The organism is Sorangium sp. So ce1153 (assembly GCF_051521595.1).
Lineage (GTDB): Bacteria > Myxococcota_A > Polyangia > Polyangiales > Polyangiaceae > Sorangium.
In genome coordinates this window covers 12,853,512-13,314,884 of the sequence record NZ_CP150361.1, presented here as the reverse complement: position 1 = coordinate 13,314,884, position 461,373 = coordinate 12,853,512, and the positions used below count along the sequence as shown (strand labels likewise).

367 protein-coding genes, 2 tRNA genes and 2 pseudogenes (2 of these 371 running past the window's edge) are annotated in these 461,373 nt (G+C 71.9%); 201 read left to right on the top strand and 170 right to left on the bottom strand.

The window, feature by feature from the left end:
* Together WME85_RS48555 and zapA are read right to left on the bottom strand one after the other, a co-directional pair.
* Positions 1 to 14, bottom strand: the start of a protein-coding gene (locus tag WME85_RS48555; RefSeq protein ID WP_437831857.1) for an aminotransferase class I/II-fold pyridoxal phosphate-dependent enzyme. Its footprint begins 1,006 nt before the window's first position; 14 of the gene's 1,020 nt are visible here — the first part of the coding sequence; the start codon lies at positions 12 to 14; its stop codon lies off the left edge, out of view.
* 216 nt (positions 15 to 230) lie between these two features.
* Positions 231 to 560 (bottom strand): cell division protein ZapA, encoded by a 330-nt coding sequence (gene zapA / locus WME85_RS48550; protein ID WP_436623338.1) that lies wholly within the window; start codon positions 558 to 560, stop codon positions 231 to 233.
* A gap of 185 nt (positions 561 to 745) precedes the next feature.
* Here zapA and WME85_RS48545 point away from each other — a divergent pair, with 185 nt between their 5' ends.
* Complete coding sequence (locus WME85_RS48545) at positions 746 to 1,360, top strand: hypothetical protein (protein ID WP_437831854.1); 615 nt, start codon at positions 746 to 748, stop codon at positions 1,358 to 1,360.
* Between the two features lie 30 nt (positions 1,361 to 1,390).
* Here the strand turns inward: WME85_RS48545 and WME85_RS48540 are convergent, their stop codons facing one another.
* Positions 1,391 to 2,146: a hypothetical protein gene (locus tag WME85_RS48540; protein ID WP_437831853.1), complete on the bottom strand. Its 756-nt coding sequence runs from the start codon at positions 2,144 to 2,146 to the stop codon at positions 1,391 to 1,393.
* Between the two features lie 254 nt (positions 2,147 to 2,400).
* Between WME85_RS48540 and WME85_RS48535 the strand changes: the two genes are divergently transcribed.
* The 9 genes from WME85_RS48535 to WME85_RS48495 all read left to right on the top strand — a co-directional run bounded on the left by WME85_RS48535 (position 2,401) and on the right by WME85_RS48495 (position 17,009).
* A complete protein-coding gene (locus tag WME85_RS48535) occupies positions 2,401 to 2,739 on the top strand; it encodes a DUF167 domain-containing protein (RefSeq protein WP_437831850.1) in 339 nt (112 codons plus the stop codon).
* On the top strand, positions 2,736 to 3,533 hold the full coding sequence (gene dapF / locus WME85_RS48530) for a diaminopimelate epimerase (protein WP_437831847.1): 798 nt from the start codon (positions 2,736 to 2,738) through the stop codon (positions 3,531 to 3,533). Before WME85_RS48535 ends, dapF begins: the two co-directional genes overlap by 4 nt.
* Positions 3,530 to 5,419, top strand: a complete 1,890-nt coding sequence (locus tag WME85_RS48525; RefSeq protein ID WP_437831844.1) for a diguanylate cyclase domain-containing protein — start codon at positions 3,530 to 3,532, stop codon at positions 5,417 to 5,419. Before dapF ends, WME85_RS48525 begins: the two co-directional genes overlap by 4 nt.
* Positions 5,420 to 5,437: 18 nt before the next feature.
* Complete coding sequence (locus WME85_RS48520; protein ID WP_437831841.1) at positions 5,438 to 7,057, top strand: DUF4388 domain-containing protein; 1,620 nt, start codon at positions 5,438 to 5,440, stop codon at positions 7,055 to 7,057.
* A gap of 166 nt (positions 7,058 to 7,223) precedes the next feature.
* Positions 7,224 to 8,336, top strand: coding sequence for an alanine dehydrogenase (gene ald / locus WME85_RS48515; RefSeq protein ID WP_437831838.1), 1,113 nt, complete (start codon positions 7,224 to 7,226; stop codon positions 8,334 to 8,336).
* A gap of 17 nt (positions 8,337 to 8,353) precedes the next feature.
* A complete protein-coding gene (locus WME85_RS48510) occupies positions 8,354 to 9,445 on the top strand; it encodes an isocitrate/isopropylmalate dehydrogenase family protein (RefSeq protein WP_437831836.1) in 1,092 nt (363 codons plus the stop codon).
* Positions 9,446 to 9,622: 177 nt separating this feature from the next.
* Positions 9,623 to 13,360, top strand: a complete 3,738-nt coding sequence (locus WME85_RS48505; protein ID WP_437831833.1) for a response regulator — start codon at positions 9,623 to 9,625, stop codon at positions 13,358 to 13,360.
* A 129-nt stretch (positions 13,361 to 13,489) separates the two neighbouring features.
* The gene (locus WME85_RS48500) at positions 13,490 to 15,781 is read left to right on the top strand and encodes a sulfatase-like hydrolase/transferase (RefSeq protein ID WP_437831831.1); all 2,292 of its coding nucleotides are present in this window, start codon (positions 13,490 to 13,492) and stop codon (positions 15,779 to 15,781) included.
* Between the two features lie 463 nt (positions 15,782 to 16,244).
* Entirely contained in the window at positions 16,245 to 17,009 is a 765-nt protein-coding gene (locus WME85_RS48495) for a hemerythrin domain-containing protein (protein WP_437831828.1), read from the top strand.
* Between the two features lie 43 nt (positions 17,010 to 17,052).
* Here WME85_RS48495 and WME85_RS48490 read toward each other — a convergent pair whose 3' ends face one another.
* The gene (locus tag WME85_RS48490) at positions 17,053 to 17,955 is read right to left on the bottom strand and encodes an SOS response-associated peptidase (RefSeq protein WP_437831825.1); all 903 of its coding nucleotides are present in this window, start codon (positions 17,953 to 17,955) and stop codon (positions 17,053 to 17,055) included.
* A 61-nt stretch (positions 17,956 to 18,016) separates the two neighbouring features.
* Between WME85_RS48490 and acnA the strand changes: the two genes are divergently transcribed.
* From acnA to WME85_RS48465, 5 genes are all read left to right on the top strand, one after another.
* Complete coding sequence (gene acnA, locus WME85_RS48485; protein ID WP_437831823.1) at positions 18,017 to 20,770, top strand: aconitate hydratase AcnA; 2,754 nt, start codon at positions 18,017 to 18,019, stop codon at positions 20,768 to 20,770.
* A gap of 132 nt (positions 20,771 to 20,902) precedes the next feature.
* Positions 20,903 to 22,204, top strand: a complete 1,302-nt coding sequence (gene serS / locus WME85_RS48480) for a serine--tRNA ligase (protein WP_437831820.1) — start codon at positions 20,903 to 20,905, stop codon at positions 22,202 to 22,204.
* 4 nt (positions 22,205 to 22,208) lie between these two features.
* The gene (locus tag WME85_RS48475; protein WP_437831817.1) at positions 22,209 to 24,506 is read left to right on the top strand and encodes an ATP-binding protein; all 2,298 of its coding nucleotides are present in this window, start codon (positions 22,209 to 22,211) and stop codon (positions 24,504 to 24,506) included.
* Positions 24,507 to 25,535: a hypothetical protein gene (locus WME85_RS48470; RefSeq protein WP_437831814.1), complete on the top strand. Its 1,029-nt coding sequence runs from the start codon at positions 24,507 to 24,509 to the stop codon at positions 25,533 to 25,535.
* 233 nt (positions 25,536 to 25,768) lie between these two features.
* Positions 25,769 to 26,218, top strand: a complete 450-nt coding sequence (locus WME85_RS48465; RefSeq protein ID WP_437831811.1) for a universal stress protein — start codon at positions 25,769 to 25,771, stop codon at positions 26,216 to 26,218.
* Between the two features lie 14 nt (positions 26,219 to 26,232).
* On the opposite strand, the gene WME85_RS48460 is transcribed toward WME85_RS48465, so the two are convergent.
* The gene (locus WME85_RS48460; RefSeq protein ID WP_437831809.1) at positions 26,233 to 26,778 is read right to left on the bottom strand and encodes a chalcone isomerase family protein; all 546 of its coding nucleotides are present in this window, start codon (positions 26,776 to 26,778) and stop codon (positions 26,233 to 26,235) included.
* Positions 26,779 to 27,175: 397 nt separating this feature from the next.
* Between WME85_RS48460 and WME85_RS48455 the strand changes: the two genes are divergently transcribed.
* From WME85_RS48455 to WME85_RS48445, 3 genes are all read left to right on the top strand, one after another.
* Positions 27,176 to 28,675 (top strand): vWA domain-containing protein, encoded by a 1,500-nt coding sequence (locus tag WME85_RS48455; protein ID WP_437831806.1) that lies wholly within the window; start codon positions 27,176 to 27,178, stop codon positions 28,673 to 28,675.
* Between the two features lie 433 nt (positions 28,676 to 29,108).
* Positions 29,109 to 30,323: an aminotransferase class V-fold PLP-dependent enzyme gene (locus tag WME85_RS48450; protein WP_437831803.1), complete on the top strand. Its 1,215-nt coding sequence runs from the start codon at positions 29,109 to 29,111 to the stop codon at positions 30,321 to 30,323.
* Positions 30,324 to 31,253: 930 nt separating this feature from the next.
* Complete coding sequence (locus WME85_RS48445) at positions 31,254 to 31,967, top strand: hypothetical protein (RefSeq protein WP_437831800.1); 714 nt, start codon at positions 31,254 to 31,256, stop codon at positions 31,965 to 31,967.
* Positions 31,968 to 32,009: 42 nt separating this feature from the next.
* Here the strand turns inward: WME85_RS48445 and WME85_RS48440 are convergent, their stop codons facing one another.
* Positions 32,010 to 32,330: a hypothetical protein gene (locus WME85_RS48440; RefSeq protein ID WP_437305838.1), complete on the bottom strand. Its 321-nt coding sequence runs from the start codon at positions 32,328 to 32,330 to the stop codon at positions 32,010 to 32,012.
* Between the two features lie 1,634 nt (positions 32,331 to 33,964).
* Between WME85_RS48440 and WME85_RS48435 the strand changes: the two genes are divergently transcribed.
* Positions 33,965 to 35,587 carry a thiamine pyrophosphate-binding protein gene (locus WME85_RS48435; protein ID WP_437831797.1) on the top strand — a complete coding sequence of 541 codons (1,623 nt, stop codon included), beginning with the start codon at positions 33,965 to 33,967 and terminating at the stop codon, positions 35,585 to 35,587.
* A 4-nt stretch (positions 35,588 to 35,591) separates the two neighbouring features.
* Positions 35,592 to 36,113 carry a M17 family peptidase N-terminal domain-containing protein gene (locus tag WME85_RS48430; protein ID WP_437305836.1) on the top strand — a complete coding sequence of 174 codons (522 nt, stop codon included), beginning with the start codon at positions 35,592 to 35,594 and terminating at the stop codon, positions 36,111 to 36,113.
* Between the two features lie 23 nt (positions 36,114 to 36,136).
* Here WME85_RS48430 and WME85_RS48425 read toward each other — a convergent pair whose 3' ends face one another.
* From WME85_RS48425 to WME85_RS48395, 7 genes are all read right to left on the bottom strand, one after another.
* Positions 36,137 to 38,203: an ATP-binding protein gene (locus WME85_RS48425; RefSeq protein ID WP_437831794.1), complete on the bottom strand. Its 2,067-nt coding sequence runs from the start codon at positions 38,201 to 38,203 to the stop codon at positions 36,137 to 36,139.
* 548 nt (positions 38,204 to 38,751) lie between these two features.
* Positions 38,752 to 39,402 carry a hypothetical protein gene (locus WME85_RS48420; protein WP_437831791.1) on the bottom strand — a complete coding sequence of 217 codons (651 nt, stop codon included), beginning with the start codon at positions 39,400 to 39,402 and terminating at the stop codon, positions 38,752 to 38,754.
* Positions 39,399 to 40,460 carry a chromosome partitioning protein ParB gene (locus WME85_RS48415; RefSeq protein WP_437831788.1) on the bottom strand — a complete coding sequence of 354 codons (1,062 nt, stop codon included), beginning with the start codon at positions 40,458 to 40,460 and terminating at the stop codon, positions 39,399 to 39,401. The genes WME85_RS48420 and WME85_RS48415 overlap by 4 nt, the downstream gene beginning before the upstream one ends.
* 85 nt (positions 40,461 to 40,545) lie before the next feature.
* Complete coding sequence (locus tag WME85_RS48410; protein WP_437831785.1) at positions 40,546 to 42,909, bottom strand: AAA family ATPase; 2,364 nt, start codon at positions 42,907 to 42,909, stop codon at positions 40,546 to 40,548.
* A 199-nt stretch (positions 42,910 to 43,108) separates the two neighbouring features.
* On the bottom strand, positions 43,109 to 44,113 hold the full coding sequence (locus WME85_RS48405; protein ID WP_437831782.1) for a universal stress protein: 1,005 nt from the start codon (positions 44,111 to 44,113) through the stop codon (positions 43,109 to 43,111).
* Positions 44,110 to 47,175: a glycoside hydrolase family 65 protein gene (locus tag WME85_RS48400; RefSeq protein ID WP_437831778.1), complete on the bottom strand. Its 3,066-nt coding sequence runs from the start codon at positions 47,173 to 47,175 to the stop codon at positions 44,110 to 44,112. The genes WME85_RS48405 and WME85_RS48400 overlap by 4 nt, the downstream gene beginning before the upstream one ends.
* An 82-nt stretch (positions 47,176 to 47,257) precedes the next feature.
* A complete protein-coding gene (locus tag WME85_RS48395; RefSeq protein WP_437831775.1) occupies positions 47,258 to 47,665 on the bottom strand; it encodes a response regulator in 408 nt (135 codons plus the stop codon).
* A 390-nt stretch (positions 47,666 to 48,055) separates the two neighbouring features.
* Between WME85_RS48395 and WME85_RS48390 the strand changes: the two genes are divergently transcribed.
* Entirely contained in the window at positions 48,056 to 48,718 is a 663-nt protein-coding gene (locus WME85_RS48390) for a response regulator (RefSeq protein ID WP_044970202.1), read from the top strand.
* Between the two features lie 34 nt (positions 48,719 to 48,752).
* Here WME85_RS48390 and WME85_RS48385 read toward each other — a convergent pair whose 3' ends face one another.
* The gene (locus WME85_RS48385; RefSeq protein ID WP_437831773.1) at positions 48,753 to 49,334 is read right to left on the bottom strand and encodes a pentapeptide repeat-containing protein; all 582 of its coding nucleotides are present in this window, start codon (positions 49,332 to 49,334) and stop codon (positions 48,753 to 48,755) included.
* Positions 49,335 to 49,387: 53 nt separating this feature from the next.
* Here WME85_RS48385 and WME85_RS48380 point away from each other — a divergent pair, with 53 nt between their 5' ends.
* Positions 49,388 to 50,284 carry an alpha/beta fold hydrolase gene (locus WME85_RS48380; protein WP_437831770.1) on the top strand — a complete coding sequence of 299 codons (897 nt, stop codon included), beginning with the start codon at positions 49,388 to 49,390 and terminating at the stop codon, positions 50,282 to 50,284.
* Positions 50,285 to 50,372: 88 nt separating this feature from the next.
* Positions 50,373 to 51,182 (top strand): exodeoxyribonuclease III, encoded by an 810-nt coding sequence (xth, locus tag WME85_RS48375; protein WP_437831767.1) that lies wholly within the window; start codon positions 50,373 to 50,375, stop codon positions 51,180 to 51,182.
* A gap of 13 nt (positions 51,183 to 51,195) precedes the next feature.
* On the opposite strand, the gene WME85_RS48370 is transcribed toward xth, so the two are convergent.
* A complete protein-coding gene (locus WME85_RS48370; RefSeq protein WP_437831764.1) occupies positions 51,196 to 52,452 on the bottom strand; it encodes a penicillin-insensitive murein endopeptidase in 1,257 nt (418 codons plus the stop codon).
* A 284-nt stretch (positions 52,453 to 52,736) separates the two neighbouring features.
* On the opposite strand from WME85_RS48370, the gene WME85_RS48365 reads away from it, so the two are divergent.
* The 4 genes from WME85_RS48365 to WME85_RS48350 all read left to right on the top strand — a co-directional run bounded on the left by WME85_RS48365 (position 52,737) and on the right by WME85_RS48350 (position 55,019).
* A tRNA-Arg gene (locus WME85_RS48365) sits at positions 52,737 to 52,810 on the top strand.
* A gap of 79 nt (positions 52,811 to 52,889) precedes the next feature.
* A tRNA-Lys gene (locus tag WME85_RS48360) sits at positions 52,890 to 52,965 on the top strand.
* A gap of 310 nt (positions 52,966 to 53,275) precedes the next feature.
* Positions 53,276 to 53,398 (top strand): type I restriction-modification system subunit M N-terminal domain-containing protein, encoded by a 123-nt coding sequence (locus tag WME85_RS48355; protein WP_437842576.1) that lies wholly within the window; start codon positions 53,276 to 53,278, stop codon positions 53,396 to 53,398.
* 1,135 nt (positions 53,399 to 54,533) lie between these two features.
* Complete coding sequence (locus WME85_RS48350; RefSeq protein ID WP_437831761.1) at positions 54,534 to 55,019, top strand: hemerythrin domain-containing protein; 486 nt, start codon at positions 54,534 to 54,536, stop codon at positions 55,017 to 55,019.
* A 46-nt stretch (positions 55,020 to 55,065) separates the two neighbouring features.
* Here WME85_RS48350 and WME85_RS48345 read toward each other — a convergent pair whose 3' ends face one another.
* The 6 genes from WME85_RS48345 to WME85_RS48320 form a co-directional block, all read right to left on the bottom strand.
* Complete coding sequence (locus tag WME85_RS48345) at positions 55,066 to 57,993, bottom strand: biotin/lipoyl-containing protein (RefSeq protein ID WP_437831758.1); 2,928 nt, start codon at positions 57,991 to 57,993, stop codon at positions 55,066 to 55,068.
* 2 nt (positions 57,994 to 57,995) lie between these two features.
* Positions 57,996 to 59,744, bottom strand: coding sequence for an acyl-CoA carboxylase subunit beta (locus WME85_RS48340; protein WP_437831755.1), 1,749 nt, complete (start codon positions 59,742 to 59,744; stop codon positions 57,996 to 57,998).
* 220 nt (positions 59,745 to 59,964) lie between these two features.
* Positions 59,965 to 60,810: a GNAT family N-acetyltransferase gene (locus WME85_RS48335; protein ID WP_437831752.1), complete on the bottom strand. Its 846-nt coding sequence runs from the start codon at positions 60,808 to 60,810 to the stop codon at positions 59,965 to 59,967.
* 50 nt (positions 60,811 to 60,860) lie between these two features.
* Positions 60,861 to 61,292 carry a CBS domain-containing protein gene (locus WME85_RS48330; RefSeq protein ID WP_437831749.1) on the bottom strand — a complete coding sequence of 144 codons (432 nt, stop codon included), beginning with the start codon at positions 61,290 to 61,292 and terminating at the stop codon, positions 60,861 to 60,863.
* Positions 61,289 to 61,621 (bottom strand): hypothetical protein, encoded by a 333-nt coding sequence (locus WME85_RS48325; RefSeq protein ID WP_437831746.1) that lies wholly within the window; start codon positions 61,619 to 61,621, stop codon positions 61,289 to 61,291. The genes WME85_RS48330 and WME85_RS48325 overlap by 4 nt, the downstream gene beginning before the upstream one ends.
* 26 nt (positions 61,622 to 61,647) lie before the next feature.
* The gene (locus WME85_RS48320) at positions 61,648 to 62,121 is read right to left on the bottom strand and encodes a CoA-binding protein (RefSeq protein WP_437831743.1); all 474 of its coding nucleotides are present in this window, start codon (positions 62,119 to 62,121) and stop codon (positions 61,648 to 61,650) included.
* Between the two features lie 142 nt (positions 62,122 to 62,263).
* On the opposite strand from WME85_RS48320, the pseudogene WME85_RS48315 reads away from it, so the two are divergent.
* Positions 62,264 to 62,421: pseudogene (locus tag WME85_RS48315) on the top strand (DUF1326 domain-containing protein); the annotation flags it as partial.
* A gap of 222 nt (positions 62,422 to 62,643) precedes the next feature.
* Here the strand turns inward: WME85_RS48315 and WME85_RS48310 are convergent.
* Positions 62,644 to 63,540 carry a phytochelatin synthase family protein gene (locus WME85_RS48310; RefSeq protein ID WP_437842575.1) on the bottom strand — a complete coding sequence of 299 codons (897 nt, stop codon included), beginning with the start codon at positions 63,538 to 63,540 and terminating at the stop codon, positions 62,644 to 62,646.
* 376 nt (positions 63,541 to 63,916) lie between these two features.
* Here WME85_RS48310 and WME85_RS48305 point away from each other — a divergent pair, with 376 nt between their 5' ends.
* From WME85_RS48305 to WME85_RS48275, 7 genes are all read left to right on the top strand, one after another.
* A complete protein-coding gene (locus WME85_RS48305; protein WP_437831741.1) occupies positions 63,917 to 64,756 on the top strand; it encodes a class I SAM-dependent methyltransferase in 840 nt (279 codons plus the stop codon).
* Between the two features lie 351 nt (positions 64,757 to 65,107).
* A complete protein-coding gene (locus tag WME85_RS48300; protein WP_437831739.1) occupies positions 65,108 to 66,652 on the top strand; it encodes a type I restriction-modification system subunit M in 1,545 nt (514 codons plus the stop codon).
* Positions 66,652 to 67,887, top strand: coding sequence for a restriction endonuclease subunit S (locus tag WME85_RS48295; RefSeq protein ID WP_437831736.1), 1,236 nt, complete (start codon positions 66,652 to 66,654; stop codon positions 67,885 to 67,887). Before WME85_RS48300 ends, WME85_RS48295 begins: the two co-directional genes overlap by 1 nt.
* A gap of 67 nt (positions 67,888 to 67,954) precedes the next feature.
* Complete coding sequence (locus WME85_RS48290) at positions 67,955 to 68,641, top strand: DUF433 domain-containing protein (RefSeq protein WP_437831734.1); 687 nt, start codon at positions 67,955 to 67,957, stop codon at positions 68,639 to 68,641.
* The gene (locus tag WME85_RS48285) at positions 68,628 to 69,062 is read left to right on the top strand and encodes a hypothetical protein (protein ID WP_437831731.1); all 435 of its coding nucleotides are present in this window, start codon (positions 68,628 to 68,630) and stop codon (positions 69,060 to 69,062) included. The genes WME85_RS48290 and WME85_RS48285 overlap by 14 nt, the downstream gene beginning before the upstream one ends.
* 28 nt (positions 69,063 to 69,090) lie before the next feature.
* Positions 69,091 to 69,855: a type I restriction endonuclease gene (locus WME85_RS48280; RefSeq protein ID WP_437831728.1), complete on the top strand. Its 765-nt coding sequence runs from the start codon at positions 69,091 to 69,093 to the stop codon at positions 69,853 to 69,855.
* Entirely contained in the window at positions 69,852 to 70,526 is a 675-nt protein-coding gene (locus WME85_RS48275) for a type I restriction enzyme subunit R domain-containing protein (protein WP_437831726.1), read from the top strand. Before WME85_RS48280 ends, WME85_RS48275 begins: the two co-directional genes overlap by 4 nt.
* On the opposite strand, the gene WME85_RS48270 is transcribed toward WME85_RS48275, so the two are convergent.
* On the bottom strand, positions 70,502 to 71,818 hold the full coding sequence (locus WME85_RS48270) for an IS4 family transposase (protein ID WP_437308027.1): 1,317 nt from the start codon (positions 71,816 to 71,818) through the stop codon (positions 70,502 to 70,504). The genes WME85_RS48275 and WME85_RS48270 overlap by 25 nt on opposite strands.
* A 200-nt stretch (positions 71,819 to 72,018) precedes the next feature.
* On the opposite strand from WME85_RS48270, the gene WME85_RS48265 reads away from it, so the two are divergent.
* The gene (locus WME85_RS48265) at positions 72,019 to 72,990 is read left to right on the top strand and encodes a type I restriction enzyme endonuclease domain-containing protein (protein ID WP_437842572.1); all 972 of its coding nucleotides are present in this window, start codon (positions 72,019 to 72,021) and stop codon (positions 72,988 to 72,990) included.
* Between the two features lie 200 nt (positions 72,991 to 73,190).
* The gene (gene zigA / locus WME85_RS48260) at positions 73,191 to 74,444 is read left to right on the top strand and encodes a zinc metallochaperone GTPase ZigA (protein WP_437831723.1); all 1,254 of its coding nucleotides are present in this window, start codon (positions 73,191 to 73,193) and stop codon (positions 74,442 to 74,444) included.
* A 165-nt stretch (positions 74,445 to 74,609) separates the two neighbouring features.
* Here the strand turns inward: zigA and rpmG are convergent, their stop codons facing one another.
* Positions 74,610 to 74,780, bottom strand: a complete 171-nt coding sequence (gene rpmG / locus WME85_RS48255) for a 50S ribosomal protein L33 (protein ID WP_437831720.1) — start codon at positions 74,778 to 74,780, stop codon at positions 74,610 to 74,612.
* Positions 74,781 to 75,007: 227 nt separating this feature from the next.
* Between rpmG and WME85_RS48250 the strand changes: the two genes are divergently transcribed.
* The 4 genes from WME85_RS48250 (at position 75,008) to WME85_RS48235 (ending at position 81,565) form a co-directional block, all read left to right on the top strand.
* Positions 75,008 to 75,694, top strand: a complete 687-nt coding sequence (locus tag WME85_RS48250) for a DUF1826 domain-containing protein (RefSeq protein ID WP_437831717.1) — start codon at positions 75,008 to 75,010, stop codon at positions 75,692 to 75,694.
* A gap of 285 nt (positions 75,695 to 75,979) precedes the next feature.
* Positions 75,980 to 78,055, top strand: a complete 2,076-nt coding sequence (locus WME85_RS48245; protein WP_437831715.1) for a catalase — start codon at positions 75,980 to 75,982, stop codon at positions 78,053 to 78,055.
* A 128-nt stretch (positions 78,056 to 78,183) separates the two neighbouring features.
* Positions 78,184 to 79,788: a protein kinase domain-containing protein gene (locus tag WME85_RS48240; protein ID WP_437831712.1), complete on the top strand. Its 1,605-nt coding sequence runs from the start codon at positions 78,184 to 78,186 to the stop codon at positions 79,786 to 79,788.
* A 487-nt stretch (positions 79,789 to 80,275) separates the two neighbouring features.
* On the top strand, positions 80,276 to 81,565 hold the full coding sequence (locus WME85_RS48235) for an Hsp70 family protein (RefSeq protein WP_437831710.1): 1,290 nt from the start codon (positions 80,276 to 80,278) through the stop codon (positions 81,563 to 81,565).
* A 1,128-nt stretch (positions 81,566 to 82,693) separates the two neighbouring features.
* Here WME85_RS48235 and WME85_RS48230 read toward each other — a convergent pair.
* Complete coding sequence (locus WME85_RS48230) at positions 82,694 to 83,995, bottom strand: metallophosphoesterase (RefSeq protein ID WP_437831707.1); 1,302 nt, start codon at positions 83,993 to 83,995, stop codon at positions 82,694 to 82,696.
* Between the two features lie 768 nt (positions 83,996 to 84,763).
* Between WME85_RS48230 and WME85_RS48225 the strand changes: the two genes are divergently transcribed.
* Complete coding sequence (locus tag WME85_RS48225; RefSeq protein WP_437831704.1) at positions 84,764 to 86,155, top strand: glycoside hydrolase family 6 protein; 1,392 nt, start codon at positions 84,764 to 84,766, stop codon at positions 86,153 to 86,155.
* Between the two features lie 277 nt (positions 86,156 to 86,432).
* Positions 86,433 to 87,362: a LysR family transcriptional regulator gene (locus WME85_RS48220; RefSeq protein ID WP_437831702.1), complete on the top strand. Its 930-nt coding sequence runs from the start codon at positions 86,433 to 86,435 to the stop codon at positions 87,360 to 87,362.
* Positions 87,363 to 87,488: 126 nt separating this feature from the next.
* Here the strand turns inward: WME85_RS48220 and WME85_RS48215 are convergent, their stop codons facing one another.
* Together WME85_RS48215 and WME85_RS48210 are read right to left on the bottom strand one after the other, a co-directional pair.
* Entirely contained in the window at positions 87,489 to 88,568 is a 1,080-nt protein-coding gene (locus WME85_RS48215; protein ID WP_437831699.1) for a hypothetical protein, read from the bottom strand.
* 52 nt (positions 88,569 to 88,620) lie between these two features.
* A complete protein-coding gene (locus WME85_RS48210) occupies positions 88,621 to 89,367 on the bottom strand; it encodes a DsbA family protein (protein ID WP_437831696.1) in 747 nt (248 codons plus the stop codon).
* A gap of 357 nt (positions 89,368 to 89,724) precedes the next feature.
* Here WME85_RS48210 and WME85_RS48205 point away from each other — a divergent pair, with 357 nt between their 5' ends.
* A complete protein-coding gene (locus WME85_RS48205) occupies positions 89,725 to 92,625 on the top strand; it encodes an Eco57I restriction-modification methylase domain-containing protein (RefSeq protein WP_437831693.1) in 2,901 nt (966 codons plus the stop codon).
* Positions 92,626 to 92,688: 63 nt separating this feature from the next.
* Here the strand turns inward: WME85_RS48205 and WME85_RS48200 are convergent, their stop codons facing one another.
* Positions 92,689 to 93,171, bottom strand: a complete 483-nt coding sequence (locus WME85_RS48200; RefSeq protein ID WP_437305797.1) for a response regulator — start codon at positions 93,169 to 93,171, stop codon at positions 92,689 to 92,691.
* 746 nt (positions 93,172 to 93,917) lie between these two features.
* On the bottom strand, positions 93,918 to 96,179 hold the full coding sequence (locus WME85_RS48195; RefSeq protein WP_437831690.1) for an SdrD B-like domain-containing protein: 2,262 nt from the start codon (positions 96,177 to 96,179) through the stop codon (positions 93,918 to 93,920).
* Positions 96,180 to 97,194: 1,015 nt separating this feature from the next.
* On the opposite strand from WME85_RS48195, the gene WME85_RS48190 reads away from it, so the two are divergent.
* Complete coding sequence (locus tag WME85_RS48190) at positions 97,195 to 98,580, top strand: hypothetical protein (protein ID WP_437831687.1); 1,386 nt, start codon at positions 97,195 to 97,197, stop codon at positions 98,578 to 98,580.
* A gap of 243 nt (positions 98,581 to 98,823) precedes the next feature.
* The gene (locus WME85_RS48185; protein ID WP_437831685.1) at positions 98,824 to 100,758 is read left to right on the top strand and encodes a zinc-ribbon domain-containing protein; all 1,935 of its coding nucleotides are present in this window, start codon (positions 98,824 to 98,826) and stop codon (positions 100,756 to 100,758) included.
* Between the two features lie 134 nt (positions 100,759 to 100,892).
* On the opposite strand, the gene WME85_RS48180 is transcribed toward WME85_RS48185, so the two are convergent.
* Complete coding sequence (locus WME85_RS48180; RefSeq protein ID WP_437831683.1) at positions 100,893 to 102,623, bottom strand: DUF3344 domain-containing protein; 1,731 nt, start codon at positions 102,621 to 102,623, stop codon at positions 100,893 to 100,895.
* Positions 102,620 to 104,440 (bottom strand): OmpA family protein, encoded by a 1,821-nt coding sequence (locus tag WME85_RS48175; RefSeq protein WP_437831681.1) that lies wholly within the window; start codon positions 104,438 to 104,440, stop codon positions 102,620 to 102,622. Before WME85_RS48175 ends, WME85_RS48180 begins: the two co-directional genes overlap by 4 nt.
* A gap of 555 nt (positions 104,441 to 104,995) precedes the next feature.
* Between WME85_RS48175 and WME85_RS48170 the strand changes: the two genes are divergently transcribed.
* Positions 104,996 to 105,544, top strand: a complete 549-nt coding sequence (locus WME85_RS48170; protein WP_437831678.1) for an HD domain-containing protein — start codon at positions 104,996 to 104,998, stop codon at positions 105,542 to 105,544.
* A gap of 96 nt (positions 105,545 to 105,640) precedes the next feature.
* Here the strand turns inward: WME85_RS48170 and WME85_RS48165 are convergent, their stop codons facing one another.
* On the bottom strand, positions 105,641 to 107,092 hold the full coding sequence (locus tag WME85_RS48165; protein WP_437831675.1) for an FAD-binding oxidoreductase: 1,452 nt from the start codon (positions 107,090 to 107,092) through the stop codon (positions 105,641 to 105,643).
* Here WME85_RS48165 and WME85_RS48160 point away from each other — a divergent pair.
* The 3 genes from WME85_RS48160 (at position 107,091) to WME85_RS48150 (ending at position 110,834) form a co-directional block, all read left to right on the top strand.
* Positions 107,091 to 108,989 (top strand): DUF262 domain-containing protein, encoded by a 1,899-nt coding sequence (locus WME85_RS48160; RefSeq protein WP_437831672.1) that lies wholly within the window; start codon positions 107,091 to 107,093, stop codon positions 108,987 to 108,989. The genes WME85_RS48165 and WME85_RS48160 overlap by 2 nt on opposite strands.
* 3 nt (positions 108,990 to 108,992) lie before the next feature.
* Positions 108,993 to 110,201: a type II toxin-antitoxin system HipA family toxin gene (locus WME85_RS48155; RefSeq protein ID WP_437831669.1), complete on the top strand. Its 1,209-nt coding sequence runs from the start codon at positions 108,993 to 108,995 to the stop codon at positions 110,199 to 110,201.
* A 237-nt stretch (positions 110,202 to 110,438) separates the two neighbouring features.
* Positions 110,439 to 110,834 carry an SPW repeat domain-containing protein gene (locus WME85_RS48150; protein WP_437831666.1) on the top strand — a complete coding sequence of 132 codons (396 nt, stop codon included), beginning with the start codon at positions 110,439 to 110,441 and terminating at the stop codon, positions 110,832 to 110,834.
* 16 nt (positions 110,835 to 110,850) lie between these two features.
* On the opposite strand, the gene WME85_RS48145 is transcribed toward WME85_RS48150, so the two are convergent.
* The 7 genes from WME85_RS48145 to WME85_RS48115 all read right to left on the bottom strand — a co-directional run bounded on the left by WME85_RS48145 (position 110,851) and on the right by WME85_RS48115 (position 117,709).
* Entirely contained in the window at positions 110,851 to 112,053 is a 1,203-nt protein-coding gene (locus tag WME85_RS48145; RefSeq protein ID WP_437831664.1) for an exo-beta-N-acetylmuramidase NamZ family protein, read from the bottom strand.
* A 79-nt stretch (positions 112,054 to 112,132) separates the two neighbouring features.
* Entirely contained in the window at positions 112,133 to 113,596 is a 1,464-nt protein-coding gene (locus WME85_RS48140) for a trypsin-like peptidase domain-containing protein (RefSeq protein ID WP_437831661.1), read from the bottom strand.
* Between the two features lie 163 nt (positions 113,597 to 113,759).
* Positions 113,760 to 114,716 carry a tRNA pseudouridine(38-40) synthase TruA gene (gene truA, locus WME85_RS48135; RefSeq protein ID WP_437831658.1) on the bottom strand — a complete coding sequence of 319 codons (957 nt, stop codon included), beginning with the start codon at positions 114,714 to 114,716 and terminating at the stop codon, positions 113,760 to 113,762.
* A gap of 21 nt (positions 114,717 to 114,737) precedes the next feature.
* The gene (locus tag WME85_RS48130; RefSeq protein ID WP_437831656.1) at positions 114,738 to 115,178 is read right to left on the bottom strand and encodes a hypothetical protein; all 441 of its coding nucleotides are present in this window, start codon (positions 115,176 to 115,178) and stop codon (positions 114,738 to 114,740) included.
* 10 nt (positions 115,179 to 115,188) lie between these two features.
* On the bottom strand, positions 115,189 to 115,794 hold the full coding sequence (locus tag WME85_RS48125) for an AgmX/PglI C-terminal domain-containing protein (RefSeq protein WP_437831653.1): 606 nt from the start codon (positions 115,792 to 115,794) through the stop codon (positions 115,189 to 115,191).
* Between the two features lie 216 nt (positions 115,795 to 116,010).
* Positions 116,011 to 116,556, bottom strand: coding sequence for a 16S rRNA (guanine(966)-N(2))-methyltransferase RsmD (gene rsmD, locus WME85_RS48120; RefSeq protein ID WP_437831651.1), 546 nt, complete (start codon positions 116,554 to 116,556; stop codon positions 116,011 to 116,013).
* 37 nt (positions 116,557 to 116,593) lie between these two features.
* Positions 116,594 to 117,709 (bottom strand): hypothetical protein, encoded by a 1,116-nt coding sequence (locus WME85_RS48115; protein ID WP_437831649.1) that lies wholly within the window; start codon positions 117,707 to 117,709, stop codon positions 116,594 to 116,596.
* Between the two features lie 211 nt (positions 117,710 to 117,920).
* Here WME85_RS48115 and WME85_RS48110 point away from each other — a divergent pair, with 211 nt between their 5' ends.
* The 4 genes from WME85_RS48110 to WME85_RS48095 all read left to right on the top strand — a co-directional run bounded on the left by WME85_RS48110 (position 117,921) and on the right by WME85_RS48095 (position 121,326).
* The gene (locus WME85_RS48110; RefSeq protein WP_437831646.1) at positions 117,921 to 119,345 is read left to right on the top strand and encodes a phosphomannomutase/phosphoglucomutase; all 1,425 of its coding nucleotides are present in this window, start codon (positions 117,921 to 117,923) and stop codon (positions 119,343 to 119,345) included.
* Positions 119,342 to 120,226, top strand: a complete 885-nt coding sequence (gene prmC, locus WME85_RS48105) for a peptide chain release factor N(5)-glutamine methyltransferase (RefSeq protein ID WP_437831644.1) — start codon at positions 119,342 to 119,344, stop codon at positions 120,224 to 120,226. The genes WME85_RS48110 and prmC overlap by 4 nt, the downstream gene beginning before the upstream one ends.
* Positions 120,227 to 120,490: 264 nt before the next feature.
* A complete protein-coding gene (locus tag WME85_RS48100; RefSeq protein WP_437831642.1) occupies positions 120,491 to 120,874 on the top strand; it encodes a phage holin family protein in 384 nt (127 codons plus the stop codon).
* Positions 120,871 to 121,326: a hypothetical protein gene (locus WME85_RS48095; RefSeq protein ID WP_437831640.1), complete on the top strand. Its 456-nt coding sequence runs from the start codon at positions 120,871 to 120,873 to the stop codon at positions 121,324 to 121,326. Before WME85_RS48100 ends, WME85_RS48095 begins: the two co-directional genes overlap by 4 nt.
* Positions 121,327 to 121,393: 67 nt before the next feature.
* Here the strand turns inward: WME85_RS48095 and WME85_RS48090 are convergent, their stop codons facing one another.
* Positions 121,394 to 122,101, bottom strand: coding sequence for a hypothetical protein (locus WME85_RS48090; RefSeq protein ID WP_437831638.1), 708 nt, complete (start codon positions 122,099 to 122,101; stop codon positions 121,394 to 121,396).
* A gap of 463 nt (positions 122,102 to 122,564) precedes the next feature.
* On the opposite strand from WME85_RS48090, the gene WME85_RS48085 reads away from it, so the two are divergent.
* The 16 genes from WME85_RS48085 (at position 122,565) to WME85_RS48010 (ending at position 145,394) form a co-directional block, all read left to right on the top strand.
* Positions 122,565 to 124,694 (top strand): prolyl oligopeptidase family serine peptidase, encoded by a 2,130-nt coding sequence (locus WME85_RS48085; RefSeq protein ID WP_437831635.1) that lies wholly within the window; start codon positions 122,565 to 122,567, stop codon positions 124,692 to 124,694.
* Positions 124,695 to 124,946: 252 nt separating this feature from the next.
* Positions 124,947 to 125,741, top strand: a complete 795-nt coding sequence (locus WME85_RS48080) for a hypothetical protein (RefSeq protein ID WP_437831632.1) — start codon at positions 124,947 to 124,949, stop codon at positions 125,739 to 125,741.
* 13 nt (positions 125,742 to 125,754) lie between these two features.
* Positions 125,755 to 129,483 (top strand): hypothetical protein, encoded by a 3,729-nt coding sequence (locus WME85_RS48075; RefSeq protein ID WP_437831630.1) that lies wholly within the window; start codon positions 125,755 to 125,757, stop codon positions 129,481 to 129,483.
* Between the two features lie 106 nt (positions 129,484 to 129,589).
* The gene (locus WME85_RS48070) at positions 129,590 to 130,225 is read left to right on the top strand and encodes an OmpA family protein (protein WP_437305768.1); all 636 of its coding nucleotides are present in this window, start codon (positions 129,590 to 129,592) and stop codon (positions 130,223 to 130,225) included.
* A gap of 398 nt (positions 130,226 to 130,623) precedes the next feature.
* Complete coding sequence (locus WME85_RS48065) at positions 130,624 to 131,448, top strand: DUF2894 domain-containing protein (protein ID WP_437831626.1); 825 nt, start codon at positions 130,624 to 130,626, stop codon at positions 131,446 to 131,448.
* 13 nt (positions 131,449 to 131,461) lie between these two features.
* Entirely contained in the window at positions 131,462 to 131,905 is a 444-nt protein-coding gene (locus WME85_RS48060; RefSeq protein WP_437831624.1) for a hypothetical protein, read from the top strand.
* 401 nt (positions 131,906 to 132,306) lie between these two features.
* Entirely contained in the window at positions 132,307 to 133,125 is an 819-nt protein-coding gene (locus WME85_RS48055; protein ID WP_437831622.1) for a Stp1/IreP family PP2C-type Ser/Thr phosphatase, read from the top strand.
* A gap of 117 nt (positions 133,126 to 133,242) precedes the next feature.
* A complete protein-coding gene (gene uvrA / locus WME85_RS48050) occupies positions 133,243 to 136,326 on the top strand; it encodes an excinuclease ABC subunit UvrA (RefSeq protein ID WP_437831621.1) in 3,084 nt (1,027 codons plus the stop codon).
* Between the two features lie 290 nt (positions 136,327 to 136,616).
* Positions 136,617 to 138,305, top strand: coding sequence for an IgGFc-binding protein (locus tag WME85_RS48045; RefSeq protein ID WP_437831618.1), 1,689 nt, complete (start codon positions 136,617 to 136,619; stop codon positions 138,303 to 138,305).
* A 176-nt stretch (positions 138,306 to 138,481) separates the two neighbouring features.
* Entirely contained in the window at positions 138,482 to 139,396 is a 915-nt protein-coding gene (locus tag WME85_RS48040) for a DMT family transporter (protein WP_437831617.1), read from the top strand.
* Between the two features lie 219 nt (positions 139,397 to 139,615).
* Positions 139,616 to 140,986: a phenylacetate--CoA ligase family protein gene (locus WME85_RS48035; RefSeq protein ID WP_437831614.1), complete on the top strand. Its 1,371-nt coding sequence runs from the start codon at positions 139,616 to 139,618 to the stop codon at positions 140,984 to 140,986.
* 210 nt (positions 140,987 to 141,196) lie between these two features.
* On the top strand, positions 141,197 to 141,940 hold the full coding sequence (locus WME85_RS48030) for a ClpXP protease specificity-enhancing factor SspB (protein WP_437831611.1): 744 nt from the start codon (positions 141,197 to 141,199) through the stop codon (positions 141,938 to 141,940).
* Between the two features lie 47 nt (positions 141,941 to 141,987).
* Positions 141,988 to 143,223 (top strand): branched-chain amino acid ABC transporter permease, encoded by a 1,236-nt coding sequence (locus WME85_RS48025; protein WP_437831608.1) that lies wholly within the window; start codon positions 141,988 to 141,990, stop codon positions 143,221 to 143,223.
* Positions 143,220 to 144,038, top strand: coding sequence for an ABC transporter ATP-binding protein (locus WME85_RS48020; protein WP_437831606.1), 819 nt, complete (start codon positions 143,220 to 143,222; stop codon positions 144,036 to 144,038). Before WME85_RS48025 ends, WME85_RS48020 begins: the two co-directional genes overlap by 4 nt.
* Positions 144,035 to 144,793: an ABC transporter ATP-binding protein gene (locus tag WME85_RS48015; protein ID WP_437831603.1), complete on the top strand. Its 759-nt coding sequence runs from the start codon at positions 144,035 to 144,037 to the stop codon at positions 144,791 to 144,793. The genes WME85_RS48020 and WME85_RS48015 overlap by 4 nt, the downstream gene beginning before the upstream one ends.
* Positions 144,794 to 145,019: 226 nt before the next feature.
* The gene (locus WME85_RS48010; protein WP_436623256.1) at positions 145,020 to 145,394 is read left to right on the top strand and encodes a response regulator; all 375 of its coding nucleotides are present in this window, start codon (positions 145,020 to 145,022) and stop codon (positions 145,392 to 145,394) included.
* 81 nt (positions 145,395 to 145,475) lie between these two features.
* On the opposite strand, the gene WME85_RS48005 is transcribed toward WME85_RS48010, so the two are convergent.
* Positions 145,476 to 146,447: a hypothetical protein gene (locus tag WME85_RS48005; protein ID WP_437831600.1), complete on the bottom strand. Its 972-nt coding sequence runs from the start codon at positions 146,445 to 146,447 to the stop codon at positions 145,476 to 145,478.
* Between the two features lie 585 nt (positions 146,448 to 147,032).
* On the opposite strand from WME85_RS48005, the gene WME85_RS48000 reads away from it, so the two are divergent.
* From WME85_RS48000 to WME85_RS47985, 4 genes are all read left to right on the top strand, one after another.
* On the top strand, positions 147,033 to 148,598 hold the full coding sequence (locus tag WME85_RS48000; RefSeq protein ID WP_437831598.1) for a glycosyltransferase family 2 protein: 1,566 nt from the start codon (positions 147,033 to 147,035) through the stop codon (positions 148,596 to 148,598).
* A gap of 217 nt (positions 148,599 to 148,815) precedes the next feature.
* Positions 148,816 to 149,121, top strand: a complete 306-nt coding sequence (locus tag WME85_RS47995; RefSeq protein WP_012241218.1) for an integration host factor subunit alpha — start codon at positions 148,816 to 148,818, stop codon at positions 149,119 to 149,121.
* Between the two features lie 11 nt (positions 149,122 to 149,132).
* Positions 149,133 to 149,498 carry a MerR family transcriptional regulator gene (locus tag WME85_RS47990; RefSeq protein ID WP_436623253.1) on the top strand — a complete coding sequence of 122 codons (366 nt, stop codon included), beginning with the start codon at positions 149,133 to 149,135 and terminating at the stop codon, positions 149,496 to 149,498.
* Positions 149,479 to 150,147, top strand: a complete 669-nt coding sequence (locus tag WME85_RS47985) for a hypothetical protein (RefSeq protein ID WP_437831596.1) — start codon at positions 149,479 to 149,481, stop codon at positions 150,145 to 150,147. The genes WME85_RS47990 and WME85_RS47985 overlap by 20 nt, the downstream gene beginning before the upstream one ends.
* A gap of 100 nt (positions 150,148 to 150,247) precedes the next feature.
* Here the strand turns inward: WME85_RS47985 and WME85_RS47980 are convergent, their stop codons facing one another.
* Positions 150,248 to 150,871, bottom strand: coding sequence for a single-stranded DNA-binding protein (locus tag WME85_RS47980; RefSeq protein WP_437831593.1), 624 nt, complete (start codon positions 150,869 to 150,871; stop codon positions 150,248 to 150,250).
* 178 nt (positions 150,872 to 151,049) lie between these two features.
* Positions 151,050 to 152,435, bottom strand: a complete 1,386-nt coding sequence (mgtE, locus tag WME85_RS47975; protein ID WP_437305752.1) for a magnesium transporter — start codon at positions 152,433 to 152,435, stop codon at positions 151,050 to 151,052.
* Between the two features lie 667 nt (positions 152,436 to 153,102).
* Here mgtE and WME85_RS47970 point away from each other — a divergent pair.
* Positions 153,103 to 155,460 (top strand): hypothetical protein, encoded by a 2,358-nt coding sequence (locus WME85_RS47970; protein WP_437831588.1) that lies wholly within the window; start codon positions 153,103 to 153,105, stop codon positions 155,458 to 155,460.
* A 147-nt stretch (positions 155,461 to 155,607) separates the two neighbouring features.
* Complete coding sequence (locus WME85_RS47965) at positions 155,608 to 156,300, top strand: response regulator transcription factor (RefSeq protein WP_437305750.1); 693 nt, start codon at positions 155,608 to 155,610, stop codon at positions 156,298 to 156,300.
* Here the strand turns inward: WME85_RS47965 and WME85_RS47960 are convergent.
* Positions 156,282 to 157,211 carry a M23 family metallopeptidase gene (locus WME85_RS47960; protein WP_437831585.1) on the bottom strand — a complete coding sequence of 310 codons (930 nt, stop codon included), beginning with the start codon at positions 157,209 to 157,211 and terminating at the stop codon, positions 156,282 to 156,284. The genes WME85_RS47965 and WME85_RS47960 overlap by 19 nt on opposite strands.
* A 265-nt stretch (positions 157,212 to 157,476) precedes the next feature.
* Between WME85_RS47960 and WME85_RS47955 the strand changes: the two genes are divergently transcribed.
* Together WME85_RS47955 and WME85_RS47950 are read left to right on the top strand one after the other, a co-directional pair.
* On the top strand, positions 157,477 to 158,160 hold the full coding sequence (locus WME85_RS47955; RefSeq protein WP_437831582.1) for a HEAT repeat domain-containing protein: 684 nt from the start codon (positions 157,477 to 157,479) through the stop codon (positions 158,158 to 158,160).
* Entirely contained in the window at positions 158,160 to 158,987 is an 828-nt protein-coding gene (locus WME85_RS47950) for a class I SAM-dependent methyltransferase (protein ID WP_437305747.1), read from the top strand. The genes WME85_RS47955 and WME85_RS47950 overlap by 1 nt, the downstream gene beginning before the upstream one ends.
* Before the next feature lie 73 nt (positions 158,988 to 159,060).
* Here WME85_RS47950 and WME85_RS47945 read toward each other — a convergent pair whose 3' ends face one another.
* Both WME85_RS47945 and queD read right to left on the bottom strand, forming a co-directional pair.
* A complete protein-coding gene (locus WME85_RS47945) occupies positions 159,061 to 159,345 on the bottom strand; it encodes a (2Fe-2S)-binding protein (protein ID WP_436623245.1) in 285 nt (94 codons plus the stop codon).
* Between the two features lie 4 nt (positions 159,346 to 159,349).
* The gene (gene queD / locus WME85_RS47940) at positions 159,350 to 159,712 is read right to left on the bottom strand and encodes a 6-pyruvoyl trahydropterin synthase family protein (RefSeq protein WP_437305745.1); all 363 of its coding nucleotides are present in this window, start codon (positions 159,710 to 159,712) and stop codon (positions 159,350 to 159,352) included.
* Between the two features lie 219 nt (positions 159,713 to 159,931).
* Here queD and WME85_RS47935 point away from each other — a divergent pair, with 219 nt between their 5' ends.
* On the top strand, positions 159,932 to 160,057 hold the full coding sequence (locus tag WME85_RS47935; RefSeq protein WP_436623243.1) for a hypothetical protein: 126 nt from the start codon (positions 159,932 to 159,934) through the stop codon (positions 160,055 to 160,057).
* A gap of 27 nt (positions 160,058 to 160,084) precedes the next feature.
* Here the strand turns inward: WME85_RS47935 and WME85_RS47930 are convergent, their stop codons facing one another.
* The 7 genes from WME85_RS47930 to hemE form a co-directional block, all read right to left on the bottom strand.
* The gene (locus WME85_RS47930) at positions 160,085 to 161,668 is read right to left on the bottom strand and encodes a GAF domain-containing protein (protein WP_437831577.1); all 1,584 of its coding nucleotides are present in this window, start codon (positions 161,666 to 161,668) and stop codon (positions 160,085 to 160,087) included.
* Between the two features lie 164 nt (positions 161,669 to 161,832).
* The gene (locus WME85_RS47925) at positions 161,833 to 162,939 is read right to left on the bottom strand and encodes an acyl-CoA reductase (RefSeq protein ID WP_437842570.1); all 1,107 of its coding nucleotides are present in this window, start codon (positions 162,937 to 162,939) and stop codon (positions 161,833 to 161,835) included.
* The gene (locus WME85_RS47920) at positions 162,939 to 164,129 is read right to left on the bottom strand and encodes an acyl-protein synthetase (protein ID WP_437831574.1); all 1,191 of its coding nucleotides are present in this window, start codon (positions 164,127 to 164,129) and stop codon (positions 162,939 to 162,941) included. Before WME85_RS47920 ends, WME85_RS47925 begins: the two co-directional genes overlap by 1 nt.
* Before the next feature lie 219 nt (positions 164,130 to 164,348).
* Complete coding sequence (locus tag WME85_RS47915) at positions 164,349 to 165,710, bottom strand: aspartate aminotransferase family protein (protein WP_437831571.1); 1,362 nt, start codon at positions 165,708 to 165,710, stop codon at positions 164,349 to 164,351.
* Positions 165,711 to 165,754: 44 nt separating this feature from the next.
* Positions 165,755 to 166,654 carry a GGDEF domain-containing protein gene (locus WME85_RS47910; RefSeq protein WP_020741151.1) on the bottom strand — a complete coding sequence of 300 codons (900 nt, stop codon included), beginning with the start codon at positions 166,652 to 166,654 and terminating at the stop codon, positions 165,755 to 165,757.
* 1,074 nt (positions 166,655 to 167,728) lie between these two features.
* Positions 167,729 to 168,541, bottom strand: a complete 813-nt coding sequence (locus WME85_RS47905; protein ID WP_437831569.1) for a class II glutamine amidotransferase — start codon at positions 168,539 to 168,541, stop codon at positions 167,729 to 167,731.
* Positions 168,542 to 168,614: 73 nt separating this feature from the next.
* Entirely contained in the window at positions 168,615 to 169,664 is a 1,050-nt protein-coding gene (gene hemE / locus WME85_RS47900; protein ID WP_437305739.1) for a uroporphyrinogen decarboxylase, read from the bottom strand.
* A gap of 204 nt (positions 169,665 to 169,868) precedes the next feature.
* Between hemE and WME85_RS47895 the strand changes: the two genes are divergently transcribed.
* Positions 169,869 to 170,450, top strand: coding sequence for a hypothetical protein (locus tag WME85_RS47895; protein ID WP_437831567.1), 582 nt, complete (start codon positions 169,869 to 169,871; stop codon positions 170,448 to 170,450).
* 6 nt (positions 170,451 to 170,456) lie between these two features.
* Here WME85_RS47895 and WME85_RS47890 read toward each other — a convergent pair whose 3' ends face one another.
* Complete coding sequence (locus tag WME85_RS47890) at positions 170,457 to 171,644, bottom strand: amidohydrolase (protein WP_437831564.1); 1,188 nt, start codon at positions 171,642 to 171,644, stop codon at positions 170,457 to 170,459.
* Between the two features lie 211 nt (positions 171,645 to 171,855).
* Here WME85_RS47890 and WME85_RS47885 point away from each other — a divergent pair, with 211 nt between their 5' ends.
* The 3 genes from WME85_RS47885 to WME85_RS47875 all read left to right on the top strand — a co-directional run bounded on the left by WME85_RS47885 (position 171,856) and on the right by WME85_RS47875 (position 176,926).
* Positions 171,856 to 172,965, top strand: coding sequence for an FAD:protein FMN transferase (locus WME85_RS47885; protein ID WP_437831561.1), 1,110 nt, complete (start codon positions 171,856 to 171,858; stop codon positions 172,963 to 172,965).
* Between the two features lie 507 nt (positions 172,966 to 173,472).
* Entirely contained in the window at positions 173,473 to 174,801 is a 1,329-nt protein-coding gene (locus WME85_RS47880; protein ID WP_437831558.1) for a P-loop NTPase fold protein, read from the top strand.
* Positions 174,785 to 176,926, top strand: a complete 2,142-nt coding sequence (locus WME85_RS47875) for a hypothetical protein (RefSeq protein WP_437831555.1) — start codon at positions 174,785 to 174,787, stop codon at positions 176,924 to 176,926. The genes WME85_RS47880 and WME85_RS47875 overlap by 17 nt, the downstream gene beginning before the upstream one ends.
* A 51-nt stretch (positions 176,927 to 176,977) precedes the next feature.
* Here WME85_RS47875 and WME85_RS47870 read toward each other — a convergent pair whose 3' ends face one another.
* The 4 genes from WME85_RS47870 to WME85_RS47855 all read right to left on the bottom strand — a co-directional run bounded on the left by WME85_RS47870 (position 176,978) and on the right by WME85_RS47855 (position 183,408).
* Positions 176,978 to 177,847 (bottom strand): DUF4351 domain-containing protein, encoded by an 870-nt coding sequence (locus WME85_RS47870; protein ID WP_437831552.1) that lies wholly within the window; start codon positions 177,845 to 177,847, stop codon positions 176,978 to 176,980.
* A gap of 97 nt (positions 177,848 to 177,944) precedes the next feature.
* Complete coding sequence (locus WME85_RS47865) at positions 177,945 to 178,733, bottom strand: enoyl-CoA hydratase-related protein (RefSeq protein ID WP_437831550.1); 789 nt, start codon at positions 178,731 to 178,733, stop codon at positions 177,945 to 177,947.
* A gap of 67 nt (positions 178,734 to 178,800) precedes the next feature.
* Positions 178,801 to 181,422 (bottom strand): M1 family aminopeptidase, encoded by a 2,622-nt coding sequence (locus tag WME85_RS47860; protein ID WP_437831547.1) that lies wholly within the window; start codon positions 181,420 to 181,422, stop codon positions 178,801 to 178,803.
* A 120-nt stretch (positions 181,423 to 181,542) separates the two neighbouring features.
* Complete coding sequence (locus WME85_RS47855) at positions 181,543 to 183,408, bottom strand: bifunctional homocysteine S-methyltransferase/methylenetetrahydrofolate reductase (protein WP_437831544.1); 1,866 nt, start codon at positions 183,406 to 183,408, stop codon at positions 181,543 to 181,545.
* Positions 183,409 to 183,499: 91 nt separating this feature from the next.
* On the opposite strand from WME85_RS47855, the gene WME85_RS47850 reads away from it, so the two are divergent.
* The 4 genes from WME85_RS47850 to WME85_RS47835 all read left to right on the top strand — a co-directional run bounded on the left by WME85_RS47850 (position 183,500) and on the right by WME85_RS47835 (position 187,111).
* Positions 183,500 to 184,381 carry a hypothetical protein gene (locus WME85_RS47850; RefSeq protein WP_437831541.1) on the top strand — a complete coding sequence of 294 codons (882 nt, stop codon included), beginning with the start codon at positions 183,500 to 183,502 and terminating at the stop codon, positions 184,379 to 184,381.
* A 97-nt stretch (positions 184,382 to 184,478) separates the two neighbouring features.
* Positions 184,479 to 185,060, top strand: a complete 582-nt coding sequence (locus WME85_RS47845; RefSeq protein ID WP_437831538.1) for a hypothetical protein — start codon at positions 184,479 to 184,481, stop codon at positions 185,058 to 185,060.
* 178 nt (positions 185,061 to 185,238) lie between these two features.
* Positions 185,239 to 186,417, top strand: coding sequence for an AAA family ATPase (locus WME85_RS47840; protein ID WP_437831536.1), 1,179 nt, complete (start codon positions 185,239 to 185,241; stop codon positions 186,415 to 186,417).
* A gap of 46 nt (positions 186,418 to 186,463) precedes the next feature.
* Complete coding sequence (locus WME85_RS47835; protein ID WP_437831533.1) at positions 186,464 to 187,111, top strand: hypothetical protein; 648 nt, start codon at positions 186,464 to 186,466, stop codon at positions 187,109 to 187,111.
* Positions 187,112 to 187,266: 155 nt separating this feature from the next.
* Here WME85_RS47835 and WME85_RS47830 read toward each other — a convergent pair whose 3' ends face one another.
* Complete coding sequence (locus WME85_RS47830) at positions 187,267 to 188,493, bottom strand: aminotransferase class V-fold PLP-dependent enzyme (protein WP_437831530.1); 1,227 nt, start codon at positions 188,491 to 188,493, stop codon at positions 187,267 to 187,269.
* Entirely contained in the window at positions 188,468 to 190,414 is a 1,947-nt protein-coding gene (locus tag WME85_RS47825) for a YgiQ family radical SAM protein (RefSeq protein WP_437831527.1), read from the bottom strand. Before WME85_RS47825 ends, WME85_RS47830 begins: the two co-directional genes overlap by 26 nt.
* Positions 190,415 to 190,941: 527 nt before the next feature.
* On the opposite strand from WME85_RS47825, the gene WME85_RS47820 reads away from it, so the two are divergent.
* Positions 190,942 to 191,700: an RNA polymerase sigma factor gene (locus tag WME85_RS47820; RefSeq protein WP_437831524.1), complete on the top strand. Its 759-nt coding sequence runs from the start codon at positions 190,942 to 190,944 to the stop codon at positions 191,698 to 191,700.
* 181 nt (positions 191,701 to 191,881) lie between these two features.
* Here the strand turns inward: WME85_RS47820 and WME85_RS47815 are convergent, their stop codons facing one another.
* Entirely contained in the window at positions 191,882 to 193,264 is a 1,383-nt protein-coding gene (locus WME85_RS47815) for a PLP-dependent aminotransferase family protein (protein ID WP_437842567.1), read from the bottom strand.
* A gap of 140 nt (positions 193,265 to 193,404) precedes the next feature.
* Here WME85_RS47815 and WME85_RS47810 point away from each other — a divergent pair, with 140 nt between their 5' ends.
* Genes WME85_RS47810 through WME85_RS47800 form a run of 3 tightly spaced genes read left to right on the top strand, consistent with a single transcriptional unit; the run spans position 193,405 to position 195,040 of the window.
* The gene (locus tag WME85_RS47810; protein WP_437831522.1) at positions 193,405 to 193,881 is read left to right on the top strand and encodes a carboxymuconolactone decarboxylase family protein; all 477 of its coding nucleotides are present in this window, start codon (positions 193,405 to 193,407) and stop codon (positions 193,879 to 193,881) included.
* Positions 193,878 to 194,687, top strand: coding sequence for an isocitrate lyase/PEP mutase family protein (locus WME85_RS47805; RefSeq protein ID WP_437831520.1), 810 nt, complete (start codon positions 193,878 to 193,880; stop codon positions 194,685 to 194,687). Before WME85_RS47810 ends, WME85_RS47805 begins: the two co-directional genes overlap by 4 nt.
* 47 nt (positions 194,688 to 194,734) lie before the next feature.
* Positions 194,735 to 195,040, top strand: coding sequence for a carboxymuconolactone decarboxylase family protein (locus tag WME85_RS47800; protein WP_437831517.1), 306 nt, complete (start codon positions 194,735 to 194,737; stop codon positions 195,038 to 195,040).
* Between the two features lie 139 nt (positions 195,041 to 195,179).
* Here the strand turns inward: WME85_RS47800 and WME85_RS47795 are convergent, their stop codons facing one another.
* The 7 genes from WME85_RS47795 to WME85_RS47765 all read right to left on the bottom strand — a co-directional run bounded on the left by WME85_RS47795 (position 195,180) and on the right by WME85_RS47765 (position 206,829).
* Positions 195,180 to 196,388: a hypothetical protein gene (locus WME85_RS47795; RefSeq protein ID WP_437831514.1), complete on the bottom strand. Its 1,209-nt coding sequence runs from the start codon at positions 196,386 to 196,388 to the stop codon at positions 195,180 to 195,182.
* A gap of 175 nt (positions 196,389 to 196,563) precedes the next feature.
* A complete protein-coding gene (locus tag WME85_RS47790; protein WP_437831511.1) occupies positions 196,564 to 199,890 on the bottom strand; it encodes a protein kinase domain-containing protein in 3,327 nt (1,108 codons plus the stop codon).
* A 23-nt stretch (positions 199,891 to 199,913) separates the two neighbouring features.
* A complete protein-coding gene (locus WME85_RS47785; RefSeq protein ID WP_437831509.1) occupies positions 199,914 to 201,476 on the bottom strand; it encodes a sigma 54-interacting transcriptional regulator in 1,563 nt (520 codons plus the stop codon).
* A 64-nt stretch (positions 201,477 to 201,540) separates the two neighbouring features.
* Positions 201,541 to 202,938 (bottom strand): hypothetical protein, encoded by a 1,398-nt coding sequence (locus WME85_RS47780; protein WP_437831506.1) that lies wholly within the window; start codon positions 202,936 to 202,938, stop codon positions 201,541 to 201,543.
* Between the two features lie 685 nt (positions 202,939 to 203,623).
* Positions 203,624 to 204,223 carry a hypothetical protein gene (locus WME85_RS47775; protein ID WP_437831503.1) on the bottom strand — a complete coding sequence of 200 codons (600 nt, stop codon included), beginning with the start codon at positions 204,221 to 204,223 and terminating at the stop codon, positions 203,624 to 203,626.
* A gap of 9 nt (positions 204,224 to 204,232) precedes the next feature.
* The gene (locus WME85_RS47770) at positions 204,233 to 206,344 is read right to left on the bottom strand and encodes a molybdopterin cofactor-binding domain-containing protein (protein ID WP_437842565.1); all 2,112 of its coding nucleotides are present in this window, start codon (positions 206,342 to 206,344) and stop codon (positions 204,233 to 204,235) included.
* Positions 206,345 to 206,364: 20 nt separating this feature from the next.
* On the bottom strand, positions 206,365 to 206,829 hold the full coding sequence (locus WME85_RS47765; RefSeq protein ID WP_437305714.1) for a (2Fe-2S)-binding protein: 465 nt from the start codon (positions 206,827 to 206,829) through the stop codon (positions 206,365 to 206,367).
* A 190-nt stretch (positions 206,830 to 207,019) separates the two neighbouring features.
* Between WME85_RS47765 and WME85_RS47760 the strand changes: the two genes are divergently transcribed.
* On the top strand, positions 207,020 to 208,690 hold the full coding sequence (locus WME85_RS47760; RefSeq protein WP_437831501.1) for an NTP transferase domain-containing protein: 1,671 nt from the start codon (positions 207,020 to 207,022) through the stop codon (positions 208,688 to 208,690).
* A 510-nt stretch (positions 208,691 to 209,200) separates the two neighbouring features.
* On the opposite strand, the gene WME85_RS47755 is transcribed toward WME85_RS47760, so the two are convergent.
* The gene (locus WME85_RS47755; protein ID WP_437831498.1) at positions 209,201 to 210,739 is read right to left on the bottom strand and encodes a Kelch repeat-containing protein; all 1,539 of its coding nucleotides are present in this window, start codon (positions 210,737 to 210,739) and stop codon (positions 209,201 to 209,203) included.
* Between the two features lie 219 nt (positions 210,740 to 210,958).
* Positions 210,959 to 212,590 carry a carboxypeptidase regulatory-like domain-containing protein gene (locus tag WME85_RS47750; protein WP_437831495.1) on the bottom strand — a complete coding sequence of 544 codons (1,632 nt, stop codon included), beginning with the start codon at positions 212,588 to 212,590 and terminating at the stop codon, positions 210,959 to 210,961.
* A 935-nt stretch (positions 212,591 to 213,525) separates the two neighbouring features.
* Between WME85_RS47750 and WME85_RS47745 the strand changes: the two genes are divergently transcribed.
* The 3 genes from WME85_RS47745 (at position 213,526) to WME85_RS47735 (ending at position 217,943) form a co-directional block, all read left to right on the top strand.
* The gene (locus tag WME85_RS47745; RefSeq protein ID WP_437831492.1) at positions 213,526 to 215,439 is read left to right on the top strand and encodes a DUF4215 domain-containing protein; all 1,914 of its coding nucleotides are present in this window, start codon (positions 213,526 to 213,528) and stop codon (positions 215,437 to 215,439) included.
* 528 nt (positions 215,440 to 215,967) lie between these two features.
* Positions 215,968 to 217,245 carry an AAA family ATPase gene (locus WME85_RS47740; RefSeq protein WP_437831489.1) on the top strand — a complete coding sequence of 426 codons (1,278 nt, stop codon included), beginning with the start codon at positions 215,968 to 215,970 and terminating at the stop codon, positions 217,243 to 217,245.
* Positions 217,242 to 217,943, top strand: a complete 702-nt coding sequence (locus tag WME85_RS47735) for a hypothetical protein (protein ID WP_437831486.1) — start codon at positions 217,242 to 217,244, stop codon at positions 217,941 to 217,943. Before WME85_RS47740 ends, WME85_RS47735 begins: the two co-directional genes overlap by 4 nt.
* Before the next feature lie 56 nt (positions 217,944 to 217,999).
* Here WME85_RS47735 and WME85_RS47730 read toward each other — a convergent pair whose 3' ends face one another.
* Entirely contained in the window at positions 218,000 to 218,599 is a 600-nt protein-coding gene (locus WME85_RS47730; RefSeq protein WP_437831483.1) for a hypothetical protein, read from the bottom strand.
* Positions 218,596 to 220,716: a hypothetical protein gene (locus tag WME85_RS47725; RefSeq protein WP_437831480.1), complete on the bottom strand. Its 2,121-nt coding sequence runs from the start codon at positions 220,714 to 220,716 to the stop codon at positions 218,596 to 218,598. The genes WME85_RS47730 and WME85_RS47725 overlap by 4 nt, the downstream gene beginning before the upstream one ends.
* Positions 220,717 to 221,127: 411 nt before the next feature.
* Between WME85_RS47725 and WME85_RS47720 the strand changes: the two genes are divergently transcribed.
* Both WME85_RS47720 and WME85_RS47715 read left to right on the top strand, forming a co-directional pair.
* Positions 221,128 to 221,973, top strand: a complete 846-nt coding sequence (locus WME85_RS47720; protein ID WP_437831477.1) for a cyclase family protein — start codon at positions 221,128 to 221,130, stop codon at positions 221,971 to 221,973.
* Between the two features lie 224 nt (positions 221,974 to 222,197).
* Positions 222,198 to 223,781: a hypothetical protein gene (locus tag WME85_RS47715; protein ID WP_437831474.1), complete on the top strand. Its 1,584-nt coding sequence runs from the start codon at positions 222,198 to 222,200 to the stop codon at positions 223,779 to 223,781.
* 58 nt (positions 223,782 to 223,839) lie between these two features.
* Here the strand turns inward: WME85_RS47715 and WME85_RS47710 are convergent, their stop codons facing one another.
* Positions 223,840 to 224,124, bottom strand: a complete 285-nt coding sequence (locus WME85_RS47710) for a hypothetical protein (RefSeq protein WP_437831471.1) — start codon at positions 224,122 to 224,124, stop codon at positions 223,840 to 223,842.
* A 13-nt stretch (positions 224,125 to 224,137) separates the two neighbouring features.
* Entirely contained in the window at positions 224,138 to 224,323 is a 186-nt protein-coding gene (locus tag WME85_RS47705) for a hypothetical protein (protein WP_437831468.1), read from the bottom strand.
* 226 nt (positions 224,324 to 224,549) lie between these two features.
* On the opposite strand from WME85_RS47705, the gene WME85_RS47700 reads away from it, so the two are divergent.
* Entirely contained in the window at positions 224,550 to 226,964 is a 2,415-nt protein-coding gene (locus tag WME85_RS47700; protein ID WP_437831465.1) for a TonB-dependent receptor domain-containing protein, read from the top strand.
* A 138-nt stretch (positions 226,965 to 227,102) separates the two neighbouring features.
* A complete protein-coding gene (locus WME85_RS47695) occupies positions 227,103 to 227,474 on the top strand; it encodes a hypothetical protein (protein ID WP_437305692.1) in 372 nt (123 codons plus the stop codon).
* Positions 227,475 to 227,490: 16 nt separating this feature from the next.
* Here the strand turns inward: WME85_RS47695 and aroE are convergent, their stop codons facing one another.
* Both aroE and WME85_RS47685 read right to left on the bottom strand, forming a co-directional pair.
* Positions 227,491 to 228,315 carry a shikimate dehydrogenase gene (gene aroE / locus WME85_RS47690; protein ID WP_437831462.1) on the bottom strand — a complete coding sequence of 275 codons (825 nt, stop codon included), beginning with the start codon at positions 228,313 to 228,315 and terminating at the stop codon, positions 227,491 to 227,493.
* 368 nt (positions 228,316 to 228,683) lie between these two features.
* Positions 228,684 to 229,658 (bottom strand): GlxA family transcriptional regulator, encoded by a 975-nt coding sequence (locus tag WME85_RS47685; protein ID WP_437842563.1) that lies wholly within the window; start codon positions 229,656 to 229,658, stop codon positions 228,684 to 228,686.
* 301 nt (positions 229,659 to 229,959) lie between these two features.
* On the opposite strand from WME85_RS47685, the gene WME85_RS47680 reads away from it, so the two are divergent.
* Positions 229,960 to 230,697, top strand: coding sequence for a DJ-1/PfpI family protein (locus tag WME85_RS47680; protein WP_437831460.1), 738 nt, complete (start codon positions 229,960 to 229,962; stop codon positions 230,695 to 230,697).
* A 52-nt stretch (positions 230,698 to 230,749) separates the two neighbouring features.
* On the opposite strand, the gene WME85_RS47675 is transcribed toward WME85_RS47680, so the two are convergent.
* Positions 230,750 to 230,869 (bottom strand): FG-GAP repeat protein, encoded by a 120-nt coding sequence (locus WME85_RS47675; RefSeq protein ID WP_437831457.1) that lies wholly within the window; start codon positions 230,867 to 230,869, stop codon positions 230,750 to 230,752.
* A gap of 226 nt (positions 230,870 to 231,095) precedes the next feature.
* On the opposite strand from WME85_RS47675, the gene WME85_RS47670 reads away from it, so the two are divergent.
* The 4 genes from WME85_RS47670 (at position 231,096) to trpS (ending at position 234,200) form a co-directional block, all read left to right on the top strand.
* Positions 231,096 to 231,428, top strand: coding sequence for a hypothetical protein (locus WME85_RS47670; RefSeq protein WP_437831455.1), 333 nt, complete (start codon positions 231,096 to 231,098; stop codon positions 231,426 to 231,428).
* Positions 231,429 to 231,635: 207 nt separating this feature from the next.
* Positions 231,636 to 232,295 (top strand): aspartate/glutamate racemase family protein, encoded by a 660-nt coding sequence (locus tag WME85_RS47665; RefSeq protein ID WP_437831452.1) that lies wholly within the window; start codon positions 231,636 to 231,638, stop codon positions 232,293 to 232,295.
* Between the two features lie 127 nt (positions 232,296 to 232,422).
* On the top strand, positions 232,423 to 232,938 hold the full coding sequence (locus WME85_RS47660; RefSeq protein ID WP_437831449.1) for a hypothetical protein: 516 nt from the start codon (positions 232,423 to 232,425) through the stop codon (positions 232,936 to 232,938).
* 161 nt (positions 232,939 to 233,099) lie between these two features.
* Positions 233,100 to 234,200 carry a tryptophan--tRNA ligase gene (gene trpS / locus WME85_RS47655; RefSeq protein ID WP_437831447.1) on the top strand — a complete coding sequence of 367 codons (1,101 nt, stop codon included), beginning with the start codon at positions 233,100 to 233,102 and terminating at the stop codon, positions 234,198 to 234,200.
* 180 nt (positions 234,201 to 234,380) lie between these two features.
* Here trpS and WME85_RS47650 read toward each other — a convergent pair whose 3' ends face one another.
* Entirely contained in the window at positions 234,381 to 234,860 is a 480-nt protein-coding gene (locus WME85_RS47650; RefSeq protein ID WP_437305681.1) for an SRPBCC domain-containing protein, read from the bottom strand.
* Between the two features lie 158 nt (positions 234,861 to 235,018).
* Here WME85_RS47650 and WME85_RS47645 point away from each other — a divergent pair, with 158 nt between their 5' ends.
* Positions 235,019 to 235,342, top strand: coding sequence for an ArsR/SmtB family transcription factor (locus WME85_RS47645; protein WP_437831444.1), 324 nt, complete (start codon positions 235,019 to 235,021; stop codon positions 235,340 to 235,342).
* A gap of 248 nt (positions 235,343 to 235,590) precedes the next feature.
* Here the strand turns inward: WME85_RS47645 and WME85_RS47640 are convergent, their stop codons facing one another.
* From WME85_RS47640 to WME85_RS47630, 3 genes are all read right to left on the bottom strand, one after another.
* Positions 235,591 to 237,708 (bottom strand): ABC transporter permease, encoded by a 2,118-nt coding sequence (locus WME85_RS47640; RefSeq protein WP_437831442.1) that lies wholly within the window; start codon positions 237,706 to 237,708, stop codon positions 235,591 to 235,593.
* Positions 237,709 to 238,482, bottom strand: coding sequence for an ABC transporter ATP-binding protein (locus tag WME85_RS47635; protein ID WP_437831439.1), 774 nt, complete (start codon positions 238,480 to 238,482; stop codon positions 237,709 to 237,711). It lies immediately after the preceding gene.
* Positions 238,483 to 238,693: 211 nt separating this feature from the next.
* Positions 238,694 to 240,346 (bottom strand): right-handed parallel beta-helix repeat-containing protein, encoded by a 1,653-nt coding sequence (locus tag WME85_RS47630; protein WP_437831436.1) that lies wholly within the window; start codon positions 240,344 to 240,346, stop codon positions 238,694 to 238,696.
* 292 nt (positions 240,347 to 240,638) lie between these two features.
* Between WME85_RS47630 and WME85_RS47625 the strand changes: the two genes are divergently transcribed.
* Positions 240,639 to 240,866 (top strand): hypothetical protein, encoded by a 228-nt coding sequence (locus tag WME85_RS47625; RefSeq protein ID WP_437831433.1) that lies wholly within the window; start codon positions 240,639 to 240,641, stop codon positions 240,864 to 240,866.
* A 67-nt stretch (positions 240,867 to 240,933) separates the two neighbouring features.
* Here WME85_RS47625 and WME85_RS47620 read toward each other — a convergent pair whose 3' ends face one another.
* Together WME85_RS47620 and WME85_RS47615 are read right to left on the bottom strand one after the other, a co-directional pair.
* A complete protein-coding gene (locus WME85_RS47620; RefSeq protein WP_437831431.1) occupies positions 240,934 to 242,763 on the bottom strand; it encodes a glycoside hydrolase family 43 protein in 1,830 nt (609 codons plus the stop codon).
* A gap of 406 nt (positions 242,764 to 243,169) precedes the next feature.
* The gene (locus tag WME85_RS47615; RefSeq protein WP_437831428.1) at positions 243,170 to 243,565 is read right to left on the bottom strand and encodes a winged helix-turn-helix transcriptional regulator; all 396 of its coding nucleotides are present in this window, start codon (positions 243,563 to 243,565) and stop codon (positions 243,170 to 243,172) included.
* Positions 243,566 to 243,643: 78 nt separating this feature from the next.
* Between WME85_RS47615 and WME85_RS47610 the strand changes: the two genes are divergently transcribed.
* Positions 243,644 to 244,447, top strand: coding sequence for an SDR family oxidoreductase (locus WME85_RS47610; RefSeq protein WP_437831426.1), 804 nt, complete (start codon positions 243,644 to 243,646; stop codon positions 244,445 to 244,447).
* Between the two features lie 444 nt (positions 244,448 to 244,891).
* Here the strand turns inward: WME85_RS47610 and WME85_RS47605 are convergent, their stop codons facing one another.
* Complete coding sequence (locus WME85_RS47605; RefSeq protein ID WP_437831424.1) at positions 244,892 to 246,034, bottom strand: hypothetical protein; 1,143 nt, start codon at positions 246,032 to 246,034, stop codon at positions 244,892 to 244,894.
* 272 nt (positions 246,035 to 246,306) lie between these two features.
* Between WME85_RS47605 and WME85_RS47600 the strand changes: the two genes are divergently transcribed.
* Both WME85_RS47600 and WME85_RS47595 read left to right on the top strand, forming a co-directional pair.
* Positions 246,307 to 246,579 carry a hypothetical protein gene (locus WME85_RS47600; RefSeq protein ID WP_437831421.1) on the top strand — a complete coding sequence of 91 codons (273 nt, stop codon included), beginning with the start codon at positions 246,307 to 246,309 and terminating at the stop codon, positions 246,577 to 246,579.
* A 649-nt stretch (positions 246,580 to 247,228) separates the two neighbouring features.
* Positions 247,229 to 247,447, top strand: a complete 219-nt coding sequence (locus WME85_RS47595) for a hypothetical protein (protein ID WP_437831419.1) — start codon at positions 247,229 to 247,231, stop codon at positions 247,445 to 247,447.
* Positions 247,448 to 248,425: 978 nt separating this feature from the next.
* Here the strand turns inward: WME85_RS47595 and WME85_RS47590 are convergent.
* Positions 248,426 to 248,635, bottom strand: coding sequence for a hypothetical protein (locus tag WME85_RS47590; RefSeq protein ID WP_437831416.1), 210 nt, complete (start codon positions 248,633 to 248,635; stop codon positions 248,426 to 248,428).
* A gap of 38 nt (positions 248,636 to 248,673) precedes the next feature.
* Positions 248,674 to 250,611, bottom strand: coding sequence for a hypothetical protein (locus WME85_RS47585; RefSeq protein ID WP_437831414.1), 1,938 nt, complete (start codon positions 250,609 to 250,611; stop codon positions 248,674 to 248,676).
* Positions 250,612 to 250,714: 103 nt separating this feature from the next.
* Here WME85_RS47585 and WME85_RS47580 point away from each other — a divergent pair, with 103 nt between their 5' ends.
* Positions 250,715 to 251,152 carry a hypothetical protein gene (locus WME85_RS47580; RefSeq protein WP_437831411.1) on the top strand — a complete coding sequence of 146 codons (438 nt, stop codon included), beginning with the start codon at positions 250,715 to 250,717 and terminating at the stop codon, positions 251,150 to 251,152.
* 156 nt (positions 251,153 to 251,308) lie between these two features.
* Here WME85_RS47580 and WME85_RS47575 read toward each other — a convergent pair.
* Positions 251,309 to 251,728 (bottom strand): annotated as a pseudogene (locus WME85_RS47575) (5'-3' exonuclease H3TH domain-containing protein); the annotation flags it as partial.
* Positions 251,729 to 252,959: 1,231 nt separating this feature from the next.
* Between WME85_RS47575 and WME85_RS47570 the strand changes: the two are divergent.
* The 3 genes from WME85_RS47570 to istB are packed head-to-tail and all read left to right on the top strand — an operon-like array spanning position 252,960 to position 255,620.
* Positions 252,960 to 253,331 (top strand): hypothetical protein, encoded by a 372-nt coding sequence (locus WME85_RS47570; RefSeq protein WP_437307435.1) that lies wholly within the window; start codon positions 252,960 to 252,962, stop codon positions 253,329 to 253,331.
* On the top strand, positions 253,328 to 254,827 hold the full coding sequence (istA, locus tag WME85_RS47565) for an IS21 family transposase (RefSeq protein ID WP_437831408.1): 1,500 nt from the start codon (positions 253,328 to 253,330) through the stop codon (positions 254,825 to 254,827). The genes WME85_RS47570 and istA overlap by 4 nt, the downstream gene beginning before the upstream one ends.
* Positions 254,796 to 255,620: an IS21-like element helper ATPase IstB gene (istB, locus tag WME85_RS47560; RefSeq protein ID WP_437831405.1), complete on the top strand. Its 825-nt coding sequence runs from the start codon at positions 254,796 to 254,798 to the stop codon at positions 255,618 to 255,620. Before istA ends, istB begins: the two co-directional genes overlap by 32 nt.
* A gap of 355 nt (positions 255,621 to 255,975) precedes the next feature.
* Here the strand turns inward: istB and WME85_RS47555 are convergent, their stop codons facing one another.
* The 5 genes from WME85_RS47555 to WME85_RS47535 form a co-directional block, all read right to left on the bottom strand.
* A complete protein-coding gene (locus tag WME85_RS47555; protein ID WP_437842631.1) occupies positions 255,976 to 256,179 on the bottom strand; it encodes a hypothetical protein in 204 nt (67 codons plus the stop codon).
* Between the two features lie 314 nt (positions 256,180 to 256,493).
* Positions 256,494 to 256,688 (bottom strand): hypothetical protein, encoded by a 195-nt coding sequence (locus WME85_RS47550; protein ID WP_437831403.1) that lies wholly within the window; start codon positions 256,686 to 256,688, stop codon positions 256,494 to 256,496.
* A gap of 122 nt (positions 256,689 to 256,810) precedes the next feature.
* The gene (gene ltrA, locus WME85_RS47545) at positions 256,811 to 258,043 is read right to left on the bottom strand and encodes a group II intron reverse transcriptase/maturase (protein WP_437842560.1); all 1,233 of its coding nucleotides are present in this window, start codon (positions 258,041 to 258,043) and stop codon (positions 256,811 to 256,813) included.
* 1,477 nt (positions 258,044 to 259,520) lie between these two features.
* Positions 259,521 to 260,423, bottom strand: coding sequence for a helix-turn-helix transcriptional regulator (locus WME85_RS47540; protein ID WP_437831401.1), 903 nt, complete (start codon positions 260,421 to 260,423; stop codon positions 259,521 to 259,523).
* A 119-nt stretch (positions 260,424 to 260,542) separates the two neighbouring features.
* Positions 260,543 to 261,652 carry a sigma-70 family RNA polymerase sigma factor gene (locus WME85_RS47535; protein WP_437831398.1) on the bottom strand — a complete coding sequence of 370 codons (1,110 nt, stop codon included), beginning with the start codon at positions 261,650 to 261,652 and terminating at the stop codon, positions 260,543 to 260,545.
* Positions 261,653 to 262,008: 356 nt separating this feature from the next.
* On the opposite strand from WME85_RS47535, the gene WME85_RS47530 reads away from it, so the two are divergent.
* The 3 genes from WME85_RS47530 to WME85_RS47520 all read left to right on the top strand — a co-directional run bounded on the left by WME85_RS47530 (position 262,009) and on the right by WME85_RS47520 (position 266,280).
* Complete coding sequence (locus tag WME85_RS47530) at positions 262,009 to 263,019, top strand: PEGA domain-containing protein (RefSeq protein ID WP_437842557.1); 1,011 nt, start codon at positions 262,009 to 262,011, stop codon at positions 263,017 to 263,019.
* A gap of 212 nt (positions 263,020 to 263,231) precedes the next feature.
* The gene (locus tag WME85_RS47525; protein WP_437842555.1) at positions 263,232 to 264,683 is read left to right on the top strand and encodes a hypothetical protein; all 1,452 of its coding nucleotides are present in this window, start codon (positions 263,232 to 263,234) and stop codon (positions 264,681 to 264,683) included.
* A gap of 37 nt (positions 264,684 to 264,720) precedes the next feature.
* Positions 264,721 to 266,280: a hypothetical protein gene (locus WME85_RS47520; RefSeq protein WP_437831396.1), complete on the top strand. Its 1,560-nt coding sequence runs from the start codon at positions 264,721 to 264,723 to the stop codon at positions 266,278 to 266,280.
* A gap of 16 nt (positions 266,281 to 266,296) precedes the next feature.
* Here WME85_RS47520 and WME85_RS47515 read toward each other — a convergent pair whose 3' ends face one another.
* On the bottom strand, positions 266,297 to 268,498 hold the full coding sequence (locus tag WME85_RS47515; protein WP_437831393.1) for a hypothetical protein: 2,202 nt from the start codon (positions 268,496 to 268,498) through the stop codon (positions 266,297 to 266,299).
* 724 nt (positions 268,499 to 269,222) lie between these two features.
* On the opposite strand from WME85_RS47515, the gene WME85_RS47510 reads away from it, so the two are divergent.
* The 5 genes from WME85_RS47510 (at position 269,223) to WME85_RS47490 (ending at position 273,206) form a co-directional block, all read left to right on the top strand.
* Positions 269,223 to 269,738 (top strand): hypothetical protein, encoded by a 516-nt coding sequence (locus WME85_RS47510; protein WP_437831390.1) that lies wholly within the window; start codon positions 269,223 to 269,225, stop codon positions 269,736 to 269,738.
* A 466-nt stretch (positions 269,739 to 270,204) separates the two neighbouring features.
* Positions 270,205 to 270,861, top strand: a complete 657-nt coding sequence (locus WME85_RS47505) for a DUF1294 domain-containing protein (RefSeq protein WP_437831389.1) — start codon at positions 270,205 to 270,207, stop codon at positions 270,859 to 270,861.
* Positions 270,858 to 270,986 carry a hypothetical protein gene (locus tag WME85_RS47500; RefSeq protein ID WP_437831387.1) on the top strand — a complete coding sequence of 43 codons (129 nt, stop codon included), beginning with the start codon at positions 270,858 to 270,860 and terminating at the stop codon, positions 270,984 to 270,986. Before WME85_RS47505 ends, WME85_RS47500 begins: the two co-directional genes overlap by 4 nt.
* Before the next feature lie 328 nt (positions 270,987 to 271,314).
* A complete protein-coding gene (locus tag WME85_RS47495) occupies positions 271,315 to 271,767 on the top strand; it encodes an Rrf2 family transcriptional regulator (protein ID WP_437831384.1) in 453 nt (150 codons plus the stop codon).
* A 104-nt stretch (positions 271,768 to 271,871) separates the two neighbouring features.
* A complete protein-coding gene (locus WME85_RS47490; RefSeq protein WP_437831382.1) occupies positions 271,872 to 273,206 on the top strand; it encodes a methyltransferase domain-containing protein in 1,335 nt (444 codons plus the stop codon).
* Positions 273,207 to 273,404: 198 nt separating this feature from the next.
* Here WME85_RS47490 and WME85_RS47485 read toward each other — a convergent pair whose 3' ends face one another.
* Together WME85_RS47485 and WME85_RS47480 are read right to left on the bottom strand one after the other, a co-directional pair.
* Positions 273,405 to 276,395: a hypothetical protein gene (locus WME85_RS47485; RefSeq protein WP_437831381.1), complete on the bottom strand. Its 2,991-nt coding sequence runs from the start codon at positions 276,393 to 276,395 to the stop codon at positions 273,405 to 273,407.
* Between the two features lie 105 nt (positions 276,396 to 276,500).
* Positions 276,501 to 276,890 (bottom strand): hypothetical protein, encoded by a 390-nt coding sequence (locus tag WME85_RS47480; RefSeq protein ID WP_437831378.1) that lies wholly within the window; start codon positions 276,888 to 276,890, stop codon positions 276,501 to 276,503.
* A gap of 269 nt (positions 276,891 to 277,159) precedes the next feature.
* Here WME85_RS47480 and WME85_RS47475 point away from each other — a divergent pair, with 269 nt between their 5' ends.
* Both WME85_RS47475 and WME85_RS47470 read left to right on the top strand, forming a co-directional pair.
* Entirely contained in the window at positions 277,160 to 277,612 is a 453-nt protein-coding gene (locus tag WME85_RS47475) for a hypothetical protein (protein WP_437831375.1), read from the top strand.
* Positions 277,613 to 277,616: 4 nt separating this feature from the next.
* The gene (locus WME85_RS47470) at positions 277,617 to 278,900 is read left to right on the top strand and encodes a radical SAM protein (protein ID WP_437831374.1); all 1,284 of its coding nucleotides are present in this window, start codon (positions 277,617 to 277,619) and stop codon (positions 278,898 to 278,900) included.
* A gap of 59 nt (positions 278,901 to 278,959) precedes the next feature.
* On the opposite strand, the gene WME85_RS47465 is transcribed toward WME85_RS47470, so the two are convergent.
* The 3 genes from WME85_RS47465 to WME85_RS47455 all read right to left on the bottom strand — a co-directional run bounded on the left by WME85_RS47465 (position 278,960) and on the right by WME85_RS47455 (position 281,138).
* Complete coding sequence (locus WME85_RS47465) at positions 278,960 to 279,535, bottom strand: hypothetical protein (RefSeq protein WP_437831371.1); 576 nt, start codon at positions 279,533 to 279,535, stop codon at positions 278,960 to 278,962.
* Complete coding sequence (locus WME85_RS47460; RefSeq protein ID WP_437831369.1) at positions 279,532 to 280,167, bottom strand: hypothetical protein; 636 nt, start codon at positions 280,165 to 280,167, stop codon at positions 279,532 to 279,534. The genes WME85_RS47465 and WME85_RS47460 overlap by 4 nt, the downstream gene beginning before the upstream one ends.
* Positions 280,168 to 280,247: 80 nt before the next feature.
* Positions 280,248 to 281,138 carry a LysR family transcriptional regulator gene (locus WME85_RS47455; protein ID WP_437831367.1) on the bottom strand — a complete coding sequence of 297 codons (891 nt, stop codon included), beginning with the start codon at positions 281,136 to 281,138 and terminating at the stop codon, positions 280,248 to 280,250.
* Between the two features lie 97 nt (positions 281,139 to 281,235).
* On the opposite strand from WME85_RS47455, the gene WME85_RS47450 reads away from it, so the two are divergent.
* Entirely contained in the window at positions 281,236 to 283,200 is a 1,965-nt protein-coding gene (locus WME85_RS47450; protein WP_437831365.1) for a multicopper oxidase family protein, read from the top strand.
* A gap of 28 nt (positions 283,201 to 283,228) precedes the next feature.
* Here WME85_RS47450 and WME85_RS47445 read toward each other — a convergent pair whose 3' ends face one another.
* The 13 genes from WME85_RS47445 to WME85_RS47385 form a co-directional block, all read right to left on the bottom strand.
* Entirely contained in the window at positions 283,229 to 285,127 is a 1,899-nt protein-coding gene (locus WME85_RS47445) for a hypothetical protein (RefSeq protein ID WP_437831363.1), read from the bottom strand.
* Between the two features lie 369 nt (positions 285,128 to 285,496).
* Positions 285,497 to 286,990: an OmpP1/FadL family transporter gene (locus WME85_RS47440; RefSeq protein WP_437831361.1), complete on the bottom strand. Its 1,494-nt coding sequence runs from the start codon at positions 286,988 to 286,990 to the stop codon at positions 285,497 to 285,499.
* Between the two features lie 29 nt (positions 286,991 to 287,019).
* The gene (locus WME85_RS47435) at positions 287,020 to 288,840 is read right to left on the bottom strand and encodes an acetyltransferase (protein ID WP_437831359.1); all 1,821 of its coding nucleotides are present in this window, start codon (positions 288,838 to 288,840) and stop codon (positions 287,020 to 287,022) included.
* A 2-nt stretch (positions 288,841 to 288,842) separates the two neighbouring features.
* Entirely contained in the window at positions 288,843 to 290,768 is a 1,926-nt protein-coding gene (locus WME85_RS47430; protein WP_437831356.1) for a hypothetical protein, read from the bottom strand.
* Positions 290,769 to 290,963: 195 nt separating this feature from the next.
* Positions 290,964 to 292,328: a ketopantoate reductase family protein gene (locus WME85_RS47425; RefSeq protein WP_437831354.1), complete on the bottom strand. Its 1,365-nt coding sequence runs from the start codon at positions 292,326 to 292,328 to the stop codon at positions 290,964 to 290,966.
* Positions 292,329 to 292,601: 273 nt separating this feature from the next.
* Entirely contained in the window at positions 292,602 to 293,552 is a 951-nt protein-coding gene (locus WME85_RS47420) for a diacylglycerol/lipid kinase family protein (protein ID WP_437831352.1), read from the bottom strand.
* 141 nt (positions 293,553 to 293,693) lie between these two features.
* Positions 293,694 to 294,047: a hypothetical protein gene (locus WME85_RS47415; RefSeq protein ID WP_437831350.1), complete on the bottom strand. Its 354-nt coding sequence runs from the start codon at positions 294,045 to 294,047 to the stop codon at positions 293,694 to 293,696.
* 55 nt (positions 294,048 to 294,102) lie between these two features.
* Complete coding sequence (locus WME85_RS47410) at positions 294,103 to 295,116, bottom strand: YihY/virulence factor BrkB family protein (RefSeq protein ID WP_437831347.1); 1,014 nt, start codon at positions 295,114 to 295,116, stop codon at positions 294,103 to 294,105.
* 333 nt (positions 295,117 to 295,449) lie between these two features.
* On the bottom strand, positions 295,450 to 296,721 hold the full coding sequence (locus WME85_RS47405; RefSeq protein WP_437831345.1) for a PAS domain-containing protein: 1,272 nt from the start codon (positions 296,719 to 296,721) through the stop codon (positions 295,450 to 295,452).
* A gap of 173 nt (positions 296,722 to 296,894) precedes the next feature.
* Positions 296,895 to 297,614: a MerR family transcriptional regulator gene (locus tag WME85_RS47400; RefSeq protein WP_437831343.1), complete on the bottom strand. Its 720-nt coding sequence runs from the start codon at positions 297,612 to 297,614 to the stop codon at positions 296,895 to 296,897.
* Between the two features lie 124 nt (positions 297,615 to 297,738).
* On the bottom strand, positions 297,739 to 298,983 hold the full coding sequence (locus tag WME85_RS47395) for an MFS transporter (protein ID WP_437831340.1): 1,245 nt from the start codon (positions 298,981 to 298,983) through the stop codon (positions 297,739 to 297,741).
* Positions 298,984 to 299,067: 84 nt separating this feature from the next.
* A complete protein-coding gene (locus tag WME85_RS47390; RefSeq protein ID WP_437831339.1) occupies positions 299,068 to 299,919 on the bottom strand; it encodes a helix-turn-helix domain-containing protein in 852 nt (283 codons plus the stop codon).
* Between the two features lie 180 nt (positions 299,920 to 300,099).
* The gene (locus tag WME85_RS47385; protein ID WP_437831337.1) at positions 300,100 to 302,361 is read right to left on the bottom strand and encodes a bifunctional salicylyl-CoA 5-hydroxylase/oxidoreductase; all 2,262 of its coding nucleotides are present in this window, start codon (positions 302,359 to 302,361) and stop codon (positions 300,100 to 300,102) included.
* A gap of 95 nt (positions 302,362 to 302,456) precedes the next feature.
* Here WME85_RS47385 and WME85_RS47380 point away from each other — a divergent pair, with 95 nt between their 5' ends.
* Positions 302,457 to 303,062, top strand: a complete 606-nt coding sequence (locus tag WME85_RS47380; protein ID WP_437831334.1) for a class I SAM-dependent methyltransferase — start codon at positions 302,457 to 302,459, stop codon at positions 303,060 to 303,062.
* 135 nt (positions 303,063 to 303,197) lie between these two features.
* Here WME85_RS47380 and WME85_RS47375 read toward each other — a convergent pair whose 3' ends face one another.
* Positions 303,198 to 303,785, bottom strand: coding sequence for a hypothetical protein (locus WME85_RS47375; RefSeq protein ID WP_437831332.1), 588 nt, complete (start codon positions 303,783 to 303,785; stop codon positions 303,198 to 303,200).
* A gap of 300 nt (positions 303,786 to 304,085) precedes the next feature.
* A complete protein-coding gene (locus tag WME85_RS47370; RefSeq protein WP_437831329.1) occupies positions 304,086 to 304,247 on the bottom strand; it encodes a hypothetical protein in 162 nt (53 codons plus the stop codon).
* Positions 304,248 to 304,498: 251 nt separating this feature from the next.
* On the opposite strand from WME85_RS47370, the gene WME85_RS47365 reads away from it, so the two are divergent.
* From WME85_RS47365 to WME85_RS47335, 7 genes are all read left to right on the top strand, one after another.
* Positions 304,499 to 305,218: a hypothetical protein gene (locus WME85_RS47365; protein WP_437831328.1), complete on the top strand. Its 720-nt coding sequence runs from the start codon at positions 304,499 to 304,501 to the stop codon at positions 305,216 to 305,218.
* A 444-nt stretch (positions 305,219 to 305,662) separates the two neighbouring features.
* Positions 305,663 to 306,208, top strand: coding sequence for a hypothetical protein (locus WME85_RS47360; protein WP_437831326.1), 546 nt, complete (start codon positions 305,663 to 305,665; stop codon positions 306,206 to 306,208).
* 1,547 nt (positions 306,209 to 307,755) lie between these two features.
* On the top strand, positions 307,756 to 309,057 hold the full coding sequence (locus tag WME85_RS47355; protein WP_437831323.1) for a sensor histidine kinase: 1,302 nt from the start codon (positions 307,756 to 307,758) through the stop codon (positions 309,055 to 309,057).
* Positions 309,054 to 309,596, top strand: a complete 543-nt coding sequence (locus WME85_RS47350; protein WP_437831321.1) for a response regulator transcription factor — start codon at positions 309,054 to 309,056, stop codon at positions 309,594 to 309,596. Before WME85_RS47355 ends, WME85_RS47350 begins: the two co-directional genes overlap by 4 nt.
* Positions 309,597 to 309,642: 46 nt before the next feature.
* Positions 309,643 to 310,758: an AAA family ATPase gene (locus tag WME85_RS47345; protein ID WP_437831319.1), complete on the top strand. Its 1,116-nt coding sequence runs from the start codon at positions 309,643 to 309,645 to the stop codon at positions 310,756 to 310,758.
* Complete coding sequence (locus WME85_RS47340; protein ID WP_437831317.1) at positions 310,755 to 311,294, top strand: hypothetical protein; 540 nt, start codon at positions 310,755 to 310,757, stop codon at positions 311,292 to 311,294. Before WME85_RS47345 ends, WME85_RS47340 begins: the two co-directional genes overlap by 4 nt.
* Before the next feature lie 43 nt (positions 311,295 to 311,337).
* On the top strand, positions 311,338 to 313,164 hold the full coding sequence (locus tag WME85_RS47335; RefSeq protein ID WP_437831315.1) for a glycoside hydrolase family 15 protein: 1,827 nt from the start codon (positions 311,338 to 311,340) through the stop codon (positions 313,162 to 313,164).
* 229 nt (positions 313,165 to 313,393) lie between these two features.
* Here the strand turns inward: WME85_RS47335 and WME85_RS47330 are convergent, their stop codons facing one another.
* Positions 313,394 to 314,161, bottom strand: coding sequence for a hypothetical protein (locus WME85_RS47330; RefSeq protein ID WP_437831312.1), 768 nt, complete (start codon positions 314,159 to 314,161; stop codon positions 313,394 to 313,396).
* 1,140 nt (positions 314,162 to 315,301) lie between these two features.
* Here WME85_RS47330 and WME85_RS47325 point away from each other — a divergent pair.
* Complete coding sequence (locus WME85_RS47325; RefSeq protein ID WP_437831310.1) at positions 315,302 to 315,907, top strand: hypothetical protein; 606 nt, start codon at positions 315,302 to 315,304, stop codon at positions 315,905 to 315,907.
* Here WME85_RS47325 and WME85_RS47320 read toward each other — a convergent pair.
* Positions 315,889 to 317,952, bottom strand: coding sequence for a carotenoid oxygenase family protein (locus WME85_RS47320; RefSeq protein WP_437831307.1), 2,064 nt, complete (start codon positions 317,950 to 317,952; stop codon positions 315,889 to 315,891). The two genes, WME85_RS47325 and WME85_RS47320, sit on opposite strands and share 19 nt — an antisense overlap.
* Positions 317,953 to 318,245: 293 nt before the next feature.
* On the opposite strand from WME85_RS47320, the gene WME85_RS47315 reads away from it, so the two are divergent.
* From WME85_RS47315 to WME85_RS47305, 3 genes are all read left to right on the top strand, one after another.
* Positions 318,246 to 319,427 (top strand): site-2 protease family protein, encoded by a 1,182-nt coding sequence (locus WME85_RS47315; RefSeq protein WP_437831305.1) that lies wholly within the window; start codon positions 318,246 to 318,248, stop codon positions 319,425 to 319,427.
* A gap of 111 nt (positions 319,428 to 319,538) precedes the next feature.
* Positions 319,539 to 319,952, top strand: a complete 414-nt coding sequence (locus WME85_RS47310) for a hypothetical protein (protein ID WP_437831303.1) — start codon at positions 319,539 to 319,541, stop codon at positions 319,950 to 319,952.
* A gap of 32 nt (positions 319,953 to 319,984) precedes the next feature.
* Positions 319,985 to 320,413: a hypothetical protein gene (locus WME85_RS47305; RefSeq protein ID WP_437831301.1), complete on the top strand. Its 429-nt coding sequence runs from the start codon at positions 319,985 to 319,987 to the stop codon at positions 320,411 to 320,413.
* 154 nt (positions 320,414 to 320,567) lie between these two features.
* Here the strand turns inward: WME85_RS47305 and WME85_RS47300 are convergent, their stop codons facing one another.
* Entirely contained in the window at positions 320,568 to 321,977 is a 1,410-nt protein-coding gene (locus WME85_RS47300; RefSeq protein WP_437831299.1) for a sensor histidine kinase, read from the bottom strand.
* Between the two features lie 137 nt (positions 321,978 to 322,114).
* Between WME85_RS47300 and WME85_RS47295 the strand changes: the two genes are divergently transcribed.
* The 5 genes from WME85_RS47295 (at position 322,115) to WME85_RS47275 (ending at position 328,245) form a co-directional block, all read left to right on the top strand.
* The gene (locus WME85_RS47295) at positions 322,115 to 324,304 is read left to right on the top strand and encodes a MopE-related protein (protein WP_437831298.1); all 2,190 of its coding nucleotides are present in this window, start codon (positions 322,115 to 322,117) and stop codon (positions 324,302 to 324,304) included.
* 48 nt (positions 324,305 to 324,352) lie between these two features.
* Positions 324,353 to 325,285 (top strand): ABC transporter permease, encoded by a 933-nt coding sequence (locus WME85_RS47290; protein ID WP_437831296.1) that lies wholly within the window; start codon positions 324,353 to 324,355, stop codon positions 325,283 to 325,285.
* Positions 325,282 to 325,935 carry a hypothetical protein gene (locus WME85_RS47285; RefSeq protein ID WP_437831294.1) on the top strand — a complete coding sequence of 218 codons (654 nt, stop codon included), beginning with the start codon at positions 325,282 to 325,284 and terminating at the stop codon, positions 325,933 to 325,935. The genes WME85_RS47290 and WME85_RS47285 overlap by 4 nt, the downstream gene beginning before the upstream one ends.
* A gap of 669 nt (positions 325,936 to 326,604) precedes the next feature.
* The gene (locus tag WME85_RS47280; protein WP_437831292.1) at positions 326,605 to 327,510 is read left to right on the top strand and encodes a zinc metalloprotease HtpX; all 906 of its coding nucleotides are present in this window, start codon (positions 326,605 to 326,607) and stop codon (positions 327,508 to 327,510) included.
* Between the two features lie 249 nt (positions 327,511 to 327,759).
* A complete protein-coding gene (locus WME85_RS47275; RefSeq protein ID WP_437831290.1) occupies positions 327,760 to 328,245 on the top strand; it encodes a hypothetical protein in 486 nt (161 codons plus the stop codon).
* 57 nt (positions 328,246 to 328,302) lie between these two features.
* On the opposite strand, the gene WME85_RS47270 is transcribed toward WME85_RS47275, so the two are convergent.
* From WME85_RS47270 to dapA, 6 genes are all read right to left on the bottom strand, one after another.
* Positions 328,303 to 329,037: a hypothetical protein gene (locus WME85_RS47270; RefSeq protein WP_437831288.1), complete on the bottom strand. Its 735-nt coding sequence runs from the start codon at positions 329,035 to 329,037 to the stop codon at positions 328,303 to 328,305.
* Between the two features lie 257 nt (positions 329,038 to 329,294).
* Positions 329,295 to 329,726: an ester cyclase gene (locus WME85_RS47265; protein ID WP_437842552.1), complete on the bottom strand. Its 432-nt coding sequence runs from the start codon at positions 329,724 to 329,726 to the stop codon at positions 329,295 to 329,297.
* A 502-nt stretch (positions 329,727 to 330,228) separates the two neighbouring features.
* Positions 330,229 to 332,328, bottom strand: coding sequence for a glycine--tRNA ligase subunit beta (gene glyS, locus WME85_RS47260; protein ID WP_437831285.1), 2,100 nt, complete (start codon positions 332,326 to 332,328; stop codon positions 330,229 to 330,231).
* A 120-nt stretch (positions 332,329 to 332,448) separates the two neighbouring features.
* A complete protein-coding gene (locus WME85_RS47255; protein WP_437831283.1) occupies positions 332,449 to 334,713 on the bottom strand; it encodes a hypothetical protein in 2,265 nt (754 codons plus the stop codon).
* 126 nt (positions 334,714 to 334,839) lie between these two features.
* Complete coding sequence (gene dapB / locus WME85_RS47250) at positions 334,840 to 335,649, bottom strand: 4-hydroxy-tetrahydrodipicolinate reductase (RefSeq protein ID WP_437312319.1); 810 nt, start codon at positions 335,647 to 335,649, stop codon at positions 334,840 to 334,842.
* 71 nt (positions 335,650 to 335,720) lie between these two features.
* Complete coding sequence (dapA, locus tag WME85_RS47245; protein WP_437831281.1) at positions 335,721 to 336,626, bottom strand: 4-hydroxy-tetrahydrodipicolinate synthase; 906 nt, start codon at positions 336,624 to 336,626, stop codon at positions 335,721 to 335,723.
* A 301-nt stretch (positions 336,627 to 336,927) separates the two neighbouring features.
* Between dapA and WME85_RS47240 the strand changes: the two genes are divergently transcribed.
* The 4 genes from WME85_RS47240 to WME85_RS47225 all read left to right on the top strand — a co-directional run bounded on the left by WME85_RS47240 (position 336,928) and on the right by WME85_RS47225 (position 339,086).
* Positions 336,928 to 337,599 carry a NuoI/complex I 23 kDa subunit family protein gene (locus tag WME85_RS47240; RefSeq protein WP_437831278.1) on the top strand — a complete coding sequence of 224 codons (672 nt, stop codon included), beginning with the start codon at positions 336,928 to 336,930 and terminating at the stop codon, positions 337,597 to 337,599.
* 58 nt (positions 337,600 to 337,657) lie between these two features.
* Positions 337,658 to 338,173: an NADH-quinone oxidoreductase subunit J family protein gene (locus WME85_RS47235; RefSeq protein ID WP_436619925.1), complete on the top strand. Its 516-nt coding sequence runs from the start codon at positions 337,658 to 337,660 to the stop codon at positions 338,171 to 338,173.
* A 3-nt stretch (positions 338,174 to 338,176) separates the two neighbouring features.
* Complete coding sequence (nuoK, locus tag WME85_RS47230) at positions 338,177 to 338,485, top strand: NADH-quinone oxidoreductase subunit NuoK (RefSeq protein WP_437831276.1); 309 nt, start codon at positions 338,177 to 338,179, stop codon at positions 338,483 to 338,485.
* A 280-nt stretch (positions 338,486 to 338,765) separates the two neighbouring features.
* Positions 338,766 to 339,086: a hypothetical protein gene (locus WME85_RS47225; RefSeq protein ID WP_437305617.1), complete on the top strand. Its 321-nt coding sequence runs from the start codon at positions 338,766 to 338,768 to the stop codon at positions 339,084 to 339,086.
* 392 nt (positions 339,087 to 339,478) lie between these two features.
* On the opposite strand, the gene WME85_RS47220 is transcribed toward WME85_RS47225, so the two are convergent.
* The 5 genes from WME85_RS47220 to WME85_RS47200 form a co-directional block, all read right to left on the bottom strand.
* The gene (locus tag WME85_RS47220; protein WP_437831273.1) at positions 339,479 to 341,152 is read right to left on the bottom strand and encodes an ArnT family glycosyltransferase; all 1,674 of its coding nucleotides are present in this window, start codon (positions 341,150 to 341,152) and stop codon (positions 339,479 to 339,481) included.
* 170 nt (positions 341,153 to 341,322) lie between these two features.
* Positions 341,323 to 342,069, bottom strand: a complete 747-nt coding sequence (locus tag WME85_RS47215) for a class I SAM-dependent methyltransferase (RefSeq protein ID WP_437831271.1) — start codon at positions 342,067 to 342,069, stop codon at positions 341,323 to 341,325.
* 7 nt (positions 342,070 to 342,076) lie between these two features.
* Entirely contained in the window at positions 342,077 to 345,025 is a 2,949-nt protein-coding gene (locus tag WME85_RS47210; RefSeq protein WP_437831268.1) for a protein kinase domain-containing protein, read from the bottom strand.
* 55 nt (positions 345,026 to 345,080) lie between these two features.
* Positions 345,081 to 345,512: a hemerythrin domain-containing protein gene (locus tag WME85_RS47205; RefSeq protein WP_437831265.1), complete on the bottom strand. Its 432-nt coding sequence runs from the start codon at positions 345,510 to 345,512 to the stop codon at positions 345,081 to 345,083.
* 79 nt (positions 345,513 to 345,591) lie between these two features.
* Positions 345,592 to 346,041, bottom strand: a complete 450-nt coding sequence (locus tag WME85_RS47200) for a hypothetical protein (RefSeq protein WP_437831263.1) — start codon at positions 346,039 to 346,041, stop codon at positions 345,592 to 345,594.
* 162 nt (positions 346,042 to 346,203) lie between these two features.
* On the opposite strand from WME85_RS47200, the gene WME85_RS47195 reads away from it, so the two are divergent.
* Complete coding sequence (locus tag WME85_RS47195; protein ID WP_437831261.1) at positions 346,204 to 350,295, top strand: transglutaminase domain-containing protein; 4,092 nt, start codon at positions 346,204 to 346,206, stop codon at positions 350,293 to 350,295.
* A gap of 271 nt (positions 350,296 to 350,566) precedes the next feature.
* On the top strand, positions 350,567 to 351,457 hold the full coding sequence (locus WME85_RS47190; protein ID WP_437831260.1) for a DUF2267 domain-containing protein: 891 nt from the start codon (positions 350,567 to 350,569) through the stop codon (positions 351,455 to 351,457).
* A 10-nt stretch (positions 351,458 to 351,467) separates the two neighbouring features.
* Here the strand turns inward: WME85_RS47190 and WME85_RS47185 are convergent, their stop codons facing one another.
* From WME85_RS47185 to WME85_RS47165, 5 genes are all read right to left on the bottom strand, one after another.
* Positions 351,468 to 351,854, bottom strand: coding sequence for a response regulator (locus WME85_RS47185; protein WP_437831258.1), 387 nt, complete (start codon positions 351,852 to 351,854; stop codon positions 351,468 to 351,470).
* Positions 351,851 to 353,398: an RAD55 family ATPase gene (locus WME85_RS47180; protein ID WP_437831255.1), complete on the bottom strand. Its 1,548-nt coding sequence runs from the start codon at positions 353,396 to 353,398 to the stop codon at positions 351,851 to 351,853. Before WME85_RS47180 ends, WME85_RS47185 begins: the two co-directional genes overlap by 4 nt.
* Positions 353,395 to 354,435 (bottom strand): sensor histidine kinase, encoded by a 1,041-nt coding sequence (locus WME85_RS47175; RefSeq protein WP_437831253.1) that lies wholly within the window; start codon positions 354,433 to 354,435, stop codon positions 353,395 to 353,397. Before WME85_RS47175 ends, WME85_RS47180 begins: the two co-directional genes overlap by 4 nt.
* A gap of 303 nt (positions 354,436 to 354,738) precedes the next feature.
* Positions 354,739 to 355,743, bottom strand: a complete 1,005-nt coding sequence (locus WME85_RS47170; protein ID WP_437831251.1) for an NAD-dependent epimerase/dehydratase family protein — start codon at positions 355,741 to 355,743, stop codon at positions 354,739 to 354,741.
* On the bottom strand, positions 355,740 to 360,230 hold the full coding sequence (locus WME85_RS47165) for an AMP-binding protein (protein ID WP_437831248.1): 4,491 nt from the start codon (positions 360,228 to 360,230) through the stop codon (positions 355,740 to 355,742). The genes WME85_RS47170 and WME85_RS47165 overlap by 4 nt, the downstream gene beginning before the upstream one ends.
* 371 nt (positions 360,231 to 360,601) lie before the next feature.
* On the opposite strand from WME85_RS47165, the gene WME85_RS47160 reads away from it, so the two are divergent.
* The gene (locus WME85_RS47160; protein ID WP_437831246.1) at positions 360,602 to 361,531 is read left to right on the top strand and encodes a deoxyribonuclease IV; all 930 of its coding nucleotides are present in this window, start codon (positions 360,602 to 360,604) and stop codon (positions 361,529 to 361,531) included.
* Positions 361,532 to 361,585: 54 nt separating this feature from the next.
* On the opposite strand, the gene hutU is transcribed toward WME85_RS47160, so the two are convergent.
* Positions 361,586 to 363,265, bottom strand: coding sequence for a urocanate hydratase (gene hutU, locus WME85_RS47155; RefSeq protein ID WP_437831244.1), 1,680 nt, complete (start codon positions 363,263 to 363,265; stop codon positions 361,586 to 361,588).
* A 190-nt stretch (positions 363,266 to 363,455) separates the two neighbouring features.
* On the opposite strand from hutU, the gene WME85_RS47150 reads away from it, so the two are divergent.
* Positions 363,456 to 363,812, top strand: coding sequence for a hypothetical protein (locus WME85_RS47150; RefSeq protein ID WP_437831243.1), 357 nt, complete (start codon positions 363,456 to 363,458; stop codon positions 363,810 to 363,812).
* Positions 363,813 to 363,892: 80 nt separating this feature from the next.
* Here WME85_RS47150 and WME85_RS47145 read toward each other — a convergent pair whose 3' ends face one another.
* The 4 genes from WME85_RS47145 to WME85_RS47130 form a co-directional block, all read right to left on the bottom strand.
* Entirely contained in the window at positions 363,893 to 365,971 is a 2,079-nt protein-coding gene (locus WME85_RS47145) for a protein kinase domain-containing protein (protein WP_437831241.1), read from the bottom strand.
* Positions 365,972 to 365,975: 4 nt separating this feature from the next.
* Positions 365,976 to 366,959, bottom strand: a complete 984-nt coding sequence (locus tag WME85_RS47140) for a hypothetical protein (protein ID WP_437831239.1) — start codon at positions 366,957 to 366,959, stop codon at positions 365,976 to 365,978.
* A 112-nt stretch (positions 366,960 to 367,071) separates the two neighbouring features.
* Positions 367,072 to 367,866 carry a hypothetical protein gene (locus WME85_RS47135; RefSeq protein ID WP_437831237.1) on the bottom strand — a complete coding sequence of 265 codons (795 nt, stop codon included), beginning with the start codon at positions 367,864 to 367,866 and terminating at the stop codon, positions 367,072 to 367,074.
* An 84-nt stretch (positions 367,867 to 367,950) separates the two neighbouring features.
* Positions 367,951 to 368,256, bottom strand: a complete 306-nt coding sequence (locus WME85_RS47130; RefSeq protein ID WP_061610113.1) for a YfhL family 4Fe-4S dicluster ferredoxin — start codon at positions 368,254 to 368,256, stop codon at positions 367,951 to 367,953.
* Between the two features lie 163 nt (positions 368,257 to 368,419).
* Between WME85_RS47130 and WME85_RS47125 the strand changes: the two genes are divergently transcribed.
* The 6 genes from WME85_RS47125 to lpdA all read left to right on the top strand — a co-directional run bounded on the left by WME85_RS47125 (position 368,420) and on the right by lpdA (position 374,282).
* On the top strand, positions 368,420 to 369,190 hold the full coding sequence (locus WME85_RS47125; protein WP_437831235.1) for a hypothetical protein: 771 nt from the start codon (positions 368,420 to 368,422) through the stop codon (positions 369,188 to 369,190).
* A 53-nt stretch (positions 369,191 to 369,243) separates the two neighbouring features.
* Complete coding sequence (locus tag WME85_RS47120) at positions 369,244 to 370,293, top strand: HEAT repeat domain-containing protein (protein ID WP_437831232.1); 1,050 nt, start codon at positions 369,244 to 369,246, stop codon at positions 370,291 to 370,293.
* Positions 370,294 to 370,423: 130 nt separating this feature from the next.
* Positions 370,424 to 371,038 (top strand): DUF4149 domain-containing protein, encoded by a 615-nt coding sequence (locus tag WME85_RS47115; protein ID WP_437831230.1) that lies wholly within the window; start codon positions 370,424 to 370,426, stop codon positions 371,036 to 371,038.
* A 37-nt stretch (positions 371,039 to 371,075) separates the two neighbouring features.
* Positions 371,076 to 371,351, top strand: coding sequence for a hypothetical protein (locus WME85_RS47110; RefSeq protein WP_437305594.1), 276 nt, complete (start codon positions 371,076 to 371,078; stop codon positions 371,349 to 371,351).
* Between the two features lie 166 nt (positions 371,352 to 371,517).
* Positions 371,518 to 372,711: a thiamine pyrophosphate-dependent dehydrogenase E1 component subunit alpha gene (locus tag WME85_RS47105; RefSeq protein WP_437831228.1), complete on the top strand. Its 1,194-nt coding sequence runs from the start codon at positions 371,518 to 371,520 to the stop codon at positions 372,709 to 372,711.
* A 164-nt stretch (positions 372,712 to 372,875) separates the two neighbouring features.
* On the top strand, positions 372,876 to 374,282 hold the full coding sequence (gene lpdA, locus WME85_RS47100) for a dihydrolipoyl dehydrogenase (RefSeq protein WP_437831226.1): 1,407 nt from the start codon (positions 372,876 to 372,878) through the stop codon (positions 374,280 to 374,282).
* 297 nt (positions 374,283 to 374,579) lie between these two features.
* Here the strand turns inward: lpdA and WME85_RS47095 are convergent, their stop codons facing one another.
* The 3 genes from WME85_RS47095 to WME85_RS47085 form a co-directional block, all read right to left on the bottom strand.
* Complete coding sequence (locus tag WME85_RS47095) at positions 374,580 to 375,743, bottom strand: bifunctional methionine sulfoxide reductase B/A protein (RefSeq protein WP_437831223.1); 1,164 nt, start codon at positions 375,741 to 375,743, stop codon at positions 374,580 to 374,582.
* Between the two features lie 122 nt (positions 375,744 to 375,865).
* Positions 375,866 to 376,870 (bottom strand): hypothetical protein, encoded by a 1,005-nt coding sequence (locus tag WME85_RS47090; protein WP_437831221.1) that lies wholly within the window; start codon positions 376,868 to 376,870, stop codon positions 375,866 to 375,868.
* Positions 376,871 to 376,901: 31 nt separating this feature from the next.
* Positions 376,902 to 377,045 carry a hypothetical protein gene (locus WME85_RS47085; protein WP_437831219.1) on the bottom strand — a complete coding sequence of 48 codons (144 nt, stop codon included), beginning with the start codon at positions 377,043 to 377,045 and terminating at the stop codon, positions 376,902 to 376,904.
* Here WME85_RS47085 and gloB point away from each other — a divergent pair.
* The 3 genes from gloB to WME85_RS47070 all read left to right on the top strand — a co-directional run bounded on the left by gloB (position 377,035) and on the right by WME85_RS47070 (position 380,552).
* On the top strand, positions 377,035 to 377,790 hold the full coding sequence (gloB, locus tag WME85_RS47080; protein ID WP_437831217.1) for a hydroxyacylglutathione hydrolase: 756 nt from the start codon (positions 377,035 to 377,037) through the stop codon (positions 377,788 to 377,790). The genes WME85_RS47085 and gloB overlap by 11 nt on opposite strands.
* Before the next feature lie 66 nt (positions 377,791 to 377,856).
* Positions 377,857 to 379,623: a 1-acyl-sn-glycerol-3-phosphate acyltransferase gene (locus WME85_RS47075; RefSeq protein WP_437831215.1), complete on the top strand. Its 1,767-nt coding sequence runs from the start codon at positions 377,857 to 377,859 to the stop codon at positions 379,621 to 379,623.
* On the top strand, positions 379,620 to 380,552 hold the full coding sequence (locus WME85_RS47070; protein WP_437305587.1) for an NAD(P)-binding domain-containing protein: 933 nt from the start codon (positions 379,620 to 379,622) through the stop codon (positions 380,550 to 380,552). Before WME85_RS47075 ends, WME85_RS47070 begins: the two co-directional genes overlap by 4 nt.
* 257 nt (positions 380,553 to 380,809) lie before the next feature.
* Here WME85_RS47070 and WME85_RS47065 read toward each other — a convergent pair whose 3' ends face one another.
* Positions 380,810 to 381,847, bottom strand: a complete 1,038-nt coding sequence (locus WME85_RS47065) for a M28 family peptidase (protein ID WP_437831212.1) — start codon at positions 381,845 to 381,847, stop codon at positions 380,810 to 380,812.
* A 195-nt stretch (positions 381,848 to 382,042) separates the two neighbouring features.
* Entirely contained in the window at positions 382,043 to 383,161 is a 1,119-nt protein-coding gene (locus tag WME85_RS47060; protein WP_437831210.1) for a formylglycine-generating enzyme family protein, read from the bottom strand.
* A gap of 541 nt (positions 383,162 to 383,702) precedes the next feature.
* Here WME85_RS47060 and WME85_RS47055 point away from each other — a divergent pair.
* Entirely contained in the window at positions 383,703 to 385,313 is a 1,611-nt protein-coding gene (locus tag WME85_RS47055) for an SBBP repeat-containing protein (RefSeq protein WP_437831208.1), read from the top strand.
* 168 nt (positions 385,314 to 385,481) lie between these two features.
* On the opposite strand, the gene WME85_RS47050 is transcribed toward WME85_RS47055, so the two are convergent.
* A complete protein-coding gene (locus WME85_RS47050; RefSeq protein WP_437831206.1) occupies positions 385,482 to 386,195 on the bottom strand; it encodes a hypothetical protein in 714 nt (237 codons plus the stop codon).
* Between the two features lie 182 nt (positions 386,196 to 386,377).
* Between WME85_RS47050 and WME85_RS47045 the strand changes: the two genes are divergently transcribed.
* A complete protein-coding gene (locus WME85_RS47045) occupies positions 386,378 to 387,061 on the top strand; it encodes an HAD family hydrolase (protein ID WP_437831204.1) in 684 nt (227 codons plus the stop codon).
* A 179-nt stretch (positions 387,062 to 387,240) separates the two neighbouring features.
* Here the strand turns inward: WME85_RS47045 and WME85_RS47040 are convergent, their stop codons facing one another.
* Complete coding sequence (locus tag WME85_RS47040) at positions 387,241 to 389,040, bottom strand: right-handed parallel beta-helix repeat-containing protein (RefSeq protein WP_437831202.1); 1,800 nt, start codon at positions 389,038 to 389,040, stop codon at positions 387,241 to 387,243.
* 266 nt (positions 389,041 to 389,306) lie between these two features.
* Here WME85_RS47040 and WME85_RS47035 point away from each other — a divergent pair, with 266 nt between their 5' ends.
* The 4 genes from WME85_RS47035 (at position 389,307) to WME85_RS47020 (ending at position 393,047) form a co-directional block, all read left to right on the top strand.
* Complete coding sequence (locus WME85_RS47035; protein ID WP_437831200.1) at positions 389,307 to 389,873, top strand: hypothetical protein; 567 nt, start codon at positions 389,307 to 389,309, stop codon at positions 389,871 to 389,873.
* 192 nt (positions 389,874 to 390,065) lie between these two features.
* A complete protein-coding gene (locus WME85_RS47030) occupies positions 390,066 to 391,172 on the top strand; it encodes a M50 family metallopeptidase (RefSeq protein ID WP_437305579.1) in 1,107 nt (368 codons plus the stop codon).
* Positions 391,173 to 391,182: 10 nt separating this feature from the next.
* Complete coding sequence (locus WME85_RS47025) at positions 391,183 to 392,172, top strand: hypothetical protein (RefSeq protein ID WP_437831198.1); 990 nt, start codon at positions 391,183 to 391,185, stop codon at positions 392,170 to 392,172.
* Between the two features lie 158 nt (positions 392,173 to 392,330).
* The gene (locus tag WME85_RS47020; RefSeq protein ID WP_437305577.1) at positions 392,331 to 393,047 is read left to right on the top strand and encodes a hypothetical protein; all 717 of its coding nucleotides are present in this window, start codon (positions 392,331 to 392,333) and stop codon (positions 393,045 to 393,047) included.
* Between the two features lie 104 nt (positions 393,048 to 393,151).
* Here the strand turns inward: WME85_RS47020 and WME85_RS47015 are convergent, their stop codons facing one another.
* Together WME85_RS47015 and WME85_RS47010 are read right to left on the bottom strand one after the other, a co-directional pair.
* The gene (locus WME85_RS47015) at positions 393,152 to 397,405 is read right to left on the bottom strand and encodes a hypothetical protein (protein WP_437831195.1); all 4,254 of its coding nucleotides are present in this window, start codon (positions 397,403 to 397,405) and stop codon (positions 393,152 to 393,154) included.
* An 806-nt stretch (positions 397,406 to 398,211) separates the two neighbouring features.
* On the bottom strand, positions 398,212 to 401,718 hold the full coding sequence (locus WME85_RS47010) for a DNA translocase FtsK 4TM domain-containing protein (protein ID WP_437831193.1): 3,507 nt from the start codon (positions 401,716 to 401,718) through the stop codon (positions 398,212 to 398,214).
* 318 nt (positions 401,719 to 402,036) lie between these two features.
* Between WME85_RS47010 and WME85_RS47005 the strand changes: the two genes are divergently transcribed.
* From WME85_RS47005 to WME85_RS46995, 3 genes are all read left to right on the top strand, one after another.
* Complete coding sequence (locus WME85_RS47005; protein WP_437831190.1) at positions 402,037 to 403,641, top strand: hypothetical protein; 1,605 nt, start codon at positions 402,037 to 402,039, stop codon at positions 403,639 to 403,641.
* Between the two features lie 352 nt (positions 403,642 to 403,993).
* Positions 403,994 to 405,070, top strand: coding sequence for an FHA domain-containing protein (locus tag WME85_RS47000; RefSeq protein WP_437831187.1), 1,077 nt, complete (start codon positions 403,994 to 403,996; stop codon positions 405,068 to 405,070).
* Between the two features lie 168 nt (positions 405,071 to 405,238).
* Positions 405,239 to 406,606, top strand: coding sequence for a L,D-transpeptidase (locus WME85_RS46995; RefSeq protein WP_437831184.1), 1,368 nt, complete (start codon positions 405,239 to 405,241; stop codon positions 406,604 to 406,606).
* 219 nt (positions 406,607 to 406,825) lie between these two features.
* Here the strand turns inward: WME85_RS46995 and WME85_RS46990 are convergent, their stop codons facing one another.
* The 9 genes from WME85_RS46990 to WME85_RS46950 all read right to left on the bottom strand — a co-directional run bounded on the left by WME85_RS46990 (position 406,826) and on the right by WME85_RS46950 (position 413,446).
* Complete coding sequence (locus WME85_RS46990) at positions 406,826 to 407,164, bottom strand: ATP synthase F0 subunit C (protein WP_012240589.1); 339 nt, start codon at positions 407,162 to 407,164, stop codon at positions 406,826 to 406,828.
* A gap of 294 nt (positions 407,165 to 407,458) precedes the next feature.
* Positions 407,459 to 408,226: a F0F1 ATP synthase subunit A gene (atpB, locus tag WME85_RS46985; protein WP_437831182.1), complete on the bottom strand. Its 768-nt coding sequence runs from the start codon at positions 408,224 to 408,226 to the stop codon at positions 407,459 to 407,461.
* A gap of 226 nt (positions 408,227 to 408,452) precedes the next feature.
* Entirely contained in the window at positions 408,453 to 408,893 is a 441-nt protein-coding gene (locus tag WME85_RS46980; protein WP_437305570.1) for an ATP synthase subunit I, read from the bottom strand.
* Positions 408,883 to 409,251 (bottom strand): AtpZ/AtpI family protein, encoded by a 369-nt coding sequence (locus tag WME85_RS46975; RefSeq protein ID WP_437831180.1) that lies wholly within the window; start codon positions 409,249 to 409,251, stop codon positions 408,883 to 408,885. Before WME85_RS46975 ends, WME85_RS46980 begins: the two co-directional genes overlap by 11 nt.
* A 105-nt stretch (positions 409,252 to 409,356) precedes the next feature.
* Positions 409,357 to 409,983 carry an RdgB/HAM1 family non-canonical purine NTP pyrophosphatase gene (rdgB, locus tag WME85_RS46970; protein ID WP_437831178.1) on the bottom strand — a complete coding sequence of 209 codons (627 nt, stop codon included), beginning with the start codon at positions 409,981 to 409,983 and terminating at the stop codon, positions 409,357 to 409,359.
* Positions 409,980 to 410,753 (bottom strand): ribonuclease PH, encoded by a 774-nt coding sequence (rph, locus tag WME85_RS46965; protein WP_437305567.1) that lies wholly within the window; start codon positions 410,751 to 410,753, stop codon positions 409,980 to 409,982. The genes rdgB and rph overlap by 4 nt, the downstream gene beginning before the upstream one ends.
* A 71-nt stretch (positions 410,754 to 410,824) precedes the next feature.
* Positions 410,825 to 411,832 (bottom strand): murein hydrolase activator EnvC family protein, encoded by a 1,008-nt coding sequence (locus WME85_RS46960; protein WP_437831174.1) that lies wholly within the window; start codon positions 411,830 to 411,832, stop codon positions 410,825 to 410,827.
* A complete protein-coding gene (locus WME85_RS46955; protein ID WP_437831172.1) occupies positions 411,829 to 412,722 on the bottom strand; it encodes a cell division protein FtsX in 894 nt (297 codons plus the stop codon). The genes WME85_RS46960 and WME85_RS46955 overlap by 4 nt, the downstream gene beginning before the upstream one ends.
* A 40-nt stretch (positions 412,723 to 412,762) precedes the next feature.
* The gene (locus tag WME85_RS46950; RefSeq protein ID WP_437831170.1) at positions 412,763 to 413,446 is read right to left on the bottom strand and encodes a cell division ATP-binding protein FtsE; all 684 of its coding nucleotides are present in this window, start codon (positions 413,444 to 413,446) and stop codon (positions 412,763 to 412,765) included.
* Positions 413,447 to 413,562: 116 nt separating this feature from the next.
* Between WME85_RS46950 and WME85_RS46945 the strand changes: the two genes are divergently transcribed.
* The 4 genes from WME85_RS46945 to WME85_RS46930 all read left to right on the top strand — a co-directional run bounded on the left by WME85_RS46945 (position 413,563) and on the right by WME85_RS46930 (position 419,374).
* Complete coding sequence (locus tag WME85_RS46945; RefSeq protein ID WP_437831168.1) at positions 413,563 to 414,552, top strand: methionyl-tRNA formyltransferase; 990 nt, start codon at positions 413,563 to 413,565, stop codon at positions 414,550 to 414,552.
* 127 nt (positions 414,553 to 414,679) lie between these two features.
* Entirely contained in the window at positions 414,680 to 415,735 is a 1,056-nt protein-coding gene (locus WME85_RS46940; RefSeq protein ID WP_437831166.1) for a PilZ domain-containing protein, read from the top strand.
* A 24-nt stretch (positions 415,736 to 415,759) separates the two neighbouring features.
* A complete protein-coding gene (locus tag WME85_RS46935) occupies positions 415,760 to 418,807 on the top strand; it encodes a BamA/TamA family outer membrane protein (RefSeq protein ID WP_437831164.1) in 3,048 nt (1,015 codons plus the stop codon).
* A gap of 60 nt (positions 418,808 to 418,867) precedes the next feature.
* Positions 418,868 to 419,374, top strand: a complete 507-nt coding sequence (locus tag WME85_RS46930; protein WP_437305560.1) for a hypothetical protein — start codon at positions 418,868 to 418,870, stop codon at positions 419,372 to 419,374.
* A gap of 162 nt (positions 419,375 to 419,536) precedes the next feature.
* On the opposite strand, the gene WME85_RS46925 is transcribed toward WME85_RS46930, so the two are convergent.
* From WME85_RS46925 to WME85_RS46910, 4 genes are all read right to left on the bottom strand, one after another.
* Entirely contained in the window at positions 419,537 to 419,716 is a 180-nt protein-coding gene (locus WME85_RS46925; RefSeq protein ID WP_436619988.1) for a hypothetical protein, read from the bottom strand.
* A gap of 301 nt (positions 419,717 to 420,017) precedes the next feature.
* Positions 420,018 to 420,314 (bottom strand): hypothetical protein, encoded by a 297-nt coding sequence (locus tag WME85_RS46920; RefSeq protein WP_148314458.1) that lies wholly within the window; start codon positions 420,312 to 420,314, stop codon positions 420,018 to 420,020.
* 446 nt (positions 420,315 to 420,760) lie between these two features.
* Positions 420,761 to 422,044, bottom strand: coding sequence for a penicillin-binding transpeptidase domain-containing protein (locus tag WME85_RS46915; protein ID WP_437831161.1), 1,284 nt, complete (start codon positions 422,042 to 422,044; stop codon positions 420,761 to 420,763).
* 156 nt (positions 422,045 to 422,200) lie between these two features.
* Positions 422,201 to 423,772: a porin gene (locus WME85_RS46910; protein ID WP_437831159.1), complete on the bottom strand. Its 1,572-nt coding sequence runs from the start codon at positions 423,770 to 423,772 to the stop codon at positions 422,201 to 422,203.
* Between the two features lie 584 nt (positions 423,773 to 424,356).
* On the opposite strand from WME85_RS46910, the gene WME85_RS46905 reads away from it, so the two are divergent.
* Positions 424,357 to 425,466 (top strand): PhoH family protein, encoded by a 1,110-nt coding sequence (locus WME85_RS46905; protein WP_437831156.1) that lies wholly within the window; start codon positions 424,357 to 424,359, stop codon positions 425,464 to 425,466.
* Between the two features lie 55 nt (positions 425,467 to 425,521).
* Here WME85_RS46905 and WME85_RS46900 read toward each other — a convergent pair whose 3' ends face one another.
* Together WME85_RS46900 and WME85_RS46895 are read right to left on the bottom strand one after the other, a co-directional pair.
* Positions 425,522 to 426,157, bottom strand: a complete 636-nt coding sequence (locus tag WME85_RS46900; protein WP_437831154.1) for a hypothetical protein — start codon at positions 426,155 to 426,157, stop codon at positions 425,522 to 425,524.
* Positions 426,158 to 426,226: 69 nt separating this feature from the next.
* Positions 426,227 to 426,892, bottom strand: a complete 666-nt coding sequence (locus tag WME85_RS46895) for a class I SAM-dependent methyltransferase (RefSeq protein WP_437831152.1) — start codon at positions 426,890 to 426,892, stop codon at positions 426,227 to 426,229.
* A 1,399-nt stretch (positions 426,893 to 428,291) separates the two neighbouring features.
* Between WME85_RS46895 and WME85_RS46890 the strand changes: the two genes are divergently transcribed.
* A complete protein-coding gene (locus tag WME85_RS46890; protein ID WP_437831149.1) occupies positions 428,292 to 428,861 on the top strand; it encodes a hypothetical protein in 570 nt (189 codons plus the stop codon).
* A gap of 91 nt (positions 428,862 to 428,952) precedes the next feature.
* Here WME85_RS46890 and WME85_RS46885 read toward each other — a convergent pair whose 3' ends face one another.
* From WME85_RS46885 to WME85_RS46875, 3 genes are all read right to left on the bottom strand, one after another.
* On the bottom strand, positions 428,953 to 430,371 hold the full coding sequence (locus WME85_RS46885; protein ID WP_437831148.1) for a hypothetical protein: 1,419 nt from the start codon (positions 430,369 to 430,371) through the stop codon (positions 428,953 to 428,955).
* Positions 430,372 to 430,597: 226 nt separating this feature from the next.
* Entirely contained in the window at positions 430,598 to 431,356 is a 759-nt protein-coding gene (locus WME85_RS46880) for an SUMF1/EgtB/PvdO family nonheme iron enzyme (protein WP_437831146.1), read from the bottom strand.
* A 464-nt stretch (positions 431,357 to 431,820) separates the two neighbouring features.
* Positions 431,821 to 432,534: a hypothetical protein gene (locus WME85_RS46875; protein WP_437831144.1), complete on the bottom strand. Its 714-nt coding sequence runs from the start codon at positions 432,532 to 432,534 to the stop codon at positions 431,821 to 431,823.
* A gap of 668 nt (positions 432,535 to 433,202) precedes the next feature.
* Between WME85_RS46875 and rplV the strand changes: the two genes are divergently transcribed.
* From rplV to rplQ, 24 genes are all read left to right on the top strand, one after another.
* Positions 433,203 to 433,541: a 50S ribosomal protein L22 gene (rplV, locus tag WME85_RS46870; RefSeq protein WP_012240567.1), complete on the top strand. Its 339-nt coding sequence runs from the start codon at positions 433,203 to 433,205 to the stop codon at positions 433,539 to 433,541.
* Between the two features lie 17 nt (positions 433,542 to 433,558).
* Positions 433,559 to 434,251, top strand: a complete 693-nt coding sequence (gene rpsC / locus WME85_RS46865) for a 30S ribosomal protein S3 (protein ID WP_020740980.1) — start codon at positions 433,559 to 433,561, stop codon at positions 434,249 to 434,251.
* 12 nt (positions 434,252 to 434,263) lie between these two features.
* Positions 434,264 to 434,677 (top strand): 50S ribosomal protein L16, encoded by a 414-nt coding sequence (gene rplP, locus WME85_RS46860; protein ID WP_437831143.1) that lies wholly within the window; start codon positions 434,264 to 434,266, stop codon positions 434,675 to 434,677.
* An 8-nt stretch (positions 434,678 to 434,685) separates the two neighbouring features.
* On the top strand, positions 434,686 to 434,889 hold the full coding sequence (gene rpmC, locus WME85_RS46855; RefSeq protein WP_061609599.1) for a 50S ribosomal protein L29: 204 nt from the start codon (positions 434,686 to 434,688) through the stop codon (positions 434,887 to 434,889).
* Positions 434,890 to 434,942: 53 nt separating this feature from the next.
* Positions 434,943 to 435,242 (top strand): 30S ribosomal protein S17, encoded by a 300-nt coding sequence (rpsQ, locus tag WME85_RS46850; RefSeq protein WP_272102908.1) that lies wholly within the window; start codon positions 434,943 to 434,945, stop codon positions 435,240 to 435,242.
* Positions 435,243 to 435,246: 4 nt separating this feature from the next.
* Positions 435,247 to 435,615 carry a 50S ribosomal protein L14 gene (gene rplN / locus WME85_RS46845; RefSeq protein WP_061614904.1) on the top strand — a complete coding sequence of 123 codons (369 nt, stop codon included), beginning with the start codon at positions 435,247 to 435,249 and terminating at the stop codon, positions 435,613 to 435,615.
* Positions 435,615 to 435,932 carry a 50S ribosomal protein L24 gene (gene rplX / locus WME85_RS46840; RefSeq protein ID WP_061609601.1) on the top strand — a complete coding sequence of 106 codons (318 nt, stop codon included), beginning with the start codon at positions 435,615 to 435,617 and terminating at the stop codon, positions 435,930 to 435,932. The genes rplN and rplX overlap by 1 nt, the downstream gene beginning before the upstream one ends.
* A gap of 2 nt (positions 435,933 to 435,934) precedes the next feature.
* Positions 435,935 to 436,660: a 50S ribosomal protein L5 gene (gene rplE / locus WME85_RS46835; RefSeq protein ID WP_437305549.1), complete on the top strand. Its 726-nt coding sequence runs from the start codon at positions 435,935 to 435,937 to the stop codon at positions 436,658 to 436,660.
* Positions 436,661 to 436,670: 10 nt separating this feature from the next.
* Positions 436,671 to 436,856 carry a type Z 30S ribosomal protein S14 gene (locus WME85_RS46830; protein ID WP_061614902.1) on the top strand — a complete coding sequence of 62 codons (186 nt, stop codon included), beginning with the start codon at positions 436,671 to 436,673 and terminating at the stop codon, positions 436,854 to 436,856.
* 4 nt (positions 436,857 to 436,860) lie between these two features.
* On the top strand, positions 436,861 to 437,256 hold the full coding sequence (gene rpsH / locus WME85_RS46825; protein WP_436620002.1) for a 30S ribosomal protein S8: 396 nt from the start codon (positions 436,861 to 436,863) through the stop codon (positions 437,254 to 437,256).
* Complete coding sequence (gene rplF / locus WME85_RS46820) at positions 437,256 to 437,885, top strand: 50S ribosomal protein L6 (RefSeq protein ID WP_437831141.1); 630 nt, start codon at positions 437,256 to 437,258, stop codon at positions 437,883 to 437,885. Before rpsH ends, rplF begins: the two co-directional genes overlap by 1 nt.
* A 47-nt stretch (positions 437,886 to 437,932) precedes the next feature.
* The gene (gene rplR / locus WME85_RS46815) at positions 437,933 to 438,292 is read left to right on the top strand and encodes a 50S ribosomal protein L18 (protein WP_437305547.1); all 360 of its coding nucleotides are present in this window, start codon (positions 437,933 to 437,935) and stop codon (positions 438,290 to 438,292) included.
* Between the two features lie 79 nt (positions 438,293 to 438,371).
* Positions 438,372 to 438,977, top strand: a complete 606-nt coding sequence (gene rpsE / locus WME85_RS46810) for a 30S ribosomal protein S5 (protein WP_437754685.1) — start codon at positions 438,372 to 438,374, stop codon at positions 438,975 to 438,977.
* A complete protein-coding gene (gene rpmD, locus WME85_RS46805; protein ID WP_437621456.1) occupies positions 438,974 to 439,177 on the top strand; it encodes a 50S ribosomal protein L30 in 204 nt (67 codons plus the stop codon). The genes rpsE and rpmD overlap by 4 nt, the downstream gene beginning before the upstream one ends.
* Positions 439,178 to 439,227: 50 nt before the next feature.
* Complete coding sequence (rplO, locus tag WME85_RS46800) at positions 439,228 to 439,719, top strand: 50S ribosomal protein L15 (RefSeq protein ID WP_437831139.1); 492 nt, start codon at positions 439,228 to 439,230, stop codon at positions 439,717 to 439,719.
* A gap of 44 nt (positions 439,720 to 439,763) precedes the next feature.
* Positions 439,764 to 441,092 (top strand): preprotein translocase subunit SecY, encoded by a 1,329-nt coding sequence (gene secY / locus WME85_RS46795; protein ID WP_437305544.1) that lies wholly within the window; start codon positions 439,764 to 439,766, stop codon positions 441,090 to 441,092.
* Positions 441,089 to 441,742, top strand: a complete 654-nt coding sequence (locus WME85_RS46790) for an adenylate kinase (RefSeq protein ID WP_437831136.1) — start codon at positions 441,089 to 441,091, stop codon at positions 441,740 to 441,742. The genes secY and WME85_RS46790 overlap by 4 nt, the downstream gene beginning before the upstream one ends.
* Positions 441,739 to 441,990, top strand: coding sequence for a translation initiation factor IF-1 (gene infA / locus WME85_RS46785; protein ID WP_104985813.1), 252 nt, complete (start codon positions 441,739 to 441,741; stop codon positions 441,988 to 441,990). The genes WME85_RS46790 and infA overlap by 4 nt, the downstream gene beginning before the upstream one ends.
* A gap of 30 nt (positions 441,991 to 442,020) precedes the next feature.
* Positions 442,021 to 442,137: a 50S ribosomal protein L36 gene (rpmJ, locus tag WME85_RS46780; RefSeq protein WP_012240549.1), complete on the top strand. Its 117-nt coding sequence runs from the start codon at positions 442,021 to 442,023 to the stop codon at positions 442,135 to 442,137.
* A gap of 43 nt (positions 442,138 to 442,180) precedes the next feature.
* A complete protein-coding gene (gene rpsM, locus WME85_RS46775; RefSeq protein ID WP_437305542.1) occupies positions 442,181 to 442,561 on the top strand; it encodes a 30S ribosomal protein S13 in 381 nt (126 codons plus the stop codon).
* A 20-nt stretch (positions 442,562 to 442,581) separates the two neighbouring features.
* Positions 442,582 to 442,992, top strand: a complete 411-nt coding sequence (gene rpsK, locus WME85_RS46770) for a 30S ribosomal protein S11 (RefSeq protein ID WP_061614895.1) — start codon at positions 442,582 to 442,584, stop codon at positions 442,990 to 442,992.
* Between the two features lie 11 nt (positions 442,993 to 443,003).
* Complete coding sequence (rpsD, locus tag WME85_RS46765; RefSeq protein WP_437305541.1) at positions 443,004 to 443,633, top strand: 30S ribosomal protein S4; 630 nt, start codon at positions 443,004 to 443,006, stop codon at positions 443,631 to 443,633.
* Between the two features lie 207 nt (positions 443,634 to 443,840).
* A complete protein-coding gene (locus WME85_RS46760; RefSeq protein ID WP_020740962.1) occupies positions 443,841 to 444,881 on the top strand; it encodes a DNA-directed RNA polymerase subunit alpha in 1,041 nt (346 codons plus the stop codon).
* A 20-nt stretch (positions 444,882 to 444,901) separates the two neighbouring features.
* Positions 444,902 to 445,420 carry a bL17 family ribosomal protein gene (gene rplQ, locus WME85_RS46755; protein WP_437305540.1) on the top strand — a complete coding sequence of 173 codons (519 nt, stop codon included), beginning with the start codon at positions 444,902 to 444,904 and terminating at the stop codon, positions 445,418 to 445,420.
* A gap of 241 nt (positions 445,421 to 445,661) precedes the next feature.
* Here the strand turns inward: rplQ and WME85_RS46750 are convergent, their stop codons facing one another.
* A complete protein-coding gene (locus tag WME85_RS46750) occupies positions 445,662 to 447,980 on the bottom strand; it encodes a hypothetical protein (RefSeq protein ID WP_437831133.1) in 2,319 nt (772 codons plus the stop codon).
* A gap of 5 nt (positions 447,981 to 447,985) precedes the next feature.
* Positions 447,986 to 448,264, bottom strand: a complete 279-nt coding sequence (gene yccX / locus WME85_RS46745; protein WP_436620013.1) for an acylphosphatase — start codon at positions 448,262 to 448,264, stop codon at positions 447,986 to 447,988.
* 424 nt (positions 448,265 to 448,688) lie between these two features.
* On the opposite strand from yccX, the gene rho reads away from it, so the two are divergent.
* From rho to WME85_RS46725, 4 genes are all read left to right on the top strand, one after another.
* Positions 448,689 to 449,936 (top strand): transcription termination factor Rho, encoded by a 1,248-nt coding sequence (gene rho / locus WME85_RS46740; protein WP_044986941.1) that lies wholly within the window; start codon positions 448,689 to 448,691, stop codon positions 449,934 to 449,936.
* A 115-nt stretch (positions 449,937 to 450,051) separates the two neighbouring features.
* Positions 450,052 to 452,136 (top strand): GAF domain-containing protein, encoded by a 2,085-nt coding sequence (locus tag WME85_RS46735; RefSeq protein WP_437831131.1) that lies wholly within the window; start codon positions 450,052 to 450,054, stop codon positions 452,134 to 452,136.
* Positions 452,137 to 452,185: 49 nt separating this feature from the next.
* Positions 452,186 to 453,280 carry a (Fe-S)-binding protein gene (locus tag WME85_RS46730; protein ID WP_437831130.1) on the top strand — a complete coding sequence of 365 codons (1,095 nt, stop codon included), beginning with the start codon at positions 452,186 to 452,188 and terminating at the stop codon, positions 453,278 to 453,280.
* On the top strand, positions 453,277 to 454,959 hold the full coding sequence (locus tag WME85_RS46725) for an ATP-binding protein (protein ID WP_437831127.1): 1,683 nt from the start codon (positions 453,277 to 453,279) through the stop codon (positions 454,957 to 454,959). The genes WME85_RS46730 and WME85_RS46725 overlap by 4 nt, the downstream gene beginning before the upstream one ends.
* A 59-nt stretch (positions 454,960 to 455,018) precedes the next feature.
* On the opposite strand, the gene WME85_RS46720 is transcribed toward WME85_RS46725, so the two are convergent.
* The 4 genes from WME85_RS46720 to WME85_RS46705 form a co-directional block, all read right to left on the bottom strand.
* A complete protein-coding gene (locus WME85_RS46720; RefSeq protein WP_437831126.1) occupies positions 455,019 to 456,560 on the bottom strand; it encodes a serine/threonine protein kinase in 1,542 nt (513 codons plus the stop codon).
* Positions 456,561 to 456,819: 259 nt separating this feature from the next.
* Positions 456,820 to 458,787, bottom strand: coding sequence for an acetate--CoA ligase (acs, locus tag WME85_RS46715; RefSeq protein ID WP_437831124.1), 1,968 nt, complete (start codon positions 458,785 to 458,787; stop codon positions 456,820 to 456,822).
* Between the two features lie 128 nt (positions 458,788 to 458,915).
* Positions 458,916 to 460,148, bottom strand: a complete 1,233-nt coding sequence (locus WME85_RS46710; RefSeq protein WP_437831121.1) for a hypothetical protein — start codon at positions 460,146 to 460,148, stop codon at positions 458,916 to 458,918.
* A gap of 7 nt (positions 460,149 to 460,155) precedes the next feature.
* On the bottom strand, positions 460,156 to 461,373 hold the 3' portion of the coding sequence (locus tag WME85_RS46705; protein WP_437831119.1) for a serine/threonine-protein kinase. Its footprint extends 474 nt past the window's final position; 1,218 of the gene's 1,692 nt are visible here — the last part of the coding sequence; the start codon falls outside the window, past its right edge; its stop codon occupies positions 460,156 to 460,158.

Here is a 461,373-nt window from a genome sequence, read left to right as displayed (position 1 = left end):
CACAGCACCAGCATCCCAGCGGGCGCAGCGGCAGCGGGAGGCGCGCGGAGAAGGCCCGCGCGTCTCAGCTCGGCGAGCTCGTCCTCGAGATGGCGAAGGGCGTTGAGTCCTTCGGCTTGTAGGAGGCGGGGGATACGAGGAGCTTCATCCACGGATGCAGGCATGCCATCTCCAGTCAGCAGGCAGGGCCGGTCAGCAAGGATCGCCCTGGCTCGTCCGGGGGCTCAGGCTCAGGGCGTGCTGTCGTTCGCTTCGCCGGAAGACGAGGGATCCGCGCCGGCACCGAGCACCGCGTCCACGCGCTGCAGGATACGTCCAAATGCGTCGCGCGCGCGCACCGCGATCGCGGCCGTCCGGGTCCGCTCCTGCTCCAGGTCGTGCGCGAGCGCGATAGCGGCCAGCAACATGGCCTGCGGCGTCACCGAGCGACCGGCGGGCACGACCGTGGCGAGCTTCTGATCGACGACAGCAGCGAGCCGCTGGAGCTCCTCATCGCTCGCGGAAGTCACCACGCGGTAGGTCTGACCCCCCACCCGTAGCTGCACGGTGCGGCGCGCCATAGCCCGCGGACGCTACCATGAACCACACCCCGCGCGGAGGGCGGGCTGCACCGCACCCGCGGAGCGACTCGCCCGTCTGGAGCCGGAACACGCGCCGTCAACACGCGCCCCGAGCACACCGCGAGAGGCGCCGACGACAGAATTCGAGCGCGCTCCGCGGCAGCGCCCTGTAGCATCGCACCATCATGGCTACGGCGGCCCGCCCCGCTGCGTTGATGGCCGCGCTCCTGGGGGTCGTCCTCGCGCACCGCACAGCCCGCGCCGAACCCCAGGCGAGCGCCGGTGTCACCCTGGGCGTCGCCGGCGCTGGCCTCGAGCGGCGCCTGTGGGACGCGACCGTCTTCCACGCCGGCGTGCGAGGAGACGTCCTCTTCGGCCGCGCCGCCAACGACGACTTTGGCGTCGGACCCTATGCCGAGGTGCTCACCCACGCGTTCGACGAGATCCAGGTAGGCGCCGGCATCTCGGCGCTCGCGCCGGTCCTCGACGTGCTTCCCCTGGTCCTCTCGACCGGCATCTACGGGCGCTGGAGCGACGACGCCGATGGCGTGGAGCCGGGGGTCGCCGCCGCCGTCTTCTGGGGAGCGCGCAGCTACAACTTCCACTCGCCGTACTCGATGAGCACGGGCCTGCTCGCCCAGATGCGGCTCGGCCTCGGCCCCTCCAGGGAGACCTCGGTCGTCCTCGCGGCCCAGCTCGATGTGACGCTGCTGGCCCTGCCGTTCGTCTACGCGATCAACGCCTTGAAGGGGCCGTCATCCGAGGCGGCGCCGGTGCGCCGAGCTGCCCCGGCGCCGTGAAGGCTCGGTGCAGCCCCCGTCCAGGAAGCCTCAGAGGCCGAAGTCAGCGATGTGCTGGGCGCATGTCTGTCCCAGGTTGCGGCAGTCCTGGGTGCCTCGCGTGCCGGGACAGGAGCCCTCGACGTCCTCCTGGTCCTTGCAGTCCTCGCTCGAGGAGTCGGAGCAGCAGATCGGCGGGATGGTGTCGACACACCGGCTGCAGCCGAAGCAGACCCTGACGGGGTAGGACCACTCGGCGGTCTCGATCTCCTGCCCGCCCAGCGTCCTGCCCCGCACGACCATCGTCGTCACCACCTCGATGTCGCGTCGGAGCTCTGCGGCCTGGACGCGCAGGGTGTCCATCGTGGCGCCGTCGAGGAGCAGCACCTCGGTGCAGTTGTAGCCGGCGTCGCTGGATGTGCCGGGGTCGACCACGCCGTTAATCGGGACCACGTACCCCTCGTTCACGGCGTTGCCCTCCATGTCGAAGACACGGACCTCGGCCTCGTAGAGCTGGACGCGCGACGTCTCGGTGCGGAGCACGTCGGAGTCGCCGCGCTCCACGATCTGGTTGCCCACGAGGATCGTCGCGCTGTGGCTGCCCACGTAGGCGGCGTCGATCGCGTCCTCGGTCCAGAACGCCTCGCCAGGGCTGCAGCTCACGGTGCAGTCCCCGCTCCGCGCCATGCGCATCCGGACGAACAGGCTGCTCTCGTTGTCGGCGCATGCGGACGCGAGCAGGCCGCCCGACGCCGTGAGCAGCGCGAGCGCACATAACCTCGTCGCGAGGCCGCGCGATGCGTTCACGGACCTTTCTCCTTCATCAGTCATGGCAAACGCCTCCACCGCGGAATTGAGCATCAGCGGCGAACATCGGAAACCGCTGGCGCGAGTCGCCGCCGCCCCATCGTGGCTGCGCGAGGCGACCGACGGCCCGGCGAAAAGAGTAGCGGGTCCGCCCGCCGGGCGGCAAATTCGCGGTGGCCGTCTGGCGAGCGCCGTCACCGCGCCTCGCGGGAACCACCCGTGAGCTCCAGATACGCTACGATGCCGACGGCGAGATGAGCAAACCCGAGGAGAGCGGCGCCGACTACGACTGGGGTCGCCTCGCCATCACCGAGCGTGACGAGGGCGTTCGCATCTCGGTCCAGGTGCGCCCGCGGTCGTCGCGCTCGGCCGTCGTCGGGGTCCGCGAAGGGGCGCTCGACGTCGCGTTGACCGCGCCGCCCGTCGACGGCGCCGCGAACGCGGAGCTCGTCAAGCTGCTCGCGCGCGCGCTCGACGTGCGCCAGAGCGATGTCCAGATCGCCCTCGGCGCGAGCGGCAGGAGCAAGGTCGTCTCCGTCCGAGGGCTCAGGGAGGCCGAGGCGCGAAAGCGGCTCGCCGGGGCGAAGCGATGAAGGAAAACGTCGTCCGGTTCGAGAAGTGGGAAGGTCTTGGCAACGACTTCATCCTCGTCGAGGCGGCGCCCATGACCGCCGAGGCGGCGCGCCGCCTCTGCGACCGGCGGTTCGGCATCGGCGCCGACGGCGTGCTGGTCATCGATCGCGAGCGGCCGCGCATGGAGGTCTGGAACGCCGACGGGAGCCGCCCGGAGATGTGCGGCAACGGCATCCGCTGCGTCGCGGCCTACCTCGTCTCCCGAGGGACCCCGCAGAGGGCGATCTCCATCGCGACCGACGCTGGCGACAAGCGGTGCGAGGTCTCGCGGGCAGGCGACCGCTTCGACGTGGTCGTCGGCATGGGCCGCGCGCGCATGGGCGAGCCGCTCGCGGTCACCGCGCTCGGCGCGGAGCACCGGTTCGCGACGGTGGACGTCGGCAATCCGCACGCGGTGACGTTCGATCCGTACACGGAGGAGGCGATCGACGACCTCGGGCCGATCGTCGCGACGACGCCGGCGGGGGGCATCAACGTCGAGTTCTGCCGCGTGCGACCGGCGGAGCGGGGCGAGGCTGCCTGCATCGACGTCACCGTCTGGGAGCGCGGGGTCGGCCGGACGCTGGCGTGCGGCACGGGCGCCTGCGCCGTGGCCGCCGCCGCGTGCGCGCAGGGCCGCGCGCCCTACGGAGCGCCGCTGCGCGTGGTGCTGCCCGGCGGCGCGCTGCGCATCACGGTCGCCGCCGGGTCGCTGGAGCTGCTCATGCAGGGCCCGGCGCGCCGGGCGTTCTCCGGCGAGGTGGTGATCGCGTGACCGCCTCGCTCGAGGGGGTCTGGAGCCCGGGCCGGGCGCCGGTCCACGATACCTCGCTCAAGGTGCTCGCCGTCATCGCCGACGAGGCGACCCATACGCTCTTCTCGCGGGTCATCACGTCGGACGAGCTGATGCTGGCCGGCGACCTCGCGGAGGGGATCGCCCTCGCCGAGGCCGCGGCGCCGGACGTCGCCTTCATCGATGTAGGGCTCGGCGACGGGGCCGGCCTCGCCATGGTCCACCACCTGAAGGCCCTCGCGCCCGAGGCGACCGTCTTCGCGCTGGCCACGAGGGCTGAGCTCGAGTCGGGCGCGCACGCCGTCGCGCTCGGCGGGGCCGGGCTCTTCCTGCTGCCGCTCGGCGGGGACGAGGTGCTGAACGCGCTCGGCTCGGTGCGGCAGCGCTTCGGCGAGCGGGCGCTCCGGATACAGCTCGAGCAGGAGTCGGCGCGCAGCGCGCGCGCGGCCGGGTGGATCGCGCGCGTCGCCGAGCTCGCCGATGCGCGCGACCGCAGCGCGGCGGCCCAGCAGCTCGCCGAGGTGTTCGTCGAGGCCACCGGCGCGGCCGCGGGCGCCGTGTACCTGACCGTCGGGGAGCGCTCCAGCGAGCTGGCCCGCGCCGCGCTGACCGGGCCGCTCGACCGCGCGCCGGCATACGGCACCGAGGCCGACATCCTCGACTTCGCGCGGCGCGAGCAGCTCGTCGTCGTCCCGCTCGCCCTCCGCAGGCTCACCGCGGGGCACCTCCTGCTCCAGAAGGAGCCCGGCCGCAGCTCGGCGTTCCCGTCGGTCAGGCGCCCTGACAGCAGCGCCTCGACGTCGCGGCGGGCGCCGCTCCTCGACGGCCTCGTCAAGCTGCTCGCCACGCAGGCGACGACCGCGCTCGCCCTGCTCGGCGAGCGCGAGCGCTCGACGGGCGGCGCCGCGATCAAGGACCCGGCGACGAGCGCCTACTCGTTCGCTTACTACGTCGATGTCGCCGGCCGCGAGATCGACAAGGCGAGGCGCTACGGCCGCCGGTTCACGATCGCGACGATCGTCATCGAGGCTGACGCGTCGGCCGCCCCGGAGCGCCCGGGTGAGGTCGCCTTCTGGAGGACCACGCCGCCGCCGCCCCCCTCCGGCGCGCTCAATCCCGGCCAGGTCGCCGAGCACCTGCTCCGCGCCGTGCGCGACACGGACATCCTGGCGCGCGTCGAGGAGAACGAGTTCCACCTGCTGATGCCCGAGACGGCCGGGCTGGAGGCCCACGCCTGCCACCGCCGGATGCTCGCGCGCGTGGCCGGGAGCGAGAAGCGGGCGGGGTACCTGCCCAAGGGGCTGCTCGTCGGGGTCGCCACCTTCCCGCACGACGGGCAGGGGCTCGCGCAGCTGCTCCGCATCGCCCGCCGGCGCGCCGACGCCACCAAGTCCTCGATCGTCCACCGCATCCCGCAGGACCGGCGGAGCATCGGCGACATCTTCAGCCTGCTCGTGCGGGAGGCCCCGGCCGCCGAGGTGCCCTTCGCCGTCTCGGCGCCCCGCTCGCTCGATCTGCCGGTGGCCGACGCGGTCATGCTCGCGACCTCGGTGGTCAGGAACGCGCTCCGCGGGGGCGCCGTGTTCATCCTCGTCGCGCACCACGACGGGCTCAGCCTGGGAGCGCAGATCCGCACGCTGCTCGGCTCGCCGCGCGAGGACGTGGTGGTGCACACGCTCGACCTCCGGTCCTCGCCAGGATGCGACGACATCGAGGCGCTCTGCGTCCTTGCAGAGCACGGCGCGTATGCCCTGGTCGGTCGCAACCAGGGGGGCTTCGTGAAGGGGATCCACGCGGCCGATCCGCTGCTCGCGGACTTCCTCGCCGAGCGGCTCGGTCGCGCCGTCGGGCTGCGGGTCTTCGGCTGATCTCGGAGGCGTGATCCAGTGTCTCGCAGGGTGCTGCTGGTCGATTCGGACGTGGACGCGCTCGGCGCGCTCGCGTCGGCGCTGCGGGCGCGCGGTCTCACGGTCAACAACGCGAACGGCGCCTTCGAGGCGGTGGAGCAGGCGTTCAAGCGCCGGCCCGACGTCGTGCTCGCCGCCCGGGCGGTCGACGAGGACAGCGCGCTCGCGGACGCGTTCGCCGCCGTCCCGGATCTCGCCGACACGCCGATCCTGTTCCTGGTCGACCGCGACGAGGGCGACGACAGCGAGCTCGGCCCCGACGACGTCCTGCGCAGCGACGTCGATCACATCGTCTCGCGCATCACGGAGGCGTCCCCGCGCGGCTCCAGGCCGACGACGCCGCAGGAGATCCGCGGCGACCTCCAGCAGGTGCCGCTCGTCGACCTGCTCCAGCTGCTCGCGATGAACCGCCGCAGCGGCGTGCTCGGGATCACCACGCCGGCGGGCGCAGGCGAGCTCCGGATCTCGGCGGGGGAGGTGATCGACGCCGTCTACCGCCGCCTCGAGGGGGAGAAGGCGCTGTACCGCCTGCTCGGCGAGCGCGACGGGCACTTCGCGTTCTCCCCCGGCGAGCCGACGAGCGCGCGCCGCATCATCGCGCCCACCTCGCGCCTCCTCATGGAAGCGCTCCGTCAGGTCGACGAGGTCCAGCGCCGGCGCGCCGAGATCGCGCCGTCCGGCGAGGCCTTCCTCGTGACCGAGCCGTCGAGCGACGATCTCGACCTGCCGCCGCTCCACGGCCACGAGACCTTCGGTGCGAGCCCGATCTCGGTCCAGGACGCCGAGGCGGACGACGCCGGGGTGCCCGACGTGACCTCCGCCCTGCTGCCCACCGGCGCGGCCAGGGGATCGATGCCGCCGCCGCCGACGCTGCGCGCGGCCGAGTCCGCCGCGCTCACGCTCGAGTCGCTGCGCTACCCGACGGCGCCGCCCCCGGCGTCGATCGGCGAGCCGACGGAGCGCGCCATCGTGGCCGAGAAGATCACGGCGCTGCTCCAGATGCCGCACAACCTGGACGAGCTGCTCGATGAGATCGGCGGGCCGGACCTCCTCATCCTCGAGGTCCTGATGGAGCTCACGGCCGCCGGGAAGGTCCGGCGCATCTCGCTCGCCGACCTCACCACGCCGTTCGCCCCCGCGGAGCACTTCCCGGTCCTCCGGTCGCTGGTGACGCGCCTGGCCCGGCCGGGCTTCGCGCCGCCGCCGCACCTCGTCATCGCCGCCAGCGCGCGCCGCATGATCACGCTCTCCCATGCGGTCCGCCGCATCGCGGACGCCGTCGTGCCCGCCGAGGCCCCGCCGAACGCGCCGCTGCCGCGGCCGCTCGGGGTGATCCGGCTCGGCGACAACGTCGAGCTCGCGCTTGTCGGCCTCCCCACGGAAGAGACGTTCGCGCCGGCCTGGCCGCTCGCCCTGCACGGCGCGGCCGCGGTGGTCCGGCTCGGGGATGCAGGGAAGGAAGCGCTGGCGGCGCACTGCGACGCGCTCGAGCTCCTGCTGCTCGACGCGGAGGCCATGATGGGTCCGCTCGATCTCGCCTCTCCCGGGCAGATCACGCTGCTGGTGCGCACCGCGCTCGAGGCCGCCGCGGGCGTGTGACCCGCCCTCACGGGCGCCCGATTGGAACGGATTTTCCCGGGTTTCTCGCCCTGTAAAGCGACGACCGCGGCCGCCGCGGCCGCCGCTTGCAGCGTTGCAGCAGCAGCTTTCTGCTATCGTCGCCACGCCTCGCCTCCAGCAGTCCGGCGGGGAGAGGAGCGCGATCGTGCTTATCGGAGTCCCCAAGGAGATCAAGACACGTGAGTACCGCGTCGGCATGACGCCCGCGGGCGTCCGGGCCCTGGTCGGGCACGGGCACAAGGTCCTCGTGGAGTCCGGCGCCGGGGAAGGCAGCGGGATCTCCGACGAGGCCTACGGGCGCGCGGGCGCGCTCATCGTGAGGTCGGCGGCCGAGGCATGGAGCGCCGACATGGTCGTCAAGGTGAAGGAGCCGCTCCCCTCCGAGTACGGCCACTTCCGCCAGGGTCTCCTCCTCTATACGTACCTGCACCTGGCCGCCGAGCCCGATCTGACGAAGGAGCTCGCCAGGCGCGGCGTGACCGGCGTCGCGTACGAGACGATCCAGCACGACGACGGCTCGCTGCCGCTGCTGCGGCCGATGAGCGAGGTGGCCGGCAGGATGGCGGTCCAGGTGGGCGCCTCGTGCCTCGAGAAGGAGCGGGGCGGCAAGGGCGTGCTCCTCGGCGGCGTGCCCGGGACGCGGCGCGGCCGCGTGGTGATCCTCGGCGGCGGCGTGGTCGGGCGCAACGCGGCGACCATCGCGGTCGGGATGGGCGCGCAGGTCACGGTGCTCGACGTCCGCGCCGAGACGATGAGCTACCTCGAGGACGTGTTCGGGGGCGCGATCGAGACGCTCTACTCCAACGCGGAGAACATCGAGACGATGTGCGAGCGCGCCGATCTCGTGATCGGCGCGGTGCTCGTGCCCGGCGCCAAGGCGCCCCAGCTCGTGAACGAGGACCTCATCCGCCGCATGGAGAAGGGGACCGTCGTCGTCGACGTCGCCGTCGACCAGGGGGGCTGCATCGCGACCTGCCGCCCGACGACCCACGACCACCCGACCTACGAGGTGCACGGGGTCGTCCACTACTGCGTCACCAACATGCCGGGCGCCGTCTCGCACACGAGCACCTGGGCGCTCACGAACACGACGATCGGCTACGCGGTGGCGATCGCCAACCAGGGCATCCTCGCCGCGGCCAAGGCCGACCGGGCGGTGGCGCTCGGGATCAACACCCACGGCGGGCACGTCACGTACGGACCGGTCGCGGCAGCGCACCGGCTGGAGTACGTGCCGGTCGAACGCGCGCTCGGCTGAGCCCGGAGCGCGACGACGTGGCCGCCGGAAAGAAGAAGAAGATCGCGATCATCGGCGGTGACGGCATCGGTCCGTCCGTCACCGCGGAGGCGAAGCTCCTGCTCGAGCTCTACCAGGCTCGAGCGGGGCTGCCGATCGACCTCTGGGAGCTCGACCTCGGCGCCGACCGGTACCTGCGCGACGGGACGACGTTCCCGAACCAGATCCAGGTCGCGATCCAGCGCGAGTGCTCGGCGGTGCTCCTCGGCGCGCTCGGGGACCCGCGCGTGCCGAACCTGGAGCACGCGCGCGACATCCTGTTCGGCATGCGCTTCGGCTACGACCTCTACGCGAACGTGCGGCCCGTCCGGGCGCTGTCGGACCGGCTCGTCCCGCTCAAGGGCCGGACGGCGAAGGACATCGACTTCGTCGTGTTCCGCGAGAACACCGAGGGCATCTACGTCGGGATGGGCGGGCAGTTCAAGCGCGGCACCCCCGACGAGGTCGCGATCAACGAGGACGTCAACACGAGGAAGGGCGTCGAGCGGATCATCCGCGCGGCGTTCGACTACGCGCGCGCGAACGGGCGGACGCGGGTCACGATGGCGGACAAGTCGAACGCGATGCGGCACGCGCACGAGCTCTGGCTGCGCGTCTTCCACGAGGTGCGCGCCCAGTACCCGGAGATCCAGTCGAACCACGTCTACGTGGACGCCCTCTGCCTGTACGTCATCCAGGATCCGTCGCAGTTCCAGGTGATCGTGACGAACAACCTGTTCGGCGACATCGTGACCGACCTCGGCGCGGCGCTGCAGGGCGGGCTCGGCATGGCCGCGAGCGCGAACGTACACGCGTCGGACCCGGGGCGGGTCGCGCTGTTCGAGCCGGTGCACGGGTCGGCGCCGCCGCTCGCCGGCAAGGACGTCGCGAACCCGTTCGCGGCGATGCTCACCGCCGGGCTGCTGCTCGCCCACCTCGGGTGGCCCGAGGAGGAGCGCCGCATCGAGCGCTGGGTCTCCGAGGCGCTCGACCAGGGGATGTGCACGGCCGACGTCGGCGGCACGCTCGGCACGCGCGCCGCAGGGGCCTGGGTCCGGGAGCAGATCGCCGCGGAGCTGGGGCCAGGGTGAGGTGACCGGGGGACCGGCAGCCGCCGCCGGCGCGGGCCCTGGTCGCCGCGGAGCTGACCGGGGTCGAGGTGACCGGACGGCGCTGTGACGCCGGCGGGGCGGGCTCGATCGCCGAGAAGTTCGGGTGTCCGATCCTCCTGTGATACGGGACCGCCAATGGGCGTAGGATCGAGGGCGGTGGAGCACGCGGGACCGCGGAGCGATGCAGCGGGCGAGGCTCGGCACGAGCGGCTGGGCGGGGCGCGGGCCGAGTTCGTGGCGAACCTGGGTCGCCGCGTGGCGGAGCTCCGCGCGATGGTCCGGCGGATCGAGGCGGACGACGACGCCCCGCGGCTCGTCGAGGAGCTGAAGCGGCGCCTGCACTCGCTCGGCGCCGGGGCGCGCCTCCTGCGCTTCGCGCGGGTGGCCGAGCGGCTCGCCGAGGGAGAGTCGCAGCTCGTCGCCGCGAGCGGCGCGCGGCTGACCGGCGAGGCAGCGGCGGCGCTGCGGCAGGTGCTCGAGGAGCTGCCCGCCCTGGCCTGGGGGCAGTCGGCCATGGGCGAGCAGCCCCCCGCGTCGCGCGAGCACGCGGCGCCCGCCGCCCAGCCGAACGCGCGCGGCGCCGGAGCCCGGCAGGATGCCGCGGAAGCGGCGGCCGGCGCGAAGGCCCAGGGCACGACCTGGATCGCGGGCGTGAGCAACGGGCGCGCGCTGGCGCCCGAGCCGCTCTCGCTCGACGACGAGGAGGACGCGGGCCCGAGCCCATCCGCCCCGCGCCGCGCCGAGCCGGCGGCGCGCCTCGCCGAGCCGGCGGCGCCGGGGGCCGCGGCGCTCGAGGCGCCGATCACGGTGCTCGTCGTGGGCGCGGCGCCGCTCGCCGACGCGCTCGAGCCAGGGGACGCCGACGTGGGACCGTCGTTCGAGGTGGAGCGCACCGACGAGGTGGAGACGGCGATCGATCTCGCGCGCGCCTTCGCTCCGGACGTGGTCCTGCTCGACGCCGAGTTGCCGGGAGCGCGGGCGCTCGCAGAGGCGCTCGCCGGCGACCCGCTGACCGAGCTGGTGCCGGTCGTCGCCGTCGGCCGCTTCGCCCGGCCAGAGGACGCGGCCCCCTACGTGGCGCTCGGCGCCGCGCGCGCGCTCGCGAGGCCCGTGTCGCCCGACGCGCTCCGGCGCGCCGCCGCGGAGGCGGCGGCGACCTGCGTGCGCCCCGAGACGGCGCGCGGGTCGGCGCGCGGTCCGCTCGGCGCGGTGAGCCTCGACGAGCTCGGGGCGCGCCTCGCGGAGGAGCTGCGCCGGGGCCTGTGCGAGGCCGCAGAGCCGAGGAGCCGGGGGGCGAACGTGGATCTCGGCGACGGCGCCGAGGTGCTCGCGGCGCTCTGGGGCGCGGTGGCGCGCATCCGCGACCTCGTGACGATCCGCTCGCAGGGCGGCGTGCGGTTCTCGCCGAACGGGCCGGAGGGCGCGCTGCCGCTCGCGCCGTGGATGACGGCGCCGAGCGCGCCCGAGGGCGAGCGCGCGAGGCCGCACAGCGAGATCCGCGCGAAGGCGCCGGCGCGCGGGGCCGGCGTCGCCGCGGCGCCGGGGCTCGCGGCGCTCGGCGCGATGGATATCGTCGTCGCGGACGACGATCCGGCGGTGACGTGGTTCCTCGCCGGCGTGCTCCGGGCCGCGGGGGCGACCGTGCACGAGGCGCACGACGGCGCGCGGGCGCTCGACCTCGCCTACCAGACGACGCCGGATCTCGTCGTGAGCGACGTGCTCATGCCGCGCCTCGATGGCTTCGCGCTCTGCCGCGCGCTCAAGCGGGACGTGGCGCTGCGCGACGTGCCCGTCATCCTGCTGTCCTGGAAGGAGGACCTGCTCCAGCGGCTCCGCGAGCTCGGCGCCCAGGCCGACGGCTACCTCCGCAAGGAGGCGAGCGCGGCGGCGTTCGTGCAGCGGGTGCACGAGGTCCTGCGGGGCAGGCGGCGCGTGGCGGAGCGCATCGCGACGGGCGGAGAGGTCCGCGGTCGCCTCGACGGCATGACGACGCGGACGCTGCTGTCGCTGTCGTGCGCGCACCGGCCCGACGCGCTCGTGTCGGTGCGCGACGCCGCGTTCCTGTACGAGGTGCTGATCAAGGACGGCCGGCCCGCGGGGGCGACGCGGACGGCGCAGGACGGGACGTTCCACCGCGGGCCCTCGGTCCTCGCGGCGCTGCTCGGCGTCGGCTCCGGCCGCTTCGCCGTGGCGCCCGCGCCGGAGAGCGAGCTCGAGGCGCCGCCGCGCCCCGGGTTCGAGGGGACGCTCGCCGAGCAGCTCGTGCCCGCGATCGCGGCGGCCCGGGCTGCCCAGCGGCTGCTCCACGGGCCGCCGTTGATGCAGGTCGAGCGCGTCATCCTCGATCTGGAGGGGATGGGCGCGACCGCGGACGCGACGCCCGAGCCGGCGCGGTCGCTCCTGAGGGCGCTCGCGCGGGGTGTCTCGCCGCGGTCGGTGATCACCTCGGGGGAGTTCGCCTCGAGCCTCGTCGAGGACGTGCTGAACGACGTGGCGGCGCGCGGCGGCGTGCGGCGCGTGATCGGTCGCGATGGGGACGATCTGCTCGCCCCCGCCGTGTCCTACGAGGAGGAGACGCTCCGCGGCGTGCGGCGCGCGGAGCGGGCGGCTCCGGCGGCGGCGTTGCTGCCGGAGCTCGGCGGCGACGCCGCCGTCGCGTCGTCGCGGGCGCCGGGCGAGCTCGAGGATGACCAGGTCACGGTGGTGCCCGGCTCCGTGGCGCCGATCTCGTTGGTGTCGGCGGCGCCCAGCTCGGCAGCGCCGATCTCGGCCATGTCGGCGCCCGGCTCGGCGGCGCCGATCTCGTTGGTGTCGGCGGCGCCCAGCTCGGCAGCGCCGATCTCGGCCATGTCGGCGCCCAGCTCGGCGGCGCCGATCTCGGTGGTGTCCGCGGCTGGCTCGGCGTTATCCATCCCTGTGGTGTCCGTCGACGGAGAGGACGAGACGACAACGCTCGCGAGCGCGCGCAGGGCCGAGGCGAGGGCGCTGGCCAGCGCCCGCGTCCCGCGGGAGTTCGGCGAGCTGCAAGGCGAGGTGCTCGGGGCGCGCGCGACGTGGACCACCCCGGGCGACGCCGCGGCCATGGCGAGCGTGACGCCGGCCGTGCCGGGCGTCGCGCCGGCGCCGCGCCGGCCGGGGGCCACGCTGCCCGCGCTGGAGTACCCGAAGCCCGAGCGCCTCGTCACGCTGGGCTCGCTCCCGCCGCCGCCGGTGATCGAGGAGCCGCCTCCGGCGCCAGCCGCGCTCAAGGCGCCGCCCGCGCCAGCCGCGCTCAAGGCGCCGCCCGCCCCGGCGCCCGCGATCGACGAGTCGCCGACGCCGCGCCGGGTGCGCCGTCCGTCCGCCTACGTGCCTACACAGCAGCCGCCGGCCCGCGACAACCGCACGACGATGTGGGTGCTCTTCGCGGTGGCAGCGTTCGTCTTCGCCGTGGGCGCGCGGCTGTCGCGCGATCACGAGCTGCAGGGCCCCCCGCCGCCCGCCCAGCCGCCGGCCCCGCCCCCGGCAGAGCTCGCGGCTGCCGCCGGCGTACCGGGCGCCGCCCAGCCGGCCGCCGCCACCGCTCCGGCCGCAGCGGCCGTGCCGGCCGGCGTGGCCGCCGGGCCTGTCGGCGAGACGACGACCAACCCCGTGCTTCCCGAGGACCTGCCGCTGACCGCCGAGCACAAGGTGCCCGAGGGCCACGGCGTGCTGGAGGTGATCGCGGGAGCGGGCGACGAGCTCTTCGTCGATGGGCGGCCGGTGGGTACCGGCAGCGTCAAGCTGCCGCTCGCGCCCAAGGGCGGCGCCTACGAGATCAGGGCGAAGCTCCGCGACGAGGAGCGGGTGCGCTTCGCGCTGGTCAAGGCCGGTCGCCTCACCCGTCTCCGCATCGCGCCGCCGTGGCGCCGCTGAGCGCCGCCGTGGCGCCGCCGAGCGCCGCCCGGGCGCCGTCCAGGCGGCCGAGGAGCTCGCGCCGCCCTGGACGCCCTGCCAGAGGCAAGGAACGCCGCTCGTGGTAGAGCACGCCCCGTGCGCGCCCGCGTGATCCGAACCCTCCGTCCCTCTGCCGCGCTCACGCTCCTCTCCGCCGCGAGCGCGCTCCTCTCCGGCTGTACCGGCTGCGAGAGGCCGCGCGACCTCCCGGCCGGCGCCGTCGCGGCGTCGGCCACCCCCGCCGCGGCGCCGCTGCCGCCGGCGCGCGAGCTCGTGCACCTCGTCGACGAGCTGCCGAGCTGCGACCTCGAGCACCGAGGGCTCCTGCTCGACACGGGCGCGGGCGCGCTCCTGGGCCGCTTCGCCTGGCAGGCCTCCGCGCCGACCGGCATCAACGCGGTCGAGCACGACGGCTCCACCTGGGCCCGCATCTCCGAGCGGCAGATCAAGCTCACGTTCATCCTGCCGTCCGGGAGCCCCATCTTCGTATCCGCCCGCGCCGTCGGGCTCGCCTCCCGCTACGCCACCGTCTCGCTGGACGACCAGCTCCTCGGGACGCTCCGCTTCCAGCGCGACCAGATCCGCATCGCCTCGACCCCGACCACCACGCTCCCGGCCGACCCCGGCCTGCACACCCTCACCGTCCGGTTCTCCGGCCGGCTCCGCGAGGGGGAGTCGTTCGCCGACATCGACTGGATCCGCGTGGGCATCCCCGACGAGGACCCGGCCACCTATGGCCCCCCGACCCTGCGCGACGTCGTCGCGCCCGCCGCCGCGCTGTCGGGCGTCCCGCACCGGTCCATCGCGCTGCGCGCCCCGGGCGCCGTCCGCTGCGCCTTCCGCCCCTCCAGGGCGACGCGCCTCCGCACCGCCGTCGGCGTGCAGGGCTCCGCCGAGGGAGACGCCGAGATCCGCGTCCTGCGCGATGGCCAGGAGCCCCTCGTGATCCATCGCGTCCACGTCGAGGGCGGCGACAAGGCGACCTGGACCGACGTCGAGCTGCCGCTCGCGCCCTTCGCGGGCTCCCTCATCACCCTCGAGCTCCGCGCCGCGGCCTCGGCCCGCGGCGGACGCGTCCTCTTCGGCGACCCCGTCCTCGCCGGATCGCCCGAGCCTCCGCCGTCCGTGCCCGCGGCGCGCGCCGTCGTGATCGTCGCCCTGAACGGGGTCGAGCGGCCCGATCTTCCCCCCTGGAGCGGTCACCCCGAGCCGAGCCTCGCGACGCTCTCCGATCTCGCCACGTCGGCGACGACGTTCGATCACCACCGGGCGCCGAGCACGGTCGTGTCCTCCGTGATCGCGTCGCTGCTCACCGGCCTGCCGCCGTCGGCTCATACAGTCACCGACACCGGGGCGCGCCTCCCCGCGCGGATGACCACCATCGGCGCCATCGCGAGCGACAGCAGCGTTCGGACCGGGCTCTTCACCGGCGTCCCCACCACCTTCCGGGCGTTCGGGTTCGGGCCAGGCTGGTCCCGTGTCCTCGAGCACCCCCCGACGAGCGGCGAGCCAGCCACCACGCCGATCGACGCCGCCGCCGCCTGGATCAGCGAGACCGTCCGCCAGGACGCAGGGAACCGCCTGCTCGCGTTCGTCCACGCGCGCGGCGGCCACCCGCCCTGGGAGGTCAGCCCGAAGGAGCTGAACGCCCTCAAGCCCGCCGACTACGCCGGCCCGATCGAGCCGCGCCGCGCCGCGCAGGTGCTGGCCAGGCTGCGGAACCGGCGCCGCGACGTGCTCAGCCCCGACGATCGCGACCGCGTCCGCGACCTCGTCACCATCGCGCTCGCCGGCCAGGACCGGGCCCTCGGCAACCTCATCGGGACCCTGAAGACCGCCGGCCTGTGGGACGAGACCCTCTTCATCGTGACCGGCGATCTGGCCAGCGGCCGCTCCGACGCCGCGCTCTACGCCGAGGGCCTCGACCTCCAGGAGCCCGTCCTGACGCTCCCGCTTTATGTCCACTTTCCCGGCGATCTCTACGCCGGCCAGCGCGTCTCTGCCCCGACCGAGATCATCGACATCGCGCGCACCGCCATTGCCTCTCTCGGCCTCTCGTTCGCCCGCAAACCGCTCGGGAAGGATCTGGCGTCCGTCGCCTCGGGCCTCGAGGGCGTCGAGCGCGACCCCCAGATCGCCGCCCTCGGCGATCGTTACTCCGCGCGTTGGGGCAACCTCGTGCTTTCGGGGCGGCTCGGCGTTCCCCCCTTTCTCTGCGACCTCGAGGTGGACCCGACCTGCGCCTTCAACCGCCGCGACGTGATGCCGCTCGCCACCATGGCGCTGTTCCGGCGCATCGTCACGTTCGACCTGTCCGTGCGCGCGCCCGTGTCGCAGCGGGAGCCGGCCACGATCGACGCGGAGACGGCGGCCGTGCTCAACGTCTGGGGCGCGCAATGAGGCCCGCGCCGCGCGCGCTCACGGCCTGACGCGCGGAACGCGGAACGCGGAACGTGGAAGAGGAGAGCGAGAGCCGGAGAGCCCGCTGACGGCGCCCGAGCGTCGCGCCGGCGCGCGGCGAGAGCAGGGCGAGCAGCGCGAGCGGGGGCGTGCGGGGGCGTCCACAACGTCGCGCCGGCCGCGCGAGAGCGCGATTCGCAACGTCACGATGCCTCGCTCCGAGGCATCATGCCCCGCTCCGCGCGCGCCGCGGCGCCCCGCGCGCAGGGCCCAGCGACGTACGCCCGCGCCCGCGCGTGCGCGTGACGCGCTCGCCCCGCGCTCGCCCCGCGCGCGCTGGCGTGCGCGTGATGCGCTCGCTCCGCGCGCGCCGGGCGCCTGGCATGTTTCGCGCAAACGCCGCCAACCGCACAGGGCAAAGCGCCTCGACGGCGCTTCATCTTTCCGTGAGAGGAGTCCTCGCATGAAGGCGACCGACCTATTGAAGGAGCAGCACCAGGAAGTCGACGAGCTCTTCGAGCGCATCTCGCAGGCCGGCGACAACGAGATCAGCGCGCTGCGCGACGAGCTGGTGGCGAACCTCGTGGGCCACTCGGCCATCGAGGAGGAGATCTTCTACCCCGCGACCCGGGAGGCGCTCGGCGCCTCCCCCCTGATCGCGACCTCGTACGAGGAGCACTCCCTCGTCCACATCATGTTGCAGAAATTGCTCAGCACCGAGCCGGGTGACGAAAGCTTTCACGCCAGGCTGGGCGTGCTCAAGGAGCTCGTGCAGCACCACGTCCAGGAGGAGGAGCAGGAGCTCTTCCCGCAGGTCGAGAGCGCCATGGGCGCCGAGCGCCTCGAGGCGCTCGGCGACCGCCTGGAGTCGCGCTTCGACCAGGTGCGCAAGGGCAATGTCGAGGCGCTCCTGACGCAGAACGTCGCGAAGAGCATGCCCGCCGCCGCCAGCGGCCGCCGTACGCGTGCGGCGAAGCCGGCGGCGCGCAAGTCCGCGGCGGCCAAGCGTCCGCCCGCGAAGCGCGCGTCGACGCAGCGCGCCGAGCCGGCGCGGGGCGCGCAGAAGGGCCGTCGCAGCACCCCGGCCGCGACCGGGCGGAAGAAGGCAGCGGAGACCGCGCCGGCGAAGACCGGGCGAGCCGCGCCCGCGCGGAAGCCGAGCCGGCCGGCAAAGACGAGCCGCACGGGCCGCAAGGGCGGTCGCTCGAGCAGCGCCTCCGCACGGTGACGTCGGCGGTACGTCCGCGCACGTCAGCGCACGTCACCACAGTTCAGCGGCGCGAGGTCCGCCCGGAGGGGACGGCGGGACCCGCGCCGCTGCCCAGATCGAACAGCGGAAGCGTGCCGCCAGCCTTCGGGGGAGCGGCCTTCGGGGGAGCGGCAGCGGCCTCCGGGGCGGCGGCCTCCGCCGCGACCTCCTGCAGCAGGGCAGGGTCGTCGTGGCCGACCGAATTGACCCGCGGGGAGACGGGGCGCGCCGCGAGGGTGCCGCGAGGCGCGGGCCGGAGCAGCGCCTGCGCGCGGTCGACGTCAGCGACGTCAGCGACGTCAGCGACGTCAGCGACGTCCGCGCCGTGCGAGACGTCGCCGACGCCGAGCCAGAGGTCCACGTCGCCCGGGTCCAGCAGCACCGGCATGCGGTCGTGGACCGGCGCCACATCGGCGCTCGCCTCGGTGGTCAGGATCGTGAAGCGGATGTCGACCTCCCCGGTGTCGGGGTCCTTCGCCGGCTGGTACAGCCCGGCCAGGCGGAGCAGGCCGCCCGCCGCCGGGTGGAACCACGTCGGTCGCCGCGCGCCCTTCGGCCCGGTCCACTCGTAGAAGCCGTCCGCCGGCACCACGCAGCGGCGCGCCGCGAACGCCCCCCGGAACGTCGGCTTCGTCCGCGCGCCGTCGGCGCGCGCGTTGGCGAGCAGCGACGGCGCCGCGCCGCCCCTGGCGAAGCGCCCCAGGAAGCCCCAGGTCGCGGGCACGAGCGCGCGCTGGCCGTCCCGCGCGCGCAGCACGGGGTGAACGGTGGAAGGAGCGATGTTGTAGCGGGGCCGGTAGCGCGCGGCCGCCTTCGGGTCGGCGGCGATCGCGCGGGCTGGGCCGCCGGCCGCGCCAAAGGACGCCTCCAGGAGCGCTACGAGGGCCGCAAAGTCGGGAAGGGCGAGGGTGAAGCGCGCGCACATAACACTAGATTAGCGCCTTCGGCGCGCCTACAAGGGCGCTCCGGACGTTGGAGGAGGCCGCATGGTGGACAGCTTTGGCACGAAGAGCACGCTGACGGTTCAAGCCGATACATACACCTACTACAAGCTCACCTCGCTGGCGCAGGGCGGCGCTTCGCTCGACAAGCTCCCCTTCTCGCTCCGCATCCTGCTGGAGAACCTCCTCCGCCACGAGGACGGGCGCGTCGTCCGCAAGGACCACGTGGAGGCCGTCCTCAACTGGGACCCGAAGGCCCGCCCCTCGCAGGAGATCGCCTTCCACCCCGCGCGCGTGCTGCTCCAGGACTTCACGGGCGTCCCGGCCGTGGTCGACCTCGCCGCCATGCGCGAGGCGCTCGCGAAGCTCGGCGGCGACTCGCTCAAGATCAACCCGCTCCAGCCCGTCGACCTCGTGATCGACCACTCGGTCCAGGTCGACCGCTTCGCGTCCTCGACGGCCTTGAAGGTGAACGCGGCGCTCGAGTTCGAGCGCAACCAGGAGCGCTACGCCTTCCTCCGCTGGGGAGCGCAGGCCTTCACGAACTTCCGCGTGGTGCCGCCCGACCAGGGCATCTGCCACCAGATCAACCTGGAGTACCTCGCGGGCGCCGTCATGCGGCAGGGCACGCTGGTCTACCCGGATACGCTCGTCGGCACCGACTCGCACACGACGATGATCAACGGGCTCGGGGTCGTCGGCTGGGGCGTCGGCGGCATCGAGGCGGAGGCGGCGATGCTCGGCCAGCCGCTGTCGATGCTCATCCCCGAGGTCGTGGGCTTCAAGCTCCACGGCAGCCTGCCCGAGGGCGCCACCGCGACCGATCTCGTCCTCACGGTCACCCAGATGCTGCGGCAGAAGAAGGTGGTCGGGAAGTTCGTGGAGTTCTACGGCCCGGGCCTGAGCGCGCTCTCGCTCCCGGACCGCGCCACGATCGCCAACATGGCGCCCGAGTACGGCGCCACCATCGGCTTCTTCCCCATCGACGACGAGACGATCGCCTACCTCCGCTTCAGCGGCCGGCCGGCGCCGCTCGTCGCGCTCGTCGAGGCCTATTACAAGGAGCAGGGGCTGTTCCGCACAGACAGCACGCCGGACCCCGTCTTCAGCGACACGCTCTCGCTCGACCTCGGCGAGGTCGAGCCGTCGATCGCCGGCCCGAAGCGGCCGCAGGATCGCGTCCGGCTGAAGGACGCGAAGCGGACCTTCCGCGCCTCGCTGCAGGGCATGCTCGAGAAGGAGTTCACCGCCGCCGAGCCGGCCGCGGTGAAGGCGTTCCTCGAGGAGGAGACCGGCCAGGCCGCCGCGCGCGCGCCCGCGCTCGAGAAGGTCATGCGCCCGGCCGAGATCACCGAGGGCGACGCGCGCTACACGCTGCGGCACGGCTCGGTCGTGATCGCCGCGATCACGTCCTGCACCAACACGTCGAACCCGGCGGTCATGCTCGGGGCGGGCCTCCTCGCCAAGAAGGCCGTCGAGCGCGGGCTCACGGTGAAACCGTGGGTGAAGACCTCGCTCGCCCCCGGGTCCAAGGTCGTCAGCGACTACCTGCGCCAGGCCGGGCTCCTGCCGTACCTCGAGGCGCTCGGCTTCCACCTGGTCGGCTACGGCTGCACGACCTGCATCGGCAACTCCGGGCCGCTGCCGGACGTGATCGGCGACACCGTCCGCCACAACGACCTCGTCGTGGCGAGCGTCCTCTCCGGCAACCGCAACTTCGAGGGCCGCATCAACCAGCACGTGCGGATGAACTTCCTCGCCTCCCCGCCGCTCGTCGTCGCCTACGCCCTGCGCGGCGACGTCGACGCCGACCTCTTCAAGGAGCCGGTCGGCGCCGATCGCAACGGCGAGCCGGTGTACCTCAAGGACATCTGGCCCAGCTCGACCGAGGTCAACGAGGCCATCCGGACGGCGGTGCGGCCCGAGCAGTTCCAGGTGCAGTACGAGAACGTGTTCGCCGGCGACGAGGAGTGGCAGAAGCTCTCGGTCCCGAGCGGCCAGACGTTCGTGTGGGACGAGGCCTCGACGTACGTGCGCAGGCCGCCGTTCTTCGAGGGGCTGTCGAAGGACCCGGCGCCGCTCAGCGACATCCGGGGCGCGCGCGTGCTGGCGCTGCTCGGCGACTCGGTGACGACCGACCACATCTCCCCGGCCGGCAACATCGCCAAGAACAGCCCCGCCGCGAAGTACCTGGTCGAGCACGGCGTCGCGCCGGCCGACTTCAACTCGTACGGCGCCCGCCGCGGCAACCACGAGGTGATGATGCGGGGCACGTTCGCGAACATCCGCCTCAAGAACTTCCTGCGCCCGGGCGAGGAGGGCGGTATCACGGTGCACCTGCCCGACGGCGAGAAGACGACGATCTACGACGCGGCCATGCGGTACAAGGACGAGAACGTGCCGCTGGTCGTCATCGCCGGCGCCGAGTACGGCACCGGGTCGTCGCGCGACTGGGCGGCCAAGGGGACGAAGCTGCTCGGCGTGCGCGCCGTCATCGCGAAGAGCTTCGAGCGCATCCACCGGTCGAACCTGGTCGGCATGGGCGTGCTCCCGCTCGAGTTCGCGCCGGGCGAGGACGCGTCCACGCTCGGGCTCACCGGGCGCGAGGTGTTCGAGATCGGCGGCATTTCGGACAACCTCACGCCGGGCAAGAAGCTGAGCGTCGTCGCGACCGGGGAGGGCGGCAAGACGACGACGTTCACCGTCACCGCGCGCATCGACACGCCGAACGAGGTCGACTACTACCAGCACGGCGGCATCCTCCAGTTCGTGCTGCGCAGCCTGGGCACGACCGCCTAGCGGCCTCCGCGCCGCTCCCCGCCGCCCGGCTCGACGCGCTCGGTGCCGGCGCGGGGAGCGGACCCCGTCCGAATGCGGAGCGGCGCGTCGCGGCTGCTGACGCGCGTACAAGCTTCGGCTAAACCCTGGCGCATGCTCGATCCCCGCCACGTCGCAGATCACCTCGATGAGGTGCGCGCGGCGCTTGCTCGTCGCTCGCCCGCCGCCGCCGCCACCCTGGGAGACGACTTCGCCTCCACGGTGAGCACGCGCCGGTCGAGGATCCAGGAGCTCGAGGGGTGGCAGGCGGAGCGCAACGCGGCGAACGACGCGATGGCGCGCCTCGACAAGAAGTCGCCCGAGTTCGCCCAGAAGCGCGACGAGCTGAAGGCCCTCTCCGGCAGGATCAAGGAGGCCGAGCAGGTCGTCTCCGAGCTCGAGAAGCGGATGACCGAGCTGCTCTCCGGCGTCCCCAACGTGCCGGACCCCTCGGTGCCCGACGGCGCGGGCGAGGAGGGCAACGTGGTCGTCAGGACGTGGGGCGAGAAGCCGAGCTTCACGTTCACGCCGAAGAACCACTGGGACATCGGCACGGCGCTCGGGCTGCTCGACTTCGAGCGCGCGGCGAAGCTCTCGGGCGCGCGCTTCACGGTCCTGATGGGCGCCGCCGCCCGCCTCGAGCGCGCGCTCATCTCGTTCATGCTCGACCTGCACACGCGCGAGCAGGGCTACCTCGAGGTGCTGCCGCCCTTCCTCGTGAAGGACTCGGCCCTGTTCGGCACGGGGCAGCTGCCCAAGTTCGCCGAGGACCTGTTCAAGACGCAGAAGAGCGACCCGGACCGAGCGTACGACCTCTACCTCATCCCGACGGCGGAGGTCCCGGTGACGAACCTCCACGCCGACGAGATCCTCGACGGTGCGTCGCTGCCGATCGCCTACACGGCGTACACGCCGTGCTTCCGCAGCGAGGCGGGCAGCCATGGGCGCGACGTGCGGGGGCTCATCCGGCAGCACCAGTTCGACAAGGTCGAGCTCGTGCGGTTCTCGACGCCGGAGGACTCGCCCCGCCAGCACGAGATGCTCACGGCGCACGCGGAGGAGGTCCTGAAGCGCCTCGGCCTGCACTACCGCGTCTCGGCGCTGTGCGCCGGCGACCTCGGCTTCGGCGCGCAGAAGACCTACGACCTCGAGGTGTGGCTGCCCGGCCAGGGGGTCTACCGCGAGATCTCGAGCTGCTCGAACTTCGGCGACTTCCAGTCGCGCCGCGCCCAGATCCGCTACCGGCCGGAGCCGAAGGCGAAGCCGCGGCTGGTCCACACGATGAACGGGTCGGCGCTCGCGGTGGGGCGGACGGTCATCGCGATCCTCGAGCAGTACCAGCAGGCGGACGGGACGGTGGTCGTCCCCGAGCCGCTCCGAGCGTTCATGGGCTGCGAGGTCCTCCGCGGCAGGTAACACCATGGCAGCCGACGAGGAAGCCAAGCGTGAGCTTCCAGATGCGAGGAGCGCGCGCGAAGGAGGGGAGGGCGAGCGCCGCTCGCAGCTCCCGGAGGCGAGGAGCGCGCGCGAGGGCGAGGGCGAGCGGCGCTCGCAGCTGCCGGAGTCGCGGGGCTCGCGCGACATCGACGGAGAGCGGCGCTCGCAGCTGCCGGAGTCGCGGGGCTCGCGCGACATCGACGGAGAGCGGCGCTCGCAGCTGCCGGAGTCGCGGGGCTCGCGCGACATCGACGGCGAGCGGCGCTCGCAGGTCCACGCGCCGCCGACCCACGCGGAGACGTCCATGGCGCTCGCGCGCCGGCGGCTCCTCGAGCTCTGCAAGCGGCACAAGGACGAGCTGATCGACGACTGGATCGAGAACGTGCTGGCGCTGCCGCCGGAGCGGGGCCGGTACACCGATCGGCCCGTGGGCGAGGTGACCGAGAACGTCCGCTCCTGGCTCGCCGCGTTCACCCGGATCCTCGAGGACGGCAGCGCGGAGCTGCTCGACCAGTTCATCACGCACCTCGTCGAGCAGCGCTACGCGACCGGCTACTCGATCAGCGGGCCGCTGATCGCCGCCTCCGAGTTCCGCACCGCGGTCGCGGGCGTGCTCGACACGACGCACGACGACGGCGACGCGGACGGCACGTCCTCCATCGACGTGCTCCGCGCCGTCGACGCGCTGCTGCTCCAGTTCGAGCACCGCTTCGCCGAGGCGTACGCCCAGCGCTCGCTCTTCGCCTCCGAGGAGCGCTACCGCGAGATCGTCGAGCTCTCGTCCGACGTCCTCGCGACGATCGACCAGGAGGGCATGCTGACGCGGCTGAACGTGCGCTTCGAGGTGCTCTTCGGCCACTCGCGGCAGGCGTGGATCGGCCGGCCGATCACCGCGCTCGCGGTCGCGGCGGACGTGCCGGCCCTGCGCGCGCTCGTCATGTCCGCGTCCCGGGCCGACGAGCCGCGGGAGGCGACCATCCGCTGCGGGACGCGCGCCGGCCTCACCAAGGTGATGACGGTCCGGATCACGCGGCTCTACGGCGAGGACGCGTCGCTCGCGCTCATGCGCGACGTCACCGAGGAGGTCGCGCGCCGCGCCCAGATCCTCCACAGCGAGAAGCTCGCCTCGATCGGCCAGGTCGCGGCGAGCGTCGCGCACGAGCTCAACAACCCCATGGCGTGGGTGATGGCGAACCTCGAGCAGATCCGGAGCGGGGCGCACAAGCTCGTGTCGGCGGCGCGCCCGGTCGCCTCGGGCTCCTACGAGGACCTGCTCCGCGCCATCGACCTCATCGATCGGTCCTGCCACGAGGCGCTCGCCGGCGTCGAGCGGATGCGGGACATCGTGACCGACCTCAACCTCTTCTCGAGCAGCAGCGAGCGCAAGCCCGAGCGGGTCGACCTCGTCGACGTGATCGAGCTGGCGCTGCGCATGACGGGGCCGCAGCTGAGCCAGCTCTGCCGGATCGAGCGCCGGTACGGCGAGATGCCCCCGCTCGTCGGCTACCCGGGCAAGCTCTCGCAGGTGTTCGTGAACCTGTTCATCAACGCGGCGCAGGCGATGCCGAACCGGCCGCGCGACGAGAACATGGTGCGCGTGACGACGCGCTTCGACGCCGGCGTCCACCACGTCGAGGTGGAGGACAACGCGCGCGGCATGACCCCGGAGGTCGTCGAGCGGATCTTCGACCCGTTCTTCACGACGAAGGAGGAGAGCGCGCGCCCGGGGATCGGGCTCTGGGTGTCGCGCAACATCGTCGAGGAGCAGCACGGCACGATGACCGTGTCGAGCCAGCCCGGCATCGGCACGGTCTTCACGATCCGCCTGACCGGCCTCGACCCCGCAGATCTGCCCGCGCTCCGGCCGCCGCCCGAGCCGCCGCGCTCCTCGTCGCGCGGGACGATCCTCTTCGTCGACGACGAGCCGATGCTCCTCAACGCGTTCGCGCGCGCGTTCGAGGAGCGCCACGAGGTGCTCGTGGCGAAGAGCGGCCACGAGGCGCTCGACCTCCTGCGGGACCGCGGCGGCCAGATCGACGCGATCTTGTGCGATCTCCTGATGCCGCAGATGAGCGGGATGGCCCTGTACGACGAGATCGGCGAGCGCTTCCCGCAGCTCCAGCCGAAGATGGCCTTCATGTCGGGCGGCGCCTTCACGGCGAGCGCGCGCGAGTTCGTGGAGCGGGTGGACAACCCGAAGATCGCGAAGCCGATCTCGCTCGACGACCTCGAGCGGGTCATCGCCGATCTCCTGAGCGGCGGGCGGAAGAGGGGGCACTAGGTGGCCGACCGGGCGGCGAGCGCGGTCCGGGAGCGGGCGAACTGCGCGCGCTACCGGCCGGGGCAGCGGGAGGGTTTCTACGAAAGCTTCTTCCAGCGCGCGAACCACCCGACGCGCCCGCTCGCCTTCTGGATCCGGTACACGCTCTTCAGCCCGGCGCGTCGGCCCGAGGCTGCGGAGGGCGAGCTCTGGGCCGTCTACTTCGACGGCGAGTCGGGGCGCCACGCGGTCGCCAAGCGCGAGGTCCCGTTCGCCGGGCGGTGCGCCTTCGCCCGCGACGCCTTCTCGGTCGCCGTCGACGACGCCCGCCTGAGCCCGGGAAGGCTCGCTGGCGCGGCCGGCGAGGGGGATGACGCCATCGTCTGGGACCTCGCCTACGAGGGCGGCGGGGAGCCGCTCCTGCTGCTCCCGGGGGCGCTCTACGACGCGCCGCTGCCGAAGGCGAAGGCGCTCGTCGCCGCGCCGATGGCCGTCTACAGCGGCGTCGTCCGGGCCCTCGGGCGCGACGTGGACGTGTCGGGGTGGGTCGGCAGCCAGAACCACAACTGGGGGACGAAGCACACGGACCTGTACGCCTGGGGGCAGGTCGCCGGGTTCGACAGCCATCCGGACAGCTTCCTGGAGGTCGCCACGGCCCGCCTGAAGGTCGGGCCGTTCTGGACGCCGAGCATGACGCCGCTGGTCCTGCGGCACCGGGGCGAGGAGATCGCGCTGAGCTCGCTGGTCCAGGCGGTCCGCGCCGAGGCCTCGTTCGACTACTTCACCTGGCGCTTCCGGACCGAGACCGCCCGGCTGAGCGTCGAGGGGGAGATCTCCGCGCGCGCGGGCGATTTCGTCGGCCTCGCCTACAGGAACCCTCCGGGCGGCGTGAAGCACTGCCTGAACACGAAGATCGGGGCCTGCACCCTCACGCTGCGGCGAAAGAGCCCGGGTCGTGAGGCAGGGGTCGAGACCCTGACGACGGCGCGGCGCGCGGCGTTCGAGATCCTCACGGACGACCGCGGCCACGGCGTGACGATCCGCGCCTGATCCGCGCCTGATCCGCGCCGGACGCCAGCGGCCGGACCCGCCTGAACCGAGCAGTACAGCGGTCTTCCTCTGTCTCTGGTACATGCGTCACAGAGCGGCGGTCACCCGCACAGGAGACGGGCCCATCTCGACGTTTTCGGCGCGCAAGCGCACTCCTGTGCGCTGAGCACCGAAAACGTCGAGATGGGCCCGTATCCGAAGCGGGTGCCCGCCGCTCAAGAAAGGCGGATGTTGTGAGCCTCAAGCACCCCCGGACCATCCTCGTTGCCCTGGACAGCTCGCCCAGGGCGTCTCTCATCCTCGCGGAGGGCGTCGACCTCGCGCAGAAGCTCGGCGGCAGGCTGGTGCTCGTGCGCGGCATCGGGCTGCACCACAGCTTGCCGGCCGAGGCGCTGAACGAGTCGCCGACCCGCGTCCCCGAGATCCTGGAGCGGAGCGACAGGGAGGAGCTGGAGCAGCTCGCCGGCGACGTGCCGCCCGAGCTCCTCGCGAAGATCGTGGTCCACGTCGGCGTCGCCTGGGAGGTCATCTGCCGGACGGCCGATGAGGAGAACGCCGACCTCATCGTGATCGGGTCGCACGGGTACTCTGGCATCGACAAGGTGCTCGGGACGACCGCGGCGAAGGTCGTGAACCACACGAGCCGGTCAGTGCTCGTGGTGCGTGAGAGGCCGTCGGACTGACGCGGGGCCCGGCCTCAGGGCAGCCTGGCGATGAGCTGATCGCCCAGCTGCGGCTGATCGATCTTGCCGAACCAGATCCGCCAGGTGGCCTTCATGAAATCGAGGCCGCCGACCGTCGCGGTCCCGCCGCCCGCGACGGTGACGGTGGTCGCCTTCGCGCGCGGGTCGTACTCGATGGTGACCTCGGCTCCTTTCTTGAGGTCTCTCTCGAACGCCGCCACGAACCGTCCGATCTTCGTCGCGTCGGTGTAGTCGTTCATCGCGTAGGCGTCCCTCAGCGCCTTGACGATGGAGCCGCGATCGACGTCGCGCAGCATCGTCCAGACGAACTTCTTCCCCGTATCCATGTCGATGACAGCCTGCCTGGACCGCGTGGGAGGGAGCTGGTCCATGTAATGGCTGATCCGGTAAACCTCGATCTTCGCCACACCCACCGTCCTCACGCGGACGCCATCGCCCGTGAGCGTGTAGTCCGGTAAAGCGAAGAGGCTCGCGACAGCCAGGAAGATCGCCGCGAAAGCGGCGAGAAAAGCTGGAGATTTGCTTCGTGCGAGTTTCATCGGAATCGACCTCCTCTGGCATCGCCGGCTTCGTGCGGCGCTGTCCAGGCGCCGCGCTCGGGGATCACCAGTCCACCGCAGCGGCCGAGCAAGACCCGGACCGCAGCCGCAGGGACGTCGGGAGTCGCCGATAGCGGGAGATCGCGAGTCGTGCCCTGGCGACAGGCAGGGATGACCCATGGACGTGTGCTCGAAGGGGGCTCTGGCGGCGGGCAGCGGCGCGGCGCCGGGGCGAGCTGGCGGCGGGCGGTGGCGCGGCGCCGGGGCGAGCTCGCCCGGAGATCTTTTTCCAGCCCGGCCCGTACAAGCCGCGCGCTGGGGGTCGAGGAGAGCGCGGCGGAGGACGCGAGGTCCCCCGGTGGCCGCGCCATGGCTTTGCGGCGGAAGGAGCTTCTCTATGCGGACGATGCTCGCGGGATTGCTGATGGGATGGACGGCTCTCGGCTGCGCGGCCGGCGCGGCGACGGCTCCGGGGACGAGCGCCGCGGCCGCGGGCGGCGCGCCGGGCGCAGGAGCGCGGGAGGAGGGCGCGGCCGCCGCGGCGCCGCCGGCGCTGGTGGCGGCCAAGCCGCGCGAGGGCGCGGCGGCCGAGGCGCCCGCGCCGGAGCCGGGGCCCGAGCCGAGCCGGGGCGTCTGGATCGGCGCCGCTGGCGCGAGCGACTTCGTGCTGCCGGGGACGCGCGAGACGCAGCTCGGCGTGTGGGTCGATGTCCCGGCGGCCCGGCGCGGGGCGCGCGCGCCGGCCGCCGTCGCGCTGCTCGTGGACGCCTCCGGCTCGATGCAAGGAGCGAAGATGGAGCACGCCCGCGCGGCGGCGCAGGCGTTCGTCGACCGGCTGCCCGACGGCGACGTCGTGTCGCTCGCGTCGTTCGCCGACGCCGCGGAGGAGCGCGTGGCGCCCACCGTGCTCGGCCCCGCCACGCGGGCCGCGGTGGCGCGCGCCATCGCCGCGCTCGGCCCGGAGGGCAGCACCAACCTCTTCGATGGCCTCCGGCTCGCGGAGAAGCACGCGGTCATGGCGCCGTCGACGCACGCCGTCCGGCGGGTGGTGCTGATCTCGGACGGCCAGGCGAACATCGGGCCTTCCTCCCCCGACCTCCTCGGCGCGCTCGCGCAGCGCGGCGCCGACCGCGGGGTGCAGATCACGTCGATCGGGGTGGGGGCCGACTACGACGAGCGCACGCTGAACGCGCTGGCCGTCGGCTCCAGCGGCAGGCTGTACCACCTCACCGAGGCGCACGAGATGTCCTCCGTCCTCGAGCGCGAGCTGGCGCTGCTCCAGACGACGGCGGCGACCGGGGCGTTCGTCGAGATCGTCCCGGCGCCCGGCGTGGAGATCGTGGGCGTACCCAACGAGCGTTCCGACCGGTCCGGCGACGCGATCCGGGTGCTCCTCGGCACGATGTTCGGCGGGCAGCACCGCGAGATGCTCGTGCGGGTGCGGGTCGCCGCGCCGGCCGCCGGATCGCACCCGCTGGCGAGCGTGCGGCTCCACTTCCGCGACCCCGAGAACGGCAACGTCCCGCGCGTGCAGGAGGTGGTGGCCCGCTACGACGTGACGAGCGACCCCGCCCTCGTCGCCGCGCGCCAGAACGAGAAGACCCAGACCATCGCGGCGGTGATCGAGACGGGCATGGCGCAGCTCGAGGCCGCCCAGGACGTGAACTCGGGCAATTTCAGCGCGGCCGAGGCGAAGCTCGCCGCGGCGGAGGATCGGCTCCGGCAGCAGGCGGCGCGCGCCCAGTCGGCGAAGGAGAAGGGGCGCGCCGCCGACGCGGCCGCGGCGGTGGCGAGCGCGCGCAAGACCGCGCGCGCGGCCGCGGCGGCCCCGCCCTCGGCGCGGCGCATGGACGCGCTCGAGATGAACAGCGGCTCCCGGCTCTGGGCCGACCGCTGAGCCGCGCCGTTCAAGCGCCCAGCTGCGTCTTCGATTCCGTCGCTGAGTTCCCGACTGCGCCCTTGTATCCAGCGCTGGAGCGCCCTCTGCGTCTTCCTCTCCAGCGCTGACTGTCCAGCGCTGAAGTTCGGACTGCGCGTCTTCGTATCCACCATTGAGGCGCCTCCCGCGCCTCGACCATCCATGATGGCCGTGCGGAGCGTCCATCATGGATGGGTTGACCGAGCTCTTCCGAATAAAGCTTGGCCGGTCATGGTTGATCAATCTATCAACGTTGATCCATGGATCCATCATGCACCAGGATGGACGCGCCTCGCGCGCCCCCCGGGTGGGTCCCCTCGCGCGGCCGCGGCCCTCGACAGGGGGGCGGGCCTTGCGCGACATTGCTCCGGTCCTCCCGACATCTCGCCACGCGCGCGACCTGCCTGCCACCATGAGCCCGAACGCCTCCCCCGCCCCCGCCCTCGCCCCGGATCTGGACGCCGGCGCTGCGCGCGAGCTCTGGCCGCTCGACCCGGCCGTCACCTTCCTGAACCACGGCTCGTTCGGCGCCTGCCCGCGCGCGGTGCTCGAGGCGCAGCAGCGCTACAGGGACCAGATGGAGCGCGAGCCCGTCCGCTTCTTCATCCGCGAGCTCGAGCCGCTGCTCGACGCCGCCCGCGGGGAGCTCGCCGCCTTCGTCGGCGCCGACCCCGAGGACGTAGCGTTCGTGCCCAACGCGACCGCCGGGGTCAACACCGTGCTGCGGTCGCTGTCGCTCGGGCCCGGCGACGAGCTCTGCGTCACCGACCACGGATACAACGCCTGCCGCAACGCGGTGGAGGCCGCCGCGGCCCGCGCCGGGGCGCGCGTCGTGGTCGCGCCGGTGCCGTTCCCCATCCAGGCGCCCGAGCAGGTGGTCGAGGCGGTGCTCGCGCGCGTCGGGCCCCGGACGCGGCTCGTCCTCGTCGACCACGTGACCAGCCCGACGGGGCTCGTGTTCCCGGTCGCCTCGCTCGCCTCCGAGCTCGCGGGGCGGGGCGTGGACCTGCTCGTCGACGGAGCGCACGCGCCCGGCATGGTGCCGCTCGACCTCCGCGCCCTCGGGGCAGCCTATTACACCGGCAACTGCCACAAGTGGCTGTGCGGGCCGAAGGGCGCGGCGTTCCTCCACGTGAGGCGCGACAGGCAGGGCGCGATCCGCCCGCTCACGATCAGCCACGGCGCCAACTCGCCGCGCACGGACAGGTCGCGCTTCCTGCTCGAGTTCGACTGGACGGGCACCGCCGATCCCAGCGCCGTCCTCTGCGTCGCGGACGCGATCCGCTTCATGGGCGCGCTCCTGCCCGGCGGCTGGCCCGCGCTCCGGGCGCACAACCGGGCGACCGCGCTCGCCGCCCGCGACCTCCTGTGCGAGGCGCTCGGCTGCCCGCCGCCGAGCCCCGACGCGATGATCGGCGCGCTCGCGACGGTGCCGCTCCCCGACGCGCCGTCCTCGCCGCTGCGCCTCGATCCGCTCCAGGACGCGCTCCTGGAGCGCTGGGGGATCGAGGTGCCTGTGTTCGCCTGGCCTGCGTCGCCCCGCCGGTGGCTCCGCATCTCGGCGCAGATCTACAACGGCAGGCCCGACTACGACCGGCTCGCGGCGGCGCTCTCGTCGCTGCTGTAGCGCGCGACGGGAGGGCCTGCCGGTGGCGTGGCCGCAGCGCCGGGGCGTGACGGCGCGGCGCTCCGCCGGGCCGTAGCGGCGCGCCCGCAGCGCCGGGGCGTGGCGGCGCGGCGCTCCGCCGGGTCGTAGCGGCGCGCCCGCAGCGCCGGGGCGTGGCGGCGCGGCGCTCGCCCGCAGCGCCGGAGCTCCGCCCCGGATCCGCGCCGCGCTTCTTGCGCCACCGCTCGCGGGAGCAGAGCGCGCGCGCCTCGCGAGCGGATAGGATGCGCGCCCCAAGGAGACACGATGCCACGCCGAGTCCTGGTCTTGTCCTCGCTTTGCTGCCTGGCCGTGGCGACCTTTGCGGTCGCGCCGTCCCTCGCGCAGCCCGTGACGCCTCCCCCGGCGACGGCCCCCGCTCCCGCCGCTTCCTCCGCGCCGGCGAGGACGCCCACCGCCCCCTCCGCACCGATGCCGACGCCCCCGGCGCCCGGCGCGCCGCAGCCGCCCGCGGCTCCCGTCCCGCCGGCGGCCGGCGCGCCCACGCCGGGAGCAGCCGCGCCTGCGCCCGGGGCAGGTGCGCCCGCGCCGGGAGCAGCCGCGCCGGGAGCAGCCGCGCCGGGAGCAGCCGCGCCGGGAGCCGCCGCGCCGGGAGCCGCCGCGCCGGGAGCGCCCGCGCCCGGGGCAGGTGCCGCCGCGCCCGGCGCGCCCGCGCCCGAGGCACAACCGACCGCGCCGGAAGGCGCAGCGCCGCCCCCGCCAGGCACCGCCGCGCCGCCTGCGGAGACGACGGGCGGTCCCGACGCGAGCCGGACGCGCAGCGCGCCCACGAACTGGACCTTGTCCCTCTCGGACGCCGAGCTGGGGCCGCCGCCCGCGCCCGAGCCCGAGCCAGGTGACGAGACGCTTAACCGGTCCAGCCTCCCGCTCGGCCGGCGCGGCGCAATCGGCGTGGAGACTTCGTCATTCACGGGCGGCGACAGCGACGTCTCCGGGCTCGCCATCGCCCTCTTCGCCCGCATGCCGTTCGCCGGGCATACCTTCCTCGATATCCGGGTCCCCTTCGGCCTCGCGATGGACGAGCGCACCGACGCCGTGCTCGGCAACGTGATGCTCGGTGCCCACCACATCGCTCGCGCGGGCCGGAGGCTCTGGCTCACGGTGGGCGGCGCCGTCGGGCTGGCGACGCTCTCTGGCCAGACCCAGCACCACAGCAGCTACGAGCCGGTCGGCGCGAGCCGGGCGTACTGGGACCTGCACGAGTACTTCCCGAGCATCCTCCCGATCCACGCGCGCCTCGGCGCCGAGGGCCACTTCGGCCCGCTGATCGCGCGCGCCCAGCTCGAGCCTGTGCTCTATATCCCGCTCGGCCGCAACAAGGAGTACGAGGTCGCGATCCAGCACGCCGCCGAGCTCCAGATCGGCCACGGCATCGGCGGCGGCCTGCGCGTGCAGGGCATGGCGCTGCCCACCTTCGACAACGTGAGCGTCCGCCACGCCGTCGCGCGCAACCTCTACGTCCTCGCCCTCGAGCCGTTCCTCACGATCGAGCGCAAGCTCACGTTCATCCGCGCGGGGCTGCTGCTCCCCTTCGACGAGGAGCTCGGCCCGCCGCTCGACCACACCTGGGGCTTCCGGTTCAGCGCGGGCGTCCACGTCGACTGAAGCCCGCGGCGGCGGGGGGCCGCGGCGGCGGGCGCGCGCCGGCTAGGCGCCCCGGGCGCGGGTCGCCTCGCCGATCGCGTGGGTGATGTGCCCCTCCAGCTCGCCCGCGGGCAGCTGCTCGGACTCCACGACGACAAGGCGTGCTCCCGCGTCCTCCGCGAGCAACTCGAACGTCCGCGGCGCGCGGTCGTGCAGGTGGCTCGGCAAGATGATCGCGAGCGGGCGGAGGCGAACGGCCACCGACCACGCCGACGCCGCCTCGCACGAGCGGACAAGGAAGCGTGCCCGCGCTGCAACCCTGCGGCAACGAGCCAGAAAATGGGGGCTGCAGTCGAGCGCCAGCACCATGGGAATCCTGATCAACTGACTGCTGCTACTAGGCGGCTCCGACATAGAAAGATGCTACTCCAGCGAAGCGCGATTGCGCGTCCTCTTATTCCGCATAACCGATACAGAGCTTTCCCGAAATAGAAAACAACAAGCTCGCCAGCTCATGTAAGCAGTCACGCGTTTGTTTGGTGTATTGGGTAACGTTCTGTGAACACAGGATGTTTGAAATGAACGCTGCGAGAACGGGAGCAGGCAGCGCACTACAGCCCACGACGGCGGCGCGCAAATTCCCCGGGAAACACGGGCGTCCTCGGCGCACCAGCGGCGCGTGAGGCCGTGTTCGTTCGCGCCTGGATGGAATGATGTACCGTGGACGGATGCGATCGTGACGGCCCGAGCGAGCGCACCGCGGCGAACGAGCCCCCGGCGCGAACGCAGGGACGAAGTCGGCGCGCAGGGAGTGGACGGTCGGGACGTAGGGTGTGCGGGCAGCAGCAACGGGACGCGTCGCACGAGAAGGCTCGATTTCGCGCATGGGCCTTGCGGGATCGGCGCAGCGGCGCGACGCCGTCTCCAGCGCGTCGAGGCTGGCGCACCGCAAGGGAGTTGGCGCGCCCACGGAAAGGAGATCCTGTGTCATCGCGACGCGCCAGGGCGCCGCGCCAGCGCCGCCGCGTGCCGGAGGCGACCTCCGGTCACAGCGACCCTCCCGCGTCGAGCGCCCGGAGCGCGCTCGCCCAGGCAGCGCCCCGGAGCGCGCGTGCGACATGCGCTCTTCCGCCAACCACCCTCTGCTCGTAGATTCCAGCGCTGGTGGCGCGCACGTCATGTTCCTCACAGTTGCTCGCGAGCGCGACCGCCCCGGTCCAAGGAGAAGTGTTTCGAACAGGTTGCGAGGCGCGCCGGCCGAGGCGCCGGCCCCCGGGGAGACCGCCCCTTCGCGCGGGGAGCGAAGCCGTCTCCCGGGCCGGCGGCTGCAGGGCAGGGGCGCCGGGAGAGGCAGAGAGAGGTGGCGGTGTCGAGCTGGCAGCCGCAATAAGGAGCCCACTCTATCATGTGTTCGCCCGGATAGAACAGGGCGAGGCACGCGGAGGCGATGGCGCCCAGCACGCCGACGCGAAGACGTCCCACAGACCGCCGGGTCGCCGATTCTGCGGTGGTGCTGGATTTTTACAGCCACGCGCGGCCGACGGCGGGCTGAGCCTCCGCGGGTGCGGCATAGATGAGCTGATCCTGCGATATCGTGGTTCAAGCCCAGGCAGGCGGCGCGCCGGTCCGGTGATGCCCTGACCCAGATAAAAAGTCCTCTCGGGAGATAGCTTGGTTAGAAAGGACACTAAACTTTGTCTCCGGCCCACCGTATGTCTGCTCGTCGGTGACACCACCCACCGGCGCGGATGTCGCTGAGCAGGTGGAGCCCTCGCCCTCGGCGGCGTTGCGAGCACGGTTGACCGGGCCGCCTTCCTCGGAAGCGGGGAGGGCGAGCGCGCCGGGCGGGTGTGAGGCGGCTCGCCCGGACGCCCGCGCGCCGCGCGGCGGCTTGGTCCAGACGCGAGCGCGCCGGGCGGGTGAGGCGGCTCGCCCGGAGGCGAGCGCGCCGCGCGGCGGCTCGCGGGCGGCCCGCTCGCCGGCAGGACGCTGGGGCGGTCGTGGTATATGCCGGCGCCATGGCGCAGGTCCACGGCGGCAGGCTCGTCTCGAAGGCCCTCGCGAGGCACGGGGTGACGCACCTCTTCACCCTCTGCGGCGGGCACATCCAGGCGATCTACGACGGGTGCCTCGATGAAGGGATCCGGGTCGTCGACGTGCGACACGAGCAGACAGCCGGCCACGCGGCCGACGGGTACGCGCGGGTGACCGGAAGGCCAGGGGTGTGCGCCGTCACCGCTGGGCCGGGCGTCACCGACGTGGTGACCGCCGTCGCCAACGCGCAGCGCGCCGGCGTCCCGATGGTGGTGATCGGCGGCGCCGGCCCGCGGGCCCTCGCCGACATGGGCTCGCTCCAGGACATGAACCACGTCGAGCTGATGCGCCCCATCTCGAAGTGGAGCGCCTCCGTCCCCTCGACCGACCGCATCCAGGAGTACGTGGAGTCGGCCTTCCGCGTCGCCCAGGCGGACGTGCCGGGCCCGGTCTTCCTCGAGATGCCGCTCGACCTCCTGATGAGCTTCGCGGGCGACGACGCGCCCGCCACCGCGCCCATGGCCCCGCCCCGGCCCGGGGGCGACCCGGCCGCCGTCGCGCGCGCCGCGGCGCTGCTGAGCGAGGCGGAGCGGCCGATGTTCATCGTCGGCAGCCAGCTCCGCTGGTCGCCGCGGCGGGACGCGCTGCGCCGCTTCGCCGACGCGGTGCAGGCGCCCTTCTACCTGAACGGCATGGCCCGCGGCGCGCTGCCGCACGCGCACCCCGGGCTGATGAGCCGCTCGCGCCGCTTCGCCCTGTCGCAGACCGACCTCTGCGTGGTGCTCGGGACGCCGTTCGACTTCCGGCTCGAGTACGGCCGCGCCATCAATCCGGCCGCGAAGGTCGTGCAGATCGATCTCGACGGCGCCGCGCTCGGCAAGAACCGCCGCGTCGACCTCGGGATCCACGCGGACAGCGGGGTCGCGCTGGAGCAGCTGCTCGCGGAGGTGCCCGGCAAGCGCGTCGAGGCGTGGCTCTCGGCCGTGCAACAGGCCGAGGAGCGGTCGCGCGCGAAGATGCTGGCGGAGATCGAGGGCGACAGCGACCCGCCGAACCCGCTGCGCGTCTGCGCGGAGATCGGCAAGCGGCTCGGCAAGGACGACATCGTGATCGGCGACGGGGGGGACTTCGTGGCCACGGCCGCGAACGTGCTGAAGCTCGAGTGGCCACAGCTCTGGATGGACCCAGGGCCGCTCGGGACCCTCGGGGTCGGCCCGGGCTACGCGATGGCGGCGAAGCTCGCGCGGCCCGAGGCGAACGTGGTGCTCGTGTACGGCGACGGCTCGTTCGGCTTCCACGCGCTCGAGTTCGAGGCGATGGCGCGCCAGGGCATCCCCGTCGTGAGCGTGATCGGCAACGACGCGGCGTGGACGCAGATCCGGCGGGGGCAGGTGGAGCTCTACGGCGAGGGCCGCGCGCCCGCGACGGCGCTCGACTTCACCCGGTACGACCGCGTGGTGGAGGCGCTCGGCGGCTTCGGGGCCTGCGTGGAGCGGCTGGAGGAGCTCGGGCCCGCGCTGGACGAGGCGTTCCGGTGCGGGAGGCCGGCGTGCGTCAACGTGAAGATCGCGAAGAGCGACTTCCGCAAGGGCGCGATCAGCGTCTGATCCCGTGGAGCTCCGGTTCATCTCCCCCGACCTGCAGAGCCTCGACGAGCTCGACTCCGAGGTGCTCGCGTGCGCCCCGTTCAGCGACGCGCTGCCCGCCCACGGCGTGGCCGGCCTCTGCGACTGGCGGCTCGGCGGCCGGATCTCGGATCTCACGCGGCAGGGCCTGATCACCGGCGAGCTCGGCGAGGTCGTCATGATCCCGTGCAAGCCGCGCATGGCGTTCGACAAGCTCGTCCTCTTCGGCGCCGGCCGGCGCGACGCGTTCGACGAGGCCGTCTTCCGCGACGTGGTGCGCCGGATGCTGGCGACCATGGGCGGGCTCTGCACGCGCGTCGCCGTGGTGGAGCTCCCGGGACGGCACGACGGGCTCATCCCCGCCGAGCAGGCGGCCGACGCGCTCCTCGACTGCGCGGGCAGGGAGCGCGGCGACAACGTGTGGACGCTGGTCGAGCGCGCCGAGGGCCGGCAGCAGATCACGCAGCACATGATCGAGCAGCGGCGCCGCGTGCGCCGGGCCCTTTGAAGCGCCGCGCGGCGTGGACGACGTCAGGCGGGCGTCTTCGGTAGATCGACGGTGAAGGTCGCGCCCTCGCCCGGGCGGCTCTCGACGTTGATCGTCGCGCCGAGCGCGTCCGCGATCTGCCGGACGATCCACAGGCCCATGCCGAAGCCGCTGTAGTTCTCGCTGGAGACGGCGCGCTCGAAGCGCTCGAAGATGCGCGCCTGCTGGTCCGGCGCGATGCCGATGCCGCGATCCCGCACCGTCAGGCGGGCGCGATCCCCGAGGTCCACGAGCTCGACGTCGATGGGCTTTCCGGCGCCGTACTTGATCGCGTTCGAGAGGAGGTTCGTGACGATCTGGTCGAGCCGGAGGCGATCCCACCGGCCGGCGAGCGAGGCGGGGGACGAGAGGTTGACCGGGCAGCCCGCGGCGGCGAGCTCCTCGCGGAAGCGGTCGAGCGCGTCGTTCACCGTGGCCGCGAGGTCGACGTCCTCGAGCTCGAGCTGCAGGCGGCCCGCGGAGATGCGCGAGATGTCGAGCAGGTTCGTGATCAGCCGCGCGAGCCGCTCGACCTGGCGCTTGATCATCTCCAGCCGCGGCGTCGCGCGCTCGGCGGTGAGGCCGCCGCGCTTGCCGGCGCGCAGGAGGCCGTCGACCTGCAGCTGCATGGGCGTGAGCGGCGTGCGGAGCTCGTGGGACGCGATCGTGAGGAAGTCGTCGCGCGCGCGCACCGCGAGCTGCGCCTCCCGGTAGAGCCGGGCGTTGTCGACGGCGAGGGCGGCGCGCCGCGCGAGATCCTGCGCGAGATCGAGGTCGACGGGGTCGTAGCGCCGGTGCGTGGAGGCGAACGAGAGCGTGCCCAGCGTGCGGCCGCGCGCGGTCAGCGGGACCACGAGGTGCGAGGCGAGCGAGAGCGAGCGCAGCGCCTCGTAGTGCGCCTGATCGAAGGAGATCGCGCGGACGAACGAGTCGGTCACCTTCGGGATGAGCTCCGGCTGCGCCGTGCGCAGGACCTTGCCGATGCCGCGCGCGGCGGAGTCGGCCGTCAGCTTGCCGAGGAGCTCGGTCGCCGCCGCCATGGAGGGATCCGCGTGCGCGGTCACCTGGCGCTCGATCGCGCCGGACTCGTCCTGCAGGAGGAGCACGCAGATCGACGCGAAGTCGGGGAGCGCGACGCGGACCACGCGCCGCAGCGTCTCCTCGAAGTCGAGCGACTCGCCGAGGATCTGCCCGGCCGAGACGAGGATGCGCTGGGCCTCGTGGACCCGGCGGCGCTCGGTCACGTCCCGGGTGACCTTCGCGAAGCCGCGGAGGCGCCCCGCCTCGTCGAAGAGGACGCTGATGACCTCGTTCGCCCAGTAACGCGTGCCGTCCTTGCGGACGCGGTAGCCCTCCTGGACCGAACGGCGGGTCTCCACGGTGTCGTCGAGCTCGGCGGCGGGCCTGCCGAGCTCGACGTCCTCCGGCGGGTAGAGGATCGAGCAGTGACGGCCGATGACCTCGTCGGCGCGGTAACCGTTGATGCGCTCAGCGCCCGGGTTCCAGCTGGCGATGCGGCCCGCGGGGTCGAGCATGAAGATGGCGTAGTCCTGGACGCCCTCCACGATCAGGCGGAATCGCTCCTCGCTCTGCTTGATGCGCCGGTCGGCGCGCGCCTCGGCCGCCTCCATCTCCCGGCGCAGGAGGAGCTCGCGCATCCTGCGGTTCTCGTCCTCGTAGTGCTTGCGGCGCAGCTGGGCGCGCAGGCGCGCCTTGAGCACCGTGAACTCGCCCGACTTCGTGACGAAGTCGTCGGCGCCGGCCGAGAGGGCGTCGAGGATCGCCTTGTGGTCGTCGCGGCCGGTGAGGATCAGCAGCGGGATGGGCCGCCACGCGGCGTTCGCCTTGATGCGGAGGCACGTGGCCGGACCGGAGAGGCCCGGCATCACCATGTCGAGCACGATGCCGTCGACGCGCGCCGACGTGAGCCGCGCGAGCGCCTCTTCCCCCGAGTGGGCGAGCACCGGGACGTAGCCCTCGTCGCGCATCGCCGCCGCGACCTGGTGCAGGTACGTGGGGCTGTCGTCCACGACCAGGATGCGGGGAGGCGGCGTGTCCGCTGGCCGGTTCATGGACGCCTCCCGCGCGGGCTCCGGTCAGCGAGGGCGGCCGCCGCGGCGAGGCGCACGGGGCTGGTCATGCCGGCGCGGCACCCGCCGAACACCCTCCGTGGCGCGCCCACCCTCATTGGCCACCCGTGCAGGTTGGCATGCGTTCTCCCCCGGCCGACGCCAAAAGCCTACCTGGCCCGTTGCACTTTGCGTACAGCATCCTCTTCCAACAGACGCCGGCCGCTCGCAACGTTGCGTCCCTCGACCGCTCACCGGGATCCCAGCAGTAGCGCAGCCGATGCGCTTCGTTAGTCCGGGCTGTCCGGAACGGTCGTACGGAAGAATCCAAGGCATAAACCAGGCAAATCTCGATTGACAGGAGGCGCATCGTTGCGCGATGTGCACCGAGTCGAGAGCCAGGTTCGACAGGCGACGACCGTCGCTCACGGGCGGCGCGCCTCCCCGCGACAGGGCGTGAGCGCGCGGCGCGGAGCTCATCGCGTGGCTGGATTCCCGGATGAGCGTCAATCGAGCGGCAGCGCGGGGGAGCGTAGAAGATGGCGAGTCCGTCACCCCTCGTCGATGAGCTCGAGCATCGTGGCGCGCGCCGGTCCGCCGGCGGGTAGCCAGCGGCAGAGCTCGTCGACGCCGACCTCGTCGACGACCCGGCGGAGCTCGGCGCGCGCGGCGGTGAGCTCGCCCCGCGCGGCGAGCGCGTGCGCCCGGGTGATGCGGTAGCGCTGGCGCACCTCGGCCGGCTCGCCCCGCTCGCCGTCGCGGCGGCCGACGAGGGAGAGCGCTCCCTCGACGTCGCCCGTGCGCACGAGCACCGCGGCGCGCGCGCCCCGCACGAGCGGACGCACCGACGCCGGCGCGCGATCCTCGTCGAGGTCGTCGAGGAGCCGCGTGGCCGCGCCGAGATCGCCAGCGCAGAGCTGCCACTGGGCGAGGTTGCTCAGGAGCAACACGCGCACCTGCGGGAGTATCCAGTTCGGTGGGATGTCGCGCAGGGAGGCGGCCGCGGCCTTGTAGTTCCCCTCCCACGCGAGCGACTGGCCGACGACCTGCGCGGCGTAGGCGTAGATGATCCGGGGATCGCCAAGGTGGCTCGGCGGCGCCGCGGCGGGAGCCACGGCCGGGCGCGCGGCCGGCGGCTGCGGCGGCTGAGCCGGGCCCGGCGCGCTCGTCGTCGCGGCGAGGCGGGCGCGGCGCTGGCTCATCCGGCGGGCTCCTCGGGCGGTCCGGCGGCGCGCGCGACCTGGTCGGGGCGGACCGAGGCGGGGTCGAAGCGCTGCGCCGCGGCCAGCATCTTGTTGAGCGTGGGCTCGAACGGCGCGTCCGGAGACCGCTGGAAGCGGAGCGGGTTGATGCGGGCCACGACGAACGCCTTCAGGTAGGGGCTCTCGAAGCCGCGCGCCCTGAGCCCGTCGACGGCCTGCGCGACAGCGTCGTCGAGCGCGAGGAGGAGGTCGGCCCGCGCCTTGCGGGTCTCGAGCGCCTCCGGGAGCGGCTCGTCGAGGAAGCGGTCGATGTGCCGGAGGACCGACTGGTAGGCGCCGCCCGAGAAGCGCGGGCGCCGCTCGTAGCAGAGGCCGAGCGTGAGCAGGCTCGGCTCCTCGAACTCGAGGCGGAACTCGTGCTCGGGCCGCGGATCGAGATCCGCGAGGGAGCGCGCCATCCGCGTCACCTCGAGCGCCTTCTCGCGGATGTTGTGCGCCTTCTCGGTGTTGAGGGCGAGGATGCGGTAGGCGACCCGCTCGTCCGGCAGCACGAGCGCGACGGCGCTCTTCGCGCCGAGGCGCGTGAGCGCGGCGCGCCGGTGGTTGCCGTTTGGCGTCCAGTACCTGCCCTCGCCGGGCGCGGCGGGCGCGGCCCGGCCCGGCCCGGACGAGAGCGGGGTGCGCACCGCGATGATGGGGTCGAGGAAGCAGTCGAGCTTGTCGATGACCTCGCCGAGGCGCGCGACGTGCGCCTCCGAGAGGTCGCGCTGGAACGGCGTGGGCTCCACCCGGTCGAGCGGCAGGCCGGCGAGGATCGCCCACGCGCCGCCGACCGGCTCGCGGTAGATCGCGAGCACGCTGCCGCCGTCGCTCCGGATCGCGTCGCCGAGGGCGGCGACCTCCGGCGGCGGGGCGCCGGCGGCGAGCTCGACGGCGCCGAGGCCGCGCGTGCCCGCGGCCGGTGCCGCCTTCTTGCGCCGCGCGCGGGCGGCAGGCGCGGCAGGCGCGGCCTTCGGCTCCCTGGGCGCCCGTGGCTTGGCTGTGCGTTTCGCGGCCATCGATCCTCCCTGGCGACCCCTGAGCATGCTCCGGGGATCGACCCTCCCTGGCGACCCCTGAGCATGCTCCGGGGATCGACCCTCCTCAGCGACCCCTGAGCATGCTCCGGGGATCCGCGCTCGTCCCCCCTCTCATGGTGTCGGCGATCGCCTGGTAGAAGCGCTCGAGCCGCTGGTCCGCGGCGTGGAACACGGTCCCCTCCGGGTACCTGCCGTCCGCGTTGGCGACGCCCGCAGGGACGCCGGTGATGATCTCGGTACCCTCCTCGACCGTGCTCACCTCGTAGACGTGGAAGCGGCCAGCCTCGATCGCGGTGATGACGTCGCCGCGCAGCATGAGCGCGTCGCGGTTCGCGCTCGGGATCAGCACCCCCTGCTCGCCCGTCAGGCCCTTGGCCGCGCACAGGTCGAAGAAGGCCTCGATCTTCTCGTTGATGCCGCCCACGGGCTGGATGCTCCCCTGCTGATCGATGCTGCCCGTGACGGCGAGCTCCTGCCGGATCGGGACGCCGGAGAGCGCCGAGAGGAGCGCGTAGAGCTCGCTCGAGGAGGCGCTGTCGCCCTCGATGGGCTCGTACGTCTGCTCGAAGACGAGCGAGGCGCCGAACGAGAGCGGGCGGCGCTGGGCGAACCGGGCGGCGAGGAAGCCCGTGAGGACGAGCACGCCCTTGCTGTGGAGCGGGCCGGACATCTCGACCTCGCGCGCGATGTTCACCGGGCCCTCGAGGCCCGGGTACACGACCGCGGTCACACGGCAGGGGCGGCCGAACGTCTGCGGGCCGTCGGAGAGCACCGAGATCGCGTTGACCTGGCCGACGTGCCGGCCGGTCACGTCAATGCGGATCGTCCCGTCGGAGAGCATCTCGTGCACGTGGTCGCGGAAATGGCTGCCGCGGCGGCGCGCCGACTCGAGCGCCTCGTGGACCTCGGGGCCGTCGACGACCTTGCGGCCGCGGCGCTGGGCGCGGTAGCCGGCCTCGGTGGCGACCTCGGCGATGAGCCCGAGCTGGGCGCTCACCTTGGTCTGGCTCTCCGCGAGCCGGCCGCCGTGGAAGAGCAGCGCGGTCACGCCGTCGGCCGTGATCGGCGGCAGGTCGCGATCGTGCGCGAAGCCGGCGAGGAACGCGGGGTACGTGAGGAGCGCCTGGTCGAGCGAGATCGTCGTCTCGAAGCGCGCCTGCACCTTGAAGAGCTGCGAGAACTCGGGATCGGCGTCGTGGAGGTCCTGGTAGAGCTGCGGGTTCGTGACGAGGACGACCTTCACGTCGATCGGGATCGGCGGGAACAGCAGCTCCTCGGCGGTGCCGCGGAAGTACGAGGGGTTGTGCTCGGGGACGATGAACTTGCCCGCGAGCAGGCAAGCCTTGAGCTGCTCGTAGAGCGCCTCGTTCTTGAGGAGCGCGCCCGCGGGCAGGATGAGGAAGCCGCCGGCCGCCTGGTGGAGCGCGCCCGCGACGGCGAAGCCGGGCTCGGGCGGGAAGCCGGAGTCGGGCGGCGCGTGCGTGCGGCCGAAGAGGGCGCTCAGCGTGGGGTAGGGGACCTCGACGACGGGCGCGCCGGAGTCGGGCGTGTGCTCGGTGAGCAGCGTCGGGACGACGACACCGCGCGGGAGCGTGGCGCCGCCCTCCTCGCCGCGCGCGTCGTCGACGAGCAGGCGGAACTCCTTCGACACGACGGTCTCGACGTCCGCGAGGAAGGCGCTGATGTCGTCGCGCCCCTCGAAGCGCGCGCGCACGGGCTGGAAGCAGCCCTTCACGCCGTCGCTGAGCAGCTGCTTCACGACGCCGCGCAGCTCGACGTCGGCCTCGTCCTGCACCGTGGCGAGCCGGATCTCGAACTCCTCGATGGAGCCGGCGACCGCGACGAGGGCCTCGCCGTTCGGCGCGCTCGTGGCGTCGTCGATCGCGGTGATCTGCACCTCGTCGTCCCCGCGGACGAGGTCGAGGCCGAGCTCGCGGGCGGCGGCCTTGAGCTGCTCCTCGAGCCGCCGCTCCTCCGCGTTGACGCGGCGCTGGATCTTGCCGCGCGCCTGCTTGAAGCGCTCGCCCTCCGTCGCGCCCCGCAGGGCGTCGACGAGCTTCTCGTGGAGCTCCTCCATCGCCTCGACGAAGGGGCGGCCCTCGCCCGGGGGGAGCGACAGGACCGTCGGCTCGCTCGGGCGGTGGGGGTTCGGCAGGAGGAGGATGTCGTCGGGCGTGGGGCGGCTCGCGGCGATGCGCTTCGCGGCGGCGCGGGCGCAGAACGTGCGGCCGGTGCCCGGCGCGCCGACGACGACGACGTGGAAGCGGGGCTGGCGGATGTCGAGGCCGAAGGCGAGCGCGGCGAGCGCGCGCTCCTGCGAGCCGATGCCCGCGGACAGAGGCGCGACCTCGTCCGTCGTGGAGAAGCGGAAGCTCTGGGGCTCGACGATCTTGCGGCACTCGCTGGCGGGCAGCTTCCGGGCGACCATGGCGGCGCACGATAGCGCCTTTCGCCGCCCGTTGGCGTGGAGCCCGCCCGGCGCGGCGCTCGCCGGCGCGGATCCGCGCCGAAGAGCGCGTGGCCGGCCGGCGAGCTGGTGCCCGCGCCGCGAGCTGGCGCCCGCGCCGCGAGCTGGCGCCCGCGCCGCGAGCTGGCGCCCGCGCCGCGAGCTGGCCGATGAGCGCGTCCTACCGCCGCAGGACCATCACCGGGCACGGGGCGCCGCAAAGCACGTCCCGGAAGACGCTGCCGTGGTGGTCGGCGAGCTGGCCGTGCCAGACCAGCACCACGAGATCGCTCGCCAGCTCGCCGGCGAACCGCAGGATCTCCGCCGCCGGCGCGCCCTTTCCGAGGAAGAACCGCGTGGAGACGTCGTGGGGGCAGTGGCCGATCGCGCTCAGGAAGCGGGCGAGGAACTCCTCGGTGAACGCGGGCCACTCGTGCTGGGGCTGGTCGACGTAGAGGGGCGCCACCATCGCGCCCGGCTCGGAGGGCACCGGCGTCGAGACGGGCGGCGCGTCCTCCTCGGTCCCCGTCCGCGGCGAGGCGCAGCCGACCATCACGATGTCGAGCTCGGCGCCGAGCTCGCGGGCGAGCTCCCCGGCCGGGGTGATCGCGGCGGCCGTGCTGGGGGTCCCGTCGAGCGGCAGCAGGATGCGCCGCAGCCGCGGTGGCGGCCGGTGCGCCGGGCCGATGACGACGACGCCGCACGCGGCCACCTCCAGCGCGCGCGCCGCGATCCGGCCGACGCCGAGGCGCTCGTCCGCGAGCTCCTCCGGCTCGGAGGCGACGACGACGAAGGCGGCCTCGTGGCCCTCCGCCGCCGACGCGAGCGCGCCGGGGAGGTCCTCGCTGGCGGCGACGCGCAGCACCACGCCGTGCAGCGCTTCCGGGGCGACCCCGAGGTGGGCGGGCACGTCGCCCGGCTCGATCGGCTCGGAGCACACGAAGAGCCCGTGCAGCGGCGCCCGGATCGCGCCGGCGATGACGCGCCCGAGCTCGACGGCGCCGATGTGGGCGCGGCGGCCGTGGAGCGCCACGAGCACGCTCCTGCTCCGCACCCCGCTCTCCGGTGAGGGCTCGTCGCTCGGCTCGCGCACCCCGCCACCTCCGACGCGCGGCCCGAGCCCCGGGGCCGGCTCGGAAGGCGCTCCGCGTCCGCCGGGCGATCCATCGCGCGCCGCGCTTCTCATGTCGTGACCTCCTCCCATGAATGGAACCTGCCGCCGATCCGCCGCGCGGCGTAGCGGCGGCCTGGCTCGGCCAGCACGGCGCAGGCGGGCGCGCTCGCGTCGAGCGCGCAGATCGGCAGGGGCGCGCTCCCCTCGATCGCGACCTCGATCGCGTCGGCCTCCACGTGGATCTCGAGCGCGCGGCCCCGCCAGAAGATCGGGATCTTGAGGTGCCGCCAGGCGGGCAAGAGGTGCGGCTCGATCCCGAGCGCCTCGTCGTCGGCCGGGAGCGGGGGCGCGTGGGGCTGCCCGTCCGGACGCCGCGGCACCCGCGTGACGCCGGCGACGCCGAAAGCGACCGCCTGCCAGAGGCTGCCCATCGCGGCGATGTGCACGCCGCCCGCGGCGTTGCCCATCGTGTTGCCGAGGTCGATGTCGGCGGTCTGGTCGAAGTAGCGCTCGGCGAGCGCGTGGAGGTCGAGCCGGGCGGCGACGAGCGCGTGGGCGCCCGGGCTGAGCGAGCTGCCGTGGGCGGTGCGGGGCTCGTAGTAGAGGAAGTTGTCGCGCCGCGCGCCCGCGGGCACCGCGCTCCAGAGCAGTGCGAGCAGCTGCACGACGTCGGCCTGCTTGACCACCTGGCAGGCCTGCGTCCGCTCGCGCCCGAGCAGCACGTCGACCGGCGCGCTGCGCACGGCGTAGTCGGCGATGGCGAACGGCGCGAGGCGGAAGTAGCCCGCGAACTGCTCGATCAGGCCGGTCTCCGGGTCGACGCCGAGGACCATCCGGTCCGCGACGTCGCGCCAGCGGTCGACCTCCTCGGGCCTGAGGTCGAGCCGCGCGAGCACGTCGTCTCGCGCGCCGCCGCGCCGGACCGTCGCCGCGGCGGCGCGCAGGTTGTACCGCGCCATCCAGTTCGTGAAGGCGTTGTCGTCCACGGCCTCGTGGTACTCGTCGGGCCCGATGACCCGCCGGATGTGGGCGCGGCCGTCCGGCCCGAGCTCGGCGCGGCTCGCCCAGAAGCGCGCCGTCTCGATCAGGATCTCGGCCCCCTCGCCGCGCGCGAAGTCGAGATCGCCGGTCGCGCGGCCGTAGGCGTGCGCCGCGTAGGCGACGTCGGCGCTGATGTGGTGCTCCTGCTCGCCGGAGAGCACCCGCATCACCTCGCCGAACGGCGTGACGACGAGCGGCGGCGTCGTCTCGTCGCCCGTGTCGGCCGACTCCCACGCGTAGAGCGCGCCGTCGTAGCCGAGCGCCTTCGCCTTGCGCCGCGCGCCCGGGAGCGTGCGGTGCCTGTAGAGGAGCAGCGCGCGGGCGGCCTCGGGGTAGCAGTGCGTGTAGAAGGGGACGAGGAAGATCTCGGTGTCCCAGAAGACGTGGCCGCGGTACGCCTCCCCGCTGAGCCCGCGGGCGCCGATCGAGCAGCGCGGGTCGTCCGGGTTGGCGGCGCCGATGAGGTGGTACAGGGCGAACCGGAGCGCCCGCTCGATCTTCGGGGCGCCGTCGATCTCGACGTCGGCGCGACGCCAGCGCTCCGCCCACGCCCGCGCGTGCTCGCCGAGCAGGTCGTCCATGCTGCGGCTCGAGAGCTCCGCCTGGAGCGCCTCGCCCGCCCGGCGCGGCGCGGGCGTGTCGCGCGACGTGTGCAGCGTCGTCGTCCGGAAGAGGCGGCGCCGCTCGGCGACGCGGACGCCGACGTCGCAGCGCTCGGCGATCGAGCGCGCGCCTTCGGTGCGCTCGCAGCGCGCGCCCTCGGGCGCGTCGGCCGGGGGCGCGCCCTCGGGCGCGTCGGCAGGCGGCGCGCGCTCCGGGAGCACGCGCAGGTGCGAGGTCATGGCCGTGACGAGCCTGCCGTGCGTGCGCCCGACGAGGAGCAGGCTCGTCGCGCTCGCGTCCGCCGAGAAGCGCTCCCAGTGCGCCGCGCCGCTCGCGCTCTTCACGTCGCCGCTCAGGATGGCGTCGACGCGGATCGTGCCGGTGAAGTTCAGCGGGGCGACGCTGACCGCCTCCAGGAGGACGTGGCGGTTCGCGAGCGACGCGGCGTGGAGCGTGTGCAGGTGCGCGATGTGGCCGCCCTCGCCGCGCCGCAGGCAGTCGCGCAGCAGGACGCCGCGCCGCAGGTCGAGGTGGCGCCGGTGGCAGAGGACGCCGCTCGTCTCCGCGGAGAACGACTCGCCCTCGATGGCGACGCTCAGCCGGCCCCAGTCGGGGGCGATCACGAGCTCCGGGACGCGGCTCACGTCGGCCGAGGGCTCGAACGCGCCCGCGATGAACGTCGCCGGCCGCGACACGCTCGAGCCCTCCGCGAGCGACGCGCGCGAGCCGAGGTAGCCGTTGGCGATCGCGAGCAGCGACTCGATCTCGTGCTCGCGCGCGACGTCGAACCCCGGCTCGTCGATGACCCACGCGGCGTCGCGCGGCGCCGCGTAGGGGCCGAGCTCCTGGTCGAGCTCCCGCTGGAGCGCGAGGATGTCGCAGAGCCGCTGCGGGCCCGCCGTCGCGTGGACCGCGCCCGCGAGCTCCGGCGCGTCGCGGAGCCCGCGCCCGTCGGCGGACGCGGGCGCCGGCGCGCCGGCGCCCGTATCCGGCGAGATCGCGAGCCGATCGCGCGGCTCGATGCGGAGCGGCGCGATCACCTGCGTGAGCAGCGCCCCGAGCGCGGAGCGGCCCCCCGGATCCGCCTCGGCGGAGAGCGCGACCGCGCGGCCGCGGCGATCGAAGCCGTGGAGCGCCGCGCCCCCGAGCGCGCCGAGGAAGAGCCGCCTGCGGTCGTCCACGCGCCCGCCGCGCCCGCCGTGCGCGCCGTCATCGAGCCGCCGCGCGAGGTCGAGCGCGGCGCCGCCTTCGGCGAGGAGCGCCACGCGCACCCCCATCGCGAGCAGCGCGTCGATCAGCGCCGCCGCGCGGTCGGCCGCTTCCGCGAGGAGGCTCCCGTCGATCGCGATGAAGCGGAAGCGGTGGTGCAGCTCCGCAGGCAGCCTGGTCGTGGCCGCCGGCGCGCTCGCCGGGGCGGGGCTGCTCGGCCCGCCTCGCGCCAGGAAAGGCGCGCTGTCTGGCCTGGGCGCGCTGTCTGGGAACGACGACATCCTCGGCTTCCCCCCGCGCGGGGTACGCGAGGACCGTGCCGCCGCGCCTGTGCAGGCCGGGATCAGCGAGGGCGGCGGCGCGCTAGCGCTGCACGGCGCTCGTGAGCCGATCGAGCACCACGAGGAGCCGGTCGACGTCGAACGGCTTCGCGAGCACGCCGGCCACGGCGCCGCGGACGCTGGGCTCGCTCACGCCGGAGAGCAGCAGGACGGGCACGTCGACGCCCGCGGCGGCGAGCGCGGTCAGGAACTCCTCGCCGGTCATGTCGGGCATCACGTAGTCGAGCAGCACCGCTCGAGGCTGCGCGCCGCGGGCGAGGCGATCGAGCGCCTCGCGCGGCCGGGTGAAGCCCTGGACTCGGTAGCCCTCGTCGGAGAGCAGATCGATCAGCGACTCGACCAGCGCCGGATCGTCATCGACGACGAAGATCTCCGCGCCCCGCGGCGGCGAGGCGACGGCCGGGCTCGGGGACAGGCCCGACGGGCTCATCCGGTTTCTCTCGATCGCTGGCCTTTTCGGCGCATGAGGCGCGGGAAGGATACCAGACGGCCGCCGTGACGGCATGACGCGCGGGGGAGCAATTCGGAGTAAGCCGGCGTGACGGGGAGCGACCCGGAGCGATCCGGAGCGACCGGGAGCAGATCGCGTGGAGCAGTGCGTAACGCCTCCCACGCCGCGCATCTCCGCCGAGCCCAGAAACTCGCTCGGGACGGAGTTTTCCTTATCAATTGGGCTTGCCGCCGCGCCGCTGCTTGCAGATCGTTGAGCACCTGATACCCCTGTAAGGTTCCTCCCAGGACGACCTGAGCAGCTTGACTTGTACTGCTCATGGGTATCGAATTGTGGTCCGAAGGACATCCCAATCCCCCTGTGGTCATCATGGCGGAAACCCCTGCTAGCAAGCTGCACATTTACCTCATCGACGATCACCCGGTCGTTCGAGAAGGCTTCGCTCGAGCGCTCTCGGACGAGCCCGACATGGTCGTCGTGGGTCAGGCGGGGACGGCGGCCGACGCTCTCCGCGAGACGGCGAGCTGCAAGCCCGACGTCGTGCTCGTCGACCTCAACATCCCTGACCGGGACGGCATCGAGCTGCTCGGTGCGCTGAGAGCGCAGCTGCCGCAGGCGAAGCTCCTCGTCCTGAGCGGGTACGACGACGAGTTCCGCGTCGCCGAGGCGCTCCGCGCGGGAGCGCAGGGGTACCTCGTGAAGACCTCGAAGCTCGAGGAGGTCATCGAGGGCATCCGCCGGATCGCGACGGGCGGCGCGCCGCTCTCCTCGAGCATCGCGGGGGCCGTCGTGCGCGCGATGCGCAAGCCGGCGAGCGAGGGCTCCGGCGGCCTCGACGCGCTGACGCCGCGCGAGCGTCAGGTCCTGCGGCTGCTCGCGGCCGGCGTGTCGACGCGCGAGACGGCCGCGCGGCTCACGATCAGCCCGAAGACGGTGGAGACCCACCGCGTGCGCATCTACGCGAAGCTCGGCTGCAAGAGCGCGGTCGAGCTGACCCGCATCGCGGTCCGCACCGGGCTGATCGAGGCGTAAGCAGGCCGCGCTCGCGCAGGAGGCGCCGCTGCTCTCATCGGACGGGAGCGGGGCGCCTCGGCTTCTTCCTTCCCGGCACCGCCGCCTTCCCGGTCGCCTCCGGCGCCGCGCTCGCGCTCGAGCGGGCCTTCGCCTCCTCGAGCAGGCGATCGATCCGCACGCCGTCGATGGTGAGCCCATCGATCGTGCAGCCGACGATCTCGACGCCGCGGAGGTCCGACTCCTCGAAGCGGGCGCGGCGCAGGCTCACGTCGGACCAGCGGGTCGCCGCGGCGTCGGCGTTGTCGACGCGGGCGCCGGCGAGCGAGATGTCGTCGAGCGAGGCGCCGGCGAGGGTCGCGTTGTGGAGGCGAGCGCCGCGCAGGTCGACATCGTCGAGCTCGGCCTTCGTGAGCGCGACGTTGTGGAGGCGAGCGCCGCGCAGGTCTACGTCGTCGAGCTCGGCCTTCGTGAGCGCGACGTTGTGGAAGCGGGCGCCGCGCAGGTCGACGTCGTCGAAGTCGGCCCCGGCGAGCGTCGCGCCGCGGAAGCGCCCGGGCGCCGCGCAGGTCGACGGGGCGACCTGATCCTCCGCGGCGTCCTCGCTCGCCGGCGCGATGGGGGGCTTCTTGGCCATGGGTCCATGCTAGCGCTAGGCGCAGCCCGCGCGCTCGCGCGGCCCGGAGAGCCATGAACGCACCCGCCGGCTTCGTGCCCCACCACGCCCTCGTCACCGCGCCCTCCACATCGCCCGACCGGTGGATGCTCGTGCTGCACGGCATCTTCGGCTCGGGCGCCAACTGGCGCACCTTCATCCGGCGCCTCGCCGAAGCGCAGACCGCCGGCGGCGCGCCAGGCGCGCCCGGCCCCGCCGCGCGGCCGTGGGGCTTCATCCTGGTCGACCTGCGGGCCCACGGCATGTCGCAGAGCCCGCCCGCGCCGCACACCCTCGCGGCGGCCGCCGACGACCTGCTCCGGCTGGGCGATCGCCTCGGCCTCGACGTCCGCGGCGTGATGGGCCACTCGTTCGGCGGCAAGGTCGCGCTCGCGTACCTGGAGCGCCGGCCCGAGGGGATCGAGCGCGGCTTCATCCTCGACGCCGATCCGAGCGCCAGGCCCGCCGGCGAGAGCGGCTCGGAGAGCCCCGGCGTGCTCGAGCTGCTCCGCGCGATCCCGCAGCCGATCGCGTCGCGCGAGGCGTTCCTCGAGGCGGTGCAGACCGCCGGGTTCAGCCGCGGCATCGCGGAGTGGCTGGCGATGAACGTCCGCCGCGAGGGCGACGGCTTCCGCATCCGGCTCGACCTCGACGTCCTGAACGATCTGCTCACCGACTACTTCGCCCGCGATCTCTGGCACGTGCTGGAGGACATGGAGGGCGCGCCGGCCGGCGCGGGCGCCGAGGGGCGGCGCGTCCACGTGGTCCTCGGCGGCAGGTCCGCGTCGATCTCGCCGGCGTCGCGCGCCCGCTTCGAGGCGCTCTCGGCGCGCGCGCCGTGGCTCTCGGTCCACGTCCTCCCGCGCGCCGGCCACTGGCTGCACGTCGACGATCCAGACGGCCTCTTCGACGTGATCCGCGCGGCCCTGTAGGCGGCCCGCCGTCGGCCGCGCGGGCGAGCGCGCGCCGGCGATCCAGGCTTTCCGCCCTGCGCTCCATCCACTATCGATGAGCGGACCTATGCGCATCGCGTCCTGGAACGTGAACTCCATCCGCACGCGGCTCGAGCAGCTCACGAGCTGGCTTGTCCGCGCCGCGCCCGATGTCGTCTGCCTGCAGGAGACCAAGGTCGAGGACGGCAGCTTCCCCGAGGCCGCGCTCGCCGAGGCGGGCTACCGCTCGATCTTCTTCGGCCAGAAGAGCTACAACGGCGTCGCGATCGCCGCGCGCTTCGGCCTCTCGGTCGACGACGTGAAGAAGGGGCTCGACGGCGATGAGGAGGACGTCGCCCGGCGGATGCTGGCGGCCACGATCGAGGGGGTCCGGGTCGTCAACGTCTACGTGCCCAACGGCCAGGCGGTGGGAACGCCGGCCTTCGCCTACAAGCTCGCGTGGCTCGGGCGGCTCCGGAGCGAGCTCGAGGCGCGCTACCGTGCCGATCAGCAGCTCCTGATCTGCGGCGACTTCAACGTCGCGCCGGAGGCGATCGACGTCGCCGAGCCGAAGAAGTGGGAGGGGCAGGTGCTCTTCCATCCGGACGAGCGGGCCGCGCTCGGGCGCCTGATGGAGTGGGGGCTCGTGGACGCGTTTCGTGCCTGCCACCCGGAGAAGGCTGCCTACAGCTGGTGGGACTACCGGATGGGCGCGTTCCGGCGCAACAAGGGCCTCCGCATCGACCTCGCGCTGGTGACGCGGCCGCTCGCCGCGCGCTGCACCGACGTCGCGATCGACACGCGGCCGCGCGAGCTCCAGCGGCCCTCGGATCACGCGCCGGTCGTGGTGGAGCTCGCGGACGGCGCGGCGCCGCCCGGGGCCGCGCCGGCGGTCTGAGCGCGGCCGGCCGTCAGCGGGGAGCGCCGGCGGCTGCGGCCGCCGCGGCTGCCGGTGCGGCTGCGGCTGCCGGTGCGGCTGCGGCTGCTGGGGCAGCTGCGGCTGCCCGTGTGGCTGCGCCCACCGCGGTCGAGGCTGCGGCTGCCGGCGTGGCTGCGCCCACTGCGGTCGAGGCCGCCGCCGTCTCCGGCGCGGCCGCGCCGGGCGCTGCGCCGTCCTCCGGGGCCGCGAGCGACGCGGCAGCGAGCGGCTTCTTCGGATCGCCTGCGGCGCACCCGGGTCGAGCCAGCGACTCCTCGACGCAGGCGCCGCGCATCGACGGAGGGCACATCACGCGGATGTGGAAGTGGTCGTTGTGCAGGTCGGCGTCCCTGGGGCTCATCATCGCGGCCGCGGCGCGGGTCCGGAGCTCCTCCGGCACCCGCTTCTTCGCGGCGTAGGCGAGCAGCCGCGCCCGCAGCGCGTCGGTCACGAACAGGTACTTGACCCCCGCCTTGCGGTCCTGGAGCAGCGCCTCGACGAGCGCCCAGTTGCGCATGTCGTCGAACCGCGCCCCAGGGAGGCCGATGGCGTTGCCCCTGTCGTCGAACGCCACGAACCGCTCCGTGCGCAGCGACTTGCCCTTCGAGTTGACGACGTAGAAGCCGACGTCGGCGTCGCGCCCCGTCTGGTGGGAGTTGTGCCCGTCGAGCGGGCCGCCCGCCCTCGCCGAGAGGTCGCCGACGAGCAGCGCGGAGTCGCCGTGCTTCTTCGCCACCTGGAAGGCGGCGCGCTTCAGGGTCTTCACGAGCACGGGCAGCCCCCACGTCCTGGCGCCCTCGCGCGTCCTGAGGTGCCTCGACGACCGGAGCTGCGCGGCGCCGGTCAGCCTTCCCCGGTTGGGAGCGCCCTTCGACAGCGGCCCGCGCTCGTCGGCGTCGTCGGCAGCGGCGGTGCCGCCGCGCCTCGTGCGGAAGGCCTCGTCCCGCTTCGCCGCGCGCGTCTTGCCTGCGGCGCGATCCGAGGCCTTCGCCTTCGCGCCGGCGCTCCGCCCCGCGCGCGCTTCGCCCTCGCCGGCCGTCGAGCTCCGGCGCGCGGCGGGACGCGTACCGTGCGGGCTCGTGCTCTTGGCGCGCGGCTGCTCCGCGGCCACCGGCTGCGCCGCAACCACCGGCTCCGCGCTCGGCGGGGCGCCCAGGGCCGGCGCCGCGACCGAGAGCACGAGCAGGAGAGCGGCGACCGGGCCCCGGGAAGCGAAGAGGCGACGAGAGAGCGGGCGAAGCAGCGGCATGACGGGGGCGGACCCTACCCCGCGGCGGCGCACGGGGAGAACTTCTTTCACCAGCCGCGCCGGCGGGAGCGGCCGCGACGCGGCGCCCCCGCCGGCGCTACGGGGCGCCCCGCCGGGAACGGCGGGAAGCTGCGTCGCGTCATGCGAGCTCCGGGGCGCATCCGTCCAAGCTCAGCAGGAAGGGCGGCCTGGGAATTGCGCACCCGTGCATCTTCAACGCCTTGACACAACCGGTCCGGTGCGGTTAGAAGCGTTCCGCGTGCCCCGCCGAGGGGCTCGCAGGAGCGCCCGTAGCTCAGCTGGATAGAGCGTCGGACTTCGAATCCGAATGTCGCCTGTTCGAATCAGGCCGGGCGTGCCGGGCTCAGCGGGCGACTCAAGCGATCCGGTGAGATTCCGGGAGCTGTTCCAGGTTCAGTTGGTTTGACAATTCATCCGGGCCATTAGCTCAATTGGTAGAGCAGTGGACTCTTAATCCATTGGCTGAAGGTTCAAGTCCTTCATGGCCCACCAAGGATACGCTGAGCAGCCCAGCTGCCAGAAACGCTGGCCGGGACGACGGCTGGTACAGGCGCTCGAAAGCCCGGGACCCCATGGGTCGCCGGGCTTTTCACGTTCCATCTAAATGCCCCTTCGGCATGTCCGGTCCGCTTCGGCTCGTGAGCGGCGTATCGGCAGTGGCGCTTTGCTCGCCGGGCTGAGCCGCGCCCGTGCCCCATCGCGTTCGGACCCATGCCGATCGAGGGACACCGGCAGGTCCACCGTCACGGCTCGAACCGAGGTGAGACATCCGGTCCCTGTCCTCAGGTGAAAGGACGGCCCGATACCCCTGCCCGCCGACTTCGAGAAGCGCCTCTGGGCCGCCGCCGACCATCTCTGGACCAACTCCGCCGTCCAGCCGTCCGAGTACGCGCCGCTGATCGTTGCGCTGATCTTCCTGAAGTAGGCCGACCATCGCTTCCCCGAGGCCGAGAAGAAGCTCCCCGACGACCTGGCGAGGTCCCGTCGAAGAGCCCCCGCCAGGAGGCCCGAAGCCGTCCCGGCACCCCCGCGCGGGGTGCGCGGCACGCCGTGAACCCATCCGGGGGAGCTGGCTTGTCCACACGGGACATGGGTGGCACCCGTCTCCCGGTGGACGTTCCTCCAAGAAAAGATGGGTGGCACCCGTCTCCGCGGTGGAGATGCCTCCAAGAAAAGATGGGTGGCACCCGTCTCCCGGTGGACGTTGCTCCAAGAAAAGATGGGTGGCACCCGTCTCCGCGGTGGAGGTGCCACCCTCCGGCCCTGGCGTGAACGCGCCTTACCCTGGTCCCGCTCTCTGCCCTGCCGCATCAGCTCGTTTCCAACGCATGCTGAGTCCGTGCAAGCACAGCCGAACGTGACGGGCGCGCTGCTCGGCTTCGTGGGAGAGCTCGCCGGCGGGGTTCACATCGTCCCGCTCGTCCTGGTGGGTCCGCCGCGGCGCGCTACGGCAGCGGCAGCGGCAGCGCGAGCCGGAAGGCCGTCTTCACCGGCCGCGCTCTCGGCCCAGGGATGACGGGGATGATCGTGCCATTCTTGTGGATGTACCGCTTGGCGAGACCCCGTCGGAGCGGGGAGGGGCAATTGACCGGACTCCGCATGCAGACAGAGACAGTGCGAGTGCTGACATCCAGAGCCCCTTCCATGGACCGAGATATTGCATCCATGACACCTCTCTGCGACATGCGGCGAGCTTTACTTCATGTGGTTTCATCGGGTCTGGACGCAATGGCAGTGGACGTGCCGGGCGCGCGCTTGCCGTCAAGGACGGCAAATGCCGGGACGCCTCCTTGCCCGACCGGCTCGTCAGCGTGCGCTCGTCTGCAGGAGCTGCGGCTCGACCGCTGGCGCACCGACCTGAGCCTCTCTAGCCACCGAGCGCCCTCACCGGACAGCACGCCGACGAGCCGGCCTCCGTCGCTGCACCGGCCGTGCGGGGCTCGCATTGCGCCGGAGCGCAGCGTTTGCGCCCCTCCCCGCGCGTCGCCGCGCGCGCGGGCGCTGCCTGCGGGGCGACGCAGCGGCACGCATCCTGCTGTGTCCCTGGGAAGGAGGACATCATGAAGGGCCTGTACGACGCGCTGCACCGGGATCATCAGCGCCTGGACGAAGTGTTCGAGACCCTGCTCAACCGGGTGCACGCCGGCGATGAGGAGGCGGCGCGCGAGACCTGGGGCACGTTCGAACGCGAGCTGCTGGCGCACATGGAGGCAGAGGAGTCGCTGCTCCTACCGCTGTTCGACCGCTTCAACCCGGAGGAGGCGGGCACCATCCGCGCCGAGCACCTCGGCATCCGCGCGCAGCTCGCCGAGATGGGGACGGCGCTCGAGCTCCACACGCTGCGAGAGGCGAAGGTGGACAACCTCATCCGGGCGCTGCGGCAGCACGCCGCCCACGAGGAGGCGGAGCTGTATCCGTGGGCTGACCGGGAGCTGCCGAAGCCGGCCGCGGACCGCCTGTATGAGCGGCTCGCTGCGGTGGTCGACGCCGTGAAGCGCTCCGCTCACCGGTCCTCGACGACGCGGCCAGGGCCACAAGCGCCTTGACGGCGCCGGCGCTGAGCGCTGCGCCTCCGGGCGGCCGCGCGCACCCTCAGGGCCCCTCCGGATCGAACACGGCGTCGACATACCGCATCGTCTGCTCGCGCCGGCGGCGCTTCCGCTCGGCCGGGTCCTCCTCGACGAGCGGCTCATCCGGCCTCACGCGGAAGAGCGGCTGTCCCTTCTGCACGATCGCTCCCTCGCCGCCGTCAATGAGCACCTCCTCGATCGTGCCGGAGAACAACGCGTGCACCTTGTTGAACATCTTCATGACCTCGAGGACGTAGAGCGGATCCCCGGCCTCGAAGTGACTGCCCTTCGTCACGAAGGGAGGCCGGTCCGGCGCCTCCTGCGCGTAGAACATCCCGCCGGTGACCGCGACGATCTCGTTCGCCCGCATGGCGGGCGGCGGCGCGAGGACCTTGCGCATGCGGGCCGAGAGCTCGCGGTCGAGCAGGCGCTCGGGGATGGCGACCGTGCCGTCGCCCCGCACGTGGAGCTCGAAGAAGCGCGTGGCCTCCCCCGCGAGGGCCAGCGCGTCGAGGAGCTCCAGCCCCGCCTGGAAGCCGAGGTGCGAGCCGCGGACCTTCCGCCAGAGCTCGCCGTCGTGGCCGGGAGGCGCGGTGTCCTGGGACAGGACCTCTCGCACCGCAGGCCAGGACGGCGCGCTGCCCGCCTGGCCCATCCGCTCCCCGAGGCGCCTGTAGAAGCCCAGCGCGCGCGAGAGGAGCGCCTGATCGTGATCCCAGATCGAATGAGCCGCGGGGGCATGCGGCTCGGGCGCCATGTTGAGCAGCCAGTACGTGTCCGCGAGGACCTCGACCGGGTTCTTGAGCCAGCGCACCCGCCCCGACCGGACCTCGAAGGACCCCATGTTCCGGCTGAGCCACGCCGACAGGAGGTGTGGCTCCGCGCAGATTTTCTCCACGGGACGGCGGACCAGCGTGTCCTTGAGCGCAAACACCTTCTTGAGCTCCGCCCCCGCCCCGGCCTGCGCCGCGAGCCGGCGCTCGTGACGGGCGCCGAGCTCGGCCCACATCGCGTCGAAGTCGAGGCCCTCGAGCTCCACCGAGAGCAGGCCGACCAGCGTGAGGTACGGGACCACGAAGCGCGTCGTCGGCTTCGCCCACACGTCCCGCGCGAGGAACCAGTGCACGAGCCCGTAATGAAACAAGAGGTTCGTGTGCAGATCGCTGCCGCGCAGCGTGGTCGTGCGCAGGATCTCGCAGAGACGCGAACAGGCCTCCTCGCGAGAGCCGCCATAGGTCACGAGCAGCGCGATGTTGCTGTCGTAGGCGCCGGCGAGCCGGTAATGCATGAACACCCCCGTGTCCGGGTTCTTCACGCAGATGCCCTGATCGTCGCGGATCTCGTGCGGGTGCGGATCGCTCCACGAGACGATCACCCCGCCCGCGTGCGGCTCCAGCGCGCCGTTCGTGGCGTTCAGGCGCGCCTCGACCGCGGACCCCTCCCTGCGGACGCGGACCGGCCGGGGGAGCCGCTCCCCGTGGCGCGCGAGCAGGACCATGCACTCGATGAGCGAGGTCACCTCGAACGCGTCGGCCGGGTCGGCCGGGTTCTCGAAGCGGAGGGCATAGCAGAGCTCCGACACCCGGTGCTCCACCTGGATCCGGGTGTTGACCTCCATGAAATAGTGATGATCGCCCTCGACGATGCACTCGAACGTCGAGGCCGAGTTCAGCCCCACGGCCTGTCCGAACCGCTCCGCCTCCGCCTCCATCCGCGCGAGCGAGGCGAGCTCGCGTTCGAGCGACGCCGCGCGCCGGTCGTCGCCGGCCGCGTGAGCCCGCCCGATGGCCTCCGTCAGCCCCTCTTGCGTGATCGCCACCTCGAGCAGCTTCTGCTCGTACATCTGCAGCGAGCAGTCGCGCCCGCCCAGCGCCACGCACCACGCGCCGTTGCCGATGAGCTGGATCTCGTTGTGCCGGGTCTCCTCGATGTTGAGCTCGAGCAGGATGTTCTTGTTGTCGCCGACGCCCGCGGCCTTCACCTCCGCGAGGACCTCTCGCGCCAGCGCCGGGACCTCGGCCGCCCGCGCGCGCGCCGCGGCCGCGGCGTCCGCCGCGTCGGGCGCGACGCCGGCGAGGAGCCGCTGCCCCTTGCCGCCGCCGCCGCCGATGGCCTTGAGCCGGATCCGCCGCCCCGGGTGGCGGGCGAGGAGCTCGGCCGCGCCCCGCTCGAGCTCCTCGCAGAGCTCGTCCGTCGTGTAGAGATCCACCCGTTGCGCGTACGCCGCCGCGAGCAGCGCGTCCGCCGCGTCGGAGAGCGGGACCTCCTCGGAGAGCCAGGCGCCCCCGCCGTCGCGGCTGCCTTCGACCGACGGCGACGGACCGCGCAGCCCGTGCTCGGCCGCGGCCGCGCGGAGCGCCGCATGATCGGGCCACTTGCGGAGCACGACCCGCCGGGTCGCGTCGTCGATGCCGGGCGTCACGCTGACCGCGCTCGCGAGCGCCGTGCGCTTCGCCTCGTCCTTGAGCCCGGCGGCGTGCTGGACCGACGAGCGAGGGCCGATGAAGACGAGCCCCGCCTCCTCGAGCGTGCGCACGAACTCCTCGTCTTCGGCCATGAAGCCGTAGCCCGCGAACACGTGCGTGTACCCGCCCGCCCGGGCGATCGCGACGATCTCGTGCATCAGCTTGACGCGCTCGTCCTTCGTCGCGCCGGTGTAGTCCTTGACCCGGTGCACGTGCGAGGGGTGGACGCACCGCAGCTCGGGCGCCAGGGCGTGCGTGTAGACGATCGAGTCCTTCTCCGAGAGGAGGATGCCGTACCGCTCGATCCCCATCTGGCCGAAGACATCCAGCGCCTCTTTCCGGATCGGACCCCGGCCGACGACGAGCGGCCGCACGTCCTCGGCGGCGAACGAGCGCACCCACGCCGAGCTCGATCGCCCGAGCCGGCGGTCGCGCGCCACCATCGGATTGCGGTCGTATCCGCGGCTACCGTCAAGTGCATCCATGGTCAATGGAACTCCCGCTGGACGCCGACGAACGGCCCTGGCTGGTAATGGCGGAGCAAGAACTCCAGGTTCTCGGCGAGCACCGACCGGAGCTCCCACGGCATGACGAGCCGCGAGATGGATCCCAGGCTGAGCCCCTCGCGCGGGTTCATGAGCTCCCGCTCGTACCGCGCATTGAACTCGGCCTCTCTGGCCTTCAGCCACGCGGCGGCCTCATCGCGGGCCTCCGCCTTCGCCTTCGCCTCGTCCACGCCGCGGCCGAGCCGCTCCTTGACGCCGGCCTTCTCCCTGGCGCTCGCCTGCGCGCGCACCTTGCGGAGCTCGTCCTTGTAGACGAACTCCTTGCCGGCGGGCCCCATCACCGCGACGCGCGTCGTGGGGAGCGCGAGCACGACGTCCGCGCCCGTCGCGTAGTTGTTGAAGGAGGCGTACGCGCCGCCGAAGGCGTTGCGCACGAGCAGCAGGATGCGCGGGGTGCGGACGTCGATGATCGCGTCGAGCATCGCCCGGCCGGCCTGCACGATGCCCATCGCCTCCTGCTCCCTGCCCGGGAGGAACCCGGTGGTGTCCTCCATGAAGATGAGCGGGATGTTGAACAGGTTGCAGAACCGGATGAAGCGCGCGTTCTTGTAAGCGGCCGCCACGTCGATCTGCCCCGACGCGACCGCGCTGTTGTTCGCCACGAAGCCGACGACGCGCCCGCCGACCCGCCCGAACGCCGTGATCGTGTTGCGCGCACGCAGCGGCTGCACCTCGAAATAGTCGCCGTGATCGCAGATGCGCTGGATGAGGATGCTGATCTCGAGCGGCGTACTGTAGCCCGTCGGCGACGAGATCGCCCTGCGGAGCAGCGTGTCGATCTCGGTCGTCTCCCGGTCGAGCGGGTCGCTCGTCCGCTGGAACGGCGGGCTCTCGCGGCTGTTGTCCGGCAGGTAGCTGAGGAGGCGTACGGTGGTGCGGAGCGCGCCGACCTCGTCCGGCACCGTGAGATCGGCCACGCCCGAGGCGCCGTGGACCCGCGGGCCGCCGAGGTCGTCGGGCGAGACCACCTCGCCGAGGACCGATTTGACGACCGCCGCCCCGGTCAGGCCGAAGAACGTGCCGCCGGGCTGGATGACGAAGCTGCCCTGTCGCGGCAGGTAGGAGCCGCCGCCGGCGTTGAACCCGAACATGCACATGATGCTCGGGACCACGCCGCTGATCTTGCGCAGCGCCGCGAACGCCTCTGCGTAGCCGTCGAGCCCGCCGACGCCTGCGGGCACGTAGGCGCCGGCGCTGTCGTTGAGGCCGATGAGCGGGAGCCCCCGCTCCCCCGCGAGCTGGAACAGCCGCGCGAGCTTGCGGCCGTTCGTCGCGTCCATCGACCCGGCGCGGACGGTGAAATCGTGGCCGTACAGCGCGACGTCGCGGCGGCCGATGCGCAGGATCGCCGTGACCAGCGAGGCGCCGTCCAGGTTCGGTCCCCAGTTCTCGAACACGACCCGCGGCGGCTCGGGCGTGAGCACCCGGATGCGCTCCCAGACCGTCATCCGGCCCTTGCTGTGCTGCCGGATGATGTTCTCCACGCCCGCCGAGACATGGGGGCGCCGGCGGAGCTCCTCGGCCTCCCTGAGCGCGGCGTCGTACGTCGATGCGGGCGTGGCCACCTCGCTGGATCCCTCGTCGAGCGGATCGTCGAGCGAGGGCACGAGGGCGGAGGGCCTCGTGGCTACATCGTTGCGATCAACGTGGCTGGTGGACAGGAGATCCATGGTACCTCTGGCACACTCCGGGGAGGCCTCTCATGATGCCGAGCGCGGCGCGAGAGCGCCTCGAGGGGGCAGGGCGCGGCGAGGAGCTCGGCGCGCTATCCGGCCTGCGCAGCGTTCTACGCCGCGCCGGGCCTCTGGCACAAGCGGCCGCAGGCCTCGCCCCGAGCCACTGCGCGCCGGGCGCCGGCGCGCGGGCGGCCCGCCGCTCGGGCGGCGCGCGTCATGCCGGGCTCGGTCCGGAGCTGCTCGGGCCGGCCGTCGGCGCGCTGGCGGCGACCGCCTCGAAGTGAGCGGTGACGTGGTAAACGCCTGCCTGGAGATCGAGGCAGAGGCGCAGGCCGCTCTTCTCGAGCACCCGCATCATCGCCTTGTTGGTGAGCAGGACGTCCGCCTCGAAGCCCGAGATCCCCCGGGCTCTCGCGATCTCCGCCATCCGAAGCATGAGCAGGGTGCCGACCCCCTTGCCCTGCCCCTCGTCGCGGACGACGAAGGCGACGTCGGCCAGGTTGTTCTTCGGATCGACGTCGTATCGCGCCATCCCGAGGATGGCCTCGCGCTCCGGGCCGGCGCAGGCCACGATGGCCATGTTCTGATCGTAATCGAGGTTCACGAGCTGCTGCATCTCCTCGTGATGATGCTCCCGCTTGTGGCTCATGAAGCGGCGGTAGGTGCTCTCGTCCGAGAGGCGATAGAAGAGGTCCTGGAGCGCGGCCTCGTCGGAGAGCCGGACCGGCCGGCAGAGCAGCTCCTCGCCCGACGGCAGGCGCGCGGCGCGCGCCTCCTGCCAGGGGTAATCCGCGCGCGAGATGACCTGATCGACGAACACGTAGCGGCGCTGCTTGGCCGCGGCGAGGAGGCCTCCGCGGTGGTCTGGGTGGGCGATCTCGATGAGCGCGAGCGCGCGCTGCCGGATGTTCCGGCCCCACAGGTCGGCGACGCCGTGCTCCGTCACCACGTAGTGCACGTCCCCGCGGCTCGTCACGATGCTTGTCGGCGAAGCGCGTTTGCCAGTCCGTGACCGTTCGCTGCATGGTGTGCCTTCTCCCGTGCTCCTGGTAGCTTTCAAATGAAGCGTTTCTGCCGACGTCGAGACGAACGATGGGCCGGCCGCGCTCTTCAGGTAGGCCGAGCCGCCGGCTCGGCGGTCTCTTGCCCCGTGAGCAAGGCGGCCAGCACGGCCAGGGCATCGGTCGTCGTGAAGACGCCGACGACCTGCTCGCCCTTCAGCACCACCGCCGAGCCGTACTTGTGCTCGGCCATCTCGCGGACCACCTCGGAGAGGGGCGCCTCCGGCGCGACGGCGTACGGGCTCGGCGACATGGCCTCGCTGACGAGGAGGTCATCGCCCGCTTGCTCCTTGAGCGTCTCTATCCAATAGATGTCCCTCTCGGAGATCATGCCGACCAGCTGGCCGCCGCACAGCACCGGCAGGTGCCGGATGCGGTGTCCACGCATGACCGTCCGGGCGAGCCCCACCTTCTGATCGGCGCCGATCGAGTGCGGGCTCCTCGTCATGCAATCCTGGATGCGAAGCGTGGAAGTGCTCATGAGACCTCCGTCGGCGGCCGGGCGTCGGTGAGGATCCACGGAATTCGCAAGAAGTGGACCACTGGCCAGAGCTCGGCGCGCACGGCACCCTCTTCAACGCGGCTGGGCGTCACGTCCTGATCCGGTGCGCGGCCTGCGCCGCGCCGGCGGCGTCGGACCCCCGCCGCCTCCGAGCGCGCGCCTGCAGCGGCTGCGCGCGAGCGCAAGCCCGTTCGCCGGGCGGACCGCGCGCAGCGGCTCAGGCCGCCGTCGAGGACGCGCACGAGGAGCTGCACGCGGTCGAGCTTCCAGGGGCGCGTGACGGTGAACGTGACAGGGTACGACGTCATCTGAGATCTCCTGGGTTCATGGCGCTTCACGCGCGCGCCGGGTAACTCCCCGCGATCTGCTTGGCCAATCGGTGGAGCCGGTGGACGATGCCCGCGTTCGGGAGGAACATCAGCGGGCACTCGCCCGCGATCACGCGGATCCCGAGCTCCTGACAGGCTTGCACGGCAGGCGCGCTCACTGCGCCCTGACCGACCCCCCGGTGCAGCCACACGCGTTGGACGCCGGCAGCGGCGCACGCCCGCACGATCTGCTCGGTGACCTGGGGCGGGGTCATCACGATCGCCGCCTCGACCGGGGGCTCGATCGCGCCGATCTCGGCGCACGCTGCGCGGCCTTCGATCAGGCCGCCCCCGGGGTTCACCGGAACGACGTCGTAGCCCCGATCGAGGAGCTCCCGCATCACCATCCGACTGAAGTCCTTGTCGTCATGCGATGCCCCCACCAGCGCCACCCGACGGTGGGAGAGGAATTCATCGACGTCTTCGAGCTTGTTCCGCATTGAGGCCTCCCGTGGTCCGCCCGTGCGCTGGTTGCTTCTGCACGGCTCGTGCCGGCCGATGCAGGCGCGGCGCAGGCAGGAGAGCCCGTCCTCTGCGGCGCAAAGCGTGCGCCCGCGCTGCAGGTCGTGCTGGGCCACGCCACGCGCCTCGGCAACCAATGCCCCCGGCGCCGAGGTCGGCCCCGGCCAGGCGGCCACCTGGGGCGTGGTCGAGGACGACCTCGCCATCGGCTTCGACTTCTCCCGCGCGCACAAGGGCGGTTCCAGAAAGCACTTCCCGTTGACTGGCGTCCGGAGTGACGGTCCGCTCCTCCGCATCGAGCGGCAATGGCGGCGGCCTGCCAGGCGGAGGGGCGGCTGCCGCATGGCGCCGACTGGCCAGAGCGCGCCACCGTGGCTCCTCTTGCTCCGGGGGGGCTCACCGCCGTGCGGCTGCGCCGGCGCTCGCGCGCCGGCCGGCCGAAGGAGCCGAGCACAGCGCACGCACGTTGACGAGCACGGCCACGGCCAGCTCGATGGCTGCTACAGCGGCGGCGTGCGCGTGTCGAGAGCCGCCACCTGGGCGCGCAACCGCGCCAGGTGCTGCTTGAGCGCCTCGGGCAGGTCGGGGCGGCGCAGCAGCTCGAGCAGCTGCGGCGGCACGCTGGAGGCTCCCTCGCGCAGGCAGCCGGTCAGCACCAGAACGTCGGTGCCGTCGAGATCGCGGAGAAGGCGCTCGACCTCGGCCCAGTTGGCCTCGTGCAGCGCCGCCACGGGCGCCACCGCGTGCTCGCGCCGGATCGTCACGAACCCGCGGGACCGCCCGGAGGTGGGGTCGACAGGGAACATGGCGCGATGGAGCGCTTCGAGCGGGACCCAGTGAGGCGGGTATTTGAAACGCGCCACGTCGAGCAGGAGCACGAGGTCCCGGTCCGGGTGCATTCCACCGACCGGCGAGAAGTGGCCGCTCCCGGTCTGGCCCAGCGTCCGGCGGTCATAGGCGACGACCACGTGGTTGTCGTCGGCGCGCGAGGTGGCTTCTCGAACCGCGGCGCGGAGCGCCTCCAGCGAGGAGGCCTCCGCGAAGCTCACGTCGGCCCGGGCGCCGTTGCACCGGGCCAGGCACGCAAACTGCGTCAGCGTGATCCCGTCGCGAGCGACGTCGTCGAGGGAGCGACAACAGTCGAGTTGCTCCTCCGAGAACCAGCGCCAGGGTCCCTTCCAGGCGCGCCCCGGATCGATCTCCAGCGCGTTGAGGACCATGACCAGCGTCCCCAGGCCGCAGAAGGCAGGCTCAGCCTGGGTGTGGAACTGCTCGATGAGAGGGAAGAAACTCTCCATCGTCCCCAGGGTGAGCGCTTGGCGAAAGACCGCGCGTCCCTCCTCGGAGGAGAACGCGATGCAGCCCGGTGGTAGGGGGCGCTTGTGATACGAGGGCATGGCGGAGGGGACGCGATCCATGGTCCAGCGCAGCGTAGCAGAGTGCCCCCTTGCCGCGCGCGGCCCGCGCGGCCCGCGCGGCGCGCGAGACCCGTTTGCGAAACGCCGGCGCCGGGAGAACCCGCGACCGACCACCTCCGCGCGAGCGGAAGCGAGCAGCACGGCTGCGCGGGCGTCAACGTCCTGGCGACCGGCGCCATCCGGGGTGAATGCATGTGACACGCGCCGCTGACCGTGAGCGCCGCGCCGAGGGCAGCTGTAATGCCGGGCCGGGGGATGCGTCTGCTCGGCTGCGAGCCGGCCTCGCGACCGTGAGCCGGCCATCGAGGAGCGCGTCCGCGCGCTCCCTCCGAGCCTCCAGACCCCAGGGGACGCCATGAACCAGCTCGATCCCGACAAGGCACGCACCGCCGTCACCTATTCCGCCGCCGCGGATCACTTCGACGATCCGCCGCTCGCGTTCTGGGCCCGCATCGGGGAGCGCACCGTCGAGCGCGCCCGCCTCGAGCCCGGCCACCGCGTCCTCGACGTCTGCTGCGGCACCGGCTCGTCCGCCATCCCCGCCGCCCGGGCCGTCGGGCCCGCGGGCTCGGTGCTCGCCGTGGATCTCGCCGATGCGTTGCTCGACCACGGGCGCGCCAAGGCCCGCGCGCTGGGGCTGTCGAACATCGACTTCCGCTGCGCCGATGTCGAGGGGCTCGACCTGCCGCCTGGAAGCTTCGACGCCATCGTCTGCGTCTTCGGCATCTTCTTCATGCCTGACATGCCCGCCGCCGTGCGCCGGCTCTGGCGATGGCTCAAACCCGGCGGCGCGCTCGCGATCACCACCTGGGGCAAAGACGTGCTCGAGCCCGGCAACACCGCCTTCTGGGACGCGATCCGTGCCCACCGCCCTGACGTCTACAAGACCTTCCGTCCGTGGGAGCGCATCGACACCCCGGACACCCTCCGCACCATGCTCGCAGAAGCCGGCGTTGCGACCTGCACCGTCGACGCCGAACGCTCCCGACAGCCGCTCACCTCGCCAGACGACTGGTGGGTCATCGCCCTCGGGTCGGGCTATCGCGGCACGATCGACAAGCTCGATCCCGGCACGCAGGAGGCCGTCAAGCGCGACACCCTTGCCCCGCTCCGCGCGCAGAGCGCCCTCACCGCCGAGACCAACGCGCTGTACGCGATCGCCAGGAAGCCTCCTGAGGGCGACGCGGAGCGCTGAGGAGGGCGCCTGGCTCTCTCGGCCTCGGGACGACGCAGCGCGCGGGGCGCAACCCCGCCCGGGCCGCTCAGAGAGCCCCGTGGAGCGCGGCGGCGTTGATGCCGTCGGTGAGGCCGGCGACGAGCTTCCATCCGGGGGACCCACGCGTCGCCGGGCTTCCGACGTTCCGGGTGACCCTTCCGTCTGCCTGTCCCCTTCGGCTCACGAGCGGCGAATCTGCAGGGGCACTGCCGGCCAAGGGGCCCCCTCGCGTTCGGACTCACGCGGATCGAGCGATCCCGGCGGGTCCACCATCGCGGATCGATCGAGGCGAGACACCCGGCCCTCGTCTTCGGGTAGAAAGGCTGTCCGATGCCTCTCCCCGCCGACTTCGAGAAGCGCCTCTGGGCCGCTGCCGACCAGCTCTGGACCAACTCCGCCCTCCAGCCGTCCGAGTACGCGACGCCGGTCCTCGCGCTGATCTTCCTGAAGTACGCCGACCACCGCTTCGCCGAGGCCGAGAAGAGGCTCGCCTCGCCCCGTCGCCGCGGCGGCGTCAGCAAGGACGACTACCACGCCGAGGGCGTCCTCTTCGTCCCGGAGAAGGCCCGCTTCGGCCGCCTGCTCCAGCTCCCCGAGGGGGCCGACATCGGCAAGGCGCTCAACGAGGCGATGAAGGCCATCGAGGCGGAGAACGAGGATCTCAAGGACGTCCTGCCGAAGACCTACGGCCGCTTCGACGCGAAGACGCTGAAGGAGCTGCTCAAGATCTTCGGCACCATCCCGGAGAACGTGGAGGGTGACGTCTTCGGGCGCATCTACGAGTACTTCCTCGGCAACTTCGCGCCGCGCACGCTGCAGAAGGGCGGCGAGTACTTCACGCCCTACTCGGTGGTGCGCCTGATCGTCGAGGTCATCGAGCCGTACCACGGGAGGATCTACGACCCTTGCTGCGGCTCCGGCGGCATGTTCGTGCAGAGCGCGAACTTCATTGCCGAGCACCAGAAGCGGCCGTCGGACGAGATCGCGGTCTACGGGGTCGAGAAGATCGCGCAGACCCTCCGGCTCGCGAAGATGAACCTCGCCGTGCACGGCCTCTCGGGCGACATCCGCGAGGCGAACACCTACTACGAGGACATCCACGAGCAGGTCGGCAAGTTCGACTATGTGATGGCGAATCCGCCGTTCAACCAGAACGCGGTCGACCGGGAGCGGCTCAAGGACGACAAGAAGCGGTTCCCGTTCGGGATGCCCTCGGTCGACAGCGCCAACTATCTCTGGATCCAGCTCTTTTACAGCGCCCTCAGCGCCACGGGGCGCGCCGGGTTCGTGATGGCGAACAGCGCGAGCGACGCGCGGGGCAGCGAGCTCGAGCTCCGGCGGAAGCTGATCCAGACGGGCGCGGTCGACGTGATGGTCACGCTGAGCTCGAACTTCTTCTACACGGTCACCCTGCCCGTGACGCTCTGGTTCCTCGACAAGGGGAAGGCGAAGGGACCGCGCAAGGACAAGGTGCTCTTCATCGATGCGCGGCACGTCTACCGGCAGGTGGACCGCGCCCACCGAGAGTTCACGGCCGAGCAGATCGAGTACCTCGCGAACGTCGTGCGGCTCTACCGGGGCGAGAAGCCGGAGAATCTGCACGGGAGCAGCAAGCTCGTGAAGGAGAGCTTCCCGAAGGGGAAGTACGTCGACGTGCCGGGGTTGTGCAAGGTGGCGACGCTTGACGAGATCGAGGCGCAGGGCTTCAGCCTGAACCCGGGCCGCTATGTCGGCGTCGCCGATCGTGCCTCCGAAGATTTTGACTTCAAGGAGCGGCTCGAAGAGCTGAACGAAGAGCTTGAACGGCTGAACGGAGAGGCACGCGAGCTTGAGACGAAGATAGCCGAGAACGTTGCGGCGGTGCTGGAGGCGTAATGATGGCCAAACGAACGTCTGCCGGCTGGGTGGCGCACAAACTCGACGAACTCGGCTCGGTCGGGCGAGGCAAGTCGAAGCACCGCCCCCGTGACGATGCGCGCCTATTCGGCGGTCCGTATCCGTTCGTCCAAACTGGTGATGTGAAAAAAGCCAACCTTTACCTGACCAACTACGAGCAGGCATATAGTGAGTTCGGCCTCGCCCAGAGCAAGCTGTGGGATGCCGGAACACTATGTATCACCATCGCAGCGAACATTGCCGATACAGCTGTCCTGGGGATGAGGGCGTGCTTCCCAGACAGTGTTGTCGGTTTTGTTGCCGACCCCAAGAAGGCTGATACCCGATTCATCAAGTACTACATCGATACGTTCAAGTTTCGGTTCCAAGCAGTATCTCACGGCACGACACAGGACAACCTAAGCCTCGATAAGTTGCTCCGATTCGAATTCGTTGTTCCATCCGTTACATTGCAACGCCGCATAGCCGACATCGTCTCCGCCTACGACGACCTCATCGAGAACAACACGAAGCGCATCCGGCTGCTCCAGCAACAGACCGAGCTCGTATTCGCATCGGTCGAAGCTGAGGCCACCCGCGAAGCCCACATACTAAAGATGGGTGAGATCGCCGATGCGGCTGGTGGGATGATCCGAACAGGTCCGTTCGGTAGCCAGCTCCACGAGTCGGACTACACGCCCGAGGGGGTGCCGGTCGTCATGCCGAAGAACTTGATCGACGGCCGGATTGATACGGCCGAGATCGCTCGCATCCCAGACGTTCTCGTGCAGAAGCTCGCTCAGCACAAGCTCTCGGAGGGCGACATCGTGTACGGACGCCGTGGAGATATTGGCCGACGAGCTTTCATCCGCAAGCGTCAAGCTGGGTGGCTTTGTGGAACCGGATGCCTGAGGATCTCGCTGCCGGGTGGTCCGCTTCGCTCGCGGTATCTGCACCAGTACCTGGGCAAGCCGGAGGTCGTCGCTCTCATCGCAGGCAGGGCTGTAGGCGCGACGATGCCCAACCTGAACACGTCGATTCTCCGGGACGTGGCGGTCCGCGTGCCGCCGCCGAAGCTCCAGAAGAAAGTCACGCGCAGCGCCGACGCTAACGACGAGTTGATCGACGTGCTCGTCGAGAAGAACCGAGTACTGGGCCAACAACGCAATCTTTTGCTCCCCCGCCTCATCTCCGGTGAGATCGACGTGAGCCGCCTCGAAGCCCCCGGCGCGTGATCACCCGCACCCCGGCGAGCGATCGAGCCGCGCGCCTGCCGCTATGCTTGTGGTAGAGTCGAGCCCCATGGCGCCAAAGCTGGACATCTACGACGGCCGCGCCCCGGAGGAGCTCCCGGCGTACCCGGTCCCGCGTGCCGCGCGGATCGTCCGCCTGTCGCCGTCCACCCTGCGCCTCTGGGCCTCGGGCGACGGCCAGCACAAGGCGCTCTTCAAGCCCGCCGAGCGCGCCCCCCTCGCGCTCTCGTTCTCCAACTTGATCGAAGCCTTCGTGCTCGCCTCGATGCGACGGGTGCACGGCGTTTCCATGCAGCGCGTCCGCAAGGCCCTGCGGTTCGTCGGGGACGAGCTCGGGTACGCCCGGCCGCTCGTCCACGCGAGCTTCCGGACGGACGGGGCCAACCTGTTCGTCCAGCACGCCGACCGGCTGCTGAACGTCTCCGCCGAGGGCCAGGCCGTACTCCGGGAGGTCCTGGACGCGAGCCTCGCGCGCATCGACTGGGAGGGGGACCTCGCCGCGCGGCTCTATCCCTGGGTCCGAAGCTCGGGGATCACCAGCCAGCCGAAGACGATCGTGGTCGACCCGAGGCGCGGCTTCGGCCAGCCGGTGATCGCCGGCACCGGGATCGAGGCACGCATCGTCACCGAGCGCTACCGGGCCGGCGAGTCCGTGCGGCTCCTCGCGAAGGACTACGGCGTCGAGATCGAGAAGATCGAGGACGCGATCCGGTGCGAGACGCGTGAAGCTGCGTGAGCCGTTCACCTACTTCGTCGACCGGTCGCTCGGCCGCGGGCTCGTCGTCGAAGCGCTGCGAGCCGCGAAGCTCGAAGTCCACGCCCACGATGATCACTTCGCGCAGAACACCCCCGACGCCGAGTGGCTCGTCGAGGTCGGCTGGCGCGGCTGGGTCGTCCTGACCAAGGACAAGAACATCCGCGTGAACGCGCTCGAACGCATCGCGTTGATCCGCGCGAACGTCGCGTGCATCATGCTCGGACGCGGCGATCTGACGGCGACGTCGATGGCGCAGGTCTTCGTCGACGTGTTGCCGCTCATCCAGCGCGTCCTGCGGCGCTTCGCGCTCCCCCTCGCGGCGAGCCTGAGCAGCGGCAGGAGCCTGCGCGTCCTGCTGGCCGACGGCGAGTGGCTGAAGCCGCCGAAGGAGCTCAAGTAGCTCAAAAAATCGTGACACAATCGTCTCGGTGAACGCAACGCTGGAGAGCGACATCGAGCAGGCGGCCCTCGACCTCTTCAAGGCGATGGGCTGGGCGACCGCGAACGTGATGGAGGAGGTGCTCGGCGATCACGGCACCCTCGGCCGCGACAACCGCGGCGACGTCGTCCTCGTCCGTCGCCTCCGCGCAGCGCTCGCGCAGCTCAACCGAGGCGCGCCCCCGGAGGCGATCGACCAGGCCATCGAGGAGCTCACGCGCGACCGGTCGGCGATGAGCCTCGGGCAGGCGAACCGCGAGATCTACCAGCTGCTGAAGGACGGCGTCGACGTCCGTGTCGCCGGGGCGGAGGACGAAGACGAGGCCACCCTGCGCGTCCGCGTCATCGACTGGGACGAGCCTCGGCACAACGACTACTTCGTCGCCCAACAACTCACGATCCAGGGGGAGACATACAAGCGCCGCGCCGATCTCGTCGGCTTCGTGAACGGCCTGCCGCTCGTCTTCATCGAGCTGAAGGGACTGCACAGCAACGTCGAGAACGCTTACCGGCAGAACTTCCGCGACTACCTCGTCGCCATCCCCCAGCTCTTCTGGTTCAACGCGCTCGTCATCCTCTCGAACGGCTTCGAGAGCCGTGTCGGAACGATCACGGGCGAGTGGGACCACTTCAAGGAGTGGAAGCGCATCGAGCGAGAGGACGAGCCGCCGCGCGTCAGCCTGGAGGCGGTGCTGCGCGGCGTCTGCGACAAGGCGCGGTTCTGCGACATCGTCGAGAACTTCACGCCAAGGTGAAGGCGGCATGGACGAAGCGTCGGGCCGAGCTCCAGGCGGAGCTCGGCACCACATCTCGCTACGACCACAAGAGCCGGCAAGAGATCATCGATACGGTCGCATTCATGGACGAGAGCGACATGGCCGTCGTCGTCTCGCAATCCCAGAATGAGGTCGAGACGTTCAAGAAGAAGGGCCTCGACATCGCGCCGCACCGCCGGCGGATGATCAAGGAGGACCTCGACACCAGGTTCAAGGACGACAAAGACGCGCTCAGGGTCGTGTTCGTCTGCGCGATGTGGATAACGGGGTTCGACGTCCCGAGCTGCGGCGCCATCTACCTCGACAAGCCGATGAAGAACCACACCCTCATGCAGACGATCGCGCGAGCGAACCGCGTCTACGAGGGAAAGGAGAACGGGCTCATCGTCGACTACGTCGGCGTCTTCCGGAACCTCCAGAAGGCGCTGGCGATCTACGGCTCCGGCTCGGGCGGCAACGTCGGGGCGGGGGACACCCCCGTGCAACTGAAGGAGGTGCAGCTCGAGGAGCTCCGCGCCACGATTGCGGCGTCGAAGAAGTTCTGCGCCGAGCGCGGCGTCGACGTCGACGGCGCGAAGGACAAGAAGGGCTTCGAGCAATGCCGGTCAGTTAAGGGCCGCGTCGTTCAGAGGGGCCTCTTTCGCGCGTAGTTGCTCATCTTGACCTTCACGGCACGGGGGTACGTGCGTTCAGCGCGCCGTGAGGGCAGGATAAAGCGCTTAAGATCCCGACGCAGGGCGCTCAGGTGGCCGGGGATGGCTCCGGGGCGGGAGTCGACCGACCAAAGCCACTCGTCACGGATGAGACGCAGCGCCATGAGGAAGCTGATGCGCGTCGGAGGAAGGCGCGCTTCTGCGGATACGCGTTCCATCTCCAGCCTGACGAGATTGTAAGCCAACAGTAGACCCCAAATCTCCTGACGCACCGTGATCGGCGTCTTGCTGCGGATGCTCTCGCGCCGATCGAGCAGGTCCGTCTTCAGCTCGTCGTAGGAGAGTTCCAGTTCCCAGCGCTCGTGGTAGAGCGCGACGAGTTCCTGGGCAGGATAAGCGACCGGATCGAGCAGGGAGGTTAGCAGCGTACTGGGCTGATGTCCGGGTCGATGGTAGCGGACGGCGCGCATGCGCCATGTTTGCGGCAGAGAGGAGTCCTTGCGGCGCGCTTGGGCGCTGACGTCCATCTCCACCAGCGCATCATCACGACCATACGAGTCGATCACGCGCCACTTGTTGTGAGAGCAGGCGCGGGTCATCCAGTGTCGCTTGCTGCCTCTTCTTGTCAGGCCAATGAGAAATAAGGCACCGAAAAACCCGCGGTCCACGATGGTCAGCGAGCGGTCAGGGATGCTGTCCAGCAAGGGTAACGCATACTTCGACTCGCTAGTTGAGTATGGACCGAAGTTGGCGGCCGCGATCTGGTGCGACCTCAACACCATCAGGCAGACCAGGCGCACCTGTGGGTAGCCGCTGTCACCGCGTGGGCTTGATGCGCCGCCGAACTCGTCGCGGTTGTCGGCCGTGTCGGCCACGCGCAGCGTGGTGCCGTCGATGCCGTACAGCGACAGGCCGCGGTAACGATGCGCCTCGGCGCTGACCTTCGACCACGTCTGGGCGCTGCGCTCGAACAGCCACTGCATCGGCTCGTCGCCCAGCCTTGCGCGCGCCTGGGGAATGGCGCTGCGCGCGATCGCGCCGTTGGCGCCCGGAAGCGCGAGATCCAACTTGGTGACGACCTCCTCGATCGGACGATCGCGCATCAGCGCCATGCCCAGCACCAGCCAGATCACCTGCTCGGCAGGCAGACGCCTGCGCCGCAGGGTAGCGGTACCTGTCGCTGCAAGCGCCTGCTCGATCCATTCGACCGGCAGGTGTTTGCAGACGTTGTCGACTTGGGCCGGGCCGATGTAGTCGGCGGCCGTGAGCAGCGCATCGCGGAGAGCCATCGATAGCTTATTCCGGCGACCGCACCGCTTTTACCGTTGCGCCTATCGTCCGCCGACGAAGTCCGTCACCTGGGCGAGGGCGTGGTCGGCCGCAACCGGCCCGGCCTTGACGGGTGCTGCCGAGCTCACAAGGAACGCAGCACGATCACGCGCGGCGGCGCGCTCGGTGATGAAACCACCGGCCGCAGAGCGCCTCCCGGATCTGCCGAGCCTGTAACCTCAAGGACTTACAGAGTTTTTCCCTAACTGACCGGCATTGGGGCTTCGAGCGCCTCCAGCGCCTCCGAGACGGCGTGGACAAGCTGCTCAACCCGGCCGAGGTGAAGAAGAGCTACCTCGACGTCGCCGGCCGCGTGGATCGCCTCTACCGCGCGCTCGGCGTCGATGAGCGGAAGAACGAGCTCTCCTCCGACTGGGGCGTGCTCACGGACCTGGCGCGCGGCATCCGCGGTCTCCAGCAGCCGGTCGACATCTCGAAGATCATGGACGCCGTCGAGCGCCTGCTCGACGAGTCGATCGACGCGCAGGGGTACGCCATTCGCGAGCCCACGGAGGCGCCGTACGGCGGCCGCGTCCACCTCGGCGGGATCGACTTCGCCGCCCTCGCCCGGTATTTCGCGATGACGAAGCACAAGGCCAGCGCCGCGGAGGCGGCGGCCGTGTCGGCACGGCAGCGGGTCGACACGCTCGTCCGCCTGAACCCGACGCGCGGGAACCTGCGCGCGCAGCTCGAGGAGCTCATCGCCGAGTACAACGACGGCGCGCGCAACGCGGAGCAGTTCTTCAAGGATCTGCTCGCGTTCATGAAGAACAAGGTCGAGCCCGAGGAGCAACGCAGCAGCGCCGAGGCGCTGAGTCAGGAGGCGCTCGCGCTGCACGACCTTCTCCTCCCGCCAGAGCTGAAGCTCGACACGAAGGCGCATGAGGTCGTGAAGAAGCTCGCGCGCGAGCTGCCGAAGAAGGTCGCGCCGAAGCTCGTGATCGACTGGCGGAAGAGTCAGCGCGCGCGGGCGGCAGTGAAAGTGACGATCAAGCGCGCGCTCGAGGTGCTACCCCAGGAGACGTATAGCGACGAGATGTACGATAAACTCGTCGAGGCCGTGTACGAGCACGTCTACGAGTCGTACTGGGGGGACGGGAAGAGCAAGTACACCGACGCCCCCGGCATCTGACGCGCTGCACCCCGGACGCGCCCGAAGTTGCAAACTTGTTGCAACTGTACTCGGGTCGCTCTAGGATGGCTTGCACGCTGGCGCTGCCGGCGCGAAGGCTCATGTCCCCGGCCCGCGCTCGGCCGCGCGCGGCGCGGCGGAAGTCGTCCGCCCGCGTTCCCCCGCGTCAGTTCGCAGCTGCTGTCGAGAGAGGCCTCATCGTGACTCGAAAGCTCCCCGTGACCGTGCTGTCCGGCTTCCTGGGCGCCGGCAAGACCACGCTGCTCAACCACGTCCTCGCGAACCGCGAGGCGCTGCGCGTCGCCGTGATCGTCAACGACATGAGCGAGGTCAACATCGACGCCGCGCTCGTCCGGGGCGGGGGCGCGGCGCTCCATCGCGTCGAGGAGAAGCTCGTCGAGCTGTCGAACGGCTGCATCTGCTGCACGCTCCGGGAAGATCTTCTCGTCGAGGTCGCCCGTCTGGCCGGGGAAGGGCGCTTCGACTACCTGCTCATCGAGTCGACGGGCATCTCGGAGCCTCTCCCCGTGGCCGAGACGTTCACCTTCGATGACCCTGCGACGGGCAAGAGCCTCTCCGAGGTCGCCCGGCTCGACACGCTCGTCACCGTCGTCGACGCGCAGCGGTTCCTCTCGGACTGGACGAGCGCCGACGACCTCCGGGCGCGCAAGGCGGCGCTGGACGGCGACGACGAGCGCACGGTCGCCGATCTGCTCGTCGAGCAGGTCGAGTTCGCGAACGTGCTCGTGCTCAACAAGGCGGACCTCGTCGGTGATGACGAGGTCGAGCGGCTCACGGCGATGCTCCTGCACCTGAACCCCGGAGCCCGGGTCATCAGGGCCTGTCGCGGCCAGGTCGATCCGCGCGAGATCCTCGGCACGGGGCGCTTCGACTTCGAGGAAGCGGCGCGCTCGCCCGGCTGGATGAGGGAGCTGCGCGGCGAGCACGTCCCCGAGACCGAGGAGTACGGGATCGAGAGCTTCGTCTACCGCGCAGCGCGCCCGATGCACCCGGAGCGGCTCTGGGACTTCATCCACGGCGCGACCGCCTGGGATGGAGTGCTCCGCTCGAAGGGGTTCTTCTGGCTCGCGACCCGCATGGACATCACCGGCGCCTGGTCCCAGGCGGGCGGCGCGGCCTCGTTCGAGGCGGCGGGACGCTGGTACGCGGCCCTGCCCGAGGAGCAGTGGCCGGAGGACGAGGAGGAGCGCGCCGCGCTCGACGCAGCGTGGGATCCGGCCTGGGGCGACAGGCGGCAAGAGATCGTCTTCATCGGCGTCGACATGGCCAGAGAGGAGCTCACACGCGGCCTCGACGCCTGCTCGCTCACCCGGGAAGAGATGGCCGTGGGGCCCTCCGGCTGGAGCCGGCTCAACGATCCTTTCCCGACGTGGGAGGAAGCAGAAGAGCTCGAGAGCGAGCCCGAGACCTCGCAGCCCCTCCTCCCGGCGTGAGGCCCGCCGCAGGACGACGGGCCCATCTTCGGCGCCGGTCGCGCGCCGGTCGCGCGCCAGTCGCGCGCCAGTCGCGCGCCAGTCGCGCGCCAGTCGCCGCGGCGAAGCGCGCGCCCGCGCTCACGCGGGCGCGCCGCGCTCCTCAGGAGAGGGCGAGCGTCGCGCTTACTTGCCGCCCCCCTTCGAGATCTTCCCTTCCGTGAAGATCACGTGCTTGCGGGCGAGCGGATCGTATTTCTGCATCTGCATTTTCTCCGTCATCGTCCGCTTGTTCTTCGTCGTGTAATAGCAGTAACCAGTCCCAGCAGACGAGACGAGCTTGATGATATCGCGCACGAGGTGCCCTCCTTGTCGGCCCTTGTCGACGTTTGCCGACGCTTGGCGGTAGGCCACGCTCCGCGGCAGCGGAGCGCCGTGCAGGCCAGACACCGCACCACTATCCCGGCGTGGCCTCTGATGCAACTTGATTGCATCAACGGGGCGGCCTGTGGCATCATGAGCCATGGAGCTTCGTCGCGGCATGGCGGCTCATGCCCGCGGCGCACACGGAGCACGGACACCAGATGATGATGACGACAGCGATCGCTGAGGCTGCCGGAGATCTCGCATCTCCGCGCGCGGAGCTGGGCAGCTCGACGCGGCTCGTGACGCAGCTCGCCGACCTGGCCGAGCTCGCCTCACCCGAGGTGAGCGTGTGCGTGCTGCGGCGACGCATCGGCCCCGACGTGGAGGGCTTCGCGCGCGAGCAGCTCCTGCCGCAGCCGCTCTCCGAGACGCTGCTCGTCGATCCCGGCGCGCCCGACCTCGCGCCGCTGGCCGCGGGAGCGCCGCGCTCGCCCGGCCGTGAAGCCTTCCTTCACGACGTGCGCGGCCTGATATCGCTCTTCGCGGATCTCACGGGGTGCCCGCGGGTCGGCGTACGGCTCGCGCGCCTCGATAAGCCGATGTGCCCTCGCCTCCACGCGGACATGGTGACCGTCCGCCTGGTGACCACGTATGTCGGCCCCGGGACGGAGTGGGCTGAGCACGCGGCCGTCCGGCGGGACCGGCTCGGACACCGCGCGAACGGCGTCCCCGACGAGGTCTCGGGGGTGCTGCGCGCCGGCGCGCGCCTCCGCCGGATGGCGCCCTTCGACGTCGGGCTGCTCAAGGGCGAGGCCTGGCCAGGCAATCGGGACCGCGGCGCAGTGCACCGGTCGCCGCCCGGGACCTCGCCGCGCGTCGTCCTGACGCTCGACGCCCTGACGTGAGCGCTACTCCATCCCCGGCACAGCGCCGCAATGGTCGCAGTCCCCGAGTTGTGGGTGGCGCATCAAAGCGGCGGCTGTCCCAGGTCTGTTCATGGTTATCCGGCCGCTTGCCCGCTGTCTCGACGCGTCATGAAGTGAGTCAGCCGCTGCATGAACGATCCAGGTCCTATCCCCGCACCCGCTCAGGCGACACCTCATAAGCTGAGATCTCCTGCCACATACCCGTGTTTCTTGTGACAATTCACCTCATTGTCGCCCCGTACGGACCCCGTATGGTTTCGCCCCATGAGTGTCCGTGATCCAGGAAGCGACGAAGACGACAAGGTAAAGGCGCTCGAGGTCGAGCGGTCCCACCCCGAGGGCACGTACCTCACCACCGATCAAGGGATCCCGATCGCCCATACCGACGACTCGTTGAAGCCGGTCCCGCGCGGTCCCACGCTCCTCGAAGACTTTCACTTTCGCGAGAAACTGACCCGCTTCGACCACGAGCGGATCCCGGAGCGCGTCGTCCACGCGCGCGGATCCGGCGCCCACGGCTATTTCCAGGTATACGAGCCCCTGACGAAGTACACGAAGGCCAGGTTCCTCCAGGACCCTTCGCTCAAGACACCGGTGTTCGTGCGCTTCTCCACCGTCGCGGGCTCGCGCGGCTCCGCGGACACGGTGCGCGACGTGCGCGGCTTCGCCGTGAAGTTCTACACGCAGGAGGGGAACTTCGACCTCGTCGGCAACAACATCCCCGTCTTCTTCATTCAGGACGGCATCAAGTTCCCGGACGTGGTCCACGCGGTCAAGCCGGAGCCGCACCACGAGATGCCGCAGGCCGCCTCGGCGCACGACTCGTTCTGGGACTTCGCGTCGCTGGTGCCGGAGACAGCCCACATGCTCATGTGGGTCATGTCCGATCGCGCCCTGCCGCGGAGCTACCGCATGATGGAGGGCTTCGGCGTGCACACCTTCCGCCTCATCAACGCGGAAGGGAAATCACGCTTCGTGAAGTTCCACTGGAAGCCGCTGCTCGGCGTCCACTCGCTCGTCTGGGACGAGGCGCAGAAGCTCGCGGGCAAGGACCCGGACTTCCACCGCCGCGACCTCTGGGAGGCCATCGAGATGGGCGACTACCCCGAGTACGAGCTCGGCGTCCAGATCATCGAGGAAGAACAGGCGGAGACGCTGAGCTTCGACCTCCTCGACGCGACGAAGCTCGTCACGGAGGAGCTCATCCCGGTGAGGCGCATCGGCAAGCTCGTCCTCCACCGCAACCCGACCAACTTCTTCGCGGAGACGGAGCAGGTCGCCTTCTGTGTCTCCAACGTGGTTCCCGGGATCGACTTCACCAACGACCCGCTCATGCAGGCGCGGCTCTTCTCGTACCTCGACACCCAGCTCACCCGCCTGGGCGGGCCGAACTTCGCGGAGATACCGATCAACCGGCCGCTCGCGCCGGTGCACAACCACCAGCAGGACGGCTTCCACCGGCATACGATCGACGCGGGGCGGGCCAACTACCACCCGAACTCGCTCAGCGGCGGCTGCCCCTTCCTGGCCAGCACGCAGCAGGGCTTCACGTCGTACCCCGAGCGCGTCGAGGGCGAGAAGCTGAGGATCCGCAGCGAGAGCTTCAAGGACCACTTCAGCCAGGCGGCGCTGTTCTTCCGGAGCCTGACCGAGCCGGAGCGGAACCACCTCGTCGAGGCGTGCAAGTTCGAGCTCGGCAAGGTCGAGAGGAAGGACATCCGCGAGCGCGTGGTGAAGCTGTTCGCCCAGATCGACGGCGAGCTCGCCCTCCGCGTCGCCGAGGCGCTCGGCCTGCCCGTGCCCCCGCCGCAAAAGGCGCACGCGGTGAAGCCCGCGCCCTCGCTCAGCCAGGAGACCGCGCCCAGGACGTCGATCAAGTCGCGCCGCGTCGCGGTCCTCGCCGCCGACGGCGTGAGCGCGGCCGACCTCGCCGCCGTGAAACAGGCGCTCCTGGCTCAGGGCGCGCAGTCGAAGGTCATCTCCAGGCGCCTCGGCACGCTGAAGTCCGCCGAGGGCAACGCGATCGAGGTCGACAAGTGCGCGCTGACGACCTCGTCGGTCGAGTACGACGCGGTCTACGTGCCGGGCGGCGCGGCGAGCGTCGCCGCGCTGCTCGCCCAGGGAGACACCCGCCACTTCATCCTGGAAGCCTACCGGCACTGCAAGCCGATCGGCGCGACGAGCGAGGGGGTCGATCTCCTGCGCTCGTGCGGCATCGACGCGACGCGGCCCGGCGTCGTCACGAGCGCGGGCGGCTCGGCCTTCGTGGAATCGTTCATCGACGCCATCCGACAGCACCGCCACTGGGGACGGGACGACCTACAGGCCATCCCCGCGTGACCCCCGCCCGCGCCGCGTGACGCCAGCGGGCGCAGCGCCCGCCGGAGCCGCCGGTGTCACCCGCGACAGAAGCGGGCGCGGCCGATCCGTCGCGCCGGGAACTCGCTTCTCGTCTAGACTCCCGGGCGATGGCCGAGCTAGCCAGGCACGCCGACCCCGACCAGGCGCGGCAGGCACCCCCGGAGCGACCCACCCGGCGCTGCCCCGCGTGCGGCGTCCGGTACCCGCTCGACTTCCTCGTCTGCCCCATCGACGCGACCGCGCTGGAGCTCCAGGGCGTGACCGCGACCGACCCCATGGTCGGCGAGCTGCTCGCGGGGAGCTTCTGCATCACCGGCGTGATCGGCTCGGGCGGCATGGGCCGCGTCTACGTCGCCGAGCACATCCGCCTGCCGAAGCGCTTCGCCGTCAAGGTGCCGCACGAGCACTTCGCCAGCCACCGGGAGGCGATGGCGCGCTTCGAGCGCGAGGCCCAGACGATCGCGCGCGTCGGCAACGAGCACGTGGTCGACGTCGTGGACATCGTGCGCCTCAAGGACGGGCGCCCGTGCATGGTGACCGAGCTGCTGAAGGGCGAGGACCTCGGCAGCCTCCTCGATCAGGTAGGCAAGCTGCCGCTCCCGACCGCCATCACCATCTCGCGCCAGGTCTGCCGTGGGCTGGCCGCGGCCCACGCGACAGGCGTCGTTCATCGGGACCTCAAGCCGTCGAACCTGTTCCTCGTCCGGCGCGAGGGGGGCAGCATGCACGTGAAGATCCTCGATTTCGGGGTCGCCAAGGTGCTCGACGGCGCCGACCTCACGCGCACCGGCTCGGTGGTCGGCACGCCGCAGTACATGGCCCCGGAGCAGGCGCGAGGCTCGGCCGAGGTCGACTCCCGCGCGGACATCTACGCTGTCGGCGCCGTGCTGTACCGCATGCTGACGGGCGAGCGGCCCTTCCCCGAGGAGGAGCCGACCCGGACGATGATCCGCCTGCTCACCGAGGATCCGCGGCGCCCCCGCGACATCGACAAGACCATCCCGGAGGGGCTCGAGGCGCTCATCCAGCGCGCGATGGCCCGGACGCGCGAGGACCGTCCGCCGTCCGCCCAGGAGCTCGATCGCCAGCTCGCGGACTTCGACATGCAGGATCCGCTCGGGCCCGCGCGCTCGCACGGCCTGAGCACGGCGGTGACCGAGGGCGCCCCGAACGACGAGATCGCCACCGTCGTCATCCCCAACGCGCAGGGCCAGAACCCCGCCGACGACGTGACGCGCAAGGCGCGGCGCGCCCGTCCGGTCGCGGTGCTGCTGTCCATCGCGGTGAGCCTCGCCGCGGGCGCGGCCGTCTTCACCAGCGCCGCGATGGTGCTCCGCATGGTTTACGGGATCACCGAGCGGCGCGCGCTCGACGAGACGGAGATCCTCATCGCCGGGGGCGTCGCGGGGGCGCTCTCGCTCTTCACGTTCATCGGCACGATCCGGGTCCTCGTCGGCCGCTGGCGGAGCGCGCCGGCGATGGAGCGCCTCGGCAAGGGCCTCCGGGCCGCGATGATGTGGCTGTTCATCTCGTGCGGCGTCCTCGCGCTCGGCGCTGCCGCCTACAACGCGTTCGCGCTGCCGATCCCCGCGCTGTGGCTCGGGCCTGCCGACTGGCTCGGGTGGATCAGCGTCGGCGTGGTCGCCCTGCCGACCTTGATCGCGCTCGTCGCGCTCGTCGTGGGGCTGCGGCGGGTGACGCGCGTCTCGTAGTAACGGCCGGCCCCCTGAGAGGGTGCTCGTCGCGCGGGGCGGGGACGGGCTGAACTCGCGTGGGACGTCCTGTGCCCGTCGTGCTGCGCACGCCGGACACAGGACGTCAATTGCGCTCAAACATCAGCCCGTCCCCGCCCCGCGCGACGAGCACCCTCCCAGGGGGCCTACCGCCTTCGTCCTTGCAGGAGACATGAGCCCGTCCCCGCCCCGCGCGACGAACACCCTCCCAGAGGGCCTACCGCCTTCGTCCTTGCAGGAGACATGAGCCCGTCCCGGCCCCGCGCGACGAACACCCTCTCAGGGGACCGACCGCCCTGGCGGTTCAGAGCTCGACTGGGCAGCGCTTTGAATCGGGAGAGGTCCGCGAAAATCAGGTCATCCCGCGAGCGCGTCAATATTGTCTCATGGATTCGACAGCTTGTAAATAGGTGGTTGAATCGGCGAGATCTCCGCGCCGCGAAGCAACCCACGAGGAGGCGAGAGCATGTCCGCACCGTTCAGGCCAGAGATGTATGCCGTCGATTTCGGGACCTCCAACTCGCTGCTCGCGGCGGCGAGCGCGGAGGCGACCTGCCCGCCCATCCCGCTCGACAGCGCGGCGGCCGATCCGACCGTCCTCCGGAGCCTGCTCTTCTTCGGGCAGCAGCGGTTCTCCTGCGGAGCGGCGGCGATAAGCGACTTCGTCGCGAACGGCATGCAAGGCCGCTTCATCCGCTCGATCAAGAAATACCTGCCCGACCGGGGCTTCTCCGGCACGCAGATCGGGGGCCGGCTCGTGACCATCGAGGACCTGATCGGCCGGTTCCTGAAGGAGATGCGCGACCAGGCGAACCGCCATTTCCAGGCGGACGTCGCGCGCGTCGTGCTCGGCAGGCCGGCGAAGTTCTCGACCGAACCGGCCGACGACCGGCTCGCCGAGGAGCGGCTCGAGCGGGCGGCGCGCATCGCCGGCTTCCGCGACGTCTTCTTCTGCCCGGAGCCGGTCGCCGCCGCGCACGACTTCCACCTGGAGCTCGATCGCGGGGCAGTCGTCCTCGTCGCCGATTTCGGCGGCGGCACGTCCGACTACACGATCGTGCGGATGCGGCGGGAAGGGTTCGCGCCCTCCGACGTGCTGTCGCTCGGCGGCGTGTCCATCGCGGGGGACGCGCTCGACGGCAGCCTCATGCGCCACAAGATCGCCCGCCACTTCGGCGCAGGGGTCACCTACCGGGTCCCGCTCGGCGCGAACCAGCTGACCATGCCCAGGCCCATCGCCGAGAAGCTCTGCTCTCCAGCCGACATGACGGTGCTCCAGCACCGCGATGTCCTCGCGTTCCTCCGCGACGTGAAGGCGTGGTCCCTCGGGCCCGAGGACCAGCAGCGCATGGATAACCTGCTCTGCCTCGTGGAAGACTCGCTGGCTTTCCAGGTCTTCGAGGAGATCGAGCGCAGCAAGCGCGCGCTGTCCGGCGAGGCGGTCACCGAGTTCCGCTTCGACTACCCGTCAATGCACATCCGCGAGCGCATCGCGCGGGAGGAGTTCGAGGCCGCGAGCGAGCGGCAGATCGACGCCATCCTCCGCGCGCTCGACCAGACGGTGCAGGACGCCGGCATGTCGTTCGACGACGTCGACGTCGTGTGCTGCACGGGCGGGACCGCCAGGGTGCCCGCCCTCCGGCGCGGGATCGAGCGCCGCTTCGGCCAGGGCAAGGTGAGGCAGCTCCGGAGCTTCCACTCGGTCGTGCAGGGGCTGGCCGAGCGCGCGCGCGGCATCGCCGCCGCGTCCGCCTGAGCGCGCGCCGCCCACGCCTGGCCGAGAGGCCGCCGCGCCTGGCCGAGAGGCCGCCGCGCCTGGCCGAGAGGCTGCCGCGCCCGGCGTCCCGTCGCCGAGCCAGCGGGGATCGCCCTCGATGATCCACGGATAGGCCTCGTGGAGCGCGCGCTCCATCAGGCCGCCGTAGCTGTGGCCGGCCCCCGCCGCGTGGAGGACGCGCGCGGTCAGGCCGCCGCGCTCGAGCATCGCCTGCGTCTTGCGCGCCTGCGCCGCGCAGTCGGCGCGGCCGCACGCGAGCAGCACCCGCGACCCCCCGCCGCCGCGAAAGCGCCGGGCGGTGCCGAGCGTCCACTCGCCGAAGCCGCCATATCCGCCCTCGATCAGCGCCGCCCGCGCGAAGCGAGCCGGGTGCCCGGGCAGGAGCAGCGCGCCCATGATCGCGCCCTGCGAGAACCCCGCATAGATCGGGTCGCGGAGATCCACCCGGTCCCCGAAGCGCTTCGACAGCGACGACACGGCGGCGGCGACCTCGCGGCTCAGCGCGTGATGGTCCGGGTAGTAGAAGATGCGCCCGCCGTCCGGAGTCCGGGTGTCGATGGGCTTGCCGCGCGGGCAGAGCAAGAAGCCTGCTCCCCTCACCATCGCGCGCCATACATCGCAGTGCCACTCGGGCCGATCGCCCGCGCCGTGGGCGACGACGATCACGGGCCGCGGCCCCTCGCCGCGCGGCGGCACGACCACCGCGGGCCCGAAGCCGGGGACCTCGAGATCCACGAACGCTGCGTCCTCCTCGGGCTCAGGCGGCGGCGGCGCTGGCGCCGGCTCGGGCCGCTCCTCCGGCGCGTCGAGGAACGCGTCGCTGCGGCCGACAGGGGCGGCGAGCTGGGCTGGAGCGCACCCCCCGGCGCCGATCGCGAGCGCGAGCGCGAGCGCCAGCCTGGGCCTGAGCCCCAAGCAGAGCGCCCCTCGCGGGCCACAGGCCGGCAGCGCTCGTCGACTCGTCACGCTCATCGCGCTCGGAACCTGAACACCACGAGCACGAGAATCAAGAAGCAGAGCAGGTGCCCTATCCAGAAATACAGGGAGAACCTTCGAGAGGAGTCGCAGGGACGAGCCTGCTCGACGAGGTACTGCAGGGTTGAGGTGCTAGGCGGACACGAGCACGATGCGGCTCACCTCGGGGGGCGCGCCGATGCGGGCGGGCGGGCCGGCGGTGCCGAAGCCGCGGTTGATGTAGAGGTGCGCGCCGCCGCGCTGGTAGAGCCCGGCCACGTAGCCATGGGGGAGCACCACGTCGGCGGGCCGGACGACGAGGTTGACCTGGCCGCCGTGGGTGTGGCCGCTGAGCTGCAGCGCGACCTCGCCGGCCGCCTCCGGGAAGAACACGGGGTTGTGGCAGAGCAGGACGCGCGGCAGGTCGCGGGGCACGTCCGCGAGCGCTCGGCCGAGGTCGGGGCCGCCGCCGGGCACCTGCCGTCGCACCCACACATCGTCGACGCCGAGCAGCGCGAAGGCGCCGCCAGCCCCTCCCACGACACGCCCCCGGTTGCGCAGCACCTGCGCGCCGCCGCGCGCGAGCGCGTCGAGCGTCGCGTCGATGCCGGCGAAGTGGTCGTGGTTGCCCGGGATCGCCGCGACCCCCTCGCGGGCGAGCGGGGCGAGCCGGCGGGTGAGCCGCCCGAGGTGCTCGGTGTACCTCGGATCGAAATCGACGAGATCGCCCGTCATCACGATGAGATCGCCGCGCGCCTTGCGCACGAGATCCTCGGCGGCGCGCATCTCGGGCTCGCCAACGAACAGCCCGAGGTGGATGTCCGACAGCTGCACGATCGAGAACCCGTCGAGGCTGCGCGGCAGGCCCGGTATCGGAATCGCGATCTCCTCGATGACGTAGTCGTGTCGCCCGAGCAACGCGCCATAAACCGCGCTGCCGCCGCCGATGAGGAAGGCGGAGCCAGCGGCCCCGTTCGCGAGAAAAGCGCGGCGGGGCAGCGCCGGCGGCGCGACCGACGGCGCCCTCGGCTCGCCCGCGGCTCGCGCCACGGCCGCGTCGGCGCCGCGGGCGGGCGCTTCGGCGCGTGCTGGCGCGCCGGCGTCGCGGGCGGGCACGGCGTTGCGGGCGGCCGCGGTGGTGCGCGCGAGCGCGGCGCCCCCGAGCCGCGCGATCAGCCGCCCGAGATCGACGACGGCGAGCAGGACCGCGGAGATCAGGATGGCCAGCGAGATCGTGCTGCCGCCGAGCCCCATCGCGCGGAGCACGCCGTCCGGCAGCGCGCCGCGCCCGAGCCGGCCCAACGTCATGGTGAGGAGCCCGGCGGCGAGCAGGAAGGAGAGCGCGCGCCGGCCGCGCAGGCCCAGGCCGAGCAGCCGCGAGGCGCGCCGGTGCACGTACACGCCCAGGGGGCCGACGACGAGGAGGACGATCAGCGAGATGATGACGAAGCGCATGGCGGGCTCGGCGGACGGCGGGGGGACCGAAGCCTAACCGATCCGCGACGCCCGGCCAGAAGGCGCTCCGGGGCGGGCCCGCGACGAGCGAGCCTGTTCACCGTGCCTCGCCGGCGCCTGGACACGGCCGGCGCTCATCCCCTGTCACATCATGAGAGCTGGCCGGCGACGCGAGGCCGCGCGGACGCGCGGCGGACGGGCGCTGCGCCCCGTCGAGCACGGCGTGACGCACGCGATGGCGCCGCGCGTCGACCGGTGCCGCCCGCATCGCTCCACACCCCGCGCGCCGCTGAATCTCCGGCGCGACGCCGCGCGCACAGCGGTGATCTCACCGTCGCATACAGGGCTGGAAATAAACCCGAAACCATTCTGTCCGTCTGCCATGTCACCGAGACCCTGGAGGCGCTGTCCAGTCGTGATGATCACGCGCTGCGTTGGAACGCAGAAACACACAGGAAGGAGCGGTCTGCTGAACCCCGGCGCGTTCTCCACATGCGGAACGACCGCGGTTCCGCCTGGTCAGGCGCGCCCGTGACGCGCTCGTGACGCGCGCGAGTCGTGGACGGACGTTCTATCGGCCGTGAAAAAATAACCGCAGAGCAGACCATGATGACGCGATGCAGGGGTGGCATAGCGTCGTTTGTTCTTGCCCCACCGAAACTGTTGGTCTAGATTCGGCACCCTAATTTGTACGTGTTGAATTCGCCTGGTTCCTTTTAAGAAGTAGATGAAAGGCTTAGTATGCTGAGAAGGAATTCGCATCTGGGGATGGGTAAGTGGCTTGCGGTCCTCCTCGCAACCGCGTCTTTCGCGGCTTGCTCGGGCGACAATGGCGGGGAGGGTGGCGAGGGCGGCGCGGCGGCCGGCACCGGCGCGGGCACCCCGACGGGCACCGGCGTGGGTGCGGGCACCCCGACGAGCACCGGCGTGGGCGCGGGCACCCCGACGAGCACCGGCGTGGGCGCGGGCACCCCGACGAGCACCGGCGTGGGCGCGGGCACCCCGACGAGCAGCACGGGCGCGAGCCCGACGGGCGGCGGGAACTGCACCGGTGGCGTCGACATCTCGACGGCGGATGGCAATCCCTTCGTCGGTGCGGAGCTGTTCGTGGACCCGGGCTACGTCGCCAAGGTCCAGTCGTCGATCGACAAGACGACGGACGCGGCCCTGGTCGAGAAGATGAAGAAGGTCCAGAGCATCTCGACCGCGTTCTGGCTCGACCGGATCGAGGCGGTCGGCCAGCTCTCGGCGCAGCTCGACGCCGCGCTCGAGCTCCAGAACCAGCTCTGCAAGCCGGTCACGGCGGTCATCGTCGTGTACGACCTCCCGAACCGCGACTGCTTCGCCGAGGCGTCGAACGGCGAGCTCAGGGTCGAGAACGGCGGCGTCGAGCGGTACAGGAACGAGTTCATCGCCCCGATCAAGGCGATCCTCGCCGCTCACCCGAACCAGCGCATCGTCGCGATCATCGAGCCCGATTCACTCCCGAACCTCGCGACGAACCTGGGCAAGAAGGACTGCACCCCGGAGACGGAGAAGGCGTACCGGGAGGAGGTCGCGCACGCGATCAGCGAGCTCAACATGCCGCACGTGTACCAGTACATCGACGCGGCGCACTCGGGCTGGCTCGGCTGGCCGGACAACCAGACCAAGGGCGCCCAGATCTTCGCCGACGTCATCAAGGCTGCCGGCAACCCGGCCGGCGTCCGCGGCTTCGCGACCAACGTCGCGAACTACACGCAGCTCAGCTACAGCACCGAGAGCTACGATCAGCAGTCCAACCCCTGCTACGGTGAGTACGACTATGTCGACGCCATGGCCACCGCGCTCGCGGGCGTCGGCCTCGGCGACAAGCACTTCATCATCGACACGAGCCGCAACGGCCGCGGCAACATCCGGGCGGACTGGGGCTACTGGTGCAACAACGTCGGCGCCGGCATGGGCGAGCGGCCCCGGGCGAACCCGGGCGGCGCGACGCGCCTCGACGCCTTCTACTGGGTCAAGCCGCCGGGTGACTCCGACGGCACCGCGGACAAGAACGCGGAGCGCTACGACCTGTTCTGCGGCTACGAGAACGCAGACCAGCGCGCGCCGGAAGCGGGCTTCTGGTTCCACGAGTACTTCGTGGAGTGCGTGAAGAACGCGAATCCGCCGCTCTGATCGGCGACGCGTCCTGCCCCAGGCTGTGACGAGCGCGCTCGGCTGAGCGCGCGGCCGGCGGCCGGGGCAGGCGAGGAGCGTAGAAAAAAGGGGTCTACCCGCCCGCGGGCCGCGCGGCCGGCTGGAGGGTAGACCCCTTGGGAAAACGCTCCTCGCCTGCCCCGGTCGCTGTGCTTTTTCTGGCACACAACACCACCGCGACCGCCCCGGGCGGGCGCCGCGTCGCCGATGCCCCGGGCGGGCGCCGCATCGCCGATCCGTGGCATGGTGACGCGCGGTGCACGACTCCATCACGCTCGACCAGCTGCGCACCTTCATCGCGGTCGCCGACGAGGGCAGCTTCTCGGCGGCGGCCAGGAAGCTCCACCGCGTCCAGTCGGCGGTGAGCCACGCGATGGCCAACCTGGAGGACCAGCTCGGGGTCGTCCTCTGGGACCGGTCGACGCGGATCCCGACGCTGACGGAGCACGGCCGCGTCCTGCTCGGCGCCGCGCGGCGCGTGTGCGCCGACGCGGACGCCCTCAGCAGCGCGGCACAGCGGCTCGCCGGCGGCCTCGATCCGCTCGTCTCGCTGTGCGTCGACGCTGTCTTTCCGCTCTCCGCGCTGGTCGAGCTCTGCGTCGAGTTCGCGCGCGTCTACCCCACCGTGGAGCTCGTCGTCCACACGGAGACCATGGCCGCCGTCGCCGAGCGGGTCCTCGACGGCACATGCCAGCTCGGGGTCGTCGGGCCGGCCGCGGCGACCCAGGGGCTCGAGCGCCGGCACCTCACGTCCGTGCGCATGGTGCCTGTCGCCGGCAAGGCGCACCCGCTCGCCGCCGCGCAGCGCGACACGGCGCAGGTCGCGACCGAGCAGCTGCGCGAGCACGTGCAGATCGTGCTGAGTGAGCGCGGCGGGGCGCGCTCACCGGAACAAGCCGTCCTGTCCCCCCGCACCTGGCGCGTCGTGGATCTCCAGACCAAACGAGAGCTCCTGTGCGCGGGCCTCGGCTGGGGCAACCTGCCAGAGCACATGATCCGCGACGACCTCGAGGCCGGGCGCCTCGTGCGCCTCCGGCCCGAAGCGTGGGGGGACGACGAGCACCTGCTGTCGCTCGCCGTGGTCCACCGGCCGGGGCTCGTGATGGGGCCCGCGGGGCAATGGGTGCTGAAGCGCCTCGTCGAGCTGTGCTGCCAGCACGTGGGGGGCCCGGAAGCGCCGCGATGACAGCGCGCTCGCGCGAGCGCGCCTCAACAGCGCCGCGGAGGAATGGCGCTCGCGCGAGCGCGCTTCAGCGCTCGCGCCTCACCGGTTCTCCAGCCAGGCGAGCGCCACGGCGGGGCAGGCGCACCGTCAGAGCGAGAGCCGCGAGAAGAGCTCGTTCACGCGGATCGCGGCCGCGACGCTCCCTGTGTCATGCGCGTAGTCCATGGCCGCGAACAGGTGTGTCTGCTCGAGGTCGAGCCGCTCCGGAGAGCGCTCGAGCAGCGCCACGTAGTGCTCGAAGAAGCGGCGTTGATCGAACTGCGTGCGCTTCAGCACGGCGTGGCGCACCGTCGCGTGCAGCGCGAAGCGGCCCGCGAACGGCTCCTGCACGAGCCGGAAGCGCCGCAGCGAGGCGAGCGCGTCGCCGGCGCTCCGCCCCGCGCGCGCGAGCTGCGCGAGCGAGACCTCGTCGATGTGGTCGCCGTTCGAGTGCGCCAGCACCGCGAGCATCCGGCGCGCCGCGGGCGAGAGCCCGCGGAAGGCCCACGCGACCAGCAGGCGGACCTCGGGGAGGTCGTCCTCGTGGTCGATGACCTGCACGCGGTCGACGCCGCCCGCCACGAGCCAGCGGCGGAGCTCGTCGACGCCGGCCGCGCCGCTCTCGACGATCGCGTCGGCGAGCTCCAGGGAGACCGGGTTCCAGCGGAGCAGGCGCGTGAGCGAGGCGACCGCGGGGAAGGGGCTCTCCCCCGAGGTCACGAGCGGCGCGATGACAGGGAAGATGGAGACGCCGGCCACGAGGCAGCGCCGCGCCGTGATCACCCAGATCACCGCCTCGTCGCGCACGTCGTCGAGCAGCTCGGCGACGGCGCGGTCGTGCTCGTGGTTGTCGAGCACGATGAGCATCTCGCCGAGCTCCCGCAGGCGGGCCCGCAGCGCCGGCAGCGAGGGCGACGGCCCCACGCCGAAGCGGAGCGACAGCATGCCGAGCAGCGTGCGCGCGTCCCAGGCGCCGACCCGGAACCAGTGGATGCCGCCGGGGAGCTCGCGCGCGAGCTTGTGCCCGAGCGCGCAGGCGAGCGTCGACTTGCCGCTGCCGCCCGTGCCGACGAGCGCGATGCGCGCCGGGCGCGACGCGCGCAGGGCGGCCGTGAGCGTCGAGAGCTCGCGGCGCCGGCCGTGCAGCGAGGGGGGCGGGGGAGGGAACACTTGCGGCGAGGCGGTCATCCCCGCGCGAGCGTACCAAAAACCGCGCGCGGCGCCGGCTCCTTCGCAGGGGTCACATGGGCGCGTGCGGCGCGCGCAGGAGCTGCTCGATCGCGCGGGAGACGGGCTCCGGCGACATCGAGGTGAGGCGGAGCCGGCGCGGCTCCTGCCCCCGCCGGCCCAGGAACAGCGCCGGCACGCCGCGGATCTGGAGGCGCTCGGCCTCGGCGCGCGCCTCCGCGAGCTGCTGCGCGACCTCGGCGCTGTCGCGCTGCGCCGCCGCCTGCGCGGCGTCGACGCCCGGCAGCTCGGAGGCGACGCGCAGCAGCAGATCGTCGGTGATCGCCGGGCGCTCGCGCGCCTGGATCCGGAAGAAGCGGTCGACGAAGTCCCAGAGCTGGCCCTGCATCCCGACCGCCGCCGCCATGCGCGCCGCCTGCACGGAGCCCGGCCCGAGGAACGTGAGATTCCTGAACACGAGCCTCACCTGCCCCGTCCGCACGTGGCGCTCGAGGATCTCGGGGAGCACCTCGAGCGCGTAATCCCGGCAATGCGAGCAGCGGAGATCCGAGAACTCGATCAGCGTGAGCGGCGCGCTCGGGTCGCCGAGGGAGATGCCGTCCTGGGGAATGCCGGAATAGAGACCAGCTCCCGCGCTGACGGCGCCGGTGGCCTCCTGCTCGGGCGCCTCGCCGACGCCCTGGCAGGCCGGGATCCCGAGCAGGAGCGCGGCGAGCAGGGCGCCCCGCCGCGCCGCGGAGCGAGGATGTGAATTGCGTGAATGGGCGAGTGCGTATCGTTCGAACAGCTCAGGCTTCATCCCGGGACACACGGCACGATTCGTACCTCGTCGGCGCCGCGCGACGGAGACCGGCTCACGCGCATGTCGGTAAACCATGCTGGACGAGGATCTCCGGGCGAGGAGGGACTCCTCTCCACGGGAGCGAGGAGCGGGATCTCCAGCAGGTCGAGGGCGCCGGGAGGTCGAGAGGTCCTGTTCTTTGCCCGCGTCCCCGGCGTCGGCAGCGTGGCCGGTCGCGCCGCGCGTCGCTCCCGGCGGGGCGCGCCCGGCCCTCCGCCGCGCCTCCGCCGTGCCTCCGACGTGGGCCGAGCGCGACCCGGCGCCGGGGCCCTTGCCTGCACCCCGCCACATCCGCAATGCTCGCGCGGATCTCGCGTGTCCTCGGAATGCCCTCAGCTCGACGCCGGACTGCGCAGCGACCGTGAACGGGTCGGCGGCTTCTCTCCGCCCGACGAGGCGACGGGGGCGGGCGCGCCCGCGGGAGCGTCCGCCGGCGAGCCCTCGCCGTCCCCGGACGGCGTGGCCAGGCGGCTCCGGGAGCAGGCGCAGGACGCGCTCGGCGAGCTCCTCCGCGGCCTCCGGGCGGCCGAGCCGCAGGGGGGCGACGTCGCCCTCGGCGGCTCCGCCGCGGGGCGGCGGCACCTCCACGCCGGCCTCGTGACCGCGCTCATGCGGCTCATCTTCCTCCTTTACGCGGAGTCGCGCGGCCTGCTCGGCGGCGCGGGCGCGCTCGACGGTGCGGGCGCGCTCGACGCGCACGGCGCGCGCGGCGCGTCGATCGCGCGGCTCTTCGAGGACCTCCAGGAGGACGAGCGACGGTGCCCCGGCGACCTCGAGCGCCGCCACGGCGCGTGGGCGCGCGTCGCGGCGCTCTTCCGCGCGCTCCTCGACCGCGGTCCCCGCGGCGCGCGCGGCGGCCTCTGCGATCCGGACGCGTTCCCCTTCCTCGAGGGCAGGCCCTGGCTCAGCGACGGCGTGCTGCGCCGGGTGCTCGCGGCGCTCCTCGCGCACGGCGGCGGCGGCGGCGGCGGCGGCGGCGCGGACAGCCGCTACGGCGATCTCGAGGTCGAGCACATCGGCACGCTCTACGAGGGCCTGATCGCCTTCGACCTGGAGATCGCCGAGGGCGAGTCGATGGCGCTCTTGCCGTCCCACGCCGTCGTCGACCTGGAGGCGCTCGTCGCCCTGCCCGGCGGCGAGCGGCTCGCGCGGCTCGAGGAGGCGGCGGACCTGAAGCTCGGCGCGCGCCACGCCGCCCTCGTCGCCGCGGCCGGCAGCGCGGCGGAGCTCGCGCAGGCGCTCGCGCGCCGCGCGTCCCCGCGGCAGCCCGGCCCGATCGCGCGGGGCACGCTCTACCTCCAGCCCGGGCAGCTCAGGCGGCGCGCGGGCTCCTACTACACGCCGCGGGACATCACGCGCCACGTCGTCGAGCGCACGCTCGCGCCGCTGCTCCACGCGGGCGGCCGGCCGCCCGCGCCCGACCGCATCCTCGCGCTCGCCGTGTGCGACCCCGCGATGGGGTCGGGCGCGTTCCTGGTGGAGGCGTGCCGCCAGCTCGCCGCGCACCTCGCGGCGGCCTGGCAGCGCGCCGGCGAGGCGCCGCGCCTCACGCGCGAGGAGCCGCCGCTCCGCCGCGCGATGGCGCTCGTGGCGGAGCGCTGTCTGTACGGCGTCGACCTCGACCCGATCGCGGTCGACCTCGCCCGGCTCTCGCTCTGGCTCGCCGTGGAGGAGGCGAGCCTCCCGCTGAGCTTCCTCGACGGCAAGCTCCGCTGCGGCGACAGCCTCATCGGCGCCTCGCGCGCGGAGATCAGCGCCTTCCCGGCCGCGGCGCTGTCGCGCGGCGGCGCCGCGGACCCCGCGGTGGAGCGGCGAGCGCGGCGGGCGCTGACGCGGCGGGCTCCCACGCGCGCGCCGCCGCCGGCCCCGTCGGTGGAGCGCGCGCGGGAGCCCGCCGGCGCGGATCGCGCGGCGCTCGACGCCTGGATGGCCCTGTGGCTCTGCCCGCCGGACAGCGAGCTCGCGGCCGCGGCGCCGACGCCGGAAGCGTTCGCGCGCTACATGACCGCGGCGCGCGAGCCGGGCGACCCCGGCGCGGCGCTCGCGCGCCGCATCGCCGAGGAGCGCCGGTTCCTGCACTGGGAGCTCGCGTTCCCCGCCGTCTTCGATCGTCCGGAGCCGGGCTTCGACGCGGTGATCGGCAACCCGCCCTGGGTCGCGTACGTCGGCCGCGCGGCGCAGCCGATCTCGCCCGAGGTCTTCAACCTCTACCTCCGGCGGAGCCCGGCCTTCCACGGCTACCGCTCGCTGCACGGCCTGTTCGTGCACCGGGCCGCGTCGCTGCTGCGGCCCGGCGGGCGGCTCGGCCTCGTCATCCCGACGTCCGTCTCGGATCTCGACGGCTACCGGCCGACGCGGCGCGCGCACGACGCGCTCTGCGCCGTCGACCCCGACCTCCCGAGCTTCGGCAGCGACGCCTTCGAGGGCGTGTTCCAGCCGTGCATGGGCCTCCTCTCGACCCGCCTCGACCCGGACCCCGCGCGGGCGGCGGCCGGCGCCGCGTGGCCGCTCGCGCGCTCGGACCTCGACGTGGTGTCCAGGCGGCTCCTCGAGCGGCTGAGCGCGCTCGCCCCGCTCCCGGCCGGCCTGTTCGGAGAGCGCGGCTTCCAGACGACGGCCGAGGACGCCGAGCGCATCCGGCGCGCGGACGTCCCCGTGCCGCCCTACACCTGCCCGATCCGGGAGGGCACCGACGTGGGCGAGCTCATCGCGCGCGCGCCGCGCCACCATGTCGATCGCGCCGGCGTGAAGGGCCGCTTCCGGAAGGACGAGGACTGGAGGGCGGTGCGGCTGCTCATCCGCCAGACCGCCCGGTACCCGATCGCCGCGCTGAGCGACGGCCTCCCGTTCCGCAACTCGATCCTGGCCGGCTTCTGCGACGGCACCTGGAGCGAGTTCGCGCTGCTCTGCTACCTCAACTCCTCTCCTGTCCGGTGGTGGCACTACACCCGACATCGGGATGCGCGTGAGGGCATGCCGCAGGTGAAGATCGCGCACCTGCGCGCGATCCCGGCGCCCTCGCCGGCGCGATCCGACCTGATCGCCGCGCTCGACGCGCTCGGGCGGGAGCTCGGTCCGGCGAACGCGGGCCTGCCGCCCGAGGCCCGCCGGCACCTGGACGGCGTGGTGGCGAGCATGCTGGAGATGACCGAGGAGGAGCGGGGCTGCGTCGCCCGCTGGGCGGCGGCGACGCCGCTCCCGCGGCCGGACGGCTGAGCGCCGCGCGGCCCTGCGGCGTGGGTCGCGCGCTGCTCTCCTCGGCGGCCGCCGTGCGTACCGTCAGAAACCGCCGTCGAAGCCGGGCGCTTCCTTCGGGTTGTCCTTCAGGCTGAACAGCACGCTGCGGAGATCATCCAGCTCGAACGGCTTCTCGAAGACCGCGGAGGCGCCCAGGCTGCGCGCGGCCGCGTGCAGGTGGGGATCGCCGAACGCCGTGATCAGGATGACCGGCGGCCGGCGCCTCAGCTCGGCGAGCCCCTCCAGGATCTCCATTCCGGAGAAGCAGGGCATCTGGATATCGCTGACGATGGCGTCGATCGGCTTCGGCGGGTCCATTCCGCCGAGCCACGGCGCGACCTTGTCGAGCAGCTCGAGGCCGTTGCGCGCCTCGGACACCTCGAACCCGTCGCGGCGAAGCGCCAGGGCGAGCGTGGACCGCATGTCATCGTCGTCTTCGGCGAGGACGATATGCTGACCTTTGCCGAACAAGCCGCAAGGCGGGACCAAGGGCTTATCGCCAATCCAGCTTTCCGTCAGGTTCATGGCCGCTTCTCCTTAACTTCAAACTCAGGCCCGCCAACACCCTGCGTCCTCGAACCGTCTGGCGCGGTCCGCGGCGCTCGAGCCCGCAGGATTTGCAGCGGCCGTGCCACGCTGTCCGACGTTGCGGTGGAACGGGCTCAACGGTGTCGTGCTGCCCGGCGGGGGCGCGCTGTCCGCGGCGTAGCCCCGTGCGACCGGCGAATCCCCTTCCGCGCGGTAGGGGCAAATTGTCGCGCTCGGGGCAAATCACGCCCACGCGTAGGGCACTTCCGTCTCCTTCGTCGCAGGGCCGGTCGTCGCGGGGTGTACGGGCTTCGCCGCCGCGCGCAGGGCCGTTCCACCCGGAGCGGGAGCCGTGGGGCGCCGCGCGTCGGGGGCGTCGATCCGCCGCGCCGCCGTCCCAGGGGGAGCGCTGGCGCGCGCCGGAGGGGTGCTGGTCGGAGAGGTCGGTGACCTTGGAACAGCCGGAACGGCCGTGAGGGCGAGGGCGGGGTCGATACCGACGAGGAGGGCGCGCCTGATTGACGAGATCGTCTGGCAGGGCGCGGCGGGGGAAGCGCGGGAGGGGGATGGACCAGCGCCGCGCTCCGGGCAGGTGGCCCGGGGCGCGGCGCTTGGCGGGGCGGGGGAGCTCTCGTCGACCGCTGCCGGGTATCGGTCAGCTGCCGGTACCGGTCACGCGACGGTCACCAGGGGGTCACTCGGCGCGCCTCGACGTCCATCACCGGTTCGGTGCCGATCGATCATCAATCGCGGTGCGGCGCGCAGAGGCGGCCGTTGTTGTAGTCGTCGAGCTTCGAGGCGAGGGGCTCGCCGATCGTCCAGGGCGAGTTCTTGCCGCTCTCCTTCACGTTGCTGCCGAGCGGGTACTGCTTGAGCCAGGCGTCGGCCTTGGCGATCGTGTCCTCGATGCAGCTCGACTGGTTGCCGATACCGACGTTGAGCTTGGCGACGATGAGGTGCTTCGCGATGATGTACGTGACGTCGCCCTTGGTCGGACGGCTGATGATGTCGAGGAGCTGGGCCTTCGTGTACGTCTTGCCGCCGATGGTCAGCTGCGAGACCTTCCAGGCGCTCTCGTGGTTCTTCCAGTAGCCCGGGGAGCCGGTGCCGGGGGACGCGCACTGGCAGGCGCCGCAGTCGGCCGCGCAGCTCGAGCAGTCCTCGAAGCCCGCCTTGCAGACCCCGTCGCCGCAGACCGGCGGGCAGGCGCCGCAGTCGGCCGCGCAGTTCGAGCAGGTCTCACCGGCCTCGCAGACGCCGCTGCCGCAGACCGGCGGGCAGATGCCGCAGTCGCTCGGGCACTCGAGGCAGTTCTCGCCGGCCTCGCAGCTGTCGTTGCCGCAGACCGCGGGGCAAGCGCCGCAGTCGCCGGCGCAGTTCGCGCAGTCCTCGCCGTTCTCGCAGACGTTGTTGCCGCACACAGCCGGGCAGGTGCCGCAGTCGTCCGAGCAGGTGCCGCAGTCCTCGCCGGCCTCGCAGGTGCCGTTGCCGCAGACCGGCGGGCAGGTGCCGCAGTCGTCCGAGCAGGTGCCGCAGTCCTCGCCGGCCTCGCAGGTGCCGTTGCCGCAGACGGCGGGGCAGATGTCGCAGTCGGCGCTGCAGCTGCCGCAGTCCTCGCCGGCCTCGCAGGTGCCGTTGCCGCAGACCGGCGGGCAGACGCCGCAGTCGACCGCGCAGGTCCCGCAGCTCTCGTCGCCGCCGCACACGCCGTTGCCGCAGGAGAGCTGGTAGCCGAAGTCCACGTCGAGGAGGTCCTGGGCCCAGGCGAGCGAGACGGTGCCCACGTTGTCGAGCGTGCCGTCGGGGTCGGCCGTCGGCTCCTGTCCGGCGAGCGGGCCGCTGGTCATGAAGTTGTCGGAGGTGATCACCACCGAGTAGGTGCCCGCCGGGAGCGTGTCGAAGAGGTAGAAGCCAGGCTGGCCGCTGTAGGGGCTGTTGCCGGTGACCGTGAAGTCGAGGAGGTGGCCGTCCTGGAACAGCTCGACGCGGACGCCGTTGACGCCGAGCTCGCCGGTGTCCGGCTCGTAGAGCCCGTCGGCGTCGCTGTCGAGCCAGACCGTGTCGCCGATCGACGAGTACGTCACGTAACCGAAGTCGGCGTTGGTCACGTTCTGCCCCGCGCTGAGGGACACCGCGAGCGGCTCGTCGTCGGTGGTGAGGAGGTGGCCGAGCGGGAGCGTCGCGTCATCGACGCTGACCACGTAACAGCCCGCCTCGAGCTCGTCGAAGCGGTAGGCTCCGCTCCCGTTGGTCGCGGTCGTCTTGAGGACGCCGCCGTCGGCGGAGCCATCGCAGTTCGCGTCGCCGAAGAGGTCGACGACGACGCCGGAGATGCCGAGCTCGGAGGCGCCCTCGAGGCCGTCGGCGTCCGCGTCGAACCACACCTTGTCACCGATCGAGCCCTTCGGGACGGTGTAACAGACCTCGAGCAGAGGGCGGTAGGAGAGGTCGGTGTGGGCGCTGCCCTTGTACGAGGTCTTCCCGGTGGAGCCCTCCTCGAGGAGGACGCCGTAGCTCGGCGAGACCCCGCTCACCCAGTCTCGTACGAGCCCGGTGAGGTCGACCGTGCTCCACCCTGTGACGTTGGGCACGAACGAGGTGAACGACGTGGGGTCGATGGCGCCGAGGTTGTTCCAGGTGACGAGATCCTCGCTCCAGGGGGCGAGCACCTGGTGGACGTACACGGTCTTGGCGGTGCTCGTGTAGGTCAGGGCGTAAAATTTGGCCGACGTGACGAGCGAGCCGGCGGGGATGGGGCTCAGATCGAACCTGAACAGGGCGCGCTTCTCGCCGACGGTGCTGGAGTAACCGGTGTTCACCTCGTGAGGCGTCGGGGGGTGGTAGCTCGGGGCGAGGCTCCAGATCTCGGCGTTGTAGATGTTGCCCAGGGTGCCCCGCTTGATCACGGTGCAGGTGGGGGACGGCGCGGTGGTGTTGGCGAAGCTGGTGGCGGCGATGAACAGGGTGGCGAGCGCGGCGGAGGAGGCGATAGCGATCTGCTTCATTGGTAGCTCCTTGAGGTCCTCACAGGTGAACCACTGGTGGAGCGTCATCCGAATAGCAGGCGCCATGACACACGGGTCAGGCGAGGTCGGTTTCGCAGGCTCCGGTCGGACTGAGCCCCCGCGGGGTTGATCAGGATCAGATCAGGTGCGCGGGGGCTTTGGCTTCGATCGGAGAGCGGATGCGCAAAGAGACAGTGTTTGAATTATCAACTCGGTACGTGAAGTGTCCAGATGTTTTTTGATCGACAGAGAAAATTATTGGCTTGGCGTCAGCCTGGCAGCGAGCTGGCCAGTGACGCTTTTGGGCCCTGCGCGGTGACGCTTTTGAGCCACGCGCGGTGACGCTTTTGGGCCACGCGCGGTGACGCTTTTGGGCACCTCGCGCCGCGCGAACACTCCATGGATGGGAGCGCAGCGACGATGGTGGACAGCGGCATCGACCCGAGCGTGCGGCAGCGCACTGGCGCGCTCCGCAGCTGCATTCGTCTCTGGCTTTCCCCATCCCCCTCCATGGGGCCCGAGGGCCGAACAGGATCGGATCAGATGCGCGGGAGCGCCGGACCAGATTTGATGCTGAGCGCGCACAGGACCATTTTTCAAGATAACGAATCTCCGTTTCGCCTGTCCAGATCCTTCTTCGGGCCCCCGGAGCTTTTTTGCGCGTTCGCGCTTCGCCTCGCCGCGCCTCGCGTGTCGCCGCGTCGTGACTCGCCGCGCCCGCCTCCTCGTTCCTCCACGTGAGGGCGGTTGCCTGCCGCTCGTCGTCGCTCGTCGCCGCTCGTCTCCGTCTGTCCCGAGAGGCGTGAGCGCCACCGACACAGCGGGCGAGCGCTGCCGCGCTCGGCGCAGGACGCCGGACCGGCCGCCCTGGACGAGGGCGAAGGCCAGGGCCCGCGGAGCGCGCGCGGCGTGTCGCGTTTCGCCGCGGCGACCAGACGTCCGCTCGCCATGGTGCCCCCGCCGGGGGGCTGCCCGCCGGGTGCCGCCCGCGAGCGGGCGCTGCTAGGGTTCGGCTGTGCGACGACCGCTGCTCGCCTCGCCGGCCCTGCTCCCCGCGCTCCTCGCCTCGTCGCTCGTCGCTGCCACCCCGCGCGCAGGCGCAGCGCAGGACCCGCCCACGCTGAGCGGGTCCTGGACCGCGAGCGCGCTCACGGAGCAGTGGGCGGTGACCGCGTGGGGAGAGGCGTGCGGGCCGAGGCCTCGCCCGCAGGGCGCGCCGGGCGGCGCCGTGCAGATCCAGCAGCAGGGCTCGGAGCTGTCGATCTCGGGCGCCGGGCGGCCGTGGAGCACCGCCGAGTGCTGGGAGCAGATGCCCGGGCTCGCGCGGAGCAAGCACTCCGCGTCCGGCAACGCGCGCTCGTGGCAGACGCGCTGCACGACGCCGGCCAACGATCCCCGCCAGGCCGTCGTCACCACGACCACGCAGGCGACCGACGCGAGCATCCAGATGGTCGAGACGGGGCAGTACCAGTTCATCATCCAGGACACGACCTGCAGCGCCTCGGTGACGCGGACGCGGACCTACACGCTCGTCCGGCGCGCGGGCGAGGCGCCGCCCGTCGCGAGCGCGCCGCCCGCCGCGAGCGCGCCGCCCGCCGCGAGCGCGCCGCCCGCCGCACCCGAGAAGAAGCCCGCCGCGTCGCGCACGTGCGACGCCCCCGGGGAACCGGCGCGCCTCGAGGTCACGCCGTCGCGCAAGCTCATGCGACCGGGCGAGCGCTTCCAGTTCCGCGCGCTGGTCATGGATGCGGAGGGGTGCGCGCTCCCGACGAGGCCCGCGTGGTCGATCGCGCCTGGACCGCTCGCCTCCGCCGCGACGGTCGACGCGAACGGCGCGCTCTCGCTCGGCGCCGACACGGGCGAGGGGAAGCTCGCCCTCGTCGCGTCCGTCGCGGACAAGGGCGTGACCGTCACGATCGAGGTGACGAGCCCCGATCGCTACGAGGCGCTCCTCGCGACGAGCGGGCTCAACGAGGCGGGCGAGAGCGATCAGGCCGCCTTCGCGATGATCGCGACCGGCACCATCGGCGGGCGCACCACCGCGGGCGAGGACCTCGGGCGCCAGCGCAAGAACCTTTTCGTCGCCATCGTGGGCGGGGTCGCCGCCTGCCTCGGGTTCGCGGGGCTGGTCCTGCTGCGCCGCGGCCGCCGGCGGGCAGGAAGCGACCTGGAGGGCCCGGCCTCGACGGGCGGCGTCTCCGGGGAGGGAAGCAGCGCCGGGGCGGAGGAGGCGCCCGCGTCGGCAGGCGCGCCGATCGCGGCCGGCGCGACGATCGCCCAGGCGCCGGTCCGGCCGGGGGCGCGCGCGCGTGGAAAGATCTGCCCCACGTGCGGCGAGCTTTATCCAGGTGAGGCGATGTTCTGCGGTAAAGACGGCACGCAGCTGGTCCCCGTCAACTGAGGCGCGCCGCCTGCCCGCGCGCGGCGCGGGGCATTGACGCGCGCCGCGTCATCCCGCCGCGCTGCGCTGGAGGCCTGCGGCGAGGGCCGCCGGTGCCGTCCGCGGTTCACAAAAGAGGTCGTTGCCTTGATCGGCCTCGCGACGTCCCGCTATCCTGCCTCAACACGACCGGGGCGCGTGACGTGCGCGTGTGTGGTCGTTGAACCCATGCCCGCATGCCGGAACGGGAAGGGCGACAGTCGCATGAAGATTACGTGTGAGTCTTGCCAGGCCAAGTACACGATTGCCGACGAGAAAGTCGTTGGCAAGACGGTCAAGATCAAATGCAAGAAGTGCAACCACGCGATGGTCGTCCATGGCGCGAATGAGGCTGCCCCGGCGCCAGGCTCGTCGCAGGACGCGACCGTGGGGCAGCAGGGCGACCTCTCGGACGACGCCGACGCGGGCGGCGCGCCCGCGGGGGCCTCGGCCGACACGTGGACCGTCAACGTCGCGGAGGGCGACGAGCGGACGATGACGACGGCCGAGCTCGTGGCCGCGTACGGCCGCGGGGATCTCAGCAACGACACGTACGTCTGGAAGGACGGGATGGGCGACTGGCTGCCGATCGCCAGCGTCCCCGAGCTCCGGCAGCAGTTCGCCCCGCAAGCCGACGCGGCGCCTGCCGCGGCTGCGGCGGCGACCGCGCTCGCTGCGGCTGCCGCTGCGCCGGCGCCCGCGGTCGTCGCGCCCGCTGCGGCTGCGGTCGCCGCGGTGCCCGCGCCTGCTGCGGTGCCCGCGGCCGCATCCGCAGCCGCGGCGGTCCCCGTGGCGCCGGCTCCGGCAGGGCTCAAGTTCGGCCCCGAGGGGACCGTGGTCATGAAGGACGGGGGGCGGCGCGGCCTGAACCAGCCCGGCGCCGCGACCTCGGCGGCCGCTGCCGCGGTGCCGTCGCCAGCTGCGGGCGCCGCTTCGCCAGCTGCGGGCGCCGCTTCGCCGGCGGCCGCAGCGCCCGTCGCCGCGGCTCCGGACGCCGCGCCGGCCGCCGCGGCCCCGGCCGCCGCCGCGCCGGCCGCCGCGCGCCGCGTTGGCCGCCCCGCCGCGGTCGACGTCTTCAGCGCCGCCGAGCGCGCCACGGAGCCGGCGGCGGCGCCCGCCCCTCAGCCCGGCGCGGATCGTCAGGTGGGTGAGCGCAACGAGAACTCGGTCCTCTTCTCGCTCTCGGCGCTGACCGCGACCGAGAACGCGGCCGCCAAGCAGGCGCCCGAGGAGAGCCCGTCGGGCCGGCGCCCCTCGAACCGCCCCGCGAAGAACAACGGGCGCAGCGGGTACGACGACCTGCTGAACCTCGGCGGCGGCGCCATCGCCTCCGCGCCGATGCTCGCGCCGCCACCCTTGCTCGCGCCGGTCGGGGACTCGCGGCCGCCTCCGTCCATGTCCTCGTCGGCCAAGGCGTCGGTGCCGCCGGCCGCCCTCTCGTCGTTCTCCCCGCTCTCGGCGCCCGAAGCCCCGGCCAAGAAGAGCCGCATGGGCCTGATCGCCGCCGCGGTCGCCGCGGTCGTGCTGATCGGCGGCGTCGCCATCTTCTTCATGCAGGCGCCGAAGGAGGAAACGGCCACGCAGGAGCAGACGAACACCGCTCCTGCCGAGTCGACTCCTCCGGTCGAGACGACGGCGCCGGCGCCGACACCTCCCCCCGCGGAGACGGCGGCGGCCGCCACGCCTCCCCCGGCGGAGACGGCGGCGCCCTCGGCGGAGCCCGCGGCCGACGCTCCGGCGCCTGGCGCCGCGACGCCGGGCCAGGCGTCGCCCGCCGCGGCCGAGAAGCCGGCGGAGCGGGACAGGCCTTCCACGCCGGCGCCCGCCGCCGGTGGCGGGGACAAGCCGGCCGCGCAGAAGCCTGCGGAGGCGGCTCCCTCGGGTGGTGGTGCGGAGTTCAACCGCGGGGCCGCGAGCTCGGCGCTCGGCGCCGCCGCTTCGTCGGCCAAGAGCTGCAAGAAGGCGGGCGGCCCGACCGGGACCGGCAAGGTCAAGGTCACCTTCGCGCCGAGCGGCAATGTCACCTCGGCCGAGGTCCAGGGCGCGCCGTTCGCCGGAACGAGCGTCGGCGGCTGCGTCGCCAGGCTGTTCCGCGGCGCCCGGGTGCCTGCCTTCGGCGGCTCGCCGATCGCGGTCAGCAAGTCGTTCACCATCAACTGACCGCGGCGGCTCGCTCGCCGCGAGCCCCGCGATCTCCCCCCGGCCCGCATCGCTCGACCTGACGCCGGAGCGCTGGCGACGATCGTCGCCAGCGTCCACCCGCGCCCGTTCGGCTCCGCCCTCCGCCTGCCGCGCTACCCTCGGCGGCGCCGGCAGAGCAGACCCGCCAGCGCGAGCCCCGCGAGCCACCCCGCGCTGCCGTCCCGCCCTCGCGGGCTGGCCGCGCACGCGCCGACCATGCCGCTCCCGGCTGCATAGAAATCCTCGGGCTCCACCGCGACCTCGGTCGGCGGCGCGCCGGCGGCGTCGCCGTTGCCGTCCGTCGGGTCGTCGCTGACCGGCGCGCCGAGCGCGCCCCCGGCGGCGATCTTCGCCTGGTTCCTGATGACGTCGGGCGCGTCGCCGGCGACCGTGACCTCGAAGCGCACCGTCACGCTCCCATCGACAGGGATGCTCCCGCCCTTCGCGCTGTCCGCCCCCTCGCCCAGCCGGAACGTGACCGTCCGCTGCTGCGGGTCGTACTCGGCGAGGTCGTCGCCCGCCTCGTCCGTCTGCGGCCCGGCGTCCGGCCCGTCGACGATCGCCAGCGACCCGGGGACGAACGTCACGCCCGCGGGCAGTGGATCGCTCAGCACCACGCCCACGGCGTCGTCATTGCCGGTGTTCGACGCCGTGATGCGGTATTCGATGGCGTCGCCGCGGTAGGTCGGCAGGCCGCCGAGGTCCTTCGCCACCTTGCTCGACTTGCTGAAGTCGGGCCCGAAGTTCGAGATCGACGTCACCCACCCCGCGAGGAAATAGAGCTCCTGGCTGCTCGTAGCGACGAGCGTGGCCCGGTTGTTCCCCGGCTTGAGCTTCGCGCTGACGTCGACGATGTCGATGTCCACGCCCGACATGCTCTGGGGCGTCCCCGCGATCCGCGGCAGATCGCCCTCCACCGACACCGGCTCTCCGAGCGTCGAGCGCGTGCTGTTGAAGAAGTTGTCCGCCGGGTTCAGCGCGTTGCTCAGCGCCTCGGCGGCGTCGGGCTTGCCGGGGTTCTTGGGGTTGAAGAACACGCTGTCGCCGGAGTTCGTGTTGTCCCCCTCGAACGCGACGATGCCGAGCTTCGCGGTGAAGCCGGCGTCGGGCACCTTGAAGCCCGAGAGCTCGACCTGCTGCGAGTTGCCCTCCGAGACCCGATCGAGCCCGTCGAAGAGCGCGAGGTTGCGGAGCGGCGACTTCGGCGCCTCGTAGAACACCACCATCCACCACGCCACGAAGACCACGTCGTCGTCGCTGTTCCGGACGTCGACGACGTCGACGCCGCCCACCCGGTAAGCCCCGGCGCCGCTCTCCCTCACGATCGCGGTGACGTCGGCGACCGACTGGTAGTTGTGCGACGCGTTGGGCTTGCCCTGGTTGATCACCGTCTCGACCGAGTCGATCGAGGTGACCTTGCCGTCGAAGCCGCCCTCGTGGTGGAGCTCGACCTCCGGATCGGCGCCGGCGGCGTTGCGCGCGGCCCAGTACAGGTACGCGTGGGTCACCGTCGCGCCCTCGGGGAGCTGCAGCACCGCGGTCGTGCGCGCCGTCTCCGGGGTGACATCGAGGTTGGCCTCGGCCCTGCCGTCCTCGGGCGAGTCGGAGCGCCAGAGGAGATCGGGCCCCGACTCGACCGTCGAGTCGCCGCAGTCGCCGACCGTGCCCTCCTTCGGCCTCGGCGTCGAGGAGCGGCACTCCTGCCCGATCGAGCTCCCGATGAGGGCGAAGTCGCCCGCCTGATCGACCTGCACCCGCAGCTTGGGCTCCGCCGTCGCGCTGGCCGTCGTGAGGCCGATGAGCGTGAGCGACGCGAGCCCGGTGATGCTGAACTGCTTTCTCATCGATCCTCTCCGGTTTCGACCTGCGGTTTGTACGCGGCCTTCTTGATGATGTTGAACTGGACACGCCGGTTCCGCTGCCGCCCGGCCTCGGTCTTGTTGTCGTCGATGGGCTGTTCCCGGCCGTAGCCCTGGGCCGTCAGCCGCGTCGAGTCGATGCCGCGGCGGACCAGGGCCGCCATGACGGAGTTGGCGCGGTTCTGCGACAGGACGCGGTTGTGCTCGTCGGTGCCGCGGTCGTCCGTGTGGCCCTGGATCTCGATGAGCACGATCTCCGGGTGCTCCTCCAGGACCTGGGCGACCTCGTCGAGCAGCGGATCGCTCACCGGCTTGATGCTGGCCTTGTCCGTGTCGAACTGCACCTGCTGGAGGATGACGACGTTCTTCTCGGTGACCCGCACCGCCTTCGGGCAGCCGTGCTTCTCGGGATCCGGGTCCGCGAAGCCCTTCTCCCGCGGGCAGGCGTCCTTGTCGTCGCGGAACGTGTCGCCGTCGGTGTCGCGCGGGCAGCCGTTCTTCGCCGGGTCCTTCGAGCGGAACCCCTTCGCGTCGGGGCACGCGTCCTCGCTGTCGGGCACGCCGTCCTCGTCCCGGTCCGGCGGGCAGCCGTTCTTGCGCGGATCGTCGCTCGCGACGCCGGGCACGAGCGGGCAGGCGTCGTCGGCGTCGACGATGCCGTCCTCGTCCCGGTCCGGCGGCGGCGGGCAGCCGTGCTTGCGCGGATCGTCGCTCGCGACGCCGGCCACGAACGGGCAGGCGTCGTCGGCGTCGGCGATGCCGTCCTTGTCCCGGTCCGGCGGCGGCGGGCAGCCGTGCTTGCGCGGGTCGTCGCTGCGCGCGCCCGGGACCTTCGGGCAGGCGTCCTCGGGGTCGCCGATACCGTCCCTGTCCAGGTCCGTCGGCGGCTCCGGCGTGAACGCGGCCATCGCGACGACGCGCAGGTCCGGCGTGCCGATCCCCGAGGTGAGCCCCGGCCCGACGCCGAGGCCCGCCTCCAGGAACGGCAGGAATCGATACCGCGCGTCGAGGAGGAGCTCCGCGTTGATCGAGCGGCTGCTGACGTCCTCGAGCACCATCGCGGCGCTGAGCTCCGGCCCCACCTGGAGCCGGCCGTCGGCGGCGAGGAAGCCGACGCCGCCTCCCAGGGTGAGCATCGTCCCCTGCGCCACGCCGCCGAACGACTGGGAGCGCCGGAGCTCGGTGCCCAGCGCGGTCGACCACACGAGCCGCTCCAGGCGGCCGCCGGCGGCGAGGTACGGCATCGCGCGGACGCTCCCGTCGCTCACGAACGAGTCGTCCGCGCCGGTGGGCAGCCAGATGTAGGCGCCGACGGCGAGCTGGAGCGGGTCGTGGTACGTGCCGAGGAGCTGCACGCGCGCGCCGAACCGCAGGTCGCCGACCTCGGCGCCGCTCGGGGACGCGAACTGCTGGCCGCCGCCGTTCGGGCTCTCCCCCGACTGGACGGCGGTGAGCGGCGCGTCGAGGCTGAGGCTCACCAGGTTCCAGAGCGGCAGCGACGCGTTGAGCCGGAACGTGAGCTGATCGCTCACCACCGCGCCGATCTCCGCGCCGTCGCGCTCGCGCCGGAGGACGAGCGGATTGCTCGCGTAGTCGGCCATCAGCATCACGTGCGGGGTCAGGTGGCCTGCGGAGAACGCGGACGGCACGCTGAACATGCGGTCCCCGGCCGGCGCCGGGACGAAGCGGCTCAGGGCCATGCCTTCGGGCTTGACGGGCGCGTCCTGCGCCCGGGCGGGCGCCGGCGTGACGGCGAGCGCGGCCAGCCCGGCGGCCAGCGAGAGGAAAGACCCAAGTCTCATGAGGAGGCACCCTGCATCGGCGGGTTTCGCATGACGATATAAGACGCTGTCGCGGACGAGTATACAGGTCGGCAAGTGCGGAGTCTTGGGCAACGAGCGACGCCGGCCACATCTTCGTAGGACCTGCGCGCACCTCCCCGGACCCTCTGAACGAACGAGAGGCGCTCGCGCGCGCGCCACGCGCCGCGCGCCAACCTGCATGACGCTGTGGAGCGCCGAACACATCGAGACGAGAATCGCCAGGCTGCGAGAGCGCGAGGCCGGCTCTCCTCCCGGCGTACCCGGCGGCGCCTCGGCTCCAGCCGCTGGCCGGTCCTTGCTGCTCCAACGACATGGCGTCCGGCGAGCACGGCGTCCGGCGAGCCCCCGCCGGTCTGCTCGGGCGCTCGGGGCTCAGCTCGCCGCGGCCGCCAGGCGAGCCTCCGGCGGGCGGCGCGCGGTCCGAGCTGGACGGGGGAGCTGCTGGACGCAGCCGATCCGCTTCGGGCGACCGGGCTTCGTCGCCGGGCGCCTGCGTTCTGGACGCCGAGCGGCTATGGTTGGCGGGACACCGCGATGGGCACCCTTCTCAAGCGCGCGCTCGACCAGGCGGCGGTCTGGCACCGGGCACAGAGGCGCAAGTATCCGAACGCCGACGTCCCCTACATCAGCCACCTCGCCGGCGTGGCGGTCTTGCTCGCCCGCCACGGCTTCGACGACGAGGTCGTCGCGGCCGGCGCGCTGCACGACGCCATGGAGGACCAGGGCGTCACGTTCGACGAGCTGCACCAGCACTTCGGCGAGCGCGTCGCCACGCTCGTCCTCCACGTGACCGAGCAGGACCGGTCGCTGCCCTGGGAGGACCGCAAGCGGCTCTATCTCGAGGCGTTCCCCGGCAAGCCCTGGGAAGCGCAGGCGATCACGCTGGCGGACAAGATAGACAACTTCCAGTCCATCATCGTCTGCTCGCGCGAGCACGGCGACCCGTGGTCGATGTTCAAGCGCGGCAGGGACGTGCAGGTCGCCAGGTTCGAGGAGCTGCGGGCGATGAGCCGCGCGCTGCCGCCGCACCCCCTGCTCGACGAGTACGGGGCGGTGCTCGACGAGCTCCTGTCCCTGGGCTGAGCGGCGCGCGCGCCGGGCCGGCCGCGCGCGCCGCGCCGACCGCCGCGTCGCGCAGGACTCCCGTCCTCCGGGGAGCGACCACGGCAGGCGAAGCGATCACGGCGGGGCGCGCTCGTCCGGCGCCCCCTCACCTCGGTCGCCACCTGCCGGCGCCTCCGCCGCGCCCGGAGGAGCGCGGGGGATCGACCGCGGGAACCGGAACACCTCGCGCGGATCGTACTTCGCCTTGACGGCTGCCAGCCGCGCGACGTTCGGGCCGTAATAGGCGGTGAGCCAGTCCTCGACGTTGGCGTCGATGTAGTTGATGTAGGCGCCTCGGGTGTAAGGCAGCATCGAGCGGCGCACGCGCTCGACCCACGCGACGCTCTCCGCCTCCTGCGCGGGGGCATTCCAGTAGGCCTGGTACTGCAGGCTCCACAGCGCGCGCCGGTGCGGGAACGCGGTGGCGTCGGGCGCGACCCTGGCGACGGCGCCGCCGTAGGCGTCCAGCTGGACAAGGCACCTCGAGCTCGGCGCCCGCGACAGCTCGGCGGCGAGGGTCGCGATGGCGCCTTCGTCGAAGCGCTCGTAGGCATAAGCCGACGTGTTCTTGAAGGGCACCTGCTCCTGGTGCTGGTGCACGGTCCACCGCTCGGGATCGCCGCCCAGCCCGCCGAACTGGCCGACCGCGCGGAGGTGAGGCAGGGTCTCGATCAACACGCTGGAGGGCGAAACGCTGGAGGGCGCGGCGGCCTGGACGGAGAGGAGCGGCTGGATCAGGCGGCGGAGCTCTTCCCCTGTCCCGAGCAGCTGGCCCACGCACGAGACACCGCCGGCCGACTCGGCCTTCAGCGTGAGCACGGACGTCAATCGCTCGTCGGCGAAGGGAGCGAACGCCTGCCACGCCTCGAGCACGCCCGGGAGCTCGGCCCACGGCCAGGAGATCCTGAAGATCGAGACCTCGGGGACATGGTGTGTCTTGAACGTGAACGAGGTGAGGACACCGAAGTTACCGCCGCCGCCGCCCTGACAGGCCCAGAGGAGATCCTGGTTCTCCTTGTCGTCGGCCCGGATCACCTCGCCGTCCGCGGTGACCATCTCGACGGCGAGGAGGCTGTCGCATGTCAGGCCGAAGGCGCGGGAGAGGAGGCCGAACCCGCCGCCGAGCGTGAGCCCCGCGATACCGACGGTGGGGCACGAGCCGGCCGGGAGGGTCACGCCCACCTGCCCGAGCGCGTCGTAGACGGTGAGCAGGTCGGCGCCGGCGCCGACCACCGCGACGCCCCGCTCGCGGTCGATCCGGACGCTGCGCAGATCGCTCACGTCGATGACGAGCCCTGCATCGATGACGGAGAATCCCTCGTAGCAGTGCCGGCCGCTCCGAGCCCGCAATTCCACGCCACGCGCGGTCGCCCACCGGACGGCGTTCGCGACATCTCCGGCGTCCTGGCAGAAGACGACGGCGCGAGGAGAGCGCGAGACGCGCGCGTTGTACGCCTCGCGGGCGTCGCCGTACCCAGGGTCATCCGGGAGGACGACACGACCGGTGAGCTGCGGCGCTGCGCTCATGATGGGAGCTCCGCCCGCGCGCAGCCGCCGGCCAGGTTGCGCGGCGCGGCGGTCACGCGTCCGCTCGTCGAGCCGAGCGCTCCCCGGGCGATCACGCGCTGAACCTGCGCCCCACGAGGGCCGCGTCAAGCCGGCCACACGAGCGCGTCGGGGCTCCCGATCGAGCGCAGGTGACCGCGGCGGACCTGTGTGCGTCCGCCCGGCGACTGACACGCGGGCCTGCGTGGAATATACTCGGTGCGACATGGCCATGCCCCGCGACGCCGAGCCACCGCCGCAGCTGGAACGCCGTCCTGAGGCCAAGGCTTTTCAGATCGACGAGCTTCTCCCCAGGGTGCGAGAGGGGAAGATCCGGATTCCTTCTTTTCAGCGCGGATTGAGATGGGAGGACTCGGATCGCCTCGACTTCTTCGACAGCATCTACCGCGGCTATCCCATCGGGACGCTGCTCTTCTGGAAGCGCCATGCGCCTGCAGCGCGGCTCGCGCTGGGCAAGCTGAACCTCGATGCTCCCGCTCGTTCCGATGCGCTCTGGGTCGTCGACGGCCAGCAGCGCATCACCACGCTCGCCGAGACCCTGCTCGGGCGCCCGGCATCCGGCGAGCGCGCCATCCATTTCGATCTCGGGGGCGTGAAGTTCATCTACACGAAGATCCCTGAAGAAGCCGAGACGAAGGCGCGTGAAGGAGCCGAGGTGGACCTCCTCCCCAAGCTTCCGCTCGACGTCGTGCTCGACTCCACACAGCTCCTCGAGTGGCTGTTCGCTCATCCGAAGCTCGGCCCGGCGCAGCGCGCTCTCGCGCTCGACGTCGGCAAACGGATCCGCGAATATCAGATGCCCTGTTACATCGTCGAGACAAGCGACGCTCAAGTGCTCAGGACCATCTTTTACCGCACGAACCTGTCAGGCCGTCCGCTCGAGGAGCCCGAGGTCTTCGACGCGCTCCTCGGATCGCTCACCGAGCATCAGCCATCAGACCTGCGCCAGGTTGCGCAGAGGGCCTCCGAAATGGGGTTCGGTCCGCTGCCAGAAGGCGACCTGCTCAAGGCGCTGCTGGCGGTGAAAGGGCTTCCGCTCGATCGTGACTTCACGGACGCGCTGCGTCGGGATGAGGTGCCCGAGGCACTCCGGTCCACAGAGGCCGCCTTGCGGGAGACGATCGTCTTTCTCCGCCGGGATGCCGGCTTCGCTCACGTCGAGCTGCTGCCCTACACCTTGCCCATCGTGGTGCTATCGAAGTTCTTTCACGAGTTCCCGGCGCCTCGTGAGCGCAGCCGGCTGCTCCTGCGTCGCTGGTTGTGGCGGGGAGCGCTCGGCGCGCGCCTGACCGGAGCCACCGTGGGGATGCGGCAGCACCTCGCCTGTATCCGGAAGGATGATGAGGAGGGCTCGGTCCAGCGGCTGCTGGAGCTTGCAGGGACCAGTCCGGCAGAGGACATCCAGCACCTCCACAGCTTTCACTTCGCCACGGCGCGCAGCAAGCTGCAGTGCTGCGCGCTGGCGTCGCTGGGGCCTCGGAACCTGGTGACCGGGGAAACGCTCGACCTGCCGGCGTTCCTGTCCGCTCAAGGTGAAGAGAAGGTGCCCACCGTGCTGCGCGGCAAGCTCGCCGAGGATGAGCGCGCCTCCGGGCTGGCGAACCGCATCCTGCACCCGCGGCTCCCGATGCGGAACCTGATCGAGGCCATCACCACGACGAGCGACGCGCGGGTGCTCGCTTCGCACGCGATCTCGAGCGAGGCGCGGGCAGCCCTGCGCGACAGCAACGCCGCGCGCTTCCTCGCGTTGCGCGAGGCGTCTCTGCATCAGACGGTCGAGCGCTACTTCCAGCGGCAGGGCGAGTGGAGCGCTGACGACAGCCCCTCCCTGGCTTCCATGATCGTGAGCGAGGATTGAGCCATGAGGTTGCGCGTCCTGCTCCGCGAGGTGCCGGTTGGCGTGCTGGAACGGCACCAGGACGGGAGGATCGTCTTCCGCTTCGATGAGGCCTACCTGGTGCTCCCCGAGCGTCCCGTGCTCGGTCGGTGGTTCGAAGATCACCTGGTTCCTCCCCTGGAATACACTGGACAGAGCGGCAGACTGCCTTCGTTCTTCCAGAACTACCTCCCGGAAGACGAGAGCGCGCTCCGTACGCTGCTGGCGCGCAAGGCGGGCGTGAAGGAGCATCAAGAGCTGCCCCTCCTGGCCGCGCTCGGCGGCGACCTCCCCGGCGCCATCGCGGTCCGAGCCGACGATCCGGCGGCGCCGGGCGCCGAGCTCGACGAGCCTGCCCCCTCTTCGCCGGCCGGAGGAGAGGAGGCGCTGCGGTTCTCCCTGGCCGGGATGCAGCTCAAGTTCTCGGTGCTCCAGCAGGGAAGCCGCTTCACCCTACCCGTCACGGGCCAGGGCGGACGCTGGATCGTCAAGCTGCCGGATACACGCTATCCGCACGTTCCGGAAAACGAGTACTCCATGCTGGCATGGGCGCGGGAGCTCGGTCTCTGTGTGCCGGAGTTCAAGCTCGTGCAGGTCGCGGATATAGAGGGGTTGCCAGACGAGCTGCGCTTCGACGAGGCCCTGGCGCTCGCGATCCGGCGCTTCGATCGGGACGAACATGGATCGCGCATCCACCAGGAAGACTTCGCCCAGGTCCTCAACATGCGGCCGCGGGACAAGTACCGGAGCCACAACTACGCGACGATCGCGAACATCGTTCGCTCCGTGTGCGGCGAGGCGGACTACGAGGAGCTGGTACGCCGCCTCGTGTTCGTCGTGCTGAGCGGAAACGCCGATGCCCACCTGAAGAACTGGTCGCTCGTATATCCGGACGGCCGCCGTGCGCGGCTCTCGCCCGCCTACGATCTCGTCTCCACGGTGGCATACGGGCCGGGTCTGGATCAGCGCCTGGCCTTGCGTCTCTCCGGCGAGAAGGACTTCTTCAGCATCTCCCGAGCTCACTTCGAGACGCTGGCCGCGCGGATCAACGCGTCGCCGGAACGCACGGGCGCTCTCGTCTCCGAGACGGCATCACGCGCAAGGGAGGCCTGGGCCAGGCTGTGCGGGTCGCTGCCCATCGCTCCCGGCGCGCGCGAGGCGCTGGAGAAGCACCTGAAGATGAGCGCGATCTGACCGGAGCCGGGGTGAAGGACGGCAATGCCCGCGTCAGCCACCTGTCCGCGTAGACCGTTGCGCGAGCGCTCCCCCGTGTGAGCACAACAAGCACCCTCGCGCCCGTCCGGGACGCGGGGCGACCGCGCTGTTTCCTTGCTGGCGCGACATTCCGAGGCGGCCTGCGCGCGGGATGAGCCTCCCTCCCCGGCACATGCGATGCACCCCCGTGGGGCGAGCTCCTCCAGGGAGGGACCGATGAAGCTCCTGTCTCCACGCCACCATGGGTACGTCGATTACGCGGCCATCATCCTGCTCTTGATCGCGCCGCTCGCGCTCCGCTTCGGGCCGGCGCCGGCGGCGGTCTGCTACGCCACCGCCCTGGCGCACCTCGTCGTGACGCTGCTGTCCGATCACCCGCTCGGCGCCGCGCGGAAGATCCCGTTCGCGGTGCACGGAGCCCTGGAGTTCTCCCTCGGCGTCGGCCTCCTCGCCTCGCCGTGGCTGCTCGGGTTCTCCGCCGAGGACCGGCCGCGCACCTTCTTCGTGGCCGCCGGGATCGCGCTCCTGCTCGTCGTCCTCGTGACGAGGTACACGGCCGGCCTGATCTCCCGGCCGGAATCGTACGGCCGCTACGACCGCTACGACCGCTGACCGGCGCGGGCGGCGCTCAGCAGGCGGCGACCGCCGCCTGCGCCTCGCGCATCACCTCGGACCAGGCCGCGTCCGGGCGCGACACCTCCAGGGCGATCGACAGCGGATCCTCGCCGGCCTCGATGGCGAGGCGCGCGGCCGCAGATCCGGTGAGCAGATCGAACGCCGGGATCGTGTCGACGTACTCGTAACGCTCGGTGCGGAAGCGGAAGTGCTCCGGCTGCTGCCGGCTGGCGAACGCGGTGAGCGCGAGGTACGTCGCCACCGGGCGGAAGGTGTGCGGATCGGTGACGTGGATCTGGACGCCGCCGCAGACCTTGCCGGCGTGCTTCTGGAAGGTGGGCCGGAAGGTGAGCGGCCGCGCGATGAAGCCGAGCAGCCCCGTGGACGCGAGGCGCGCGGCGAGCTCGTGGCCGTCGAGCCAGGGGGCGCCGACGATCTCGAACGGGCGCGTGGTGCCGCGGCCCTCCGACAGGTTCGTCCCCTCCAGCAGGCAGCCGCCCGGGTAGACGAGCGCTGTCTCGGCCGTCGGCATGTTGGGCGACGGGAAGACGAACGGCCGATCCCACTCGGCCGCGAGCCCCTCCCGGCGGTGGCCGTCGACCGCCACGACATGCAGCCCGCACTCGACGTCGCCGAGCGGGATGCCCTCGCGCCGCGCGAAGAGCGCGACCAGCTCGCCCACCGTGAGCGAGTGGCGGATCGGCACCGGCTCGAGGCCCACGAACGAGAGGAACCCCGGCGCCTGCGTCGCGCCCTCGACGCTCTCCGTCGCGCCGCCGATGGGGTTCGGCCGGTCGAGCAGCACGACGTGCACGCCCGCCGCGTGGGCCGCGCGCAGCGCGAGCAGCGCCGTCCAGACGAACGTGTAGTAGCGCGCGCCGACGTCGGCGAGATCGATGAGGAGCAGGTCGATCTCCGCGAGATCCTCCGCGGTCGGCGAGAGGTCCTCGAAGCGATCGCCGTACAGGCTGACGATGCGCGCGCCGGAGCGCGCGTCGACGTCGCTCTTCACCGAGGCCATGTCCTGCGCCTCGCCGCCGTAGCCGTGCTCCGGGCCGAAGAAGAGGCGCGGGCGCACGCCGAGGCCGTCGAGGACCGCGGCGACGTGGGTGAGCTCGCGGTCGACGCTCGCCGGGTGCGCAAGGACGCCCAGGCGAGCCGACCGGACGCGCTTGAGCAGCGGGAGATCCGGGAGACGGTCGAGTCCGATGTGCACGGTATCGTGACTATCAAGGTGCGCGCGGACAGTCCATTTGTCCGCGTCGGATTTTCTGGCGGGCGCGCCCGGGCGCGGGTCAGCGCTTGAGCGCCGCGTAGAACGCCGCGCCCCGGCGCTGCACGCGAACGAGGAGCTCGCCGTCGCGCGCGGCCTCCTCGACCTCGGCGGCGGTGGGCGCGCGCCTCCGATCGGCCTCCAGGATGACGTCGCCCGGGCGGAGGCCCGCGCGCTCGGCGGGCGAGTCGCTCGCCACGGCGGCGATCCGCGCGATCGAGCCGCCCTCGCCGCCCTCGCCGCCCGCCCCGCGCGGGGCCGGCGCGTCGCGCAGCGTGAGGCCGAGGCCCGGGTGCCGGGCGGGCGCGCGCTGCACCGGGAGCGCCGGCGGGGCGGGCTCGTTCCGCGGGGCGAGCACCACCCGGGTCTGGTACCGCTGGCCGTCGCGCACGACCTCGAGCGCCAGCCCCTCGCCGACGTTGTGGTTGAAGAGCTCGCGGATCACGTCCTGCGCGTCGCGCACGGGCCTGGCGGCGACCGACGTGATCACGTCGCCCGGCTGGAGGTTCGAGCGGGCCGCGGGGCCGCCCGGGGTGACGGCGTTGACGAGGGCGCCCGCGGGGGGCGGGCTCCGCATCGCCGCCGCGAGCTGGGGCGTGAGGTCCTGCAGCCCGACGCCCATCCACGCGCGCTCGACGCGGCCGCTCCTGAGCAGCTGCTCCGCGACGCGCCGGGCCATGTTCGCGGGCACGGCCAGGCCGATGCCCTGCCCTCGGCTCACCACCATGGTGTTGATGCCGAGGACGCGGCCGTCGAGGTCGACGAGCGGGCCGCCGGAGTTGCCGGGGTTGATGCTCGCGTCGGTCTGGAGGTAGTCCTCCACGTCGTTCACGCCGACGCCGCCCCGCCCCTTGGCGCTGAGCACGCCGGTGGTGACCGTGTGGCCCAGGCCGAAAGGCGAGCCGATCGCGACGACCCAGGCGCCGACGCGCGCGGCGTCGCTGTCGGCGAACGTGGCGACGGGCAGGCCCTTCGCGTCGACGCGGAGGACGGCGAGGTCGGTCGCCGGGTCGCGGCCCGCGACGCGGCCGGCGAACATGCGGCCGTCGCGGAGCCGGACGGTGATCGCGCGGGCCCCGTCGATGACGTGGTTGTTCGTGAGGATGCCGCCGTCCGGCGAGAAGATGACGCCCGAGCCGAGCCCGCGGCGCTGGCCGCCGTCGCGGAACCAGCGCAGCGGCGAGGAGACGTCCTCGCCGACCGTGACCTCGATCTGGACGACGGCGGGGCCGACCTTGTCGGCGACGTCGGCGAACGCCTCGCCGAGGCGGCGCAGGTCGGCCGCGCCGGCGGCCGCGGCGGCGCTGGACGCGGCGGCGCGCGACGGCGGCGCGGGCGAGGGCGCCGGCGCCGCCCTCGGCAGCGGCGCGGGAGCCGCCTTCGGCGAGGGCGACGGCGGGGCGGACGGCTGGGCGCCCGCGAGCGACGGCAGCGAGAGGGCAGGGACGAGCAGGGCGAGGGATGCAGCGAGCCGGCGTGGGTTCATGCTTCCTCCAGCGCGTGGGAGAGGTCCGGTTCGCGGTCCGCGGCGCGGCGTCCGCGGCGTGGCGTCCGCGGCGCGGCGTCCGCGGCGCGGCGCGCCCGGCAGCGAGAGGTAAGACGGGGAGCGCTCGTGAACGCAACCTCCCGGCGCGCGGAAACCGCGCCGATCAAGGCTTGGGCAGAAGGTCCGCGCCGTCCTCGGGGCCGGAGCCGGGCAGAAGGTCCGCGCCGTCCTCGGGGCCGGAGCCGGGCAGAAGGTCCGCGCCCGCCTCCGAGCCGGGCTCCGCCGGCGCCGCGTCGTCCGCCAGAAGCCCGGCCGACGGCCCGGTGGGCCAGGCATCCTGGCCGTCGTCGCGCAGGTGGATCTGCTCGAGGTAGAGCCCGTCCGGCGGCGCCGTGATCCCGGCGTCGCGCCGGTCTCGCGACGCCAGCGCGCGGGCGATCGCGCCGGGTTCGAGGTGGCCGCGCGCCACGTCCATCAGCGTGCCGACCAGGATGCGCACCATGTTGTGCAGGAACGCGTTCCCGTCGACGTCGATCCGCACGAGGCGCGGGTCCGCGGGATCGAGCGACAGCTCGACGCCGTACAGCGTGCGCACGGTGGTGGTCCGCTCGTCCGCGCTCGTCCGGAACGCGGCGAAGTCGTGGGTGCCCCGCGCCGTGGCCGCCTCGGCGCGCGCCCGCTCGATCGCTTCGTCCGTGAGCCCCTCCACGCGCCAGGCGCGCCGGCAGAGGAACGGATCGCGGACCAGATCGCGCAAGATCAGGTAGCGGTAGCGCTTGCGGAGGCTCTCGAAGCGCGGCGAGAACCCGACGCGCACGACGGCGGCGCGCCGGATCACGATCTCGTCCGGGAGGTGGCGCGCCGTCGCGAGGACCCAGCCGCGCGGCGGCAGCGTCGCCGCCGTGTCGAAGGCGACGCGCTGGTCGCGCGCGTGGACGCCCGCGTCGGTGCGGCTCGCGCCGCGGATCTCGCGGATGGCCGGGTCGATGGCGCGCAGCGCGCCGAGCAGCTCCCCCGAGACCGTGCGCTGATCGCGCTGGCGGGCGAAGCCGGCGAACGGGCGCCCATCATAGGCGACCGAGAGCAGGATCCCGCGGCTGGACGCGGCTAACCTCGGCACGGCACGATGGGCGCGAGCGGCCTAGCCGCCGCTCCCCCCGTCGCCGGCCGAGCCACCGGCGCCCGCGCCGCCGGTGCCCGTGGCGCCACCCGCGCCGCCGGTGCCCGTGGCGCCGCCCGCGCCGCCCGCGCCGCCGGTGCCCGTGGCGCCGCCCGCGCCGCCGGTGCCCGACGTCGTGCTCGCCGAGGAGGTGAGGGACGCATACCCCCGGGCGCACTCCGGGTTGACGAGGCCCTCCGCGTTCTTGCAGCACTCCTCGGGGGCCGACCGCGCGCCGTTCACCACGCAGTACGGGAGCTGGTAGCACCCGTCCGGATCGTTCGCGATTCCGTGCTCGGAATCGAGGTTGTCGTTGCAGAGCGGTGTCGTCCCCTCCTCCGCGCGGCACGCGGCGCTCTGCAGCGCGAGCGGCGAGAGCGCGAGGAGGAGCAGGCTGGCCATCCGGAGGGGGAGCGTTCGCATCGGCTGCTTCCTATTGCTTGATGGTGAAGTTGATCGGAACGTTCACCACGACGCATCCGCTCTGCGGCGGAGGCAGTGATTTGCCGCGGAAACGTCCCAGGACGCAAGACGCAATCTCGCCCGATCCCACCGTGTCGTTGAGGATCGAGGCGCCGCACACCGCGCCCGTCGAGGCGACCTGCACGCTCACCGTCAGCTTGCCGGAGACCTCCGAGGTGCGCAGCGCGCGGTTATAACAACCCTGCGCCGAGCGAGCGAGCCCGAGGACGGCGGAGTCGAGCGCCGGCGAGCTCGCGCCGTCGCCGCACTTGGCGGAGCAGGGTGACTTGCCCGTCGTGCCCGGGCCCTGGCCCGACGCCACCTTGCCGGCGTCCGCGCCCGCGTCCTCGACCTCGTCGACGGGCGGCGGCGGCGGCGGCGCGAAGAGCGGCGGCGGCTCGACCGGCTTGGTCTCGGCGGGCGCCGCGACCGTGGGCGCCGCGGGGGACGCCTCCGGCTCAGGGCGCAGCTTCCAGTAGAGCAGGCCGGCCATGAGCGCGGCGAGGACGACCATGCCTGCGATGTAGAGACCAGAATTGCCGGATTTTCCCGGGATCTGCTGAGATGACGGGGGCATCGATGCGGACACGTGAGAAGTCCTCCCGGAGAGGCGCGCGGGGCCCGGCCGCCTCGACGGGGCCTTCGTGCGCCGGAGCCGGAACGCGGGCGCGTCCGGCGGGGGGCGAGTCTACAAGGGCGGACAGGGAAGCGCGCCAGGAAACTGGATGCGCCCGGGATGAACACGGCGGGCCCGCGCGGGTGGGCTGCTCGGCGCGCGCAGGCGGGTGGCTGCTCAGCGCGTATAGAACGACACGGCGGTGTCGCCGTAGGTGCGGACCGCAGCGCAGGTGAGCCCGGCGATCTCCGGAGACGGATCGCGCCGCGCGTGCTCGAGGACGAGGCGCCCGGCCGGGGCGAGCAAGCCGAGGGGCCCGGCGAGGCGCGCGGCCGCGGCGGCGGCCTTGGCCAGGGCGGCGTAGGGTGGATCGAGCAGGGCGAGGTCGAACGGACCCTCGTCGCGGAGCAGCTCGAGCGCGCGCTCGACCGGGAGGGGGACGACGCGGGCCGCCTCGTCGAGGCCGAGCGCGGCGAGGTTCTCGCGGAGCGTGGCGAGCGCGGGCCGGCCGCTCTCGACAAAGACAGCGCGGCGCGCGCCGCGCGAGAGCGCCTCGATGCCGAGCGCGCCGGTGCCGGCGTAGAGGTCGCAGACGAGCGCGCCGGTGACGTCGCCGAGCGAGGAGAAGAGCGCCTCGCGCACCCGGTCCGCGGTCGGCCGCGTGCCCTCGCCGCGCGGCGCCGCGAGCCGCCGCCCGCCGAGCCGGCCGGCGATCACCCGCATGGTCGTCCCCGCGTCGCCGCGGGCAGCGCGGCGCGGCTCACCAGCGGTACGTCACGTCGAGGCTGCCCGCGCCGAGGCCGACGCTGGGCTGCACCGTCCAGCCGGTGCGCTCCCCGGTCCGGCTGTCGCTCGTCACGAGCAGGTAGGCGCCGAGGCCCGCCGAGATCACCGCCAGCGGGTAGAAGACGTACTGGAGCGTCATGAACGTGTCCGCCCGCTCGCAGAGCTCGATGCCGGCGTCGGCCGTCCTGCCGTCGCTGCCGACCTTGCCCATGACCGACTCGCGCTGCTCGGGCGCGCAGACGTCCTTGACCCCCGTGTCGAACAGCCCTCGATAGGCCTCGTACTTCGCGTCGCTCTGGATGCTCGCGACCTGGATCGAGCTCATGACGGCCACGGTCCCGAACGCCGCCCCCGCGCCGAGGCCGATGAACCCGCCCACCCGCTTCCAGTTGGACGACGGCGACTCGGAGGGCATCTGGCTGAGCGCGATGTCCGTCGTCGCGATGGGCAGGACCAAGACCGACGCCTCGGAGTCGAGGAAGCCGGTCGACTTGACGAGCACCTTGTGCGGCCCGGCGGTGACCGTGAAGACGCCCTCGCCCCGCTGCACGTTGCCGACCGGCTTTCCGTCGATGAGCACGCTCGCCTGCGCGGCGCCCGTGCGCACGCGGAGCGCCCCCATCGGCGGCCCCCCGGTCAGCGTCGCGAGCGCGTCCGCCGCGATCTTCCGGAGCGGCTCGTCGTTCGCCTCGGTGAGGTTCGCGCTGTACTTCAACGGCACGCTCGCTTCCGGCTTGCCGCGGGTCCAGAGGTGCAGCGCGCCCTCGACGTTGACGTCGTTCTTCTTGAGCACGCCCCAGAGGTAGCGGTCGCTCTTGATGTGGTCGGCGATGCGGGACTGACAGGCCGCGTCGGGCACGTCCTCGCACTGCAGGGAGAGCGTCAGGACCTCCAGCGAGAAATCCCCCTCGCCGACCGACCACCCCTGGCTCTTGGTGATGGCGGACCGGAGCGCCTTGGTCAGGCCGTCCGCCTGGTCGTAGGCGTCGTCGGTGCGCACGGCGATGACGGTGATCGGCAAGGCGGCGGGCGACGGCTCCGCTGCCCGCGCGGCGCCCGCGCAGGCGAAGGAGGCGGAGAGGGCCAGCATGGTTGAGAGACCGGTTCTCTGTGCGCGCGTCATCATGCAGTGCTGGGCTCCACGCGCCAAAGTTACCCGGCCGACGGCCGGGAACGCAATCCGTGAGCCTGCGCTCGGCGCGCGGCGTTTTTCGTTTCACCCACCGAGTGCGCTGTGTCAGAGCGTGCTCAGCGCCCGCCCGCGCTGCAGCGCGGGCGCCCGGCGCGCTCCGCACCGGTCCATGAAGGTCCCCCGACACATCTTCCGCGAGTACGACATCCGCGGCGTCGCCGAGCGCGACCTCACGAGCGAGCTCGCCCGCGAGCTCGGCGCCGCGTTCGCCCTGCTCCTCGCCCGCGAGCTCGGCGCCGGCCCGACGCCCGGTGGGGCCCGGCCGCGGGTCGCGGTCTGCCGCGACGGGCGCCTCTCGAGCGACAGGCTGTTCCGGGCGCTGACCGACGGCCTGCGCGCCGGCGGCGCCGACGTGATCTCGGCCGGCGTCGGCCCGACGCCGCTGCTCTACTTCGCGGCGCACCACCTCCACGCTGACGGCGCGATCATGATCACGGCGAGCCACAACCCGGGGCCGGACAACGGGTTCAAGCTCATGCGCGGCAAGGCTTCCTTCTTCGGCAAGGACATCCAGGCGCTCGCCGACCTCATCGAGGAGGGCGCCGGCAGCGGCGCGGCGGCGACGACGGCAGTGGGCGCGCTCACCGAGGTCGACCTCGCGGCCGACTACATCGCGGCGGTGCGCGCGGCGTCGCGCCTGCCGGGCACCGACGTCTGCTTCGTGATCGACGCCGGCAACGGCGCGGCCGGCCCGCTCGGCCTCCGCACGCTCCAGGCGCTCGGCTTCGCGCCGGACGCGCTCTTCTGCGACATCGACGGCCTCTTCCCGAACCACCACCCGGACCCGACCGTGCCCGAGAACCTCGAGGCGCTCCGCGCCCGGGTGCTCGCGACCGGCGCCTCGCTCGGCATCGCCTGGGACGGCGACGGCGACCGGATCGGCGTCGTCGACGAGCGCGGCGAGGTGCTCTGGGGGGACAAGCTGCTGATCCTCTTCGCGCGGTCGCTCCTCGCCGAGCGCCCCGGCTCGGCGGTGCTCGGCGAGGTGAAGTGCTCCGAGACCCTCTACGCGGACATTGCCGCGCGCGGCGGGCGCCCCATCCTCTGGAAGACGGGGCACTCGCTGATCAAGACCAGGATGAAAGAAGAGGGCGCCTTGCTCGCCGGCGAGATGAGCGGGCACATGTTCTTCGCCGACCGGTGGTTCGGGTTCGACGATGCCGTCTACGCGTCGGTCCGCCTGCTCGAGATCGTGGCCGCGGCGCGGCGGCCCATCGGCGAGCTGCTCGCGGACGTCCCCGAGACGTTCGCCACCCCCGAGATCCGGGTCGACTGCCCCGACAGCGTGAAGTTCGAGGTCGTCCGCCGCGTGACCGAGCACTTCCGCCGCGTCCGCCCGGTGGTGGACATCGACGGCGCGCGCATCGACTTCGGCGGCGGGGCGTGGGGGCTCTGCCGCGCGTCGAACACCGGCCCGCTCCTCGTGCTGCGGTTCGAGGCCCGGTCCGTCGCGGACCGCGACGCGGTCCGCGCCGAGGTCGAGGCCGTCGTCTCCGCGGCTGTCCGCGACTCCCTCGCTGCCGCTGTCCCGTGACCAAGCCCGACGTCGAGCCGCAGAACGAAGCCTGGACGATCCGCCGCGTGATCGCCTGGGCCTCGGGCGACCTGAAGAAGCGCGGCGCGTCCTCGGCGCGCCTCGACGCCGAGCTCCTGCTCGGCAAGGTGCTGGGCCTCGACCGCGTCGGGCTGCTGATCGACGGCGAGCGGCCGCTCGACCGGGTCGAGCTCGCCGCCTACCGGGCGCTGCACCAGCGCCGCCGCGCCGGCGAGCCGGTCGCCTACCTGCTCGGTGTGCGGGAGTTCTACGGCCGCCCGTTCCGCGTCGATCCGCGCGTGCTCATCCCGCGCCCCGACACCGAGATCCTCGTCGAGGTCGGCCTCGCCCGGACGAGGCACCTCGCGCTCTCCACGCGCGTGCTCGATCTGTGCACCGGGTCCGGCTGCGTCGCGGTCAGCCTCGCGTGCGAGCGGCCCACCGGGCGCGTGCTCGGCGTCGACATCTCGGACGGCGCGCTCACCGTCGCCCGCGAGAACGCGCTCCGCCTCGGCGCCGTCAACGCGGGGTTCCTGCGCGCGGATCTCTTCGCCGGCGTGCCGCCCGGCCTCCGCTTCGACCTCATCACCGCGAACCCGCCGTACATCCCGGACGACGACGTGGCCGCGCTGCAGGTCGACATCCGCGGCTACGAGCCGCACCTCGCGCTGGCGGGCGGCGCCGACGGGCTCTCGTTCACGCGCCGGATCGTCGCTGGCGCGCCGGCGTGGCTCGCCCGCGGCGGCGCGCTCGCCCTGGAGGTCGAGGCCGGCAAGGCGGGCGCTGTCGCCGAGCTGCTCGCCGCGGCGGGGTTCGTCGAGGTCGCGAGGAACCTCGACTACGGCGGGCACGAGCGGGTCGTCTCCGGCGTCCTGCCCTGAGCGCCCGCTGCGCGGTGCGCGCGTGGGCCCGCGCGTCCACCACGCAGCGGGGGCGAGGTCGATCCGCGCCGCCGCGCCGCCGCGCCGCGCGGAGGCCGGCCGGCGGCCGCGCAGCGCGCGCGCGCCTTCGCGAGGATGGGGCTGGCGCGCCGTGTGCACCGCGTGGCGCGGTCGGCGGCGGGGGGCTCCGCGGCGCTCCGGGGGCGCCGGCGGTCGCCTGCTCCGCTCTCCGAGCGCGTTCACCCCGAGGCGGAGAGGTGTCCCATGAGGCAGGTGGATCCCAGGCCCGAGAGCTCGACGACGGATCTCGTGAAGGAGGCGATCGTCGAGGCCCGGCAGCTGATAGAGGTCGAGGTCGCGCTGGCGCGCGACGAGATCAACCAGGAGATCTCGCGGGCGAAGACGTCGGGCGTCGCGCTCGGCGCGGCCGCCGCCGCGGCGCTGCTCGGGGTCGCGCTGGTGCTGGTCGCGATCGCGCTGGCGATCTCGCCGGGGCCGCTGCCGGCGCTGCTGATCGGGCTCGGGCTCGTGGTCCTGGCGGTCGTCGTGGGCCTCGTTGGCTACGGGCGCGCGCCGAAGAGGCCGCTCGAGCGGACCCGGGGTCGCCTCGGGTCGGATGTCCGTCTGGTCCGGGAGCGCGTCGTATGAGGGGGCTGAACGGCCAGCGCGAGGAGTTCGAGCGCAAGGCGGACGAGCTGCGCGATCGGCTGCTGCACACGATCGAGGCGATCGATCAGCGGCGCCACGCGCTCCTCGACGTGCGGACCCAGGTGCGTCGGCACGGCGCCGGGGTGGTCACGGGGGGGCTCATGATCGCGATCATGGGGGGCGCGGTGGTGATCGCGCTGATCCAGGAGGCGCGCGTGCGCGCCGAGCGGCTGCGCGCCGAGCGCGTCCGGGCGCTCGTCCGGTTCTGGCGGCACCCCGACTGGGTGGCGCCGCGCGGCAAGCCGAGCGTGCCCCGCGAGATCGGCCGCAAGATCCTGGTCGGCGCGGTGACCTTCGCGGCGATGCAGCTCATCCGGCGCGGCATCCGGCTCACGCTGACGACGGCGGGCCGCGGGGAGCCGTCGCGGCGGCCGCCGGAGCTCCGCGCCTGAGCGGCGCCGCCCACCGGGTGCGGAGGCGCTGGCGGCGGTGATCGGCGCGCGCGAGCGCCGGCGCGGCTCAGGGGCCGGTGTAGAGGGCGGTGCGCCAGCCCAGGTAGAAGCCTGGCTGGCGCACCGACGTGCTCCAGGTGTAATCGGCGTAGAGCCACGGCCCCATCGACACCTTCCAGAGCCGGATCCCCTCGTAGAACACGCCGCCTCCGATGCGGGCGGGGAGGGCGCCGTCGATGACGTCGGTGTCGCTGTCGGCGTCCGCGGTCGTGTAGGCAACGCCGACGCCGGCGTCGAGGATGACGCCGACCTCTTTCCAGCGCTCTGCGAGCGAGAAGAGGGGGAAGACCTCGGTGTGCAGCATGACCCCGCCGGCCAGCGCGGCGTGATCCGCGGCGACCAGGCTGTGCCCGCCGCTGGCGAGGCCGAACGTGAGCCAGTCCGCGAGCACGCCGCCGAGCCAGACGTAACCGCCGCCGCCGATCCCGACGCCGGTCTCCGTGTAGTGACGCTGGAATCCTATCTTCTGGACATCGTTCGGGAAGCCGGCGGCGCTCCCGAGCGCCAGGCCTCCGGCGATCCCCGCGGTGAACCCTCCGCGCCGCGTCAGTCGTCTGGGCGAGAACAGCGGATCGATCGCGGGCGCCTCCGCAGCAGGCTGCGGGTCCGCGGCGTCGGCCTCCGTCTGCTGCGCCGCCGCGGTCGAATGGAGCAGGCCGAGGCCGAGGAGCGCCGGCAGCGCGGCCGCGCGCCGGAGGTGGAGACACGTCGCCATGGGCTCCCTTTCCTATACGATGCCGGGGGCCGCCGGCACCGCAATCCGATGGCCTTTCCCGGGCGACACACCGCCGGGCCCCTCGCGGCGGCGGCGGCGCGCGAGCGCCCGAGCGCCCCCTCGATATAGCCGGTCCATCGAGGCCTGCGACGGACAGCATGTCGGGACAGGACAGGAAGATCGGTTGACGCGGATCCATGGGAGATCCGCGGGCCGCCACACGCTCTCACGCCCCTGGCCGGCGGCGGCAGCGCATGTTCTCACCGGAGCCTCGCCGCGCCGCCGCGTCGCCGCGTCGCCGCGTTCAAGGAGCGCGGCGGTCGAGCGGGCCGCGAACTCGCCTGCCCCTGTCGTCCGGGCACGGTATGCTCGTCGTCCCATGAAGGCCTCTCCCAGCCTGCTCCTCGCGGCGGTTCTCGCTGGCGCCTGTGGAGGTGCCGAGGCACACCGAACGGGCCCTACCATGACCGCAAGCTCCTCGTTGCTCCCTGGCGCGACAAGCGCCGCGTCCACCCCCGCTGACCCCAGCCGCCCCGCGTACCCGCCCACCCGCGCCGTTCCGGTGAAGTACGCCCTGTATGGGGTCGAGATCACCGACCCGTATCGCTGGCTCGAGGACGGCGACGCGCCGGAGGTGAAGGAGTGGATGCGGGCTCAGGACGCGTTCACGCGCGCCGAGCTCTCCCGGCTCCCCGAGCGCGAGGCGATCGCGTCAAGGCTCAAGCAGCTCTTCTACATCGATGCGGTCTCCGCGCCGCGCCACCGGCGGGGCCGGTACTTCGTGAGCCGCAGGCACGCGACGAAGGAGAAGTCGATCGTCTACTGGAAGGAGGGGAAGGGCGGCGAGGAGCGCGTCCTGCTCGACCCGAACAGCTGGTCTGACGACGGCAGCGTCTCGCTGGGCGGCTGGGAGGTGTCCTGGGACGGCAAGAACGTCGCTTACAAGGTCCAGAAGAACAACTCCGACGAGGCGACACTCCATGTGATGGATGTCGCCTCCGGCAAGCGCTCCGACGTGGACGTCATCGAAGGGGGCAAGTACGCGTACGCGTCGTGGACGCCCTCGGGCGACGGCTTTTACTACGTCTGGCTCCCCACCGACCCGTCGATCCCGGTCGCCGATCGGCCCGGTTACGCGGAGGTGCGCTTCCACCGGCTCGGCCAGGATCCGCGGCAGGATCGCGTCGTGCGCGGCAGGACGGGCGATCCCAGGACGTTCCTCAACGCGAGCGTCTCGAAGGACGGCCGCTTCCTCGTGCTCACCGTGGCCCACGGGTGGACGTCGACGGACGTCTACTTTCGCGATCTCCGCAGGCCGGGCGCGCAGGCGGCGGACAGGCCGCTCGCCGTCGGGCGCGACGCTCATTACAACGTCGAGGTCTACAAGGACCGGTTCTATGTCCACACCGACGAGGGCGCGCCGCATTACCGCCTCTTCGAGGTCGACCCGGACAGGCCCGAGCGCGCCGCGTGGAAGGAGATCGTCGCGGAGCGCCCGGACGCCACGCTCGACAGCGTCTCCGTCGTCGGCGGGCACCTCGCGCTGAGCTATCTCAAGGACGCCTCGAGCCGGGTCGAGGTGCGCGCGCTCGACGGCAAACTGGTCCGCGAGGTCCCGCTGCCCGGCATCGGCACCGTGGGCGGCCCGTCCGGGCTGCCCGACGAGGACGAGGCGTATTTCTCGTTCGAGTCGTTCACCTCGCCGCAGGAGATCTACGCGACCTCGATCAGGACCGGAGAGACCGCGCTCTACACGCGCACCGAGGTGCCCGTCGATCCGTCGGCGTTCACCGTCGAGCAGACGTTCTTCCCGTCCAAGGATGGGACGAAGATCTCGATGTTCATCGTCCGCCGCAAGGACATGAAGAAGGACGGGAGCTCCCGCGCGCTGCTCTACGGCTACGGAGGGTTCCAGATCTCGCAGACCCCCTCGTTCACGGCCTCGATGTATCCCTGGCTGGAGCGGGGCGGCGTGTACGCGGTGGCGAACCTGCGCGGCGGCGGCGAGTACGGCGAGGCGTGGCACCGGGACGGGATGCTGCTCAAGAAGCAGAACGTCTTCGACGACTTCATCGGCGCCGCGGAGCACCTGGTGCGCGAGGGGTACACGCGGCCCGAGCGGCTCGTCATCCAGGGCGGCTCGAACGGCGGCCTGCTCGTCGGCGCCGCGCTCACCCAGCGGCCGGAGCTGTTCAGGGCCGCCGTCTGCGGCGTCCCCCTGCTCGACATGGTGCGATACCACCTGTTCGGTTCTGGCAAGACGTGGATCAGCGAGTATGGGTCCGCCGACGATCCAGCGCAGTTCAAGGCGCTTCACGCGTACTCCCCCTATCACCACGTCAGGCCGGGGACGAGGTATCCGGCCGTGCTCCTCCTGTCGGCCGACAGCGACGATCGGGTGGATCCGATGCACGCGCGCAAGTTCGCCGCCGCCCTCCAGGCCGCGAGCGCGGGCGGGCCAGTCCTGCTCCGCATCGAGCGCAACGCCGGGCACGGGGGCGCGGACCTCATCAAGGCGGCCGTCGAGAAGGGCGCCGACCAGATCTCCTTCGCGATGTGGGCCACGAGCGCGCAGGCGCCCGCGATCCAATGATCCAGGGATGCGCGAGCCGCTGAGGCGCGACCCGCGCGGTGGACGAGCCGCGCGGTGGACGAGCCGCGCGGTGGACGAGCCGCGCGGTGCGCGAGGTGAAAACGTGCACGCCCGCGGTGGAGCCGGCGTGAGCCGCGAGGCGCAGGCGCGGGCGGCGCGACGGACAGGCTTGCGGCTCCGCGCCGCGACGGGTAACAACGCGCCGCTGTGCGAATGCTTCACCCCGGAGCCGGGTCCTCGCGGCCCGGGCCTTTGACCTCGCGCCCCCTCGCGACCGCCGTCTCGGCGCTCGCGGAGGGGCCGCGCACGCCGCTCGCGGAGCTGTCCGACCCGGCGGCGGTCCTGGCCGGGCTCATGGACCTGCACGGGAGCGTCTCGCTCGCGCGCGAGCTCTCGCTGCTCGACCGCCCTGCCGCGCCGGCCGCGGCCGCGGTCGACGCCGCGCGCGCCGAGGTCCGGGCGCTCGTCGCCGAGCGCCTCGGCGAGCTCGCGGAGGCGCTCGACCACGTGTTCGCCGCCCCTTTCCACCGGCGAAACAAGCTGCCCGACGCCGCGGCGGTGCTCTCCACGCTGGAGCAGGCCGGGGTGCTGCCCGCGCGCCCCGCCCGCGCGCTCGCGTCCGCGGCCGGCCAGCTCTGGGAGCCTTTCGGCGAGCTCGCGTCCCGCGTCCTCAACCGCATCCGGACGGAGACGCGCGCGCTGCGGGAGGAGCTCGCGCCGTCGCTGCGGGCGCTCGGCCCGGACGCGGCGCGGCTCGAGCGGCTCGACGCGGCGATCTCCGCGGCCACCCAGAAGCGGCGCGAGCGCGCCCTCGCCGAGCTCCTTCCCGGCCTCGCGCGCGCCTTCGCGCGCGGCCTCCGGTCGGCCGTCGGCGCGCTGCCGGAGGGGGCCGGGCTCGAGCACGTCGCGGGCTGGTTCGCGCCGGAGCAGTGGCTCGGGCGGGAGCTCCAGCGCATGGAGCTCGTGGTCCAGGCGGCGCTCGCGCACGAGGCGGGCCGGCTGCTCGCGCTGGTCGACGGGGCCGCCGCCGCGGGCGCGCCGGCGTAGCCCGGGGGCCTCGATGATGTGGCTCGCGACGGCGCGGCAGTGGACGACGCGGCTCCTGGTGCTCCTCACCGGGGGGATCGGCCTCGCGCTGGTGGGGCGGGCGGCGGTCGTCTACCGCGGGTCGGACCCGCTCGCGTACCGCCTCGTGCAGCTGATCGCGCTCGGGCTCGCGCTCGGCACGCTCGAGCTGTTCGTGCGCGCGGGGCGAGCGGCGCGGCTCGGGCGCGAGCTCGCCGCGCTGCCGCGGCCGGCGACGCGCGCGGGGATCGAGCAGAGCAGCGCGCCGCTCCGGTCGTTGCTCGAGGCGCGCATCGCCGGCGTTTCGCTGCCCCCGGCCAGCGCGACGTTCGCGTCGTACCTCGTCGGCCTGCTCGTGATGATCGGGCTGCTCGGCACCTTCCTCGGCCTGTTCGAGACGCTGCGGGGGGCGCGCGAGGCGCTGACCCTGAGCGCCGACGTCGACGCGCTGCGGGAGAGCCTGGCCGCGCCGATGCAGGGGTTGTCGCGCGCGTTCGGCACCTCGGCGGCGGGCGTGTCGGCGTCGGGGATGCTCGGGCTCGGCGTCGTGCTCGTGCGCCGCGCCGAGGCCGGGGCCGCGGCCGCGCTCCAGGCCTACGCGGCGGGTCCGCTCGCGGCGCTCACGGTCGCCGGGCGGCAGCTCGCCGCGCTGGAGTCGCTCGCGCGCCAGGGCGACGCGCTCCCGGCCGCGGCGTCGTCGCTGCGCGAGGCCACCACCCGGCTCGAGCGCCTCGAGGAGCGGCTGCTCGCCGTCCAGGTCGAGGGCGCGCGCCAGACCGCCGCCTCGTTCGCGGAGGCCGCCGCCGGCGTCCGCGGCGACATCGCGGCGGGCCTCCGGCAGACGGCTGACGTCGCGGCCGGCGTGGTGCGGCCGCTCCTCGCCGAGGCGGTGGAGCGCGCCGGCGCGGCCGCGGGCGGCGCGCTGCAGGCGGTCGAGCGGCGCCTCGACGAGGAGGCGCGCGCGCGGCGGGAGGCGGACGTCGCGTCGGCGTCGCGGCTGGAGGGCCAGGCGGAGCGGCTGTCGGCGGCGGTGAGCGAGGCGATCGAGCGGCTGGAGCGAGCGCAGGCGGCGCGGCTTGTCGAGGCGGCGGCGCGGCAGGCGGAGCTGGAGCGGGCGCGAGCGGCGCGGCAGGCGGAGCTGGATGCGGCGCAGGCGGCGCGGCTTGTCGAGGCGGCGGAGCGGCAGGCGGAGCTGGAGCGGGCGCGGTCGGCGCGGCAGGCGGAGCTGGATGCGGCGCAAGCGGCGCGGCTTGTCGAGGCGGCGGAGCGGCAGGCGGAGCTGGAGCGGGCGCAGGCGGCGCGGCTTGTCGAGGCGGCGGAGCGGCAGGCGGAGCTGGAGAAGGTACGGGCGGAGCGGCAGGCGGAGCTGGACGCGGCGCGGGCGGCGCACCTGACGGCGCTGGGGGAGGCGCTGGCGGCGCCGCTGACGGAGGCGGCGCGGGCGGCGCAGGCGGCGCCGGAGGCAGCGGCGCGGCTGATCGCGGAGGCGTCGGAGCGGCTGACGGCGCGGGCGGAGGCGGACGCTGCGCGGGACGCGCGGCTGGACGCGCTGCTGGAGAAGCTGTCGGAGGCGACGGCGGGGATGGCCGGCAGCGCGCGAGAGCAGGCCGAGCGTGTGGCTGCGCTGGCGGAGTCGACGGAGCGGAGCGCGGCGGAGCGAGAGGCGCGTGCGGAGGCGCGCGTCGTGGCGCTGGGGGAGGCGGCGCGGGGGCTGTTGTCGGAGCAGGCGGCGCGGCTGGTGGCGTTCGAGGAGCGGCTGGACGGGGCGCGGCGGGAGGCGGCGGACGGGCTGGCCGAGCGGCTCAGCGCTCACGCGCGCGGCCTGGGCGAGAGCCTCGAGCGGCTGGAGGGCGGCGTGGCGTCGCGGCTGGAGCGGCTGGAGGAGGGGGCGGCGAAGCGCTTCGAGCGGCTGGATCGGGAGGCAGCGGCGCGGCGGCGCGAGCTGGAGACCGAGTCGTCGTCGCGGCTGGAGGGCCAGGCGGAGCGGATGTCTGCGGTGGTGAGCGAGGCGATCGAGCGGCTGGAGCGGGCGCAGGCGGCGCGGCTTGTCGAGGCGGCGGCGCGGCAGGCGGAGCTGGACGCGGCGAGAGAGGCGCGGCAGGCGGAGCTGGAGCGGGCGCAGGCGGCGCGGCTGGCCGAGGCGGCGGAGCGGCAGGCGGAGCTGGAGCGGGCGCAGGCGGCGCGGCTTGTCGAGGCGGCGGAGCGGCAGGCGGAGCTGGACGCGGCGCGGGCGGCGCACCTGACGGCGCTGGGGGAGGCGCTGGCGGCGCCGCTGACGGAGGCGGCGCGGGCGGCGCAGGCGGCGCCGGAGGCGGCGGCGCGGCTGATCGCGGAGGCGTCGGAGCGGCTGACGGCGCGGGCGGAGGCGGACGCTGCGCGGGACGCGCGGCTGGACGCGCTGCTGGAGAAGCTGTCGGAGGCGACGGCGGGGATGGCCGGCAGCGCGCGGGAGCAGGCCGAGCGTGTGGCTGCGCTGGCGGAGTCGACGGAGCGGAGCGCGGCGGAGCGAGAGGCGCGTGCGGAGGCGCGCGTCGTGGCGCTGGGGGAGGCGGCGCGGGGGCTGTTGTCGGAGCAGGCGGCGCGGCTGGTGGCGTTCGAGGAGCGGCTGGACGGGGCGCGGCGGGAGGCGGCGGACGGGCTGGCCGAGCGGCTCAGCGCTCACGCGCGCGGCCTGGGCGAGAGCCTCGAGCGGCTGGAGGGCGGCGTGGCGTCGCGGCTGGAGCGGCTGGAGGAGGGGGCGGCGAAGCGCTTCGAGCGGCTGGATCGGGAGGCAGCGGCGCGGCGGCGCGAGCTGGAGACCGAGTCGTCGTCGCGGCTGGAGGGCCAGGCGGAGCGGCTGTCTGTGGTGGTGAGCGAGGCGATCGAGCGGCTGGAGCGGGCGCAGGCGGCGCGGCTTGTCGAGGCGGCGGAGCGGCAGGCGGAGCTGGAGAACGTACGGGCGGCGCGGCAGGCGGAGCTGGACGCGGCGCGGGCGGCGCACCTGACGGCGCTGGGGGAGGCGCTGGCGGCGCCGCTGACGGAGGCGGCGCGGGCGGCGCAGGCGGCGCCGGAGGCAGCGGCGCGGCTGATCGCGGAGGCGTCGGAGCGGCTGACGGCGCGGGCGGAGGCGGACGCTGCGCGGGACGCGCGGCTGGACGCGCTGCTGGAGAAGCTGTCGGAGGCGACGGCGGGGATGGCCGGCAGCGCGCGGGAGCAGGCCGAGCGTGTGGCTGCGCTGGCGGAGTCGACGGAGCGGAGCGCGGCGGAGCGAGAGGCGCGTGCGGAGGCGCGCGTCGTGGCGCTGGGGGAGGCGGCGCGGGGGCTGTTGTCGGAGCAGGCGGCGCGGCTGGTGGCGTTCGAGGAGCGGCTGGACGGGGCGCGGCGGGAGGCGGCGGACGGGCTGGCCGAGCGGCTCAGCGCTCACGCGCGCGGCCTGGGCGAGAGCCTCGCGGCGACCGCGGCGGTGGTGCGCGAGGCCTCGGATCTGGTGCGGGCCGGCGGCGCCGAGATGACGGCCGTGGCCGAGATGTTCACCGTCGCGGTCGACCGTTACCGTGACGCCAGCGATCGCTGGCTGAACAGCCTGGGCGCCATCGAGGACGCGATCGAGCGCCGCGAGCACGGCGAGGCGGCGGACCTCCTCGGCGCCTACCTCGACCAGACCCGCGAGGTCTTCGACCATTCGTTGCAGTTCCAGCGCGAGCTCTTCGCCGAGCTGCGGGCGCTGAGGAGCAGGACGAGCTGATGCGCCGCGCGTCGCCGCCGCCTCAGGCGCGTCCGGGAGTCATCAGGTCCGCGGCACCCTGCGAGCGCGCCGCGATGCCCCTGCCTTCTCGTGCGAGGGCTCGCCGATGTCCCTGATGCCGGCCGAGGACGACGCGCCCGAGCAGGCGGCGGTCTGGCCGGTCTTCGGCGACCTCATGGCCTGCCTCTTCGGCCTCTTCGTGCTCTTTTTCGTCTGGGCGATCTCGTTCCAGGTCGACCTGACCCGCGACCTCGCCGCCGAGCGCGCCACCCGCGCGGCGGAGCGCGCGCGCCTGGAGTCGCTCGAGCGTGCCCTGGCCGGGCCGCTCGCCGAGGGGAGGATCACCCTGACCGAGGGCCGCATCGGGATCCGCGGCAGCATCCTGTTCGAGCTCAACTCCGCCGAGCTGCAGCCGGACGGCGTCGCGTTGCTCCGCGCGCTGGCCGATCCGCTCAAGGCGTACCTCGAGCACCATGACGAGCTCATCATGGTGAGCGGTTTCACGGACGACCGCCCGCTCACGAGCTCTTCCCGCGGTTATGCCGACAACTGGGAGCTCTCGGCGCAGCGGGCGCTGACGGTGACGCGCGCGCTCGCCGCGGCCGGCGTTCCCGATACGGCGCTCTTCGCGGCCGGCTTCGGCGAGAGGCACCCGGTGGCGCCCAACGACACGAGCGAGAACCGGGCGAAGAACCGCCGCGTCGAGATCTCGCCCATCCCGCGGCGGGGCGCGCCGAGATGACGTCCATACTGGATTTTTCGCCGCTCGCCGCCGAGCCTGACGAGCACCCGCGGCGGTCACCTCAACCCCGGTCACCTCAACCTCGGTCGGGGCGTCCACCTCAACCTGGGCGTCCACCTCAACCTGGGCGTCCACCTCAACCTGGGTCGGCGGCCGCTGCTCAACCTGGGTCGGCGGCCGCTGCTCAACCTGGGTCGGCGTCCGCTGCTCAACCTGGGTCGGTGGACCCGCAATCCGGGTCATCCGCCCCGTCCCCTCAAACCGGGTCATCCGCGGCCGTCCCCCAACCCGGGTCGCCCGCCCCGTCCCCCCAATCCGGGTCATCCGCCCCGTCCCCCCAACCCGGGTCATCCGCGGCCGTCCCTCAACCCGGGTCGCCCGCGGCGCGCCTCGCCGCCTTGCAGGCCGCCGGCGCCCACCGCTTCGACCCAGCCAGCCACCGCTTCGTCGAGGCGCTCCTCGAGCGCGCCCGCGTCCTCGACGGCGCCGCCGCCGCCCACCTCGCCGCCCGCGCCGCCGCGCGGCTCACGGCGCTCGAGAGCGCCTTCCGCCGCGCGCGCGCCGACGCCGAGGCCCAGCTCCGCGCCCTCGCCGACGCCGGCGTCCCCGACGACGGCGAGCTCGCCCAGGCGCTCGCGCTCGGCGAGCTCCCGGCTGTCGTGCGGGGCGCCCGCCGGCGCCTGCGCGCGCTCGCCGCCGAGCGGCAGAAGACCGCCGTCCCCGCGCTCGCGCGCCTGCGCGGCGAGGCGGCGGCGCGCGACGTCCGCCTGCCCGAGCCGCTCGCGCGCGGCCTCGCGGCGCTCCCGTGCGACGGCGACGTCGTCGAGCGCCGGGTGAAGCGGCAAGCCCAGGCGCTCAGCAATGCCCTGTCCACGGCGCTGTTCCACGAGTCGCTGGTCAGCGCCCGCGCCACGCTCGCGGTCGCGCGGGCCGCCGACAACGTCCCGGAGGACGCCGGCCCCTACAACGCCCAGGTGCTCGCCTCCCGGGCGCTCTGCGCCGCCGAGCGGCTCTCGGAGCACTACCTGCGCGCGCTCGTGGCCAGCCTCCAGGACCTCGGCGCCCTGGCCGCCGCGCTCGAGCCGCAACCAGAGAAGCCCACCCGGAAGAAATCTGCCCCGCGGCGCGCGCGCGACACACCGAACGTGCGGGACAGCGGCGACGCCGGCGCCCGCCGCCGGCCCGCCCGAAAAAAAGAATCCCTTTTCCGTGGATCGCGTTAGGTAAGTAGTCCCCATGCCTCGCTCGCCAGGCCGATCCCTCGCTGCCCTCGCGCTCCTCCTGCTCGCCAGCTCTTGCTCGTCCGCGCCCGAGAAGGTGCAGAGCGGGCCTGCGACGCCGCCGCTCAAGCAGTGCGGCACCGAGGTCGTCAGGCGCGGCGACGGCTACAACGGCGCGGCGCGCGAGTGCATCTGGCAAGCGTACAGGAGCCGCGAGCCGTCCGAGTTCACGACCACCCGGTACACCATCGAGGGCGACCCCGTGACCTACCGCCTCGAGGTGACGGTCACGGGCGTCGTGGTCGTCGTGGACAGCAAGGATCGGTACGCGCTGAAGGGCGTGTTCCGCCACTCCTGCCGCAACCTCGAGCGCATCTCGCAGGAGGGCACCGAGGACCGGTTCGGCTTCGCCCTGAGCGCGTGCTCCGGCGGCGGCGCCGAGCGGTTCGCGGTCCCTTGACGAGCCCGCTGCGCCCCGGGGCGCTCCGGTCGGCCCGTCAGCCCGGCCCGCTGCCCTGCCAGCGCCGCCTGCTGCCCCGCCAGACACCTCCCGGAGCCCGCCGCGACGCCGGACGGTCGAAACGGAACGGCAACGCGCGCGCAGCCCACACCACCGCCGGGCAGCGCGTGGACGGCCGCGGGCGGGCGCGGCCCGAGGCCTGATCTGGTGGACGCGACCGATCCTTGGCGCGTAGGCTCGCTACGAGCATCGGAGCGGGCAGCACCATGAGCAGACGAAGCGTCCTGTACTGCGCGATCGGTTCGATCCGGGCGCCGGAAGGGTGTGGATGACGGAACATGCGCGCCCGTCGGTCGGCAGTTCGCCAGAGCGTGCCTGCGAGCAGGCTGGGGGGAAGCGCCGTGCAGCGTCACCTCGTCTTTGAAGCCGCGGGGATCAGCCACCCCGGCATGGTCCGCGACACGAACGAGGACAGCTTCGCGATCCTCGAGCCGCGCGGGCTGTTCCTCGTCGCCGACGGCATGGGCGGGCGCGCCGCCGGGGAGGTCGCGTCGCGGATGGCGATCGACACGGTGCGCGACTTCTTCGACGATCCGGAGTCCACCTGGCCTGTCGCGGTCAGCGTCGGTCCGGCCACGGTGCGGGGCTCGGACGCCCGCTACGTCGACCAGGGCCTGCCGCTGCTCGTCGCGGGCATCCAGCTCGCGAACGGCCGCATCTTCTCCGCGGCGCGGCGCGACCGGGAGAAGCGCGGGATGGGCACCACGTTCGTGGCCGCGCTCGCGCGCGACGGCTTCGTCGCCATCGCGCACGTGGGCGACAGCCGCGTCTACCGCCTCCGTGATCACCGCCTCGAGCAGCTCACCCGGGATCACTCGCTCGTCAACGAGTGCATCCGGCTCGGCCACCTCCTCCCCGAGCAGGCCAGCTCGTTCCCGCTGCAGCACGTGATCACGCGCGCGCTCGGCACCGACGAGGCGGTCGAGGTCGAGACGCGGATCGACCCCATCGAGGGCGGCGACGTCCTGCTGCTGTGCTCGGACGGCCTGTCCGGCGTCGTCCCGGCGCAAGATATCGCAAGTATCCTCGAGGAGCGCCTCGAGCCAGGCGAGATCGCGGCGCGGCTCGTCAAGCGCGCCAACGAGAACGGCGGCCCTGATAACGTCACGTGCGTTGTCGTGCGCTGGCGCGCCGCTCCCGACGGCGCGCCCAGGCGCTGAGCTGCGCGCCTCGATGACATGTGCTGGAGCGCGCATTGCGCGCTCCTTGCGCTCTTTTCCATAAAACATCAACTGCCGGACAGCGCGCCATCGTGTTAATGCCGGTGGGGAATCTCGATGGGCGCGCGAACGAACGGATCACCACAGCCGCACTCCACGACATCCACCTCCCGGAGCGCGGCGGCGTCCGGCGCGGGGAAGCGCGGCGCCTCGAGCGCGCGGCGCGCCGAGCCGGCCAGCGCGGCCGCGCCGGAGCTCGATCCCGTGGAGCACCGGCCGGCGCTCAAGCTCCTCGAGGCGGCGCGCGAGCCTGATTTCATCGAGGTGCTCGGGTCGCGCGAGCACAACCTCCGCATCGATCGGCTCGAGGTGCCGAAGCGCAAGCTCGTCGTGTTCACGGGGGTGAGCGGCTCGGGCAAATCGAGCCTGGCGTTCGACACGCTCTACGCCGAGGGGCAGCGGCGTTACGTCGAGACGCTGAGCTCTTACGCGCGTCAGTTCCTGGGCCAGCTCGAGCGCCCGCAGGTCGAGCACCTGCGCGGGCTGTCGCCGACGATTGCGATCGAGCAGAAGAGCGCCTCGAGCAACCCGCGCTCCACGGTCGGCACGATCACGGAGGTCTACGATTACCTGCGCGTGCTCTATGCGCGCGCCGGCGAGCAGCATTGCCATCTCTGCGGCAAGCCGGTGAAGGCGCAGAGCTCCGAGCAGATCGTCGAGGAGCTCCTCGCGATGCCCGAGGGGACGAAGTTCGTGCTGCTCGCGCCGCTCGTGACGCACCGGAAGGGGGAGTTCAAGGACCTCTTCGAGGAGCTCCGGGGCCGCGGCTTCGTGCGGGTCGAGATCGACGGGGCGCAGCACCGGCTCGACGAGGCGCCGCGCCTCGACAAGAAGCTCAAGCACACCATCGCCCTCGTGGTGGACCGGCTGGTCGTGCGGGCGGACGAGCGCCAGCGCATCACCGAGGGCGTCGAACTCGCGCTCCAGGAGGGGCGCGGCGAGATCCGGGTCGAGCTCCAGGGCGACGACGGCGCGGCCGCGCGCAAGCGCCGCCCGGCCGCCCCGCTCTTGTTCAGCGCCGCGCGCTCCTGCTGCGGCCAGAGCTTCCCCGAGCTGTCGCCGCAGAGCTTCTCGTTCAACAGCCCGCTCGGCATGTGCGGCGCCTGCAACGGCCTCGGCACCCGCCTGGAGATCGATCCCGGCCTCGTGATCCCCGACCCCGCGCTGTCGATCCGGGAGGGCGCCATCGCCCCCTGGGCGTCGGCCATGTCGCGCGGCGAGGGCTGGACGTTCCGCATCATCGACGCCGTGGCCAAGGCGTGCTCCGTCGACCTCGACGTGCCCTGGCGCAAGCTCGGGGCGAAGAAGCAGGAGATGGTGCTCTACGGCCTCTCGGGCAAGCGCATCGCGGTGACGTGGGGGAAGGAGGGGACCGAGACGCACGGCACCTGGGGCATGCGCTTCGAGGGCGTGATCCCCAGCCTGATGCGCAGGTTCCAGCAGTCGTCGTCCGAGTCGGCGCGGGACGCTTACCGCAAGTTCATGAGCGAGCGGCCGTGCGACGCCTGCGGCTCCCGGCGCATGCGCCCGGAGTCGCTCGCCGTGCGCGTCGCCGACAGGAGCATCGCCGACGTCACCGCGATGACGGTGAAGGACGCATTCGAGCATTTCGCCCGGCTGGAGCTCCCGGGCAACCGGCAGAAGATCACCGAGGGCGTGCGCCGGGAGATCACGAGCCGGCTGAGCTTCCTCCTCAACGTCGGCCTCGATTACCTCACGCTCGACCGCTCCGGGCCGACGCTGAGCGGCGGCGAGGCGCAGCGCATCCGGCTCGCGAGCCAGCTCGGGAGCGAGCTCTCCGGGGTGATGTACGTGCTCGACGAGCCGAGCATCGGCCTGCACCAGCGCGACAACCAGCGCCTCATCGAGACGCTCCGGCGGCTCCGGGACCTCGGCAACACGGTGCTCGTGGTGGAGCACGACGAGGAGACGATCCGGGCCGCCGATTACGTGGTGGACTTCGGCCCTGGGGCGGGGCACCTCGGCGGCCGGGTGATGGCCGCGGGGACGCCCGAGGAGATCGAGCGCGACCCCGAGAGCCTGACCGGCGCCTACCTGTCCGGGCGCGCGCGCATCGAGCTGCCGGCTGCGCGCCGCGAGCCGCGCGGGTGGCTCGAGATCCAGGGCGCTTCCGAGCACAACCTCAGGAACATCGACGTCCGGTTCCCGCTCGGGGTGCTGCTCGCGGTGACGGGGGTGAGCGGCGCCGGCAAGAGCTCGCTCGTGAACGGCATCCTCCTCCCGGCGCTGGGCCGGGCGCTGCACAACAGCACCGAGCCGGTCGGCGCGCACCGCGCCATCAAGGGGCTCAAGGCGCTCGACAAGGTGATCGCGATCGACCAGAAGCCGATCGGCCGCACGCCGCGGTCGAACCCGGGGACGTACACGAAGGCGTTCGACCAGATCCGCGACATCTTCGCCGAGCTGCCGGAGTCGCGCGCGCGGGGCTATGGTCCGGGGCGGTTCAGCTTCAACGTGAAGGGCGGGCGCTGCGAGGCGTGCAGCGGCGACGGCATGGTGAAGGTGGAGATGCACTTCCTCGCCGACGTCTACGTCCCTTGCGAGGTGTGCGCCGGCAAGCGGTACAGCGCGCAGACGCTCGCGGTGCGGTACAAGGGCAAGAGCATCGCCGATATCCTCGACACGAGCATCGAGGACTGCCTGCAGCTCTTCGAGCACCACGTCGCGCTTCGGCGCGTGCTCGACACGCTGGTCGAGGTCGGCCTCGGGTACATGAAGATCGGCCAGAGCGCGCCGACGATGAGCGGCGGCGAGGCGCAGCGCGTGAAGCTGAGCCGCGAGCTCGGCAAGAGCCAGACGGGGCGCACGCTCTACGTGCTCGACGAGCCGACGACGGGCCTGCATTTCGAGGACATCCGCAAGCTCCTCGGCGTGCTCCACCGGCTTGTCGAGGCGGGCAACACCGTGGTGGTCATCGAGCACAGCCTCGATGTGATCAAGTGCGCCGACTGGGTGATCGATCTCGGCCCCGAGGGCGGCGCCGGCGGCGGCCAGGTCATCGCCGAGGGGACGCCAGAGGACGTCGCCAGGGTGGCGCGCTCGTATACGGGGCAGTTCCTGCGCCCCTTGCTGAGCGCGCGCCGTCCGTCCCCCCGCCTCCAGGCGCCGGCTTCGGTGTGATCACGCCTGCAATGGCGTCCCGAGATTCGGGATGTCCCGGGTTTTCACGAATGATGCCCGTGGCAGATTTGTTCGCCATGCTTGCATCGCGATACAAAAGCGCGTAGCCGGGATCAATGGACACCATCGTGTCCTCGAGTGCGTAAGCACCCTACCAGCCACTTCAGCAAATCACCGTGATTTCCCATGCCAGCCGGGCTGTCGCGCAGGCCCCTGTGCTCGAAGTCCGTCGACGGGGAGGGCCCATGCAGATCTCGAAGCACTCTCTATTTCTAGGCCTAGGACTGTGGGTGGGCGCCGTCTCCGCGGTCGCGTGCTCCGCCAGCGGTACATCGGCGCCTCCTGGACCTGGCTCCTCGGGTCCTGGGAGCGCGAGCAGCGGCGGCGGCTCAGGCAACAGCGGGTCGACTGCCGCGGGCGGCGGGATCGATGACGATCTCGGCGTCGGCGTCGGCACCGGCTCCGGGAGCGGCGGCGGCGACGCCCCCGAGCTTCTGGGCGACCCGAAGACGTGCGCGGAGGCGGCCGCGAGCAAATCGTACATCGGCTGCGACTTCTGGCCGACGGTCACCGCGAACATCGTCTGGTCGATCTTCGATTACGCGGTCGTCGTCGCGAACGCCGGCGACGAGGTGGCCGAGGTAGAGGTGACGCGCGCCGGGGCTGCGGTGGTGCACGCCGAGGTCCAGCCCAACAGCCTCACCAAGATCTACCTCCCCTGGGTCCCCGAGCTGAAGGGGCCCGACGCCACCGCGTGCGCCTCGGGAAAATCGCTCAGCAGCTCCGTTCGCGTGGACGGCGGCGCCTACCACCTCGTCTCGACCAGGCCGGTCACTGTCTATCAATTCAACGCCCTCGAGTACAAGGGCGCTGGAGGCCCGGACGGGAAGGACTGGTCTTCCTGTCCGGGCCTCCGGTCGTGCTCTACCAACGGGGTCTCCTACGGCTGCTTCTCGTTCACCAACGACGCCTCGCTGCTCCTGCCCAGCACCGCGATGACCGGAAACTATCGCATCACCGGCCAGCAGGGCTGGAAGGACGTGCAGATGGGCGGCTACATGGTCATCACCGGCATCCAGGACGGCACCAGCGTCACGGTGAACGTTGCCCAGGGCGGCGCGGTGGTCGCGGGCGAAGACATCCCTGCGACGCCCGGCGGCGGTAGCTTCACCGTCGAGCTCGACGGGGGCGACGTCGTCGAGATCCTCGGGAGCCCGAGCAGCGATCTAAGCGGCAGCCTCGTCACCGCGACGGGCCCTGTCCAGGTGCTGACGGGCATGCCGTGCGTGGAGTCGCCGGTCGGCGCCGCAGCCTGCGATCACATCGAGGAGTCGGTGTTCCCGGCCGAGACGCTGGGCAAACGCTACTTCGTCACGGTCCCTACCTCGCCCGGCGGCGAGGTCTTCGGCCACATCGTGCGCCTGTATGGCAACGTCGACGGCACGGCGCTGACCTATCCCTCCGGCCGGCCGGACGGCGCGCCGACCACGATCAACGCCGGCCAGGTAGTCGACCTCAGCCTGGTGAGGAGGGATTTCGAGATCGTGGGAGACCACGAGTTCGCGGTCAGCACGTTCATGCTGGGCGCCACGATCGTCGACCGCGACAACACCGGTCCCGACCAGAAGGGTGACCCGTCGCAGAGCCAAGCCACCGCGGTCGAGCAATACCGCACCAAGTACGTCTTCCTCGCGCCGAGCGACTACGACGAGAGCTACGTCGACATCATCCAGCCGCTCGACGCCTCGGTCACGCTCGACGGCGCCGCCGTCGACGTGGCGCCGGCCCAGATCGGCAACGGCTCCGGCTTCGGCGTCGCGCGCGTCCGGCTCGGGCGCGGCAACAACGGCGCGCACGTGCTGACCGCCTCGGCCCCTGTCGGCATCCAGGTGATCGGCTACGGCTCTTACACGAGCTACCAGTACCCGGGCGGCCTCAACCTCGTCGCCATCGCGCCGCCCCCGCCGCCGCCGCGCTGACCCCGGGCGGCCTCAACCTCGTCGCCATCGCGCCGCCCCCGCCGCCGCCGCGCTGATCCCAGGCGGCCTCAACCTCGTCGCCATCGCGCCGCCCCCGCCGCCGCCGCGCTGACCCCGGGCGGCCCGGCGGGGCCTCGCGGGTTGTCTTCCCCGGTCGCCTGGCCTAGCACCATCGCATGGCGTCGAGGCAGCGCGTCACGGCCCGAGGCGCGGCGTTCTTCGTCGTCCTCGCCAGCCTCGCCTTCGCCGCGAGCGGCCCCCTCGCCCGGTACGCGCGCCCCGTCCACCCGCTCTTCATCGCCTTCGGCCGGGTCGCCCTCGCCGCCGCGGCGCTCTCCTTGCTCGACCTGCGCTCGCTCGCCCGGTCCGTCGTCGCCCTGTCGCTGCGCCAGCGCGCCGCCGTCCTCTGCGCGGGCCTCCTGCTCGCCGTCCACTTCGCGCTCTTCCTCTGGGGGCTCGACCGCACCTCCCTCGCCTCCGCGCTCTCGCTCATCTCGCTCGAGCCGCTCGCCGTCGTGCTCTGCGCCTGGGTGTTCTTCCGTGTCCGCCCCACGCGCACCGAGCAGGCCGGCGTGCTCCTCGCCACCGCCGGCGCGCTCATCATCGCGCGCGGCGCCGGCGCCGGCGATCACCGGCTCTCCGGCGATCTCATGGTCGTCGGCGCCACCCTCGTCTACGGCCTCTACGTCTCCTTCGCCCGGGCGCTCCGGGACGCCCTGCCCGCGCGGAGCTACGCGGCGCTCGTCTACGCGAGCGCCGCGCTCTTCCTCGCGGCGGCGCTCCCCGCCGCGCCCGGCGCGCTCGAGGGCGTCGCGCCGCCGCCGGCCCACGCCGTCGTCGCCATCGTCGCGCTCGCGCTCGTCCCCACCCTCATCGGCCACACAGCCGTGCAGGCCGCGGCGCGCCGCATGTCCCCCGCCATCGTCGCGCTCGTGTCCCCCGGCGAGACGCTGGGCGGGATCGTCATCGGCGCCCTCTGGCTCGACGCCATCCCCACCCCCGTCGAGATCGCGGGCGCGGCGGTCATCCTCGTCGGCGCCACGGTCGCCATCCTCGGATCGAGCCCGTCCGCGGCCCGGGGCGCGGGCTGACGGGAGCGCTGGCGCGGGGCCGTCCGCCCGCGCGCGACGGCGCGAGAGAAGATGGAAGCGTGCCTGTGCAGCGGCGGCGCCGGGCGCCTCCGGCCGGCGCAGGACAGAAGTCGCCGGCGCGCGCCGCTTCGGTCGAACTCCGCGCCACGATGATGGGGAATCGCGGGAGAACCACCCACCGCAGCTTGACTGTCGATGGTTCGAAGGGACGCTCTCCTCATGTACGGTGGGCTGTTTCGAAACATCCTGTTTCCACTCTACGAGACACGGCTACGGGGCAGGGACACCCTGAGAGCGCTGGACGAGCTCGAGCGCTCCCAGTGGCGCTCGGAGGGCGAGATTCGCGATCTCGCCTTCCGGCGGATGCTCGCCGCGCTCCATTTCGCCGAGCAGAACGTCCCCTTCTACCGGGCCCGGTTCGCCGAGCACGGCGTGCGCGTCGCCTCGGTGAAGTCGCCCGAGGACCTCCTGCGGCTCCCCGTCCTCACGCGGGCCGACCTCCGCGCCCACGCGCCGGAGCTCCTCGCCGAGAGCTTCGTCGGGCGGCTTTACGCGAGCGGCACGGGGGGCTCCACCGGAGAGCCGGTGCAGTTCCGCTTCGACCACCGCACCTACGAGCGCCGCGTCGCGGCCGCCATGCGCTCCGACCGGTGGGCGGGCGCCCGGCTCGGCGACAGGGAGCTCCACCTCTGGAGCACCCACTTCGGCGAGACGCTCGCGCACAAGGCGAAGCGCTCGCTGCACGAGGCCATCCTCCGCAAGAAGATGATCTCGGCCTTCGACCTGTCCGAGCAGCGGCTCGCCGCGCTGCTCGACGAGATCGCGCGGTACCGGCCGCAGCTCATCGTCGGCTACACGAGCGCGCTCTACCACGCGGCGCGCTACGCGCTGGCCGAGGGGCGCGCGCTCCCCGCGCCGCGCGGCGTCGTCACGAGCGCGGAGCGGCTCTTCGCGCACCAGCGCGAGGCCATCGAGCGCGCCTTCGGCGCGCCGGTGTTCGATCGGTACGGCTGCCGCGAGCTCATGCTCATCGCCGCCGAGTGCGAGCGGCACGCCGGCAAGCACATCAACATGGAGGGCGTGTACGTCGAGCTGCTCCGCGACGGGCGGCACGCGCCCCCGGGCGAGGCGGGTGAGGTCGTCGTGACCGACCTCATCTGCCGCTCGATGCCGCTCATCCGCTACAAGAACCAGGACGTCGCGATCGCCGCCGGGGCGCCGTGCGCGTGCGGCCGCGGCCTGCCGATGCTCGCCTCGGTGGAGGGCCGCGTCCTCGACCTGCTCGTCGGCCCCGACGGCCAGCTGCTCGCGGGGGAGCTCTTCCCGCACCTCATCAAGGACCAGCCGACGATCGCCCGCTACCAGGTCTACCAGGACCGGCGCCGCGCGATCACGGTCAGGCTCGTGCCCGGCAAGGGCTTCCAGCCCGAGACCGCGAGGCTCATCGAGCGCACCGTCCGGCAGCACCTGGGCGAGCGCGCCGAGGTCAGCGTCCAGCTCGTCGACGACATCCCCCTCACGAGCAGCGGCAAGCACCGGGTCACCCTGTCGGAGGTCCCGGTCCAGCTGAACCGGCGAGCCGCGGCGTGAGACGCCGGCGCCGCGCCGGCGTCCGTCCTGCCATCATCGTACAGATCTGCTGGAGTCGCCTGGCGGCTGGCGCGCCGCGGCCGGCTCGCGGGCGGCTCACGGGTCGACGAGCGGCCGGCTCGCGGCCTGCTACCGGCGCGCCGCCTGGCTCTCCAGTCCCCGAAGCGCTGGCGGAGCCGCGCTGTCCGGGGTATTGGGCAGGGCAGTACGATGTCCGACGTGCAGAGACCGCTTCCGCCGAAGAAGGACGTGGCGCTGGCCCTCCTCGAGCGAGAGCCGAGCGTGTTCATCCACCTCGACCCCCGCCGGCCCGGTGTCTCCGTCCCCAAGTGGTTCACGGGGCAGCCGCAGCTGATCCTGCAGGTCGGGATGAACATGGCGATCCCCATCCCCGACCTCAAGGTGGACGACGAGGGCATCAGCTGCACGCTCTCGTTCAACCGCGCGCCGTTCTGGTGCCGCCTGCCGTGGAACGCGATCTGGGCGCTCGTGAGCGAGGACCAGCGCGGGATGGTGTGGCCCGAGGACATCCCGGCCGACCTCGCCGCGCAGAAGCAGCGGTCCCCGATGGCCCCGCCGCAGAAGCCCGCCAAGCGGCCGCGCCCCCGGCTCGCCGCGGTCCCCAGCGACGAGGAGCGGGGCGCCGAGGCGACGGACGATGCGCGCGATCGCGACCGCGCGCGCCGCCCCGAGCTCGAGCCCGTGGAGCCCAGCGAGCGCCGCGGCGCCGGCGAGCCCCCGGCGCGCGACGCCGGCGCGCCGGTGCGGCCGCTCGCGCCGGTGCCCGCCCCGGCGCCGGCCCTCACGCCGGTGCCGGCCCTCGCGTCGGTGCGGTCGACCGAGGAGGGCGAAGACGACGATTCCAGCGGCTCCGGTGAGCCCGAGCCCAAGCCCCCCCAGGGGGCGGGCAAGCCGAAGCGGGAGCTGCCCCCCTATTTGCGGGTGATCAAGTAAGGCTAACGCTTGACGGTTCGGCTCGGCCAAATCAACTGTGGCCGGCCATGCCTCGACCGTTGCAGCGCGTCCTGAAGGCGCTCGTGCTCCTCGGCGTCGTCGTCGCCCTCGAGTTCGGCTTCGAGACCCTCTTGCCGGACGCCGCGTGGCGGCAGCTCGCCCTGTTCGCGATGGTCAACGTCATCGCGGCGCTGTCGCTCAACGTGATCAACGGCATGGCCGGCCAGTTCTCGATCGGCCACGCCGGCTTCGTCGGCATCGGCGCGTACACCGGCGCGATCGTCGCAGGCAACCTGCACCAGCAGCTCGGCGGCGGCGACCCGCTCTTCGGCAACTCGTTCGTCGTGATGCCCGCCGCGCTCCTCGCGTCGGGGCTCGTCGCGGCCCTCTTCGGCCTCGTCGTCGGCCTGCCCAGCCTGCGGCTGCGCGGCGACTACCTCGCGATCGTGACCCTCGGGTTCGCCGAGATCTTCCGCCTGACGATCGCCACGGCGACCACCGGCGTCGCCGACCAGGGGACCGTGGGCCGGCTGCTCGGCGCGCTCGGCGGCCCGATCGGCTACGCCGGCCCCGACGACACGGGCATCCCGCAGTACGCCGGCCCGTTCTGGATCTTCGGCGCCGTCGTCGTCGCGACCGTCGTCGCCTGGCGGCTCAAGTTCTCCGGCTGGGGCCGCGCCCTGCGCGCGCTCCGCGAGGACGAGATCGCCTCCGCCGCGGTGGGCGTCGATCCCACCCGCTACAAGGTCATCTCGTTCACCATCGCCGCCGCCGGCGGCGGCATCGCCGGCGCCCTGCTCGCCTCGATGCGCGACGGCAACCCCACGGTCCAGCCCGACCAGTTCACGTTCAACTACTCCTTCGACGCGATCACGATGGTGATCCTCGGCGGCTCGGGCAGCGTCACCGGGTCGATCGTGGGCGGCGTGCTCGTGACCTTCACGGTGAAGCTCATCGAGCAGCTGCAGGGCCTCGACAGCGTCCTCGCGCTCAAGGCGGCCTACCCCGCGCTCGATCTGAACGCCCTCCGGATGGTGCTCTACGCCAGCATCCTCATCGGGCTGATGATCCTCCGTCCCGAGGGGCTCTTCGGGGAGCGCGAGCTCTTCGACCGGCGCTGGGCGCGCAAGAAGCGCCCCCCCGTGGGGCCGGCCGAGCCCGTGCCCGCCACGACGGGGGCCGAGGCGACCGCCGAGCGCGCGGGCGGCGCGCCGCCCGATCAGCAGCCGCCAGGCACCGCCGTCGAGCGCGAGGTCAAGCCGGCCGGGAGGGACTTCGAGTGAACCTCGATCTGAAGCATGTCACGAAGCGGTTCGGCGGCCTCAGGGCCGTCGGCGACGTCTCGCTCTCCGTGCCCGAGCGCTCGATCTTCGGGCTCATCGGCCCGAACGGCGCCGGCAAGACGACGGTGTTCAACCTGATCACCGGCGTCTACAAGCACGACGAGGGCTCGATCCGCTTCGGTGGGACCGACCTCGCGCCCCTCCGGCCGAGCCAGATCGCGCGCCTCGGCATCGCGCGCACGTTCCAGAACATCCGCCTCTTCGGCCAGCTCACGGTGCTCGAGAACGTGCTCGTCGCCTGCGAGAACCTGCGCCGGTCGACGCTCACCTCCGCCCTGCTCCGCTCGCCGTTCTTCTACAAGGACGAGCAGGAGATGACCGAGCGCGCGCTCTCGCTGCTCTCGGTGTTCAAGCTCGAGGACATGGCCGACGAGATCTCGACGTCGCTCTCGTACGGCAACCAGCGCCGCCTGGAGATCGCCCGGGCGATGATGCTCAAGCCGAGGCTGCTCCTGCTCGACGAGCCGGCGGCCGGCATGAACTACGGCGAGGCCGAGGGGCTCAAGCAGCAGATCCGCTGGCTGCGCGATACGTTCGAGATCACGGTCGTGCTGGTCGAGCACAACATGCAGGTCGTGATGGGGGTGTGCGAGGAGATCCACGTCCTCGATCACGGCGAGACCATCTCGCACGGCACCCCGGAGGTCGTGCGCAAGGACCCGAAGGTCCTCGCCGCCTACCTCGGCGAGGAGGTCGAGGGCGAGGCGGCCGAGGCCCGCCCCGCGGCCGGCGCGGCGGCGCAGGAGCCCGCATGAAGACGACGCATCCGACGCGGCAGCCCCCCGCGGTGGCGCCCGGCGAGCCCCTGCTCGTCGTCGAGGATCTCGCGGTCAGCTACGGCGGCATCCGGGCGCTGAAGGGCGTCAGCCTCGAGGTGCGGCGCGGCGAGATCGTCGCGATGATCGGCGCGAACGGCGCGGGCAAGACGACCACGCTGAAGACGGTCGTCCGCCTGCTGCCGATCGCCGCCGGCCGCATCCGCTACGACGGCAAGGACCTCGCGTCCGTCTCGGCCGAAGAGCTCGTCGCGGCCGGCGTCTCGCTCGTCCCGGAGGGGCGCGCGATCTTCTCGAACCTCACCGTCCGCGAGAACCTCGATCTCGGCGCGTGGTGCCACAAGCACGGCCCCACCATGAGCGAGACGCTCGACGACGTCGTGAAGCTCTTCCCCCGCCTCGGCGAGCGCATGCACCAGCACGGCGGCACCCTCTCCGGCGGCGAGCAGCAGATGCTCGCGATCGGCCGCGCCATGATGGCGCGCCCCGCCATGCTGCTCCTCGACGAGCCCTCGCTCGGCATCGCGCCGCGGCTGGTCGCGGACATCTTCGAGTCGATCGCCAAGATCGCGGCGTCAGGAACCACCGTACTCCTCGTCGAGCAGAACACCCGACTCGCGCTCAAGTACTCGACGCGCGCTTACGTGCTCCGTACGGGGCAGATCGCCATGAGCGGCGACTCGAAGGATCTCGCGGCGAACGAGGAGATCCGGGCGGCCTACCTCGGCGGCTGATTCCCCGGCTGAGCCCGGGCCGATCGTGGCGGTTCGCGGACGGGGTCACGGAGACGACAGGCGGAAAGCGCCGGTGTTTCATGCGCGTATCAACGCGTCGCGTGATGCGATGAGGCGCGTTTGACATCGCGCTTTGCCGCCGATGGAGTATGGTTTCCGTCAGCCAGGTGATGAAGTTCTGGTCTTAACAGTCGCGGTCAGCGGTGACCGCCAACGGGGGATACCCATGGAGATCGAGAGCACGACCCGCGTTCTGGTGATCGACGACGACGCCAGCAACTCTCAGCCGCTCGTCCACTTCCTCTCGTCCCGGGACTACACGGTGGAGACGTGCTGCGGGCTCGGCCATGCGCGTGACGTGCTCGCCCGCTGGCGCCCTCATGTGATGGTGCTCGTGCCCCGGGACGACGCGGAGATCCACAGCGAGATGGAGGAGCTCCGCCGCATGTCGCCGCGCGTGCCCGTCGTGGTGCTGACGCTCGCGGCCGGGCCGGAGATGATGCTCGACATGGAGGCGTTCGCGCCCACGATGCCCGCGTGCCCGTCGCGCGGCCTCGCGTACATCGAGTCCGCGGTGGCGGACGCGTCGGCCATGGGCTGAGCGGCCGCCCGCGCGGGGCCGTCTGCGCGCCCCGCGCGAGCCGGGGAGCGCCCCCCGCCCGGGCCCCCGCCCCGGCTCGCCTCAGGCGGACAGCCCGTCCGGCAGCCCGTCGAAGAACTCCTCCACCACGGACGCGATCCAGGCGCGCACCGGCTCGGTGGCGCACAGGCTCCGCACGACGGGCCAGAGCGCGGCCGCGAGCGCGTCGAAGTCGAGCGCGGGCGCGATCCCGAAGCGCCCCAGCACCTCGCCGAGCGGCTCGCTCGCGTGCGCGGCCACGAACGCCGCGGTCGCCTCCTGGAGCCGCTGCCGCACGGGGCGGTCCCGGAGCAGCTGGGCGGCGACGTCGGCCCCGAGCTCCTCGGCGAGCGCCGAGCTCTTCGCGTCGAGCTGGCCGACGAGGGCGCTGACCTCCTGCTCCAGCACCCACGTCGCGACGTGCTTGCGCAGGCCGACGAACTCGGGCGTGTCGCCCTTGGCGACGAGGATGTCCTGCACCTGGCGCATCGCCGTGCGCGAGAAGCCCTGCAGGAACCGCCGGATCTCCGGCTCGAGCCGCCGCTCGAACTCGCCCCGCATCGAGCCCATCGTCTTGCCGACCCCGCCGAGGCCGAACGGGGCGACCCGCTTGAGCAGCGCCGGCAGGCCCCACTCGGCGAAGAACGGGTTCACCTTCTCGGAGAACTCCTTCAGCGTGTCGTAGAGGACGTCGCGCATCACCGCGTCGAGCGCAGCGCTCTCCAGCACCTCGCGCACGAGCCGCTCCGGGACGAGCTTCGGCTGCTCCAGGATGCGGTCGATCGTGTCGCGCGCCCCCGCGGGGATGAGCTCCTTCGCGCGCCGCCGCTCGGCGCGCGCCGCCTCGATGAGCGCCCCGAGCGCCGCCGCGGCCGCGGGCCGGACCGCCCGCCGGAGCGACTCCTCCGCCGCCAGCGCGTCGAGCGCGCGCGCGATCGCCGGCGCGTCCGCCAGCGCGCCGAGCGGCGTCGCGAGCAGCGCGGCGAAGCCGGCGGGCAGGCGCTCCCGGAAGTCCCGCGCGGCGGCCTCGGACACGAGACGCGCCTCGAGGAACGCGATCTGGCGGGCCTTCAGTTCATTAAGTAGCGCGCGACTCATCCGGGAACGGATAGCCCCGGCCCGCCGCTGGCGCCAGGCACAGGCACGGATGACCTCGGCGCGGGCGCTCGCCGGGCCCGCGCGGTTTCCTGAAGAGGCCTCAAAATCGCGCCGGGCTGTGGATCACTGTGAATCTGACCGTCAGGTGAAGGCTGTAGCGTCGAGCGCTGCTCGGAGACACCCTTACGAAAAGCACCTTACTGGAGGGGCACACACCAGGGAATCACCTGACTCGGAGTGTCGCTCGCGCACGCGTGCTCATGCGCCGAACCCGCGGCGAACGCCGCGTGGCCGGGCGAAGTGGGATTGTCGGTGATTGTCATTTTGCAGGGGGGAGGACTCGGACTGGAGTCAACTTTCCTGACCTCGTGACAGAGAGTTGCAACGAATTACAAGTCGATGACAACTTCGGATCCGGCGAATGGTACGCGTTCGTCACCCGCCAGCATTTGCAGGAGTGGAGACCGGCGCACTCGCCCGGCCCCACGGCTGCCCGGCACCCGCTGGCGGAAGGTGCTCCCGATGCTCTCCATGCTGCTCTGTGTCCTCTACTTCGGCGTGCTGCTCGGTCTCAGCGCCTACGGCCTGCACCGACTGCACCTCGTGGTCCTCTGCCGCCTCAACCGCGCGAAGATCGCGCGCGCGCAGGAGGTCGCGGCCCTGACCGATCGCGATCTCCCGCCGGTGACGATCCAGCTCCCGCTGTTCAACGAGTCGACGGTCGCGGCGCGGCTGCTCGATGCGGTCGCGCGGATGGATTACCCGCGCGACAAGCTCGAGATCCAGGTGCTCGACGACTCGACGGACGAGACGCAGGGCCTCGTCCGCGCGCACGTCGAGCGGCTCCGCGCGCAGGGCATCGACGCGGTGTACCTGCACCGCACGGACCGGACCGGCTACAAGGCGGGCGCCCTCGACGCGGGCCTCAAGGTCGCGAAGGGCGAGCTCGTCGCGATCTTCGACGCCGACTTCATCCCGCAGCCGGGCTTCGTCCGGTCGATCGTCGGCCACTTCGAGGATCCGACGGTCGGCATGGTCCAGACGCGGTGGGGCCACCTGAACCGCGACGTCTCCATCCTCACGCAGGTGCAGGCCCTCATGCTCGACGGCCACCACCTCGTCGAGAACCGCGCGCGCTTCGGCTCCGGCCTCCTGTTCAACTTCTCCGGCACCGGCGGCATGTGGCGCAAGGACGCGATCCGCGAGGCCGGCGGCTGGCAGCACGACACGCTGACCGAGGACCTCGACCTGTCGTACCGGGCGCAGCTTGCGGGCTACCGCTTCATCTACCGCGAGGATGTCGTCTCGCCGGCGGAGCTCCCGGAGGACATCTCGGCGCTGCGCGCGCAGCAGTACCGCTGGGCCAAGGGCACGGTGCAGACCGCGCGCAAGCTCATGGCGACGGTGCTCAGCGCGAAGCTCTCGCTCGGGCAGCGGCTCGAGGCGTTCTTCCACCTCACGCCGCACTTCGCCTACCCGCTCCTGGTCCTCCTGAGCGTCCTCCTCTTGCCGGCGCTCGTCCTGTTCCCCGCCGCCGACACGCTGACGATGGTCGCCATCGACCTGCCGCTCTGCACGGCGACGACGGGCTCGCTCGCGGCGTTCTACATGCTGGCCGAGACGGCGCAGGGCCGCTCGCGGTGGGGCGCCGTCGTGCGCCTGCCGATGCTCATCGCGCTCGGGACGGGGCTCGCGCCGCACCTCTCGAAGGCCGTGATCGAGGGGATTCGCAGCATGTCCGGCGAGTTCGTGCGGACGCCGAAGCAGGGCGACAACAAGGGCCGGTACAAGGTGCGCACGGACCTGCCGCTCACGGAGGCGATGCTCGCGGTGCTGTCGTGCGGCGCGGTGGTCGCGTCCGTCCAGACGGGGCACTACTTCGCCACGCCGTTCGCGGTGCTCTTCGCGGTCGGCTACCTCTACGTCGCGTTCATGGTCGCGCAGGAGCAGTTCGCGCGCCGGCGCGACGCCGCCTCGAGCGCGGCGCCGGCTGTCTGGAGCGACGCCCGGCCGAGCGACGCGGCGGTCGTCGGCGCCTGGTCCCGCCAGGCGACGAAGGAGCGACCCCTCGGCGACCTCGCCGCCTGAGCGGCTCCCCGCCAGCGAGCGCGTCCGGCGCCGCCGCCAGCGCCAGGTCCTGCCGGGCCTCCTGGCGTTGCTAGGGCGGAGCCTGCGTAACCCCCTAGACCTCCCCGACGCGCGCTGGCATCCTGCCCCAAGCCGGTCGGGGGACCGTACGCGGCTTCCTGAACGGTCTTCAGGGGTTGCGGCGTGTCCCCCGCTCTGCAAGGGCGATGGGGGTCTCATGACGAAAGCCGAAATCGTTCAGGCGGTCTACTCCCGCCTTGGTGGGTTCTCGAAGAAGGAGTCCGCCGATCTGGTCGACCTCGTGTTCGAGACCATGAAGGAAACCCTGGGCCGCGGGGAGAAGATCAAGATCTCTGGATTCGGCAACTTCGTGCTGCGCGACAAGCGCCAGCGGCAGGGCCGTAATCCTCAGACCGGCGACCCGATCCTGATCACGGAGCGCCGGGTCCTGAACTTCAAGGCGAGCCAGATCCTGAAGCAGGCCCTCAACCCGCGCGAGACGGCCTCGGCGGCCGAGGAGTAGACCGCTTGGCGGTGCGCCAGCAGCTTCCGGCGAAGCTGTACTACCGGATCGGCGAGGTGGCCGGCATCGTGGGGGTCGAGCCGCACGTGCTCCGGTACTGGGAGACGGAGTTCCGCTCCATTCGTCCGCAGAAGTCGGCGAAGGGGCAGCGGGTCTACAGCCGGCGCGACGTCGAGACGCTCCTCAAGGTGAAGGAGCTGCTCTACTCGCACCGCTTCACGATCGCGGGGGCGCGGCGGAAGCTGCGCGAGGGCGGCATCGAGCCGCCGGCGCCCGACGCGGGCGTGAGCAGCGAGGAGGCGCAGCGGATGCGCGCCGCGCTCGTCGAGATCCGCAGCGAGGTGCTCGCGTTGATGGATGAGCTCGACCGCGTCTGAGCTCCACGGCGTCGCGCCGGGCCTCGGGTTGCGGCTCCCGCTCCCCGCCGGGTCGCGCGAGACGCCGCCGGGGGCGCTGCCGGTGATCGACGTCTCGGCGATCGCGGGGGCGAGGGTGACGCTCCGTCGTGGCGTCGACGCGGACGGGCTCTCGCTGCGCGCGGTCTGCGCGACGGCCCCGTCGCGGCAGTGGGCCACCGGGCTGGAGGAGCTGGTGCTCGACCGGGCCTCCGGGCTCGTGCGCGGGGCGCTCGGGGTGGCGATCGAGCGATGGGACGCAGGGCCGATCCGCGCGCTCCCGCAGCACGTCGAGCAGCCGTTCGAGGGGGCGGGGAGGGCGGGCGAGCGCGCCGTGGCGATCCGCGGGCGGCACGTGCTCGGCTTCGCCGGGAGCGAGCGCGACGCGGCGCTCTGCAGCGTCGTGTGCCTGGAGCCGGTCGAGGGGACGGGCGGACGCTGCGGCGCGCTGCTCGGCGCCGCGGAGATCGAGGGCGCGTTCGTGGCGCCGCCGGAGCCGGGGCTGCTCGTGCGGACGATCTTCGCTGCGGCCGAGCACCCCGCCGCCGCGACCGCGGCGCTCGGCGTGCTCGCCGCGGCCGGCGTGACCGTCCTGCTGGCGCGGCGGCCCCGACCCCGCCCGCTGGGGTAGCGGGCGTGACGGGCGAGCGGAGCGCTCGGCCCGCTGGGTCAGCGGCGGCAGCGGGAGATTCGTTTACCGGCCCGAGAGCTCGCGCCGGCGGGCGGATCGATCAGAACGGGATGTCGTCGTCGTTGCCGCCGCCGTAGCCGCCGCCGAAGTCGTCCGGCGGGGGCCCGGGATCCGGTGCCGCCGGCGCCGGGCGACCGCCGCCACCACCACCGCCACCGCGGTTGTTGTAACCGCCGCCGGCCGGACGACCGCCGCCGCCCCCACCGCCGTAACCGCCGCCCCCACCGCCGCCACCGCCACCGCCGCCGTAACCGCCCCCACCGCCGCTGTAGCCGCCGCCAGGATCGGCGCCGAACGCGCCCGCGTCGTCGCCGACCGCACCGCGGCCGCGGCCGCCGCCCGTCAGCAGGACGTTGTTCGCGACCACCTCGGTCTTGTAGCGCTTGTTGCCGTCCCGATCGTCGTAGCTCGACGTGCGGAGCGAGCCCTCGACGAAGATCGAGGAGCCTTTGCTGAGGATCTTGCCCAAGGCTTCGGCGCGCTTCCCCCAGATCACGACATTGTGCCAGTCGGTCCGTTCTTTCCGGACCTTGTCGCGATCGAGGTACGATTCGGTCGTGGCGAGCCGCAGGTTCAAGACGGCCTGCCCTCCCTGGGTGAACCGGAGCTCGGGGTCGGCGCCCAGGTTGCCGAGCAGCATCACGCGATTCAAGCCTTCGGCCATCTTGACTCCTTCCCTAGGAGGGGCTCAGCGCGCCTCGCGCTGAGCGAAAGACGCCTGTTTCACTCCCCCATGGGGGCCGACGCGTCAAGGGTCGCGGCGCGCCGAGAGGCGCGTGGCGCGACCGCGCGGCGCGCCGGCGCCGCCTCGGTCCGGGCGGCGAGGCGCCGCTCGAGCCTGCTCACCCGCCCGCGCCGGCCCGCGCGAGGAGGTCGGACAGGAAGAGGCGCGCGATCGTGAAGTAGAGGAAGATCCCGAGGACGTCCACGAGGCTCGCGATGAACGGGGTGGAGCTGGTCGCCGGATCGAGGCCGATGCGCCGGAGCAGGAGGGGGAGCATCGCGCCCACGGTGCAGCCCATGAGGACGATCGCCATCAGCGTCACGCCGATCGTCAGGACGAAGCCGACGCCGTCGCCCCACAGCCAGACGCGGAGCATGCCGATGATCGAGAGGATGAGGCCGAGCACGACGGCCTGCCCGAGCTCGCGGGTGAGGACCTTCGCCCAGTCGCCGACGCGCAGATCGCCGACGGCGAGGCCGCGGATGATGAGCGACGAGGACTGCGAGCCGGAGTTGCCGCCGGTCGAGATGAGCAGCGGCACGTAGTAGGCGAGCGTCGCGACGGCCTCGAGGTCGTGCTCGAAGCGGCGGAGCACCTCGCCGGTCATGAACTCGCCGACGAACAGCACGGCGAGCCAGGGGGCGCGCTTCTGGATGAACGTCCAGAAGGTCGTCTTGAAGTAGCTGTCCTCGATGGGGCCGACCGCGCCGAGCCGCTGCACGTCCTCGGTCTGCTCCTGCGTGAGGACATCCATCACGTCGTCGACGGTGATGACGCCGAGCAGCTTGCGGTCGGCGGAGAGCACGGGCAGCGCGTTGAAGTCGTACTTCGCCATGGTCCGCGCGACCTCCTCCTGGTCGGTCTCGGGGCTCACGGCGAAGACGTTCTCGGTCATCACGTTCGCGAGCCTCTCGGACGGCGAGGCGAGCAGCAGGTCGCGCAGCGACACGACGCCGATGAGGTGCCCCCGCTCGGAGACGATGTAGACGTAGTAGATGGTCTCGGCGTCCTCGCCGACGGCGCGGATCCGCTCGATGACGTCGGCGACGGTGAGGTTGATGTTCACCGACACGTAGTCGGTGGTCATGAGGCCGCCGGCGCTGTCCTCGGGCCACTTGGCGAGCTCCTCGACCTCGGCCGCGGCCTCGGGGTCGACCTTCTCCAGCGTGGAGAGCAGGGTGCCGCTGACCTGGTCCGGGAGGGCCTCGATGAGGTCCGTGCGGTCGTCGGCCGCCATCTCGGAGACGATGGGCGCGATGCTCTCGACGCCCATCTGCTCGACGAGCGCCTCCTGGGTCTCGCCGTCGAGGCGCTCGAAGATGGGCGCGGCCTCCTCGGCCCTGAGCGCCATCAGGACCTTCGCCGCCTCGGCGTCGTCCAGCAGGCCGATGAGGTCGGCGAGGTCCTCGTCGTGGATCTCGTCCAGCAGGTCGGAGAGCTGCGCTGGGTCCTCGGCGAGGAGCTGCCGTACCTCCGGGACCATGGCGAGGGCGACGCGCAACATGCTGGTCGGGCACTGACCACAACTCGGCCCTGCTGGGAAGCGGCATTCCCCCTGCCGGCGCCGGTCGCTCGACCAGGTCAGGCGGCTCCCTGGACCGAGGTTGAGCGGGCGCGGTCGACCCGGGTTGGGCTGCCGGTGGTCGACCCGGGTTGGGCTGCCGGTGGCGACCCGGGTTGAGCGGCGAGTGCCGACCGAGGTTGAACTTCCGGGGGATCCAGTGCCGACCGAGGTTGAACTTCCGGGGCATCCACGGCCGACCCAGGTTGAGGTGCCCGACCCAGGTTGAGGTGCCCGACCCGAGGTGCCCGACCCAGGTTGAGGTTTCCGCCTACTGAGTTGGCGGATGCGCAATCAAGTTGACGTCGCCGTTGCCCGCGCCGACGAAGGACCTCGCATCATGGCGGCGGCACCCTCTTTGCTCTGACGCCATGCGCGGGCCATCCCGATGCCGGCGGGGCGAATTGACAGCGTTCGGCTGGGGTCCTTAGCATCGGGCTCCGTCGAGCCGCGGATCGCCTGCGGAAGTCGGTCATGAGCCCGTGGATGGCGGGCCTGTTCTGTGGCTTGACCGCCGCGCAACCGGATCGGTGGTCGAAAGGAAAGTCGAATGATGACGCGGATTGAGCGTGAGAGGAGGCGCCCATGGAGGGGCGCGGTGAGGCTCGCCATGGCGGGCCTCCTGATCGCGGGCACAGGCAGCGCCTTCGGATGTCTGAACCGCCCCATCGCGACGAACGAGCCTCGCACGACGGCGACGATCGTCGAACGGCTGACCCAGAGCTCGGTCGACAAGATCGACCTCCTCCTGGCGATCGACAACTCCGGCTCGATGGCCGACAAGCAGGACATCCTCGCCTTCGCGATCCCTGACCTCGTCGAGGGGCTCGTCAACCCGCGCTGCATCAACGACGCCGGGGCCTCGCAGACGGTCGGCTCGCCGAACACGGACTGCCCGCAGGGCTTCAAGCGCGAGTTCGAGCCGGTCAAGGACATCCATATCGGCATCATCAGCTCGAGCCTCGGCGGCCACGGCTCGGGCGCCTGCCCGGAGGCGACGAGCCGCTCGAACGTCGACATGGCGCACCTCCTCGCGCGCGAGACCGAGAGCGCCGACAACGGCACCATCCCGACCTACCTCAACAAGGGCTTCCTGGCCTGGGACCCCGATCAGAAGCTCGACGGCACGCCCGACATGCCCGGCGAGAACGACGGCGAGGCCGACATCGACACCGACTCGCCCAACGACCTCAACAACACCTCGCTGGTCGGCCAGCTCAAGCTGATGGTCAAAGGCACGGGGCAGGCCGGCTGCGGCTTCGAGGCGCAGCTCGAGAGCGTCTACCGCTTCCTCGTCGACCCGGAGCCCTACGCCACGATCGAGATCCAGGACGACGCCGCGGTGCCGACCGGCCTGGATCAGGACGTCCTGCGGCAGCGCGCCGAGTTCCTCCGTCCGAGCTCGCTGCTGGCGATCATCATGCTCAGCGACGAGAACGACTGCTCGATCCGCGAGGAGGGCCGCAACTACCTCGTGGCAGAGACCAGGAACGGCTTCCGCCTGTGGCGGCCGCGCCCCGAGTGCGCCGTCGACCCGGGCGACAAGTGCTGCCGGTCGTGCAGCCAGGACCAGAAGGGCTGCCCGGCGGCCCCGGAGTGCACGGGCACGGACGGCTTCCCGGCGCGGCTGAGCCCGCAGGAAGATCCCGTCAACTCCCGCTGCTGGGACCAGAAGCGCCGGTTCGGCTTCGACTTCCTCTACCCGATCGATCGCTACCGGCGCGCCTTCACCGAGGCGCAGATCGCGAACCGCCGGGGCGAGCTGGTCCCGAACCCGATCTTCAGCGATCCGAACCCGGACGACCTCGACAACAACATCCGCGACCCCGGGCTCGTCTTCTTCGCCGGCATCGTCGGCGTGCCGTGGCAGGACATCGCGCGCCAGGACGCACAAGGCAAGCCTGACCTCCTGCGCGGCCTCAACCAGGACGGCGAGCCGGTCGGTGGCTTCAAGAACGCCGACGAGCTCAGCGTCCCGGTGCTCGACAACGCGTTCAGCAGCACCTGGGAGCTCATCCTCGGCGATCCCGCGAGCTACCAGGCGCCGAAGGATCCGTTCATGGTCGAGTCGACGGCGCCGCGCTCGGGCTCGAACCCGATCACCGGCGACACGATCGTCCCGCCGGCGGAGACGGGCTGGAACGGCATCAACGGCCGCGAGTACACGATCCCGGAGGGGAGCACGGGCGACCTCCAGTACGCTTGCATCTTCGATCTCCCCGACTCGAAGACCTGCGAAGGGATGGGCCAGAGCTGCGACTGCAGAGCGGTGCCCGGCGAGACGAACGACAACCCGCTGTGCCAGCCGGACGGCGGGAACGATCAGGCGGATCCGCAGCCCAGGACGAACGTGCAGATCAAGGCGAAGGCCTACCCGGGCCTGCGCGAGCTGCAGCTCATCCGGGAGCTCGGCCCGCAGGGCATCGTCGGCTCGGTGTGCCCGAGGCAGCTCGATGACGACGGCGCGGCCGACTACGGCTACCGCCCGGCGATCGGCGCCATCATCGATCGCCTGAAGACGGTGCTCGGCGGGCAGTGCCTGCCCCGCACCCTGACGCCCGACAACGAGGGGCAGGTCTCCTGCCTGATCCTCGAGGCGCGCAACACGCAGGGCGCGTGCAACTGCGAGGATACTCTGGCGCGCACCAACGTCACGGAGGAGCACAAGGCGGCGAGGGACAAGGTGCTCGAAGACCCGATCGCGCAGGCCGCCGGCTGGGACTGCGTGTGCGAGATCCAGCAGCTCGGGGGCACCGAGGCGGACGCGTGCCGGAACGACCCGAGCGACAACGTCAGGGTCGACGGCAACCCCGTGAACGGCTGGTGCTACATCGACCCGTCGATCCGGATCGGCAACGAGGACATCGTCGCCAGCTGCCCGCCCACCGAGCGGCGCATCATCCGGTTCACGAACGAGGGCGAGGCCCAGCAAGGGGCCACGCTGTTCATCACCTGCTCCGGCGAGTAGCCGGCAGCTGATATCGCCCGGCGCGCGGGGCCCGATCGCGAGATCGCGCCCCGCGTCGCTTTTTGTGGTCCCGAGCAGGCTCGAGCGGCCCGTCCGGCGGGGCCCTGGCCGGTCCGGGCGGGTTTTGTGCTAGAACCGTGCCCGGTCGTGGCGGCACGCAAGAAGATTCTCATCATCGAGGACGAGCCCCACATCGTGCTGGGGCTGACGGACGCCCTCGAGTTCGAGGGCTTCTCGGTGGCGTCGGCCTCGAAGGGGAAGGACGGCGTGCTGCTCGCGCGGCAGGAGAAGCCGGACGCGATCCTCCTCGACCTCATGCTCCCCGACACCAACGGCTTCAAGGTCTGCGAGGACCTGCGGCGCTGGGACGCGTTCGTGCCGATCATCATGCTGACGGCGCGCGGCCAGGAGATCGACAAGATCCGCGGCCTCGACGCCGGCGCCGACGACTACGTGACCAAGCCGTTCAGCGTGGGTGAGCTCATCGCCCGGCTGCGCGCCCTCTTCCGCCGCGCCGCCCGGCCCGCCGAGGCGCCGGTCGAGGTGTTCACCATCGGCAACGTGCAGGTCAACATGACCGCCCACACGGTCTCGCGGGGCTCGCGCTCGGATCAGCTCTCGTTCTACGAGGTCGAGCTCCTGCGCCTCCTGCACGAGCGCCTGGGCCAGCCGGTCTCGCGCGAGGAGATCCTCCAGAAGATCTGGGGCATCGAGGCCGGGCCGTCGAACCGCACGGTCGACAACTTCATCGTCAAGCTGCGCAAGAAGGTCGAGCGCTCGCCCGACAAGCCGGAGCACATCCTCACGGTCTACGGCTTCGGCTACAAGCTCGCCCCCTGACGGAGCGGCAGCACGTTGCGCAGGTCGCACGGCACCGTCACCGAGGCGTCGGTGAGGCGCTTCGGATCGAGGTCCGAGAGGCGCGCGCCCTCGCGGAGCTGCCGCGCCTCCAGGTGCAGCCGGACGAGGCCCGGGCTGCCCGTCTCGCCGGCGTACCCGATCACGTCGCCCGCATCGAGGCGCGCGCCCGCCACGACGCCCGGGCCAGGGCGATCGAGGTGCCCGTGGAGCAGGACGTACCTGCGCACGCGATCCACGTCGCGCACGTCGTGCGCCGTGGCGACCGTGATCCCGGACAGCTCGCCGACGAAGACGACCTCGGCCTTCCCCTCCTGGCCGTCGAGCTTCAGCGCCGCCACGCGCTCGCCCCGCGCCGCGGCGAGCTCGACCCCGCCGTCCCACGACGGCGGCTCGGGCCGCGCCGCGCCGACCGCGGCGACGGGGCCGGCCGGCAGCGGCGCGCCCGCCGGGGACGCGGCGTCCTCGACGAGGAGGAACGCCGGCGGCTGTTCCGGCGCGCCGAGCGGGAACGCGTACGCGGCGGCGCTCGCCGGACGTTCCGGGCGGCGGGGGATGCGCTCGTGGGCCTGGCTGCGCGCGCCCGCCCCGCCGGGACGCGCCCCGGCCGGGCCGTAGAGCGCCGCCGCGCCGCCCTCGGGGAGCGGCGCGCCCGGCGCGGGCAGCGGGACGCACGCGGCGCCCTCCGGCACGGTGCGGGGGCCGCAGAGGGCCGCCGCGCCCGGGCCGCCGCGCGCCGCCGCTGGAGGGACGACCGCGGGCGGCGGCGGCCGGGGGTCGTCGAGGCCGCCGAGCGCAAGGACGAGGGCGGACGCCGCGGCGCCGCGCACGAGCGGGGAGGGGGAGACCGCCGCCCTCGTCGGGCGGGCTTGCGATGAGCTGGGCGCGCGCATGCCATGAACGGTCTACCGCATCGGGCGCGGCTGGCGAGGCGGCTGGTGAGCTCGATGCGACGGCGCCGCGCTCGCCCTCGCGCCGGGCCGGCGCGCGGCGGTGTCGGCGCGGCGTCGACGCGCCGGCGCCGCACCGACACCGCGTCGACACCGCTGCGCCCGCCGTGGACGGGAAAGGGACGCGAACTGGTCGGGAATTCGCGGGGGAGAGGCCCTTGCTGCCTGCCGGCTTGCGGAGGCGGCGCGCTGTTGATAGCTCCTCTTCGTGCAAAATCGCCAAGCCATCGAGACGACCCTGAACAAGCTGTTCGACGCGGAGCGCACGGCTCGCCGGCTCCACGACGACCTGGCGGCCATGCCCGGCGATGCGCTGCTGGACGTCCTCACCGACGCGATCGCGGGCGCGGGGCGCGAGAACGACGAGGACGAGGCGGCGCTCCGGCTGGTGCGCATCGCGTCGCTGCTCGGCGAGCACGAGGGCCCGCGCGCGCTCGACGCGCTCATCGACGTGCTCGCGTCGGAGCACCCCGAGGCGCGGCAGGCCGCCGGCGAGGAGATCGAGACGCTCGCCTACGACCGGTTCAAGGAGGTCGCCCAGGCCATCGAGCGGGCGCTGAAGCGGCTGCCCGTCGGGTCGTCGGCGCTCCCGGAGCTGCCGTACCTCATCGCCGAGGTGCCGGAGCCGGGCGTGCCGAAGCTGCTCGGCCAGTTCCTGAGCCACAAGGACCCGGACGCGGTCGCGGCCGCGATCGAGACGCTGGTCGAGATCGGCGACCCGGCGCACGCGCCGCTGATCCAGCCGCTGCTCGACGACAAGCGCACGGTCGAGCTGGCGGACGACGGCGGCGACGACGCGACGTCGGAGGTCACGATCGGCGAGCTCGCCGAGGAGGCGCTCGGCCTCCTCGCGCCCTACGAGGACGAGGAAGAGGCGGACGGGGTCGCCTGATGATCGGCCCGCCGCTGAGCGCGGCGGACGCCGTGTTGTTCGAGCACGCGGTCGTCCCGCGCTACATCTCGTTCTTCGCCTCGCTGGCGGTGAACATGCTGCTGCCCTCCGAGGCGGCGCGGGTCGTCCATTTCGGCTGCCGGAACGGCTTCCCGGATCCGATCGTGGCCGACAAGCTGCCCGGCGCGACCCTCGTGGGCGTCGACGGCTCGGCCGCCGCGCTCGACCTCGCGCGCGCCAAGGCCGCGCTGTTCTCCGGGATGAACGCGAGCTACGTGCTCGCCGACGGCCTGCCGACGCCGCTGCCGGACGCGAGCTTCTCCCACGCGTTCACGCTGCACCCTGTCTGCCCCCCGAGCGAGCGGGCGCAGCTCCTCGCCGAGCTGCGCCGGGTCCTGGTCCCCGGCGGCCAGGCGCTGATCGCGCTGCCGCTGCGCGGCTCGTTCCCGGAGATCGCCGACATCGCGCGGGAGTGCGCGCTCAAGCAGGACCTCTCGGAGCTCGGCGCCGCGGTCGACGCCGCCGCCGTCAGCCGCCCGACCATCGAGACGATCGCCGAGGAGATCGAGGGCGCGGGGCTCGACGAGGTCGAAGTGGATGTCCAGCTCATCGCGGTGTCGTTCGACAGCGGGCGTGAGTTCCTCGAGGACCCGATCTCGAGGCTGCTGGTGATCCCCGAGACGACGGCGATGCTCGACGTCGAGCCGCAGATCATCGACTCGATGCTCAAGTACCTGCACCACGCGGTCTCGAAGTACTGGTCCGAGGGGGTGTTCGAGCTGACCGTGAACGTCGGCTGCGCGAGCGCGCGGCGGCCGCTCGGCTGACGGTCCGCGGGAGGGCGGGGGAGGGCTGTCTCGGGACGAGCGCCGGTGCTGGCCGCGTGGAGCGCGGCCGGCGCTAGCGCTCGTGTCCGCCGCCGCGGAGGCCGAGCTCGTCGAGCCCGGCGAGGGCCGCGAGCGAGACCGGGTGGTACGGGGGCCGCGGCGTGATCGGCTTCTGGATGTCGCCCCCGCGCTCCTCGATGAGCCGCGCGCAGAGGGCGAGGCACCACTTGCCCTGGCACCAGCCGGTGCCGAAGCCCGTGTAGCGCTTGACGGACTCGATGTCCTTGTAGCCGCGCTCCATCGCGGCCTCGAGCTCGTGCAGGGTGACGTCCTCGCAGCGGCAGACGAGCGTCTTCATCGACCTAGTCGCCCTCGTACTCGCAGCGGGCGTCGCAGGTCTCGAAGATGGTGACCCGGTTCAAGGCCGGCAGCGACGGCGCGAGGCGGTTCCAGATCCACCGGGCGAGCACCTCGCTGGTCGGGTTCTCCAGCCCGGGGACCTCGTTCAGGTAGTTGTGATCCAGCAGGTCGTGGAGGGGAGCCCAGGCCTGGTAGAGGTGGCTGTAATCGATGAACCACCCCGTCTCCTCGTTCACGGGGCCGCGGATCGCGACCTCGACCTTGAAGCTGTGACCGTGGAGGCGCGCGCACTTGTGCCCCTGCGGCACCTTGGGCAGGCGGTGGGCGGCCTCGAAGCGGAACTCGTGCACGAGACGGACGTTCATTGGAACAGCGGTCATGGGGCGGGCGCAGTGAGGCGTCAACGCCCCGCGGCCTCGCGAAGGCTCCCGCGCGCGCGCGGGTTGGCCGGGCCGGGCCGGGCTGGGCCGGGCTGAGCTGGGCCGGGCTGAGCTGGAGCGCAGCGCGATCGGTCGGCGTGCCGGACGGGGTTCCCTCGAGGAGCTCGAGCGGCTATACCCCCGGGCATGCCGCAGAAGCCCGCAGTGAGAGCCAAGAAGAAGCGTCGCGACACCAAGCGCCTGGCGAACTGGCGCGCCAAGAAGGAGCTGCAGAACGCCCAGGGGACGCCGGCGGCGGACCCGACCGCCGCCGCGCAGCCGAGCAGCTGAGCCGCGAGCACCGGCCTCCGCCGGTGCTCAGCTCGTCGGCTCGTCCTCTGCGTCGTCGCCGCCGTCGTTACCTCCGTCGTCACCAGACGCCGGCTCCTGCGGCGCCCACCCCTTGCGCCGCGCCGCGCGGACCGTCGCGACCTCGGCCCGGGAGGGGTTGATCACCAGAAAGCCGTGATCCGCGTCGAGGAGCGCGACGTCGCCCGGCGACGCCCAGCGGAGCGCGCCCGCCACGTCCACGATCGACGGCACGCCGAGCAGCTGCAGGAGCACGTGCGAGCGCGGCCCGGACCGGTCGCTGAGCGCGACGCCCACCGGGTTGGCCCGGGCGGAGATGAGCAGATCGAAGACGGTCAGCTGATCTCCCACGAGGACGGCCTTCGACGGGAGCTCGGCCCGGGCGTCCGGGGTCGCCAGCATCAGGATCGCGTCGCAGAGATCCTCGATGTCGCGGGCGCGATCCTGCAGGAACGGGTCGCCGACGATCCCGTTGGCGGCCCGCGCCACCTCGCGGGCGACCGTCCCGAGCGCCTGCGCGACGCTGCGCCCGCCGGCCACGAGCTCGAAGGCGCGCGCGCGCAGGCGGCCGTCGCCGATCATCAGGAGGTAGGCCGAGAGGAAGGCCGCATCCCGCGCGATCCCTCGCTCCGCGGCGCGGGTGTTGAGGTCGACGAGCGCCTTCTCCGCGGTGTCGAAGGCGAACCGGAGGAGCTTCGGATCCCCGCGGCCCTGCTGCGCGCCGAGCGACGAGCTGGCCGGCCGCCGCAGGGCCGCGATGGCGCCGAGCGCGCGCCCAGGGACGACGGGCAGCCCCGGCAGCGTGACCTTGCGCGTGCCCCCGCCCGTGCGCCGCCGCCGCTCGCGCAGCTCGTCGAGCACCTGCGCGTGGCGCGCGCCCGCCGCGATCGGCGCCGTGAGGGCCATGAGGAGCTCGACGTCCCGCGCGGTGAAGGCGTGCTCGCCCGCCCGCTGCACGACCAGGGCGCCGAGCGGGCGGCCGCTGCCCAGGATGGGGGCGGCGAGGAAGACCGGGAACCGCTCCTCGCGGAGCTCGGGGAACGCGCGGTAGCGCTCGTGCTCCGTCGCCTGGACGACCGAGATCGGGCGCAGGCACTCGACCGCCATGCCGGTGATGCCCTGCCCGACCGAGAGCCGCACCGTGCCGCGCGCCTCGCGCGGGAAGCCCACGTTGCCGCGCAGCACCAGCTCGTCGCCGTCGCCCTCGAGGAGGTAGAGCGAGGCCACGTCGGCGCCAAGGATCGCGGCGATCCGCTGCGGCGCCTCATCGAGGAGGAGCGACAGCGGCATCGGCTTCGCCACGAAGGCCAGGTACTCGATGACCAGATCCAGGCGCTCGTCGCGGCGCACCTGGATCCTGGGGGAGGCGACCGAGGGCGGCGCGCCGTCGTCCTCCGGGGCCGCGCCGCCGGCCGAGCTGCCGGGCGGATCGCTCGGCGCGGCGGAGCCCCGGTCGGCATCGAGCCCCTCCGACGCGCCGTCCAGGAGCCTCGCCCGTGAGCCTTCCGCGCCGGGCGGGGCCGCGGACGGGCCCGCGATCGTCTCGAGCTCCGCGGGCGGATGGGTCGCGTTCGGATCGGTGCGCGACGACATACGACGATCGCTATCACACACGGTCGCTCGAGCGCACCTCGCACGCGCGAGGGCCCGGGTCGCTCCGCGATCCGGGCGGTACGGGCGGTAAGGCGTCGTCGGCGTTGCGTTGTCGACGTTGCGTCGTCGGCGTTTCGGCGCGGGCCGGCAGCCGGCCCCGGCCGTCAGAGCGTTCGCAGGTCGACCGGGCCGTCGAGGGGCGGGCGCTGCATGCACCCCAGCGCCGAGACCCGGGCGCGCGGGGCCATGGTCGACGCCGCGCGCGCGAGCTGCCCGCCCCCGCCCGCGCCGATCGCGGTGATCGCGCCGCGGATCGGCGCGAGCAGCGCCGGCGCGGCGTCGGCGCTGCTCGCGGCCACGTGGACGACGCGCGCCGCGGGCGGCAGGAGCAGCGACCGCGGCGCCGGATCCAGGCCGACCCCGTGCCCTTCGCCTTCGAGGAACGAGCCCACGGCCTCGAGCGTCGCCCGGTACATGGCGATCTCGGCGCGCGCCGCGCCGTCGAGCGGCCCGCGCGGGACGCGCGCGCCGGCCCGCCCGAGCGCCTCGTGCAGGGCGCGCGCGAGCGCCTCCGCGCGCTCCGCTGGCCCGTCCACCAGCACGAAGCGCGGCGACAGGCAGCCGCGCTGATCGAACGGCACGACGTCGCCCGCGATGTCCCGCGCCGCCTCGGCGAGGCTCGCGTCCGGGCCGACCACGGCGAGCCCGAGGCCGGCGCCGTGCCCGCGCACGAGCACGCCCCTGCTGGCCCGGGCCCGCAGCGTCGCCACCGTCTCGTCCGAGCCGTACACGTGCAGCTCGGCGCGCGGCTCCTCGCCGGCGGCGACGTCGCCGCCGTCCTCGCGCGCGAGGTCCGCGATCAGCGCGATGGAGCCGCCGGCGCGAGCGAAGCCCTCGTCGGCCTGCAGCGCGCGCACGAGGAGCTCCGCGACCACGGGATCGCGGCGGGACGGGCGCACGAGGACCTCCGGCGCCGTCGCCACCGCGACGGCGACGGCCCGCAGCGGCGCGGTGCAGACGTTCGCGGCCAGGACCACCTGGCAGCGGCGCGCGCGCCCCGCGGTCGCCACGAGGGCGTCGAGCTCGCCGCCGCTCGGGGCGACCTCGAGGTGGCGGGCGAGCGCGAGCTCCACGCCCTCGGGGGAGAGGCCGCTCGTCGAGGGCAGCCGCCGCCGCGCCTCCTCGCCGAGCGGATCGCGCGGATCCGCGATCCGCGCCGCCGCGGCGATCGCGCGCTCGACCCGGCCGCGTCGCGCCGCGCCGGCATCCATCACGGGCCGCCGCCGAGCATCTGGTCGATCGCGATCGAGCAGCCGCGCGGCGGCGCCCCCGACGCGCGGCCGAGGAGCTCGACGCCCTCCTCGGTGACGCGCACGCGGTCGGCGGTCTGGATGGCGACGGCCGAGTCGACGTTCGCGAGATCGACGATCCGCGCGAGCCCGGTCTCGCCCGCGGGGAGCGGCGCGAGGGTCTCGGGGTCCACCGCGATGACGCGCGTCCAGGGCGGCGCGAGGTAGAGCCCTGGCGCGCTCGACCCTGGCCAGCCGAGCGCCGCCGCGAGCGTGCCCTCGTAGAGCTGGCTGGAGAGCTCCGTCATGCCGTACTCGCCCACGACGTGCGCGGGCGGCACCCCGAGCGACCGCGAGATCGCGGCGCGCAGCTCGTCCGCGGGCACCTCGCGCGAGCGGCCCTTGTAGCCGCCGGTCTGCATGACGCGGCTCCCCGCGGGCAGCAGCGCCGCGCCCCCGGGCAGCGCCGCCTCGAGCAGGTGCACGAACGCGAACGAGGTGCCGAGCACGAGCGCCGGCTCGCGCGCGGCGCGCGCCTCGGCGCACGCGCGGGCGAACCCGTCGGCGTCGAGCTCGCCGCCGCGCACGTGCCAGCTCGCCGGCCCCGACAGGCGCGCCGCGAAGCGATCGATCATGAAGCCGAGCGACGAGTCCGGCACCTCGTCGAGCGGCGGCGCGAGGACGATCACCCGGAGCCGCGCGCCGTCGGGCCACAGGAGGCGCTCCCCCCAGGCGAGCGCCGCGAGCTCGTACGTCGCGGTCGTGCGGAACGGGTGCTCGCCGCGGGACGCCGCGCCGAGGGAGGTCCCGCTCGTGCGGAAGACGCGCTCGTCCGCCTCCGGCGGGTGGGACGCGACGCGCGCGAACCGGAAGACGTCGCACGGCACCGCGGGGATCTGGTCTGCGCGCTCCATCGCGTCGGCGTCCGCGCCTCGCGCCTTGAAGAGGCGGGCGACCGGCGCGCACTGCGCGGCCTGGTGCCGGGCGAGGGCGACCGCGAGCTCGTCGAAGGCCTCCGGGAGCGCCGCGCGCTCGCCCTGCGGAGCGCGCGGCCGATGCGGGGGCAAGGCCGCTGCGGCCCGGCCTTCGCCGGGCGGGGCCGCCTCGCCGGCGAGGAGCGACGCGTCGATGAAAGCCCGCGCGCGGCGGTGCAGCGCCTCGCTCTGGTCCATGGGTCCCACGGGGGACCGGGATAGCACGCGTCGCCGCGCGCGCGTGCTCCGCCGCGGGGGCGACGCGGGCCGACGCGGGAGCGAGCGCGGGCGAGGCCGCGACCCTGCGCGCGGGTGAGTGAGGCCGCGACCCTGCGCGGCGGGCCAGGCCGCGAGCCTGCGCGGCGGGCCAGGCCGCGAGCACGCGCGGCGGGCCAGGCCGCGAGTCTGCGCGGCGGGCTAGGCCGCGAGCACGCGCGCGAGCGCGTCGGCCGCGGCCGAGAGCAGCGCCTCGGGGATGGTGAGCGCCGGCGTCAGCGTCAGCGTCTCGCCGCGCACCCCGCCCGTGAGGACCAGGTAGCCCTCGGCCAGCATCCCGCGCATGACCCGGAGCCCGAGCTCGGCGCTCTCGAGCTCGACCCCGACCATGAGCCCGGCGCCCCGCACGTCGACGACACCAGGCCCGCGCGCGAGCGCGCCCCGCAGCGTCGCCTGGAAGCGCGCGCCCACGTCGCGCGAGCGCGCGGCGAGCTGGCCTGCGTCCAGGGCCTCGAGCGTCGCGAGCGCGGCGCTCGAGGCGACGGGCGACCCGGAGTGCGTCGAGGTGTGCACCACCTCGGCCTCGCGCGCCCACGCCCGCATGATCGGCTCGGGCGCCACGCACGCGGAGATCGGCAGCCCGCCGCCGAGCCCCTTGCCGAAGCAGAGGACGTCGACGGGCGCCCCGATCTCTCCCGTGCGCGTCATGGCCCCTGACCGGCCGAGGCCGGTCCAGATCTCGTCCGCGATCACGAGCGCCCCGCGCCGGTGCGCCGCCTCGCACACCGCGCGCAGGAACCCTTCCGGCGGGACGACGCAGCCGCCGCGCCCGAGGATCGGCTCGAGGAGCACCGCGCCGACCTCGCCGCCGCGCAGCGCCGCCTCGATCGCGTCGACCGCCCGCGCGGCGCTCTCCCCGTCGCGCGGGTACGGCGCGAACGTCACGCGCCGGTTGAGCTGCTCCGCGAACGGCGCCCGGTAGCTCTCACGCAGCCCGCACGCCGCGAGCGGCGCGTACCCGAGGCCGTGGTAGGCGCCCTCGAACGCGACGAGCCCCGGCCGCCCCGTCGCGAGCGCCGCCGTCTTGATGGCCGCCGTCACCGCGTCGCTGCCGCTCTGGCCGAGCAGCGCCATCGGCGAGGGCCCGGGGTGCAGCGCCGCGAGCCGCTCGAGCAGCGCGATCTTCACGTCGGCCGAGTACACGTCGCCGAGGGCGAGCGTCAGCCGCGCCAGCTGCTCCTCCGTCGCGCGCCGCACCGGCTCCGCCGCGTGGCCGAGCAGCAGCGCGCCGAAGCCCGCGCACAGGTCGACGTAGCGGTTCCCGTCGACGTCGCAGACGTTCGCGCCGCGCCCGCGCGACAGCACGATGGGCAGCATGTCGGCGCCGCTCTTCTGCGCGCGCGCCTCGCGCCGCCGGCCGAACGCCGGGCACTCGACGCGCTCGAGCCGCTCGAGGGCGCTCCGCGACAGGGGACCAGGCGGCGGCACCCGGACGTCGGGCATCTGGTCGCCGGCGTCGCCCGCGTCTCGCGCCGCCGCCAGCGGCAGCTCGCTGTTCGGCATCGTTCTTCCTCCCGCGCGACCCTAGCGCGCCCGGGGCCCCGAGCTCAGGCGCACACCCGGTTTCTTCCGCTGTTCTTCGCGTGGTAGAGGCGCTCGTCGGCGCGCTTGATGAGGTCGTTCGCGGTGCGATCGCCCTCCTGCAGCAGCGCCACGCCGACGCTGATCGTCACGCGGATGCTGTCGGCCTGGAACACGAAGAGGTGCTCCGCGACCTTCTGCCGCAGGGTCTCGCCGAGCGCCGCCGCGCCCTCGATCGACGTCTCCGGCAGGATGATGGCGAACTCCTCGCCGCCGTACCGCGCAAAGACCTCATCGCGGCGGATGCGGCTCTGCACGATGCGCGCGACCTCCTTCAACACGAAGTCGCCGGCCAGGTGGCCGTGGACGTCGTTGATGCGCTTGAAGTGGTCGATGTCGAACAGGAGGATCGCGAGGTCCCGCTCGTGGCGGCGGCCGCGGATGATCTCGCGCTCGAGCGCCTCGTACAGGTAGCGCTTGTTGTGGATCTGCGTGAGACCATCGATGATGGTCATCCGGTAGATCTCTTCGTGGTATTGCGCCTCCACGTCGGCGCCGGACAGGAACTTGAAGATCGTGGGGCCGATCTTCACCCGGTCTCCGTTCTTCAGCACCACCTCGCGGGAGATCTGCTCATCGTTGCAGTACGTCCCGTTGGTGCTCCCGTCGTCGACGACCATCCAGGCGCTCGGCCGCTGCTCGAAATGGGCGTGGCGGCGTGACACGGAGTCGCCGTCGAGCACGATGTGGTTGTCGGCCCCACGGCCGACGCGCGTCGGGTTGTGCTCCAGCACGAACCGCTTGCCGAGCAGCGTGGGCTCCTTCGTGTAGATCACGACCAGGCAGTCGGTCGTGTTCTTGCTGCCGCCGCCCGGTGGGGGCTGGACCACCTGCGTTACACGAGTCTTTTCGTCGAAGTCGCTCACGCGCGCTCAGCCCAACCCGTCGTGCGACCTAGCCTCGACACGTTTCGAGCTCCTCCGGAGACGGAACCTACCCGGGCGCGGCTCTTCGGTCGCGATCCGACGGCTCGATATGCCCTAGCTCGCCCGAGATCAAAGCGTACTGACATGTACCGACTCCCGTCAAGACGCCCATCCGAGCGGAGCCGTCTTCGGTGCTTCCTCCGCCCTCCTGACCTGACAGCGGCATACGTCGCCCTCTGCGCTCCGTCGCACCCTTCCACGTTCTCGGCTTGTTCCCCGCACGCTGTGTGCCCCCTGCCGCCGCTCACTCCGCACCAATCCCCGCGCTCGCTGACGCGCATTGTGGGGTAGTGTGCGTGTCCATCGCAGCTGACGCGTTGCCCCTTTTCATTCGTGCCGTCGACGCGGCTCTCTCTATGCGTTTCCCGGGCGCGCCGCCACCCGTCCGGCGAGCGGTTGCGCCGGCTAGGCGGAGGATGGTTCGCTGGAGCACGATGTGTCTGTTCGGCCGGCATGCCCGCTGCGGGACGAGGCTCCGTGAGTTCTGCCTCAAAACCAGGGCGCATCACAACGCTGAACTGAGCGGAACTGAGCGCTGCACACGCGCGCGCCGTGGGCGCCGCCGCGCCGCGATCGCGCGCAGCGCGCGGGGTTGTTGCCGAGCAGCGCCGGTTGGTTGACTTGGCATACGGGGTGCGTAGGATAGACCTGCGTCGCGGCGGAGACCTTCCCCCCCCAGGTCCGTCGCGACGTTTTTCATTTCAGCCGCCGGCGCTCGGCCTTCAGCCCGGTTCCAGCCCGGTACGGCCGCATGCCTCGCCTTCTGGGATGATCCACGGAGCAACTCGTTCCGCGGCCGCTATCGGCCGCTATTGCTCCGTCGCTGCTGGAATCCTATGTCCCCGGAGCGAGCACAAGGAGCCGAGCCCAGCCGCACAAGGCAACGAGACGCCGAGCCCAGCGGTGAAGACGGTATCGAGAGAACGAGCCGGAGCGCAACAAGGGTATTGACGGCGGGCACCCGGGCAGGACCGGGCGGCTGGCGCGGGAGGGAGAGCCCGCGCTGGGCCTCGGTCACGCGCGCGAGGGGAGCGTCACGCGCAGCTCGCCGCCGTCGAACACCCAGAGCTCGCCGGGCTGCCCCTGGATCCACGTCTCGTTGGCGGTGAGCGGGGCCGTCGCGACCACCGCGACGCGGTCCTTCGGGGTCGTGACGGTGGAGAAGTCGACTCGGACGTCGTCGTCGACGAGCGCCGCGACGCCGAACGGGGCTTTGCGGACGATGTGGCAGAGGCGGGTCGCGCAGCGGGCGAAGAGGTGGCGCCCGTCGCCGAGCAGGAAGTTGAACGTGCCGTCCTGCCCGAGCTCGCCGCCGAGCGCCGCGACCGCCTCCCAGAGCTCGCTGGTCCGGCGCGGGTACCCGGGGAACGCGCTGCGCAGCCCCTCCAGCAGGTAACAGAAGGCGTGCTCGCTGTCGGTCGTGCCGATGGGGTTGAAGCGGCCCAGCGCGCGGCGCCGCACGCGGGGCAGCGTGCCGTTGTGCGCGAAGACCCAGTGCCGCCCCCAGAGCTCCCGCACGAACGGGTGCGTGTTCGCGAGCAGGACGTCGCCGCGGGTGCGGCGCCGGATGTGGCCGATCGCGAGCAGCGTCTTGATCGGGGTCTCGCTCAGGAACCGCGCCAGCGGGCTCTCCGCGGCGGGGCTCGGATCGAGGAAGACGCGCGCGGCGCGCCCCTCGAAGAACGCGAGGCCCCACCCGTCGGCGTGGGGGCCGGTGCGGCCGCCCCGGTGCCGCAGCCCGTTGAAGGAAAACACGACGTCGGTCGGGACGTTGCACTCCATGCCGAGGAGCTCGCACATGCTCGCGGCCGGACGATACCACCGCACGGGCGGCCTGAGGCTGACGACGTGGAGGCGCGGTCCTGCGATCGCTCGCGGCCGTCAGCGCCGAGGCGCCGCGTCAGCGGCCAGCGTCGCCCTGCAGCTGCGCGCGGGGGATGGAGTGGACGACGTCGATGACCGCCTTCACCGTGTCGACCGGCGTCTCCGGGATGATCCCGTGGCCGAGGTTGAAGATGTGACCCGGGCGCCCGCCGGCCTCGGCGAGCACCGCCCGCGCGCGGCGCTCGGCGACCTCGCGCGGCGCGCAGAGCAGCAGCGGATCGAGGTTGCCCTGCACCGCGCGGTCGTGGCCGATGCGCTGCCACGCCCGGTCGAGCGGCGTGCGCCAGTCGACGCCGATCACCGTCCCGCCGGCGTCGCGCTGCGCCTCGAGCAGCGCCCCCGTGTTCGTGCCGAAATGGATCACCGGGACCCCGGTCGACTCGAGGTCGCGGAGGATGTACCGCACGTGCGGCTGCACGTGCTCGCGGTAGTCGTCGATCGAGAGCGCGCCGACCCACGAGTCGAACAGCTGCACCGCCTGGGCGCCCGCGGCGACCTGCGCGCGGAGCAGGCGGCGGACGACCTCGGAGATCTTGCCCATCAGCGCCGACCACGCCTCGGGATCGCTCCACATGATCTGCTTCGTGAGCCGGTAGTCGCTCGATTTACCGCCCTCGACGAGGTAGCTCGCGATGGTGAACGGCGCGCCGGCGAAGCCGATGAGCGGCGTCTTGCCGTCGAGCTCCTTCCGGATGAGCCGCACGGCGTCGAGCACGTAGCCGAGGCCCTCCTCGGGCTCGAACACGCGGAGGCGCTCGATGCCGGCCCGGTCGCGCACGGGCTCGTGGATGACCGGGCCCTCGCCCTTCGCGAACTCGAAGGGGGCGCCCATCGGCTCGAGCGGCAGCAGGATGTCGGCGAAGAGGATCGCCGCGTCCATCCCGAGCCGCAGCGGCTGGAGCGTCACCTCGAGCGCGAGCTCGGGCGTCTTGCAGATCTCGAGGAGCGTGTGCTTCTTCCTGAGCTCGCGGTACTCGGCCATGTACCGGCCGGCCTGGCGCATGAACCACACGGGCGTGACATCGGTCGGCTCACGCCGGCAGGCGCGCAGGAAGCGATCGTGCATGGCTGGCTCCAGGATGGGCCGAGGGGGCGCCCTCGGGGCTTCCCTTCATGTCCGTTCAGCCATCGCCCGGCAATCTGTTTCTAAGAGCGCCCGGGGGCGCGGCGGCCAACCCGGCGGCGGGGGGCGAGGGGGACCCAAGCGCCGGCTGGTGCGCCGTGTAGACTTGGGAATATGGCGCGTCCTTCCAGACCTCCCGGCTTTGACATGACGTACAGGCCCGAGAAGCGCATCGCGTTCGGGCCGCCGCTGAAGGAGCGCATCCCGGCGCTGCTCTACTTCGGCTTCGCCATCATCGTCACGGCGGTGATCCTCTACGGCCAGAACGCCCCCTCGAGCTCCTGGCTCTTCCAGTACGTGGTCGAGGGGGACCGGCACCGGATCGTCCCCTCGAGCGTGTGCGCCATCATCCTGTTCGTGAGCGCGCTCGCGGCGGTGCTGCGCGAGCAGATGCGCGGCGTCATCGTGCACCCGGACGGGATCGAGCTGCGCGAGCTGTTCGGGCTCGGGCTGCCGCGCGTGCGGCGCTTCGCCTGGTCGCAGATCGACCGGATGTCGGTGCCGCCCGCGCGGGAGGGCGCCGGCGGCGCGGGCAAGGAGGAGGGCAAGCCGCTCGGCAACATCCGGCTGGATCTCTGGGACGGGTCCCGCACCTGGCTGCCGGACGTGGGGGACAAGATCGCGCTCTCGGTGATGCTGGAGCGCGTGGCGCTGGCGCGGGCGATCCCGATCGAGGGGGGGACCGGGCTGATGGACGACCTCGGCAATCCCCTGCAGGACGACGGCTGAGGCGCCTCAGGCGGCGCTCGCGCCGGCCTTCCGCTGCGCGAACTCCTCGCGCACGCCTTTGCGCAGATCGGGGTCGAGCAGGAGATCCGCGCACGTCATCGCCATCGCCTTGGCGGCGATCAGCATCGAGTCCTGGCCGGCGGGGCTCGCGGCGCGCGCGGCGAACGCGTGCTGGTGACAGGTCGTCTCGCCCTTGCCGCAGATGGCGATCCACGGGTGGATGGCGGGGAGCGCGTGGGACACGTCGCCCATGTCGGTCGAGCCGGTGCCGACGAGGGGGTCCATCTCGACAGGCGAGCGGCCGAGGGCGCGCAGGTGCTCGCCGAAGCGGCGCGCCATCTTCCGGTTGTTGACCATGTTCTTGTAGCCGCCCTGGTCGACGAGCGTGAGCTCCACGCCGCTCGCCATGGCCGCGCCGCGGGCGCAGCGCTCGACGATCGCCCGCACGCGCGCGAGCTCCTCGGTGTCGAGGGCGCGGACCGAGAACTCGGCCACCGCGAGCTCGGGGATGATGTTGACCGCCTGGCCGCCGTTCTTGATGAACCCGTGCACCCGGACGCCGTCGCGGAAGTGGACGCGCTGGCCGTCGATGAGCCGGAAGGTGTCGAGGCAGGCGGTGAGCGCGCTGTTCCCGTCCCACGGCGCGAGCGCGGCGTGCGACGGCTTGCCGCGGAACTGGAGCTCGAGCCAGGTGCTGGCGAGCGTGTCGTGGGCGAGCAGGTCGCGGTCGAACGGGTGGAACATCATCGCGGCGTCGACGCCCTCGAACGCGCCGGCCTCGAGCAGCCTGATCTTGCCGCCGCCGCCCTCCTCGGCGGGCGTCCCGACCAGGTCGATGGTGCCGGCCACTGCGTCCTTCTGCCGCGCGAGCGCGAGGAAGGCGCCGAGCGCGCCCGCCGCGATGAGGTTGTGCCCGCAGGCGTGGCCGATCTCCGGGAGCGCGTCGTACTCGGCGAGGATGGCGAGGTGCGGGCCCTTGCCCTGGCCGATGCGCGCGCGCAGCGAGGTGGGCATGCCGGCGAGCCCGCGCTCGACCTGGATGCCGTGCTTCTCGACGGCCTCGGCGACCCACGCCGCGGCCTTGTGCTCCTCGAAGCGGAGCTCGGGGTTCGCGTGGATGCGCGCGGCGATGTCCCGGAGCTCGGGGGAGAGGTCGTCGATGTCACGCTGGATGCGGCTCGGATCGAGGCTCATGGGCGGGCGATACTACCCTGGATCCCCGCGGTGCGCCTGGGCGATGGTGGCGCTGGCGGAGGCGCGCGGCCGGCCCGTACGTCTGCGACACGGCTTCCACGCCGCACGCCGCACGCCGCACGCCGCACGCCGCCGCGCCTGCCAGGTCTTCTCACGGAGTCAGGATCCTCGAATGCACCGACCGCGCTGCCCCTCGCGCCCTCTCCTCTGCTTGTGTCTCGCGGCGCTGCTCGCGCCCGCCGCGTGCGATGTGCCCGGGTGCGCGCGAGCGCGCGAGGAGAGCGCGCCGGCCGCCTCGACCGAGGCGCCTGCGCCGGCGGCGATCCCGGGCGCGTCGGCGCAGGCAGGGCCCGCCCGCGTCGTGGTCGAGGCGCGGGCGATGGGCACGAGCCTGGTCGTCGCGGCCTACACGAGCGAGGCGATGGATGAGGCGGCGATCAGGGGCAGGCTGGACAAGGCGATCGCCGAGATCCGCAGGCTCGAGGGGCTGATGACGACGTGGCGGCCGGAGAGCGAGCTGTCGCGGGTGAACGCGGCGGCGGGGAGGAGCGCGGTGGAGGTGAGCCCGGAGTCGCTCGAGGTGATCGAGAAGAGCCTCTGGATCAGCGAGCGCTCCGGGGGGGTCTTCGACATCACCTTCGAGGCGATGCACGGGCTCTGGAAGTTCGACGAGGACATCGACGACAACGTGCCGCCGAGGGCCGAGGTCGAGCGCGCGCGCGGGCTGATCGACTACCGGCAGATCGCGATCGACCGCGCGCGGCGGACGGTGATGTTGGCGAGGCCGGGGATGCGGATGAGCCTCGGCGGGATCGCGAAGGGGTACGCGGTCGACGCGGCGGCGCGGGTGCTGCGGGGGGAGGGGCTGGGGTCGTTCTTCGTGCAGGCGGGCGGCGACCTGTACATCGCGGGGAAGAAGCCGGACGGGTCGCGGTGGCGGGCGGGCATCCGGGATCCGCGCGGCAAGGACGCGAGCGACTACTTCGCGATGGTCGAGGTGGAGGACCACGCCTTCTCGACGGCGGGCGACTACGAGCGGAGCTTCATCAAGGAGGGGCGGCGGTATCACCACATCATCGATCCGCGGACCGGGTTCCCGGCGTCCGAGAGCCGGAGCGTGACCGTCTGGGCGAGGGACGCGCTGACAGCGGACGCCGTGGATGACGCGGTGTTCATCCTGGGGGCCGAGAAGGGGCTCGAGCTGGTCGAGTCGATCGAGGACTGCGGGGCGGTGATCGTCGACCGGAACAACAAGGTGTGGGTGTCGAAGCGGCTGGAGGGGAAGGTCGAGGTGCTGCGGCAGCCGACGGACGGGGTGTAGAGGAGGGGGAGCGCGGCGAGGGAGGGCGCGGGCGGGCGACGTTGCGCGGCGGCCGGGAGGCCATGGTCGGCGGGAGCCAAGGCCCGCATCGGCGGAACGAAGGTTTCCGTGGCGGGGTGAAAGGCCTCCGTCGCGCTGACGAAGGCGTCGGTCGCGCGCGCGAAGCTTCCGTCGCGGGGACGAAGGCTTCGGTCGCGCTCCGGAAGCTTCCGTCGCGGGGCCGGAGCGCGAAATTGCCGAGGATCTCGACTCTCAGGTGCGTGCCGCACGGCTTCGGGCTGCGGCGGACGCTGCTAACCCCGCGAAAGATCGTGCCCCGGGGCGTGTCGGAAGCCTTCGTTCCCGCGACGGAAGCTTCCGGAGCGCGTCGGAAGATTCCGACGGGATGCCGAGGCCAGCGCACGGGCGTCGCGCTCGTTCTCGTGGACGGCGCGCATCACGGACGGTGCTCCGCCGGGCGAATGTCGCCTGGTTGCCCGCCTCAGGGCGTCGCACTACGGTCGGCGCATGCCGCGCGCGACCACCCTGGAAGAAGCCCGCAAGGTACTCGACCCGAGGCCGCTCGACTTCCGGGAGCCGAATCCGCAGGGCGCGAAGGAGGCGAGCGATCCGAAGTTCTACACGGAGCTGCCCGCGCGACGAGAAGGCAATTTCAAGCTGCCCGGTCCGCTCGAGCGGCTCCGACAGCGACTCCTCTCCGGTACGCGGGACACCAAGCTGTTCCTTTCCGGGCACGTCGGCAGTGGCAAGAGCACCGAGCTCAGTCGTCTCGCCGTGCACCCGCAGATCCAGGAGCAGTTCAGCGTGCTCATGCTCCGCTTCGAGGAGCAGGAGTGGGCCACGCTCGACTCCTCCCAGGTTCTCTTCCGCCTGGCCGGCGCGCTGTTCGAGAGCCACAAGGACCGGCTCTCGAAGCAGAAGCGATGGAAGGAGATCGCCGAGGATCTGAATCAGCGCATCTTCCAGCCCATGGGCATCCAGGCGAAGGAAGGCGCTGGATCGGTCGAGTTCGACCTCGTGGTGGTCAAGCTCAAGCAGGAGCTCAAGCTCAGCGAGAAGGCTCGCCGGCAGTTCCGGGCCTTCGGCGAGACCCAACAGAGCCTGCTCCAGGACTTCCTGGCGGCGCTGGTCGATGACATCGAGAACGCGCTGAGCGCGGACGAGGGGCCCAACGAGCTGCTCGTCGTGGTCGACGACCTCGACAAGGTGCGCGGCGCCGAGGCGCAGAAGGAGATCTTCGACACGAACCTGAACGCCCTGCTCGCTCCGCCTCTGCGCGTCGTTTACACCGTTCCTACCGGCGTCCGTTTCGGCGAGAGCCGGGCCGACATCCGCCACAATGTCGAGCACCTCTTCCCGGTCCGTGTCCTCGGCAAGGCGCCCGGCTCGTTCAGGCCCGAGGACGCGTTCCTCGAAGAACGCATGGACTTCTTCAACGATCTGGTCGAGCACCGGGTCGACCCGAACCTCATCCAGAAAGGCGCGGTGCGGCTCGCCGCGATGTACTCGGGCGGCGTGCTGCGGGACTTCTTCCGCATGCTGCGCGAGGGCGCGCAGATGGCGGCGTACAACGATCAGCCGATGCTCGACACGATCGCGATGACTTACGCGCTGAACGACGCTCGGCTGAAGGAGTCGGTCGGGCTGTACGGCCCCGACTACGAGGCGCTCGCGCACGCACACCGCACGAACGAGCTCCGCTCCGCCGAGGACCGGCGCTACCTCGATCTGTCGCGCATCATCGAGTCCCACAACGGCTCGGCATGGTTCGACGCGCACCCGCTCCTCTGGAAGCTCCTCGAGGAGCATCAGAAGACGGATGTCCACCACCCCTAGCGGCGGGCCGCGGCTCCTCTGCGCCGACGAGCAGCAGCTCGAGCGCGCGGGGAAGGTGCTGGCGGGCGGCGGGGAAGCGTTCGCCGTCATCGTGTGCGAGGTGGCGCTGCGCGAGCAGGCGATGGCGGTGCTGCGGAGGAGCGCGGGGAGCATCGAGGTACCTAGCCCGGAGGAGGTGCGCCGGCCGGAGGAGGTGCTCGCCGCGCTGGAGGAGCCGGCGGATCGCGCGGGCGTGCGCTCGCTGGCTATCGCGGGCAATCTGGACGGCGCGCTCGAGGCGCTGAACTGGCACCGGGAGAAGCTGCTCTCGGGTGCGCCGGTCTTGCTGTGGCTGGAGGACGCGGAGGGGCTGCGCAAGCTGCGGGAGCTCGCGCCGGATGCGTATGCATTCCGCGAGGCCGTGGTGCTGGTGCGGGGTGATGGCGGACCTCTTCCGGTCCCAGGGGGCGATGAGCCTGAGCAGGTGGCGCAGCACAGAAGGCAGCTCCGGCGTGCGCGGACGCCGCTGCAACGAGCTGCTGCGGGAGCCAGTCTCGCGGAGGAACTCAGAGTGAGAGGGCAGATCGCCGAGGCCCATGAGGTCGCCCAGAGCGCACTGCTGGTACTTCCTCCAACAGGAAACGACGATGAACAGGAGCTTCGCGCGCAATTATGCAGGACGCTTGCCGAGATAGCGCGAGCGTCAGGGGCACGGGCTCAAGAGCTGTACTGGAGTTTGCGTACGCTGGCAGAGATTGAGCAAATGCCTCTCACAAGGGGCTTGCCACTGCGGGCGCTTGTCCTGGCGGCGTGGCCAGGTCCTTTTAATAGTTTTGACTGTTCAGGCACAGCTGAGGCTTTGCGGTTGGTGTATACGTACGGTCTTGCCCCAGAAGTCACAACTCAGGCGTTGAGCTCCGCGTGCCTACGGATGGAGGCTCTCGGAGATTTGAGACGTGTTCGTGCAATTTCTGAAGCACTGGGCACCATCAAGAATCAAGAAGGTATCGATGCTGCACTTGACATGGTAGTCCGGGCAGTGATCGAGGTGGCTACTGGGAAATTTGCCGATGCAGAGGCGACATACCGCGAAGCCATCGCTATAGCATCCAGCGCGGGGGGGTATTTGACATCAGCTGCATGGGGCTTGGTGATATGCGCGCTTAGGACTGGAGAGTTGAATGCAGCCGAGAGGAGAGCGGCGGAGGGATTGCGCGCTGGCGCCGATGTGCCCCTTCAGCTACAGGTGCGCGCTTGGCTTGCCCTGGCCCGGGGTGACGTCGCAGCGTGCTTCGGGTCGCTTCGACAGATGAGCGCAGAAGCGGAGGCCCAACGGTCGGATGGGCTGATGCTCGAAATGTGCGACACCATGATTTCCGCAACAATCTCGATCTGTGAAGCGGAACGACTTGGCGAGCGAGAGCTCGACGCCGTCCAAGTCGAGCTAGACGCGGTACGGGATGCCGTTCAGGTGATCGCCGGTATAGACGGCCCGCCGTGGTATCCGATCCAGTTCCTGACGCTCCGCGCCCGGCTGCTGGCTGTCACTCCAGGCAAACTGGACCAGGCGGCTGACTACAGCACGCAGGCTCTCGACAAGGCCCGTAGTACCTATCCCGATCTGATCCCGGAATGCGGCCGCCTGCTCGGCGAGCACCTCATCCAGGCCGGCAGGCTCGACGATGCCCTGACCACGCTCGCCGAGACAGAGAGGAAGGCTGAAGCGGGTGGCTTCCTCAAGGAGCTTGCACAGATCCGCTCCGCCCGCGTCCGTGCTCTCGTCCTCAAGGGCGAAGCCTCCGCCGCTATCGAGCCTCACCTCGCCGCGCTCCGCGAGAGCCTCGCGGCCACCGACTCTCCCCGCATCACCGCGGAGACACTGCGCGATCTCGCTCTCAAGCTCCCCCCGCTCAGCGCCATCCCCGACCCGCTTTCCCTCGCCGAGGAGGCTCACGCCCTCTTCGTCTCCATGCCCATGCCCGCCGAGGAGTCGCGCTGCCTCGAAGCCATGGGCGACATCCTCCTCGCGCGCGGCCGCGCCCCCGAGGCGAGGCGACGTTACGTCACCGCTCGAGCGCGCCTCGAGCGGCACGGCCTCGGGCTGCGCCTCCCCTTGCTCAGCCGCAAGATCGACGCGCTCGGCTGAGCCGCGCGCGCGAACTCGGGCACAGGGTCAGCGCTCGCGACGGGCGGCGCCTCACCCCGCGAAGAGCTCGTCCAGCGTCCTGACGGCGAGGAGCCGCTCCGCCCAGGCCGCGAGCCGCTCGCCGGACGCCGCGAGGATCCGCGCCCGCGCCGCCTCGGGCACCTCTCCGAAGCGCGCCCCGAGCAGGCGCAGCAGCATGGCGCGCTGCCCCTCGTCGAGCGCCGCCTGACGCTCGCGGGCCTTGATCGCCTCGATCTCCGGGTTGCCCTTGCGCTCCAGCGCGCGGACCACCTCGCGCTCCGCCGCCGCCCCGTCGAGCAACGCGCGGACGGGCACCGGGCGGATGAGGCACGGATCCTCGATCGTCGCGTCGGGCGCGAACGGCACGAACCGCCCCTCGGCCGGCGACCACTCGGCGACCTCGTCGCGCTTCACGAAGAGGGCAAAGACGCGGCGCACGCCACGGGCGACAAGATCCTCGGCCTTCTCGCGCACGTCGCGCATCGACTGCTCGTTGACGATCTCGAACGAGAGCTCCTCCAGGTACCGGCGCCCCGTCGCCGGGTCGGTCCCCGCCCTGCGGATGGAGAGGTCGGTAGCGAAATCCGAGCCGTTGGCGACGCGCGTGATGAGATCGGCCGCGCCGATGTAGCCGGGCCGGAGGTGCGGCGCGATCAGGAAGTCGAGCCGCACCTGCTGCTCCGCGTGTGGCTCGAGCGACGGCGCCGCGACGACCTTGCGCCCGCGGATCACCTCGTCGCGCGTCACCTCGGGCGTCACGAGGTGCTCGTCCACGGGCGGGAAGTGCGCGCGCCGCGAATCCGAAGGCGGGAGCCTCGCCGTCGCGCCGCCCCGGGCGGCCGGGGCGAGCAGGAGCGTGGCGCCGGGCGGCTTGGGATCCATGAGGAGGGAGACTAGCACGAGGGCCGTCCCACGACGGTCCGCCGCCCTCCGGCGCGTCCGGCGGGCCGCGGTCGAAGCGCGCGGCGCCGCCGTCACCCCCGCTCGCGGCCGCCCCTCACCGCCCCTTGTACACCGGCCTCCGCTTCTCCGCGAAAGCGCGCAGCGCCTCCAGCCGGTCCTCGCTGCGCAGCGTCTCGTCGTAGTGCACCCGCTCGATCTCCAGCCCGAGCTCCAGCGGCACGTCGTAGCCGTCCTCGATCGCCCGGAGCGCCGCCGCCTGCGCGATGGGCGCGCCGCTCGCGATCGGCTCGATCCACGCGATCGCGTCGTCGACCACCGGCGTCCCCTCGGGCGAGACCCGGTTCACGAGCCCCCAGGCGAGCGCCTCGGCCGCGGTGAGCCGCCGGCCGAGCAAGATCATCTCCTTCGCCCGCGCCTCGCCCACCACCCGCGGCAGCCGCTGCGTGCCGCCGGCGCCCGGGATGATCCCGAGCGACGTCTCCGGCAGCGCGAGCTCGGCGTGCGGCGCCGCCACCCGGAGATCACAGAGCAGCGCGAGCTCGAGGCCCCCGCCGAAGGCCACCCCGTTGATCGCCGCGACCACCGGCTTCGGGCTCCGCGCGAGCACGCCGAGCTCGGTCCGGTACAGGCCGACCTGACGGCGCACGTCGTCCGGGCTCATGCCCTGCCGCTCCTTCAGGTCGGCGCCCGCGCAGAACGCCTTGTCCCCGGCGCCCGTGACCACGATCGCCCGCACCTCCGGGTCGTCCGCGAGCTCCCGCCCGAGGCGCCCGAAGGCGAGCAGCGCGTCGCGAGAGAGCGCGTTGCGGCGATCCGCGCGATCGATGGTGAGCACCGCGACCGCGCCGCGACGGTCGAGCTTCACAGGAGACGCTTCCGACATGGTGCTTCCTACCCGACCGCGCCGGCGCGGCAAGCCGGCCCGGCGGCCGGCGCGGTGAAGAGCCCGCTCACCTGGCGTCGCCCGCCTTCTTGGCCTTGTTCCCCGCCGCCTCCAGCTTGCCCAGGCGCGACCTGATCTCCGCGTGGTCGCGCCGCAGCGCCTCGAGCTCGTCCCGCAGCCGGTCGAGCTCGCGCTTGCCCGCCCCGCCGAGATCGCGGAGCACCTCGCGGATCCGCCGCCGCACCCGGCCGTCGAGATCGCGGTCGAGCTGCCGCTGCAGCGCGCCGCGCGACCGGCCGTCGCCGAGGTCGCCCAGCGCGCGCGCGACGTCGACCCGGAGGTACGGATCCGGCTGGTCGAGCAGCTCCTCGAGGAGCTCGCGCGTCCGCCGGTCGCTGGAGAGCTTCGGCAACGCCATGATCGCCGCCCGGCGCCCCCGCGTCGGGACGCCGTAGCGCGTGCGCGCCGTCAGGTGAGGCACCGCGCGCTCGTCGCGCAGGTTCGCCAGCCCGTCGATCACGCCGCAGCGGATCACCTCGCCCCACGAAGGGCGATCGAGGAGGTCGACGAGCGTCTCGAACCCCGAGCTCTGCCGCGTCGCCCCGAGCGCGCGGGCCGCCTCGGCCTGGACCAGGTAGCTCGCGTCGCGCAGCGCCAGCCTGCCGAGGAGCTCCGCCGCCTTGACCGACCTGAAATTGCCGAGCGCGCTCGCGACCGCGCGGCGCACCTTCGGGTGCTCCACGCCCGCGCTCCCCTCGAGCAGCGCGAACGCCGCGCTCGACTGGAGCGCGCCGAGCGCGCTCGCGGCCGCCGCGCGCACCCCCCAGAACTCGTTCCCGTCGGCGAGCGCCTGCCCGAGCGCCCGCGCCGTCGGCGGGTCGTCGCGCCGCGAGAGCGGCTTCGCGGCGAGCATGCGGCCGCGCGCCGTCGGGGCGTGGGCGAGCTGCGCGCGCAGGAGATCGCCGGGCGCGTCGAGCTTGACCTCGCCCAGGATCCTGAAATCCGGATCGACCACCACGAAGCGAGGGCGCCGCGGGAGCGGGATGACGAACGTGTGCGCCTGCTGGTCCACGCGCCGCACCTCGCGGCGCACGTTCGAGGCCTTGCCGTCCGCGAAGCCGAAATCGAGCACCAGGTCGAACGCGAAGACCGGCGGCGTCGAGGCGTCCGGCTGGAGCGCGTGCTCCCGGCTAGGGTGCTGCCCGGGCGCCTGCGTCTGCTTCACGGTCACGGTGCACTGGTCGCCCTCGACCTCGATCTTCACGTCGAGCTCGGGGTGGCCGGCGCGGAAGACCCACTGCTCGAAGAACCGCTCCAGCGACTTGCCGCTCACGTCCTCGAGCGCGCGGGCGAGATCCCGCGTCTCGACCACGCCGCGCGCGTGGCGCGTGAGGTAGGTGTTCACGCCGCGCCAGAAGAGCTCGTCGCCGAGCTCCCGCCGGAGCAGGTGGAGCACGAGCCCGCCCTTCTCGTACAGGTGCCGATCGAAGACGTCGAGCGGCGCGTCGTAGTCCTGACAGACGATCGGGCGCCGGTAGCGCCCGCGCGCCTCGCCCAGATACGAGTCGAGATCGGCCTTCACGCCGTGGTCGTACTCGTCGGCGCCGAGGTGGTGCTCGCGATAGACGTGCTCCATGAACGTCGCGAAGCCCTCGTTGAGCCACCCGTGCGACCAGTCGCGGCAGGTCACGAGGTCGCCGAACCACTGGTGCGCGAGCTCGTGGGCGATGAGGTCATCCGACGAGATGTCGAGCGCCGCCCGCTCGTCGAGCAGGATGTGCTCGTACATCGTCGTGGCGGTCGTGTTCTCCATCCCGCCGAAGATGAAGTCGCTCACCACCACCTGCGCGTAGCGGCGGAAGGGGTACTCGACGCCGAGCTTCTCGCTGAAGTGACGGACCATGTCCGGCGTGCGCGCGAACGTGCGGCGGCCGTCCTCCTCGCGCCCCTTCGGCACGAAGTACGCGAGCGGGACGTCGAGCGCCGCGTCGTCGATGCGGGCGAACTCGCCCGCGACCAGCGTGAACAGGTAGCTCGGGTGAGGCTCGTCGAGCCGGTAGCGGTAGACCCCCGCCTTCTGCGACTTCGCGTCGCCCTCGAGCTCGCCGTTCGACAGGCAGTACCAGCCCGGCGGCACCTCGGCGCGCAGCTCGGTCGTCTGCTTGACGTGCGGCTTGTCGATGCAGGGGAAGATGTGGCGCGCGTCCTCGTCCTGACACTGCGTCCACACCTGGCGCGGGCGGTCGGGGACGTGCTCGTCCGGCTGGAGGAAGTAGAGTCCCCGCCGCGGCGTCGCCCGGTACCGGACCAGGATCGACGCCTCGGCCTCCTCGAGCGGCACGGCCACGCGGAGCGTCTCGCCGTCGTACGTGTACTCCGCGGGCTGGAACGCGCCGCTCGCCGCCTTGCCAGCGCCGCGCCGGGACTTCGGGGGGCGACCGGCGCCGGCGCTGATCTCGACCGCCTCCAGGTCGAAGCCGATGGCGTCGAGCGCGATCTCGCGCGCGGCAGGGTCGACCCGGACCGCCTCGAGCCGCGCCGTGCCCCGGATCGAGCGCTCCGCGACGTCGAGCGCGAGATCGAGGGCGATGTGCCGGATCGTGAAGGGGCGGGAGCGCTCGTAGACGCGCTTCGTCCCGGCGAGCGTGAAGGGCCGCGACGCGAGCGCGAACTCGGACGACGACAGCACGGAACCGCAAGCACAGCGCGAGTGAAGCCGGTACTCTAGGGACATCCCGGCCGAGTTTCCCCGCGCGGCGCCCGGCCCTGCAAGCGAGAACTGGCGCGCTGGAGCGAGCGGCCGGGCCGCTCAGCTCGTCTTGAGGCCGTCGAGCACCTCCAGCGCGAGCTCGTACTTGCCGAGCGGCGGCATCAGGTAGGCCCCCTGCACCCGGTCGCGCACGGAGAAGAGCATCTCGCGGGCGATCTTCACCCCCTCCTTGCGCGCCTCCGCGCCGGCCGGCACCTTGCGCATACGCTCGCGGATCTCCTCGGGGATCTGCATGCCGGGCACCTCGTTGTGGAGGAACTCGGCGTTCTTGTAGCTGACCAGCGGCAGCACGCCGACGAGCACCGGCATCCCCAGGTGCTCGATGCGCCGCAGCACCTTCTCGAGCACGTCCTGGTGGAAGACCGGCTGCGTCATGATGATGTCGGCACCCGCGGCGCGCTTGCGCTCCAGGCGCGCGATCTCCTTGTCGAGGTCCGGGGCGCCGGGCTCGAGCCCCGTGGCGAGCAGGAACGACGTCTTGCCGCCCGGGATCGGCTTGCCGGCCGGGTCGAGGCCGCGGTTCATCGTGCTCGCCATGTGGAGCAGCCCGATCGAGTCGAGGTCGTAGACCGCCGTCGCCTCCGGGTAGTCGCCGACCTTCGGCGGGTCGCCCGTGATGATGACGAGGTTCTTGAGGCCGATCGCGTGGGCGCCGAGCAGGTGCGCCATCTGGCCGATGAGGTTCCGGTCGCGGCCGCAGACGTGCAGGATCGGCTCGATGCCGAAGCGCTGGAGCAGGAGGGCGCAGAAGGCGAGGTTGGTCATGCGCGCGGTGGCGCGCGGGCCGTCGGCGACGTTCACGACGTCGACGCCGCTGTCGATGAGCATCTTCGCCGCGTTCAGCGCGCTCTCCGGGCTGAGGCCGGGCGCCGGGTTCACCTCGACCGAGACGACGAACTTGCCCGCCGCGATCTTCGCCGCGAGGGGGCTGCGCTCGCCGAGCGGCGTGGGCTCGCTGCCCGTGGGCGCGTCGATCGTGATCTGCGGGCGCGAGGTGGCCTCGGGCGCGGCGGCGCCCCGGAGCATGCGGGCCGACTTGGCCATCCACTTGACGTGCTCCGGCGTGGTGCCGCAGCAGCCGCCGATCATCGCGGCGCCCGCCTGGATCAGGCGGCGGGCGAAGACGTCGAAGTACTCGGGCGTGGCCATGTAGAGCAGGCGGCCGTCGACGGTGCGGGGCAGGCCCGCGTTCGGCTGCACGCAGAGCGGCAGCCCCGCGGTCGCCATCCGCTCGGCCATCGCGAGCGACAGCTGCGGGCCGTCGCCGCAGTTGACCCCGAGCAGGTCGACGCCCCAGTCCCGCAGCGTCTGCGCGACGCGCTCCGGCAGGCTGCCGTCGGCGACGACGCCGCTCGTGTCGAACGTCATCGACGCGAGGACCGGCAGCCCCGGCGCCGCCTTGCGCGCCGCCTCGATGGCGACCTTGATCTCGTCGAGGTGGCGAAACGTCTCCAGGACCAGGACGTCGGCGCCGCCCTCGGCGAGGGCGCCCGCCTGCTCGGCGAACGTGGCGGCCGCGGCGGCGAGGTCGTCGCGCGTGGCCACGCCGGGCACGAGCCCGGTCGGGCCGATCGAGCCGGCGACGTACGCGTCGCCGCCCGCGATCTCGCGCGCGATGCGCGCGCCCGCGAGGTTGAAGTTGCGCACCTCGTTGACGAGCCCGTAGCGCTCGAGCCGGAACCTGTTCGCGCCGAAGGTGTTCGTCTCGATGACGTTCGCGCCCGCCGCGACGTAATCGGCGTGGACCTTCTTCACGAGGTCGGGGCGCGTGACGTTGAGCTGCTCGAAGTTCTGGGTGACGAACACCCCACGCTCGTAGAGCAGCGAGCCCATCGCGCCGTCGAACACGAGGATCGAGCGCTGGATCGCGTCGAGGAGCGGGGTTTCAGGTCTCGTGCCAGGCATGGGGCGCATCGTAGGGGCGGGCCGGCTTCTCAGGAAGGGGGGCGCGACGCGGTTGACGGCGCGGTCAGGATCTCGGTAGGCAGATCTCGAGATGAGCACGCCCCGATGGCTCCGCGCATTCGCCCTGGCGGTCTCCGCCGCTGCCCCGCTCCTCGCCGCCGCCCCCGCGGCCCACGCCTGGCACCCTCCGGTGCACCGCTCGGACGCGGGCGTGGATCTCTACCTCTGGAGCGCCGAGTACTACGGCACGTCGCTCGCCGCCGTGCCGTTCGTTCAGTTCGAGCCGACGCCCGACCTGTTCATCAACCTCCAGTTCCCGCTCGCGCTCTCGATCGACAGCCGGCGCGGCGGCCTCGACATCCAGAGCGAGTCGCGCGCCGGCCTCGGCAACCCCACGTTCGCGCTCTACTACTCGGACATCGACGGCAAGCTCACGTGGTACGCGGGCGGCCGCCTCTCGCTGCCGCTCGGCGCCGTCGATGACGCCGACTGGCGCTGGGCCACCTTGTCCGCCGGGTGGGCGATGGCCCTGTACGACGCGCACCTCTGGGCGACGGACACGCTCCCGATCGGCGGGTTCGGCGGCATCGAGTACCGCTTCGGGCGCCCCTTCGTGCTGAGGGCGGGCGGCGATCTCACGTTCTTCCCTTCGCTGAGCGACAGGCCGCGCACCATCCGCTACGTGGGCTCGGACGATCTCGAAGCCGTCTTCCAGGCGAAGGTGGAGCCCGAGCTCCAGAGCCGCGCCGGCTTCGGCGGCGGCCTCTCCCTGAAGATGATGTGGATCCCGACGGCGCCGGACCTCGTCGACGACGCGCAGGTCTCGCTGATGCCGTACTTCGTGTACGACAGCCAGAAGACCTTCTTCATGCGGGCCGGCCTGCTCCTCGCGCTGGACGAGCCGCTCGGGCCCGCGTTCGACAGGGGGCGGGTCGCGTCGCTCTACCTGCAGTTCGGCGGCCACCTCGACTAGGCCCTCGCCCGGCGCCTCCTGCACGCGAGCCACGCGCGCGAGCCACGCGCTCGGGCCTGCGCCGGGAGCTCGCCCTCGCGCTCATGGAGGCTCCAGCATGACCCGTCGCCGCGCCATCGCCTGGGGCGCCGCCGCCGTCGCCGTGGTGGCGCTCCTGCTCTTCTGGCGCAAGCTGAACCAGTTTCCGCCGGACACGACGCCCGAGGGCGCCTACCTCCGCATCGCGTACAACATCGGCGCGAGCGATGCGCGCGGGTGCTTCCCGTACCTCGAGGATCGGGCGCAGCACGCGGCCTACACGATCCGGGATTACCGCCGGAAGGCGTTCGAGCGGATCGAGGCGAGCTACCCGGAGCCGGAGCGCACGCGCCTGCTCGACCAGTACCGGGCGCACGCGATGGCCGAGGACGGGGCGGACGTGTGGGTCGACCTCGCCGCGAAGCAGGGCTTCATCGCCCGCCTCCGGCGCGACCTGTCCGGCATCGGCAAGGTGGAGGTGACGGGCGAGCGGGCGACGGTCGAGACGGCGCGCGGCACGCGGTACCCGTTCCGCCGGCGGGACAACGGCATCTGGGGGCTGACGCTGTTCACGGCGGACCTCGTGGCCGAGGCGGAGCGGGCGGCGAGGGACTGGGACGTCGTGGAGAAGGCCGCGCTCGACTACGAGCGGGGGCGGTGAACGGGCTGATCTCGCCGCCACGGAGCTCGTCGGCGGATTGCCAGCGGGCCGGACGAAGGCCTGCCTGCGGGCGTTCGCGTGGGCGGGAGGATGAATCAAGAGGAATCGGGCGAGGGAGCGCGGCGGCTCATGGGCGGCGCTTGCGGGGGCATGCGGGAGCCGGTACAGGTGGCCAGCGATGCTCGATACGCTCGAGATCATCGGGTTCAAGTCCCACGCCGACACCAAGCTCTCCCTCGGCCAGGTGAACGTGTTCGTGGGGGCCAACGGATCGGGGAAGAGCAGCCTGCTCGAGGCGCTCGGCGTGCTCGGGGCGGCGGCCGATGGGCGCGTGGACGATACGAGGCTCAAGGAGAGGGGGGTGCGGCCCGGCATTCCTTCGCTGTACAAGAGCTCGTTTCGAGAGAAGCCGCTCCCTCCGGTGATCAGCTTACGGGGGAGGGGAGAGGGCGATGTCGATTATCAGGTGTCGCTGAACAACCCCCTCAAGGCCCCGCAGCCTGCCTGGCAGTACGTTACAGAGCGCCTCGACGCGGGGGAGCGCCACCTCGTCGGGCGATCTCCGGCGAGCGCGAATCGAGGCAACCCTGAGCGCGGCCAGGCGGCGCTCCAGATGAGCGAATGGGACGCTGATGTACCCGAGAGTCGCCTCCTGCGCCTCCTTTCGGAGTACCGCATCTTCACGCCGACGACGGACGCGATGCGTGGTCTTCATCCCGACCCGATGCAGCGTGACCCGATCGGCCTCTCCGGTGGGCAGCTACCCGAAGCGTTCGACGAGATGTGGCGGGATTTCTCGGAGGAGCGACGCGAGGAGCTGGAAGAGCATTTCCGGGTGATGCTCGACTGGGTGAAAGAGGTCCGCGCAGCGCCTGTCCATGGATTGCCCCTCTCCCGGTCGGTGTCGACCACGCAGAACGTCTTCAAGTTTGTGGATCGATTCATGAATGCGAAGAGGAACACGCTCACGAGCTACGACGCGAGCGAAGGGGCGCTCCACGTCATCTTCGCGACCGTGCTCTGCCTTCATCCTCGATCGCCTGGGCTTTGCGCTGTCGACAACATCGACCAGGGGCTCAATCCTCGCCTCGCTCGCGCGCTCATGGAACGGGTGTGTGACTGGACGTGCGCGTCGGACCGGCAGCTCCTCGTCACCTCGCACAACCCGCTCGTGCTCGACGGACTGCCCCTGCAGGACGATCGCGTGCGGCTCTTCACGGTGGATCGCGCGCGGAGCGGGACGACCGTCGTGAATCGGGTCGTCGTGACGGAGCGGATGCTCGAGCTGGCGGAGGAGGGATGGACGCTCTCCCGGATGTGGGTCGCGGGACACCTCGGGGGTGTCCCGGATGTCTAGGCCGCTCCGGATTCAGGTCATCGCCGAGGGGGAGACGGACAAGATCGTGCTCGACGCGTTCATCGAGGCGATCCTGGGGGACGCCGGTTTCGTGTCGACGCTGATCCAGCCGGAGACGTCGCGCGCGTTCGGGCACGCGGGGGCGCACGGCGGCGGGTGGAAGGGCGTGCGGGGAAAATGCTTCGAGATGCGCGACCGTGGCGGGGTCGAAGCCGGGGGGTATCTCGCGAACACGGATATCCTCCTCGTTCACGTCGACGGGGAGGTCGCGGATGACCCGGAGGTTGCGTGCGCGAAACCGTGCCCGCCTCCGTCGGACACGGCGGACGCGCTGCGCCAGACGGTGCTGTCGTGGATGGGCGGCGACACCGGAGACCCGCGCGTGGTCGTGGCGATACCCATGAAGGAAACGGAAGCCTGGGTCGTGGCCGCGCTGCGGCCAGGCGAAAAGCTCCTGCAAGGGACGGGGGAAGCGTGCTTCGAGTGCCGCGACAAGCCGTCCGCGCTCCTGGCCGGGGGGTCGCCCCGCCTCCTGCGATCGGGGAAGAAACACAAGAGTGACTATCATGAGGTCGAGCGGAAGCTCGTTGAAGGATTCGAGCACGCACAGAAGCTGTCGCAGGTCACGTCGTTCGAGCTGTATCTACGGGCCGCGCATGCCGTCTTTCTATTGCAGGATGTAATGGAGACGTAGGCTCCCTGAGCCGCCGGCCGAGGCTGGTCCTCGCGCCGACTCTGATCCGGAAGACCGCCGAGGACTGCCGGGGCACGGTGTCTCACGGAACGGGTACGCCGATGACAGCGCTGTCCCCGGCGGGCCGCTGCGCGCGGACGGCCGCCCCCCTCCGCTCACCCCTTCCGGACTCGCCCGAGCGCCTCGTCCGTCGACAGCAGCACCTGCTCCCACTCGTCCAGCGCGTTCGGCCAGTGCGGCGAGAAGCGCAGCACGCCGTCCGGGATCGCGCAGGCGATCCCGAGGTGCGTGAGCTCACGGTGCAGCTCCACCACCGAGGCGCCGCCCGGCGGCCTCACCCCGAGCGCGCACCCCCGCAAGGCGGGATCCTCCGCGCGGAGACTCTCCCAGCCGCGCTCCCGGAGCGCCTCCTCGAGCGGATCCATGAAGCGATTCGCGTGCTCGTGGATCCGCTCGACCCCGATCTGCAGGATCAGATCCACCGCCGCCTCCAGCCCGGCGTAGCCCGCCGCGTTGAGGTTGCCCCCCTCCACGAAGTCGGCGCGCTGCCGGATCGGCCGGTCGTACCGGAGGTGGCCCGGGCCCCGCAGCAGGAAGCTCACGCCGTCCTCGTGGCTCAGCCAGCCCGCCACCGCCGGCCGCAGCGCCGGCAGGCGCTCGCGGCGGATGTACAGGAAGCCCGTGCCCTCCACCCCCATCAGCCACTTGTGGCCGCCGCACGCCAGGTAATCGATCCCCGCCGCCTCGACGTCCACCGGCGTCGCGCCGACCGCCTGGACGCCATCGACGCAGAGCTCCGCCCCGTGCGCGCGGCAGAGCGCCCCGATCGCGGTGAGCGGCATCCGGAGGCCCGTCTGGAACTGCACCGCGCTCACCGCGACGAGCCGCGCGCCGCGCCGGAGCTCGTCCTCCAGCCGCGCGAGGCCCGAGCCGGTGCCGTCCGCGAAGCCGCCGAGCGGCAGGAAGACGACCTCCAGATCGAAGAGCGCGGCCGCGCGCTGCCACGGGGTCACGTTGGCCGGGAACTCGCCCTCGAACAGGAGCACCCGGTCGCGCGGCCGCCACGGGTAGCACAGCGCGATGTCGCTCAGCCCCCGCGTCGTGCTCTGGACCAGCGCGATGTCGTCAGCCGCCGCCCCGACGAGCCGGCCGAGCTTCTCGCGCAGCCGGACCCGCTGCGCGAACCACGCCGGGAACGCGGCCGCCCCCTGCGCGGCGTAGGCGTCGAGCAGCGCGATCATCGCGAGGCGCACCGGCCGCGAGGGGGGCGAGATCCCCGCGTGGTTCACATAGACGAGCGGCGCGAGGTGCGGGAACAGGCCGCGGTCGCCGAGCTTCGCGGCGAAGGACCGATCGCTATCGAGTTCGGCGGTGTGTCGCATCGGCTGGCTTCCCCCGGCGCTCGCCGCGGACCTTGGCGAGGTAGCGCGGCGGCGCCCCCTTGCCGGCCGCCGGCGGCACCAGGCAGTGCGGCTTCGTGCCGATGAGATCACCGCGCCCCGCCTTGATCAAGGCCTCGCGCGCCTCGTCGTGGTGCGCCGGATCCCAGTAGAGCAAGAGCGCCTTCTGCAGCTTCTTCTCGCGCAGGTCCTTCGCCGTGTACACCGGCTCGCGCGTGAGCGGGTCGATCCCCGTGTGGTACATGCACGCCGCCATCGACATCGGCGTCGGGATGAAGTCCTGCACCTGGCGCGGCCTCATCCCGCTCTTCTTCAGGTACACGGCGAGGTCGACCATGTCCCGCAAGGTCGAGCCGGGGTGCCCCGAGATGAAGTAGGGCACGAGGAACTGGTTCTTCCCCGCCTCCTCGCTCGCGCACCGGAACTGCTCGGCGAAGCGCTCGTAGCTCTCGATGCCCGGCTTCTTCATCTTGTCGAGCACGTCCTTCTTGTTGTGCTCCGGGGCGACCGAGAGCTGGCCGCCCGTGTGGTGCGCGGCGAGCTCCTCGATGAACTCGGGCGACCGCTCCGCGAGGTCGTAGCGCACGCCGGAGGCGATGAAGACCTTCTTGATCCCCTCCTCCTCGCGCACCGCCTTCATCAGCTGGAGCAGCGGGCCGTGGTCGGTGTTCAGGTTCTCGCAGACCTCGGGGAAGACGCAGGAGAGCCGCCGGCAGGCGTTCTCGATCGCCTCGTCCTTGCACCGCATCTGGTACATGTTCGCGGTCGGCCCGCCGAGGTCGCTGAGCACGCCGCGGAAGCCGTCCATGCGCCGCAGCGCCCGCACCTCGCGCAGGATGCTGTCCGCCGAGCGCGACTGGATCACCCGGCCCTCGTGCTCCGTGATCGAGCAGAACGTGCAGCCGCCGAAGCAGCCGCGCATCGTGACCACCGAGTGCTTCACCGTCTCGTAGGCGGGGATCGGCGCGTCGTACGACCAGTGCGGCACCCGCGTGAACGGCAGGTCGTAGAGCGCGTCCATCTGGGACGTCTCCAGCGGGAACGCGGGCGGGTTGAAGTAGACCGCCTCGGCGCCGTGCGCCTGGAGCAGCGGGCGGGCGTTGCCGGGGTTCGTCTCGAACTGGAAGGCGCGCGACATCTCGGCGAAGGCGCGCCTGTCCGCGGCCACCTCCTCGTAGCTCGGGAGGATCACCGGCTTGCCGTCGGCGACGTAGCGCGAGCCCTCGATCTGCTCCCACTCGCCCTTGCGCATCGGGAAGGCCGTGCCCCGGACGTCGCGGATCGAGCGGACGGGCTCGCCCCGCCGGAGCCGGTCGGCGACCTCCCAGACGGCCTTCTCGCCCATGCCGAAGAGGAGCAGGTCCGCCTTGGCGTCGAGCAGGACCGAGCGGCGGACCTGGTCGGACCAGTAGTCGTAGTGCGCGATGCGCCGGAGCGACGCCTCGATGCCGCCGAGGATGATGGGGACGCCAGGGAACGCCTGCCGGCAGAGGTTCGAGTAGACGATCGAGGCCCGGTTGGGGCGCAGGCCCACCTGCCCGCCCGGCGAGTACTGGTCCTCGCTGCGGACCTTCTTCTGGGCGGTGAGCTTGTTCAGCATCGAGTCGAGGTTGCCGGCGGTGACCCCGACCATGAGCCGGGGCACCCCCATCCGCAGGAGGTCGGCCGTGTCCTGGTAGCGGGGCTGGGAGATGATCCCGACACGGAAGCCGCGGCCCTCGAGGAAGCGGCCGATGATCGCCGCGCCGAACGCGGGGTGGTCGACGTAGGCGTCGCCGTTGACGAGCAGGATGTCGAGCGCGTCCCAGCCCCGCGCGCGCATCTCCTCCCGGGTCGTCGGCAGGAAGGCGGTGAGGTCGCGGGGGGCGGCGCCGGCGCTGCGGCGGAGCTGGAGGAGGGACACGGCGCCGTCACCCTACGGGCCAGGGGGGAGATCGGCAAGGGGGCGGCCCCGGCGGCGTCCGCCGGAGAAACCCCGCTGCGGAGGCCGGGGCGGGGCACCGGCGCGGCGCCGAGGCGGGGCACCGGCGCGGCGCCGAGGCGGGGCACCGGCGCGGGGGGCGCGGGGACCGAGGGCGGCCGCGCCGCGGAGCCCGCCGGGCGCCGCCAGGCGAGCGCCTGAAAGCCAGAGAGCGCACGGTCGAGGCCGGCGACCGGCGGGCGGGCGCGAGGGCGCCAGCCGCGTTTTCCGGCGCGAAACGCGCAAATTGCACGACACCGCTCCAGCTGGTCACGAATTCGGGGAGTCGGAGCATCGAATTTCAGGGTGCGACATGAGGGCTGGCGCGCCGAGGGCGGGTCCCGGAGGCGCGGGAGTCGCTCGGCGCGAGTCGCTCGCCAGCGCAAAAAAAACGCGAGAAAAACCGTGGTTTTCGGCGCGCGGCCGCGGGTTCAGAAATGACCCGGAATGAGCGTTCGTAAAAATTATATGTGGAATCACGATCAGATAATGCCCTCCGCGACCGACACCGCAGCTTCGCCGTGCTGCACGAGGTGGGTGTTCCTTTCCTTCGCAGGTTGCTCCGCGGGTACGGGGTCGGGCCGCACGACCTCGAGGACGTGCTGCACAACGTCCTCATCGCCGCTTACCGCAATCTGGACAGCTTCGACACGAGCCGCCTGCTGCGCGTCGCGCAGGGGGCGCGCGAGGAGGACGAGGCCGGCGCCCAGGAGCGGGTGTCGCTCAGCAAGGTGCTCCCCTACCTCGCGGGGCTGCCGGCGCGGCGGGCGTGGGACCCGCTTTACCGGTGGCTCTTCGGAATCGCGCGGCGGCAGGCGACCCACTACCGCGATCGGGCCTTCCGGCGCCGCGAGATCCCGGTGGGCCTCCAGAGCAGCGCGATCTTCGCCGGGATCGACCGGCGGCCCCGCCTGGAGCAGCAGCTGGAGGCGACGGAGCGGGCCGAGGTCATCGACCTGCTGCTCACGAGCCTCCTCCCGCAGCGGCGGGTGATGCTGGTGATGCACGACATGCTCGATATCCCGGTCGTCGACATCGCCCGCGAGCTCCAGATCAACGAGAACACGGCCCAGAACCGGCTCCGGCTGGCCCGGGAGGACTTCCGGGCGGCGGTGAAGCGGCTCGGCACCGAGCAGCGGAGCGCCCTGCGCCTCGGCGACAGGCCGTTCGCGGGCGAGGCCATCACGCGGCGCCGGCCGGCGCCCCGGCGGCGCGAGCCGGGGACGTGAGCCGCGCGGCCCGGCGGCGGGGCCTCCGTCGTGCAGCGCGCGGCGCCGCCGCCGCGGCGGAGGCCGATGAGCGGAGGGATGGAACCACGGCGGCACAGCGGGAGCGCGCGCGGGCGCGTGGAGGGATGCCTGCCCGGGCCGACCGCTGGCGGCCGCTCGCGCCCGACACCCCGGGGTTCGGCTACAGCGACACGCCCGCGGGCGCCTCACGCGCCTGCTCGATCGCCAGCGCGAGGCGCTCCACGGCCTTGCGCGCGCGGGGGGCGGGCAGCGCGGCGAACCCGAGCAGCAGCCCTCCCGGCCGCCCCGCCGACGCGCGGACCCGGTAGCTCGACAGGGCCGCCGGCGCGAGGCCCAGCAGGGCCGCGCGCTCGACCACCTCGCCGTCGCGGGCGCCGGTCAGGCGCGCGGTCAGGTGCAGCCCGCCCGCCCCGGGATCGAGCTGGAGGTGCGGCGACGCGAGCTCCTCCAGCGCGCGCGCGAGCGCGCCGCGCCGCTCCGCATAGAGCGCGCGCATGCGCCGCACGTGCCGCGCGAAGTGCCCCTCCGCGAGGAAGTCGGCGACGGCCCGCTGCGCGGCGAGCGGCGGGGCCGGGTGCAGCAGATCGGCAGCGCGGGCGAGCGCGTCGCGCGCGCCGTCCGGCACGACGAGGAAGCCGAGGCGCAGCGCGGGGAACATCGATTTGCTGAAGGTCCCCGCGTAGATCACCCGGTCGCCATCATCGAGGCTCTTGAGGGCGGGCAGCGGCGCGGAGGCGTGCTGGAACTCGCCGTCGTAGTCGTCCTCGACCACCCACGCGCCGGCCCCGCGCGCCCAGGCCAGGAGCGCCAGCCTGCGGGGCAGCGACAGCGCCATGCCCAGCGGCATCTGGTGGCTCGGCGTCACGAAGACGAACCTCGCGCGCGGGGCGAGCGCGACGCCGCGCGCGACGTCGAGCCCCTCGGCGTCCACCGGCACGGCCGCGAGCCGCAGCCCCGCGAGCTCCAGCGCGGCCCGGCCCCGGGCGTAGCCGGGGTCCTCGAACCACGCCCGGTCCCCCGGCCGCGCGAGCGCGCGGGCGATCAGGCCGAGCGCGCCGTGGTAGCCGCCGGTGATCATCACCTGCTCCGCGCGCGCGACCACGCCGCGCGAGACCGCGAGGTGCGCGGCGATCGCCTCCCGCAGGGCGCCGTCACCGCCCGGATCGGAGCGCGCGAGATCTCCCGCCCGGGCGCGCCGCGCGTGCCGCCCGAGCAGCCGCGACCACGTCGCGACAGGGAACGCATCGACCGCGGGGACGCCGATCTGGAAGGGGCGGAGCGCCGCGCGGGCGGGGGGCTCGAGGCGCGGCTGCTCTGGCGGCGCCGCCGCGGCGCGGCGGGAGGGGATGGGGAGCGGGCTCGTGACGAACGTGCCGGCCGCGCCGCGCGTCACGAGGAACCCCTCCACGGAGAGGCGCGCGTACGCGACGTCCACCGTCCCGCGCGAGACGCCCGCCTCGATCGCCATCGCGCGCGCCGAGGGGACCCGCGCGCCCGGGGCGAGCACGCCCGTGAGGATGGCCTGGCGGATCCGGTCGTACAGCCGCGCGTGCAGCGGCCGGGCGCTCCGCTGCCGCGGCTTGGAGGGGTGGAGCCTGGCTCCGCGAGGACTCGGGATGGCCTACTCCCTTTCGCAGTTCTTGGCCCTGTCGCTGGTCCATCATGAACGTATCCTGGCGGGCGATGACAACGGAAATCCCCCGGCTCGACTTCCCTGCCTTTCAACAGCTCGCCCCAGAGACCGTCCGCGCGCTGCGGGCGGTCACGGCGGCCACGAAGCAGAGCGCCCTCGGCGCGGAGCTCATCGAGCTCGTCAAGATCCGCGCTTCCCTGGTGAACCGCTGCGCCTTCTGCGTCGCGCTGCACCGGCGCGAGGCGCGGGCGCTCGGGATGTCGGCGGAGCGGCTCGAGGCGCTCGCTGGCTGGCGCGAGTCGCCGCACTTCACGGAGGCCGAGCGCGCCGCGCTCGCCTGGACCGACGCGCTGACGCAGCTCAGGGACGGCGACGTGCCCGACGCGGTGTACGGCGAGGTGTCGGCCGCGTTCTCCGGCGAGGACCTCGCGGCGCTGACGTCGGTCGTGGCGACGATCAACGCCTGGAACCGCATCGCCATGGCGTACAGGTTCCCGGCCGCGCCCGACGCCGAGAGCGGCCGATGAGCCCGCCCCCGTCCACCGCCGCGCGGTTCCGGGCGCTGCACGCGCCGGGGCAGGTCCTCGTGCTGCTCAACGCGTGGGACGCCGTGAGCGCCCGGCTCGCCGAGGCGGCCGGGGGCGCCGCCGTCGCGACGAGCAGCGCCGCGGTGGCCTGGGCGCACGGCGTGGCCGACGGCGAGCGGCTGCCCCTCCACCGGCTGCTCGCCGCGACGGGCGACGTCCTCCGCGCCGTGCGGGTCCCGGTGAGCGTCGACCTCGAGCGAGGCTACGCCGCGAGCGCCGAGGACGTCGCCGACGTCGTGTGCCGCCTCGCGGAGGCCGGCGTGGCGGGCGTCAACCTCGAGGACGGCGCCGAGCCGCCCGAGGCGCTCGCCGCGAAGCTGCTCGCGGCGCGAGGGGCGCTCGAGCGCGCCGGGCTGGACGTGTTCCTGAACGCGCGCACGGACGTGCTCCTGCGCCGCGCGCTGTCCGGCGCCGAGGCCCTCGACGAGGTGGTGCGCCGCGCGAGGCGCTACGTCGACGCGGGCTGCGACGGCCTCTTCGTGCCGGGCCTCTCGGCGGCCGAGGGGCTCTCGCGCGTCGTCGCGGAGGTGCGCGTGCCGCTCAACGTGTGGGCGTCGCCGGCGCTGCCGTCGATCGAGCAGCTCCGCGCCCTCGGCGTGCGCCGGGTGAGCGTCGGGCCGCGCCTCGCCTTGACGGCGCTGTCGGCCGCGCGGCGCGACGCGGAGCAGGTCATCGCAGGGCGGTGGGCGCCGCCGTCGGGCGGGGCGCCGCTGACCTACGCCGAGGTCAACGCGTGGTTCGCGTGAGGGCCTGACGGGCCGCCAAGGTCGCCATCGCTCCTGCGCGTGTAGACGTGTATGCGGGCCTGGCGCCGGACTTCGGCCGTTACGTGATCGAGTATCCGTTCGGCGATATCTACGCTCGCCCGGGCCTCGACCTGCGGACGCGGCTGCTGACCGCCGTCGCCGCCCTGGCGGCCGTGGGCGACTCGGAGGTGCCGCTCGGGAACCACATCCGCTACGCGCTGAACGTCGGCTGCACGCGCGACGAGATCGTCGAGACGATCATGCAGACATCGGTCTACGCGGGGTTCCCGCGCGCGGTGAAGGGGCTCGCCGTGGCCGAGAAGGTGCTGGCGGAGCGGAGCGGCGGGCAATAGCCGTCACGGCCGCGTCTCCGGCCCGAGAATGAGGTCTTCGTTGCCCGAAGGCGGGTGATGGCTCCTCACCTGCAGTCCTTTCCTCGAGGGGACCGCCGTGAGCGCGGGACTGACGGAATGCGCCGTCGGTCGGGCGCGCTCACTCGATGGTCGAGTCGGTCACCGAGATCGGCGTGTCGTCGTGGTTCGAGATCTGCGGGTAGGTCGGGTACCAGGAGCCGCCGACGTTGCCGGTGATCACCGACCTGTCGATCACGATGTTCCCCGTGTGGTCGTTGGTCACGAAGAAGATCGCGCTCCCGTACGCGTTCACCTCGTTCCGCTCGATCCGGGTGCCGCAGAGCGTGAGCGTCATCGTGTTGCCGTCGTTGTAGATGGCCCCGCCGCTGCCGCCGCCCGGCGTCCCCTCCTCGGCGGGGTTGCCGCCGTTGCCGAGCGCGCGGTTGTGGGAGAAGAGGCTGTTGATGACCGTCCAGGAGACGCCGATGCTGCTGATGCCGCCGCCGTTCGCGCACGCGTTCCCGTACCCCTCGGCGCCGCCGAAGGTGCTGTTCACCACGTAGAGCGGCAGGCCCTCGTACTGCATGAACGCCCGGATCCCGGCGCCGCCGAGGTCGGGGCCGGTCGGATCGCACGTGTTGTTGAAGAAGCGCGAGTTGACGACCTTCAGGCGCCCGCCCTGCGCGAAGATGGCGCCGCCGCCCTCGTCGTCGTCGCCGGTCGAGTCACCCTCGATGAACGTGAGGTTCTGGACCGTCAGCCGGGGGTGGTCCTGGTTGTCGCAGTTCGGCGTGGTCCAGACCTGCGCCTCGTCGCAGGTGTTCATGTAGAGGATGCGCCGCGCGCCGCCGCCGCTCAGGGTCACGAGCCCGCCGCCGTCGATCACGATCTCGGGACCTGTGTCGTTGAAGATCTTCGCGGTCTGCTCGAGCGTGATGGTGATCGGGTCGGGGCCGCAGTCGAAGGTGATGACGCCGCCGCCCGCGACCGCGGCGACGACCGCCGCCGACGTGCAGCTCTCCGGCGTCCCGTCGCCGATCACCGTGGTCGGCGACGAGGTGTCGGCCGCCCGCGCCTCCGGCGGCACGGCGCAGCTCCCGTCAGGGTTGCCGGCCGCCGGGCCGCCGCCGGCGTGCGCGGGAGAGCCCGCGCCCGCGCCGCCCGCGCCGGCGCCGCCCGCGCCGGCGTCGCCCGCGCCGGCGCCGCCCGCGCCGCCCCCCGAGGCGCTCGCCGCGCCGGCGCCGCCCGCGCCGGTCGTCTCCCCGCCCCCGCGCACTTCGCCCCCGCAGGCCCCGAGCACGGCCGCCACCGACAGGCACAGGGTCAGCTCCAGCGATCGTCGCATCATGTCCTCCTCGCCCCGAAAGCACCCTCGCAGCGGCGCGGGCTGCTCTCGGGCCGCCCTCGCCGCGGAGCGGCGGCGACGTGCCGCGCTCCGGACCTCAGTATCGCGGGGAACCGCGGGAAAAGGAGCGAGACGGGGGCGGGTCGCAGGTCGCACACCCGGCGACCCGGGTCGCCCCTCAGCGGGCCCTCGCGAGCCGCCGCATCTCGTCGAGCGCCGGCACCGGCGCGTCCGCGATGGCCCACGCGTCGATCACCTGCCTCGCCAGCGCGCGCGCCTCGCCCACGGCGCCGCGCCGCGCCGCCCGGCGCGCCGCCCGCACGGTGGCGAGGCTCGCGCCGCCGAGGTGGCTCTCGCCCGCCGTGACGGCCTGCTCCAGGCGCTCCGCGAGCTCCGTCTCGCCGGTCCGCTCGAACACCGCCGTCATGCCGTCGGCCATCACCGCCGCGAAAGGCCCCGGGTCCCGCAAGAGCGGCCGCCACGCCCTCGCCGCCCCGGCGTGGTCCGCGCGCGCGTAGCGCTCGGCGCCGTCCGTGAACGCGTCCGTGCCCGGGAGGATGCCGCCCGAGAGCCGCGGCCGCAGCGCGCGGAGCCGCGCGAAGCACCGGCGCGACGCGGCCGGCGTGGCGCGGGCGCAGATCGCCGCGACGCGCAGCGGGACGTCGATGTGGTGGGCGCCGGCGAGCGGCGGCGGCTCCGGATCGAGGAGGCGCTCCACGGCGAGATCGGCGACCTCGCCGGCCCGGCCCAGGATCAGGCCGAGCTCCAGCGCGCGCCACGCGATCTCGAGCCGCTGGACGCGCACCCACCCGGCGTCCTCGGCGGCGGGGACCATCGCGCGCTTCGCCCGCGCGAGCGCGGCGCCGAAGCGGACCTCGCTCGCCTCGACCCGCACGAGCAAGAGCTCGCTCTCGACCTTCTGGCTCGGGTACCCGCCCGCGGCGAGCGCGAGCGCGATGCCGCGCGCCTCGCTGCGCGCGCCGCCCGCGAGCAGCCGGCTGGCGAGCACGTCGGCCACGTAGGCGTCGAGCGGCGACAGCGCGTGAGCGCGCCGGGCGAACGCGAGCGCACGCGCGGCATCGCCGGGGGCGGCCTCCTCGAGCAGCCACGCATAGCCGTCCCAGGGCGCCCACGCCTGCATCGCGCGGAGCGCGCTCTCGGCGCTCGCCGTGCCCCGCGTCACCGTGGCGAGCTGCACCCACGGCGCGCAGAACTCCCCGGTCGGGTTCTTCGGCTCGACCTGCACCGAGAGGAGCGAGAGCTCGGCGGCGCGGCCCGGATCGAACGGCTGGAGCAGGCACGACGCTGTCGCCGCCAGCGTCGAGCGCCCCCACGACGACGGCTCGCGCTCGAAGCGCCGCACGAGCTCCTCGGCGAGCGCCGGGCTCTCCACGCGGTGGGCGAGCTGCTCGAGCCGCGCGCGCGCCGCGAGCGCGCCGGGCGAGGCCGCCTCGGAGGGCGGGAGCGCGACGGCGGGCGCGGGCAGGCCCAGGACGAAGGCGCACCTGTAGCGCTCCCCCGGCCCCATCTCCGCGAGCGCGCCGCCCAGCGCCTCGACGCGCGCGCACTCGTCCGGGACCCCGCCGGCGTTGTGCACCATGGCCATCGACAGATCGAGCAGGGCGAGCGCCCCGTCGGCGTCGCCGGCCCGCGAGAACTCCGCGACCGCGGGGTCGAGGCGCGCCGCCCTGGGCAGGTGCCCGGCCTGCACCATCGGGGTCATGGCCTCGCGGATCGCCTCGAACAGCGCCCGCCCGGCGCCCTGCGCGCGGGTGAGCTCGGCGCCGTCCGGTCCGTGCAGCCGCAGGGCGACCCGGAAGGCCGCGCCGTCGCGGACCACCTCGCCGTCGACGTACGCGGCGGCGCGGCGGCGCGCCGCCTCGACGGAGCGCGCCCGGGCGTCCGGCGCGGCGTACGGGTCGAGCGGGAAGCGATCGACGGGCTGCCGCGGGAGCGAGAGCAGCTCGGCCGGCACCAGCGTGCGCGCCGTGCTGCCGCCGAGAAGGATCCGCGCTCGCTCGCACACGGTCGCCGCCGCGGCGGCGCCGAGCCAGCCCGCCGGCTCATCGACGCCCGCGGCCTCGAGGACGGGGCAGGCGAGCACCGCGTCCGGCGCGGTGAGCGGCGAGCCGGGCGGGGTAAGGAGCGGCGCCGCGGGAGCTGCCGGAGGGGACGCTCCGGGGGGCGCCGCGCGCGACGCCGCGAGCGACGCTGCGAGCGCGAAGGCGCCGAGCGCCGCGGCGGCGCCGCCGAGCCCGAGCCAGCGCACCCGCCCGGCGGGGCGAGGAGGTGCGGCAGCGGCGGCCTGCGGGGCGATCGGGGCGGCCCCAGGAGCGAGAGGATCGGCTCCGGGAGCGATAGGGACGGTTCCGGGAGCGATAGGGGCGGCTCCGGGAGCGATCGGGACGGCCCCAGGAGCGAGAGGATCGGCTCCCGGCGCGGCAGGATCGGTGCCCCGTGCGCCTTCGCGCCCCTCGACGGTCCTGGTCCCGCCGTCGCCCGCATCACGCTCCTCGGCGGTCCTGGTCCCGCCGTCGCCCGCATCACGCTCCTCGGCGGTCCTGGTCCCGCCGTCGCCCTCCTCGCGCTCCTCGGCCACCGCTCGCCGGGCGGACGAGGCTCCCTCGAGCGGCAGCTCGACGCCGGCCTCCCCGAGCGCTCCGGCCAGCGCCCTCACCGCGGCGACCGCGCTCGCGAAGCGGGCGGCGGGATCCGCCGCCGTCGCTCGCGCGAACCACGCATCCATCCCGGGCGGCAGCGCGACGCCGCGCCGCGCGGCGCGCGCCGTCGCGGGCTCCGCGGAGCCAGAGGAAGCCGTCAGCGCGAAGGCGATCGGGTCATGGCCCCGCGCCGCCTCGTCTTGCCAGTAAGGGCTCCCGACGAGCAGCGTGAAGGCGATCATCCCGAGCGCATGGATGTCGGCTGCCGGCGTGAGCTTGCCGCCGCGGAACTGCTCCGGTGCCATGTAGACCGGCGTGCCCGCCGCGCTCGTCGACTCGACGCCGGCGTCGAGGACCTTGGCGACGCCGAGATCGAGGATCTTGAGGCGCGGCGCGTCGTGCTCGCGCCGCTCCAGGAAGAGGTTGCTGGGCTTGAGGTCGCGGTGGACGACCCCGAGGAGGTGCATCTTGTCGAGCCCGAGCGCCGCCTGCCCGAGCCAGCGGAGCGCCTCGGCGGGCGCGCAGCGCCCCGCGCGCGCGAGACGCTGGGCCAGCGTCTCGCCTTCCAGGAGCTCCATCACCAGGAAGGGCGTCGACGTCGCCTGGTCGACCCCCGCGTCGAGGACGTCGACGAGGAACGGACTGTCGACCCGGCCCGCGATCCGCGCCTCCAGCGCGAACCGCCGCCGCAGATCGGCGCGCTCGATCGTGTGCGCGTGCATCACCTTGAGCGCGCGCCGGCGGCCGGTCTCGATGTCGAGGGCCTCGTACACCGCGCCCATCGCGCCCGCGCCGAGACGCCGCACGACGCGGTAGCGATCGGCGATGAGCGTCCCCCGGACCACAGCACCTCCGTCCGGAACGCGGTCTAGCGCCGGAACTGCTCGGGGTCGATCCGGTATCGCTTCAGCCAGCGCTGGATCTGCATCCGGGCCTTGCCCGCGGCGCGCGCCACGGCGGTGATGTTCCCCCGGTGCTCGACGAGCAGCGCCACGAGCTCCCGCCGGCGCGCGTCGTCCTCCGGTCGCGTATCGCCCTCCCGGCGCGCGTCGCCCTCCGGGGCGTCGCCCTGCTGGCCCGCGCCGCCCTCGTCCCCGCTGTCGCCGCCGCCTTCGCCTTCGCCGTCGTCGTCCTCGTTCCCGCCGTCGCGGCCGTCGCGGCCCTCGCCGTCGTCGCCCTCGTTCCCGCCGTCGCGGCCCGCGCGGGCGCCGCCCTCGTTCCCGCCGGCCGCGCGCGCGACCGCTTCGGGCAGGTGGGCCGGCTCGATCGTGCCGCGCTGCGCGAGCACGACAGCGGTCGTCACGCACTGCGCGAGCTCGCGGACGTTGGCGGGCCAGCCGTACATCAGCATCCCGCGCGCGGCGCGCGGGTGGAGCGCCACGCGCGCCGCGCGCCCGAGGAGCGACCCGAGCAGCAGGCCGAGGTCCTCGCGGCGCTCCCGGAGCGGCGGCAGCTCGACGACGTAGCCCGAGAGCCGCGCGAGCAGGTCGGCGCGGAACTCGCCCAGGGCAGCGAGGCGCTTGAGGGGGCGGTGCGTCGCCGCGACGACGCGCAGATCCACCCGGACGGGGCGCGTCGCGCCGACGGGGCGCACCTCCTGCTCCTGGAGCACGCGCAGCAGGGCCGCCTGGGCGGGCGCGGGCAGGTCGCCGATCTCGTCGAGGAAGAGCGTCCCGCGATCGGCGCTGCGCACGAGCCCCGGGCGGTCCTCGGTGGCGCCCGAGAAGGCGCCCTTCCGGTGCCCGAACAGCTCCCCCTCGACGAGCTCGCGCGGCAGCGCGCCGCAGTTGACGGCCACGAGCTCCCCGGGCCGCCCCGACAGCGCGTGGACCGCGCGCGCCATGACCTCCTTGCCCGTCCCGGTCTCGCCCTGGAGCAGGACCGGGATCGCGGAGCGCGCCACGACGGCGAGCTGCTCGAAGAGGCCGAGCAGGGCAGGCAGGAGCGAGGCGAGGCCTGGCGCGGCCTCCGCGCCGGGCGCGGCCTCGAACAGCGGCGGCGCGCCGGGCGGGTAGGGCAGGGCGGCGCGAAAGAGGAAGAACGTGCGGCCGAGCTCGATGAGGTCGCCGTCCGCGAGCCCCGCGTGCCGCTGCGGGACCCCGTTGACGAGGCTGCCGTTCTTGGAGCCGCTGTCCTCGACCACCCAGCGGCCGAGGAGCCGGACGACGCGGGCGTGCCTCGAGGAGAGCCACGGGTCGTCGAGGCGGAGGTCGAGCCGCCGGACCCCGGCGTCCCGCGCTGGCTCGAGCCTGCGGGCCGCGCCGCGCCCGATCGTCACCTCGTCGACGTCGTCGAGGGCGATGCGCACCGGCGGCGCGAGCGGCCGGTGGCTCTCGAGGACCAGGAACAGGAACGGACCGCTGCGGTCCCCGTCCGGCACCTCCGGTCCCCGGCTGACGGAGAGGGTGCTGCTCTCGAGCCCGCCTGACACCGATCCTGGGTACAGACCCGGACCGGCGCGGTCAATCCTCGCGGCGCGACCCGCGCGGCGGGGCTCAGGGCACGGAAGCCCCGTATGTACCCTGGCAGTGGGGCAGGTCGCTGGCGAGGTCGCACGGGTGGTTGAGGAACACCGTGATCACGTGCTTCCAGGCCGTGCCTCCCCCGGAGCAGGCGCGATAGGTCCTGTCTTCGTGCTCTCCCGCGCAGCGCTTGTCGGGTACGGGCGACGGCAGGGGGCTGCTGCGGCAGGCGCCGGGCAGGTTCGCGAAGCAGCCGGCGCCCCTGCCGGCGCATAGCCTGTCGGCGAGGTGTGCGACCGGCTCGGTCCATAGGTCGCTGTAACAGGCGTACTGGTTGTTGGGGAGCGCCGCCGTGCCGCCGGTCGCGATGCGTTGCGCGAAGAGGTTCCCGTAGAAGGCGCCTTCCCGGAAGGTGAACACCTCGCGCTCGGTCGCGGGGTAGCTCGCGCCCCTCCTCCGGGCCACGTCGTCCAGGATCACGTCCGCGCTGGCCGGAGGAGCTTTCTTCGGATCGAGCGAGGCCACCATCACCGCGAACGACGACGGGCCGGGGACGCCCCCAGCAGGACAGGTGAACTCCAGGCTGCTGGCCATGTGGGGGAGGAAGCCATCGGCGATCCAGCCCGAGTACCAGCGCGAAGGCGGCGGCGGGGCGGGATCGTGATCACAGCCGTGGATGCCCTTGCAGACACGCACCATCAGGCCGGGCTCGCTCGGCTTGAGCCTGACCGGCTGACGGGGACTGCACACGCCGACGTAGCGCTCGCTCCAGGCGTAGTTGCGCGTGGGGCCGCCGTCGCCGGGAGGGTCGGGGATCTCCGGGGAAAAGCTGCTGATGGCCGGGTCGAGCTCGGGATCCCGGTACGCCGTCTCCACGCGCACCTGCGTCAGGGGCAGCCGCAGGGGAGCCTCCTCTGCGCTGAGCGTCGAGAGGAGCACCTGCTTGCCGTGGGCGTTGGCGCGCGCGAGGACGCAGGCGGACACGAGCTCCAGGCAATCCTTGCCCGGCGTCCGCTCGTGCCAGTTCCACGGTGACGCGGCCCCGCAGAGGCCGAGCTCGCCCTGCCAGCTCGACACGATGCCGTCCGGGGAATTCAGATCCGACACGACACGGCCTCGATCGAGCGCGCACGAGACGGTGTATTGCAGGAGCGCTTTCGCGTTCTCGTCCAGCGCGCCGCCGGAAGCGCGGTGGTCCGTCAACAGACGGCTGTTGAGGGGGCGCTCGCGGAGCAAGGTGATGAGCGCCGCGTTCCTGTCGAGCGCCGCGGCGGTGATCGCCTCGGTCCGCATGCTGTTCCGGGGCATCAGCGCCGCGGGCGCCTCGACGACGAGCTCCGGCGCGTCATCCTCGGTCCACCCGGGGCCGGGCTCCCCTGAGGCGCAGCCTGCCGCGGCTGCGGCGGCGCAGACGAGGAGAGGTGTGGTCATCTTCATCCACGGAGTCCACGGAGCGGAGGTTTTCATCGTAGCTTCCATTCCATCGGCCCGATCGCGGGCGCGCCGGTGACAATGCCAGAACCACGCCAGGGCAGAGCACCGCCGCGCGGGTGTCGTGCGCGCGCAATTCGCCGGCGCAGATCGGCGGCGCGGGGGCGCCTTCCTCGCTCGCGCCGAGGGCCGTGCGGGTCACGCGCTGGCCGGGGCCGAGCAGGCAGCTGACCGACACACGGAAGGGACGGCCGCGCGCGGCCCGCCTGCAACAGGCGCCGAGCGCGCGAGAGGCGCTGTTGCACCCGTTGCACCCGTTGCACCTGTTGCACGCTGTTGCACGCTGTTGCTGACCGGATCTTCCCCGGAGGGAACTGGAGCTACCGCCTGGCGCGCGACGGCGAAATCGCACACCGAGGCCGATCCTTCAGGCCGGATCACGTCGTACCTGATCGCCCTCAAGGGCTCGTTTCTGGAGCGGGTCGGCGTGACGACCGACATCCATATCTGCGAGTCGGCCTGGGCGGTGATCCCCTCGGTCACGTGTTCCCTGGATATCGGGTCTCGCATCATCGGGGGCGGTGCCCGCGCCAACTGGACGGGATACGGGCAGCTGCTCACGGCGAGCAACTTCGCCACCCGGTACTCGTCGCGGGGAGCGCGGGCCGGCCTCGATGGCGGACGGTCACCCGCCCGGGCAGGGCGCGCCGGCGCGGGCCCAGGTCTCCCAGGCGGCGACGAACTCGGCATAAGGCGTCGGGATGGGCGTGCGGCCGGCGCCGGGGTTCCAGCCCCAGGTCACGAGCGGGTCCTCGAGGTGGACGCGCAGCGCCGCCATGTCCTTGCCGCCGTTGCGCGCGGGGTCCTTGACCTGCTCGCACAGCGCGCGCGGGGCGACGCCGACGAACACCATCTTCATCTCGGGCGGCGGCATGTGCCAGCCCTTCGCGACGCCGGGCGGCACGTTCATGCCGAAGCTGTTGGGCGGGTTCGTCGGCCCGTGGCACGTCGTGCACTCGGCGCCGGCCATGCCGTGGCCGGTGGGGCCGCGGAGCACGTACTGGTTGTGAAGGCGGCCCTCGTCGCCCTGCAGCGGGACGTCGCCCGCGGGGTGACAGTTCTGGCAGCGGGCGTGCTGGAGGACACCCCGCACCGTCTCGAACGCGGCGAGGCCTGCCTCGCGGCTGGCGGGCGCCTGCGAGGGCGGCTGCGCCTGCGAGGCGCCGGGCGCCTGCCCCCCGCAGCCGGCGAGGAGCAAGGCGAACACAAGAGAGGATCGGATCATGGTCAGCACCTAGGCGAGGCGAAGCGGGAGAGAGCGCAGCCGCTGCTTGGTCAAGGCGAACACCGCGTTCGCCACGGCGGGCGCGATCGGCGCGGTGGCAGGCTCCCCGATGCCGCCCATCTTGGCCTGGCTCGGGATGATGTGGACGGCGATGCGCGGCATGTCGACCATCCGGAGCATGGGATAGTCGTGGAAGTTGCTCTCCTGGACCACCCCGTCGGCGATGTTGAGCTTGCCGTGGAGCGCCGCCGTCAGGCCGAAGGCGACGCTGCCCTGGATCTGCGCCTCGACGCCGAGCGGGTTCACCGCGGTGCCGCAGTCGACGCTGCAGGTGACCTCGTGGACGCGGATGCGCCCCTGCTCGATCGAGATCTCCACGACCTCGGCGACGATGGAGCCGAACGACTCGTGCATCGCGAGCCCGCGCGCCCGCCCCGCCGCGGGCGCGGTGCCCCAGCCGGCCTTCTCGGCGGCGACCTTCAGCGCGTTGGCGTGCCGCGGCTTGTCCTTGAGCAGCTCGAGGCGGTACGCGAGCGGGTCCTTCCCGGCGGCGTGCGCCAGCTCGTCGACCATGCTCTCCACCGCGAAGGCGGTGTGCGTGTTGCCGACCGAGCGCCACCACAGCACGGTGATCGGCGTCTTCGGCGAGTGCAGCGACACCCGGAGCGCGGGCGTCTTCTCGACATAGGGCGACTCGGCGATCCCCTCGATCGAGCTGTGGTCGATGCCGTTCTTCATGACGAGCGCCTCGAGCGGCGTGCCGGCGATGATCGACTGGCCCACGACCGTCTGATCCCACGCCGCCGGCATGCCGCGCGCGTCGACGCCGACCTGGATCCGGTGGACGAACGCGGGGCGGTAATAGCCGCCGCGCATGTCGTCCTCGCGCGTCCACACGACCTTGACCGGCACGCCGGCCGCCTTCGCGACGATCACGGCCTCGGCGACGAAATCCGCCACGGGGCTGGCGCGCCGCCCGAAGGCGCCGCCGAGGAACGTCGTGTGGATCTGGACCTTCTCCGGCGTCGTGCCGAGGATCTTCGCCGCGGCCATCTGGTCGCCGGTCTGGAACTGCGTGCCGGTCCAGATCTCGCAGCGATCGCCGTCGATCTTGGCCGTGCAGTTGAGCGGCTCCATCGGCGCGTGCGCGAGGTACGGCACGTCGTACTCCGCCTCGACCCGGGACTTGGCCGCGGCCATGGCGTCCTCGACCTTGCCGACCTGGGCGGCGACCACGCCGGGCTTCCGCGCCTGCGCGCGGAAGTCGGCGAGCAGCTTGGCGCTGTCGGCGCCGCCGCCCTCGGGCTTCGTCCACTCGGCGCGGAGCGCGTCGCGCCCGAGCTTGGCGGCCCAGAAATGCGCGGCGACGACGGCGACGCCGTTCGCGGTGGGGACCACCTTCTCGACGCCGGGCACCTTGAGGGCGTCCGCGGCGTCGAACTTGACGAGCTTCGCGCCGAAGGCCGGCGGGCGGAGCACCACGGCGGTGCGCAGCCCGGGGAAGTGCACGTCCATCCCGAACTGCGCCTTGCCCGTGATCTTCTCCGGCGTGTCGAGGCGGCGCACGACGGTGCCGATGAGCTTCCAGTCCTTGGGGTCCTTCAGCTTCACCTTCGCCGGCGGGTTCAGCTTCATCGCCTCCTCGGCGACCTGGCCGTACGTCAGCTGGTCCTTGCCGTGGGTGATGACCCCCTTCGCGGCGACGCACGTCGCGGGCGAGACCTTCCACCGGGCGGCCGCCGCGCGCACCAGCATGTCCTTCGCCATCGCGCCGACCGTGCGGTACCGCTCGAACTCCCCGTTGGTGGTCGACGACCCGCCGGTCATCTGGAAGTGCATCAACGGATGGCCGTAGACCGGCGCGGTGGGCGCGTGCTCCGACCGCACCTTCGACCAGTCGCACTCGAGCTCCTCGGCGATCAGCATCGCGAGCCCGGTCCAGATGCCCTGGCCCATCTCGGAGTGCGCGAGCACCACGGTCACGGAGTCGTCCGTCCCGATGCGCACGAACGCGTTCGGCGAGAGCGGCGGCGGCTGCGCCGCCTTCGGCGCGGCGCGGAGCCCCTGCGGAACGTAGAAGCTGAGCAGGAGCCCCGCCGCCGAGCCCGCGGCCACCTGCATGAAGTCACGCCGGGAGACGGTCACTTGCCACCTCGCTTGACGAGCCGCGACGCGAGGTGCACCGCCTCGCGCACACGCACATACGTGCCGCACCGACACACGTTTCCGGAGAGCGCCGCGTCGATGTCGGCGTCGGTCGGGTCAGGCTTCTGCTCGAGCAAGGCGACCGCCGTCATGATCTGGCCGGACTGGCAGTACCCACACTGGACGACGTCGGCCTGCGCCCACGCCTGCTGCACCGCGTGCGACCCGTCGGCGGAGAGGCCCTCGATCGTCGTCACCTTGCGCGCCCCGACGCTCGAGACAGGCAGGACGCAGGAGCGCGCGGGCTTGCCGTCGATGTGGACCGTGCAGGCGCCGCACTGGGCCATGCCACAGCCATACTTGGTGCCGGTCAGTCCCAGGAGGTCCCGGATCACCCAGAGCAGAGGCATCTCCGGAGTGGCCTCCACCTCGCGAACAACGCCGTTGATATGGAGTTTCATGGCCGTCCAGGCCATACTTTTGGGCTGGCGCGACGTCAAGCGACGGTGCTTGGTTTTATTGTTTCTTCAACATCGACTGGCGGCTTGCTGTCGCCGCCGCGTCGCGGCGACGCCGCAGGGGCGACACGCGGGTCCAGTGACAGCGAACGCCCTGGCGAGGGCGTCGTGAAAGGATGATGATACCCGGCGCATGAACGAGCTTGAGCGGATCGTGCGAGAAGCGGCGACATTGGTGGCGGATCGGTCCCCGTTTCTGCTCGCGACCGTCGTGCGGGTGTCGGGGTCGTCGTACCGGCGCCCCGGCGCGCGGATGCTGGTCGCCGGCGATCGCTGGCTATCGGGGTGCGTGAGCGGCGGCTGCCTCGAGGGCGACGTGATGCTCCGGGGAGAGCACCGGTGCCGCGATGGCGCCGTGGTGGTCACCTATGACTCGACCACCGAGGACGGCGAGCCGTGGGGCGTGGGGCTCGGCTGCAACGGCGTCGTCGACGTCCTGCTCGAGCGCGTCGAGGCGGGGGCGGCCCACGACGCGCTCGCGTTCGCGGGCGCCTGCTTCGCCGAGGAGACCACGGGCACGCTGGTCACGGTGATCCGCTCGACGACCAGCGCGGTCCGGGTCGGCGCGCGTCTCGCCTTCGGTCCGCCGTGCGCCCTCGCGCACCCGGTGGCCGATCCTGCGGCGCGCGCCGCGATCGAGCGCGCGGCGCGCGGTCCGGCCGGGGTCGTCGAGCTCGACGGGCCGGGGATCACCGTGCTCGTGGAGAAGATCGCGCCGTCGCCGCAGCTCTTCGTGCTCGGGGGCGGTCACGACGCGGTGCCCCTCGTCACGCTCGCGAAGTCGGTCGGCTTCCGGGTCACGGTGGCTGGCCCGAGCATCCGCCAGGGGGCCCGGTTCCTCGCGGCCGATCGCGTCGTCTCGACCGGCGGGGCGATGGATCGGCTCCGCGCGCTCATCGACGCGGCGGCCGAGCCGTACGTGGTGATCATGCACCACCAGCGCACGCCGGATCGCGACGCGCTCGAGGTCGCCCTCGCGTCGCGCGCCCGCTACATCGGCGTGCTCGGGCCCGCGCGCCGCACGCGCGAGCTCCTCGCCGAGCTCGGGCGCCGCGCCGGCGACGATCCGCGGCTCCACGCGCCGATCGGGCTCGATCTCGGCGCGGAGACGCCCGAGCAGATCGCGCTCTCGGTCGTGGGCGAGCTCCAGGCCGTCGCGCGCCGGGCGCAAGGGGGGAAGCTGCGCGACCGCGCCCGGCCGCTGCACGCCGGCCTGGCGATGGTCGTGCTGGCCGCCGGCGGCTCGCGCCGTCTCGGGCGTCCCAAGCAGCTCGTCGAGCTCGACGGGACGCCGCTCGTCCGGCGCGTGGCGACGGCGTGCGTCGAGGCGCGGTCCGGGCCGGTGGGCGTCGTGCTCGGCGCCCACGCCGGCGCTGTCGCGCGCGCGCTCGGCGATCTCGCCGTCGCGCACGTCGCGAACGACGCCTGGGAAGAGGGGATCGCTTCCTCGATCCGCGCCGCGGTCCGGTGGGCGGAGGCCTCGAAGGCCGACGCGCTCCTGATCGCGCTCGCGGATCAGCCGCTGATCACGGTCGAGCACCTCACCGCCCTGCGGAACGCGTGGCTCGCGGGCGCTCCGGCCGCCGGGTCGCGGTTCAGCGGCGTCGTGGGCGCGCCGGCGGTCTTCGACCGATCGCGCTGGGAGGCGCTGTCGCGGCTCGAAGGGGACCAGGGCGCCGGCCGGCTGCTGCGCGCCGAGAGCGTGGCGGCGATCGACTGGGAGGGCGGGGCGATCGACGTGGATACGGCCGACGACGTGCGCGCGCTCGGCGGGCACGCGCCGGCGGAACAGCCGAGCTGCTGAGTCGCCGGCGCTCTGGACGAGCTTCCGCAAGCTGCGGGGCTCCCTTGGCCAGCGCTGCTACGAGCAGGCCGCGAGCTGCAGCGCCGCTTCGGGCCGCCCCATTTCTCGCGAGCCGGCGCCATTCGCGTCCGGCGGCCTCGCCGAGCGCGGCCTCATCATCGTACTTCCCGTGGCGTCGACGCGCGGATTCAAAGCCATGTGACCGAGGCGGAAGCGGACGGCTGGATCACCTCGATCCAGCATGAATGGTCGCTCGGTCCCGGTGATGCCGCCTCACCACAGCTCCCCGGAGGGCAAACCGCCGCAGAACGCTGAAAGTGCCTGGTGGGCCGCGGATTGGCGTGATGGCGTTCCCGTCGATGCATGGACGAATTGTTGAAACAAGCGTCGATTTCCCAGAAGCGGCGGAGCGCATGAATATAGCAGCTCTGCGTTGGCCGCGGTGAACGCGCGACGCGCCTGCCTACGCGTCCGCGGTCACGGGAGCGCCTCCCGCGCCTGCCTCCAGGTTCAAGGAGTGTAGAGCTCGGTGGTATTGAGCGTGGTGTTTCTTTCGCCGCTCACGGTCTGGCCGATTCCTCCAACCACGAGCACCTTTCCGACGCTGGGAAGCCATGTCGCGGTATGCTCGCCCCGGGTCGTGCTCATCGTGCCGGCAGAGGACCAGCGGTTCGTCATGGGATCGTAGATCTCAGCGTTGGAGCGGCCGTATGCGCCGCTCACCAGTACTTTCCCGCAAGGGCCAAAGAGCACCGCGGCATGAACATAACGAGCTGTGGTCAGTGACGCCGCTGGCGACCATGTATTGGCTGCCGGGTCGTAGAGCTCACTGGTCGCGAGGACCGCGCCGCCGTTGTTGCCGCCTGCTACGACGACCTTGCCGAGGTTGGGGAGCCATGTCGCCGTGTGGAGCAGGCGAGCACCAGACATCGACCCAGCCGACGACCAGCTATTCGTGACCGGATCGTAGATGTCGGCGCTCGCGTGCACGGGAAGGCGGCCGTTGTACCCACCCGCGATCAGTACCTTGCCGTTGCCCAGCAGCGTTGCGGTGTGCTCGGCACGAGCTGCGCTCATCGATCCGGCCGAGGCCCAAGTGTTGGTCGACGGGTCATAGACCTCGGCGGACACGGTAACTGGACTGCCCGTGAAGCCGCCGGCCACAAGTACCTTGCCATCGTTTAGCAGCGTTGCGGTGTGCTCATAACGAAGGGTGCTCATGCGAGGTCCGCTTGACCATGTATTGGTGCCAGGGTCGTAAATGGCGGTGCTCGCAGTGTAGCCCGATCCCGTGTAGCCCCCGGTGACCAGCACCCGCCCATCGTCAAGCAACGTCGCGGTGTGGGCGCGGCGGGGCATGGGCATCGAGGGGGCCGCGCTCCAGCTCTCCGATACTGGGTCGTACAGCTCCGCTGTCGCCGTGGGCTCCCAGCTGGTCGCGCCCAGGATATAGCCCCCCGCGACGAGCACCTTGCCAGAGCCGAGCAGCGTCGAGGTGTGCCAGCTTCGTGAGCTCGCCATCGACGACGCTGATGTCCATGCGTTCATGGTGGCGCCGCACGCCCCCGGTCTGCTCGTGATGTTGAGGTTGAAGGTGCCGCACAGGGACGAGTACCCATCCACGACGACTCGAACCTGCTGGTTCGCGGACAAGCTCACCGCCAGGGATGACAGCAATGTGCCGCTGGCATCATCATTGCACCCGAGTGATTCGCCTGTGGCGGGGTTCAAGATCTGAAGTAGCGTGTCGTAGCTGGACCCTTCTGTCGAAAACCGGAACTCACCTGTGTCCGGCGAAGTCCACAAGAATGCTTGATCGGGCGCGCCCACGCTCCCGCAGGTCGGCGTCAGCTCATCCGCCAGGCCGCAGGTATCTCCAGAGATGACCGGTGAGGCGAGTGAAGAACCGAGGTTGATCGTTAACGCCCCCTCGGCGCTCGCGACGTCCTCGACCTCCCCGGGATCATAGGGCATCTCACCGTCGAAATCTGTGACGCATGCGGAGATGAGAATACTGCTTGTAAAAAACGCTCTGTGACGTGCATTCATAGACAGCCTGTATGAATCGCTTGCCCTCTGTTGACCTTTGACCTGGAAGCCGGCCGCAGATCGGCTCTTCAGCGAGATGTGCCGGGTAAAGTATGCTGGAAGCCCCACCTCGGCTCCTGGGGAGCTCCCAGCGTTCAACATTCACGGGATCGTCACGAGGCAGCGACCTCGCGTGCAGTACAAGAGATCGTTACTGACGACGGCCGCTTCCGGTGAAGACTAGGGCCACGCGACCGGTCCGCACAGGCCGGAGTTGCCCAGCGCGATCGCGTAATCTGTGTTGTTGATCGTGCCGTTCCCGTCGATATCCTTGATGTCGCCTGGGTTGGATGAAGTGGCAGGGTTGGCTGCAGCGCCGATCACCTGGAGATCGCCGGTCCAGCTGACGCAATTGTCCCCGTTCACGTCGCCAGCGGGCAGGGTGACGCTGCTCAGAGTCGTCGTGCTGCCAGCCGCCGCCGCCACGGTGGCCTTCTTTGTGCTCAGATACCCTGATTTCACCGCTGTGACGGAGTAGGTGTCAGGCGGAAGGTTCAGCGAGTAGGCCCCGGATTCGTTCGTGACCGCCGCGTCGCCCACCTGATTAACTCCCTTCCAAGCTTTGACGATCACGCCGCTGTGATTCGATCGGCCCTGGAGCTTGATGCTGCCGTTGATGGTGGAAGTCGCCACCTGCGGCGTACCGTTCTGCACGTGCAGAGATCCGTTGCACGATGGGTAATAGTTTGTATTTCCGGCGACCTTCTTCCAGTCAGGGATGCCGGTCCCGCCCCAAGGGCGCCCCGTATTCACGACGGCGTACAGGGTGTTCGGCGGCATGAAGACCTTCACGTCGGTGTTGGGAGGGAGGTTGTAGAAGACGTTCTTCTTCGCGTCGGTGATCCAGCCCGGCTGGGTGCGGAACCACGGGGCAGGGACGACGACCTGGATCTCGAGCTTTCCGCCGAGCTCGTCCAGGTAGTCCTCATCGACGGTGACACGAATGCAGGCTGGGTCCGTCTTCTTGACATCGAAGTTCCATGCAGAGAAGTGAGGAACCGACGCCGTCGCCACGCCGTCGGCGACGTTGCCTACCCCTTGCTGCGTCCAGAGGCCCGTGGCTTGATCGAAATGCCACATGTCGATGGTCGCCGCGTAGCTGTTCTCCGAATCGGCGAGCACCGAGACGGTTGCGAGCTGCCCAGGCGCCAGGTTGTACAGGTTCCCGGAAGCATCCCTGAACTCTGCAGAAAACGCGCCGACGCTCTGGAGCGCGACGATGCTTCCGTCCGTGGTGACGCCGCTCATGTCCCCGATCATCGCCTCCTCTCGGAGCCTGTAGGTGTGGATGTTCAGCTGGAGCGGCCCCGTGGCCACGTTTCCGCTGCGGTCGACCAGAGCTCCGGCGTTGATCGCGATCCGCGTCCCGGCGCTGTCGATCACCGAGATGGGCGCCGACGGGTTGATCGTGATGACCTCCGCGGGGACCAGCTCGAGGGTCACGTCCACGGAGCTCAGCCCACGCCGAGTGGACGACGTCACGTAGCCGCTCTTGCTCGCCTGGATCACATAGATCGTGGATCGAGGAGCATAAAGCTCGAAGTACCCGGCCGCGTCGGTCGTGGCGACGGTCCCGTTCACCGAGACTGTAGCGCCGTTCAGCAGTTCGCCAGACTTGCTCCGCACCGTACCGGCGAAGAGCTCCTGAATAACGATCGCTTCGCTGGACTCGCGCAGAAGTTGGCTTTTGTCGTGTTCATCTGCAGGCGTCGAGCTGCAGCCGACCACTCCCGTCGCGAGCGTGGCAGCGGACGTGCCAACGAGCACGGCTGCCGCTATGGCTCGAAGAAGGTCGTCAACAATCGATTTCATGGTCATCTCCTTGTCGCTCGTCATGGAGCCGAACTAAGTGTTTATACATATGGATTTTGGTTGTCCGACACGGTATGTGTGTGCGCTGCCAATCTGCCGCAAAAGAGCGCTCGTGGCCGGACGTGTCGCGCGTGAGCTAGCGTTAGCTTCGAATCGACGATGCTATGTGTTCGTATGGCGATTGGCATACTGCGCGTGCTCGCTGCCAAGTGGAATACCACTTTAGTGGCAGGCCCTCCCCCTCATCCGACGTCCGGCTTACCGCGTGGGCCAGTCGCTACGCCGACCTTCGGCAAGAATTTTACACCTCCGCATGAGGGTTCGAGCGCTCGCATCGTCGACATCGCACCGTCGCACGCTCTTGGCGATGTCGATGGCCTGCTTATACGAGCGGCGAACAGGTTGCTGAATGGTCAATTCAATTACGAACTGCGGGGCAGTGGTCGCGCGCCGAGCTCATCAACCTGGTGATCGCGCTCTCGAGCACGCCCGCGCCTCCAGAGGAGGTGGCGGTCGGACGGGTCGCGTCTCGGCGAGCGAGGCGACCAGGGCGGCCCGAGGCCGGATCGAGGCGGTTCGGCGCCGCGAATTCGAAGCCCAAGTTCATTCTTGGTTCATAAAAAAAAAGGAACGACAGAGGCACAGAGGGCGGAACAAAGCAACTCTGTGCCTCGATGATTCAAATTTCCCCAATCACGCAACCAGCGACGAGCTCCGTGCACGCGGCGCTCGTTGAAAGACACCGCCTCGCGATCCGCCCTCGTGAGAAGGTGACGATGTATCCGGATTGTTCCGCGCTTTGCGGTGGTCTACTTCAATCCACGACCGAGCGGGCGGCGGCCTGCGCACGACGGGCTCGAGCTCAGGGCATCCGCGTGAGAGACTGTAGTCACTTCACGCCCCCGAGCGGTCCGGGCGACCAGAAGGAGGAGGTCATGCGTCCTTGTGCTCCGCGGCTTGGTTCGACGATCTTCATCGCGAGCTGTCTCGCCCTGGCGGCGAGCTGCTCTGCGTCCAACGAGGGCACCCCCGGCGGCGAGGGCGCGGGCGGCGGTGACAGCCCCGGCCCTGGCGGCCCCGGCGGCCCTGGAGGCCCCGGCAGCACGGGGACCGGGGACGATATAGGCGTCGGCGACAACGGCGGCACGTTCCGTTGCGGCGACGGAGTCCTCACCTCGGACGAGGCCTGCGACGACAGCAACGCCGCGGGCGCGGACGGCTGCGCCGCGGATTGCCGCTCGGTCGAGCTGGGCTGGTCCTGCCCGGCGGCGGGCGCCGCCTGCTTTCGCATCGCCCGCTGCGGGGACGGCGCCGTGGTGTTCCCGGAGCTCTGCGACGACGCCAATAACGAGCCGGGGGACGGCTGCTCGCCGACCTGCAAGGTCGAGGTGGGCCACAAGTGCGACGGCAACCCGAGCGCCTGCACGCCGACGGCCTGCGGCGACGGCGCCCGGGAGGGCGCGGAGAGCTGCGAGGACGGCAACACGCTGCCCTTCGACGGCTGCTCCTCGAGCTGCCAGGCCGAGCCCGATTGCTCCGCGGGCTCCTGCGCGTCGAGCTGCGGCGATGGCCTCGTGCTCGCGGAGGACTGCGACGACGGCAACAACATCGACGGCGACGGCTGCTCCGCGACGTGCGTGACGGAGCCCGGCTATACCTGCGCCGTGCCCCAGCCGTCGGGATCGATGGCCGTGCCGGTGGTGTTCCGCGACTTCAGGGCGTCCCACCCCGACTTCCAGCCGGATGGCCCCGGCCGCAGCGCGCCTGTCTTCGGCATGGTCGCGCCCCGGCTCGACGCCGAGAAGAAGCCTGTGTACATGGCCGCCGCGAACAGCCTTGTCACGAGCGCCCAGAGCTTCGCCGCCTGGTACCACGATGTGCCCGGCACCAACAGCACCACGGTCACCACGCTGACGCTGTGGGACACCGGGGACGGCCGCTTCGTGAACCGCTGGGGCGAGGAAGGCGAGCAGTGGTCGCTGCTGTCCCCGGAGAGCGCGCACTACTGCGGCAACGTGGGCCACGAGGTGGACGACGAGCCGTGCACCTCGTCGACCGAGAACACCGCGTCCTGCGGCGACATCCACAGCCCCGAGTTCCGCGGCTGCGAGGTGCGCGGCGGGGTCTACTGGGCGAGGTACATCGAGGCCTCCTACGATGGAAACCCGCTGTTCTTCCCGGTCGACGGCGACCCGTTCACCCCGGCGGCCGAGCGCGTGCCCGCCGACATCTTCCCGAGCTACGGAGATGGGAGCTGGCTGAAGGAGGAGGGCACCCCGGACCACAACTTCCACTTCACGAGCGAGATCCGCTACTGGTTCCAATACACGGCGGGCCAGGAGTACGTGCTCGACTTCACCGGCGACGACGACGTGTGGGTGTTCATCAACGATCGCCTCGCCGTCGACGTCGGCGGCATCCACAGCGCGGTCACCGGGCACCTCGTCATCAACGCCTCGGGGGCAGGCAGGGTGACCTACGCCGCGGAAGGGGACGAGGTCATCCCGGCGCGGAACGTCGATCTCGGCCTCGTGGACGGCGGCGTGTACCAGATCGCCGTGTTCCACGCCGAGCGACAGACCGCGGCGTCGACGTTCAAGCTCACGCTGCAGGGCTTCGCGACGGCGCGCAGCGAGTGCATCCCGACCTGCGGCGACGGCATCGTCAGCCTGGGCGAGCAGTGCGACGACGGCGTGAATGACGGCGGCTACGGCGAGTGCGGGCCGCGCTGCCAGCTCGGCGAGTTCTGCGGCGACGGCGTGGTCCAGGACGTGGAGGAGTGCGACGACGGCAACAACCTCGACGGGGACAGCTGCGGCAGCGGCTGCCGCAACCTCACGCCCCGCTGAGCCGGCCCGGCCCGCAGGTGGTCGCCTGTCGATGTCACCGTCGCCCTCGATCGGGAGCGCGCATGAGATTCGGTCGCGCGAACCGTGAGCACGGAACGCGCAGTCGGCGGAAGAACCGAGCGATCTCTTGGCCCTGTTCAGGGAGTAGACGTATGTTCCCATGTCGGACCTCGCTTGCGCGGGGTCCGGCTACGCTCGGGCGACAGAAGAAACGTCATGCGATCCGACCCGTCCCTGGAAAAGCGACGCCACGTCGAGAACTTCTCCACGCATGGAAGGGCCGCCTTCCCCCCACGGCCTGCGGGGGCTCCACCCCCATCCGTTCCCCGAGGATCTCCGTGAAAGACCGGACGCCCCCGACCTTCAAGGGCGCGCTGAACAGCCCGCTCGCAGCGCCGGTGCCGCGACGAGGCAGCAGGCGCGGGGGAGGCAGCGCAGCGGGACGCGCAGAGGAGGCGCGAGCTGGCACGGAGGGGACCGAGGGAGCATGAAGCGCGCGTCCAAAACACGGAGCGGGAGAAGCCCGGGATGCTCAGGAAGCTGAAGCTGAAAGGAGTGGGTCCTTCGCCCTCGCTGGCGCTGGAGCTCGCGGTGCGGCTCAACGTGCTCACCGGGGACAATGGCGTGGGCAAATCGTTCCTTCTGGACATCGCCTGGTGGGCGCTGACCCGGACCTGGGCGAGCAACCCAGCGCTACCGCGAGACAACGCCAAGAAGGCGGTCATCTCGTACGTCCTCCGCGGGAAGACGCGCGAAGCGGAGGCCGTCGTCTCGACGTATCGCTTCTCCGAGCAGCAGTGGCCGCTCAAGGCGAAGCGCCCGGCGATGCCCGGTATCGTGATCTACGCTCGTGTGGACGGGGGCTTCTCGGTATGGGACCCGGCGCGCAACTACTGGCGGAGCGCTCCCTCGCTCGGCGTCGATGATCGCGATCGGCCGCCGGCTTATCATTTCGACAACCAGTCAGTCTGGTCCGGGCTCTCGGTGAACGGCAAGCGTGCCTGTGAGGGCCTCATTCGCGACTGGGTGAGCTGGCAAAAGGGCAATGACCCCGAGTTCCACCTGCTCGCCCAGGTGCTCGAGGCGCTGTCCGTCCCCGAGGAGCCGCTCAAGGTAGGGCCCCCGCAGCGCGTCCGGCTCGGTGAAGGCTACGATACGCCGACGATCGCGACGTCCTACGGAACGGTGCCGATCACGCACGCGTCCGCGGGCGTCCGCCGCGCAGTGGCGCTCGCGTACCTGCTCGTGTGGGCCTGGCGCGAGCACCGGCTCGCGTCAGAGCTGCAGCGACGAAGGCCCGATCACCGGCTCGTGCTCCTCATCGATGAGCCCGAGACCCACCTCCACCCGAAATGGCAGCGGCTCTTCGTACCTGCTGTGCTCCAGGCGGTCAAGGCACTGCGGGAGAGCGAGTCGGCGGAGACCCAGCTCATCACCTCGACGCACGCCCCGCTGGTCCTGGCCTCGCTGGAGCCGCTCTTCGACCCTCAGCAGGACGATCTCCTCCACCTCGAAGTGCAGGGTGGCCGGGTCGAACTCCGCTCCGGGATGTGGGCGAAGCAGGGTGACGCAGACGCCTGGCTCACCTCCGACGTGTTCAACCTCGAGCAGGCGCGCTCGCGCCCTGCGGAGATCGCGATCGAAGCGGCGGAGGCGTTCATGCGCGGCGACCGCGAAGCGCTCTCGGAAGGGCTTCGTACACGTGAGCAGATCGACGAAGAGCTTCGACGGCTGCTGCCTGCACACGACCCGTTCTGGGCCCGGTGGCTCGTCTCCCGATCGCCCCGGGGACGGAGGCGTGGATGATCCCCGTTCGGCGCGTCCGAGAGCCTGGCACATTCGACGAGGATGCCAGAAGGCCCGGAAAGAAGTGGCTGAGAGACAACCCCGGCGCGAAGCGCCCGAAAGACTTCTGGTCACCGTTCCGGCTGCACCTCGCCAGGGGCTTCAAGGACCTCTGCGGGTATGCTGCGATGCACGACCCGACGGGCGGCACCGTTGACCACTTCCTGAGTTATCAAAATCACCCGGAGCTCACCTATGAGTGGTCGAACTACCGCTTCGCGTCGGCTACGCTCAATAGCACCAAGCGCACCGCGGACGCCAGGGTGCTCGATCCATACGAGGTGCGAGACGGGTGGTTCGAGATCCTGCTCCCGTCATTGCAGCTCGTGACCACCGACAAGATCCCTGCCGCATACAAGGCCAAGGCCGAGTTCACCATCAAGCACCTCAAGCTGCGTGACGGAGAGCGGTTGATCAGGTGGCGGCGATCGTTCATGGAGCAGTACGAGGAGGGCCATCTGGACATCGAAGGGCTTCGCCTGTGGGCGCCGCTCATCGCGGCAGCCGTGGAGAAGCGCGACGGCAGCGTGCCGGCGCCCAGGACGACGAGAGCGCAGATCGCCACGAAGGCTAGCGCGAGCAAGGCGCGGAAGGGAGGCCCGACGCGGAGCGCCAGGCTAGGCGCGACACCGCCGCGAACAAAGACGAAGCGGAGCTGATGTGCCCGCGGCGTGGAGCTGCCCCTGGGGCGCCGCAACGGCGCGCCAGGCAGGCCTCAGAGCAGGCTCACGATCGGCCCGGCGTCGCCGTCGAGCCATTGCTCGGAGATCACGAAGGTGGTCGCGACCCCGAACTCGCTGCGATAGCCCCCGGTGGCCGAGAGGATCTCGATGACCCGCCGGTCCCCGTGGCGGACGGGGAAGACCACGGAGACGCCCGTCGCGAGCCCGAGCGGATCGTGCTCGCTGTTCTTCTGGTCCAGCCAGAGCCACTCCTCGCCGGCGCTCGCGCCGAGCGTCCTCACGACGGCCACCGAGGGCGTCGCGCAGTCGATGCGCAGCCACTCGCGCCGCATCCGCGCCTTGCACGCGGCGCCGCCCCTGTCCCTCGCGAGCCGCACCGTCTCGGCGGCGTCCCACTCCGCCGCCTGGGGCCGCGGCGTCCGCTCGGGCGCAGGCGGCGCCTCTTCCAGCAAGCGCTCCTTCGGCGCCGCCGCCGCACCCTCGCCCCCGTCCGGGAGGGCTGCCGCCGCCTCGACCCGAGGCCCTCCCGCGGCGCCGTCCGGCGCTGCGGGCGCGGCGCTCGGCGGCTCCGCGGCTTGCGCCGGCGCGAGCGCGCCGAGCAGGACTGTACCGATCCAGAGCAGCTTCTTCATAACGTCCTCAGGAAGGCGACGAGCGCCGCCCTGTCCTTCCTCGACATGTGGCTCGTCCGACCCATGCGATCCTGGTTGTTCTCGACGAGCTCCGCGAGCGTCCTCGCGGAGCCATCGTGGTAATAGGGCGCCGTCCCGGCGATGAAGCGGAGGGATGGCGTCTTGTACACCTGGCCCTTCTTCTCCCTGTAAAACCCGGGCCGGACGGCGAGGTCCGGCATCGGGTAGCCCATCCGATCGGTGTACTCGGTCTCGGGCACATGGCAGCGGGAGCACTGCGCCGCCTCGCTCGTGAAGAGCGCGAAGCCGTGCTTCTCCTCCGGCGTGAGCGGCCGATCCTCCCTCGGCGGGGGCGCGAGGCCCTCGCGCAGGAAGCTCGCGATGTACCCCGCGCGCAGCGCGATCTCGCCGTCCGAGCCGCCGCCCGTCCCCCACCGGTGCAGGCCGAAGCCCTCCCGGACGCGCGCGGCGAGGGTCTCGCTCTGGGCGTTCCAGCCATAAGGGCCCTCGGCCGACACGCGCCCTGCGAGCATGGGTGTCTGTCGCGCCACGCCGCCCGCGAGGCCCTCCATCGGGCGGTTGTCGGCGGATCCGAAGAAGTTGGCGAAGCTCTCGCCGCTGACCTCGTGCCACACGTGGCCGTCGTCGCGCCCGTCGGGGTGACAGCCGGCGCACCCGAGCCCGCCGCTCGTCATCCAGTCGGTCGCGTTGTAGAAGAGCTTCCGGCCGACGGCGGCCTTCTCGGAGAGCGGAGGGTCGGCCAGCCGGATGAACGGCACGGGCCCCTGATCGTAGGGACCCGCCGCCTTGTGCTCGTCGAGGCGGACGATGGCGAGGGTGTCGGTCGACCGGCAGTACACCCACGCCAGGGACTCGTCCCCGGAGAGGGCGACGCCGGTCGGCGCGCCGCACAGGGTCGCCACGCCGACCTGGCGCGAGAGGGCGTCCAGCGACCCCGGCGCCGCATCGCCGGGCGCCGGTGCGCTGAAGAGCGGGTAGGTGCGGAGGGGCCGGAGCGTCGGCTCGACCGAGAGCGCGTCGAGCTCCACCACTGTGTCGGTGCCCTCGCTGGCGACGAGCAGCGTGCGGGTGCTCTCGCGGTACACGAGGGCGCGCGGCTGGATGAACGGGGCGAGCTCGACCTGGGGCGCTTCGCGCTCGGGGTCGCCGGTGATGTCGAGCTCGAAGTCGCGCGCGATCCGGGTCGGGACGCCCTCGCGGCGGCGCGGGGCGAGGGGCTCGTCGTTGCCCGTGCGCAGGACGTCGACCGTGGCGGCGCCGAACCACGAGAGCTCGCCGATCGCGCCGAGCGCGTGGCGCGCGACGAAGAGGCGGCGGCCGTCGGGGGAGAGCGCGGCCGCGTAGCCGAGCGAGGCGGCGCGCGGCGCGTCGACCGGGGCGCGGTAGGGCGACGGGGGGAGCGCGACAGGCCTCGCCTGGGGCGGAGAGCGCAGCTCGATCCGGGTGAGCGCCGAGGACGTGAGGTGCGTTATGTACGCGGCCGCGCCGTCCTCGCGGACCACGACGCCGCGGGGCTCGCGGGGGACGTCGATCGACCACGACCGCGTGGCGGTCGCGAGATCCACGGCGGAGACCTTGCCGGTCCACGCGCTGGTGACGAGGGCGGTGCGCTCGTCCGGCGTGATCGCCAGCCCCCACGCGTCGGCCGGCAGCGGCACGCGCGCGGTCTCCACGAGCCCCGCCGTCGGATCAGGGCGCATCACGAGCAGCAGCCCGGGATCCCGGATCGTGACGAGCACGCGGTCGCCGAGCGCGAGGACCTGCGCGGGGCGGCCCGGCAGCGCGATCGCGATCGGCGGAGCGCTCACGTCGACGGGCAGCGGGATGCGCCGGAGGACGGCGTGGTCCTCGTCGGCCAGGTAGAGCGCGTCGTCCTGCGGGGCGCGCACGAGGGCGCCGCCGGCCCGCATGACGGCGCGGAGCTTCGGGAATGGTGGTGGGGGAGGGGACGGCGGTGGTGGAGGAGAGGGCGGGGGAGTCGCCGCCTCCTCGGCTCCGGCATTCCGCTCGTCCGGCGCGGTTTGCCTGGAGGGGCTGGAGCAGGCCGCGGAGAGGACCGCGGCCAGAAGAAGGAGAGTCGATGTTCGCTGCTTCATCGGGCGCCTGCGACAACGACACCGCGCACCGGAGTTATTCCAGGATCTGCCGGCTCCGGTGACGCGGCGACCCGACCCAGGTTGAGGCGAGGCGACCCAGGTTGAGGCGAGGCGGCGACCCGACCCAGGTTGAGGCGACCCGACCCAGGTTGAGGCGACCCGACCCAGGTTGAGGCGACCCGACCCAGGTTGAGGCGACCCGACCCAGGTTGAGGCGACCCGACCCAGGTTGAGGCGACCCGACCCAGGTTGAACGGGCCCGAGCCCCATCGCCTCGACGGTGAGCTCGACCCTGCGGGCGCATCGTCGCCGTGCGCGAGGTCGGGATCGATGCGCCAGCGTGCGCCAGCGCCATGCTGGCGGCAGAATCCTCTCACGGGGGCCGCGCCATGGCCGGCCGGGAGGGGCTCGATGCGACGTATCATCTGGACGGTTGTCCTGCTTTCGGCGCTTTCGGCGCTCGCGGCGGGCTGCGCGGCGGAGCAGGCTGGCGCGCGGGACAACACGCCTGCAGACGCCGGCGCGGGCGACATCCGGCTGCCCGAAGGCGCGCAGGTCATCGACCTGACCTATCCCTTCGACGACAAGACCGTCTACTGGCCGACGGCGACGACTGGCTTCGTCCACGAGACGGTGCAGTACGGCAAGACCGAGGGCGGCTACTTCTACTCGGCGTACACGCTCTGCGCGCCGGAGCACGGCGGCACTCACCTCGACGCGCCCATCCACTTCGCGGAGGGCAGATCGACCGCTGACACCGTGCCGGTGTCGCGCCTCGTGGGCCCCGCGGTGGTGGTGGACGTCTCGGCCGCCGCGGCCAGGGAGAATGATTACCTCGTGACCCGGGCGGACATCGAGGCATTCGAGCGGGCGCACGGCGCCATCGAACCCCTCACCCTGGTGATGATCCGGACGGGCTGGGGCCCGCGCTGGCCTGACAGGAAGCGCTATCTCGGCGACGATCGACCTGGCCACGCCGAGGCGTTGCACTTCCCGGGCATCGGCGAGGACGCCGCGCGGGCGCTCGTGGCGCGGAAGGTGGCGGCGGTGGGCATCGACACGGCGAGCGTCGACAACGGTCCGTCGAGGGATTTCATCGCGCATCGCGTGCTGCTCGGGGCGGATATCCCGGCGTTCGAGAACGTCGCCTCGATGGAGTCGCTGCCGCCGCGAGGCGCGCTCGTCATCGCGCTCCCGATGAAGATCCGCGCCGGCTCCGGCGGACCGCTGCGCATCGTGGCCGTGCTGCGGCGGTAATCGGCGAGAGCCGTCACGCCAGAGTTCCTCGCGCGCGGCCACGCGCTCGACGAGCCCTGGACCGCCGCTCAGAAGAGCCTACGACGCCGCCCGGACGCACGTGCGCGGGCGACCCGAGCAGCTTCCGTCGGCTCCGCGCCGGAGGAGCAGCGCAGCAGCCTCCGCTGGCGGAGCGGCGGGCGCGGAGCAGTTGCCCCACGCCGGAGCGTGGTACGGTGTCCCCCATGCGGCGGTTCCACTCCTACGGGCCCGTGGATCCCACGGAGCACTTCGCCGTTGAACGGCGCGAGCTGGTCGAGCAGTGCGTGGCGCAGCTCGTCGGCAACCCGGACAAGGGCGGCCGCTTCTTCACGATCTGGGGGCCGCGCCAGACGGGCAAGACCTGGCTGATGCGCCGGGCGATCGAAGAGATCCGCGCCCGTTACGGCGAGCGCTTCGCCGTCGGCGCCCTGTCCGCGCAGGGGCTGCTCGGCGAAGGCGACACGGAGGAGGCATTCTTCCGGTCGGTCCCGGGCATGTTCCGGGAAGGCTTCTCGTTCAAGCCACCCGCCCCCGCGAGCTGGGAAGGGTGGCTCGATCTCTTCTCCAGGCCGGGGGGCGCGTTCGACAGGCCCCTCATCCTGCTCGTGGACGAGTTCGATTCCCTGCCGCCCGCGATCCTGGACCGCCTGGTGAGCGCTTTCCGCAAGATCTATCTCGCCCCCGAAGCCTACACGCTGCACGGGCTCGCGCTCATCGGCGTCCGGGCGGCGCTGGGGGTCGACAGCCTCCGGGGCTCGCCCTTCAACGTCCAGCGCTCGCTCCACGTCCCGAACCTCACGCGCGACGAGGTGCTCGACCTCTTCGCTCAGTACCAGGCCGAGAGCGGGCAGGCGATCGAGCCCGCGGTGGTGGAGCGCGTCTTCGAGGTGACGCGCGGCCAGCCAGGCCTCGTGGGCTGGTTCGGGGAGCTCCTTACCGAGAAGTACAACCCCGCTCCGAAGGAGACCATCGGGCTCACTCAGTGGGAGCGGGTCTACATGCTCGCGTGCCAGGTGGAGCCCAACAACACCGTCTTGAACCTGATCAAGAAGGCGCGAGGGCCCCACCGCGAGCAGGTGATGCAGCTGTTCGGCCGCGCGGACGTGCCGTTCTCCTTCGATGACGAGGCTTGCAACTACCTCTACTTGAACGGGATCATCACCTACCAGGAGACGCTCAGCGCCGGCGGTCTGCCCACCACCGTCTGCCGGTTCTCCTCGCCGTTCATCCAGCTGCGCCTGTACAACGCGTTGACCCACGATCTCTTCGGCAACCGCCTCCCGGTGCTCCCGCTCGAGCCGCTGGACACGCTGGCCGACGTGTTCGCGCCGGCCGAGCTCGACATGGCCGCGCTGCTCCGGAGATACAGTGCTTATCTCGGGCGGCTCGCGGCGAAGGGGCAGGACCCCTGGAAAGGGCAGCCGCGGCGACAGGATCTCCACCTGACCGAGGCGGCTGGGCACTTCCACCTCTATGCGTGGCTGCAGGACGCCCTGCGCGGGCGCTGCGTGGTGAGCCCGGAGTTCCCCACGGGGAATGGGAAGGTGGACCTGCTGGTGCAGGGCGAGGGGAAGGTTGGGCTGATCGAGGTGAAGAGCTTCCGGGCGATGCACGAGCTTCCGCGGGCGCGCGAGCAGGCAGCGCGCTACGCGCAGCAGCAGGGGCTCACGACGGCGACGCTGGCGCTGTTCGTTCCGTCGGATGACGAGGGGGTGCTCGCCGCGCTGTCAGGGGAAGAGGTGATCTCGGCGCTGAAGGTGACGACGGTGGCGATCGGGTGGGGCTGAGCGGAGATGAGGTCGCGGCCCGTTGTGGCGGCCGGGTGTAAGTCGCTCCCCTCCCTCGCTATGGCAGCCACCGCCCCACCTCGGCGATCGCACGGGCGACACCCACGAGCGCCGCCGAGCCGCCGAGCCGCCGCACGAGCGGTGAGAGCTCGGTAAGGCCGCCGTACCCCACCAGCATCCCAGGGAAGTCGCCCGTCCACTCGTTGCCGAGCTCGTCGCAGAGGATCATGGCTGCATCGACGAGGGCCATCCAGGGCGCGCAAGCCGCCAGGATGCGCAAGGCCAGCCGGTCGCCGTGCTCCCGGTAGGCCGACATGACCTCGCGCACGGCACTCTCGCGCATCTCCTCGGGGAGATCACATCCCCAGCCACGCCGGCGACACGAGCTCCATGCGCTCGGCCATCCCGGCGGCTCGCCGCGCCATGTGAGCGCCAAGGTACTCCACCAGGTACGGCGGCCACGCGGGGCGCGGCTCGGAGGCCGTCGTGCACGCGCGCAGCCCCGCGAGCCCGCACGCGACGATGCCGTCCTCGATGGCCACGAGACGATCGGACGCCGCCGCCCAGCAGGCGCGCGCCGCGTCGTCGCGGAAGGCGTGGGCGAGGGTGATCCGGACGCGAGCGCTCCCTCTGCAAAAAAGCGAGCAGGATGTCGGCCAGAGAGCCGATCATGCGAGAGCCGCCATGGCTTTCCCTCCTTCTCCCTCTGGCCTTCCGGCGCCGTGTCCTGCTCCAGTGCTCGCTCGGCCGCCTCTCCGCTGCCCGGCGATGAGCTTCCTACGGACATCCACGGCGGCCGCCGCGCTGCTCGCGAGCACGCTCGCGCCGTGCCGCGTCGCCGCCGCGCCCGCCCCACCACCGCCCGCCCCGCCGCCATCCGCCCCGCCGCCGTCCCACCAGGGGCCGCCAGCGGAGCCGTCCCGCGAGGCGCCGCCCGCGGACGGGCTCGTCCCACCATCGCCGCTCACGCCGCTCGCCGCCGGCTACCCTGACGGCGCGCACGGCGACGCGACGGTCCGCCTCGTCCTCACGGTCAACGCGGACGGGACCGTTCGCTCCGCCATCGCCGAGGAGGGGCCGGAGCCGTTCGCGTCGGCCGCCGTGGCCGCTGCGACGTCGTTCCGCTTCGCGCCGGCCACCCGGAACGGCGCCCCGGTCGCCGCCAGGATCCGCGTCGAGGTTCGCTTCACCGAGGCCGCACCGCCCGCGCCTCCTGCGCCGCCCAGCGCCGCGCCGCCGCCTCCCCCCGCTCTCTCTCCCGCTCCGTCATCCACCGCCCCCGCCCCGCCCCAGCGCGCGCCGCAGCCCCTCGAGGTCACCGTCCACGGCGAGCAGCCGGCGCCCGGCGTCTCCACCTTGAGCCGCGCCGAGGTCCGGCTCGTCCCCGGCGCGTTCGGCGACCCCTTCCGCGCGATCGAGATGCTCCCCGGGGTGACGCCCATCGTCTCGGGGCTGCCGTTCTTCTATGTGCGCGGCTCGCCGCCGGGCAACGTCGGTTACTTCCTCGATGGCGTCCGCGTCCCGTACCTCTATCACCTCGGGCTCGGGCCCTCGGTCGTCCATCCCGGCATCGTCGATCGCGTCGACCTCTACCCAGGCGGCTACCCCGCGCGTCACGGGCGGTACGCCGGCGGGATCGTCGCCGGCGAGACGACTCCGCCGCTCCCGCAGTGGCACGGCGAGGGCATGCTCCGCCTCCTCGACGCAGGCGCGCTCGTCGAGGGCCCCTTCGCCGGCGGCCGTGGAGTCGCGCTCCTCGGCGGGCGCTACTCGTACACGGCGCTGCTCTTCTCGCTCGCCGCGCCCGGCGTGGCGCTCGACTACTGGGACTACCAGGCCCGCATCTCCTACGAGGTCGCCCCGGGAGGCCGGGTGAGCCTCTTCGCGTTCGGCGCCCGCGACTACCTCGCGAACGAGGAAGGCAGCGAGACGACGACCCTCTTCGATACGACGTTTCACCGGGTCGACCTCCGGTACGACCATGCCTATGGCCGGGGCAGCGCGCTCCGCGGCGCGCTGACGCTCGGCCACGACGAGACAGGGATCCAGGACGGCCAGAAAGCCCTGACGCGGAGCCTCGGCGCGCGGCTCACGCTCGATCATCGCCTCCCGGACGAGACCCCGATCCGCGCCGGCATCGACGCCGTGCTCGACGACAATGCCATCGATCTCGGGACCGAGGTCGAGGCTCCCCAAGGCGGCGTCGAGCAGGACGACGACGGCGACGAGATCGCCGACATCCTCCTGTCCCGCGTCGACTTCACGATCGGCGGCTACATCGAATCCGACATCGCCGTCACGCCGCGCCTGCGCGTCACCCCGGGGCTCCGGCTCGATCTCTACCACTCCGACGACACGGTCGCGCTCGCCGTCGATCCGCGCCTCTCGGCGCGGCTCTCCCTGGCGCCCGGCGTGACGTTCGTGCAGGCGCACGGCCTCGCCTCCCAGCTGCCGAGCTTCGTCGTCCCGATCCCCGGCGTCCGCCCGCGCCTCGGCGACGGCCTCCAGCGCAGCTTCCAGTCGAGCGCCGGCGTCGAGCTCGAGCTGCCGGAGGACATCACCGCGACAGCCACGGTGTTCCACAACGCGTTCTTCAACATGACCGACGCGATCGGCGCCGGAGGCCTCGATGGATCCGACCGCGCCTTGACTCGCCGCGCGCTCGGCGCCGCGACCGGCGTGGAGCTGTCGGCCCGCCGGCGCCTCACGCGGCGCATCGGTGGATTCGCCTCCTACACGCTGTCGCGCTCCACGCGGAGCTTCGACCGGACCAGACAGGTCACCTCGGCCGACCGGACCCACGTGGCGAACCTCGCGCTGACCTACGATCTCGGCCGCGGGTACAGGGCCGGAGGGCGCGCCGTGTTCTACTCCGGGCTCCCCCAGGGGAAGGTCGACGGCCCGAGCTCCCCGCTCGGGAGCGGCGTCCCCGGCGGCCCGGAGCCCACCGCCGGCGGCCCGGCCCGGTGGGAGCGGCTGCCCCCGTTCTTGCGGCTCGACGTCCGCCTGGAGAAGCGCTGGTCGATCGGGAAGACAGGCTGGCTGTCGCTCGTCCTCGACGTGCTCAACACCACGCTGTCGAAGGAATACATCCCGGTGCCCTGCGACGGGTTCTCATCGTGCGAGCCCGAGGAGATCGGGCCTGTCACCGTCCCGATCCTCGGGCTGGAGGGCGGCTTCTGACGCCCCGCCCTCGGAGGGCGAGGCCCGCCCGGGGCGATGCCCGCCCGGGGCGAGGCCCCCAGGTGAACGCGAGCGGCGGAGCGCTTTCGCCGTCGGACCACCTTGCCCGCGCGCGGGCGGCGTGCCTTGATCCGGCGCGTGACGACGGCGTTCTTCGAGGCACGTGGCTTTCGTTTCCGGCTCGACCGCGAGGGCGCCGAGGTGAGCGAGGAGCCGGCGCGCCCGGTCCAGGCCAGCATCGAGCCCGACGAGGCGGGCCTCGGCGGGGACGAGCCGCTGGCCGAGCTCCTCGGCCGCCGGCTGTCGGCGCTGCTCGGCGCGCCGGTGAGCGACGAGGAGGGGATCTTCGACCTGGCGGTCGAGCGCGATGGGGCCGTCGTCGCCGCCGTACAGCTCTCGTGCGGCGAGGACGATGAGGACGTGCTCGAGCTGCTCGGCGAGCGCGCGCCGTCGGTGCAGGTGCGCGCGCTGGTCGAGGCGCTCGTCGAGGCGCTGCGGGGCCCGGGCTGACGGGCAGCCGCTCCTCTCAGGCGGCCCGCAGGGCGGCGATCACCGGCGCCGTGTCGGGCCGGATGCCGCGCCAGAGGGTGAAGCTCTCGGCGCCCTGCTCGACCACCATGCCGAGGCCGTCGGCGGTCTGACCCACGCCGGCCGCGCGCGCCGCCTGCACGAAGGCGGTCGGCTCCTTCTTGTAGGCCATGTCGTATGCCAGCGAGCCCCGGTCCCACACGCCGGCGGGCAGCGGCGGCACGTCGTTGGTCATGGACGAGGCGGAGCCGTTGATGATCACGTCGAAGCGCCCGGCGATATCGGCGAAGCCGCCGCCCGCGAGCTTGACGGCGCCGGCCTGCGCGCCGAACTCGGCGGCGAGCTCCACGGCCTTGCTGGCCGTGCGGTTGGCGATGAAGATCTCGGCCGGCCGCTCATCGAAGAGCGGCAGCAGGGTGCCGCGCACCGCGCCGCCCGCGCCCAGCAGCAGCACGCGCGCGCCCTCGAGAGCGCGGCCGAGGTTGTGCGTTATGTCGCGCAGGATGCCGAAGCCGTCGGTGTTGTCCCCGAGGATCGTGCCGTCGGCGCGGAAGGTGAACATGTTGATCGCCCCGGCGGCGCGGCCGCGCGGCGTCAGCTCGTCGGCCATCGCGAACGCCTCGAGCTTGAAGGGCATGGTGATGTTCATCCCCTTGCCGCCGCTCTCCTGGAACGCGCGCACGCCGGCGACGAAGCCGTCCAGCTCGCCCAGGATCGCGCCATACACCATGTCCTGATGGCACTGCTTCGCGAAGGCGGTCTGGAGCGCGGGCGACTTGGCCTGGGCGATGGGGTTGCCGATGATGGCGTAGCGGTCGGTCATGAGAGCCTCCGGGAGGCATCGTTAGTCGATCGAATCTTCATCGTCCTCATCTCTGGTCGAGCCAGGCCTGCGCGCCGCGACGGCGCGTCGCGGGTACACCCCATCCGGCGGAGCGCGCAGGGCCGTCTCCAGCTCCGCGCGCCCCGCCGGATGCACTCCACGCTGCGCTGCGCTGGCCTCAGCGCTCAGCAACGCGCGGGCCACACGCGAGCTCGCCCGTGGCTGTCGCAGGTCTGCGATACCATTCAGCATTTTTGCCAGGAGCGCACGCGGCGACCCCCTCGGGCCGAGCGGCGCGCCCGGCGCCGTCACGCGCGGCTGTACACAGCGTCAACTCGGAGTTGACGCGGCCGGCGCTCGCCGCCGGCTCACGATCGCCCGAAGCGCTGCCGGTACTCCTCCGGCGTGACCTGGAGCGTGCGCTGGAACGCGCGCCGCATCCGCTCGTCCGTGCCGAAGCCGCAGTCGCGCGCGAGCTGCTTGATCGACGCGCGACCCCCCTCCAGGCAGGAGCGCGCCTGCTCGAGCCGCGCCGCCTCGACGAACTTCGCGGGCGTGGTCTGCAGCGCCCGCGCGAACGTCCGCGCGAAGTTGCGGGGGCTCATCCCGGCCTTGTCGGCCAGCACCTCGACGCGCAGGTCGGCGTCGAGGTGCCGCAAGGCCCACTCGATCACGCGCCGCAGCGGCCCCGTGGCGGCCGTCTGCGCGAGGAGCGGGCGGCTGAACTGCGACTGTCCCCCCGGGCGCTTGAGGAACACCACCATGCCTCGCGCCACCTCGAGCGCCACGTCGTACCCGAGATCCTCCTCCACCAGCGAGAGCGCGAGATCGATGCTCGCGGTCGTTCCCGCAGACGTGTAGATCTTCCCGGACCGCACGAAGATCGCGTCGGGATCGACCTCGACGGCGGGAAACTGGCGGGCGAGCGTGTCGGCGGCGCTCCAGTGCGTGGCCGCTCGGTGCCCCGCGAGCAGCCCCGCGGCGGCGAGGAGGAACGCGCCAGTGCAGACGGCGCCCATGCGCCGCACCTCGGGCATCGCCGCGCGGAGCCAGCCGAGCAGCCGGGCGTCTCGCATCGCTTCACCGGTGTCGCCCCCCGCGACGAGCACCGTATCGGGGCCGGGGGCCACGTCCTCGAGCGCCTTGTTGGCGACGATCTGCGTCCCGGAGATCGTCCGGATCACGCCGCCCGACACCGCGGCGATCTCGACGGCATAAGCCGGGGGAGCGTCAGGGCGCGTCGGGTTCGCGAGCTGCGAGGCGCAGGCGAAGACGTCGACGGGCCCCACCACGTCGATGGCGCTCGCGCCGTCGTAGGCCACGACGACGATCCTGCGCGTCAGCGCACGGCGGCTCGCGTCCGGCGAGCCTTGCGGCGCGCTCTGCGAGGGACGGGTCCGCTTCACGCAGCGACGGTACCCGCCGCGCACCCGACCGCAACGACAAAGCACCTGCATTTCCTGCCATACCTCTCGCCGAGGCGCGGAGCCGGGGGGCCGCCGCGCGCCCGGCGCGCCGCGCGGCGCGTGGCAGGAAATGCAGGTGCTCTGTCCCTCTGCCTTCCCGCGCCGGGCGCATGGTCACCAGCGCCGCTCGCCGCGCGCGCCCCGGGCGCCCTCGCGCGAGACAAGAAAGGACTCCAGGATGAGCGTTCACGAAGAACCCACGTTCACTGTGCCCCTGAGCCTCCCCACGCAGCGCAAGCTCCAGGTGGCGCTCTTCGTCTGCCCCGGCTTCTTCTTGCCCGACAACATCGGCCTGCAGACGGTGTTCGGGGTCATGCCCAACGTGGACCTGCACCTCGTCTGGAAGAATAGGGACGAGATCGAGGGCGTCCCGCGCTTCACGACGCGGGCCACCACCACGTTCAGCGACTGTCCGAAGACCCTCGACATCCTCCATGTGCCGGCGATTCCCTCTCACGTCATGGAGGACGAAGAGTCACTCGCGTTCCTCGCGGAGTACGGCGGCCGCGCGGCGTGGTTGTCCGGCGTCTGCGCGGGCTCGCTGATGCTGGGCGCCGCGGGCCTGCTCAAGGGCTACCGGGCCACCACGAACTTTCACATCCACGACCAGCTCGCCTATTACGGCGCGATCCCCACCAGGGGGAACGTGGTGGAAGACCGGAACCGGATCACCTCGGGGCCTGTCTCCGGCGGCTTCGATCTCGCGCTGCGCCTGCTCGGGCGCCTGTGGGGAGACGAGATTGCGAGGGAGTGCGAGCTGGACATGGAGTACGCGCCGGAGCCGCCCTACGGCACGGGCAGCCCCGAGCTCGCCGGGCCAGCGCTGACGGAGCGGTCGATGCAGAGGATGGCGCCGCTGATCGAGGAGACGCGCCAGGTGGGCATCCGCGCTTCCCGGCGGCTGGGGATCGCCTGAGACCCCGAGCCCGGCGCGGTCCTCGCGCCGTACGCGCCGTGGTGCGCTGGGGTCAGAGGTTGATGACCAGCACGCTCACCGCTTCACCGTCGTCGTACACGATGTCGGGCTTGCCGTCCCCGTTGAGGTCGCCGACACCTACAGCGTTGCCCCACGGCGAGCTTGACCTCATCCCGGGCTCGATCATGATCTTCCCCTCTTCGGCGCCCCCTGAGGCGTGAACTTCGGAGGCAGGCATGCGCCCGCGACAGCCCAGGGAACCACGTCAATCCCACACCTGGTACCTCGACGAGCCAAGAGGCGAGACGTATCGACAGCTCTTGCGGTTCGCGGTCGGGAGGGTCGAGCGCGCGACCCTGGGTCCCCTGAGCACGATCAACCCGCGATACACGCACGCGGTGAACAAGCTGTCGCCTCATCAGATCGGCGGCCCTCCGGCGAGCGCCTGTGTCTCCGACAGCGAGTCGCTGAGAAAGCGATATGTGTATCGATTCGACTCCGCTCTGGCAAATGAGCTGTCTGAATTGGCTGATGGTGTATTCGACTGGGAGTTCCCTGATCGGCCGACGGATCTCGTGCTCCTGAGAGGCGCCGGCGACTGGCTTGTGTCGGTGGCTCACGAGCAGCTGTGCTTCATGACGATGACCAGGGACGAGTTCGCGAGCCTGTGCTCCGCTGTGCCTTCGCTGGGGGTGCGTAGCGGCCCGGGCTACCGCGGCGGTCGTCGCTGAGCACCGACGCAGCGGCCCGCGTGCTCCCGCGGGAGCCGATCGACCTCTCCGAACGGGACGGTCGCCTCACCGGCGTCATCACCCGCGGCCTGATTCCGGCCCTCGGGGCGCCGGCCGAGCTGCGCCCGAGGTGATGGTGGTACGATGAGGGGGCGACGCGCTTCACCCGAACGCCTTCGGGGTGCGCGTCGCGCAGCGAGCCTGCCCATGACGAGGACGCTCACCTTCTTGCACACATCGCCCGTTCACATCGCCACCTTCGATCGGCTGCTGGCCGAGATGGCCCCGACGATCCCCGCGAGGCACGTGGTGGACGAGGGCCTCCTGAACGACGCCCGCGCCTCGGGCCTCACGCCCGAGGTGACTCACCGCATCGACCAGGCGATCCTGAGCGCCATGGCCGGCGGCTCCGCCGTGGTCCTCTGCACCTGCTCGACGATCGGCGGGTGCGCCGAGCGCGCCGGCCAGTCGGCCGGGCATCCGGTCCTCCGCGTCGATCGTGCGATGGCGGAGCGCGCCGTCGCCGCAGGCGGGCGCATCCTCGTGGCCGCGACGCTGGCCAGCACCATCGCCCCGACGCGCGAGCTCCTCCTCGAGGTGGCCCACCAAGCCGGGAGGACCGTCGCGATCACCGAGGCGCTCTTCGAGGACGCATGGTCGCACTTCGAGCGCGGCGATCTCGCGGGCTATCGCCAGGCGATCGCCGCGAGGCTGCGCGACGCGGCGCCGGCGGCCGACGCGATCGTGCTGGCGCAGGCATCCATGGCCGACGCCGCCGCCTCGTGCCCTGACCTGCCTGTTCCCGTCTTCAGCAGCCCACGTCCGGGACTCGAGGCGGCCATCCGGGCGTACCGCGCCCTGGCGTAGCCGTCCTGTCGCCAGAGCGCCTCGTGCCGGCCGATGCGTCCGCCGCCGCGCGCGCCTGGCGCCCGGCGCTCCGCGTGCTGTACCTTGGCCTCCCGGCAGCCCCTGCCGCTCGCTCGAAGAGGAAGCGATGTCCACGCAGCACCCCCTGGCGGCGTTCTCGATCTACATGTCCGGCCGACACCAGGTCCTGCTGTCGATCGCGAGGGAGATCGTCGAGCGCCTCGACGCGTGCGCCTCCAGCGAGGGAGGCTTCTCCCACGAGGCGAGGACGCGGGCCTCGGATCTGATGTGGCTCTGGACGCTGGGGGCCTACGAGGTGATCAGGACCATGTGCCAGGCCCACAGGTGCTTCTCGGAGCGCTTTTACCGGGAGGTAGCGGGCCTCAAGGTCGAGCTGGAGCGGGTCAGGGTGCCGAACACGAAGCTGGAGCGGGTCAAGTACGACCGGCGGGCGAGGAGCATCCCGGTCGCATCGGATCGAGGCCCGGACGTATGGGACGACGCCAGCAAGGACCTCCTGGTGGGAGATCCCGCGGATGCCGTATCGGCTCGGCTGCTGCTCGGGCGCTACGAGAGCGTCATGTCCTCCCTGACCCCGGAGGATGTGACGATGAGCCACGAGGACTCGTTCGAAAGGAAGTAGGGCGACGACGTCGCGATGGCGAGCCGTCGCGCTCCGGAGCGACCTGCGCGGGCCCGCGCCGCGCCGGCCGGAGAGCGGGCGCCAGTCGTCCACGAGGCCCACGAGCCCGCAGGGGCGCGCGAACTGCTGAATCAGCTCCGTCGGATGTAGCAGGAAACGATATGGAAACAACAGCACCGGAAAACGAAGACAAGGTTGACTACGGAACGTTCGAGGCCACCGTTGAACGGAGCCGAAAGATCGAGGAAGATCTCCCCGTCAATCCGAAGAAATACAGGGTGTTGACGGGCGACAGGCCGACCGGGAAGCTCCATGTGGGTCACCTGTTCGGATCGCTGCAGAACCGCGTCAGGATCCACAAGCTCGGGGTCCCCACGTACATCGTCATCGCCGATTATCAGGTCCTCACGGACAGGGACACCTTCGAGAACATCTCCGAGAACGTGCATCAGCTCGTCGTGGACTATATCTCGACCGGGCTCGACCCTGAGGCCGGCAACCTCGTGATCTTCCCTCACAGCCATGTTCCAGAGCTGAATCAGCTCATTCTCCCGTTCCTCACGCTCGTGACGAACGCCGAGCTCGACCGTAATCCCACCGTGAAGGAGGAGATCCAGGCGGCGGGCCTCAAGAGGATCAACGCGGGCATGTACGTGTATCCCGTGCATCAGGCGGCGGACATCCTCTTCTGCAAAGGGAATCTCGTCCCGGTGGGGAAGGACCAGCTCCCGCACCTCGAGATCACGAGGACGATCGCGCGTCGGTTCAACGACCGCTTCGCGAAGAAGCGGTCGGTCTTCCCCGAGCCGCAGCCGCTGCTCAGCAAGGCTCCCGTCATCCTCGGGCTCGATGGTTCCCAGAAGATGAGCAAGAGCCGGAACAATGCCGTGATGCTCAGCTCCACCGAGGACGAGACCGTGGCGCTGATCAAGAAGGCGAAGACCGACTCCGACCGCGTCATCACGTTCGATCCCGAGAAGAGGCCGGAGGTGTCCAACCTTCTTCTTCTCATCTCTCTCTCGACCGGTGAGGAGCCTCACGCGGTCGCCGCGCGGATCGGCGACGGCGGGAGCGGCAAGCTCAAGGCGCTCCTCTCCGAGACGCTGAACGAGCACCTTCGCCCCATCAGGGCCAGGCGCCGTGAGCTCGAGGCAGCCCCCGACTATATCAAGTCCGTCCTCCGCAACGGGATCAGGGACGCGCGCGCGGTGGCTGAGCAGACCCTCGGCGAGGTCCGGCGTGTGATGAACATGGAGGTGTAGCTACCTGCGCCAGGTCGGTGAGCCCGGCGGAGCCGACGGCTCGCGCCGGTTGGCCGCCGCGAGCTCGTCCTTGGGCTACCCCGGCCCGGGTTGGATCACCGAGGCAGCTGGTCGTGGCCTCCTCCCCGTCTTCGCGAGCAGGGAGCGCCGGGGCTCGAGGCAGCGGCCTCGGCTTCCAGCTCAGAACGAGCCCTCGCGCAGGTTGATGCCGTGCTCGAGGTACGCCTTCAGGCAGAGGGACATGTGCATCCAGCCCTGGCAGTTCCCGTAGGAGGCTTGCAATGCCTTCTCGCTCTCTTTCCATCCTGACTCGGCGATCCGGATGAGCGTCGAGCTCGGGCCGAGGGCCTCGAAGTGCATCTCCACGGTCGTGTTGTAGGGGAGCTCTTTCACTGGTTTCCCGCTGCTGTCGTCGGTCTCGGCCGCTGCCCACTCGAAGACGATGAGCTTGTCGGCGACGACCCGCTTCACGGAGACGGGGAAGGGCTTACCCCCGTCGAAATCGGCGAAGCCCCACATGACGGTCGTCCCCTCGTCGAGCGGCCCGCTCGCCCCGGCCGTCGTGAAATACCCGCTGAGCTTCTTCGGGTTGTAGACCGCATCGAATACTTCGTGGACGGGCTTCTGGATCTTGGTCTGCACCTGAAACTTGAGCTCCATGACGCCTCCTCTTCGCGGCAACGCCCCGGGCCGCGCGCAACGTGACGACGTACCGGCGCGCCGACGCACCTGTGCGCCGACGTGCCGGCGCACAGGCCGCATAGCTCGGCCTGCGCGCGTCGATTGACCGCCGGTCCATCATGTTATATTATAATAACATGTCAAGCCCCGATCCGGACGACCTCGTCTTCAAGGCGCTGGCAGACGGTCGGAGGCGTGAGATCCTCGACCTGCTCGCGGGCGGCCCGAAGACCACGGGCGAGCTCTGCGCTCATTTCGTGGATTGGGATCGTTGCACGGTGATGCAGCACCTCGGCGTGCTGGAGAAGGCCGAGCTGGTGATCGTCAAGCGCGAGGGCCGTCACCGCTGGAACTACCTCAACGTGCTCCCGATCAAGCGCATCCACGACCGCTGGATCAGCCGTTACGCCACCGCCGCGGTCGATCTCCTCGCCCGCCTGAAGCGCGACCTCGAGACGTGAGGACCATCAACCGTAGGCCCCCGGAGAGGGTGTTCACGGGGCGGGGTGGGGGATGGGCCGATGTCTGAGCAAACCCGTAGGCCCCCGGAGAGGGTGTTCACGGGGCGGGGTGGGGGATGGGCCGATGTCTGAGCCCGATGCTCCTGTCTCCTCCGGCTTGCCGGAGGAGGCAGGAGCATCGGGCGAGTTCGGCGGGGCCCCCACCCCGCCCCGTGAACACCCTCTCCGGGGGCCGGCCCCCCTGGCTACTACTCGTACTGAACCGACTCCGCCGCGTTGCTCCGCCCCGCGCTCCGCGCCGGATAGAGCGACGCCCCGAGCGCCACCGCCGTCGCCCCGAGCGCCGTCAGCACCCCGTATTCCGGCGGGATATGGAACTCGACCTCGAACGTCGACACCGTCCGCAGCGCCCCGAGCGCCGCCGACCCCAGCGGCACCCCCAGCAGCACCGCCAGCGTCCCGCCCAGCGCCCCCACCAGCGCCCCCTCCATCAGCACCATCCGCCGCACCTGCCCCGCCGTCATCCCGAGCACCCGGTGCAGCGCGAGCTCCCGGCGCCGCGCGTGCAGCGCCAGGACCATCTGGTTCGCCACCCCGATCGCGGCGAGCACCGTCGTGAAGCCGAGGATCATGTCGAAGATCACGAAGTCGCGCCCGGTCGCCTTCCTCCGGGTCGCCTCGATCTCCACCCCCGTCTGCATCCGCACGTCGCGCGCCCGCGGCACGCCGGCGAGCAGCTCGCCCCACGGCGGCGTCGCCGGCCCGCCCCGCGCCGCCGCGGCGCCCGTCACCGGATCGGCGACCGCCACCGTGTGCCCGATCGCAAGGGCGTACGGCGAGATCACCGGAAAGTCGGCCGCCTCGATGATCGCGTACGTGCGCAGGTTGCGGTACGCGCCCGGCGCGTGGACGTAGCCGAGCTCGTCGGTCACGCCGACGACCTCGACGCGGCGCGTGCCGGCGCGGCCGCCCACCTCGAGCAGGTCGCCGGGGCCGACGTCGAAGCGGCGGGCCATCATCGTCGAGACGATCGCCTTGCCCGGCCCGAAGCGGCGGCTCACCGCGATCGACTCGGGTCGACCGGCGGCCTCGGCGAGCGCGCGGAGCTCGTCCGCCGGGACGGCGTAGACGACGTTGGGCCACGGCGTGCGGCTCGAGAAGCGCGCCGCGACCAGGCGCGGCGGCAGGCTGGGCAGCATGCGCTCGGCGTGGCCGAGCGGCTCGTCCGGGTAGAAGAACGTGTAGGGCGCGAGCGCGCGGCCCGCCCACGCCGAGACCTCCTGCTTCAGCGCCGCCGTCGCGATGTGCAGCGCGAGCAGGAGGGCGAAGACCATCATCACCCCGCCGACGCTCCAGGCGAGCTCGTGGCCGCTGTGCTCGACGCGGCGCCGGAGCAGGAGGCGCTCGGCCGCCCAGCGGCGCGGCGCGAGGCGCACGGCGAGCGCGCCGAGGCGCGCGACGAGGTCGGGGACGAAGACGATGGCCGCGAGGAACGCCGCGCAGACGAGCCCCGCCTCGAGGACGAAGAAGGCGAACAGCGGGACCGACTCCTGGAAGAAGGGGCGGAGCAGGCCGTAGACGAGCACCATGAACGGCAGCGCGAGCAGCGTGACCCCGCGCAGGCGGCGCCGCTGCTCGGCCCCGCCCTCGAGGAAGCGCGGGCGCAAGGCGCGGGCGATGTCGAGGCGCAGCGCGTCGCGCACCGGGCGGAGGACGCCGAGCAGCGCGGTGAGGGCGCCCGTGCCGCAGACGAGCAGCATCGCGCTCCACGGCAGGCGGATGGCGTGGAGCGGGATGCGCGCGCGGCCGGTGGTCGTGATGCCCGCCTTCGCGGCGAGGTACGCGAGCGGGATCGACGCGAGCAGGCCGAGCGCGGCGCCGCCGAGGCCGAGCATCAGGGCCTCGAGGACGAAGACCGCGGCGACCTGCGGGGGCAGGGCGCCGGCGCTGCGCAGGAGGGCGATCTCGCGTCGGCGCCGCTCGACGGCGACGTTGAAGGTGAAGAACACGATCAGCGCGCCGACGAGGAACGCGGAGAGCGAGCCGAGGCGGATCGCGGACCGCATGATCTCGTAGTCCTCGTGCGTCTCCTCCTGGGCGTCGGCCGCGGCGGTGGGCTGGCCGTCGGGGCGGAGGCCGCGCAGGGTGACGGTCTGGTCGGTGAAGACGGGGAGGTCGGGGTTGGTGACGGCGCTCCTCGCCTCGACCGCGCGCGTGCCGACGTCGAGGATGAGGACGACGTTGACCGTGGCCGTGCCGAGGGCGACGCCGAGCAGGGCGGCCATCGCGCCGAAGCGGTCGGCGCGGAGGTTGCGCAGGGCGAGGATGCGGACGAGCGGCTGGAAGAGGGCGCGGAGGAGGAGCATTCAGATGCCGAGCTCCTTCAGCCGGTCGTGGACGGCGGCGGAGGTGACCGCGGAGCCCGCGAGGGCGGCGTCGTGCAGGAGCAGGCCGTCGCGCATGAAGACGACGCGATGGGCGCGGGCGGCGTCCTCGGCGTTGTGGGTGACGAGGAGCATGGCGCTGCCGGCCTCCTGGAGGGCGTCGGCGAGCAGCGCCATGATGCGGCGGCCGGTCGCGACGTTGACGTTGCCCGTCGGCTCGTCGGCGAGCACGAGCGCGGGGCGGCGGACGAGGGCGCGGGCGATGGAGATGAGCTGCATCTCGCCGCCGGACATCTGCGAGGGCAGGTGCTCGGCGCGGGCGCGCATGCCGACGCGGTCGAGCATGCGCGACGCGGCGTCGTGGTCCGGCGCGGCGCCGTCGATGAGGTAGGGGAGGACGATGTTCTCGTAGCCGGTGAGCGTCGGGACGAGGTTGAAGAACTGGTAGACGATGCCGATGCGGCGGCGGCGCAGGAGGGTCCGCCCGTTCTCGTCGAGGGCGGCCATGTCCTCGCCGAGCACGCGCACCTCGCCGCGGTCGGGCGACTCGAGGCCCGCGACGCACGAGAGCAGCGTGCTCTTGCCGACGCCGGAAGGGCCCATGATCGCGCACATCTCGCCGGCGTGGATGTCGAGCTCGACGCCGCGGAGCACCTCGATCGGCGTGGCGCCCAGCGCGTGGGCCTTGTGGAGGTTGCGGACGCGGAGGACGGGCTCTTCGGAGGTCACGGGCGGCCTTCGGAGTGTGTACAGCATCTGCGCGCGGCGTTCATCTGGAGCCGCCCCGCGGGAGGGAGCGATGGCGGCGGGGGTGGCGTGGGCCGAGCGACCGAGCAGCGCGCGGTCAGGGTCGAGCGCCGGCGCGCGCGCGCCGCCGGGCGCGAGATCCAGCTCGTCGAGCTGACGGAGCGGCAGGCGCGCGAGCGGTGGGCGGCGCGCACCACCCCGGAGCCAGGCGGGCACGCCGCTACGGAACCTCGACGGCGCCCAGATCGCACACGGCGGTGTCGCGCGGCTGCCCTCGTTGGTCCACAGGTTCGCAGCCCGCTCCGGCTCCCAGCACGGGGCTGCCCGCGCCGGGCAGCATCGTGAAGGTGACACCGCCGTTATCGGCAGGATCCGCCAGCTTCGGATCGGCGGCGGTCGGGTTGGAGATGCACGGATCCGACCCCACTCCCTTGAAGTCGGTCACCCACTGGAGGACGTGGTCGCCGGTGCCCGTCGCGGAGCAACTATAGGCCTGGCCCCAGGGATTGCCCGCCTTGTTGTCGGCGAACACGGTGTTCTTGAAGACCCAATCGCTGCCACCGAAGAGAGCGCCACCGTGCCCGTTGGCGAAGTTCTTCGCGAAGGTCACGTTGTTCACGCGCAGCTTGTCCCCGAAGATCGCGCCGCCGTAGCCGTCCGTGGCCTTGTTCGAATAGAACGTGGAGTCGGTGATGGTGCAGGTCGGTTCGCAGTCGAGGTAGAGCCCCCCGCCGTGAGTCTCGCCGATGTTGGAGAGGAAGCTCGTGCCTTTGATGGTGAGCTCGCCATTGCTGACGCGCATGCCGCCGCCCAGGGCCACGCCGGTGCCACCTGAGTCCTTGCCGAGCGTGTTGCCCTCGATGGTGCAGCGGTCGATGATGACCTTGTCCGGCGGATACACCCACAAAAACGCCGCGCCCCCTGACCCATAAGCCTCGTTGTTCTGGAACCGGCTTCCGCAGATCTCGATCGTGCCTCCCGCGGTATCGACCTCGTTCTGCGGGTTCCTGTACGCGGGGTCCAATGCTCCATCGGTTCCGATGGCGCCCCCGTTGGAGTCAACGAAGGCCGAGTTGTCGGTGAACTCCGAATTCACGATGCGCAAAGGCGACCACAGGCTGTAGATGGCCCCGCCATACCCAGACTTGTTGCGTCGGAACTGACTCGCCACGACCGTCAGCGAGCTGCCGGTCCAGACCCCGATGGCCCCTCCGGCAGTACCCGCGGTGTTGTCCTCGAACGTGCAACCGATCACCTCCACGTTGCTCCTCCACTCTCCCTTCACGGCTCCTCCGTTGCTGTCGTCCGGAGCCTTGCCGTTGATGAAGCTCAGATTGCGCACGGACAGCTTGTTGGTCACGATGAAGATCCGTGACGTCCCGCCGCCGTCGAGGGTGATTTTCCCCTCCCCATCGACGACCGTCTCGGCGCCGACCTGGATTGGAGTCGAGATCGCGATCGTCACCGGGGAATCCCCGCAATTGAAGGTGACGTGTCCACCTGCAGTGACGGCCTGGCTCAGAGCGTCGGCCGTGCAGCTCGCGGCCGTCCCGTCGCCCACGACCTTCTTCGATGCAGGGAGCGCCCACGGGGTTGGCTCGTCGCAGCTCTGCCCAGGCACGGCCGCGTCGCCAGATGCCGTGCTGCCGCCGGCTCCCGCGTCGGTGGTCACGCCGCCAGCTCCCGCGTCGGGGGCCACGCCGCCGGCTCCCGCGTCGGGGGCCACGCCGCCGGCTACCGCCTTGGCGGCTACGCCGTCGGATCCGCCAGTCGCGCCGCCGCTTCCGGCAGCAGAGTCCTCGCCCTGCGACCCGCACGCGCCAGTGGTCAGGACGACAGCAAAAGCATAAGTTTGCACACGAACAATACGCATATAAGCCTCCTTACGACGCACTCGCTATACTCCTTGTCTCGCTGCGAGGGTATGGGAAGTGCGGCACCGCCCATGACCGGCCCCGTCGTGCGTGGATGTCGGGCGATGGACGCGAGTCAGCTGCACGCGCGCCGCATCCCCGCAAGCTATGGAGTGAAGGCGACCTCTTCAATGGGCGGATAAAACATTGATATGGCGTCGCATTTCCAGGAGGGGGGCGGATCGTGGAAAGTTCTATACGTGTCGCCCCGCCCGCCGACCTGGCTTACCGTGTCAGCCGGTGTGGCGCCGGGTGGGCGAGCTGGCGGTCGCGCTGCCGCAACCAGCCGTTGACCTGCTGGTGTTCGCGGACGGCTCGCTGTGGCTGGTGGGGCCCGAGACCGTGGCCCGGACCGGGAGCCTGCCGGAGCCGTTGACGGGCGTACGGCTGCGGCCGGGAACGTGCGCCTCGGTGTCGGGAATCGGGGCGGAGTGGGCCAGAGAGCACGCGGCGGCGTTCGCCGCGCAGCGGGCGGCGTGAGGCGCTCGCGGCGGGCGGCGCGCTACCATCGCGCGTCAGAAATGCCGCCCGTGCGATGCCGATCTGCTCACGGCTGCTCCGTGTAGGCATAGAGGCCGATGTAGGTCCCGACGAAGCCGCCGGCCTGCTGCGTGCTCAGGATCTTCCCGTCGACCTCTTCCAGGAGGCTGACCCACGCCCCGGGCTCCCGCGCGTAGGAGAAGCTGTAGGCGGCGCCCTGCGCCTCGATCTTGAGGTGGATGGGCGCGCCCGCGGAGAGGTCGAGCGGAGCCGAGGCGATCACCTGGGGTTCGCCGTTCGCGGTGCTCCCGGCCTTCTTCTCCAGCTGGATGACCGGCTTGCCGTCCGCCAGCGCGACGCCCAGGAAGTAATAGAAGTCGTCGTTCTGGAACGCGACCAGCCCCGCCGCGTCCCCGGGCGCTGACGGCAGGTACTTCATGGCCGTGGAGGCGGAGGCCCAGCCGTGCTGCTGCCGCCTGCCGACGAACGACGGTTGCTCGCGCCGCCCGAGGTGGGCAGCGCGCGCCTTCAAGGTCAGCCACCCGGGCGACGCGGTGAGATCGTGCCATTGCTCGACGGGCGTGCGGATGAAGTTCCAGGTCGGGGCGAGCGCGTCGCCGTCGAACTCATCCCGGTACGTGAAGTTGCCGCTCCTCGGGATGGCCGGCGCCGGCTGCGGCGGCAGGGCTGGGATGTCGTGCACGTAGGGCACCGTCTCCGTGCCTGCCGTGATGACCGGCCAGCCGTCGACCCACCGGACGGGCATCAGGAACGTCTCGCGACCCGTGTTGTAGAGATCGCCCTCGTAGGGCCGGGTGCCCAGGAAGACGGACCACCAGTCGCCGTTCGGCAGTTGAACGAGGTCGGCGTGACCGGTGGAGGTCACCGGGAAAGGGCGGTTGCGATCGAGGTGGCGTTGCGTGAGGATCGGATTGCCCGCGTAGGGCTCGTACGGGCCGGTCACCGACGCGCTGCGGAACACCACCTCCGAGTGCTGATCGCCTGTGCCGCCCTCGGCGGCGATCAGGTAATACGTTCCATCCACCTTGAAGACGTGGGGTCCCTCGATCCAGATCGGCTTCTTCGAGATGTCGACGCCGCCGTCGACGATCACCGAGCGCGGGCCGACCATCTTCTGCGTCGCCACGTCGAACTCCTGGATCCAGAGCGCTCGGTGGCCGTCGTAGAGCGACTGGCCAGCCGGTGGGCCGTTGTTGACGACGTAGGCCTTGCCGTTGTCGTCGAAGAAGAAGGAGGGGTCGATCCCGTCGACGCTGTTGAGCCAGATGGGGTCCGACCATGGCCCCGCCGGGTCGGTGGCGGTCACGAAGAAGTTGCCGCCGCCGCCGATGAGCGTGGTGACCATGTAGAACACGCCGTCGTGGTACCTGATCGACGGCGCGAAGATGCCCTCGGAGATCGCCTGGCTGTCGAGGTCGAGCTGCGAGGGGCGGTCGAGCACGTGCCCGAGCTGCGTCCAGTGGACGAGATCACGGCTGTGGAAGATCGGGACGCCGGGGAAGTAGGAGAACGACGAGTTGACGAGGTAGTAGTCCTCCCCGACCCGGCAGATGCTGGGATCAGGGTAGAACCCCGCGAGGATCGGGTTCGAGTACTCGCCTTCCCCCGCCGTGAACTCCTGATAGACGGGGTCCTTGCCCTCGTACTCGAACCAGCTGAACTGCGGGTTCTTGCTGGGGGCCATCGAGGTATCCGGGTCGGGGCCGGTGCCGCCGTTGCCGCCGTCGCCGCCGCCGGTGCCCGGGTCGGGGCCGGTGCCGCCGTCACCGCCGGTGCCCGGGTCGGGGCCGGCGCCGCCGTCGCCGCCGGTGCCCGGGTCGGGGCCTTGATCGCCGCTCGTACCAGGGGGAGCGTCCTCGCTGGTACACGCGCTCATGAGGAGCGCCAGCAGAACGAAGGCGACGCGCGCAACGCGCTGATGGGAGCGCCCCGCCAGCCGTCGGCCTCCACCGACAGACACGAGCTCGCCAGAAACCCCGGATGACCGGGCCTGTCTCGGCTCGCTCTCACGACCATACAGCGCGCCCCCGCGCCTCCACTCGCTTCCAGGAGGGGCAACCATCGCGGACAAGCTCTCCATGAAAACACCTCGCTGACCAGGCTGGACACGGCCACGTCAAGAACCTCGGCGAGCCTCGGGAATCGCCGGCAACGACCAAAGATCGCCCGGAGAATACACAGCCCTCCGTATCAGTAAATACATCTTAATAAGCCTCAACCTGGGTCGGGTCACCGATCGACGGCCTCGAGCACCGGGGCGCTGCGCTCCACCGGGGCAGCCATCACGGCCGCGCATCGGCGGGAGCGGACGCGCCGCGCTTCGCTGCCCATCGCAGCAGCGTGTCCAGCGCCGGGCAGAGCGCTTGTCCCCACGCGGTGAGCCCGTACTCGACCCGGGGCGGCACCTCGGGGTGCGTGACGCGCCAGACCATCCCGTCGCGCTCCATCTGCCGGAGTTGCTGGATCAGCATCTTCTGCGCGACGCCAGGGATGGCGCGTTCGAGCTCCGAGAAGCGCTGCACCTTCCCTCCGAAGAGGCGAAATAGAATCACCAGCTTCCAGCGCCCCTTGAGGAGCTGGAGGGCCTGCTCGACGCGCTCGGCGGCGATCTCGGGGGTGGCCGGCTCGTCGTACTCACCTTCGGGTGCGTACCCCACCTTTTTGTGCGTTCTTGCCACCCGATGAGCCTAGCCCAACTTTGCGTGCGAGGGGCCCGCGTGACGGGCCTCGGGTCATCGCCCCCAGGAGATCAACGGATGAACACACCCCGCAAATTCTCGATCGATCCCGAGGAGTTCGCCGGCAAGCGCGTGCTCGTCACAGGTGGCACCAAGGGGGCGGGCGAGGCCATCGTCCGCCGCCTCGGAGCCGGGGGCGCCGTGACGGCGACCACGGCGCGCTCTGCGCTCCCGGCAGGTCAGTCGCCGAACGTCTTCGTACAGGCCGACCTCGCCACGGTAGCGGGTGTGGACGCCGTCGTCCGCACGGTCCTGGGCGAGCTTGGCGGGATCGACATCCTGGTCCACTCCCTCGGCGGCTCCTCTGCGCCGGGCGGCGGCTTCGCGTCGCTCACCGAGGACATCTGGCAGGACGAGCTATCGCTCAACCTCATGACCGCCGTGCGTCTCGATCGCGCGCTCCTCCCGGCCATGATCGCGCGAGGCTCGGGGGTCGTCCTGCACGTCTCGTCCATCCAGCGCCGGCTCCCGCTCCACGACTCGACGATCGCGTACGCGTCCGCGAAAGCCGCGTTGTCCACGTACAGCAAGGCGCTCTCCAAGGAGCTGGGGCCGAAGGGCGTCCGCGTGAACTCGATCGCCCCGGGATGGATCCGCACGACGGCAGCCGACGCCCTGGTGAAGCGCCTCGCCGACCACGCCGGTACAGGTGAAGACGCGGCCCGGCAGGGCATCATGGACGCGCTCGGGGGTATCCCCATCGGGCGTCCCGCATGGCCCGAAGAGGTCGCGGAGCTCGTCGCGTTCCTCGCCTCCGACAGGGCGGCGTCGATCCATGGGAGCGAGTACCTGATCGACGGGGGCACTGTGCCCACCGTTTGACGACAAACTACGGGCCCGCCTCGGCGCAACGCCCGCCCGCCGAACGCCCGAGTTGAGCTGCGCCGCGAAGCAGATTCCAACGCAAAGGTGCAAAGTCGCAAAGTCGCAAAGGCACCCAGGTCGAGACTAGTACTTCGTTCCCTAAGTTCGTCCCGGGTTCGCGTCCAACGTAACCATCCAGAATCACTGATTTTTTTGGGGGGGCCACGCAGACCCGGGAAGGACTTGGGTAACAGTGTACTAGTGCGGCTCTCGCTCAAGCGCGCCTTCGCTGACGGGACTGTCGCGGTGGACATGGATCCGCTCTCGCTCCTGTGCCGCCTCGCGGCCAGCGTCCCGCCGCCGCGCTTTCACACCGTCAAGTACGCGGGCGTGCTCGCCTCGGCAAGTCGCCCACGTTGGCGCGCAAGCGCATCGGACCGCGCCCTGCGGAGCCACAAGAGCCTACGAAGGCGGACGAAGACGCCGCTTCGAAACGCAAGCGTGGCGGCTATCGGGCGGTCGACAAACCGCGCCGAGCTCTTGCGCCGCACATTTGCGATCGACGTCCTCGAGTGCCCAACTTGCAAGGGGCGGATGAAGCGCGTCGCCATGGTGACCGAGCCAAGGAACATCGCCCGCTTCCTCTCCGCGCTGCGGCTCCCGCTCCTCGCCCATGATCCAGGTACCGACCCGGCGCGCGAGCGGCGCGATCCTCGGCTGGACGGCCGACCACGGGTCCGTCCCGGTCTCGTGGCGTTTCGCCAGCACGTCGAGGAAGCGCTGCGCGACCCGACCGCGGATGAGCTGCCGTACGCCGGCCCGATCGGGGAAGACGGGTGCGAGCAGCGCGGCAAGGCGCTCGGCCGCCCGGGCGGCCCGGCCGTCGGCGACGAACTCGGCGTGCTCGCACCGGAGGCGCTTCCGGGCGTTCTCCTCGGCGGGCGTCTCGATCGCGGCGCCGCACTCGGGGCACCAGCCAGCGATCCCGGACCAGGGGTGGCCGAGCTTGGCCGCCTCGCGCGACAGGATCGCGATGGCCATGCCATCGCGCTGGTCGGCCGCGAACGCCTCGACGGCGCCGACGTCGTCGAGCACCACTGTCCGCGCCGAGGGGACGACAGCCGCGGCCTGGTCGGCCCAGGTCTTCTGGAGGTGCGGCGGGTACATCACGAGCACCCGGCGCGCGCCACGGGCGGCCGCCGTTGCGAGCGTCACGGTGGTCTTGCCGCTGCCCACCTCGCCCAGCAGGACCGCCGCCTTGTCCGGCCCGTCGAGCAGCCGGAAGAGCTCGTGCAGGTACGCGGTGAGGATCACCCCCTCGGCGAAGCGCTGCGCCCGGAAGACGTAGCCGGCCGAGCGGAGGAGCTCCACGCGGTCGCCTTTCGACAGGCATCCCTCGCCGTGCATGACGGCCTTCCGGCCGGCCTGGAGGTTCGCGAGAACTGGCCGCGCCTCAGCCTCGCTGCACGCGAGCTGGAGGAAGACCGGGCGCGTCGTCTCGGCCGCGCCCCCGTCCCAGAGCGCGCTCGCGGTCGCGTAGGCGAGCACCGCCGCCGAGAACGAGCGCCCCTTGCCCTCGCCGGTCTCGATCGTGAGTGTGCGCACAGGCGTCGCCCCGCCGCGCGGCCTCGACGAGCCGGTGCTCCCGCTGGCGCTGACGCCGCGCGCGCCGGTCGCGCATCGGACCAGCGCTGCCACGGCGCTGCGCTGCGACGGCGATCCCGCTTCGAAACGGCTTCACGTTCGTCGTTGCCATGGGCGCAATGTGCGCCCATGTTGGGCGCATGCAAGGACGGAAACCCGCGGCTCGGACGGCGAATGTCACGGCCTCGCGCGATGGTTGCGGAGCGGACTCGGTCGGCTTACGCCGGCGCCGGATGGCGCGACCGAAGGGGCCCGACCTCACCCGCGAGAAGCACTACCGCTGCACCGAGGAGGAGGCGCGCCTCGAGCAGGCGATCGTGCAGCTGTACGCCGAGAAGATCGGCGGCAGCTCGCAGAGCGGGACCGCGTGGTTCCGGTCGATGCTGCGGCGGGAGGCGAAGCGGCTGGGGATCCGGCTCACGGACGTCGCGGCGCCGGCGTCGGCGGCGGGGCAGGAGGGCGACGAGGAGCGGACGGTGGCGAAGCCGCGGCGCCGCCAGCGCTGAGCGGTGCGGTAGCGTCCGCCGTCCTGGCGTAAATGAAGGCGCATCCGGGGCAGCGAGAGTTCGCACGGCAGGTAAGGCGGAGCGCGGGCGACAGGCCCGGTGCGGATGGCGCGCTCTCCGCGTCGGGCGCGTGCTGCGCGGCCCGGACCTGCTCGAGGACCGGGGAGGGCAGTTCGTCGCTCGCCGCTCGACCGGCGACGACGTCGACGCAACCTGAACAGGGCGGGCCTTCGCTCTGCGACGCGGGCATCGACCGCCTCACCGGGCCCCTCGCAGGCCCGCCCTTGCCACGCCCCGGGCCATGGGCGGACGCCGCCCGCGCCCAGCATCGTCGACCCCGGCGAGCCCCGCAGGGGGTCGCGCCCATGGCGATGGCCGGGCGCTTACTGCCCCGAGACGCGTCGCCGCGGTGTTCTTGACGACGGAAGCGTAGCGCCGGACGCTCTGGCCATGGCGGGCAGGGTGATGCCGGGCGCGATAGCAGTGGTGCTGGTTGGGGTTGCAGCCTCAACGTACGGCGGCTGCGCGCTGCTCATCGGCGCGGACTGGGATGAGTACACGCGTGCGGACGATGGGGGCGGAGGACCCTTCACACCACCAGCCAGCGGAGGCGCCGGCTCATCCATCACCTCAAGCCGAGGCGGCGCCGGTGGCCAAGGTGGAGGCGGCGCCGGTGGCGCAGGCGGCGCCGGTGGCCAAGGTGGAGGCAGCGCCGGTGGCGCAGGCGGCGCCGGTGGCCAAGGTGGAGGCAGCGCCGGTGGCGCAGCCGGCGCCGGTGGCCAAGGTGGAGGCAGCGCCGATAGTGGAGGCGGTGGTGGCGACCCGACATGCCATGATGGCAGGACCAACGGCGACGAAAGCGACGTAGACTGCGGCGGCGGTTGCGTGCCATGCAGGGTGGGGGAGCGTTGCTTCGCCGCCGTCGACTGCTACACCGGAAACTGTTCTGATGGCGTTTGCTGCAACGATGCCTGTGATGCAGCATGTGAGTCATGCACCGCGGACCTCAAAGGATCTGGCGTCGATGGAACGTGCGGACCCACCAAGGCAGGCAGTGCATGCGGCGGGACAACGTGCGCAAATGGGTTGGAATCGGGTCGTGCCTGTGACGGGCTCAGCGTGGAGTGCCTGAGCGTCACGATGACGTCGTGCGTGGCGTTTGATTGCGACGTGGAGAACGGGAGATGCCGCACAGAGTGCACACAGGATGCGCATTGCGCGAGGTGCTACGTCTGTGGAGGCGACGGTCAATGCACACCGGCTGCGCCTGGTACCGTGGGCCGTGGCTGCGGCGAGAACGAGGCATGTGACGCTGCTGGTGATTGCAAGGCCGCGAATGGTCTAGAGTGTTTTGCTCCGGCAGATTGCGGGAGCGGGATCTGTGTTTGGGAGAACGAGATCTGGAGCCCCGGCATCTGCTGCAACGCCGATTGCAATCAGGCGGAATGCATGAGCTGCAGTGTGGCAGGGTCTGAGGGCATTTGTTCGAGGCTCGGCGTTGGGGAGTACTGCAATGCCGGCAGAGTTTGCAACAGCCTTGGCGAATGCAAACTGCCACCTGGCGAGGACTGCAGCAGGGACGATCGCTGTGCGAGTGGTAGATGCATTATGATGGGCGGCACTGGCATATGTGACAATTTCTGATGAGTACGCTCACAGTCCTTGACTATAACAACGGACCGAGGGCGAGCAGATCTGCGAGGAATGGCGCCCGACGCGGCTCCGTCTGCGCTGCGTGCATGGTCGGCGGGCTCGGGCATGGCCGCGGTGAACTTGGCCGACAGAACGAGAGGAGCCCCCGGGAACGGCCGCTCCGCGGGTTCGTGGTCGCATAGACCAGTCTGGCTCACGCCGCGCCTTCCACGGCCGCGAGCAGCTCTCCATCGGCCGCGAGCAGCTCTCCATCGGCCGCGAGCAGCTCTCCATCGGCCGCGTAGAGCGCTGCGGCGACCTCGCCGCTCGACCACGCCGCGTCGCGCTCCAGCACCTCCGTCGGCACCGGCGGCTTCGGCCCGCCGCGCACCCGGCTGGCATCGATGCTGTCCCGCTCGAGCACGCCGCAGCCGCGCCGATACCTGTCCGAACTCGAGCCGTTCAGAGCCTGTTCACGTCGGCGGTGATCTCCACCGGATCGGGGATGTCGGGCACGTGGAAGCGGACCTGGAAGACGGCGCCCTCGTCGTTCTGCATGAACAGCGTCGTGTCGCCTGGCGAGAGCCGGAATTTCTCGTGCGTCGTGTCCGCGAGGCCGGCGAGTTCCTTCTTCGAGACCTTGCTCGCCTCGTCGAGGTCGGGGCTCGTGAAGAAGCCGGGCCTCTCGTAGGCGTAGTCGCGCAGGGCGGCCGAGCCCGGCTTCGAGGGGCGGAGATCGTCCTCAGAAACGAAGAACAGGTGGGGCTCACCGCCCGGGGCGCCGCGGCTGTAAAAGAAGTCTAGGGAGTCGTTGTCCACCCAGTACTCGCCCAGGAGGAGCTCCGCGAGTTCCTTGGTTTGGCCCTGCAGCGTCTGGCGGATCTCCGCCACGATCTCCTCGCCGCTGAGACCAATGCCGACGCCCGGGAGCGTGAAGACCGGCTGGACCTTGCCCTCCGCGATGTCGGGGTTGCCATCGCCGGTCGGGTCATGGATGGCGACCTGCGCGACATCGGTGAGCAGCTCCCAGAAGAACTGCGGATCCGGTATGCGGGGCGGCGGGTCGGGCGGGAAGGAGATGTTGCGGAGGAAGACGGACCAGCCGGCCGGATTGCCGTCCTGGCCGATGTTCACGCCGAGCCGGCACGTCCCGCTCGTCCCGAAGTAACATCCTGTGAAGGGCACGCGCTCGCCGTACGTGAGGTAAGCCGCCTTGGCCACGATGTGCTCGAGCATGAACGGAGGGGTAGCCCACACTGACCCCGCGCCGACCGGCATGCCTGGGGCGTTCTCCTTGCAGGCCGGTACATCGGTACACGACGGCACGGTGCTGCGCAGCTCACGCAGCGAGATGCGCATATCGATCGTCGGCGTCGGTACGACGCCGACGATCGGGATTTTTTCCGGATCGTTGAAGTCGAACTGGAGCGGCGCATCGTCGGCCCGGACCAACATGGACATGTCGCCGCCCTCCTTCGAGAGGTCGATCCCGGTGACCCTGCGCAGGCCAGATTCGCCGACGATGTGCATTGCAAAGTCGGACTGGAAGATCTCGCCTTTCGTCCTGAATGAACCGTCGTCTGGTACGAGCACGCCCGGATGGTCCCCGGCCGGACCGAGCTTCTCATCGATGGAATCGAGATCGTGCAAAGCGTCGTACAGCGTGACAGGCAATCTCACGCCGGCGGGGTCCGGGATGGCCGGGTGAGAGCCGAGCAGCTGCTGCTGCAGGGCGGTGATGAGCTTGTCGATAGGCATGAGCGGCACTGTCCGGTTCTCGCGCGTGGCCGTCGGTTCTGCCTGGGCTGCCAGATCGATGTTGACGCTATCGGCGAGGATGTCCGCGAAGTCGAATGCGAAGGTGCCGGCGTTGTCGTCGAAGACCGCCCTAATCTCCTCGAGCGACGTCCCCGTCACGTTGGCGTTGGCGGGGGTCATGCTAAGCAGCCGGACGAGCGCGAACTCTGGCGATGTCTGCCACGGTATATCGAAGGTCCGGCCGAGCGGGGTGAGCGTGCAGTCGTGGTGGGGGTTCACGTCATCTGCCTGCCACGTGGTCCCGCACGCGTTCTGGATCCGCTCGAGCGCGTTCCGGAGCAGGCCGGTCGTGTCGACGTTGAGGATCGTGATCTTCTTGGCGCCGTCTTCGCCGAAGACTTCCCGCGCGTTAACCCGGTTGAGCATGAGGTCGACCGAAGGCCCCTCCGTGTCGTCGATACGAAGGCGGAAGCGAGAAGGTGGACCGAGTGTGTTGTTCCCACCTTGGTTGCCTTCGGCGGCTCCGCCGCCAGCACCACCATCGCCGTTAGTCCCCGCGCCGGCTCTGTAGCTCTCCCAATCGGCCCCTATGAGCTGGGCGCACCCACCGGCCATCGTGAGAACCATGACCAGTACTGTCACGCGAATTTGCAAGTACGCCTCCCCACTCCAGGATCCCTATATCGGTGCACCATACCAAGAATCATCGTGGGCGTACATACTTCGCAGTGCTTTTCCTTAGGCCATGACGTCGCTCTGGAAGGCTTTGTGCATATTCGCGCTTCGAGCGAGTCCGGCGCCAGCTGTGGAGCAGGCCCTCGCGCCGTCGGACGTCGACCTTGCCGTCCACGAGCGCGATGTCGCCTCCATCCAGCGCTGCATCGAGGACGACGGCGAGGTGACGACGGCGATCGACTGGCCGGTGTTCTGGGCGCGGCGCCAGCGGCTCGGGCGGGCCGCAGAGGTGATCGAGGAGCCCGTGAGGGCGACCGTGGACTGGATGCGCCACGAAGGCGGGCCGATGCGCAGCGCGCCGCCGGCGCGCGCCCGGCGCTCGCCGACGGGCAGACGTGATGGTTGCCGTGCGGCACGCGGTCGGCATGGGGCGAGGGCCGACCGGTCGGATCACCGGCACCGGCGAGCACCGCTACGACGTCTTCTTCAACGCCGAGGCGCTGCCTGACTGGACCCTCGTGAGCGGGCAGGGAGCGCCGGACGAGCTCGCCGAGCAGCCCCCGACCCGCCGGGAGCCGTCCAGCGCGACAATCGGCGCTGCCGTGGGCTCGGCCCCACGGGAGGTACACCTTCCTCGACGCCGGTACGCGATCGCGGGTCAAGCTCACGTCACCCAGCGTCGAGTAGGAACATCGTCACCGTCGTGCGTCCATCGGTCCACGACCTTGGCGAGCAGGTTGCGGCGAAGACCCGCCTGCACGGCCAGATGGGCGAAGCGACCCGCCGGGTCCCGGAGAGTCCCGCCCTCCTTGACAACGACGACCCCGCCGAGGCGCATCGCCGGGAGGCTCCAGCGGATCGGCGCATCCGCACGCAGGGTCACCAGCCGCCGCGACAGCACCGCCGCGCGGGCGTGGGCCCGCAGGCTCTCGCCCGCCTTGTTCTGGACGCTGCCCGCGTTCCGCAAGAGCTGCGCGAGGCGCCCGTGGGGCCGGAGCAGCGCCGCCGCCTTCGTGGGCCCGATGCCGGGGACGCCGGGGATCCCGTCCACCGGGTCGCCCGCGAGCGCCAGGAGGTCGCCGAGTAGCTCGGGACCGACCTCCCACCGGGCGCGAACCTCGTCACGCGCTGCGCTACACTTCTTCGCGCTGCGATCCGGCTTCTTTTACCTACGGTGCGCCAAGCACAGCTTCGATCAGGAGGATGCCATGTGAAGTCCACACCAACTGAAACCTGATGTAGCGAGCCAGCGGGTTGAATTCCTGCCCGACCAAGGTAGGGCCGCCAGTCGGAAGCGAGTCTTGCGTGGTGACCGAGGGCAACCCGGACTACGAAGCGTAGACAGCGAGCACGCGGGCCGCGGAATCGGGCTCCGAAAGAAAGAAGTCGTGGAAGCCGACGGGACCGTAAGCCCGGAAGGCAACATCGAGGGAGCGATGCGTAGGGACATGTTCCCGGAGGCCTGCTCCTGAGATTCCGCCGGAGTCGAAGAGCCGGGGCATGCGTGGCGAGGGTCGCCGAGGAACTTGGGAGGTCCCACTGGCTCCGTCGTGAGACGGAACCGTGAAGGCGAGCGCGAGCGAAGCCGAAGCGGGGCAGCGGGACGTCGGAGCGCGCCATAGTAGCGACGAATCGGGGGAACCGAGCCGTGGGACCCCGTGGAGCGAAGGGCGCGCCGGGACACGGAACCGTAAGAGGGAAAGATGGAAGAGACATCGGGCTTGGTACCCTGTTAGTAGCCACCCCGATCCGCAGATTTCTGCCCCTCACCTCGTGACGCCTGGGGGCGAGCGCGGGCGGCCGGGAAGTTCGCCAGCGCGAGGCGCGGCGGTAGAGATCGCACCCGAGCGGCGCGCCGGAAAGAAGAAGGCCCTGGGTAGCGACCAGGGCCTTCCGGGGATCGGCGACAGACCGATGTTCGGCCTGTCTCGCACGACCCAGGCAGCGAGGGCAACTTCCCGGCGCGCTGGTCCGGGGACTCGTGCAAGACAGCTTCCGGCTCGCGCGCTGCGGGCTCTGCGCCGCGATCTTCTTTGTCTGCGGCCGGTGTGATCGAGGGCAGCTCTACTGCGGCAGCGCCTGCCGCGACGCGGCTCGCCACCGGGCGCAACGCGCGGCTCGGCTGCGGCACCAGCGCTCCCACGAGGGGCGCCTCGATCACCGTGATCGCCAGCGGGCCTACCGCGCCCGACAGGGCCGGCGCGTGATGGATAGGGGTTCCGACAACTTGCCCGCATCCGCCAGCGTGTGCCCGCGGACCGGCGCGCCGACGTCGAAGGACGACGTGGCCGCCGCCGGCCCGCAGGAGTCGATGGATGGACGAGCTCGTGATGACGATCTCCGCGACGCCGCAGGAGACGCGGGTGCTGCTGACGCAGGGGCCCGACGAGGTGATGAAGGCCCGGCTGCGATCGGTGGCCACGCCGGCGCATCGGTTTGCCGGGCCAATGCTGTGCGAGTCGATGGCGCTCTGGCACGACCAGAGGGTCCGTGCTGTCGTTTCTGCGGAGTCCGAGGACATCTTGTTCGCGCTGGGGTTGTGCGACGGCCTCGGCGTCGCGCGCGCGACGCTACACTACGTCGTCGAGCCTCTCTTCATGGACGCCCCGCCCCGCCGCGGGCAACGCCTGCCGGGACTCGGTAACTTCCGTGGCGAGCATCGCCTTCGCAGGAGCCTCGGTCGATGACGATCGACGAGGCCAAGGAGGCGGAGATCCGCCGCCTGCACTTCGCCGAGCACTGGAAGATCGGCACCATCGCGACGCAGCTCGGCCTGCACCACGACGCGGTCGAGCGCGTGCTCGGCCTGGGTAAGGGGGCGCGCTCGCGGCCCGTCGTTCGCGGCGCGGAGGCCGCGGTGAGCGAGGTGCCTTTGCCGCTGCGCGGCTACGAGGCCTTCGTCATCGAGACGCTGACACAGTATCCTCGGCTCCGCGCCACGCGCCTGTACGACATGCTGGTGGAGCGCGGCTACGAGGGCAGTGTGCGCACGGTGCGACGGCATGTCCGACTCGTGCGCCCGGCGCCGAAGAGCGAGGTGTTCCTCCGCGTCGAGCCGCTCATCGCCGAGCAGGCCCAGGTCGACTGGGCTTACGTCGGCAAGCTGCGCGTCGCGGGCGGCACGCGCCAGCTCTGGGCCTTCGTCATGGTCCTGTCGTACTCGCGCGCGATCTGGGGCGAGCTCGTGCTCGACCTGTCAGCGAGCTCGCTCCGCCGCTCGCTCGTGCGCGCGTGCTGCTACTTTGGCGGCGCGACGAGACAATGGCTCTTCGACAACCCCAAGACCGTTGTCCTCGAGCGCCACGGCGACGCCGTGCGCTTCCACCCGGACCTGCTCGCGCTCGCCGGTCAGCTCCGCGTCGCGCCGCGGCTCTGCGCCGTGCGCAAACCGCAGCAAAAGGGCAAGGTCGAGCGAGCGATCCGCTTCCTGCGCGACCGCTTCTTCGCCGCGCGCACGATTCGTGATCTCGACCGTGGCAACGCCGAGCTGCTCGTCTTCCTCGACGAGATCGCCAACGTGCGTCCGCACCCGCGATGGCCTGAGCGGCGCGTCGACCAAGTGCTCGCGGAGGAGAGGACGAGGCTGCTCGCGCTGCCCGATCCGCTGCCGGAGACGGACCTCGTCGAGCCCGTGCCCGTCGACAAGACCGCCTTCGTGCACTTCGACGGAAACCGCTATTCGGCGCCGTCGATCCACCACGGCAAGACGCTGATGCTCGTCGCCAATGACACCACCGTGCGGCTCTCGGACGGCGGCACGGAGCTCGCGCGGCACGTGCGCTGCTGGGGACGGCACCAGAGCATCGAGGCGCCCGAGCACCGTGCCGAGCTGCTCGACCACAAGCGCGCCGCGCGCGAGGCCAAGGGGCGCGATCGGCTCGGCGTCGCGATCCCCGGCTTCGAGATCCTGCAAGAGCGCTGGGTGGAGGCCGGTCGCAACGTCGGCTTCATGACCGCCAAGGCCCTGCGCCTTCTCGACCTGTACGGCGTCGAGATCCTCGGCGCTGCGGCGCGCGAGGCTATCGCCCGCGGCACGCACGATCCCGGTGCCCTCGCCGTGCTCTGCGAGGAGCGCCGCCGCGCCGCCGATACCCCTGTCCCCGTCGACATCGACCTCGGAGCCCATGTCCCCGATCGCGACGTGGTTCCCCATGACCTGGAGTCTTATGATGCCCAACGATGACGTCGCTGAGCTGGTTCGCTCCCTCGGCGTACGCGTGTCGCGCGAGGCGCTGCTCGCGCTGATCGCGCATGCCACCACGGCGCGCCTGTCGCCGGTGCAGACGTTCGAGGAGCTCGCCGCCATCGCCCACCGCGAGCGCGCCGAGCGCAATCTCGCCGCGCGCGCCAAGGCAGCGACCCTCGGCACCTTCAAGCCCCTCGAGCGCTTCGACTGGAACCACCCGCGCACGATCCAGCGTGAGCTCGTCGAGGAGCTCATGACCCTCGACTTCGTCGCCAAGGGGCACAACGTCCTGCTCCGGGGTCCGAGCGGCGTCGGCAAGACGATGCTCGCCCAGAACCTCGGCATGCTCGCGCTCCAGCGCGGCCACACCGTACGCTTCACGACGCTGTCGGCTGCCCTCGCGGATCTGCTCAAGCAGGAGTCACTGCCGGCCCTCGAGCGACGGCTGCGGAAATACACGGCCCCGTCGCTGCTCATTCTGGACGAGATCGGCTATCTGCCGTGCAGCCGTCAGTCCGCCGATCTGCTCTACAACATCATCAGCCGCAGGCACGAGAGCCGATCGCTCGTGCTGACGACGAATCTTCCGTTCAAGCAGTGGAGCACGGTCTTTCCGGGCGCAGCGTGCGTCTCGGCGCTGATCGACCGCTTCGTCCAGCACTGCCACATCCTCGACATCGACGCCGACTCGTGGCGGCAGAAGGAGTCGCTGGCCATGAGCGAGGCGCGACCCAAGCCGAGACCGGAGACCGCCGAGCCGTCTGCCCCGGCAGCAGCGAAGAAGCGCTGACCCGGCCGACGCCACGTCAGATTCCCGCGGCGCCCGGGGTCAGGTTTCCGCGGGTGCCGCGGTCATTTTTCTGCGGACGCGAGGGTCACGTTTACGCGGATCTCCGTGGTTAGATTCCTGCGGATCTCCGAGGCCATCTACAAACTTGAGCCTCAAAATCTCTCGAACCTTACGCATCGATAGCCGTTCCGACATCGCGCCCATATACGCGATGAGGCTGCGACCGCGAGCGCCGCCTGCGGACCGTCACCCCCGTCGGAAGGTCCGTCACGTCCCTCGGAACGGCCCGTCACGTGCGTCGGGACGAGCCGTCAGGTGTGTCGGAACGCTCCGTCGGGTGGCCCGGAACGCCCCGTCACGTCCCCTCGGAACGGGCCGTCACGTGCGCTCGGAATCGGCCGTCACGTCGGCCCGGAATACGCACTCCTGCCGGATGATCCCGATCCAGCACGCGCATGCCCGTGTCGTCGGCGCGCAGGTGGTACGTGCCCAGCACGCGCTCCTCGATTCTGTCGGCCACGGGAGCGAGCACATCGAGCGTGAAGGCCGACCAGTCCACGCAGCCGCCGCGCGATGGCCATCATCAAGGCGGGGCGTGCTGACATCAGCCAGGCAGCTCGGTAACATCGACGAGCTATCAGCCAGCCTGAGCGTCAACAACGGGTAAAGGAACCGAGCCGTCTTCAGGACGGGCCCCCCGCCCGTCCGCTTCCCCTTCCTCCACTTCCCCTTCCTCCACTTCCCCTTCCGTAGACGGGCCCGCCGGTTTGCTGCCGGAGGTGTAGGTGAAGCGCCCGCGGAAGGGCGCCAGGGGCGAGGCCTGGGCCGAGCCGGCAGTCGATGCGCTTGCGGTGTCATCGACACGGGCGGCCCTCAGCGCAGCCGCTCCCGCTCCCACCGCACCTGGTCCGCGATCGCGTCGTCCGCGGCACGTACGCCCTCGACGAAGAGCTCCGCTTGGGCGGGGTTGTCCAAGTCGAGGCCGAGCCGGAGCAACAGAGCGCGGTCGCGCTGCGGCACGGAACGGAGGATCGCGGCGGCGGAGTGGGGGTAGCGAGCGGGACGCATTGGTAGATCCTACTTTCTCCTGCCCGGCCGTGAAGCCTGGCGATGAAGGGCAAGACCCCCTTTCAAACCGTGCGTGCGGATTTCCCGCACACGGCTTGCCGGTGGCCTCTCGGGTCGCTGCATTACGCAGCCTCCGGGTACTGCACGGTCCCGCGCAGGCGGTAGAGCCCGTGGCCTTCGACGAAGAAGTCGCTCGTCCATCCCTCGACCTCGCCCGCGCGCAGGTTGCGCCCCTTGCGCTTCACGAGGAAGCCGCAAAGCCGCCGCCGCACGTAGTCGTCGACCTGGTTGAACTTGTTCGCCGCATTCCCGGTGCGGAAGTAGCTGCCCCAGCCGCGCAGCACCGGGTTCAGGTCGCGGATCAGCGCCCGCACGTCCTTCACCCCGTTCCTGGCTCGACCGGTCAGCTCCTTCACGCGCTGCCGTACCCGCTTCATGCTGCGCTGAGAGGGCCAGCGCTGGAGGAAGTACACGCGCCGGCGTGACTGCTCCCAGATCCGTCCGCTCAACCGCTTGCGCAGGTGGCAGCCGAGGAAGTCGAAGCCCTCCTTGCCCCAGGAGAGATCGACCCGCCTCGTCTTGTCCGGGTGTAGCTCCAGCCCGAGCCGCGTGAGCACCTCGCGCACGCGCTTCTCGGCCTGCTCGCACGCCGACCTCGTGCTGCACATGATCACGAAGTCGTCCGCGTAGCGCACCAGCGTACCCAGATGGGCACCGTGGCGCTCCCACGCCGCATCGAGCACGTGCAGGAAGATGTTCGACAGAAGTGGCGAGATCACGCCGCCCTGCGGTGTCCCCGAGAGCGTCGCTACCTCGCGCCCCTCCTCCATCACCCCGCACTGGAGCCACTGGCGCAGCAGCTTGAGCACCCGCCGATCCGAGATGCGTCGCTCGACCAGCTTCATCAGCTTGCCGTGGTCGATGCTGCCGAAGTAGTCGCGGATGTCCGCGTCGAGGACGTGGTTGCCTCCGCAAGCTCCCAGCTTGCGGAGGGTCTCCAACGCCTGCGTCGCGCTGCGACGAGGCCGGAAGCCGTACGAGCTCGGGCGAAAGTCCGCCTCGAAGATCGGCTCCAGCACCAGCTTCGCCGCCATCTGCACCACCCGGTCCCGGATCGTCGGGATGCCCAGCGGCCGCTTCTTTCCGTCGGCCTTCGGGATGTACCGACGCAGCACCGCTGCTGGCCGGTACGTGCCTGCTCGCAGCGCGGCGCCGAGCTCTTCGAGGAAGCGCTCCACGCCGTGCTGCTCGATGTCGGCGAGCGTCTGGGCATCGACGCCCGCCGCACCTCGGTTCCGCTTCACCCGCTTCCACGCTTCCGCGAGGACGTCACGCCTCGCGATGCGGTCGTACAACGCGTGGAACCGGCGCCCCGGATGCCGCTTGGCCGCGACCCACAGCCGGCGTTGGAGTTGTCGCACTTTGTCTTCGGGCTCGCGCCCGCGGGGGTGGTTGGGACCGGTCCTGCCGGCCATGCCCTCGTGCTTACCTCCTCGACCGACGCGACCACCGCAGGGGCCTCTCCCTCCGGCCGCGTTGTTCGTCGCGGCCATCGACAGTACTACGGCCCCCTCGGACTCCCGCTGCGCAGCGCTCGATTTCACCTTCGGCTTATACGAGCCACCTTGCCGCGACAACGGCAACGCAGACGGGTCTCCCGTGTTCCGCACCTCTCCTTGAACGCGTGCTGCGCCCTCTACCCCGGAGGGACCCGTCGCGCGTTCTGCTCCGGACTGCGGCGCGACGGGCGTGGCCTTCGCCGTGGCATGCGCGGCTCGGCTCCCTCGTTGTGACTCTGTCGAGGCGGCAGGCTTCACTTCATGTTGCGGCCCGCGTTCTTGCTCCCTCCGTGGAGGCATTCGACGCCCCGCTCGGGCTGCGGGGTCTCCCCCACCAACCTGGGGCCTGCTACCGGGCGCTCCGGCGCTTACCCGGACGGGACTCGCACCCGCTGGAGACGTGCAGCGTGAGATCTCTCCCTCGCCCCGCGAGCGGAGTCCGAGCTCGATCTCGTCACGACGCACCACGCTGCGAGCATACCAGACGCCGCGGGCAGGCCGTGCCGCCGCGCAGCTGGCTCGTGCCTCGGGCAGGCCGGCGAGAGCGTGTCCAGGCGACCGTGGTGCGCTGTGGCTTGAGCGCGCCACGGTCGGCAAGCGGCGCGGCTCAGTCGGCTTGAATTCCTTCGGCGTAGCGCCGCGCTCCTCGGCGAGCCTGGAGAGCTCCCGACCTCGCGCCGAGGCGGCTCAGCGCGCGCGGCCGTGCTTCGGCCCGGCGGAGCGCCTCAGCCCGCGCCAACGGCGGAGCGCCTCGCAAAACAGCATTCTACCGCGGTGGAGCCGCTTGAGCGTTGTATGAGGGTTCTTGTGCAGCTCCGCGGCTATCTCCGTGGCGGTGGAGCCCAGGGCGGCTTCGGAGAGCACTGAGCGCAGCTCAGGCGTGAGCCGCCCCAAGACACAGAGCGTCAACCGGGCGTCCACTTGGTCAAGCGGCGACGCTTGGCACGGCGGCCTTGAATTGCTGATAATCGCAACGCATTCGTACCACCGACACTCGTCTTCCTTGTAGCGCAAGATCTGGCGCCACGCGATCCCGACCAGCCATCGCCTGAGCACGTACTTTTCGTCGACATGAGCGGGTCGGAAGCCCCCTTCTTGCATCCTGCGCCAGGCAGTCAGCAGGATGTCCTGCATTATATCGGCCCGATCGCAAGCGAGAACCTCAAACTGACGCAAAATCCGACGGAGAACCCTCCTGTCCCGCGCGATCGAGCTGAATAGTACGCGGACTTCCACGTCTGTGCACGTTCCCAGCCAACGGCCGTTGCAGCAGCTACGCTGCTCCATGGCTTCCTACGCCCGGCAGCGTCGTGTTCAGGGGCGACCCCTCGACGTCCTCACAATCGGCGCCGCGCGCAGTGCTGGACCCGCCGTCGTCGCGCTCTACGGGGAAGCTCGTCAGCCTGGCAGCACGCCGCTCGGGCTCGGCCCCCGAGCTTGCGCGCGACGGGAGCGGAGACCGAAGCCGCGGCTGTGGAGACGGCGGGAGCTTCGCCCGTGGGCTCCTGGCGACCAGATCGGGGATCGCCATCACAGGCGGAGGGACATCGGCCGCGCGTTCGGGAACCGCAGCTGGACCCGGCCGCGCGGAACTCGGCGCCGGCGCGGCCGGCGCACCAGCCGAGTTCTCGCGCTTGGTGGCGGGCTCGCCGAGCTGGATCAGCAGCGTCTCCTCCTCGTCTGTTCGATAGTCGTCATGCAGCCACCAGAGGAACTCCCAGTACCGAGCAGGCGTTCCCGTGAAGGCCTCGAGCTGTCTCGCGAGGACGGGCGTGATCGGGAGGTCGCTCTTCAGCAGCCGCTCCAGGTCACTCGGAACCAGCCCGGTGCTCTCGGCCAGCTTTCGTTGCCAGCCGGGGATGGTGACGCAGAACGTCTCGAGGACGCGGCCTGGCAACGGCACGGGGCGCGCGCGTGGGCTGGTTGTCGCCGCGATGAGCGCATCCACGTGGCAGTCCAGCAGGCGCTGGTGTCGCCGCAGCTCGCGCTCGGCGTCCTCCTTCGCGTCGGCGAGGGCCGACTCCTCGTCTCCGTGCCTCTGCTCGCCGGCCGCGCGCAGCCCGCGCTCTCGGCCTAGCGCTTCGCGCGCCGTGACAGCGAAGCCGATCGCCACACAGGCCATCATCGCGAGACCGAGCGGTGAAGCGAGCCACATCGCACCGAGAATGTCCTCCATTGTACGTTGCCTCCTCGTCGTGAGCATTCGTGTCCGACGCAAGGCGGATCTCGGCCTTGTGCTGCCCGAAGGCATCACCAGCGACGCCGCCTGCTAGCTGTCGATCGACAGCCGATGAGTCAGCGAATCTGCTTGAGCAGCGCTTCGCGCTCCAAGGCGAGCCACCCTTGCGGGAACTCCTGCTTGTGCATCTCGAGCAGCTGGCGCGCCTCGAGGTCGTCGAGGGCGGTGTGGGCGTCCAGCGCCCGGCGGGCGTCGCGGATCAGGCGCCGCTCGCGCTCGCTGACGTCGGGGTGCACGGCGCTCCTGGGCGCCGCGCTTCGGCGCACGACACTCCCGGGCACCTCGCCACGGGGGGCAGCCTCGGCCGACGCCGCGGGCCTATCCACGGCGACCAGGGCGCTAGCGTCGCCTTGCTGCGCGGACGGCTCCACCTTGCGCGCGGCTGGCGCACCGATCTCGGCGGTGGCGCTCGCGCCGCCCTCTCGGGCAGACGCGTTGACCCCCGGCGCGGCTGGCGCGGAGCCGGGCGCGCGAGCCGCCGCGGGCAACAGCCAGGGTTCCAGGCTGCGCGACAGCCCGGAGATCAGCGCGCCCATCAGGATGACGAGCGCGCCCTGTGCCAAGATCCTGAAGACCAGGCGCCGCAGCGTGGCCAGCCACGACTCGCGACGGTAGAGGCCGAGCGCCACGGGGACGCACGCCTCTGCGTCCCGTCCCCGTGCAGCCTCCTCGGCCGTATAACGGCGCTTCTCCACGGCGAGCTGCTCGAGCGCCCGCTGGTGCTGCGTCTTCACCGCCTCCGTCGTGAGGCCAAGCTCGCCGGCGATCTTGGCGAGCGGGATCTCCTCGAGGTCATGCTTGATGAGGAGGTGTCGATACTTCGGGCCGACCCGATTGATCAGGCGGCGCGTGAGCGCGTGCCGCTGGCTCCCGCGCACCAGCTCCTCTGGGTTCGGGCACTGGGCTCGGAGCTCGCTCTCGTCGAACGATGTCAGGACCTCTCCGCGACGGCGCGCGGTCCGCACATGATCGCGCGCCTGGTTGATGGCGATCGTGACGCGGTACGCCGCCGCGTCGCCGCCCGGAGCGATCCGCTGGTCCGCTTCCAGCCCGCGCAGGAGCGCGTCTTGCGCCACGTCCTCGGCATCGCGTGCCGGAACGCCGAGACGCCTCGCGAGGCGCCGGAAGAGCGCGAAACTGCTGGAGATGCTCGACGGGTTGCCCACGCTGGTAGCACGTCTGAGCGACCCCCTCGGGGTCAGCAAACTGCACGGCCGCGTTCACTTTGGTCGGACAATGTAGTATCAAACGCTACATCTCGCCCCCGCGGCTGGAAGATCGCCGACACATGGGGCGGATGATTCGATTCCGCCATTCTCCTATGAATTCTCTCCTGAAGCGCTGCTCTCCGGCATTTTTCTCCCGGTTGACGTCGCGTGCTCGGCGTAAGTACCGTCGTTCGATGCGTTGCGGTGCGCACCTGTTGTTCATTTTGCTTACTCTTGGCGCTTCAACGGGCTTGGTCAGCTCGGCCGATGCTCAGCAGCGGTCTCCGGCCTCGGGGAAAAGCGACGGGTTGACGGTGAAGGACCTTGTTCGCCGTGCTCGGAAAGCGCGCGATCGCGGGAACTGGGCGGAGGCCTACGAAGCCTACAAGGCGGCCCTCGATGCCGTAAACGTGCCGCCCGGCATGAAGCTCGACCGCGCGGAAGTCGACCGCGGGGCGTTCGAGCCCGCCGAGATCGCGGGCGAGCTAGGCCTCTGCGAGCTCGAGCTGCGTAAGTACCGTGACGCGGCGGAGCACCTGACCTGGAGTCTTGAGCGGGATTGGGCGCTGCCGAGTCAGCTACAAAAACGATTCCTGACCGGGCAGCGGAAGGCCGCGTTTTACGTCATCGAGCTCGTGCTCTCCGTCGACCCGCCGGACGCGGAGATCCTCATCGACGGCCAGAAGATCGGTCGGACCGCGCGGACCTACAAGCTGTTCCTCGAGCCCGGACGACACATGGTGCGGGCCCGGGCGCCGGGTCGCGAAGATGGCTTTCACGCGTTCAACGGCAAGCCGGGCGACCAACAGGAGATCTCGATGAAGCTCTCGGGCCCGGCGGTGAGCAGCGCCAAGGAGGCCCCGGCGGTGCCGAAAACCGCGCGTGCGGTGCCCACTGCGCGCGCGAAGGATCCCGACCCGTGGGCTTCCTGGCCGGGGACGCTGCGCCTCACAGGGATCGCCGCCGCGACGGCCGGCGTGTCGATCGGTACCATCCTCATGATCCGTGCGGACAAGCTCGACGACGACCTGACCGCCCGGCGTAACCGGCTCCTGGGCGAGCCGTCTTCGAGCTCGTCGACGTGCTGGGAGGCGCCGCTGAACTCGCCGTGTGCCGAACTTGCGCGCCTGCAAGACGCGCGCAACCTGTCCGGCCGCGCGGGGGTAGCCACGGTCATCGCGGGCGGTGTCGTCGGCGCGGTGACCGCCGCGTCGCTGTTCACCGACTTCTCCTTCCTGGGATTCTCGCCGGCTCGGGATCGGATCCACGTCTCGCCCGTGGCGACCGGGAAGGAAATTGGTGCGCGAATCGAGGGGCTATGGTGAGGGCACGGGAGGCCGAGGGGATGGGGTCGCTGTCGCGCCGATGCGCGGTTAATTCGGTCGCTGCTGTCGCAGTCTGCGTGTGGGGAGCCACCATGCTGACAGCATGCAGCTCCTACTCCGACGACTGCTGGGAAAGGCTGGAGTGTCCTCCCGATCCGGAGCCTCCGCCCGACCCGTGCGAGGGAGATCCCGCTACTGCACCGGCGCTCGACATGTGCGGGGTGTTCGTCAGCCCGTTGTCGGGTGACGACAGGAGCCCGGGCACGAAGGACGCGCCGGTGAAGACCCTGCAACACGCGATACGGCTCGCGGCACGCGGGCGAGGCGACAGCGAGAAGCCAACCCGACGCGTGTATGCGTGCCACGGCAGGTTCGAGGAGGCGATCGCGCTGCCTTCCGGGGTCGACGTCTGGGGCAGCCGCGGCTGTGACAACGGTGGTGAGTGGTCGTATGAATCGTCTCTCGTTGGGCCGAGCGCGTCGACCGTCATCGCGCCGCCTACGGGGATCCCGGTGCGGATCCGCGGGGTGCAGGATACGGCGCTTGCGGGGGATAACGCGACGTCGGTGATCGCCGGCGTGCGAATCGTCGCGGCGGACGCCTCGGCGCCCGATGACAAGTCGTCGATCGCGGTGATTTTGAGCACGGGGGCCAGGGCGATCGTGCAGGACAGCGTGATTGTCGCGGGCAACGGCAAGGACGGGGAGCCGGGAGAGGACGCGGACACCGACCGGGCTCCGGACGGCCTTGAGGGGAACGACGGGGTGTCCGCCTGCACTACGGACTCCCCGACCGGCGCCCTCCCGGTCGTGACCGTGTGCGACGACGGCACCGAGTCCATCGGTGGATATGGGGGCGACGGCGGGATCGCGTCGGGGAGCGATGGGACCTCAGGAATGCCGACACCCGCGGAGATTTCTGAGCGCGACGGTCACGCGGGGCTCGGCGCGGACGACATGCGATGCAGCGACGGGGGCGAAGGCGCGGACGGCGCGGACGGTGGCCGCGCTGACGGCGCGGTGGGCGTAGGCCACCTCGGCAACGATGGATGGATCGGCGTCCGGGGCGAGGACGGGAAGCGAGGCGGCACCGGCCAGGCAGGCGGCGGCGGTGGCGGCAGCAAGTCGCGCGGCGACATGGGCGCGTGTCGAGCAGGCGGCCCCCAGGGGGGGGCCGCCGGCGGCTCGGGAGGGAGCGGCGGCTGTGGCGGTCGGGGAGGCTACGGCGGCGGCTATGGCGGTGCGAGCATCGCGATCGTTGCGCTGGACGGCACGGAGCTTACGGTCGCGGCCAGCGACGTGGTCACGGGCAAGGGCGGCAACGGCGGGGTTGGCGGGAGAGGCCAGCCGGGCGGCTACGGGAACGCGGGCGGTTCCGGCGGCCGCACCTTTGTGGCGGACATGTGGGAAGCATGCGATGGCGGCCGTGGAGGCAACGGCGGTCGCGGAGGCGATGCCGGCGGCGGGCTCGGCGGCGCTGCCGTCGGCATCGCCTACGTGGCGCCCAACTATGCCATTCGACCCGGGACCAGCTTCATCGTCGGAAGCGCCGGTGTCGGCGGCGTTGCGGGCAATGCGGGCACCGGTGACGACGTGGGCCGAGGGCGGTCAGGCCCCAGGGGGGAAGTCCATGCGTTCAGCGTGGGGAATGAGCCGCCCCGTTGACGCGTGCCCTGCGAGACGCCGCCATTGAGGGATACCCATGAACCTGGATTCTGCGATCCTCCTGCTCCTCGTTCTGCCGCTCGCCACGGTCGGTTGCGGAACCGCGCGGGGGGTGGACGGCCCTGGCGGCGCGCCGCCGTGTGCCGGTCCATCGACGTGCGCAAGCGATCCCGTGCCCGACTCGGTTTGCCTGGAGCATCTTGCGGCGGGCCGGGCGACGGACGGTTGCGGCGTGTTCGTCCTCAGTCCGCATTTCGGCGGTGACGACGCGAACCCCGGCACGAAGGACAGCCCCGTTCGCTCTGTCCGGCGCGCGATCGAGCTTGCGCGCACGGGGCGCGGTCGCGTGTTTCTCACCGACGATGCCTTTGACGAGACCATCACGCTCCCCTCCGGGGTAGATATCTACGGAGGCTTCGAAACCTCCATCGGATGGGAACGCCGTAGAGACCTGGAAGACCCGGTGTACATGATGGCCAAAACCGGTCCCATCGAGAACGGATTCATCGCGCTGACCGTGGAGCCGGCCCGCGCCGGCGACACGGGGGCTGCGGACGGGGTCTCGATCATCGATCACGTGGCCCTCTTCAGCACGACGTATGTCGGGATGATCGTTCAGTCGGGCACCGCGGTGGAGATCATCGGGAGCTATATCAACGCCAGCTACGCGTATGGGGGCCGTGATGGGGAGAAATGGCCGGGCCGGGCAGCGTTGGGTCCGGACGGGCAGTATGGAGGAGACGCGTGCTCCGCCGCGACGGTCCCGGGCGGCGCTCGGGCGGTGAACTCCTGTGAGGGAGGGTTCCCGAGCGTCGGTGGTAAGGGAGGAGACGGGCTCGCCGCCGACGCGGAAGATGGGGTGGACGGCGAGCCCGTACCGCAGCCGAACCCCAACTACGATGGGACAGGAGGACGTGGCAACCGGGCAGACGGTGGTTGCAGCAGCGGCGCCCCCGGGAAGAGCGGCATGTGGGGCGCCGCCGGCGCAGCGGGCAAGGGCCGCGGGCGGATCGATGAGACCGGATGGCACGGCGACGGGGCCGACGACGGCGCCCGGGGGATGCCGGGCCAAGGCGGCGGCGGGGGCGGCGGGCGTCGCGGTGGGCTCACGGTGTGCGGCGTGGCCACCAAGGGCGGCGCCGCGGGCGGCTCCGGAGGCGCCGGCGGTTGCGGGGGGCGGGGCGGCCGAGGGGGCGGGAACGGCTACCCGAGCATCGGGATCATGGCGCTCCACGCCAAGGTGACCGTGCGCGATAGCATCATCGTCACCGAAGACGGGGGGCCAGGCGGCGATGGCGGGGTGCCGGAGGAAGGAGGCAAAGGCGGCCGGGGAGCGCCGGGCGGCGCCGTGGGGGACGGGACGTGGTCCTGCCAGGGTGGCAGCGGCGGCCGCGGAGGCGACGGCGGCTACGGCGGCCCCGGGCGCGGCGGCGACTCCATCGGCATCGCCTACCTCGACGAGGACCAGCTCACGTTGGAGGGCATCACCTTCGAGATGGGGCTGCCGGGCCCGGGTGGCACGAGCTGGGAATGGACTGGCGATGTCATCACCGGGGAGGACGGCATCGCCGTCGAAACGCAGCGCTTCCCTGAATAGGAGCGGCGCACTCGCCTTAAAGGGTCGTGATCGTCACGTCGTCGAAGCGCACGTCGCTCATCGCCCACGAGAACAGGGCGACCGAACCCCACGCGTACGCCGCCTCGTTCGACACCGCCAGCACCACCTGATCATTGACCTTGATCCGGTGTGTCGTCCCCTCGCGCTCGACCCGCACCGTCATCCATGTGTTCTGCGGCGGCACATAGCTCGTGTTGACCGCGAGCTCGGTGAAGGCGCCGTTGTCCACCCGGACCAGGCGCGCGACGCTCAAGCTCGCGTCGAACATCACCCGGTAGTAGCTCGAGCCGGTGTCGTTGATGGCGTACATGAGGCCGAAGCCGTCGGGGTCGCCTGCGTAGATCTTCGCCGAGAGCGCTCCCTGCCCGAAGGCCGTGCGGGGCGCGACGAGGTAGGTCCCGCGCATGTCGACAGCTCCGTCGGCCGCGGTCTGGGGGTAATCGAACGCGCTGCCCGTCTCGGTCGCCGCTCCCCCTACCCCCCTCCAGCTCGGCAAGCTGTCGGTGATGCCCTCGTTGATCACGGTCCAGACGCTCGGCGCGACGCCTTGATCGAACGTCTCTTTGAAGGGGATGGTGCCCATCTTGGCCACGTTGACCGAGCTCAGGTCCACGGTGACGACGGAGCCGGCCGCCTTCCCGCACGAGGTGGTCTTGATCTCCTCCCAGAGGACGTAATCATGGGAGACCCAGGTGTGCCGCACCGACTGCAGGTTGACGTTCTCCACCTGGTAAAGCGACTGATCCTGGAGGCTCGCCGAGTAGATACCCTCGTATTCGTCCGTGAGCGTGCTCTTGGCGAGGTTGGGCAGGCCGTAGAGGCCGCCCCACGTGTCGTTGTGGAGGTCCTCCCATTTCTTGTAAGGATGCCCGCTCACCGAGGCCAGCCTGTATTGCCAGCCGAAGATCGAACCCGCGGAGAAATCGATCACGTCGAAGTCGTTCAAGGACTGAGAGGCCTGCTCGCTCACATCGAAGCTGAAGCTCGTGGACGGCCCATCGGCGCCCACGCCCGCGCCAACCGAGAACCCGTTCGACGTGGTGAACGTCGAGGACTCGTTGGCCGAGTGGGGCCTGTGGGCGTAGGGCGAGAGCCCCCCCGACAGGGGACGGATCGAGTGCTGGAGGGCCTCCTGGAAGTAGCCGCGGTTGTTCCCCGAGTTCCACTTGAGCCCGCCGGGGTTGTACTGGGTGCCATTGCCGGCGAAGACGACGTATTTGCCCTCCGGCGCGTTGGAGGCGAGGAGCGTCACCGTGAAGTTGCGGTCGATGACGGAGTGCTGGCCGTCGTCGCCGCACTCCCAGTTGATGGACGTGGGCGTCACGTTGTACGAGCGGTAGGTGCCCTCGGGCAGGGGCTCGGTCACGATCTGGGCGAGCGTGCGGGCCTTGTGGTCCGCGAGCAGGCCCTTGATCTCGGCGAGGAGCTCGCCCCGGGCAGGCAACGCCGTCTGCGCGACCTCGGACCTCGAGGCGATCCGGGGCTTTGCGTCGATGGTGATGGGCTCGGCCTCGGGCGCCGCGTCGAACAGCGCGTCGAGCTCGGCCTCGCTCTTTTCGAGCTTCTTTCCGAGCTCGGCCCGCTCGTCCGCGGTCATCCGGGCGTACCTCGCCTTCGCGGAGGCCGGCAAGCGCACCGCGCTGTGCTCCTCGGTCTCCTCGCCGGTGACGTCGCCAAAGACGCGCACGTCGAAGTGCTGGCCGCCCGGGCTGGGCGCCGCGTAGACGACTTGCGCGGACATCCCGATGCCCAGCGCCAGCGCGACCTTCTCGGCGTCGCGCGCGTTCTCGAGGATCACAGGCACCCCCGCGAGGCGCGCTGCCCGGAGCAGGGACGCGTAGGAGCGGATGTCGTCGGCGCTCGCGGCCTCGGCGTCGATGAGCACGGCGGACGCCTCTGCCACGCGGCTCGCGGGGCTCGGATTCGCGATGAGGTCCACCCGGAACCTCGAAGGGGCGCTGTCCATGAGCTCCGCGAGCAGAGGGGCCTTTTCGCGTTGAATGGCCGTGAGGGCGACGACAGGGCCCGGCATGACAGGGGCGGGCTTCGCGGCCGGGCCGCTGGGCTCCGCGGCGTCCGGCTCATCGTCGATGAAAGGATCCGCCTGGGTCTCGGGGGCAAAGCCCCCGCAGCCCGTGAGGGCGAGGAGGGTGAGGGCCAGGGGAGAGAGGCAAGCCAGAAAGGTGAATCGTCGCATGGGGGTCCTCCCAGAACATTCGTTGCAGGGTGAGGTCGGACGTGCGGGCGCTGGGGGCGCCGATGCCCCTCGCTCCACGCGCCTCGAACCTCTTCCGCAAACGGAGAGGAAAACCCGACACGGGCTCGGTCGATTTCTGGATCGACCGAGCCCGCGCTCTCTGAGCCCCGCGGCGCGCTACGGAGGCTCGATCGCGATGGCATCCCGGGTGATGACATCCCGGACGCCGGCGTCCTGGCGGTGAGCGCCTCGCGGACGTCCAGCGCGGCTCGGTCGTCCTTTACAGCTGAAGGCCACCAGCCGACTCTCTTCGCAGCGCTTCACGTGCTTGAATCTGCGCTCTCTGGCGCCGAGGCGCACGGTGCGCGTGCCGCCTCCGTGCCAGCATGCAGGAGCCGCTTCGCCACTCGTTTTCCCACCGCTCCCCGTGGCGTCCGCAGCGCGACGAGCAGGCGCTCCTCGGGCATTCGCCCTTCCGGAATCGACGACGAGCTCGGGTGACGAGTCACTCGGCCGCCGCGGGCGAAGTTCTTCGGTCGCGTCCGGGCTTCCCCCTGTACGTCAGGGAAGATGTCGCCGAGGGACCACGCGCAGCGAAATCTCGCACGCTTCCCAGCTCGCCGCCGGCAGGTGGATATCGCTTTCCCTTGCGTCCCTTGCGCTCTTGCGGTGTCCTCACCATGGATCACGTCGTTGGTGGCGGGGATCGCATCGGAGGACGAGCATGGAGAGCTTCTCGCGGTGGGCGATGGGTGTGTCTGGGCTCGGGCTGAGCGTGGCCCTGACGGGAGCCGCCGGCTGCCTCGGCACGGCCGAGGGGGAGGACGCAGCGCTGGCCGAGCCGATCGCGGCGGGGGCGCAAGCGCTGACGGGGTGGCAATGCGCGGCGTGCGTCAGCGGGGAGTACACGCACTCCGTGTCGCTGAGCCAGGGCAGCGCGCTCGGCTGCGCGAACGGGGAGGCCTACCGCTGCGAGCTCATCCCCTGGGCCACGCGGGCGGCCTTCGCGCACTGCGACGCCTCCGTCGCCTGTCCGCCCGGCTGGTACGTGAGCGGCTCGCAGAGCGGGCCGAGCTACTGCGCCGGGATCTACGATCGGATCTCGTGCGGTGCGGTGCCGTACCCGAGCGGGGCTTACGCGACGTGCGACCCGATCTGCTACCCTGGCTTTACCGAGACGGTGGTGAATGCCGGCGTGCCGAGCTGTGATTACCAGGACAAGCGCACCTGCGTGAAGTGAGCGGCGGCGCCCCCTTCCGCCGCGGCCCAGCTCTCTCCGGCGAGCGCGCGCACGAGCCACGGCGACGGCATCGGTCGTGCCCTTCGTCAGCGGTCGCCGCGCATCGATAGGGCTTCCGCTCCTGACCAGAGCAACATGCGTCCATGTCGCTCTCTTCGGTAGAGTTGACGAGTCTTGCCTATGAGACTTTCGGAGCATCGGAGAAAATCATGAATTTGATACTCCGCGTTGCGTGGCCTGCCTGTAAAGCTTCTGCAACGACAATTCACCAAGCGGGCCTGCAGGCGCAGGTAGGACGCAGCGCCGGCTTCGGGAAAATGGCTGAAGGACTCGGTCGGACTCACCACAATTTCTCGGCCATACTGAGCGCGACGCCTCGCACCAACGCTGGCGCGAGCTCCGCGAGCTCGACCTGGCGGACGCCGAGCTCCGCGCTGACCCGGCGCCCGTACTTCAAGGAGACCCCATGCGCAACACCGGAAAAATCGTCCGCTGGCTGGACGACAAGGGCTTTGGCTTCATCGCGCCGGCCGATGGCGGCCCCGAGGCCTTTGTGCACATCAAGTCGCTGCCGCGCGGCCAGCGCCCCGCGGTGGGCGCCACGGTCCGCTATCGTGCGGCTCGCGACGCGCAGGGCCGCGTCCGCGCCGAGGACGTCGAACTGGCCGGCGCCAGAGCGAGCCTGGGCCCGGCGAGCCGCGCCCTGCTGGTGGCGCTGCCCTTCCTCGCGCTGGTGACAGCGCTGGCCGCCCTGGGGCGGGTGCCGCGTGTGCTGCCCTGGCTCTACCTCGGCGCCAGCCTGGTGACGCTGCTGGTCTATTACAAGGACAAGCGCGCCGCCGAGCGCGGCGCCTGGCGCACGCCGGAGCAGACCCTGCACCTGCTTGCGCTGGTCGGCGGTTGGCCAGGCGCGCTGTATGCGCAGCAGTTGCTGCGCCACAAATCCAGCAAGCGCTCCTTCCGCGTCGTGTTCTGGCTGACGCTGGCGCTGAACGTCGCCGGCCTCGGCTACCTGGCCTCCGACCATGGCGCCGGCGCCCGTGCGGGGATCGACCGGGTCACGGCACCGCTGGCCGCCGACCGGGATGCCCTGCCCCTCATTGACTCCCGGAGACTCCCATGAGCGCTACCCCCATCCACTTTGATGACGGCGCCGCCTACGAGCGCGCGCCCGCCCCGCGCTGCACGACGCTCGGGCCGATCGTCTCGGCCCACGCCACGACGCGCTCCGGCGGCCACTTGCCGTAGTCGCGATGGGCCCTGGGGCGATGCTCGTCCACGATCACCGCCGTGCCCTTCCGCCCGTAGAATCGGCCGTCACGTCGGCCCGGAATACGCACTTCGACACCGGCCGCGGCGCTTCGACCCGGAGGAGATGATCCCCTGCCGGCGCGAGCCGCCCGAGAGCCCCCGGGCGCGTATCGCCACGGTCGCGCCGCGGCGGCGGGGCGCCGCCGAGCTCGCCGCGAGCGCTTCCCTTCGAGAAGGCCACCGAAGCGCTTGGGCGCGGGTCGACGGCCGAGCCTCCGCGGCCGTGCCCTTGACAAGCCTCCGTTCATGTAACATCATAAGTTGCGTGAGACGAGACAGCCGACTCTCCGGGGTGCTTCACGTCCTGCTGCACATGGCCCAGCACGAGGGGCCCTTGACGTCCGAGCAGATGGCGAAAGCCATGGACACCAATCCCGTGGTGATCCGGCGAGTCATGGCGGGCCTCCGGGAGCAGGGATACGTCCGGTCGGAGAAGGGACATGGGGGGGGATGGTCCCTGGCGTGCGATCTCGCGAAGGTGACCCTGCGCGACATCTACACTGCGCTCGGCTCGCCCTCGCTGCTCGCCATCGGGAACCGGACGGAGACGCCCGGCTGCGCCGTCGAAGAGGCGGTCAACGCGGCTCTTGGCAAGTCGTTCGAGGCTGCGGAGTCGCTGCTTCTGTCGCGCCTCGGCGAGGTGACGCTCGCGGCCCTGGGCGAGGACGTGCGGACTCGGGTGGCTGCTCGCCCCGCGCCTCCCGGTGACATGAGATGAACGATGAAGGCGAATCCATCCACACGAGCAGGCGCCGCCGATCAAGCCATCCACGCCCCTTCCCAGCGCCGCGCCGTCTCACAACGAGCAGGAGACAAACCATCATGACCGAATTCTGGGAACCCGCGTTCGTCGAGAAGCAGCTGATGTGGGGACTGGAGCCAACGACGTCTGCTTCTCTCGCGCGCGACACGTTCGCTCGAGCCGGTGTCAAGAGCGTCCTGATACCCGGCATCGGCTACGGCAGGAACGCGAAGCCGTTTCTCGAGCGCGGGATGTCAGTGGCGGGGATCGAGATCTCTGCGACGGCGATCGAGCTTGCCCGCTCGAGACTCGGTCTCGAGATCCCCATCGTTCACGGATCAGTCGCCGACATGCCCTTCGACCGCCGGCAGTACGACGGCATCTTCTGCTACGGGCTTGTCTACCTCCTGGATGCCCGCGGTCGCGAGAAGCTCATTCGAGACTGCTACCGCCAGCTGGCGCCCGGTGGGCACATGATCTTCACGATCATCTCGAAGAAGGCGCCAATGTACGGACATGGGCTCCGGCTCGGCGACGACTGGTACGAGCGCCTGCCCGGTCTTCCGATGTACTTCTACGACGCCGAGTCGGTGAAGCGGGAGTTCGGTCCGTACGGGCTCGTCGAGCTCTCCGACATCGACGAGCCTGCGGGCGGTGGCGCGACTCTCCCATTTATCAATGTAGTCTGCAGGAGGGACGCCGTGATCGTCGGCGCAGATGAAGCCGTGGGGCGGCTCCACGCCGGACAGGTCGAGGTCACGGTCGACGGCGCGCTTCGGCAAACCCAGGTGGAGGCCGTCGCGAAGGCTCTCGAGACGAGCAAGACCACCATCCTGAGGATGGGCGGCTGCCAGATCACAGACCTTGGCTGCAAGGCCATCGGAGACGCTCTTCTCGCCAACACCGCGCTCAAGGAGCTGTGGCTGTTCAACAACGAGATAGGGGACGTCGGCGGCGAGGCTCTGGGAGATGTCCTGAGAAAGAACGCTTCTCTCGCGACGCTGTGTCTCAACGAAAACCGAGTGGGCGATATTGGGGCCAGGGCGATCGCAGGGGCTCTCCGGACGTCCACTTCATTGGTCGAGCTGGGGCTCGGGCGCAACCAGATCGGCGACGTTGGCGCCGCGGCTATTGGAGAGGCGCTCGCATCCAACAGCTCGGTGACCGCGCTCAGCCTGAACCACAACGAGATCTGCGACATCGGCGCGGCGAGTGTAGGCGACGCTCTTCGCAACAACGCATCGCTCAAGATTCTCCGGCTGCGCAACAACGCCATCGGGGACGTCGGTGCGGAGGCGCTGCGGACCGCGATCGCGAGGAACACCACCTTGAGAATCGTCAACTTCGAAGAAAACCCTGCGTCCCCTGCCTTTCACGCTGGCATCAAGGCAGCCCTGGAGGGGCGTCGCCAATGAGCACGGACGCGCGCGGACGGATCCGGGCCGGCTCGGGTCGCGCGGGCATGCCTTCCCTCTTTTCGGCTGCCCTCTCACGCCACAGCCCGCGGGAGGAACGCATTGCGAAGCAGGCGTGTTCGGCTCGCCGCCGGCCGATGGCGCGTCGCCCCGAAGTCGAGCCGGGCGCCGGCCGGCTCGACGATCGAACGCCAAAGCCTACTCGAGGACGCTCAGCAGCGCGCGCCCCAGCGCCTGCTTCTCCTCCGAATCGACGTCATCGCGCGCCCGGATGCCGAGCACCGCGTCGACCGTGGACGTGATCGTCGCGGGCGATACGCCTCCCGAGCCAATGTACGAGAGGCCGCGGCGCAGGTTGAAGCGGCCGAGCGCGAGGCGATTCCACGCGACCTGCAGCGCCGTGGCGGGAGGCATGCGCGGATCGCGCGTGATCGAGCCGAAGGTCGAGCTCTTCGCGATAAACGCGCGATTGCCGCTCGCGCTGCCGAGCCCGAAGACATGGACCGCATCCGCGCGCGCGATGAACGACAGATCGGGCTCGGTGGTGCGCGCCTCGATGATCGGCCCCGCGGACCACAGCCCGAGCGTTCCCCAGAAACGCTCGGCCTCGAGCCCGAACTCGAGCATCCCCTGGCGGAACGAGCTCGACACCCGAGCGCCGGCGACGACCTGCGACGACAGCGCGAGCGCCGAGTCGAGCATCCCGAAGTCGTGCCCCGCCGCGCCGAGGATCGCCTCGAGCGCCGCCTCCTCGCCGCGCGCGCGCGCCGCATCGCCGAGATCCCACCGCAGATCGACCGCGTCGCGGAAGCGGGTGGCGAGCGCGTCGTAGGCCGTGCCGTACATCGCCTCGAGCGCGAAGGCGTACTGAGCGCGCGCGCGCGCCGTGGTCCCGTACTGCACGAGGTGCGCGTGAACGGCGTCGAGCTGCTCGCGCGGCAAGCTGCGCAGGTCGCGCGCGAACGCGAGGCGGTGCGCGGCGTCGTACAGCGTCGCCTCGCTGCCCGTGGTGCCGAGGACCTCCTGCAGTAGCTCCGCAGCGGGCTTCTCCCACTTCGCGCGATCGGGGTCGGTCGCGTCGATGTAGGCGCTCCGCCACGCGGGCCGCAGGGCGAAGACGGCCGCCGCGTCGGCGCCGTCCGGCAGCTCCTCCGTGCTCTGCGAGGCCGCGCGCACCGCGGCCGCGCGCTGCGCGATGACGACGCGCGGATCGATCTCCAGGGTGGCCGGCTCGACGATGTAGGCCAGGCGCGTGAAGCTGAGCGCGTCGCGCGTCGTCGCCGGGTCGGCGTGGCCCTGCCAGCACGTGCTCGCGCTGACGACGACGCGTGGGCGCACGATCGCGGCGATCGCCCCCATGCTCGGCCCGCCGCTCGGCGCGTCGATGAGCAGGAACCAGCGGGGCGCTGTGCTCGCGGGCGCGAGGATCTCCTGCCATGCCTGCGCGCGCTCGTCGTCGCTCACGCGCGCGTCGTCGAGCAGCGAGAGGAGCCCGGCGATCTCCGCCGGCACCTGGCTCGCCCAGTACCCGTCGACCGCGCCGGCGTAGCGCGTCACCGCCTGCGCCACCTCCGCGCCGCTCAGGTCGAGGCTCGCGGCGGCGCGCGTATACGCCCGCAGCATGTCCGCGGCGAGGCGCATGCGCTGCGCCTGCGCGAGCGCTGCGATGCGCGCGAGCACGGCGCGGGGATCCATCGCGGCCTCGAGCGCCGCCAAGGGGACGAGCCAGCCGGCGATCGACGGCGTGACGTCGTTCAGGAGCTGCGCCTTCTGCGCTGCGCTGACGTCGGTGAGCCCGATAAGCCCCGCCGCGAGCCCCGAGTTGACGTCGTCGAGCGGCTTGTCCGCGAGCGTCACCAGCGCGCCGATGCGCTCGGCGCGCGACCCGCTCACGAGCACGGCCCGGAGCGCCGGCCAGTCGTTGGTCTTCCTGCGCTGCCACGAGAGGGCCTGGTCGAGCCTCGCCGCGACGTCCGCGTCCGAGGCCGCGCCGTCGGCGAGGAGCGGCACGAGCGCCTTGAACAGCGCGCCGCGCGGACGGGGATTGACGTCGCGCCAGCTCGCCGTATCGGCGGCTTGGTACAAGGACAGGAGCGCGCTCTGCCGCGCCGCCGCAGAGAGCACGGTGGAGCGTCCGATGGCCGTGATCGCGTCCTCGATCAGGTTCGTCACGTCGGTCGTCTCCGCGACCTCCGCGAGGAACCCGGAAATGTCCACGTCCGGAGGCGCGGACGCGAGCGCCTCGCCGAGGAACTGCCCGCGCGCCTCCGCCTGGCGCGCGGCGATCCCGTTGGGCAGGCTCGACCAGTTTCCGCTGTCCTCCTCGCGGACGCCGTAGTCCTCGCGAAGCGTGTCCGCCCGCATCTCGTTCAGCGCAGCGGCGGAGGCGAACCATTGCGTGAGCTCCCGCTGCCGCGCGGGGCCGACGTCCGAGCCTCTCCAGAACAGCCGCCCCGTCGCGCGACGTACGCGGTAGCTCGGATCGGCGAGCATGGCGTCGGCCTGCGCCGCGCTCAAGGTGCCGGCGCTCCCGTACCACGCAGCGGCCGACTCGCGGACCGAGCGCGAGGCCGACGCTCGCAGCGTCACGAGCAGCTCGTCGACGCTCGGCGGATGCTCGAGGTCCGGTGTGCGCAGCGCTCCGGCCGCGCAGCGGAAGCGCTTGGTCTGGAGGAGATCCGCGACGAATGCGACGAGCGCGCGACGCTCGTCCTCCGTCGTTCCGGGGTTGTTCGAGAGCGACGCGGCCGCCTCGAACACGAGCGCCGGGCTCTCCGTGCTCGCGAGGATGCGGAAGACGCGCGCGAGATCGCCCGGGCGCACGGGCGCGCTTCGCAGCAGGTCGGTCTGGAGCGGTCCCTCGGTCACCGCCTCGAGCGCGAGCAGGTCGGCGACGGCGACCACGCCGAGGCGCGCGAGGTGTGCGGCTTCACCGTTCCAGTACAAACGCTCCGGCTCGCCGCCGCAATCGACTGACGGGTACGGCTCGACGCCGAAGCCGCCGACCTGATTGACCGCGCGATCGAGCGCGAGGCGGACAGTCGATGAGGGGTCCTGCCCGAGCTGCGCGACCACCTGCTGGAGGACGAGATCGCCCGACAGAAAGGGCGCATCGCTCGTCGCGCCCTCGGTCGTGTCGGCGCTCTCGGTCGTGGCGACGCTCTCGGTCGTGTCGACGCTCTCGCCCATGTCGACGCAGCCGGCTGCGAGGAGAGTCCATGCGATGCAAATCGATGAGAACAGGTGTGTTTTGCGCATACTCACAGAGAAACTCCATGGCGAGCTTGAACCGCTTCATCGCGGCCCGCCGTCGTAGCGTGACGCTGTGGCGGAAGAGCCGGGGGATCGGCCGACGCCGCAACATAGATAGATCCGGCTGCTCGCGTGTCCTCTGAGCACGATTCTGCTCATGGAGATGCGTGGAGCCGAGACCATCACGCCAGCTGGCAAACCGCCCCAGCCCGCCACCTCGATCTTGATGCCGCGGGGGCGCATGTTCTTGCCGGTGCGACCGACGAGCGGCTCGTCGTTACCGAGGTCGTGGCGCGAGCTCACGCCGCTGACGAGCTCACCGAAGAGGCGATTGCCAGTCTCCAGCTTCATGAGCTGCGTCACGAGGTTGCGCAGCGCCGTGGTCGTGACGTCCGGGCGCATCGGGCGCGTGGGCGCACCGACTTGTGCCAATCACGCACCGAACTGTGCCAATCGCGTGCCGGTATGTGCCAAGCGGCTCGATCGGATGGAGCTCCGACGTGGCGCTTTTCGTCATGATCTCGCGTGGATTGGTGGTTGCGACCGGGAGGGCGCGCGAATTGCTGGGAGCGAGACGCCAGCCTCGACGCGAAAGGACTACCTTACCCATGCCTGTCCCTTTTCCCACGCTCGTCCCTTGTAGCTCCTGCGGTTGCCACGCGCGGCCCGACGAGAGCGAATGCCCGCACTGCGGCGCGGCCATGCGCACGGCGGACGGCGCCGTCCCGCGCACGAAAGTCGCCGTGCTCATGGGCCTGACGGCCGCGTTGCTCCAGCCACTTGCCTGCACCACCGACGTCACCGACCAGCGAGACCAAGGCAGCTCCAGCAGCTCCAGCAGCTCGAGTTGGGGCGGCGACATCAACGTTGGTGGAGCGTACGGAGGCGGCCCCTCGGTCAGCACGAGCGGGCCAGGGGGCTTCGGCGGCGACATCAGCGTTACTTCGGCGTACGGAGGTTCTCCCTCGGTCACCACGACCGTGACAGGGGGCTTCGGCGGCGACGACAACGCCGGCGGCGCTGGCGGCGACGGCCCGTCGGTCGGCGGCGCCGGCGGCGACAGCCCGTCGGTCGGCGGCGCCGGCGGCGCCGGCGGCGCCGGCGGCGCCGGCGGCGGCGGCCCCGCGGTCGGCGGGGGAAGCGCGGGGAGGTGAGCCGATGATTGCGCCGACCGAGATCCCCGTTCGCTCGCTCATGCCCGCTGACCTCCTGGAGGCGAAGCCGATCTACGCGGTCTGGGAGCTCACGATGAGGTGCGACCAGCCGTGCCAGCACTGCGGATCGCGCGCCGGCGCCGCGCGCGACGCGGAGCTATCGACCGAGGAGGTGCTCGAGGTCGCCGCGAGCCTCGTGCGGCTGGGCTGCCGCGAGATCGCGCTCATCGGCGGCGAGGCGTACCTGCGCGACGATCTCCCCGAGATCATCTCGTGCTTCGCGCGCTCCGGCATCCGCGTCATCATGCAGACGGGCGGGCGAGCCTTCACGCTCGATCGGGCGAACGCGCTCCGCGCCGCGGGGCTCACCGGGCTCGGCGTCTCGGTCGACGGGCCGGCACACGTCCATGACGAGCTGCGCGGCAACGTCGGCAGCCACGCGGCCGCCATCCGCGCGCTCGACAACGGCCGCGCCGCCGGGCTGATCACGACCGCCAACACCCAGATCAACCGCCTCAACGCGCACCTCCTGCGCGAGACGTGCGCCGAGCTGCGCGCGCACGGGATCCAGACCTGGCAGGTGCAGCTCACCGTGCCGATGGGGCGCGCGGCCGACCACCCTGAATGGATCCTCGAGCCGTGGCGCGTCGTCGAGGTCATCGACACGCTCGCCGCCATCCAGCGCGAGGCGATCGAGACGCACGTGTCGGGCGTGCCGTTCAACGTGTTCGCGAACAACAATATCGGCTACTTCGGGCCGCACGAGCAGCTCCTGCGCTCGAGGCCCGGCGGCGGGGACGCCCACTGGCGCGGCTGTCGCGGCGGCATCAACGCGATCGGCATCGAGTCGGACGGCACCGTGAAGGCGTGCCCCTCGCTGCCGACCGCGCCCTATGCCGGCGGCAACGTGCGCGAGCTCGGTGTCGAGCACATCTGGGAGCGCTCGGAGGCGGTCCGGTTCGCGCGCGATCGCGACGCGAGCGAGCTCTGGGGTCATTGCGCCACGTGCTATTACGCGGACGCCTGCCGCGCGGGGTGCTCGTGGACCGCGCACTGCACGCTCGGCAAGCGCGGCAACAACCCCTTCTGCTACCACCGCGCGACGCAGCTCAAGCGGCGGGGCATCCGCGAGCGGCTCGTCATGAAGCAGCGCGCGCCGAACGTGCCGTATGACCACGGCGTCTTCGAGCTCGTCGAGGAGGCCTGGGACGCGCCGCCCCCGCCGCCACCCGAGCCGGTGGTGCCGAGGAACGCGCGCCGGCGACTGGCTCTCATCCCGGAGTCGTAGATTCAAGGAGGTGGGCCAGCACAGGAGGCCGCGCGAGCTCAGCCGGCGACGACTCCAGCTCAGCGCGAGCGCTTCCCGAGCGCGCGCTGCTTCGCCTTCCGGTACGACGCCTCGTCGACCGCCTCGTCGTGCGCGAAGCGGACCAGCGCGGGCACGACCGCGGCCTCCCACACCTCCCCGAGGCGGAGCGCGAGGAAGTCGCTGAAGAGCGCGTCGAGCGTCGCCTCGAGCGCCTCGACCAGGCGCATCCGCTCGTAGAGCACCTCGTGGATCTCGTCGTCCTTCTTCGTGAGCTCCGCCGGGATCGACAGGTTCGCGAGACCGAGCGTGTCCCCCTTGAAGAGCCACGCATACTCGCGCTCGCCGGACACCAGCCGCAGGCGCGCCTCGCGCGGGAGCTTGCCCTGGCGCAGCGCCTCCTTCGCCTCGGGCGCCGCGCCCGGCGTCGCGGTCTTGAGCACGCTCTCGTCCTTCTCGAAGGCGAGCGTGAGGCGCGCCTCCAGCCAGAGCGCGCACGCAGGCTCGCCCGTCGGGGCGAGGTTCGTCTCGAAGAGCATGCTCTCGAACCAGAGCCAGAGCAGAAACTCGCGCCCGACGAAGCGATTGCGCTCGATGCGCTCGACGAGATCCGTCACTCCGCACCTCCGGGCCGCGCGAGCGAGGTCGGCTCGAGCGCCTCCCAGAGCTTCTCCGCGCGCGCGTCGAGCTGGCGCCGCTCCGCCGCGGTGCCGGGGCTCTCCGGGACCAGCTTGAGGCGGAACGTCTTCTCGAAGAGATCCTGGACGAGGAGGTGTACGCGCGGCGACTGGCTGAAGAAGCGCGCCACGCCGGTCCCCGTGTGCCAGACGAGCTCGGTGCTCTTGGTGACCGGGATGAGCTGCCGCCGGAGCTTCTTCAGCACGAAGAGCTTGAGATCGGCGCGCGCCTTCTTCCCGAGCCGCTCCAGGCCCTTTCTCTCGAGCAGCGCCGCCTCCGCGTCCCGGAGGTGGGCCTGCAGCAGCGGCTTGGGCACGACCCAGCGGTCGACGCGCAGGCCGAGGCAGACGTACTCGTTGAAGAAGACCTTCTCGTGGTCGAGGTCCACGTCCATCGGGTCCTCGATCGAGCACCACCCGTGGCGCTCGTTCTCGTCCTGCTCCGGGACGAGCGGCTGCGAGGCGGCGGCGCGGATGCGCTTCATCGACGTGCCGGCGAGGTTGTCGGGTGGATCGCCGAGCACGAAGAACCGGGAGAAAGTGAGCTTGCCGCGGAGAGCACCCAAAGTCACGCCTCCCTAGAGGCGAGCCACGCGCGACGCAAGGGATTCTGAACCTCCTCGCGCACGCTGCGCATGCTCACAGCGCAGCCTTACCCCTGGATCTGCCCGAGCGACGCGCGCACGCGATCGACGACCATCTTGATCTTGGGGATCTCCGACAGCATCGCCGGGACGCTGAGGCGGACCGGCCGCTCCTGCCCGACGACGTCGGGGAGGACCGGGACGAGCGCGTCCGGGCCCAGGCCGGGATCGGGCAGGAGCGCGTCGGGGATCAGGCCGATTCCCAGGCCGGAGATGCAACAGTGGCGGATGAAGTGGATGTCCGTCGCGATGAGGGTCGGCTCGACGGTGAAGGAAGCGCCCCGCCACGTGCGCCAGACGCGCGCGTCCTCGCCGGGGGCCTGCCACGCGAACAGCTCGTGGTGCTTCAGGTCCTCGATGGTCCGGGGCGTGCCGCGCTCATCGAGGTAGGCGCGGGCGGCGATCAGCCACTCGCGGGCGCGCAGGACGACGTGCGATATCCAGTGTCCCCCCGGCGCGTCCTCGCCGAAGTGGACCGCTATATCGATGTCGGTCAGGGCCTCGCCCAGAGGGTCGTTGCTGAAGCGACAATGGACGTGGAGCCTCGGGTACGCGCGGCGTACGGCGGCGAAGAGCGGCGTGAGCACGTGCGGCGGCAGCCCCACGGGCAGCACGACCCGCAAGGTGCCCGAGGGCGCGTCGCCCACCTCCCGGATCGAGGCCAGGAGCGCGGCGGCCTCCTGCATCATGCCGCGCCCCCGCCGCGCGATCACCTGCCCGGCCTCGGTCGGCGCGACGCCGCTGCGCGCGCTCTCGAGCAGCGGGACGCCGGCGCGCGACTCGAGCGCGGCGACCTGGCGCCGGAGGGTCGTGCGCGACGTGCCGAGCGCGCGCGCGGCGCCGAGGTACGAGCCCGCCTCGACGACGGCGATGAAGGAGCGCAGCTCTTCGAGATCCATACACCCTGCCACTGTCCGCATTCTAGCCAGGGGTGACCGTCTTCGGCCATCGACCTCTGGCGCGGCTCGATAGCGTCGTTCCTGGAGGAGAACACCGATGGGACGAGACGCTTCACATGCCCTGGCGCGCACAGGATCGCTCGCGGCGCTGGCTCTCTTGGCCGTGGGCGCCGCGGGCACCGCGGGGATCGCGGGCTGCGGCGGGGAGGAGGAGGGCAGCGCGACGCCGCAGACGACGGCGGTGTACGCGGACCCGCCCGAGCTGGCGCCGGGCGAGGGCGGAGCATACGAGCTGCACTTCGGCCCGAGCGCGGTCGAGATCGACGGGCGGCGGTTCTGTCTCCGCGCCTACAACGGGATGACGAGCGGGCCCACGATCCGCATCCCGAAGGGCGAGGACCGCAAGGTGCATGTGAACCTGCGCAACGACTTCGCGAAGAGCGACTTTCGCGAGATCGCGAGCATGATGGGCCACGGATCGAGGTCGTGTCACGACTTCAACCTCACCAACCTGCACGGGCACGGCCTGCACGTGCAGCCCAACTTCGCGACGGACGATCCCGCGGACCCCTGCGAGGGCGACGGCTGCGCCGCCGGCGGGCGGTACTTCGGGGATCACGTGCTGCACACGGTGGGGCCAGGGGAGAGCGCCCGGTACCGGTGGGACCTGGACGAGGACGGGATCCACCACGAGGGGACCGACTGGTACCATCCGCACATCCACGGATCGACGGCCATCCAGGTCATGGACGGCGCCGCCGGGGCGCTGATCATCGAGGGGGCGCTCGACGAGGTGCCCGGCGTCGCCAGGGCGAGAGAGCGGGTCATGGTGATGACGCAGGTGCCCATCGATCACGAGAACACGGTGCCCTTGAAGGAGGGAGAGGACTGCACCGAGGACAACCTGTCGGTGACCGACTTCCTCGCGGTCGAGACGCTCCGGGCCACGCTGATCAACGGCAGGCTCAGGCCGCGGCTCGTGACGCCGCCAGGGCAGGTGGAGCGGTGGCGGATGGTGTACGCGGGCAGCCCCGACGAGATGGGGATGAAGCTCCACGTCGCGAAGGACGCGGCGTGCTCCGATTTCGACAAGACCCCGATCGAGACGACGCAGATCGCGCGGGACGGGCTGACGCTGCCGCAGTTTTACCGGAGCGACACGGTGTGGGTGTCGCCGGGGTACCGCGCCGACGTGATGGTGAAGATGCCGGAGCAGGAGCAGACGCTCTGTCTCGTGGGGCGCCGGCCGAACGATCTCCTGGGCAGCGTCATCGCGATCGTCGACGTGTCCGCGAGCGCGGGGGAGCCGACCGAGGTGAACCTGCCTGACGAAGCGGACGTGGCCGCGCTCGCCCCGCCCACGTCGTGGACTGGCATGGTCGACGGGCAGGTGATCGAGGTGAGCTGCGATTCGGTCGAGACAGTGCACCAGAAGGTGGTGCTGCTGGTGCCCACGCCGGGGTCACAGCCGCCCGACCTCAGCTCGGACGTGGCGCTCAGGTCGTGCGACCCGGAGGCGCACCCGCACGAGATCGATCCCGACGCGCCCGTGTGCCTCTGCCCGGATCCGAACATCAGCTGCCGCAAGTTCGACGAGCGGCGGCTGCGGGGCTACCGGAGCGACCGCGTCATGACGGCCGGCAGCGCGGAGCGGTGGGAGATCCGCGCGTTCGACGGCCACCCGTTCCACATCCACATCAACCCTTTCCTCGTGTGCCCCAACAAGTCGAACAAGGAGCCCAATTTCCCCCACTGGCGGGACACGATGTGGGTCCAGGTCGAGGACGGGCCGCGCGACGTGCTGATGAACCCGCGGAAGTTCACGGGGCAGTTCGTGCTGCACTGCCACAAGCTGAACCACGAGGACGAAGGGATGATGGAGCTCGTGGAGATCTGCGATCCGGCGGATCAGGAGTGCCTGTGTCTCGGGACGGACGCGGACGGCGCGTGCATCCCCCAGGGCGGGTGTCAGCCGGACGACCTGCAGTGCCAGTTCGCGAAGACGGCGACCGACGCGTACCCGGCCCCGCCGGCGCCGGATTTCGAGCTGTGCGGGCCGTGATCGCGCGGTGATCGGCCTCGGCAGGGCTTCAGGGGGAGAGTCGTTTCACGTCGACGGCGAGCTCCAGCGGTTTTTCGCTGTCCACGTGAAGCCGGAGCTCGTAGGTGATGTTCTCATCGTCCTGGATGAACAGCGTCGTGTCGCCCGGTGGAGGGCAGAATTTTTCATGGGTTCTGTCCTCCGCGAGAGGTATGGACTTGGATGAGACCTTGCTTTCCTCGCGCAGATCAGGGCTGTTGAAAAAACCGGGGCTTTCATACTCGTACGGCCTTGGCACCTTGCGATTTCTTTCTTCGGGACGGCGATCGCTCTCCGCAACGAAGAACAAGCAGGCATCGCCTTCAGGTCCGCTGCGGCTATAGAAGAAATCCAGCGCGTCGCTGTCCTCCCAGTATGGGCCCCGGAGGATCTGCGCGATCTGGGTCCCTTGACTCTGAAGCGTCGCACGGATGTTCGCGGCGATCTGCTCGCCTGTGGGGCCGATTCCAACGCCGCGGAGAGTGTAAGCGGGGTGTATGGCGCCCTCCTCCAAGTCTGGAGATCCATCGCCAGTCGAGTCGTGAATGGCGACCTGCGCAACCTCGGTGACCAGCTCCCAGAGAAACTGCGGTTTCGGCGCGTCGGCGGTCATGCCGTCGAGGGCGATTCTGTTTGTGAGCACGGACCAGCCGGTCGGTGTACCATTCTGGCCGACGTCAATCCCGAAGCGGCACATATCACCGAGAATGAAAAAACACGTGCTGAGCTCGCGGTGCTCATAGGTGAGGAAAGCTGATTTTGCGATGATGGGCTCGAGCAAGAATGGGGCGATGGTCCAGATGGTGTCCATGCCGACCGGTGTCCCCGTTGGAGGTGGATAATTGCTCTGGCATGCAGGCTCTTCGTCGCATGTACGAACGGCGCCCATCAGCTCACTGATCGCAAACCGTAGGTCTATTGTGGGGTAGTTGGCGATCCCGGTGACAATAAACGTGTTCGGGTTGGTGAAATCCAGACGGACTGGTGCATCCGAATCGCTGACCAACATGTGCCCTGCGCCCCTGGATAGATCCAGACCCGAGACCCAACGGAGGTTCGATCCGGCCGTCAGGTGCATTCGGAAGAACTCGGGTAGCAGAAGAGCAGCCTGGGTTTTGAAGTTACGATCGTCCGGGACGAGCACGCCCGCGTGCTCGCCGACGTCAGCCCAGGGCGCCGAACCGACAGGGCTAAGCTTGCTCGCCAGCGGTGTGAGGTCGTGGAGCGCATCATGCAAGGTGATCGGCAGAGTGCCCTCGACGTTGCCGATCTCCGGGTGCGTGCCGAGCAGATGCTGCTGCAGCGCGATGATGAGCCGATTGGTGGGTACGAACGTGTCGGTTCTTGCAATACCGAGGCTCGCGGCGAGGACATCAGGAAGGTCAAAAGAGAAGGTGCCTGGATTATCGTCGAATATCGCCTTCACGCTCTCCAGCGAGGTCCCCGTCACCCTGGCGTTGGCGGGCGTCATGGTGAGCAGACGTACGAGAGCGAATTGCGGCGAGCTTCGCCAGCTCAACCCGAAGGTCTGGCCTAGCGGGGTGAGCGTGCAGTCGTGGCCAGGATCGGGGCTATTGCTCCGCCAGGTGCTTCCACATGCGTCCTGGATCTGGTCGATGATGTTCTGCAGCAAGGCGGTGGTGTCGAGCTCGAAGAGGCGGATCTGCTGGGCTGCGCTCTCGCCAAAGACATTCAGCGCGTTCGTCTTGTTGATCTCGACGTCGATCCCATTATCCCTGGAGTCGTCGATACTTAGATCAAAGTGCGCTAACGGCTCGGTGTCTCCGCCGGCGCCTCCGCCGATTCCGCCGCCGATGCCTCCGCCGGCATTCCCGCCGATGTTTCCGCCGGTGTCTTCCTCGTAACGCTTCCAATCCGCACCGATGATCTGCGCGCATCCACCGATCATCGCCGCAGCGATTCCGAGCCTCAGGAGCCGAAGCGCCGATGCACGCGTTGAGTACGCACCCGCCACTCCCTCATTTTCATCCGGTCGAGGTACACTGTCAAGGTTGACAGAAGCGCGCGATCATTGCCCCGGCATCTGCGACCGGTGATGTGACCTCGGTCCTGCAAGGCGAGGACATCGAGCAGGCTGAACTCACAACAGATCCGCTAGCTTGCGAGCTGGTGCGCCTCTGAATTGAAGCTCCAGCGCTCCGCAGGCCGCGGCCGGCGACGAGACCCGTCGTTTTCACGGGTCACGAGCTGTTCGATGTTCCAGGAGGGGCGCCAGCGGCACTGTACATTTCTGCCGTTGGCGGTAGATGAACTGCATTCAGAACACGACCTTGAGGTGCCCGCCCACGGTGGTGAGCACCAGCGTGTACTCCCCGTTGCCGAGGTCGTAATCCGACCCGGTCACCGTGCGCGGCAAGATGCCCTGCACGCGGACGTCGCCCGAGAGCGAGACGCTGTCGCTCACCTTCAAGATGCCGCCGACGTCCCCGATCAGCCGGTGGTTGTCGGGCGAGGCCACGTCGATCGTCTCGTCCGGCGAGGCCGGCGATTGATAGCCGACCGACGCGGTCCCGATCAGCGCCTCGCTCAGCTGGTACTTGGCGCCAACCTCCGCCCACACGGTGTCGTTCCACCGGCGCGGCAGCGTCACGGCCACGCGATTGGTGATCCCGAGCTTCGGCTGGGCGAGGTCCGGAGAGGAGGCCGTGACCACGAACGCCTCGATGTCCGAGTAGAGCACGTACGAGAGGAGGCCATCGATGCTGAGCTTGTCGTTGACCCGATAGCCGACCCCGGCCGTGAGCCGCTTGGGGAGCGTGAACGAGAGCTCCGCGTCGCCCTCGACGAGCGGCTTGTACCGCAGGCCCTGCTCGGCCAGGTCCTGCGTGAAGAATGGATGGTTCATGTCGATCGCGAACGTGCCCTTGTACCGCATCGCGGCGCTGTGCTGGTACGTCAGGCCGAAGCGCAGGTCCTTGTTCGGATTGAAGGCGAGCCCGAGGTGGAACGAGGCGCCGTGCGATATCGCCTGCTTGAGCGCGATGGGGCGCGCGAGGACGTCGAGCTCGCGCAGCTCGGACGGCGTGGTCGGGCCGAAGTCGTTGTCCTGCTTGAGGTAGTCGAGGCCGTCGTGGAACTCCTTGAGGCTGGCGAAGTCCTGCACCTTCGAGAGCTCGGCCAGTCCGCCGACGTACGACAGGCCGGCGCCGAGCGAGAGCTGGTCGGTCAGCCGGAGCCCGGCGGCCGCCGTGAGCGAGCTCGCGACGATGAACGCCTGCTGGAGCTGCCACCGCTGGGCGCCGTCGGGGAAGCTGAGCGCCGCTGCATACGGCACGTAGAGACCGACGCCCACCGTGAGGCGCTTCGGGATGGCCGGGATCGCCAGGAAGGCGTTGCCCGTCGGCGCGACCGGCGTGGTCGAGACCTCCTCGGCCGGCCCGGTCTTCCGGAGGTCGACGTTCGCGGGATCGAGCGGGAGCTTGAACTCCAGGGTGTCGGGCGTCTGGTAGGTGCCGCGCCGCTCGCGCTTGTAGGTGGCGTGCCCGACGATGAGGCCCGCGCCGAGGAGGAGCTCCGGCCGCTCGACGCCCGCGAGCGCGGCCGGGTTCCAGAAGACGGCGGCGGCGTCCGAGGTGGTCGGGCCCGAGGCGCCGCTCGTCACCCACGGCGCGTCGATGCCCGAGGCGCGCGCGTCGCCCGCCGTCCGGCAGACGAGGCCTGTCGCGAGCGCCAGCGCGGCGAGTCCACGTCCTGTCCGTTGACATGCACGCGCGCGGGCGCGGGGTCGCGGGGTCGGCAGAGCTCCTGTCATGACACGGGTCCTCACGGTGGGGGGGCCGATCACTGGATCCGGGTGAGGGTGAGCGAGAGGCGATGGGCGCTCGGCTTGTCGCCGACCCTGATCTCGTAGCGGCGCCCCTCGTCGTCCGCGAAATACAGCGTATCTCCTTGCTGGACCTCCACCTTCTCGTGGAGCGCGTCGCCGTCGATCTCCTCGGTCGTCGACACCTTCTTCGCGAGCGCGGCGTCGGCGAAGAAGCCCGGGCGCTCGTACGCGTAGTCGCGCACGCGCTCGCCCTCCGCGTCCTTGCGGATATCGTCGGGCGCGACGAAGTAGAGGTAATCCCGCTGGCCCGCGACGCCGCTCTCGGTGCTCGGCTGGTAGAGGTAGAAGTCCGCGTCGCCAGCGGCGTTGTCGTTGAGCTCGATCGCCATGTCCTTGAGGACCGCCGGATCCTTCGCGAGGTTCTCCTTGATGCTCGCGACGAGATCCTCGGTCTTCACGCCGACAGGGACGTCGCGGAGGGGCACCTCGAGGTTGGCCTTCCCCTCGGCGAGGCCGCCGTCGTGGAGCCGCGCCTGGGCCACCTCGAGGAGGATGTCCCAGAAGTACGATGGAGACGGCTCCTCCACGACGACGCTGTCGTCAACGCTGATCTCGGTCCATCCGGTGGCGTCGATGCAGACCTCGACGGGCTGGAAGTCGCTCGTGGAGCTGCCCTGGGGCCCGTAGCTCGTGCAATGCTCCTCTATCTGCGCTGCCTTGAGCTCGCCGGCGCGGGCGAGGATGTGCTCGAACTCCCAGAGCGGCTGCTCCCACACGGGCGAGTTGCCGCGCGGCGCGGGCTCCGGGAGCGTGCCGCCCGGCAGGTACATCGCGCTTTCGGGGATGGCCAGGGTCAGCTCGCCGATGCTGAGGTTCTTCGCCAGGTTGTCGAGCTCGAGCCAGTCCGGCTCGCTGAAGTCGAACAGGGTGTCTATCTGGCCGGGCGTGCTGTTGACGCTCGCCACGGCGGCCGTCGTCGCGTCGACCCCCTTGTACGGGAGGGCGTTGACGTTGACCCGCACCGTCATCGTGAAGTCGTCGAGGGCCGCCTTCACCCCGGCGGCGGCCTTGATGAAGCCGGGGTGCTTCGGCCCGTCGGGGGCCTCCGGATCGAGCGGTGTCGGGCCGAACTGCTCGGCGAGGCCGGCGAAGTCGGTGACGACGTCGTACAGCGTGACGGGAATGGAGTGGGGCGCGACGGGGTAGATGCCGTCGGGGTGCTCGTCGGTGGGCGGACCCCTGCGGGTCTTCGTGTTCGGGTGCGTGCTGACGAGGTTCTCCAGGACGGCCTGCGACGTGATCTGGACGGGGATGAGCCGCTCGTTGCCGGCCACGCCCACGAGGTCCGAGAGGATCTTCGATGTCGGGAGCCCGACGGCGTTGCCGACGCCGAGCAGGCCCTCGAGGCTCGTGCCGCCGAGATCGGCGTTTTCCGGCGTTATGTTCAGGAGACCGACGAGGTTCCTCGACGCGGGCGGGAGCGCGTCGATCTCGGCGGGGGGCATGTACATGATCTTGAGCAGCGCGTTCTCGATGAGGGCCGCGATATCGAGATCGAGCAGCCAGATCCCCTCGAGCGTGGGCCGCGGGATGGCCCTGAGCTCGTCGAGCGTGAGCGTCTTCGCGAAGCGGCGCGCGTCGAACCGCAGGAACTCGAGGGTGAGGGTGCGGCTCTCGTTGACGCCGAGCCCCGGCGGGGGCGGCGGCTGCTCCACGGTGACGGCGTCGACGCAGCCGGGAAGCGCCGCGGAGAGGGTGGCGGCGGCCAGCGGGCCGAGCCAGGAGAGCCGGCGGCGGGCGGGGGCGGCGGGGCGGGTGCTGTCTCGCGCTACCATGATCAGAGCCTCTCCACGTCGGCGGTGATCTCCACGGGGTCGTCGCCGTCGGGCACGTGGAAGCGCACCTCGTAGACGGCGCCCTCGTCGTCCTGCATGTACAGCGTGGTATCGCCCGGCGGCAGCCGGTATTTCTCGTGCGCGGTGTCGGCGACGCCCTCGAGCTCCTTCTTCGAGACTTTGCTTGCCTCGTCGAGATCCGGGCTCGTGAAGAAGCCAGGCTTTTTGTAGGTGTAGTCGCGGGGAGCCTCGGAGCTTTGATCCGAAGGCCGGAGGTCGTCCTCGGAAACGAAGAACAAGGTCGGCGCGCCGTCCGGCGCGCCGCGGCCGTAGAAGAAGTCGAGCGCGTCGTTGTTGACCCAGTACCGGCCGAGGATGATCTCGGCGATCTGCTTGGCCTGGCTTTGCAGCGTGGGGCGGAGCTCGGCGAGGATCTGCTCGTCATCGAGGCCGATCTCGACGCCGCGGAGCGCGAAGACCGGCTGGGCAGCGCCCTCGACGATCTCGGCGGCGCCGTCGCCGGTCGGGTCGTGGATGGCGACCTGGCCGACCTCGGTGAGCAGCTCCCAGAGGAACTGCGGCTCTGGTACACGGGGCGGTGGGTCGGGCGGGAAGGAGATGTTGCCGAGGAAGATCGTCCAACCCGGCGGATTGCCGTCCTGACCGATGCTCACGCCGACGCGGCACGTCGGGGGCATGCCGGCTTGGAAGTAGCACCCCGTGAATTCGCGGCCGCCATAAGCGAGGTAAGCCGCCTTGGCCACGATAGGCTCAAGGAGGAAGGGCGAGACCGTCCAAACGGTGTCCGTGCCGATCGGCGTATCGGGGTAATTGGCCATGCAAGCTGGCACCTCCGTGCATGACTCCACAGCGGACGGCAGCTCGCGCATCGAGATCCGCATGTCGACCGTCGGGCGCTGAGCAATGCCGCTGACCTGGAGCTTCTCCGGGTCGTTGAAGTCGAACCGGAGAGGCGCGTCGCCGAGCCGGAGGAACATGTCGCCGCCTCCTTTCGAGAGGTCGAGTCCCGTGACCCTGCGCAGACCAGACTCGGCGACCACGCGCATCTGGAAGTCGGGTGAAAGGACGTCGCTCTTCGTCGTGAACGTGCCGTCATCGGGGACGAGCACGCCAGGATGGTCTCCGGATGGGCCGAGCTCCTCCGAGAGCGGTTGAAGGTCGAACAAGGCATCGTATAACGTGACAGGCATCTTCACGCCGTCCGGGTTGGGGATCGCCGGATGCGTACCAAGAAGCTGCTGCTGGAGCGCGGGGATGAGCGCATCGAGCGATACGAACGGATCAGTCGGCTCGATGCCGAGAGCTTCGGCAAGCATTCGTGGGAAATTCAGTACCGATGGGTTCACATCGGCGAGATACTTCAGATCTTCCAGCGACGTTCCGGTCACGTTCGCATTGGCCGGTGTCATGGTGAGCAGCCGGACGAGCGCGAACTCTGGCGATGTCTGCCACTCCGCCCCGAAGCTCTGGCCGAGCGGGGTGAGCGAGCAGTCGTGGCCGGGGTTCGCGTTGTTGTTCCGCCACGACTCCCCACACGCTTTCTGAATCTGCTCGAGGGCGTTCCGGAGCAGGCCGGTCGTGTTGACGTTGAGGATCGTGATCTGCTTCGCGCCTTCCTCGCCGAAGACCTGGAGCGCCTTCTGCTTGTCGAGCTGGAGCGTGACCGACGGCACCTCGGCGTCGTCGATGCGCAGGCGGAACCGGTTCGGCTCCTCGATGACGGGGCTGCCGCCGGCACCGTCCTCGCCGCCGCCCCCGCCGGCCGCCCCGTTTCCGCCCCCGCCGTCGTCGTCGCCGCACGCGGCGAGCGCGGCGAGCGCGGCGAGCGCGGCGGGCAGCAGGAGGGAAACACGGCCGCGGAGCGCGGCGCCGCGCCGAGAGGGGAGTGCGAGCGGGGAGTGCGTCATGCGAGGGCTCCTCGTCGAGGGACCTTCTCGAGATCCACAGGAAGAGACGCCCGATGCTACCGAACTTCGACGCGACGGCGCGACAAAGAGTGCGCGTCGCGACGACGCGGAGAGCGGGATCTGCGCCAGCGGCAAGAAGGCCAGGACAATTGTTGGTGGCCTCGTCGCCCTGGCGGTTTTCCGTCGCTGATGTGTTCAGCGCTCCGGGGTGACCGTCGTGGACGGCTCATGCGGCTCGGCCGCCTGGGCATCCGCGGCGGCTGCGGACGGCTCATGCGGCTCGGCCGCCTGGGCATCGACCACGGCCGCGGACGGCTCCTGCGGCTCGGCCGCCTGGGCATCCGCGGCGGCCGCGGACGGCTCGTACGGCGCGGCCGGCTGGTCGGCTGCCGCCGCGAAAGGCTCCTGCGGCGCGACCGCGGCCGGCGGCCGGATGGACCCCGGCGCGCCGACGAGCCCGCGCGTCCGGTCGAACAGCGCGCGCAGCGACTCGAGGCTCGGCTTGCGCTTGCGCGCCGCGATCGCGAGCACCTCCTCGCGGACAGCGGCGTTGATGGGCGTCGCTATATCGAGCGCGGCGCCGCGCGAGGCGACCTCGCCGTTCAGGAAGTCGACGGCCGGCGAGCGACCGCGCTCGATGGCGGCGAGCATCGAGGAGCGCATGCGGCGGTAGCGCGCGCCGACCGCGAGGAGCAGCGCGTGCTTCGCGAAGAGCCCCGGCGAGCCGGCCGCGACGCGCTCGGCGTCCGTGAGCGCGATCCAGTCGAGATCGAGCGTCCCCGCCACCTTCTCGAGGCGCACGCCGACGGCGCGCGAGACGTGCACGGTCTCGGTCATGATCTCCAGCGCCAGGCGGCGGACGAAGCGGTGCCTGAGGAGCGCGCCGAGGCGGTCGCCGCCGACGGTGCCGAGCGACGAGATGGCGCAGTTGATGGCGAGCTTCGACCAGCGCGCGCCGGCGAGGTTGTCCGTCACGGTCGTCGGGCCGATCGCCTCGAGGATCCGCGCGAGCTCGTGGAGGCGGGCGTCGCTCGCGCCGTCGAGCCGGCCGACGACGAAGCCGCCGCTCGAGGTGCGGTCGTACACGCCGGGCTCGACCATCGAGGCGCCCCACGCGACGATGGCCCCGAACGTGCGCTCCGGGCCGGCGATGCGGGCGATGCGCTCCTCGCAGAGGCCGTTCTGGAGGCAGATCATCGCGCCCGACGGCGCGAGGTGCGCGACGACGCCGCGCGCGGCCTCCTCGACCTGCGGCGGCTGCGTCGCGAGGAGGATGTAGTCGAACGGGCGGGTGTCCTGGCCGAGCTCGCACGCCGCGCGGCCGCGCACGGTGCCGGGGCTCGCCTCGCCGCGCACCCGGAAGCCGGCGGCGTTGATGGCGTCCGCGATGACCGGGTTCGTCGTGAACGCGGTGACGTCGTGGCCCTGCTCGAACAGGTGCGCGGCGACGATGCCGCCGATCCCGCCGCAACCGACGACAAGCAGCCGGGGAGCGGAGGAAGCGCGCGCCGCGGACGAGCTCGGGGCAAGCTCGCCTGGAGGGGAATCGATGAAGCTCATGCGAGATCCCTTACCACCGCTGCGCCGCGGACTCGACGGCTGCAGGAGAGCGGGAACGGGGCGAGAGGGCGGTCGGACTTCACCGCGGCGCGTCAGGTAGGGCGCGCCGATGGACCATGGTGGTGCTCCTGTTCTTCACCAGCTCAGGACGTGTGCTGGTCAACTCTCCGCCTCTTGCGCGGCGCTCGTGCCAGCCACACCTGACGCTCACTTCTGGGGTGCATTCTGGACTGATCGTTCCAGAACGCGCATCGCAGGAACCCCACCAGCCCCTCAGTCCGCCGGCGCCAGCACCTGGATTGCCTTCGGCTCCATCGTGACCGTGATCGGCAGCCGTCCGAGCGGCTCGCCGTCCACGTCGAGCAGGAACGCGTGCTCGACGTCGCGGTTCAGGAGCGTGAGCTCGATGCGGTCGCACTGGAAGTGGCGGACGTCCGGGTGGCGGACGTGCGCGCCCGTGTACATGCCGGTCGACACCGCCGCGAAGCGGACGTGGGGCGCGCCGCCGAGGTCGATCACCTCGAACACGCCGTCGTCGGCCCGCGCCATCGGCGCGACCTGCATGCCGGCGCCGAAGAAGCGGCCGTTGCAGATGGCCACGGTGCGCGTCGCGAGCTCCTCCTCGCGGCGCTCCCCGCGCAGCGTCGCCACGCAGCGCACCCGGCCGACGCGGCTGCGGACCAGGCCCCGGACCGAGGCCATCGTGTACGCGAGCGTGTTGCCGAGCGCCCGCGACGTCTCGCTGACGATCTGATCCACGAGGCCGCTCATCCCCGCGGAGAGGACGTTCACGAAGAACGCCTCGGCCTGCCGGCCGTCGTGCGTCTCGTACGAGAAGCGGCCCACGTCCATGGGGCGCGCGCTGCCGCTCGCGATCGCCGTGCAGTACCGGTCGAGCCGGTGGTTCAGCTTCAGCGTCCGGCAGAGATCGCCGCCGGTGCCCGCGCCGATGATCCCGAGCCGGGTCCCCGCGGCGCCCCGATCCCGCGCCTGCATCAGCCCGTTCACGACCTCGTTGACGCTGCCGTCCCCGCCGACCGCGACCACCGTCTCGCGCCCGTCGAGCGCCGCCTCGCGCGCGAGGTCCACCGCGTGGCGCGGGCGCTCCGTGCGCACGACGTCGACCTCGCCGAGGACGCGCCGGATGGGCGTCTGCATCCCGTCGAAGAGCTTGCCAGTCTTTCCGCCGCTGGACCGGGGATTCACGATGAGCAGGGGGCGCATGCGGGCACCGATGCTAGATGCCGCAGGCGGCCCAGGGCGAGGTGTTTTTGTGGCGGGACGCCCCGGCGCCGGCGGTGACCAGCGCGCGCCGCGCGCAGGGGAGCGCGCTGGCTTCGGCCGGCGTCGGCGGGGCCGCGCCGATCACGGCTGCTTGGTGCAACCGCAGCCGCAATCGTCGCTGAAGTAGCTCCACCCGGGCTCGCAGGCGAAGCGGATCCGGGCGCAGTCGCCCTGGCTGTGGCCGACGTACTTGAGCAGCGGGCTGTCGGTCCCGCAGCCCTGCGGCTCGCCGGTGCCCGCCGCGCCGCCGGCCCCTGTCGGAGCGCCGCCGCCGCCCGCGTCGTCGAGGCTCAGCGCCTCCTCCGCCTCCGCGCCTCTGCCGCCCTCCGCCGGCGGAGGCGCCGTCGGCGTGCCGGCCGGGGCGCTCTGGCAACCCGTGGCGAGCGAGCCGAGGAGCACGAGCAGCGATGTGGACAGGAGGACTCGATGCAGCATGAAGGTACTCCGGTAAGAGGTCAGGCTCGCGACGAACCAGGGCTGCACGGGCGGGCTACGCCCTCCCGCCGTGGAGCTCCGAGTGCTTCGAGCGGATGGGGTGGGGGAGCGCGATGTCGCCGTTCGTGCCCTTGTCGCGCGGGGGGCGCGCGGCGCTGGCCGGGAGCGCGGCGCCCTGGGCCTCCTCCTTCTCGGTCTTGGGCACGTCCGCGCCCGTATCGCTGGCGTCCTTGGCGCCGGTGCGCTTCCCGTCCGGCGAGCGGTGCTCGATGATGGCGTTGATCTCGGCGCCGAGGAGCACCGCCATCGAGGAGATCCAGCTCCAGAGCAGGAGGACGATGACGCCGCCGAGCGCGCCGTAGCTCACCTCGTAGCTGCCGAAGCGGCTGACGTAGAAGGAGAAGCCCAGGGACGCGAGGACCCAGATCACGACCGCCACGACCGAGCCCGGGGTGATGAACTTGAACGTCTGCTCGACGTCAGGGAGCACGTAATAGAGGGTCGCCAGGACCGCCATCACGATGAGCGCCGAGACCGGCACGCGCAGCCAGAGGAGCAGCGTCCCGAAGGGGCCGAGGTGCTCGGCGATCGCCGGCGCGGCGACCGTGAGCGCCGAGGCGACCGCCAGCAGGACGGCGCCGCCGAGGGTGACCAGGAGGGCGATGCCGCGGCGCTTGAGGAACGACCGGCTGTCCTCGACGCCATAGGCCGAGTTGAGCGCGTCCATGAGCGCGATCACGCCGCCCGAGGCGGCCCAGACCGCGCCGAGGGCGCCGATCGTCAGGAGCCCCGGGCTCTGCCCCTCGGTGAGCGCCTGGAGGCGCTCGCCGAGGATGTTCGCCACCGCCGGGGGGGCGACCCGGTAGAGCTCGCCGATCAGCCGCGCAGACTCGGCCGGATCGATGACCAGGCCGGCGAGGGCGACCGCGAAGAGCAGGAACGGGAAGATCGCGAGGACACCGAAGAAGGCCAGCGCAGCAGCGACGGTGTCGACCTTGTCCTTGACCCATTCCTGCTTGATGTCGTTCAGAAAATCCTTCCAGGGGATTTCTTTTCCGGGCAGGTTCATGACAGACCTTCACTGCTGGGGCGCACGAGGCGCCGTGATGTTCATCCTGGCGGCTCACGCCGGGGCGGCTGCCCTCAGGGGAGCAACGCGAGTGCCAGGACGAGCGCGGTGGGGGCTCGACCACAAGGTGGCGGTCTCTCGTCTTGCAGCCCGGCCGAGCGCTTGGCGGCTCCCCGGCGCGCGTGGCGCGAATTGCCCCACGCGGCAGAAAGGCCACGTCACGGCTCAGGCGACCGCGAGCCCCGTCGCCATGGGGTTCCTCGCGGCTCCCCGGCCGCCCCGGCGCGCCCCCTCGCGCGTGCGGTAGCGACGTTCGGGCGGGCGGCTCGTGGTTCAGGCGGGCAGCCGCCGGGCGGCCGGGGAGGCGGGCGCGGCGTCCTGGAGCGGGCGCGGCGTCCTCGCGCGCGGGGCGAGGGCGTGGGCGATGCCGGCCTGCAGGGTGCTGCGGGTGGTGATGCCGGAGAGGTCGAGGCCGAGGTCGACGAGGGTCTGTGCGGTGCCGGGGCTGATGCCGGTGAGGACGAGCTGGGCGCCGAGCAGGCGCGCGGCGCGAGCGATGCGGAGCAGGGCGTCGGCGGACTCGGCGTCGACGTCCTTGACGCCGGTGACGTCGAGGATGGCGGTGTGGAACTGGTGCTGGACGATGCCGTCGAGGAGCTTCTCCATGGCCTGCTGGGCGCGAGGGCGGTCGAGGGTGCCGATGAGGGGCATGGCGACGATGCCCTCGGCGAGGGGGACGAGGGGGGTGGAGAGCTCGCGGAGCGCGTCCTGCTGAGCCTGGATGACCTGCTCCTGGAGGGCGAGTCGCTCGCGCTCCGCGTCGTAGAGGGGGGTGAGGTCGCGGGCGATGGTGGCGAGGGCCGGTGGCCGCCCCGCCTCGGCGGCGAGGGCGACCATGGAGACCTGGCAGGGGAGGGTGCGGCCGTCGCGCTGGGCGAGGGTGAGGGTCCCCTGCCACGAGCCGCTCTCGAAGCACCGCTGCACGATCGCGGCGAGCTGGTCGTGCTCCTCTGCGCGGTAGAGGTCGAAGAGGCTCTTGCCGAGCGTGTCGTCGCCGTGTCCTGCCATGGCGCGGAAGGCCTGGTTGGCGTGGAAGACCGCGCCTTCCCTGGAGGCGATGCACACGCCGTCGGGGGCGCTGTTGACGAGCGCCTGGAAGTTGCGCAGCTCCGCCTGGGCATACGCCAGTCGCCGCTGCGCTGTGATGTCATGCGCGACCCAGAGCACAGTGTCGTCCGTGAACGGCTTGCAAGAGGCCTGGCACCACACCTCTTCCTGGCCGAACCGGATGGGGTACTCCAGGCTCGCGATCGTCCGCGTGGCGAGCGACTCCCGGATGGTCGCGATGCAGCGCTCGACGTGGTCCTCGCGGACCATCGCGGCCATCGGTGGGGCGCGACGCCCGCTTTCCACCCTGCCGGAGCGGCTGAGGAGCGTCGCGAACGTCTCCTGGACGAGCCCATCGCGGTCGATGAGGGCGATGAACGCCCGGCTCACCGAGCAGAGCGCTTCCAGCTTCGCCTCGGCTCCTTCGAGCTCGGCCACCCGCTGGCGCAGCGCTGCGTTCTCGCGTTGGATAGCGTTCGAGCCCGGTTCGTCGCTCATCGTTCCACACGCTATCCGATCTCGATCCCACCGTCAGCCACGCCGACCCGCGCTGCGCCCCGGCGACGCCGCGGCAGCAGCGCGCGCTCCCCACGCCGCGCGGCGGGCCCCCCCCCTGGGGGCCGGGGATCTCGGCACTACCCGCGCGTCCAGCGTCTACCGTGACGGTGACGCTAGCTCATCGCCTTGCCGATGAACTCGTGCAACGCCGGATCCACCCCGGGGCGGTTCCTCATCGACGGCTCCTGCTGGTACATCGTGTTCAGCGATCTCTCGATCTCGGGGTTCTTCCCCGTGAACGCGTCGATGAGCTCCCGCATGCGCCGCACGATCTGCTGCACCGGCTCGCTCTTCGGATCGGAGCCCTTCTGCATCTCCGCCCGCATGTCATCGTAGATCGTCTTCCACGCGTTCTCCGCCTCGCGCATCTTCTCCGGGCCGAGCGCGTCCGCGCGCTGCTTGAGCTCCGCGAGCTGCTCTGGGGTGTAGTACTTTTCGATCATGGTCATCACCTCGATGGTTTGAAGGAGCTGCTCCACAGAGACGTCCTCTCCCGCCCGCAGGACATGGGCCAGACCCTCGAGCCGCGCGCAGAGCTTCTGCTCCAGCGCGATCTGCTCGCGCAGCCGCGACAGGTGCAGCTCGATGGTCTGCAGCGGTGAGAAACCCTGCCTGTCCAGACACCCCGCGATCTGCTCCAGGCTGAAGCCCAGCTCGCGCAGCGACTTGATCTGCTGGAGCCGGGCGACGTCGCCTGCCGAGTACAGCCGGTGCCCCGACGCGGTGCGATGCGACGGAGAGAGCAGGCCGACCTCCTCGTAATAGTGGAGCGTCCGGACGGAGAGGCCGGTCTGACTTGCGAGCTCGCCGACTTTCAACGGTGCTGAACGCATGGTGCTTCCCCTGTTTCCAGGGCGGGTGAGGACGTCCATGCCCCGGAGGCTAGGTCCTCACGTAGCGTGAGGATCAAGGCCCGGCCCCAACTTTTTTCGCGTCACCCTCGCGCGCCCCGGGCCGTCACTCCTCACCTCTGGCCGCGGTCGCCTCGACGATGCCCGCCCGGAGGAGCACCCCGGCGAGCGCCGCCGCGGCGGTCGCCGCCCAGAAGGGCGCGCCCATGCCGACCCGCGCGTAAAGCTGGGTGGCGACGAGCGGGACCACCACATACGCCAGCTCCTGGAGCGCCTGATTGCCGCCCTGCGCCTGCCCCTGCGCGGCCGGCCCCGCGGCCCGCGACAGCAGGGCGGCGAACGAAGCGGTGAGCAGGCCCTCGCCGCCCGCGAACGCCACGATCGCCGCGACGAACGCCGGCGCGGACGGGTGGCTGGCGACGAGCGCCATGGTCGCGAGCGCGAGGACCACGAGCCCGAGCCCCAGCGCCAGCGCCCGCGAGTCCCCGAGGGCGCTGACCAGACGCTCCAGCAAGATCCCCTGCACACACACGTCCGTGACGCCGACCGCGATGACGGCGAAGCTCACCGCGTCGGCGCCCCACCCGAGCCGGTCCTTGGCCAGCAGCGCGAACGTCGCCTGGAGCGAGACGAAGGCCGCCGTGAACAGCACGCCCACGGTCAGGAGCGGGCGGAGGTGCTTCAGGCGGAGCAGCCCGGCGAGCTGCGAGAGCGGGTCGAGCTTCCGCCACGGCACCGCGCGGGCCCGGCGCTCGGGGGCGAGGCTCTCCTCGAGGAACACATAGCTGCCCGCCGCGTTCAGGGCCGTGAGGAGGGCCGCCAGGAAGAACGGCGCCTTGAGGCCGAGCCTCAGTGCCAGTCCGCCGAGCGCCGGGCCGGCGATGAGGCCTGCTCCGAACATCGCGCCGATCCGCCCGAAGTACCGGGCGCGCTGCTCGGGAGGCGACGTGTCGCCCAGGTACGCGAACAGCGTGCCCACGTTGCCCGCCGTGAGGCCGTCGATCGCGCGCCCGAGGAACAGGAGCGGGAGGGCGTCGGCGAAGCCGAACAGCGCATACCCCGCGGCGGAGCCCACGAGGCTGAGCAGGAGCACCGGGCGGCGGCCCGTCGCGTCGCTCAGCGCCCCGAGCGCCGGCGCGGAGAAGAAGGCGCAGAGCGAGTACGACGCGCTCAGCAGGCCCACCGCCGAGGCGACATGGGCAGGGTCGCCGGCGAACCGCGCGGCGAGGAAGGGGACCACCGGGGCGACCAGCCCGGTGCCGGCCGCGCTCAGGAACGCCGTGGCCTGAAGGAAGAAGAACGCCCCCGGGCGTACGCCCGCGCCGGCAGGGCGCTCGACGGTGCTCGTCATGCAGCGAGGGGTACGACCCGCGCGCCGCCGCCGATTGAACAAACGCGACACGGGCGCGCGCGCCTTCCCCGGGCGCGCGTCAGGTCAGGCGCGCGCGCCTTCCCCGGGAGCGGCGCCGCGCGCGCCCTCGCCCGGCGGCCAGAGGCGCCGGACCTCGCCGGCGTACCGGCCCGGGCTCATGCCCGCGAAGGCGCGGAACTCCCGGATGAAGTGCGCCTGATCCGCGTAGCCGAGCTCGAAGGCCAGCGCGGTGAGGTTCGCGCCCGGGTCGAGCTCGAGGCGCTCGGTGGCCCGGGAGAAGCGGATGAGCCGCGCCAGCGCCTTCGGAGAGAGGCCAGCGGCCCGCTTGAACTGGCGCTCGAGCTGCCGCACCGACACCCCGAGCCGCTCCGCCAGCGCGCCGACGCGCGCGCCCCCGCCGCTCGCGTGCAGCGCCAGCCCCGCCGCCGCCACCGGGGCCGCCGCGCGCCGGGCCACGCGGCGCCGCGCGAGCAGCCACGCCTCGACCAGCCGGAGCGCCGCGCCGCCGGCGCCGTCCGCGAGGAGCGGCCCGACCCGCCCGGAGAGCGCTTCCAGGCCCGGGCCCACGATCGTGCAGTACCCGCGCACGTCGGCCTCGCGCTCGAGGAACGAGGCCGCGTGCCACGGGTGGAAGCGGACGCCGAGCACGCGCGACAGGCCGCGGGAGATCATCCGGGCCGACCCGTCCCGCACGCCGATCACGAAGACGGACGGCAAGGGGCGCAGGCGGCCGTCGCGCCCCTCGATGCGCGCGTCGCCGCGGTGGAACACGAGGTCGACGTTGGCGTCCGGCAGGAGGTGGTGCTCCTCCGTGCTCGCCGTGTGGCGCTCCTCGTACGAGGAGTAGCTCTTCACCGCGCCGCGCAAGAGGGGGTGCGGCGCGTGCTCGCGGTAGCGGACGCCCTCGGACGCCATCGATCCAGCGACTCTGCGGGACGCGGGCGGCGCGCGCAAGCGCTGACGCCACCGTCACCGGACACCACGGAGAAGCCTACCCGACCGGAGCCCCACCGCGCCCGGGCTCCCTGATCGTTCTGGAACGCTCGGTCCAGAATGATCGCCGGGCGCCACGCCACCTCCGCCGCCCCGGACCGGTCACCGCAGGCGGAACGTGGTCTTCTCGACCGACCGGTACTGCGGCGGCCACTCCATGTCGAAGCCCTGCTCCGCGGCGGCGTGCCGGGTCCAGTACGGGTCGTAGAGGTGCGCCCGCGCGAGCGCGCACAGGTCCGCCCTGCCGGCCGCGATGATGCTGTTCACGTCCGCGTAGCTCTGGATGTTGCCCACCGCGATCGTCGGCACCTTCGCCTCCAGCCGCACGAGCTCGGAGAGCGGCGTCTGGAACAGCCTGCCGTACACCGGCTTGCTGGACGGGTCCGTCTGCCCCGCCGAGACGTGGAGGATGTCGGCGCCGTGCTCCCGCAGCATCACCGAGAGCGCGACGAGATCGTCCGTCGTCAGCCCGCCCGGCGCCCAGTCGGTCGCCGAGATGCGCACGCTGATCGGCTTCTCCGCGGGCCACGCCGCCCGCACCGCGTCGAGCACCTCGAGCGGGTAGCGCATCCGGCCCTCGATCGGCCCGCCATACGCGTCCGCGCGCCGGTTCGTGAGCGGCGAGATGAAGCTCGCGAGCAGGTAGCCGTGCGCGCAGTGCAGCTCGAGCAGGTCGAACCCGGCCTCGTCCGCCCACCCCGCCGCCTGGACGAAGTCGGCGGTCACCTGATCCATGTCCCCGCGATCCATCGCCTTCGGGACCTGGCTCTCCGGCAGGTACGGGACCGCGGAGGCGCTGAGGAGCGGCCAGGCGCCGCTCTCGAGCGGCACGTCCATCCCCTCCCACATCCGCTTCGTCGCGCCCTTGCGCCCCGCGTGTGCCAGCTGGACGCCGATCTTGGCCCGGGAATGGGCGTGGACGAAGTCGACCACGCGCCGCCATCGCCCGGCGTGATCGGGCCGGTAGAGCCCGGCGCAGCCCGGCGTGATGCGCCCCTCCGCGCTCACGTCCGTCATCTCGGTGATCACGAGCCCCGCCCCGCCGAGCGCCCGGCTGCCGAGGTGCACGAGGTGCCAGTCGTCGATCTGCCCGTCCTCCGCCGAGTACTGGCACATCGGCGACACCACGACCCGGTTCTCCAGCACGAGCGACCGCAGCCGGAACGGCGTGAACATCGGCGGCGGCGGGGCGCCCCCGGCGGAGGCGGCGCGCGCCCCCGACTGCTCCTCCGCCTTCGTCGCGACGTGCGCGTCGACCTCGCGCACGAACGCCGGGTCGCGCGCCTTCAGCCCCTCGTGCGTCACCCGCAGGCTCCGCGTCAGCAGGCTGAACATGAACTCCACGGGATCGAGCGCCATGTAGCGCTCGGTGTTCTCGAACCACAGGAGGCTCACCTGCGCGGCCCGCTGGAACGCCTGCACCTTGGGCTTGCGCTCCGCCTCGTACGCCGCGAGCGCCTCTGGCACGCGCGGGTGCCGCCCCAGGCTCTCGACGAGCGCGATCGCGTCCTCGAGCGCGAGCTTCGTCCCCGAGCCGATGGAGAAGTGCGCCGTGTGCGCGGCGTCCCCGAGCAGCACGACGTTGTCTGCGCTCCAGCGCTCGTTGTGCACGGTGGGGAAGCTCCGCCAGACGCTCCGGTTCTTCAGCAGCCGGTGGCCGCGGAGCTTGTCCGCGAAGAGCTCCTCGAAGTACGCGATCGTCTCGTCCTCGCTCGCGCGGTCGAGGCCCGCCCGCCGGAAGGTCTCCTCCCGGCACTCGACGATGAACGTGGAGCGCTCCGGCTCGTAGCGGTACGCGTGCACGCGGAACAGGCCGTGGCGGCTCTCCTCGAAGTAGAACGTGAAGGCGTCGAAGGGGAACGTCGTCCCGAGCCACACGAAGCGGTTCGGCCGGACGTCGACGCGCGGCTGGAAGCGGTCGGCGAAGCGCTCGCGGATCCGGCTGTTCACCCCGTCGGCGGCGACGACGAGGTCGCTCCCGGACAGGGCGTCGCCGGCGTCCTGCACCTCCTCCTCGAAGCGCAGGGCGACGCCGAGCTCCCGCGCCCGCGCCTGGAGGATCGCGAGCAGCTTCTGGCGCGAGAGGCCGCTGAAGCCGTGCCCGGTCGAGGCGAGGACGCGCCCGCGGAAGTGCGCGTGGAGCTCGTTCCAGTGGGCGAGGCTGCTCCGGATCGCGTCGTAGCTCGGGCGATCGGCGTCAGCGAGGTTGTCGAGCGTCGCGTCCGAGAACACGACGCCGAAGCCGAACGTGTCGTCGGGCCGGTTCCGCTCCACCACGACGACCTCGCGCCGGGGGTCTCGCTGCTTCGCGAGCAGCGCGAAGTAGAGGCCCGCCGGCCCGCCGCCCACGCATGTGATCTTCACCGGCCCTGCTCCCCTGCTCCCGCGCCTGCGCCCGCGCCGGAGCCTACACGAGAACGCCGACGTGCAGCGCCGCTCCGGCGGGCTATAGCGTGGACATGAGCGACGATCGAAACTTCCCGGACTGGCAAGCGCTGTATCAGAGCACCCCGGCGGAGAGCCTGCCCTGGTACCACGCGGCCCTGGATCCCGATCTCGAGCAGGCGCTCGATCACTGGCAGGTGGGTCGTGGACGGGCGCTCGACCTCGGCACGGGCCCGGCGACGCAGGCGTTCGCGCTGGCGGCGCGCGGGTTTGACGTCACCGGCACCGACCTCTCGCACGCGGCCATCGAGCAGGCCGTGGCGCAGGCGGCGCAGCGGGGTCTCGCCGCGCGCTTCCTGCAGGACGACGTCCTCGACAGCCGGCTGGACGAGCGGTTCGACGTCGTCTTCGACCGCGGCTGCTTCCACTGTCTCCCGCCGGAGCGGCGAGGCGATTACGTCAGCACGCTGAAGCGGCTCGTCGCGCCCGGAGGGTTCTTCTTCCTCAAGTGCTTCAGCGTCCAGCAGCCGGGGGACGTGGGGCCGTACAAGTTCACGCCCGAAGACCTCCGCGAGATCTTCGGGGCTGATTTCGAGGTCCTCTCCAGCGTGGAGACCGTCTATCAGGGGACGCTGGAGCAGTTCCCGCGCGCGCTGTTCTCCGTGCTCAAGCCGCGGTGAGGAGGGCGGCGTCCCGCCGGGGCTCGCGGACTGGGGCGACCAGTCGTTCGTCGCGGCGGCGCGCCCTCTTCCGCCCGCGCGTCCGTTGACATAACCGACATCGCGATGCCCGCGAAGATGGCCGTCTTCAGGGGCCTAATGCCGCTCTTCCGGCGGCGCATCGCCGGCCAGCGCCTTTGCGCGAGCGGCGCGGACCGCCGCGAGCCAGTGCGCCTGGTCCGGGTCGCTGTCCCAGGGCGGGGCCTTGCCGTAGAGCGTGTCCCAGTACACGCGCGCTGCCGCCTCGGCCGTCGCGGCCTCGGTCTCGCCTTCCGGCGCCTCCTCGACGCGGTCGGCGAAAGCACACCAGGGTTCCGAGGCGTAGTGGCTCAGGTTCGGCCACGGTCTCCCGGGCGCTCCATCAAGGATCCCGCCGCTGCTCTGAAGGTAGCCCTCATAGGCGCACTGCGCGATGGCGTCCCGCCGGCGGCGGTTGACGTACCTCGTGCAGATATCGCGGTACGCCGCTGCCCATTCGCGATCCTCCTCGGGCACGTCCTCTCGCCATGCGCTCGTGTAGATGTCGCGCAGCTCCTGCTTGCGTGACTGCCACTCGTTCCAGTTCTTGGGATCCGGCAAGGCCCGGAGGGCCCGCTCGCGCGCGGCGGTCGGTCCTGGGTATTCCGGCAACCCAGCCCCCCAGTACCACGGAGGTTCCAGCAGCGGATGGATGGGCCGCTTCATGGAGTTCGGGCTGCCTCGGCGCGCGAGCTGAAAGCCCCTCTGGAAAGCGCGGAGCGCCGCGGTCCGGCGCTGCTCGGCCTGATCGCCGGACACCAAGGTTCGCCGGAGATGGGTCCAGGGGGCGACCCGGGCAGTCCGATCAGGGCATCGATGATGCCGTCTACCGTGATCGCGTCGGGGTCGATCAGCTCAGGCGGCACCTTCTCCGGCTCGTAGCGGACGAGCAGGGCGGCGAGTAGGTGTCTCATCGGTTTCCCTCGCGAGGTTGCCGGATGCACGCCGGCGCGAGCGCGGACGATGCTACCAGCGGCGCGCGGCGCCGGGCAAGGCGGCTCGGGCGATGCTGGCGATCGACGAGGCGCTGTTCGGAGACCACGTCCGGCACGGCATCGCCGCCCCGCTCGTGCCGCACCCGCGCAGGGCAGGCCGCAGCGGCGAGCCCGAGCGCTTCTCCAGGAGCACGGCGCATCCTCGGCGCGCCTCTGCGGGATGCTCCTCGTCCGAGCCAAGGTCGGAGAGGCCCTCGAGCGCGGCGCGCCAGCAGGCGAGCGGCTGACGCAAGTCGACGGGCGGTGCGCGTGGAGTTCGGGCGTTGACCTTCCGTTTCGATGATAAAACCAGACGCGCGGTCCCTGCGGTCGTTGACGCTCATAGGAGACACCACTAGCCTGTGAACGAGTCGCGCTACACAACGGCGCGACGCGAGGTGGACCTTGGGAAAGATAGCTTCAAGGTTGGTGTCGCTCTTGATGCTCGGTTTGCTCGGTGCAGTGCTGATCCCCGGATGTGTGATCCGTATCGGCTCTGACGAGGGGGCAGATGACACGCCGCAGCCCCGAGGTCCCGGGGATGAATCCACTCCTGAAGAGCCTGCCGTGACGCCGGAGGAAACGACGATCCCTGAAGAGCCTACCGTGACGTCGGAGGAAGCGGCGATCACGGCCCTCGAGAATGTCGACCCGGACGAGGCCGCACTGAAGAACGCCACCGCAGAGTATGCGGCCGTCACGTGTTCCAGCCTGGTCCAGTCTCAGCTCACGGATACGGACGATGTAGACCCGGAAGCGGTACAACAGCTCTTTGACCAATACGCGCCGATAGCCATCGATCAGGCGCTCGCCTGGATGTCAAGCGCCAACGCGTCCATTTTGGCCGAGGGGATCAGGCCAGCTCCCGAGTTCGAGTGTATCAAGCCGCCTCACGAGTGCAGGGCCACCGAGGTTTGCCCCATCGGCGATGGGGCGGTCTGCATCGTGACGGGATGCGCAGATGGCAAGTGTCCATGGTGTGACCTGTTCGGAAGCTTGATCTACGACGGCTACTGTACATATGCCTGCATGCAGGGCGGCAGGTACTGGGGCTATGGATTCAATCTGCGGCTCCGGTTTGCGAAGCAGTGGAACGGATTTGTTTGCAGACCTTTCCCTCAATAAGCAGGCGCTCTTCTGGAGACGGAACCGATGTCAGAGGACGATGCTTCGCCGGGCGACGTCGCCGCGCACACGGCTAGGGCTACCATGCAGTTCATCAACATGGTGGCTTTCCTTGCCTCCCCGCGCGTCGTCGCGGCGGCAGGCGGAGTGCCTCCTCGCGAACACATCGTGAGTCACATTGACGAATTCGTGTCCACCCTGCCGAGCCTCGGGGGTATGGGAGCTCGGCACCGGTCGGACGTGCTGCTACTCGCGCGCGCGTTCCGCGATCTGGTCAGGGAATGGGTGCCCGACTCCGTCTCCTCCTGCGTTCCTCCTCTGGTCCAGGAGAGCGCGCGCGACCTCCTGCGAGCGCAGGGCATCCCCGAGCCGTCCGGGGGGTGGGACCATCTTGAAGCGTCAAAGGATGACGAGGCGCCGGTGGGCCATGGCGATGACGGACCCATGTCGGCCCTGTTCCCCTGCGAGGATCGATCCGTCTACCTGCGAGCCCTCCGCGTCAGCATCACGGGCGATTTCTTGAGCAGCCTGGCGGATGGCGGGACGCGCAGCGGCCCGGGGGCCGCCCTGGAAGCGCGGGGAGAGCCGACCTTGGACCGCCTCGTGCAGGGCGCCGATCGGCTTCTCCTGCTCTCCTTGAGGGCGGCGCGCTGCCTCGAGCTGTTGTCTCCGTTCCTCTCTCGGCATGCTGCATCCACAGCGAGGCGGATCCCGACGTGCGACGAGCTGTTCGGCCACCTGGCCGCTTACATGGAGTTCTCGACGAGCTTGCAGCGCAACCCTGGCTGCGGGGCCAGCCTGCGGATTGTCACGTCGGCGGCGCACGCGGCGAGGCTCGGCCCGCTGTTTCGCGCGTGGATCCCGGGCGCCGACGTCCCCACAGAGATCATCGCGGCAGTTCGAGACCTCTTCGGTGCGCTGGGGATTGAAGAGCCCGCGGAGGGGTGGGATCGATTCGAAGGATTCGTGCCCCGGCCAGGGGCCCGCTGATCGCGCCGAGCAAGGGGGGCCGCTGCGCAGCGGCGACGGCGGGTGGCGTCACCGGGAAGGAACCGCTGTCAGGCGCTCCCTCGAAGCGGGCCCGGCGAGCACACCGCCTCGCGGGCCGTCGCGGGGGCGAAATCCTTCCCCGAAGGCATATCGTTGCCCCGCGACTTGAGATTCATGCCCGCGTCAGCGGCTCGTGCTCGATCGGGATGCTCTAGAAGGTCGCGCGGCGCACCACCGCGCTCGCCGAGGACACCCGGATATGCCGCTCCGCTACAAGTCGCTGCTTGACCTCCTGTCAACCTTGCGCGGCGGCGGCCGGCCTGTGAAGGGTGCCTTCCCCGGCCAGGCGGCGCCGGCCGGGGAAGGCGAGCTGGAACCCGAGTAGCATGGCTGCAGGGAAGCTTCGACGAATTGGCGCAATGGCAGGACCTCATGGGTCGAACAAGGGCGCACATGCACGGTACGTGGAGCCATAACGCCGTCTTTGGCATCTTCGTCTGCGGCATCAGCGCGGTCAACGCTCGCGGTCGACCTCGGGTGGTCCGGTCATTTGCTCAGAGAGGTTCCACATGAAGGAAGGCGGGAAGATCATTCAGGTTTTCGTCCCGCCTTCAGGCCTTCATGTTCAAATGATTGCGCCACCTGCCTCCCCTTCGTGACCGGCGTCCGCGCAGGCACGGCTTGGCTCCCTTTCGTGACCGGCGTCCGCGCAGGCACGGCTTGGCTCCCTTTCGTGACCGGCGTCCGCGCAGGCACGGCTTGGCTCCCTTTCGTGACCGGCGTCCGCGCAGGCACGGCTTGGCTCCCTTTCGTGACCGGCGTCCGCGCAGGCACGGCTTGGCTCCCTTTCGTGACCGGCGTCCGCGCAGGCACGGCTTGGCTCCCTTTCGTGACCGGCGTCCGCGCAGGAGTGTCTTCCTGCTGTCCAAGCAGGCCGGGCACTAGCGGAAACGTCGCCTCCTGCACCTGCGTGACCGTCTGCGCCCATGCGAGAAGGGCGGACCCCTTTCTCACCGCGAGTTCTGCGCGTGGATTCTTCCCCTCTGGGCCGTATCCGTGGGCAACTAGGAAGGCGGCGACGCTCCCATACTCCAGCTCGATGACCGCCGACTCGGCGATCTTGTCATGGCCCTTCTTGAAGAAGGTAAGTGTGTCTTCGCCGCAGCCGCACCAACACTTACCAGTAGGCTGAACATTCGTCATACGCTCTCCTTCCAATGTTCAAGAATCTTGAACCTTGAACCTTGGTCCGTCAAGCGGCTCACGTTCCTCTGGATAGGCTGGGCTCGGCCGGCTGCAGGTTCCCGGCAGCCTCGGACCGGTGGTCCGAGTGCGGTCGACCGCATCCCGTCGCCGTCGCCGGTGGCTCAGGGGCGCTCGGGAGGATGTGGCGCGCCCCGTCCACGCGGCGCTCGCAGGAACCACGCCGCGGCCTGCACCACCTCCCGCGCCGCGCCGCGCCGGGCGCCGGCGTCCCCAGCTCGTGGCGACCGTCGCCCTCTCCCGGCCTTCGCAGCCTCCCCGGGCTCCCGCGCTATAGTCCCACCGTGACGCACGAGGCTTCCCTTGATCAGGCGCCGGCGGGCGGGATCGTCCTCCGCTGGCTCATCGGCTTGCGCTGGGCGCTCTTCGCCCTGCTCGCGGCGACGCTGGCCGTCGACGAGGCGCTGTTCGGCTACCACGTCCGCTACGCCATCGCCGTGCCCATCCTGGCGCTCGCCGCCGGCCTCAACCTGGTTCTCGCCCGGCGGCTCCGAGCCGAGCAGGGCGCCCAGAGCTCGCTCGTCGCCGGCGTCGTGGCGCTCGACCTCGTCGCGATCGCAGGGGTCCTCGCCGCCTCGGGCGGCGCGGGCAACCCGTTCAGCGCCCTCTTCTTCGTGCACGTCGCCCTCGCCGCGGCGCTCCTGCCGGCGCGGACCACGTTCGCGCTCGCGGCGCTCGCGGCCTGCCTCTTCGCGGCGCTCTTCGCGCTCCCCGCCGGCGCTTGCTGCCCGAGCCACCCGGAGCACGGCGCCTTCTCCACGCACCTCTACGGGATGCTCCTCGCCTTCGTGCTGAGCGCGGCGCTCGTCGCCCACGTGCTCCTGAAGGTCCGCCGCGCGCTCGACGAGAGCGCGGCCGAGAACGCGGCGCTGCGCCGGCGCGCGGAGGAGGCCTCGCGCTTCCAGGCGCTCGGCGCGCTCGCGGCCGGCACCGCCCACGAGCTCGGCACCCCGCTCGGGACGATCGCGGTGCTCGCCGGCGAGAGCCTCGACGACCCCTCGTCGAGCGACGCCGCGCGGCATCGCGCCCGGACGATCGCCGAGCAGGTCGAGCGCTGCCGCGTCGTCATCGCGCGCATGCGGGCGGACGTCCGGGCCGACGGCCTGCGCGCCGGGGTCGAGGTCGGCCAGGCGACCCTGCGCGGCGTGCAGGCGTGGCGGGCGGCGCACCCCGGTGTCGCCGTCGAGGTGCGCGGCGACCTCGCGCCGCGCCGCACGGTGCCCCTCGACGCCGCCGACGTCGAGGCGGCCCTCTTCGCGCTGCTCGACAACGCGCTCGAGGCGCTCGGGCCGAGCCCCGCGGCCGCGGGGCCGATCGTCGTCACCGTCGAGGACGAGGGCGGCGCGCCGGTGATCAGCGTCGAGGACGGCGGAGGGGGCGTCCCGCCCGGCCTGGAGGGGCGGCTCGGCGAGCCGTTCGTGACGACCAAGGCCCCGGGCGAGGGGATGGGCCTCGGGCTCTACCTCGTGCGGACGCTCATCGAGCAGGTCGGAGGGCGCCTCACCGTGTCGGCGAGGCAGGCACCTGACGCGCGCGGCGCGCGCGGCACGCGCGTGGCCTTGCGCCTCGCGCCGGTGGACTCATGAGCGCGGAGGCCGCCGGCGAGCCGACGCTGCTCATCGTCGACGACGACGCGACCTTCCGGACCGCGCTCGGGCAGGCGCTCGGCAGGAGCGGGTTCGCCGTGTTCCTCGCCGCGAGCGCGCAGGAGGCCGTGGAGATGGCGCGCGAGCACGTGTTCGAGTACGCGCTCGTCGACGTCCGGATGCCGGGGCAGAGCGGGATAGAGCTCGTCGGGGTGCTGCGGAGCATGGATGACGGCATCCGCATCGTGGTGTTCACCGGCTACGGCACGATCGCGAACGCCGTGGCGGCGATCCGGGCGGGGGCCGTCGATTACCTGACCAAGCCGGTCGACGCGGCCCGGTGCGCGCGGTCCCTGCTCGGCTTCCCCCCGGCCGCGCACGGCGACGAGGACCTGCCGTCGCTCGAGCGGGTGGAGTGGGAGTACCTCCAGCGCGTGCTCGCGGACTGCGAGGGGAACATCTCGGAGGCGGCGCGCAAGCTCAGGATGCACCGGCGCTCGCTCCAGCGGAAGCTGTCGCGGCTGCCGCCGAGGTCGTGAACGTGGCCGAGGCGGGGTATATTCCGTATCGGACGAGGACCAGACGATGATCAAGCGGCTCTACATTGATCGTTTCAAGACTTTCCAGAATTTCGAGTGGAAGCCGGAGTCGGTCGCGCTGCTGATGGGGCGCAACGGAGCGGGGAAGACGCTGCTCTTCGAGGTCCTTCACCTCCTCCGAGACTTGATCTGTGAAGAGCTCCCGCTGTTGAGCGTTTTTCCGGGCACTACCTGCACGCGCTGGGATCTCCGGAAGGAGCAGAAGTTCGAGATCGACGCGTCCGGACCGGAAGGGGTGTTTCAGTATAAACTCACCATCGAGCACGAACATAACCGTGGGGAGGCTCGGATCGACACAGAGACGCTGCACCTGGACGGTGTGCCACTCTTCTCTTTCAAGAAAGGCCAGGTCCAGCTCCACAAGGACAGTGGGGAGCCCGGGCCGTCTTTCTCGGGTAATTGGCGCAAGTCCGGTCTAGCCGCGGTGGTGCCTGGGTCGGCCAACACGAGGCTGACGTGGTTCAAGGAGTGGCTGGGTGGCCTGGTCGTGCTGCGCCCGAACCCGGCGAGGATAAACGGCCGTGCTGACCGAGAAGATCCATTTCTCGCGCCGGACTGCGCCAACTTCGCCAGTTGGTATCGGACCTTGTGGCAGGAGCGACCCGATGAGGTGACGCAGGCGCTCGGCGCCCTGAGCAAGGTCCTCGACGGCTTCAAGGGCATGTCGATCCGCGTTGATGAGCAGCGCACGGGCTGGCTGCGGGCCAACTTCGCCGGTCCCGCCGGCGTGGATTTTCAGATGCAGTTCGACGAGCTCTCCGACGGCCAGCGCGTGCTCATCGTTCTTTATGTGGTCCTGTACACCCAGATCGAGAAGAGCCGTACTATCGCTCTGGATGAGCCGGATAACTATGTTTCTCTCGACGAGATCCAGCCATTCTTGATGGAGGCGCTCGACCGTGCTCAGCGCAGCGACGGGGCGCAGCTATTTATCATATCGCATCATCCGGAATACTTGAATCAACTCGCCCCGGCGGACGGATACACCATGTTCCGGGAGGGGGGTGGGCCGACCCGGATTGAGCGCTTCCGTTCCGGTGAGGCGATCCCGCCTGCAGAGATCGTCGCGCGCGGGGGCCTATCGCGAGAGAGTGCAGCATGAGCCGCAAGGTGACAGCGGTCGTGCTCTGCGAGGACAAGCAGGCGCGAACCGTGCTCTATCGCTACCTGAAGCACGAGCGCGGCTTCGAGCGCGTGCGCATATCATCCCTGCCTGCGGGAGAGGGGTGCGGGTCGCAATACGTCCGCGAAAACTTCGCGAAAGAGGTGCGCAGACAGCGGGACAAGTCCGTCGCGACGGTGTTGCTCGTGCACATCGATGCCGATAATCACACCGTCGCTCACCGCCACCGCGAGCTCGAAGACGCGCTTGAGAGCGAAGGAGTAGAGTCGCGTGGGCCGGACGAGCCGATCGCTCTCGTGGTCCCACGCTGGGAGACGGAGACCTGGCTCCACCACTACCGGGGTCAGGTCGGCGTGGTGGAGACCGAGAAATATTCGAAGTTCGAAGGCCGGGAAGCGGAAGCCGCCGAGCCCACCGTGGCCGCACTGGTCGCCTTGGTGGACGGGCGGGCCGCGGCGCCGGCCAACCTGCCCTCGCTCGCCGTCGCGGCGGCGGAGCTGAGACGGCTGCCCTGATCCGGGCAGGGCATCGAAGCGCGCCGTGCGCTAAGGAGAGGCGATGCCCTACAAGCCCATCGAGTCCTACGGCGTCATCGGCGACATGCACTCGGTCGCGCTCGTCGGGATGGACGGCTCCATCGACTGGTGCTGCCTCCCTAATTTCGACTCGCCGAGCGTCTTCGCGGGCATCCTCGACGAGGCGAAGGGGGGCAGCTTCGCGCTCGCGGCGGCGCACGGCGCGTCGCGCAAGCAGATGTACATGCCCGACACCAACGTGCTCCTCACGCGGTTCCTCGACGCGGAGGGGGTCGGCGAGGTCTGCGACTTCATGCCGATCCACCGCGACACGTACGGCGCCTACCGCCGCGGCATGCACCAGATCGTCCGCGTCGCGCGCGCCGTCCGCGGGGCGGTGCGCTTCCGGCTCGCCTGCCGCCCCGCGATGGACTTCGCCCGCCGCCCCCACCGGGTGATCCTCGACGACCCGCGCGGCGCCATCTTCGACTCGGATGGCATCGACCTCGCGCTGGTCAGCCCGGTCCCCCTGTCGGCCGACGGCGCCGGCGGGGTGACCGCCGACTTCGTGCTGCAGCCCGGCGAGTCGGCCACGTTCTCGCTGCGCCAGGTGGAGGACTGGACGGCGAGCGCCAACCTGCTCTCGACGCCCATCGACGGCGAGGACGCCCTGCGGCGCACGGTCAGCTTCTGGCGGCAATGGCTCGGCAAGTCGCGCTACAAGGGGCGCTGGCGCGAGATGGTCGACCGCTCGGCGCTCGTCCTCAAGCTGCTCACGTTCGAGCCGACCGGCGCGATCGTCGCCGCGGCGACGACCAGCCTGCCCGAGGAGATCGGCGGGATGCGCAACTGGGATTACCGTTACGTCTGGGTGCGCGACGCCGCCTTCACCCTCTACGGCTTCCTCCGGCTCGGCTACACCGAGGAGGCCGCGCGCTTCATGGAATGGCTGAGCGCCCGCGTCTCCGAGAAGGACGGCCCCACCGGGCCGCTCCAGCTCATGTACGGGATCGACGGGCGCCACGAGCTGCCCGAGGTCGAGCTGACCCACCTCGACGGCTACCGCGGCTCGCGGCCGGTCCGGGTCGGGAACGGCGCGACAGCGCAGCTCCAGCTCGACATCTATGGCGAGCTCATCGACTCGGTGTACCTGTTCGACAAGTACGGGTCTCCCATCTCCTACGACTTCTGGCGCGAGCTCCGGCGCATGGCCTACTGGGTCTGCGACAACTGGGAGCGGGCGGATGAGAGCATCTGGGAGGTGCGGGGCGGACGGCAGCAGTTCGTCTACTCCAAGCTCCAGTGCTGGGTCGCGCTCGACCGGACTCTGCGGCTCGCCGACAAGCGATCTCTGCCGTTCGATCGGCCGCGCGTCGCCAAGGCGCGCGACGACATCTACGAGACGATCATGACGCGCGGCTGGGACGCGAGGCGGAGGACGTTCGTGCAGTCGTTCGGCTCGGAGGCGCTCGACGCGAGCAACCTGCTCATGTCGCTGATGCGCTTCATCTCCCCCACCGACCCGCGCATCGTCGGCACGATCGACGGCACGCTCGCGGAGCTCGCGAGCGACACGCTCGTCCACCGCTACGAGCTCGGCAAGGGCGCCGGCGACGGCCTGACCGGCAAGGAGGGCACCTTCAGCATCTGCACCTTCTGGCTGGTCGAGTCCCTGGCGCGCGCTGGCCGCCTCGACGACGCGCGCTTCATCTTCGAGAAGATGCTGACCTACGCCAACCACCTCGGCCTGTACTCCGAGCAGATCGGGCCGAGCGGCGAGCTGCTCGGCAACTTCCCCCAGGCCTTCACCCACCTCGGGCTGGTCAGCGCGGCGTTCTACCTCGATCGCGCGCTCGGTCAGAGCGGATAGAGGATGTCGAGGAGAGGGTGGCTCGCGCGCGCCCCGCCGGTGAACGGCGGGGCGGGGCTTCTGCGCGAGCGGAGGAAGGGAGAGGGGAGCCGCCGGCAGCCCGGGATATCCAACCCCGGGCTGCCGGCGCTCTGGGCTTCATCGAGGAGGGCCGGCGCGGCGCCGCGCTTTCCAGAGGAGGCGGAGCGCGCGGCGCCGTCCGGCGGGTGCAGTCAGATCAAGGTCAGGTTCACCAGCCGAAGCCGCCCAAGCCGCCGAAGCCGCCGAAGCCGCCGAAGCCGCCGCAGCAGGGGTTGATGAAGGTCGGGACGAAGCTGGTGATCGACGTCGTGACCGCCGCCAGACCGCAGCCGCCGCCGAAGCCGCCGAAGCCGCCGAAGCCGCCGAAGCCGCCGAAGCCGCCGAAGCAGCGCGCGCCGTCACGCTGGGCCTCTTGCCCGACGCCGACCTGGCCGATCTGCGCCTGCGCGCCCGTCTGGCCGATCTGCGCCAGCTGGCCGACCTGGCCGATCTGCGCCTGCGCGCCGATCTGCGCGTGCCCCGCCTGCCCGACCTGCGCCTCGGAGAGGCTCGCCATCTGCCCGACCGCGGCCTGGCCGATCTGCGCCGTGCCTTGCTGGGCATAGCCGCCCTTGGTCGGGAGGCCCTTGCTCGGGAGCTGGCCCTTGGTCGGGAACTCGCCCTTGCTCGGCAGGAGCTCGCCCTTGCTGGGGCCGAGGCTGCTCTTGCTGGGCAGCATCACGCCCTTCGAGGGCAGCTCGCCCTTGGTCGGGGGCAGGCCGAGCTTGCTGGGCCCCATCTGGCCCACCTGGGCCTGCGCCTGAGCCGCGTACCCGCCGCGCTCGGCCTCCTCCAGCGCCGCGCTCGCGGAGTCGACGCTCTCCGCGTCGAGCGCCATCTCGTCCGTGTCGATCTCCTCGTCCGCGCCAGCCGCGCACCCGGCCCCGAGCGCCAGCACCATCGCGAGACCCATCATCTTGCCATGAATCGAGATCATCGGTCCTCCCCGGTGTCCTTGCCTGGCCTTGCGGCCCCGAACACCTTGGCTCACCCATGAGCAGGGTGTGTGCCTATCTCTCCTGTGCATAGACTGCCGCTCCGAGCCCTCATGAATTCGAGGGCGGCGTCCGCGAAGTAGGCACTCGTCGGATCTGCTCTCCCTTGGGACTTCTCCGCGATTCGAGCGAAATGGCTCCCGGCGACGCGCTGCGCGCGCGCCGCGCCGGCCGCGCGGAGGGCCGCTTTCACGCTGGCGGGGCGGCTCCTCGCCCCTCTTCGCGCCCTCGCGCCCGGGGAAATCGAACTGCGCACACGCCCCCGCGCTCTCGCTGCGCCGAGTTCACGGCATGACCCGACCGCGCGAAGTCGTCGCGTCGAGCGCAGGTGTTCTCAAAATAGGTGGAACCTCCCTCCGGATCCAGAGAAACGCGGGCCGCGCTCGACGCCGGCGCAATCGCCCGCGCCGTCCGGGAGAGACGCGCGCGGTGCGCCCCGCCTGCTCAGCGCCGACCGTTCCGACACAATCGTGCATCCGCGCGCTCGCGAGAGCGGAATCCTCGGCTCCGGCCGGAATCGTCCGCCGCCGTCATTCCGTGGTGGCCGTGGGCATCTCGATCCGTGATGGCTGTCGATGGGGCGTCCCGTCGCGCAGCTGCCGTCCAGGTCGCGTGTCCCGATCACGCGTGTTGCGCGCTGACCGACGCCGCCGCTGTACGAGCCCGCGCGGTCCTCGGAGTCCCGATCGTCCGCGACGCGCCGCGGCGGGCGCCTCGCGTGCGGCGTGGCCGAACGCGCCCCGGAGCGCAGCTTTTCGTCGCTCCGCTCCCGCTCGGCACGGACGCGGACGAAGCGGCTGTCATTCCCGCTTGCGCGGGACGTTCGGTAAATGGTCCAGTGAGCGATGTCGTAGACGGGGAGGGAGCATGCGAGTTTGTGGTCTGCCATACGGCTCTTGACGTGTCGCAGACGGCGTGTCTCATGCTGTCCGGGACGCTGGCTCACCGGCGTGCCCGGCGGGCCGGACGGCGGCGGTGGCGCGCCGGATCGAGCCTCCTTGGCGGGAATCACGAGGGCAGGGCGCGCTTCGCGTAGGGCGCGGGCGCGGGAGCAGAGCAGGAACATGGCTCAGGGTCGCATCATGGCCGTCGCTACGTATCTTCCGGAGCGCGTCGTCACGAACCAGGAGCTCGTCACGAGCTATGGTCTCCCCTACTCTGCAGACTGGCTGCAGCAGGCCACCGGGGTCGTCGAGCGGCGCTTCGCGGGCGACGCGGAGACAACGCTCTCCATGGCCGCGGCGGTGCTGCGGCAGCTCATCGAGGCGGGGCGGCTCCCCGACCCGTTCATCGACGTGCTCATCATGACGAGCCACGACTGCGCGCGAGCGGACACCGGCGGGGCGGCCTTCGCCGCGTGCATGGCCGGGCTCTCGCCCGTGGTGGCGCTCGATCTCTGGTCCGCCGAGGGGGGGCTCGCCGCGGCCATCGACGTGGCGAATCGGCACCTCGACAGGGGCTATCGGCGCGCGCTCATCGTCGCGAGCGAGGTGCGGTCGTGGCCCCTGCGCGCGGGGCAGCCGTGGTCCGGCGACGACCTGGCGGCGATCCTGGGCGACGGCGCCACGGGCGTGCTGCTCGAGCGGGGCGACGGCCTCGGGGCCGACGCCCCCGCGCGAGGCGCCGAGCTGCTCTCGGCCCGCGTCGCGACGCCGGTGCTCGCCGCGCCTCACCCGAGCCGTGGATAGACCTCCTCCTCGAACAGCGCCCTCACCTGCTCCGCCGGCGCCTCGGCCACGAACTCCGCGTAGTCTTCCGGCGCTGGCACCTTGTATCCACCCCTCCAGGGCGCGACGGCGTTGAGCCACGCCGTGTGGAGCGTGAGCCCCGGCCGGAAGGCCGGGTGCCCCAGCTTGCAGAGCGGCCCGCGCGCCAGGTTCGTCGCGTCGAACACCCAGATCTCCGCGCGGTGCGCCGTCGACACGAGCGCGACGACGTAGCCGTCCGTGTCCGACCCGCTGCCGCCGCGCCGCGGGACGAACTGCAGCGAGCTGAGCCAGCACCCCACGGCGCGCCGGGGGAACTCGTAGCGATCCTCGATCCGCATCGATCGGTGGTTGAAGCGGAACAGGCTATCTGGGTGCCCGCCCTCCGCGCGCATGCGCCGGAGGGCCGCCATGGGGAGCGCGCGGTGCGGGTGGGCCGCGTAGAGCCGGTCGGTGAACTCGCTCGAGAGCTCGTCCCACAGGCCCACGCCGCGCCAGTAGACGTTCTCGAGGCGATCGGGCGGCATCCACGACGCGCCCGTCTCCCTGTACGCGTAGAGGCCGACGCCGAGCGCCCGCGCCGCGTCGGAGAACACCGCCTGATCCACGACGCGCTCGGCCGCCGCGTCGAGCGTGTACCGGCCGATCCGGTGCACGTCGGCCTGCCCGGGCGGGCACAGCCCGCGGAGCCGCGGCGGCGCCGGGGCCCTGTCGGCCGCGTGCCGATCGAAGGACCGGAGCCACTCTCCGTGATCCGTCGCGCAGCTGTGCGCCGCGTGCACGGTGATGCGGTCGCCCGCGTCCTCGTAATCGACGAGGAAGTGCAGCGTCTCCAGGGGGACGACGACCCGCTTCACGACCGCCGGCCCTCCGCCTGGCCGCAGCGCGTCCCGCCGGACCAGGTAGAACGTCGTCGACGGCTCCTGGGGCGTCGTGAGCAGCGCCCGGAAGAGGCGCTCGACGCCAGGGCTCTCGGGGAAGCTCTGCACGGCCACGCTCTCCAGCCCGAGCCTGAAGGCCGTGTCCGCGAGCACGATCCAGCGCCGCGTCAGCCCGACCTGGTGCACGCTCTGCTCGATGCGCACCGGCGCGCCGCCTGGCAGCGAGAGCTCGTGCCGCTCCGGCTCGTTGTGGCCGTCCCACCGCAGGAGGACCACGAAATCGCCCCCTGCCTCGCGGAGCGGGACCCCGCCGAGGCGCGCCGCCTGCCGCCCGAGGAGGTCGCCCGGGCCAGGCGGCGGACCCGGGCGGAGGCGCGCGGGCAGGAGCTCGAGCGCGCGCTTCGCGAAGAGATCGAGCCGATCCGCGCGCGGCCGGAGCAGCTGCTGCTCGAGCATCGACGCGGCCGCCGACGCGAGCCGGTCCCAGGAGCGCGGGACCGCGCCGAGCTCGTCGAGCCGCGGGAGCGACGCGGTGAAGAGGGGGAGGAGCGAGCGGCCGTGGTTGACGGTGAAGAGCTCGCCCCGCGCCGCGTCGAAGCACGGGTGCGCGGTCGCCAGCGTCACCGGGAACGGGTGATCGACGGGCACCGCCGGGTACCACGTGCTGTTGCGCCCGACGGGCGTGACGAGCTCCAGCGTGGCCGGATCGAGCTCGTACGGCCGCCCCGCGTCGCCCGTGACGAGGAGGCGCGCCGGCGCGCGCGGCGCGTGCATGGGCACGAGCGCCGTGTTGAGGTGGTTGCGCAGGCCGAGGTGCGGTGAAAAGCGGAGCAGCCCTGCATTGCGGAAGCCGAGCGCCTCGAAGCGCGTGCCGGGGCGCGAGGCGGCGTCCGCGTGATAGCAGGGGGTGCGCGCGAGCCGCGACGTCAGCCGGACCGGGCCGCCAGCGTCGAAGTCGAGCCGGTAGATCATCCCATTGCCGTTCAGGATCGGCGCGCCGTCCGCGCTCGGCAGGCCGCCGTCGACCGAGCCGGCTGGCCCGATGGCGAACACATGGCCGGAGAGGTCGCCGGGCACGCCGCCCGGGAGCGATGAATCGAGCACCGTGAGCTCGACCCGCGTGAGCTCTTCCGCGCTCGCTGCCATCAATGCATCGGGGACGCGCTGGCGCATGTCGACTCGGTCACAACAAGCTACGCCAATTCGCGCGCGCCGGGGAACGCGCCGCGCCGAAGATCAACGAATTCTATTCTTCCCGCCTGGGACGGAATGGCGCGCGCGCTGCGGTCGAATCCGGTGCGGCGCTCGCTTTCCACATTTTCATTCCGTATCGCCGGGGTGATCTGCGCGCCTGGCCCTGTTTTCCATGCGCCGGCGCGCTCTCGGCGGCTTGCGACGGCGGTTGTCGGCCCCATCTGTACGGGTGCACCAGGAGGCACATGTTCGACCATGGGTTGACGGTCCTGCGGATCCGGGGAATCCCGATCCGGCTGCACATCACCTTGCTGATTTTCCTGCCGTACGTGGCGTATGTGGCGGCGTCGCAGTTCTCGGTGGTGGCGTCGTCGCTCGGGATCCCGCTCGAGGCGCTGCGCCTGCCGCCGCTCGCCTGGGGAGGGATCCTGGCTGTCGGGCTGTTCGTCGCCATCCTGGCGCACGAGCTGGCCCACTCGTTCGTCGCGCTCAGGAATGGAGTCCGGGTGCGCGCGATCACGCTGATGATGCTGGGCGGCGTCTCGCAGATAGAGCGCGACGATCCCGAGCACGAGGCGTGGATGGCGTTCGCCGGGCCGCTGATGAGCTTCGGTATCGCGCTCGGCAGCTACGCCGCCTATCGCCTTCTCCCCGCGCCGGCGGAGGTCGGCGCGGCGCTCCTCGCCTTCGCGATCACGAACGCGATCATCGGCGCGTTCAACCTGCTCCCGGCGTTCCCGATGGATGGCGGCCGGGTGCTGCGCGGGCTGCTCCTCCGCCGCATCGGGCCGGCGCGCGCGACGCGCGTCGCGACGACGACCGGCAAGGGGATGGCGGTGGTCTTCGGTCTCCTCGGCGTGCTCTCGTGGAACCCGATCCTCGTCTTGATCGCCGTGTTCGTCCACATGGGCGCCTCGGCCGAGCAGGCGCGCGCGAGCACGCGCGAGCTCCTCCGCGGGGTCCCGCTCGGGCGCTTCATGACCGATCGGCTCGGCGACGCGTATGCGGACGAGAGCCCTCGCGCGGTCGCCGAGCGGCTCTTGCGCGACAACCTGATCGGCGCCCGCGTGATCGACGACTCGATCGACGATTCGAGGGGCGATGATTCGGGGCGCGATGGTTCGGGGGGCGACGGTGCGAGGGGTGGCGGCGAAGGGCGCCGGGAGATCGGCGTCGTCACGGTCTGGGACCTCGCGCGGCAGCTGGGGCGCGGGGCGGCGCCGGCGACGGTGAGCGCGGTGATGCCCGTGGATGTGCCGAGGGCGCACGCCGACGACGACGCGTCCCGCTCGATCGACGTGCTGGCGAGCGGCGAGGCGAGCGCGATCGCGGTGCTCGACGGGGGAGAGCACGTCATCGGGCTGGTGACGACGGCGGAGATCCAGCGCGCGCTCGCGCTCGCCGGCGCGCTCGGCGCGCCCCGCTGAGCGCGTCGTCACCCGTTGAGCGCGCCGTCACGCACCGTCACCGAACATCTCGAGTCGCGCCGCCCCGCGCTGGCACTCACATTGCTGAGCTGCGCTGCGAGGAGCAATGACGTGAAGCAGAGCAACAACGTGACTTCGCTCGTGCGAAGGCGGCCCAGGTCTCTCTCGGTGGCGAGGTCCGCGCTCGCGGCGGCTGCGCTCGGGGTCGGCGCCTCGCTGCTCATGGGGTGTTACGGCACCGTCGCGACGGAGGGGTTCGTCGTGTCCGGCTACCCGGCGGTGCGGGCCCAGGCGGTCCCGGTGGAGATAGCGGCGTATCCGCGCGTCTATTTCCGTGGGACCTATGCGTATCTGGTCGGCGACGAGTGGTATTACCCGACGAACCGGGGCTGGGTCGTCTTCGAGGAGGAGCCTGTGGAGCTCAGGCGTTACCGGCAGACGTACCGGGAGTCGCCGCGGTACGTGCCGGAGCGAGCGCTGAGCTATCCGCGCGAGCGGGGGCGCCGTTTCTACACGCCGCGCTGAGGTGAGGCAGCCGTGAAAGGACGGGTTCGAGGATGAATCAGGACAAGAGCGTCTTTCCCATGTGCGGGCTCGCGTTATCGGGCCTGCTGGCCACGGGGTGCGTCTTCGATGTGAGGGACGACTTCCGTCCCCGGCCAGCCGTCGGCAGCATGGCGGTGGAGTGGACGGTGAGCCGCCGGAGCGACGCGCGGGCCTGCGCCCGCTTCGGCGGCCGCCAGGGCGCCGATTTCGAGCTGATCGTCTACCGGGGCAGCCGCGAGGTGGCGAGGGAGTACGCGCGCTGCGAGGACTTCAGCATGACGGTGGATCTGCCGCCCGACGAGTACAGGGCCATTGCCACGCTCGTGGAGCGGGACGACGAGCGCCCTGTCACCACGACGCTGAACCTCGAGGGACTCCGCGTCGTGAGAGGCGCTCAGCTCAACATCAACGTCGACTTCCCGTCGACCTCTTTCCTCTAGAGCGGTTTTTCAGCCGGAATCGGCACACCGTCTTCCGTCTTCCGTGTTCGTTCCGCGTGCGCGTGCGCTATTTCCCGGAGTCAGCGCGCACGCGGAAGACCGACGGAAGACGACAGATGGAAGACGACAGACGAGCCGTGCAGCTCGGTACCGGCTAGCCCGCTCTCGGAATCGTGAGCCGCACCCGCGTCTCGCCGCCCGGCCCGTCCTCGATGGCGAGCCCGTAGTTCGTGTGCGCCGCGATCGCGTGCGCCGCGATGAGCGGCAGCGCCGGCGGCCGCCCCTGCGCGACCGCCTCGAAGTCGCGGCTCAGCACCACGCTCCGCGCCGCGGCGGGGAGCGGCGGGCCAGCGTCGTCGAACGTGATCTCGACCCCGCTCTGGCCGTCGACCAGCGTGACGAGCACCTCGCTGCCCGGAGGGGACGCGCTGATGGCGTGGTCGAGCAGCGCGTGCAGCAGCACCGTCAGCGCGCCCTGCGGCACCACCTCCGGCGCGGTCTCCGGCGACTCGACCGCCACGCGCACGTCGTGGCGCGCGGCGCGCGCGAGGTCGTCCTTCACGACGTCGCGCAGCACGTCGGCCACGTCGCAGTGGCGCGGGAACTCGTGGAGCGGGCAAGAGCCCAACCTCGCGAGATCACTCACGGTTTCAGAGGCCGCGGTCACGTGGCGGCCCACCGAGGACGCCGTCTCGCCGACGTCGCCGCCGTGATTCCGGAGCGGCGCTATATCGCGGCCGATCGCCGACAGGATGCCGCGCAGCTGCGTCCCGAGCACCCGCGCCGCGGCGACGAGCACCGCGAGGCTGTCGCCGCTCGGCGGCAGGTGCGACACCGGATCGCTGCCGGCGAGCCGCGAGACGGCGCCGGCCAGCGACCCGCGCTCGCGCTCGCCCTCGACCCGCGAGAACACCGCCGCGAGCTCGCGCGCGTAGGCCTCGCCCTGGGCCTGCGCCGCCGCCAGCTCCTTCTTGAGGCTCTCGACCTCCAGGCGCTGGAGATCGACCTCGGCCGGCAGCGTCAGCGTCTGCATCAGGCCGTCGAGCTCGAGCCGGCCGCCGTAGCGCAGCGCCATCCGCGACAGCCACACGCGCTCGGTCTCGAAGTTCACGGGCGTCTCCGGGCCGAGGTTGACCCGGACGCTCACCTCCTCGCCGACGCGGCGGATGCTCACCTCGGGCGCCCCGGCCTGGCTCGTCGGATCGCCGCCCTGCGCGATGAGCACCTGGAGCATCCGGCGGAGCTCGGTCTCGTCGCCGAACACCGTCGTCCCCTCGCCCATCTCGATCTGCACGCGCGCCTCGGGCGCGACCTCCCAGAGCAGCGCGGTCAGGTCGACGCGCCCGCGCCGCCCGCGCGCCATGGGCCGGCCGTGCAGCGAGGCGAGCATGCTCACGGCCTCGTCGAGCCGGTTGAGCGTGCTCTCCACGCCGCCGGCGCTGTCGTCCGACGGCTGCGGCGGCGGCGTGGCCTCGGCCGCGATCATCCCCACGCCCTGGCGGAGCTTCTGGGCGGCGCTGCGCGCCTCCTGCGCCAGCAGCCACGTCAGCTCGGGTCGGGTCAATCTGTCGCTGGTCACCCTGTTTTTCCCTCTATCCGCCGCGCTCCGCGGAATCGCGCGCCATGATGCCAGACGTGGCGGTGCCCTGCTACGCTCATTGCCGTTCACCTCGTTCGATGCGGATCCGCTCTTCTTCCTCCTTGACGCGTCTCGCTCTCCTCTGTGGCGCCGCCGCGACGGCGGCCCTGGCGGGCGCCGCCTGCAGCTCGAGCGCCCCGAGCCCCTTCCCGTCGGCCGGCGGAGCGGGCGGGGCCGGCGGCGAGGGCGGCGCCGGCGGGGCCGGCGGCGAGCAAGCGCCGGCGGACCCGACGCTCGGCGGCCCGTGCCTCGACGACGAGCAGTGCGAGGACGGATTTCCCTGCACCTTCGACGCGTGCGACACCACCGCAGGGCGGTGCCGCTTCACGCCGGACGACAGCGCCTGTCAGAACGACGTCTACTGCGACGGGGTCGAGCGCTGCAACGCGCAGCTCGGCTGCGTGCGCGGCGAGCCGATCGGGTGCGGCGACGGGAGCACGTGTACGATCGACGCCTGCGACGAGCAGACGAGGTCGTGCACGAGCGCGCCGCGCGACGCCGATCTCGACGGCGATCCCGACGCGCACTGCGGCGGGGGCGACTGCGACGACGCCGATCCCTCGGTGTCGTCGGCGCAGCCCGAGGTGTGCGGCAACGACCGCGACGACGACTGCGACGGCGAGGCCGACGAGGACGGCTGCGTGTCCCCGGAGCACGACACCTGCGCTGACGCGCTGGAGATCTCCGTGCCGGGCTCGTACGCGATGACGACGGCGGGCGCGGGCTTCCACTACGCGAGCTCGTGCGGCCTGCGCCGCCCGGCGAGCACGCACGACGTCGTGGCCGCGGTGCTCCTGCCGCCGGGGCCGCCGGTCGACGTGCAGGTCACGGCGCGGACCGAGGGCACCGACGTGGCCGTGACGCTCGCCGGGCAGTGCGGCGACGCCGCGACGGAGCTCGCGTGCGGGGGCCCGCACGCGACGCAAGCGACCGAGGGCGGCGGCAAGATCGCGAAGCTCCGGGCCCGCGGCCTCGGCGACCCGGATCGGGCGACGGCGCTGCCGGTCTACGTGACGACCGCGGAGGGCGCGCCGGTCCTCGTCGAGGTCGCGTTCCTTCCGCCCTCGCCGGCGCCCGACAACGAGACGTGCGGCACGGCGGCGCCCCTCGCGCCGGGCGAGCCCGCGCTGGCGACGATCCTCGACGCCGCCCGGGATCTCGGGACCGCGTGCGAGACAGAGCTCGGCGAGCTCGTCTACACGTTCGAGCTCACGGAGCCGCGGGACGTCGACCTCTACGCGACCTCGACCGACGGCGACGGCGCGCCGTCGCTCTCGCTGCGGACCGCGGCGTGCGCGCTGCCGGAGGACGAGATCGCCTGCCAGACGGCGCCGTCGGCGCACCTCTTCCGGCGCGCGCTGCCCGCGGGGAGCTACGCCGTCGCCGTCTCCGCCACGGCGCCTACCTCGGCGCTCGTCACGCTGGAGCTCTCGCCGCCGAGCGAGCCGCCGCCCGACGAGGCCTGCGCGGCGGCGGCCGTGCTCGAGCCGAACCGCACGGCCACCGTGTCGCTGCTCGGCCACCAGGACGACGTCGATCTCGGCTGCGGCCCGGCGGCGGTCGACGCCGCGTACGCGCTCGAGCTGCCGGTCGCTTCCGACGTGCTCCTCGTCGAGAAGCTGTCGGCCGGCGACTCCGGCGCGATCGCCCTCTCCGCGCCGGCGTGCGGGGGCCCGGGCGACCTGCTCGCGTGCGGCGAGGGCGACGTCACCCCGCTCCGGAGCGCGCGGCGCGGCGTCGCCGCGGGCTCGTACCGCGTGGTGGCGGAGGCGCAGCTCGGCCTGCCCGTGAGCGTGACCGCCTTCGTGCGGCCCGCGGTGCCGCCCACGCTGGTCCCCTTCTCCGACGCGTGCGAGGGCGCGCTGGAGATCCCCGAGTCCGGCGGCTTCTTCCAGGGCAACACGACCAACGCCGCCGCGGACTTCGACGCGGGCTGCGACAGCGCCGGCACGGAGGACCGCGGCGCCCCGGACCAGCTCCTCGAGCTCACGCTCACCGGGCGCAAGCGGGTCGTGCTCGACATGGCCGGATCGAGCTACGAGACGCTGCTCTCGGTCCGCCGCGGCCCGGCCTGCCCTGGCACCGAAATGCCGCTTTCCTGCACGATCGGTAGGGATCCCCAGCGGAGCTTCCTCGATCTCGTGCTCGATCCGGGCGTCTATTACGTCCAGATCGACGGCCACGCGCTCGCGCACGGCCTCTGGTTCCTCGACGTGCGGGTCGTCGACGCCGAGGACGCGGTCGACCCCTGACGAGCGGCCCTTTACAAGCTCCCCCTGTCCCTTGCTAACGTCGCCCTGATGTTCGGCCGGATCTCCGCGATCGCGCTCAATACGTACCGGGAATCGCTCCGGGCGCGCGTCCTGATCGGCCTCGCGGGCGTCGCCTTCGCGGTCGCTTTCTACTCGATCATCGTCGGCGCCTACACGCTCCGCAACGGGCCGCGCGTCGTCAGCGACCTCGGCGTCGCCTCGATCTCGCTGTTCAGCATCGCGGTCGCGGTGATCATCGGCGCGACGTCGCTCTACCGCGAGCTCGAGCAGAAGACGGTCTTCCCGATCCTCGCCCGCCCCGTGCGCCGGGGCGAGTACCTCGTCGGCAAGTACCTCGGCACGCTGCTCACGCTCGCGGTGTTCATCCTGGCGGACTCCGGGCTGGTGCTGCTCATCAGCGCCGTGCTGGCCGGCCGCCCGGTGGCGCTCGTGGCGGGGGCCGGGGTCGTCTCGCTGGCGGCGCTGGGCGTCGCGGCGTGGCGCTCCCCCGCGGTGCGCACGTACGGGTTCATCCCGTGGTCGGCGGTCCTCCTCGCGCTCGGCGTGCTCTTCTCGGCCGGCGCCCCCACGGAGCGGCGGGTCGTGCTCGCCGGCAGCGCGCTCGCGTTCCTGGAGGTCGGCATCGTCGCGGCGGTGGCCACGCTTTTCTCGTCGTTCTCGACGCCGTTCCTCTCGTCGTTGCTGACGCTGGGCGTCTTCCTCGTCGGGCGCAACGCCGACTCGCTGGCGCGGCTGCCGGTGAAGTACTTCGGCCCTCAGATCAGCGCCGCGGCGCGCGCCCTGTCCCGGGTCGTGCCGAACCTGCAGATCTACGTGCCGCCGCGCCCGTTGCTCGCTGGCGAGGTCGTGGACGCGAACCTGCTCGTCTATCTGGGCTGGGCGGGGGTCACCTGCGTCGGCTGGGCGATCGGCCTGCTGGCGGTGGCGGCGTTCGTCTTCAAGAAGCGCGACTTTCTGTGAGGCTCCCGGTCGTGCTCGGCGTCCTGCGCGTCCTCGCGGTCGCCGGCTTCATCCTCGGGGCGGCGTCGCTGCGCGTGGTCATCGCGGGCGAGCGGGAGATCGCCGAGAGCACGGACGCCCTGCGCGCCGGCGATCCGCACGCGGCGGCGCTCCATGCCCGGCGGGCGGCGGGCTGGTATGCGCCCGGCGCGCCCCACGTCCGGGTGGCGTACGAGCGGCTGATCGCGCTCGCGACGGCGGCGGAGGGCCTCGGCCAGGCCGACACGGCGCTCTTCGCGTGGCGCGCGGTGCGCACGTCCGCCCTGGAGACGCGGTGGCTCACGACGCCGCACGCGGAGGACCTGGAGCTGGCGAACGCGGCGATCGCTCGGCTCTCCACGGCGGCGCCGCGCCCGCCGGGCACCCGGACCGAGCCTGCGGCCGCTGTCGCGCGGCAGCACCTCGAGGCGCTCGCGCGCGATGACGCGCCGCGGGTCGGCTGGGTCGTCGCGCTCGTCGCGGCGTTCGTGGCGTGGGTGGCCGGGGCGATCTGGGTGGTGCGGCGCGCGGTCACGGTGACTGGACAGTGGGTCTGGGCGCGGGCGGTGCCGGGGCTCGCCGTGTGCGCGGCCGGCGTCGCTGTGTGGCTGCTGGCCATCTGGCAGGCCTGAGGGGCGCCGCCGGCCGGGGCCGAGGCGCGCGGCCAACGGCGGCGAGGCTGCGGTGCTGGCGGGCCGGTGGACGAATGCGTGCAGTGTCCGAAGCCGACGGGCGAGCCCAGCAGCGGCGTCGGCCGGTGCGTGACGTCACGGCCGCGGGTGGTGGTCGGATTTGAACATGAAGGCGGGAGGGCGGGAAGAAAAGCTCAATGATCTTCCCGCCTTCCCGCCTTCATGTGAACTCTCTCTGGGCAAATGAGACCACTACCCGGCCGCGGGCCGGATCTCCGACCGAGCCAGATCTCCCGACCGGGAGAGACAGGCAAAGCAGAGAGTCGGGGCGAAACGGGGCGGACGGGGCGAAACGGGGCGGACGGGGCGAAACGGGGCGGTGGATCGAGGCGAAACGGGGCGGCGAGACAGGGCGAGAGGGGGCTTACCCGGGGGAAATGGGGCTGGCGGTCGGGCCCATGACCGCGGGGAATCCCCCGCAGGTGACGTCTGCTGATCGGTGGCACGCGGCATTGCAAGGGCGGGGAGCGCGACACATCGATAATGAGAGCGTCGTTTGCAGCGCTTCGTTCGGGGGAGCGGCGCTTGCAACGATCCATTCCAGGGAGCGGCGTTTGCAGCTCTCCGTTCCGTCCCGTTCTGTCCCGTTCCGAGGAGGTAACGAACTCGATGAAGAATCAGATCAAGACGATCCTGTTGCTCGGCGTGATGTCGGCGATCCTCGTGTCCATCGGTGGGGCGCTCGGGCCGGGGTACCTCGTCTTGTTCGGCGTGCTCGCGCTCGCGATGAACCTGGGCGCCTATTTCATGTCCGATTCCATCGTGCTGGCGATGCACCGGGCGGCCGAGGTCTCGCCCGACGAGGCGCCAGGCCTGCACCGGATGGTGGAGGAGCTCGCGCAGCGGGCGGAGATCCCGAAGCCGCGCCTCTATGTCATCCCGGACGCGCAGCCGAACGCCTTCGCGACCGGGCGCAACCCGGAGCACGGCGTCGTCGCGGTGACCGAGGGCATCGTGCAGCTCCTGAGCGCGCGCGAGCTGCGCGGCGTGCTGGCGCACGAGATCGCGCACATCAAGAACCGCGACATCCTCGTGTCGACCATCGCGGCGGCGTTCGCGTCGGGCATCACGTGGATCGCCCACGCCGTGAGCTTCGCCAGCCTCTTCGGCGGCGGGCAGTCCGACGACGAGGAGGGCGGCAGCCCGCTCGGCGGCCTGGCCCTCGCGATCGTCGCCCCGATCGCGGCCACGCTCGTGCAGCTCGGCATCTCGCGCTCGCGCGAGTACATGGCCGACGAGGTCGGGGCGAGGCTTTGCGGGGATCCGGAGGCGCTCGCCAGCGCGCTCTCCAAGCTGGAGCGCGGGGTCGAGCTCGTGCCCTCCGAGGCCGCGCGCCCGGCCACGGCGAGCCTCTTCATCGTGAGCCCGCTCGCCGGGGCGAGCTCGCTGCTGAAGTGGTTCTCGACGCACCCGACGACAGAGGAGCGCGTGAGCCGGCTGCTGTCGATGGCGGCGAGCGGCAGCGGCGCGGCCAAGGGCGGCGCGGCCAAGGGCTGGGCGAGGTCGATGGCGTGACGGCCGCTCGTCGATCTCGGGCCCGGGGGCGCCGAGACGCGGAGGATCTCGACGAACTCGGGGAAGGGAATCCTGCTGAGATCGTCACGCGACCGGCGCGCAGCTTCGCGCTGAACTGGCGATCCACGTACGGCGGGAATACCGTCGCCCGAGCCACGTCACACGGGCCGAGCGCGGGGTCCCTGGGCCTCGGCTCGCTGGACGCGACCCGGTCCCGCACCGCACGGTGTCATTTCGAGAGGCAGGATCATGAACAAGCTCGCTCGCATCGCTTCGACGCTCGCCGCGCTCGCCGCCCTCAGCGCCGCTGCCGCTCCGGCCGCGGCTGCGGCCAAGGAGACCCCCACGGCGGCCGCCAAGGCGCCGCACCACGGCCGCGGCAAGGAGCGACCGCGCTTCCCGATGGAGGCTGCCCCGTTCAGCAAGCGGGTCGACGAGAAGATCGCGAAGCAACGCGCGAAGGTCGAGGCGAGGATGCAGAAGGGGGGCGTCCCCGACGCGCGCCGCGCCGAGATCCGGAAGGTGCTCGACGACGTCCAGGCCAAGGTCCGCGCGGCGGTCGGCAAGGCCGCCAAGGACGGCGTGATCACCGAGGATGAGGCGAAGCAGGTCCGCAAGCTCGCGCGCGAGGCGCGCAAGGCGATCGCGGAGCAGCTCGGGCCCGGGAAGAAGCACGAGAAGAAGGGAAAGCGCGAAAAGCCGAAGGGGCGTCCGATTCCGGTTCCGGTCACGTGACGGAGGGCGGGGACGCTGCCGGCTGACGGCACGCCGGCGCCGCCTTCTTTCCGCTCCTCAGTGCAGCCTGTTCCTGGCCTCGGCGAGCTCCTGGTTGATCCGCTCCACGAACGCGTCGAGGCTCATCGGGCCCTTGCTCGACGTGGCCGCAGCCTGGATGGCGTCGGACGCGAGCGAGGTGAGGCGTTCGACGTACGCGAGCTCGGCCTCGAGCTTCTCGTAGTCTCCGTTATTGAAGTACCCGCTGGCGTCCTTGATCTCGAGCCCGGGCGCGTAGCGCTGCTGCACGTAGCGCAGGATGGCGCACACGGCGACGTGGACCTTGGGGCCGGCGAACTGCGTCTTGGTCCAGTTGTAGCGGCTCCCCTGCTTGAAGAACTCGGCCCCGGGCGCCTCCGGCAGCTGAGGGGCGCTGACGCGCAGCCCCCCGCCGCCGCGGCGCTCTGCCGCCTTCCGCGAGCCCCCGGCGAGGTTGCGGGTGAGCGCCGCGGACTCCGCCAGCGCCTGGCGCATCATGTCCGCCATCTCCGTGTTGCCGAGGAGCGCGTGATAATAGTGGTTGGTGAAGGTGCCTTCCTCATCGAAGTGGAAGTGCAGCGGCTCGCATTCGCGGTGTGGATAGAGCGTGATCCCCTCCAGACCGGAGCAGGTGACGCGCTTCTCGGCGACGAGCTCTTTCATGGTCTTGTAGAGCCAGCCGGCGGACTCGGCCTTTGCGGCGAGATCGCTGACGAGCTCGGGGACGACGGCCGGGTCACGGAGCTTGCCGCTGTAGGCGATGGAGATGCCCATGGTGCCTCCTGATCGATCTCCCCTTTACTCCAGCGGGGCTGTCACGACCAGGGTTCACCGGCGGGCGAACTCACACCGCCGCGTTGTTCACGCGTGTTGCGCGCTTCACGCATTACGCGCATGCCCGACTTCCGATCACCTCGAGCGCGTGGCCGTGCATTCGCCAGCAGGTCGCGGGCAGCAGGGCGGCATGAGGGGGGCGAGGCGTGCGCCTGCGTGCCGGGCTGATGTCGAGCGCGGGGGCTCGCTCGATCGGGTCAGGTGGAAGCCTTGGGCGTCCCCGGCTCGAACCGCGCCCCGAGTTGCAGGAGCCGGCCGAGATCATCTGCATTTCGCCAGGTCTCGATGATCTTCCCGTCCGCGATCTGGTGGATGAACATCGCCGTGAACGTCTGCTTTCGGCCGTGGCTCGGTATTCCCAGGAAGCTCGCCTGGTCGCACGTGTTCGTGGCGCGCACGACGACCTTGTCCCCTTCGGAGATCACATCCTCGATCGTCCATTCTTGCTCGATGGCGCCGAATGTCCCGAAGAGCTTGCGGATCCCGTCCGGCCCCGACGGCAGAGCGGGTGGCCCGCCGTGCATTGTCCACGACGGAGACACCATCTCGCACAGCGCCTCGATCTTGTGCTCGCTCACGAGCTCGAGAAACCGTCGCGCGATCGCCTTGTTCGACTCGATTGAAGACATCGTCACACCTCCCTCGTGCCCTGCTGAGAGGGAATCGCCGCTGCGCTGAGCTGAGCGACGTCCCACGTCCTGGGTCGATGCGCAGCGGGGGTTGCCGCAGGAACATCGCCGATGCTGTGCTGATGCAGGTGTGGTGCCAGAAGCTGCAGCCGAGAGGACGCGCTCTGTGCACGGCGTTCCGCGCGGAGTGCCTTGATCGAGCGATCGCCGGTGATGTCGCCCGCCACCACCAGCTGGGGGCTGCCGCCTCCATGGGCGGCCGACGTTCAGCTTCCGAGCTCCGACGTCGCTATCCATCCCGAGCCACGTCCTCGTTTCCGAGTCCACGGTAGGCCCCCGGAGAGGGTGTTCGCCGCGCGGGGTGGGGGATGGGCCGATGTTTGAGCCTGAGACATGAATCCTCCGGTTTACCGGAGGGTTCATGTCTCAGGCGAGTTCGGCGGGGCCCCCACCCCGCGCGGCGAACACCCTCTCCGGGGGCCGGGCGCCCCGGCAAGAGCCCTCAGGACGCAGCGCGCGGCGCCTCGCCGAGGAGCTCGAGCCGCGCCAGGCTTCCGCAGGTCTCCGACAGCGCGCGCATCAGCCGGAGCCGGTTGTCTCGCATGGCCGCGTCGTCGGTCATCACGAACACGTCGACGAAATACTGGTGCAGCAGCGGCGCGAAGTCCGCCACCGCCCGGAATGCAGCGTCGTACGCCCCGCTCTGGACGTCCGACGCGATCTGCTCGCGCAGCTTGAGATAGCCCGCGAAGAGCGCCGTCTCGCTCGGGTGTACCTCCTGGCCAAACGGCGCCACCGGCTCGCCGGCGGGCGCCTTGTCGGCGATGTTGGTGGCCCGCTTGAAGACCTCGCCGACCCGCGCGCGCACATCCGGGCTGAGCGCGTCGATCGCGCGCACGCGCGCCCGCAGGTCGAGCGGGCGGTCCCCGGCGACGCGCAGGCACGCGAGCACCGCGTCGTGCGGCAGCCGGTCCGAGAGCAGCCCCCGCAGCCGCTCCGCGCAGAACTCGCCGAGCCGCGCCGTGAGCTCCTCGCGCGCGACGCTGAGCTCCACGCCGGCGTAGCCGTCGTACGCGGCGCTGAACGCGGCGCTGAGCCGCAGATCGAGCTCGCGATCCAGGAGCGTGCGCAGCACGCCGAGGCAGGCGCGGCGCAGCCCGTACGGGTCGGCGGTGCTCGTGGGGATGAGCCCGATCGCGAAGCAGCCGACGAGCGTGTCGAGCCGATCGGCGATCGCGACGAGCGCGCCCGCGTTCGTCGGGGCGGTGGCGTCCGCGGCGCCCTTGGGCAGGTAGTGATCGCGGATGACGTCGGCGACGTCGGGGCTGACCCCCTGGGCCAGCGCGTAGGCGCGGCCCATCTCTCCCTGGAGCTCCGGGAACTCGCCCACCATCAGCGCGACGAGATCGCACTTCGCGAGGTGCGCCCCCGACGCGGCCGCCATGAGCGTCGGCTCGGGCAGCATCAGGAGCAGGCCGAGCTCGCGCGCGAGCCGCTCGACGCGCTCGGCCTTCGCGAGCACGCTGCCGAGCCGCTTCTGGAACACGATCCCGCCGAGCTTCTCGCGGCGGTTCGCGAGCGGGATCTTGACGTCCTCCCGGTAGAAGAACTGCGCGTCCGACAGGCGCGCTCGCATCGTCTTGTCGTTGCCGCGCTGGATCTTCTCGGGCGCCTCCGCGGTGTTGACGACCGCCAGGTACCTCGGGAGCAGCGCGCCCGTCTTCGCGTCCCGGACGCCGAAGTAGCGCTGGTGCCCGCGCGCGACCTCGAGGATCACCCGCTCCGGCAGCTCCAGGAACCGCTCCTCGAAGCTGCCGACGATGACGTGCGGCTCCTCCACGAGGGAGAGGTTCTCGCCGATCAGGAAGTCGTCCTCGATCAGCACCCCGCCGGCGTCGCGGGCCGCGGCGAGCAGGCGCTCGCGCATGAGGCGCGCGCGCTCCTCGGTGTCGACGATGACGTGCGCCGCGCGCATCGCCTCGACGTAGTCCTTCGCCGCGCCGAGCGCGATCTCGCCCGGCGCGAGGAAGCGGTGGCCGCGGCTCGTGCGCCCGCTGCGGACGCCGGCGATCTCGACGGGGATCACCTCGCCGCCGGAGAGCGCGACGAGCCACTGGATCGGGCGGCCGAAGGCGAACTCCCCCGTCCCCCAGCGCATCGACTTGCGGAAGGGGATGGCCGAGACGAGCGACGCGAGGACCTCCGGGAGGAGCTCGGCCGCGGGCTTGCCGGCCTCGCGCCGGGTGCCGGCGATGTACTCGCCCTTGGGCCCCTCGACGCGGCGCAGCTCCGAGACCGCGCAGCCGAGCTTCTGCGCGAACGCCTCGGCCGCCTTCGTGGGCGCGCCGTCCTTGAAGGCCGCCTTGACCGGCGGGCCGGTGACCTCCTCCTCGAGGTCCGGCTGGCGCGCCGCGACCCCGGAGATGAGCAGCGCGAGCCGCCGCGGGCTGCCGAGCGCGCGCATCGCGCCGTGGCGGAGCCTGAGCTCCGCGAGGCGCTTCGTCGCGAGATCCGGGAGCGCGCGGAGCGCGGCCTCGACAAACGACGAGGGGAGCTCCTCGACGCCGATTTCGAGCAGGAGATCGCTCGCTTCGTTGGACATGGGACCGCGGACGCTACCCCAGAACGGTCCGCCCGGCGAGGCGGTCGGTGGGTCCGTTCCACGCCAGCCCACGCCGGCGCCCGCCGTCGTTCGCAGACGTCCGCGGCCCGCCCGCGCGGGTCAGCGCTTCTGCGCCTCGTCCCGGAGAGCGCGCGCGAGCACCTTCTTGAAGGCGCTCGCCTCGCCTCCGTTCGGCTTGTTCTTGCGCCCGTAACGGCTGGCCGCGCCGACCCTCACGACGCACTGGACGGTCCGCGTGTACCGCCGGGCCGCCTTCGCGAGCGCCCGATCGCCCGGCGAGGACGCCGAAGCGACGGCAGCGCCGAGGTCGTTGAGCGCCGCGTCGACAGGCGGGCAGCCCTCCGGCGCGCGGGGCAGCTCGAACGGGGGCGGGGCGTCGCAGCAGCGGGCGCGCAGGGCGGCGAGCGTCGCCATGTCGTACCAGCCGAGCACGGCCCACTCCTTCGTCGCGTCCGAGACGCCCCCGGCGCCGGCGGCCTGGGCGAGGTGGCTCTTGAGCGCGGCGACGCCCTTCATCGGGTCGACCTCGGCGCAGACGAACGACAGCTGCCCCGCGGCCTCGGCGTCGACGCTCCTGCCCGGAAAGAGCGGCGCCATGCAGGCGGCGAAGTCGGCCGAGCCTTCAGCCGGCGTCGCGCTCGTCGCGCCGGCGTCCGCCGGCTCCGGCGCCGCTGCGCCGGCGTCGTCCGTGGCCGCTTCCTGCGCGGTTGCGCCTTCCGCGCCCGCGTCGTGCGCGACCTGGGCGTCCGGCTCCGGGGGGTCGGCGCCGGTGGCGGGCGCGGCAGACAGCGCGGGGACGGGTGGCCGGGGTGTCGCGGCGTCGCGATGGCGCAGCCAGAACCAGGCCGCCGCGGCGGCGCCCGCGACGGCCACCGCCCACAGGGCGATCGCGGCCGCCCGGCGCGCCGCGGAGGGCTTGCGGCGCGGGCGAGGCGCCGGCGCCGCGGCCGGTGCGGGCGGCGCGCCGCGCGCGGGCGCGCCGACGTGCGCGGCGGCGCTGTCGGGCGCGAGCGCGAATGGATCCGACGGCTCCGGGGGCATCTCGTCGTCCACGAGCGGGGGCAGGTCGCGGACCTGTCGCGGGCTCTGCGGTCCATCGCCCGCGGCGGGGGGCGCCGCTTCGGGCGAGGGGAACGGCGGCTCGGGTTGCGCGGCGGCGACGACCGGCGGCTCTGGCTGCGAGGGAGCGACGACCGGCGGCTCTGGCTGCGCGGGAGCGACGAACGCCGGCTCGGGGGGCGCGGCGGCGACGAAAAGCCGCTCTGGCTGCGCAGGCGGCAGGACAGCCGGCCCGGGCGGGCTGCCGGAGGCGTCCGCCTGCGCCGCTCTGGCGATCTCTGGTGGTGCGGAAGGCGAGGCCGATGTCGCCTTCGCAGGGCGGTCAGGCGCCTCCGGCACCGGCGTGGTCGGCGCGCCTGCCGTCGACCGGAGCCCCATCGTTGCGAGCCCCTGGAGCGGCACCGGCGTCCGTCGCGCCGTGGAGCCCGCGCTGGGAGGCGGCTGCGAGCTCGTGCGGCCATGCGGCGGCGCGCTCCTGCGCGCGGGCGGCTGCGATCCGGAGCTCTCGCGCGGCGGCGTGCTCCTGCGCGCGGGCGGCTGCGATCCGGAGCTCTCGCGCGGCGGTGTGCTCCTGCGCGCGGGCGGCTGCGATCCGGAGCTCTCGCGTGGCGGCGCGCTCCTGCGCGCGGGCGGCTGCGAGCCTCCGGAGCTCTCCTGCGGCGGCGAGCTCCTGCGCGCCGGCGGCTGCGAGCTCGACGCGCCCCGCGCGCCGCTGCTCGACGGGCGCGGCGCCGGCACGGTCTTCGGCGGCTCCGCGAGGGGGTGCTCGTCGAGCGGCGGCAGCGCCTCCTGGTCCTCGTCCGGCCGCGCCGCCTCCAGCGCGCGACGGAGCGCCTCGACCTCGGCGATCCGCTGCTTCGGGTCGCGCGCGAGCGCCTGCTCCAGCACGCGCCACAGCGCGTCGCCGGCCGCGCCGGGCGGCGTCGCCCTCGGCGCGGCGCCGGCGCTCTGCAGGCGCCGCAGCTCCCTGTCGCTCTCGGCGGGGAAGGGGAGCCTCCCCGAGAGCGCCACGTACAGGGTGACCGCGAGCGCCCACGTGTCGTCCTGGCGCGACGGTCCCTCGCCGGCCGCCCGCTCCGGCGAGCGGTAGCTCACGAAGGACGGCGTCGCGAGCGGATCAGAGAGCCACCCCCTCGACCCGCACGGCTCGCCCTCCATGACCACGCACGCGGCCGACAGGCGCCCGTGCACGGTGCCGCGCGCGTGCAGCTTCTCGATGCGCTTCGCCAGGCGGACGACCCAGCCCACCGCGTCCCTGTCCGGCAAAGGACCGGCGCGTGCGATCCGCGCAGCGAGCGTCTCCATACGAGCGCGGCAGCCTAGTGCGGCGCAACGCCGCGGACCACATTGTGACTCCCCGCGCCACGCGCAGGTTCGCCGATCGCCGGTGCGCGGCCCGGCCGCGCCCGGCCGCGCCCGGACGCGCTGCCGTCAGCCCTCGATGACGTCCGCCATCGTGTATCGGCCGGGCGGCTTGCCGTGGAGGTGCCACGCCGCCCGCAGCGCCCCGCGCGCGAAGAGGTCGCGGCTGGTGGCGCGGTGCGTGAGCTCGATGCGCTCGCCGGGGCCGAGCAGGTGGACCGTGTGGTCGCCGATGACGTCCCCGCCGCGCACGGCGAAGATCCCGAGCTCGTTCGCCTTGCGAGGGCCGACATTGCCCTCGCGGCCGTGCACATCGGAGAGCGCCGCGGCCGCCTCGCCGACCTCGCCGCGGGCCGCGCGCACCGCGTCCGCGAGCCGAACGGCCGTGCCGCTCGGGGCGTCCACCTTGGCGCGGTGGTGCACCTCGACGATCTCGACGTCGAAGCCGGGCCCGAGCCGCCGCGCCGCGCTCGCCGCGATCTCGGCGAGCACGTGGATGCCGATGCTCGTGTTCGGCGACCAGAGCACGGGGACGTGCTGCGCCGCCTCGTCGAGCAGCCGCTCGCACGTGGCGTCGAGGCGCGTCGTCCCGCTGACCACGGCGACCTTGGCCCGCATCGCGAGGTGCAGGAGCCGGGGCATCGCCTCCGGCCGCGAGAAGTCGATGACCACGTCCGCGCCGAGCAGCCCGGCGCTGGTGTCGTCGCTCATGGCGACGCCGATGTTGCCCGTGCCCGCGAGCTCGCCGACGTCGCGGCCGATGCGGGAGGAGCCGCGCGACACGATCGCGCCCACGATCTGCGCGCGCTCGTTCGCCGCGAGCCGCACGATCGCCTGCCCCATCTTGCCGCTCGCGCCGTGGACCGCGACCTTCAGCAAGCGGATGTCCTCGGCCGCAGCGGCCCCCATCAGCGTGCCCACCGATACGCCTCGATGATCTCCGTTCGATTTCACCACGCCTCGCGCCTCGCCTCGATCCGCTTCATCGCCTCGGCGATCTGCTGCCGGGTCGCGTCGCCGGCCGGCGAGAGGGGCAGCCGGACGGACGGGCTCATGCGGCCCAGGGCGGCGAGCGCGGCCTTCGCCGGGGCGGGGTTCGGCTCGACGAACATGAGCCCGTGCACCTCGAGCAGCGCGAGGTGCGCCGCGCGCGCGCCCGCGAGGTCGCCGGCGAGGAACCGCCGGGTCACCGCGCTGGTCTCGCGCGGCAGCACGTTCGACGTGACGCTGATGACGCCCTGCGCGCCGAGCGCCATCATCGCGAGCGTCAGCGAGTCGTCGCCGCACAGGATCGTGAGCCGGTCGCCGAGGCGCCGCGCGAGCTCCTGACACCGGAGCACGTTGCCCGTGGCGTCCTTGATGGCGACCACGTTCGGCGCGGCGGCGCAGATGCGCTCGGTCGTCTCGGCCGAGAGGTCGACCCCCGTGCGACCCGGGATGTTGTAGAGCACGATCGGCCCTGAGACCGCCCTGGCCACGGCCAGCGTGTGCTCGCGGAGCCCGTCCTGCGACGGCTTGCTGTAGTACGGCATCACGATCATCACGGCCCCCGCGCCCGCGGCGAGCGCGGCGCGCGAGGCCTCGATCGTCTTCTTCGTCGAGAACGAGCCCGTCCCCGCGATCACGGGCACGCGGCCGCGGGCCGCCTCGACCACGCGCCGGATGACCGCGGTCGTCTCCGCTTCGCTCAGGGTCGGCGACTCGCCCGTGGTCCCGCACGGCACGAGCCCGCTGACGCCCCCCGCGATCTGCGCCTCGACGAGCGCGTCCAGCGCTTCGAAGTCGACGGCCTCGCCATCGGGCGTGAATGGCGTGACCAGGGCGGTGAGGGTCCCCGACGTTGGGAGCTGCGTCATCAGACGACCATGATCGCCACCCGGGGGGCGCGTCAACAGGAGAGGACAGGTCCGCCGCGTACTCCGCGCACTCCCCGGGTTCCCGGCCGGCGCCGCGCGGGTCGGGCGCCGCGCGCGCCGCGATCGGGCGGGGCCGTGGAGGCAATGCGGCCCCGGGCCGGCGGGCGCCGGGCGGGGCTGGCAGGACGCAGACGGATGCCTACTAAAGGGAGGTCGGGATCATCTGCTAGCCTGCCTGGCGTGGCGCCTCGCTCCCACGGGCGGTATGCCCGAGCGCGTCAGGTCCCGGAGAGCCCTCGCCATGGATCTCGCCCAGTACATCAAAAGCATCTCCAGCGCGGCCAATACCATCCTGGAAGGGATGGCGGTCACGTTCTCCCATCTGTTCCGGGAGCCCATCACCGTCCAGTATCCCGACAGGACAGACCGCCCTGTCACCGAGATGCTCCCCCCGCGCTACCGCGGCTTCCTCGAGGTGCAGATGGACATCTGCACCGGCTGCAAGCGGTGCGAGCGCTCGTGCCCCATCGAGTGCATCGCCATCGACCTGGAGAAGGACCCGGCGACGAAGAAGCAGGCGATGAGCCGCTTCGACATCGACATGGGCAAGTGCATGTACTGCGGCCTCTGCGTCGAGGCCTGCAAGAACGAGTCGACCGGCGCGATCCGCCACACGCGCGAGTTCGAGGGGGCGGCCCCGACGCTCGACCACCTCACCTTCCGCTTCATCCCCGAGGGGCTGGTGCCGCTGTACAAGGCGCCGAAGGACCTCGGCGAGGTGCCTGTCGGCGAGTACGGGCCTCACGCCCGCGAGGCCCGCGAGCGCGCCATGCGCGACAACCCCGCCGCCCTGGAGGAGCTGCGCGCCATCTGGCGCGCCGAGCGCGGCAAGGGCGGCGAGGGCGGCGAGGGCGGCGAGGAGAAGAGCGCCGAGGGCGGCGGGGGCGAGGAGGCCGGCGCGGCGGGCGGCTGAGCGAGGGGGTCGCCCTTGCTGGGCGGGGGGCAGCGATCTAACGTCGCGGTCCTCACACATGCCCCCCCTGAGCGCACTCGCCTTCCTCGGGCTCGCCGCGCTGACGCTCGGCTCCGCCGGGCTCGTGGCGTTCTCCAGGAACATCATCCACTCCGCGCTGGCCCTGCTCGGCACGTTCCTCGGCGTCGCCGGGCTGTACGTCACGCTGTCGGCCGACTTCCTCGCGGCGACGCAGGTGCTCGTCTACGTCGGCGGCACGCTCATCCTCATCCTCTTCGCCGTGATGCTCACGAGCCGCATCCAGGACATGAAGGTCTCGAACCCGCGCGGCGGGCTCGCCGTGGCCTTCGTCCTGGTCACGGCGGTGCTCCTCGTGCTCGGCAGGGTGGCGACCCGGACCCCGTGGCCCGCCGAGGCCAGGCCGGCGATGCCGTCGACCGCCAAGCTCGGACACGCGTTCCTCGGCGAGTACCTGCTCCCGTTCGAGCTCGGCTCGGTCGTGCTGCTCGCCGCCATGATCGGCGCGGTCGTGCTGGCGCGGCGCGCCGTCAGGCGCGCCTGGGAGCGGGAGTAGGCAATGGAGATCGGGCTCATCCATTACCTCAGCGTGGCCGCCGCGCTCTTCGGGCTCGGGCTGTTCACCGTCATGACGCGGAGGAACGCGGTGGGCATCCTCCTCGGCGTCGAGCTCATCCTCAACGCCGCCGCGCTCAACTTCGTCGCGTTCGAGCACTTCGTCGCGGGCGGCGTGGCCGGCCAGGTGTTCACGGTCTTCATCATCGTCCTCGCGGCGAGCGAGGCGGCGATCGCGCTGGCCATCGTGCTCCAGGTCTACCGCAACCACCGCAGCATCATGGCGGACCAGCTGACATCCCTGAAAAACTGACATGAGCGCAGTCACCCGTGCGGAAATGTGGGCCGTGCGGAAGCGGGGGCGAAAGCGGGGACGGGGGCGAAAGCGGGGGCGGGGGCGGGAGCGAAAGCGGGGGATCGACGGTGCGACGATCGACGCGACGAGCGCGGCGCGATCGATGACGCGATCGGGGACACGACGAGCGCGACCCCCGGACCGGCGCATGCTGCGGCGCGCCGCGCATTTTGCGCGCCGGCAGCCTCCGCGTGTGGTGAGGGAATGCACTTGACGTGCGCGCGATCTGCCTCTTCAGGTGGAGCTCAATCCCACCGACAAGCAGGAAAAACCTGACCTTGCTAAGCCCCTGAGCGCGACCCACGTTCGAAGCATGCAGAACCTATCCAAGTCGGAGCTGGTGGGGTTCGTGGAGCTCGAGGTCGGTTCGCTTGCTGTACAGGTGCCGATCCGCGCTGCAGCAGCGGCGACCGAGCTCCCCCTCGCGTCATTCGAGGCCGAAGGGGACAATTGCGCCATCCTCGTGCGTGGCGACACGTCCTCCAAGGCGGTTGAAGTCGCGCTGCGGGAAGCGGCGCAGGAGGCGGTCAAGCACCTGTCGAAGAAGTTGCTCAACTAGCGCCAGAGGCCTCGGCGCTCCTCTGGGCGTTCTGGTGGGCGTTCTGGGCGTCACGGACCATCTCCGCCCAGCGACCGGGCCACGGCAGGGGTCGGCTGCATGGCGGACCTGCGCGTGGCAGCGCCGGTGGGGTCGTCGCGTATCGGGATGGGATGATGGCCATCGCTCGCATCAGCGCCCAGCAGAGCGAGCGGCCTGATGACACGTGGGCCCGGCTTCCGCCAAGGGCCGCTCAGGCTCTGAGCCTGGCTGGCCGCGTGCGCCTGACGTGCGCTGAGACGCGCTGCGCGAGCTTGGCCTCGCCTCGCCGAACTCGCCTTGCCGAAGACGTTTCGTTTCGCGCACCCGTGCGTGCTCCGCCGCTGGGTGCTGGCGCGCCATGCCGAGTTGCTTCAGGGCTTCGCAGGGTCGGGCAGGATCCGGTAGAGATAGATGTGGTGGTTGATCTCCACGTCCGGCTCGCGCCCGCGGAGCGCCGTGTAGCACTTCTTCGGCGCGGTCTTGAGGGTCAGGGCGTGCAGCGCGACCCATGAGCCGGGCGAGGGCGCCGTCTCGCAGCTGAAGCGTTTGTACGGAACGCCGAAATACTCCCATTCGATGCGGCGCGTCTCGCTCTGGTAGTTGTAATAGAGCGGCTGAATGTCGTGCTCCTTGGCGTATTTCGCGAGCGCGGCGCGATCCTGCCCCCAGTCCTCACCGTAGATGCTGATCTTGTAGCCGCCGGCCGCGCCGCCGACGAACAGGTTGAAGTAGCCCAGGAAGTGCGGGGCGGCGAGGAGCGCGCTCGCCGCCGTGCTCGCCACGAGGCCCGCGAGCGCGAGCTGCACGGGGCGGCGCGAGGAGGTGAGCGCAGAGAGCCTGTCGAAGGAGCGCGCCGCGAGCACGGCGAGGAGCGGCATGATCGGCATGGCGTGCCGGACGCCCATGTTGAGGTTGGCCCGCATGAAGGAGGCGAGGAGCAGCAGGGCCGTCGCCCCGGTGGCGATCACCTCGACGGAGGGGGCGCGGACGCGCCGCAGCGCGAGCGCCGCCCCGGCGAGCAGCAGGAGCACCGTGGCGGGGGGATTCTTGATGAGGAGCATCACAGGGAAATAGGCCCAGTGGCCAATCCGGATGGCCTCGCCGAGGAAATAGGACGTGAACCCACCGGCGTTGAGCGCGGTCACCGCCGCCATGCCGAAGAGATACGTATACGGGAGGGGGACGCGCATGCCCGCCGGCAGGAACCGCAAGAGCGAGTGCTTCTCCAGCAGCTGGTGCTTGTAACTCTTCGAGACCGAATATTGAGGCTCGGGCGCAGCGAGGATGTCCCGTACCGACATGCCGGTGTGGTCGAATTTGTAGACGGCGTTGATGACGAGGAGCAGCACCACGCCGGCGAGCAGCATGTGGAGGCCGAGCTCTCCGAACCGGCGGGCGGTGGGCTTCCCCTCGAACCGCCCGCGGCCCGTCGCGGCGAGCAGCACCCCGACCAAGCAGAAGATCGGCACGAGCAGGAGCCCGCTGTACTTCGTGACGGCCGCCGCTCCGATGGCGAGCGTCATGGTCACGAGCGACCACCGGCCGGCGCGCCCGCTGGCGTACCGTGCGAACTCGCCCACCGCGAGCATCGTCGCCAGCGCCGCCGGGAGGTCGGTGGTCATGTACCGGCCCTGGGCGATGATCGTCGGATTGAACGCAACGAGGACCAGCGCGGCCAGCGCGGCGCGCTCGCCCCAGAACCACCGGCTCCAGGACCACACGTAGCCGGCGAGGGCCGCGGCCATCAGCATGATCATGAGCCGGGCCCGGAAGAGCTGCTCCCGCGCGCGCGCGTAGTCCCGCTTGATATAGTCGAGCGCGACGAGGCCGATGTTCGCGTCCTTCCAGTGCCGGAACGATGAGACGTGCGCGTTGCCCTTCATGAGCGCGACGGGGATCGCGGCGATGGCGTTCGCGAGCGGCGGGTGGGCGTAGTTGAGCCGCATATCCGAGGTCTGCCACCAGGCGAGCCCGCGCGTCATGTGCGCCCATTCATCCTCGGTGGGCGAGTCGTCGCGATGACCCCACTGCAGCAGGCCGAGCATCGCGATCAGGATTGCGAATGGCGCGAGGCGGGCAGCCCAGCGCGCGGCGTTGCGGGAGGCGGCGGGGGCGGCGGGGGCGGCGGGGGCGGCGGGCGTTGAGGCGTCGTGCCCAGTCATGGCGCGCACCCGTACCACGAAGCTATCGAAGCGTGCCCGCTCGATCTACGCGCCTAGGCGGCGGCGCCGCGCCGCGCCACGCAGAAGACCGAGAGCCCGAAGCTCGGCCGGTAGCCGCGCGCGATGAGATCGACCTCGGCGCCGAGGACGGCCTCGAGCGCCGAGGAGGCGAGGCCCGACTTCGGCGAGGGCTGCTTCATGCTGCCCTTGCCCGGGCGCAGCGTGCGCGCGGCGCTCCAGACGGCGCGCGAGCCGACCGCGGCGGGAAAGAGCAGCTGGTTGAAGTAGGCGCAGGCCTCGACCTGGAAGCCGGCCGGCAGCGCGGCGCGGAAGCTGCCAGCGGTGTACCGGCGGAAGTGCTGGAGCGCGCGGTCGTGGTCGCTGAACAGCCACGGATACGCCGGCACCGTGGCGACGAAGATCCCGCCGGGGCTCAGGTGGTCATGGATCCAGAGGAGCGCGGCGCGGTCGTCCTCGATGTGCTCGATGACGTCGAGCGCGCAGATCACGTCATAGCGACGGTCGAGCTCGAACGGGAGGGGCGTGGTGTAAAGCGTCCTCGCCGTGCCGGCCTTCGCGATGGCCTCCTGTCCGAGGGGGCTCACCTCGTTGGCGTCGATGGCGCCGAACTCCGCGAGGACACCGAGGTTCTGGCCGACGCCGGCGCCGACCTCCAGCAGCTCGAGCGGCCGCCGGCCGGGGCCGAACTCGCGCACCAGATGGCCCAGCAGCCGAGCCCTCCCCTTCCTCAACCAGTCGCCGGATTCCTCGGAGTACTGCTGGTATGCTGTCGTTTCCATCCGCTCTTTATTCTGCCTGCGGGGTCGGTTCGTCGTGAGGAGGCGGCTCGGGCGCGGACGGCTCCGAGGGTGAAGCCGGCTCGGCCTCGGCCGGCTCCGAGGCCGGCTCCGGGATCTCGATCGTCAGGTCGTCCACCTTGGACGGCTGCTTCCGCGGCTTCTTCGGCGGCGGCGCGCGTCGCTTGCGCGGCGGCGTCGTCGTCTTCGTCGTCGTCGCGGCGGCGCTGGCCGAGGGCTGTCCGGTCGGGGCCGCGGGCGCGGCCGGCGCTGTGTCGCCGGGCGGGGGCGCCGGTTCCTGCGGCGGCGCCGGCTCCGCGGCGGTCGCCGGCGGCTCGGGCGGCGCGCTCTCGGCTGCCGGCTCGGCGCGCGGCGGGCGCTGCGAGCGAACGACCTGCCAGGCGACGGCGCCGGCGGCGACCACCAGCGCGAGCGCGCCCCAGCGGACGAGCCGGCGACGTCGCGAGCCGCCGTCGAACTCCGGCTCCGGCAGCGCGCCCTCGTGCGCCAGACCGCTCACGCTCGAGCTCTTCATCCAGTGGTCCGGCGACTGGTCGGAGCGCGCGGCGCGCGCCGGCGGGACCGGGGCGGGCGCGGCCGGCTGCTCGAGCGGCCGCGACGCGCGCTGCGGGGCGAGCGAAGGCGCGACGGCGATGGCCACGGCCGGCGCGCGCTCGACGTCGTCGCGCTGCGGATCGAGCGGCGCCCTCGTGGAGAGCGGCGGCGCGTCGCGCTCGAGCCCTGCCGTCGCCGGCGCGGCCGCCGCCGGCGCGGCCGCCTCCGGCGAGGGCGACTGCAGCGAGGGCGCCTGCGACGGAGACGGCTGCGCCGTGGTGGTCTGCGCCGCGTCGCCCTGCGCTGCGGGCGCGCTCGAAGCGACGGGCGCGCCGTTCTCGGGCTCCGGCGACGCGAGTTCCTGGGGCGCCTGCGCCGCGTCCGCCTGGGGCGCGAGCGCCGCGGGCGTGGACGTGGACGGTTGCACCCAGGGCTCATCGACGTCGGTGTCGATCTGGTCCTCTTCGAACTCCTCGATGTCGACATCGACGAGCGCGGGCGCGCTGTCGGCTGGCCGCCGGTGCGCTCCCATGAGCGGGATCGGCTGCGAGCCGGGCGCCGCCTCGAGGTTATCGTCCGCGGGCGGGGCGTCATCCGGCTGCGGCGCGAGCGGCGCGCCCGTCGCGAGCGGCGCGCCCGTCGCGAGCGGCGCGCCCGTCGCGAGCGGCGCCCGCGTGGAGAGCGGTGGCGCCTGGGGGAGCGGCGGCGCCTGCGAGAGCGGGGCCCTCGTGGAGAGCGGCGGCGCCTGGGGGAGCGGCGGCGCCTGGGGGAGCGGCGGCGCCTGGGGGAGCGGCGGCGCCTGCGAGAGCGGGGCCCTCGTGGAGAGCGGCGGCGCCTGGGGGAGCGGCGGCGCCTGCGAGAGTGGCGCCCGCGTGGAGAGCGGCGGCGCCTGGGGGAGCGGCGGCGCCTGCGAGAGCGGGGCCCTCGTGGAGAGCGGCGGCGCCTGAGGGAGCGGCGTCTGCGAGAGCGGCGCCCGCGTGGAGAGCGGCGGCGCCTGCGAGAGCGGCGTCTGCGAAGCGATGCCGCCGGGCCGCGGCGGCGCTGGTGGCCGGTCGGTGAGCCGCGGCGGCACGGGCGGCCGGTCGCCGAGCCGGGAAGAGAGCGGCGAGCTCTCGCTGAGCGGTGAGCGCTCGCCAAGCTGGGACGCGGCGGCCGGCTGCTCGCCGGGCTGGACCAGCGGCGGCGCCGGCGATCGCTCGGTGAGCCGCGGCGCGGCTGGCGGCCTGTCGGTGAGCCGCGGCGCGGCTGGCGGCCTGTCGGTGAGCCGCGGCGGCGCCGGCGGCCTGTCGGTGAGCCGCGCCGGCGTCCTCGCGCTCGGGCTCGTCGACAGCGGGCTGGCGGCGGCGTCCGCGGGCCGCTCGCTCAGCGTCCGCTCGGGCGTCCCCGCCGCCGGCGCGCCGGGCGCGGTGTCCGCCATCCGGGGGAGCGGCGGCGCCTTCGGGATCGTCGAGCCGGTCGCCGGCCGCGGCGGGGCCGCCGGCGGCCGGGTCGGCGCGGACCGGGGCGGCATCGGCGGCGGCCGCGGCGAGCTCACGCTGCCCGTCGAGTCGGCCGCCACGTCGGCGATGCGGGCGAGCGACTCCGCGAGATCGCGCGCGCTGCTGAAGCGCCGCGCCGGCTCGCGATCGCACGCGCGCGCGAACCACGCGTCGAAGGTCGGCGGCAGCTCCGGGTTCACCCGCGAGGGAACCGGGATCTCGCCGATCGAGATCTTGATCAGCAGGTCGCCCACGCCCTCGCTGTCGAACGGGAGCTCGCCCGTGACGCACTGATAGGCGATCACGCCGAGCGCCCAGATGTCGGCGCGGAAGTCGACCTCCCGGAGCCCCTTCACCTGCTCCGGGCTCATGTAGTGCGGCGTGCCCATGAGCGTGCCGACGCTGGTGCGCTGGGCGGCCCGCTTCCCCTGGCCCTTCACCTTGGCGATGCCGAAGTCGAGGATCTTGATGACCTCGTCGTCCTCGTTCGCGCAGATGAAGAAGTTCTCCGGCTTGAGGTCGCGGTGCACGATGCCGGCCCCGTGCGCGCGGGTGAGCGCGCGCGCGACGTGCGTCACGATCTTCGACGTCTCCTGGAGCGAGAGGCGGCGCCGGCGCGCGAGCCGCTCGAAGAGGTCCTCGCCCTCGAGCAGCTCCATCACGATGAACGGCTGCTCCCCCTCGATGCCGTGGTCGAGGATCTGCACGACGTGCGCGCTGCGCAGCTGCGCCGCGGCCGTCGCCTCGCGGCGGAACCGCTCGCGCGCGTCCTCCTGCTTCGCGAGCTCGGGATCGATGAGCTTGACCGCGACGTGCGTGCTGAGGGCCAGGTGCTCGGCGACCCACACCGAGGCTTGTGCGCCCTGCCCCACGGGTCGGATGAGGCGGTAGCGCTCGCTCAGCACCTGACCAGCAGCGATAGACACGGCGGCGAAAGCCTACGTCGAGGGGAACATCCGTGTCGAGTTCCTGCGTACCACCTCAGATGCCCTGACGAACCGTTTCCTTCATCAGCTCGCGCCACTCGTCGTGGGTGAGCTCTGGATAAATGTAGTCGCCCTCGAAATTTGTATGGTGCAGGAGCAGCCGGGCGACGTGCGCGACCACCGCCGCGACGTCGCCGCCCGGCGCGGCGCTCGCGAGCGACTCGGTTGCATCGCGCACCGCGGCGTGCTGCTTGAGCGCGACCTGGACCTCCTCGGCGAGCCCGCGGGCCTGGAAATGCGGGAAGATGGCTGCCTCTTCGCAGCGCATGTGCCGCTCCATGGGCCCGCGCAGGAAGGCGAGCAGGCTCTCGCGCTCGGCGCTCGCCTCGTCCGCGGAGCGCTGCGCCATGGCGAGCAGCTTCTTCGCCATGTCGCGAGCGAGCTCCTCCTCCTGGAAGAGCTCGTTCACCATCCGGTCCAGTTCCATGACGCGCGGGCCCTCGTAGTCCAGATCGCGGCGAGGGTCGAGCGGGGCGCGGCGCGATCCGGGGAGCGCGCCGGCCGGCTCAGTCGCGCGCCGTCTCCCGGGCGCGGACGATGGCGGCGAGCCTGCCGACCACGCCGTTGGCGACCATCGTGAGCACCTGCTTCTCCAGCGCCTGTCGCTCGCTCGGCCGGCCGCCGAACGAGATGCGCGAGCGGGCGGTGGGGCCGCCGACGACGCGGCCGACGACGGTGCAGCTCACGCGATGGACGTCGCCCCGCGTGGACGAGGTGAACTCGACGACGCGCGCGCTCAGCACGACCGCCTTCGTCTTGCCGAAGTCCGCCTTCTTCGCGGCGCTCGCGAGCAGGCCGCGCAGCGTGCGCGCCCGCTGGGTCTGACCTTCGCCCGCGGGCACGTCGATGCTCTTCCACTCGACCTTGGTGTCGCGGGCGAAGGTCAACGCTGGCGAGGCCGTGAGCGTGGTCAGGGCCATCACCGCCGAGAACAGCCATCGTGACGCTTGGCGCATGGGAGCACGTTCTTAGTGAACCGCGCGCGCGCCGGCCAAGTTCGCGCACGCCGTCCCGGCGCGCGGCGGCCACGTCCGCGCACGAACGTGGCCGGCGCGGCGATCGCCGCGCTCGCGCCGCGATCGTGCTCGCGCTATGCCGTGGCCTGGAAGCGAGGATCGATGGAGCGGAGCTCGCCGGGGGAAGAACGACGAGGTCGACGAGGTCGACGAGACGGACGGGATCGGCGCGCGCAGGCCCGCGCCGCGCGCCGGGGCGGCTGGGTCGCGGCGCTGCTCGCCCTCGCCGTCGCGCCCGCGGTGGGCAACGCGCAGGCGCCGCGCCCTGGCGGAGCGAAGCCGGACGCGACAGCGCCCGCCGGAGCGAAGGCGGACGCGATAGCGCCGGCGGCAGGCGGCGCGCAGGCGCCGCGCCCCGGCGGAGCGAAGGCAGACGCGACGGCGCCCGCGGCGGGCGGCGCGCCGGTGCGGCGCCCGACCGGCGCGAAGGTGGAGGCGCGCGCGCCGGCCGTGGGCGACGCGAAGGCGACCGAGAAGCGCGCGGCCATCGTGCCGACGCTGCGGTGGACCGCCGCGACGCCCGACGAGATGCTCGGCGCCGCGCTGGCCCGCGCGCGGCGGGGCGGCGACGACGCGATCGCCGGGCTCGTGATCGCGGCGTCGCTCGCAGACCGCGCCGCGCAAGGTCGCGCGCGCGAGGCCCTCGCGCAGATCGCCGCGTCCCCGTCGCCGCTCGCCGACGAGGCGCGCTGGCTCGCGGCCTCGCTCGCCCCCGAGCCGCCGGCCGCTACGTGGCCCGGCGCGCGCGCCGTCTCGTACGACGCGCCGCCGGATCCGTCGGGGCTCGTCAAGGCGTTCGCGATCCTCGGGCCGTTCCAGGACAACTCGGGCGGCGGGCTCGCGCGCCGCGAGGGGCCCGAGGCGGAGGGCCAGCGCTTCTCCGACATGAGCGCCCGCTACGCGTGGGGCGTGTACGACGTCGCGTGGCGCCGGGTGCTGCCCGCCGCGTCGACGCCGCGCGGCGTGCCGCTCGACCTCTACATCCACCCCCGCGCCGAGAGCTGCACGTACCTCGCCTCGCGCGTGACCGTCCCCGCCGCGCTCGATCGCAAGCCGATCCTCGCCCACGTCGCCGCGGCCGGCGCCGTGCGGCTCCTCTGGGACGGCGCCGACGTCGCCGCGAGCGACGTGGCCCACGAGCGCCTCGTGCTCGACCGCCTCGCCGCGCGCATCGAGGCGCCCGCGGGCGATCACCTGCTCGCCCTCAAGGTGTGCACCGGGGCGATCGCCGACGAGGGGCGCGCCCGCGTGCGCTTCACCGACGAGCAGCGCCGGCCGGTGGCGCTCGCGACCTCGTCGGATCTCACGCGGCTCACGCTGCCCCCGGCCGCGCCATCGACCGCCACCGAGATCAGGACGGCGCAGGGCAGGGCGCTCGACGCGGGCGCCTCGCAGGCCCTCGACCCGATCCTCACGGCCGTCGTGCTCCGCACGCTCGGCGGCGCGGACGACCAGCGATCGCCCCGCGCGCCCGGGCTGCTCGACCGCGTGACGCGGGCGGCGGGCGTCACCTCCGACGCGATCGCCATGGCGGGGTGGGTGTCCCCGTTCGGCGCGAACCGCAGCGGCTGGCTCGAGGCCGCGCGCGCCCGCGGCCTCGCCGAGAAGGACCGGGCCACCGCGGCGTTCGCGCAGCGCCGGCTCGTCGCCGCCCACCTCGCCTCGGACCGGGTCGACTGGGCGGCCGCCGTGCTGCGCGAGGAGCCGCTGCGCGCTGCGCGCGATCCCGAGGCGCGCGTCCTCCGGGCGCTCGTGAAGAAGAAGCTCGCCACCTCGGGGCTCACGCGGGCCGGGCTCGAGGAGCTGCTCGCGGTCGAGCGCGAGCAGAAGGACCGGACCCCCGTCGTCGTCTGGCAGGAGATCGCGGCCGCCGCGCGGCTCGACCCGGCGCTGGAGCTGCGGGCCGCGCGCCGCCTCGCCGAGATCGCGCCCGAGTCGCGGGGCGCCGACCACGTGCTCGCGTTCGAGCTCGAGGGCGGCGCCGCCCTCGAGGTGGCGGCGGCCGGGGCGCTCGCGCAGCAGACGTCGGCCGAGGACGTCATCCGCATCGGCCGCGCGCTCCACGGCGCGGGCCGCCTCGCGTGGGCGCGCGAGGTGCTCTCCTACGCGACGCAGGTCGCGCCGAACCAGCCCGCCGCGTTCCAGGCGCTCGCCGCGGTCCGGCAGGGCGCCGATCCCGCGCCGTGGGCCGCGGCCGCGACCGCCGCGCTCGGGCGGGCGCGCGACCTCACCCCTGGCGATCCGTTCCTCAAGGCCGAGCTCGCGCTCCGCCTCGGCGAGGGCTCGGCCGGCGCGCCGGGCCGGCGGCGCATGCGCGACGAGCAGTACCTCGTCGCGCCCGGCGCCTTCCTCGCGCGGGCGCGGCAGACCCCGGCGAAGAAGGGGGAGGTGGCCGACCGGCAGCTCCACTGGGTGCGCGTCGTGACGTACCACCCGGACAAGCGCGTCTCGCAGCTCATGCACTACGCGCGCGAGATCGTCATCGAGCCGCGCACCGATCAGGATCTCTACGAGCGCGACATCCCCGCCGAGGCGGCGGACACCGAGCTGCTCTTCGCGCGCGTGCACCGCAAGGACGGCACGGTGGCGGAGCCGGACGAGCAGGGCGCGGGCGGGCAGAAGCCGTTCGTGCGCTGGCCCAAGCTGAAGACGGGCGACGTCGTCGAGGTCGCGGTGCGCTCGTGGACCCCGGGCCCCGTCGGCCGCCGCGGCGACGCGCCGTTCTACTTCATCGACTACGTCGGCTCGACCGACACGCGGCCGATCCTCTACAACGAGGTCGTCGTCGACTCGCCGAAGAGCGATCCCCTGGCGATCGACGTGCTGAACGGCAAGGCGGAGCGGGTGCTCACGTCGGAGAAGGACGGCCGCCAGGTGACGCGGTTCATCTGGGACGACCCGCCCGAGGTGCCCGAGGAGCCCCTCGCCCCGCACCTCGCGGAGGTGCTGCCGGTCGTCGTGGGCTCCACGTTCCACGGCTGGCACGAGTTCCGGGAGTGGTACCGGGGCGCCGTCGCGGGCTTCATGGAGCCCGACGATCAGGTCCGCCGGCTCGCGGCCGAGCTCACGAAGGGCAAGGCGACGCGCGACGACAAGCTGCGGGCGCTGTTCGACTTCGTGGCGGACGACATCCGCTACGTGAACTTCGTCTCGGGCGAGTGGTGGCTGCCGAACCGCCCGCAGGAGCTCCTGGCGCGGCGCCAGGGCGACTGCGACGACAAGGCGATGCTGCTGATCACGCTGCTCAAGTCGATCGGCATCGAGGCGACGGAGGTGCTCGTGCAGACGCGCTACACCGGCCAGCCGTCGCTGCTCCGGAGCGAGGTCGCGGCGATCCCGGTGTTCGACCACGGCATCGCGTACCTGCCGGGCGCGGGCGGCGCGCCGGGCATGTGGCTCGACGCGACGAGCCCGCAGAGCCGGCTCGGGCCGCTGCCGGCGATGGACGCGCGCACGCTGGCGCTGTTCGTCGACGACGGGCCGCCGAAGATCGTGGAGACGCCGGCGAGCTCGCCGGCCGACCACGGCGTCGACGCCGACTGGACGATCGCGCTGCTCCCGTCGGGCGCGGGCGAGCTCGCGGCGAAGGAGCGGCACATCGGCGACGCGGCGTTCGAGCTCAGGTCGAACCTGGCCGAGGCCGACGCGCGCGCGCAGTGGGTCGAGCAGTACCTCGCGTACGGCTGGTTCCCGACCGTCGACGTGAAGCCGAAGGTGGCGTTCCAGGCCGATCTCGCGCACGGGGCGGCCTCGCTCGAGTACGAGGCGCGCTCCGAGGGGCTCGCCCGCCGCGAGGGCGCGGAGCTCTCGGTGCCGCTCTCGGGCACGTCCACGATGACGTCGCAGCTCGCGCCGCTCGTGAAGCGCACGCTCCCGGTGGTGCTCCCGCCGAGCATCGCGCCGCGGCACCACCACCGGACGATCACGATCGTCGCCCCCGCCGGGTACACGTTCGCCGAGCTCCCGCCCGGCGGCGACGAGAACGGCGGCGAGTTCGGCCGCGCGACGCTCTCGTTCGCGAAGGTGCCGGGCAAGAACGCGGTCGTGGTGAAGGAGCGCGTGGTCCTCGATCGCTCGACGATCCCCGTGGCCCAGTACGCCGCCTGGCGCGGCTGGCTGCAGCGCGTCGACGGGCTCCAGCACCGGATGGTGCGGCTCGTGCCCGTCGCGCCCGCGGGCAGTCAGCCGCGGTGATCGCCTGCCGCGCCCCTGCGCCCGGGAGCGCGGCCCGGGGAGCGGCTCGCCGGGCGCCGCCCAGCTCGACGCGGCCGTACCTCCCGTCGGCCCGCTGAGCAGCGGCGGCGCCCGTCTCCCCGCCTGGAGGCCGCGCGGCCACAGACCTTGGTACCGTTCTGGCTAGCCGCTCTTCCACGCACGCACGGCACGCACGCGTACACACGCGCGCCAGCGTTGCCCAGGGGGGAGGGGTCTCGCCATGTCGCTCGAACAGTACCGACGCCCGCGAATGATCGTTCTGAGCCCGCGCTCGACCGCTTATGACGCGGTGAGGGCGATGGTCGACAACCACGTCGGCGCGGTGCTGGTCCACGATGGCCAGCGCCTCGCGGGCATCGTGACCGACCGCGACATCGCGCTGGAGGTCGTGGCGGGCGACCTCGACGCGCGCAGCACGCCGCTGCGCGACGTCATGTCGGACGAGGTCGCGACGCTCGAGATCGACGCGTCGATCGACGACGCCGTGCGCACCATGCGCGATCATGCGTGTCGGCGCGTGCCGGTGACCGAGCAAGGGCGGCCCGTCGGCCTCGTGACCCTGGACGACCTGCTCGCTGACGGGGTCATCGACGCAGAGGCCGCCGGCTCCGTCGTGAAGGCGCAGCTCGAGGTGGCCGCCCGGTTCAAGCCGGGCGGCGCGCTGCACCCGGAGGGGACCGCGCGGCCAGAGCGCTCGCGCGGCCCCGTGCGCGCCCTCACGCGGCGCAAGGCGCGCGCGGACAGCGCCTTTGGCCGGCTGCTCCACGCGGTCGAGCGTCACAGCGGCCTCCAGCAGCGCGACCGCGCGGAGCTCGCGCTCCAGATCGTCCTCGGCAACCTCTGCCGCAGGGTGACGCCGCAGGAGGCGCGGCACCTCATCGCGCAGCTCCCCTCCAAGCTCCACCCGTCGCTCGATCCGTTCCTCGACGGGCCCGACAAGCGCATCACGACGTCGACCATCGAGGACGACGTCGCGCGCGAGCTGCGCATGGACCGCGAGGCCGCCGGCTTCGTGCTGCAGGCGATCTGCGAGGCGGTCGCGGACAGCGTGTCCGCCGGGGAGATCGAGGGGTTCCGCGGCCAGCTCCCGCTCGACATGAAGGACCTGTTCCCGCCGACCCCGCTGCGCCGGGCGATCTGAGCCGCCCGCGTCAGCCGGTCGGCGCTGGCGCGGGCGCCGCGAGCAGCTTGCGGACCATGACGAGGAGCTTGTCGGCCGTGAACGGCTTCTTGAGGACGCTGTGCACCCGGTCGCCGAGCTTCTCGAGCAGCTCGTGGCGCTGGTCCACCGCGCTCATGATGACGATCGGCATCCCGTCGAGCCGCTGCTCCTCCTTGACGGCCCTCACGAGATCGAACCCGCTCATGATCGGCATCATCAGGTCCACGAGGGCGAGGTCCGGCCGGGCCCCTCGCAGGTAATCGAGCGCCTGCTTGCCGTCGGGGTAGGTCACGACCGAGTACCCCTCGTCCTCGAGCAGCCCCTCGATGCACGCGAGGAGGTCTGACTCGTCATCCACCACGAGCACGGTCGTCACGGATCCTCCTCTTTCTCTTGCAATCCACCGAGGACCCGCGCGTGCCCCGAGAGGATCTGCTCCGCAGAACGGAACGAGCTCGCCACCTCGATCCCGCGCTCGCCGATGACGAACTCGCGGATCGACCTGTCGTAGAGGCTCTCTCGCATCTTCATGATCGAGATGAGCCGGTGGATCTGCGACCTGAGCTCGACGTAGCGGAGCAGGATGACCGTCTCGACCACGTTCCCGAGCTCGGGGTTCGGCATCTTGATGAGCGGCGTGAACAGATCGAGCTCCTCGGTCACCACCGTCGTCACGTCGAGCATCCTGAGCTGGTTGGTGAAGGCCGAGAGGAACCGCGGCATCCGGTCCGGGTAGACCGACGCGGCCCGGAAGCCCTCGATGCCGTCGATGAACAGCCGCCGTCGCGGCTTCGGGTCCTGGCGCAGGAGCTCGATCAGCTGCTCCGCCAGCGCGTCCATCATGTGCTCCAGCGGCGGCTGCCAGATGAGCCGGATCATGCCGTTATCGATGTACGTATCGAGCTCGATGCCGACCTTCCGGGCCTTCTCGCGGAGCCGGGGCGGAGGCTCGTAGAAGCCGAAGTAGATCCCTTCCTGTCCCTGCATCGCTCCCTCGACGAGGAACGAGAGCCCGAGGAGCGTCTTGCCGGTTCCGGGCGCGCCGAGGAGGGCAGTCGTCGAGCCCGAGGGCAATCCGCCCTCGATCATCGCGTCGAAGCTCTCGATCCCGAAGCCCATCCGCTTGCGCTCCTCGGTCGCGCTCGCCTGCGGGCTGTCGAACTGGATCTCGGTGCGGGGGTGGATGACCATCCCGGACGTGTCGATCTCCACCTCGTGCTTCCCGCGCAGGGAGTCGCTCCCGCGGAACTTGTGGACCGTGAGCTCCCGGACGGCCCTCGACCCGATCAGCTGGTCGGTGAGCTCGATGACGCCGTCGACGAGCGCGTTCTCGGCGTGCGACCGCTCCCGCGTGCTCGTGAGGAGGAACGTCGTGCAGTCGCTCAGCGTGGAGAGCCCCTGGATCTCGTGCACGAACTCGCGGTAGGCGAGCGCGGTGGGCGCGCGCTGCTCGACGCTCTCGAGCCCGTCGATCACGAGCACGTCGGTGCCGCGGCGCTCTCGCAGGGTGCGGCGGAGCAGATCGAGCAGCCCGGGCAGGCCTTGATCGCGGAGCGCAGGGTAACCGCTGATGTAGTAGATGCGGTCCGGGATCATGCCCGGATCGAAGAACCTCATGCCGCTCAGGTGGCGGATCATCTTGCTGTGCGACTCGACGAGGAGCGTCACGTAGACGCACCGCCCGCCCGGGCTCCTCCGCACGTGCTCGAAGCAGAGCTGGTTGCCGAAGATGGTCTTTCCGCTCCCCGGGGGGCCCATCAGGGCGTAGGTGCCGTTCCGGAGGAAGCCGCCCTTCAGGATGTAGTCGAGCCTCGGAATGCCAGTCACCAGCCGGGGGATGTCGTCGCTGGAGCTATCGCTCTGTCCGCCCTCGGGCGAGGGGCCCTGTGCGCCTTGTTGGTCTTCTCGTTCTCGCGTCATGCGTGTTCCGCTGTTGTCTCCGACGACTGCTGCTGCGCGACGGGCAGGCGCACGACGAACGCCGCCCCGCCGCTGTCGGGCGATTCGATGACGATGCTGCCGCCGTGCGCCTGGACGATCTCCCGCACGATGTAGAGGCCGAGCCCGAGGCTCTGCGACTTGTAGGTGGAGGCGATCCGCTGGAAGGGCTCGAAGACCCGATCGCGATCCTCCGCGGCGATGCCTGGCCCGTGATCGCGGACCGTCAGCTTGGCCGCCGCCCCCTCGCACTCGACGGAGACCTCGATCGGGCTGCCTCCCCCGTACTTCAGCGCGTTCGTGAGCAGGTTCTGGACGACCTGCTCGATGCGCGCGCCGTCCCAGAGCCCGAAGACGGGCTCATGGGCCGCGATCCGGACCGGCGTCCCGGCCGCGCGGGCGTGCTCGATGGCCTCCTCCGCGGCGTCGCGCACGATCTGGAGCAGATCCTTCGACTCGAACTCGAGCTCGAGCCGGCGGGCGCGGATCCGCGTCACGTCGAGGAGGTTCTGGACCAGGCTGGTCAGGCGATCGATCTGGCGCTGCGACATGTCGACCAGCCGGTCGAGCTCGGGGAGCGACCCGTCCGCCGGGACGCGCAGCTTGAGCCGGTGGATCGTGAGCATCAGGGCGTTGAGCGGCGATCTCAGCTCGTGCGCCGCGATGGACAGGAACTCGTCGCGCGCGGCGAGCGCGGCGCGCGTGTCGTCGGTCCATCGATGGAAGGCGGTCACGTCGACGAAGGTGATCGCGGCGAGCCTGCGCTCCTGGTCGACGGTGTCGCACCGGACCACCAAGGCGACGTCGCCCTCACGGGTCTTCCAGTGCGTCATCGAGGGGCCGAACGCCTCGCCCCGAAGGGCGCGGGACCGCGGCCGCTCGTGCGGCCCGAGCGGCTTGCCGTCGGCGTCCGTGACGTGCGGGGTTTGCCCGTCCAGGTCCTCATAGGCAAACGCTACCTCGCGCGCTGACGGGTTGGCGAAGACCACCCGGCCATTTCGCCCGATCTCGATCAACACGAGTCCTACCTGGATCGTCTCCGCGGTCGGTGCATCGGTGGGTGAAGCCGCTTTGACCAAGTTCGCTCCCTCGCTGTTGCGAAGCGTCTCGCTGCCAGGCTCATCCTGCAAACAGCGGGCCGCCCGGCAGCCTCAGGCCGGAGCGGCGCCCGTGGCGAGCGCGGCTGTGGCGTAACGCCATCGCGCGGGGCAACCTTGTGCGTGCGGGGAGATGGCGGGACCGACCATTGAAGTCTCAATGGCGTCCTTACATTGTCGCTTCAGCGCTTGTCGGGCGCGGCACAGCGCGGCCGCGATCTCCGCCTACGCCTGCGGCCAGACCACGCCGCGCGCGCGCAGGTCCGCGACCGTGTCCGCCAGCGTCTCGAGCGGGTCGCGGGGCGTCCAGTCGAGCTCGCGCCGGGCCTTGGTCGAGTCGAGGTACCAGAAGTGCTGAGCCATCTCCGCCGACACCGGGTCGACCGGCAGGTCGAACGGGAGTCGCTTGCGCGCCCGCTCGAGGAGGTGCGCGCCCGCCTTCGCGAGCGCGATGCTCCGCGGCAGCCGCAGGGCGGGGACCGGGACGCCCGAGATGCGCGAGAGGCGGTGGAAGAAGACGTCCAGGCTCATGTTGGCGGCCCCGAGCAGGTAGCGCTCGCCCGGGCGGCCCTTCTCCATGGCCAGCGCCATGCCGTGCGCCGCGTCGCGGGCGTCGACGAACGAGAGGCCGCCCGCGGGGATGAAGGGCACCTTGCGCTCGAGGAAGCTCACGACGTCTCCGGTCGAAGCGCCGTGCACGTCCCCCGGGCCGAGCAGGATGCTCGGGTTGACGGCGACGACCTCGAAGCCCGGCCCGCTGCGATCGAAGGCCGCGCGCTCGGCGTACAGCTTCGAGCGGTAGTAGGGCCAGCCGGCGATGAGGTCGATCGGCGGCGCCGCGGTCTCGTCGCGGATGTCGTCCGGGTCCCTGCTCACCGCGACGACGCCGCTCGTGCTCGCGATGACCGCGCGCTTCACCCCCGCGTCGCGGCAGGCGTCGAGGGTGAGCTTCGTCCCCTCCACGTGCGTCCGGTAGAGCGCCTCGGCGTCCTCGCGGCGCCGCGAGACGCGCCCGGCGCAGTGGAAGAGCCCCTCGCAGCCCTCGGCGGCGGCGCGGACCGACGCCGCGTCGAGGATGTCCCCGCGGCGGAGCTCAACACCTTGCTGCTCGACGAGCGCGGGCGCCTCCGCCCGGCAGAGCGCCACGACGTCGTGCCCCGCCCCGCGGAGCTCCGCGACGAGGTGCGAGCCCAGGAAACCGGTCGCGCCGGTGACGAGGTAGCGGCTCATGCGAGGTCGAAAACCTTCTGGAAGGTCTGGAGGAGGGAGATGTCGTTCGATTTCACGAGGCCCGTCATGAACTCCATCGGGCTCGGTGTGTAGGCCTCACGGACGATCTTGGTGAAGATCTCCGGCGTCGTCTTGAGCACGCAGTCCGCCTGCTGGCTCGGCTTGCCGACCCGCGCCTCGCAGCCGGCCGGGTCGATCCGCAGCGTCCACTTCGCCTCCTCCTCCGTTCCGAGCGTGACGTAGTAGGTGATCGGCTGGGTGACCCGCCCGACCACGTACTTCGACTCGAGCTCGCGGAACAGGAGCGTGAGCGGGTGCTCCTTCGTGCTCGCGGCCTGGTCGATGCTCTCGACCCGGCGCAGGTCGAGGGCGCCGCCTTCCCGCAGCTTGATCACGGCGAGCTGCGTGAGCTCCGCGACCTTGCGGCAGGCCACCGCGTATTTCATCCCGGCGGTGAGCCGCCGGAGGTCGCCGATCTCGAGCGGCGGCCCGATGCGCGCGAGGACGTCGCGGCGGATCGGGACGCTGCGCCCCTTCGGGAGCGCCTCGAAGGTGCCGCCCAGGTAGAGCGGCAGGATGTCGACGTTGTGCGTGAGCGCGAGGTGGCCGATCGCCGGCTTGAACTCCAGGATGCTGCCGTCGGGGCTGCGCGTGCCCTCGGGGAAGAGCAGCACGGTCCGCCCGCGGTCGAGGATCTCGCCCGTCTGGCGGAGCGCCGTGCGGAGGCCGCCCTTGCGGTCGAAGGGCGCGAGGTTCGTGAGGTTCTCGAAGTACGCGCGCCGCCAGCGGTTGCCCTCGAAGAAGTAGTCCTGGGCGGCCAGCGAGACGATGCCGTCGCCGTAGCTGCCGAGCGCGAACTTCACGAGCCCCATGTCGAGGTGGCTCGCGTGGTTCGAGACGACGATCGTGTTGCGGTTGTGCGGGATGAACGCGCGCCCGTAGACCTTCGGGCGCATGACGTTCCCGTAGAAGCCGGACTGGACCTTGTTCATCCAGTGCTTGGCGAAGTCGGCCACCGGGCGGGGGATGTGGATGGGCTCCTCGCCGGGCGCGTGCGGCTTCGGCTCCGCGGCCGCCCCGCCGGCGTCGTGCGCGAGGGCGCCCGCGCTCGCGTCGGCGGACGCGGCGGCCTCGGCGGCGAGGCGCTCGACGATCGCCTTCACCTCGGGGCGCTTCACCTGGCCGGACGCGGTGCGCGGCAGGTCGGCGTCGTGGAGGTGCAAGGCCATGGGATGACACGGCTTGGGCAGCGCCTGGATCGCCGTCCGGAGCGCATCGAGCGCGCGCTCGTGCTGCGCGGCCCGCGCGAGCGCCTCGTCGCCGTCGCCGTCCTTGGCGCTCAGGGGCGCGGGGACGGCGAGGCAGGCGACCTGCTCGCCGCCGCGGCCGTTGTCGATCCCGACGATCGCGAGCTCCCGGACGTGCGGGACCTTGCCGAGCTGGCGCTCGACGTCCGCCGGGTAGACGTTCTCGCCCTTGGCCGCGGTGATGACCTCGCTCTGCCGGCCGACGAGGACGAGCCGCCCCTGCTTGTCGAGCTTGCCCAGGTCCCCCGTGTGGAGCCACCCCTCCGCGTCGAGCGCGGCCTGGGTCGCGTCGGGGCCGTCGGCGTAGCCCTTCATGACGTTGGGGCCGCGCGCGAGCACCTCGCCGACGCCGCTCGCGTCCGGGTTCGCGATCTTGATCTGCACGCCGGGGATCGGCTTGCCGACGTTCCCCGGGCTCGCCGCCGGCGAGACCTTGGCGACGGTCAGGACCGGCGCCGCCTCGGTCAGGCCGTAGCCCTCGGCGAGCGGCAGGCCGAGCCCCTTGAACACGGCGGCCGTGTCCCTGGGGAGCGCCGCCCCGCCGGAGATGAGGAAGCGGACGTTGCCGCCGAGCGCCTCGTGGACGCTGCCGAAGAAGAGCCGCCCCGCGTTGAGCCCGAAGCGCTTGCCGAGCATGCGGTTCAGCTCCATGGCCCAGCTGAACGCGGTGGCCGTGGCGGGCCCCTGCTCCTTCACCCTGGCGACGATCTGGCGCTCCAGCATCTGCCAGAGCGCCGGCACGCCGACCATCGCCGTGACGCGCGCCCGCTTCAGCCCGTCGCTCACCCGGTCGGCCGACACCTCGTCGAGGTAGATGATCCGCGCGCCCTGCGACAGCGGCAGGAGCAGGCCGCAGGTGACCTCGAAGGTGTGGTGGAGCGGCAGCACGCTGAGCACGCGGTCGCTCGCCTTGAGCGGGAAGAGCGGGGCGAGGGAGGCGAGCAGCGCCGTGAAGTTGCCGTGCGTGAGCAGCACGCCCTTCGGCTCCCCGGTCGTGCCGCTCGTGTAGACCACGCTCGCGACGTCCTCGCTGCCCACGCGCACGTCCGGGGGCGCGAGCCCGTCGCCGGACGCCAGGCCCAGGTCGGCCGCGCGGCCCTCGGCGAAGCCGACCAGGTCGAAGGCGTACAGGTTCGGCAGCGCCGCGCGCACGTCGGCGCCGACCTTCTCCTCGACGGCGCTGTCCCAGAGGACGACCTTCGCGGTGGACGAGCGGACGACGGCCGCGAACGCCGCCGCGTCGAGCGCGGGATCGATCGGGACGGCGACGGCGCCCGCGCGGAGGATGCCGAAGTAGGCGATGGGCCACGACGGCTGGTTCGCGCCGGAGAGCGCGACGCGATCGCCGCGGCGGACGCCGAGCGCGGCGAGGCGCGCGGCCGTCTTGCAGGCCGCGTCGCGGAGCTCGCGGTAGCTCGTGCGCGAGAGGCCGTCCTGCTCGATCTGCTGGAGCGAGAGCGCGTGATCGAAGCGCTCGGCGACCTCGTCGAGCAGGTCGACCAGGCTGTCGTAGGGCCGCAGCGGCTTGATCTCCCGCCGGAGCATGTCCTCCATGAGCGGGAAGGCCCACTTCTCCAGGCCGGGGAGGTGGACGTTCCAGATGTAGTCGCGCCAGTCGATCTTCTCGGGCGCCCAGACGAAGCGCGCGCGCTCCTCGGGCGGCATGCGGGCCATGGCCGCGCGCGTGTTGGCGCAGGAGTAGACCCAGTCCGCCTCGGCGACGAACGGCATGAAGACCTCGAGCAGGGTGGCCGTCCGCTGCTCGGTCTTCGCGGCGCTCTCCAGCGCGGCGGCCGCCGGCCTGAGGAGGGCGGCGGCGGGGCCGACGCCCGCCGTCTTGAGCAGGCCCCCGAGGCCGCGGAGCGCGCCCTCGATCGCGCGCGCGCCGTGCGCGTTGTACTGCTGCCGGCTCAGCCCGCGCGGCTCGAAGCGGGACGACACGACGTCGAAGAGCGCGGTCTTCTTCCCCTCGAACACCTGCCGTCGCTTGTAGAGCCCGGCGAGCTCCAGGTAGCGCGTCACGCGGCAGCCGTTCGTGTCGGTTGAACCGTACTGGTACACGGCGGGCGCGCGGCCCTCGATGAGCTCGCAGAGCGAGGCGATCATGCCGCTCGCGGTCATGTCGACCGGGATGAGGTCGAGCCGCACGTCGTGGTCGCCCGGGAACTGCACCTGCCCCTTCGAGGCGAGGTAGAGGTAGGGCGCCGAGGTGTTGATCCCCTCGTTCCAGCCGGTGAACGGGAACTCGACGGCGGTCTCGACGACGGCGGGGCGGACGATGGTGAAGGGCAGCCCGGAGCTGGCGAGCACCTGCTCGCCGATGCTCTTCGTGTAGGTGTAGATGTTGGTCCACCCCCAGAAGAGCGCGCGCTCCTTGCCGGCCTCGACGAGCCGGTCCTTGATGAACTTGCGCTTCACCCTGGCGAGCTCGTTCTCGAGCGCGCTGCCGCGGCCCGGCTCGCCGCGCGCGGCGAGGTTGGCCTTGGCCTCGTCGAGGAAGGCGCTCTGCCGGAAGGCGTCCTCGCACCGCTGGCGCGCCTGCTTCACGAGGTCGAGGCACTCGCTGATCTCGCGCTGCGGGTCCCAGTGCGACCGATCGAGCGTCCGCTTCGGGCAGGCGGCGCCGAACCACGTCTCGCCGGCGGCGCGGGGGAAGGGGATCTCGGCCGGGTGGTTCTCCTCGATGAGGCCGGAGCGGTAGCCCGCGACGAAGCAGGTGCTCGTGTGCATCACCTTGGCCCCGAGGGTCCGCGCGAGCTCGACGAGGTTGCTGATGCCGAACGCGTTGACCTCGAGCGCCTCGTCGAGCGGGGGGTTGAAGTCGACGACCCCGGCCACGTTCACGACGGCGGCGATCTGGCCGGTGAGCTCCCCGACGCGGTCGCCGAGCCCGAGCAGCGGCAGGCCGACGTTGCCGTTCATGGGGGTGATCTTCTGCCGGAGGTACGCCTCGAAGGCGGGCCCCGGGTGCTGCTCGCGGATCGGATCGAACACCGGCGAGGTGGCGATCTGCGACCAGAAGCGCTCCTCCGGCGACTGGTTCTCCTTGGCCCGGACGAGCAGGTAGATGTGGGCGATCTCCGGGAACCTCGCGAGCAGCATGGCCAGCCAGACCTTGCCGAGGAACCCGGTGCCTCCGACCACCACGAGCCGCTTGCCCGAGAGCACGTGCGACGGCACCAGCGGCGGGGCCGCCGCGGTTTCTTGGCCGGCGGCTTCACCCGGGGAGCCGAGCTCTGTCCGTCCCGCCCCAGCCCCGTTCGTAACACCCATATGGCTCATCGAGACTCCAGGAAGGCCGCTCAATTCGCGCCTGGGCCGTAACGCGTCAAGGGCGAGGTGCCGCGAACCGCGGTTCGCGGCCTTCAGGCACGACGTTTGCCAGCCCCTGGATCGCGGATTGCTCGCGGAATCGCCGTTGTCGCGCGGCGTCGGACGGCGTGATCCGGTCGTAGTCGCGTTCGCGCTGGCCGGCGGGCGCCGTGGCAGATCGGGCGCGTCCGGAGCAATGCCTTGCCGGCGCGCCAGCGGCGACCCAAGCAGTGCGGCCCATGATCTTCGGCGCGCACGAGTCCGTGGCCGGCGGCCTTCACCGCGCGATCGCGCTGGCGGGGGAGGACCGGTGCGAGGCGATGCAGATCTTCACCAAGGTCTCGGGCCAGTGGCGTGAGCCCGCGCTGAGCGCGGAGCAGATCGCCGCGTTCCGCGCCGCGCGCGCGGGCTGGGCCGGCGCGGGTCGGACGCTCTCCCACGCGAGCTACCTCATCAACCTGTGCGCCGACGACGCCGCGATCCTCGAGCGCTCGCGGGAGGCGCTGTTCCAGGAGCTCGCGCGGTGCGACGCGCTCGGGATCGACTTCGTCGTGTTCCATGCGGGCGCGCACCGCGGCCTCGGCGAGGAGGCCGGCCTCGACCGCATCGGCGAGAGCCTCGCGATCGTGCTCTCGCGGGGCGAGGGGCTCCGCGCGCAGCTGTGCATCGAGAACATGGCCGGGCAGGGGTCGACCCTCGGCGACCGCCTCGATCAGATCGCCGCGATGATCGAGCGCGCCGGGCCGGCGGGGGCGCGGCTCGGGGTCTGCATCGACACCCAGCACGCCTTCGCGGCGGGGCACGACCTCCGGAGCGAGGCCGGCTACGAGCGGTTCTGGGGCGATTTCGGCCGGCTGCTCGGCATGGACCGGCTGCGGTGCATGCACGTGAACGACTCGAAGGCGGCGCTCGGCCAGCGGCTCGACCGGCACGCGCGCATCGGCGACGGGGAGATGGGGCTCGCGCCGTTCTGGCGCCTCGTGAACGACGCCCGGCTCGCGCGCGTGCCGGCGGTGATCGAGCTGCCGCCGCTCTCCAAGGAGCGGCGCGGCTACGCGGAGGAACTCGCGCGGCTGCGCGCCCTCAGCGGCGCGGCCGCGCCGCCGGCGCCTCCGCCGCAGCCCGCGCCGGAGGCGCCGCGCGCGCCGAAGCGGCGGCCGCGCGCGTAGCGCGGCGGGGCCTCAGGGCCGAAGCCGAGGCCGCGCGCGTCGCGTGGCGCGGCCTCAGGGACGAGGCGCCCGGTGCGGCACCCGGACGCCCTTCTCGTCGGCGACCTGGATCGCCGTCTCGTACCCCGCGTCGGCGTGCCGGATGATCCCCATCCCCGGATCGATGGTGAGCACCCGCTCGAGCCGGCGACGCGCGGCCTCGGTGCCGTCGGCGACGATCACCATCCCGGCGTGCAGCGAGTTGCCGATCCCGACGCCGCCGCCGTGGTGGAAGCTGACCCACGACGCGCCGCCGGCGGTGTTCGCGAGCGCGTTGAGGATCGCCCAGTCGGCGATCGCGTCCGAGCCGTCCTTCATCGCCTCCGTCTCCCGGAACGGCGACGCGACCGAGCCGCAGTCGAGGTGGTCGCGCCCGATCACGAGCGGCGCCTTCACCCGGCCGGTGCGCACGAGCTCGTTGAAGGCGAGCCCGACCTTCGCGCGATCGCCGTAGCCGAGCCAGCAGATCCGCGAAGGGAGCCCCTGGAACGCGATCTTCTGCTCCGCGAGCTCGATCCAGCGCCGGAGGTCGGGGTCGCCCGGGACCGCCTCGAGCACCGCGCGATCGGTGGCGAGGATGTCCTCGGGATCGCCCGAGAGCGCGACCCACCGGAACGGGCCCTTGCCCTGGCAGAACAGCTCGCGCACGTACGCCGGCACGAAGCCGGGGATCGCGAAGGCGTCCTGGCAGCCCGCCTCCATCGCGCAGGTGCGGATGTTGTTGCCGTAGTCGAAGACCTCGGCCCCGCGCCGTTGCATCTCGAGCATCGCCTCGACCTCGAGCCGCATCCCCGCCTTCGCGCGCGCGACGTACTCTCCGGGGTCGCGGGCGCGGAGCTCCGCCGCCTGCTCCAGCGTGAGCCCCGGCGGGACGTAGCCGACGAGCGGATCGTGCGCCGCGGTCTGCTCGGTGACGAGGTCCGGCGTGACGCCGCGGCGGACGAGCTCCGGGTAGACGTCGGCGGCGTTGCCGCAGAGGGCGATCGAGCGCGGCGCCCCGCGCTGGACGCTCTCGAGGACCGCGTCGAGCGCGCGATCGATGTCGTCGATGCGCTCGTCGACGTAGCGGGTGCGGAGCCGCTTCTCGATGCGCGCCGGGTCGATCTCGACGCCGAGGCAGGCCATGCCCGCCATGGTGGCGGCGAGCGGCTGCGCGCCGCCCATGCCGCCGAGGCCCGCGGTGAGCACCCAGCGCCCGCCGCCCGGGGCGCGCGCCGCGTGCGCCTTCCGCGCGGCGACGAACGTCTCGTAGGTGCCCTGCACGATGCCCTGCGAGCCGATGTAGATCCACGAGCCCGCGGTCATCTGCCCGTACATCGTGAGGCCGAGCGCCTCGAGCCGCCGGAACTCGTCCCACGTCGCCCACCGGCCCACGAGGTTCGAGTTCGCGAGGAGCACGCGGGGAGCGTCCGGGTGCGTGCGGAAGCGGCCCACGGCCTTGCCCGACTGCACGAGGAGCGTCTCGTCGTCCTCGAGCTCCCGGAGCTCGCGGACGATCACGTCGAACGCCGCCCACGAGCGCGCGGCCTTCCCGGTGCCGCCGTAGACCACGAGGTCATCGGGCCGCTCCGCGACCTCCGGATCCAGGTTGTTGTGGATCATCCGGAGCGCGGCCTCCTGGATCCACCCCTTGCAGCTCCGCTCGCTCCCGCGCGGCGCGCGCACCGCCCGGGCCCCCTGCTCTCCGGTCGCCATGCTGTCGTGTACCCTAGCCGGTCCAGATCGACCAGAAGGCGCCGCGCGCGCGCCGCCTCGTACGACCCGCCGCCGCCCGCGTGGCGTAAGCCTGCTCGGCGAGCCCGGCCGCTCTCCGGGGCAGCCGGCTTCGTCCGAACCGGAGTATGCTCGCCCCGGGCGCGCGCTGCGTCCGTCTCCGGGAGAGTCCATGATCTCGAGCATCCGTTCGGCCCTCGTGCGTTGCCCGGTCCACGCCCTGTCGCTCGCAGCCCTTTCGCTCGCCGTCGCGACCGCGGGGTGCGGCAAGGTCGGGTGCTTCGAATGGACCGAGATCGAGGGCGCATGCCCCTCGCAAGAGGAAGCGCTCGACTACTTCGGCAGCGACAACTGCCAGGGCGAGGTCGACTCGGTCGACAGCGAGCCCGAGTACGACGGCGACTACTGCTGTTACGACATCACCAAGCGGGACGATTACTACGCCTGCTCCTCGTTCGACGGACGCGCCTCGCCCCCGCCGGGGCAGCCCGCCCCGCCGCCGCAGCCGGCGCCGTCTCCGCCGAACTGAGCCGGAGCTGCGGCCACCCCTCGCCGCGCGCTCGCCGGGTCGCGCCCGACCGAGCGCTGCGGCCGTCCCCTTCGTCTCCCCTACAGCTCGTCCAGCGCGTTCCTGTCGAGCTCCTGGAGCGCCGCGCGGTCCCGCGCCGCCATGGCTTCCACGTCGCCCACGTCGCCGCGCGCCTCGCGCGGGTAGGCCAGGACGACCTCGCCGTCGTGCAGGTAAAGGTGCTGGCCGTCGATGCACCCGTGCGCGCCCCCCGCGGCGTGGAGCGCCGCGATGGCCTCGCCGAGGCGCGCGCGCTGGCCCCTGGTCAGGGCGCGCCCCTCGTCGGCGAGCGCGCGGCCCTGGGGCGGCGCGATCCAGACCTCGCCGGCGGCGAGATCGACCCGCAGGACCGACGGCAGGGCCGCGTGGCCGGCGCGCGCGAACGCCCGGGCGCGGGCGAGCGTCGCGTCGTCGAGCTGCAGCACGAGGACGTCGCGATCGAGCCAGGCGTCGCGCCAGCGGCCCTCCGCGTCCCGGCCGTCGCCGACCTCCAGGGTCGCCGCGAGCCGCGCCGTCGTCGAGGGCGGCGCGTCGCTCGCGCGCGGCCGGGTGCTCGCGCGCGACCGCTGCGGCCGCGCGCGCTCCGACCAGGAGAGCGAGGTGATCGCGCGCCGCGCCTCGAACGCGTCGCCTGGCCGCGCGGCGGGGTCCTCGGCGAGCAGCGCCGCCACGGCCGCGTCGTGGGCCGCCGTGAGGTCCGGATGGACATCGCTCGGCGCCGGGTCGAGCTGCCCGCGCACGGCGGGGGCGGGCGGCTCTCCCGTGAGCAGCTCGGCGAGCACCGCGCCGACGCCGTACAGGTCGCTCGCCAGCGTCGCCGGCCGGCCCATCCGCTGCTCCGGCGACATGTACGCGAACGTGCCGATCGCGCCGGCCGTGGCCGTCGTCGAGAGGTCGCCGAGGTGCGCCGCGCCGAAGTCCGCGAGGTGCGCCGTCCCGACCTCGTCGAAGAGCACGTTGCTCGGCTTCACGTCGCGGTGGAGGATGCCGAGCCGGTGCGCCTCGCCGAGCGCGGAGAGCAGCGCGCACGCGATCTCGACGGCGCGCGCGGGCGCGACCGGCTCCCCCCGCAGCCGCTCGATCAGCGACCCGCCGGCCATCCACGCGAGCACCATCGCGGGCCCGTCCGGGTGGTATGCGCGGAGCGCGACGACGTTCGGGTGCCGGAGCTGCGCGAGCGCGCGCGCCTCGCGCTCGAACCGGAGGAGCGCGTCGCGGCCCGCCCCGAACGCCGCGCCCGCGAAGATCTTCACCGCGACGCGCTCCGCCGTGATCCGGTCGCGCGCCTCGACCACGCGCGCGTGCGGCGTGGCCGTGACCTCGCGCAGGGTCTCGTAGCGCCCGAACAGGACCGGCCCCGCCGGGGGCGGCCCCGCCGCGGGCCCGCCGGCGGGGAAGGCCCGCGGCGAGGGCGCCTCCTGGCCTCCCGGGTCGATCAGGGCGAGCTCGTCGCGCACGGTCCGCGCGGCGTCCTCGAGCCCGAGCTCGCTCAGGCAGCGGCAGAGCAGCGGCAGCGCGCGGGCGCGCTCCGCGGCGGAGGGCGGCAGCTGCTGGAGCGCGCGCACCGCCGCCTCCGCGCGGCCGTGGCGCGCGAGGAGCTCGCCGAGGGCGAGCCACGACGCCGCGTCGTCCGGGCGGCGGCGGAGCGCGGCCTCGAGCACCCGCGCGCCGTCGGCGGGGCGGCCGGCGAGCTCGAAGCTCTCGGCGGCGCGGCGCGCGTCGTGGGCCGCGGTGAACGCCTCCGCGGCCGCGGCGTGCGCGCCGAGCGACGCGAACAGCGCGCCGGCGTGGCGGGAGAACCCGCGCGCCGCGAGGTCGGCGGCGACGCGCAGCGCGGCGTCGCGGGACGCCGTGGTGGCGAGCAGGTCGAGCGCCTCGCGCGCGAGCGCGTCGTCGCCGCCGAGCGCGGCCATCAGCGCCGCGCGGGCCGGGTCCTCGGCCGCCAGCGCCTCCCTGGACGCGCCGACGAAGTCGCAGGCCCGCTCGAGCAGCTCCGAGGCGCCCGCGTGATCGCCCGCCGCGACGAGGAGCGCGGCGCCGCGGGCGCGCTGCCCGATCGCGGCGAGCTCGGCCGCGCGCCGTCGCAGGTCCTGGTACGCCACCCCGACGTCGGCCGTCAAACCGTCAGCGCGCGGCGATGCGCGCGCTGCCGATCACGGAGAGGTCGAACCGCACCTCGCCGAGGTCGACCCCCGACGCGCTGAACGGCACCTGCCGCGTCCGGTGCACGGCCAGCGTGGCGTTCGCCGGCAGCGGCCCGAGCGTCGAGGGGTCCAGCAGGGAGCCCGGGATCACGCCTCTCCCCGTGTCCTTGAAGGCGCACCGCACGGCCGTGCCGCGCGCGGAGGTCACGTCGACGTAGATGACGTCCCGCGCCCGGTCGGCCTCGCCGCCCTCGTCGGCGCGCCACTGCACGACGGCGCCGACCCCGGCGTCGAGCGCGACGCCGTCGGCCAGCGCGGCGTCGCCGACCCGCACCTCCTCGGGGCCCGCGGGGGCGTCGGCCGCGAAGGCGAACCGGTCGAGCAGCCCCGAGCCCGAGCTCTCGAAGACGTACCGCGCCGGCGCCGGCAGATCGCTCGTGGCGTCGCGCGACGTGTAGAACACGCCGAAGACCAGGTCGCCGACATCCGGGAATGCGCGCGCGGCGAGCGGCATTTCCGTGCTTTCGGTCTTCATGGTCACGTCGCCCGCATCGAGGAGCTCGATCGATCCCAGGGAGCTCAGGCTGGTCGCCGTCTCGTCGTCGGCGGGCGAGAGGACCATGCAGCTGCCGGCAGAAGGGAGATCGAACGACGAGCCGACGACCCGCTCGGCGAGCTCGGGATCGGTCGCGGAGGAGAGCCGCATGAACTTCGCCGACACGTTGGTGACCGAGCCCGCCCCCTCGACGTCGGCGCTCGGCAGCGCCGCCTCGTCGAGCTCGATGGGGGAGGTGGTCCAGGCGGCGTCCCGGCTCAGGTTGATCGCGCGCTCGACGCGCACGAGCCCCTGGGTGACCACCCCGTTGACGTCGACCGCGTCGCCGGCGACAGGCGCCGAGCAGCCGACGAGGGCCGCACCGGCGAGGACGAGGCATGAGGTGGAGAGGGCGCCATAGGGACGCATAGATCCGAGTCTAAGGCGGGTCCTCCGGGCGGGCAAGCGCCTGCGCTGACCACAGAAATCGCAAGAAAATCCGCTTCTTACAGTCACGGTTGCGGCTTAGATTCCGGCCACGTCAAAAGGTGACCGTGACACCGCCACCCGGGGCGACGGTCCCCTGGTCGAGCGCGACCGGGGCGCCGGCGATCTCGCCGTCGGCGTGGTGGTAGGTCGCTGTGGCCTCCACGGCGACGTGTACGTGCCGGAAGCCGCCGCGCACGCCCAGCACGAAGCCGACCTGGAGGTGCTGGCCCGACGCGTCGACGAGCGGGCTCCGGGTCGTCGCCGTCCCGGGCGCGGGCAGCCGCACCTCGCCGCCGAGGAGCTCGAACCCGAGCCGCGGGCCGAACCAGACGGCGTAGAGATCCGCGTCCGACCGGAAGCCGAGCAGGACAGGAACATCGATCCCGGCGCCGTGGACGTCGCTCCCCTCCGCGGCCGCGCCTGGCCCGCCCGAGAAGAGCGCCGAGGCGCCGAGCCCGATCGACAGGGCGGCCTCGCCCAGCGGGAACGCATGGCGCCCGTCGAGCCGGATCGCCCGCCCCGTGTACGTCAGCCCGGCCTCGTTCTCGCCCTCGATCCCGACGCGGGCGCTGGCCCAGGGCGCCACGCCCGGCGCCACCGCGATCTCGGAGAGCTTCAGCCGGGCGGTGCTCTCCGGCGCGGCCGGGCCGCCGGCGTCAGGCGACGCGAGCGCAGGCGACCCGGCGACGACCATCTCGCCGGAGAGACCTGCGCCGACGCTCACGAAGCCCGGGCGGAGGACGTGGGCCGGGTGGAGCAACGGGCCGCCGCCGTGGCAGCCCGCGCACACGCTGGCGAGGAGCAACGCGAACGAGCGCCGGATCACGGTGTGACCCGGGCGCCGCATCGAACCGACGGAGCCGGCGGAGACATGGAGAGCGCGAGCGCGAGCGCGGCCGAGCGGCGACGCGAGGTGGTTCGAGAGGGGGCGCTACTTGCGGAAGCGCGAGGGGTAATCGTTGGCGGCGGCCCGCTTCTGCAGATCGGCATCGTCCGGGTGCAGCTTGATGGCGCGCGCGATGAGTGCCTCCTCGGTCTCCACGATTTGCGGGTTGGGCAGGCAGCACTCGACCGGGCACACGGCCTGGCAAGCTTCGTGGTCATAGAAGCCGACGCACTCCGTGCAGAGCTCCGGATCGATCACGTAGATCTCATCGCCCTCGCTGATGGCTTCGTTCGGGCATTCCGGCTCGCAGGCGCCGCAGTTGATGCAGTCTTCGGTGATGTAAGTCGCCATGACCTTCGCTTCATTCTCCGGGGTCCAACCCCGGTCCGCTCGTTTGTAGAGGCCTGACCGCAGGGTGTCAATTCGGGCGGAAGCGGGCGCCGGTTCCGCGCGCCAGGGCCGCGCGTAAGCTTGCGCGCGGGCGCCCCTACCGGTACTAAGCGGCCCTCCCTCGATGCTCCGCTTCACCAGGCCCGCCCTACTGCTCGTCGTTCTCGGCGCCTCCTCGCTGCTCGCCGGGTGCGGCCCGCAGATCGGCGATGAGTGCACCACGTCGCTCGAATGCGTGCAGCAAGAGCAGGAGCTCTTCTGCGACACGACGCAGCCGGGCGGCTACTGCACCGTCTTCAACTGCGAGCCGGACAGCTGCTCCGGGAGCAGCGTCTGCGTCGCGTTCAACCCGGTGATGGATCAGGCGTGCGGCCCGCTCGCGAACGCCCGCTGGCCGCGCTTCGAGCGGACGTTCTGCATGGCCACGTGCGACGACGACGAGGACTGCCGCAGCGGCTACGCGTGCGTGGCGCTGCGCGGCATCCAGGGCGCCGCGGAGATCGCGCCGGGCGAGCGCAGCGCCGTGATCGTCGATTTCGAGCCGGAGGGCTCGAGGGCATGCCTGCCGGAGCCTTCCTCTCCGTCGAGCGCGGCCGGTGAGCCGCCGGGCGACGTCGAGAGCGAGCCCGGGATCTGCGGGGCCGCTCCAGAGCAGCCCGAGTGGACCCCGTACACGCCGGGCTCTGGAGGCGCAGGTGGGGCCGGTGGCTCGGACGGCACCGGCGGCGCAGGTGGGGCCGGCGGCTCGGACGGCGCCGGCGGCGCAGGTGGGGCCGGCGGCTCGGATGGCGCCGGCGGCTCGGATGGCGCCGGCGGCGCTGGAGGCGCTGGCGGTTCGGGCGGCGCCGGCGCTGGAGGCGCTGACGGCTCGGACGGCGGCGCGGGCGGAGGCTGAGCGCCGCTCCGGTCGATCCGGCTTCGCGCGTCGACCGTGCTAGCGTGGGCCGCGTGTTCGGACCGGCCCCCGCGAAGAGGACGCTCGAAGCTGCGCTGCGCGACGTCGGTTCGACGAAGCCCGCCATGCGCGTGGAGGCGGTGACCGACCTCGTGCCGTATGCAGCGACGGCGCGGGAGCAGGTCCTCCGCGCCATCGAGGGCGCGCTGCGCGCCGATGAGCACGCGGCGGTCCGCGCGGCAGCGGCCATCGCCCTGGCCGACACGAAGGCGGTCGAGGCGCTGCCCGCGCTGCTCCTCGCCGTCGAGGACGTCGACCCCCACGTCCGGCAGATGGCGATCACGGCGCTCGGTGAGATCGGCGACGGGCGAGCCACGGGCCGGCTCCGGCGCGCCCTCTCGGACGAGCGGCCCGAGGTCCGCTTCCAGGCGGTGATCGCGTTCCCCCGCGTCTGCGCGCAGCCGGCCGACGCGATCGAGGCCGTCACGCAGGCCACGCACGACGACGACCCGCTCGTCTGCCACATCGCCCTGCGGATGTTCGAGGAGCTCGGGGAGTCCGCCGGCGAGCTGCCTCCTTCAGGCATGGCGCGAGCGCGCGCGCTCCTCGGCCACGCGTCGCCGCTCGTCCGGGCGGCGGCGGCGGTCATCACCGCGCGCTTCGGCGATCCGGTCGGCCACGCGGCGCTCGTCGAGATCGTGGAGGGCAAGCTCCGCGGGGTCGACAACGAGGACGAGGCCGCGGCCATCGAGCTGTGCGGCGAGCTCGGCCTGCACGCTGCCCGGAGCGCGCTGGAGCGGCGCGCCTTCGGCCTCAAGATCGGCTTCGGCCGCGATCCGCTGCGCTGGCACGCGCGCGTCGCGCTCGCGCGGATGGGGCACGAGCGCGCGGTCCGCGAGATCCTCGGCGAGCTCGGCGCGTGGGACCGCCACCGCCGCACGCTCGCCGTCGCGGCCGCCGGCCGCGCCCGCCTCCAGGCCGCCCGCGCGGCGATCGCGGCGATGCGCGGCGACGAGCGGAAGGCCGACCAGGGGGCCGTCGAGGAGGCGCTCGCCGCCATCGCCGCCGCCGCCGAGGACGCGCCGGCGACGCCTGGCGGCTGAGCCGCCGGGCGCCGCGCCTCACCGCGATCGCCGCGCGGGGCATGCGGCGCGGGCGAGGGTGGCGTAGAGGTACGGAGCCGGCCGCGCGGCAGGTCGCTGGGACGCCGCGCCGCCCCGCCGAGGTGGATGCATGAACGATGAAGCCCAATTCAGCGAGACCGACCTCGCTCCGAGCCCCGAGGAGCGCGCCGCGTCGCGCCGCGCTCTCATCGATCGGGCGGCCGCGAGCGTGGCCGCGCTCGCGGCCGGCGCCTGGGCCGGCGGCATGGTGGCGCTCGGGGCCTGCGCCGCGCCGTTCGTCTTCCGGCTCGCCCCGGCCCCTTTCTCCGGCGACGCGATGAGCGCGGCCTTCGGCCGCTTCGATCAGCTCGCGCTCGGCGCCGCGGTGATCCTGCTCGGCGCGGAGGTGGCGCGCACCTGGGCGGCCGGACGCCAGGGCGCGAGCCGCGCGGCCCGCGTGCGCCGGGTCGTCGCCATGGTGATGGCCGGCTGCGCCGCCTACGTCGGCCTGGCGGTCACGCCCCGCATCGCGGCGCTCCACCGCGAGGGCGCCCGGCGCGGCGAGGGGGAGATCGGCATGGAGCTCGAGCGCCTCCATCGCCGCGCCGAGCTCGTGGGCAGGTCCGAGGTGTTCCTCGGCGCGAGCCTGGTCGTGCTGCACGTCTTCACGCTCGGCGCGCGCCGCCCCGAGCAGGACGACGAGGATGAAGACGCGGCCGCGCCGCTGCCGCCCGGCCCGCGCTGAGGGCGCCGCGCGCCATTGATCGACAGGGAGAGACCAGATGCCGCGCGACAACAAGCTGTATAGCGGCTTCGTCAACCACGATTACATCCTCACCTTCTCGATCGCCGACGAGGAGAGCCGGGCTCGCCTCGTCGCGCTCTGCGCCGGACCGTGGCAGGGCGACGAGGTCACGCCGGGCACCTGGGAAGTGTCCAACACGCTGAGCCCGGACCAGATGGAGCGCGCCATCCTCGAGCTCATGGGCGACGCAGATCGCGCCGCGTATTACTACCTCTCCGACAGCAAGCGGATGTTCCGGGTCCTCCTCGGCTGAGCGCGGGGCGCGCGGGATGTGAGCCGCTTCGCTCCGGCAGGCGACCGGGGCGGAGCGCTCGTCTCGGCAGGCCGAAGGCTCCCCGGCGGGCTGAAGGCTGCTGAAGGCTCCCCGGCGGGCTGAAGGCGCCACGATCGCCGCCATTTCGCGGTATGGTCGTCCGGTCATGAGCGAGCTGGAAGCCACGCCGCCCGGCGCCTCGACGAGGCCCGCTGCCGACGCCCCTCCACCGCCCGCGCCGCCGTCCCGAGCGGGGGAGGGGGACGACGAAGGCCTGCTCAGCGTCCTGCGCGACGACGGATCGCTCGACCCCGCGACCGACCCCGGCCTGCCCGAGGCGCTGCTGCTGCGGGCGTACCGTGAGATCAAGCGCCTCAGGCTGCTCGACGCGCGCATGCTCCTGCTCCAGCGGCAGGGGCGGGTCGGCTTCTACGGCGCGTGCACCGGCCAGGAGGCGACGCCGATCGCCACGGCGCTCGCGCTCGAGCCCACCGACTGGATCTTCCCCGCGCTGCGCGAGAGCGTGACGATGCTCGTGCGCGGCTTCCCGCTCCGCACCTACGTGGCCCAGGTGTTCGGCAACTCGGGCGACCTCCTCAAGGGGCGCCAGATGCCGTCTCACATGAGCGGGCGGCTCGTGAACCAGGTGTCCTGGTCGAGCTGCATCGGCCCGCAGATCCCGCAGGCGGTCGGCGCCGCGTGGGCCGCGAAGCTGCGGCGCGACAGCACGGTGGTCGTGGGGTTCATGGGCGACGGCGCGACGAGCGAGCCCGACTTCCACAGCGCGATGAACTTCGCGGCCGTCTTCAGGGCGCCGTGCGTGATGATCTGCCAGAACAACCACTGGGCGATCAGCGTGCCGACGGACCGACAGACGGCCTCCCGGACGATCGCCATCAAGGGGCGGGCCTACGGCGTCCCTTCCGCGCGGGTCGACGGCAACGACGTCCTCGCCGTGTACCGCGCCGTCTCCGAGGCGGTCGCGCGGGCCCGGGCCGGGGGCGGCCCGAGCTTCATCGAGGCGCTCACCTACCGCGTGGGCGCCCACTCCTCGAGCGACGATCCCAGCCGCTACAGGTCGCAGGAGGAGGTCGATCGCTGGACGAAGCGCGACCCGCTGCTGCGCCTCGGGCGGCACCTCGCCGCGCGCGGGCTCATGGACGACGCCGCGGAGGCCGCCCTGGAGGCGGAGCTCAACGCCGAGATCGCCGCCGCCGTCGCGGAGGTCGAGGCGATGGACCCGCCCGCCCGTGAGACGCTGTTCGACGACGTCTACGCCGAGCTGCCCTGGCACCTGCGCGACCAGCGCGCAGAGCTCCTGCGCTCCCCGAAAGCGCCCGCGCACGGCGGCGGACGCTGACCACGCGAGGGATTTCCCCTCGCGGCGAGGTCGTGTAAGCCCGCCAAACCCCAAGGCGTACGGCTCGCGGTCGCGGGCGCGGCCTCAGGGCTGGTCAGCGAGGGGCTTGCCTGACGGACCCCGGCGCCCCTATCCCAGTCTCCGAAGCGCACAAAAGGACAAGGATGAAGACCTACGACGCAATCGTGATCGGAGCCGGCCCCGGCGGTTACCCCTGCGCCATCCGGCTGGCTCAGCTCAAGCAGAAGACGCTCTGCATCGAGAAGGAGCAGCCCGGCGGCGTCTGCCTCAACTGGGGGTGTATCCCCTCCAAGGCGCTGATCTCCGCCGCCCACCTCTACGAGAAGTCGCAGGCCGGCGCCTCGATGGGGATCAAGGTCAGCGGCGTCGAGCTCGACGCCAACGCGATGCAGGACTGGAAGGAAGGCATCGTCAAGAAGCTCACCGGCGGCGTCAGGTCGCTGCTCAAGGGCAACGGCGCCGATCTGCTCACCGGAACGGCGACGATCGTCGGGCCGAAGCGCGTGGACGTGACGCTGCCGGACGGCTCGGTGGAGCAGATCGAGGCGACCAAGGGGATCGTCATCGCGACCGGCTCGACCACCATCGAGATCCCGACGTTCAAGTTCGACGGCGACGCGATCATCGGCGCGAAGGAGGCGGTGAGCCTGCGCCGCATCCCGAAGCGGCTGCTCGTCATCGGCGGCGGCGTCATCGGCCTCGAGCTCGGCATGGTCTACCAGGCGTTCGGCTCGCAGCTCACCGTGGTCGAGGCGCTCCCGGACCTGCTCACGGGCGTCGACCCCGACTGCACCAAGATCGTCGAGCGCAAGATCCAGAAGCGCGGCGGCACGATCTACAAGGGCGCCAAGGCGCTCGGGTACGAGAAGCAGAAGGACGGCTCGGTCGGCGTGAAGATCCAGATCGACGGCAAGGAGCAGACGATCGTCGTCGACACGGTGCTGGTCGCCGTCGGCATGCGGCCGAGCTCGAAGGGGCTCGGCCTCGAGAAGGTCGGCGTCACGGTCGACCAGCGCGGGTTCGTCCCCACGGACAAGCTGGGCCGCACCAACGTGCCGTCGATCTACGCCGTGGGCGACGTGAGCGGCCCGCCCCTGCTCGCGCACAAGGCGACGAAGGAGGGCGAGATCGTCGCCGAGGTCATCGCGGGCCACAAGGCCGAGAAGGACTGGGTCGCGATCCCGGGCGCGATCTTCACCGATCCGGAGATCGCCACGGTGGGGCTCACCGAGGCGGAGGCGAAGGCGAAGGGCCTCGAGGTCAGCGTCGGCAAGTTCCCGTTCGCGGCGCTCGGCAAGGCGATGGCCCTGAACGAGACCGAGGGCTTCGTGAAGATCGTCGCCGACAAGAAGACGAAGCAGGTGCTCGGCGTCCACATCGTCGGGCCGGAGGCGAGCACGATGATCAGCGAGGCGTCGCTCTCGCTCGAGATGGCCGCCTTCCTCGAGGACCTCTCGCTCACGATCCACCCCCACCCGACCCTCGGCGAGTCGCTGATGGAAGCCGCCGCCCACGCGATGGGCGCGGCGATCCACATCGCGAACCGCTGAGCGCCTCGCTCGAGACGGCGGCCCGCGCCCCGCGCGGGCGTGGCCGCCTACCTTTTCCGAGCCGGTGCGCTGCTCCTCTGAAGCACCCGCCCGGCTCGGAAAGGCATGAAATTAAGACCACAGAGGCACAGAGGGCACAGAGGAAGAGAAAGAGACAGATTTTTATCTTCTCTCTTCCTCTGTGCCCTCTGTGCCTCTGTGGTTCAAACTCTCTTTCTCTCTGCGATGCTGTGCTTCAGCCCGTAGAGTCCGCCGTTCCGTCGGAGAAGAGAGAGAGCCGCCGGCGATGCCGCTGCGTCAGTCGCGCATGAAGTGGCACGTATAGCCGCCCGGGTACTTCTCCAGGTACTTCTGGTGGTACTCCTCGGCGCGCGTGAACGGCCCGGCCTCCACGATCTCTGTCACGAGCGGGTCGCGCCACTTGCCGCTCAGGTTCACGCGCACCTTCACCTCCTGGGCGATGCGGCGCTGCTCGGGCGTCGTGACGAAGATGGCCGAGCGGTACTGCGTGCCGACGTCGTTGCCCTGGCGGTTGCGCGTCGTCGGGTCGTGCATGCGGAAGAACCACTTCTCGAGCAGCTCGGCATAGGACAGCTTCGCCGGATCGAAGACGATGCGCACCGCCTCCGCGTGCCCGGTCGACCCCGTCTTCACGTGCTCATAGCTCGGGTCCTTCATCCGGCCGCCCGTGTAGCCGACCTCCGTCTCGAGGACGCCGGGGATCCCCCGGAGGAGCTCCTCCATCCCCCAGAAGCAACCGCCCGCGAGGATGGCCGTCTCCAGCGTCGTCTTGCAGCCGGGGGCCTCGCCCGAGGCCGGGACGGCGCAGGCGTTCGCGCCGGCCTGCTCGGCCTGCGCCTGCGGCGCGCCGCCCTTGCCCTCGAACAGGGCCCGGTAGGCGCCGTAGCCCTCGGCCTCGAGGCGATCCACCGGGATGAACCGGAGCGACGCGGAGTTGATGCAGTAACGCAGCCCGCCCGGCGCGGGCCCATCCTCGAAGACGTGCCCGAGGTGCGAGTCGCCGGCCCGGGAGCGCACCTCGGTCCGCACCATCCCGTGGGTCCTGTCGGAGCGCGACACGACGCGCTCCGACTCGAGCGGGCGCGTGAAGCTCGGCCACCCGGTGCCCGAGTCGAACTTGTCGAGCGACGAGAAGAGCGGCTCGCCGCTCGCCACATCCACGTAGAGCCCCGCGTCGTGGTTGTTCCAGAACGCGTTGCGGAACGGCGGTTCGGTCGCGTCGTGCTGGGTCACCTCGTACGCGAGCGGCGTGAGCCGCTTGCGCAGCTCCTCATCCGACGGTTTGCGATAGCTTCTGTCCGACATCGTCACAGCCTCCTTGGACCCGACGGCCACCTGGCTCGCGCGCCCCGCCTCGCCCGCGCGCCGGCACGCGAACAGGGCGGCGCACGCGACGAGCAAGAGCGCGAAGAGAAGACGAGCAGCGCGGAACCAATTCATCCTTCACCTGGCCTGTCGAGGGTAGCGTATCCACCCCTCCTACGCCGCGCGGGGCCGCCGGTTTCGCCCGGCAGCCGCCCTTCGCGCGGCAGGCGCGGCCTTGCGCGACGCCGGCCTCGGCCCTAAAGGCTGCCGTCGTCGAGCGCGGCGTCGCCCTCGGCGGCCCGCCGCTCGAAGCAGTCGTCGGGGATCTCGCGCGCGCGCCGGACGAGTCGGCTCGCTCCGATGAACGCCGAGGTGACCGGATCGTGGTAGCCGCTCGCCCCGTGCAGGCCGGGGACCGCGCGCTGGTAGTGGCGCGCGACCCGCTCCATGAGCGCCTCGCGCACGTACTTGCCCACCATCGACGCCATCGCGACGCACAGATCCGAGGCGTCGCTGTCGCGGACGAACGCGATCTCGCCGAGGCCGGGGAAGCGGTACGCGCTGCGGGCGCGGCCCTCCTCGAGCACCGCGTGCAGCCGCCCGGCCAGCGGGCCGAAGGCGGAGCCGTACTTCCCGAAGCCGCCGACCTTGCCGCACACGGCGAAGACCTCCGCGCCGGCCAGCCCGCCGAGCTCGAGGATGAGGCGCTCCATCGCGTGGAGATCGAGCACGAACCGGTTCTTCCCGGCGCGCACCCCGTCGTTCATCCGCTTCACGCAGAGGAGCATCGAGCGCACGGCGACGATCTCGACCCCCTTCTCCGCGAGCTTGTCGAGGTCGCGGCCGATCGCGCGCAGCAGCTTGTCGGGCGCGGTGAACGCCTCGCCCTCGGTCGACCAGCACTGCTCCTCGACGTGGCCAGGGCAGAGCGCGCGCAGCGCGGCGCGGTCGTCGAGCGAGACGGCGTGGAGCAGCTCGTCGACCGACGACGCGTCGCTGGCCGCCCCCGCACGCCCGCAGCCGCGCGCGACGAGCGCGCGGGCCCACGCCTCGCCGAGCGAGACGTCCCCGTGCGCGACGAGCTGCTTCGAGTCGCCGAGCCGCTGGGCGAGGGCGCCGCGGGGCGCGCGGGCGGCGGTCTGCCAGCCGGCCTCCGTGACGCGCGAGAGGACCGCGGTCACCACCATCGGGCCGAGCCGCGGGCCCAGGCCGTTCTCATCGACGCCGATGCGGTAACGAATGGAGGGCTCGGCCGACGCCATGCCCGCCCCTTGCCACATGGCGCCGCCCGCGTCACGGCGCCTGGCGACCCGCCAGCGTCATCTCGAGGCCCGCTTCGATCGAAGTCGACATGCGCACCCCATTGCGGTTCCCGTCCCGAGTTTTTCTCCGGATCGCCGCGAACGGCGCGATATAGTTCCCGGCGATGCGCATCATCCCCGTGCCCTGCCTCAGCGACAACTACGCCTACCTCGTGGCCGCGGACGGGCGGCGCGAGGCGATCGTCATCGACCCGTCGGAGGCCCCTCCGGTCATCGCCGCGCTCGAGCGCGAGAAGCTCAGTCTGGTCGCCATCGTCAACACGCACCACCACCACGATCACGTCGGCGGTAACGAGGCGCTCCGCCAGCGCTACGGCGACCTCCCCGTCTACGCGCACGCGAGCGACGTCGGGCGCGTGCCGGCCCAGACGGAGCACGTCGAGGAGGGCAAGCCGTTCCGGGTCGCCGGCCTGGAGCTCCGGCCGCTCCACGTGCCCGGCCACACGCTCGGCGCCGTCTCCTATTGTGTCGAGGACGCCGTGTTCACCGGCGACACGCTCTTCATCGCCGGATGCGGCCGCATGTTCGAGGGCACGCCGGAGGGGATGCACGCCTCGCTCGCCAAGCTCGCCGCGCTCCCGGTGCACACGCGCGTGTTCTGCGGTCATGAGTACACCGTGAACAACCTTCGTTTCGCCGAGACGGTCGAGCCCGAGAACGAGGCTGTCCGCAAGAAGCTCGCGGCCGCCCGCGAGGCGCGCGAGCGCGGCGAGCCGACGGTGGGGAGCACCCTCGGCGAGGAGCTCGCGACGAACCCGTTCCTCCGCTGCGCCGAGCCGTCCGTGCAGTCCCGCTTCCCGGGGGCCACGCTGCCCGACGTGTTCGCCGCCGTACGGCGCGCGAAGGACAATTACCGCTGAGCGACCGCGACGCGCGGGGCCGTATTCCGCTCGCCCCCGCCGCCTGATTTCTATACGACTACGCCCATGGACTCCCGCGCTCCCATCTTCGGGTTCAACGACGCGCGCGACGAGATCGTGCGCACCGTGGTCGACCGGGTCATCGGCGCCACCAGGGATCCGCTGCTCGCCATGAACGAGGCGGCGTACCAGGAGGCGAAGCGGCTCGAGGGCTCCCGGAAGCCGCAGGACGTCCGCGAGCTCGGCGAGTGGCAGCGGCTCGCCCGCTCGCTCGGCCGCATGCACGACGCGGAGCGCCGCCGCCGCCTGCGGGAGCTCGCGGAGGAGTACGCCTGGGACATCGCGGGCAACTTCGACCGGCGTGTCTACCAGCTCTCCTCGCGGCTCTTGCCGCCGGTCGTGAGCGCCCTGCTCGCGCCGCGCAAGCTCGTGACCGTGGTGCGCGACCCGCGCAAGCTCATCAGCCTCGAGCTGCTCGCCGACCGGGTGCTCGTCCAGGGGCCGCTCGCGAAGATCCGGGCGCTCGTGCAGCGCGGCACCGCCGTCTACGTCCCGACCCACCTGTCGAACCTGGACTCCATCGTCTTCGGCTATGCCCTCGAGCGCGCCGGCCTGCCGCCCGCCACCTACGGCGCCGGCAAGAACCTCTTCACGAACCCGATCCTCTCGTTCTTCATGCACAACCTCGGCGCCTACCGCGTCGACCGGCGCATCAAGCACAACCTCTACAAGGACGTGCTGAAGACGTACTCGGGCGTGCTGCTCGAGCGCGGCTACCACTCGCTGTTCTTCCCCGGGGGCACGCGGTCGCGCTCGGGCGGCATCGAGCGGAAGCTCAAGCTGGGCCTGGTCGGCAGCGCGTTCGAGGCGTACACGCGCACGCTGCTCGGCGGCCGCGAGCGCCGCATCTTCTTCGTCCCCGCGACGATCAACTACCTGATCACGCTCGAGGCCGAGACGCTCATCGCCGACTTCCTCTCCGAGGCCGGCAAGGGCCGCTTCATCATCGAGGACGACGAGTCGAGCCGCATCGGCCGCATCGCCTCGTTCCTCCGCAAGCTCCTCGCGATGAACGCCTCGGTGGTCATCCGCTTCTCGGAGCCGCTGGATCCGTTCGGCAACCGCGTCGACGAGCTCGGCCGCTCGTACGACGCGCGCGGCCGCGAGGTCGACCCGGCGAGCTACGTGAAGAACCAGGATGGCGCTCCGGTCATCGACGCGGCGCGCGACGCCCAGTACGCCCGCGAGCTCGGCGACGAGATCTGCCGGGCGTACGCGCGCGACACGGTGGTGATGGCGACGCACGTCGTCGCGGCGGCGAGCTTCGCCCGGCTCCGCAGCCACGCGCCGGCCGCGGATCTCTTCACGGTGCTCCGCCAGCGCGACGTGCTCACGGTGCCGCGCGACGACCTCGCGGCCGACGTGGTGGCCCTCTGCGATCGGCTGCGCGCGCTGGAGCAGCAGGGGGTCATCGTGCTGGGCGAGGACGTCCGGCTCGGCTCGGGCGGGGACATCGTCGAGCGCGCGCTGCGCTCCTTCGCGGGCTACCACTCGCAGCCGGTGCTCGACTCGCGGCCTGACGGCATCGCGATCTGCGACACCAACCTGCTCTTTTACTACCAGAACCGCCTCGCCGCCCACGGGGTGGCCTGGGACGTGATCGCGCCGCCCGGCGTCCCTTCCGGCCTGCAGGTGCAGCCACCGCTGCCGCCGCTCGCCCCCTCGTCGCCGCCCCCGCCGGTGGTCGACGAGCAGCGGAGCGCGGCCTCGTCCCGCGGCGGCGCCGCGGGCGTGCGCGCGGGCTCGATGAACGGCGCCGGAGGTGGCCGGTGAGCGCTCGTCCGGTGCCTTCGGTCGGGGTCATCGGCGGCGGCTTCTGGGGCGTGGCGCTGGCGCTCGCGGCGAGCCGCACCGGGGCCGAGGTCCTCCTGTTCTCGCGGCGCGAGCACCCGCAGATCAACGACGGCCCGCGGATCGTGCGGGATCACGCGGAGGTCGCCCGGGCGCGGCTGCTCGTGATCGCGGTGCCATCGAACGCGGCGCGGACGGCGCTGCGGGGGCTCGGCGATCACATGGACGGCTCGCACCTCGTGATCCACGGCGTGCGTGGCCTCGAGGGGGAGGCGCTGAAGACCGTCTCGGATCTCGTGCGCGAGGAGACGCCGGCGCGCCGGGTGGGCGCGCTGGGCGGCCCGGTGCAGGCGGATGAGCTCCGGGAGGGCCGCCCCTCGGCGATGGTGTGCGGCTCGCGGTACCCCGAGGTGCACGCGGCGGTGGCCGCGGCGTTCCAGTCCGACGCGCTCCGCGTCTACACGACGCCGGACCTCCAGGGCCTGGAGTGGGCGTCGGCGCTCGTGGGCTGCCTCGCGATCGGCGTCGGCTTCGCCGAGGAGGCGGGCGCCGGGCCGGGGCTGCTCGCCGCGCTGATCTCGCGGGCGGTCGACAGCGCCGCCCGCGTCGCCGCGGCGGCGGGCGCGGAGGAGCGGACGATGCTGGGGCTCGGCGGGTACGGCGACCTCCTCGCCTCGATCCGGCTCGAGAGCCGCCCCGAGGTGCTCCTCGGCAAGGCGCTCGCGCGCGGGCGGACGCTCGACGAGGCGGTCGCGGAGGCCAGGCTGCGCGTGGAGGCGATCCCGCTGATCCCGCGCATCGTGGCGTTCGCGAGGGAGCGGAAGGTGGACGGGGGGGTGTTCGAGGCGCTCGAGACGGTCCTGCAGGGCGGGGCGCCGCGGGAGGTGCTCGACCGGATGTTCACGGCGTGAGCGGCTCGCCGTTGGGTTGAAAGCGCTCCTGGCCTGGGGAGCAGGCGAGAGCTCATGGAGCGCGCGTCGCGGGGGGTCGTACAGTGTCCATCGGACATCCGATCTGGAGCCGCCGGCAGCCCGTCAACCGCCAGGCGCCGGCGCTGGGCGACGGACATCGCCTCGGCTTCCCGGCCCGCGCTTCAGGGAGACGCGCTCGCCGACATGCCTTCTCTCTGCCTGGTAGAGGAGCCACATGCGCGGCTACAGGAAAGCGCTCACTCGCCCGCGAGCGCGAGGACGGCCTGCGCCACGCCGGTGACGACCTTCGCCGCGCGCGCGTAGTCGAGCGTCTCCGGCGTGTCCTTGTCCGTGTGGTAGCGCCGGTTGCGCAGAAAAGCCGTGTCGGTGACCATCACCGCCGGATAGCCAGCATCCCAGTAGCTCCGGTGGTCGGACCAGTCCACGCCCTGGACGAGCGCCGGAGAGCTCAGGGAATACGAGGGCAGGTCGGTCGCGCCGCGCATCGCTCCCTTGACGGTGCGGACGAGTGAAATCCCCTCCAGGTTGCCGACCACGGCCACGAAGTTTCCCTTCGTGGGATAGAGCAGCGCGAGCGGCGCCAGAGGGAAGGCCTGGCTGTCCTCCTCGTCGGTGAAATAGCCGATCATCTCCAGGCTGATCATCGCCCGGATCTTCACGCCTGCTGCTCGCAGCGCGCCCGCATGGCGGGCGCTGCCCATGTGCGCAGAGCGGAAGTACGGCGGCTCCTCCAGCGTGAACGCCACGAGCTCGACGTCGCCGCGGAGCGGCGTCTGGCCGAGCATCCGCCCCAGCTCGAGCAGCCCCGCCACGCCGCTCGCGTTGTCGTCAGCGCCGGGCAAGTCGTTCGCCGCATCGTAGTGAGCGCCGACCACGACGCGCGCCGGTGAGGCCGGACCGAACCGGGCGAGCACGTTGCGGTACGTTCGTCCCTCCACCTCGTACAGCTGCTCGGTGACGCGCCCTCCGGCGGCCTTGAGCTCATCCGCGAGGTACATGGCGGCGCGGTCCAGCTGCTCGATCTGCCGGTGGCCCCGCGGACGGAACGTCTCGACGAGCTTCCGAACGTCGCGCTCCAGCCGAGCCGGATCCGCGGAGAGCGTGGGCGCGGAGGGCGGGAGCTTCGCGACGAAGGGCTGGCTGACGCAGGCTCCGATCGCCCCGAGACCGAGGAGGAACAGCGCCGCAGCGGCCGCGAGACGCCGGCCGTAGCGGGGACGAAGCCCTGCCATGGCGCGCGCCTCGTCCATGGTCATCTCCGCGTCTGTGGTCATCGAGAGGGCAGACATCCAGGAGATGTGCCCTGTTCCTGTCGTGGTGCGACGAACGAAAGGCGACGCGCGAGGGGGCGCGAACCTCCTCGGCGGAGGCCCGGGGCCCACGCCGGGGACGGTGCCAGCGAGGGCGAGCGCGCCGACCTCGCGCTCCGCCTGCGCGCGGTGAAAGGCGTGTCGCTGCCGGCCACGCCGTCAGCCGCCGTCTCGCTTGTTCGCGCTGGTCGCGGCCGGCGCGGCGGGCAGGTCGGCGGTGTCGCAGCAGCGGAAGCCCGTGGAGTAGTCGTGATAGGTCGGCTCGTGAGCGATCGTGGTGAAGTAGCAGCCCGGGCCGAGCTCGCTTGTCGTGCTGAAGAAGCCGCCCATGAACACGCCGTTGCCCTCGTGCCACGGCTGGTCGCGGCGCTCGACGCCCTCGGTGCGCATGCGCTGCACGAGATCGTGATCGACCATGTCGCTGACCCACTCGTGCAGGTTCCCGACCATGTCCTGAACGCCGAGCTCGCTGGCGCAGCCGGCGTGGTCGCCGCTCCTCGCCAGGAAGCCGGGTTTCTGGTTGAGGTCAGGGCTGTTGAAGTGCCGTTCGTAGCTCCACCCGCCGGGCGGGTGTTCGCCGAAGAGCTCTCGCAGCAGGTGGGCCTTGCCGGTGTTGCACCGCCCGCGCTCGCCGCGGGGGCCGTAGGGGTAGCGGTCGACTCCGTTGCCGCGGCAGGCGCGCTGCCACTCTTGCCGCGTGCAGAGGCGCTTGCCGGCGGCGACGCACGCGGCCTTGGCCTCGACGCGGCTGATGTACGCCTGCGGAAAGACGCCGGCCTCGCTGCGGGCGAGGTAGCGGACCCCCGGCTCGGGCCGCTTGAAGTGCGGGTAGACGGCGAGCGTGCCGCCGGCGTCGGTGACCAGGTGCGCCTCGTAGCGGTCGATGCAGAAGCCGCCGACGAGGACCATATCGGCGGGGCAGGGCCCGAGCGCCAGCGCGAGCCCGAGCGGCTTCGGGGGAAAGACGGCGGGTCCGGCGCTGGCGGAGCCGAGCGGCTGTGCTTCGGCGGGGGCAGCGTTCCCGGCCGTGACGGGCGGGGGCTCGGCGGCGGCGCCGGCCAGGATGGCTGCCCCGGCGTGCGCGCTGCCGGCCGGCGCGGGCGCGGCGGGGGCCGAGCCTTTGGAGGGGGCCAGGCCTGCGGCGGTCGTCGTCTCGGCGCGGGACGCCACCTGGGCCTCGCCGGAGGCCTCTGTTTTTTTCGCCGGGCTCAGGCCGCCGTCGTTCGGGCCGGAGCACGCCGCGAGCCATACAAGGGCAGCGAGGAGGCCGGGATCCACGGGCTTTGACGGGCGGCGCCGGGGGGGCGGGGATCTCTTCGACAACAGGCGAGCCCGGAGGCGATCGCGGGGCGGCGCGGACGGCACGAGGCGGAGTGTACACGCGCCCGGCGCGCTGCTGGGCGCCATCGGGGCGCGCTCTTCCGCATCGCATCCCGGCGCCGCCGCGCTTCTCCTCGGTTCACGCCGAGGTAAGTGGGATCACGCCGAGAGATACAGCGCATCGTCGCGCGGGTGATTCGCCAGCTGCCATGACGCCGCGAGCCGCTGGATCTCCTGCCGGCGGGGGCGCGCCCTCCAGAAGGAGCGGCTGCAGGCGCTGCGACGCATCGCGGAGCGGCTGCTCGAGCGGGAGACGGTCGAGAGGGCCGATCGGGAGGCGATCGTGCGAGCGCAGGGCGGCCCGGGGGGATGGAGCGTCGGCGCGGCGCGGCTGCTGGACGAGGCGAGGGCGGCCTCGCCGTGGCGATGCGTCGACGCGACAGCCCGGGTTGGTGCGCTCTGGCTGACGACCTGCGCTCCTCGCTCTACGATGGCGCGCATGCTGATGCGCACATCGCTCCGGAGCCTCGCTGGCCTCGGCATCATGGTGGTTTCCGGCTGCGGTCTGGTGCTCGGCCTGGACGAGTTCGATGACGCCGCGCCCGCTGGTGGCACGACGGCGGCGGGGACAGGCGGGGGTCCCACGTGCGAGCCCGAGAGCGAGGCCAAGTGCTACTCCGGCCCTTCCGGGACGAGGGACGTCGGGATCTGCAAGGCCGGGACGCAGGTCTGCAAGCAGGATGGCTCCGGGTACGATGCGTGCTCGGGCGAGGTGACGCCGGAGGCAGAGACGTGCGCGAGCACGGAGGACGAGGACTGCGACGGGAAGGACTGCGTCGCGTGGGCGAGGCTCATCGGGGGGGCCGAGGAAGAGACGGCAACTGATGTCGCCGTAGATTCGATGGGTAACGTCTATGTCGCAGGCTCGTTCAAGGGGGCGATTTCTTTGGGGGAAGATGTGCTCATCGCTTCCGGGGAGAGTGACGCCTTCCTGGTTAAGTTCTCTTCTTCTGGAGAGTACGTTTGGAGCCGGCAGCTCGGCGGCATACACGACGAGTCGGCGTACTCGCTCTCGGTTGGTCCTGGCGGGAACCCTGTTGTCGCTACGATTGAGGTCGATTTTGACCCGACTTTGATCAACCTGGTGCTGCAGCAGTACAATTCGGACGGAGAATTGTCTTGGCGAAGAGCGCTTGGTGGTGGTTTGTGTGGCATCGTGCCGACTAATGTTAGATCGATCGCATTTGCTCCGGACGGAGATATTGTGGTCGCCGGCGACTATTGTGGTGATGTACAGTTCGACGACGCTCACGTCATATCCAACGCGACGGATTCGTCAGATGTATTTGTTGCGAAGATCCGAACTTCGGATGGGTCGATTGATGAAGTCGATGGGTGGGTCAGTGCTTTTGGCGGCGATGGTGCTCAGTACGCGATCGATGTCGCTGCTGATGCTGCCGGTAACGTGATCGTTGTCGGTGACTTTTACGGGGGATTGCACCTTGATGATGTTTCGTTCATGTCATCCGGTGGTTCCGATGTTTTTCTTTCCAAGTTGACGAATCGCGGTCTTGTGAGCTGGGTGAGAGCCCTCGGTGGGGCCCAAAATGATTCAGCGCGCTCTGTGGCCGTCGATCGGCTAGGCGGGCCTGTGGTCATGGCCACCTTCCAGGGTGCCTTTGACCTCGGGGGCGGGGAGGTGGTTGCGAGTCGTCTCGCGCCGACGATTTTCAAGTATACGACCTCGAACACGTATCGATGGCATAGGGTGTTCGATGTTGATGGTGTAGGCGTAGGGAATCTGTCGGTTGAGCCGCAGGGGGACCTGTTGGTCGTAGGGAGGCTGACCGAGGATGCGGAGCTCGACGGTGAGATGCTCCACCCGAGCTCAACGGGTGACTTGTTGCTGATGAAGATGAGCGGCGAGGCGAAGCTGCTTTGGGCCAGAGCTTTTGGCGAGGCAGGGAATTATAGTATCAGCTCGATCGCGCGTCGCGACTCCCGGGATCTGCTGGTGATTGGGCGTGCGACGGGGAACGTGAATCTGGGTGACGGCCCTCTGACTCCGGAAGGAGAGAGCGATATATTTGTGGCGAAATTTCAGCCGTGAGCCGATCGCGCGGAGCTCGTTCGGTGCGGTGGCCCAGCTCCCGACGGAGGCTCGCATGTGATGACGCTCGACAAGCTGCGCGACCATCTCCGCCTCATGATGGACGGCCGTGTCGCCGAGGAGCTCTGCTGCGACGACATCTCGACGGGCTCCCCGGTGACGTCTCCGCTACATCCACGTTTGGTTGCAAGGATCGGCGACGGCGCCACAGCTCTCGCTGCAATCCGCGCAGGCGCACTCATAGGCAGCGTCAGCCATCTCCTCTGCGCCAGGGAACTGAGCGTTGCAGTCGCTGAAGCAATCTGGCTGCGGATCGCTCTCCATACACGTTCGTGCGCACGCAAGCCAAGGTTGGCACGTTTCATCGAACGCGCAGCTGGTCATACAGCCGTTCTGCGCCGCGCAGCTGAGACACTCCACTCCGCTGCCTCCTTCTGTGCCCTGACACCCGCTCAGGCAGTCGGCGAGCTCTGGATCCACGGTGTTCCCCGAGAGCGTCTGGATCTGTTCGCACGACGCGTCGAGCACGCACTGGGCGCTGCACTCCGCCGCCGGATCTTCGCAGTCGAACGTGAGGAGACTGCACACGGGGACCATGCACTCCTCTGCCCTGTCGCAGGCCTGATCGCACACGGTATCGCCGCCGTTGCTGCCGCCGTCCCCGCCAGCTCCGCTCGACGTCGTGGCCGCCGTCGTGGTCGAGCTGGTGCTCGCCCCGGTCGTGGTGCTCGACGTCGTGCTGCTCGTCGTCCCCGCGCCCCCGCTCCCGCCGCTCCCCCCGCCCCCGCCGGGGTTCTCCGTCGTCTCGCCCGAGCAGGCCGAAAGCGCCGCGCCCGCGGCCACGCAGAACACGAACACCAGAGAAGAAGTACTCCCGCGCATCTCCGCTCTCCTTCGGGGCACGCCGCGCCCGTGTTGCCTCATTACGCCAACGCCGCGCGATCGTTCGCCTACTTCATTCCCTCCGCAACATTTTTTCTCCCGCACGCGCATACCCAGGAGCGAGCGTCCCCACCACCCGGCGCCCGTTGGCATCGCGCCCCCGTTCGGCTACCCACCCGGCGATGCCTCGTCTGCCCCCCGCCGCGCTCATCTTCGATATGGATGGCCTCCTCGTCGACTCCGAGCCGCTCTGGCTCCAGGTCGTGCAGGCCTTCTGCCGCGCGCGCGGCTTCGTGTGGACCAGGGAGCACCACGCCGGCTGCGTGGGCGGCGGCCTGCGCGCCACCCTCTCGGCCATGAGCGAGCGCTTCGGGTTCGCCGTCGAGCACGAGCGCGATATCGCCGCGCTGATCGACGACTTCATCGGCTCCGTCGGCGGGCTCGTCCTCAAGCCCGGCGCCGCCGATCTGCTCTCGGCCGCCGCGCTCGCCGGGCTGCCCACGGCGCTCGCCTCGTCCTCGCCGCGCCGGCTCATCGACGCCGTCCTCGAGCGCTTCGCCCTCCGGCCGCGCTTCCAGGCCGTGGTCTCCGGCGACGACGTCGCCCACCCGAAGCCGGCCCCGGACATCTTCCTCCGCGCCGCGGCCGCGCTCGGCGTGCCCCCGGCCCGGTGCGCCGTGCTCGAGGACTCCCTCGCGGGCGTGACGGCCGGGCGCGCCGCGGGCATGGTCGTCGTGGCCGTGCCCGAGGGCCCCTGGGAAGGCCGCGGCTTCGAGGCGCTCGCCGACGTCTGCCTCCCCAGCCTCGAGGTCGCTCAGCGCTGGCTCGGCATCGCCCCGGCGGCCGCGGCCGGCGGTCATCTCTGACCGGCGCCCGGCCGCGGCGCCCTGGCGCCCCGCCGCGGCGCCCTGGCACTCCGCCGCGGGTGGTGGCCCAATTTGCCCCGGAGTGATTCACATGAAGGCGGGAAGGCAGGAAGATCATTGATCTTTTCTTCCCGCCTTCCCGCCTTCATGTTCAAATCCGGCCACCACCCCGCCGCGCCTCAGCTCGGCCCCGGCGACAGGGCCCCGAGATCCGCGCCACCGCGCTTGTTCCCGAGCAGATCCCGCGTCGGCACCTCGCGCGCGTCGCCCTGGCCGATCAGCATCTTCGACGAGCGCTTCGGCCTGAAATCCGGCCGGTTCGGGTTGAGCTTCCACCAGCTCCCCTCGAGGACCACCCACGGCTCCTCGCCCGCGCGCACCACCTCCGCCGCGAGCCGCGCGCGCGTGATGCCCGTGATCGCCCGCGTCTCCGGCAGAGCCGCCGCCAGGCGCTTCAGCCCGTCCGGCATCCCGCCGTAGCTCACCTGGGTCACCACGTTGTGGCCCGCGTCGAACCGGTAGATGCCCGTGGCCAGCACCTCGATCGAGGAAGCGGCGTCGTTCACGAGGATGTTGTTCCGCAGCCGGCAACCCCAGCTCCCGTTGCCGCACTGGAGCGCGGCCCGGCCGCTCGTGTTCATGATCACCGTGTTGTTGCGGATGAGGTTGTTGCGGCAGCCCCAGAGCGGCAGCGCCTCAGGGCCGCTCACCTGCTCCGGGGAGCGGGGGCCGGGCTCCACGTAGGCCCGGTCGAACGGGTTCCCGTTGTCCCACTGCGCGATCCCGGCCGCGAAGTTGCCATAAACGAGGTTGTTCTGGATCAGCGAGTCCGACACCCCAGCGAGGTTGATCGCCCCGCCGCCGACGCGCCCGTTGCCGTTCATCACGTTCTGCTCGATGATGAAATTGACGCCCCGGCCGTCCGGGAAGCCGTGCTCGCCGAACCTGTCCGCCGCCACCTTCATCAGCCCCGCGGCCCAGGCGCGGGTCGGCTCCATCGGCGGGTAGCCCCGGAACGACGGGTGCTTCATCACCTCCTTGAGCGACGCTTGCGGATCCAGGTTCGCCTGGAACCCACCCGCGTTGTTGCCGAAGAACACGTTGCGACGAACCACGTAGTTGTCCGAGCCGTCGGACACGTACGCGCCGTGCTCGCGCCCGGAGAGGGCGAACAGGTTGTCCTGCAGCAGGACCGTGTGGCTGTCCGTGGAGTGGAACCCCCACGTGTGCTGGTGATGAGAGAAATTGCCGACGACCGCGATGTGGTGCGCGAGCCTGCCGGTCTCGCCGAACACGCCGTCGACCATGATCCCGGCGCGCGGCGCGCCCGGCGCGCTGCTCCCGGCGAGGTTGAAGCCCTCGATCACCACGTGGTGCGCCGCCTTCAGGTAGATCATCCAGCTCGGGTCGGCGGCGCACGCCCGGTCGATCACGACCTCGCCCGGGCCCCCGAGCGCCTTGAAATGGACGTACCGCTCCTGGCCGGCGCTCGGCGTGTCGCCGAGCGAGAACCCCGCGTAGGCCCCGGGCAGCACCGCGATGAGGTCCCCGCCGCGCGCCGCGTCGGCGGCCTCCTGGATCGTCGCGAACGCGCGCGCGACCGGGAGCTCCTGCGGCTCGGCCGCGGCGTCGCGCGCGTTCAGATCGAGCGCGGCGACGCGGACCGTGGCGGGCGCCGGCGCGCCGACGACGAGGACGCGCTCGTACCGCCGCTGCAGCTTGAGCGTCTGGCTCACCCACGCGTCGGAGTCCCGCGTCTTCACGAACGGCTCGACGGCCGCGGGCGCCGGCGGCGCCGGCCGCGCCCCCTGGGGCCCGGCCGGCGCGGGCGCCTTCGTCTTCTGCGGAGCCGGCGGCCGCGCCGTCCCCCCGGGCGGCGGGCCCGCGACCTGGATCGTGGGGCTGCAGCCGATCGCGGCGACCGCGACGAGCGCGCAGGCGACGCGCGCGCGACCACGGGCCGGCTGGATGACGCTCATCGCTCCTCTCCTCTCGACGCCCCGGGAGCTCGACGCTCCGGGAGCGCCGCCTCTCCGCCGCACGCGGGCTCGCGCGGCGCCGGGCTCGGTCTAGCGCGGAGCGCGCGCCTCAGCCAGACGAGCTCGCCGCGCGGCGAGCGCCGCGCCCGGCGTCCGCGTACGAAGCGCCGCGCCGTGTGCGACATCGCCTTCCAGCCGCGGCGCCCGCGGCGGGGGCGCGTGGCGGTTTGCTTCCTTCGCTGCCGTTCCTTTGGTACGAAGAGCTCATGAAAGCGCTCCCCTCGCTCGTGAGTGTCGCTCTCGCTGGCGCCACCCTCCTCACGCTCGCGCCCGAGGCGCAGGCGAACATCAAGAATCCGAACGACCACCCCGATTACGTGGCCGAGCTCGAGCCGCACGGGAACTTCGTCTTCTTGCACCGCGACTACGGCCTGCGGCGGGTCGGGCGCAGGTACTACGACGACTTCGGCGATCCCGAGTTCGGGCTCGGCTTCAGGGCCACGATCGAGCTCGCCGACCCGGCTTTCATCCCGCGGCTCAACAACACTGTCGGCATCTCGTTCGGCCTGGACTTCACCAACTGCACCTACTGCCGCCGCGACTTCACCATCTGGAGTCCGGTCACCATGCAGTGGAACTTCTTCTTCAACGATCAGTGGAGCGCGTTCGCCGATATCGGCGGCGTCCTCCGGACCGACGGGTTCTACGACGACGTGTGGCTCGACTTCGTCGGCATGGTCGGCGGCCGCTACCACTTCAACGACAACGTCTCGCTGACGATGCGCATCGGCTACCCGTTCTTCAGCTTTGGCGTGTCGTTCTTCGTGGGCTGAGCCACCCCCGCTGGCGCCTCCGCCGGGCTGAGCCGCCCCGGGCGCTGCCCAGCTGGTCCGCTGCCCTGCCGCCGCCGGATCTGCGGGAGCGCTCGATCTCCGCCGTGGGCGGCGGGAGCTCGCCGGGGCGGGCGTACGGGGCGGACATCGGGCGCGTGCGGAGGAGGCCCGCCCTGGTTAGACTAGCCCGAGATGGTCGGCTGGTATTTCGTAGGCATCCTCGGTCTCGCCCTGCTGATGGTGGTCCACGAGGCAGGGCATTATTTCGCCGCGCGCGCTTACGGCATGCGCGTCCTGAAGTTCTCGATCGGCTTCGGCCCTACCTTCTTCAAGGTCGTCCCGAAGGACGGGTACTTCTGGTTCACGACCGCCGCGGACAAGATCCGCGTGCGGCTCTGGCGTCATGACCCGGTGAAGCACGGCCCCACCGTGTTCCAGGTCGCGATGATCCCCTTCCTCGCGTACGTGCAGATCGCGGGGATGAACCCGCTCGAGGAGATCGATCCCGAGGACAAGGGCAGCTACGCGAACGCGAGCCTGTTCGGCCGGATCGCGGCGATCTTCGCCGGTCCGCTCGCGAACTACCTGTTCGCGTCGGTGCTCTTCTTCGCGAGCCTGATGGTCGGCGGGAAGGCCTACCGGCTGACCGACATCGGCGTGGTCGCCGGGATGCCGGCGGCGGCGGCCAACCTGAAGGACGGCGACCGCATCGTCGAGATCGACGGCACGCCGGTCCAGGACTGGGAGAAGATGGCGGAGATCATCTCCCGCAGCCCCGGCAAGCCGCTCGACCTCGTCGTGGAGCGCGCGGGTGAGCGCATCCAGACCAAGGTCACGCCCGCGAACGAGAACGGCACGGGCAAGATCGGCGTGATGGCGATCGGCCCGGTCCAGTCGGCGCCGGTGACCGCGAAGGAGGCGGCGGTGCTCGCCGTGACGAAGCCGCCGAAGGTCGTGCAGAGCCTGGTCGTCGGGCTCGGCCAGTACCTGACGGGCAAGGTCGAGGGCGAGCTCGGGGGCCCGAAGCGGATGATCGAGGAGACGGCGCACGCGGCCAAGCGCGGGTGGGCGGACGGGCTCGAGTTCCTCGGCCTGCTCTCGGCCTACCTCGGCGCGTTCAACCTCATCCCGTTCCCGGCCCTGGACGGCGGCCGCCTCATGTTCCTCTTCTACGAGGCCGCCACGCGGCGCCGCCCGAACGCCCGCATCGAGGCGCACATCCACCTGGTCGGCGTGGTGATGCTGCTCGGGCTGATGCTCTACGTCACGGCGAACGATTTCGGCCTCGGGTCGAAGTAGCGCTCCCCGCGTGGCATCGACGCCGCTCGCGCGGGTTCCGCCGTCGGGCAGGCGTGTCGCCCGCGCGGCGGCGTGGCTCTCGCTGCTCGCGCTGGCCGGCGCGCCGGAGCCCGCGCTGGCCGCGCCGCCCGGCCCCGGCGCGTGGCACGACGACGAGGAGGAGGCCGTCTTCGACGTCCCCGCGCCGCCGACGCTCCCTGGGCTCACGCGGCGCGACCCGACCTTCACCTTCGAGTACACGGCGGCTGTGATCGAGACCGACGCGACGAGCCGGGCGGGCGGCAGGAGCGCGTTCGCCTGGTACTCGCACGGCGAGATGGAGATGCCGCTCGTTCCCCGGAAGTGGTTCGTCGGCGCGGTGCACGACAGCGCCGCGGCGAGCGTCCCCGGGGTCGAGCGGTCCATCCTGCTCGGGAGCCCCGAGCTCTACGGGCGGGGCGTCTGGTCGAGCGTGCGCGGGCTCTCCTCGGGCGGCGGCTTCGGCGTCGTGATCCCGGTCCCGCGCGACGTCTCGCCCGACGAGGCCGAGGTGCTGCGGACGGCGCGCGTCGTGCGGCCGTGGGACGAGACGCGCTTCCGGGATCTCACCCTCACGTTCCGCCCGTGGTTCGACATGCGGCACATCACCGGGCCGTTCATCTTCCAGCTCCGGCAGGGCCTCGACTGGTCGCTGGTGGTGCGCGGGCTGCGGTCCGGCGAGCGGCGCACGGACATCCGGGCGCACACCGCGTTTTACTTCGGCTACCGGATCGCGAAGCCCGTCGGCGTTGGGCTGGAGCTGTGGGAGGTCTACCAGCTGACCGAGGGCCTGCGGGACGACAGGCGCGCGACGTTCGCGATCTCGCCGAGCGTCCGCTTCATCCTGGCGAACGTGCAGCCGGCGCTGAGCGTGCTGTTGCCGATCACGACCCCGCTGCGCGGCGACGTCGCCTCGTACTACGCCGCGCGGCTCAGCGTCGGGTTTTCCTTCCCGACCGACGCTCCGCTCCCGCGCCCGTGAGTTTCGCTTTCGCGCCCGTGAGTTTCGCTTCCGTGAGCGGCGAGCGCGCCTCCGGCTCCGGGCGGCCCCGGCGAGCGCGGCGGCGTACCCGCGGGCGAACGTGCGGGGGGCTCGTTCGAGTGCGTGCATCCAGCGCGGCTGCTGGGTACCCTGGGCGCGTGGTCAAAGCGGCATGGCTCCGGCGCGGTCTGGTTCTCGCGGCGCTCCTCGGAGCGACCGGCTGCTCGACCACGCTCGTGAGCCTCAACGAGGGGCCCCGCGAGTACGTGGCGACGGACTACGAGAACGTGCTGCGGACATGGACGCGCACGGAGCACCTGTTCGCGCTCTCGGAGCTCGACAACTTCCTCACGGCCACCGCCACCTTCGAGTCGTGGGATTTCCGCTGGGCCTACGTGGCCCGCTACGCGCAGGACTACCGGCTCACGATCGAGCAGCGCCAGAAGCTCCTCGAGAAGACGCTCGAGGAGACGCGCCAGCACCACCAGTTCTTCGTCGCGATCTTCGGGGGCGAGCGCAAGTACAACGACCTCTCGACGCCGAACAGCGCGTGGATCGTCCGCCTGATCGACGACACCGGCAACGAGACGGCGCCCGAGGAGATCATTGCGATCACGAAGCCGAACGCGCTCGAGCGGACGTACTTCCCGTACAACACGGTGTGGCGGCAGGCGTTCCGCATCCGCTTCCCGCGCGCGACCGCCGAGGGGAGGCTGACGATCTCGCCGAGCGCGAAGTGGTTCGGCCTGCGCTTCGCCGGCGCGCAGGGCAACAGCGAGCTCGTCTGGCAGCTCACCGAGGACGAGGACCCCGCCGAGCAAGTCGAGCTGGAGCAGGAGGCCGCGCGGCCGCGGCGCTCGCTCGCGGGCCGCTGAGCCGGCGCGCGGCCGCTGCCCCTGCGGCAGCCGCGCTGAGCGGCCGTGGCCTTCAGCCGCGCTGAGCGGCCGTGGCCTTCAGCCGCGCTGAGCGGCCGTGGCCTTCAGCCGCGCTGAGCGTGCAGCGAGACGGACTGCGCGAGGATGGAGAGCAGCTCCGGCGTGCTCTCGAACAGCTCGCGCAGCACGGGGTGGTCGGCGATGAGCACGAGCGCGCCACCGCCGACCGCGCGCGCGATCGAGGGCGCCGGCTGGCCGCCGAGCAGCTCGGAGGCGAACAGGAGCTCGCCGGGCCGCGCCGCGCCGATGGTGTCGTGCGAGCGCTCATCGACGAGCTCCAGCGCGCCGGCGCCGATGATCACCAGCCCGGGCATGGGGTTGCCGGCGTGGATCAGCTGCTCGCCGGGCTCGAGGCCGCGGACGCGGAGCCGGCCGAGGACGCGCCGGAGCAGCGTCTCCTCGAGCTCGCCGAGCGGCCCCATCGTGGCGCCGGCGAGGGACTGGAGCCGGTCGGCGACGGTGCGGAGCTCATCGAGCACCCAGGGGCAGGTGCGGAGGGCGTTGTCGATGGTCGTCTGGTTCCAGATGGCCACCCGCGCGCCGCCCGCGCCGGCGACGACGCGCAGCGGGATGCCCTCCTCGAGCGTGCCGCGCGCCGGCACGAGCGTCCTGATGGCGGCGCGCTCGGCGGGCATGTCGACGATGTTCGCGCACACGGCGGCGCTCCCGCTCAGCACCAGCGCCGCCCCGTCGACGGCGAGCTCCTCGTCGGGCGCGAGATCTCCCACGTGCGCTGCGCGCGCGAGCTCCTCGTGCATCTCCTCGGGAAGGTCGGCGAACGCCTCGATCTGCTCGATGTCGCGCCCGGTGAGGGCGGCGCCCGGCGTGGCCCCGGCTGCGCCGAGCTGCGGCAGATCCGGCGCGATCTCCGGAACGATGTCGAGCGCCGCGATCTCGCCCGCGGCGGGCGGCGCCTCGGGCGGCAGATCGAGCACCATCGCGGCCAGGTCGATGGCCTCGCCCGCGTCCGGTCCGGGCAGCTCCGCCGCGGGTACCTGGGGCGGCGCCGCGGCGATCGCGAGGGGCACGTCGACCGCGGCCGGCGGTCGGGCCGAGGCCGCGCGCGGCGGCAGCGGCTCGGGCGTCGACGTCAGCGGCGCCTGGGCGATCGGCTCCTCGTCGAGCGCGAGATCCGCGTCGTCGAGCACCTCCTCGTCGGGCTCAGCCTCGGCCACCGGATCGCGCTCGGGCGAGCGCTGCGCCGGGCCTCCCGCCCCAGCGGCGGCGGGCGCGTCCACGGCAGGGTCGGCTGCCGCCTGCAGGCCGTCCTGCTGCGCAGCCGGCGGCGCCAGCGATGCGTCGCCGCGCACCGACGGTGGCTGCGCGTCGAGGTCGTGATCGGACAGCTCGATGACGACGGTCCCGTCGGGCGTCGACGCCGGCGGCGAAGCTGCTGCGGTCGCGGGAGGCTCGCTCGGCTCGTTCTGGATCGAGGCAGCGGCGGGGCCCTTCGGCGCGATGCTCTCGGCGGAGGCCCCGAGGTGTCCGGGCGGCTCGCTCCCGGCGAGGGTCGTCGACCGGGGGCGCGCGGCCACGGGCGCCGGGGGCGCGGGAGGTCGCGCCGAGATCGGCTTTCGCTTGAGCGTCAGATCGAGCGGCGCTGCGGAGGTGATGACCTCGTCTTCGTCGCCCTCGTGCGGATACGAGGGCGGCCGGCGAGCCACGAGGTACGTGTCGCCGCTCGGCGTGATGGTCTCCTGGGGAGGCCGCGGCGGCGCGGCTACCTCGGCGTCATCGGACCAAGGATCGAGGATCGGCTCGCGCGGCTTGCGCCGCGACACGGCGATCCCCGGTGTGGTCGCGGTCACGCCTGTGCGGGCAGGGGCAGGCGGCGAGACCTGTTCCTCGACGACGATGTCGTCGGTGTCGCCGGCTTGCGCGTGGTCCTCGGTGTGCGCCGCAGCCGCAGCGCTCGCGGCCTGAGGCGACGCCGCTGGCGGCAACGTCGCAGGCGGCGCGACGGGCGGCGGCGCGACAGGCGGCGGCGCGACAGGCGGCGGCGCGACAGGCGGCGGCGTGGCGGACGCCGACACCGCGGGCGGCGGCGGCGCGACGGGCGGTGCCGACGGCGCTGCGGGCGGTGGCGGCGGAGGCGCGACGGACGCCGGCACAGGCAGCGGAGCCGCGGGGGGCGGCGGCGGCGCTGAGGGCAGCGGTGGCGGAGGCGCGACGGACGGCGACACGGCCGCCGGCGGCGCGCCGGGCGGCGGTGGCGGCGGCAGGACGGACGGCGACAAGGTCAGCGGCGGCGCTGAAGGCGCAGGCACCGGCGCGGCGGGGGCCGACGCGGCCATGGGAGCCGAGGCGGGCGGCGCGACGGATGGCGACAAGGCTGGCGATGGCGGTGCTGCGGAGACCGGCGCCGGTGGAGGCAGCGGCGCCGGCGGAGGCAGCGCCTGCGCATGGGGCGGCGGCAGCGGCGGCGCGGCGTAGGCGAGCGCCGAAGGCGCAGGCAGCGGCGCCGGCGGAGGCAGCGCCTGCGCATGGGGCGGCGCGACGGGCGGCGGCAGTGGCGGCGTGGCGTAAGCGAGCGCCGAAGGCGCAGGCGGCGGCGGCAGCGGCGCAGCGGAATGCGGCAGCGGCGCGACGGATGGGGGCAGCGGCGCAGCGGAATGCGGCGTCACCGGGGGTGGCAGCACCTGCGGTGCCGGCGGCGGAACAGATGGTGGCGGCGGCGGCGCAGCGGAATGCGGCGTCACCGGGGGTGGCAGCGCCTGCGGTGCCGGTGGCGGAACGGATGGCGGCGGCGGCGGCGGCTGCGGGCGCGGCGGCGCGAACGACGGCGGATGGGGCGGCGCCGGCGAGTGCGCCGCCGGCGGCGGCTGCGGGCGCGGCGGCGTGAACGACGGCGGATGGGGCGGCGCCGGCGGAGTTCCGAACGACGGCGGCTGCGACGTCGGCGGAGTTCCGAACGACGGCGGCTGCGACGTCGGCGGAGGCCCGAACGACGGCGGCTGCGGCGCCGGCGGAGGCCCGAACGCCGGCGACTGCGGCGGCGTCGCGGTTGCTCCTGGCGCCGGCGGCTGGGATCCCTCCGCGATGAACCTCGGCAAGGGCGGCGGTGGCGCCGGCGCTCCCGGGAATGCGGACGGCGGCGGAGGCAGCGGCATCGCCGGCGGCGGCTCGCTCGTGGAGCGAAGCCCCGCAGCGCGCGGGGGCGGCGGGGGACCCATCCCGGCGTCGGACCGGCCTCGCTCCGGCAACGAAGCCTGCGCCGACAGCGCCTCTTGCGGCACCGGCGGGGGAGAAAGGCGAGGCGGAGCCGACGACGGCCGCGGCGATGCCGCGAGCGGCGGCGGTGCCGGGGGCGGCAGCGCGCTCTGCGCCTTCGCCGCCGCGAATCCATGCGGGTCCGCGGTCATCTGCGGCCTGAACGACGGAGCGACCGGTGGTGGAGGCGGCGGCGGGATGGCGCTCGCCGCCTGCGTCACAGGAAGCGGCGGCGCCGGCGGAGGCTGGCTCTGGTAGAGGGCGCCGCCCTGGAGGTTGGTCACCCCCGCCGGCGGAGCGGACGGCGCGACCGGCGGAAGGCCGTAGGGTGGGTCGAGCCGCTGCGGGTACGGGGCGGGGGGCGGCTGCGAGCGCGGTGCGGCCTGCGGCGCTGCCGGCGCGAACGGCGGCGGCTGGACCGCGGGCGCGGCCTGCGGGGAGGCGCCGCCCGCCGGCTGCTGCGTCCGCCGCTGCGGCGGCACGGGCGGGGGCGGCGGCGGCGCGCTGCCTTGCGCAGCGCCGGGGAGCGCGGGAGCGACCGGCGCGACCGGTCGGGCCGCGGCGCCGGGCCCGTCCTCAGCGCCCGGTTGGATCCTCGGCAGCGGCGTTGAGGGCGCCAGCGGAGGCCGCAGGCGCTCCGCTTCGGCGGCGAGCTCCGGCTGCGAGAGCGGCTCGAACATGTCGATCTCGATCGAGGGCATCGAGGCGCGCAGCTCCTCGGTGAGCGAGCGGCGGCGGCGCCAGGTCTGCTCGTCGGACGGAGGGGCTTCGTCCGAGTCCGAGTCCGAGTCCGGCGCCGGGGCCAGCTCGTCGTCCTCGCTGGTGATGGTCTCCAGGAGATCGGGGTCGCTCGGCTGCCCGACCTCCGAGGCCATCACCTCCTCGAGCGCCGTCGCGCACAGCCCGAGCTCCGAGGCGCGGAACGTCTGCCCCGCCGCCTCGGCCGCGTCGGCCGCGCGCCGCAGCCACACGATGGCGTCACGCCGCTCGCCTCGCGCCCACAGCGCGCTGGCCGTGGAGATCCCCCACACGACATCTTCATCGTCATTCGGGTGCGGTTCGGGGAGGGCGACCACGCGGTTCGCCATGAGCAACACCACCTATCACAGGCCCCACAGCGGCCGTTTACCCCATCATACCGGGCGAGCCGACGTCCTGGTTCGAGCGTCGCGCGAGCCCCACGGCGCGGGAAGCCGCGCCAGCAAGAGCTTAGCCGCGCTCGCTGCGGCACGTACAAATTACGGTACGGATGTCCGCTCCTGGCCGTCACACGGCCGCCAGAGCCCGGCGCCAGCGCAAAGCGGCCGCACATTGGCCAGGAAGCCCAGGGGAAGCGTCAAGGCAGCCCAGGCGAGCGCCGCGCGCCCTCGTCGCGGGGCGGCGGAAAGGGGAGGCGGCCAGCAGCTTTGCGCGTCACGCAGCGCTTGCGCGTCACGCAGCGCTTGCGCGACGCGGCGAGCGCTGCCCGCTCAGCGCTTGCCCACTCAGGTGGACCGCCGGCCGCCCATGCGCCGCGGCGGGCAGCCCAGGACCGCGGCGCGACGGCGCATCTCGTCGACACCATCTCGCGACGCAGCCTCTCCGGGCATGCGCCTCGCGAGCCAGCCGATGAGCGTCAGCCCCGCTGCGCGGGCGTCTGCGGGCATCGTTCCTTCGTTCAGGAGGCTCGCGATCTGGGCGATCAGACGCGTGCGCGTTTCCTCAGGCGCCATCCTGCGTGCTCCATGAAGCATTCGAACGGGAAAGTCAAAACAACCGCCATGCTAGCGCGCAGCCCCGGCGGCGGGGACGACAGGGCTGTGCTCTCCTCAACATCCATCTCGGTTCGCTCGCCCGAGTCGACGGCGTGCCAACACGCGTTGCGGGGCGGCGTCAAGATGGCTCACGCGAGGATTCAGATCGGCGCGATCAGCACCTCGCGATCCTTGGCGCCGTTCGCGGGCCCGACGAGCCCGCGCTTCTCCATCGCCTCGACCAGCTTGGCGGCGCGGTTGTAGCCGACGCCGAGCTTGCGCTGCAGCCACGAGGTCGAGCAGCGCCGGGTATCGGCCACGATCCGCACCGCGGCGTCGTACATGGGGTCGGTCTCCGCGTCGGACGTGTCGGGCTCCTCGCCCTCCTCGTCCCGGGGCCGGAGGATCGCCTCGTCGTAGACCGGCTCCCCCTGGAGCCGGAGGAAGTCGGTGATCTTCTGGACCTCCTCCTCGGAGCAGAACGGGCACTGGACGCGGCGCGTGTCGTTCGAGCCGTTCATCTTGATCAGCATGTCGCCGCGGCCGAGCAGGTGCTCGGCGCCCTGCTCGTCGAGGATCGTGCGGCTGTCCACCTTCTGCGCGACCCGGAAGGCGATGCGCGTGGGGAAGTTCGCCTTGATCATGCCGGTGATCACGTCGACGCTCGGCCGCTGCGTCGCGAGGATCACGTGCATGCCGGCGGCGCGCGCCTTCTGCGCGAGCCGGGCCACGCTCGCCTCCACGTCCTTGCCCTGCTGCATCATCAGGTCGGCGAACTCGTCGACCACGATCACGATGAAGGGGATCTTCTCCGGCAGCGCCGCGTCCGACCCGTCCTTGGCCGCGTCGATCTCCACCTCGAGCCCATCGGCGCCGATCGCGCTCACCTTGGCGGGCGGCTTCGGCGGGCGCGCCTCGCCGCGCTGCACGCGCTCGACCCACGCGTTGTAGGTCGTGATGTTCTTCGTCCCCGCGTTCGCGAAGAGCTGGTACCGGCGCTCCATCTCGTCGACGGCCCACTTGAGCGCGTTCGCCGCCTGCTTCATGTCCGTCACGACCGGCAGGAGCAGGTGCGGGATGCGATCGAAGGGCGCGAGCTCGACGACCTTCGGATCGATCATGAGGAGCCGGAGCTCCTCGGGCGTCTTGCGGAAGAGCAGGCTCACCAGCATGACGTTGAGCCCGACGCTCTTGCCCGCGCCGGTCGCGCCCGCGACGATGACGTGGGGCATCGACGCGAGGTCGGCGAAGTACGGCGTTCCGATGATGTCGCGGCCGAGCACGCACGGCAGCGGCGCCTTCATCTCGAGGAAGCGGCGGTCCTCGACGAGCTCGCGCAGGTTCACGGGCAGGCGGTGCTCGTTCGGGATCTCGAAGCCGATCCGGTTCTTCCCGGGGATGGGGGCGACGATGCGGACCTTGCGCGAGAGGCCGAGCGCGAGGTCGTCCGCGAGGCCTGCCACCTTCGACACCTTGGTGCCGGCGGCGGGAGAGACCTCGAACGTCGTCACGGTCGGCCCCGGGTGGATCTCCTCGACCTTGCCGCTCACGCCGTAGTCGGCGAGCGTCTTCTCGAGGAGCTGCGCGGTCGCCTTGAGCTGATCCGCGTCGAGCTGGATCCGCCCGCCCGCGGCCGCGTCGAGCATGTCGGTCAACGGCAGGCGGAAGCCCGCTCCGCTGGCCGGGACGACCTTCACCACGGCCGGCTTCTCGCTCACGAGCTCCCGCCTCGTGTCGACGATCGTCGGGGCGCGCGGCGCGGCGCCCTGAGGCCGCTCCGGTCCGCCGGCGGGCGGAGGCTCGCGGTGGGCCACCCTGGGCTCCGGCTCGCGGGCGGCCGGCTCGCGGGCGGGCAGCTCGCGCGGCTCGCGGTGGGCCAGCCTGGCGCCCGGCTCCCGCACCGGCAGCTCGCGCACCGGCAGGATGGGCGACGGTGTGGGCACATCGAGCACTTCCGGCTCCGCGAACGCGTCTGCGTTGTCCTCGTCCGCGCTGTCCTCGTCCGCGCTGTCCTCGTCCGCGTTGTCCTCGTCCGCGTTGTCCTCGTCCGCGCTGTCCTCGTCCGCTGAAACGAACGCCGCGGCCTCGTCCGCGTCGTACTCCTCCTCGATCTGCACCTCGCGCTCGACGATGCGCGTCTCGCCCGCGAACGGCGATTCGTCGACCTCCTCCAGGGCAGCGGCGCCTCGCGGCTCTGCGGGGGTCGTGGCGCGGCGCCGCGCAGCCCGGCGCGGACCACCTTCGCGCGGCTCGACGGCGCGCTGCGCCCTCTCGCGGAGCTCGTCGAGCCGCTGCGCACCCTCGCGCGGCTCGGCGGCGCGCTGCGCCCTCTCGCGGAGCTCGTCGAGCCGCTGCGAGCCCTCGCGCGGCTCGACGCTGTGCGCCGCCGCCGCGCGCGGCTCGTCGTCGTGCGCCATCACCTCGCGCGTTCCGTCGCTCTGCGGAGCCTCGTCGTGCGGCTCGGCGGCGCGCAGCACCACCTCGTGCGCCTCTCCGCCGTGGATCACCACCTCGCGCGGCTCGGCGGCGCGCAGCACCACCTCGTGCGCCTCTCCGCCGTGGATCACCACCTCGCGCGGCTCGGCGGCGCGCAGCACCACCTCGTGCGCCTCCCCGCCGTGGATCACCGCCTCGCGCGCCTCCGCGCCGCGGACCACCGCCTCGCGCGCCTCCGCGCCCTGCTGCGCCGCCTCGCGCGGCTCGCGGGCCTGCGCCTTCCGCCCGCGCCGCGGCTTCGGCGGGGCCGCCGGCTCCTCCGGGGCGGCGGTGAGCGGCGCGCTCTTCCACAGATCGATCGCCGGCGCCGCGGCGCCGGCCGGCTCCACCGGCGTGCTCCTCGCGCCGGGATCGGAGAGCGGCTCGTCGGCGTCGTCGGCCAGCGCGGCGATGATCGCGTCGGGGCTGGAGTTGCGCGCGATGATCGGCGGCCCCTCCTGCTCCGAGGCGGCCGCCCGACGCTCCAGGTCGCGCGCCGCGGCCCACGCCCCGAAGAGCGCGCGCGCCCAGCCGGCGACGCGCGCGGCGATCGCGACCGCGAGCTGCTCGGCCCGGTGCGCGAGCTCGATGAACGAGAACGTCGCGCGGCCCATGAGGATGAGCGCGACGATGGTGAGCCCGATGATGTACGAGCCGATGTTCGAGAAGAGCGCGCGCAGCACCTCCCCGAACAGCTCGCCCACGGCCCCGCCGAGCGGCATCGCGCCGAACGCGACCGCCCGCGGGAACGCGACGTGCGAGAGCGCCGCCAGCACCACGACGACCACGACGTCGCCGCTCAGCCGGAACATGCTCGCGATCGAGCGCCTGGAGCCGAGCAACGGCGTCGCGAGCAGCGCCAGCTCGAGCGGGACGAACCACGCGATGACGCCGACCGCCTCGACCGACGCGCCCGCGAGCGCCGCGCCCACCGGCCCGACCCAGTCCTCGCCCGAGAGCTCCGGGCGCAGCGGATCCGCGCGAAATGACGCGAGCGCCAGCGCGCTGTACAAGGCGGACACCAGGAGGACCAGCGCCGCCGCCTCCCGGGCATAGCTATGTCCCTGCGGCGCGGCAGGACCCGCGACCCCCGCCGGGCTGGTCCGTACGGCGCCGCGCGCCCCGGAACGCAACGGCTCGGCAGGGCCGGCGGCGGGCTGGGCACGGCGAGGAGCGAACAAGGGGACGTGCATACCTACCTAAACCTACTTTGCTCACATATGCGTACTCCACCCCGGGGGCAAGAAGTCTGGATGGCCTGGTAAGAATCGGGCACGGGCGGAAGGTTCGGGTACTTTCGCGTGCTTCCGCGCGCTGGCGTGTGCCCGAGGTCGCCCGAGAGCGACGGCGTCGTCGGACCCGAGGGGGCCGAGGGCCTGGGGAGACGCGGCCGCGATGGAGTTTCGGCCGGATTTGACGCAAACTTTGTTCGAGCTCCCTTCCTATCGTCCTTGAAATTCTTTCAAACAGGACGCGGCGGGCGGTACCATCCCCACCCTCCTGGGACGTGCATGGAAACTGTCGAACGAGCAGGGCGGCGCGCTGGCGCTGCGGGCCTTCTTTTGCTGTGCCTCGCGACCGCGGGCGTGGGGCTCGCCACCAGCGGGTGCCGCGTCAACGAGAACGACATCCACCGCTGGGAGACCACGGCCCACGGGCCGGACAAGCTCAGGGCCGTCTTGTTTCACGACAAGTACGACAACTCGCTCCGCGTCGAGGCGGCCACGTCGCTCATCCGCATGAAGCCGCGGCAGGGCCGGCGCGTGGGCATCGGCATCATGGTCGAGACCCTCGCGACCATGGCGCCCGAGGCCCGGCAGGCCATCGTGGCGTCGCTCGTGCCGTCGATCATCGCCGAGCTCAGAAAGCCGCCGCCCGTCGCGCAGCCCGGGCAGCCGGTCCCGCCGGACACCTCGTTCCCCTACAAGGACGCCGCGTACGCGATGCTCACGTCGGACCGGACGGTGATCATCGCGGACGAGGGGCTGAAGGAGGGGCTCAAGGCCGCGCTTATCGACTGGGCCATGGCGGACTTCGAGCACCGGCTCGAGGACCGCTCGCAGGCCTACGGGATGGAGCAGCTCCTGCGCGCCATCGGCCCCGCCGCGGTGGCCGGCCTGCCGAAGCTCATGACGCGCGAGGCGAAGCGGCTCGACCAGATGGCGTCGCTCGTGGCCGAGTACGGCGACCCGCCGACCAAGGAGGCCGCCTCGGCGAACCTGGTCACCATCGCGAAGTTCGTCACCTCGAGCGAGTGGGTCAACGCCAAGAAGCCCGACCTTCAGGCGGCGAACGCCGCGTCGAAGCTCACGCCCACCGAGAAGCAGTTCGAGGCGCAGCTCGCGCAGTACCAGGAAGAGGAGCTCTTCCGGGTCTTCGGCTCGATGAAGAAGCTCGGCGGCCGGCCGTCGGTGGACTTCCTCCTCGGCTTCGCGGCGGACAAGGAGCAGCCCGAGAAGCGCCGCCAGGCGGCCCTCGCCGCGCTCGAAGGCCGGCTCGACCGCAACAACCCGAGCGACATCCAGCGCATCCTCGAGATCGCGACCGCCGACGCGCCCGACGCGGTGCTCGACCAGGCCTTCCGCCGCGTCGGCGAGATGCCGCGCGAGCTCGTCGTCGAGAAGCTCTACGGCCTCTTCAAGACCGACAAGTGGAAGATCCGCCGCGCCGCCGCCGCGACCATCCTGAAGATGTCGACGGTGAAGCACATCGACGAGTTCATGAGCAGGCTCCCCGACAGCAAGGGGTTCGCCATGGGCGAGGCGCTCACGTACGGCGCGGCGTTCGGCGACCTGAAGGAGGGCTCGCCCCTCGAGGCCCTGCAGAAGCACTTCGCCGCGGGCCCGGCGCCGGCGCGGACGAGCGCCATCGCCTACTACTTCACCTTCGGCACGGCCGCCGATATCCCCGCGGTCAAGGCGCTCGAGGGCGACACGACGCGCGCGCCGGTCTGCGAGGCCGACCCGGACTGCAAGTGGGCGTGCGAGGTGCCGAAAGAAGGGTCCACGGAGCGCGAGCTCAGGGACGTGAAGACGGTCGGCGAGTTCGTTCAGTACTGCATCGAGCCGGCCATGCAGGACAGGAAGCCGGAGCTCGAGAAGGGCGAGAAGAAGTGACGGGAGCGCCGGCGCAGAACGCGGGATCACCGGGAGGTGCTGCGGCGATCCCGGCGCGGCTCCGGCCGGCGCTCGCCCCGCGCTCCACGCTCGGCTCGCGGCGCGGCGAGGAGCCGGGTTTCACGGCGGGCTGCGCGGGCTCTCGAGGGATCTCACGCCGTCATGCTCACGGTCGCAGCGCGCCATCGGCGCGGCCCAGAGCCGTCAGGTGCTTGCAGGGAAGAGGCCGGGAGGAGGCTTCCCAGCGCAATTCATCCTCCATTATCGTTGGGTAGAGATGAGCGCGGATCCGAACAAGAAAAGCGCACGGACGTTCCAGTGTCGCGATGTCCTTTGGGAGACGTTCGAGCAGATGGCGCGCGAGCTCGAGTGCTCCATCGACTACCTCATCAATGAGTCGATGAAGCAGTACGCGCGGCAGCGAAGCTACAGCCCGCGCACGCCCTTTCCGCCGCCCGCCAGGGTCGACGGACCGCCCGGCTCCGGACAGCAGGCGGCCCCGCACGCTCATCAGACCGCAGCGCCCCCCAACGCGACGCCCCAGCCGCCCGGGCTGGTGACGCCCGGCTCGGCGCCGCCGTTCGGCGCGGGCGCCGCGCCGATGGTCGCGATGCAGCAGCAGCCGGCGGTCGGCGGGTCGCCCTACGGCGCCTCGCCCGGCGCGCCCTCCTACGGCGCGCCTTCGCCTCCGTACGGCGTGCCCCCCGTGGGGCCGATGCCGACGCCCGTCCCGGCGCTCACGCCGCCGCCGCCGCCGCCGGGGCAGGTCCGGCAGGGCGCGCCGCCGCCGCCGCCGCCGCCGCCCGGCAGCAGCAGCGCCGGCGGGAAGCGACCGAGCCTGCCCGTGCCGCCGCCCATCCCGGGCCGCGTCGGCGGCCCGCCGCCGCCGCCGACCAGCGTGACCCGCCTCGGCGCGCCGCCGCCCCTCCCGTCGCAGGCCTCGAACCCCGGGGGGCGCCAGAGCATGCCCGGCGCCTCCGCGGGCCGCTCGGGGCCGCCGCCGCCGCCGATGAGCAGCGCGACCGGGTACGCCTCGCCGATCGCCCCGCCGCTGGCGCCGCCGCCCTACGGCATGCCGCCGCAGGCATCCAGCAGCGTGCCGGGCCCGCCGCCGCTGGGCATGGGGATGCCGAACCAGGTCCCCGCCGGCCCGGCGCTCGCCGCGTTCTACGCGGGGCAGCGCTTCGTGGTGAACAAGGACCGCTTCATCATCGGGCGCGGCAAGCAGTCGAGCGATCTGACGATCAAGGACCCGAACGTGTCGCGCCAGCACGCCATGGTCGAGTTCCTCAACGGCCAGTACTACATGGTCGACATGGGCTCGACGAACGGCGTCGAGTACAACGGCCAGCGCATCGCCCGGAAGGCCATCGTCGAGGGGGACCTCTTCCGGATCTGCGACCACGAAGTGCGCTTCTCCTACCGCTGACCGCGGGCGATCTGGCCTGTGTCGGGCTCAGGTCGCGCGCCGAGCCGCGACACCCCGCCGGGGCCAGATGATCCGCGCCGCGGCGCCGCCGGGGGGAGGGAGCTCGGGCGCGGCGCCAGGCGGGAGTTTGGCTTGAGCGCGCGCAGCGTCCTAGGATCCCGCCGCAAGATGGTGAAGCGTGGAGGCGCCGCGGCCGGCTCGCGGGGACTGCGCCGCGGCGCGCTGCGAGGCGTGCGCCGCGGCGCGCTGCGGGGCGCCGCCGCGGCGGTCGCGCTCGGCGCGGCGATCTGGGGCGGGGCGGTCTTCGCGTCGCAGCTGCCGCCGTGGGTGCCGGCGGGCGAGGTCCCGCTCCCGGCCTGGGTCAAGAGCGCGCGCGTGCTCAAGCGGGACCAGCCGCTGTTCGAGGCGCCGGGCGAGAGCCCGCGCCGCCGCGGCTCCGTCGACCGCAACGTGCAGCTGCCCATCTTCGCCGTCCGGCGGGCCGACGGCTGCCTCGGGCGCTGGCTCGAGGTGGGCGCCACCGCCTGGGTCTGCGACGACGCCGTCGAGCTCTCGGCCGCAGGTCCGATCAGCCCGCTGGTGCGGACGTGGCGCGAGATGCCGGACGGGCTCCCGTACCGCTACTACTTCGTCGGACCCGACGGATCGTTCGGCTACCGCCGGGCCGAGGCGGCCGACATCGACGCGCCGGACGCGCAGCTCGAGCCCGGGTTCGCCGTGGCGATCGTCGAGGAGCGGGCCGTCGGCGGGGCGCGGTACGGCCGCACGAACAGCGGCTTCTGGGTGCCGATGCGCGATCTCGGTCCGGTGCGCGCCTTCGCGTTCCACGGGGTCGACGTCCCCGCGGGCGCCGCGCAGATCGCGACGGCGTGGGTCGTGGCCGAGCGGGCGCCGCTCTTCACGCGGACGGCGGCGGGCTTCGCGCGGACGCGGACCGAAGAGAGCAAGGCGCGGTTCGAGGTCGTCCCCTACCTCGAGGAGGCGCAGGGCGCCGCGGGGAAGCTCGCGCGCATCGCGGACGGCGACGGCGCGGCGTGGATCGCGGTCCGGGATCTCCGGCGGCCTTCGATGGCGCCACCGCCGCCCGAGGTCGACGTCGAGGCGGGCGAGCGGTGGATCGACGTCGAGCGAGCGACGCAGACGCTCGTGGCGTACGAGGGGCGGCGCCCTGTGTTCGCGACGCTCGTCTCGACCGGCAAGGGCGCGCCGGGGTCGCCGCGCGCCACGCCCGCCGGCACCTACCGCATCTGGGCCAAGCTGCTCACCTCGGACATGGACAACCTCGAGGACGAGGGCGCCGAGCGCTACTACCGGATGGAGGACGTCCCCTACGTGCAGTACTTCTCCAAGGGGGTCGGGCTGCACGGCGCGTTCTGGCATCGCTCGTTCGGCCAGGTGCGGAGCCACGGCTGCGTGAACCTGGCCCCGCTCGACGCGCAGCGGCTGTTCTGGTGGACGTCGCCCCGGCTCCCCGCCGGCTGGACGGCCGTCCTCCCCACGGCGCACGAGCCGGGCACCGTGGTGCGCGTGAGGTAGCTGCAGCAGGGCACGCCGACGCCGCGAGACGCAGCGGGAAGCGAGCTCGCGTGGCGGGCGTTGCCGTGCGGGCTGGCCGCTCGTGCGATGCGTCGTGGTGCTCGGGCGGGGACGTCGCGCGCGGCGAGGCTCCGTGGAAGGAGCGCTCGGCCGGCGCAGCGGGGAGGGCGGAGAGAAGGAGCAGCGGAGCCGGCCCGGCGGGGCGCGGCGGGCGCTGGCTCAGGGGGCGATCTTGCCCTGGAGGAAGAAGGCGATGACCCAGGAGAGGAGCACGAGCGACTCGATGAGCGCCAGGCCGAGGATCATCGGGGTCTGGATCCGCGCCGCAGCGCCCGGGTTCCGGGAGATGCCTTCCAGGGCGGCGGCGGCAGCGCGCCCCTGGCCCATGGTGCCGCCGAGGGCAGCGATGCCGATCGCGAATCCAGCCGCGACGGCGAGCCACGAGTTCGCGTCGTACTTGTTCGACGCCGCGCCATCCTGCGCCAGCGCCATAGCGGGAACCAGTACCAGCGCAGTGCCGACAACGGCGGACAGCGACAGCTTGCTCTTCAGCGACATCCGAATCTGCTCCTTTCAAGCCACACAACCCGCGCGGGGCTGCATGCGTAACATCTGCGTGGGTCGGGGGCTCCGCGGGCGGCCCCCCATCGAGATCCGGGGATCGCTCCGGGGACCTCTTCTACTGCTTCGGCAGGGGATCCGCTTCCGCGGCCCACCCACCTCTCTGGGGCAACCCATCGACAGCGGGGCCCCTCTAATCCGTTTTTCGAGGGCTGGCTAGCCTTCTCTTCACCTTCGGCGCCGTTCTCTGCGGCGTCGGCGAGGCCCTGACCGAGCGGTCAGGCGAAGCGGTCAGTGATGGTCCGCCTTCTCCGTCGCGAGGCCGATGTAGATGCAGCTCAGCAGGCAGAACACCAGCGTCTGCACGACGATGACGATGATCGCCAGGAACATCAGCGGCACCGGGACGAACAGCGCGACGAGCCCGAGGAAGATGCTCGCCACGAGGTGGTCGACCCCGATGTTGAGCATGAGCCGGATCGACAGCGTGACCGGGCGGACGCAGGTGGAGATGACCTCGATGGGGAAGATGAGCGGCGCCAGGTACCACTTCGGCCCGGCGAGGTGGGCGACGTAGCTCCAGCCGTTCTCCTTCAGCCCGTAGTAGTTGAACAGGACGAACACGACGACCGCGCACCCGAGCGTGATGTTCAGGTTCGAGGTCGGCGGGTTCACCCCGGGGATGAGCGCCGAGGCGTTCGAGAAGAAGATGAACGCGGCCGAGCCCCCGATGAGCGGGAAGTACCGCTTCGCGTTCGCGGGCCCCATCACGTCCCGCGCCATCCCGTAGAAGTAGCCGAAGAACGCCTCGAAGAACGTGCGCAGCGTGAGCTTGTCCTCCGGGATCACCGACTCGTTCAGCCGCCGGTACTGCGCGCGCACCTCGCTGGCGAGCAGCACGAACAGCAGGATGATCAAGAAGCTCATGAAGATCGGCTCGGTCCCGCGGTAGTCCACGGTGTGGTGACCGATGAAGGTCTTGCCGATGTTGCGAGCGTTCTCCCGGAGTCCGGGGAGCTGCGCCAGGAGGTACGTGAGGAACCCTGTGTGCTCAGGCATGGCTTTCGTCGTCGATGCGCCGCGCTGGCAGCCGCGCGGCTGCGCCGGCACGGTCGCGTGCTGGCGCGCCTTGGGGAGTTCGCCCTCGGTCGAGGGGCCTCGCCTCTACCACAACTCGTTTACGGTGGGCACCCTGGAGCGCGCCTGGGCCGCTCCGCGTGGCGCGCCGGTCGCGCCGGCGCCGCCGGTCCTCCCGGGAGGCCAGCCGGGCGCGACCGGCGGGGGCTCAGTCCGCGGGGGGCTTCGGTCCGAACAGGGTCCCCAGGCTGATGCCGACGACGAGCGAGGCGTAGCCGACCATCAGGGCGACCCCCGAGACGGCCTCGGTCTTCAGGACGAGCCACACGCCGCCCATCAGGCCGGTGAGCTTCACCATCGCGATCAGCGTCCACGAGACGGTGTGGCCCCGGCGCGAGATGAACGCGTCGACGATCCGGGCGAAGACGTACAGGTTCGCCGTGGCGATCGCGCCCCCGAGGGCGACGCCGAGCGCCGCGCGCGGGCCGTACGCGAGCAGCCCGGCGACGGACAGGACCGCCGCGGTGCCGGCGACCCAGCGGAGCACGGCGCGCATGGTCGCGTCCCCGACGCCCGGTCTGTCCTCCGCGTCGGGCTCCCTGGGCGGCGGCTCGCTGCCGGAGTCCCCAGCTCGTCGATCAGCGCTCATCGTGCTCCTTCGCGGGCCGCCGCTCGTCGAGATCGTCGGTCATCTCGCTCGAGGCCGCCCGGCGGTCTTCGCCCTGCGCGCGCTCGTCCTGCCGCGCCTTCCGGTCGTCGAACATCGGCGCGGGGTTCCCCTGCTCGCGCTCCTCGCGCGCGGCCACCGCCTGCATGTCCTTCCACGCCCGATAGACCGCCTTGCCGGCGGCGCCGAGCCCGAAGAAGAACCAGAGCACCGACATCAGCGGCTCGGTCCCGAGCTTCCCGTCGAGCCAGCGGCCGATGAAGAGGCCGACGAGGATGCTCAGCACCACCTCGAGACCGATGGTCCCGTAGCTCCCGACGGCCTTCCACTCCTGCTTCATCAGGGGATCCGATCACCCGGCAGTACCTGGGTGCCTCTGGTCGCGATTACAAGCGGTCCCCGACGGGGTCAACCGCCGTCGGGCGCTCGGCCCGAGGCGCCGCGGCTAAGCGCGCCGCGCGATCAGCGCCTCGAGCGACGCCCGCATCGCCTGCGCGGCCTTGCCGCGGTGGCTCACGAGGTTCTTCTCGGCCTCGCCGAGCTCGGCCATCGTCCGTCCGTAGCCCTCCACGACGAACAGCGGGTCGTAGCCGAAGCCGCCCGCGCCCCGGGGATGCCGGCCGATCCACCCCTCGCAGCGCCCCTCGGTCACGATCGGCGGCGCTTCGGATCCCGGATCGAGCAGCACCATCACGCAGCGGAAGCGGGCTCGACGCTGGTCGTCCGGCACGCGCTCGAGCGCCGAGAGCAGCGCCTCGTTGTTCTCCGCGTCCGTCGCGCCCTCGCGCGCGAAGCGGGCGGACCGCACGCCCGGCCGTCCGCCGAGCGCGTCCACCTCGAGGCCCGAGTCCTCGGCGAGCGTGACGAGGTTCGACCGGAGCGCCCCGGCGCGCACCTTGAGGAGCGCGTTGTCCAGGAACGTCTCGCCGTCCTCGACGACCGGCGGCGCGTCCGGCAGCACCTCCGCGAGCGAGCGCACCTCGATCGGGAGATCGGAGAGCAGCGACCGCAGCTCCGCGAGCTTCCCCCGGTTCGAGGTGGCGGCGAGCAGGCGCAGCGGCTCCCGGCTCACGCGACCCTCCAGTGGTCCGTCTTGAACAGCCCGGAGAGGTCCACGCCGGCGTCGGTCAGCGCCCGGTGCTGCGCGCTGGCGAGCGACGCCACGCCCGCGAGCGCGAGATCGATCATGCTGTCGAGCTCCGTCCTGGGGATGGCCTCGTCCTCGGCCGTGGCCTGGACCTCGACGATCGAGCCGACCGCCGTCGCCACGACGTTCATGTCGACGCGGGCGGCGCTGTCCTCGGTGTAGACGAGATCCAGGGCGAGCCCGCCCGGGAGGTGGCCCACGCTGATCGCCGCCACCTGATCGCGGAGCACCGGCCCGCGGAGCGACCCGGCCGCGCGCAGCCGGTCGAGCGCCAGCGCGAGCGCCACGAACCCGGCGGTGATCGACGCGGTCCGCGTGCCCCCGTCCGCCTCGAGGATGTCGCAGTCGATCGCGATCGTCTGCTCGCCGAGCTGCTTCAGATCGACCGCCGCCCGGAGCGCGCGCCCGATGAGCCGCTGGATCTCCTGCGTGCGCCCGCTCGGGGCCTTGCCCCGCCCGTCGCGCGACTCCCTGCGGGCGGGGCTCGAGCGCGGGTGCATCTGGTACTCGGCCGTGAGCCAGCCGGCGCCCTTGCCGCTCATCCAGGCGGGGACCGTGGGATCGACCGACGCCGTGCAGAGCACGACCGTCCTCCCGGCCCGGTAGAGGACCGACCCCTCTGCGTTGCGGTGGAACCCGAGGATCATCTCCACGGGGCGGTGGACGTCGAGGGCGCGGCCGTCAGGGCGATTCACGAGCGCCGCCTTAGCACAACTCGGGCGTGGCACCGCCTCGGCGCGCGGCGGCGGCGACGAGCACCGCGGCGCTACATCCCGAACCAGGGACCCGGGTCGATCACGTCGGCGCCGCGCCGCAGCTCGAAGTAGAGCTTCGCGCCGTCCGGCCCGCTCGCGACCGTGCCCACCCGCGCGCCGCCCGGGAGCTGATCGCCGGCCTTCACGTCCGCGGCGCCGAGGTGGGCGTACACCGAGTAGTGCCGCTCGCCGTGATCGACGATCACGGTGAGCCCGTAGTCCGCGTAGGTGTCGGCGAACGCCACCCGCCCAGCGGCCACGCTGCGGACCGGCGCGCCGTCGAGGGCGGTGAGCTCGACGCCCGGGCCCCCGGCGCCGCGGCGCGACACCTTGCGCACCTCCGCGCGCCCGGCGATCGGGAAGGGGAGCCGCCCCATGAGCGAGCGGAAGCCGGCGCGGCGATCGAGCTCGGCGGGCCCCACGTCCGCCCCGTAGATCGCGAGGTAGTCGGGGCGCACGCTCGTCTCGAACGCGCGCGCGAACGCGGCGCGGCGCTCCTCCTCCTGGGCCAGCGCGACCCGGGCGCGGTTCATCGCCTCGCGGTGCACCTCGAGGGGCGCGCGCTCGGCGCCGAGGTGCGTGAGGCGGTCGGCGAGCTCGGCGCTGCGCCGGGTCAGCTCGGCCTCGCGGGCGAGGTCGCGCTCGAGGGCGAGCCGGGTGCGCTCCACGCGGGCGGCGTGGTCGACCAGCGCGTCGAACCCGCCCCCCACCGGGAGGAAGCCGGCGCGGACGTGGCGGTAATACGCGCGCCCGCGCGCGATCATCCGGCGGCGCGTGACATCGAGCGCCGGGCCGATCGCGTCGAGCTCCGCGCGCAGCGCCTTCTCCTCGGCGTCGAGCTTCGCGAGCAGCCGGTCGAGATCGTTCTCCGCCAGCGCGGAGCTCGGGCGCGCCGCCGGAGCGGGGGCCGTCGCGCCCGGCGGCGGAGTCGGATAGAGCGCCGGAACCTCCGCGCCGCTCGTGGCGGCGCCGGTCAAGAGCGCCAGCGCGATCGGGGCGATCCGGGCGCGGCGCTTCACACCGCCACCATCTTGCGCAGCGTGAGCAGCGCGGTCGCGGCGCCGAGCGCGGCGCCGAGGCCGACCATCCCGAGCGCGACCGGCCAGGGCAGGAACGACGGCGAGACGCCGAGCAGGTTCGCGAGCTCGTGATCGAAGCGGCCCCGCACCATCATGAACAGGGCGCCCAGCATGAGCAGCGCGCCCGCCGCGCCGGCGGCGCCCTGCGTCGCGCCCTCGACGATGAACGGACGGCGCACGAAGCCGTCGGTCGCGCCGACCAGCTTCAGCACCTCGACCTCGATCTTCCGGCGGTGCAGGAGGAGCCGCATCGTCGATCCGATGACGCTGACCACGGCGCAGAGGACGATCGCCGCGAGGCAGGCGCTCGCGGCGACTCCGCCGCCGAGGAGCGACGAGAGCCGCTCCGTCCAGCGCTGGTAGGTCTCCACCGTGTCCACGGCCGGCAGGGCGCGCAGCTTCACGGTCATCGAGGCGAGCGCCTCGTCGGAGACCTCCTCGGTGAAGCCGACCTCCAGGGACGCGGGGAACGCGCTCGTCGGCAGCGCGGCGAGGGCCTTGTCGCCGTCGTCGTGCACCACCTCGCGCCGCGCCTCGGCGCTCGTCACGAGCCGGACCTTCTTGACGCCCTCGGTGCCCTCGAGCGCGCGGGTGAGCTCCGCGGCCTCCGCCTCGGTCGCGCTGTCGCGCAGGTAGATCGTGGCGCGGCCGGCGCGGGACCAGCGATCGCGCACCGCCACGAGGTTCGTGACCACGAGGAGGGCCGAGGCGAGGCAGACGAACGCGACCGCGAGCGAGAAGATCGACAGCGCCTGCAGGCGCCAGTCGCTCCTCCCGGCCCGCCAGGTGCGCACCCACCTCCGCCGATCGTCTCGTTCGCTCGTCTGCATCCGGTCCCTCTATCCGTCGCCTGGGGCGGCGCCCTCGGCCCTACGCGGCGCCGCGCACGCCGCTGTCGAACTCGTCCTCGCCCTCGTCCTCGCCGGCCGCGAGGTCGCCGCCGGCCCCGAGGCCGTGCGGCACGTCGGTCGCCTTGCCGTCGTCGAGCACCACCACGCGCCGCGGGCGCACGTCGAGCAGCGTCCGATCGTGCGTCGCGAACAGCACCGTCGTCCCGGTCTCGTGGATGTCCTCGAACAGCCCGAGCAGATCGATCGCGAGCTGCGGGTCGAGGTTGCCGGTGGGCTCATCCGCGAGGATCAGCGCTGGCTCGCCGACGATCGCCCGCGCGATCGCGACGCGCTGCTGCTCGCCGCCGCTCAGCACCTGCGCCCGGTCACCGCCGCGCCCCGAGAGCCCGACGCGCTCGAGCGCCTCGCCGACCCGGGTCCGCAGCAGGCGCGACGGGAGGCCGAGCACCTCCAGCGCGATCGCCACGTTGTCGAACACCGTCCAGCTCGGGACCAGCTTGAAATCCTGGAACACGAAGCCGATGTTGCGCCGCAGCGCCGGGATGGACGTGTCGGTCAGGCGCGCGATGTCCCGGCCGAGGAAGAGGATCCGCCCGTCGTCCACGCGCTCGGTGCGGTGCACGAGCCGGAGGAGCGTGCTCTTGCCCGAGCCGCTCGGGCCGGTGATGAACACGAACTCGCCGCGCTCGATCGACAGCGACATGCCGCGGAGCACCGGCTGGTCCGCGCGGTACGACTTATATACGTCCTCGAAGACGAGGATCGGTCGCCGCGCGGCGGACGCGTCGTAGCGGTGGCCGGGCCGGAGCGCCGGACGAAATGAGCCTTGCGGGGGGGGCGCCGCCATCGGACCCTTCACCTATCAGCCTGCTCGGACACGGAAAACTTTTCGACCGAGGGCCGGACGGGCGTCCCCTCCGGATCGCCTTCTTCGGCCTCCCGCTCGCGGCGTTGCTGCTCCACGGCGACGGCCACGAGATCGCCCTCGCCGCGATCAGCCGCGCGGACGCCGTGGGGCTCCGCCGCGCTCGCCGCGTCTTCGGCTCGCGCCTCGTGCTGCGCCCCGACGTCGGGCGCCCCGCGCTCCGGTCGCGCGTCGAGGCGCTCGCGCCCGACCTCCTGGTGAGCTGGTTCTGGACCACGCGCCTGCCGATGTCGCTCGTGAGGGCGGCGCGGCTGGGGGGCATCGGCGTGCACCCCTCGCTGCTCCCGCGCCACCGCGGCCCGGATCCGACGTACTGGGCGATCGCGTCGGGCGACGCCGAGAGCGGCGTCACGGCGCACCGGATCGAGGCGGAGTACGACACCGGCGACATCCTGGACCAGGAGCGGCTCCCCATCGATCCGGCGTGGACCGCGTGGCAGCTCGCTCGCGCCCTGGATCGACCGAGCCTGCGCGTCCTGCGACGCACGGTCGCCCGGTTCGCGCGCGGCGAGGAGGTGGCGGGCGTCGCCCAGGATCCGGCGCTCGCGACGGCGGCGCCCGCGCCGGACGACGAGGCGTGCGCCATCTGCTGGTCCTGGCCGACCGAGCGCGTCCTCCGGCACATCCGCGCGCTCGCGCCGGCGCCTGGGGCGTGGACCGAGATCGAGGGCGCCTGCGTGATCGTCCTGCGGGCCGCGCCGGCGCCGGGCTTCCCCGAGGCGCTGGCGCCGGGCGAGGCGGTGGCCGAGGGCGGGGTGGCCGTCGTGCGGACCGGCGACACGGCGGTCGCGTTGCTGGCGGGGGAGATCGACGGAGAGCTGGCGTCGGCGGGCGAGCTCGCGGCGCTGGTGGCGTCGGGGGTGTCGGGCGCGCCGGGCGGGTGACCGCCCGCCGGGGCGCGCTCGGCGGCCGGCCGCGCTTCGCCGGCGGGTTCGCCTGGCCGGCTCGCGGGTCATCGAATCCTGAACCCGCGCGCGCGCGACCGCGTAGGATGCGCCCTTCGGAGGATTCATGTCGGAACCCGCGCAGCTTGCGAAAAGCGCCCGCGAACTGCTCGCCGCGGCGCTCAATGCGCTCCAGTCGAACGGGGTAGCGTCGCCTGAGATCGAGGCGCTCGCCGAGCCGATTGCGCAGGCGATGGGCATCATGCACCGCATCGAGCGTTCGGGGGGGCAGGCCCTCGACGGCAGCGAGATCGCGCTCGGTCACGTGCGCGACGTCCTGAACCGTCTGCAGAGGATCACCGTGGCCGATCCGGTGGTGGACGTGCTGATGGAGCACGTCGCCTCCTCGCTGAGCAAGGTGAATGCGCTGAACAGAGCGCAGGCCGCGAGCGCGTCTGCGCAGGCGCCCGCGCCTGTCGCAGCTGCGCCCGCGCCTGTCGCGACTGCGCCCGCGCCTGTCGCGGCTGCGCCCGCGCGCGTCGCGGCAGCTGCGCCCGCGCCCGTCGCGGTGGCCGCACCGCCGCCGGTCGCGGTGGCCGCACCGCCGCCGGTCGCGGCAGCTGCGCCCGCGCGCGTCGCGGTGGCCGCGCCGCCGCCCGTCGCGGTGGCCGCGCCGCCGCCCGTCGCGGTGGCCGCGTCCGCGCACCTCCAGCACACGCTGCCCTCGCCGCAGCAGCCAGGGCACGCGCCCGCCCCCCCTGCGTACCCCGCCGCGCCTCACCCGGCGGCGGACGCGCGTCGCGCGCCGCCGTACCAGCCCGCGCCGCAGCCCATCGACGGCCGCGCGCCCGCCGCGGTCGTCGACGTCGAGCTCGGCGCTCTGACCCCCTCGAATTTTTACAAGGGGCTCGCTGGCAACGACGTCATCGAGCACGGCGGCGTCTTCGTCGCGACCTACAAGATCCCGCCGATCGGCTCCGTCGTCACCCTGCGCGTCCGCCTGCCGGGCGACTACGAGTTCACCGCGTCTGCGACGGTCCGGTGGACGCGCGAGGCCGGCGGCTCGCGGGATTCGGCCGAGCCCGGCTTCGGCGCCCGGATCACGCAGATCTCCCCGGAGGGCCGGCAGCTCGTTTCCCGGTTCACGCGCAACAGGGAGCCGCTCTTCTACGACGACCTCTGACGTCGCCACGCCGCATCGGTCCAGGTGAATCTACCTCCCGCGCGCCCCGGCTCGCGAGCGAGCCGGCCGCTCCACCGCGCAGCCTCCGTCCTCGTCGCCGTCGCCCTCGCGGCGCTGCTGCTCCTCACGCCGCGGCCCGCCCGGGCGACCGGCGACCCCGATCTCGCGTTCTGGACCTTCGAGACCGAGCACTTCCGCGTGCACCACCCGCAGGGCCTCGCGCCGATCGCGGCGCGCATCGCCTCGCTCGCCGAGACCATCTACGGGCGCGTCGAGGACGCGCTCGGCTACGCCCCGAAGAGCCGCACCGAGATCGTGATCACCGACGACTCCGAGATCGCGAACGGGTCGGCCGGCACGCTCCCGTACAACGCGATCCGCCTCCTCGTGTCCGGGCCCGAGGACCTGTCGACGCTCGGCGACTACGACGACTGGTACCTCGACCTCGTCACGCACGAGTTCACGCACATCGCGCACATCGACAACACGTCGGGGATCCCGGCGATCCTGAACGCGATCGTCGGCAAGTCGTTCTCGCCGAACCAGGTGCAGCCGCGGTGGATCATCGAGGGGCTCGCCGTCGTGAGCGAGAGCAACCACACGAGCGGCGGTCGGATGCGCTCGACCATGTTCGACATGTACCTGCGCGCCGACGTGCTCGAGGACAACATCGCGGGGCTCGATCAGATCTCGAGCTCCGCGTTCCGCTGGCCGCAGGGCACCCTCTGGTACCTCTACGGCTCGAGGTTCCTGGGCTGGATCCTCGACGTCTACGGGCCCAACACGATGCGCGCCGTCTCCGCCGACTACGGAGCGTCGCTCGTCCCGTGGGGGATCAACCGCGCCATCCGCCGCGTGACCGGCAGGACCTACGTCGAGCTGTACGAGGGCTGGAAGGACCACCTCCGCCGGCTCTACCGGGAGCAGATGGCGGAGGTCGAGGCGCGCGGGTTGCGCGAGGGCACGCGGCTCACCCACCACCAGCGCACCGTCTATTACCCGCGGTTCGTGCCGCCCGTCGCGCGCCGCGGCGCCGCGGACGAGATCGTCTACTACCGTGACGACGGCCGCGAGCGCCCCGGCATCTACCGCCTCTCCCTCGCCGCGCCCGCGCCCGGGAGCGAGCGCCCGGAGGCGCTCGTCGCGCGCACCAACTCGGCCTCGCGACCGGCCTTCACGCCGGCCGGAGACATGGTCTTCACGGCGCTCATGCCGTGGCGCAACCAGTACTACCGGGACGACCTCGTCTTCCTGCCGCGCGGCGAGGCGGCGCCCGACGGCGACGAGCCCTCGCGTCGACGGCTGACGCGCGGCCTGCGCTCCTCGGCCCCGGACGTGAGCCCGACCGGAGAGCACGTCGCCTTCTCCCTCAACAGCAAGGGTACCCGCTACCTGGAGATCGCGCGGCTCTCCCCGAGCGGCATTTCGGAGCGGCGCGATCTCGTGCCGAGCGCGCGCTTCGAGCAGGCCTACTCCCCGTCGTTCTCGCCCGACGGCAAGCTCCTCGCGTACAGCGTCTGGACCGCCGGCGGCTACCGCGACATCCGCGTGGTGGACGTCGCCACGGGCAGCTTCCGTCAGGTGACGCGCGATCGCGCGACCGACATGAGCCCGGCGTGGTCGCCCGACGGCGGGACGCTCTATTTCACCTCCGACCGCACCGGCATCCACAACGTCTACGCCCACGATCTCGCGACCGGCGCCCTGCGGCAGGTCACGAACGTGAGACTCGGGGCCTTCCATCCGGCGATCAGCCCCGATGGCAAGACGCTTGTCTATGTCGGGTATACCTCCCGGGGCCACGACCTCTTCGTCATGCCGCTCGATCCGGCGCGCTTCCTCCCGGCGCCGCCGCCGCCGGGCGACCGCCCCGACCCCGCGACCGAGGTCTCGGCGATACGGATGGAACGCTCTCCGTACAACCCGCTCCCCACGCTCGCGCCGCGGGCGATCACGCTCGCCTACGCGCCCGGGAGCTATGGCTCCAACGCCCTGACGGTGAGCGTGAGCGGCGGCGACATCGTCGGTCGCCACGCGATCTTCGGGGAGCTCACGGTGCAGCCGGACGCGCCGTCCCCGGACGTGCTGCTCGGGTACAACTACGGGCGCTTGCCCATCGACCTCGGCGTCCGCGGCTACCACGTGACGTCGCCGCGCCGCGGCTACCGCATCGGCGGCCGGGACATCACCTACGACGAGCGATCGATCGGGATCGTCTCGGGTATCAGCTATCCGGTCCGCGGCGAGTTCTCGTGGCAGACCCTGAGCGCGTCGTTCAGCAGCGTCGCCTTCAAGGGGAAGCTCCCCATCGGCGACCGCCTCGACCCGTACGCGCCCCGGACCATCCTCCCGCCGCAGGGCACGCTGAACCTCGCGCACCTCGGCTACGCGTTCTCGAACGCCGAGGGTTCGGTCGACGCGGCCGGCGCTCCGCGCGGGATCGCGCTGAACGCCGGCCTCGATTACGCCGGCCCGGAGACGGGCAGCAGCTACACGACGTACGCGTTCTCGACGGCGCTCAGCGCCTACGTGGCGATGCCCTGGTCGGGCGACCACACCCTCGCATTCCGCGTCGCCGGCGCCGTCTCCGGCGGCAACTTCCCCCGGGGCGCGGCCTACGCGGTCGGCGGGTACGACCTCGAGAACCTCACGCTCGCCGACACGTTGATCACCGGGGTCACGAATAGCTCGTTCACGCTGCGCGGCTACGCGCCGGGCGTGGTCTCCGGCCGCTCGTATTTCTCGCAGACGTTCGAGTACCGCGTGCCCGTCCTGCAGCCGGATCGCGGCATCTCGACGTTGCCGATTTACCTGCGCCGCATCGACGCGAGCCTCTTCCTCGATCACGGCGGCGCATTCAACCGCTTCGAGACGGACGATCTCGCGCTCTTCAAGCGCGGGAGCCTCCTCTACTCGCCCCAGCTGCACACCTCGATCGGCGGCGAGGTGTGGTTCAGCCTGAACGTCGGGTACGTCGTCTTCTCGCAGCTGCGTTTCGGGTACGCCTATGGCCTCAGCGACCTCGCGATCCCCGGCGGCCAGCTCTACTTCGTCTCGACGAACTCGTTCTGATCGCCCCGCGTCCGCTGGAAATTTTGCCCGCGCCGACCCCTTCGCCCACGGTGCTCGGCCATGCGCCGCGTCCTCCTCGCCCTCAGCCTCCTCTCCCTCGCCAGCTGCGGCATCGCCCCGAGCAGCTCCCAGCGCCTCACCGAAGCCGCGCTCGAGATGAACACGGCGGCCCGGTTCGGCCGCATGGATGTCGCGCTCGAGCGCGTGGGCTCGCGGGCGCGCCAGGACTTCATGAGCCGCCACGCCGACTGGGGCACCCGAATCCGGGTCGTCGACGTGGAGTTCGGCGGCTTCGAGATGACCCAGCGCGACGAGGCGGAGGTCTACCTCGACGTCCTGTGGCTGCCGAACGACGAGGCCACGGTCCGCACCACCCGGATCGCCCAGCGCTGGCGCGACGAGCGAGGCCACTGGGAGCTGGTCGGCGAGGAGCGGAAGGACGGCGACGCCGGGCTCCTCGGCGAGCCCCCGCCCGCGGCGAAGGCGGCCGACGAGGCGGCGAGCGCGGGCGACGCGGGCCGGAAACCCGGCCTGAGCCTCCACACGCGTGTCATCCTCGATGAGTGAACGTCGCCGCGAATCCCGGATGGGGGCGGCAGCGCACGGGGGACCGCGCCTGGCTCAGGCGAGCTGCCAGACGGCGCGATCCTGATGATCGTCGGGACCGCGCGTCGCACCACCGTCGCCGCGCGGTCCCACGCGCGGCCGGGCGGACCGGCCGCGCACCCGTCAAGCAGCCGGGGAAGAGCTGGCGGGAGCCGCAGCCTTCGAGGCGCGCGGCTTCTTGGCCTTGCCGGCGACCTCGGTCGTGGCCCTCGACAGCTTGCTGCGCTTGGCGCGCTCCTTCTTGGCAGCCTGCGCCTTGCGGCGCCTCATCTTCATCGACTGGCGACGATCGCGCTTGCCCATCTGCTTCAATCTCCTGACGGTCGGGGGCGCGGGCGCGGCATGGTGAAGACAGCTCGCCAGGCGAGCCCCATCCTGCACTGGCGGATGGTCTGCCGCGGGGCCCCTCAAAGGGAGCGGGAATGTGCCCAAGAGCGAATGGGAGCGCAAGGGGCAATGCGCTCGGAAACGCGGTTCCCGGGCTAGACGCGTGTGCAGTGTCTCGCGCGCTGGCAGCGCCGGCGTGTCGTCGCGCTCGCCGCGTCTGCCCCGTTCGTCGCGTTCTGCGCGGGATCTCGCGCGGCTCAGCCGCGTCCGGCTGGTCTCAGCCGCCGACCGCGCCGTCCAGCGCGACCTCGCGGCCGCGCACCTCGAGGCGGTACCGGGAGTTCACGGTCTCTATGTAGAACACTTCGCGCCCGGCGAGACGCAACACGCGCTTGACCGGCGTCGTCACATATTCATGCATTCCGTCGGAAAACTCGATGACGATGACCGAGCCTTTCCGTGGTGCACGGACGAGCCGGCCAACGACTGCGCGCGATCCCCGGCCGAGCTTGCGGAGCACAACCTGCACAACAGAGATGCTAGCACGCAGATCTCGGCCGAGCACAAGCTGCACAAGCAGCACCTCTCGCAACTAGGTCCCACCCTGGCCCAGGGTGTCCGGCTGCATCCGAGCCGCCCGGACCTTCGCGCCGCCGACGGCGGACCGGGTGTAGGGAGGGCAGCTCCCGGGCAAAAAGTTATGTAAATCAATCGTGTCGACGGCGCGTACAATGGTTCTGCAAATCCCGCCGGCCGTCGAGCGGGCACAACGACCCGCCGCGTCGTCGTGCGCGGGATCGCGGGCTGGGCGGAAACAACGACGACCGCTCTCAGCCTTGCAGCGAGGGCGCACAGGCTAGGCGAGCGTCCGCCCGCTGCCCAGCCCTCTTCGCGGCCGATCAGCCCGGCGCGGCGGGGGCATGGCGGGCGCTCGATGTCAGGCGCCGCACCGCGTAGCGCAATGCGCGCCGGGGTCGGGGTGGTCGCGCCGCGGCTGCCGCGGCTCGTGACGCGTCGACGTCAACGGCGCTTGGCAGTAGAGCCGGTCCGGTCGTTCGGATCGCTCACGCCGGGCGCGCCCTTGTCCGCGAAGTAGGTGCGCAGCATGTCGCACGCGACGTTGGTCGCTTTCACTCGCCATTTCGCGCTGTTGGCGACCATCACGGAGATGGCGACCTCCGGCTTGCGGCTCGGGGCGAAGCCGACGAACCAGGTGTAGAAGGGCCCCTCGGGCGTCGGCTTCGTGAGCGTCCCGGTCTTGCCCGCGACGCGGATATCGGGGAGGTAGGCGCGGCCGTTGCGATCGTGGAACGAGCGGTAGCTCGTGCCGTTATCCACCGTCGCCTCCATCATCGCGGTCACGGCGTTGGCCGTGCTCTCGTCCATCACCCGCTTGAGCACCTGCCGCTCGCTGGCGCCCTGGTAGATCTCGCCGATCTCGTCCTTCACGCTCGACACGATGTGAAGCCGGATCATCTCGCCGCCGTTGGCGACGGTGGTCGCCAGGTTCGCCCCCTGGAAGGGCGAGAGCGTCGTATTCCAGAAGCCCGCCGCGGTCCGCGCGAAGCCGAGATCGTCTTCCGGCAGCGAGATCGTGCTCGTCGCGACCTTCACGTCGAACGGCGTGTCCTGCCCCCAGCCGAGCTTCGCGGCCACGGCGCCGAGCTTCTCGTGATCGAGGTTCTTGGCGGCGAGCCGCGCGAACACCGTGTTGATGCTCCGCCCCATCGCCTGCGCGAGCGTCGCGCAGTACTTGTCGCGCCGCTTGTTGTCGACCATGTCGGCCGCCTTGATCGAGTGCTCGCCGCCCGAGTAACACTGCTTGGTGTTCGGGCTCAGGCCGGCCTCGACGAGCGCGGTGCCGGTCACGACCTTGAAGACGCTCGCCGACGGCGCGGTGGCCTCGGCGGCGACGTCGTGCAGCGCCCCCTCGTTCACGTAGCTCGCCCAGACCAGCACCTTCCCGGTACGGATATCGGTCATCACGACCGCGCCCTCCGGGACCTGGCCCGCCCGCAGGAAGCCGAGCGCCGCGCGCTGGTACATCGGGTTGATGGTCAGCTCCGCGACGCGGTCGCCGTGCGCCGGCGCCGTCGGCGGGCTCCTCCGGTCGTCGATGCGCGTCAGATCGAGGTCGGTGAGCGGCGGCGGCGTCACGGTCCGCGTGATCGTCGGCCCGCCGGTGGTCGACTTCTTGGCGAGCAGCCCCCCGAGCTGGACGTCGTGCTCGCGCAGCATGGGAAGGGTCACGGCCACGAGCCCCACCGCTGCACCGACGGCGATCCACTGACGCATGTCGCGCATGGCCCGACGGGTACCCCGCCGGGCTGCGATGGGCCAAAAATGAGGCGCGCCGCCGGCCGGCGGGGGGCGCCGCGCCGCGGCGAGCCCCGCGGCGGATTTCGTTGGAGGGCAAAGGATCGAGGCGCCCGCCCCGACGGGGAGGGCGGCGCGGGGGGATCAGAACGAGAGGGCGAGGCGCGCGCCGAGCTCGTGCAGCGCGTGCGCGTCCGAGCGGGACGCCTCGCCCAGGGTATTGCCGGGGACCCGGAGGAGACTCTCGTTCGTGCCGCTGCCCGGCGTCAGGTAGGCGTTGTAATTGACGCTGAGCCGCACGTTCCTCGAATGCCAGTAGTTGGCGGCCAGGCCGATCTGCACGACGTCGAGATCGGTGGCCGGTGCAGCGGCTTCCGCCGTAGCCGGGGCGCCCGGCGTGCTCTCGTCATAATACGCGGGTGAGCGGGACGCGCCGTCGTACGTCGCGCTGATCCCGGAGAGGAGCGCCGCGACCTCGAGCCCCGACTTCGGCTTGTCGACCGGCTTCGAGAGGTCGACCTTCGTGGGGCGCGGGCTGAACCCGGGGTCCCCCGAGACGTAGGCGTCGCCCACCGGCCACGCCGAGAGCTGCACGTACCAGCCGAGCCCCTTCACCCGACCGAGCCGCTCGGTGTTGGTGAGCTGATAGCCCTCCACGGCCTCGCGGGTGTTGTTCGCGATGTAGTACGCTTCCGCCCGGAGCTCGACCATCTTGATAGGCAGCCGGAGCTCGCCGCCGATCGCGTTCTGCGCGCCCGACGGGATGACGTGGATGTTCCGGCGCAGCGAGTCGCGGTAGCCGCCGCCCCACAGCGTGTAGCCCTGCCCCGTCCTGATGGGCGCGTAGTCGTAGCCCACGAAATCCTGGTCGCGCTCGCCGTGGCGCGCGCTGATGCCGATCTGCGCCTTGGCGAGCAGCGCCTTCTTGTCGCCGCCGAACGGCCGGCCGAACACCCGGGCGACGAAATCGGGCGGGGCATCGACGCCCGGCCGGTTCTGCCCGTCGCCGGTGATCACGCCGACGCCGTAGCCGAGCTGCCTGTCGCCGATGTCGCCCCAGATCGTCAGGCCGATGTCCTTGCCCTCGGGGAACGCGAAGCTCCGGATCGCGATGTTCCGCTCCATGAACGTGGTGCTGATGTCGCTCGTCTGGTTCTCCAGCGAGAACGCCGGCGAGTACTGCCCGAACATGAAGTTCAGCGCCGGCATGACCGAGTAGTTGATCCAGGCGTCGACGAGCGCGACGCTCGGCGCCGCGGCCTCGACCGGGGAGAAGCGCGCGCTCTCGGCGGTCGGCGCCTGGCCCACCGGCGCCGCGGAGTTCTGCGTCCTGCCGTTCGTGTTCGAGAGCCCCTGGCCGCCGAACTCGAGGTCCATGTCGAACGACCACTTCTTCAGGAACTCGCCGGCCAGCTCGAACCGCGCGCGGCGGACGAAGAAGCGCGGCTTCAGCGCCCCCCCGTTGTCCGCCGCCGACACGTCCGACACCCCGCTGCCGAAGGTGCTGTAGAAGTCGAGGCCCATCCGCCCCCTCGGGTAGAGCCGGAAGGTGTCGTTGGCGTCCCGGAGGAAGAAGCTGCCGTGCCATCCCGCGAGCGGCTGCTGCTCCGTCGCGACGGCGGTCTCGGCCGTCGGCGCGAACACCTGCGCCGGCGGGGGCGGCGGCGCCGCGGCCGCTGCCGCTCCAGGAGGAGGCGGGGGCGGCAGCGGAGCCACGGGCGCCAGCACCTGCTCGGGCGCGGCAGGCGCTGCGGGGGGAGGCGCCGGCGGCACCGCGCCTGCAGCGCCTGCGGGCGGGGCCGGGGGCGGCGCGACGGCCGGCGGCGGGGCCGGAGGCGGGGTGGGCGCCGCGGCCGGAGGCGGTGCGGGGGGCGGGGTGGGCGCGACCGCCGGTCGCGGCGCTGCGGCCGGGGGCGGGGTGGGCGCCGCAGCCGGTCGGGGCGCCGCAGCCGGGGGCGGAGTGGGCGCCGCGGCCGGTCGCGGCGCGGGCGCCGGTTGCGCTGGGCCCTGAGGCCCGGGCTGTGCTAGCGCCGAAAGGCTCGACAGCGTAACAGTCATGCCCAGCAGCGCCGATGTAGCTAACCTCATGCAGTTCTCCCTTGTGCGGCTCGCCCGCGCGCCGGAGTCCAGCACGCTCTCGACGACGGGCTTATGACCTGGACGTTACAGATCTGTGTAGGTCGGAAGGCGAGCGGGCCGGACAATCGCGTGCGGAGTGGGTGGCGTCAAGACCCCGTTCTGGTGAGTGGGGCAAATGTTGGCGGCGCAGCACCGGCGAAAGGCCCGGGAAGGATCACTGGATGACGACAAGCGTGCGGATCACGGCGGATGTCGAGGTGCTCGACAACAGCACCTTGGTGGCCCTCGCGGGGCCAGGGAACGAGAACCTCAAGCTCATCGCGCGCACTCTTGGCATCGAGTCAGGCGTTCGAGGCAACACGATCCGGCTCGCCGGGGACGCGGACAAGGTCGCGCTCGCGGAGCGGTGCCTGGCGGAGGCGGCGCAGATGCTGAGGAGCGGCGTCGTCCTCGATCCGCAGGACTACGTGCGCGGGGTGCAGGCGCTCCGGGACGACCCGGGGATGACGCTGCGCGAGCTGTTCGAGGATGTGGTCCTCATCTCGGCGCGCCGCCGGCCCATCTCGGCGAAGGGGCTCGCGCAGAAGCGGTACATCCAGGCGATCCGATCGCACGACATGACGTTCGGCATCGGGCCGGCGGGGACGGGCAAGACCTACCTCGCGATGGCCATGGCGGTCCACGCGCTGCTCGAGCGGCGCGTGAAGCGGATCATCCTCACCCGTCCGGCCGTCGAGGCGGGAGAGCGGCTCGGCTTCCTGCCCGGGGATCTCGCCGAGAAGGTGAATCCTTACCTGCGTCCGCTTTATGACGCTCTCCATGACATGATGGACGCGGACAAGGCGCAAGGCCTCGTGACGCGAGGTCAGATCGAGGTCGCGCCGCTGGCCTTCATGCGCGGCCGCACGCTCAACGATTGCTTCGTCATCCTCGACGAGGCGCAGAACGCGACGAGCGATCAGATGCGCATGTTCCTCACCCGCCTCGGCTACGCCTCGCGCGCGGTGGTCACGGGCGACGTGACGCAGGTCGATCTCCCGCACGGCGCGCGCAGCGGCCTGGCGGAGGCGCGCGAGCTGCTCGCGGGGATCGAGGGGATCGCGATCTGCTCGTTCACCGAGGTCGACGTGGTGCGTCACCCGCTCGTGCAGCGGATCATCGTGGCGTACGAGCAGCGGGACGCCGAGGTGGCGCGCCAGCGCGAGGAGCGGCGGAGCGAGGCGGCGCGCGGCGGCGCGCGCGGCAGCAGCGCGCCGGCCATCGAGGCCGCGGCCGCGCTGCAGGGCCGGGCGCCAGCGGGCGAGCCAGGCGGCGCTGGTGAGACGAGCTGACGCGAGGCGCCGCTGACGAGAACGCCGGCGCCGGCGTCTCGTCCAGCGGTGTGGGTCATTTCTTCTTCAGCTCCACGGGGGACTCGCGCACCAGCAGGGCGTCGGGCCCGGTCACCCGGATTTCGCCCTGGATGACGTTTTCCTTCAGCTTGCCGACCAGGATGCCGGTCATCGCGTTCGGCGCGCGCGGATCTTCCGGGAAGACCGAGGCGCGGACGATGCCGTCCTCGACCTTCCCGACGAGGGTCGCGTCGCCGAGCGCGCCCTTCGCGGTGCCCTTCAGCTCGCCGCTCGCCTCGACGGTCAGCGTCACCGTGCCTGCGCCCGTGGCCTGCTTCCCGTCGTCCTTCTGGCGCGCGGCGTCCTTGACCTTGGGGGGCAGCACCACGCTCCCCTTCTTGGCGTCGTAGCGCCCTTCCCACGTCCCCTGCCATGCAGGCGTGGCCTGGGGCGCTCCCGCGTCTGCCGGCTCGCCCGCGCCCGCCGCGGGCTCCGCGGCGACGGAGCTGGCCGCGGAGCCTGCGGCCGCCGCGCTCGGTTGCGGCGGCGGGGGTGCGGGCCGCTCCGGTTCGCCAGGGCGCGGGGGGCTGTCCTCGCATGCCGCGAGGCAGGCGAGGGCGAGGGACAGGAAGAGCGCGGGGGCGACGCCGCGCGCGGGGTGACTACGGGCGCGTGTTCCGGTGGGGGTCACGCGGACGCTTTTATTACGTGCCGGGCTGGCCGTCGCGTCGATTTGACGGGCCGGCGCCGTCCACGCGGGTCACGCCGGCTTGCGGAACGCCAGGGTCCAGTGCCGGTCGCTGGTCAACTGCGCGCATTCCGGGGGAATCTGGAGCGAGCGCAGCATCTCTCGCACCTCCTCGAGCGAGAGCGCGGCGCGCAGGGACGCGTCGAAGAGGGCTCGCTGGTACGGCGTGTCGTTCGCTGCATACGTGTCGACCAGGGCCGCGAGCGACGCCTCCGCCTCGGGACGGACCAGGTCGCGCACGAACAGGAGGCCGCCGGGTTGGAGGACGCGGACCATCTCACGCAGCACGCCCATCGGCTCCGGGATGTGGTGGACGATGCTGTTCGAGAGGACGGCTGAAAACGTCTCGTCCGACTCGGGCAGCGCCTTGGCGTCGACGAGCGCGAGCGCGATGGCGGCGGCGAGCCCGGCCTGCTCGACGTGCCTGCGCCCGAGGGCCAGCATAGACGCCGAGAGATCGATCGCCTTGATCCGCGCCGTGGGCACGCGCCTGCAAAGCTGGATCGGCAACAGGCAGGTCCCTGTGCCGACGTCGAGGGCGTATCCGAGATCGGGATCGTGGGAGAGGAGAGCGTCGCAGAACGCCGTGTTGACGGCGGCGTGGTCCATGTTGTCGTAGGCCTGCGCGTCCTCGCCCGTATCCATGACCTCCGGCTCGAGCACGCGGACCAGCGACATGCGCGCATCCTTCTCCGCGATGGCGGCTCATGTCAACCGATTGCCGACGGCTGGACAATCTCTGCCGGCCGACGGAGCACCGTGGATGCTGGGTCGTCCTGGATATGGACAGGAAGGCGTATGAAGAAGTCGAGGCGGAGCGGGCTGACGCCCCGCCATCGTCCTCAGCATTGGAGCAGGCGCCAATGTCGTAGAGGACATGCGCTCCGGCGAGCGTGCGGCGCGCTCGAGAGCGCCGGGCAGAGGGCTGAGTGCTCTCGCGCGCGCCGGGCGGGGAACCTGAAGATCACGATGAGCTCTCCTCGGCGCTCTGCTATGTAACGAGAGGGCTCGCCGGACGCGCCGCGCTCATGCGGCCGCTCCGCCGGACACGGCGACCCGAACGCGTCGCTGCGCGCCGCGCGCTGGCGGCGTCCACGAGAGATCTCGAGACCTGCGCTGCTCTGTGAGGAGAGCGCGCGTCGGCGGGGAGCGGCGCCGGCGCGGAGTCGTCATTCCGAAGAGCTCGGCGGGCCCCTCGGATCGTGGGGAAGCGGCCGAGGACGGCGGCGAGCGAGTCCCGGGTGATGAGCGCATGTCGCGCGGAGCGCTCGAGCAGCGGCTCGCGACGAGCGCGCAGGCGACTTGCTCCGGCGGCGCTGCCCTCTGGGCGGGCGCGCGGCCGGGCGCGCGGCAAAGACGCGAGCGTCGCGCCGCGGGCGGACAGGCAGGATGCTCCCGTCGAGAGACCCTGGCCGCGTGGACCACGGCGCGCGAGGCGCTCTCGAGTTGGCGGCGGTCCTGCCTCTCCAGCCCATAGCGAAGATGCCGCAGCGCCCTTCCCGCCGGGCGGGCATCTCATCAGGCTGCTTCACACACAGGTCAGGCGTGCGCCCGGGGCGTGCAATGTAGCCACGCGCGGGCCGCCCGTGTGGGGTCGCCAGGCGCTCGCGCGGTGCGCGAGCTGCTTCAATGGTTGGTTGGGAGGCGCCTGGCCGACGGTCGACGCGCCTCGTACTTGTACGCGAGCCCTCATTGCCGCCCGTGACGGGTACGATCGAGGGGAGCGGGCCGCCCGGTCTCATACAGTGGTTACCCGACCTGCCGAGCACCTGAGACAAGCAATGCCGCGGTGCATCGTGAGCCCGAGGTGAGAGGGATTGGACGCGGACCGGGCCGTCCTGCGCGGGGGAGGGGTCTCGGCTATCAATCGACGCTCGCGGGGTTTCATCGCTCGGCGCCTGTCGAGCAAAGCAGCCCAGCCGTTCGTGGCCGTCCAATGAGCTCTCCGATTGAGCCCGCCCGCAGCCCCTATTGAGAGAAAAGACGGTCCGCTATCCTCAATTCGCTTGACCAGGCAAGTGGCAACGGCATAGTCGTATCCAACCGCCGAGCTGGATTCGGCGACGAGGGAGAGCACATGGCAACGGATGCCTTTTCACAGCAGATTGTAAACCTCGTGCGGAAAATGCCGGACGAGGCGATCCTCGCGCTCGTCAAGAATCAGCTGGGCGCCGTGACCGGCGAAGCGCCGTTGGTTCCTCCGCCGGCGCCGCGTCGCAGCCGTTCGCGCGCCCGCGCTGGAGCGGTACAGTCCAAGACCTCTTCCGTCGCGGCCAAGCGCGGCGCCGCGCCGAAGCGCCGGCCCGGCCGCCCGCGCAGCTCGCCCGCCGCGTCAGCGGAGCGTCAGGAGACGCTCGATGCTGTCGAGCGCGTCGTCAAAGCGGGCTCTGGCGTCAGCGCGAGCGAGGTGGCGAAGCAGGCGGGCATCCCGCAGACGCGCGCCGCCGCCGCGCTGAAGGAGCTCAAGCTGGAGAAGCGGATCTTCCAGGGGGGCGATCGGCGATTTGCTCGCTATGCCGGCGACGCGAAGACGGCCGAGCAGGCGAGCGCGAACGCGCGCAAGACCGCGGCTGGGCCTGCGCCTGTGAAGAAGCCGAGCGCCAAGGGGCGTAAGCGCGTCGCCCAGGCTGCTGCTCCGGCGAAGTAGGGCTGGACACCACCGCGCACATCAGCGTCAGAGGGGATGAGGCTATGCTGACGCGTCGCGTTCAGAATGGCTGTCCCGTTCGAGACGGAGATCAGAGCGGGCTCCAGGTGAGCCCGCTATCCTCAGAGGCGGTGACGTACCAGCCGCGGCGGGATGTCCCGGTGACGTCTGCCTGGAGGAGCATCAAGAGTCGACTTCCAAAGGAGATGAGGGCTCCGAGCTCGATACGGCCGCGCTCGCCCGTGCCTTCGCCGATTACCCTCGGGACGTCGTAGATCTTACCTGCTTCCGGCGATTGCGCGATGTAGAGCCCCCATCGCGCGGCGGCGCGAGAGGTCATCACCGCTGCGACTCCCTCGCGTGTGGGCGCCAGGGCGACAGAGCGTTCATGCGGCTCCAGCCAGGGGCGAAACGGTGGCTTCTCGGCGATGATGCAGGTTCCTTCGAGGGTGCACGTCGCGAGCGTGAGCTCTCCGGTTGCGGGCGTGATGACCTCGACCATGATCCGATTGGCTGCACAGCCGACCGCGGCGCCGGGGGCGGCCTTCGCGGGCAGCTTCAGCACGGTTGCTTGCGTCGCGGAGATGGCGACGACGGCGGTCTTGTCGGGCGGCTGAGGCACGAGCTGGATCGACCATCCCGCGAAATCGCACGCGGGGGGCGCGGAGAGCGCGGCCGCTGCCGCCGGGCTCATCACGAGTCCATCGACGCTGCGAGGCGCGTCGAGCGGCTTCCCCGGCGCGGGCACGGGTCGCACGAGGAGGTTACGCCCGCGCACCGACAGGAGCGCCGGCGGTCGACCATAAGGCACGGGCAGCGCCTGTTCTTGCGCGGGGAGCTGGACCGGCGGCGCCGTCGGGGCGCCGGGCGGGCCCGCATGGACGAGCGTTGCGCGCCGGGGCTTCGTCTCGACGAGCAGCGCGGCGCTCTCGGCCGAGAGAACCGCAGGCACCGCGTTCACCGGCGGTCGCGCGCCGCGGCTCAGCTCGGGCAGCGTGACGGGCGAGGGCGCCGAGAGGTCGGGCGCGTCGAACGGCGCGAACAAGAGGCTCGGCGGATCCACGGCGGGCGGCGCTCCGGCAGCGCCGCGCGCCTGCTTCGAGAGATCCGGGCCGCGCGGACCGACGGTGAGCACCGTGGAGCCGTCCTCGCCGACGGACCAGGTGGACCACCCCTCCCGTAGCCGCCGCAGCGAGCGCCAGGTCCTGCCCGCGTTGTCGGTGACGAGCGCGATCGCCTCGTTCTCGACCTCTCCTGTCACCACGGCCCGCTTGTCATCGAGCACGAACACCCGTCGCCACCGCGTCGACGACGGCGCGAGCGCCGAGTCGATGCCGCGCGCCTGGCCGATGGCCGTGGTGAGCTCATCCGACGAGGCAGCGCCCGGGGGCGGCTGGACGGTGATGGGCTCTGCCTTTTTCTTCTTCCCACACCCGATCGCCAGGAGGGCGACGAGGGCGGCTGCGGCGGCGCGGCGCCGCGACGCCGCGCTCACTCCGGGGTCGAACATCGACGATCTCTTCGCTGGTGTTTCCGTGCATTCCGGCGCTGCGTCGCGGCGCTCCCCTCGACTCGCGCGCTCGCTCGCGCCGCGCGCGGGCCGTCGAGCTGGAGCGCCGTCCGCCGATCCCCGGCGGCGAACAGGCGGCGCTCGCCTCGTATCCTCGAGGCCTCGTCACCGACTCCGTGCCCGCTCCGCGGCCGCTCAGCGCCGGCCGCACCTCGCGCGGCCAGCACTAGTCAACCTGCTCCGGATCCATGCAGCACCGGAAGCCCGTCGAGTAGTCGTGGTAGCCGAACGAGTGAGCGGTCGTGGCGTACTTGCAGCCCTCGCCGTTGCGCGACGTGTCCATGAAATAGCCGCCACGGAAGGTGCCGCTCGGGTCGTCGACCCACTCGTGAAGGTTGCCGACCATGTCGAACACGCCGTAGGCGTTGGCGCACCCCGCGCGCTCGCCCGTCGGCAGCAGCGCGTGGGACAGCTGGTTGATGAGCGGGTTGTTCATCGCCGTCGTCCAGAGCTCCTCGGACTTGATCTCGAGCAGCGCCGCGATCTCGGCGACGGGGTGAACCGGGCGCTCGTCGTCGTTGCACACGCCCTGCTGGCGGAGCGCGCCGTAGGGGAAGAGCGTGTCGTCCGGCCCGCGGCAGGCGGTCACCCACTCGTCCGTCGTGCACAGGCGCTTGCCCGACGCCGCGCACGCCATCTTGGCCTGTCGCCCGCTGATGTACCCCTGCGGGATCACGCTCGGCCAGGACACGGCGCGCACGCGGCGCTCGATTCCATCGACCGGGTCGAACGGCGACCAGGGTCGCTCGCCGGTAGGCGTCAGCTCCACGAGGGAGCTCTCCCACCGGTCGACGCACACGCGGTCTTCGATGAGGGCCATCTCCGCGGGGCAGCGCCCGCTGCCGGTGGAGGAGAACATCTGGCCGGCGCCGCCGTCCGGCTCCATCGTGGACGCGAGCGTGGCGCCGTCCTTGACGGTGGCCATCGCGCTCTCCTTCGCCTTTATGGGCCGCTCCGCGGCGACGGCGGCGCTCGCGTCGAGCGAGGCGCGCATCATCAGCCGCGGTGTGATCTGCTCTGCTGTCGTCGACCCCGGCGCGCAGCCGGCCGATGCGACCAGCAGACCGAGCAGGGCACCGCCGCGGAATGGACGCGCCCCCGACGAACGGGAAGGGGAGGTTGCCACGCGCTGGCGGGAGAAGTCCTTGGCCACGGAGGAGCCGAGGATCCCTTCCCGCCATCTTTTTTGCAACCGAATACCGCGCTCGGGGATCCCCCGAATGCGTGTACATGAGAGGCTGCGCACGCCGCGGCGCTAAGGTGGGCGCGAGCTGGCGAGAGGCCCAGAGGTCATGGGATGTGCGTTGAGTGCCGGGGGAAAAGAACCGCGAGAGCAGAGCGGGCGCGGGCCGCGCTTCGGCCCTCGCATCCCCGACGGCGCTCGGACCGCTAGAAGGACATCACCTCCAGGTAGCACTCGTCGTACGCCTCCTGGCAGGTGACATCGGGGAGCCCGTTCATGCAATCCACGAGGTCCTGATCCGCGTTCGCGTTGAAGGGGTTCAGATCCGCCTCGCACTTCCTCGCGTCGAACGGGCTGTCCCCGCAAGCATCGGAGATGGTGTCGCAGATCCCCTCGGCCTGGTCGGGGCACGCGTTGGTGTAGATGCGGTTGATGCACGCCTGAACGGGCTCGGTGTCGCACGCGCGCTCCACGCCGATGTCGCTCAGGCAGTCGACGAGGTCCGCGGCGTGGCCGGGGGCGAAGATCTCGAAGCCGTGCTTGCAGAGCCCGTAGCCGATCGGCGCCTCGTCGCGGTCCGCGCCGCACTGGCTCGTCGCGCCCTGCGCCGGCGAGATGTTCAGCTCATCGCACGCGGCGACCGTGAGGTTGCCGTCCGAGTCCTCGACACAGGCCCCACCGCCCTCGCCGCCTTCGCCGCCCTGGCCGCCTTCGCCGCCCCAGCCGCCGTCGCCGCCCCAGCCGCCGTCGCCGTCGTCGCCGCCTTCACCTCCGCCGGCGGACGAGCTGGAGGTGACGCCGGGGCCGGTCGCCTGATCCACGTCGTTGTCGGTGTCCTCCGACGTGACGACGCAGCCGGCGAAGAAGGTCGGCAAGATCAAGGTAAACGCGAGGAAAGAATGGCGCTGACGAGCAAGCATGGTCACGTTGCCTCCTACAGTGTCAGGGAAAAGCTCCTGGGCTTGGTACGTTCGACTGAGCCTGGGGCTCTCCTATTCCCCTCGCAATCCTGTTCTTCGCCCTGGGCGAGCCGGAGGAGCAGGAGGAGGAAGAGCGCCGGGCGGGCGCGGCCGCTCAGCGTGCGCTCAGGCCACCCTGGCGCGCTGCTCAGGTCGCCGGAACGCTTGTTTCGGAAGTGTTTCGTGATTGTCAAGTGGAAGTTTCGGAAGTGTGGCCGGAAACGTTGATGGACCGCGCACCTGCCGGAGCCGGAGCCGGGGCCGCGCGCCCTCCTGACGCGCGTTCAGGAAAATCTGAAAAGCTGCTCAGGTCGCGTCGGCTCGAGGAACAATCTGAAAGGAAGCGGAAGGATCGCGCTTGCGCACGGCGCGCGCCGCTGGTAATCACCGCGCTCCGTTTTCCCGGGCGATCGGGTGTCCTCCCGGTCTCCCAGTAGAAGAGCCGTAACGGCGCTTCGATCTCAGCTCCGCCCCTTCGGCCGCCGCGGGAACCCCCCCGGTGACGCGAAGGGGGTTCGCGTCGTGGACGTCGGGCTGGGACCGGAAGCGTACGACGGTGCAACCGGTTCGCAGTGAACCGAAACCCGGTACGGAGTCTCTCCGCCCGCCGGTGTCGCGAGGTGTCTCGAATGGTAAGCAAAGCCAGTGCGATGTTTTCGCGGATCGCCCCGCGCAAGGCACGCATGATCGCCGATCTCGTCCGGGGTCGCGACGCGGACGAGGCGATCCAGCTGCTCTCGTTCACGCAGAAGAGCGGCGCCCCTGTCCTTCGGAAGATCATCGAGAGCGCGGTCGCGAACGCCCAGCAGGCGGGCGCCGACATCGACGCGCTCTTCATCAGCAAGGCGACCGTTGACAAGGGGCCGAACAAGTTCAACCGCCGCTGGCGGCCGCGCGCGATGGGCCGTGCGACCCGGATCACCAAGGGCGTGTCGCACATCGTCATCGAAGTCGACGAGAGAAAGTAAGTAGAGGACCTGCCGATATGGGACAGAAGACCCATCCGTATGGCTTCCGCGTCGGTGTCATCAAGACGTGGAGCAGCAAGTGGTACGAGGACGGCGCCGCGTATCAGAAGTGGCTCCACCAGGACATCCGCATCAAGCGCGCGATCAAGCAGTACCTCTACAACGCGAACATCGCCGGCGTGGAGATCGAGCGCGCCGCGAACCGCGCGAAGGTGATCGTCTTCACCGCCCGCCCCGGCATGGTGATCGGCAAGGGCGGCAAGGGCATCGAGACGCTGAAGAGCGGCAACGTCGGCACGGCGTCCAAGGGCGAGACCCTCTTCCCCGGCGTGTCCTCGTTCACGGACAACGAGGTCTTCATCGACGTGCAGGAGGTCCGGAAGGCCGAGACCAACGCGCAGCTCGTCGCCGAGAACATCGCGACGCAGCTCGAGCGCCGGATCGCGTTCCGCCGGGCGATGAAGAAGGCCGTGTCCACCGCGATGAAGTTCGGCGCGAAGGGCATCCGCGTGCGCTGCGCCGGCAGGCTCGGCGGCAGCGAGATGAGCCGCGTCGAGACCTACCGCGAGGGCCGGGTGCCCCTGCACACGCTCCGCGCCGACATCGAGTTCGGCCTGGCCGAGGCGAAGACGAAGGTCGGCATCATCGGCGTCAAGGTCTGGATGTTCAAGGGCGAGGTCCTGCAGCGTAAGGCGCGCCGGATCCAGTAGAGGGATTGCAGAATGCTGTCTCCGAAGCGAACCAAGTTCCGCAAGATGCAGAAGGGGAACAACCGCGGCCTCGCCACGACGGGCAGCGACGTCTCCTTCGGCGACTTCGCGCTCCAGTGCGTCGAGCCTGCCCGCGTGACCTCGCGGCAGATCGAGGCGGCTCGTATGGCGATCCAGCGGCACGTGAAGCGCGCGGGCAAGCTCTGGATCCGCATCTTCCCGGACCGGCCGGTGACGAAGAAGCCGCTCGAGGTCCGCATGGGTGGAGGAAAGGGCGCGCCCGAGGAGTGGTGCGCCGTCGTGAAGCCCGGTCGCGTGATGTACGAGATCAGCGGCGTGACAGAGGAGATTGCGAAGGAGGCGTTCCGCCTCGCGGCGCACAAGCTCCCGATGCAGTGCAAGTTCCTCGTCCGCGGGCTGACGTGAGGTAGGCGATGAAGGCGAAGGATCTCCGGGAACGCACCACCGATCACCTGCGCGAGCTCGAGAAGTCGCTCGCGGCGGGGCTGTTCGAGGCGCGCTTCAAGAATTTCACGAACCGGCTGAACGACACGGCGACGATCCGCAAGGCGAAGCGGGATCTCGCGCGTGTGAAGACGATCCTCACGCAGCGCGCGCGTGCCGAGGAGAAGGCGTAGCCATGGCGAAGAAGAAGGCAGAGAACCAGCAGCCGGTCGCTGCGGCGCCCGAGCTGGCAGCCGCCGCGCCTGCGCAGGCCGAGACCGAGGCGAAGGCGCACGGCTTCCGGCGCAAGCTGGTGGGCAAGGTGACCAGCGACAAGATGAACAAGACGGTCACCGTCGAGGTCATCCGGAACGCGCTCGACCCTGTCTACAAGAAGTACGTTCGTCAGCGGGAGCGCTACAAGGCGCACGACGAGACGAACCAGTACAAGGTGGGCGACCGCGTCGAGATCACGGAGCACAGGCCGATCTCCCGCGACAAGCGGTGGCTCGTGACCAAGCTCGTTGCCCGGCCGGTGGAGGAGTAGCGCCATGATCCAGGTGTCGACGCATCTCGAGGTCGCGGACAACTCCGGCGCCCGTGTCGTGAAGTGCATCAAGGTGCTCGGCGGCTCGCGCCGCAAGTACGCAGCCCTCGGCGACGTCATCGTCGTGTCGATCAAGGAGGCGCTGCCGGGGACGAAGGTGAAGAAGGGTGACACGGCGCGCGCCGTCGTCGTCCGCACCGCCCGCGAGTACCAGCGCTCGGACGGCAGCTACATCAAGTTCGACGGCAACAGCGCGGTCTTGATCAACAAGGAGAAGGAGCCGATCGGCACCCGTATCTTCGGGCCGGTCGCTCGCGAGCTCCGCGCGAAGAAGTTCATGAAGATCATCTCGCTCGCCCCGGAGGTCCTCTGATGAAGCGCCTCAAGGTCGGTGACCTGGTGCAGGTCATCAGCGGCAAGGAGCAGGGGAAGCAGGGCCGCATCACCAAGATCCTCGCCGACACGGATCGCGTGGTCGTCGAGGGCCTGAACACGGTGACCCGCCACCAGCGGCCCACGCCGCGCAATCAGGAAGGCGGGAAGATCACCAAGGAGGCGCCGATTCACGCCTCGAATGTCATGCCGGTCGATCCGGCGACGGGCAAGCCGACGCGCGTGAAGGTCCGCGTCGGTGAGGACGGCAAGAAGACGCGCGTCGGCAAGAGCGGCAGCGCGATCGGTGTGGGCTAGCCATGGCGGACAAGAAGGACAAGGACAAGGCGGCCAAGGACGGCGGCAAGGGCAAGGACAAGCCCAAGTCGCAGCAGGCCAAGCCGCAGGCGCCCGCCAAGAGCAAGGAAGCCAGGGGCGCGAAGGCCAAGGGCGCCGAGGCCGAGGCCACCGGGCCGGCCGAGGTGCGCCCGCGCGACCCGAACTACACCCCGCGGCTGCGCACGCACTACCAGAAGAACGTGACGGCCGCGCTCTCGAAGCGGTTCGGCTACAAGAACCCGATGATGGTCCCCCGCCTGCAGAAGGTGGTGATCAACATGGGGCTCGGCGCCGCGGTGCAGAACCCGAAGATCATCGACTCCGCGGTCGAGGACATGCGGGCGATCTCCGGCCAGAAGCCGGTGGTGACCCGCGCCCGGAAGTCGATCGCGACGTTCAAGCTGCGCGAGAACCTGCCCATCGGCGTGATGGTGACCCTGCGTGCCGAGCGGATGTGGGAGTTCGTCGATCGTCTGATCGCGTTCTCTCTGCCGCGCGTCCGTGACTTCAAGGGCGTCAGCCCGAAGGGGTTCGACGGCAAGGGCAACTTCACGATGGGCCTGCGCGAGCAGATCATCTTCCCCGAGATCGACTACGACAAGATCGACGTCGTGAAGGGGCTCAACATCTCGTTCGTGACCACGGCGAAGACGGACGAAGAAGGACGCGCGCTCCTCACCGAGCTTGGCATCCCGTTCCGGCATTGAGGGATTTTCGATGGCCCGTGCAAAAGAGTTTGCGAAGCTGAACCGTCCGCCGAAGTTTTCTGTGCGGCACAAGAACCGTTGCAAGGTGTGCGGGCGCTCGCGCGCTTACTACCGCGACTTCGAGCTCTGCCGTGTCTGCCTTCGGTTGTTCGCGCTCCGTGGTGAGCTCCCTGGTGTGATCAAGGCCAGCTGGTGATTCTATGATGACCGATCCCATCGCCGACATGCTGACCCGCATTCGCAACGCGGCGCTCGCGCGGCACGACCGGACCGAGATTCCTGCCAGCCGCATCAAGGTTGCGGTTGCGGAGATCCTCAAATCTGAGGGCTTCATCGCCGACGTGCGCGAGACCGAGGGCGAAGGTCCCAAGAAGCTCACGATCGTGCTCAAGTACGGGCGCGATCGACAGAGCGCGATCGACGGCGTGCGCCGCGTCTCCCGCCCGGGGCGCCGCGTGTACGTGCGTCACGACAGGATCCCGCGCGTGTTCAGCGGGCTCGGGATCTCGATCCTGAGCACGTCCCGCGGGCTCATGAGCGACAGGGATGCGCGCCGTCTGAAGGTGGGCGGCGAGCTGATCTGCGAGGTGTGGTGATGGAAGCTCAGGCGAACGCAGCCCAGCCCGCGAAGGGCAGCGCGAACGGTGACAGCCGGCTCGCGACCAAGACGTCGCGCGTCGGCAAGCGGCCGATCGATCTTCCCAAGGGGGTCACGGCGACCGTCAACGGGCGCAAGATCGACATCAAGGGCCCGAAGGGCCAGCTCTCGCGCGCGATCACCGACAAGGTGGACATCAAGCTCGAGGGCAGCAGGCTCCACGTGACCTCGGTGGCGCCCGGGCGCGACGGGTCGCGCCTCCAGGGGCTCACGCGGGCGCTCGTGGCCGCGATGGTCAAGGGCGTCGCCGAGGGCTACGAGCGGACGCTCGAGCTCAAGGGCACGGGCTATCGCGTCGAGCTCAAGGGCACGACGTTGAACTTCGCCCTCGGCTTTTCCCACCCGGTGACGTTCCCGGTCCCGACCGGCCTCACCGCGACGATCCCGGCGGACTCGAAGGGCACCCTCCTCGTCCTGACGGGCGCGGACAAGGAGCTCATCGGGCAGACGGCCGCGACGATCCGTGGCTTCAGGCCGCCGGAGCCGTACGGCGGCAAGGGCGTCCGCTATCGCGGCGAGCGCGTGCGTGAGAAGGCTGGCAAGGCCGGCAAGGGCGGCAAGAAGTAAGGGCGAGCGGCGGCCGGTAGGCCGCTGCACCGAGGGACGAGACGGTCATGGGCATGAAAATCGTCGGTCGGGAGCGCCGGAAGCTCCGCATCCGCAAGAAGGTCGAGGGGACGCCGGAGCGCCCGCGCCTCAGCGTCTTCCGCAGCTCGAAGCACATCTACGCGCAGGTCATCGACGACGTGAGCGGCAAGACGCTCGCCCACGCCTCGACGCTGTCGAAGGACCTCAAGGGCTCGCTCGACGAGGACAACAAGGTCGAGGCGGCGAAGAAGGTCGGGGCGCTGATCGCGAGGATCTGCAAGGAAAAGCAGATCGACAAGGTGGTCTTCGACCGCAACGGCTATCTGTATCACGGGCGCGTCAGCGCCCTCGCCCAGGCGGCGCGCGAGGCAGGTCTCGATTTTTGACTCCCACAGCCGCTGCCCTGCAGGTGAGGGCGGCGGGCGCGGTCAACTGCCGCGGCGGAGCACGTGATAGAGGACGGTTATGGCGTTCGATCATGTCGACGAAGAGAAGCTGAAGGAGCGAGTCATCCACATCAACCGCGTCGCCAAGGTCGTCAAGGGCGGCCGGCGTTTCAGCTTCTCGGCGCTGGTCGTGGTGGGCGACGAAGCGGGGCACGTGGGCGTCGGCCTGGGCAAGGCCAACGAGGTGCCGGAGGCCATCCGTAAGGGGAACGACCAGGCTCGCAAGAACCTGTTCCGCATCCCGCTGGACGGCGTGACCATCCCGCACGACTCGTTCGGGCACGTCGGCGCGGGCAAGGTCCTGCTGAAGCCGGCCAGCCCTGGGACGGGCGTCATCGCCGGCGGCGCGGTGCGCGCCGTCGTCGAATCGGCGGGGATCCACGACGTGCTGTCGAAGTCGCTCGGCACGAGCAACCCGCACAACGTCGTGCACGCGACCGTCGCGGCGCTCCGTGGGCTCAAGAGCCCGGAGAGCGTCGCCGGGAAGCGGTCGATGCAGCTCGACTCGCTCGACTACCAGCGCCGCGGCGGCACCAACACCGCCGGTCGCCGGCGCGCGAGCGTGGCGCCCCCGGCGCAGGGCGGCGCGCCCCAGGGCGGTGGCGGTGAAGGAGGCTCGCAGTGAAGCTCCGCGTACGTCAGAAGGCCAGCAACATCGGCCAGGTCGAGCACACCCGCAAGGTCATCAAGGGCCTCGGCCTGCGCGGGCCGGGGTCCGAGGTGGTCGTCGCGAACACGCCCTCGTTCCGTGGCATGGTCAAGAAGGTCCTCCATCTCGTCGAGGTGGAGGAGGTCGCCGACGAGGCAACCTCCCCGAAGTCCTGAGAAGCGAGATCGTCATTCCAGCGGAGTTGCCGCGTACGGAAGTGTGAAACATGGACATCCTCTCTAAGCTTCAAGCCCCTGAAGGCGCCGTAACCAAGAAGCTCCGCGTCGGCCGCGGCGTGGGATCCGGCTTCGGCAAGACGGCTGGCCGCGGACAAAAAGGGCAGAAGGCGCGCGCGGGCGGCAACATCAACAAGAAGCACTTCCAGGGCGGCCAGACGCCGATCCAGCGTCGCCTCCCGAAGCGCGGCTTCCGCAACCCGCTCGCGGACATCGTGGCCAACGTCAACGTCGGCGCCCTCGAGTCGTTCGAGGACGGCGCCCAGGTCGACGTGATCGCGCTCCATGCGAACCGCCTCGTGCAGGGCCGGTTCGACGTCCTGAAGATCCTCGGCGGTGGTGAGCTCACGAAGAAGCTCACGGTGACCGCGCATCGCTTCTCCAAGGGAGCGATCGAGAAGATCGAGAAGGCGGGGGGCAAGGCCATCGTGCTTGCGCAGCCCGCTTCCCAGGACAACTCGGCGGACGCCTCGTCCTCCTAGCCAGCGCGCAGGCGCACCCCCCAAGCCGGAGTCCAGGAACGCCTATGGCCAGCCTCGCGGGAATCACCAACTTCCACAAGATCCCCGAGCTCCGGCGGCGCGTGATCTTCACGCTGGTGATGCTCGCGGTCTACCGGGTTGGCGTCTTCGTGACGACCCCCGGCGTCGACCGGAACGCGATGCGGCAGTACGTCGCGAAGCAGTCGGGCGGGCTCCTGGGCTTCTTCAACATGTTCTCCGGCGGAGCGCTGGAGAACCTGTCGATCTTCGCGCTCGGGATCATGCCGTACATCTCGGCATCGATCATCATGCAGCTCATGGGCATGGTCTACAAGCCCATCGACGAGCTGCGGAAAGAGGGCGAGCAGGGGCGCCGCCGGCTCGACCAGTACACGCGGTACGGCACGGTCGCGCTCTCGCTGTTCCAGGCCTTCTCGATCGCGAAGATGCTCGAGGGCCTGTCGAGCAGCGAGACCGGGGCCGGGATCGTGAACCACCCCGGGATCGGCTTCCAGCTGATGACGGTCATCACGCTGACGACCGGGACCGCGTTCCTCATGTGGATCGGCGAGCAGATCACCGAGCGCGGCGTCTCGAACGGCGTCTCGCTGCTGATCTTCGCGAGCATCATCACGCGCATCCCGGAGGAGATCGGCAACTACTTCGCGCAGAACGCCGGCGATCTCCAGCCGCTGTCGATGGCCGCGATCGCCGCGTTCACCGTGGCGGTCATCGGTGTGATCGCGTTCTTCGAGAACGGCAGGCGTCAGATCCCGATCGTGTACTCGCGCCGCCAGGTCGGCCGCCGGGTCTACGGCGGGCAGACGGCGCACCTGCCGCTCAAGGTGAACACGGCGGGGACCATTCCGCCCATCTTCGCCTCGTCGCTGCTGATGTTCCCGCAGACGCTCGCGAACATGAACGTGCCCGGGGCTGACTATCTCCAGGCGATCATCAACCGGGGCGACTGGGTCTTCAACACCGGCTACGCGCTGCTCATCATCTTCTTCTGCTTCTTCTACACGAACGTCACGTTCCAGCCGGTGGACGTCGCCGAGAACCTGAAGAAGCAGCAGGCAAACATTCCCGGGATCCGGCCAGGCAAGCAGACGGCGGACTACATCCACCGGGTCATCCAGCGGATCACCGTCGGCGGCGCCCTCTATGTCGCCGCGGTGTGCGTGGTCCCGTCGATCGTCGGCAACCTGCTGCGTGTCCCGTTCGGCTTCGGAGGGACGTCGCTCATGATCGTCGTCGGCGTCGCGCTCGACACCGTGAACCAGCTGGAGGCACACCTGATCACGCGGAGCTACGAGGGGCTGACCGGCCCCGGTGCCAGCCGCATCCGGGGCCGCAGGCTCCCGGAGGCGTGACGGAGGTCATCATGATCTTGGTTCTGGTGGGACCACCTGGAGCTGGAAAGGGTACGCAGGCGAAGCTGCTGTGCGCACGCTTCAGCATCCCGCAGATCTCGACGGGCGACATGCTGCGCGAGGCGAAGCGGGCGGGCACGCTGGAGAAGCGTTACCTGGACATCATGGACTCGGGCGGGCTCCTGCCGGATGAGGCCGTTATCGGCCTCATCGATCGGCGGACCGCCGAGCCCGACTGCTCGAATGGCTTCCTCCTGGACGGATTTCCCAGGACGGTGCCCCAGGCGAACGCGCTCGACGCGCACCTCGCCCAGGGCAGCCTCGGTATCGATGCGGTGATCCAGCTGGACGTTCCGCGTCCGCTGCTCGAGGAACGGTTGATCCATCGCCGCACCGACAAACGCAGTGGACAGATATATCATCTCGTTTATAATCCGCCGCCCCCCGGTGCGGAGCTGGAGCATCGAGCCGACGACCGGCCCGAGGCTGTTGGCAAGCGTCTTGACGCCTACGAGGCGATGACAGCTGCTCTTCTGCCGTTCTACGAGCAGAAGAAGCTGCTGCGTCGCGTCGACGGGGTCGGGACGCCGGAAGAAGTCACGCAGAGGGTGATGTCGGCCCTCGGCCGGCCGGGCTCGGGTGGAGAATGAGGCGAACAAAACAGACCAGACCGCCGAAAGAACCGAAGGGCGACAAGCTCGAGTTCGACGGCGTGGTTCAGGAGGCCCTGCCGAACGCCATGTTTCGCGTGAAGGCGGACAACGGCCTGGGCGTCCTCGCCACCATCAGCGGCCGGATGCGGCAGTACTACATCAAGATCCTGCCGGGCGATCGCGTGACCGTCGAGGTCTCGCCGTACGACCCGAGCCGAGGCCGGATCACGTACCGGCACAAGTAACGTATTTTTAGAGGAATCTGGAGGCTCCCCGTGAAGGTGCGCCCGAGCGTCAAGAAGATCTGCGACAAGTGCAAGGTGGTGCGGCGGCGTGGTGTCGTTCGGATCATCTGCGAGAACCCCCGCCACAAGCAGCGCCAGGGGAACTAGCTCTTTCGGCGGAAGCCCGCCCTCGTTTTGGTTTGGAGTAACCATGGCTCGTATCGCTGGTGTCGATCTCCCGCGTCGGAAGCATGTCGCCTACGCCCTGCCGTACCTGTTCGGCATCGGGCGGACTCTCGCGTTGCAAATCTGCGAGAGGACCAACATCCCGCAGGACAGGCGGGTCGAGGAGCTCAGCGACGCTGAGGTAAAGGCGATCCGCGACCTCTTGGACGCCGAGTACAAGGTCGAGGGCGACCTGCGGCGCGAGGTGCAGCTCAACATCAAGCGGCTCATGGACCTCGGCTGCTACCGGGGGCTCCGCCATCGGCGCGGCCTCCCGGCGAACGGGCAGAGGACGCACACGAACGCGCGCACCCGAAAGGGGCCGCGCAAGGGCATGTTGCAGCGGCGTCCTGCCGCGACGAAGTGACGAGCGGGGATTAGGACGCCATGGCGCAAGCGAAGACGGCTGCCACCACAACCAAGACGAAGCAGAAGAAGAAGGTCAAGAAGAATGTGTCCGCGGGGATCGCGCACATTCAGTCGACCTTCAACAACACGGTCGTGACGATCACGGACATCAACGGCAACGCGATCGCGTGGTCGTCCGCTGGCGCTCGCGGCTTCAAGGGGTCACGCAAGTCGACGCCGTTCGCCGCGCAGCTGGCCGCGGAAGAGGCCGCGCGGCGTGCGCAGGAGCACGGGATGCGATCGGTCGCCGTGTTCGTGAAGGGGCCGGGGGCCGGGCGCGAGAGCGCGCTCCGTGCGCTCCAGACCGCTGGCTTCAAGGTGACGCTGATCAGGGACGTCACGCCGATCCCCCACAACGGTTGCCGGCCGCCGAAGCGGCGCAGGGTTTGAGGTAATTCACGATGGCTCGCTACATTGGTCCGGTCTGCAAGCTCTGCCGCCGCGAGGGGATGAAGCTCTACCTCAAGGGCGAGCGGTGCTACTCCGAGAAGTGCGCGTACACGCGGCGCCCGTATCCGCCCGGCCAGCACGGCCAGGGGCGCATCAAGCTGAGCGAGTACGCGGTGCGCCTGCGCGAGAAGCAAAAGGTGCGTCGCATCTACGGCGTGCTCGAGCGGCAGTTCAGCGGGTACTTCCAGGAGGCCAACCGGCGCAAGGGCCGGACGGGCGAGGAGATGCTCGCGCTCCTGGAGCGCCGCCTCGACAACGTGGTGCACCGGATGGGCTTCGGCTCGTCCCGCGCCGAGGCGCGCCAGCTCGTTCGGCACGGTCACGTCCACGTGAACGGCAAGCGGCTGGACATCCCGAGCTACGTGGTTCGGGCCGGTGACCGGATCGAGCTCACCGAGGGGGCGCGGAAGTTCAAGAGCGTCCTCGCGTCCGTCGGCGGCGCGGACAAGCGCCCGGTCGCGAGCTGGATCGACGTGGATCGCGCGGCGTTCACCGGGTCGGTCAAGGGCGTCCCGATCCGCGAGGACCTCAACGAGCCGGAGATCCGCGAGCAGCTCGTCGTCGAGTACTACTCGCGCTGATCGCGCGAGGGCGGCGCCGAGGAGGCAGGGTCGCGAGCGCACCTCTCGGGGTGCGCTCGCGCGCTGCGGGCTCCCCTCGGCGTCGTTGGCCTGCGCGGACGCGCGGGCGCATGGAGCCACGAATGCGGGCAGGAGGCGGCGCCGGACTGGTCGAGTGCGGCCGCGGCGTGAGACCTCCGCGCAGACCCATGAAGGAAGGAGATCACCATGACGATGAACAACCCGAACCTCACGATGATCGCCCGTAACTGGCGGGATCTGATCCGGCCCAAGGGCATCTCGATCGACGCGGAGAGCGGGACGCAGTTCTACGCCAAGTTCACGTGTGAGCCCCTGGAGCGCGGCTTCGGGATCACGATCGGGAACTCGCTGCGCCGCGTGCTGCTCTCCTCCCTCCAGGGGGCGGCCGCGACGGCCATCCGCATCGAGGGGGCGCTGCACGAGTTCACGACGGTGCCCGACGTGGTCGAGGACGTCAGCGACATCATCCTCAACGTGAAGGAGGTCGTCTTCAAGGCGGCCACCCCGAAGACGTACTCGGTCCGGATCGACCGCGAGGGCCCCGGCCCCGTGTACGCGCGCGATATCCAGCTGGTCGACGGGCTGTCGGTGCTCAACCCCGACCACCTCATCGCCGTGCTCGACAAGAAGGGCCCGCTCTCGATGGAGCTCACGGTCAACGTGGGCCGCGGCTACGTGCCCGCCGAGCGCAACAAGACGCCGACCATGCCCATCGGGACGATCCCGATCGACGCGCTTTTCTCGCCGATCCGCAAGGTGAACTACACCGTGCAGAACGCCCGCGTCGGGCAGGTGACCGATTACGACAAGCTGACGCTCGAGGTCTGGACCAACGGCTCCGTCTCGCCGGCGGACGCGGTCGCCTTCGCCGCGAAGATCCTGAAGGAGCAGCTCTCCATCTGGGTCAACTTCGAGGAGAGCGAGGAGACGAGCTACCAGGCGGTGATGAGCGACGACGAGCCGCTCAACGAGAACCTGTTCCGTTCCGTCGAGGAGCTCGAGCTGAGCGTCCGCTCCGCGAACTGCCTGCAGAACGCGAACATCACGCTCATCGGCGAGCTCGTGCAGCGGACCGAGCAGGACATGCTCAAGACCAAGAACTTCGGTCGCAAGTCGCTGAAGGAAATCAAAGAGATCCTCGCGAACATGGGGCTCTCGCTCGGGATGAAGATCGACAACTGGCCGCAGCTCCTCGAGCGCTGGAAGGCGCAGCAGGCGCAGGCGTGAGTCGGTACTGAGGGAACGTCATGCGTCACAAGAAAGCGGGCAGGCAGTTTGGTCGGGATACCTCCAGCCGCAGGGCGATGCTTCGCAACCTGACGGCGAACCTGATCACCCACGAGCGGATCGAGACGACCGACGCCAAGGCGAAGGAGCTGCGCCGGGTGGCCGAGCGGCTCATCACCAAGGCGACTCGGCTCGGCAAGGTCGCGTACACAGCGCACACGGAGCTCAGCCCTGGCGACAGGGCGCGCCGGCTCCACGCGGAGCGGCTCGTCGGCAGCTACATCCCTCGCTGGGGCGTCGCGACCGACGGCAAGAAGGTCGACATCATCGCGAAGGTGATGATCGATCTCTCGAAGCGCTTCGAGGGGCGGCCGGGTGGTTACACGCGGATCATCAAGCTCGGACCGCGTCGCGGTGACAACGCGCCGATGAGCCTCATCGAGTTCATCGACGCGCCCGCGATCGAGGACGCGTCCGCGCAGGCGGCCGAGCCGGTCGCGGCGGCGGAGCCGGCCACCCCGGCGACCACGGCCGGCTGAACCGGAAGCAGGCTGGCGCCCCGCGGCGCCGGCGCAGTTGCAGAGAGCACGCCGGGTGAGCGAGTAGCCCACCCGGCGTTTCTGCGTTGTGAGCCCGCTTCGCGGGGCGCTGCACCGCGCGTCGTGAGCCCGCCCCCGGGCCCTCGTCAGTACATTCACATCGAATAATTCGTGTGTCAACGTAACAGCTCGCGCCGGCTCAGCGGCGAGCGCTCCGGCTTCGGGTGCGTCGCCGTGCCGTCTACTTCGCCTCGACCTGCTCGGTCGGCAGCGCAGCGCTGGCGTCAGGGGCAGCGGACTGCGGCGGCTCCGTGTCGACGTGTGGTCCCGGAGAACCGGCGGTGGACGGCCGCTGAGGAGGCGCCGGCTCCGGAGCCGCGTTCGGCAGCGGCGGGGCGGCGCTGGCTCGGCCTGACGCCGGCGCCGGCTCCGGGGGCGCGCTCGGCCGCGGCGGGGCGGCGGTTGAGGGCCGCTGAGCAGGCTGCAGCTCCGGAGGCGCGTTCGGCAGCGGCGGGGCGGCGCTGGCTCGGCCTGACGCCGGCGCCGGCTCCGGAGGCGCGCTCGGCCTCGGCGCCGAGGCGGTGGAGGCCCGCTGAGCAGGCTGCAGCTCCGGAGGCGCGTTCGGCAGCGGCGGGGCGGCGCTGGCTCGGCCTGACGCCGGCGCCGGCTCCGGACGCGCGCTCGGCCGCGGCGGGGCGGCGCTGGCTCGGCCTGACGCCGGCGCCGGCTCCGGAGGCGCGCTCGGCCTCGGCGCCGCGGCGCTGGTCCGCCCGGGCGACGGCGCCGGGTCGCTCCGGCGGCGGGCGATGAAGAACATCGCCAGCATCGCCACGAGACCCACCGCTCCCGCGGCGATGTGGCGGTTCGTCTGGTCCTTGCGCTCGGCGACCTTGTCCCCGAGGGAAGCGAGCGCCGCCTTGGCGCCGGTGTGAGCGGGCTCGAGCTCGAGCGCGCGCTCCAGCACGAACTTGTCCGGCGTGCCGCGCTCGATGAGGAGCGCGCCTTCGAGGTAGGCGATCTCTGCCTCGATCTTCCTCGCGTGCTCGCCGGTCGGGTCGAGGCGCAGCGCCTTGCGCAGCATCGCGAGCGCGTCCTCGCGCTGGTCGGCCGCGAGCGCCTTCGCCCGCTCGACGTAGGCGCCCACCATCTCCTTGCGCCGCTCGAAGAGCGGCGCGCGGGCGAGGACCTTGTCGAACGCGTCGGTCGCCTCGGCGAGCTTGCTCGCGCCCGCTGCGGCGACGCCCTCGTCCATCAGCTTGTACACCTCGGCGAGGCGCGCGCGATCGTACGTCGCGAAGAGCTCGCGCGCGACGCGATCCCACGACCATTCGCGCGGCGGCTTCTCCCCCGTGAGGTTCAGGTACGCGTCGCGGAGCTGCCAGATCCCGGGCTCACCGATCGCGGAGATCGCCTCGCGCGCAGCGTCGCGCACGCGCGCGCGATCGCTGTTGCAGAAGCTCAGCACCGCGCGCATCGCGTCCACGTCCCGGACGCGGCCGTACGCGCGGAGGACGTCGGCCAGGATCTGCGTGTCGTTCGTCGCGATCGCCTCGCCCGGGATCGCCCGGCCGAGCAGGTCGAGCTGCTTGTTGGCCCACCGCTGCACGATCTTGGCGTCGTGCTGGCGCGCCTCGATCAGCGCCGGTACGGCCTTGTCGCGCAGCTTGGCCACCTGCCGCTGCAGGTCGATGCGGAGCAGCTCGCCGAAGTAGGCGTGGAGCGCGATGAGCTCGCGCACCGCCGGCGTCGTGCCGGCAGCGACGAGCATCCGCTCCATCGCGAGCAGCTTCACGACGTCGCGCCACGCGCTGTCGCGCGGCCGCGGCACCGCCAGCATGAAGTCGAGCCAGTCCCCCTCGGTCTCGTCCTTGTCGTCGGCGCCCTTCTTCGCGCCCTGGTCTGCCCTGGCGTCCTTCTTGGCGTCGCCGGCGTCCTTCTTGGTGTCAGCCGTGTCCTTCTTGGCGTCGCCGGCGCCCTTCTTGGCGTCGCCGGCGCCCTTCTTGGCGTCGCCGGCGCCCTTCTTCGCGCCTTTGTCGGCCTTCGTGTCCTTCGAGTTCTTCGCGTCCTTGGCGTCCGCGCCCTTCTTCTTGCTGTCGCGCGCGTCGTCGCCCTTCTCGGCCTTCAGCGCCTTGCGCGCCTCTCTGCGCGCTTCCGCCAGCACGCGCGGCGCCGCGTCGCGGTCGAGCGAGCCGCGGATGTCCTGCACGCGCGCCCGCACCGCATCGACGATCCCGGGGATCGGCTCCTCAAGGGAGGCGCGGGCGCTCTCGCGCGAGCGCGCGTCCTGCGACGTGAGCTGGTCGAGCACCCGGTCCAGCTCGCGGACGGCGGTGATGTCGGGCTCCGGACGGGTGATCGGGGCGAGGCGGGGGAGCTCGGGGAGCGGCGATGACGCGGGCGCGGAGGCGCCCGCGTCGCGGTCCACCGCGGCGTGCGCCGGGGTCAGCGCGAGCGGCGCCGCCGCGAGCAGGCTGAGCAGGACGAGCCACGCGCCCGAGGCTCTGCCTCGCCGCGATGACCGCGCACCTGCGCTCCTCGGATCCGACAGACCGCGTGCCAAGTCCCTCAATCCGTGATGCGGAAGTCGAAGAAGTCGCCCGAGAAGCCGCGCCACCGTACGTCGACGCGCTCGACGCGCGCCGCGCTCGGGCCGCGGTTGGCCCAGGCGATGAGCTCCTTGAGCCCGTCCTCCTCTCCCTCGGCAAGGACCTCGACGCTGCCGTCGGAGCGGTTCTTCACCCAACCGGTGAGACCGAGCCGCTTGGCCTCGCGCTGCGTGGAGGCACGAAAAAAGACGCCCTGGACGCGACCGCGGACGAACAGCTGAACCTGTTTGAGCCCCATGGAACCAGCTTGACTTAGCCGCGCACCCGGAGGGAGGCAACTTCAGGCAGCGCGGGGCGCCACGGGCAGTTCGCCCCCGCCGTTCCGCGCGAGGGCGTTGGGTGAGGACGAGCGTGGACGAGCGCGGACGACCCGGCGCCCATCTCCGCCGGCGCGCGCCCCTGGCGCGCATTGACAGAGCAAACGCGCTTGATAGAGTCGCCGCCCGATCGGCAGAAGCACCTCGCCGATCGAGCGACATGAACGTGAGGGGCGCCAGTTACCAGGCGAGCCCTCTTCCCCCTGGCAACCCGCCGACATCGACGACATGCTCGGCCCCGCCTCGGGCTCGACCCGCTAGACCCCCCCAACCAGAAACCATCGACCGACGGCCTCCACGCCCTTGACAGGGAGCGCGCTGTCGCATCCTGGAGCTTTCCGACTCATGCACCTCAGGGAACTGAAGCAGAAACCGATGGCCGAGCTCGTGCAGATGGCGAAGGGGCTCAACATCGAGGGCGCTGCCGGGCTGCGCAAGCAGGAGGTCATCTTCGCGCTCCTGCAGGCCCACGCGGCGCAGGACCAGCCGGTCTACGGCGAGGGCGTCCTCGAATGCCTGCCCGACGGCTTCGGCTTCCTGCGGGCGCCGGACTACAACTACCTGCCGGGCCCGGACGACATCTACGTCTCCCCGTCCCAGATCCGACGCTTCAACCTCCGCACCGGCGACAGCGTCAGCGGGTCGATCCGGCCGCCCAAGGAGCGCGAGGCGTACTTCGCGCTGCTCAAGGTCGACAAGATCAACGGCGAGCCCCCCGAGGTCGCCCGCGACAAGATCCTCTTCGACAACCTCACGCCGCTCTACCCGCAGCAGAAGTTCAACATCGAGAACGGGACGAAGAGCTTCTCGACCCGCATCATCGACATGCTCTGCCCCATCGGCAAAGGGCAGCGCTGCCTCATCGTCTCGCCGCCCCGCGCCGGCAAGACGGTGCTGCTCCAGCAGATCGCCAACGCGATCTCCTCGAACCACCCGGACACGACGCTCATCGTGCTGCTCATCGACGAGCGCCCGGAAGAGGTGACCGACATGCAGCGGACCGTGAAGGGCGAGGTGATCAGCTCGACCTTCGACGAGCCGCCGACGCGGCACGTGCAGGTGGCCGAGATGGTGATCGAGAAGGCCAAGCGCCTCGTCGAGCACAAGCACGACGTGGTGATCCTGCTCGACTCGATCACCCGCCTGGCGCGCGCCTACAACACCGTCGTCCCGCCGAGCGGCAAGATCCTGTCCGGCGGCGTCGACTCGAACGCGCTCCACAAGCCGAAGCGGTTCTTCGGCGCCGCGCGTAACGTCGAGGAAGGCGGGTCGCTGACCATCGTCGCGACCGCGCTCGTCGACACGGGCTCGCGCATGGACGAGGTCATCTTCGAGGAGTTCAAGGGGACGGGTAACAGCGAGATCCACCTGGATCGCAAGCTGATGGAGAAGCGCATCTTCCCCTGCCTCGACATCAACAAGAGCGCCACCCGCAAGGAGGAGCTGCTGCTCCCCGAGTGGATCCTCCAGCGCGTGTGGCTGCTCCGTCAGCTGCTGCATCCCCTGAACGTCATCGACTCGATGGAATTCCTCCTGGACAAGGTGAGCCGCACCGAAACCAATCAGGAATTCCTCGAGAGCATGAACCAGTAGCGGCTCGTCCCAGGGGCGCTCCCGGCGACCGTCGGGGGCGCTCTCTGCCGAGCGGACACGTCGCACAGGGGACCCGCGCGCGCTTCCCTGGGCGAAGTCGTGTTAGCGTCTGCGGGTGACCGCGAAGGCGGAACAACGCACGAAGGCGCTGCAGGCTCGCATCGACGAGCTGGAGGCGCGGCTCGCCCAGGCCGAGAAGACCGTGCACGCGCTCCGGGACGTCGGGCTCGCGCTCGGCAGCACGCTGGATCTCGACCAGCTCCTCGCGCTCATCCTGAACAAGATCACCGAGCTGCTCGACGCGGACAGGGCCACGCTCTACCTGCTCGACGAGCAGCGCCAGCGCCTGTTCTCGCGCATCGTCATCGGCGAGGAGGCGCGCGCGATCGAGCTGCCCGTCGGCGCGGGGATCGCCGGGCACGTCGCCAAGATCGGGCGCACCGTCCGCGTGAAGGACGCCTACCGGGACCGCCGGTTCTCGCGCGACTGGGACGACGTGACGGGGTACCGCACCCGCTCGATCCTCGCCGCGCCGATGAAGAACCACGTCGGCCGGACCATCGGGGTCATCCAGGTCCTGAACAAGCACGGGGAGGGGGAGTTCTCGGTCCACGACGAGGAGCTCCTGAGCGCCCTGGCGACCCAGGCGGCCGTCTCGATCGACAACTCGCGGCTGTTCCTCTCGGTGATCCAGAAGAACACGCAGCTCGTGGAGACGAAGGAGCAGCTCGAGCACCGCGTGAGCGACCTCAAGCTGCTCTTCGACCTCGAGAGCGCGATGGGCCGCGCGACCACGATGGAAGACCTCGCGCGCGCGGTCATCACGGAGGCCGGCAGGGCGTGCGAAGCGCGCGCCGGGGCGATGCTCGTCGACGAGATCGAGGGCGGCCTCGTCCTCTACTTCTTCGACCTCGCCGCGTTCGAGGAGGGGAGCGTGCCGCCCCGCTCGTCCGCGTCGGACGACGAGCCGGAGGGCGTCGTGGACGGGTCCCCCCCGCGGCCGGAGGTCAAGCGCGTGGCCATGCGCCGCGGCGAGGGGATCGTCGGCCGCGCCATGGTGGACAACGAGGCCGTGTGCTTCTCGATCGAGGACGTCCAGGAGGGCGACATGCCGGTGTCTCCCCGCCTCGCCCAGCTGTTCGGCGCGGACCTGAGGACGGCGATCGCCGTGCCGCTCGAGGGCGAAGACGGGGTGCCGATCGGCGCCATGGCGCTCTACAACTCCAGGAGGCCGCACGCCTTCTCGAAGGACGATCGCGCGCTCTTGCGGCTCGTGTCGGCGAACGCGTCGACCGCGCTGCGGCTGTTCCGGTCGCGCCTCGAGCGGGAGCAGAGCGAGCGGCTCACCACGATCGGTCGCCTGCTCTCGGGGGTGATGCACGACATGCGCACGCCGCTCACCGTGATCAGCGGCTACGTCCAGCTCATGGCCGGCGCGCCTGACGCGGCGACGAGGGAGGAGCACGCGCGGCTCATCCTCAAGCAGTTCGACGTGATCAGCGCGATGCAGCGCGAGGTGCTGGAGTTCGCGCGCGGCGAGCGGAGCATCCTCGTGCGCAAGGTCTACCTGACCAAGTTCTTCGGCGACATCGAGAAGCAGCTGGAGCAGGAGCTCGCCGGGACGGGCGTGGCGCTCTCCCTGGCGCTCGAGGACCGCGGGACGGCGCGCTTCGACGAGGCGAAGCTGACGCGGCTCCTGCACAACCTGGTCCGCAACGCGGTCGACGCGATGCGGCCGGGCGGCGGCTGGGTGACGATCCGCGCCTACCGCGACGGGGGCGACCTCGCGATCAGCGTCGCCGACACCGGCAAGGGGATCCCCAAGGAGATCCAGGGGCGGCTCTTCCAGTCGTTCGTCACCTCGGGCAAGCGCGGCGGGACCGGGCTCGGGCTCGCGATCGTGAAGAAGATCGTCGACGAGCACGCCGGCACCATCGAGGTCGAGTCGTCCAGCAAGGGCGCGAAGTTCACGATCCGCTTGCCCCAGGAGAGCGCGCCGTCGCGGTCGTCGGCGGCCGCGGACGGCGCGGTCGAGGCGCTGCCCCGGCGAGCCTCGACGGACGGCGAGCCGGCGACCAGGCCGAGCGCGGAGGCGGCGCCGGTCGTCCACGACGGCGGGCCCCGCCGCAGGCCGGCGAGCTCATCCCCACCGGCGAACGAGCGAGGCAGGCGATCGTCGAGCAGCGGCTCGGACGCCTGATGCGCCCCCGCCGCTTGCACGAGGCGCATTCGATGGAGAGACTCGAACGGTGCCCCAGCTCCGCCTGAAGCTCCTCGAGCCGCACCGGACGTCGCTCGAGAAGTGCGTCTACTGCCCCAAGCTCTCCCGCGCCGCCTGCCCCGTGTCGAACGTCGAGGCGAACGAGACGGTCACGCCGTGGGGGAAGATGTCGATGGCGTACTTCGCCGGGCGCGGCGACGTCCCGCTCGACGCGCGCCACGCGGACCCGGCCTGGGCGTGCTCGGCCTGCTACGCGTGCCGCGAGCGCTGCGACCACAAGAACGAGGTGGCCACCGTGCTGACCGACGCGCGCGCGGAGTTCTTCGCGCGCGGCCTCGCGCCCGAGGGGGCCAGGCGCGCGGCGGAGCGCTTCTGGGCCCGCGAGGAAGGCCGAGCCGGTGAGCTCGACCCGCGCTCCGGCGCGGCTGCGGCCGCGGCGGGCGCGGTCCCCGTGCTGGTCGGCTGCGGCTATGTCCGCCACGCGCCGGACGTCGCCGGCGACGCGCTCGACGCGACCGAGGCGCTGATCGGCGCGCCGGTCCGCCCGGTGCGCGCCTGCTGCGGGCTGCCGCTCCTCTACGCCGGCGACCGCCCGGGCTTCGAGGCCGCGGCGCGGCGGCTCGCCGCCGAGGTCGCTGGGGCCGAGCGCTTCGTCGCCGTCGACCCCGGGTGCGCGCGCGCGGTGCGCGTCGACTACCCGCACGCGGGCGTGAGCGTGGAGGCTCCGGAGCTGTTCGTCGATCTCGCGCGGGCGTCGCTGGACCGGCTGCAGCGGTCGGCGTCGGAGCGGCGGGTGCGCTACCACGACCCCTGCCAGCTCGGGCGCGGCCTCGATCGCTACGACGCGCCCCGCGAGATCCTCGCCCGCATCACCGGGCGGCCGCCGGAGGAGTTCATCCACCGCCGCGAGCACGCCGACTGCAGCGGCGGCGGCGGCCTCGTGCCCGCCACGCGCCCCGCCTCGTCCGCCGCCATCGCCGACGGCAGGATCGCGGAGCACCGCGCGCTCGGCGGCGGGCTGCTCGTGACCCACTGCGCGCAGAGCCTGCGGCGGTTCAGGTCCCGGGGTGAGCCGGCGGAGGACCTCGCGAGCCTGGTCGCGCGGGCCGTCGCGCCGCGATGATCGCGCCGCCGCCGGCCGTGGACGGCGCGCGCGCCGGCGCCGCGGGCCCGGAGGGGCGCGCGCCGCACAAGCGGCGCACGGTCGCGGGGAGGCTGCTCGCGAGCTACCTCGTGGTGCTCGCCGCCTTCGCGCTGACCGTCGGCTGGAGCGTGCAGGCGCTCCGGGCCGCGTCGCGCGACGCCCAGCTGCTGCGCGCCGGGTACGTCCCGCTGCTGCTCCGCATCGGCGAGGTCCTGGCGGAGCAGAACGTCTTCAACGCCCAGCTGAACCACATCACGGCCGCGAAGAACCCGGGCGACGTGCGCGAGTGGCTCGAGACCGCCCGGCGGACCCGGCCGCTCGCCTTCTCGATCGTGAAGGACGCCGCCCGCGCGCTCGCCGGGGCCGACGAGAAGGTGGCCGGCGGAGACGCGGGCGTCGGGCAGGCGGCCGCCTCGTCCGGGGTGCGCCGGTTCAGCGAGGAGATCGCCGCCGAGGTGACGGCGATCGAGCGGCTCGTGGGCGCCAACCCGGAGCGGTTCTCCCAGCTGTTCCAGGCGCTCGCCGTCGGCAACCGCGAGCTCGCCGAGCGCACGCGCGACGAGCTGGTCAAGCGCGAGGTCGAGGGCGCGCAGCGGCTGCGGGCGATCAAGAGCCGCGTCGAGGAGCAGATGGAGAGCCTCACCGTCGAGGCGCGGCGCCGGGAAGAGCGCTCGATGCACCTGCTCCTCGGGCTGGGCGTGCTGACGCTGCTCGTCGGGGTGATGATGTCGCTCTACGCGCGGCGCGTGCTCGCCCCGCTCACCGCGGTCACCGAGCGGGCGAACGCGGTCGCGCGCGGCGACCTCACCCCGAAGCAAGTGCTCGCGACGAACGACGAGATCGGCGAGCTCGCGACGACGTTCGAGGACATGGTCGCCGCGATCCGCCGCGCGCGCGCCGAGCTCGTGAACGCGGAGCGGCTGGCGGCGATCGGGAAGATGGCGGCGCACGTCACGCACGAGATCAGGAACCCGCTGTCGTCGATCGGGCTGAACCTCGAGCTGCTCGAGGAGGAGGTGGCGCGCGCCTCCGCCGAGGGCACGCCCGACGCGGAGCTCCGGCCCGTGATGAAGGAGTCGGCGCAGCTCGTCACCGCCATCCGCGGCGAGGTGGACCGCCTGTCGCGCATCGCCGAGCAGTACCTCAGCGTCGCTCGCCGGCCCCGCCCGCGGCTGGAGCCCGAGCGGGTGGACGACCTGGTGCAGGAGCTCGTGGCGTTCGTGCGGCCCGAGCTCGACCGCGCCGGCATCGCGGTCCGCGTCGAGGTGGACGAGGCGGGGCCCGAGATCCTCCTCGACGAGTCGCAGCTCCGCCAGGCGCTCCTGAACCTGCTCCGCAACGCGCGCGAGGCGATGCCCAAGGGCGGCGAGATCGTGGTGAGCGTCAGCTTCTCGGGCGGCGCCGCGACCATCGCGGTCGACGACACGGGCCCCGGCGTGCCGGAGGAGCTGCGGGCGTCCATCTTCGACCCGTTCTTCACGACCAAGCAGCGCGGCACGGGGCTCGGGCTCGCGGTGACGCGGGACATCATCGAGGCGCACGGCGGCACGATCTCGTGCGAGGCGCGCGAGGCGGGGGGCACGCGCTTCCGGATCGCGCTGCCCGCCGGCGGCGCGCCGGTCCACGGGCGCGCCGCGGAGGCGGACGCGGCGCTGTGAGCCGCCCCGTCCGCGGGGCGGATGGACACAGGGCGGCGGCGCGCGCCGCGAGGCGGCGGCTACCTCGGCGTGTCCAGGTACTCGAGGGCGATCCCCATGAGCAGGAAGCCCACGACGGCGAACAGGATCGCCGCCAGCACATAGAAGATGGTCCGGAACGTCCGCGCCGGCGGGGGAGGCCGCTGCTCGATCGCCTCCGGATCGAGGGGGGCGGTCTGCTCCGAGCTCAACGAGCCCATGCTCGGCCGCGTCGGTTTGTAGATCAGCGTCGGACCCTGGCTGGTCGACCCGGCCGAGCTGTCCTCGGAGAGATCCAGGATCTTCAGCGGCCCCGCGGGCGTCTTTGCGATCGGCGGCGCGAGCTCGCCGGCCATGTTGTTCAGCACCATGGTGCCGTTCGGGCCGGTCCACTGCGCCGGCGGCTGCCCGCCCGCCGGGTGCCCGCCCGCCACGTGCGACGGGCGCTGAGCCTCGGGCGCCAGGAACGGTGAGCTTCCGACGGCGTGCGCCGCCAGATCGGGCTCGCTGGGCGGGCCCACGACGGTGTCGACAAGCTCCTGCGCCCCCGGATCGGTCGCCGTGCGGATCAGGACGGAGGAGACCGGCGGCTGGAGCATCCTGAGCGCGCCGGAGGACGGCGGCTTGACCGTCTGCGGCGGGGGGAGGGGCGTGACGAGCGCGGCGCCCGGAACGTTGCTGCCGGCCAGGGAGGCGCGTGAGCCGGCGACCGGCTGGCTGGAGCTCCTCGCAGGCCGCAGCTCCCGCCAGGCGGTGAGCCCCTCGAGCGCGCTCTGGAAGCGATCCGCAGGCTCGCGCGCCAGCCCCTTCGCGAGGAACGCCTCGAGCCGCGGATCGACCGGGCCGTCCATCGCCTCGGCGAGCCTCCGCGCGTCGGTCTTCTGCTTCATCTCGACCATGATGAGCAGGTTGCGCGCCTGATAAGGCAGCTGACCGCTCATCGACTGGTAGATCATCGTGGCGCAGGCGTAGATGTCCGCGCGGTGGTCGACCGTCTTCGCCTTCCCGATCTGCTCGGGCGGCATGAACGAGAAGGTGCCGAGGCTCTGCCCCATCTCGGTGAGGGTCTCGCCGCCCATCTCCTTCGGCAGCTTGGAGATGCCGAAGTCGAGGATCTTGACCCGCGTGGACCCGTCGGGGCGCGGCTCGAGGTACACGTTCGACGGCTTCAGGTCGCGGTGGATGATCCCGGCGCGGTGCGCGTCGGCGAGGCCCATCCAGACCTGCTCGATGATCGGGTGCAGCTCCTCGAAGCCGATCGGCCCTGTCCGCTTCAGCCGATCGATCAGCGACTCGCCTTCGAGCAGCTCGAACACGAGCACGATGCCGTGCTCGGCGTCCTCCTCGACGTCGAGGATCTCGGTGACGTGGTCGCTGTTGATCGAGCCCGCGGCGCGCGCCTCGCGCCGGAAGCGCTCGACGGCGGACGACTTGGCCTTCGAGTCGGCGCGCAGGAGCTTGATCGCCACCTGGCGGCCGGTGCGGATGTTCTCCGCAGCGAACACCTCGCCCATGCCGCCACGGCCGAGCTGGCGGATGATGCGATACCGGTTCGCAACGACGGTTCCAGCTTCGAGCTCCAAAAGCGCCTCGCCACAGATTATCCCCCGCGCTGATGCGGAGGATCAAATTCTCCGGCGCGAACGGGGTGATCCGACCATCGACCGCAGATCGCCGGCCATGAGCCGCCCTCGCCCTGCTCTGGCCGGGGGCGGCGAAAGCGCTGTGGTGACGAACTCTTCCGTGGGTCCTCCGCCCTCGCGCCGGTGCGCCAGCGCTCCCCCCCCCTCACGCGCGCGCCGGCCGCAGGGGCATGACCGTGCCCCTGCGCCGCCGCGCAGCTCACTCGTCTTCCTGCTGCCGGAGCTTCGCCACGACGCTCAGGTCCTCCAGCGTCGAGGTGTCGCCGGTCATCTCGCGGCCGGCGGCGACGTCCTTCAGCAGCCGGCGCATGATCTTGCCGCTGCGGGTCTTCGGCAAGGCGTCCGCGAAGCGGATCGCGTCGGGGCGCGCGAACTTGCCGATCTCCTTGGCCACGTGCTCGCCGAGCTTCGCCTGGAGCTCCGGCCCGGCCGTGAACCCCGGCCGGAGCGAGACGAACACGACGAGCGCCTGCCCCTTGAGGTCGTCCGGGCGGCCGACCGCGGCCGCCTCGGCGACGGCGGGGTGCGAGACGAGCGCGCTCTCGATCTCGGCCGTCCCGATGCGGTGGCCGGCCACGTTCAGCACGTCGTCGATGCGGCCGACGACCCAGAAATAGCCGTCCTCGTCGCGGCGCGCGCCGTCGCCGGTGAAGTAGCAGCCCTCGACGTCGCTGAAGTACTGCCTGCGGAAGCGCTCGTCGTCGCCCCACACCGTGCGCAGCATCGACGGCCAGGCCTGCTTCAGGACGAGCAGCCCGCCCTCGCCCGCGGGGACCGGCTTGCCGTCCTTGGTCACGACCTCGGGCACGACGCCGAACATCGGCAGCCCGGTCGACCCCGGCTTCGAGAACGACGCGCCGGGCAGGGTGGTCATCATGATCGCCCCCGTCTCGGTCTGCCACCAGGTGTCCACGACCGGGCAGCGGCCGCCGCCGATGGTCCGGTGGTACCAGATCCACGCCTCGGGGTTGATCGGCTCGCCGACCGAGCCGAGGAGCCTGAGGCTCGACAGGTCGCTCTTCGCGGGCCACTCGTCGCCCTGCCGCATGAAGGCGCGGATCGCCGTGGGCGCGGTGTAGAGGATGGTCACCCCGTGCTTCTCGATCAGCCGCCAGAAGCGGCCCCAGTCGGGGAAGTTCGGCGCGCCCTCGTACATGAGGCACGTCGCGCCGTTCGAGAGCGGGCCGTAGACGATGTAGCTGTGCCCCGTCACCCAGCCGACGTCCGCGGTGCACCAGTAGACGTCGTCGTCGCGCAGATCGAAGACGTACTTCGTCGTGACGTGCACGTTGACCAGGTAGCCCGCGGTCGTGTGGAGCACGCCCTTGGGCTTCCCGGTCGAGCCGCTCGTGTAGAGGATGAAGAGCGGGTGCTCGGCGTCGACGACGGTCGGCTCACAGGAGGGCGAGGCCTGGGCGAGCAGGTCGTGCCAGTAGACGTCGCGGCCCTCGGTCATCTGCACCTCGCAGCGGTCGCTGCCGAGGTGCTGGTACACGATGACGCGCGTCGCGCTCTTCGCCTCCGGCTGCGCGAGCGCCCGGTCGACGGTCGCCTTGAGCGGCACGACCTGCCCGCGCCGGTACGCGCCGTCCTGCGTGATGACGAGCTTGGCCTGGCTGTCGTGGATGCGGTCGCGGAGCGCGTCCGCGGCGAAGCCGCCGAAGACCACCGTGTGCACCGCGCCGAGCCGCGCGCACGCGAGCATCGCGACGGCCACCTCGGGGACCATGCCCATGTAGATCGCGACCCGGTCCCCCTTCTCGATGCCGAGCCGCTTGAGCGCGTTCGCGAGCAGCAGCGTCTCGCGGTGGAGCTGGGCGTAGGTCAGCGTGCGCGTGGCGCCGTGCTCACCCTCCCAGATGATGGCGGCCTTGTTCTTCGTGGCCGTCGTCAGGTGCCGATCGAGGCAGCTCTCCGTGACGTTGAGCGTCGCGCCGAGGAACCACTTGGCGTGCGGCAGGGTCCAGTCGCTGGTCGTGGCCCACGGCGTGCGGAACACGAGGTCGCCCGCCTCCCGGCGCCAGAACGCGTCCGGCTGCTCGATGCTCTCGCGGTAGAGCGCCTCGTAGGCCTCCGGCGCGCCAACGCGCGCGCGACGCGAGAACTCGGCCGGCGGCTCGAACCGGCGCGTCTCCTTCAACAACGACGTGATGGCATCCTGCGACATGGTGACCCCTTTCCCCGCTGGAAAGGTCGGCGAACCATCTCCGACCCACCGTCAGGGCGTGCGAGGATACATCCGCCAAGCGGCAGAACAAGGATGGAACGCGGCCGCGCGGGCGCGGCGCGGCCCGATCACCAGAACGCGTAGCCGGCGTGCAGGCTGCCTCCCAGGTGCAGCAGCACGGCCGAGTAGAGCGGCGTGTCGTCGCCGTCCTTGTAGCTGATGCCGCGCGACGACTGGAAGTAGCTGTCCAGCGAGACCCCGAGGAGCACCCCGCCGAGGTCGAGCTCGACGCCGACCTCCGAGGAGACGAACGCGTTCACCCCCGAGGCGGGGTGGCACCGGCCCTCGCAGATGTCTTCCCCTTCCCGCGTGTTCGTGTTGTGGAAGCTCACGTCGTCGTAGGTGAGGCCTCCCCCGATCGAGCCCACGAACCGCCAGGTCTGGCCAGGGGTCATCAGGCGGAGGTTCAGCCCGAGGCGCGTCGAGCCGAGCGTGTAGCTGGCGTTCGGGTAGGCGGGATCGTCCGAGCCGGTGGCGATGTTCGCGTACTGGAGCATCACGTCGAACGCCGCGGGGGTGTTCACCCGGTACCCCACCCGGATCGAGCCGGCGCCGCCGCTGTTCGCCTCCGGGCTCGGGAACTCCCTGGGGTGGCCGAGGGGCCAGAGCAGCGACGCGGCGCCGATCACGTAGTAGCCCTGCGGCGCCAGCGACAGGGGCACGGTCCGCGGCGGAGGCGGGGGCGGCGGCAGCGTGAAAGGCTGCGCGTTCGCGGGCACGGCGGGCCGCTCCCGGGCCAGCGTCAGCTTCACCTCCCTGTCGCGCTCGCCGCTCACCACGGTGACGCTCTGGTCGGCGCTCACGTGGCCTTCGGCCCGCGCGCTGATGCGATGCACCCCGGGCCCGAGCTCCACGACCCGCGTCCCCGAGGACGAGGGGGGTTGCTCCTCGCCGTCGATGATCAGCGTCGCGCTCGGCGGGCTGAGCTCGATCTTCACGTGGGCGAGCAGCGCGCGCATCTCCTCGATGGCGCTGCGCGCCGTCTTCTCGTCGCCCTCGTCCATCGTGTCGCGGTGCTGCGCGAGCGCGCGCTCCAGCGCCGCGATCGCCCGCGGGTAGTTGAAGAGGGCCTTCTCGGCGAGCGCGATGTTGAACAGCGGGCTCGCCTTCGGCTTCTCCTTGTACGCCGCCTCGAACTCGACGATCGCCGCCCGGTAGTTCCGGTCCTGGAACAGCTTGATGCCGTTCTCCATGTGCTGCCGGTACGGCTCGACCTGCGCGAGCGCCGGCGAGAGCTGCAGGGCCAGGCCGAGCGTCGCCGCGCAGAGCGCGAGCGGGAGTCGTCCGTACGATCTGCCCAAGCCCGCCTCAGTCGACCTTGAGCTGGAGACCCGCCGCGACCCCCGCCGGCTTCGACGTCGCGACCGCCGGGGTGGCCTGGCTCGAAGCGGCCGTCTTCGCGCCAGCGCCCGCGGCGGTCGAGACCGCGCCGCCCGCGCCCCTCGCGCGCGCGGCGAAGGGGAGCGTCGCCGTCTTCTTCACGTTCACGCTCGCGCTCGGCGCAGCCCTGGGGACCGACGCGGGCGCGATGGGCGCCGGCTGCGCGGCCTCGATTGCCGCGGACGCCGGCGCCGCGGCCGCCGGCAGCGGGTGGAGCAGGACGTCGATCGGGGATCTGTCGGCCTGGAGCGTCACTTCCTTGTCCACGGGCATGTATCCGGAGGCCTCGATCCGCACCCGCTTCGTCTCGCCCGTGCGGCCGCGCAGCGTGCGGTCGACCAGGGCGACGCCGTCGACGGTGAAGCGCGCGCCCTCGGCGTTCGTCCGGAGCTCGACGGAGACCTGGGCGGGAGGCGCAGGCGCGATCGCCGCCGTCGCTTCCGCCGGCGGGCGGCGCGCGTGGAGCACCGCGCCGGTGAGCCCGGCGACCAGCGAGAGCAGCACGAACGCCCCGAGCGCGAGCCGCCGCGGACCCCGCGCCCCGGCGCGGCCGGTGCTCGACCAGCCCACCTTCGAGCTGCTGCCGTGCACCTCGAGCGTCGGATCGAGCGCGATGCTCGGATCGCCCGGCGTGTGCTTCGCCGGCGTCTGCCCGGACAGGCCGGGAGCGCTCGACGTGTGCGCCCCCAGCTCGTCGCTCGAGCTGCGCCGCGCCCCGAGCAGGCCGCCGGCCCCCGCGATCAGCGCGTCCAGGAAATCCCGCGCGGACGAGAACCGGAGCTCCCGGTCCCGCGTGAGCGCCTTCGCGATGACGCGCGCGATCGGCTCGGGGACGGCCGGATTGCTCATCCGCACATCGTGGGCGTCCTTCATGCAGATGTTGACGATCACCTGCTCGTACGAGTTGCCGCTGTGCGGCGGGTGCCCGCTGAGGCACTCGTAGAGGATCGCGCCGACGGCCCAGAGGTCGGTCCGGCCGTCCACGTCCGGCAGCGCCTGCGCCTGCTCGGGCGACATGTAGAACGGCGTCCCGAGCACAGTGCCCTCCCGGGTCAGCGTGTGGGCCGGCGCGCCGTCGGCGCGGCGCACCTTCGAGATGCCGAAGTCGAGGATCTTGGCGAAGTTCGGATCGTCGTCGCGGTCGAC

Excerpts from the sequence above, each read along its gene's own strand:
- zapA (WP_436623338.1), bottom strand. The coding sequence starts at position 560 with ATGGCGCGCCGCACCGTGCAGCTACGGGTGGGGGGTCAGACCTACCGC.
- WME85_RS48545 (WP_437831854.1), top strand. The coding sequence starts at position 746 with ATGGCTACGGCGGCCCGCCCCGCTGCGTTGATGGCCGCGCTCCTGGGG.
- WME85_RS48535 (WP_437831850.1), top strand. The coding sequence starts at position 2,401 with ATGAGCAAACCCGAGGAGAGCGGCGCCGACTACGACTGGGGTCGCCTC.
- dapF (WP_437831847.1), top strand. The coding sequence starts at position 2,736 with ATGAAGGAAAACGTCGTCCGGTTCGAGAAGTGGGAAGGTCTTGGCAAC.
- WME85_RS48495 (WP_437831828.1), top strand. The coding sequence starts at position 16,245 with ATGAAGGCGACCGACCTATTGAAGGAGCAGCACCAGGAAGTCGACGAG.
- WME85_RS48490 (WP_437831825.1), bottom strand. The coding sequence starts at position 17,955 with ATGTGCGCGCGCTTCACCCTCGCCCTTCCCGACTTTGCGGCCCTCGTA.
- acnA (WP_437831823.1), top strand. The coding sequence starts at position 18,017 with ATGGTGGACAGCTTTGGCACGAAGAGCACGCTGACGGTTCAAGCCGAT.
- serS (WP_437831820.1), top strand. The coding sequence starts at position 20,903 with ATGCTCGATCCCCGCCACGTCGCAGATCACCTCGATGAGGTGCGCGCG.
- WME85_RS48475 (WP_437831817.1), top strand. The coding sequence starts at position 22,209 with ATGGCAGCCGACGAGGAAGCCAAGCGTGAGCTTCCAGATGCGAGGAGC.
- WME85_RS48460 (WP_437831809.1), bottom strand. The coding sequence starts at position 26,778 with ATGAAACTCGCACGAAGCAAATCTCCAGCTTTTCTCGCCGCTTTCGCG.
- WME85_RS48455 (WP_437831806.1), top strand. The coding sequence starts at position 27,176 with ATGCGGACGATGCTCGCGGGATTGCTGATGGGATGGACGGCTCTCGGC.
- WME85_RS48450 (WP_437831803.1), top strand. The coding sequence starts at position 29,109 with ATGAGCCCGAACGCCTCCCCCGCCCCCGCCCTCGCCCCGGATCTGGAC.
- WME85_RS48435 (WP_437831797.1), top strand. The coding sequence starts at position 33,965 with ATGGCGCAGGTCCACGGCGGCAGGCTCGTCTCGAAGGCCCTCGCGAGG.
- WME85_RS48425 (WP_437831794.1), bottom strand. The coding sequence starts at position 38,203 with ATGAACCGGCCAGCGGACACGCCGCCTCCCCGCATCCTGGTCGTGGAC.
- WME85_RS48420 (WP_437831791.1), bottom strand. The coding sequence starts at position 39,402 with ATGAGCCAGCGCCGCGCCCGCCTCGCCGCGACGACGAGCGCGCCGGGC.
- WME85_RS48415 (WP_437831788.1), bottom strand. The coding sequence starts at position 40,460 with ATGGCCGCGAAACGCACAGCCAAGCCACGGGCGCCCAGGGAGCCGAAG.
- WME85_RS48410 (WP_437831785.1), bottom strand. The coding sequence starts at position 42,909 with ATGGTCGCCCGGAAGCTGCCCGCCAGCGAGTGCCGCAAGATCGTCGAG.
- WME85_RS48405 (WP_437831782.1), bottom strand. The coding sequence starts at position 44,113 with ATGAGAAGCGCGGCGCGCGATGGATCGCCCGGCGGACGCGGAGCGCCT.
- WME85_RS48400 (WP_437831778.1), bottom strand. The coding sequence starts at position 47,175 with ATGTCGTCGTTCCCAGACAGCGCGCCCAGGCCAGACAGCGCGCCTTTC.
- WME85_RS48395 (WP_437831775.1), bottom strand. The coding sequence starts at position 47,665 with ATGAGCCCGTCGGGCCTGTCCCCGAGCCCGGCCGTCGCCTCGCCGCCG.
- WME85_RS48390 (WP_044970202.1), top strand. The coding sequence starts at position 48,056 with ATGGCGGAAACCCCTGCTAGCAAGCTGCACATTTACCTCATCGACGAT.
- WME85_RS48385 (WP_437831773.1), bottom strand. The coding sequence starts at position 49,334 with ATGGCCAAGAAGCCCCCCATCGCGCCGGCGAGCGAGGACGCCGCGGAG.
- WME85_RS48380 (WP_437831770.1), top strand. The coding sequence starts at position 49,388 with ATGAACGCACCCGCCGGCTTCGTGCCCCACCACGCCCTCGTCACCGCG.
- xth (WP_437831767.1), top strand. The coding sequence starts at position 50,373 with ATGCGCATCGCGTCCTGGAACGTGAACTCCATCCGCACGCGGCTCGAG.
- WME85_RS48370 (WP_437831764.1), bottom strand. The coding sequence starts at position 52,452 with ATGCCGCTGCTTCGCCCGCTCTCTCGTCGCCTCTTCGCTTCCCGGGGC.
- WME85_RS48350 (WP_437831761.1), top strand. The coding sequence starts at position 54,534 with ATGAAGGGCCTGTACGACGCGCTGCACCGGGATCATCAGCGCCTGGAC.
- WME85_RS48345 (WP_437831758.1), bottom strand. The coding sequence starts at position 57,993 with ATGGATGCACTTGACGGTAGCCGCGGATACGACCGCAATCCGATGGTG.
- WME85_RS48340 (WP_437831755.1), bottom strand. The coding sequence starts at position 59,744 with ATGGATCTCCTGTCCACCAGCCACGTTGATCGCAACGATGTAGCCACG.
- WME85_RS48330 (WP_437831749.1), bottom strand. The coding sequence starts at position 61,292 with ATGAGCACTTCCACGCTTCGCATCCAGGATTGCATGACGAGGAGCCCG.
- WME85_RS48325 (WP_437831746.1), bottom strand. The coding sequence starts at position 61,621 with ATGACGTCGTACCCTGTCACGTTCACCGTCACGCGCCCCTGGAAGCTC.
- WME85_RS48320 (WP_437831743.1), bottom strand. The coding sequence starts at position 62,121 with ATGCGGAACAAGCTCGAAGACGTCGATGAATTCCTCTCCCACCGTCGG.
- WME85_RS48310 (WP_437842575.1), bottom strand. The coding sequence starts at position 63,540 with ATGCCCTCGTATCACAAGCGCCCCCTACCACCGGGCTGCATCGCGTTC.
- WME85_RS48305 (WP_437831741.1), top strand. The coding sequence starts at position 63,917 with ATGAACCAGCTCGATCCCGACAAGGCACGCACCGCCGTCACCTATTCC.
- WME85_RS48300 (WP_437831739.1), top strand. The coding sequence starts at position 65,108 with ATGCCTCTCCCCGCCGACTTCGAGAAGCGCCTCTGGGCCGCTGCCGAC.
- WME85_RS48295 (WP_437831736.1), top strand. The coding sequence starts at position 66,652 with ATGATGGCCAAACGAACGTCTGCCGGCTGGGTGGCGCACAAACTCGAC.
- WME85_RS48290 (WP_437831734.1), top strand. The coding sequence starts at position 67,955 with ATGGCGCCAAAGCTGGACATCTACGACGGCCGCGCCCCGGAGGAGCTC.
- WME85_RS48270 (WP_437308027.1), bottom strand. The coding sequence starts at position 71,818 with ATGGCTCTCCGCGATGCGCTGCTCACGGCCGCCGACTACATCGGCCCG.
- WME85_RS48250 (WP_437831717.1), top strand. The coding sequence starts at position 75,008 with ATGATGATGACGACAGCGATCGCTGAGGCTGCCGGAGATCTCGCATCT.
- WME85_RS48245 (WP_437831715.1), top strand. The coding sequence starts at position 75,980 with ATGAGTGTCCGTGATCCAGGAAGCGACGAAGACGACAAGGTAAAGGCG.
- WME85_RS48240 (WP_437831712.1), top strand. The coding sequence starts at position 78,184 with ATGGCCGAGCTAGCCAGGCACGCCGACCCCGACCAGGCGCGGCAGGCA.
- WME85_RS48235 (WP_437831710.1), top strand. The coding sequence starts at position 80,276 with ATGTCCGCACCGTTCAGGCCAGAGATGTATGCCGTCGATTTCGGGACC.
- WME85_RS48230 (WP_437831707.1), bottom strand. The coding sequence starts at position 83,995 with ATGCGCTTCGTCATCATCTCGCTGATCGTCCTCCTCGTCGTCGGCCCC.
- WME85_RS48225 (WP_437831704.1), top strand. The coding sequence starts at position 84,764 with ATGGGTAAGTGGCTTGCGGTCCTCCTCGCAACCGCGTCTTTCGCGGCT.
- WME85_RS48215 (WP_437831699.1), bottom strand. The coding sequence starts at position 88,568 with ATGACCGCCTCGCCGCAAGTGTTCCCTCCCCCGCCCCCCTCGCTGCAC.
- WME85_RS48210 (WP_437831696.1), bottom strand. The coding sequence starts at position 89,367 with ATGAAGCCTGAGCTGTTCGAACGATACGCACTCGCCCATTCACGCAAT.
- WME85_RS48200 (WP_437305797.1), bottom strand. The coding sequence starts at position 93,171 with ATGAACCTGACGGAAAGCTGGATTGGCGATAAGCCCTTGGTCCCGCCT.
- WME85_RS48195 (WP_437831690.1), bottom strand. The coding sequence starts at position 96,179 with ATGAAGCAGATCGCTATCGCCTCCTCCGCCGCGCTCGCCACCCTGTTC.
- WME85_RS48185 (WP_437831685.1), top strand. The coding sequence starts at position 98,824 with ATGAAGATTACGTGTGAGTCTTGCCAGGCCAAGTACACGATTGCCGAC.
- WME85_RS48180 (WP_437831683.1), bottom strand. The coding sequence starts at position 102,623 with ATGAGAAAGCAGTTCAGCATCACCGGGCTCGCGTCGCTCACGCTCATC.
- WME85_RS48175 (WP_437831681.1), bottom strand. The coding sequence starts at position 104,440 with ATGAGACTTGGGTCTTTCCTCTCGCTGGCCGCCGGGCTGGCCGCGCTC.
- WME85_RS48170 (WP_437831678.1), top strand. The coding sequence starts at position 104,996 with ATGGGCACCCTTCTCAAGCGCGCGCTCGACCAGGCGGCGGTCTGGCAC.
- WME85_RS48160 (WP_437831672.1), top strand. The coding sequence starts at position 107,091 with ATGATGGGAGCTCCGCCCGCGCGCAGCCGCCGGCCAGGTTGCGCGGCG.
- WME85_RS48165 (WP_437831675.1), bottom strand. The coding sequence starts at position 107,092 with ATGAGCGCAGCGCCGCAGCTCACCGGTCGTGTCGTCCTCCCGGATGAC.
- WME85_RS48155 (WP_437831669.1), top strand. The coding sequence starts at position 108,993 with ATGAGGTTGCGCGTCCTGCTCCGCGAGGTGCCGGTTGGCGTGCTGGAA.
- WME85_RS48150 (WP_437831666.1), top strand. The coding sequence starts at position 110,439 with ATGAAGCTCCTGTCTCCACGCCACCATGGGTACGTCGATTACGCGGCC.
- WME85_RS48140 (WP_437831661.1), bottom strand. The coding sequence starts at position 113,596 with ATGAACCCACGCCGGCTCGCTGCATCCCTCGCCCTGCTCGTCCCTGCC.
- WME85_RS48130 (WP_437831656.1), bottom strand. The coding sequence starts at position 115,178 with ATGCGAACGCTCCCCCTCCGGATGGCCAGCCTGCTCCTCCTCGCGCTC.
- WME85_RS48125 (WP_437831653.1), bottom strand. The coding sequence starts at position 115,794 with ATGCCCCCGTCATCTCAGCAGATCCCGGGAAAATCCGGCAATTCTGGT.
- rsmD (WP_437831651.1), bottom strand. The coding sequence starts at position 116,556 with ATGCGGGTGATCGCCGGCCGGCTCGGCGGGCGGCGGCTCGCGGCGCCG.
- WME85_RS48115 (WP_437831649.1), bottom strand. The coding sequence starts at position 117,709 with ATGCTGGCCCTCTCCGCCTCCTTCGCCTGCGCGGGCGCCGCGCGGGCA.
- WME85_RS48110 (WP_437831646.1), top strand. The coding sequence starts at position 117,921 with ATGAAGGTCCCCCGACACATCTTCCGCGAGTACGACATCCGCGGCGTC.
- WME85_RS48100 (WP_437831642.1), top strand. The coding sequence starts at position 120,491 with ATGAGGCAGGTGGATCCCAGGCCCGAGAGCTCGACGACGGATCTCGTG.
- WME85_RS48095 (WP_437831640.1), top strand. The coding sequence starts at position 120,871 with ATGAGGGGGCTGAACGGCCAGCGCGAGGAGTTCGAGCGCAAGGCGGAC.
- WME85_RS48090 (WP_437831638.1), bottom strand. The coding sequence starts at position 122,101 with ATGGCGACGTGTCTCCACCTCCGGCGCGCGGCCGCGCTGCCGGCGCTC.
- WME85_RS48085 (WP_437831635.1), top strand. The coding sequence starts at position 122,565 with ATGACCGCAAGCTCCTCGTTGCTCCCTGGCGCGACAAGCGCCGCGTCC.
- WME85_RS48075 (WP_437831630.1), top strand. The coding sequence starts at position 125,755 with ATGATGTGGCTCGCGACGGCGCGGCAGTGGACGACGCGGCTCCTGGTG.
- WME85_RS48070 (WP_437305768.1), top strand. The coding sequence starts at position 129,590 with ATGTCCCTGATGCCGGCCGAGGACGACGCGCCCGAGCAGGCGGCGGTC.
- WME85_RS48060 (WP_437831624.1), top strand. The coding sequence starts at position 131,462 with ATGCCTCGCTCGCCAGGCCGATCCCTCGCTGCCCTCGCGCTCCTCCTG.
- uvrA (WP_437831621.1), top strand. The coding sequence starts at position 133,243 with ATGGGCGCGCGAACGAACGGATCACCACAGCCGCACTCCACGACATCC.
- WME85_RS48040 (WP_437831617.1), top strand. The coding sequence starts at position 138,482 with ATGGCGTCGAGGCAGCGCGTCACGGCCCGAGGCGCGGCGTTCTTCGTC.
- WME85_RS48035 (WP_437831614.1), top strand. The coding sequence starts at position 139,616 with ATGTACGGTGGGCTGTTTCGAAACATCCTGTTTCCACTCTACGAGACA.
- WME85_RS48030 (WP_437831611.1), top strand. The coding sequence starts at position 141,197 with ATGTCCGACGTGCAGAGACCGCTTCCGCCGAAGAAGGACGTGGCGCTG.
- WME85_RS48025 (WP_437831608.1), top strand. The coding sequence starts at position 141,988 with ATGCCTCGACCGTTGCAGCGCGTCCTGAAGGCGCTCGTGCTCCTCGGC.
- WME85_RS48015 (WP_437831603.1), top strand. The coding sequence starts at position 144,035 with ATGAAGACGACGCATCCGACGCGGCAGCCCCCCGCGGTGGCGCCCGGC.
- WME85_RS48010 (WP_436623256.1), top strand. The coding sequence starts at position 145,020 with ATGGAGATCGAGAGCACGACCCGCGTTCTGGTGATCGACGACGACGCC.
- WME85_RS48000 (WP_437831598.1), top strand. The coding sequence starts at position 147,033 with ATGCTCTCCATGCTGCTCTGTGTCCTCTACTTCGGCGTGCTGCTCGGT.
- WME85_RS47995 (WP_012241218.1), top strand. The coding sequence starts at position 148,816 with ATGACGAAAGCCGAAATCGTTCAGGCGGTCTACTCCCGCCTTGGTGGG.
- WME85_RS47985 (WP_437831596.1), top strand. The coding sequence starts at position 149,479 with ATGAGCTCGACCGCGTCTGAGCTCCACGGCGTCGCGCCGGGCCTCGGG.
- WME85_RS47980 (WP_437831593.1), bottom strand. The coding sequence starts at position 150,871 with ATGGCCGAAGGCTTGAATCGCGTGATGCTGCTCGGCAACCTGGGCGCC.
- mgtE (WP_437305752.1), bottom strand. The coding sequence starts at position 152,435 with ATGTTGCGCGTCGCCCTCGCCATGGTCCCGGAGGTACGGCAGCTCCTC.
- WME85_RS47970 (WP_437831588.1), top strand. The coding sequence starts at position 153,103 with ATGGCGGGCCTCCTGATCGCGGGCACAGGCAGCGCCTTCGGATGTCTG.
- WME85_RS47960 (WP_437831585.1), bottom strand. The coding sequence starts at position 157,211 with ATGCGCGCGCCCAGCTCATCGCAAGCCCGCCCGACGAGGGCGGCGGTC.
- WME85_RS47950 (WP_437305747.1), top strand. The coding sequence starts at position 158,160 with ATGATCGGCCCGCCGCTGAGCGCGGCGGACGCCGTGTTGTTCGAGCAC.
- WME85_RS47945 (WP_436623245.1), bottom strand. The coding sequence starts at position 159,345 with ATGAAGACGCTCGTCTGCCGCTGCGAGGACGTCACCCTGCACGAGCTC.
- queD (WP_437305745.1), bottom strand. The coding sequence starts at position 159,712 with ATGAACGTCCGTCTCGTGCACGAGTTCCGCTTCGAGGCCGCCCACCGC.
- WME85_RS47930 (WP_437831577.1), bottom strand. The coding sequence starts at position 161,668 with ATGTCGTCGCGCACCGATCCGAACGCGACCCATCCGCCCGCGGAGCTC.
- WME85_RS47925 (WP_437842570.1), bottom strand. The coding sequence starts at position 162,939 with ATGGATGCCGGCGCGGCGCGACGCGGCCGGGTCGAGCGCGCGATCGCC.
- WME85_RS47920 (WP_437831574.1), bottom strand. The coding sequence starts at position 164,129 with ATGGACCAGAGCGAGGCGCTGCACCGCCGCGCGCGGGCTTTCATCGAC.
- WME85_RS47915 (WP_437831571.1), bottom strand. The coding sequence starts at position 165,710 with ATGCCGAACAGCGAGCTGCCGCTGGCGGCGGCGCGAGACGCGGGCGAC.
- hemE (WP_437305739.1), bottom strand. The coding sequence starts at position 169,664 with ATGCACGATCGCTTCCTGCGCGCCTGCCGGCGTGAGCCGACCGATGTC.
- WME85_RS47895 (WP_437831567.1), top strand. The coding sequence starts at position 169,869 with ATGACGTACAGGCCCGAGAAGCGCATCGCGTTCGGGCCGCCGCTGAAG.
- WME85_RS47890 (WP_437831564.1), bottom strand. The coding sequence starts at position 171,644 with ATGAGCCTCGATCCGAGCCGCATCCAGCGTGACATCGACGACCTCTCC.
- WME85_RS47880 (WP_437831558.1), top strand. The coding sequence starts at position 173,473 with ATGCCGCGCGCGACCACCCTGGAAGAAGCCCGCAAGGTACTCGACCCG.
- WME85_RS47875 (WP_437831555.1), top strand. The coding sequence starts at position 174,785 with ATGTCCACCACCCCTAGCGGCGGGCCGCGGCTCCTCTGCGCCGACGAG.
- WME85_RS47865 (WP_437831550.1), bottom strand. The coding sequence starts at position 178,733 with ATGTCGGAAGCGTCTCCTGTGAAGCTCGACCGTCGCGGCGCGGTCGCG.
- WME85_RS47855 (WP_437831544.1), bottom strand. The coding sequence starts at position 183,408 with ATGCCTGGCACGAGACCTGAAACCCCGCTCCTCGACGCGATCCAGCGC.
- WME85_RS47850 (WP_437831541.1), top strand. The coding sequence starts at position 183,500 with ATGAGCACGCCCCGATGGCTCCGCGCATTCGCCCTGGCGGTCTCCGCC.
- WME85_RS47845 (WP_437831538.1), top strand. The coding sequence starts at position 184,479 with ATGACCCGTCGCCGCGCCATCGCCTGGGGCGCCGCCGCCGTCGCCGTG.
- WME85_RS47840 (WP_437831536.1), top strand. The coding sequence starts at position 185,239 with ATGCTCGATACGCTCGAGATCATCGGGTTCAAGTCCCACGCCGACACC.
- WME85_RS47830 (WP_437831530.1), bottom strand. The coding sequence starts at position 188,493 with ATGCGACACACCGCCGAACTCGATAGCGATCGGTCCTTCGCCGCGAAG.
- WME85_RS47810 (WP_437831522.1), top strand. The coding sequence starts at position 193,405 with ATGACAACGGAAATCCCCCGGCTCGACTTCCCTGCCTTTCAACAGCTC.
- WME85_RS47805 (WP_437831520.1), top strand. The coding sequence starts at position 193,878 with ATGAGCCCGCCCCCGTCCACCGCCGCGCGGTTCCGGGCGCTGCACGCG.
- WME85_RS47795 (WP_437831514.1), bottom strand. The coding sequence starts at position 196,388 with ATGATGCGACGATCGCTGGAGCTGACCCTGTGCCTGTCGGTGGCGGCC.
- WME85_RS47780 (WP_437831506.1), bottom strand. The coding sequence starts at position 202,938 with ATGACCACACCTCTCCTCGTCTGCGCCGCCGCAGCCGCGGCAGGCTGC.
- WME85_RS47775 (WP_437831503.1), bottom strand. The coding sequence starts at position 204,223 with ATGATCCGATCCTCTCTTGTGTTCGCCTTGCTCCTCGCCGGCTGCGGG.
- WME85_RS47770 (WP_437842565.1), bottom strand. The coding sequence starts at position 206,344 with ATGCAGGTGGCCGCGGGCTCGGCGGCGGGGCTCCTGCTCAGCTTCTAC.
- WME85_RS47765 (WP_437305714.1), bottom strand. The coding sequence starts at position 206,829 with ATGAAACTCCATATCAACGGCGTTGTTCGCGAGGTGGAGGCCACTCCG.
- WME85_RS47760 (WP_437831501.1), top strand. The coding sequence starts at position 207,020 with ATGAACGAGCTTGAGCGGATCGTGCGAGAAGCGGCGACATTGGTGGCG.
- WME85_RS47755 (WP_437831498.1), bottom strand. The coding sequence starts at position 210,739 with ATGAATGCACGTCACAGAGCGTTTTTTACAAGCAGTATTCTCATCTCC.
- WME85_RS47750 (WP_437831495.1), bottom strand. The coding sequence starts at position 212,590 with ATGAAATCGATTGTTGACGACCTTCTTCGAGCCATAGCGGCAGCCGTG.
- WME85_RS47745 (WP_437831492.1), top strand. The coding sequence starts at position 213,526 with ATGCGTCCTTGTGCTCCGCGGCTTGGTTCGACGATCTTCATCGCGAGC.
- WME85_RS47740 (WP_437831489.1), top strand. The coding sequence starts at position 215,968 with ATGCTCAGGAAGCTGAAGCTGAAAGGAGTGGGTCCTTCGCCCTCGCTG.
- WME85_RS47735 (WP_437831486.1), top strand. The coding sequence starts at position 217,242 with ATGATCCCCGTTCGGCGCGTCCGAGAGCCTGGCACATTCGACGAGGAT.
- WME85_RS47730 (WP_437831483.1), bottom strand. The coding sequence starts at position 218,599 with ATGAAGAAGCTGCTCTGGATCGGTACAGTCCTGCTCGGCGCGCTCGCG.
- WME85_RS47725 (WP_437831480.1), bottom strand. The coding sequence starts at position 220,716 with ATGAAGCAGCGAACATCGACTCTCCTTCTTCTGGCCGCGGTCCTCTCC.
- WME85_RS47720 (WP_437831477.1), top strand. The coding sequence starts at position 221,128 with ATGCGACGTATCATCTGGACGGTTGTCCTGCTTTCGGCGCTTTCGGCG.
- WME85_RS47715 (WP_437831474.1), top strand. The coding sequence starts at position 222,198 with ATGCGGCGGTTCCACTCCTACGGGCCCGTGGATCCCACGGAGCACTTC.
- WME85_RS47710 (WP_437831471.1), bottom strand. The coding sequence starts at position 224,124 with ATGCGCGAGAGTGCCGTGCGCGAGGTCATGTCGGCCTACCGGGAGCAC.
- WME85_RS47700 (WP_437831465.1), top strand. The coding sequence starts at position 224,550 with ATGAGCTTCCTACGGACATCCACGGCGGCCGCCGCGCTGCTCGCGAGC.
- aroE (WP_437831462.1), bottom strand. The coding sequence starts at position 228,315 with ATGACCGACCGCTACGCCATCATCGGCAACCCCATCGCCCAGGCCAAG.
- WME85_RS47680 (WP_437831460.1), top strand. The coding sequence starts at position 229,960 with ATGAGCGTTCACGAAGAACCCACGTTCACTGTGCCCCTGAGCCTCCCC.
- WME85_RS47675 (WP_437831457.1), bottom strand. The coding sequence starts at position 230,869 with ATGAGGTCAAGCTCGCCGTGGGGCAACGCTGTAGGTGTCGGCGACCTC.
- WME85_RS47665 (WP_437831452.1), top strand. The coding sequence starts at position 231,636 with ATGACGAGGACGCTCACCTTCTTGCACACATCGCCCGTTCACATCGCC.
- WME85_RS47660 (WP_437831449.1), top strand. The coding sequence starts at position 232,423 with ATGTCCACGCAGCACCCCCTGGCGGCGTTCTCGATCTACATGTCCGGC.
- trpS (WP_437831447.1), top strand. The coding sequence starts at position 233,100 with ATGGAAACAACAGCACCGGAAAACGAAGACAAGGTTGACTACGGAACG.
- WME85_RS47650 (WP_437305681.1), bottom strand. The coding sequence starts at position 234,860 with ATGGAGCTCAAGTTTCAGGTGCAGACCAAGATCCAGAAGCCCGTCCAC.
- WME85_RS47645 (WP_437831444.1), top strand. The coding sequence starts at position 235,019 with ATGTCAAGCCCCGATCCGGACGACCTCGTCTTCAAGGCGCTGGCAGAC.
- WME85_RS47640 (WP_437831442.1), bottom strand. The coding sequence starts at position 237,708 with ATGCTCCTCCTCCGCGCCCTCTTCCAGCCGCTCGTCCGCATCCTCGCC.
- WME85_RS47635 (WP_437831439.1), bottom strand. The coding sequence starts at position 238,482 with ATGCTGTACACACTCCGAAGGCCGCCCGTGACCTCCGAAGAGCCCGTC.
- WME85_RS47630 (WP_437831436.1), bottom strand. The coding sequence starts at position 240,346 with ATGCGTATTGTTCGTGTGCAAACTTATGCTTTTGCTGTCGTCCTGACC.
- WME85_RS47620 (WP_437831431.1), bottom strand. The coding sequence starts at position 242,763 with ATGAGCGCGTGTACCAGCGAGGACGCTCCCCCTGGTACGAGCGGCGAT.
- WME85_RS47610 (WP_437831426.1), top strand. The coding sequence starts at position 243,644 with ATGAACACACCCCGCAAATTCTCGATCGATCCCGAGGAGTTCGCCGGC.
- WME85_RS47600 (WP_437831421.1), top strand. The coding sequence starts at position 246,307 with ATGGCGCGACCGAAGGGGCCCGACCTCACCCGCGAGAAGCACTACCGC.
- WME85_RS47580 (WP_437831411.1), top strand. The coding sequence starts at position 250,715 with ATGACGTCGCTCTGGAAGGCTTTGTGCATATTCGCGCTTCGAGCGAGT.
- WME85_RS47570 (WP_437307435.1), top strand. The coding sequence starts at position 252,960 with ATGGACGAGCTCGTGATGACGATCTCCGCGACGCCGCAGGAGACGCGG.
- istA (WP_437831408.1), top strand. The coding sequence starts at position 253,328 with ATGACGATCGACGAGGCCAAGGAGGCGGAGATCCGCCGCCTGCACTTC.
- istB (WP_437831405.1), top strand. The coding sequence starts at position 254,796 with ATGACCTGGAGTCTTATGATGCCCAACGATGACGTCGCTGAGCTGGTT.
- WME85_RS47550 (WP_437831403.1), bottom strand. The coding sequence starts at position 256,688 with ATGCGTCCCGCTCGCTACCCCCACTCCGCCGCCGCGATCCTCCGTTCC.
- WME85_RS47540 (WP_437831401.1), bottom strand. The coding sequence starts at position 260,423 with ATGGAGGACATTCTCGGTGCGATGTGGCTCGCTTCACCGCTCGGTCTC.
- WME85_RS47525 (WP_437842555.1), top strand. The coding sequence starts at position 263,232 with ATGTGCGGGGTGTTCGTCAGCCCGTTGTCGGGTGACGACAGGAGCCCG.
- WME85_RS47520 (WP_437831396.1), top strand. The coding sequence starts at position 264,721 with ATGAACCTGGATTCTGCGATCCTCCTGCTCCTCGTTCTGCCGCTCGCC.
- WME85_RS47515 (WP_437831393.1), bottom strand. The coding sequence starts at position 268,498 with ATGCGACGATTCACCTTTCTGGCTTGCCTCTCTCCCCTGGCCCTCACC.
- WME85_RS47510 (WP_437831390.1), top strand. The coding sequence starts at position 269,223 with ATGGAGAGCTTCTCGCGGTGGGCGATGGGTGTGTCTGGGCTCGGGCTG.
- WME85_RS47505 (WP_437831389.1), top strand. The coding sequence starts at position 270,205 with ATGCGCAACACCGGAAAAATCGTCCGCTGGCTGGACGACAAGGGCTTT.
- WME85_RS47500 (WP_437831387.1), top strand. The coding sequence starts at position 270,858 with ATGAGCGCTACCCCCATCCACTTTGATGACGGCGCCGCCTACGAGCGC.
- WME85_RS47490 (WP_437831382.1), top strand. The coding sequence starts at position 271,872 with ATGACCGAATTCTGGGAACCCGCGTTCGTCGAGAAGCAGCTGATGTGG.
- WME85_RS47485 (WP_437831381.1), bottom strand. The coding sequence starts at position 276,395 with ATGGGCGAGAGCGTCGACACGACCGAGAGCGTCGCCACGACCGAGAGC.
- WME85_RS47475 (WP_437831375.1), top strand. The coding sequence starts at position 277,160 with ATGCGCACGGCGGACGGCGCCGTCCCGCGCACGAAAGTCGCCGTGCTC.
- WME85_RS47470 (WP_437831374.1), top strand. The coding sequence starts at position 277,617 with ATGATTGCGCCGACCGAGATCCCCGTTCGCTCGCTCATGCCCGCTGAC.
- WME85_RS47455 (WP_437831367.1), bottom strand. The coding sequence starts at position 281,138 with ATGGATCTCGAAGAGCTGCGCTCCTTCATCGCCGTCGTCGAGGCGGGC.
- WME85_RS47450 (WP_437831365.1), top strand. The coding sequence starts at position 281,236 with ATGGGACGAGACGCTTCACATGCCCTGGCGCGCACAGGATCGCTCGCG.
- WME85_RS47445 (WP_437831363.1), bottom strand. The coding sequence starts at position 285,127 with ATGATCGGTGGATGCGCGCAGATCATCGGTGCGGATTGGAAGCGTTAC.
- WME85_RS47440 (WP_437831361.1), bottom strand. The coding sequence starts at position 286,990 with ATGACAGGAGCTCTGCCGACCCCGCGACCCCGCGCCCGCGCGCGTGCA.
- WME85_RS47435 (WP_437831359.1), bottom strand. The coding sequence starts at position 288,840 with ATGGTAGCGCGAGACAGCACCCGCCCCGCCGCCCCCGCCCGCCGCCGG.
- WME85_RS47430 (WP_437831356.1), bottom strand. The coding sequence starts at position 290,768 with ATGACGCACTCCCCGCTCGCACTCCCCTCTCGGCGCGGCGCCGCGCTC.
- WME85_RS47425 (WP_437831354.1), bottom strand. The coding sequence starts at position 292,328 with ATGAGCTTCATCGATTCCCCTCCAGGCGAGCTTGCCCCGAGCTCGTCC.
- WME85_RS47420 (WP_437831352.1), bottom strand. The coding sequence starts at position 293,552 with ATGCGCCCCCTGCTCATCGTGAATCCCCGGTCCAGCGGCGGAAAGACT.
- WME85_RS47415 (WP_437831350.1), bottom strand. The coding sequence starts at position 294,047 with ATGCTGCATCGAGTCCTCCTGTCCACATCGCTGCTCGTGCTCCTCGGC.
- WME85_RS47410 (WP_437831347.1), bottom strand. The coding sequence starts at position 295,116 with ATGAACCTGCCCGGAAAAGAAATCCCCTGGAAGGATTTTCTGAACGAC.
- WME85_RS47405 (WP_437831345.1), bottom strand. The coding sequence starts at position 296,721 with ATGAGCGACGAACCGGGCTCGAACGCTATCCAACGCGAGAACGCAGCG.
- WME85_RS47400 (WP_437831343.1), bottom strand. The coding sequence starts at position 297,614 with ATGCGTTCAGCACCGTTGAAAGTCGGCGAGCTCGCAAGTCAGACCGGC.
- WME85_RS47395 (WP_437831340.1), bottom strand. The coding sequence starts at position 298,983 with ATGACGAGCACCGTCGAGCGCCCTGCCGGCGCGGGCGTACGCCCGGGG.
- WME85_RS47390 (WP_437831339.1), bottom strand. The coding sequence starts at position 299,919 with ATGGCGTCCGAGGGCGTCCGCTACCGCGAGCACGCGCCGCACCCCCTC.
- WME85_RS47380 (WP_437831334.1), top strand. The coding sequence starts at position 302,457 with ATGAGCGACGATCGAAACTTCCCGGACTGGCAAGCGCTGTATCAGAGC.
- WME85_RS47375 (WP_437831332.1), bottom strand. The coding sequence starts at position 303,785 with ATGAAGCGGCCCATCCATCCGCTGCTGGAACCTCCGTGGTACTGGGGG.
- WME85_RS47360 (WP_437831326.1), top strand. The coding sequence starts at position 305,663 with ATGTCGGCCCTGTTCCCCTGCGAGGATCGATCCGTCTACCTGCGAGCC.
- WME85_RS47350 (WP_437831321.1), top strand. The coding sequence starts at position 309,054 with ATGAGCGCGGAGGCCGCCGGCGAGCCGACGCTGCTCATCGTCGACGAC.
- WME85_RS47345 (WP_437831319.1), top strand. The coding sequence starts at position 309,643 with ATGATCAAGCGGCTCTACATTGATCGTTTCAAGACTTTCCAGAATTTC.
- WME85_RS47340 (WP_437831317.1), top strand. The coding sequence starts at position 310,755 with ATGAGCCGCAAGGTGACAGCGGTCGTGCTCTGCGAGGACAAGCAGGCG.
- WME85_RS47335 (WP_437831315.1), top strand. The coding sequence starts at position 311,338 with ATGCCCTACAAGCCCATCGAGTCCTACGGCGTCATCGGCGACATGCAC.
- WME85_RS47330 (WP_437831312.1), bottom strand. The coding sequence starts at position 314,161 with ATGATCTCGATTCATGGCAAGATGATGGGTCTCGCGATGGTGCTGGCG.
- WME85_RS47325 (WP_437831310.1), top strand. The coding sequence starts at position 315,302 with ATGGCCGTCGCTACGTATCTTCCGGAGCGCGTCGTCACGAACCAGGAG.
- WME85_RS47320 (WP_437831307.1), bottom strand. The coding sequence starts at position 317,952 with ATGGCAGCGAGCGCGGAAGAGCTCACGCGGGTCGAGCTCACGGTGCTC.
- WME85_RS47315 (WP_437831305.1), top strand. The coding sequence starts at position 318,246 with ATGTTCGACCATGGGTTGACGGTCCTGCGGATCCGGGGAATCCCGATC.
- WME85_RS47305 (WP_437831301.1), top strand. The coding sequence starts at position 319,985 with ATGAATCAGGACAAGAGCGTCTTTCCCATGTGCGGGCTCGCGTTATCG.
- WME85_RS47290 (WP_437831296.1), top strand. The coding sequence starts at position 324,353 with ATGTTCGGCCGGATCTCCGCGATCGCGCTCAATACGTACCGGGAATCG.
- WME85_RS47280 (WP_437831292.1), top strand. The coding sequence starts at position 326,605 with ATGAAGAATCAGATCAAGACGATCCTGTTGCTCGGCGTGATGTCGGCG.
- WME85_RS47275 (WP_437831290.1), top strand. The coding sequence starts at position 327,760 with ATGAACAAGCTCGCTCGCATCGCTTCGACGCTCGCCGCGCTCGCCGCC.
- WME85_RS47270 (WP_437831288.1), bottom strand. The coding sequence starts at position 329,037 with ATGGGCATCTCCATCGCCTACAGCGGCAAGCTCCGTGACCCGGCCGTC.
- WME85_RS47265 (WP_437842552.1), bottom strand. The coding sequence starts at position 329,726 with ATGTCTTCAATCGAGTCGAACAAGGCGATCGCGCGACGGTTTCTCGAG.
- glyS (WP_437831285.1), bottom strand. The coding sequence starts at position 332,328 with ATGTCCAACGAAGCGAGCGATCTCCTGCTCGAAATCGGCGTCGAGGAG.
- WME85_RS47255 (WP_437831283.1), bottom strand. The coding sequence starts at position 334,713 with ATGGAGACGCTCGCTGCGCGGATCGCACGCGCCGGTCCTTTGCCGGAC.
- dapA (WP_437831281.1), bottom strand. The coding sequence starts at position 336,626 with ATGACGCAGCTCCCAACGTCGGGGACCCTCACCGCCCTGGTCACGCCA.
- WME85_RS47240 (WP_437831278.1), top strand. The coding sequence starts at position 336,928 with ATGGATCTCGCCCAGTACATCAAAAGCATCTCCAGCGCGGCCAATACC.
- WME85_RS47235 (WP_436619925.1), top strand. The coding sequence starts at position 337,658 with ATGCCCCCCCTGAGCGCACTCGCCTTCCTCGGGCTCGCCGCGCTGACG.
- nuoK (WP_437831276.1), top strand. The coding sequence starts at position 338,177 with ATGGAGATCGGGCTCATCCATTACCTCAGCGTGGCCGCCGCGCTCTTC.
- WME85_RS47220 (WP_437831273.1), bottom strand. The coding sequence starts at position 341,152 with ATGCTCGGCCTGCTGCAGTGGGGTCATCGCGACGACTCGCCCACCGAG.
- WME85_RS47215 (WP_437831271.1), bottom strand. The coding sequence starts at position 342,069 with ATGGAAACGACAGCATACCAGCAGTACTCCGAGGAATCCGGCGACTGG.
- WME85_RS47205 (WP_437831265.1), bottom strand. The coding sequence starts at position 345,512 with ATGGAACTGGACCGGATGGTGAACGAGCTCTTCCAGGAGGAGGAGCTC.
- WME85_RS47200 (WP_437831263.1), bottom strand. The coding sequence starts at position 346,041 with ATGCGCCAAGCGTCACGATGGCTGTTCTCGGCGGTGATGGCCCTGACC.
- WME85_RS47195 (WP_437831261.1), top strand. The coding sequence starts at position 346,204 with ATGGAGCGGAGCTCGCCGGGGGAAGAACGACGAGGTCGACGAGGTCGA.
- WME85_RS47190 (WP_437831260.1), top strand. The coding sequence starts at position 350,567 with ATGATCGTTCTGAGCCCGCGCTCGACCGCTTATGACGCGGTGAGGGCG.
- WME85_RS47180 (WP_437831255.1), bottom strand. The coding sequence starts at position 353,398 with ATGACGCGAGAACGAGAAGACCAACAAGGCGCACAGGGCCCCTCGCCC.
- WME85_RS47170 (WP_437831251.1), bottom strand. The coding sequence starts at position 355,743 with ATGAGCCGCTACCTCGTCACCGGCGCGACCGGTTTCCTGGGCTCGCAC.
- WME85_RS47160 (WP_437831246.1), top strand. The coding sequence starts at position 360,602 with ATGATCTTCGGCGCGCACGAGTCCGTGGCCGGCGGCCTTCACCGCGCG.
- hutU (WP_437831244.1), bottom strand. The coding sequence starts at position 363,265 with ATGGCGACCGGAGAGCAGGGGGCCCGGGCGGTGCGCGCGCCGCGCGGG.
- WME85_RS47150 (WP_437831243.1), top strand. The coding sequence starts at position 363,456 with ATGATCTCGAGCATCCGTTCGGCCCTCGTGCGTTGCCCGGTCCACGCC.
- WME85_RS47140 (WP_437831239.1), bottom strand. The coding sequence starts at position 366,959 with ATGCGTCCCTATGGCGCCCTCTCCACCTCATGCCTCGTCCTCGCCGGT.
- WME85_RS47135 (WP_437831237.1), bottom strand. The coding sequence starts at position 367,866 with ATGCGGCGCCCGGGTCACACCGTGATCCGGCGCTCGTTCGCGTTGCTC.
- WME85_RS47130 (WP_061610113.1), bottom strand. The coding sequence starts at position 368,256 with ATGGCGACTTACATCACCGAAGACTGCATCAACTGCGGCGCCTGCGAG.
- WME85_RS47125 (WP_437831235.1), top strand. The coding sequence starts at position 368,420 with ATGCTCCGCTTCACCAGGCCCGCCCTACTGCTCGTCGTTCTCGGCGCC.
- WME85_RS47115 (WP_437831230.1), top strand. The coding sequence starts at position 370,424 with ATGAACGATGAAGCCCAATTCAGCGAGACCGACCTCGCTCCGAGCCCC.
- WME85_RS47110 (WP_437305594.1), top strand. The coding sequence starts at position 371,076 with ATGCCGCGCGACAACAAGCTGTATAGCGGCTTCGTCAACCACGATTAC.
- WME85_RS47105 (WP_437831228.1), top strand. The coding sequence starts at position 371,518 with ATGAGCGAGCTGGAAGCCACGCCGCCCGGCGCCTCGACGAGGCCCGCT.
- lpdA (WP_437831226.1), top strand. The coding sequence starts at position 372,876 with ATGAAGACCTACGACGCAATCGTGATCGGAGCCGGCCCCGGCGGTTAC.
- WME85_RS47095 (WP_437831223.1), bottom strand. The coding sequence starts at position 375,743 with ATGAATTGGTTCCGCGCTGCTCGTCTTCTCTTCGCGCTCTTGCTCGTC.
- WME85_RS47090 (WP_437831221.1), bottom strand. The coding sequence starts at position 376,870 with ATGGCGTCGGCCGAGCCCTCCATTCGTTACCGCATCGGCGTCGATGAG.
- gloB (WP_437831217.1), top strand. The coding sequence starts at position 377,035 with ATGCGCATCATCCCCGTGCCCTGCCTCAGCGACAACTACGCCTACCTC.
- WME85_RS47085 (WP_437831219.1), bottom strand. The coding sequence starts at position 377,045 with ATGATGCGCATCGCCGGGAACTATATCGCGCCGTTCGCGGCGATCCGG.
- WME85_RS47075 (WP_437831215.1), top strand. The coding sequence starts at position 377,857 with ATGGACTCCCGCGCTCCCATCTTCGGGTTCAACGACGCGCGCGACGAG.
- WME85_RS47065 (WP_437831212.1), bottom strand. The coding sequence starts at position 381,847 with ATGACCACAGACGCGGAGATGACCATGGACGAGGCGCGCGCCATGGCA.
- WME85_RS47055 (WP_437831208.1), top strand. The coding sequence starts at position 383,703 with ATGCTGATGCGCACATCGCTCCGGAGCCTCGCTGGCCTCGGCATCATG.
- WME85_RS47050 (WP_437831206.1), bottom strand. The coding sequence starts at position 386,195 with ATGCGCGGGAGTACTTCTTCTCTGGTGTTCGTGTTCTGCGTGGCCGCG.
- WME85_RS47045 (WP_437831204.1), top strand. The coding sequence starts at position 386,378 with ATGCCTCGTCTGCCCCCCGCCGCGCTCATCTTCGATATGGATGGCCTC.
- WME85_RS47040 (WP_437831202.1), bottom strand. The coding sequence starts at position 389,040 with ATGAGCGTCATCCAGCCGGCCCGTGGTCGCGCGCGCGTCGCCTGCGCG.
- WME85_RS47035 (WP_437831200.1), top strand. The coding sequence starts at position 389,307 with ATGAAAGCGCTCCCCTCGCTCGTGAGTGTCGCTCTCGCTGGCGCCACC.
- WME85_RS47030 (WP_437305579.1), top strand. The coding sequence starts at position 390,066 with ATGGTCGGCTGGTATTTCGTAGGCATCCTCGGTCTCGCCCTGCTGATG.
- WME85_RS47015 (WP_437831195.1), bottom strand. The coding sequence starts at position 397,405 with ATGGCGAACCGCGTGGTCGCCCTCCCCGAACCGCACCCGAATGACGAT.
- WME85_RS47010 (WP_437831193.1), bottom strand. The coding sequence starts at position 401,718 with ATGCACGTCCCCTTGTTCGCTCCTCGCCGTGCCCAGCCCGCCGCCGGC.
- WME85_RS47005 (WP_437831190.1), top strand. The coding sequence starts at position 402,037 with ATGGAAACTGTCGAACGAGCAGGGCGGCGCGCTGGCGCTGCGGGCCTT.
- WME85_RS47000 (WP_437831187.1), top strand. The coding sequence starts at position 403,994 with ATGGCGCGCGAGCTCGAGTGCTCCATCGACTACCTCATCAATGAGTCG.
- WME85_RS46995 (WP_437831184.1), top strand. The coding sequence starts at position 405,239 with ATGGTGAAGCGTGGAGGCGCCGCGGCCGGCTCGCGGGGACTGCGCCGC.
- WME85_RS46990 (WP_012240589.1), bottom strand. The coding sequence starts at position 407,164 with ATGTCGCTGAAGAGCAAGCTGTCGCTGTCCGCCGTTGTCGGCACTGCG.
- atpB (WP_437831182.1), bottom strand. The coding sequence starts at position 408,226 with ATGCCTGAGCACACAGGGTTCCTCACGTACCTCCTGGCGCAGCTCCCC.
- WME85_RS46980 (WP_437305570.1), bottom strand. The coding sequence starts at position 408,893 with ATGAGCGCTGATCGACGAGCTGGGGACTCCGGCAGCGAGCCGCCGCCC.
- WME85_RS46975 (WP_437831180.1), bottom strand. The coding sequence starts at position 409,251 with ATGAAGCAGGAGTGGAAGGCCGTCGGGAGCTACGGGACCATCGGTCTC.
- WME85_RS46955 (WP_437831172.1), bottom strand. The coding sequence starts at position 412,722 with ATGCAGACGAGCGAACGAGACGATCGGCGGAGGTGGGTGCGCACCTGG.
- WME85_RS46950 (WP_437831170.1), bottom strand. The coding sequence starts at position 413,446 with ATGTCGCTGTCGATCGAGCGCGGCGAGTTCGTGTTCATCACCGGCCCG.
- WME85_RS46945 (WP_437831168.1), top strand. The coding sequence starts at position 413,563 with ATGAGCCTTGCGGGGGGGGCGCCGCCATCGGACCCTTCACCTATCAGC.
- WME85_RS46940 (WP_437831166.1), top strand. The coding sequence starts at position 414,680 with ATGTCGGAACCCGCGCAGCTTGCGAAAAGCGCCCGCGAACTGCTCGCC.
- WME85_RS46930 (WP_437305560.1), top strand. The coding sequence starts at position 418,868 with ATGCGCCGCGTCCTCCTCGCCCTCAGCCTCCTCTCCCTCGCCAGCTGC.
- WME85_RS46925 (WP_436619988.1), bottom strand. The coding sequence starts at position 419,716 with ATGGGCAAGCGCGATCGTCGCCAGTCGATGAAGATGAGGCGCCGCAAG.
- WME85_RS46915 (WP_437831161.1), bottom strand. The coding sequence starts at position 422,044 with ATGCGCGACATGCGTCAGTGGATCGCCGTCGGTGCAGCGGTGGGGCTC.
- WME85_RS46905 (WP_437831156.1), top strand. The coding sequence starts at position 424,357 with ATGACGACAAGCGTGCGGATCACGGCGGATGTCGAGGTGCTCGACAAC.
- WME85_RS46895 (WP_437831152.1), bottom strand. The coding sequence starts at position 426,892 with ATGTCGCTGGTCCGCGTGCTCGAGCCGGAGGTCATGGATACGGGCGAG.
- WME85_RS46890 (WP_437831149.1), top strand. The coding sequence starts at position 428,292 with ATGGCAACGGATGCCTTTTCACAGCAGATTGTAAACCTCGTGCGGAAA.
- WME85_RS46885 (WP_437831148.1), bottom strand. The coding sequence starts at position 430,371 with ATGTTCGACCCCGGAGTGAGCGCGGCGTCGCGGCGCCGCGCCGCCGCA.
- WME85_RS46880 (WP_437831146.1), bottom strand. The coding sequence starts at position 431,356 with ATGGCCACCGTCAAGGACGGCGCCACGCTCGCGTCCACGATGGAGCCG.
- WME85_RS46875 (WP_437831144.1), bottom strand. The coding sequence starts at position 432,534 with ATGCTTGCTCGTCAGCGCCATTCTTTCCTCGCGTTTACCTTGATCTTG.
- rplV (WP_012240567.1), top strand. The coding sequence starts at position 433,203 with ATGGTAAGCAAAGCCAGTGCGATGTTTTCGCGGATCGCCCCGCGCAAG.
- rpsC (WP_020740980.1), top strand. The coding sequence starts at position 433,559 with ATGGGACAGAAGACCCATCCGTATGGCTTCCGCGTCGGTGTCATCAAG.
- rplP (WP_437831143.1), top strand. The coding sequence starts at position 434,264 with ATGCTGTCTCCGAAGCGAACCAAGTTCCGCAAGATGCAGAAGGGGAAC.
- rpmC (WP_061609599.1), top strand. The coding sequence starts at position 434,686 with ATGAAGGCGAAGGATCTCCGGGAACGCACCACCGATCACCTGCGCGAG.
- rplN (WP_061614904.1), top strand. The coding sequence starts at position 435,247 with ATGATCCAGGTGTCGACGCATCTCGAGGTCGCGGACAACTCCGGCGCC.
- rplX (WP_061609601.1), top strand. The coding sequence starts at position 435,615 with ATGAAGCGCCTCAAGGTCGGTGACCTGGTGCAGGTCATCAGCGGCAAG.
- rplE (WP_437305549.1), top strand. The coding sequence starts at position 435,935 with ATGGCGGACAAGAAGGACAAGGACAAGGCGGCCAAGGACGGCGGCAAG.
- WME85_RS46830 (WP_061614902.1), top strand. The coding sequence starts at position 436,671 with ATGGCCCGTGCAAAAGAGTTTGCGAAGCTGAACCGTCCGCCGAAGTTT.
- rpsH (WP_436620002.1), top strand. The coding sequence starts at position 436,861 with ATGATGACCGATCCCATCGCCGACATGCTGACCCGCATTCGCAACGCG.
- rplF (WP_437831141.1), top strand. The coding sequence starts at position 437,256 with ATGGAAGCTCAGGCGAACGCAGCCCAGCCCGCGAAGGGCAGCGCGAAC.
- rplR (WP_437305547.1), top strand. The coding sequence starts at position 437,933 with ATGGGCATGAAAATCGTCGGTCGGGAGCGCCGGAAGCTCCGCATCCGC.
- rpsE (WP_437754685.1), top strand. The coding sequence starts at position 438,372 with ATGGCGTTCGATCATGTCGACGAAGAGAAGCTGAAGGAGCGAGTCATC.
- rplO (WP_437831139.1), top strand. The coding sequence starts at position 439,228 with ATGGACATCCTCTCTAAGCTTCAAGCCCCTGAAGGCGCCGTAACCAAG.
- secY (WP_437305544.1), top strand. The coding sequence starts at position 439,764 with ATGGCCAGCCTCGCGGGAATCACCAACTTCCACAAGATCCCCGAGCTC.
- infA (WP_104985813.1), top strand. The coding sequence starts at position 441,739 with ATGAGGCGAACAAAACAGACCAGACCGCCGAAAGAACCGAAGGGCGAC.
- rpsM (WP_437305542.1), top strand. The coding sequence starts at position 442,181 with ATGGCTCGTATCGCTGGTGTCGATCTCCCGCGTCGGAAGCATGTCGCC.
- rpsK (WP_061614895.1), top strand. The coding sequence starts at position 442,582 with ATGGCGCAAGCGAAGACGGCTGCCACCACAACCAAGACGAAGCAGAAG.
- rpsD (WP_437305541.1), top strand. The coding sequence starts at position 443,004 with ATGGCTCGCTACATTGGTCCGGTCTGCAAGCTCTGCCGCCGCGAGGGG.
- WME85_RS46760 (WP_020740962.1), top strand. The coding sequence starts at position 443,841 with ATGACGATGAACAACCCGAACCTCACGATGATCGCCCGTAACTGGCGG.
- rplQ (WP_437305540.1), top strand. The coding sequence starts at position 444,902 with ATGCGTCACAAGAAAGCGGGCAGGCAGTTTGGTCGGGATACCTCCAGC.
- yccX (WP_436620013.1), bottom strand. The coding sequence starts at position 448,264 with ATGGGGCTCAAACAGGTTCAGCTGTTCGTCCGCGGTCGCGTCCAGGGC.
- rho (WP_044986941.1), top strand. The coding sequence starts at position 448,689 with ATGCACCTCAGGGAACTGAAGCAGAAACCGATGGCCGAGCTCGTGCAG.
- WME85_RS46725 (WP_437831127.1), top strand. The coding sequence starts at position 453,277 with ATGATCGCGCCGCCGCCGGCCGTGGACGGCGCGCGCGCCGGCGCCGCG.
- acs (WP_437831124.1), bottom strand. The coding sequence starts at position 458,787 with ATGTCGCAGGATGCCATCACGTCGTTGTTGAAGGAGACGCGCCGGTTC.